We start from the raw sequence: 453,693 nt of genomic DNA, 5'->3' as shown, positions 1-453,693 counted from the left end.
ACCTTCAGGGTCTGCGAGCCGCTGTCGGGCTCGGTGGAGCTGGTGCGGCCCCAGCCGTAGACCTTGCCGTCCAGGCCCGCCTGGTACAGCGCGCCATCCGTCGGCTGCGCGAGCGGCAGCGGCTTGGCGGTGGTGGGCGTGTCCAGCGTCAGCACGGCCACGTCGTTGTCGAGCGTGTAGTCGCTGTACTGCGGGTGGTTCCACTGGCGGGAGACGAGGTGGGCCGTGCCGCCGTGCAGGTCGTCGCCGGTGGGGAGCTGGTCGGTGCCGGTGATGACGACACCGTCCGAGTACCACTTGATGCCCTTGACACAGTGGGCGGCGGTGAGGATCTTCGTCGGGGCGATCACCGTGCCACCGCAGAAGTAACCGGCGCCGGTGCTGTCCCAGAAGTGGAGCTGCGCCATCCAGGGCGCGGTGGAGATGGTGGTCTCCTGGCCGCCGATGATGCGGGCGCTGGGCGCGCTGCCGGAGCTGCTGTCGGCCTCCGGCTCCTTGCCGAGGCTACGCGCGCTGCGCTCGTCGGCCTTCATCGCCCTGGCCGCCCGCTGCGCCAGCTCCTCCTGCGAGACCGTGTCACCGGCCCGCGGCGGCGCCACGCTGATCCGCGGGGCCTCGTTCGCCTCCGCGGAGTCCGAGCCGGTGACGGCGATGCCCGCCCCCACCAGTGCGACGACTGCGGCCGCGGCCGGCAGCGCGATGGTCATACGGCGCCGGTGCCGGCCGCCGCGCGTGCGAATCTGCACTGAGTAAACCCCTTGGGTCGACCCGGCGCAGCGCGACCGCCGCGCCGGAAGAATCCATGACGATGGCGGGGCATGGCTGGTGTGCGGGCAGCACGCCGGAAAACCCCCCTGGCCTCGGCTCGTGCTGCGCGGCGGAAATCCCCCCACCTCGATGCGTGGATGCTACGCCTGTCAACAGGAGCTTGACCAGCGGCCGGTGAGAAAACGGTGAAAATCGAGACCGCCCCGTCACCGAGGTGACGGGGCGGTCCCTTATGCGTTCCTGATGCGACGTCAGTCGTTGCCGTTGCCGGCCGACGGGGTCGTCTTCTGGATCTGGAGCAGGAACTCGGCGTTCGACTTCGTCTGCTTCATCTTGTCGAGCAGCAGCTCGATCGCCTGCTGCTGGTCGAGCGCGTGCAGCACCCGGCGCAGCTTCCAGACGATGCCCAGCTCCTCGCTGCCGAGGAGGATCTCCTCCTTGCGCGTACCGGACGCGTCGACGTCGACGGCCGGGAAGATGCGCTTGTCGGCGAGCTTCCGGTCGAGCTTGAGCTCCATGTTGCCGGTGCCCTTGAACTCCTCGAAGATCACCTCGTCCATGCGCGAGCCGGTGTCGACCAGCGCGGTGGCCAGGATGGTCAGCGAGCCGCCGTCCTCGATGTTGCGCGCGGCACCGAAGAAGCGCTTCGGCGGGTAGAGCGCGGTCGAGTCGACACCACCGGACAGGATGCGGCCGGAGGCGGGGGCCGCGAGGTTGTACGCACGGCCCAGGCGGGTGATCGAGTCCAGCAGGACGACCACGTCGTGACCCAGCTCGACGAGGCGCTTGGCGCGCTCGATGGCCAGCTCGGCGACGGTGGTGTGGTCCTCGGCCGGGCGGTCGAAGGTCGAGGAGATGACCTCGCCCTTGACCGACCGCTGCATGTCGGTGACCTCTTCCGGACGCTCGTCGACGAGGACGACCATCAGGTGGCACTCGGGGTTGTTGTGGGTGATCGCGTTGGCGATCGCCTGCATGATCATGGTCTTGCCGGTCTTCGGCGGCGCCACGATCAGGCCTCGCTGGCCCTTGCCGATCGGCGACACGAGGTCGATGATACGCGTGGTCAGCACACCCGGGTCGGTCTCCAGACGGAGGCGGTCCTGCGGGTAGAGCGGGGTCAGCTTGTTGAACTCCGGGCGGCCGCGGCCGGAGTCGGCCGCCATGCCGTTGGCCGAGTCCAGGCGGACCAGCGCGTTGAACTTCTCGCGGCGCTCGCCCTCCTTCGGCTGGCGCACGGCACCGGTGATGTGGTCACCCTTGCGCAGGCCGTTCTTGCGGACCTGGGCGAGCGAGACGTACACGTCGTTCGGGCCGGGCAGGTAGCCCGAGGTCCGGATGAACGCGTAGTTGTCGAGGATGTCCAGGATGCCCGCGACGGGGATCAGGACGTCGTCCTCGGAGACCTGCGGCTCGCCGCCCGCGAAGTCGTCGCGGCCACGACGGCCACGACGGTCGCGGTAGCGCCCGCGGCGCCCGCGACGGCCGCCCTCGTCCTCGAAGTCGTCCTGCGGGCCGCCCTGGCCCTGCTGGCCGCCCTGGCGCTGCTGGCGCTGGCCGCCCTGCTGGTCGTCGCCCTTGCCGCCACGGTCACGCTGACGGTCGCGCTGACGGTCCCGGCGGTCGCCGCGGCCCTCGCCGCGCTCGCCGCGGTCGCGCTGGCGGTCGCGACGGCCGCCCTCGGCGGTGTCCACGGACGCCTCGGCCTTGGCCTCCGGCTGCGCGTCGGTCTTCGTGTCGGTCCTGGCCTCCGTACGGACGTCGGTGCGCACCTCGGTGCGGACGTCGCCCTCGGGGCTGCCGGCCGGCGCGGTGGCACGGCGGCGGCGGCGCTCACCGGCGGGCTGGTCCTCACCCGCGGCGGCCTGCTCCGACGGAGCCGACTGCTTGGGGGACGGCTGGCCGGGGATCTCGATCTGCTGCTGCGCCACGGCCTTGTCGGCCTTGTCGGCGGCCTTCTCGGCCTTGGCGGCGGTCTTGTCGACGGCCTTGTCGGCGGTCTCCTCGCCCGTACGGGCCTTGGAGGTGGCGCGGCGCTTCGGCTTCGTCTCGGCGGCTCCGGCCGCGTCGGCGGCCTTGGGCGCGGAGGCGCCGCCTCCGGCCTGCGCCTCCTTGATGACCTCGATCAGTTGGCTCTTGCGCATCCGCGCGGTGCCCCTGATGCCGAGGCCTGACGCGACCTGCTGCAGCTCGGCCAGGACCATGCCCTCGAGGCCGGTGCCGGAGCGGCGGCGCCGTGACGTGGTGCCAGTGGCAGCACCTGCGGCGGGCGCGGCGGTGTCGACACTGTTGTCGGCAGTCACGCCCATCAGATCGGTGGTGTCGCTCACGAAGGGTCCTTCCCTGGAGCGGACGTCGGCCTTCTGGCTCGGCGACCGGTTGTGCTGTCCGACAGCGGTCCTTGATCGGTGGACCGAGTCGGGGCGGTGGTCCCGCCGGGTACGGCGGAGAAGAAAAACGTGCTTGGGTCCGGCCCGAGGCCCCCTGCTCGGCCCGCTCCTGGGAAAAGCGAGGGGTGTCGCGCGCCGGTTCCGGAGCGTGCTCGAAACTGCTCAGGCAGGCTGCTCAGGCAGTGGAGGAGGCTCCCGGAAGAATGGTGGTCCCGGATGGGGACACTCAGCACCGCGCCACAAAGACGTCGGGTGCAGACTTGAGGTTAACACTACCGGCTCCAACAAACATTCCCCCTCTCCAACACCGGCAACCGTGTTACTACGGGGCGAGCGGCAGAACGCTCGCGCCCGAGACGTCGAGGGCCAGCCTGTTGGCCGCCCAGCCCTCGCCCGCCAGCCGCGCGACCTTCTCGGCCGCGCCGTCCTCGGCCAGCGCGAGCACCGTGGGGCCCGCACCGGAGATGACCGCGGGAACACCGTCCGCACGCAGTCGGTTCACAAGGTCGATGCTCTGCGGCATCGCAGGCGCCCGGTACTCCTGGTGGAGCCGGTCCTCGGTGGCGGCGAGCAGCAGCTCGGGCCGCCTGGTCAGGGCCTCGACCAGCAGGGCCGCCCGGCCGGCGTTGACCGCGGCGTCCACGTGCGGGACGGTGCGCGGCAGCAGGCCGCGGGCGGTCTCGGTGAGGACCGGCTTCCCGGGGACGAAAACCACCGGAACGATGGAATCGGCGGGGTCCATCCTGATCGCGCGGGCCGCGCCGCCCTCGGTCCAGGCGAGCGTGAAGCCGCCGAGCAGGCAGGCGGCCACGTTGTCGGGGTGGCCCTCGATCTCGGTGGCGAGCTCCAGCAGCGCCGCGTCGTCGAGCCTGGCGTCGCCGCCTATGGTCACCGCGCGGGCGGCGACGATGCCGGCGCAGATGGCCGCCGAGGAGGAGCCGAGGCCGCGGCCGTGCGGGATGCGGTTGGCGCAGACGACCTCCAGGCCGCGCGGCTGCCCGCCGAGCAGATCGAAGGCCGTGCGCAGGGAGCGTACGAGCAGATGGCTCTCGTCGCGCGGGAGGGTGTCGGCGCCCTCTCCGGCGATGTCGATGTGCAGCCCGGAGTCGGCGACCCGGACGACGACGTCGTCGTACAGCCCCAGCGACAGGCCGAGGGCGTCGAAGCCCGGGCCGAGGTTGGCGCTGGTGGCGGGAACGCGCACCCGGACGGCGGCGGCGCGGAACGCGGGACCGGCCATCGCTCGATGACTCTCCTTGAATCTGACGACGTAGGTTGTCGCGGTTTTCGAGGTTTCAGGGGTTTCAGGGGTTTTACGAGAAGTACGAAGACCCATGGGCCGCAGCGGCATCAACGGCAACAGCACCGCGGCATATGCGGCGGGGCGGGTTCGGTACAGCCTATCGAAGGAAGGTTCTGTGGCGACATAGGGCGCACAGGAGGCGCACGATGCGTGTCGCGAGCCTGCCCGTGCTCCTGTGTACGGCGCCGTACGGGTTGCGGTTTTCAGCCAATCTTCGCCCTTGTGGGGCGCCCGATCGCCGCTGGGTGCCCGGCCCTTCCATTGGCCGGGACCGGACGGGCGAGGCGCGGACGCCCCGGCGTGCGGGCCCGCCCCGGGACGGCCGGCCCCGGACCGGTCCGGAGCCCGAGCCGGTGCCCGCCGGGGCGGGCGCCGGACGAGGCCGGAGCGTGCGGATCGGGGCGCGAACCCTGCCGGACCAGGCCTCTGCCGGGCCTGAACCCGGTCGCGAGCGAAGCCCTGCCCGGCGCCGACCGGATGGAAACCGTTCCGCGCCGGACCGGCGCCCGGCCCGCTCCCGGCCGTGGGCCGACCCGCCTCCGTAAGGGAACCGGCCCCGGGCCCGGCCTCAGACCAGTCCGAGCCGCTCCGCGGCCGTGGCCGCGTCGACGGGGACGGTGACCGGCTGGGGGGCTCCGGCGACGGCCCAGTCGGGGTCCTTGAGGCCGTTTCCGGTCACGGTGCACACGATCTTCTGCCCCGGGTCCACCTTGCCCTGCTCGGCGGCCTTCAGCAGGCCGGCGACGGACGCGGCGGAGGCGGGCTCGACGAAGACGCCCTCCTGGGAGGCCAACAGCCGGTAGGCGCGCAGGATCTCACGGTCCGTCACCTCGTCGATGAAGCCGCCCGACTCGTCCCGCGCGGCCAGCGCGTACGTCCAGGAGGCCGGGTTGCCGATCCGGATCGCGGTGGCGATGGTCGACGGGTCCTTGACCACCTCGCCGCGCACGATGGGCGCGGAGCCGGAGGCCTGGAAGCCCCACATGCGGGGCGTGCGGGTGGAGACCTTGTCCGCCGCGTACTCCTTGTAGCCCTTCCAGTACGCGGTGATGTTGCCGGCGTTGCCGACGGGCAGGACGTGGATGTCGGGGGCGTCACCCAGCATGTCCACGATCTCGAACGCGGCGGTCTTCTGGCCCTCGATACGGACCGGGTTGACCGAATTGACCAGCGCCACCGGGTAGTTGTCGGACAGCGCGCGGGCCAGCGTCAGGCAGTCGTCGAAGTTGCCGTCGACCTGGAGGATCTTGGCGCCGTGGACGAGGGCCTGGCCCATCTTGCCGAGGGCGATCTTGCCCTGGGGTACGAGGACGGCGGACACCATGCCCGCGCGGACGGCGTACGCCGCCGCCGAGGCGGAGGTGTTGCCGGTGGAGGCGCAGATGACGGCCTGCGCGCCCTCCTCCTTGGCCCGGGTGATGGCCATGGTCATGCCGCGGTCCTTGAAGGAGCCGGTGGGGTTGGCGCCCTCGACCTTCAGGTGGACCTCACAGCCCGTGCGCTCGGAGAGCACCTGCGCGGGCACGAGCGGCGTGCCACCCTCACGGAGCGTGACGACCGGGGTCGTGTCCGTGACCGGCAGCCGGTCGCGGTACTCCTCGATGATTCCGCGCCACTGGTGAGTCATTGCTGGTTACTCTCCTTCGACCCGCATGATGCTGGCGACACCACGCACGGTGTCGAGCTTGCGCAGCGCCTCGACCGTCCCGGAGAGGGCGGCGTCGGGCGCGCGGTGGGTGACGACGACGAGGGACGCCTCGCCGTCCTTGCCCTGCTGGCGCACCGTATCGATGGATACGCCGTGCTCGGCGAAGACCGTCGCCACCTGGGCGAGGACGCCCGGCTTGTCGGCCACGTCGAGGCTGATGTGGTACCGCGTCACGACGTCGCCCATGGGGCTGACGGGGAGCTGCGTGTACGCGGACTCGCCGGGACCCGTCGCGTCGTTGAGGCGGTTGCGGCAGACGGCGACGAGGTCGCCGAGGACGGCGGACGCGGTCGGCGAGCCGCCGGCACCGGGCCCGTAGAACATGAGCTGCCCGGCGGCGTCCGCCTCGACGAAGACGGCGTTGTACGCGCCGCGCACGGAGGCCAGCGGGTGGCTGAGCGGGATCATCGCGGGGTGCACGCGCGCGGTGACGGACTCGCCGTCGGCGGCGCGCTCGCAGATGGCGAGCAGCTTGATGGTGCAGCCCATGCGCTTGGCGGAGGCGAAGTCGGCGGCGGTGACCTCGGTCATGCCCTCGCGGTACACGTCGTCGAGGCGTACGCGCGTGTGGAAGGCGATACCGGCCAGGATGGCGGCCTTGGCGGCGGCGTCGAAGCCCTCGACGTCGGCGGTCGGGTCGGCCTCCGCGTAACCGAGCGCGGTCGCTTCGTCGAGCGCCTCCGAATACCCGGCCCCGGAGGTGTCCATCTTGTCGAGGATGAAGTTCGTGGTGCCGTTGACGATGCCCAGGACCCGGTTGACCTTGTCGCCGGCGAGGGACTCGCGCAGCGGGCGGATCAGCGGGATGGCGCCGGCGACGGCCGCCTCGTAGTACAGGTCCTGCCCGTGCTCCTCGGCGGCGGCGTACAGCTTCTGGCCGTCCTCGGCGAGGAGCGCCTTGTTCGCGGAGACGACGGACGCGCCGTGCTCGAAGGCGGTGGTGATGAGCGTGCGGGCGGGCTCGATGCCCCCGATGACCTCGACGACGACGTCGATGTCACCGCGTTTGACCAGGGCGGTGGCGTCGGTGGTGATGAGCTCGGCGGGGATGCCCTCACGCACCTTGGAGGGCCGGCGGACGGCGACGCCGGCGAGCTCGACCGGTGCGCCGATGCGCGCCGCGAGGTCGTCGGCGTGCGTCGTCATGATGCGCGCCACCTCTGAGCCGACCACTCCACAGCCCAGCAGCGCCACCTTCAGCGGACGCGTACGCATCATCCGACCTCACTTCTCATACTTCTACGGTGTGGACCAGTCTCACTCACCGGACGGAAGTTTCTCCCTTCCGTCCGGATTATGAGACATCTATTTCATCAACCGACATCGAGACGCAGAAGATCTTCCTCTGTCTCGCGCCGGACGATCACGCGCGCCTCGCCGTCGCGGACGGCGACGACGGGCGGGCGGAGCACGTGGTTGTAGTTGCTGGCCATGGAGCGGCAGTACGCGCCCGTCGCCGGTACGGCGAGCAGGTCCCCCGGCGCGACGTCCGCCGGCAGGAACGCGTCCTTCACGACGATGTCGCCGCTCTCGCAGTGCTTGCCGACGACACGGCTGAGCATCGGCTCGGCGTCGCTCGTCCGCGACACGAGCGCGACGGAGTACTCGGCGTCGTACAGCGCGGTGCGGATGTTGTCCGACATGCCGCCGTCGACGCTCACGTACGTACGCAGTCCGGCGAGCGGCTTGACGGTGCCGACCTCGTAGAGCGTGAACGCGGTGGGCCCGACGATGGCGCGCCCCGGCTCGACCGAGATGCGCGGGGTGCGCAGCCCGGCGGCCTCGCACTCCCTCGTCACGATGTCGCGGAGCGCCTTGGCGATCTCGTGCGGCTCGCGGGGGTCGTCGTCGGAGGTGTACGCGATGCCGAGGCCGCCGCCGAGGTCGATCTCGGGCAGCTCGACGCCGTGCTCGTCGCGCACCTGCTTGAGCAGCCCGACGACCCGGTGGGCGGCCACCTCGAAGCCGGAGGTGTCGAAGATCTGCGACCCGATGTGGGAGTGGATGCCGATGAGCTCCAGCCCGTCGAGCTTCAGCGCGCGCCGGACGGCCTCCGCCGCCTCGCCGCCCGCGAGGGCGATGCCGAACTTCTGGTCCTCGTGGGCGGTGGCGATGAACTCGTGCGTGTGGGCCTCGACGCCCACGGTCACCCGGATCTGCACCTTCTGCCGCTTGCCGAGCGACTGGGCGATGTGCGCGACACGCACGATCTCCTGGAAGGAGTCGAGCACGATCCGCCCCACGCCGACGCGTACGGCCCGCTCGATCTCCTCGGCGGACTTGTTGTTGCCGTGGAAGGCGATCCGCTCGGCGGGCATCCCGGCGTCGAGGGCGGTCGTCAGCTCGCCGCCGGAACACACGTCGAGGTTGAGGCCCTCTTCGTTCAGCCAGCGCACGATGGCGCGGGAGAGGAACGCCTTCCCGGCGTAGAACACGTCCGCGTCCGTGCCGAAGGCGTCGGCCCAGGCGCGGCAGCGGGCGCGGAAGTCGGTCTCGTCGAGGAAGTAGGCGGGGGTGCCGAACTCCTCGGCGAGGGTGGTGACGGGGATGCCGCCGACGGTCACGACGCCGTCCTCGTCGCGCCGGACGGTCCGGGCCCAGACCTTCTCGTCGAGCGCGTTGAGGTCGGTGGGCGGCGCGGTGTAGTGGCCCTCGGGGAGGACATCGGCGTGACGGGGCCCGGCGGGGTGTGCGGAACGGCTCATTTCTCTCTCACAAGTAGTCAGGGGCGCTGATGCCGAGCAGGGCCAGGCCGCCGGCCAGCACCGTCCCGGCGGCTTCGGCGAGGGCGAGCCGGGAACGGTGGGCGGCCGAGGGTTTCTCGTCACCGAGGGGCAGCGCGGTGTGCTGGAACGCCAGGAACGCGTCGGCGGTCGTCTCCAGGTGCCGGGCGACCCGGTCGGGGGCGCGGTGGCGGGCGGCGGCTTCGAGAGCGGCGGGGTGATCGCCGAGAGCGGCCAGGAGGCGGGGCGCGTCGGCATCCTCTTCGTAGGCGGGCGTGATGTCGAGCTGGGCGGCGTTACGGAGGAGGGCCCGCGCCCGCGCGTGGGCGTACCGCACGGTGAACAGTGGGTTGGCCTCGCTCTGGGTGAGCAGCCCTTCCGGCGCGAGCGGCCGGTCGTGCGCGGCGGGCCGGAGCAGCGCCCAGTGGGCGGCGTCGCGGCCGAGGGCGCGGACGTCGTACGTGACGGGTACGGGCCGGAGGGTGACGGGCTCGGCCTCGTCGCGTACGTCGGCCCCCTGCGCGGCCAGCAGCCCGCGCACGGCGTCGGCCATGACGACGGCCCGGACGTCGCCGGGGTGCACGATCCGGAAGGCACGCCCTTCCAGGGAGGTGCCGTGCCCGTACTGCTCGCGCCGGTCGAGGATCTCCCGCACCAGGGCGCGGCTGCCGCGATCGGCGAGCGTGATGTTGAGGAACCCGGGCCCGGTGATCTCGACGCGCTCGACGCCCTCCGCCTCGGCGATCCTGGGCCGCAGCACCTGGGCGACGCCCAGCGGCTCCATGCCGGCCTCGCGGGCGAGCTGGAGCGCGGCGTTGGTCGCCCAGTCCCCGCACCCCCCGGGCCGGGGCCGCTCCACCTTGACCCGCTCGGGCACCCGCGTGTGCGCCCGCAGCGCACCCTCACCGACCGCGCGGCGCACGGCGTGCAGCACGGTGAGGGAGAGATCTGCGGGGGTCACGGGACAAGCGTATGGGAGGAGGCCCTCTCGGGCGGAACCGGTTTCGCCATACGGGCAGCGGCGGGCCGGGCCTGTGGCCGCCCTCCGGTGACCCTCGGCCGGCCCTCGACCGGGTCAGCCCCAGGCGCTCCCGGCCCGCCCGGCACCCCGCCGGCCGTCCAGGGGCGGCGGAGGCTCCCGGTGCCTGAGCTGCCGCACGAGCCGCACCAGCTCGGCCGGCTCGAACGGCTTCGCCAGGAACGCGTCCACCCCGGCGGCGAGCCCGCTCTCGACCTCGTACTGCGTGCACGCGCTGATGATCGCCACCGGCAGGTCCCTGGTCCGCGGATCCTCCCGCAACCGCTCGGCGGTCCTCAGCCCGTCCAGCCGGGGCATGACGACATCCAGGGTCACCACGTCGGGGCAGACCTGATGGACCACGTCCAGACACTCGGCACCGTCGGCCGCGGTCACGACCTCGAAGCCCTCCAGCTCGAGATTGACCCTGATCAGTTGCCGGATGACCCTGTTGTCGTCCACGACGAGCACCCGGCCGGACACGCCTGACACAACTCGAGAGTAGGTCGCCCTCCTGCCCTGCGTCCGGGTTTTCCCCACTTCCGCCCCACACGGGCGACCCCGCCTGCCCTGCCCCGCGGAAATACCTGTTCACAGCCACCGCCCGGGAGCTGGTAGGGTTCTACCCGTCACCGCCGAACACGGCGGAACGCCCCCGTAGCTCAGGGGATAGAGCAACGGCCTCCGGAGCCGTGTGCGCAGGTTCGAATCCTGCCGGGGGCACACTGTGTAAGTGTGTCCAAGACCCCGTCACCAGCGGAAACGCTGAGGCCGGGGTCTTCGTGTATGCGCAGCCGTACGCCAGAGCAACGCTGCCGTTCGCGGGGGCGGGGGCGTAAGGGGGTGGGGCGGTCGGCTGTGCGGGGGTGGCCGCTGTGCCGACCGCGTGAGGGAGCGGCTCTAGAGGGGGAGTTGCTGCGCCTTTTCCAGCCCGGCGCTGACCTGGCGCGGGAGCTCGATCTGTTGCGGACCGTCCGCCCTCCAGACCGCTATGCCGTTCTTGGCGATCAGGCTCAGCGGGATCTTCGGGTTGTTGAGGTGGGGACGCGCTCCCCCTTCACGGTAGGTCTCCTCCTGCTTGAGCAGTCGGGCTTCCCACTCCGCGAACTTGTCCTCCAGCCGCGACGGCTCGATCTCGTAGATCACCTCAGGGGCCGCTTGATCGAAGACGGCGACGATCCACAGGTGGACCTTCCTGTAGCGATCGATGTTCTCCAGGGTGAGCGTGTGCTCGGTTGTCACGCTGAGTGAGTTCTTACGCTCACCCCTGGCGTTTATCCGCGCTACCGTCTTGATCTCGTACTCGCGCCCCAGGTCGTCCGTCGCATCGTTGCCGGTGCGCCCGCCGCCCTTTTTCAGATTGAAGAGCTCAAGGAGCATGAGCTCTTTGTAGCCGCCATCGTCGAACACATTATGGATTCGCCGCTTCGAAGCCCTGACCTGGAGGTCCGCTCCTAACTGCACGAGATCCTGAATGTCCCCGCTGGGCTGGAGGATGGCCTGCCGCCGCTGGTCCATCGAAAGTTGATCTGTCACGCGAGTGACAGTCACTCAGGGACAGAGGGCACGTCTACAGACTTTGAGTAACACGCAGCAAGTGACCGGACTTGGGCTCCACCGTCCATCCGTCCTCAAGCAGCGCATCGGTGACGACACTGAGGTCGATCTCGCCGAGATGCCACCCCTCACGAATGCCAGTACGAAGAAGCTCCAGGTACAGGTGGCTGGGCGTCGCGGGATCGGCTGCGGCGATGTTGCGGATCTTCCTGGCGATGAGCTCCGCGTCAACGTGCCGGAGCACTTCTTCGCCGCCTCCAGCCGCTGCCTCCATGGTGATGACGAGGTCCAGGGTGGCAACGTGTTCAAAGCCCGACGCAAGCCCCTTGACCGAGCGCTGGCCCTTGTTGAGTACGACCAGGGCGTCAGGGATGATCCTCAGGCCCGCCGCCAGGATCGCCCGCTGGACCAGGGCCCAGACCTCCCCCGACGAGTTGCCGAAGACCATGCTGATCTTGCCCCCGGGCTTCAGGATGCGCCGGCACTCCGAGAGGGCCTGAGTGAGCATCTGCTCGTACCGGTCGGCTGTTCTCGCACCCTTCGTGCCCCGGCGATCGATTACCGCTTCGCTCTGGACGTCGGTGAAGCCATCGAGCCAGGCTTCCTGGAACAATGCCATATCCGCGTAGAAAAGATTCGAACCGAATGGCGGATCCGTGAACACGTAGTCCACGCTTCCGTCCGGCAGCGGGATCTTCTCGGCACTGCTGATGCCGTAGGAGACCTCGGGGTGGTCGACTTCCTCGACTCCCGGACGGAAGTTCCGGGAGGATCGAATCCATTCATCGGATTTGAGCACGGCCGAGCACTTGCGCAGGAAGAGCTCGTAGGCGTTCCACTCGTAGAAGACCGACGCGACGTAATAATTCGCGTTCGCCGCGTTCAGGGGGCGAGCCTTGGACCATTGGTAGCGCTTCGACGCACGGGTCAGGCAAGCGGTGAATGCGAAAAGGAGCTTTTCCCTGACCCTCCTGTCCTCAACCGCACGAATTCGCTTGTGCAAGGTGGCGAGAACAGCAAGGTTCCGCTTCGAGTAGAAGGAAGCGATGCTTGTCATGCCGCTCTTGCCGAGAGCGGACGCCTTGTACATCTGCCGGTCCGGAGTGATCTCCACCTTCGGGTAGCCGAGCGACTCCACATCGACGACCGGCGGATCCTGGGGCTCCTGCTCGATCTGGGTCGGGGTGCAGGTGCAGCTTACGTAGTCCAACACCTGCTCTTCGCCCACACGGCGATCCCGGCTCGACACCGGTCCGTCACACTTCGGGCAGACCATCTTCAGCTTCTGCCAATGCGCAGCCTCGAGGGCGTGATAGTAGTTCACCGGATGGCTGCACTGCCGGCACTCGACGACGAAGGACCAGACGGCCTTCACCAGTTCGGCATCGGACCGGCATTTGGAGCACTGGACTTCGTACAAGTCGCCCAGCTCGGCCCTGGATTCCTCGACCACCTGCTGCGCATGCTTGTCGAAAAGGCCCTGCTCCACGAGGTTGACGTAATTGCTGCCGATATGACGGCCCAGGACGCTGATGTCGAAGAGCTTCGCGGATCGCCCGGCCATCGCCGATGCCACACCGGTCATGCCGGAGCCCGCGAACGGGTCCACCACCGTGTCTCCCGGCATGGAGTACGCCTCGATGAACGGAAGGATGGCTGGAACCGGGACCTTCGTCAGGTACGCGTGCGCCATGTACGCCGGGTCGCTCCTGCCGACGGCGAGCTCCTCGGGGACCTGCGCACTGTTACTCATAGTCTGTAGCCTCATAGTCTGAGTCGATCTAGGGTCTGGTCGCCATGACCACTCATGGCGACAGCGTCGGTACCCAAGAGCATCGCCTGGTTTTCGGCAGCCAGGTCCGCAAGCTACGGGAGCGAGTCGGCCTGTCGCAGGAAGCGCTGGCCAACGCCGCCGGCGTCCATCGCACGTACGTTTCGAGCCTTGAGCGTGGTCAGCGCAACGTCGGTCTGGACAACATCGTTTCCTTGGCCGGCGCTCTCAACGTGCCCCCGGCAACGCTCCTGCAAGGCCTGTGACCCCGTCGTGACCTCGTTTCAGCCGATGTATTGAGTCACGCAGAATACCGCCCGGGGCGGCCCGCGGCTCCGACCGCACCCCTGTGGTGTCGGACCGCTCCCGGGCCGCCCGGTTACGTCGCCCCGTTACGCGGGACCGGGGCTCAGCCGAGGCGGGGATCAGCCGAGGCGGGGCTCAGCCGAGGCGGGTGAGTTTCTGGGTGAGGGACGGCTCGGTGAGGTCGGTTTTGAGGGCGACCGGGGTGCGGGGGGCGTTCGGGCCGGTGCCGATGGTGAGTTCGCCGATGACGGTGCCGGCTTGTGCGGTGTGGGGGATGGATTCGCCGGGGTTGTGGAAGGTGATGGCCAGTTGCTGGCCGGGGACGCCCACGGCCTTCAGGTCCTTGGTGGCGATGACCGGGGTCCGGCCGCCGAGGCCGTTGTCGATGTGGCCGACGACCTGGCCCTTGGTCACCGCGGGGGCGGAGGTGAGGGCGGTGCGTACCGCCTCGATGACCTTCTTGCTGTTGTCCTGGACCAGGACCAGGCTGTTGGCGCCGTTGGGGTCCGGCGGCGGTGCGTGCTGGTCCATCATCGTGCCGAGGATGAGCCGGTCCTTGCCGTCCACCGTCTTGTAGGCCGCCCAGGACAGCGTGCCGCCGGCGGGGGTGTTCGAGCCGGTCTTGATGCCCCGGATGCTCAGACCGGCCACGAGCAGGCGGTCGTTGTTGTTGTTGATGCGTCCGAGGCCGGGGATGTCGGCGTTCGGCATGGCGACGATCGCGCGGAAGGCGTCGTACTTCATCACCTCCTCGGCCAGCTTGAGCTGGTCGACGGCCGTACTCACGGTCCCCTTGTCCAGGCCGCTGGGGTCGGTGTAGGTGGTGTTCTTCATGCCGAGGGCCTTGGCCGCGTCGTTCATCTTCTTGACGAAGGCCTTCTCGTCATCGGTCCCCGTGTCCCAACGTGCCAGCAGGCGACCGATGTTGTTGCCCGACGGAATCATCAGCATCTTCAGCATGTCCTGCTGGCTGAACGTCTGGCCCACCTTGAGGCCCTCGATGCGCGATTCGTGCTCGGACGTGCCCTCCTGTACGGCTTGGGCGTCGACCGTGATCAGTGGGCCCTTCTCGTTCTTCTTGAGCGGGTGGTCCCGGAGGATCACATAGGCGGTCATGATCTTGGCCACACTCGCCGTCGGGACCGGCTTCTCTTCCCCGAACGTCCCGATGCGCCCCGATCCCACGACCGTCACCGCCGCCTGCCCCTGTGCAGGCCAGGGCAGCGCGAGTGCGTCGCCCGAGAAGGTGAAGGAGGACGTGCTCTCGGCGAGGGTGAAGGCCGGCTCGGGGAGCGGGCGGACGATTTGCACGGTCAGGAGGACCAGCCCGAGGAGCGCCACGAGCGGCGTCCAGATCTTGACCCTGCGCGCGAGCGTACGGGCCGGGGTGGCAGGCGGCTCCGGGGTGTTGGTGAGCTGCGCCAGCAGGTCGAGTGGTGCGGGCGGCGTCGGTGTGGGTGGCGTCGGTGTGGGTGGCGTCGGTGTGGGTGTTGCGGGAGGGAGTGTGGGGGTGGACTTGGGTGCGGGTGCGGGGGTGGACTTGGGCGCGGGTGTGGGGGTGGCGGGCCGTGGGTGCGGGTGGGTGGCCTCATCTGGGGCCGTCCGTTCCGGGACGGGGGCCGGGATCGAGGCGGAGACCGGGATCTGGACCGTTTCCTCCGGGGCGGCCTTGCCCAGGGCGGTGCCTTCGGGGGCCGGGTCGGCCGGGGTGGGGTGGCGGAGGGCTTGCTCGGCTGGGGCTGCTGCCTGGTCCGTGGGGGCTTCGGCGGGCGCCGGGTCGGGGGCCTCGTGCGGCGCCTGGGTGGGGTCCGCCTGGTCGGGGGCCTCCTGGTCGGGGGCCGCCTCGGCCGCGGAGTTCTCGGCGGGCGCCTCGTCTTCGGCGGATGCCTCGTTGGGGGCTTCCTCGGCAGTGGGCTGTTCGGCGGACGGCTGGTCGGGGGCCGCATCGGCCGGGGCGGTCTCTTCCGTGGGCTCCTCGGCAGGCACCTGGTTGGGGGCTGCCTCGGCCGCGGGCTCCTCGGTGGGCTCCTCGTCGGGGGCTGCCTCGGCCGGGGGCTTGGTGGGGGCCGCCTGGTTGGGGGCGGGCTTGTCCGTCGGTGCCACGAGTTGGCGGGTGGCGTCGTCTGTGGCGGGCGGGGGTGCGGGGAGTACCTGGGTGGTGTCGGCCGCAGCCGTCGTCGGCTGCTCTTCCGTGGCGTTTTCCGCGTCGGTGGGACCGCCCGCCATCGCTCTCTCCTTCATATGCCGCAACGCTACTTGATACCGGGATGTGTCCGGTCAGGGCGGATACCAGCCGTTGTGGCAGGAATGCGCCTTCGTCCGTCACCCATCACCGGCGGCTTGACCCGGCGAGGGCCCTGAGGAACTTCGCCGCGATGGGGCCCGCGTCGGTGCCGCCCGAGCCGCCGTCTTCCAGCAGGACGGACCAGGCGAGGTTCTGGTTGCGCTGGTAGCCGATCATCCAGGCGTGGGTGCGTGGCGGGGTGCCGGTGCCGAACTCCGCGGTGCCCGTCTTGGCGTGCGGCTCGCCGGGGATGCCCTGGAGGGCGCGGCCGGCGCCGTCGGTGACGGTGGACCGCATCATGGAGCGCAGGGAGGCGACCACGGCGGGGTGCAGCCGGGCCGGGGCCTGGTACCGGTTCTTCACGGCGGCCGGCACCAGGACGGGCTGCCTGAAGACACCCGCCTTGACCGTGGCGGCGGTGGAGGCCATCACCAGGGGCGACGCCTGTACGCGGGCCTGCCCGATGGTGGCGGCGGCCTTGTCGTTGTCGCTGGTGGCGACCGGGACGCTGCCGTCGTACGTCGCGGTGCCCACGTCCCACGTACCGCCGATGCCGAAGGCGGCCGCGGTGTCGTGCAGGGTGGAGGCGGCCAGCCTGCCGCGGGAGTTGACGAAGAAGGTGTTGCAGGAGTGGGCGAAGTCGTCCCGCAGGGTGGCGCCCTCGGGGAGCACGAACTGGCCCTGGTTCTCGAAGCGCTGGCCGTTGACGTAGGCGTACTTGGGGCAGGCACCCGGGTCGGACGGCTTCATGCCCTGTCGCAGCAGGGCGGCGGCGGTGACCACCTTGAAGGTGGAGCCGGGCGGGTAGCGGCCCTCCAGCGCGCGGTTCATGCCGGCGGGCATGTTCGCGGCGGCCACGATGTGGCCGTTGGAGGGGTCGATGGCGACGATCGCCGCGTTCTTCCTGACCCCGTCCAGCGCCTCGGCCGCGGCCTCCTGGACCCGGGGGTCGATGGTCGTCCGCACCGGTTTGCCGTGGTTCGCCCCCGTGCCGGTGAGCCGCTTCACCACCTGGCCCGATGCGCGGTCCACGACCACGACGAACTTGGACGGGCCCGGGCCGCCCGTGAGCTGCTCGTCGTAGCGCGCCTGGAGACCCGACACGCCCTTGCCGGTCCTGGGGTCGACCTGCCCGACGAGGGAGGCGGCCCGCAGTGCGTGGCCGTTGGCGTCCAGGATGGGGGCCCGCTCCCGTGACTTCAGGGCGAGCGTCTGCCCCGGCACCATGTCGGGGTGGACCAACGCGGTCCGGAACTCCACCTTCCACGCGCCGCCGGTCCTGACCACGGCCGCCCTGGAGTCCCAGGCGTAGTCACCCGCCCCCGGGAGGGCCATCGCCACGCGGAACGGGACGTTCACCCGCCCTTCCGCGTTCCGCTCCCCCGTGCCGGCGCTGATCTCGGTCTTCGACGGCTTGAGGTTCGTCATGACGGACGCGATCAGTGAGCGGGCGTTGCCGGGGTTGTCCGTCAGCCCGCCCGCTCGCCGCGCGTCGCCCGCCTCCCAGGCGTCGAGGAACTTCTCCAGGTGCCCCTTCGCGGCCACCACTCGGGGGTCCTCCGGAACGTCGCGGGCGACGAGGGTGGCGTACCCCCAGTAGCCGACGCCCCCGGTCACGGCGAGCGACGCGATCGCCAGGGCGACCGTCCGGGCACGGGACCGACGCCTGCGGTACGGCGGGGGACCGCCATAGCTGTGGGTACGCGTCATGCGGGCCAGGCTATGCGCGCCGGCCCTTCCCGCAGCGGCGGCATGCGGGAACCGCCGACGGGTTCACCGCGCGCCGCCGCGCAGCCCCGCGTGGGGCTCGGCTGTGAAGCCACCGCGCGGCCCGGTGCACCGGGCTGCTGCGCGAGGCGGTCGGCGCCCACCAACGGGCCGGGCAGTGGCGGGGCATGGACGGGACCGGGCGTGTACGGCCCACTCGACGCACCCCGAGTACTCACCGTGTGTCCCCCTCAGCCGCCCGGCCCTCCTGGCCGTGTCGTGCTAGCCGGACACGTGGTAGTGCCGTATCCGCCACTGGTCGCCGGTGTACCGGGCGAGGACCGAGAGCCGTGCGGGGCGGTCCGGGCCGGTGGGTGGGGTGAAGAGGACGTCGGCGATGCCGCCGATGAGGTCGTCACCGATCGCGTAGGCGTGCAGGACGGTCGCACTCGCCCGCATGCCGGGTGGGACGTGCTCGTAGTACGTCCGCACGGCGTCCCGTCCGAGGAGCGGGGCCGGGGCGAAGCCCTGGAAGAGCGCGTCCTCGGTGAACAGGCCGGCGAGGTCGTCCGGTTGTGCGGCGTCGAAGTGGCGCTGCCACCGGGCGAGCAGGGTGGCGAGCACGCCCGCCGGGGCGGGGCTCACCGCTCGCCACCGGGCTGCCGCCGCTGGCCCAGGGCCGCGAGCGCGGCCACCGGGAGCCAGGGGCCACCCGGGGCCCGGGTCACCGCTTGCCGCCGTCGATGTCGAGGGTCGTGCCGGTGGTGAAGCCGTTTTCCATCAAGAAGGCGGCCGCGTGGGCGACTTCGTCGGCCGTACCGGGGCGGCCGATGGGCAACTGGCCGGCTATTTCCTGGTGATAGGCGCGGTGTTCCTCGGCGGTCATCAGATGGGCGTGCGTGTCAATGGGGCCGGGGGCGATCGCATTGACGCGGAGCGGGGCGAGTTCGCGTGCGAGGGATTTCACGGCCGCTTCGACCGCGCCGTTGACGGCGGCGAAGGCGAAGTATCCGGGATCGGCCTTCCGGTAGAGATATCCCGAGACCAGGGTGAGCGAGCCGGTGGCCTTCGGCATGTGCGGCAGCGCGGCCTTGACGCAGCGGTACTGGCCCCACCACTTGACCTCGAAGAAGCGCCGTACCGCCGCCTCGTCGAGGTCGTCGAACGGGGCGATCAGCGCGCCGGACGCGCAGGTCAGGAGGTGGTCGATGGTGCCCACCGAGTTCATGACGTCCTCGACCGCGGCCGGGTCGGTGACGTCCAGCGCGCGGTACTCGGCGCCGCCGCCGATCCGTTCCGCGTGCTGCTTCACGGTGTCCTCGGTGCGGTCCGTCAGGATGACGCGGGCGCCGCGCGCGGCGGCCAACTCGGCCGTGGCGAGCCCGATTCCGCTGCCCGCGCCGGTGATGACGACGGTGCTGCCGGACAGTGACATGTCTGAGCCTTCCTTTGAATTCAATGCATGTTCCGCCCCCTGCCTCCAGCCTTCCACTTCACAACTTGATCTTCCTTTGAAAACACGGTGCATAATCGTGTCATGCACGATGACGCAAACGAGCTTGCAGGGGGCTGCTCGTGCGGGGGGACAGAGAACGCTCCGTGCGCCGAAGGCCTGAACCGCTATCGCAAAGCGGTGGCGAAAGGATGTATGCCGCTGGCGGGCGCGCCCCGCTGCCTGATCCGGCTCGGTCTGGTGACACCACCGCCCGACGACCCGGACGTACTGGTTCCGGTGGCGCCCACCGTGGCCCTGGCCGAACTGCTCCAGCCGATACGGCAGATCCTCGACTCCCACCAGGAGCGCGTCCAGGAGATCAGCTCCGGTTTCTCCGCGGTGCAGGCGATGTACCGCGCCGCGCGGCGCGAGTCCCAGGACTGGCTCACGCTCATCGACGGCGAGAAGGTGGTGCAGGCCGCCCTCCAGCAGGCCGTGCGCGACTGCCGGTCCGAGCTGATGACCATCCAGCCGTCCGGCGAGCGCCACGCCTATGACCTGGCCGACCCCGACCTGGTCGCCGAGGGGGTCGTCCACCGGACGCTCTATCCGCACGCGGCGCGCACCAACCCGACCCTGTGGCGGCACGTGCAGACGATCGAACGCGCCGGCGCCCAGGTGCGCACCCTGCACCAGGTGCCCGACCGGATGGTGGTCTGCGACCGCACGACGGGCTACCTCGCCTATCGCGGCGGCTCCGGGCACCACGGGGCCGTCGAGATCAGGCACCCGGCCGTCGTGTCCTTCCTGGCCTGCGTCTTCGAGGACGCCTGGGAGCGGGCCACGCCGGTCTCGGCGCCGACGGCCCGCGCCCGCGAGCGGGGCATCGTCGACGAGGTGCAGCGCGCCGTGATGCGCCTGCTGGTGTCCGGGCTGACGGACGACGCCATCGCCCGGCGCCTGGGGGTGTCACGGCGTACGGTGGCGGGCCACGTGGCGGTCATCTCCCGTTCGCTGGGGTCGAAGTCGCGGGCGCAGCTCGGTTACCTCATCGCCCGTACCGGCGCGGTGTCGGCGGAGGAGCCGGACGCCGCCGCCTGAGGCCGGTGGCCGCGGGCCTGCCGTACGGCTCCGATGGCGGCGAGCGCGGCGGTGAGGCCGGCCGACCACAGGATCTGCGGGCGCGCGCCGGGGTCGGCGGCCATGAGCACGATGACGCCGGCGGTGCCCGCGATGGTGGCGAGGGTCACCCAGGGGTAGCCACGGGTACGGATCACCAGCGCTGCGGGGTCGTCGCGTTCCAGCAGGCCCCGCAGCCGCAGGTGGGAGGCGCCGACGGTGAGCCACATGAACAGCATCGCCCCGCCCATCGCCTGGGTGAGGAACGGCAGTACGTGACCGGGCCGGGCCGCCTCGGCCACCACGGAGCAGACGGCCACCGCGGCGGACACCAGCACCGCCCCGCGTGGCACCCCGCGCCGGCAGACGCCCCCCGCCACCGCCGGGGCGTCGCCGCGCCGGGCGAGCGAGAACAGCATGCGCGAGGTGCCGTACAGGTTGGCGTTGAGCGCGGACAGCAGCGCGACCAGGACGACGGCCTCCGTGACCCGGCCCGCGCCGGGGATGCCCAACCGGTCCAGCGCCGCGACGTACGGGCTCTGGCCGGGCCGCGCCACCGTCCAGGGCAGCAGCGTGACCAGGACGGCGACGGACCCCACGTAGAACAGCGCGATCCGCCAGATGGCGCCGCGCACCGCCCGCGCGACCGCCGGGCCCGGGTCGGCCGACTCGGCGGCCGCCATGGCGATGACCTCCATGCCGCCGAAGGCGAACACGACGACGAGCAGTCCCGCGACGATCCCCGTCGGCCCGTGCGGCGCGAACCCGCCGTGCTCGGTGAGGTGGGTGAGTCCCGGTGAGGTCCGCCCGGGCACGAGGCCGCACACCGCCGCCACGCCCAGCGCGATGAACGCCACCACGGCGGCCACCTTCAGGGAGGCGAACCAGAACTCGGCCTCTCCGAAGGAGCGCACCGAGGCCAGGTTGAGCGCCGTGAAGACGGCCAGCACCGCCAGGGCGGCCGCCCAGCGCGGCACGGCCGGGAGCCAGCCGTGCAGGATGCCGGCCGCGGCGAGCGCCTCGACGGCGATGGCGACGGCCGTGATCCACCAGTACAGCCACCCGCTGGTGAACCCCGCCCAGCGGCCCAGCGCCCGGTCGGCGTAGACGGAGAAGGCGCCGGAGGCGGGGATGGCGGCGGCCAGTTCGCCCAGCATCCGCATGACGGCGAGGGCGAGCAGCGCGGCCAGCAGGTAGGAGACGAGGACGGCGGGCCCGGCGACGGCGAGGCCCTGTCCGGTGCCGACGAACAGGCCGGCGCCGATCACCCCGCCGAGGGCGAGCATGGTCAAGTGGCGTGGGCGAAGGCCCTTGTCGAGGTCCGGGTCGAGGCCGGCGGGCACGGTGTGCTCCTTCATACGTACGGGACGCCGGGCACGCACCACCACGGGTGCCTGCCCGGCGTCGGTGCCGTGGCGTCAGGCGATGCGCTGGAGCGTGGCGGTGTGCAGCTCGCCGGCCCGGCCGCCGTCCGGCGTGGGGAAGGTCCAGTAGACGCTGACCGTGCCGGACTTCAGGTCCATGACGTGGGAGACGGTCGTGCCGGACTTCTCCACCCAGTTGACGTGGTAGAGGCCGTCGCCGACCTGGTTGACCGCCAGCGACTCGTTCCCGGAGTTGCCCTTGAACGGGCCCTCGACGGCCTCCCAGTGCAGCTTGGTGCCGTCGGCGGAGTAGCTGTTGCGGAAGACGACGCCGTTGTCGAGGGAGATGCGGTAGGCGTGGCCGGCGAACGCCGGGATGGAAGACTGGGCGGTGACGGCCCGGACGTGGGCGGGGGCGGACTGCGGTGCGGCCGCGACGGCGGCCGGGGCGGCGGTGAGGGCGAGCAGGACGGCGGGGACGACGGCCCGGAGGGCGGTGTGCTTGCGCATGGTGGTGCGTTTCCTTTCGGTGGGGTTACTTCAGTAGGTCGCTGACGGTTCGTCAGGCGTATTGGTAGAGCCGCCCGTGGTCGAGCATCTCCCGGGGCGTGATCCGCCACGGGTCCATCTGCTCGTCGAGCGAGACGACGCGGCCGTACTGGGCGTCGCCGCGCGGCAGGGGGCGGCTCGGTTCGTACTGCGGCCGGCCGGCGTGGCGTTCCTGCCAGCGCGACCACAGCAGGTCGATGAAGGTGTGGTGGAGCCAGAAGACCGGGTCGTTGGGCGAGCTGCCGCCGGTCATCTGGCCGCCCACCCAGGCGTGGACGCGGTTGTGCAGCTTCCAGCCGACGTCGGCGCCGAGCGTCCAGCCCTCCAGCCGGTTGCGGAAGCCGCCGGTGGTGACGGTCGAGTCGTACGGGTAGGCGTCGTACCGGGGATCGGCCAGGGCCTCCTCGACGTCGTCGGGGGTCGGCAGCGTCACGCCGCCCGCCCAGCCGCCGAAGTCCCGCATGAGGAAGGTGTCGTCGGTGACCTGGACGGTGATGGGCCAGTTCCCGGCGGCGTACGCGAACGGCCCGTCCATGACCCGGTGGTCGCCCTCGCGGCCGTTCCCGCCGAGGAGGTCGGGCGTCCACGGGGCGGCGGCCGGCGCGTGGTCGCGGCTCCAGTCCCAGTACGGCAGGGTGACGGAGTCGTCGACCTTGCGCAGCTCGTCCTCGAACGCGACGAGCATCTTGCGGTGCCAGGGCAGGAAGGAGGGCGCCATGTGGCCGTGGCGCTTGCCGCCCTCGCCGTCGGCGACGAAGTACTGGGCGTGCAGCCGTACGTACTCGTCGTAGACGCCCTTGCGCTTGACCGTGATCAGGGCGTCGACCAGCCGTTTGCGCTCGCTCGCGGTCAGGTCCTTGCAGTTCTTGCGTATGTGCACAGTGGTGGTCTCAGTGGTGGTGGATGTTCCCGGCCGCCAGTTGCGAGGCCGGGCCGAGCTGGTCGACGGCCGCCCTGGCGCAGTGCTGCGCGGTGGGGAACGACTCGTAGTGGTTGACGACGCTCAGGTAGGAGCCGTCGGCGCGCCGCATGACGTGCAGCGGCCGTCCGTCGATCCGTACGTCGACCGGCGCGGCGGCGGTGCGCGCGGTGGAGGTCCGCGCGGTGGAGGTACGGAGGGCCGCGGTGGCGGCGACCGGGGTGACCTCGATACGGCGGCCCTTGTAGAGCTCCGTGAAGCCGGCACTCTCCGGAGGAGCCGGAGTGGTGGGCGCGGCGGCCGCCGTTCCCAGGCCGGCGATGACTGCGCCGCCTCCGACGAAGGCCGTCACGGCGGCCGTCTGCTTGAGGACGGTCCTGCGGCTGGGGGTGGACAAAGAGTGGTCCTTTCCTGATCCGGGTGCGGGGTCGGGTGCGGGCTTACGCGGCGGCCGGGGACGCCGTACGGAGGTCCTGGACGATGGCGCCGACGATGTCGTCCGCGCGGTCCACCACCGACGGCATGCCCGAGGTGAAGAAGAGGGTGCCGCCGGAGATGTCGCCGATCGCGTAGAGCCGGCCCCGGGTCCGTCCGTCCGCCCGCAGCCGGGAGGTGTGCGGCTCGACGGTGACCCCGCCGGCCGGGTGGTACTCGGCGGCGCGGCCCTCGACCAGCGCCCCGATCAGGGCACCGGCCCCGGCCGGGACCCGGTGCGCGGGCGCCGCGACGGCGTTGATCACCGTGGACGTCTCGAACGAGCCGTCACGGGTGACGACGTGGAACCCGCCGCCCTCCATGGGCTTGACGCCGTCCAGTCCGGCGAGGACCCGCAGCCGGCCCGTCTCCGCGAGCCCGATGAGCGTGCGGGCGTTCTCGGGCGGCATCGGGCAGCACAGCGACATGATCGCCCGGTAGTGGTGCTCCCTGATGTACGCCTGGTCCTCGGGCCGCAGCCGGGTCCAGGCGTCCGGCCCGGACAGCGGGACGGCCTCCTGCATGACCCGCATCCCGGTGTCGGCCGCGTCCCGCTGGGCGTACTGGCGGCGCAGCCGGTCCAGCGGGGGCTCGGTGTCGGCGGTCAGCAGCTCGTCCAGGACCGTGGCGTGGTCGGCGCCGTGGGCGTCGAGCTCGCGGGCCAGCAGCGTCAGCAGGGCGTCCAGGCCGAACGTCCCGCCGTGCGCGCGGGCGAGCCGGTCCAGCGCGGCCGGGGTGAAGTGCTGGACGTGGGGGTGGACCGGGCGCTGCCGCACGGCCGGGAGGCAGCCGTTGCGGGAGGCCATCGCGATGTCGCCGGTGTGGCCCTGGCGGGCCAGGGAGACGACCGCGTCGACGGCGGCGAGGCCGGTGCCGATCACCGTGACGGAGGCGGTGCGCGGGATGCGGGCGGTGGTCTCGCGCAGCGGGTAGGGGTCGGCGATGAACCCGGGCTCGCCGGCGAGGCGGTAGTGGTCGGCGGGGGTGCCGGGGCCGACGGCGCACACGACGTGGTCGAACCGGCGCGGGGTGCCGTCGGTGTCGGTCAGCTCCACGGCGTCGGGCAGTTCGCGGGCGCGGGCGACGGCGGTGCGCACGAGGTGGACGGCCCAGCCCCGGTGGTCCAGTGCGGCGACGGCCGCTTCGGCCGTGCTCTCCAGGTACGACCCGAAGACGTGGCGGGGCGGGAAGTGGCCCCGCTCGGACCAGTCGCCCCTGCCGTACGGCAGCCGGTGGTCCGTCAGGTACTGCTGGAAGGCGCCGGGGCGGTCCTTGGTGGCGGACATCTCGTGCGGCGGGATGTTCACCAGGACCGAGTCCAAGTCGTGCTGGTAGGCGCGGCCTCGCCAGAGCCGGTCGGACGGCTCGAAGACGGTGACGGATCCGGTGTGCGGCAGCCGGTCGTCGCGGGAGAGCCGGTCCAGGAGGGCGACGGCCGCCGCGCCGCCGCCGACGAGGGCGAGATGGGGGCCCTGGGTGCTGAGGGTGTGCTGTCTCATGGCAGATGGGTGTGCTTCCGGGTCGGGTGGGTGTCGGACGCCCGCGGTCTCGGCCGCGCGGGCGGTGTCGCGGCCCGCGTCGCCTCCGCGCCCCCGCGCGGGCGGCCGCGGGGCGGTGGCCGTCTGCGGCGTAAACCGGCAGCCGGGTCACGCCGCCGTGGGCTCGGACGGCGGCCGCGTCAGGCCGCCGCGGGCTCGGCCGGGCGGGCGGTTGGCGCCGGGGCCTCGTACGGCGCGCCGGGGGCGGGGCGGCGAGGCGATGCGGCTGCCGGACGCCTTCGGTCTCGGCCGGGCGGGCGGTGTCGCGGCCCGCGCCGCCTCCGCGCCCCCGCGCGGGCGGCCGCGGGGCGGTGGCCGTATCCGGCGTAGACCGGCAGCCGGGTCACGCCGCCGTGGTCCCGGACGGCGGCCGTGTCAGGCCGCCGCGGGCTCGGCGGGGCGGGCGGTTGGCGCCGGGGCTTCGGACGGCGCGCCGGGGGTGGGGCGGCGGGCGGCGAGGGCGAGCAGGGTCAGGCCGATGGCCGCCCACGCCACCAGGACGGCGGCCGGGCGCAGGATGCCCGCGCCGTCGAACGCCCCGGCGGAGCGGATCAGTGACCCCGCCGCGCCCGGGGGCAGCAGTTGGCCGACGGTGCCGAGCGGTCCGGGCAGCAGCTCGGGTGCGGAGGCGATGCCCGACAGGGGGTTGCCGATCAGGAACATCACCACCGCTCCCCCGGCGATCCCGCCGGGGCCGACGAGGGAGCCGAGTCCGGCGATGAACCCGGTCATGCCCAGTTCCAGCAGGGCGATGACGGCCGCGTTGGTGAGGTACGAGCCGGGCAGGACGCCCGAGATCACGGTCAGCATCAGGGAGGACAGCGCCCCGGAGAGCACCGCGAAGGCGACCACCCCGGGCAGCCGCAGCCGGGGCACCGGCACCTTGAGGACGAACAGCAGGCCCGCGATGACGGAGGTGACGACGAGCGGGAGGAAGCCCATGGTGATGCCCGTGCCGTGCGGGTCGGCGTCGGACGCGGGGACGACCTCCTTGACCAGGGCGCTGGTGCCGGTCAGTTCGGCGAGCCGGCCGGTGAGCGCGGAGGCGACCGCCGGGGAGGCGGCGGAGGCCAGGTGCAGCTCCCAGCCCTTGCCGTCGCCGGCGGCGACGAACGCGCCGTACGCCTCCCGGTCCTTGAGCATCGCGTCGGCGTCGGCCGCGCTGCCCGCGGTCTTCAGCTCGAAGGCGGTACCCGGTCCGGTGCGTTCGAGGAGGGTGGTGAGCTCCTTGGCGCGGGCCGGCTCGGCGGCGATGGCCACCGGGATGTCGCGGGGCTCGCTGCGCGAGGCGGTCCAGGAGAACCAGCCGCCGATGAGGAACTGGACGACCGCGACGATGGCGACGATCTTGACCGCCTCGGCGCGTGCGCCGGCGGGGTGATGACTCTTCATGGTCGCTCGGCCCCTACTCGGCGAGGAGGTCGGGCTGTTCGGCGGTGATCTCGTCCCACATGACCTCGAAGGAGAACCGGCCGAGCTGCTCGTCGCCGAAGCCGTCGCGGGCGGCCAGCGCCTGCTCGTGGCTCATCGGCTTGGGCGTGCCGGCGGCGAGGGCGAGCAACTGCACCTGGGCGCAGCCCTCGTAGGTGAAGAACCAGTGCACGGCCTCCTCCAGGCTGCCGCCGACGGTGAGCAGGCCGTGGTGGCGCAGCAGCAGGGCGCGCTTGTCGCCGAGGCGGGCGGCGATGTCCTCGCCGTGCTCGATGCCGATGGCGGGGCCGTCGTAGTCGCCGTAGAAGACCTGGTTCTCGTAGAAGGCGCAGGACTCCTGGTCGAGCGGTTCCAGGACGCGCTCCAGGGCGCCGAGGGCCCGGGCGTGGATGGTGTGGCCGTGGGCGATCGCCTCGGCGCCGGGACGCTCGTGGATCTTGGAGTGGATGGTGAAGGCGGACGGGTTCACCTTGCCGGTGCCCTCGACGACCCGGCCGGTGGCGTCGACGCAGATCAGGTCCTTGACCGTGACCTGGTTGAAGGAGAGGCCGAAGGGGTTGACCCAGAAGCGGTCGTGGTGCTCGGGATCACGTACCGATATATGGCCAGAAATCCCCTCGGCGAAGCCGGCCTTGCCGAACAGCCGCATCGCGGCGGCGAGCCGGCGCTTGCGGTGGCGCCGCTCGTCGGCGACCGAGGCGAACTCGGCCACGGCGGGGATGGGCAGACCGGTGGCGGTGTCGGCCAGGTAGTTGTCACGGAGGTCGGTCGTCACGTGTGTGCCCTCTTGTGGTCGGTGGCGGGCGGACGGGGTGATCTTGGCACGGGACACCGCCACCGAAGAGGGCAAAAGGGGCGTACCAACCTTGCACAATGCCGCAATGCATGGATGTGCACGCTTATTCATGCGAAACCACCCTTTGCCGGACAGAGGCAAAGGGTGGTTCGCGCACCGTGCGGGGGCCGTTGGACGCGGCCGTCGCGCGCGGCCGTCGCGCGCGGCCGTCAGCCGGCCGGTGTGTGGTGCCAGGCGTCGGCCTGGGTGAAGGTCACGCCGGTGTCCAGGGCCGTGAAGTGCTCCCGGCCGCAGTGGATCTTGCCTGCCTCGTCGGGGCGCAGCAGGGTGTCCTGGAGGGTGCCCTTGGTCTCTATCACCAGGTAGAGGTGGCGGTGACCGTCGGAGGTCTCGCGCACGATGGCCCAGTCCGGGTTGTAGGCGCCCAGCGGGGTCGGGATGCGGAACCAGGACGGCAGCTTGGTGTAGAGGACGACGCTGTCGTCCTTCTCCATGTCCTCGACGAAACGCCGCTCGGTGTCGGAGTCGTAGCGGACCTCCTCGTACACGCTGCGCTCCGCGCGCATCAGGTTCCGGTCGAGGTAGCCGTGGAGCTCTTCCTCCTCGAAGAGTTCCTGGGCGTAGAACTCGCTGTCCGCCAGTCGTACGTACTTCACGCCGTCGACCAGCATCCGGCGCTTGGTGGACGTGATCGCCTCGGCCACGAGGTCGATGAACTCCTGGGGGTTGACACGGAAGTCGGCGAGGCGGCCGCTCTCGGAGAGGATGCGCTGGACGGTGCGCCGGGTGAGCCGGGTGCGCTCGACGAGCTCGCCGAGGATGTCCGGGAGCGGGATGTCGCCCTGGTCGACGTGGACGGGTGACGAGGTGCTCTCGCCCGTCATGGACAGGCCGGCCTCGGTGATGACCACCTGGGCCTTGCGCCAGCGCATGCGCGCCGGGGCGACCGGGCGCGCCGCGCGGACGCCCCGGACGCACTCCGCGACCAGTCGCTCGACGTCGAAGTCGACCCGGTAGGTGGTGCGGTACTTGATCCGCTCCCACAACTCCCGGAACGCCTCGCTCTCGAAGACCTGCTTGCGCACCTTGACCGTGCGCTTGTCGTCCCGGTTGGTGACCTTCAGACCACGGGCGCGCCTGGTGAGCAGCTCGGCGACCTGGGCGGTGAGCGGCTCGAATCCGGGCGGCAGGGCGAAGGTGTCCTCGGCCACGGCCCGCGACAGCGCCTCGGCGTCGATCCTGCCCGTGGCCTGGACGTAGCCCTCGGCCCGGAGGTGCGCGAAGAGCCGCTCGGAGGCCTCGAACCCGAGCGGGACGGCGGGGTCGCCGGGAGACGGCAGGCCGGCGAACTGGTGCGCCTCCACGACGCCGAAGCGGATCTTGTCGTGCTTCTCCAGCTCCGTCTGGAGCTCGGCCGCGAACTGTTCGTAGCTCTCGGAGGCGATCACCGTGAGGGTGTTGACGTCGAAGCCCGGCACCCGGTGGCCGTCCTTGTCGACGGCGAGGCGCAGGCCGCGGCCGATGGTCTGGCGGCGCTGGCGTTCGGTGCCCATCTCGCGGAGGCTGCAGATCTGGAACACATTGGGGTTGTCCCAGCCCTCGCGCAGCGCCGAGTGGGAGAAGATGAACTTCAGCGGCTCCTCCAGGCTCAGCAGCCGCTCCTTGTCCCGCATGATCAGGTCGTACGCCCGCTCCGCGTCCGCGCCGTCCTGGCCGCGTCCCTCGCTGACGTCCTTCCAGGTGCCCTTCTTGTCGCGGGCGAAGTAGCCGTCGTGCACGGCGGCGGCCTCGGTCGCGAGGTCGGCCTCCCCCAGCAGCGTGGAGTAGCGGGAGTGGTTCCGCAACCGCTCGTACTCCTCCTCGAAGATGCGCGCGTAGTCGCCCTTGACGGGCTTTCCGTCGTCCCCGTACGCCCGGTAGCGGTCGACGCGGTCGACGAAGAAGAGGCTGAGCACCTTGATGCCCTTGGGGCGCAGCCGCACCTCCTTGTCGAGGTGCTCCCGGATCGTCCGGCGGATCATCTGCCGGGCCTTCTCCAGCCGCGGGATGTCACCGTGGGACTCGCCGATGCCGAGGCGGACGCTGACGCCCCCACCGCGCAGGTGCAGGAACTCCTGCCCCTTGGTCCTGTTGATCTCGCCGATCTGGAGCCCCTCGTAGATGCCCCGGCCGGTGACCGCGTCGAGCAGGTCGCCGTGGCGGACGACGACGCCGGCCCGCCGTACGCCGCCGCTCCTGGTGGCGACGTCCAGCTCGACGGTGGCGGACAGGTCGTTCTTCCGGGTGCTCACGGCTTCGAGCCGGACATACGGGCGGCTGTGGGCGTTCTCGACGGAGCCGCCGGCGACCTCGATCTGCTTGACCAGGCCCGCCTGGTAGGCGTCGATGGCGTCGAGCTTGTAGACCATGTCGTACGCGTCGGCGTGCGTGGCGGAGTACCGCAGGGTGAACAGCGGGTGCATCGCGGCCAGGGCTTCCCTGCCCTTGCCGCTGAGGCCGCCGTCGACGCTCTGCGGCTCGTCGACGACCAGGATGGGCCGCGTCTGCCGGATCAGGTCGATCGGGGCGTCGCCGCCGGTCTTCTCGCTCGGCTGGTAGATGAGGGCGGTGTCCTTCTTGTTGATGGCCGCCACCGTGGTGATCATCACCTCGATGCCGGTGCTGTACGCGAAGTTCCGCACCTCCCCGAGCTGCCCGGAGTCGTACATGAAGTAGGTGAGCGGCGTCCCGTCGTAGAGGGCCTTGAAGTGCTCCTCCATGATCTGGAGGGACTTGTTGACGCCTTCCTTGATCGCTACCGAGGGCACGACGATCACGAACTTGGTGAACCCGTAGTGCTTGTTCAGCTCGTAGATGGTCCGCAGGTAGACGTACGTCTTGCCGGTGCCCGTCTCCATCTCGACCGTGAAGTTCAGGTCGTCCGGGTCGGGGTCGGCCGAGGGCGCGAGGCCGCCGCGGAGCTGGACCGCGCGGAGGTTCTCGCCGAGCTGCTCGGGCAGCAGGGTGAGCCTGTTGGCGAGCCCTTGCGCGGGGGTGAACAGGTCGGTGCGGCGCTCGCTCACGGTGAACAGGCTCTGCCCGGTCTCCTGCCCGTGGAAGAGGTCACGGACCGCTTCGATCGCCTTGACCTGGTGGTCCAGCCCGGCGTTGAAGTGGAGTCTGAGGTTGGTCATGTCAGCTCCCGGCGCCTACAGGCTCTTGACGATGGCGAAGTCGTACTGGTCGAGGATCGCCGTCATGTTCGCCTTGGCCACGTCGTCCCGGAAGGCGGTGTCCTTGAAGTACACGGACACCTCGCCCACCGGGTCCAGTTCCTTGCGCCAGTCGGCGATCCCGTGCGCGACGGCCTCGACGCGGTGGCGGCTGATGGCGTCAGCGGGGGGCAGGCAGGCGAACAGCAGCCCGTGGCCGGTGCTGTGGACGGCGATGCCGCCGAAGGTACGGGTCTCGACGGGGAGGGAGAGGTCCAGGCCCCGGCTGAGGAGGAGTTCGTAGAGCACGTCCTCCTCGGTCCGGCCGTCCACGATGTTGTCGACGAGCTCCAGGGTCTGCTGCTCGGCGTCCTGGCGGCCGGTGTCCCAGCGGACGATGCCGGATTCGCCGAGCGCGAAGGAACGGAAGCCCCGGTCGGGGGCGCCGGGTACGGCGGCGGCGGCCGCGCGCAGCCGGGCGCGGGTGACGTCGGCGACGGTGGGGTGGTCGTCGTAGCCGGTGCGCTCGGGGATCTGGACCAGGAGGTAGCGCCGGTTGCCGCCGTCCTCGGCGTTGGCCTGGAGGACGGCGTCGCCGGTGGTGCCGGAGCCGGCGAAGAAGTCCAGGACGATGTCCTCGGTGTCCGGCCTGGTGGCGAGGGTCAGGATGCGGCGGATGAGCCTGGTCGGCTTGGGGGTGTCGAAGACGCTGTCGGAGGACGCGAACGTCACCCGCTCCAGCAGCTCGCGCTTGGCGTCCTGATTGTGGCCGACTTCCGTGTAGGGCCAGAAGGTCTGCGGAATGCGGCCCTGCTTGACCTCGGACAGGAAGCGCTTGACGGCGGGACTGTTGTTTCCGTCCCTGCCCCACCAGATGCGGTTGTCCGCCTCCATCTCCCGCATCGTCTGCTCGGAATACCGCCAGTACGTCCCGGGTGGCGGTCCTTCGATGACGCGGCCGCCGGGGGTGGTGATGGGGTAGGTGCCCTTGCTGTAGTAGTTGCGGGCGGTGAAGTTGTCGGCCTTCCAGGGCCCTCGCGGGTCGTTGTCGGGGTTCTTGTACGCGGCGTTCTGCTCGTCCGTGCGCGGCAGCAGCCCCGGTGTCCAGGCGTCGGCGTCCCGCGCGTACACCAGGATGTAGTCGTGGTCCTCGGAGAAGTGCCGGGCGCTGTTCTTGGGGGAATAGACCTTCTGCCAGATCACTGAGGCGATGAAGTTCTCCGGGCCGAAGATCTCGTCCATGACGGCCCGCAGGTTGTGCACCTCGTGGTCGTCGATCGAGATGAAGACGACACCGTCCTCCCGCAGCAGGTTGCGGGCGAGGAATAGGCGCGGGTACATCATGTCCAGCCAGGCGCTGTGGTAGCGGCCCGAGGTCTCGGCGTTGGTGCTGCGCCGGGCGCCCTCCCCATCCAACTGGCCGGTGAGCCGCAGGTAGTTGCGCACACCGTCCTGGAAACTGTCCGGGTAGATGAAGTCCCGGCCGGTGTTGTAGGGCGGGTCGATGTAGATGAGCTTGACCTGGTTGGCGTAGCTCTTCTGGAGGAGCTTGAGGACTTCGAGGTTGTCGCCCTCGATCACCACATTGCCGGTGGTGTCCCAGTCCACGCTGTCGGCGGGCCGGGGCAGGAGGGTTCCGCTGCTGCGCAGCCGGGCCACCTCCGCCGCCCGCCTCTTGCCGTGCCAGGTGAGTCCGAACTTCTCCTGGCTTTCGGACACCGCCGCGCCCAGGAGTTCCCTGAGGACGTCGAAATCGAGACCGTCCTCGGAGAAGGCGCTGGGGAACAGCTTCCTCATCCGTTCGACGTTCTCGCCCACCAGGTCCATCGACCTGGTCTCGGGATCGCCCGACCGCACCCGCCGCATCGACACCGTGTCGTCCGCCATTCCTGTCACTCACAACTCCTCGCGCCGCTCGCGCAGTTCCGCACGCACGGCCTTGATCCGGGCGTTGAGGCGAACCTGACGGGCCATCTGCCGTTCCTTGCGGGCCGCGGCCACCAGCCGTGCGAGTTCCGCCTCCAGCCGTCCGGTCTCCAGCAGGGCGCGGCGCCGCCTGTCGGTCTCCTCGGGCGAGCCCGCCGGACGGAACTCCCCCGTCGCCGCCGCCACCCGCAGCGCAACCGTACAGTCGATCCACCCCTGATACACCGCCAGGAGGTCCTGCTGCGGCTGCCGTTCCAGTGCCAGGGCCCGCAGGAACTCACCGCGCGGGCCGCCGGGGGCGGGGACGGGGACCGACAGGACCTCGCCGTCGAGCACCGCCTTGTCCGTCCGGCCCCGGGCGATGCGCTTGAGGGCCAACGAGACGGTGAGGCCGTCACCCTGTTCGGTGATCAGCACGAGGGGGTACGGGATGGCGCGGTGCACGAGCTCGTCGAGGCGGGCGGCCGGGGCACCGGGGCGCAGGCGCAGCGTCATCGCCTGGAGCTCGGGGACGAGCCGGGTGCCGTCCGGGGAGCTGTGGGCGGGGATGCCCACTTGGGTGGGCCTGACGGCCGCGGCCCACCGCAGGGTGTCGATGCCCTCCTGTATGCGCCGGCGGTCGGCGGCGGCGAATCCGCCGTGTTCGACGAGTTGCGTCTTGGGCACGCGTACGCCGACGGCGCACTCGTCCGGCAGTCCGAGGGCCGCCAGGACGTCCTCGGCGCTCACCCCGCCGCCTTTGTGTTCGCGGTGTCCGCCGCGTCCGGCAGGACCGCGAGGAAGGCGACCACCTCGAAGTCGTCCACGCCGGCGAAACCGCCGCCCGTGGCCGTCGTACCGTCCAGGCTGAACAGGCTCGCCACCGAGCGCTCGGCCTCCTTGCCGGTGAGGGCGCGTACGGCGGACGCCAGGGCCCGGCGGGGGACGCGCATGTCGGCCCCGTGACGGGTGGCGGCGTCGAACCGGGCGCACAGGCCGGGGTCCGCCTCGTCCTGACCGGCGCAGACGCGACGCAGCCGGTCCAGCACGTGCTTGCTCTGGCTGGGGCCGAGCAGGACGGCGCCGTCGTCGCCGATGTGTACGACGCAGTGGGGGGCGAGCGGGTCGCCCGAGGCCCGCGCCCGCTCGGCCGCGGCGCCTTCGGCGCGGAGGCACAGGATGACGCCGGGCGGTACGCCGCCGGCCGGGTCCGCCGCGGTGACGGCGTGGACGCCGAGGGGCTCGGCCTCCAGGGCGCCGGGGTGGCCGGACGCGTAGTCGGCGAGGTCGATCCGGAGGTCGGTGAGGGTCAGGTCGGCGATCGAGACACCGGAGGAGAGGTCCTCCAGGTCGATCGGGGAGTCCTGGAGCTTGAGCAATTGCGTACGGCGGTATTCGAGGTCGTTCATCGGGTCACCGCTCTGCGACCGGATGATGTTCTCCTCGCCCGTCGCCGAGACGTCCAGCAGCACCATGCGGCCGCTGACGCGCCGCTCCAGGTCGATGTACTCCTCCAGGTCCATCCGGGGCCAGAAGTTGACGAGCTGGATGGTGTCGTTGGCGGAGCCGAGACGGTCGATGCGGCCGAACCGCTGGACGATCCGTACCGGGTTCCAGTGGATGTCGTAGTTGACCAGCCAGTCGCAGTCCTGGAGGTTCTGGCCCTCGGAGATGCAGTCGGTGGCGATCAGCAGGTCCAGTTCCCCTTCGGCGGCCAGGTCCGCCGGCCGCTGCCGGGAGCGGGGGGAGAACGCCGACAGCAGGGAGCCGAGGTCACGCCCGAGAGCGGGTGACGTGGACCGGTTGCGGCCCGAGCCGGTGATGAGGCCGGTGTCGATGCGGTGGGTGGTCCGTGCCCAGGGGGCGAGCTGCTCGTACAGGTACGCCGCGGTGTCCGCGAACGCGGTGAACACGATGATCTTGCGGTTGCCGGGGTTGATGGGGTCGCTCACCTTGGCGCTGATCATTTGCCGCAGCTCGGCGAGTTTGGCGTCCCGGTCGGCGGTCACCTTCATGGCGCCCTCCAGCATGCCGGTGAGCCGGTCCCGGTCCTCGCGGAGGTCCTGCCGCCACTTGATCAGGTCCATGTCCCCGATGAGGACCTTGACCTTCCCCCCGATGAGGAGGTCCTCGTACCTGGCGTCCTCGCCCTCGATGTCGCCGGGGCTCAGCTCCCGTACGTCGGTGTCGTGGCGGTCGATGGCGGCCAGCCGCTGCTCCACGTCGGCGAGCTGGCGGGAGACCGTGAGCCGGAAGGACTCCACGGAGCTCTCCAGCCGTTTGAGGATGTTGACCCGCAGCAGGTTGACCAGGCTGCGTTCGCGGTCGGCCTGCTGGAAGGTGCCCTTGCCGCCGCTGAGACGGGTGCTGTACTTGGCGTCGTACTCGGCCCGCCTGTGCGGGAGTACGTACTGCAAGGGCGAGTACGCGGCCAGGTTGAGCCGCCGGATCTCGTCGTTGAGCTCCTTGATCGGGCGGAAGTCGCCGCGGACGTCGATGTCGCAGGAGATGTTGACGGGCTTGCGGCGCTCCGGGAACCGGCCCGTCTCGTCGGTTCCGTAGTACTTCTCGACATGGCGGCGGGAGCGGGCGATGGTGAGCATGTCGAGCAGCGCGAAGTAGTCGAAGCCGAGCATGTCGATCAGCCGGGCGGGGGTCCGCTCGGCCGCGTTGAGTTCCTGCCACTTGTTGAACTGCTTCTGCGCCTTGCGGGTCGTCTCGCCGATGCCGGCGATGCCGTGGGCGGCCAGGGCGGTGTCGTCGTTCCCGGTGGCGAACGCGATCTGGTTGCGCAGGTCGGCCAGGCGGTTGTTGACGGGCGTCGCGGAGAGCATCAGGACGCGCGTTCGGACGCCCTCGACGATGATCTGCCGCATGAGCCGGTCGTAACGCGTCTCCCCGCCGCTCTTCGGTGAGTGGGCGTTGCGGAAGTTGTGCGACTCGTCGATGACGACGAGGTCGTAGTTGCCCCAGTTGACGTGCTCCAGGTCGATGTCACCGGACATGCCGCGGTCGCGGGAGAGGTCGGTGTGGTTGAGCACGTCGTAGTGGAAGCGGTCGGCGGCGAGGATGTTGCGGCGGTCGTTGGCCACGTACATCGTCCAGTTGTCACGCAGCCGCTTGGGGCACAGGACCAGCACCCGGTCGTTGCGCAGCTCGTGGTACTTGATGACGGCGAGTGCCTCGAAGGTCTTACCCAGGCCGACGCTGTCGGCGATGATGCAGCCCCCGTACCGGTCGAGCTTGTCGATGGCACCGACGACACCGTCGCGCTGGAACTTGTACAGCTTGTTCCACACGACCGTGGACCGGATGCCGGTGGCGGCGTCGACGACGTCGTCCTCGCTGAGTTCTCCGCCGGACGCGCTGAAGAGGTGGTGCAGCATCAGGTGGTAGATCCGGGCCGGTGAGCGGTACGCGGCCAGCTCGCGCAGCCGGCCGGCCAGGGCGCCGGCCGCCGCGTCGCCGCCGTCGGGCGTCTGCGCCCAGACGTTCTCGAACCAGGTGGCGAACAGCTCGCTCTCGGCGGGGTTCTCCGAGGCGTTGATCAGGCCCATGGGGTTGCCGGGGGTGGTACCGAGGCCGGCGGTGCTGAACGCGAGGGTGCCGGTGGCCGTCCGCAGCGGCTTGCCGTCCTCGTCCCGGACGACGACCGTGCCCTGTGGCAGCGTGCTCCCGGCCCGGCGGATCAGCGCCCCGGCGGTGAGCCAGTCGGCGCACCGGCCCGCGAGCCAGCGGGAGCGCAACTGGTTGCGGGCGGCGCGGTCGCCGCCGTCACCGAGGAGTCGGAGGTCGGTGTCGTCGCTGGGCAGCAGCAGGCGGGTGGCGCCGAGGCGGTTCAGTTCCTCGCGTAGTTCGGCGAAGGCGAAGAGCGAGAACTCCGGGGTGGCGAGGTCCAGTCGGCCACCCGCGCGCAGGGCCGGCCTCATCAGGTCGATGAGCCTGTCATTGCCGCGATTGCCGACGATTCTCATGCGCGTTCCCCCAGCGTTGACGACGCGTCAAAAGCTAGCAGCGCGCGCTTCCCTCGTGGGTGGCGCGGAGCGGGTGCGTGGGGGGTTGGGAAGGAGGCCGTCCGATCGGGGCGGCCCGCCTCCCGGGACGCCCTTCGGGCGTGGGGAGTGGGGGGTGTGGGGCTCAGTCCTGGCCGGCCTCGAGGAGGTCGGACTGGGCCAGCAGGTAGGCCAGGTGGGCCCGGCTGCGGCCGCCGAGGAGGTCGGAGGCCTTCTTGATGTGGGTGGAGACGGTACGGGGGCTGACGCCCAGCCGGCTGGCGATCGCCGCGTCGGTGTAGCCCTCCACCATCAGGCGCAGCACGGCGCGACGGGTCTCGTCCGTCATGAGCGGGGGGCGGACGTACTCCTGGGTGATGCTGACGGCTTCGCCGCGCGCCCAGGCGTGTTCGAAGACCTTGGCGAGGTAGTGCACTATCGCTGGGTGGTCGATGGCCAGGGCCGCGGTTCTGAGCTCGTGGCGTGGATCCGGTATGAAGGCCGTCGTGCGGTCATAGATGATCAGGCGGTCGAACACCTCGTTGAGCGTGCGGAATTGCGCACCGGATGCGGTGGCCTGCTCGATGTAGGCGAGGGTGGGGCCGTGGGCGCGCACGGTGTGCTGGTAGAGGGTGCGCTGCTTGACGCCGCGCCGGTGCATGGAGAGGACCCGGGAGAGCGAGCGGGCGAGCGACGCCGGGTCGCGGCGGCCGCCGGGCTGGCAGGTCAGCAGTTCCTCACGGCAGTTGTCGGCGGCCTGTTCCAGTGCGGCGCGTATGACGTCCTCTCCCTGGAGCAGCCGTACGGGGGCGGTGGAGACGGCCTGTCGGGCGGCGGAGTAGACGTCCTCGGCCGATGCGATCGAGTCACTGATCGCCGCCAGGGTTTGCTGGTGCGCGAGCATGGCGCGCTCGACGGGGCGGGTGAGTTCCCGCCCGGCTATGTCCGGGGGGACGGCCGCGAGCAGTGTGGGGGTTTCGGCCACTGGCCGTAGAAGCCCCAACCGGAGCAGACATTCGGGCACATCACCCGATATCGGACCATGAGCCAGCGCGCGACGGTAGATCTCCAGACCGCGATCACAGAGCCTGACGACGTTCGAATGCGGGGCTAAGTCCGAGTTCCTGCACATTTGACACTCCTTCCGATTCTTGCATTGCGTGATCATGATGCTACTGAACGACCCTTTCCTGTAGTGCGGTGCGGCATATTTCTGAGGGCGGAAGGGCCAAGGGGCCTTTCAGCCAGGGGAGGGATTGTGAACCGCACGAGAGAGGCCGGGCGCCTGTTCGGGCTTCCGGCTCTGGCACTGCTTCTCGGGCTCTTCACGTACTGCGTGGGGGGCGGAAGCGAGGCATCCATTTCCGCCACGAACCAGGTCGTGGCGTTGACGGAAGACGACGAATGGGGTCCCTGACCCGCCTAGCGGCGTCGGATTTCCCGACAGGGCGTCAGATTTCCGGGAGATGAATTCGGGGAGTCGTTGATTCACCCGAATCGAGGGGGCTCTTCTTGATGAGTACGGACAAGAACGGGGAAACGGTCGGCATCCTCCTCGCGGGGGGCCGGGGCGAGCGGGCCAAGCCCATCACGCTCAAGTCCCCGGACCACATCCGCAGCAAGGCGCTGATCCCGTTCGCCGGGCGCCGCCTCGTGGAGTGGGTGGTCGACGCCTGCCGCGAGCAGGGCATCCGCCGCTTCTACGTGGTGACCCACGGCCTGGAGAACCGTACCCAGATCAAGCTCCTGCTCGGCCACGGTGAGCGCTACGGAGTGGACATCACCTACTCCCGCTCCCGCTTCGACCGGTACAACGTCGGCTCGGCCGGCGCCACCCTGCACAACCTCGAACAGTGGGACGTGCAGGGCCGCGCCCTGGTGCTCCCCGTCGACTCCCTCTTCGACTTCGACCTGGGGGCGATGGAGGCGGCGCACGCCGAGCGCGGCGCCCTGGTGACCGTGGCCGCCGTGCGGCGCACGGCCGACGAGATCGCCGGCAAGTACGGGGTCATGCGCACCGACGAGGGCGGCCTGGTCCAGGGCTTCGTCGAGAAACCGGACCGGGCCCGGCTCGGGGAGCTGTTCCCGCGCACGGCGGTGGACCCGGGGGTCACCCTGCCCACCAACGCGGGGATGTACCTGGTGGACTGCGCCCGGCTGCGGCTGCTCGCCCGGGAACCGGAACTCTTCCGGCAGAGCTACCAGCGGCTCGACTGGGGCCAGGACCTGCTGCCGTGGCTGGCGGCCCGTGGGCTGCCGGTGGCGGCCCACTCCATCGGGCGGCTCGGCGACCTGGGCAACGTACCGGACTACCTGCACACCCTGGGGCTCGTGCTCGACGGCGCGTACGAGCAGATGAACCGGCTGATGAGGCTCCCCGACGTCGCCTCGCCGCGCTGCTGGATCCATGAGAGCAGCCTGCGGACCAAGGACGACGTCACCGGCACCACCCTCGCCCAGAAGATCGACGAGGGCTCGGTGGTGATCGGACCGGGGGTCAGGATCGGCCGCGAAGTGGAGATCGGACCCGGCGTGCGGCTGGATCACGCGGACATCGGCGACGGGGCCGAGGTCCGCGAGGGCGCCGCCGTGGTCCGGTCGGCCGTCGGAGAGTCCGCCGTCGTCGGCGCGTACGCCGAGATCGAGGACTCCTACATAGGACCCATGGCCGAGGTCTGCTCGGAGCGGACCCGGCCGGCACGGCTCGAACGTTTCTCGGCCATCGGCGACGGCGCCATGCTCTGGCCGGGGTCACGGTTCTGCGGGGTGAGCGTCTACCCGCGGCTCAGGGTGCCCGCGATGACCGGGGTGCCCGCGGAAACGGAACTCAAGAGCGCCGACGACATCCTCAACTGGGTGTAGCGGCGGCGGATCAGTCCTGGAGGGGACCATGCGGAGTCCCATTGCGGTTATCGGAGGGGCGGGCCGGCTGGGCAGTCTGGTCACCCGCCGCCTGCTTCAAGAAGGCACCCGGGTACGGGTGGTGAGCCGGCATCCGGAACGCGGCCGGCTGCCGCTCGGAGTGGAGGAGCACCGCGCCGACGTGCGGTACGCCGACTCGCTGGCCACCGCGCTGCGCGGCTGCGCGGGCGTGGTGTTCAGCGTCGAGCCGGGCACGGCCGACTCGGGTCCCGACAGCCCCGAGACGACCATGTACGACGGGGTGCGCAATGTGCTGGCCGCGGCCACCGAGCACGGTGAGCGGCCGCACTTCGTGCTGGTCAGCCAGATCTTCGTGACCCGGCGCGAACACCCCATGAACGCCTACGGAAGGCTGCTGGACTGGCGGCTGCGCGGCGAGGACGCCGTACGCGAGTCGGGGCTGCCGTACACGGTCGTACGCCCGAGCTGGCTGACGGACGAGAGCTTCGCGGGCAACCGGGTGCGCCTGGAGCAGGGCGACCGGGGCGACGGCTGGGTGTCACGGACGGCGGTCGCCGAGGCGTGCGTCCAGGCGCTGAACTCGCCCGCCGCCGTGGGCCGCACCTTCGAGATGTACAACGAGCTGGGCGAGACGCCCACGGACTGGGCGCCGCTGTTCGCCCGGCTCAGCGCCGACCGGCAGCTCGAGCGCAGCCGGTAGCCACCGGCCGGTTCCCGGGGACCCACCGAGACCGACGGGGGCGGGCCGGCCCCATCCCCCGCCCCCGTCATCACCCCCCGTCGCCGTCGTCCCCCGAGGCGACGGGGCCGGACCCGGGGCCGGTGAGGCGTGCGGAGTGCCGTTCCCTGATCCCGCCGCGCACCGGCCCCGGAGTCCGCTTCCGGCATTTCCCTTCCGCCGTCCCCGAGTTGCGGGAAAAAACCGGCTGGCCGATTTGCTCCGGACAAACGTAGACTTCTGTGGAGAGAGCTGGGTAACGGTCGTGGAACAAGACCTGAATATGCCCGAGGATTTTTCCCCCGCGATATTCACCGAGTTCCTCGCTCGGACACTCGCTTCCATTCCCAGGAGCGATCAGCGCCGCTGGGGCGAGCTGTATGTGCGGGGCCTTCTCTCGGTCGACGGAAAGAAGACCATGCGGGCCCTCGCCAGCAATGCGGGCGGCGGCGTCGAACAGAGCCTTTACCAATTCATCACCAAGTCGCCGTGGGACTGCGTCCCGGTGCGGCGGGAAATGGCGCGCCACCTCCACCAGCACACCGAGCCGCGCGCCTGGGTGGTGCGCCCGCTGGTGATCACCAAGGTGGGACAGCACTCCGTCGGCGTGGAGCGGCAGTTCGTGGCCCAGCTCGGCCGGATCGTCAACTGTCAGCAGGGCATGGGCCTGTGGCTCGCGTCCGACCAGCTCAGCAGCCCCGTCGACTGGTGGCTGGCGCTGCCCGAGTGCTGGACGGAGGAGCCCGAGATGCGACGGCGCGCCTCCATCCCGGAGCACGTCGGGTCCTGCCCGCCGGAGCAGTGCGCCATCGGCTCGGTGGCCCGGCTGACCGACGAGTGGGGCATGCCCGCCCGGCCCGTGGTGATGGACCTGCGCGACACCGGCCCCCACCCCGTCTGCGCCGAACTGGCCGAGCGCCAGATCCCGTTCGTCGTACGGGTCGATCCGGCCAAGTCGCACACGGCCGTCGAACCGCTGCGGCCCGCCGGCCGGAGCGCCACCGGTGCCCCGGGCGCCGGGCCTTCGGCGGCGGCCCCGGACGGCGGCCTGGCGGGGGCGCTGAGCCGCAACCGGATGCCCGTCGAGTGGCTCGACCACCGCACCGGCGTGGTGCGCGCCACCTCCGTCGGCTCCGCCCGGGTGCGCCTGCGCTCCCCCGGCGGCGGCCGGGGCGACCGGCAGGACCTGGTCCTGCTCGGGGCGTGGGGCAAGGCGGGACGGCGGGCGCCGAGCGAGTACTGGCTGTCCAACCTGTCCCGGCCCCGGCTCGGGACCGTCTACCGCACCGCGATGCTCAGCCGGCGCGTGGAGCGCGACCAGGCGGAGGTGAGCGACCGGCTCGGCCTGCGTGACTTCGAGGGTCGTTCGTTCCGCGGCTGGCACCACCACATGACCATGGTGTCCCTCGCGCACGCGATCACCATGCTGTCCCGGGCGGACCGAGGTCCCCTCCCGGAGTCCTCCGTCCCCCGTAGCGCGAAGGTGTCCGCCGCATGACCGTGTCCCCGTCCTCCGACGTGACCGAGACCGGGCGGACAGCCGCCGACCTGCACCGCCTGCTGCCCGACTGGCTGGCCCGGCAACGCTGGTTCGGCGGCAAGGACTGGGCCGCGCCCGACGTGGAGCCCGTCCTGGTCGAGACCCTGTGCGCGGCCGGCCCCCCGCTGCTGCTGGTCGTCGTGCGCACCGAGCACGACGAGTGGTACCAGCTCCTCGTCGGGATGCGCGACACGGTGCCGGCGGAGCTGGCCGACGCGGTCATCGGGCCGAGCGGCGGCGCGCTGCTGTACGAGGCGACCGGCGACCCCGAGCTGATGGGGCGGCTGCTCGCCCGGATCGCGGCGGGCGGGGCCACGGGCCGGGTGGAGTTCCACCGCGCGCCCGGTGCCGACATCCCGGCCGGGCTGCCGGCGGCGGTGCTCACGGCCGAACAGTCCAACACCTCCATCGCGTTCGGCGGCCGGATGATGCTCAAGGTGCTGCGGCACGTCGTCCCCGGCCCCAACGCCGAGGTGGAGATGCTGGCCGCGCTCCGGCGCGCGGGCGACGTGCCGAGCGCGGCGCCGCTCGGCTGGGTGCGGACGTCTCCGTCGGCTCCCGGCGGGGAGATCACGCTCGGCATCCTCCAGGAGTTCGTGCCCAACCGGGGCGACGGCTGGGCCATCGCGGTCGAGGAGGCCCGCGCCTGCGTGGTCGGCGAGTGCGAGAGCGTCGCCCCGCTCGGCGGCTTCGCCGAGGAGGCGCACGGGCTCGGCCGCGCCACCGCCCGGGTGCACGCGGCGCTCGCGGAGCAGTTGGAGACCCGGGAGCTGGGCCCGGCGCAGGTCGACGACCTGGTGGGCGTGCTGACCGGGCGGCTGGAGGCGGCGCTGGACCAGGTGCCGTCCCTGCTGCCGTTCGCCCGCCAGTTGCGGGCCGTGCACCAGGACCTCGGGGAGGTCGCCAAGCGCGGCAACGCGCCGCTGCTGGTCCAGCGCGTCCACGGCGACCTGCACCTGGGGCAGACGCTGCGTGCGGCGGACGGCTGGGTGGTGATCGACTTCGAGGGCGAGCCGGGGCAGCCGGAGACGGAGCGGCGGCGGCTCCAGCCCGCGCTGCGCGACATCGCCTCGATGCTGCGGTCCTTCGACTACGCCGCCCACCACGCGCTCGCCGCCGTCCTGGGCGTGCCGCCGGGCGAGCAGTCGCCGCAGAACGTGCACGGCACACGCCTGGCCCGCCGCGCATCGGCGTGGGCGGTGCACAACCGGCGGGCGTTCTGCGCCGGTTACGCGGCCGCGGGCGGTGCCGACCCGCGCAGCCAGCCGGTGCTGCTGCGCGCCTTCGAGGCCGACAAGGCCGTGTACGAGGCGGTGTACGAGGCCCACAACCGCCCCGAGTGGCTGTCCATCCCGATGACCGCGGTGCGCCGACTGGCGGTCCGGCAACGCCCGGCGGGGTGAGCGCCGTGGACGTACCCCTCCCGGAGGCGGCCGACGTCGCCGTCGTCGGCGGTGGGCCCGCCGGGCTGTCGGGGGCGATCTACCTGGCCCGGTACAACCGCCGGGTGCTGGTCTTCGACACCGGTCACGGCCGCTCCACCCACCACCAGGTCAACCACAACTACCTGGGGTTCCCCGACGGCATCGCCACCGTCGACCTCCGCCGGCTGGCCGTCGAGCAGCTCGCCCGGTACGACAACGCGCGCGTCGTCCACCACCTGGTCACCGCCGTCGAGGGCGACGCGGAGCGCGGGTTCACGCTGCGCTCCCAGGGGCACCGCTGGCGGGCACGCGCCGTGCTGCTGGCGACCGGGGTGCTGGACCACTTCCCGCACTTCCCGGGCTGGCGCTCGTACGTGGGCCGGTCGATGTTCTGGTGCATCACCTGCGACGGGTACGAGAACCGCGGCCGCGACATCCTCGTCGTGGGCCACACCGACGCCGCCGCCGGCGAGGCCATGCAGCTCCACGCCCTGACCGACCGGGTGCGGCTGCTGACCAACAGCCACCGCGACGACATCAGCGAAACGTTCCGCCGCAGACTCGCCGGCGCCGGTATCGAGGTGATCCACGACCGGATCGGGGAGGCGGAGGGCGAGGACGGGCAACTGCGCGCCGTCGTCACCCGGGGCGGGCTGCGGCTCGGGCTCGACGCGCTCTTCTCCATCCAGGGCGCCACCCCCGAGACCGCGCTCGCCCGCGCCCTCGGCGTACGCCTGAACGAGGCCGGCTACATCGCGGTCGACTCCGAGCAGAAGACGTCGGTGTCCGGCGTGTACGCGGCCGGGGACGTCACCTCCCTGCATTCCCACCAGGTGGCCGCGGCCGTGCACGAGGGCGCGCAGGCGGCCTCCGCCGCGCATTACTTCCTCCATCCGCCGGAGCTCAAAGCCGAGTGACCGAACTTCAGTTCAGGAAGTCGGCGGAGGTTCTTTGCTCCGCGCACGGACGGCCGCCAATGATGGCGGAGCACCCTCCCGGAAATGTGGCCTTTCCATGCCGGGCCATGCCGCGGGGCCGAAAAGGAGAGTTATCGATGATTCATCAGTTCATTCTGGCGGCACCCAAGCCGGGAATGACCGCCCAGGAGTTCCAGGACTACTGGGTGGACGTCCACGCGGTGAAGTACGCCGCGAAAATCCCGCAGATCCGCAAGTACATGGTGGACACCCGGATCGAGACCGGCGCCGACCTCGGTACGCCGGCCCTGCCCCACCAGGGCATCGCCGAGATCTGGCTGGCCAACGGCGAGGAGCAGTTGGCGTCGCTCCAGACGGAGGAGTTCCTCCAGGGCGCCCGGCTCGACGAGCCCAACTGGGCCGCCTTCTGGCAGACGATCGTCGTCGACACCACCGCGTACGAGGTCATCCCGGGCCCCGCGCTCGCCAAGGGCCAGGACTGGGTCAAGCTCACCGTCCTGATGAAGCGCCGCCCGGGCCTGGACCTGGCGGAGTACCGCAAGCGGACGCTCGGCGCGTACGCCTCCGTCGTCGGCGCCACGCCGGGCCTGCGCCGCTACCTGCACGCGCACACCGTGGACGGCGCCTACGTCTTCGGCGAGGCCGGCTTCGACAGCGTCGAGCAGCTCTGGTTCGACGACGTGGACGCGCTGAGGGAGGCGCTGCGCTCGCCGTACTTCACCGGCCAGGTCGCCGCCGCCCGCGACGAGGTCGCCGACCCGAAGTACGTGTTCTCCCTCGCCGTGAAGGAGAACTGGATCATCGGCCCCGAGGCCCGCTGACGCGCCACCGGGCGCGCCGCCGCACGCGTCGCTGATCCGCCCACCGATTACCGAAGGAGCAGGCGTGGCCAGAAGGAACGCCAAGAAGATCCTCGTGATTCTGTCGGAGTACGGCTACTGGGGCGAGGAGCTCGTCGGGCCGCTGCACCACTTCGACCAGCGCGGTTACGAGGTCGTGTTCGCCACCCCCACCGGCAGGCAGCCGCGCGCGCTGCCGCCGAGCATGGACCCCACGTACATCGATCCACCGCTGGGCAAGTCGGTGACCTCCGAGGAGGTCGCCAAGCTCACCCGGCAGATCGACGAGTCGGACCGCATGGCCGACCCGATCGACATCTCCTCCTGGGTGCCCGAGCGCCCCTACACCGCCGACGAGGACTACCTGCGCCGGCTGGAGGCCTACCACCGGGCCGTCGACGTGGTCGCCGGGGAGCTGGAGGAGTACGACGCGCTGCTGATCGTCGGCGGCTCCGGCCCGATCGTGGACCTGGCCAACAACGAGCGGGTGCACCAGATCATCCTGGCCTTCCTGCGCGCCGACAAGCCGATCGCCGCCGAGTGCTACGGCGTCGCCCCGCTCGCGTTCGCCCGCGACTGGGAGGACCGCAAGTCGATCATCTGGGGCAAGCACGTCACCGGTCACTGCAAGGAGTACGACTACAAGGACGGGACCGGTTTCCTCGGCACCGATTTCGTCATGGGGCCGCCGCCGTATCCGCTGGAGTACATCCTGCGTGACGCCACCGGCCCGGACGGCCGCTATCACGGCAATTTCGGCAAGGAAACGTCCGTGATCGTGGACTACCCGTTCATCACCGGACGTTCGACGCCGGACTCGTATCTCACCGGCGAAAAGATCGTCGAGGTTCTCGAGGACGGGCTGCGCCGCTTCGGCTGGTAACCGTCGGAAAAATCCCGAACGAGAGAAGGAAGACATGGCCAGGCAGGGCAACGCGGCGATCATCGAGCAGTTCATCGCCGATGGAATTCCCTATATGTTCGGCAATCCAGGAACGGTCGAGCAGGGATTCCTGGACGCGCTGGAGGAGTACGACGACCTCCAGTACGTCCTGACCCTGCAGGAGACGGTCGCCGCCGGCATCGCGGACGGGTACGCCCGGGCCACCGGCCGCCCGGCGCTGCTCCAACTGCACAGCGGCGTCGGCCTCGGCAACGCGGTGGGCATGCTCTACCAGGCCAAGCGCGGCCACTCGCCGCTCGTCGTGATCGCCGGCGAGGCCGGGGTCAGGTACGACGCGATGGACGCGCAGATGGCGGCCGACCTGGTCGCCATGGCGGAGCCCGTCACCAAGTACGCGACCCGGGTCACCGACCCCGACTCGGTGCTGCGGGTGCTGCGGCGGGCCATGAAGATGGCGATGACGCCACCGCGCGGCCCGGTCTTCGTCTCTCTTCCGCTGGACGTCCTGGACGCGGTCAACACCGAGCCGGTCGTCCCGAGCACGTTCCTGGAGACCCGGGCGCTGCCGGTGCCCTCGCTGGTGGAGCAGGCGGCGCGGCTGCTGGCCGGCGCCGAGAGGCCGATCGTCCTGGTGGGTGACGGCGTCTCGGCGTCCGGCGGGCAGGCGGAGCTGGTGCGGGTGGCCGAGCAGTTGGGCGCCGACGTGTGGGGTGTGGACTTCTCCGAGGTCAACCTGGACGCCCGGCACCCGCTCTACCGCGGCCAGTTGGGCCATATGTTCGGCGAGGTCAGCCGGGCGGCGGTGAAGGACGCGGACGCGGTGCTGATCGTCGGCACGTACGTCTTCCCCGAGGTCTTCCCGGTCCTGGACAACCCGTTCCGCCAGGACGCCAAGATCGTCCACATCGATCTGGACGGGTACGAGATCGCCAAGAACCACCCGGTCACCCTCGGCCTGGTCGCCGACCCCAAGGCCACGCTCGCCGCGCTCGCCACCGAGCTGGACGGCCGGCTGTCGGCGGAGGCGCGGGCCCTGGCGTCGGGGCGGCTGGAGTCCCGGCGCCGTGGGCAGCCCGCCGGGCCGGAGGACGACGGTTCGCTGCTGCACCACTTCCTCCGTGAGCTGGCCGGGCAGGCGCCCGAGGACCTGATGGTCTTCGACGAGGCGCTGACGGCGGCCGGGCCGCTGAACGCCTACCTGCCGGGCCGGCTGCCGGGCCACTGGTTCTCCACGCGCGGCGGATCGCTGGGCGTCGGCATCCCGGGCGCCCTGGGCATCAAGCTCGCGCACCCGGACAAGACGGTGATCGGCTTCACCGGCGACGGCGGCTCGATGTACACCATCCAGGCGCTGTACACCGCCGTCCGGCACTCCATCGGCGCCAAGTTCGTGATCTGCAACAACCGCAGCTACAAACTGCTCGACCTGAACATCGAGCAGTACTGGCGGGAGCGGGACATCCCCGAGCACGCCCACCCCACGCCGTTCGACCTCTCCCACCCCGACCTCGGCTTCTGCCGGATCGCCGAGGGGTTCGGCGTCGACGCGCTGCGGGTCGAGGACCACGAGCAGGTGGCGTACGCGGTCAAGCGGATGCTCGCCGACGACAAGCCGTTCCTGATCGACCTGCGGACCACTGAAGGGGGAAACCGTGCCTGACGTTCCGGCACGCGACGGTGTGCTCACCGGGCGGAGGATCGCCATCCTCGCGGAGAGCGACTTCTACGAGCCCGAGATCGCCTACTACCGGCGCCGGTTCGCCGAGGAGGGCGCCCGGGTCGACTTCCTCACCCGGCTGTGGGGCAACAAGTCGATCACCTTCACCGGCCACGAGTACCGGGCGCCGCTGACCGTGACGCGCAGCCTGGAGGAGCTGGACGACCGGCGGCTGCGCGAGTACGGCGCGCTGATCGTGCCGTCCGGCATGGTCGCGGACCGGCTGCGCTACACCGAGGACATCGAGCGGCTCGCGCCGGCCACCGACCTGCTGCGCCGGGCGTTCGCCCGGTCGGGCGTGGTGAAGGGGATCATCTGCCACGGCATGTGGCTGGCCGCGTCCATCCCGTACGTCGTGCGCGGCCGCAAGGTGGTCTGCCACAACAACCTCATCGGCGACGTCCGCAACATGGGCGCCCACTACGTGGACCAGGACGTCGTCGTGGACGGGGACCTGGTCACCGCGCGGACGGGCGACCACTGCCATCTGTTCGCCAGGACCATCATCGACGAGCTCGTGCTGCGAGGGGCGTGAAAGCCATGACGAATGCTTCCGACACGGTGAACTTCACGTTCTCCGACACCATCGCGGGCCGGGTGACCGGTTTCGACCGCGAGGCGCGGGTGGTCACCGTCATCACGCCGGGCGGCACGGAGTTCCGGATATCCCTGGACGGCAACCCGAGCGCCGAGCTGCTGCACAACCTGGGCGAGCCGTACCAGGACGCCTCTGGCCACATCGACGACATGCTCCAGGAGGGCACGTTCGTCCTCGCGTACGGCATCTTCTACCCCACCGAGGAGCGGCTGCGGTTCGAGGCCAAGCGGCTGGTCTTCGTGGGCCGGCAGGGCGACGACTTCCGCTTCGAGGAGGCGGGCTGGTGGATCCGGCAGATCCGGGAGATCGCCGCCTTCTACCGCAAGGCCCAGTTCGGTGACGGGCCGGTCGACTTCGAGCAGTACCGCACGGAGATCCGGCTCGGCGGCGAGAAGACCGCCAGCCACGTCCAGGAGACCGACACGATCTCCCGGCTGGTGTACGGCATGGCGTCGGCGTTCCTGCTCACCGGTGACGACGAGTACCTGGAGGTCGCCGAGCGCGGCACCGAGTACCTGCGCGAGCACATGCGGTTCGTCGACACCGACGAGAACGTCGTGTACTGGTACCACGGTCTCTCCATCGACGGCGACATCGAGAAGAAGCTGTTCACCTCGGAGTTCTCCGACGACTACGACGCGCTGCCGGCGTACGAGCAGATCTACGCGCTCGCCGGGCCGGTCCAGACCTACCGGGTCACCGGCGACCCGCGGATCAGGAACGACGCCGACGCCACGATCCGGCTGTTCGACCGGTTCTACCTGGACCCGGAGCACGGCGGGTACTTCTCGCACATCGACCCGATCCTGCTCAGCCCGCACCACGAGTCCCTGGGCCCGAACAAGGCCCGCAAGAACTGGAACTCCGTCGGCGACCACGCCCCCGCCTACCTGATCAACCTCTACCTGGCGACCGGCGAAAAGAAGTACGCCGACATGCTGGAGTACACCTTCGACACCATCGTCGAACGGTTCCCCGACCCGAAGAACAGCCCCTTCGTGCAGGAGCGGTTCCACCAGGACTGGTCGCACGACACCACCCACGGCTGGCAGCAGAACCGGGCGGTCGTCGGCCACAACCTGAAGATCGCCTGGAACCTGATGCGGATGCACAGCCTGCGCCCCAAGCCCGAGTACCTGGAGATGGCCGCCTCCATCGGCGAGACCATGCCCGACGTCGGCGCCGACCGGCAGCGCGGCGGCTGGTACGACGTGGTCGAACGGATCAAGCAGGACGGCGAGGACCACTTCCGCTTCGCCTGGCACGACCGCAAGGCCTGGTGGCAGCAGGAGCAGGCGATCCTCGCGTACCTGATCCTGCACGGCATCACGGGCCGGGAGGACTTCCGCGACGAGGCGCGTGACGCCCAGTCCTTCTACAACGCCTTCTTCCTCGACCACGACGAGGGCGCCGTCTACTTCAACACCCTGGCCACCGGCCTGCCGTACCTGCTGGGTGTCGAGCGGCTGAAGGGCAGCCACTCGATGAGCATGTACCACTCGGCGGAGCTGTGCTACCTGGCCGCCGTCTACAACAACCTGCTGGTGGGCGGCAAGGCCATGGACTTCTGGTTCAAGCCCGACCCGTCCGACCTGGACGGCCGGCTGCTGCGGGTCGCGCCCGACCTGCTGCCGGCCGGCTCGGTGCGGATCGAGTCCGTCGACATCGAGGGCGAGCCGCACGCCGACTTCGACGCCGACGCCCTGACCGTGACGCTCCCCGAGACCTCGGGCCGCGTGAAGGTCAAGGTCCGGCTGGCTCCCCGGGCCCATGCGGAGGTGACCGGATGACCGTCAAGGTGAACGCGCGCTCCGAGGGCGACATCACCGTCATCGCCCTCGACGGAGAGATCAACAGCACCACCTCCGGCGGCCTCCAGGCCCAACTGCTGCCGTTCATCCGGCAGGGCGCCGAGGTGCTCGTCGACCTCACCGGGGTCTCCTACGTCTCCAGCGCCGGGCTGCGCACCCTGCTGATCGTGCACCGCCGCGCCCAGCAGCTCGACGCCCGGATCACCCTGGTCGGACTGTCGGAGGAGGTCACCTTCGTCATGAACGCCACCGGCTTCCTGGACTTCTTCCAGATCGGTGAGGACGTGGACTCCGAGCTGGAGCGGGCGGCCCGATGAACCCCCGGGACGTGACGGAGCTGCGCGAACGCGTCGACGCCTACCCCACGCACCGGATCGCCGGCTACCGGGTACGGGCCGGGCGGCCCTTCCCGTACGGGGCGACCCCGGTACCGGGCGGCGTCAACTTCTCGGTCTACTCCGACCGCGCCACCTCGATGAGCCTGGTGCTCTTCGAGCGTGGCGCGCCCGAGCCGGCGGCCGAGCTTCCGTTCCCGGCCGAGTTCCGCACCGGCAGCGTGTACGCGATGACGGTGTTCGGGCTGGACGTGGAGAACCTGGAGTACGGCTTCCGCGCCGACGGGCCGTTCGACCCGGTGACCGGCGACCGCTTCGACGCCCGCCGGGTGCTCAGCGACCCCTACGCCCGGCTCGTCTCGGGCCGCGACGTGTGGGGGAAGGAGCCGGACTGGAGCAACGTCTACCAGTACCGCGCCCAGGTGGTGAACGACGACTTCGACTGGGGCGACGACACCCCGCTGCGCATCCCCACCGAGGACCTCGTCATCTACGAGACCCATGTGCGCGGCTTCACCCGGCACCCCTCCTCGGGCGTGACGGCGCCGGGCACGTACGCGGGGCTGCGGGAGAAGATCCCGTACCTGAGGGACCTGGGCGTCAACTGCGTCGAGCTGCTGCCCATCTTCGAGTTCGACGAGCTGGACAACCCGCGCACCAACCCGGTCACCGGCGAGCGGCTGCACAACTACTGGGGCTACAACACCGTCTCCTTCTTCGCGCCCAAGGCCGGCTACGCGGCCACGGGCCGGTTCGGCATGCAGGCCGACGAGTTCAAGTCCCTGGTCAAGGAGCTGCACAAGGCGGGCATCGAGGTCGTCCTGGACGTGGTGTTCAACCACACCGCCGAGGGCAACGAGTACGGGCCGACGATCTCGTTCCGCGGGCTCGACAACGCCACGTACTACATGCTCACGCCGGACGGCCAGTACTACAACTTCAGCGGCACCGGGAACACCGTCAACTGCAACCACCCGGTCGTCCGGGACTTCGTGCTGGGCTGCCTGCGCCACTGGGTGGCCGAGTACCACATCGACGGTTTCCGCTTCGACCTGGCGGCCATCCTCGACCGCGCCCCGGACGGCACCCCGCTGCCGAACCCGCCGCTGCTGGAGCAGCTCGCGTACGACCCGGTCCTGCGGCACACCAAGCTGATCGCCGAGGCGTGGGACGCGGCCGGGCTGTACCAGGTGGGGCACTTCCCCAACTACGGGCGCTGGTCGGAGTGGAACGGCAAGTACCGCGACGCGGTGCGCAAGTTCGTCAAGGGCGAGCCCGGCCTCGCCGGTGAGCTGGCCACCCGGATGGCCGGATCGCCCGACCTGTACGGGGGCCGGGGCGCCGCCGCGTCCATCAACTTCGTCACCGCGCACGACGGCTTCACCCTCAACGACCTCGTCTCGTACAACGACAAGCACAACGAGGCCAACGGCGAGGGCAACAACGACGGCGCCAACGACAACCACAGTTGGAACTGCGGCGAGGAGGGACCCAGCGCCTCCCCGCACGTGCGGGACCTGCGGATGCGCCAGATGAAGAACATGCTGGCCATCCTCCTCACCAGCCAGGGTGTCCCCATGATCCTGGCCGGCGACGAGGTCGGCCGCACCCAGCTCGGCAACAACAACACCTACTGCCAGGACAACGAGCTGTCGTGGTTCGACTGGGGCCTGATCGAGGCCAACGCCGAGCTGCTGGAGTTCACCCGCGGCCTGATCGCCTTCCGGCACGCGCACCCGGTGCTGCGCAACACCGAGCACCCGCGCGGTGTCGACTCGATGGGCAGCGGCTACCCGGACGTGAGCTGGCACGGGGTGCGGGCCTGGCACCCCGACTGGGCGGACCACTGCCGGGTCGTCGCCCTGATGCGGTGCGGCCGGCACGCCAAGGGCGGGGTGCCCGACGACCACGTGTACGTCGCCGTGAACGCCCACTGGGAGCCCCACGACATGGAGCTCCCGCAACTCCCGGACGGCCAGGCCTGGCACCTGTTCGCCGACACGGGCGCCCTGATGCCGTACGGCATGCACCCGATCGGGCAGGAGCCCCTGCTGGAGCACCCCGGGCGCTACCACCTGGGGCCGCACTCGGCCGTGATCCTCGTCGGCCGCCCCGTACCCACCACCGACAAGGAGATGGCACCGTGACGTTCGACGTGAGGCTCAGGGTCAACGAGCGGGTCGCGACGATAGAGCTCGCCGGCGAGCTGGACGCCTCCAGCGCCGGCCGCTTCCACGACACGATCGACGAGGCCGCCGCGGCCGGTTCGGTCGAGCTGGTGATCCGGGCCGAAAAGCTGTCGTACATGTCCAGCGCCGGGCTGCGGTCCCTGGTGTTCGCCCGCCAGAAGATGGGTGACGACGTCAGGATCGCCGTCGTCGGCGCCACCGAGCCGGTCGCCCACACCATCAGGCTGGCCGGGTTCGACCACAGCATCGACCTGATCGACGCCTGAGGGGGCGGGGAACATGGCGCTCGACTCCGGTGCCGCGACGCCGTCCGGCCCGTCCGCCGGAACCGGACCCGGAACCGGCTCCGGCACGCCCGACGCGCTGCGGATTCCGGCGCGGCTGGCGTGCCTGGACCGGGTGGCCGAGTTCGTGCTGGGGCTCGGGGCGCGGGCCGCGCTGCCGGAGAGCTCCGTGTACCGGCTGCGGCTCGCCGCCGACGAGCTGGCGACCAACATCGTCATGCACGGCTACCGGGGCGCCGCCGGGGAGATCTCCGTGGACGGTGGCATCGACCCGGATCAGGTGTGGGTGCGCTTCGAGGACGACGCCCCGGCGTTCGACCCGCGCCAGGGCATGCGCCCCCCGGCGCTCGACGTGCCGCTCGCCGAGCGGCAGATCGGCGGGCTCGGGGTGTTCCTCGCGTTCACCGCGGTCGACTCCTTCGAGTACGAGCTGGTGGCCGGCCGCAATGTGAGCACCCTGGTGATGCGCCGGTCGGCCGCCGCCACCGGCCCCGGGACGGGATGAGGTGACATGCTCCAGACCAATGTGCTGCTGCTGGACGAGCACCGCAGCGCGCCGCCGGAGCTGCTGAAGGCATTGGACAGCGTGGGCGCGGTGGTGCGGATCAGGACCCCCGCGGACGTGCTGGTCGTCCAGCACGGGCAGCTCCCCGCCACGGAGGTCCTGCTCGCGTACGCGGGCCTGTCACCGCACACCGTGCGCGCGGTGGCGCGCCGCCTGGACGACGAGGGCCAGCGGCCGACCGTGGTGGCGTTCGCCGAGCACGACCTGCACCTGCTCGGCAGCCACATCCACGCCGGCTCCGACTACCTGGTGCCGCCGTTCTACCCGGACCTCGTGCGGGCCCGGCTGCGCGACTGCCACGAGCGGGCCAACTTCACCCGGACCATGGAGGACGTCACCGCCCGCGCCGAACTGCTCAGCTACGAACGGGAGCTGGAGATCGGGCGGGAGATCCAGATGGGTTTCCTGCCCGAGTCGCTGCCCAACCCCGACGGCTGGGAGATCCACGTCCGCTTCCGCCCCGCCAGGACCGTCGCCGGCGACTTCTACGACGTGTTCGAGCTGGTCAACAACCGCCGGCTCGCCCTCGTCGTGGCCGACGTCTGCGACAAGGGGGTCGGTGCCGCGCTGTTCATGGCGCTCATCCGCAGCCTGCTGCGGCACACCGCCGAGCAGAGCGGACTGCAGAGCCTGATCGCCGCCGACCTGCTGGGCGAGGAGACCGGCTGGCGGGAGCAGAGCCGGGCCATCCCGGTCGTCGGCGCGACCCCGCTGCTCAACGCCGTGGTCGGCACCAACAACTACCTGACCAGGAACCACATCAGGCAGGGCTACTTCGCCACCATGTTCTTCGGCGTCCTGGACCCGCTCACCGGCAACCTCGTCTACATCAACGGCGGCCACAACCCGCCCGTGCTGGTGAGCGGCGAGGGCAAGGACCCGGTGCTGCTCGAACCCACCGGCCCGGCCGTCGGGGTCATCCCCGACGGCACCTTCTCGCTGGGGTACGCGCAGATCGGCCCCGGCGACACCCTCTTCGTCTACACCGACGGGGTGACCGAGGCCCGGTCGATGTCGGGGCGGTTCTTCGGCGACGAGCAACTGCTGGCGGAGCTGGCGCGGGCGGCGGTGCGCGGCGAGGAGCTGCTGGACCACATGGACGGGGTGCTGAGCGAGTTCGTCGGCCCGTCCGAGCAGTCGGACGACATCACCATGATGGCCGTCCACTGGCGCCTGCCCGACGACGACTAGACCGGATGGGATCCACGAATCCATGTCGCAGATCATCACCGTGCACTCCTACCGAGGGGGGACGGGCAAGTCCAGCACGGCCGCGAACCTCGCACTGCTCCTGGCCTCCGCGGGGCGCCGGGTCGCGCTCGTGGACACGGACATCCAGACACCCGCCCTGGACCTGATGTTCGGTGACACCGTGCCCGCCGTCCGCCGCTCCCTGGCCGACTACCTGATCGGCCACTGCGAGATCGAGGAGGCGGCCTACCCCTGCCGGGCGGATGTCGGCCACGACGGCGTCTTCCTGGTCCCGGCCAGGAGCGGGGCGGCCGGCATCAACGAGATCATGGGGCGCGGCTACGACGTCGGCCTGCTGCGCGAGGGCTTCGACCGGCTGATGGACCTGCTCGCCCTCGACGTGCTGCTGCTCGACACCCACGCCGGGTTCAACAACGAGACCGTGACGGCGATGGCCAGCTCCGACGCGCTGGTGATCGTCACCCGGGCCGACCGGCTCGACCTCGCGGGCGCCGGCGAGACGATGGCGCTGGCGGGGCGCCTCGGCTGCGTACGGGTGAGCGTGGCGCTGAGCATGGTGCCGGACGGCGTGGTGAACGACCGGATGCGCGCGGAGGTCGAGTCCGCGTACGCCACGGAGATCACGGCCGTCCTGCCGTACGCCCCCGAGATGGCGTCCCTCGCCGGGGAACGGCTCTTCAGCCCGGCCTACCCGCACCACCCGCTGGTGGCGGGCTACCGCCGGATCATCTCCGCCGTGAGCAACGGCACCACCGCGATACGCCGGTGACACCGGCGCTTTCCCCTCCAGGAGGCATGACGATGCAGGGCAGGACGCAACGACGGAACGCGCCGAGCCGCGAGGCGGCCGCGCCCACCCGGGGGTTCGCGGCCACCGTCGGGCGCATCCCCGTGGTGGACGTGCGGCCCTGTGTGGACGCGGGGCGGCGGCCGGCGCGGGCCGTGCCGGGCGAGGTGTTCGAGGTGAGCGCGACCGTGTTCCGGGAGGGGCACGACGCGGTGGCCGCGAACGTGGTGCTGACCGGCCCGGACGGCGAGCCCGGCCCGTGGACGCCGATGCGGCTGACCGCGCCCGGCACCGACCGGTACGCGGCGCACGTGTCGGCGGACCGGGAGGGCGACTGGACCTACCGCGTGGAGGCGTGGACCGATCCGGTGGCGACCTGGCGCCACACCGCGGAGGTGAAGGTCCCGGCGGGCATCGACGTGGAGCTGGTCCTCCAGGAGGGCGCCGCCCTGCTGGAGCGGGCCGCCGAGGCGTTCCCGGCCGCCGAGGGCGCCCCGCTGACGGAGGCCGCCGCCCGCCTCCGGGACACCGCCCTGCCCGTGGCGCAGCGGCACGCCGCGGCCCTCGCCCCCGTGGTGACCCGCCTGCTGGCGGCCCGGCCGCCGCGCGAGCTGGTGACCTCGTCGGGCGAGCTGCCGCTGCGGGTCGACCGCGAACGCGCCCTGTACGGCTCCTGGTACGAGTTCTTCCCCCGCTCCGAGGGCGCGGTCGTGCCCACGGAGCCGAACAGCCCCGAACCGCCGCGCTCGGGCACCTTCCGTACCGCCGCCCACCGGCTGGACGCGGTCGCCGCGATGGGCTTCGACGTGGTGTACCTGCCGCCCGTCCACCCCATCGGCACCTCCCACCGCAAGGGCCCCAACAACACGCTCACGCCCGGCCCCCACGACCCGGGCTCCCCCTGGGCGATCGGCTCCGCCTTCGGCGGCCACGACGCGGTCCACCCCGACCTGGGCACCCTCGACGACTTCGACGCCTTCGTCGCCCGCGCCCGGGAACTGGGCATGGAGGTGGCGCTGGACTTCGCCCTCCAGTGCTCCCCCGACCACCCGTGGGTCAAGGAGCACCCCGAGTGGTTCCGGCACCGGATCGACGGATCGATCGCGTACGCCGAGAACCCGCCCAAGAAGTACCAGGACATCTACCCGATCGACTTCGACACCGACCCCGACGGGCTGCACGCCGAGTGCCTGCGCGTCCTGCGCCACTGGATGGCGCACGGCGTGCGGATCTTCCGCGTCGACAACCCGCACACCAAGCCGGTGGCGTTCTGGGAGCGGCTCATCGAGGCCGTCCACGCCACCGACCCCGACGTGCTGTTCCTGGCCGAGGCGTTCACCCGCCCGGCCATGCTGCACGCCCTGGCCCGGATCGGGTTCCACCAGTCGTACACGTACTTCACCTGGCGCAACTCCAAGGACGAGGTGGAGTCGTACCTGTCCGAGCTGGCCGGGCTCGGCGGCGAGGAGAGCGCTGCCTACCTGCGGCCCAACCTGTTCGTGAACACCCCGGACATCCTGCACGCCTACCTCCAGTACGGCGGCCGCCCGGCCTTCGCGGTGCGGGCCGTCCTGGCCGCCATGGCCGCCCCCACCTGGGGCGTCTACGCCGGCTTCGAACTGTGCGAGAACGTGGCCGCCGGCCCCGGCAGCGAGGAGTACCTGGACTCCGAGAAGTACCAGTACCGGCCCCGCGACTGGGCCGCCGCGGAGGCGGCGGGCACCTCGCTGGCGCCGCTGCTGCGTACCCTCAACGAACTGCGCCGCGCGCACCCGGCGCTGCGGCAACTGCGCAACCTGCGCTTCCACCGCGCCGACGACGACGCGGTGGTCTGCTTCTCCAAGCGGCACGGGGACGACTGGGTGCTGGTGGTGCTCAACCTCGACCCGCACACCGTCCGTGAGACGACCGTCTCGCTGGACCTGCCCGCGCTCGGGCTGGAGCGGACCGAGACGTTCACGGTCCACGACGCGCTCTCCGACGACGGCGCCACCTACACCTGGGGCCGCACCAACTACGTACGCCTCGACCCGCGCCGGCAGGTCGCCCACATCTTCACGGACGGGAACAGGAAGTGACCAGGGACCTGAGCGCGGCCTCCGCACTGGCCGCCACCGACCTCAAGCGCCTCACCACCGGCGAGGTCAGCGACCCGCACGCCCTCCTCGGGCCGCACCCGGGCCCGGCCGGGGTGACGGTGCGCGTGCTGCGCCCGCCGGCCGGGGGCGTGACGCTCACCTCCCGGTCCGGCGAGCCGCTCGCCGAGCTGGCCCACGAGGGCGGGGGCGTCTTCTCGGGCACCCTCCCGGGAGCGGACATCCCGGACTACCGGGTCGCGGCCCGCTACGGCGACGAGGTCTTCACGTACGACGACCCCTACCGCCACCTGCCGACGCTCGGCGAGCTGGACCTGCACCTGATACGGGAGGGCCGGCACGAGGAGCTGTGGCGGGTCCTCGGCGCGAACGTCCGCGACCACGACTCCGGCCACGGCCCGGTGCGCGGCACCGCCTTCGCCGTGTGGGCGCCCGACGCCCGCGCGGTCCGCCTGGTCGGCGACCTCAACCACTGGGACGGCGCGGCCCATCCGATGCGGTCGCTCGGGGCGAGCGGGGTGTGGGAGCTGTTCGTGCCGGGGGTGGAGCCCGGCTGCCGCTACAAGTACGAGCTCCTCACGCCCGACGGCCGCTGGATCCAGAAGGCCGACCCGCTGGCCACCTCGGCCGAGCCGGCGCCCGGCACCGCGTCCGTCGTCCACGCCTCCGCGTACCGCTGGAACGACGGCGACTGGATGCGCCGGCGCGGTGAGCGGGACGCCACCGAGGCGCCGATGAGCGTGTACGAGATGCACCTGCCGTCCTGGCGGCCGGGGCTCGGCTACCGCGAACTGGCCGGTGAACTGCCCGCCTACGTCAAGGGGCTGGGCTTCACGCACGTCGAGTTCCTGCCGCCCGCCGAGCACCCCTTCGGCGGCTCCTGGGGCTACCAGGTCTCCTCCTACTACGCGCCCATGGCGAAGCTAGGCTCCCCCGACGACTTCCGGTACCTGGTCGACCGGCTCCACCAGGCCGGCATCGGGGTGATCCTCGACTGGGTGCCCGCGCACTTCCCGAAGGACGACTGGGCGCTCGCCCGGTTCGACGGCACACCGCTGTACGAGCACCCCGACCCGCGCCGGGGCGAGCACCCCGACTGGGGCACCCTCGTCTTCGACTACGCGCGCACGGAGGTGCGCAACTTCCTCGTCGCGAACGCCGTGTACTGGTGCGAGGAGTTCCACGTCGACGGCCTGCGGGTCGACGCCGTCGCCTCCATGCTGTACCTGGACTACTCGCGCCGCGAGGGCGAGTGGCTGCCCAACGCGTACGGCGGGCGGGAGAACCTCGACGCGGTGGAGTTCCTCCAGGAGATGAACGCCACCGTGCAGCGCCGCTGCCCCGGTGTCGTCACCATCGCCGAGGAGTCCACGGCCTGGGACGGCGTGACCCGCTCCACGGACACCGGCGGGCTCGGCTTCGGGCTGAAGTGGAACATGGGCTGGATGCACGACTCGCTGTCGTACATGGCCAACGACCCCGTGCACCGCCAGTACCACCACCACGCGATGACGTTCGCGATGATGTACGCGTACGCCGAGAACCACCTGCTGCCCATCAGCCACGACGAGGTGGTGCACGGCAAGGGGTCGCTGCTCGGCAAGATGCCCGGCGACCGCTGGCAGCAGTTCGCCAACCTCCGCGCCTACCTGGCCTGGATGTGGTCCTTCCCCGGCAAGCAACTGCTGTTCATGGGTCAGGAGTTCGCCCAGGACAGCGAGTGGTCCCACGACCGTGGCCCGGACTGGGCGCTGATGGGCCACGCCCCGCACGCGGGCGTGCGCGACCTGGTGCGCGACCTCAACCGCCACTACCTCGCGCACCCGGCGCTGTGGCGCCTGGACACCAGGCCCGAGGGGTTCCGCTGGATCGACGCGGACGCGGCCCAGGACAACGTGTACTCCTACCTGCGGTACGCGGCGCCGGGCGAGCCGCTGGTGTGCCTCTTCAACTTCCAGCCGTCGGTGCGCGGCGCCTTCCGGGTCGGTCTGCCGTCGTCCGGCGAGTGGACCGAGGTGCTCAACACCGACGCGGCGGCGTACGGCGGCAGCGGCGTGACCAATCCGGGCACCGTACGCGCCGAGGACGTGCCCTGGCAGGGGCTGCCGGCGAGTGCGGAGCTCACCCTGCCGCCGCTGGGCGCCGTATGGCTGCGCCCGTCCCGCTGACAACGTTTGGAGAGGCCATGCCCGCACCGCGACTGAGGACCACCCCGCTGCCGGGGATCGGCGTGCAGTACGAGCTGACGACCCGCCGGCACGACACCCTGTCCGTCGTCGCCCACCGCGACGGCACCCGCACGCTCAACGTCCACCACGACGACGACCCCGACTCGTGCGGTCTTTCCCTGCGACTCACCGGCGCGGAGGCGCTCACCCTCACCGAGGCGCTGCTGCCCAGCCACAACAACCCGAACCTGCTGCACACCAGCGACTTCGGGCTGCTGGCGGAGCGGGTCACGGTGACCGGCGACTCGTACTGGAACGGGCGGCAGTTGGGCGAGACGAGGATGCGCACGGCGACCGGCGCGTCGGTCGTGGCCGTCATGCGCCGCGCGCACCCCATCCCGTCGCCCGGGCCGGAGTTCCGGCTGCGCGGCGGCGACACGGTGATCGTCATCGGTACGCGCGAAGGCGTCGACGCGGCGCACGCCATCCTCGAACGGAAGTGATGCCGTGCATTCCGCCGTCTTCCTGATCGAGTTCGGCGCGGTCGTGCTGGCCCTGGGGCTGCTCGGCCGGTTCGCCGCGCGCGTCCGCTTCTCCCCCATCCCGCTGTACCTGCTGGCCGGACTGGTCTTCGGGCACGGCGGGATCGTCCCGCTGGGCGGCAGTGAGGAGTTCATCGAGATCGGTGCCGAGATCGGTGTCGTCCTGCTGCTGCTGATGCTGGGGCTCGAATACACGGCCGGTGACCTGGTGGGGCACCTGCGCACCCACGCCCCGGCCGGCGTCGTCGACTTCCTGCTGAACGCCCTGCCCGGCGCCGCCGCCGCGCTGCTGCTGGGCTGGGGGCCGGTGGCCGCGGTGGTGCTGGCCGGGGTGACGTGGGTGTCGTCGTCCGGGGTGATCGCCAAGGTGCTCGGCGACCTGGGTCGGATCGGCAACCGCGAGACGCCCGCGATCCTGAGCGTGCTGGTCCTGGAGGACCTGGCGATGGCCGTATACCTGCCCATCCTGACGACGCTGCTCGCCGGCGCCGGCTGGGCGGCGGGCGGGGTGACCCTGGCGATCGCGCTGGGCGCGGTCGGGGTGGTGCTGGTCGTCGCCGTCCGCTACGGGCGGCACATCTCGCGGTTCATCTCCAGCGACGACCCGGAGAAGCTGCTGCTGGTGGTGCTGGGTCTCACGCTGCTGGTGTCCGGGTTCGCCCAGGAGCTCCAGGTGTCGGCGGCGGTCGGGGCGTTCCTCGTCGGCATCGCGCTGTCCGGGGAGGTCGCGGAGAACACGCACCACCTGCTGATGCCGCTGCGGGACCTGTTCGCCGCCGTCTTCTTCGTCTTCTTCGGCCTCAGTACGGACCCGGCGACGATCCCGCCCGTGCTGCTGCCCGCGCTGGTGCTGGCGCTGGTCACGGCACTGACGAAGATCGGTACGGGGTACTGGGCCGCCAAGCGCGCCGGGATCGGCGAGCGCGGGCGGTGGCGGGCGGGCGGCGCGCTGGTGGCGCGGGGCGAGTTCTCCATCGTCATCGCGGGCCTCGCGGTCGCGGCGGGCGTGGAGCCGGCGCTGGGGCCGCTGGCGACGGCGTACGTACTGCTGCTGGTCGTCTTCGGGCCGGTCGCGGCACGGTTCACCGAACCGGTCGCGATGTGGGTGTCGGGCCGCCGGGCTCAGCGGCGGGGTGCCGCCCCTTCCGCCCCCGTGGCGGGTGCCGAGCCCGAGCCGGTACCGGCACGGGACTGAGCCAGGCCCCGCACGGCGACCGGCGCGGGGCCGACCCGGTGAGCCTCCGGTGCGGGGTTCGTGGGCGGTCGCCCCCCCGGTCGGCCCGCACCGAGAACGCGGGAACGCCCCGGACAGCTCGTCCGGGGCGTCCCTCTTTGCCGGCCGTGGCGTCAGTGGGCGACCTGGGCGTAACGGCCGGACTGGACGGTGGCCTTGTCGACGGCCGCGAGGAAGTCCTGCGTCTCGGCGGCGGAGAAGAAGCCCTTCATGGTGGCGTCGGCGTCCTCCGGGGTGGCCCAGTGCACGATCACCAGGTACTGGCCGTCCTCGCTCCGCGAGACCTCGCGGGAGAGGAAGCCGGGGCGCTTGGCCATGTACTCGGTCTCGACCTTCCGGTCGAGGGCCTCGAAGCGGGCGGTGTCGGTGCCGGGTATCAGCTTGAACGTGACGGTCTCTACGGTGCTCACGAGAGTTCCTCCTGGAAGGCGTCGGCGTGGGCGCGGGCCCACTGGGTGAAGGTGCGGGGCGGGCGGCCGAGGAGTTCGGCGACGGTGGGCCGGACCACCGAGTCGTCGAGGGTGCCGTCCGCGTAGTAGCGGAAGAAGGCGTCGATGTACTCGGGGGGCGTGCCGCTGTCCGCCATCTCCTTGCGGGCCTCCTCGTCGCTCTGGCCCTCGAAGCGCAGGGGACGCCCGAGGACCTCGGCGAGGACGCGGACCCGGTCCGCCGGCAGCAGTGGCTCGGGGCCGCTGATGGCGTGCGCGCGGCCGTAGTGGTCCGGGTCGAGCAGGACGTGCGCGGCGACGGCCGCGATGTCGTACGGGTCGATCATGGCAACCGGCACGGCGGGGAACGGGGCGCGCACCACGTCCCCGGCCGCCAACTGCGCGGCCCACTGGAAGGTGTTGGACATGAAGCCGCTGGGCCTGAGGATCGTCCAGGGCACGAGGGAGCCCCGTACCGCCTCCTCGGAGCGGATCATGAACCGGGAGATGGCGTTGTCCAGGTCGCCGTCCGGGGCGGCGATGCTGGACAGCAGCACCACGTGCTCGACCCCGGCGCGGGTGAACTCGGCGAGCAGCCCCGGCATGTCCGGGTACCCGGGCAGTAGGAACACCGCCCGTACGCCCTTGAGGGCGGGGCGCAGCGACTCGGGCACGTTGAGGTCCCCGACGGCCGCCTCCGCCCCGGCGGGCAGTGCGGCGGCCTCCGGTCCCGCGGCCTTCCTGACCAGGGCGCGCACGGGCCGGCCGGAGCCGGCCAGCCTCTCGGTCAGCTCGCCGCCGACGTGGCCGGTGGCTCCGGTCACCAGAATCATGCGTACTCCTTACGTCAGGTCCAGCACGAGGCGGCCACGGACGTGGCCCTCCTCGCCCAGCGCGTGTGCCTCGCCCACCTGGTCCAGCCGGAACACCCGCTGGATCTCGGGGCGGACGGAACCGGCGGCGAGCAGGCCCGCGATCCGGTCGAGGACCGGCCCGTCGGGGTGGACGTAGGTGAAACCGGCGCGCACGCCGTGGGCCTGCGCGGTCTGCCGGTGGTCGGGGCCCTCGCCCTTGAGCGTGACGACGATCCCGCCGGGGCGTACGACGTCGAGGAGCCGGAAGAACTCGGCCCCGCCCATGGGGTCGACCGCCAGGTCCACGTCCGAGACCTCCTTCTGGAGGGGGACCGTGCGGTAGTCGACCGCCTGCTGGGCGCCGAGGGAGCGGACGAAGTCGTGGTTGGCGGGGGACGCGGTGCCGATGACCTCGGCGCCCGCGTCCACGGCCAACTGGACCGCGATGTGCCCGACTCCCCCGGCGGCGCCGGACACCAGGACCCGGTGGCCGGGCCGCAGGCCGCCGTGCTCGAACAGTGTCTGCCAGGCGGTGAGCCCCACCATGGGCAGGGCCGCGGCCACGAGGTGGTCCACGCCGTCGGGCTTGGCGGCGAGTTCGGTCTCGGGGGCGACGGCGTACTCGGCGTACCCGCCCGCGAGGGAGGGGAAGCGGGGCATGCCGAACACGGCGTCGCCCTCGGTGAACCGCCGGACGCCCGGGCCGGTGGCGGCCACCGTGCCCGAGACGTCCCAGCCCAGCACGGCGGGGAACCCCTCCACGCCGACGCCCCGCCCGGCCCGGGTCGCCCAGTCGATGGCGTTGACGCCGGCCGCGTGGACGCGGACCAGCACCTCGCCCTCACCGGGGACGGGCACGGGCAGGTCCCGTACGCGGAGGGTGTCCGGCCCGCCGAAGGCGCCGATGGCGGCCGCCCGCATCACGACCGGCGGCGTCACGGCGCGAGGTGCAGATCGTGGCGGGGCGCGAACTCCACGATCTGCTGCTTCTGGAGCGGGGTGAGCGGGATGGGCGCCTCGCCCGCCCGGGCCTCCTGGCCGATCTCCATGAAGAAGTTCTCCAGGTACGCCGGGGTGAACATGAACAGCATGCGGCTGACGTGCAGCCCGACGTTGCGGAACCGGTGACGGGTGCCGCGCGGCACGAAGACGAAGTCCCCGTCGTGGGCGGTGAAGGTCTTCTCGCCGTTGAGGAACTCGATGTCGCCGTTGAGGATGTAGAACGCCTCGTCGGCGTGCGGGTGGATGTGCGGCGGCGGGCCGCCGCCGGGCGGCACGGACGCCTCGGCGAAGGTGAGCGAGCCGCCTGTGTTCTCGCGAGTGGCCTTGAAGGTGTAGATGGCGTCGCCGAACCAGTACGTCGGGCCGGTGCCCGCCGGGTGGTGGACGACCTTGCCCTCGGGGTGGGCGGTGACGTCGGTCGCGGTGGTCATGGGGGTCTCCGGGGTCAGAGGCGGAACAGGCCGGGGTCGGCGACCACGACGTCGAGCAGGACGGGGCCGTCGGCGTTCAGCGACTCGCGCAGCGCCTCCCGGAGGCCCTCCGGCGTCTCGACGCGCTCGCCGCGCACGCCGAAGCCGCGCGCGAGCTGCGCCATGTCCACGCCGCTGAGGTCGTACCCCTTCTCCCAGGACTTCTGGTCCTGGAGGTAGTACTTCAGCGACAGGTAACCGGCGTTGTCCGGGATGACGAAGGTGACCGGAAGGTTGTGCTGGGCGGCGGTCCACAGCGAGTGCAGGGTGTACTGGGCCGAGCCCTCGCCGACGACCACGACCGCGCGGCGGTCCGGGCGGGCGAGCGCGTAGCCGACGGCCCCGGCGAAGGGGAAGCCGAGGGCGCCGCTGGCGGTGGCGAAGTAGCCGTTGCCGGCGCCGAGCGGGATCTGCTCGTGGAAGTCGGCGCGGGCGATGGGCAGTTCCTCGAAGAGGACCGCCGTCTCGGGCAGCTCCTTGGACAGCAGGTGGAACAGGTACGCCTGGGTGAGCGGCGTGGACGGCTCCGGTACGGGCACGGGCACGCGTACGGGGGTGAGGGCGACGCGCTCGCGCTGCTCGACCAGCGGGACCAGGGCCTCGACGACGGCGCCGGGCGGGGCGACGAACGCCGTGTTCGCCAGGGTGGCCGCGGCGGCCTGCGGGTCGTCGGTGACGTGCAGGAACTCGACGTCCTCGGTGAGCGTGGGGCGGGGGCTGCGGTCGAGGTCGGCGGGCGCGGTGGAGAACAGGTCCCAGGCGGTGAACAGCGTGAAGGCGGGGCCGCCGAAGACCACGACCACGTCGTGCTGCGCCGACAGCCGCTCGTTGATCAGCTCGGGGATGGGCGGCAGGACCCCGGCGAACAGCGGGTGGTCCTCCGGGAAGGCGCCACGGTTCCACACGGGCGCGCCCCAGACGCGGGCGTTGAGCTTCTCGGCCAGCGCGATCAGCGCGCCGCGGGCGCCCTGGGCGTCGACCGGGCCGCCGGCGACGATGCCGGGGCGCCGGGCGCCGTTGAGGGCGGCGGCGATGCGGTCGAGGGCGGCGGGGGACGGGACGGTGGCGTTCTCGACGGTGGGGATGCGGACCGGGTTGGGGTCGGCGGGGCGGACGAAGTCGTCCTCGGGCACGGCCACGAACACCGGGCCCTGCGGGGCCTGCTTGGCGATCCGGTACGCCTGGGCGATCATCGCCGGAACGTCCTGGGGGCGGGCGGGCTCACCGGCCCACTTGATGTACGGCTTGGGGAGCTGGGTGGAGTCCTTGGCGATCAGGAACGGCTCGCCCAGCAGCATCTTGCGGGCCTGCTGGCCGCCCAGGATGACCATGGGGGTCTTGGCGGAGGCCGCGGTGTAGACGCTGCCCATGGCGTTGGCGAGGCCAGGGCCGCCGTTGATGATGACGAGCGAGGGTTCGCCGGTGGCCTGGGCGTAGCCGTCCGCCATGCCGACGACGGACGCCTCCTGGAGGCCCATGACGAACCGGAACTCGTCGTCGGGCCAGGCCTCGAAGAGCTTCATCTCGGTGTGGCTGGGGTTGCTGAAGATGGTCGTCAGACCCAGTCGGCGCAGGACGTCCAGCGTCTCGTCGCGTACGGTCCGGTGGCCGGTTGCGTCGGTCACGGTCATTCTCCTGACGGGGTGGGTTAGTTGGCGGGGCTGGGCACGGGCGTGGCCGGTGCGGGAACGGTGAGCTTGCGCCCGGCCCAGGTGGCGGGGAGGGCGAGGGCGCAGACGATCAGCGCGACGAGGGGTGCGCGGGAGACGTCGTAGGCGGCGACCGCCCAGCCGCCGACGGCGGCGCCGGCGGCGATGCCCGCGTTGACGGCGGAGGCGCCGAGGGTGGCGGCGAGGTCGCCGCCGGGGCCGGCGAGGGAGATGACCCGCAGTTGCAGGGACGGCACGATGCCGAACCCGACGAGCCCCCAGGCGGCCAGGGCGAGCCCGGCGAGCACCGGGTTGGAGCCGGTGAGGTGGAGCGCGCCGAGGGCGAGGACGAGGACGGTGTTGCCGGCGAGGAGGGTGAGGTCGGCGTTCCTGTCGGCGAACTTCCCGCCGGCGAAGGTCCCGACGGCGCTGGCCAGGCCGAAGATCAGGAGGAAGGCGCTGACGCCGCCGCCGGAGATGCCGGTGACGTCCTCCAGGTAGGGCGCGAGGTAGGTGAACGCGGTGAACTGCCCGCCCAGCAGGACCAGTCCGATGCCCAGCATGGCGAGCACGCGGGGCGCGAAGGCGTGCCGCGCCTGGGCGCGCAGCCCGCCCGAGCCGCTGCCTTCGACGGCGGGCACGAGGGCGAGGACGGCGACGAGCGCGAGGGCGCCGAGGACCACGATGCCGGTGAACGCGGCGCGCCAGCCGATGGCCTGGCCGATGAGCGTGCCGAGGGGCACACCGATCACGGTGGAGACGGCGATGCCGCCGAACACCATGGACACGGCCTGCCCCCGGCGCTCGGCCGGCACGAGCCCGGCCGCCACGGCTGAGGCGACGCCGATGAACAGCCCGTGGATGGCGCCGGTGACCACCCGCGCGGCGAGCAGCAGCCCGAACGCGGACGCGAACACGGCGACGAGGTTGCCCGCGATGAACACGGCGAGGGCCAGCCACAACAGCGTGCGGCGCGGCAGCTTGATGGTCGCGGCGGTCACCACCGGCCCGCCGAGCGAGATGCCGAGCGCGTACGCGGTGACCAGCAGGCCCGCCGTCCCGACGGACACGTCCAGGTCGCCCGCGATGAGGCCGAGCACCCCGACGATCACCAACTCGGCGGTGCCGATCACGAACGCGCCGAGCCCGAGCGCGGCGAGCGCATAGGTACTGCTCCGGGTCCCGCTCATCCGCGAGCCCCTCCTTCCTTCCGACATTCGAACAATGCGCGCGGGGCCCGGCTTGCGCCCCGGCGCGAGCGGCACGAGCCACGCCCCGGCGTGGGTCCCGCCGCCCAGCCCCACGGGGCCCGGGGCGGCAGCCCCGTGTGGGGCGGGGGCGGCAGCCCCGCGCCGGTGCGAGCCGCCAAGCCCTGCGGGTCCGGGCCGCGAGGCCCGGGGAGGGTTCGGGGCGCAGCCCCGGGGAGGGTTCGGGGCGCAGCCCCGGGGGGCCGGGGAGCAACCCCGTGGGTTCAGGGAGCCGCCCCGTGGGGGTGGGGGCGGCAGCCCCGCGCCGGTGCGAGCCGCCAGGCCCCGCGGGTCCGGGCCGCGAGGCCCGGGGGGGTTCGGGGCGCAGCCCCGGGGGGCCGAGGAGCAACCCCGTGGGTTCGGGGAGCCGCCCCGGGGCCCGGGGGCGCAGCCCCCGTAGGTCCGGGGCGCAGCCCCGTGGGGGGTCGGGGGCGCAGCCCGCGGGGGGTTCGGGGGGCGGAGCCCCCCGGTCAGACCTTGTAGCGTTGTTTGACGTCCTCCGCGAAGCCGAGGTAGTCGCGGAGGGGCCAGACCTCTTCGAACTCCAGGTACTCGCGCATGGGGAGGCGGCCCAGGGCCGTGCGGTCGAGTTCCTCGGCGTCCGGGGAGTCGATGATGGCGATGACCCGCTTCTGGGCGGCGACCTTCCAGATGCCCACGCAGAAGCCGGAGTCGACCGTCTCCTGCGCGTGGATCGCCTCTTCCTGCTCCAGCTCCCACAGCTCGTCGAGCGTGATGCGGCCCTCGTGCTTCCACTTCATCTGGACGTAGAACAGCATGGGTCACTTCCCGTCGGTGTCGCGGATCAGTGCGGTGAGCGCGTGGTCGGCGCCGAAGACCTCGACCGCCAGGTCGAGCGGCGTCTTGCCGTCGTGGCCGACCAGGTCGAGGCGGGCCCCGGCGCCGACGAGGATGCGTACGCACTCCTCGTAGCCGTGCCACAGCGCGTCGTGCAGCGGGGTGTACCCGTTCGTCGCGCCCTGGAAGTCCAGGTCGATGCCGGGCCGGGTGACGAGCTGGGCGGTGATGTCGGCGTGGCCGTTGTAGACGGCCTTGTGCAGCGGTACCGCGCCGAACGTCGGCTCCACCGCGTTGACGTCCGCGCCCGCCTCCAGCAGCAGCGCGACGATCTCGCCGTGGCCGTCGCGGGAGGCGACGAGCAGCGGGGTGTGCCAGTCGTTGAACCCGCCCAGGAAGGGGAAGCGTTCGTCGACCTCGGCGCCGCCGTCCAGGAGCTTGCGGACGCGCTCGGTGTCGCCGTCGGCGGTGGCGGCCATCAGCTCCTGGCGGGCCACCGCGGCCTCGTCGCTCGCGCGCCGGGCGTTCAGGTGCTGCTCGGCCTTGAGGAGCTTGTCCTTGCCGAAGGTGTTGACGTTCAGCTCGTACGCGAAGTGCTGTTCCAGCGAGAAGCCGTAGTGCGTGTAGACCTTGAGGGACGCGCCGTTGGCGAGCAGGTACTCGGCGATGTCCGGGTACTTGTACCAAAGGGCGTCCATCAGGGCGGTGTGCCCGGTGGTGGGCGCGACGGCGTCGACGAACGCGCCCGCCTCGACCAGCGCGCGCACCACGTCGAGACTGCCGCCCTGGCACGCCTTGTGCAGGGCGGTCGCCCCGGCCCGGGTGTCGCCGGTGTGGACGTCGGCGCCCGCCGCGATCAGCGCCCGCACGGTCGGCGCGTCGGCCTGTCCGGCGGCGATCATCAGGACGGTGAGGCCGCTGCCGGCCTCGCGGGTGGACGGGTCGGCGCCGGCGGAGAGCAGGCCGGCCACGTTGGCGGTGTCGCGGTCGCGGACGGCCGCGATGAGGTCGGCGCTCATCAGGCGGCCTCCTGCCCGGACGTGTCACCGCGCAGCGCGCGGATGATCGTGGAGGGGTCGGTGTACGACTTCCAGCGGACGATCTTCCCGTCGCGGACGGTCAGCCACTGGACGAATTCGATCTCGAATTCCAGCCCGGTGCTCCGTACCACCGACAGCTCGTGGATGACGCCCGCGGCGTTCTCGCCGTCGACCGCCAGATTGACGAGCTTTTCGAACTTGACCTCGCACTCGCCGGTGAAGATCTGGAGGCTGGCCAGGACCGCGTCACGGCCGCGGATCGTACCGATCCACTTCATGTCGTCGTTGTAGCCGGGGACCGGCGTGTAGTTGATCCACTCGACATCGTCGGCGAGCAGTCCGAGGCAGGTCTCGAAATCCCCGGAGGCGAGCGCGTCGAACCAGCGCTGGGCGACCTTGCGAGTCTCTGCTGTGAGGTCACTCATGTGTACTCCTCGATAAGCACGGGAGAATTCCCAGAAGATAGTGGTTCCGTTTTCGGCCGCCCGCCAACAATGTGCTGCCGACTTCCTGAGCTTCAGGAATTCTGGGCGGCGATGGTGAACAGTTGCTGGTTCCCGTCCGCCCAGGTCGCGGTCATCACGACGTCATGGATGCGCCAGCCGCTCTCCGTGCGCCGCAGCGCGAAGCGGTAGTGGCCGCCCAGGGTCCACAGCGGGCCGCCGTGGTCGTTGGGCAGTTTGTGCCTGGCCTGGAACATGGCCGTGCACACGGCCTCGTCGCCGGCCAGGTCCACGAGGAAGTTGCTGAACAGGTGCTGGGTGGCGGTGAAGCTGCCGAGCAGCCCGGACCAGGCGGCGACCAGGTCCTTGGCCGGGAGGACGGCCGGCTCGCCGCCGTTGAGGCTGGTGTAGTCGAGCCGGACCTCGTCCGTGAACACCTGCTCCAGGGCGTCCCAGTCGCGCTGGTCGGTGTACCAGCCCATGCGGGTGCAGGTGTCGATGACGTCAAGCCGGTCCGCCGTGGTACTCATCGGCCGACCACCTCCAGATTCTCCGTGGTTTTCGGGGGGTTCGGGGGTTGTGCGGGTGCGTAACAGGTGTGGCCCGACTGCTTGGTCCACCGGTGCTCGATGAACAGCGCGCAGACGATCAGGGCCCCCAGGGACATCACCTCGGCGACGGCGGCACCGAGGTGGCCGGCCGGCACGGTGAGGAAGGCGAGCCCGGCGGCCGCGAAGTGGAACCGCTGCGGGCCGATCTTGAGGATTCCGTGGAACCAGGCGATGCCCGCCAGGTAGAGCGCCACGCCGCCGGCCAGCGCCAGCGACGGGGCGAGCGGCAGCTCGGCGAAGGGGTGCGCGATGGTCTTCTTCACGGCGGCGGCGATCAGGATCAGCCCGAGCAGCATCGGCACGTGCGCGTAGAAGAAGGCGGACAGCGCCATCCGGGAGCGGGTGGTGGAGTCCTGCCGTTCCAGGGCGACTTCGGCGCGCCGGGCCTTCTCGGACTCGTTGAAGTAGACCCACCACAGGCAGGCCGGGATGACGAAGATGAGCACGGCCGTCGTGACGACGGACAGCCCCGCCGGGGCGCCGTCGGTGCCGATGCCCAGCGCCAGGAACGAGTCGCCCAGCGCGATGATCATCAGCAGCCCGTGGCGTTCGACGAAGTGGCCGGGTTTCAGGTCGAACCCGGAGACGCCGGTGATGACGGGCGCGAGGATCTCCAGCACCACGGCGCCGCTCCAGCACAGGTACATCGGCACGCCGTGGAGGAACCCGGCGCAGATGATCAGGAGCGCTCCGGTGACGTGGAAGGGCGCGATGCGCAGCATGTTCCGGGCGGCGCTGGGCCCGCTGAAGGCGAACAGGGCGGCGTGGACGCTGACGATCAGCAGGTAGCCGACGCCGAAGGCGACCCCGTCGCCGTCGAAGGCGTTGGGTGTGGTCAGTCCGATGACCAGGAACGACGCCATGCCGAGGAGCAGCAGCAGCCGCTGGTGTCTGCCGTGCGGGGGCACGTGGTTGGTGAGCCAGGCGTACCCGCCGTACATCCACCACAGCAGCCAGAAGATCAGCAGGATCTGGAGGACCCCTTCGGGGTTCATGCGGTCGCTGAAGACCCGGGCGAGCTGGGTGAAGTTGAAGACGAAGGCGAGGTCGAAGAAGAGCTCCAGGGTCGTGACCCGCGCGTTGTCATCCAGCGGCGCGTCGTCGCCGGCTTCCCGGGTGCCTTCCGGAATGGCTTCCGTGGACATGGTCGTGAAGGTAACGGCCGCCTGGGTGGGCGGGTCAAAGAGTTCGTCCGGACATCATGAAGTCGCGCGCATACCGGTTCGGAGGTCCGGCTTTCGAACGTCCGGGCGCGGCCGGTGGAACGGCAAAATCCGCACTTGACATGAGAAAGTCTGGATGTCCTCGGACATCTGAATCGGGGGATATTTTCCGCGCCGACTTTCGGCCCCACCTGAGCTTTTCGGCCACCCCGGCGCCTTACCGGGACGTATTTCGGTCCGACCGGCGGGTACCGTCCGAAACATAAGGTCTCTCGCACCTGGGCGGGTTGGCTCGAAGCCGCCCTTCGAGAGAAGAGAGACACACGTGCACCGCATTCGTCCTTTCCGTTCCCTGATGGCCGTGGGACTTTCCCTGGCCGGACTGCTCACCCTCACCGGCATGACCGGTACGGCCGTGGCCGTCGACGACGGCGCCGACGCCTACAAGGCCGGTTCCGCCTTCACCCTGCCGGGCGCCCGGGCCTTCCCCGAGGGCATCGCCGTGGACGCCAGGACCGGCGACTTCTACGTCGGTTCGTACGCCACCGGCGCGATCTACCGGACGCCGGCCGGCCAGAAGGCTGCCGAGGTGTTCCTGCCGGACGGCGCCGACGGCCGCACCACGGCGGCCGGGCTCAAGGTGGACGCCTCGGGCAGGCTGTGGGTCACCGACCCCAAGGGCGTGATGGTCTACGACCTCGCCACCCGCACCCGCGTCGCCCACTTCACCGTGTCGTCCCCGGAGTCGTCCCTGCTCAACGACCTGGACATCGCCCCGGACGGGACGGCCTACGTGACCGACTCGTACCTGGCGGTGGTCTACCGGGTCACCCCGGCGCAGCTCAAGACCGCGATCGGCGCCGGGGGCAGCGGCGGGACGCTGACCACCGCGTACAACCTCACCGGCGTCATACCGCCGCAGCCGGCGAAGACCGTCACGCTCAACGGCATCGAGGCCGACGCGACGGGCAGTTACCTGATCACCGTGGACTCGGCCGGCGGCGGGCTGTACCGGATCGACCTGAGATCCGGCGAGATGCGCAAGGTCACGGGCACGGTCAGCCTCAAGTACGGCGACGGGCTGCACCTGGAGTCCGGCCGGGTGTGGCTCGCCCACTACGGCAACGACACCCTGAGCCGACTGAAGCTGAACTCCGACGCCACCTCGTTCACCGTGGAGCGGCAGGTCGTCGACGCCACGCTGGAGATGCCGACGACGCTGGTGCGCCGCAACAGCCACCTGTACGTGGTGCGTTCGCAGTTCGACAAGATGGCCGGCGGTACGGCCGAGCTCCCGTTCACCATCGCCGACGTGACCGGGTTCTGATCCGCCCCTCGGTGGGCCTTCGCCGCCCCGGACTCGGACGCGGACTCAGCGCTCGACGAGCCGCTCCAGCTCGGGGTCGTCGAAGAAGGCGCGGTTGGTGTAGGCGAACCGTACGGCCAGGGCGAGATTCGCCGTACGGGCTCCGGGAACGGTGACACCGTCGCCGTCCGTGGCGGTCGAAGGGGGCATGCAGTCCCGGATGAACTCGCGGACGTGGGCCACGAATTTGTCCAGCGTGCTGGGGCTCACCCCCGCCTGCCGGGCGATCTGGCTCCGGTTCTCCAGGCCGAGGGCCAGGGCCTGCCACAGGCGCAGTTGGGTCCGCGTTCCGCAGACCGTGCGGAGCTTGAGGTGCTCCGGGCGGAAGAAGTAGGGGCGGAGGTGGCCGATCGGCGGCTCACGGCCCTCCAGGAGGTCGCACATCACGTCCGCCTGCTGCGGCGGCGGTGCGGCCTTGCTGATCCACGTGTTCGGCTTATGCGGACACAGCTCGAAGGCGGCACGGAGCATCAGTTCACGGTTGCCCTCCACGTCCGCCGTGTACAGCGCGGTCCTGGTACGGGGTGTGTGCTCGGCCAGCAGCCGCAGGGCGGTCAGCCCGTGGCTCTGGGCGCCGCCGGCCCGGCGGGCTCCGAAATCCAGGTCGACGAGCGCCACGTCGTGGACGACGCCCCTGTCCTCGGCGAGGTGAACGGTGGCGGGAATGTCGTCGGGGCTGGTGACCAGCTCTGTCTCGAAGGCCAGCCGCCCCGAGGTGACGGCTGGGTGCCGGTTGAGCATCCCTTCGACGCTGTACTCGAACGACCCGAGGTCATCGACGATCAGGATGTGCCGGACGGGCTGCGCCGGGGTGGCATCCAGGGGCGGCTGGAGCGTGTCGGTCAAGGAGAGGTACCTCCCACGGACGAAGTGAGAGAGGCCAGTCTCCCAGAAGAGGGACGAGCCGTCAGCCACAGTCCCCAAGCGGGGAGTTGAGTGCTAGAGAATCAGCCAACTGGCACGCACCCGCGCTCCGCCGCTCTCCGTTCGGTCCACGTCGATGCCGCCGCCCCGCCGCCGCAGCCTGCGTTCCAGCACGGCGAGGCTGGACCCCTCCCGGCTCATGGACGCGGCGCCGTCGAAGCCGGTGCCGTCGTCCTCCACCGTCACGGTGAGCCTGCGGCGCCGGGCCTCGGCGGCCGTGGCGACGACGACGCGGATACCGAAGGAGGACCGTCGCAGCCGGTTGGCCTCGCGGACGCTGTTGGCGCACAGGTCGCTGAGCACGGTCTCCAGCAGGCTCAGGTCGGTGGGCCGCAACAGGCCTCCGTCCGCGGCGTCGTACCGCGCGGACAGCTCGATCGCCGCGCTGTCGGACGCGTGGGCGCGGGAGGTGGAACGTACGCCTTCGACGATCGCCTGCAGGTCGAGGCGGTCGCCCTCCCGGAACGGGTCGTTGCGGAGCGTCTCGACCTGGTGGACGAGGCTGTGCCAACTGGCCTGCACCATCGGGGGCTGGGCGTCCAGGTCCAGGTTGGCACCGAGGATGCGCAACTCGTTCTTGATCTTGCTGTGTACGGCGCTGGACACCGCGTCGGACAGGTCGTTGCGGTGGTCACGGAGGGCGTCGGGCAATGCGCTCAGCAGCGAGTTGACCAGGCTCACGTCCACGTACAGGCGCAGCATCACGCCCACGATGACGAATGCGCCGTCGGGCCCCGGCGCCGACGTCGGCGCGCACCCCACGTAGAGCACGAACCCGGCGCCCGCCAGTGCGAGGGGCAGCAAGAAGCGGAACCAGGCCGGGCCGGGCCGCCGCGCGAGTTCACTCTGGTACCAGGAGGGGTCGATCACGTACTGCGAGAAGGGGAAGTGGAGCAGCAGGAGCGTGAACGCGACGGACCACACGGCCGGGACCGGCTGCTGGGCCGCAGGCGCGGTCCAGGCGGTGAGCGCCGTCATGGCGAGGACGCCCGCGCCCTCGGTCGTGCCCGGCAGGTCCGCGTTGACCCGGCGTTCCCTCGCCGTGCGCCGCAGGTATCCGGAGAACCGGTGCAGGGACCGCCGCCCGTCCATCCAGTCCAGTACGCCGTCGTGATGGTGGGCCCACGCCGCGACCGCTCCTACGGTGGCGAGCACCGCGCTCAGCAGGACCAGGGTCACAAGCAGGCGGGCGCCGCCCCGGGGGCCGTCGCCTCCGGTACTCACGTGAACGGTGAGGGCGGCGGCCCACAGCGGGACCACGCCGAGCCTGGTGAGCGCCATCCGCCGGTAGAAGCCGTGGAGTGCGCGCCTGACCATGACCGCGTGGGGCTTGGTGTGGAGTTCCGGGTGGTGACCCGGGACGACGGCACCCCTGCCGAACACCCGGTCGCGTATGGACCGCTCCGCTCGCTCTGAAGGCATGCGCCCGATTGTGTCGGACGGCCACCGGCTCAGGTAGCAAACGTTCGTACGCTCCACTGCAAAACTTTGTACCGGTCACGGCAATTCACTGCCTGGAAGCCCGCCCGCGCCTTGCCGAAAACTGGTGCGCAGTACGAATCAGCTCAATGGAATCGCATCAGAGAGGGCCGACAACACCATGAAAATGATGGAAATGCTGACGCGCGGGGCGACGGTCGACGACGAACTGGTCTTCTTCGCCATGCCGTACGGGAACCGGACGCTGCCCAATGGCGACGAAGCGGACTTCGACGTCCTGTACGAGCGGTACTTCGCCGAGGTCGTCCGGTCGATGGGTCTGACGCCGGCGCGTGCGGACCGGCTGGAGGGCACGACCGAGAGCCCGCTGTCCGCCGCCTGGAACGGCGTCGACCGGGCCGGTGTCGTCGTCATCGACCTGTCCTTCCCGTCCACGTCCGTCGCCATGGAGCTGGGCTGGGCCATGTGCCTGCACAAGCGCACCGTCGTCATCCACCACGAGGGCGCCCAGGTCCCCACCAACATCGCCGGCCAGGTCCGCGCCATCAGGTACCGGTGCGACCTGAACGGGCTGCCGGACATGCGCGAAGCGCTCCGGGGCGCCATCGAGGAAGCCCGCTCGCAGTCCGCGCCGGAGATGGACCTGCGCCCGCGCACGGGCGTCCGGAACGTGGAGGCCATCGCCGAGGTGGTGTGGACGGCGGCCGACCACATCTACGTACGGGACGTCCAGAACGAACTGCGCACGGGCGTCATGCGGCGTTCCGACATGGATTATCTGGACCCTCTTCCGGACGACATGTCGAAGCGGTTCAGGGAACACACGACGGTTCGGGGAATCTTCGTCACGGACGAGAACGGAACGCGTTTCTCCCAGCGCCATGGAAAGACAAATCCCTGGCCGTCCATGGAACGGGCGTACCGTCGCGGCACGCTCGTGCAGGCGAAGGTTACCCAGGTCAATCGGGGCGGCTACTTCGTCGAACTGGAAGGCGGCGGCAAGTCGCGGCTGTCAACGGCGGCGGCGGAGGCAGCCGGACTGGACCGGGGGTCGGAGGTGCGCGTACGCGTCCTGGCCGTGGACCCGGCGCGGCAGCGCATCGAGGTGGTGCTCGACCGGGGAGCGGGCACGGGGCGGCCCGTCGGCGCGCCGCCGTCGGGGCCCGAGGCGCCGGCCGGCTCCATCAGCGCCGCATGGCGACCGGTGGCCCTCGCCCTCCCCAAGCCGCGCGAGCAGTACGAGGGCACCATCACCAGCGCCGTCACCGACCGGGGTTTCGCGCTGGTGGACCTGGACGGCTGGAGCGAGCTGGGACAGCCGGCCATCCTGCACGTCTCACGGATGACCCCCGAGCTGCGGGAGCGGTTCGACTCCGGCCGGGTGGGCAAGGGCGACCGCCTGCGGGTGGAGGTCTTGTCCGCCGGCCCGTCGCCGCGTGACCCGGAGCGGGCGGAGGTGCGCCTGCGGGACGTTCCGCCGGAGACCTGGGCGGGCCGGGTCGCGCCCATGGACCCGGCACCGGCAGCACCGCAGCCCGAGGAGGCGGCGGGGACCGGCGCGCCCGAGGGGCGGGCGGCATGACCTCCGTACGCGAGGGCACCCCCACCGCCGCACCGCGCCCGCCGCGGACGGCTCTCGGCACCGCGCTGTGGAACCCGGACGCGACGCCCGCGGAGTTCGCCGACGAGGCGGCCCATCGCTACCGCGCCGCCGTGCTGGAGCAGTACAAGGTGTACGTGGAGTCCGCCGACCGGGCGAGCTCGCGGAGGAGCGTGGCGAACACGTTCTTCCTCACCGTGAACGGGGTGCTGCTCGCCTTGTTCGGGGCGGCGGCCGTGAGGGGGGTGGGGAAGGCACCGGCGGCGGTCGTGGGCTGCGTGGTCGCGGCCGCACTGTGCCAGTGCCTGGTGTGGTGGGCGCAGGGCCGCTCGTACCGCACGCTGGCCTCGGCCAAGTGGGCGGTCGTCGCGGAACTGGAGCTGCGGCTCCCGGCGTTGGCGTACTCGTCGGCCGAGTGGGACACGGCGCTGCCGAGCCGCCGCTACCGGCCGCTCACCCGGATCGAGCAGTGGGTCCCCGTCGTGTTCGCCGCCCTGCACCTGGCGGTGGGACTGATCGTCCTGCTCGACGGGCGGGGGTGAGGTCGCCGGTGTTGCCGACGTGACTGACGTAAGGGCCAGGGGCCCGCTCCGCGCGTAGGCGGGCGGGCCCCTGGTGTCGGGCGGACGCGGCCGGCCAGGTCAGCCGGCGGTGGTCACCGGTACGTTGCTCACGCTGTCCGCCCCGGTTCCCGGACGGTCGGCGGCCGGGGCCACGGGCACCTTCAGGAAGCGCGTCGCCCACACCACGGGCAGCGCCACGACGGCGGCAACCAGGGCGACCACCGGCACCTCGCCGGTGCCGAAGGCGGCCAGGGCCCAGCCGCCGACCGCCGCGCCGGCGGCCACGCCCACGTTGGCGGCCGAGGCGCCGAGCGTGGCGGCCAGGTCGGCGCCCTCGCCCGCGAGGGAGATGACCCGGAGCTGGAAGGAGGGCGTGACACCGAACCCGACGATGCCCCAGCCGGCCAGGGCCAGGCCCACCAGCCAGGCGTTGGAACCGAACGCCCACAGCGCGGCCATCGCAAGGATCACCACGAGGTTGCCGACCAGGAGCGTGGCGGAGGCGTTGATGTCGGCGAACCGGCCGCCCGCGAACGTACCGATGGCGCTGAAGACGCCGAAGATCAGCAGGAAGGCGCCCACCGCGCCGCCGGAGATGCCGGTGACGTCCTCCAGGAACGGGGTGAGGTAGGTGAAGGCGATGAACTGGGACCCCATCAGCAGGACCGTGGCCGCCAGCATCGCCAGCACCCGGGGGTGGAAGGCGTGCCGGGCCTGGGCGCCGAGCCCGTCGGCGCTGGTGTGCTCGACCGGCGGCACCAGCACCAGGGTGGCGACGAGCGCGAGCGCGCCGAGCACGACGACGCTGCCGAAGGTGGCCTGCCAGCCGAGGCCCTGGCCGATCAGGGTGCCGAGCGGCACGCCGATGACGGTCGAGACGGAGATGCCGCCGAAGACCAGGCCGACGGCCTGCCCGCGGTGCTCGGGCGCGACCAGGCCGGTGGCCACGGTGGACGCGGCGCCCAGGTACAGGCCGTGGATGGCGCCGCACAGGACCCGGGCGGCGAGCAGCAGGCCGAAGGCGGCGGAGAAGACGGCGACCAGGTTGCCGGCGATGAACACGGCGAGGGCGACCCACAGCAGCGTGCGCCGGGGCAGTTTGATGGTCGCCGCGGTGACGACCGGCCCGCCGAGGGAGACACCGAGCGCGTACGCGGTGACCAGCAGGCCGGCCGTGCTGACGGAGATGTCCAGGTCGCCCGCGATCAGGCTGAGCACGCCGACGATGACGAGCTCGGCGGTCCCGATGACGAACGCGCCGAGGCCGAGCGCGGCCAGCGCGAGCTTGTGACGGGTCGGGCCGGGCCCGGCTGCGGTTGCGGTGCTCATACGGGAGCCCTTCTGCTTGGACGGGGGGGGCGGGCGTGCTGTCAGGCGTACTGGAGGTTCAGCTTCTCGATGCGCCCGTCACGGACGTCGAACTCGTAATTGGCCTCGAAGCCGCCGGTGCCGCCGGGGGCGAAGCGGACGAGGAGGGTGGTGCCGTTGGACTTGGGGGTGTTCTTCAGGACGGTGAGCTTGCCGCCGATGACCTCGTTGCGCGCCCAGTCGCGGATCTCGTCGTGGCCGGTGAACTCGCGGCCGACGTCGGTGAGTTCGGCGTCCGGGTGGAAGGCGGCGACCAGCGCGTCGAGGTCCTTGGCGGCCACCGCGTCGACGTACGCCTGGGCGGCGGGGTCGACGGCACCGTTGCCGGCCTTGCCGGACTTCGCGGACTGCTGGGGAGCGGGGGACTCCTGGACCTGCGAGACGGTGTTGCCGGGCGTGGGGGACGAGGCGGCGGCCCGGTCTTCGCCGCCGCTTCCGCTCCCGCCGCCGCTGTCGCCGTCGGAGCAGGCGGTCGCGCCCAGGAGCAGGGCGGCGGCGAGCAGGGCCGGGGGTATCAGGCGCTTTCTCATGACATTTCTCCCTGGGTGGGTCGGTGGTCAGGCGTAGCTCATGGACACGCGGTGGATCAGCCCGTCCCTGAGCGTGAACTCGTAGCGGGCCCGGAACCCGGCGAGCAGGCCCTCGGGGTCGAACCGGAGCAGCACGGTGGAGCCGTTGTCGCCGGGGGTGTTGCCGAGCACCGTGACCTTGCCGCCGATCACCTCGTCCGCCGCCCACGCGCGGATGGCGTCGCGTCCCTGGAACCGCCGCCCGGTGTCGGTCACCGTGCCGTCCTCGTGGAACGCGGCGGCCAGCGCGTCGGCGTCGGCGCCGTCCACCGCGTCCACGTAGGCGCGGACGGCGGGGTCCAGCGAGGCGAGGGCCTTCGGCTCGTGGGCCTCGGGGGTGGCGCGCAGGGCCTCGCTGGCGGCGGCCTGCACGTAGTCGCTGCTGAACGCGGCTCCCACGCCGAAGATCAGCACGGCGGCGACCACGATGCCCGCCGTGCGGCGCCCTCGGCGGCCGGAGGAGAGCTTCATCGTTCTTCCCTTCGTGTGTGCGTGGCTGGTCACCACGGGATGCGGCGGCGCTCACGGAAGAACCCGCCGCTGGGCCCGTCGTCCGGCAGCAGCGCGAGCCAACTGACCGTGTCCGCGCCCTTCTCGACGCTCGTCGGCGCCCACGGGCCGCCCATGTCGGTGCGGACCCACCCGGGGCAGACGGCGTTGACCTTGACCGATGGGGGGACGGCGGCGGAGACGACGAGGGTGAGCGCGTTGAGCGCGGCCTTGGTGATGCCGTACGCCGCCGGGGAAGGGACGTTGTCCGTCATCGCGCCGAGGCCGGAGGAGACGTTCACCACGCGCCCGTGGCCGCGCCGGACCATGCCGGGGACGAACGCCTGGCAGGTGCGGAAGGCGCCCATGAGGTTCACGTCGACGGCCTGCCGCATCGTCTCCTCGCTGACGGCGAAGAACGGGTCGGTGGGGTAGACACCGGCGTTGTTGACGAGGGCGTCGACCTCGACACCGGCGTCGGCCAGCCGGGCGGCGCACGCCTTCACGCTGTCGGCGTCCGTGACGTCGAGCTGCTCGAACCGGACGGTCAGGCCCTGCCGGGAGAGCCGGTCGGCCGCCGCGCGGCCGCGCGCGGGGTCGCGCGCGGCCAGGACGACGTCGAGGCCCGCCCGGCCGAGCCGGCGGCAGGCCTCCAGGCCGATACCCCGGTTGCCGCCGGTGACCAGCGCGGTGCGGATTGTGTGCGGCGCGTGGGACATGGTGACGAAGCTAGCGGCGGCCGGTACGGCGGGGTCAAAGATTCCGGCGCGACAACATGAGGTCGTGCCACGGGCGTTGAGCCACGGGGGTTCAGCCGCCGGTGACCGCCCGGTAGACGGCGTGCACCCGGCGCGCCGCCTCCTGCCAGCCGAACCGCTCCTTGGCCCGGGTGCGCCCGGCCGCCCCCATGGCGGCCGCCCGCGCCGGGTCGGCGAGCAACTCGTTGACGGCCGCCGCGAGGTCCGAGGCGAATCGTTTCTCGTCGAGCGGCGTGCCGGTCCCGTCCCGCTGCTGCTCGATCGGTACGAGCAGGCCGGTCTCCCCGTCCGCGACGACCTCGGGGATGCCGCCGGTGGCGGTGGCGACGACGGCCGTGCCGCACGCCATGGCCTCCAGGTTGACGATGCCCATCGGCTCGTACAGCGAGGGGCAGACGAACACCGAGGCGTGGGTGAGGAACTGGCGCAGCGACTCCTGGTCGAGCATGCCGTCGACGCGGACGACCCCGCCGCGCACCCGGCTCAGCTCGTCGACCAGCGCGGCGGTCTCGGCGGCGATCTCCGGGGTGTCCGGCTGGCCGCAGCACAGCACGAGCTGGGCGGCCGGGTCGAGTTCGAAGGAGGCGCGCAGGAGCTGCGGCAGCCCCTTCTGGCGGGTCACCCGGCCGACGAACAGCACGATGGGCCGGGTGGGGTCGACGCCGTACCGGTCCAGGGCCGCCACGCGGTGGTCGGGGCGCTGGACGGCGGTGTCGATGCCGTTGTGCACGACGTGGACGCGGGCGGGGTCGACGTCCGGGTAGACGCGGAGGATGTCCTCGCGCATCCCGCGCGAGACGGCGACGACCGCGTCGGCGGCCTCGACGGCGGTGCGCTCCACCAGCGACGACAGCGCGTAGCCGCCGCCGAGCTGCTCGGCCTTCCAGGGCCGCAGCGGCTCCAGGCTGTGCATGGTCACCACGTGCGGCACGCCGTACAGGACCTTGGCCAGGTGCCCGGCGGCGTTGGCGTACCAGGTGTGGCTGTGCACCACGTCGGTGCCCTGGCAGCGGGCGGCCATCTCCACGTTCACGCCGAGGGTGCGCAGCGCCGGGTTGGCGCCGTCGGCGAGGGCGGGTTCCCGGTAGGCGGTCACCCCGGGAGCGGTGCGCGGCTCACCGAAGCAGTGCACCCGCAGGTCGACCAGCGCGCGCAGCTCCCGGGCGAGTTCGCCGACGTGGACGCCGGCGCCGCCGTAGACCTCGGGCGGGTACTCCTTGGTGAGCAGATCGACGCGTATGGCGGGCGTTGGCGAATTCATGCGTACTTCCTGACGTCGAGGGCCTGAAAGACGGTGCGGCCGCGCCCCGGTCGGGAGCGCGGCGCACGGTGGAAGGCCCCACGGCGGCGGTACGGCGGGGCGGTCGTCCCCCCGTCGCGGTTCCCCCTCCGGCGGACGGTAGCCAATCCGGGTGGCGCCGCGGGGCGTGCGTCCTGCCGGCGCGGGTCACGAGGCGCGTTTGCGGGGGGTGGTCTTCTTGGTGGTGGACTTCCTCGCCGTCGTCTTCTTCTCGGCCGCCTTGCCGCTCGCGGCCGTCTTCGAGGTGGACTTGCGGGCCGGGGCGGCCTTCTTCGCGGCCGACTTGGCGGTGGATTTCTTCGCGCCCCGTTCCTTGGGCGCGGCGGCGGCCTTCTTGCGGCCCGGCAGTTCGTGGACCGAGGCCTCCTCCGGCTCGCCCTCGCCGCGCGCCTCGCGGGCCGCGCGTACGCTGCTCTCCAGCGCGGCCATCAGGTCGATGACCTGGCCGCCGGCCTTCTCCTCCTTCGGCGGGGCGACCTCGGCGCCCTCGGCCTTGGCGGCGATCAACTGCTCGACCGCCTCCCGGTAGTCGTCGTGCAGCGTCTCGATGTCGACCTCGCCGAGGGTGTCCATCAGGGCGTCGGCCAGGTCGAGTTCGGCGTCCCGGACGGTCACCGAGGTGTCCGGGGCCACGCCTTCGGGGCTGCGGATCTCGTCCGGCCACAGCAGCCCGTGCATGGCGATGACGTCGTCGACGACCCGCAGCATCCCCAGCCGTTCGCGCCCGCGCAGCGCGAACTTGGCGATGGCCACCCGGTCGCTGCGCTTGAGCGCCTCGCGCAGCAGGGTGTACGGCTTCGCGGCGGGCACCCCGTTCGCCGACAGGTAGTACGCCGTGTCGATCTGGAGCGGGTCGATCTGCGACGCCGGTACGAAAGCGACGATCTCGATCGTCTTGGCGGTCGGCAGCGGCAGCGAGGCCAGGTCCTCGTCGGTGATCGGGATCATGGTGCCGTCGGCCTCTTCGTAGGCCTTGCCGATCTCGTCCGCCGACACCTCCTCGCCGTCCAGCTCGCACACCTTCCGGTAGCGGATCCGGCCACCGTCCTCGGTGTGGATCTGCCGGAAGGAGATGGACCGGTTCTCGGTGGCGTTCACCAGCTTGATGGGGATGCTGACCAGGCCGAATGAGATGGCGCCATTCCAAATGGATCGCACGATTCATCCCTTTCGTACCGATTCGTGGGATTCTCATCGTATGACGCCGATCACGGAGGTGGAGGGGCGGCGCCTGGCGCTCAGCAACCTGGAGAAGGTCATCCACCCCGCCACCGGGACCACCAAGGGCGAGATCCTGCACTACTACGCGACCGCCGCCCCCTTCCTCCTCCCCCACCTCCTGAACCGCCCCCTGTCCTTCCTCCGCTATCCGGACGGCCCCGACGGCCAGCTCTTCTTCACCAAGAACCCGCCGCCCGGCACCCCCTCCTGGGTGAAAACCGTCTCCGTCCCCCGATCGGAGGACAAGAACGCCCGCCAGGTGATGGTCCAGGACCTGCCGTCCCTGATGTGGGCGGCGAACCTGGTCGTGGAGTTCCACACCCCCCAGTGGCAGGCCGACGCGCCCGCCGTCGCCGACCGGCTCGTCCTCGACCTCGACCCCGGCGCGCCCGCCACCGTCGTGGAGTGCTGCCGGGTCGCCCTCTGGCTGCGCGAGCGGCTCGCCGAGGACGGCCTGGACGCGTACGCCAAGACGTCCGGCGCCAAGGGCATGCACCTGTACGTGCCGCTGGAACCGGCGCCCTCGGAGCGGGTCCAGGCGTACGCCAAGCAGCTCGCCGTCGAGGCGGAGGAGGAGCTGCCGGGGCTGGTCGTGCACCGGATGACCAAGGCGCTGCGCCCCGGCAAGGTCTTCGTCGACCACAGCCAGAACAACGCCGCCAAGACCACGGCCGCCCCCTACACCCTGCGCGCCCGCCGCGAGCCGGCCGTCTCGGCGCCCGTGACCTGGGAGGAGGTCGAGGCCTGCGGCGCCCCCGGACAGCTCACCTTCCTCATGGCCGACATGGCACCCCGCCTCCAGGACTACGGGGACCTGCTGGCCCCCCTGCTGGATCCGGAGCGGGCGGGACCGCTGCCATGGTCCTGAAGCCGCCCCTGAAGGTGGCCCTCGCGCAGACCGTCGGCGCCCTGCCGCGCGAGCCGGGACTGGCGTACGAACCCAAGTTCGACGGCCACCGGATGGTGATCTTCCGGGAGGGCGACGGGGTGGTCCTCCAGGCCCGCTCGGGGCGGATCGTCACCGCCGCGTTCCCCGATCTGGCGTCGGCTGCCCGGGAGTTGCCCGAAGGCACCGTCCTGGACGGCGAGGTGGTCGTCTGGCGGGAGGGCCGCATCGACTTCGCCGCCGTCCAGGGCCGGGCCGCCGCCACCCCCGGCCGGGCGCCCGGGCTCGCCCGGCGGCTGCCCGCCTCGTACGCCGCCTTCGACGTGCTCGCGGCGGGCGGCGCCGACCTCCGTCCGCGCCGGTACGCGGCGCGCCGCGAGCGGCTGGTGGAGCTGCTCGCCGAACTGGGCCCGCCCATCCAGCCCGTCCCCATGACGACCGACCCGGAGCTGGCCGCGACCTGGTACGAGACGCTGCCGGAGATCGGGGTCGAGGGCCTGGTCGTCAAGCGCCTGGACCAGCCGTACAAGGCCGGCACGCGCGCGTGGCGCAAGATCCGGCACACCGACACCTGGGACGCGGTGGTGGTCGGGTTCACCGGCGCCCAGCGGCGGCCCGCCTCCCTGGTCGTGGTGCTGCCCGACGACGACACCCCAGTCGTCTCCAGCCCCCTGCCGCCCGCGCTGCGCGCCCGCGCGGGCGCCGCGCTCGCCGCCCTGGCCCCCGGCGACACGGGCACTGCCATGGCGGTCGGCCTCGGCGAGGTGCCCTACGTCTCCGTACCGCCCGAGCTGACGGCGGAGGTCGCCACCGGCACGACCCGGCACACGGTGACGACGGTGCTGCGGCTGAAGGAGCCGCATCGGACGTGACGGAGCCGCATCAGGCACGCAGCCAGGTGCGGCGGTCACGGGCGGCCGTGTAGAGGGCGTCCACGTCCGCCGGTTTCAGGACACCGCCGAGCCGCCCGAGGGTCGGGATCTCGCCGTCCCGCAGCACCCGGACGCCGTCCAGCCCGGGCGCCACCTCCAGCCGGCCCGGGTCGGCCACCGCGAGGACCGGGCGCACGGCCGTGGCCAGGGCGTGCGCCGCCCGGTCCGCGTCCCGGCGGACCCACCGCAGGTGCGGCCGCGGCTCCCCGCGCCCGGCGGCGACGTACGGATCGGCGATCCGGGCCCGCCGCCCGCGCGCCGCGAGGGTGCGCACCGCGAACACGCCGCCGGGGCCGATCGCCAGGTGGTCGATGCGGGCACCGCCCGGCAGGGGCACGCAGTGCAGGGCCCGCCAGCCCGCGGTTTCCAGCCCGTCGAGGGCGTCGCCGACGCGCCGCTGGGCGGCGAGCTCCGCCGGGCGCGGGTCCTTGCGGAAGCGGCGCGCGGGGGCTTGGCCGAGAGCGGCGTACAGGGCTTCGCCGGGGCGGTTGGGGGCGAGGTCGTCGTCCGGGTGGAGGGTGAGACGTGCCAGGTCGGAGGCGGTGGGGACGGGCGGCGGGCCGACGGTGACCTCGCCGGTGACGTAGGGCGCGAGCGCCGCGACGACCTCGTCCTCGTACGCCTCGGAGTACGCCTCGGAGAGCAGGCTGATCCGGCCGCTGTCCCGGTCGTACCAGGCGATGTCCCGGCCGTCCGGCAGGCTGACCCGGAGCCGCCGGAGGCCGCTTTGTCCGAGCGGTGTGACCCGGAGTGCGGTCATGCCCCATCACCCCCACGCCCATGGGAACAGCCGCGCCCGGGGACGGCAAGGGACGGCGTCGGGCGTGTCCGATTGGCGGGGCATGGGCGTGGGCGGTGTGGTGCACTATTGCCCCCAAGTGCAGTGGTCGCGGGGAGGGACGGCATGTTCACGGGGATCGACGAGGTCGACTGGGCCTCGCTGGGTCATGCCTACGGCCCGGCTGACGACGTGCCCGGGCTGCTGCGCGGGCTCGCGTCTCCCGATCCGGTGGAGCGGGAGGTCGCGCTCGACGGCATGTACGGCGCGGTGCACCACCAGGGCGACGTGTACGACTCGACGCTCGCCTGCATCCCCTTCCTGCTGGAGCTGGTGGCGACGCCCGAGGTCCAGGACCGCGGCTGTGTCATCGAACTGCTGACCAGCATCGGCGGTATCGACCTGGACGGCGACGACGAGCTGGACGAACTGGACCCGGACGACGAGGAGTTCGAGGACGCGGCGAACTACGCGATGGCGGCGGCCGCCGTCGCCGCCGGTGCGGACGTGTTCCTCGGCCTGGTCGACGACGAGGACCGGGAGGTGCGGCTGGCGGCGCCGGGCGCGCTCGCCTCACTGCACGGGGACCCCGCGCGCGTGCTGGTCCTGCTGCGGGAGCGGCTGACCGTCGAGACGGACACCGAGGTGCGGCTCGCGCTGGTGGAGGCCGTGGGCCGGATCGCGCTGCGGTACGAGTCGCTGCGCGACGAGATCGTCGACTGGCTCGGCTGGCTCAAGGGCGCCGCCCAGGACCCCGCCCTGCGGCTCGCGGCCCTCGCCCAGCTCGCGCGGTGCGCCCCCGCGCGACTGCCCCGGGACGTCGTGGTGACGGTGACGGGACTGCTCGACGAGCTGCGGGAGGCACCGGCCGCGCGGCGCGGGTACGCGGCGGGTGCGGGTGCCGGGGCGGTGGCGGGCGCGGGTGCCGGGGCGGTGGCGGGCGCGGCGGGCGCCCTGGCTGACGCGCCGGACCTGGAGCTGCCCGGCCGCGCCGAGTTCGCGGGGCTCGGCGACGAGCAGGCCGAGCCGCGGCCCGCGACGCCCACCCTGGTGGGGCAGTTGCGGGAGCTTCGCGAGGAACAGCGGGCCGGGCGCGGCACGGCGTGGGCGGACGATCTGCTGCGGACCCTGCACAGCGCCCTGGACGACCGGGTCGAGGACCGGATCGCGCTGGTCACCGCCCAGTTGCGCAGCCCGGACCGGGACCAGCGGGCGGACGCGGTGTGGATGTGCGGCGGCCTGGTGCGGACGTGGCGCGGGGCGTACGACGAAGTCGTGCGGCTCGTCGGGGCGCAGCTCGCGGACCCCGAGCCACGCCTGCGTGAGGCGGCCGTGACGTGGCTGGAGGGCCTGTTCGAGGTGGCCCGCCCGGCGGCGGACGCGCTGGCGGCCAGGGTGGCGGCCGACCCGGCCCCCTGGGCGCCGGAGCGGGTGGGCGAGCGGGCGGGCGGCCGGTTCGGGATGGGCAGCGCGCTGCTGGCCCTCACCCGTACCGGTGACGCGCGGGCGGTGCCGGCGCTGGCCCGCGCCCTGGAGCAGCCCGGCCTGGACAGCCGCCTCGGCTACGCCATCACGCACCTGGGCGAGGCGGGCGCCCCGCTGGTGCCCGCGCTGCGGCACCGGCTGCGCGGGCTGCCGCTGGACGAGGAGCTCAGCGAGGAGGCGGGCCCGCTGCTGCTGGCGCTGGCGCACCTGGGTGCGACGGAGGCGCTGCCGGAGGTGCTGCGGGTGCTGCGCGGGGCGCCCGCGTTCCGCCGGGAGTGGGTGGTGGAGTCGTCGCTGCGGGCGCTGACCGCGTTCGGGCCGGCGGCGGGCGAGGCGGTGGGGGACCTGCGGGCGCTGCTGGACGACTGCTCGGTGGCGGTGGCGACGTCGGCGGCCCGGGCGCTGTGGGCGGTGGCGGGCGACGCCGGTGCCGTGGTGCCGAGGCTGCGCGGGCTGCTGCTGGCACGGGACGCGGCGCACCGGCGGGAGGCCGCCTGGGCGGTCGGCGCGATGGGGCGGGCGGCCGGGGCGGCGGCGCCGGAGCTGCGGGCGTGCCTGGCGGCGCCCGGGGTGTGGCTGCGGGTGGACGCGGCGGTGGCGCTGTGCCGGGTCACCGGGGACGTCCGGGAGGCGCTGCCGGTACTGGTGGGAGCCTGGAAGGAGAACCGGCACACGCGCGTGGAGATCGCCGAGTGCCTCGCGGAGCTGGGGCCGGTGCCGGTGCCGGTGGAGGCGGCCTCGCTGCTGCGCGCCGAGCTGGCCCGGACGCGCCGGCACAACGTCTCGGAGGGCACCTCCGGCGACCACGACGTCCACCAGGACGAAAAGCTCCTGGCGCTGTGCCGGCGGGCACTGGGCCACTCCGGAGAGGAGACCGCCGGATGATCATCTTCGGGACGAAGGGGTACCTCCAGCAGTTGGCCATGCTGACGCTGGTCTGCGGCCGGTGCGGCAACCCCGCCGCGCACGCGCTGCGGAAGAAGACCACCAAGTTCACGCTGTTCTTCGTGCCGCTGTTCCCCGTGGCGACGTCGTACGCGACGCAGTGCACGTTCTGCGGCGCGGAGGAGCGGATCACGCGGGAGCAGGCCGACCGGATGCTGTCGGGGGGCACGCGGGTGGCGTGACGGCGGGCGGGTGGCGTGACGGCGGCGCCCGGCGTACGGAGCGGTCCCGGGTCGACAAAAGGGACTTCCGTACGAATAAGGTTTACCGAAGACCGACCACGTCCAGCCGTCAGGAGCACCGTGAGCCCGCACCGCCCGGCCGCCGTGTACGCGGCAGTGCTGCTGCCCGGTGCCGCGGTGGCCGCGCTGCTGCTGTCCGGCTGCGGCGACGCGGGCGAGCTCCGGAGCGCGGGCCCCACGCCGACGGCCATCGGCCCGGTCCGGCTCTGGCCGGACCTGCCGCCCGTCACCGCGCCCCCGTACGACTACGGCGAGAGCGACACCGCGCAGGTCCCGGGCGTGACCGTGCCCGGCGGTGATGTCCGCCGCGTCGACCCGGTGGACGTCGTCCAGGCCGAGGTGGCGGCGCACCCCGACGAGTACAGCGGCCCGGACGGGCTCTACGAGGAGACGGCCCGGCAGATCCGGGAGTGCCGGGCGAAGCCGAGGCGGTGCCCGGTGATGACGCCGTACTACCGCGACCTCACCGGGGACGGCAAGGAGGAGCTGGTCGTCGGCATCAGGATGCCCGAACAGCAGACGGGACTGCGCGTGTACATGCCCGAGAAGGGCCGGCTGACCCGGATCATGTCCACCGTCGACCAGGTGGTGGGTGTGCAGTTGGCGGGCAAGGACCTGGTCGTACGGGTGGTCTCGGCGGGCATTCCGGGATACGAGTACCGCACGGCGTGGTCGTGGGACGCCCAGCAGCGGACGATGCTGCCGACGCGGGACGAGATCATCCGGGTGAAGCCGGCGCCACCGCCGCCCTCCCCCTCTCCCTCTCCGTCGCCGTCGCCGTCGCCGTCGCCGTCGGGTGGTGAGTGATGCGGCGCCCGCGGCTGCCCGCCTGGATGGCGACGCTCACGTTCAAGGCCGGGGCCTTCATCACAGTCATGTGCTGCGCGCTGGCCGCCCTGCTGGGCGCCCTGGTGCATGTGTCGGTGACCCGGCAGACGGTGGACACGGCGCGGGAGAAGGCGCTGGACCGGCTGGAGGAGGTGACCCGCTCGTACGAGGCGGGCGAGCCGTTGCCGCCGTACGCGGGCGTCGACCCGGACGGCCTGCCCTCCGCGCTCCGTGACCTCGCGGTCCGGGGCCATCGGGGCACGCTGGTGGCCGACGACCCCGGGGGACGGCCCACCATGTGGGCGGCCGGGCCCGCCGACGGCCGGGCGCTGGCGGTGCGCGTGGACTACTCGCTGAGCGCGAGCACCATCAGCGGCCTCGACCAGGCGATCGTCGGCTCCTCGGTGCTGGCCATCGGGGCGACGCTGCTGGTCGGCTCGTTCGCGGTGACCCGGGTGACCCGGCGGCTGCACCTGACGGCACAGGTGGCGCGGCGGATCAGCGCGGGCGACCTGGACGCGCGGGTCAACGACCCCCGCACGAAGGACCCGGCGCACCCCGAGGACGAGGTCGCGACCGTGTCGGGGGCGCTGGACACGATGGCGTCCAGCCTCCAGGGCAAGCTGTTGAGCGAGCAGCGCTTCACGGCGGACGTGGCGCACGAGTTGCGTACGCCGCTGACGGGGCTGTCGGCGGCGGCCGAGCTGTTGCCGCCGGGGCGGCCCGCGGAGCTGGTGCGGGACCGGGTGAAGGCGATGCGGGCGCTGACGGAGGACCTGCTGGAGATCTCCCGGCTGGACGCGCGCACCGAGAAGGTCGACCTCGACGTGCACGAGCTGGGCCCGCTGGCCGAACGGGTGGTGCGGGCGTCGGGCACGGACACGGAGGTGCGAATCGTGCGGGACGCGCGCGTGGAGACGGACAAGCGGCGCCTGGAGCGGGTGCTGGGGAACCTGGTGGCCAACGCCCACAAGCACGGCGCCCCGCCGGTCGTCCTGACCGTGGACGGCCCGGTGGTGAGCGTCCGCGACCACGGGCCGGGGTACCCGGACTACCTCCTGGAGCACGGGCCGCAGCGGTTCCGCACGGAGAGCGGCAGCAAGGGCCACGGCCTGGGCCTCACCATCGCGGCGGGCCAGGCGTCGGTCATCGGCGCGGACCTGCGCTTCACCAACGCCCCCGAAGGCGGCGCCGAAGCCCACCTGACGCTCCCCGAGTACGTCCAGCCCACCCCCGACACGACGCCCTGACGCGCCCCGCCCCGCTGGTACGCCGGGTGCGGGCCGGCGGGCGGGCACGGCCCCGCGCGGCCGGACGCCGACTGCGGGCCGCGTTAGGCGACATAACGGACATACCGCTTGCTACGTTGCGTGGCATGACCGTGCACAAGCGCCGTGGGGTGGAGTTGTCCCTCCTCATCGGGGCCGTCCTCATCGCCGTGTACGGGTATGTCGGCGTCGGTCTCGCCCGGAGCGGTGCCGTGCCGCCGGACGCCGCCGCGTACGGGGCCGGGCTGGGCCTGCTGGCCCTGCTCGCGCACCTCGCCGTGCGGTTCCGTGCCCCGTACGCCGACCCGCTGCTGCTGCCCATCGCGGTCCTGCTCAACGGCCTCGGGCTGGTCCTCATCTACCGCCTCGACCTGGAGACCCCCGCCGACCACGCCGCGCCCACCCAGTTGGTGTGGTCGACCCTCGGTGTGGGGCTGTTCATCGCGGTGGTCGTCCTGCTCCGGGACCACCGGACCTTGCAGGGGTACGCGTACGTGTCCGTCGCCGCCGCTCTGCTGTTGCTGCTGGTGCCGATCTTCTTCCCGGCCGTCAACGGCGCGAAGATCTGGATCCGGATCGGGGGCTTCTCGTTCCAGCCGGGCGAGTTCGCCAAGATCCTGCTCGCGGTCTTCTTCGCCGCGTACCTCGCGGCCAACCGCAACGCCCTCGCGTACACGGGCCGCCGTGTGTGGCGCGTACAGTTCCCGACCGGGCGGGTACTGGGGCCGGTTGTGGCGATCTGGCTGGTCAGTGTGGGCGTGCTGGTGCTGGAGCGGGATCTCGGGACCTCTTTGCTGTTCTTCGGGCTGTTCGTGATCCTGCTGTACGTGGCCACCGGCCGCACCGGCTGGGTCGCCGTGGGGCTGCTGCTGGCGGCGGCCGGGGCGTTCGTCGTCGGCAGCCTCGAACCGCACGTCAACAGCCGGGTGGAGGACTGGCTGCACCCCTTCGCCTCCATCGAGGCCGGCCAGGGGCCGGGCCAGCTCGCCCAGTCGCTGTTCGCCTTCGCGGCGGGCGGGATGCTGGGGACGGGACTGGGGATGGGCGACTCCGTGCTGATCGGCTTCGCGGCCAAGTCCGACTTCATCCTGGCCACCGCCGGCGAGGAGCTGGGCCTGGCCGGGCTGACGGCCGTCTTCCTGCTGTACGCCCTGCTCGTGGCGCGCGGCTTCCGGACCGGGCTGGCTCTGCGTGACCCGTTCGGCCGGCTCCTGGCCACCGGTCTCGCCTCCATCCCGGCCCTCCAGGTGTTCGTCATCGCGGGCGGCGTGATGGGCCTGATCCCCCTGACCGGCATGGCCATGCCCTTTCTGGCCCAGGGCGGTTCGTCGGTCGTCACCAACTGGATCATCGTCGCCCTGCTGATCCGCGTCAGCGACTCCGCCCGCGCGCCGGAGCCCCAGGGCGTGGAGCCCGGTGCCATCGTCCCGGTGGCGGAGGAGGTCCGGTGATCCCCTGCATCCGGCACGCCGCCGTGCTGTGCCTGCTGCTCCTGGCGGCCCTGCTGGTCAACGCCGCCCGCGTGCAGGTCTTCGAGGCCCCGTCGCTGGACGGCAACCCGGCCAACCGGCGCCCGGTCCTGGCCCGTTACGCCGAGCCGCGCGGCGACATCGTCGTGGGTGGCGCGCCGGTCACCGGCTCCAAGGACACCGGCCAGCCGCTGCGCCACGAGCGCACGTACACCGACGGACCGCTGTACGCACCGGTGACCGGGTACGCCTCGCAGACGTACGGCACCACGCTCCTGGAACACGCGGAGGATCCCCTGCTGTCCGGGACCAGTCCGATGCTCGCGCCCTTCCCGTTCTGGCACGACCTCAGCCGCACCCGGCCGCCGGGCGGCGACGTCGTCACCACCATCAGCGAGCCGCTGCAACGCCTCGCGTACGACGGGCTCAGGGGCCGGCGCGGCGCGGTCGCCGCCATCGAGCCGTACAGCGGGCGCATCCTGGCCCTGGTGAGCAGCCCCTCGTACGACCCCGGGCTGCTGTCCGGCACCGGCCGCGAGGTGGCCGCCACGTGGGCCGAACTGAACGAGGCACCGGGCCGGCCGATGCTCAACCGGGCCCTGCTGGAGACCTATCCGCCCGGCTCCACGTTCAAGATCGTGACCGCGGCGGCCGCGATGGACGCCGGGATCGTCACGGACGTCGACGCCCCGACCGGCACGCCCGATCCGTACCTGCTGCCGGGCACCCGCACCGTGCTGCCCAACGAGGCGAAGGGCTGCGGCAACGCCTCACTGGCGTACGCGATCCGCTGGTCCTGCAACACGGTGATGGCCCACCTCGGGGTGAAGGTGGGGGCCGCCGGGATGCTCGACGCGGTGGCGCGGTTCGGCTTCAACGACTCCTCGCTGCGCGTCCCGACGGCGGTGGCCCGGTCCAACTTCGACACCGAGATGACCGTGGACCGGCTCGCGCTCTCCGCCATCGGCCAGTACGACACGCGGGCCACCCCGCTCCAGATGGCGATGGTCGCCGCCGCCGTCGCCAACGGCGGCGAGATCGCCCACCCGCACCTGGTGGACCGGACGACGACCTCCGACGGGGACACCGTGGCGCAGCACGTCCGCCGCACCTACCGGCAGGCGATGCTGCCGCCGACGGCGCTGCGGCTCCAGCAACTGATGGTGGGCGTCGTCGACGGCGGCTCCGGCAGCAACGCGGCGATCCCCGGCGCGAGGGTCGGTGGCAAGACCGGCACGGCGCAGCACGGCGTGGGCAACATCGGCACGCCGTACGCCTGGTTCATCGGCTGGGCGCAGGCGGCGGACACGGGGCGGCCGGCGGTCGCGGTGGCGGTGGTCGTGGAGGACGCGTCCGCGAACCGGGAGGACATCAGCGGCGGCGGCAGCGCGGCGCCGATCGCCCGCTCGGTGATGGAGGAGGCGCTGCGCGAGGAGGAGCGGCGCAGCGCCGGGCGTCTCGGTCCGCGGAACGGGGCAGGCGGACCGTTCGGGCCGTGATGACGGAGCGCCCATGGACTTCGAACTCGCACCGGTGGACATCGCCCGGCTCGGGCGGCACCGGGAGCTGCTGAGCCGCCCGTACCGTGAACACGGTCCGCTGAGGGTTCAGCCGATCGGCTTGCGCATCTCCGCGCGGACCTTGAGGGTCAGCTCGGCGGCCTCGGCCAGGTCGATGTCCCCGGGCTTCTGGCCGAGGGACGCCGAGTCGACGATGCCGACACCGGCGGCGGTGTTGTCGTCGCCCCAGGCGCACATCGGGAAGGTGACCTGGTTGCCGCCTTCGGTGTTGGTGAGCACCTCGCACTCGACCTTGACGTCCGAACCGGCGGGTGTGACGTCCTTGGCCGGTGTCTCGATCTTGGCGTTCTGGGCGGTGCCGGCGCCGTGCAGCACGCTTCGGCGCTGGTGGTCGGGGTTCTTGATCTGGCCGTAGTACCCGGAGACGACCAGTGCCTTGACCTGGTCGCCGGACTGGGCGGTGTACTGGGCCACGGCCGCGCCGCCGGTGCGCACGCTGCTGTCGTGCGACTCGTCCAGGACCTTCTTGCCCTCGGTGCCGGACATGTCCTGGGCGAGCGTGTACTGGCCGTCCACGAGCGTCTTGGGGACGGTGAGCTTGTGCGTGGCCGCCGGGAAGGGGGTGTCGTTCCCGGCGCCGTCGATGACCATCTTGACGCCGAAGCCGAGGCAGCCGAGCAGGACCAGCGACCCGGCGACGATGCCGATGACCAGGCCGGTGCTCTTCTTCCGCGGCGGCTGAGGGGGCATCGGCGCCCCGTACGGCCCGGGGTACTGCTGGGGGAATCCGGGCTGCTGCGGCTGCTGGTAGGGGCCCGGCTGCTGCTGGTACGGGCCCGCGTACGGGCCGGGCGGCTGCTGGGGCGGAGGCGGCATGGTCATGCCCGCCAGGCTACGTCACGGGTGCGAGGCCCCGGCTCCGCCCTCGGCTATCGCCTCGGTGACCTCCGCGACCCGCTCGGCCTCCTCGGCCGCGAAGCGTTCGCGGTCGAGCTGCTCGGCGATCTCCTCGTCCTGGGTCATGAGCAGGTCCAGGTTGGAGTCGCCCAGTTCGAAGACGCCCATGTCGACGTAGGCCTTCTGGAGGCGTTCGCCCCACAGGCCGATGTCCTTGACGCAGGGGACGATCCGGCTGAAGAGGAGCTTGCGGAAGAGGTGGAGGAATTCGGACTGTTCGGAGAACTGCTCCGCCTCCTTCCTGGAGATGCCGAAGTTCTCCAGCACCTCCACGCCGCGCAGCCGGTCGCGCATCAGGTAGCAGCCCTCGATGACGAACTCCTCGCGTTCGCGCAGTTCGGCGTCGGTGAGCTGCTTGTAGTAGTCGCGCAGCGCCATCCGGCCGAAGGCGACGTGCCGGGCCTCGTCCTGCATGACGTACGCCAGTATCTGCTTCGGCAGCGGCTTGTCCGTGGTGTCCCGGATCATCCCGAACGCGGCGAGCGCGAGGCCCTCGATGAGGACCTGCATGCCGAGGTAGGGCATGTCCCACCGGGAGTCGCGGAGGGTGTCACCCAGCAGGCCCTGGAGGTTGTCGTTGATCGGGTAGAGCATCCCGATCTTCTCGTGCAGGAAGCGCCCGTAGATCTCGGCGTGCCGGGCCTCGTCCATGGTCTGGGTGGCGGAGTAGAACTTGGCGTCCATGTCGGGGACGGACTCCACGATCCGGGCCGCGCAGATCATGGCGCCCTGCTCGCCGTGGAGGAACTGGCTGAACTGCCAGGAGGCGTAGTGCTTGCGCAGTTCGCCCTTGTCCTTGTCGGTGAGCTTGGCCCAGTGGCGCGTCCCGTACAGGGTCAGCGCCTCGTCGGGGGTGCCGAGCGGGTCGTACGGGTCGACCTCCAGGTCCCAGTCGATGCGCCGGGCGCCGTCCCACTGCTTGTCCTTGCCCTTCTGGTAGAGGGCGAGCAGCCGGTCGCGGCCGTCGTCGTACTCCCAACTGAAACGGGCCGATCCGGTGGCCGGCACCTGCCAGATCGAGTCTCCCGGGTCCTTGCTGTAGAGGTCATGCGTCGACACGGACGGCTCCTTCGCCTGTGCGCTGACGGGTGGTTGGCAGGCTCACACGTTGGTAGACGCCGGGTCAACAAGTCGGGCACAGGGGATTGACGGCCTTGCTGACACGCAGTCTTATAAGGGATGACCCCCAGTAACGCCAACTGCGCGAGGTGCCCCGCTCATGACGACCGTGACCGAACGCGACATACGTCTGCTCAGGGACGCGCTCGGCCCGCTCCGGGACCGCGAACAGGTCGCCGAGCGCCTGCTCGAATCGTCCGCGAAGCACTCCTTCGACCCCGACAAGGAACTCGACTGGGACGCCCCCATCGAGGACGGCAAGTGGTTCTGGCCGCCGGAGCTGGTCTCCCTCTACGACACCCCGCTGTGGCGGAAGATGTCCGAGGAGCAGCGGATGGACCTGGCCCGGCACGAGGCCGCGTCGCTCGCCTCGCTCGGCATCTGGTTCGAGATCATCCTGATGCAGCTCCTGGTCCGGCACATCTACGACAAGTCGGTCACCAGCAACCACGTCCGGTACGCGCTCACCGAGATCGCGGACGAGTGCCGCCACTCGATGATGTTCGCGAGGATGATCCAGAAGGGCCAGGCCCCGGCGTACCAGGTGCCGCGCGTCTACCACAACATGGCGCGCGTCCTGAAGACCGTCTCGACGACCCCCGGTTCGTTCGCGGCCACGCTGCTCGGTGAGGAGATCCTCGACTGGATGCAGCGCCTGACCTTCCCCGACGAGCGCGTCCAGACCCTGGTGCGCGGTGTGACCCGCATCCACGTGGTGGAGGAGGCCCGGCACGTCCGGTACGCGCGCGAGGAGTTGCGCCGCCAGATGGTCACCGCGCCGCGCTGGGAGCAGGAGTTCACCCGGCTGAGCTGCGGCGAGGCCGCCCGGGTCTTCTCCGTCTGCTTCGTCAACCCCCAGGTGTACGAGAACGTCGGCCTCGACCGGCGCGAGGCGGTCGCCCAGGTCAGGGCCAGCGGCCACCGCCGCGAGGTCATGCAGTCCGGCGCCAAGCGGCTGACGGACTTCCTCGACGACATCGGGGTGCTGCGGGGCATGGGGCGCAGGCTCTGGAAGAGTTCCGGCCTCCTCGCCTGAAGCCCCCCACCACGGAGGATGGCGCGGAGTTACGCTGCGGGCATGACCAGTGCCGCCACGCCCGCACCCGCGTACCGACGGCTCAGCGTCGAGGAGCGCCGTACGCAGCTCCTCGGCGTCGCCCTCTCGCTCTTCGCGCACCGGGCGCCGGAGGACGTCTCGCTCGACGACGTCGCCGAGGCGGCCGGGGTGTCGCGGCCGCTGGTGTACCGCTACTTCGCGGGCGGCAAGCAGGAGTTGTACGAGGCCGCGCTGCGGTCGGCCGCCGACGAGCTGGAACTGTGCTTCGCCGAACCGGCCGTCGGGCCGCCGACCGAGCGGCTCGCCCGCGTCCTCGACCGGTACCTGGCCTTCGTCGACGAGCACGACGCCGGGTTCAGCGCCCTGCTCCAGGGCGGCAGCGTCGCCGAGACGTCCCGTACGACCGCGATCGTCGACGAGGTGCGGCGCGCCGCCGCCGAGCAGATCCTGCTCCACCTGGGCGTGCCGGAGCCCGGGCCGAGGCTGCGGATGATGGTGCGCACGTGGATCGCGGCGGTCGAGGCGGCGTCGCTGATCTGGCTGGACGAGGACAAGCGGCCGCCCGCCGCCGAACTGCGCGCCTGGCTGGTCGACCACCTGGTCGCCCTGCTGACGGCGACCGCCGCGACCGACGAGCAGACGGCCGGCGCGGTGGCGGGGCTGCTGGCGCAGGAGACGGCCGAGGGCCCGGTGGGCACCCTGGCGCGCCGCGTGATCCCCGTGGTGAGCGAGGCCGCGCACCTCCTGTGACACTGGCTGCGTGCGAAGCGAGAACACCCCCTTCTACGGCGGCCCCCTGGACGGCCGGGTCCTGCCGGTCCTCACCGGCATCACCGGCCACCCGCCCAAGTGGTACACGGTCCCCGTCCCGGCCGAGGACGGCGGCCCGCCGACCGTCCACGCCTACCGCCGCGTCCCCTCCGGCTACACGAAGCGGCTCGGGCTCCAGCGCGGCTGGAAGTACGAGTACGCCCCCGAGGGGCGCGAGCGGCGCGAGCTGAACTGGCCCTGGTCCCGGAAGTCGTAGGATCACGGGCATTCGCGCCACCGTGCCGCCAAAGGGGGAGTTTCCGCATGGAACCGTCGTCGCCTCTCCAGCCGATCGACCCTCTGCGGGACGGTGACCCCCGCCACTGCGGGCCGTACACCGTGCTGGCCCGCTTCGGCGGGTCCGCGAGCGCGGTGCGGTACCTCGCGCGGGACGACGACGGTACGACGGCCGTCGTCGCCGTGGCGCCGGCCGGGCTCGCGGAACTGCCCGCGTTCCGGCGGCGCTTCGCGGCGGAGGCGCGTACGGCGGAGAGGCTGGCCGGCGGGTGGGTGCCGCGGCCGCTGGCCGCCGACGTCGACGGGCCCCGGCTGTGGACGGCGACGCCCTACGAACCCGCGCTCACGCTGGGCGAGGCGGTCGCCCTCGCCGGGCCGTTGCCCGAGAAGGCGGTACGGGTGCTGGGCGCCGGGCTCGCCGAGACCCTGTCGCGGGTGCACGCGACCGGGGCGGTGCTGCACGGGCTGGCCCCCGGCACGGTGCTGCTGGCGGCCGACGGGCCACGGCTGACCGCGTTCGGCGCGCTGGGCGCGGCGGAGTCGGCGGAGGCCCGCGCGGGTGGGCAGTTGTCGGTACGGCTCGGCTACCTCACCCCCGAGCAGGCCGCCGGGCACGAGCCCGGCCCGCCGTCGGACGTCTTCGTGCTGGGCCTGCTGCTGGCGTACGCCGCGGCCGGCGCCCCTCCGCTGCCGGACGCGGCGGCCATCGCGGACGCCGAACCGGACCTGGGCGCCGTCCCGGAGGACCTGCGCCCGCTGATCGCCCAGTGCCTCGCCAAGTCCCCCGAGGACCGCCCCACGGCCGGCCGCGTCGCCGCGACACTGGCCCTGGAGGGCGCGGCGGCCCTGGCCCGAACCAGTTGGCTGCCGAACCGGCTGACCACGGCCATCGACGCCCAAGCGACCCGGGTAACGGCCCTCAAGGCCCCACTCGATGGGCCGACCGGGGCAGACCCGAACCTTGCGGACGCGGGGGCCGGCGGGGCGGGTGCCGACGGGGCGGGTGCCGCCGACGGGGCGGGTAACGACGACGCGGGTGCCGACGACGCGGGCTCCCCCGACGCCGGCTCCCCCGACGCCGGGCTCGACGGGCGGACCGTGCGGGTCGGGCGGCAGGTGCGGCGGGAGCCGCCCGCGGGGGAACTGGTGCCGGCCGCCCGGCTGCCGCAGGTGCTCCTGCCGCCCGCTCCGCCGGTCCAGGCGCAGGCACCGGTGCCCGCCCTGCCGGTGCCGCTCCCGGTCCAGGTTCCGGCGCCCGCACCGGCCTCCGCGTCACCCGCGCTCTCCCGCCGTGGGCTGTTCACCGGTCTGGCCTCGGGTGTGGCGGGAGCCGTCCTCGGGGGCGGCGGCGTGCTGGCGTTCGCGTCAGGCGACGGCGAGGAGCCGCGTACCGACGCCCGGCCCGCGGCCCGGCCCCGCCCCGCCGTGTCCGGGGTGCCGCCGCAGCCGCGCTGGGCGTACGCGCACCCCGCCACCGAACGCTCCGCGCTGAACGCCGCCGTCTGGCGGGACCGCACCCTCGTCCTGACCTCCGACGCCCACACCACGGCCGTCGACCTCGCGACCGGCCGGCGCCTCTGGCAGCGCGCCGACGCCGCCTCCGGGCACCGCGCCCTGACCGTCGGCGGCGACCGGCTGCTCGTCGTCGGCACCGACGGGTTCCGGCTGCTGTCGCCGAAGGACGGCACGGTCGAGGGGCGGACGCCGTTCCCCGGCGGCCTGCGCCTGTCGGCGGTCGCCGGACACGCGGGCGACGTCGTGTGGTTCACCGGCACGGTGGCGACCCGCACGTACCTCTTCGCGTACGACGTCGCGCGCTCCAAGGAGCTGTGGCGCGTCCAGGTACCCAACGGCCGCCCCCCGTACACCCCCGCCTACGAGGTGCTCGCGCTGCGGCCGGACGCCCTCGTCGTGCGCCAGGACCCGCGGTCGCTGACCGCCGCGCAGGTCAAGGCCGCCAAGGGGCTCGCGATCTTCTACGCGCACGACCGGGCCACCGGGGCGCGCCGGTGGTTCCGTCCGTTCGGCGGGGCGCGGCCGGGCGGCACGGTGTCCGGGGACGGGTCGGGGCGGCTCTACCCGGCGGTGGGCGACGCCCTGCACGCGTTCGACACCCGTACCCGAAGGCCGCTGTGGCGGTTGGCGGGTGGCGGCGTCTTCGGCCGTGCCGAGGTGCGCGGCGGCACGCTGTACGTCGCGGACCGCTCCCAGGCGGTGTACGCGGTCGATCCGGCCACCGGCCGGGCGCGCTGGCGGCGCACGACGGAGGCGGCGCCGGGCGGTGACGTGCCGGGCGTGACCGTCAGCACGAGCGGCCGCACCCTGCTCGCGGCGGACGGCTCGCAGGTCACCGCGTTCGGGGCGGACGACGGGCGGCGGCTGTGGAAGTTCCAGGACGCCGGGGTCCAGGGCCCGGGCGGCAAGGACACGTCGGCCCCGTACACCGCCCTGGCGGCGGGCGAGGCCGGTGTCGTCGTGCGCCGCGACCGGACGTTCTACGCGCTGCCGGTGGAGTGACCGGGACGGGTGACCGTGTTGGGCCGATCCGCCCAGTCATGCATTTTATGCGCTAGTCGTATCATCCACCGCTTCACGATGGGGGCGGAGGTGATGGCATGTCAGGACAACTGCTGCGGACCGTGTGCGTGGCCGCCCTGCTGGCGACCCTGCCCGCCGGCCCCGCGACCGCCGCGCCCGAACCACCGCAGTCCACGGTGCCGGAGCTGCTCGCCCAGCTCCGCACCCTGTACCAGCAGGCGGAGGAGGCGACCGAGACGTACAACGCCACCGAGGAGCAACTGAAGGCGCTCACCGCCGAGACGAAGAAGCTCACCGGTGACCTGAGCCGCACCCGCGACTCCCTCGCCCGCGCCCGGGCCGACGCCGGACGGCTGGCCCGCGCCCAGTACCAGGGCCGTACCGACTTCTCCTCCTCCCTGCGCCTGCTGCTCGCCCGCGACCCCGACCACGCCCTCGACCAGCACCGGCTGCTCCGGCGCGCCGCGCGTGAACGAGCCGCCACCGTGGCCCGGCTGGAGAAGGGCGAGAAGCGGGCGGACGAACTGGCCACGGCCTCCCGCAAGGCGCTGGACCGGGAACAGACACTGGCCGAGAAGCAGAAGAAGGCCCGCGACGAGGTCACCGCCCGGCTCAAGGAGGTCGAGGAGACCCTCGCCGCGCTGTCGGACGACGAGGTCGAGGAGCTGGCCGCCCTGGAGGAGGCCGAAACGGCGGCCGCCCAGCGCGAACTCCTCGCCACCGGCGAGCTGACCGGCACCCGCACCCCCTCCGAACTGGGCGACGAGGCCCTGGAGTACGCCGCCGGACAGATCGGCAAACCGTACGTGTGGGGCGCCGAGGGCCCGGAGTCCTTCGACTGCTCGGGCCTCACCTCGCAGGCGTGGGCCAAGGCGGGCCGCCCCATCCCCCGCACCAGCCAGGAACAGTGGCGCACCCTCCCCAAAGTGCCCCTGCGCGCCCTGCGCCCCGGCGACCTGGTGGTCTACTTCCCCAAGGCCACCCACGTCGCCATCTACCTGGGCGACGGCCTCGTCATCCAGGCACCCCGCCCCGGCGCCCGCGTCAAGGTCTCCCCCATCGCCGCCAACCCCCTCCTCGGCGCGGTACGCCCCGACCCCACCGCCCGCTCCCTGCGCGCCTACACCCCGCCGCGGCTGCCCCCGGGCGCGGCGGGCGGCTCCGACGAGGGCAACGACCAGGGCAACGACCGGGGCTGAGGCCCGCCGCGGCGGGTGGCCGAATGTGACAGAGAGCCGTCATTGCGGCCATCGGGCCCCGCCGTGACCATGGACGCATGCCCACTTCCCACCGCGTCGTCATCGCGGTCTTCCCGGACGTCGACCTGCTCGACGTCACCGGCCCGGCCGAGGTCTTCGCCCTGGCCAACCGGGTGACCGACGGCCGGGCCGGGTACGAGGTGCGCCTGGCGGGCCCCGGGGCCGGGCCGGTCGTCACGTCGGCCGGCGTACGTCTGGTGACGGACCTGACCTTCGCCGAGGTGGGGGCCGCGGTGGACACCCTGGTGGTGCCCGGCGCGGTGGACCCCTCCCCGGACGGCCCGGTGGCCCGGGTCGACGACACCGTGGTGGAGTGGGTGAGGGCGACGGCACCGTACGCGCGGCGGATCGCGTCGGTGTGCGTGGGCGCGCACGTGCTCGCGGCCGCCGGGCTCCTGGACGGGCGGCGGGCGACCACGCACTGGTCGACCGCGGCACAACTGGCCGCCGAGTACCCGCGGGTGCGCGTCGACGCCGACCCGATCTTCGTCCGCTCCGGCCAGGTGTGGACCGGGGCGGGCATCAGCACCTGCATGGACCTGGCGCTCGCCCTGGTCGCCGAGGACCACGGCGAGGAGCCCGCCCTGGCCGTGGCCCGGCAGTTGGTGATGTACCTCAGGCGGCAGGGCGGCCAGAGCCAGTTCAGCGTGCCGCTCAGCCGGCCCGCGCCGGCCCGCCGGGACATCGACGAGCTGCGCGTGTTCATCACCGAGCACCTCGACGACGACCTGTCCGTGCCCGTGCTGGCCGAGCGCATGTGCCTCAGCGAGCGCCATTTCGCCCGGGTCTTCCGCCAGGAGACCGGCACCAGCCCGGCCGCCTACGTGGAGGCCGCACGTGTCGAGGCGTCCCGCCGCCTGCTGGAGACCACCGACGAGCCGCTGGAGCGGATCGCGGCGGCGACCGGCATGGGCTCGGTGGAAACGCTGCACCGCGCCTTCCGCAAGCAGATCAGCACCACCCCGGCCGCCTACCGGCGCCGCTTCCGTACCGCTTCCTGACCGACCGAAAGGCTCCGTTCACCCATGAATGTCTCCACGACCCTGCGTGACGTCACCGGCCTCGACAACACCCTGCCCCGCCTCGGCGAGACCACCCTGATACTGATCGACTTCCAGAACACCTACCGCACGGGCGTCATGGCCCTCGACGGCGCCGAGCCCGCGCTGGCCGCCGGGGCGCGGCTGCTCGCCGCCGCCCGCTCGGCCGGCACGCCGGTCGTCCACGTCATCCACGACGGGGGCGAGGGCACGCCGTACGACATCCGTGCCGAGATCGGCGCCATCAGCGCGGAAGTGGCGCCCGTCGACGGCGAACCGGTCGTGGTGAAGGGTTTCCCCAACTCCTTCCACCGGACGGATCTGGAGAAGACGCTGCGCGCCCTGGACGCCGGACCCGACCTGGTCCTGGCCGGGTTCATGACCCACATGTGCGTGGCCTCCACCGCCCAGGGCGCATTCAACCTCGGCTACCGGCCCACCGTCGTGGCCGAGGCGACCGCCACCCGCTCGCTGGCCGCGCCCGACGGCAGCACCGTGCCCGCCGCCGCGCTGAAGACGGCGAGCCTGACGACCATCGCCGACCTCTTCGGCACCGTGGCGCCCACCGTCGAGCACCTCACCGCCGGACAGCTCACGGGCTGACCGTCACGCCCCCGCGACGGACGCCAGATAGGCACCCGCCTTGTCCGGGTCGTAGAAGAAGTTCTCGAAGTCGGACGGGTCGTTGAAGCCGTTCGCGATCCGGTGCGCCACGGGCGGGAGCTGGCCGGCGCCGCCGATGAGGTTCAGGACGTGCTCCGGCGGGACGCCCAGCATCGCGTTGGTCCACTTGGTGACGTGCTGGGCGGTCTCCCAGTAGCGGTCGAACGTCTGCCGCATCCACGCCTCGTCGAACGGCTTGTCGCCGTGCTCGGTGATCGAGGCGAGGTAGGAGGCGGCGCACTTGGAGGCCGAGTTGGAGCCCTGGCCGGTGATCGGGTCATTGGCGACGACGACGTCCGCGACGCCCAGGACCAGGCCGCCGCCGGGCAGCCGCCCGATGGGGTTGCGGACGGTCGGGGCGTACCGGCCGGACAGGGTGCCGTTGGCGTCGGTCAGCTCCACCTTGGTGGCCCGCGCGTACTCCCAGGGCGTGAACCTCTCCATCAGCTCCAGCGTCAGCGCCAGGTGCTCGGAGGGGTCCTTGACGCCCTGGAAGACGTCCAGCGGGCCACCCGGGATGCCCTCCCAGAAGAGGATGTCCGCCCGGCCGCTGGTGGTCAGCGTCGGCATCACGAACAGCTCGCCGACCCCCGGCACCAGGTTGCAGCGGACCGCCTCCATGTCCGGGTGCTCGGGGCGCGGCCCGAGCCCGTGGACGTACGCGACGGCCAGCGCGCGCTGCGGCTCGCTGTACGGGGAGCGGGAGGCGTCCCGGCCGAACATCGACACCAGCTCGCCCTTGCCCGCCGAGACGAGCACCAGGTCGTACGTGCGCGAGAAGTAGTCCAGGTCGGAGACCGCCGCGCCGTGGATGACGAGCTGGCCGCCGCGCTGCGCGAAGGTCTCCATCCAGCCCGCCATCTTCACGCGCTGGTCGACGGACTGGGCGTACCCGTCCAGTTTCGCGACCCAGTCGACCGGGCGGGAACCGTCGGGCGCGCCGACGGAGACACCGAGGCCCTCGATGCGCGGCGCCTGGGACTCCCAGAAGTTGATGCCGAGGTCCCGCTCGTGCTGGAGCGCCGTGTCGAACATGCACTGCGTGGACATGACCCGGCCGGCCCGGATCTCGTCCGCCGTGCGGTTGGACATCAGGGTGACCTCGTACCCCTGCGACTGGAGGCCGAGGGCGAGCTGGAGGCCGGACTGCCCGGCTCCGACGATGAGTATCTTCCGCATCGAAGGTCTCTTTTCCTTACTCAGGGGTGGTTTCGAGGGCACGGGCGACGAGCGCCAGCAGCGAGTCGACCACCGTGATCCGCTTCCGGGCGTCCATGATCACGATGGGTACGTCCTTGGGCACCGTGAGCGCCTCGCGCACGTCCTCGGCCTCGAACAGCTCGGTTCCCTCGAAGTGGTTGACCGCCACGACGTACGGCAGGCCGCAGCTCTCGAAGTAGTCCAGCGCCGGGAAGCAGTCCGTCAGCCGCCGGGTGTCGGCCATCACGATCGCGCCGATCGCGCCGCGCACCAGGTCGTCCCACATGAACCAGAACCGCTGCTGCCCCGGCGTACCGAAGAGGTACAGCACGAGGTCGTCGTCGAGCGTGATGCGCCCGAAGTCCATGGCGACGGTCGTGGTGAGCTTCTCGGGCGTCGCGGACAGGTCGTCGGTGTCCTCGCTCGCCTGGGTCATCAGCGCCTCGGTCTGGAGCGGCGTGATCTCGGAGACCGATCCGACGAAGGTCGTCTTGCCGACGCCGAAGCCGCCCGCCACGACGACCTTCGTCGCGATGGGGGCGCGGGTGTGGTCGAGCTGCCAGGAGTGGGCCTCAGGCTCTTCCACGGCTATCTCAGAGACGGCGGAGACCACTCAGCACCCTTTCGAGCAGTGCGCGGTCGGGCTGGCCGGTGCCGTGACCGGTGCCGTACACGCGGATCCTCCCCTGGTCGGCCAGGTCGCTGAGCAGCACCCGGACGACGCCCAGCGGCATCTTCAGCAGCGCGGAGATCTCGGCCACCGTACGCATACGGCGGCAGATCTCGACGATGGCCCGCATCTCCGGCATGACCCGGGAGACGAGCGTGCCGTTCGTCAGCTCCTTGCGCTCCTCGGGCGCCTCCAGCGCGGCGACGAACGTCTCGACGAGCAGGACGTGGCCGAAGCGGGTGCGGCCGCCGGTGAGCGTATAGGGACGGACGCGGGCGGGCCGCCGCCCGCCGCCCCGGACCGGCAGTCGGCCGGCGGCGGATGCGGAGGTCATTCGGCACTCTCCATCGACTGGCGCAGCTCTCTGCGGAGTTCGGGCGTGAGTACGTGTCCGGCCCGGCCGACGAAGAGCGCCATGTGGTACGCGACGACGCTCATGTCGCAGTCGGGCGTGGCGTGCACGCCGAGGAGCGAGCCGTCGCTGATCGACATGACGAAGACGCTGCCCTCCTCCATCGCGACCATCGTCTGCTTGACGCCGCCGCCGTCCATGAGCTTGGCGGCGCCGATGGTGAGGCTGCCGATGCCGGAGACGATGGTGGCGAGGTCGGCGCTGGACCCACGCGGCCCGTCGGACCGGGGGCGGTCGGCCGGGGCCTTGGCCTTGCGTTCCGCCGGGTCGGAGGAGAGCAGCATCAGCCCGTCGGACGAGACGACGGCTACGGAACGGACCCCCGGCACCTCCTCGACGAGGTTGCCGAGCAGCCAGTGCAGGTTCTTGGCCTCGCTGCTCAGTCCGAACGGTGCGGTGCCGGTGGTACTGCCGGTCCTCGCAGTCAACTGCGTGCCTCCTCGACTGTGTCCCCCGTCTCTTCGGTACGTACCGCTTCCAACTGCTGGGTGCTCTCCGCGATCTCGGCCTCGGCGTCGCGGCGGCCCGCCTGGGCGCCCTGGTGGAACCCGCCGAGCCGGCGCCGCAGCGCCTCGGCGTCCACCCCGCCCTTGCGCCCGGCGGCCGGCGCGGTCGGCTCCACGACCTTGGGCGTCCGCTTGGGCAGCCCCTTGTCGGTGACGCGCTCCCACTTGGGCTCGCGGGCGCGCGGCTGGGCCTCGTCGCCCTCGGCGTCCTCCGCGCGCTCGTGCACCTCGGCGCCGTGCTCGGGCTCGGGCTCGGGCTCGCTGTCGGTCTTTTCGTGCTCCGGCTCGGTGCCGGGCTCGTCGGCCCCGGCCTCCGGTGCGCCCGGGGCGCGGACCTGAAGGGTGGTCTCGGGCCCGGCGGGGGCGTCCGGTTCGGGCGCGTCGTCCGTGGGGGCGCCGGCCGAGGTCGCGGCGATCGTCGCTTCGGCGGCGGCGACCAGCGGGTCGCGGGCCGTGCGGGCGCCGGGGAGCGTGTTGGAGTTGGCCTCGGCGACCGAGCCGGGGAGGTTCAGCGTGGGGGCCGTGCCCGCGACGGCGACCGACGGGGGCAGGGCGGTCGGCGGGGCGTCCGGGAGCAGCGCGGGCGGGAGGACCACGACCGCCGTCACGCCGCCCTGCTTGTGCTCCCGCAGTTGGACCCGTACGCCGTGCCGCGCCGCGAGCAGCGCGGCCACCCGGATGCCGAGGCCCTCGCCGTCCCGGTCGGCGGCGGACGCGGGCTCCGTCTCCGGGTCGGCCAGGCGGGCGTTCAGCTCGGCGAGCCGGCCCTCCGTCATCCCTATGCCCTCGTCCTCGACGGAGAGCATCACCTCGCCGCTCTCCAGCAGCCAGCCGGAGAGCTGGACCTTGGCGTCCGGCGGCGAGAAGGACGTGGCGTTCTCCAGCAGCTCGGCGAGCAGGTGGCTCAGGTCGTCGGCGGCGAACCCGGCCACGTACGCGTGCGGCGGCAGGGACTGGATGGTGACCCGCTCGTACCGCTCGATCTCGCTGACGGCGGCGCGCGCCACGTCGACCAGCGGAACCGGGCCCTGGTGGGCGTGGTTGTGCTCGTGGCCGGCGAGGACGAGGAGGTTCTCGCTGTGGCGGCGCATGACCGTGGCCATGTGGTCGAGCTTGAAGAGCGTGGCGAGCCGCTCCGGGTCCTGCTCGCGCTCCTCCAGCTTCTCGATCACGGCGAGCTGCCGCTCGACGAGCCCGAGCGTACGGAGGGAGAGGTTGACGAACGTGTGGTGGACGCTGCCGCGCAGCGCCTCCAGCTCGGCGCTGATCTCTTCGGTCCGCTCGCGCAGTTGGGCGCGCTGCCCCGCCAGTTCGGCGGTGAGGGCCTCGCGGGCGGCGACGGCGTCGGTGCGCTCGGCGTCGAGCTGCTCGGCGCGGGCGCCGAGGTCGAGGAGCTTGCCGTGCAGGGTGTTGAGGGAGCGTACGACCTGGGCGAACTCGTCGTTGCGGCCGGTGTACCGGACCGGTTCCTCCGTCTCGGGCGCTCCGGCGAGGCGGGCGGCGCCGATGCGGAGGACGGCGAGCGGCTGGGTGAGGGTGCGGGCGACGGCGGTGGAGACGCCGATCGCGATGAGCAGGCAGCCGCCGAGGAGCGCGATGCGCAGTTCGAGCGCGGTGACGTCGTCGTCGCGGAGCTGCTCCATGCGCCGCACCTCACCGGTGGCGAGGGAGGATTCGACGCCGCGCATCTGCTCGATGCGGGCGGTGAGGGTCGCGCGGAGCTTCTCCTGGTCGGTCTTGCGCTCGTCCTTGGACAGCTCGGGCCGGTCGGTTAGGCCCGCGAGGTAGGTCTCGGCGCTCTTGACCTCGGGGCCGGTGACCGTGGCGGCGAGGGAGTCGCGGGCGGCGGGCGGTGCGGCCTGGTCGAAGTCGGCGAGGGCGGCCTGTTCGCGGACCCGGGCCTGCTGGGCGGCGGCGCTCAGCGCGCCGCGTGTGCGGTCGGCCTCGTCGCCGGCGGGGTCCTCCGGCTCGACGTACTGCCCGGTGACGGGGTCGTAGACGAGGCCGGTGCTCTTCTTGCCGGGGACGGCGAGCGCGCCGAGGAGCAGGCCCCGGGTGGCGGAGGCCTGGTCGACGGCCCGGCCGAGCTCGGCGAGGGCCCGGGTGCCGGCGCCCGCGTCGGCGGCGCGGGCGGGGGTCTTGTCGGCGAGCTGGGCGGACAGGGCGTGGAGCTTGGCGATGACGTCGGTGTACGCGCGGTGGGCCTCCATGGCGGTGCCCTTGCCGGTGAGGGCGGAGCGCCGGATGGCGGGCAGGTCCGCGAGGTCGCGGCGGAGGCCGGCGGGCGCCGCGGCGTGGATCTCGTCGATCTGCCGGTCGACGCGGGCGCGGTGGGCGGCGTCGACGGCGGGCGGGGCGCCCTTGCCGCCGCTGCCCTCCTTGTCGCCCTCCTCGCCGCCCTTGGCGGCGCCCCGGCCGGCGGCGATGTACGCGGTGACCTCGTCGCGCTCGTCGGCGAGGGAGTGCGCGAGGGTGACCGCCTGCCGGTTGAGCTCGGCGAGGGTCACCAGTCGCTGGGAGTCGGTGAGGTCGCCGGAGGCGGTGAGGACGGCGGGGGCGCCGGCCCCCAGGACGGTGATCCCGACCAGGGCGACGCCGACGACGAGCCGGCTGCGTACCCGTACGCCGCGGCCGCCCGGTGCCTGGGGATCGCCGGGAGTCTCACTGCGCTTCTGCACCGGTTCTCACATTCTTGAACTCGTCCGCCCATGAAGCAGAGGTGACGACCGGTCACACATGCGATCAGCCCCCCAACCCCTGGTACGGCCTCGACCATTCCAGCGCTGTTGTTGAAGGGGGCACACGTCGGCCACTCCGCCACCCGAAGGAGTGAACAACAATCCGGAGTTGGCGAACAACTCTCCCGGGCGCATGCCCCATGGGCGCGCGGTGGGACGGGTTGAAAGATCCACGCGGGCTTTGGCAGGATGCGCGCCCGCATCTTGCCGGAGGACCGGATTCCGGCTCGTACCCCCTTCCGGCCTGCTGGTACAGGCCAATTCCGGCCCTTTGTGGGCCGTGTGAAGGAGTCATGCAGACTGGGGCGCATGCGCAGCGAGATCTCCTCCGTGCCGGGCACACCGCAACGCCCCAACGAGGACTGGGCTTCCGTGGCGGTTCCCGCGTCCGGCCAGGGCGGCACCCTGGTGGTGCTGGACGGGGTGACGCCCCCGCTCGACGATGACGGTTGTGTGCACTCGGTCCCCTGGTTCACGGCGAGGCTCGGTGGCGCCTTGACCGAACTGTCCGGTTCCCGCCCCGACCTGACGATGGCCGAGATTCTGGCGGAGGCAATTCGGCGCACCGCGGACGCCCACCGCGACACGTGTGACCTTTCTCACGTGCGTACGCCTCAGGCGACGGTGGTCGTGGCGCGCTGGGACGCGGAAAGCGTCGAGTACCTGGTGCTGGCCGACTCGGTGCTGCTGCTCCGGTCGCCGGAAGGGGCGGTACGGGCGGTGCTGGACGACCGGCTCGACCGGCTGCCGCCCGGCTCGCTGGCGTCGCACGCGGTCACGGACGCGACCGTGCGGAACAAGGAGGGCGGTTTCTTCACGGCCGCGGCCGACCCGTCGGTGGCGGCCCGCGCGGTCACCGGCAGCGTCCCGTCCGCCGAGGTGCGGGCGCTGGTCGCCATGACGGACGGGGCGACGCGCTGGACCGAGGTGTTCAAGAGGGGCGACTGGGCGGACTGCTTCGCGGTGGTGAGCGAGGAGGGCCCGCACGGGCTGATCGCCCGGGTGCGGGAGCTGGAGGCGTCGCCCTCGTACGCGTACCGCTGGAAGCGGCACGACGACGCGACCGTGGTGCACGTCGAGCTGTGAGCGCCCGGGAGTCCGAGGGCCCTGAGGGCGCCGCCCCCGGTCATCCGGTCACGGGCGGCAGACGTCCGTGGTGGTGACCGCACCGCCGTCGTTCTCGTCGTCGGTGCCCACGATGCCCTCGCGGGAGCCGGGCAGGCACGCCAGGGCCTCGATCTTGTGGCCGGGGAACGCGGCGAGCCGGTGCGGTGAGCGGTGCACGGTCAGGCGCAGGCGGTCGCCGTGGCCGGCCGTCACCCGGCCCGCGTCGAAGAGGGCCGAGTCGTAAGGCCCGTCGTCGCCCGGGTCCGACGCGGAGGAGACCGTCACGCGGCCGGTGGCCGAGACCTCCACATCCGATATGTGCCGCACGTCCTGGGCGGGGTAGGGCACGCGGAACTCCGCGGCGGTCCGCTCGCCGAAGGTGTTGTCGCGCGGGTCCCATTCCGCCGCGGACAGCGTCGCGGGCCGGTCGTCCTGCCCCCGGTCGGCCCACACGGCGATGATCTCCCCGCCCCGGGTGGCGGTGAGGGCGAACCCCTCGTAGTTGTCGTCCGGGGAGATCCCGGGCACGGCGAAGGCGGCCAGGACCCGCGCGGTGTCCTGCCCCGGCTCCCAGTGGATCCGGTACGCCGTTCCCCGGCCGGTGAGCGCGATGTACTCGTGCGGCCGGCCGGGCACGGCGTCGATCGCCTCCAGGTCCACCGCGGGCTCCCCGGCCCAGGCGACGGGCCGCTGCCACGGCTGGGCGCCCGGGCGGTGGCGCAGGGCGACGAGCCGGTTCTCACCGGGCTTCTTGTTGTCGCGCACGGCGAGCAGGTCCGCCGTGCCGCGGTGTACGCCGCCGACGGCGATCCCGCTGATGCCCGTGGTGATGTCGTCGCCGACCCGCTGCCAGTCGGCCTCGTGATCACGGGCATGGGCGGCTGTGGCGGACGTGAGGAGGACGGCCCCCGCGAGGGCGGCGCCGAGAACGTTCTTGATCATCGGTCGATGATGGAGGCGGGGGTGCGCATCCGGCCACCGTCACCCGGTTATCGACTTCGCAAAATGTGGTCAGCTCTCGGCCGAGGTGTTGAGCTGGTGCAGCAGCCGGGCCAGCTCGGCGACCTCGGCGCGGTCCCAGCCCGCGAGCTTGCGCACGTAGCGGGCGCGGCGGGCGTCGCGTACGCGGCGGAAGCGGCTGCGGCCCTCCTCGGTCAGGCGTACGAGGGAGGCGCGGCCGTCGGCGGGGTCGGGGTCGCGGGCGACGAGCCCGAGGTCCGCCAGGGCGCGCAGTTGGCGGCTCATCGTGGCCTTGCCGACGCCGAAGTACGCGGCGAGGTCGGTGGCGCGCTGGGTACCGGCCTCCTCCAGGCGGACCAGGAGACCGTAGGCGGCGGGTTCGAGTTCGGGGTGGACCTCGCGGGCCATTTCGCCGGACGAGGCGCGGGCGCGGCGCAGGAAGACCGCCAATTCACGCTCCAGGGCGAGGAATTCCTCGTCGACTTCGGCGGCATTCCCCGTACGGCTTTCCTGCACGTCAGCACCCCTCGCGCGCTTTCCCGGCTCTGAAAGTTGTGTTCGGCGGCGGGCCATTGCCGCAGCTCGCCCAGTATTTCGCAGGCATAGACCAACGGCGGCACGGAGCCCCTCTTCCACGGGCCGGTTCTACGTGCGTAGCGTCATGAATGGCATGTTCACGCCACACATGCCGTCATCCCCGCGCTCCACCCCCACCGAGGCCTTCGGAGGCACGCCATGCCCGTGCACAGATCCGTCACGCTCCTCGCGACCCCGGCCCTCATCCCGCTGCTCATCGCCCTCGCCCTCACCCTCCCGGCAGCGGCGACCGCCGCCGGCAAGCCGCCCGCCCCGCCGGCCCGGGGCAGCGCGTACATGGGCATGGGCGTCCCCGCCCACGACGGCGTCGGCGGCCTGCCGCCCGACAACCGTGCCGTCCAGACCGAAGGCGTGGACGTCTCCAGCCACCAGGGCAACGTCGACTGGGCCGCCCTGTGGAACAGCGGCGTGAAATGGGCCTACGTCAAGGCCACCGAGGGGACGTACTACAAGAACCCGTACTTCCCCCAGCAGTACAACGGCTCCTACAACATCGGCATGATCCGGGGCGCGTACCACTTCGCCACACCCGACACCACGACCGGCGCGGCCCAGGCGGACTTCTTCGCCAACAACGGCGGCGGCTGGTCCCGCGACGGCAAGACCCTGCCCGGCGCGCTGGACATGGAGTGGAACCCGTATGGGGCGGCCTGCTACGGCAAGAGCCAGTCGGCGATGGTGAGCTGGATCCGCGACTTCCTGAACCGCTACAAGTACCGCACGGGCCGGGACGCGGTGATCTACACGGCCACGAGCTGGTGGAAGCAGTGCACGGGCGATTACGGCGGCTTCGGCGCCTCCAGCCCGCTGTGGGTGGCCCGCTACAACACGACGGTGGGCGAACTGCCGGCCGGCTGGACGTACTACACGATGTGGCAGTACACCTCCACGGGCCCGATCGTCGGCGACCACAACAAGTTCAACGGCGCCTACGACCGCCTCCAGGCCCTCGCCAACGGCTGACCGCCCGACGAGAACGGCGGAACCCCCCGGCGCGGACGGGCGCCGGGGGGTTGTCGGAGGGACGTGCCTCAGCCGCAGAGGCCGGCCGGGCGGGAGCGGGTGACGAGGTTCGTCCAGCCCGTCGTGCCGTCGATCCAGACGACCCCGGTGCCGTGAAGCGCCGCCGGGGAGAGCTGCTCGCCGCGGTTGCAGGAGACGCGCTCCTTGCGGGTGCCGTCGGTGGTGAGCTGCCAGTTCTTCGGCAGGGTCTCATTGCGGTACGCGGTGTCCGGCAGGGAGGCGTTGACCGTGACCGCCGACTCGGAGACCGTGAGCTCGTGGGCGATCAGCGCGCCCGGCTTGGCCTCGCCGCTGATGTCGTACGAGCCGGTGCCGTCGACGTTCGCGCGGCGGATGCCCATCTGGCCGTCGTCGGCGATGTTCTCGTCGGTGAGCCAGAAGACGTGGCTGCCGTTGAGGGCGGTCTGGCCCAGGGTCTGCGGCTCGTCCAGCCGCTCGGTCATGGTCTTCTTGCCGGTCCTCAGGTCCAGGAGCTCCACGCCGAGCCGGTACTCGCCGCCCTCCGGGTAGAGCTTGGCGTACGCGATCCTGCCGTGCGAGACCGACGGGAGCCCGGTCAGGACGTCGTCACCGCCACCGTCCACGTACGTCGGTTCACGGTCGCCCGCGCGCAGGTGGACGACGTGGCGGGAGAACAGCCCGAGCGTCTCGAAGACGGTCACGCCGTTCTCGGTCCGCAGTCCGGCGACGTCGGAGGTGGTGGACGAGTACAGCTTCTTGATGGGCCCGCCCGCGATCGGGCGGGACAGGATGTCCACGCTCGTCGCGCCGTACGCCGCCCAGACGACGGTCTTGCCGTCCGTCGCCGGGTAGACGTGGTAGCGGCCGTCGTTGGGGCTCATCAGCCTCGGGCTGCCCTCGCCGTCGGCGCGGCCCGCGTAGACGGAGTACGGCTCGGTGCCGTCGTCGTTGGACTTGGCGACCGTCCACCAGCCACCGCCGGCCTGCACCCCGGTGCCGGTGATGTTCAGCTTGCCCAGCAGCTCGTCGGAGTCGACCCCCAGGGCCTCCTCCCAGCCCGCGACGATGCCGTGGGCGTTGAAGGACCGCTTGGCGGTGTTCAGCCGCTGCCCGGTGACGCCCAGGTCCTTCGCCGCGGCGAGGACCGCGTTGCGCCCGTCGGTGAAGCCGTCCAGCGGGGTCATGTACTCGGTCAGCGCCTTGTACACGATTCGGTCGGCCAGCTCGGCGCCCAGGTCCTGGCGCATGTCCCACAGGGCGCCGGAGAAGATGGTCGAGTTGAGGTGCACGCCGCCGTTGTCGGTGCCGAAGGTGGCCCCGAGGAAGCTCCTGGACGTCGTGGCGCCGTCGTTGAGGTCGCGGAACGCACAGGCGCGGGGCGCCGCCCTGCGGCACAGGTCCTCGCCGATCAGGCCCGCGTCGGGGTGGTCCATCGCCATGCCGGACCGCGTGACGTCGATGGCGTTGCCGAAGTAGTCGGCGACGGCCTCGTTGAGGGCGCCGGACTGGCCCGCGTACACCAGGTTGGCGCTGTTCTCGACGACGCCGTGCGTCATCTCGTGGCCGACCACGTCGAGGTCGGCGGAGAGCGGCTTGTAGTCCGCGTCGCCGGAGCCGTACACCATCTTGGTGCCGTCCCAGAAGGCGTTGACGTACGGCAGGCCCATGTCCGTCACGCCCACCAGCGAGTTGACGGCCGAGCCGCGCCCGTCCAGGCCGTCCCTGCCGTGGCGCTCCTTGTAGTAGTCGTAGACCTGCCCGGCCGCCCAGTGCGCGTCGACCGCGCCCGCGTCGGTGGCGTCCTTGCCGAACCGCGCGGCCGGCGAGCCGAACTCCTTGAGATCGGCCGGCCAGCCGCCCACCACCTCGAAGACGTCCTTGTCGCGGGCGTCCCAGGTGGTCAGGGCGTTCTTGCTGCCCGCCGCCATCCGGGCGTGGTCCGCCAGCACGTACCGGTCGGCCGCCGCCTGGCGCACGTTGAGGTCCACCTGGGTGCCGTTGAGCAGCGTGCCGCTGCCCGCGGTCCCGGGGTGCGGGGCGGCCGGGTCGTCGGCCTGCTTCGCGGCGGTACCCGTGGGGGCCTTCGGCGGCGCGATCGTCTTGATGCCGCTGAACTGGAGCACCGGGTAACCGGCCCGCGCGTCCATGTACACGTGCTGGAGCACCGGCGCGCCGGTCACCGGGTGGGTACCGCGTACGGTCACGTGGTACGTGAGCACGCCCTCGCCGCGCGGGACGACCACCAGGTCCCCGGCGGTGCCGCGCAGCGGCGTGGCCTTCTCGGCGTCCTTGAGCGCCAGCCGCCGGCCGCCGAGCCGTTCCAGGGTCGCGGCGACCGCGCGGCGTACCGCCACGTCCTTGGCCACGGTCGGCCGCACCCCGGTCGTCAGGCCCGTGAAGTACTTGCCGGAAGTGCCGGTGACGACCCGTTCGCCGCCCTTGGTCTCCATCCGGACCACGTACTGCCCGCCGAGCACGGGCACGCCCCGGTGCTTCTGCTGGAGCCGTACGGTCTCCTCCGCGCCGCGCTTCAGCGTCTGTACGGGGGCGAGATCACGCCCCGGTTCGGCGATCTTGTAGCGGCTCTCCTTGGCGGCCAGGTGCTTGCGCGCCGCGTCGGCCGGGCTCGCCTTGGCGTCCGCCGCCTCCCGGATGCCGTCGACGAGTGCGGGGGTCGCGGTCCGCGCCCCGGGGATGACGTCGGCGGGCGGTTCGGCGGCCGGCGGGGTCGCCGCCGAGGCCGGAACCGCGGTGATCAGGAGCCCGGCGGCGGCGAGCAGTGCCGCCGCCCGGGCCCCCGCCCGTATGCCGGATCTCGCCGGATGCCGGCCGGTCGTGCCGGGCGTGCTGGGTTTACGCACAGTCCGTACCCCTCCCACGTGCTGGTCAGCCGTTCAGGTGGTCATGGCCATGCAAGCGGCGCCGGGGCGAACGCGGCAACGGATGACGGGGGTTGAGAAGTGGACACGCACACTTGTGTGGCCTGTGAAGGCGGAGTGAGAATCCGACGCATGATCCAGGGAGAACTGACCACTCTCGGCCTGGGCAGGACCGAGGAGCGCGCCTACGAGGCGCTGCTGAAGGAACAGGCGGACGGGGCGGACGAGTTGGCGCGACTGCTGGACCTGCCGCGCGAGCGGCTGGACGCGGCGCTGGACCGGCTCGTCGAGCACGGTTTCGCCCGGCCGCCCGATCCGTCCCACGAGGGCGCGTTGCCGCACCCGGCGGCGCCGGCCGCCGCGATCCGCACGCTCATCCACCGCCGACAGGCGGAACTGCACTTGAGATCGGCGGAGTTGGCGCGGTTACGGCTGGCCGCCGACCGGCTCGCGGGGGACGCCGGCGCCCAGGGGGACGGGCGCGGGCGCGTCGAGGTGGTGACGGGGCGCCGGGCCCTCACCGAGCGGGCCGGGCAACTGCTGGACGCCGCCGAACGGGAGGTGCTCATCCTGGACCGGAGCCCTCACAGGCCGCCCTTCGCCGCGCTGGACGTCGGGTCGCTGCTGGCCCGGGGCGTGGAGGTGCGCGCGGTGCTGGACCGGGCCGGGCTCGCCGACCCGGGGTGGACGCGGGCGCTGAACGGCCTGGTGGAGCGCGGACTGCGGGTACGGGTCGCCGGGGGCGTCCCGGCGCGACTGGTCGCGGTGGACCGGCGCGTCACGCTGCTGCCGCCGGTGGACGCCGCCGGTCCGCGGGCGTCCGCGCTCGTGATCGGCGACGGACTGCTGTGCGGCGCGCTGGTGCCGCTGTTCGAGGCGGTGTGGGAACGGGCCGCGCCGCTGGGCGTGGAGAGGGACGGGCCCGGTGCGTTGCCCGGGCCGCAACGGGAGCTGCTGGCGCTGCTGGCGGCGGGGCTGAAGGACGAGGCCATCGCCCGCCGCCTGGGCGTCCATGTGCACACGGCCCGGCGGCGGATCAGCCGGCTGCTGGAGTCCCTGAACGCCCGGACGCGGTTCCAGGCAGGGGCGCAGGCGTCGTCGCGGGGATGGCTGGATGACTGAGCGGCGCGCCCGTGGGCAAGGATGGGCCCTATGCGCTGCAAGAGACCGTTGCTGTGGATCGCCGCCGTCGTGACCACCGCCACCGCGTGCGGGGGGCCGTCCCATTCCGCCCCGCGCCCGGAGGCGGTGGCCGACGGCGCGGCCACGCCGGCCCCGTCGGCGGCGCCGCAGCGCTCGGCGGAGCCGTCCCCGGGGCTGCCGTCGGTCGGGGTGCTCCTCGACGACGACGGCCACTGGTGCACCGCGAGCGTGGTGGACAGCCCCAAGGGCAACGTCGTCGCGACCGCCGCGCACTGTGTGTACGCGGACGGGGCGGCCGCCGCCGGCTTCTCGTTCGCCCCCGGGTTCCGTGGGAACGCCCGCCCGTACGGCACGTGGAAGGTCCGTACGGTGCAGGTGGCCGACGCGTGGAAGGCCGCCGGCGACGACGCGGACGCCCACGACTACGCCTTCCTCACGCTGGAGCCGGACGCCCGTGGCCGCCAGGTGCAGCAGGTGGTGGGCGCGGCGCGGCCCGACTGGGCGTCGGGCCCGGAGCGGCGCGTGACGGTGACCGGCTACCCCAACAAGGACCACAATCCGGCCGACGGCCCCATCTCCTGCACCACGGACACCCGGCGGGACCCGGACCTGGCCGGCTCGATGGTGATGGCGTGCGCCGGGTTCTTCGACGGCACCAGCGGCAGCCCCTGGCTCGCGGACGGCCGCCTGATCGGCGTCCTCAGCGGCGGCGACACGGACACGGAGTCGACGGCGGTCCTCTTCGACGCGGCGACGCGCACGCTGTACGACCGCGCGGTGAAGGCCTCGGGCGCGTAACGCCTCCCGGCGCGCGGGGCGCCCACGGGGACGCGGGCGGAGGCGGGCGGAGGCGGGCGCGGGTGGCGGCGGACGCGGGCCCGGGCGGCGGGCGGCGGGCGGAGGCGGGCGGCCCGCGGGCGCGCCGGCGCCCCGCCGCGCGAGCGGGACGCGGCGGGGCTCCGGGCAGCGCGGCGGCTCAGGCCGCCAGGGGTTCGGTGGACGCGGCCGTCGTCGCCGGGGAGAGGGCGAGCTCCAGGACCTGGCGGACGTCCGTGACCGGGTGGACCTCCAGCTTGTCGAGGATCTCGGCCGGGACGTCGTCCAGGTCCGCCTCGTTCCGCTTGGGGATGATCACGGTCGTGATGCCCGCCCGGTGCGCGGCCAGCAGCTTCTGCTTCACGCCCCCGATGGGCAGCACCCGCCCGGTCAGCGACACCTCGCCGGTCATCGCCACGTCCGTACGGACCAGCCGCCCGGACAGCAGCGACGCCAGCGCGGTCGTCATCGTGATGCCCGCGCTCGGGCCGTCCTTGGGCACCGCGCCCGCCGGGAAGTGGATGTGCACGCCCCGCTCCTTCAGGCCGGTGACGGGCAGCTCCAGTTCGGCGCCGTGGGAGCGCAGGAAGCTCAGGGCGATCTGCGCGGACTCCTTCATCACGTCACCGAGCTGGCCGGTCAGCGTCAGCCCGGCGGCGCCGGTCTCCGGGTCGGCCAGCGACGCCTCGACGAACAGGACGTCACCGCCCGCGCCGGTGACCGCGAGTCCGGTGGCGACACCGGGCACGGCGGTGCGGCGCTCGGCCGGGTCCTGGGCGGACTCGGGCACGTGGTGCGGGCGCCCGATGAGCCCGCGCAGGTCGCCCTCGCCGATGGTGACGGGCAGTTCCCGCTCGCCCAGTTCGTGCTGGGCGGCGACCTTGCGCAACAGCCGGGCGATCGACCGCTCCAGGTTCCGTACGCCCGCCTCACGGGTGTACTCGCCCGCGAGCTTGCGCAGCGCCGACTCGTCCAGCGTCACCTCGCCGCTCTCCAGGCCGGCCCGCTCCAACTGGCGCGGCAGGAGGTGGTCGCGGGCGATGACGACCTTCTCGTCCTCGGTGTAGCCGTCGAGGCGGACGATCTCCATCCGGTCGGCCAGCGCCTCGGGAATGGCCTCCAGGACGTTGGCGGTGGCGAGGAAGACCACGTCGGACAGGTCGAGTTCGACCTCCAGGTAGTGATCGCGGAAGGTGTGGTTCTGCGCCGGGTCGAGGACCTCCAGCAGCGCGGCCGCCGGGTCGCCCCGGAAGTCGGAGCCGACCTTGTCGATCTCGTCGAGCAGGACCACCGGGTTCATCGACCCGGCCTCCTTGATGGCCCGCACGATCCGGCCCGGCAGGGCGCCCACGTACGTACGCCGGTGGCCCCGGATCTCCGCCTCGTCGCGCACGCCGCCGAGGGCGACCCGCACGAACTTCCGCCCCATCGCGTGCGCGACCGACTCGCCCAGTGACGTCTTGCCGACGCCCGGCGGGCCGACCAGCGCGAGCACGGCGCCGCCGCGCCGCCCGCCCACGACACCCAGGCCGCGGTCGGCGCGCCGCTTGCGCACGGCCAGGTACTCGGTGATGCGCTCCTTGACGTCCTCCAGGCCGGCGTGCTCGGCGTCCAGGACCTCCTTGGCGCCCTTGATGTCGTAACTGTCCTCGGTGCGCTCGTTCCACGGCATCTCCAGGACCGTGTCGAGCCAGGTGCGGATCCAGGCGGTCTCGGGGTTCTGGTCGCTGGACCGCTCCAGCTTGTCGACCTCCTTGAGGGCGGCTTCGCGCACCTTCTCGGGGAGGTCGGCGGCCTCGACGCGGGCCCGGTAGTCGTCGGACTCCTCGCCCTCCTTCTCGCCGTTGAGCTCGCGCAGCTCCTTGCGGACGGCTTCGAGCTGACGGCGCAGCAGGAACTCCCGCTGCTGCTTGTCGACGCCTTCCTGGACGTCCTTGGCGATGGACTCGGCCACGTCCTGCTCGGCGAGGTGGTCGCGCAGTTGCTCGGTGGCGAGCTTCAGGCGGGCGACGGGGTCCTCGGTCTCCAGCAGCTCGACCTTCTGGGCCACGGTCAGGAAGGGCGAGTAGCCGGAGTTGTCGGCGAGGGCGGAGACGCCGTCGATCTGCTGGACGCGGTCCACGACCTGCCAGGCGCCGCGCTTCTTGAGCCAGCTCGTGGCCAGCGCCTTGTACTCCTTGACAAGGTCGGTGACCTGCCCGGGCAGCGGATCGGGCACCGATTCCTCGACGGTGGTGCCCTCGACCCACAGGGCGGCGCCCGGGCCGGTCGTACCGGCGCCGATCTTCACACGGCCACGGCCGCGGATGAGCGCGCCGGGGTCGCCGTCGGAGAGCCGCCCCACCTGCTCGACGGTGCCGAGGACGCCGATGCCCGCGTACGTCCCGTCGATGCGCGGCACCAGCAGCACCTTGGGCTTGCCCCCCTGCGTCCCGGACGACCGGGCCGCCGCCTGCGCGGCCTCCACCGCGGCGCGCACCTCGGTGTCGGACAGGTCCAGCGGCACCACCATCCCGGGCAGCACGACCTCGTCGTCGAGGGGCAGCACGGGCAGGGTGAGCGGTGTGGACGTCGAAGCCATGATCTCCCCTTCGGCAGTCAAGTTGAGCTGTACACACTCAATGCTTATGACAGCCGAAGTGTTCCCCACGCTTGTTCGCTCTGAGCGATCAGTAGGCGCCCTGCCCCTGAAACGCCTCCGGCCCGCCGCCCCGGGTGGGGTGGCGGGCCGGAAGGGGGAACGGGCTCAGTCCTGGTCGTTCACGAACTCGCAGTTGGCCGCGGATTCGTCGCCCGAGGCGTCCATGAAGACCGTGTCCGACCCGCCGCCACAGGACGTGACGACGTCGCCGCCGCCACCGTCCCTGATGTTGATCGTGTCGCTGCCGGAGTTGGTCAACACGGTGTCGCTGCCGGAACCGGCGTCGACCGTGGTGTTCCGCGCGACCTGGACGGTCACGGAGTCGTCACCGTCACGGAGGGTGGCGCTGAGCCGGCTCACGCCCGAGAGCGTGCCGCATCTGGCGACCGTGGCGGTCCGCTGCTGGCACCCGGGACCGGCGGTGATGCCGTTGAGATCCTCGACATGCAGGAAGGTTCCGGTACTGGTCGCCACGGCGAAGAAGCGGACCTGGTTCTGCACGTCCGCCGCGTCCCCGCCGTCACGCGCGCTCAGCGCGACCGTGCCGAACGCGCGGGTCACCGTGGAGGCGGCCGGCTGCGCGGACGCCGGTGAGGCGACCGCCAGGGGAAGCGCCAGGCCCGCGACCACGGCCGGGATGGCCAGCCGCTTCAGGGTGCTGCTCGTGATCTTCATGCTCTGTTCTCTCTCCTTCTGACGAAGAGGGCGCCGCGACCGGCCACCCGGCGTCAGTGAAGCAGCGCGTGACCACATATGCACCATTTGTCACACTTTGGCGAGGCAAGCGGGTGGAGGGGCCGCTGACCGGGATCGTCCGGAGCCGACCGTACGGGCCGTGCGCGCTCAGGAGCGCCGCCGGCCCGTGCGGCGCAGCAGCGGCCAGCAGCCGACGCCGATCGCCAGCGCCAGCGGGTGGCCCCAGTTGGTGAGCGGGTCCTCGAAGGCCACCAAGTCCTGGAGCAGCATCACCGACACCCACGCCAGCACGACCCCGCGCGCCACCGGGTTCAGCAGCCCGGCCAGGGCGCCGACGGACGCCATCAGCCCGAAACTGATGCCGTAGTCGAGCCGGTGCAGGGACGTGTCCGGCAGGTGCCCGGCCAGCACGGACAGCGCGACCGGGATCTCCGTCGCGAGCGTCGCCACGACATGCCCCACCAGGAACACGGCGGCCGCCCGCCACGCACCGATCCGGCGCTCCAGCGCCGTCAGCACGAACACGAACCCGATCGCGTACGGCGAGAACAGCCCGCCCGCCACCCACAGCGCGCTGGCGACCAGCACCAGCAGCGGCGTACGCGAGAGGTGGGCGACGTCGGTGCTGGAGGCGTGCAGCAGTCGCGCGACGGTCCCCGGGTCGCCGTACTCGGCGAAGAGCGAGGTGGCGACCAGAACGAGGGTGTAGCCGAAGGTGAACGGCGTACCGCTCGGCGAGGGCAGCAGCCGCGCGCACCGCCGCCACCGGGCCGCCGGCCGACGAGCCGGGGCGGACACCGTGGGCGTCACCGGCACCACCGGTGTCACCGGCGCCACCGGAGTCGTGCTCGCCGTGCGCTGTTGCGGGATGCCCTTCAGCAGCTCGACGCCGTCACTCGTCCCGCGCGTCCGCAGCCGGTGCACCCGAGGCCGCCCTTCCCTGTCGACAAACCCCCTGCACAACACCCCCGGATCAACCCTGCTCCCAGCCAACGCGATCATGTGCGATCACGTCCATGACATAGGTCACAGCGGTCGGCCCGCACCTCGCTACGCTGAGGATCATGGCTGTGACGACACCCGTGACCGCGCCCGCTACAACGCCCGTGACGCTCGACCGCCGCGAGGGACCGTACGGCGAGGTGGTGCTGCGCCGGCGCGGCGAGGACTTCGAGATCATCGCCAACGGCACCTTCCTGATGGACACCTCCGACGGCCGGTCCGAGCGGCTGCTGATCGACGCCGCCCTCTCGGCGCTCGGAGCGCGCCCGCACCCCGCCGTGCTCGTGGGCGGGCTCGGGGTCGGGTTCTCGCTCGCGCACGCGGCCGCCGAGCCCGCCTGGGGGCGCATCGCGGTCGTCGAGCGGGAGCAGGCGATCATCGACTGGCACCGCGAGGGGCCGCTGGCCCGGATCTCCGGCGAGGCGCTCGCCGACCCGCGCACGGTGCTGGTCCACGGCGACCTGGTCGAGTACGTCCGCAGCTCCCCCGACACCTTCGACGCGCTCTGCCTGGACATCGACAACGGCCCCGACTGGACCGTCACGGAGGACAACGACAGCCTCTACTCACCGGCCGGTCTGGCGGCCTGCGCGGCCCGGCTGAACCCCGGCGGAGTCCTCGCCGTCTGGTCCGCCCAGCCGTCCGCCGATTTCGAAGAGTCATTGCGGAATGCCGGGTTCAGCGGGGTAAGAACCGAAGAGGTCCCGGTTGCCCGGGGCGTACCGGACGTGGTCCACCTCGCCGTTCGCCCTGCGTAGCCGGGACCCGGTCGGTGCCTTTACGCTGCTGACCGAACACACGGATCTACACGCTCGCGCAGGACGCGACAGGGGCGGGGCGATGGAGCAGACACACACCAGCCACACCGGTACGGCGGTCGCGCCGGGTACACAGCGCCGAGTGCTGGTCGTCGAGGACGACACCACCATCGTCGAGGCCATCTCCGCCCGGTTGCGGGCCGAGGGCTTCCTGGTGCAGACGGCCACCGACGGCCCGGCGGCCGTGGACGCCGCCGAGGCGTGGCAGCCCGACCTGATGGTGCTCGACGTCATGCTCCCGGGCTTCGACGGCCTGGAGGTGTGCCGCCGGGTCCAGGCCCAGCGGCCGGTGCCGGTGCTGATGCTGACGGCCCGCGACGACGAGACCGACATGCTGGTCGGCCTCGGGGTCGGCGCCGACGACTACATGACCAAGCCGTTCTCGATGCGGGAGCTCGCGGCCCGGGTGCACGTGCTGCTGCGCCGGGTGGAGCGGGCGGCGCTGGCCGCCGTCACGCCCCGCAGCGGGATCCTGCGCCTCGGCGAGCTGGAGATCGACCACGCCCAGCGGCGCGTACGCGTCAAGGGCGACGACGTCCACCTCACCCCGACGGAGTTCGACCTGCTGGTCTGCCTGGCGAACACGCCCCGCGCGGTCCTCTCCCGCGAGCAGCTCCTCGCCGAGGTGTGGGACTGGGCGGACGCGTCGGGCACCCGGACCGTGGACAGCCACATCAAGGCGCTGCGCCGCAAGATCGGTGCCGAGCGGATCCGTACGGTGCACGGCGTCGGCTACGCACTGGAGACGCCCGCGCCATGAGGTCGCTCCGGTCCCGGCTGCGCTCGGTCTCGATCTCGATCAAGACCAAACTGGGCACCCTCGTCGTCGTCTCGGTCTTCATCACGACCGGCCTGCTGATGGTGGCCCTGCGCACGGAGACCGAGCTGCGTTTCATCACCGTCTTCTCGGTGATCGCCACGCTGCTGATCACCCAGTTCGTGGCCCACGGCCTGACCGCGCCGCTGGACGAGATGAACACGGTCGCCAAGGCCATCTCGCACGGCGACTACACCCGCCGGGTGCGTGGCGCCGACCGCCGCGACGAGCTCGGCGACCTGGCCTGCACGATCAACCGCATGGCGGACGACCTGGAGGCGGTGGACCGGCACCGCAAGGAGCTGGTGGCCAACGTCTCGCACGAGCTGCGCACGCCGATCGCGGCGCTGCGCGCGGTGCTGGAGAACGTCGTGGACGGCGTCTCCGCCGCCGACCCCGAGACCATGCGCACCGCCCTGAAGCAGACCGAGCGGCTGGGCCGGCTGGTCGAGACGCTGCTGGATCTGTCACGGCTCGACAACGGTGTCGTACCGCTCCGGTCGCGGCGCTTCGAGGTGTGGCCGTACCTGTCGGGCGTGCTGAAGGAGGCCAACCTGGCCGCCGCGCAGCGCGGGCTCAGCTCCGGGTCGGGCAGCCACAGCCGTACGGACGTCCACCTCCACCTGGACGTCTCGCCGCCCGAGCTGACCGCCCACGCGGACAGCGAGCGGCTGCACCAGGTGGTGGCGAACCTGATCGACAACGCCGTGAAGCACTCCCCGCCGCACGGCCGCGTGACCGTCCGGGCCCGGCGCGGGCCGCTGCCGGAGTCGCTGGACCTGGAAGTGCTGGACGAGGGGCCGGGCATCCCGGAGTCGGAGCGGCACAAGGTCTTCGAGCGGTTCAACCGGGGCAGCGTCCCCTCGCCGCACGGCCCGGACAGCGACGGCGGTACGGGCCTGGGGCTGGCGATCGCCCGCTGGGCGGTCGATCTGCACGGCGGGCGCATCGGGGTGGCCGAATCCGCACGTGGATGCCGGATCCAGGTCACCCTTCCAGGGATCCCTCAGCCGCGCGGTTGACGTAGGGTTCGAACCGGAAGCACGCGTTCTGCATGTTGCCGGTCAAGGGTGTGCGTCATCGAGGGGCGCAGCCGCGCTGCCCCCTACCCATACACAAGGCAACCACGCTTGTTTCCCGCCATTTCCTGCGCCGAAACACGTCTCCGGATGTGATCTACGCGACGATGGCACGCCCGGTCTGCACGTCCCGGCCAGGGAGGCGTAGCCTTTATTTCCGCTGTCCATCACCTTGTGAAGCGGAAGAGGGCGGTTGCCGCCGTGTCGTCTCAGTCCCCCAGTAACCCAAGCGTCTCGACCGACCAAGACGGGCAGGGGCCTTCGAACCCCGCCGCCGCGTTCGGTGCCAATGAGTGGCTCGTCGACGAGATCTACCAGCAGTACCTCCAGGACCCGAATTCGGTCGACCGTGCCTGGTGGGACTTCTTCGCCGACTACAAGCCGGGCGCCGCGTCCGGCTCGGCGGACAAGCCCGCGGGCGAGGGTGCCGTAGCCGCGGGGGCTGCGGCCACCGCGCCCGCCCCGGCCCCGGCGCAGCCCGCGCCCCGTGCTGCGGCCCAGGCCCCGGCCACCCCGGCGCAGCCGGCAGCAGCGGCACCCGCACAGGCCGCTGCTCCCGCGAAGGCGCCGGCCCCGGCCGCGAAGGCCGCACCCGCCGCGAAGGCCCCGGCCGCCAAGGCCGCCGCCCCCGCGGGAGAGGCCACCGCCCCCGCCGGTCCCGAGTACGTGCCGCTGCGCGGCCCGGCCGCCGCGGTCGCGAAGAACATGAACGCCTCGCTGGAGCTGCCGACGGCCACGTCCGTCCGCGCCGTCCCGGTGAAGCTGCTGTTCGACAACCGCATCGTCATCAACAACCACCTCAAGCGCGCCCGTGGCGGGAAGATCTCCTTCACGCACCTCATCGGGTACGCGATGGTGCAGGCCATCAAGGCCATGCCGTCGATGAACTACTCCTACGGGGAGAAGGACGGCAAGCCGGTCCTGGTCAAGCCGGAGCACGTCAACTTCGGTCTGGCGATCGACCTGGTGAAGCCGAACGGCGAGCGCCAGTTGGTCGTCGCGGGCATCAAGAAGGCCGAGACGCTCGGCTTCTTCGAGTTCTGGCAGGCGTACGAGGACATCGTCCGCCGCGCCCGCAACAACAAGCTGACGATGGACGACTTCACCGGCGTCACCGTCTCGCTGACCAACCCCGGCGGGCTCGGCACCGTCCACTCCGTGCCGCGTCTGATGCCCGGTCAGTCGGTCATCATGGGCGTCGGCTCGATGGACTACCCGGCCGAGTTCCAGGGCACCTCCCAGGACACCCTGAACAAGCTGGGCATCTCCAAGGTGATGACCCTCACCTCGACGTACGACCACCGGGTCATCCAGGGTGCCGCGTCGGGCGAGTTCCTCCGTATCGTCGCGAACCTGCTCCTCGGCGAGAACGGCTTCTACGACGACATCTTCGAGTCGCTGCGCATCCCCTACGAGCCGGTCCGCTGGCTCAAGGACATCGACGCGTCGCACGACGACGACGTCACCAAGGCCGCGCGCGTCTTCGAGCTGATCCACTCCTACCGGGTCCGCGGCCACGTCATGGCCGACACCGACCCGCTGGAGTACCGCCAGCGCAAGCACCCCGACCTGGACATCACCGAGCACGGCCTGACGCTCTGGGACCTGGAGCGGGAGTTCGCGGTCGGCGGCTTCGGCGGCAAGTCCATGATGAAGCTGCGCGACATCCTCGGCGTGCTGCGCGACTCGTACTGCCGCACCACCGGCATCGAGTTCATGCACATCCAGGACCCCAAGCAGCGCAAGTGGATCCAGGACCGCGTCGAGCGTCCGCACTCCAAGCCGGAGCGCGAGGAGCAGCTCCGCATCCTGCGCCGCCTGAACGCCGCCGAGGCGTTCGAGACGTTCCTCCAGACCAAGTACGTCGGCCAGAAGCGGTTCTCGCTGGAGGGCGGCGAGTCCGTCATCCCGCTGCTGGACGCGGTCATCGACTCCGCGGCCGAGTCGCGCCTGGACGAGGTCGTCATCGGCATGGCCCACCGCGGCCGGCTCAACGTCCTGGCGAACATCGTCGGCAAGTCGTACGCGCAGATCTTCCGCGAGTTCGAGGGCAACCTCGACCCGAAGTCGATGCACGGCTCCGGCGACGTGAAGTACCACCTGGGCGCCGAGGGCACCTTCACCGGCCTGGACGGCGAGCAGATCAAGGTCTCGCTGGTCGCCAACCCCTCGCACCTGGAGGCGGTCGACCCGGTCCTGGAGGGTGTCGTCCGCGCCAAGCAGGACGTCATCAACAAGGGCGGCACGGACTTCACCGTCCTGCCCGTCGCCCTGCACGGTGACGCGGCCTTCGCGGGCCAGGGCGTCGTCGCCGAGACGCTCAACATGTCGCAGCTCCGCGGCTACCGCACCGGCGGCACGGTCCACATCGTCATCAACAACCAGGTCGGCTTCACCGCCGCCCCGGAGTCGTCGCGTTCGTCGATGTACGCGACCGACGTGGCCCGCATGATCGAGGCGCCGATCTTCCACGTGAACGGCGACGACCCGGAGGCCGTGGTCCGCGTGGCGCGGCTGGCCTTCGAGTTCCGCCAGACGTTCAACAAGGACGTCGTGATCGACCTCATCTGCTACCGCCGCCGCGGTCACAACGAGGGCGACAACCCGCAGTTCACCAACCCGCAGATGTACAACCTGATCGACAAGAAGCGCTCGGTGCGCAAGCTCTACACCGAGTCGCTGATCGGTCGCGGCGACATCACGCTGGAAGAGGCGGAGCAGGCGCTCCAGGACTTCCAGGGCCAGCTCGAGAAGGTGTTCGCGGAGGTCCGCGAGGCCACCTCGCAGCCCGGCCCGGCGCACGTGCCGGACGCCCAGGCCGAGTTCCCGGTCGCCGTCACCACCGCGGTCTCCCAGGAGGTCGTGAAGCGGATCGCCGAGTCGCAGGTCAACATCCCCGACCGCATCAAGGTGCACCCGCGCCTGATGCCGCAGCTCCAGCGCCGTGCCGCCTCCATCGACGACGGCACGATCGACTGGGGCATGGGCGAGACCCTCGCCATCGGCTCGCTGCTGATGGAGGGCACCCCGGTCCGGCTCGCCGGCCAGGACACCCGCCGCGGCACCTTCGGCCAGCGCCACGCGGTGCTGGTCGACCAGGAGACCGGCGAGGACTACACCCCGCTCCAGTACCTCTCCGACGACCAGGCCCGCTACAACGTCTATGACTCGCTGCTCAGCGAGTACGCGGCGATGGGCTTCGAGTACGGCTACTCGCTGGCCCGCCCGGACGCCCTGGTGATGTGGGAGGCCCAGTTCGGTGACTTCGTCAACGGCGCGCAGACCGTCGTGGACGAGTTCATCTCCTCGGCCGAGCAGAAGTGGGGCCAGACCTCCGGCGTCACGCTGCTGCTGCCGCACGGCTACGAGGGCCAGGGCCCGGACCACTCCTCGGCCCGCCCGGAGCGCTTCCTCCAGCTCTGCGCGCAGAACAACATGACGGTCGCCATGCCGACGCTGCCGTCGAACTACTTCCACCTCCTGCGGTGGCAGGTGCACAACCCGCACCACAAGCCGCTGGTCGTCTTCACCCCGAAGTCGATGCTGCGCCTGAAGGCGGCCGCGTCGAAGGCGGAGGAGTTCACCACCGGCGGCTTCCGCCCGGTGATCGGCGACGACACCGTGGACGCGAACGCGGTCCGCAAGGTCGTCTTCTGCTCCGGCAAGGTCTACTACGACCTGGAGGCCGAGCGGGTCAAGCGCGGTGTCACGGACACGGCGATCATCCGCCTGGAGCGCCTGTACCCGCTGCCGGGTGCGGAGCTCCAGGCCGAGATCGCCAAGTACCCGAACGCCGAGAAGTACATCTGGGCCCAGGAGGAGCCGGCGAACCAGGGTGCCTGGCCGTTCATCGCGCTCAACCTGATCGACCACCTCGACCTGGCGGTCGGCGCCGACATCCCGCACGGTGAGCGCCTGCGCCGCATCTCGCGGCCGCACAGCTCGTCCCCGGCGGTCGGCTCGGCCAAGCGCCACCAGGCCGAGCAGGTGCAGCTCGTCAACGAGGTCTTCGACGCCTGACCGGCACCTGTACGAGCGGGAGGGCCCGGTTCCGCGTGATGCGGGGCCGGGCCCTCCGGCGTGTGCGGGGCCGTCAGTAGGGCTGCGGCTCGAAGTCCCAGTACGGGCGGAGGCCGCCCCGCATGTACCGGGTCTGCGGGTGGTCCTCGCCGAGGGTGGCGCCGAGCCGGCGCAGCGCGTCCCGCTCCAGCCGGTCGGCCTCCTCCGCGGCGCCGGCCGCCCTGAGGTCCAGCGCCAGCCCGGCCTGGAGGTTGACCGTCAGCACGTGGTCCTCCCCCACCCGCGCCCGGGCCCGTTCCAGGGCGTCCCGGCCGAGTGCCACCGCGCCCGCCAGGTCACCGGTGGCGGCGCGCGCCCCGGCGGTGTTCATCGCGCTGCCGAGGCTCCACACGTGGTCCGGGCCGAGCGCCCGGCGCATCCGCGCCAGGGTCTCCTCCGCCAGCGCGTGCGCCGCCCGGTGCTCGCCCAGGTCGCGGAGGACGAGCGCGCGGTTGTCACGCGCCCCGATCGCGTACGGGTGGCCCTTGCCGAGCTGGGCGGCGTACAGCTCGGCCGTCCGCTCCGCCAGGGCGAGGGCCTGCTCCGGCTCGCCCGCGACGCGCAGCAGCATCGCGTAGTCGGAGGAGACCAGCAGCGTCTCCGGGTGGTGCCGGCCCCGTCGGCGGACCAGCCGCTCCAGCACCGAGCGCATCATGGCGCGGGCGTAGGGCAGGTGGCCCTCCCGGCGCATGCACAGGGCGAGGTTGTGCTCGGCCTGGAGCGTCTGGGAGTGGTCGCGGTCGAGCACCTGGCGGTGCAGCCGGCTGTTCTGCTCCTGGATGGCGAGCGCCTCCCCGTACCTGCCGAGCAGGCGCAGCACCCAGGCGGTGTTCAGGGCGGAGAGCAGGGTGAGCTGGTTCTTCCCGCCGTGCACCGCGACCCGCGCCCGGAGGACCTCGCGGTGCAGGGCGAGGGACTCCTCGTACCGGCCCTGGAGCCCCAGGGCGGTGGCCAGGTTGGTGCGCAGCCGCAGGGTGAGGGGTACCCGGTCGCCGAGCAGCGCGGCCGCGTCGTCCGCGGAGCGCTGGTACAGGCCGCTCGCTTCGTCGTACTTGCCGAGCGCCATCAGGGTGCCGCCGAGGCCGTTGACGGCGCGCAGCGTCTCGACGCCCCGCCCGTCTGCCCCGGCGGCGGCGAGGTCGCGCAGGATGGCCCGGCCGGTGTCCTCGGCGTCGGCGTAACGGCCCATGACGCGCTGCATGTTGGCGTGCTGGAGGGCCATGACCAGCACCTTGCTGTCGGTGGGGCCGGAGGCGGCGGACCAGTGTCCGAGCGCCTTGCCGGTGATGCGCAGGCCCTCCTCGGCCTCGCCGCGCATCCGCAGGTACTCCACGCAGTTGAGGACCAGTGTGCGGACGTCCTCATCGTCGGACTCCAGCGCGCCGGAGGGCTCCAGGTGCGGGATGAGTTCGGCGTACCGGGTCCAGTGCTGGGGCTGGGTGGGCTCGCGCGGGTCGGCGGCCACCAGGACGCGGCAGGCGGTCTGGGAGGCGTACTTGCGGTCCTCGGGCGGCAGGCTGTCGCGGACGAAGCGGTGGAAGAGGCGGTGCATGCGCAGCGTGCCGACGGTGAGCGTGTCGGCCTGCGGGCCGGTCTCGTACTCCAGCCACATGGCGGTGGACTCGGACAGGGTGCGCAGGGCGGAGTTCCAGCTACTGGGCTCGGACGCCATGCGGGCCAGGTGCGGCGGCAGGTCGGCGGAGCGCGCGGACTGCAGGAGGCGTACGGGGACGACGTCGGCGGAGAAGTAGGCGAGCAGCTTCAGCAGCTCGTGGGCCTCGGGGGCGTCCTCGTGGAGGGTGTTGACGGCCATGGCCCACACGGCCTGGAAGGGCCGTGGTTCGTCGCCGCCCGCCACGACGCCGAAGACGCTGGGGCTGGCGTCGCGGATCTCCGCCACGTACCGGCTCACCGGGGTCGTCGGGTGGGCGTCCAGCCAGGCGGCCATCTGGTCGATGAGCAGCGGAAGGTCCTCCAGGGCGTCGGCGAGCCGGTCGGCCTCCTGCTCGGTCAGCCGGGTGGCGCGCCGGCAGGCGTAGGCGACGCTCTCGACGCGTTCGAAGCGGGAGACCTCGATCAGCTCGGCCCCGTGGGACGACCAGGACTGCCGGTGGCTGGTGATGAGGACGTGGCCGTTGCCCTCGGGGAGCAGGCCGGCGAGCCGGTCGGGATCCTCGGCCGCGTCGAGGACGAGCAGCCAGCGCTGGTCGGTGGCGCGCAGGGCGCGGTGTACGGCGTCGATGAGGGGCCCGAGTTCACCGCCGTCCCGGATGCCCAGTTCGCCGGCGAGGGCGGCGAGGTTCTCCCTGGCGGTGGTGGTGGAGGCGGCGCGGACCCACCAGACGGTGTCGTACTCGCCCGCGTACCGGTGTGCGTACTCCATGGCGATCTGCGTCTTGCCGACGCCGCCCGGCCCGTGCAGGGCGACGATGGACGTGCCGCCGCCCCGGCCCTCGGCGAGCAGGGCGCGCAGCCGCTCCAGGATCTCCCGGCGGCCGGTGAAGCCGCGGTTGCGGCGGGGGACGTTCCACACGGGCGGCAGGTCGTCGGGGAAGCGGCGGCGGCGTTCGAGGGCGACGCCGGTGGCGCGGGGCACGGTGACGCCGAACAGGCCGAGGAGCCGGCGCCTGGCCTCGTCGCGGCCCACGCCGCGCAGCTCGACGGGGTCGAGTGCCCGGGCGGCCTCGGGCAGCGGGCGGGCGGTGACGCTGAGCGCGGCGAACCGGTCGCGGTGGGCGGGGACGACGTCGCGCAGGACGTCGGCCCAGGCGCGGTAGCGGCCGGAGTCGAAGCGGAGGTACCAGTCGTCCAGCATGAGCAGGACGCGGCCCGGCGCGGCGAGCAGGCCGGTGAGCGCGGAGCCCTCCGGCGGGCGGCGCAGCGGGTCCCAGCGGACCAGTTCGGTGCGGAAGCCCGCGGTCAGGAGTTCCTCGTCGACCCAGGCGGCCCAGCGTTCGCTCTGTCCGGCGAAGACCACCGTGATGTGCTGGGAGTCTTCGGTCATGCGGAGGTCTCCTCGATGAGTCAGCCTCGTGCGCGAGTTGATTGGAGTCATTCGATTGTGCGTCAGTTTCCGGTCAGTGAGGGCCGGTTCGCGAACAGTGACGGATGTCTTCCAGCTCACACAGCCGGTCCGCCACATGACGTACGAGGCGTTCGAGGTCGGCGCAGTAGACGCTGGGGTGCAGGAATCCGGTGCGTGGTGCGTACCGGTGGGCGTAGTTGCCGCCGCCGCACACCCGCACCACCGGGCAGGCCCGGCACTCGGCGGCGAGCCCGGCCGCGCCGAGCTGCCGGGCGGCGATGCCGGGGTGGCGCAGCGCCCGGTCGAAACCGTGGCGGAAGACGTCGAGGCCGGTGGAGGGGGCGCCGTGGTAGGCCGACTTGAGCGAGTCGGCCTGCTCGATGGAGCCGTCCGTGTCGACGACGACGGCGGCCATCGGTGACAGGCCGACGGACTCGGTGGCGCTGGGCGCGCCGAGCAGCAGGGCCAGGATCTCGCCGAACACCCTGACCTTGGTCACCATCCGGCCTTCGTGCCACCACAGGTCGAACACCTCGGCCAGCCAATCGCCGTAGGGCGTGGGGCGGGGCCGTCTGCCGGGCCGGGCGGGCGGCACGGCGGGCGGCGGACAGGCCCAGTTGGCGTGCGGGAGGAGGAAGTCGACGCGGGGCGCGCCGAGCGCGACGAGGGACGCGTACACCTCGGCGGGCGGGGCGGTGGCGTCGACGGTGCACAGCACCCCGGCGTAGCCGTCGCCCCGGCGGGCCAGGAGCCGGGCGGCGCGGGCGGCGGCGGGCCAGGAGGGGCGTCCGGCGTGGTCGACGCGGCGCTTGTTGTGGGCCCGGGTCCCGCCGTCGAGACTGAGCCCGACGCGGATGCCGTCGGCGGCCAGCCGGTCCAGGGTCCGTTCGGTCAGGAGCGTGCCGTTGGTCTGTACGCAGACGCTCGCCGCGCAGTGGCCGGGCAGCGCCTCGCGGACGGCGCGGGCGTAGGTGAGGACCGTGCCGGGCCCGCCGAGGAGCGGCTCGCCGCCGTGCAGGTCGACCCGGATGCGGTCCAGCCGGTGGGTGGCGGCGTGCTCGGCGATGCGCCGGGCGGTCTGCCGCATGGTCCGGGCGTCCACCCGGGCCGGGCGCTCGCGCCAGCTCGTGTCGGGGCCCCGGTAGATGTAGCAGTAGGTGCAGGCGAGGTTGCAGCGGCTGTGGACCTTCAGCACGAACTGCCGCAGCGGCACGGGGCGGAGGCGGGAGGTGTCCAGTGCCCGGTGCGGCCAGAGCGGTTCGGTGGCGGCCGGTACGGGGGCGGTCATGGCGTGGCTTCGGGTGCGTCGTCGTAGTAGGCGACGACGGACTCACCGGCCCGCTCCCGTACGGCGGCCAGGACCGCGTCCAGTACCGGGTGGCCGGTCACCGGTCCGTCGTCCCGGGTCATCGCGGCGAGCACGGGGAATTCGGGCAGCGGTACGTCACCCGGTACGCGGGCTGCGCTCATGCTTTCGCCTTGCCGGGCCGCAGCCGCGCGATGTCGTGCTGGAGCGCCGAGATGAGGACCTCCGCGTCGTGGGTGCCCTCCAGCAGCCGGAGGGCCTTGCGGTACTCGGCGAGGGCGCGGTCCGGCCCCGCCGTCTCCTCCAGGCACGCGGCCCGCTTGCGCAGCGCGGCCGCGGCCAGGGCGGCGTTGCCCGTCGCCAGCGCGTCCTCGGCCGCGCGGTGGTAGTGTCCGGCCGCCTCCGTCAGCCGTACCGTTGCGCCGGTCGTGCGCTGGAGCTCGACGGCGACGTCGCCGCGGAGCGTCCAGGCGAGGCCGGAGATCCCGGGGTCGCCGGTGCCCCGCGCTCCGGCGCCGAGTATCCAGTCGGCCTCGTGCAGGTCGGTGAGCGCACCGCGCAGCCGGAAGCGCTGGTAGAGGGCGTGGCCGAGCTGGACGCGGTACGTGGCCAGCTCCTCCGACGCCTCGGAGGCGAAGTCGACCGCCTCGCGGAAGATGCGGACGACGGCCTCCACCTCCTCCAGCTCGGCCGGCTTGCGGACGAGGAGCGTACTGCCGTACTTGATCAGTACCTCCCGGTGCAGCGGGGTGCCCGAGGGGGCGAGCCGCAGCGCCTCCTCCAGGATGGCGATCGTCTCCTCGACGGGCTCGTGCCCGTCGTCCGGCCCGTGGAGCTGGAGCCAGATCCGTACCGTCTGCTGGAGGCAGTCCGCCAACTGCTCGTCCCGGCCCTCCCAGGCCGGGTACCGCTCGGCGACCGCCCGTGCCCGTTCCAGGGCGCGCCGTACGCGGGTGAGGGCCGTGGCACCGGACGCGGCGAGCTCCTCGGCGGAGGCGACCGCCGTCCAGCCCGTGAACAGGTCCACGGGCCGCGGCGTCCAGTCCCGCCCCTCCTCCGGCGCCGCCCGGTGCGCGAGTGCGTCCTCCAGCGCGGGCAGCGCGTGGGTCAGTTCGTCGGCCGCGGTGCGTGCCAGGTCGGGGACGGCTTCGGGGCGGACGGCACCGCGCCGGCGGGCCAGGTGGAGGAAGAGCAGCCCGCGGAAGTACCGCACGGCCTCCGGGGGACGCAGCGGATCGGCCGCGTCCAGTACGTCGAGGGCCCGGCTGATCAGGCCGGCGGCCCACTGGTCCGGCCCCTCCGGGGCGGGGTCGAGCAGCCGGACCGCCTGCTCGGCGAACTCGACGGCCAGCCGCTGGAGCAGCCGGACGTGGGCGAGCGCCGTCCTCCCGTCCCTCCCGGGGGCCCTGGCGTACGCCTCGCGCAGGCACTCCTCGGCGTACATCAGCAGCAGGAAGCGCACCGCCTCGGGCTCGGGCTCGGCCGCGCCGCGCTCCGCCTCGCGGCCCCGGGAAGCGCGGCCCGCTTCCTCCCGGAACCGGTCGGGCACCGCGTCCGTGTCCGCGCCGGCCGCCTCCACCTGCTGCTCCATGTGCCGCAGCACCCGGGCCAGGGTCCCGTACCCGCCCGGCGCCTCCGGCACGGCCCGCTCCGCCGCCGCCAGCGCGTCCCGGAGGTCCTCCCCGAGGGCGCGGGCCCGCCAGCGCTCCAGCAGGGCCTCGGCCAGCTCCCCGTACAGCCGTGCCTGTTCGGCGCGGCCGGTGGTGGCCCGTGCGGCGGCGGACAGGAGCTGGACGGCGGCGTCGAGGTCGCGGGCGGTGTTCTGGCGGCGGAACCGGTCCAGTCTCTCGCGGGCGCGGGCGGCCAGGTCGGCGGGGTCGGACGCGGCGGTGGGCACCGGGGGCGGCACCAGGAAGTGGCGCAGCACCTGGGTGGAGACCACCGCGAACCGGCGCAGCCTCGGGTCGTCGGCCCCGCCCCGCGATTCCACGGTGCCCGCGAGGTAGGCGGCGGCCATGGCGGGGAAGTTGCGCACGCCGGTGCCGAAGCGCTGTTCCAGGTACTGGGAGCACTTCTTCAGGACGAGGTGGGCGTCGCCGGCCTCCTGGCGCGCCATCAGCTCCTCGCGCACGCCGGGGAGGAACTCGTACGCGGGTTCGGTCGCGTCGTCGCCCTCGTGGTCCTCGTCGCTGCGCCTGAGCAGCCCGCCGAGCAGCACCTCCGCGAGGACGTCGGGCCCGCTGCCGACCAGCATGGCCCGCTGGACGAGCTGCATGACCGGCAGTACCAGCGGGACCAGGGAGAGGTACTCGGCGAGCCGTACCGCCGACGGCGAGGCGTGGCGGCGGAAGGCCCGCACCCGCTCGGCGGGGGTCACCTGCGGGGGCGTGGCGGGGCCGGGCGGGGTGGGCGGCGGGCCGGCGCCGACCCATCCGGCGGCGCCCGGCAGCGAGAGCTGTCCGGTGGCCGAGACGAGCCGGGCCCACGTCTCCAGGGCGATCCGGTTGGGTGCCAGGACGGGCACGGGGACGGCCCCGGGCGGCCGGGCGGCGCGGGTGGTGAAGGTCAGCCGCCCGCCGGCCCCTTCGGGGCGGCGGAGGACGCCGGGCCAGGCGGGCAGCCGGGCGTTGCGCCACATCCGCTGGGGCAGCGGCTGGACGACCGCGACGGGCGCGGTCGCGGCCCACCGGTGCAGCAGCCGGTGCAGTTCGCCGCTGCGCCACATGGGGCCGGCGCAGTCGCTGAGCAGCAGGGTCAGCTTGCGTCCCGTGGGGTCGGCGAGCTGGGCGGGCGAGCGCAGCGGGGTGGCGGGCCTGGTGGGTGTGGTGGCGACGCCGGGGGTGCCGTCGGGGTGGGCGTGCAGGTACCGGATGCTGACGTCGCGGAAGGCCCCGGCGCGTTCGCAGACGGTGCGCAGCTCCTCCAGGGTCTGCTGCCAGACGACGGTGGACGACGAGACGTCCATGAGGAGTTGGACGCGCGCCTCGCGGCGGCGTTCGCGGCGCAGCACCGGCACGGTGAGCCCGGTGTCGGCGGCCCGGTCGGCGGTGGCGCGTTCGTCGAGTACGCGGCGGACGGGCGCGCGGGGCGCCTGGAACCGTTGCAGGGGGCGTAACGCGCGCTGGAGGGCGATCGGGTCGGGCAGGGTGGCGGCGGTGGGCACCCACACCCGGGCGCCGCCGTCGGCGCCGTCGCCTCCGCCGCCGTGGGTGGCCGGGCCGCCCGGGGCGGACAGCCCGGCGCGGCCCTCGCGCGGTGCGCCGCCGGAGGCGGCCTCGTGCGGCTGTGCGGGCGGGAGGGGTGCGGGGCGGGGGTGGGCGTCGCCGGACGGGCCGGGCGGCGCGGGTTGGGGGGCGGGCTCGGCGGCGCCGTCGGCGGGGCCGGAGCGGCCGGTGGGGGTGACCCACTGGGCGAGCCAGAGCGCGTCGGCGACCTCCTCGCAGGTGGGGCCGAGGTCGGCCTCCCTCAGCCGCGCGACCAGCTCGGTGAGCAGGCCGCTCGCCGAGCCGGGTGCGGGAGAGGGAGTCGCGGGCACGGCGGGGTCACCGCCGGGGGCGCTGGTCGAGGGGGCGCATCAGCAGGTCGGCGATCTCCTCGCGCCGGACGTGGTCCTCGCGGGCCGCGAACTGGGTGAGGAAGATGGCGTTGAGGAGCTGGTCGGTCAGGCGCAGTTCGCCGTTGTGGTCGCCTTCGGCGAAGCTCTCCAGGAGGTCGCGGTGGTCCTCCTCCGCGCCCTCCCCGAAGTGGGCCTGGACGAGGGCGGCGAGCCGTTCGTTGCGGGGCGGCTCCAGCTTGAGGTGGATGCAGCGCCGCAGCAGCGGGGCGGGGAAGTCCCGCTCGCCGTTGCTGGTCATCACGACGAACGGGAAGGCGTGGCACGTCACCCGGCCCTCGGTGACCGGGACGCGACGGCCGTCCTCGTCGAGGACGTGGACGGTGCGCTGCCCGGGGCGGTCGGCGATGCGCTCCAGTTCGGGGATGCGGAACTCGCCCTCCTCCAGCACGTTGAGGAGGTCGTTGGGCAGGTCGATGTCGCTCTTGTCCAGCTCGTCGATGAGCAGCACGCGCGGCCGGCGGCCGGGCAGCAGGGCGGTGCCGAGGGGCCCGAGCCGGATGTAGCGCCCGATGCCGCCGTCCTCTCCGTCGCCGTCCGCCGCGCCGACGTCCACTCGGCCGGCGTCCGCCGCGTCGCCGTCCCGCTCACGGGACAACTGGGCGTCGTGGAGGCGGCCGATGGCGTCGTACGCGTACAGCCCGTCGCGCAATTCGCTGCGGGAGACGATCGGCCACTGGAGGACGCGGCCGAGGCCCAGTTCGTGGGCGACGGCGTGGGCGAGGGTGCTCTTGCCGGAGCCCGGTTCGCCGGTCACCAGCAGCGGGCGCCGCAGGTAGAGGGCGGCGTTGATGAGCTGGAGGGCTTCCTCGTCCTGGATCGGCAGCGGCGCGCGGGTGCCCAGCCGCCGGGTGCTGCTGTGGTCGATGGGGGGCGCCTCGTGCGGCAGCGGTTCGCCGCTGAAGCGGCGCCAGCGGGGCGGGTCGGGGAGCCGGCCGATGCGCTCCGGATCCGGCTGGCCCTGCCCCCGGTAGATCAGCCAGTCGTCCATGACCTGCTCCTCGTCGGCGTTCGGTGGGTACCCGCGTTCCGGCCGACGGGGGCGAGGCGCGCCCACAGCGGGCCCCTGAAAACGTACCCGCCGAGCGGCCGCTCATGGCCGATTTCCGGCCAACTACCTGTCTGTTTCATGCCGGTGAGCTCCACAGTCCCAGGGGCCCCGCGGGCACCGGCCGACCGGGGTCGTCGTAGAGGACCGCGACCCCTTCGGCCCAGTGCCCCTGGTCGCGGCCTTCGTGTATCTCTTCTCTGATACGGCGCAGCCGGTCGGGGAGTTCATGGGCGGCGGCCGTCTCGCCGAGCAGCTCGGCGGCGCCCTGGTGGAAGGTGTCGCAGTCGCCGGCGCACGCGGTGGCCCTGGCGTGCCCCTCGATGTGCCACAGGGCGATCCCGTGGCCGGTTTCGAGCGCCATCTCCATGGCCCTGCGCCCGGCGCCGCGGCCCGCCGGGCGGCACAGCACCGGGATGTCGCACGCCGCCATGTCCGTGAAGTGCCGCCGCCTCGGCGACTGTCCGCCCGGCGGCGTACGGGCGGCGGACAGGCGCCCGGCGGACACCACCGCCTCCCAGCGCCGCGTCCACGCCTCGTCGGTGCGGCCCCGGCGGCCCAGGTCACGGAGGACGACGCGGCGGCGCACGCCCATCGGCAGGTGCGCCTCGTCGCCGAGCCGGGCCATCTCCGCGAGCTGCCAGCGGTGCACCGGGGTGTCGAAGTCGGCGGCCGGCAGGACCACTTCGCACGCGGCCGGGTGGCCGTTGGCGGCGTCGGCGATCTGGAACGCCTCGTCGAGCGGCCGCCGCAGCCGCTCCAGCAGCCTGGCCTGTTCGACCCCGTCCGGGTCCTTCTCCGAGTCGAAGATCTCGCCGTCGCCGCTGCCGTCGTCGATGCGGATCTGCCAGTGCAGGTTCCGGTACGGCAAGGGCTCGATCTCGACCACCACGACACTGGCCCGGTCACCGGAGGCGGGGTACGGGATGACGACCCGGTCCGGTATCCGGGCCGCGCCCACGGCCGCGTGCCCGGTGCGCGGGCCCGGCGCCAGGTCGGGCAGCCTGGCCTCCGTCACCAGGTGGTGCTGGAACGGCGTCACGCGCCGGGTGCGCGCGGTGATCCAGGCGTCCAGCTCCTCCACGGCCCCGGTGGCGGCGTCCTTGCCCCCCATGTCCTTGACCAGCAGCGACACCAGCCGCAGATAGTGCAGGAACGCGATGGCGGGGAACGGCCGGCCGTGCGGCCCGTACAGCAGGCCGTGGCCGTCCCGCCAGGCGGTGGGCGGCGGGTAGGCGAGCGGCGCCCGGTCGTTGCGCACGCGCTGCGCGAGCCGCTCGACGGCACCCTGCGGGGGCGGGTCGGTCAGCCCGGCCAGCAGCCGCAGCGAGGTGACCTGGTCGGCCGGTGACCACAGGTCGGCGTTGCCGGGTTCCTGGCCGAGGAGGAGTTCCTGGTGGTGGAGCCAGCTTCCGAAACTGTCCGCGTGACGGGCGTGCCAGAGGTCGTGTTCCGCCATGACGTCCCGGTACAGCGTGCCGAAGGCGCGCAGCGCGGCGATGGGGACGGCCCCGCCGCCGTCCTTGCCGTACCGGCCGAACTTGGTGACGGCGACGACCGCGCCGGAGACGGGGTCGAGGACGGGTCCACCGGAGACGCCGGGCGGGAACTCGGCCATGGGCGTGAACCGGATCGAGCAGCGGCCGTCGGACACGTTGTCGGCGATGTGCCCGGCCCACATCTCGTAGGGCTGCTCCGGGTCGTCCGCCGGCCGGAAGCCGTACACCCGCCGGTCGCCGACGGGCAGGACGGCCTGGTCGCTGAGCCACACGCACCGGTGCTCGGCGCCGTCGCCGGACGACAGCCGGACCAGCGCCAGGTCCTGGGCCGCCGGCACCGTCTCGCTCCACGGGTCCTTGACCAGCCAGCGCTCCAGCTTCGCCGGTACGGGGTCGATGCCGTAGTACGCCGGTGAGCCCGCGACCCGGAACTCCTGGCCGGGGTCGTCCCGCAGGTACGGCAGCAGGACGTGGGCGCAGGTCAGCACCCACCCGGGCGCCACCAGGAAGCCGCTGCCCCACATGCGCGGGTCGGCCGGGTCCGCGGGCAGGAAGCGGACGGTGGCTTCACGGACGAGTGCGTCGAGGTCGGTGTGGGCGTCAGCCATTCGTGGGCGCGGGCGCGGCGGCGGGCGCGGCACCGTCGCCGTCGCCGAGCTGCCAGGTGAGCGTGACCTGGAGGGACGCCTTGGCCTCGCCCTCCGCGAGTACGGCGATGGCCTTGCCCGACTTGACGCTCAGCTCCACGCCGAACGAGATCGACGCCTCGTGCGGCTTCACGGCGGAGGCGGCGTCCAGCACGGTGCCGCCGACCCGCTGGATCAGCTCGGTCAGCTCCTCCAGCTTCGCCGCCGCCCGGTCGCCGACGCCGACGTCCCGGTCGGACGCGCCGTAGCCTCCGGCGGCGGCGCTGACCCGGGCGTACACCACCTCGCCGTTGTCCAGCTCGATTCTGCGGATCTGTCCGTCCATCGCCGGCTCCCCCCGTGTCTGGCCCTGTCGGCCCCGTCCCGGGCCGAAACGATCCGAAGATCGAGGCTACTGGCCGGGGGCAGGCGCGGGCGAGAGCACGGAGCGCCGAAATCCGGACACGTCCGAGCCCGCGAACGCCATACCCTGAGGGGGAACACCGAGCAGGAACCCGGGAGCACGTCTTGTACTTCACCGACCGTGGCATCGAGGAGCTGGAGAAGCGGCGCGGCGAGGAGGAGGTCACCTTCGAGTGGCTCGCCGAGCAGTTGCGTACGTTCGTCGACCTCAACCCCGACTTCGAGGTCCCCGTCGAGCGTCTGGCCACCTGGCTGGCGCGGCTGGACGACGAGGACGACGACGAGTAGTCAGCGGGCGGGGCCGCGCAGGCGGTCGTAGGCGAGGCCCAGCGCGCCCTGGGCGATCAGGAGCGCGCCGGCCGCCGCCCAGCCGGGGCTGCGGCGGCTGAGGGCCCAGGCGAGCAGGGGTACGCCCGCCGCCAGTTGGGCGGCGCCGAGGGCGCGGGCGCGCGGGCCGCAGATCCAGGGGCCGAGGGGGCCCTCCTCGACGGCGTCCAGTTCAGTGCGTACGGCGTCGAGCCAGCCGTGCCATTCGACGGCCTCCGCACCGTGGGCCTCGGCGGCGGCCCACAGGCGCACGGCGGGCTCGCCGGGGGTGAGCCCCGCCGGGAGGGTGAGGCCGTGCCGGGACAGGACGGCCGTCAGGCCCAGCAGGCGGGCCGGGGCGTCGGCGTGCTTGTCGGGGCGGGTGAGGGGTTCGAGGTCCCGGATGTCCAGGACGGGGTCGAGCCCGAGTCGGGCGGCGAAGGTGTGCATGGCCTCGTCCTCGCCGGCGGGGGTGCCGTCTGCGAGCCAGGTGTAGCCGACGGGGCGGCGGAAGCCGGTCGCCAGGACGCAGCCCGCGCGGTCGGCGTCCCACCACAGGGCGACCACGGGCCACGTCACACCGACGGTCAGGGCGCCGGCCCAGCCCGCGGCGACCCGGTCGACCGGTTCGGCGCCGTCCCGCCAGGGCTTTCCCTCGGGGACCAGCACGCTCCAGTCGGGGCCGGCCGGGGCGAGGAGCAGCCGCTCGCGCAGCAGCAGGGCCGGGGGCCGTACGGACGCCGTATCGGCCCGGCAGAACAGCAGCACGCCCGGGGAAGTCGCGTTCATGGGCCTTACGCTAGGCCAATTTGCCCGGTTTCGGCGCACTTGACTTCACCGGACCGCGATATATCGTGTGTCGACAGGAGACGCGATATGTTGCGTCACATACCGGGGAGGCCCCATGCCGGAGTGGTCCGTCAACGAGCCGACGAAACTGACTCTCGACGAGCCCGTGAGGGCGCTCCACGTGCGCGTCGTCAATGGGACGGTCAACGTCGTGGGCACCGACGAGCGCTCGACGCGAGTGGAGATCTCCGAGGTCGAGGGCCCGCCGCTGATCGTCACGCAGCAGGGCTCCACCGTGACCATCGCCTATGAGGACCTGCCCTGGAAGGGCTTCCTCAAGTGGCTCGACCGCAAGGGGTGGCACCGCAGCGCCGTCGTCTCCCTCGCCGTCCCGGCCGGCGCCGACGTCGAGGTCGGCGTGGTCGGCGCCGAGGCCGTGGTGTCGGGTGTCCGGGGGCGTACGGAGGTACGCGGCGTCACGGGGGACACCACGCTCGTGGGCCTCTCGGGCCCGGTCCGCGCCGACACCGTCTCCGGCAACGTGGAGTCCCAGGCGGTCACCGGCGACCTCCGCTTCAACTCCGTGTCGGGCGACCTCACGATCGTCGAGGGCGCCGGCACCTCCGTACGGGCCGATTCGGTGAGCGGCGACATGGTCATCGACCTCGACCCCGCCGAGGAGCCCACCGACATCCGGCTCAGCACCGTCTCCGGCGAGGTCGCCATCCGGCTGCCCCACCCCGCGAACGCGAAGGTCGAGGCCCACACCACGGGAGGTGCCGTCTCCAGCGCGTTCGACGACCTGCGGGTCAGCGGACAATGGGGCGCCAAGAAGATCACCGGCACGCTCGGGGAAGGCAGGGGCACACTGAAGGCCACCACGGTCTCCGGCTCGATCGCACTGCTCCGCCGGCCCGAGGAAGCCCCCACCGGAAAGGCGCTCTGACATGCCCCCCGTCTTCGCCCACGGCCGGCTCCGCCTCTACCTCCTCAAGCTCCTCGACGAGGCGCCGCGCCACGGCTACGAGGTGATCCGGCTGCTGGAGGAGCGCTTCCACGGCCTGTACGCGCCCTCCGCCGGCACCGTCTACCCGCGCCTGGCCAAGCTGGAGGCCGAGGGCCTGGTCACGCACGCCACCGAGGGCGGGCGCAAGGTGTACTCGATCACCGACGCCGGGCGCGAGGAGCTGGCCGGCCGCAGCGCCGAACTGGCCGACCTGGAGCTGGAGATCCGCGACTCGGTCTCCGAGCTCGCGGCCGAGATCCGCGACGACGTGCGCGGCGCGGCGGGGACGCTGCGCCGCGAGATGCGCGCCGCGGCGGGGCAGGCCCGGCACACCACAGCGCCCGGTGGCGACGACTGGGCCGCCTGGCGCCGGGCCAAGCAGGAGTGGAAGGACCAGGCCCGGCGGGCCAAGGACGAGTCACGCCGCGCCCGCGAGGACGCCCAGGCGGCGCGCCAGCAGATGCAGCGGATCGTCCAGCAGGTCCAGGACCAGGTGCTGCGCGGCGAGGGCGCCCAGGGCCTCGCCGACCTCGCCGGCAAGCTGGGCGGCCTCCTCGGCGGCGCGGCGCCGACGACACCCTGGCCGCCCTACGTCAAGCCCGACCCGGCCGACACCCCGGAGTGGGCGCACGACACCGGCACCTCCGCCGACCCGGCCCGCGACCTGGAACGCCTGCTGGACCGCTTCCGCGACGACATCCGCGACGCGGCCCGCGACCACGGCGTCACCGACCCCCAGCTCACCGAGGCCCGCCGCCACCTCTCCACGGCGGCGGCCCACATCGTGGCGCTGCTGCGGGGGGCGCGGGACTGACCCCGGGCCACCCGGGCGGCCGGTTCGCCGCCCCGGCCGGGCGGGCCCCGTCGCGCGCGGGAGCGGGCCGCTCCAAGGTGGGCCCGGAGCCCGGGGTCAGCTCGCCTTCCGGGCGGACATCGCCCGCTCCAGCGCCCCGTACGTCGCGCCGTGCTCGGCGAGGACGTCCGCGACGATGCCCGGACGGGCGGCGAGGGCCAGCAGCAGGTGTTCGTCGCCGATGTGGCGGTCGCCGCGGCCGAGGGCGACCCGGAGGGACCTCTCCAGCGCGTCCTTGGCCGGGCGGGTGAAGGGCCGGTGGCCGGACCACCGGCGCCTGGACCTCCGGTCGCCCGCCAGCGCGCCCGCCCCGTGCACGGCCTCGACCTTCGAGACGATCTCGGTCACGTCGATCCCGATGTCCGCCAGGGCGTCCGTGTCCGCCCGGGTCAGGCCGCCGCGCCGCCGGGCCTCGGCGAGGGCGGATTCCACGGAGGCGCGCCGGCCGGAGACGCCGAGCGCGGCGAAGGCGGTGGCCGACGGGGTGCCCTCCAGGTCGAGCAGGGCGAGGAGCAGGTGCTCTTCGGTGACGGAGTCGGCGTCCGACCGCTCCGCGTGGGCGACGGCGCCCTTGACGACGCTCCGGGCAGCCTCGGTGAATCGCTCGAACATCAATGCCTCCCATACTTCTTGTGTACGGCCTGCCGGCTGACGCCCAGCTCGGCCGCGATCTCCTGCCACGACCAGCCCTGGGCCCGGGCGCTGCGGACCTGCACGGCTTCCAACTGCTCCAGCAGCCGCCGCAGCGCGGCCACGGCCCGCAGGCCGACCCGGGGGTCGCGGTCGCCCGCGCGTGCGGCGAGATCGGTTGCTTCGGTCATGGTGTCAACTTACGTTGACATCACCCGTACGTCAACCCCGGTTGACAGTCACCGCGACCGTCGCGCCCGGTGCCGCCCGTACCACCACCCGCCCGGCCGGCCCCGGGAGCACCCGCGCCCGCCCCTGCACCGTCACGCGCCAGCCGGTCGCGCTCGGCGGCAGCGAGAGCACCGTGGCGCCGCCGCGCCCGGCGACGTACACGAGCCGCGACGGGCCCTGCTCCACCACCCGGCCCGCCACCGCCTCCGCGTACGGCGCCGCCGTCTGCTCCTTGTTGGTGCGCCAGGCGCCCGAGCCGTCCACCGCGCAGTACCCGCCGCCGTAGCACCAGACGTAGCCCGCCCAGCCGGAGCTGTAGCGGTTCAGGGAGGCCAGCGCCTCGCGGTAGAAGCGGCCCATGTTCGGCAGGGAGTTGTTCAGCGGGCCCCACTCCCCCACGACGATCGGCACGCCGTACTCCTTCGGGTAGCGCGTCACCGCCGCCTCGTACGCCTCGATCCAGCCCGCCGAGGGGTCGTAGTCCGCGCCCGCCTCCATCGCGGTGTTGTAGAAGTGCGGGGCGTAGACGACCTTCGGGTCCTTGATCTTCCCCAGCCCCGTGGGCACGCCCTCGCCCACGATCGGGGTCGGCTCGACGAAGACCCAGTTGTCGTCGTCGACCGAGCGGACCGCGTCCGCCAGCCGGTTGTACATGGGCGTGAGGTGGTCGCGCTCGATCCGGCGGGCGGCCGCCGGCAGGTCCTCGCCCTCGCGCAGCTCGCCCATCGGTTCGTTGATGAGGTCGTACCCGAGCACCGCCGGGTGGTGCTCGAACCGGTCGGCGAGGACCCGCCACATCCGGGCCTGGGCGCGACGGAGGTCCTCGTCCTCGTACAGGTGCGTGAAGGCCCGCTGCACGGCCGGTTCGAAGTACTCGGCGAACCAGTCGTCCGGGTGCGGGGTGAACGGCAGGCCGTCGGTGCGGGTGGCCCACTCCGGGATGCCCCGGTGGCCGAAGGCGGGGCCGAAGACGTCCTGGTGGGCGTCGATCAGGACGTGGACGTCGTACCGCTCGGCCCAGTCCAGGACGCGCTCGATCTTGCGGAGGTACGCCTCGCTGTACCGGCCGCGCACCGGCTCCAGGTCGTCCCAGAAGACCAGCAGCCGGGCGAAGTTGAAGCCCTGGGCGCGCATGTCGCGGAAGTGCTTCTCGGTGATGGCGGACAGGGCCGCGTCACCGCGGTTCCTCTTGTCCTCGACGTTCCAGCCGCGCAGCGTCAGGACGCGGCCCCGGTCGTCGGCCAGGCGGGGTATGCCGGGCTCGGCGGCGGCCGCCGGGGCGGGCGGGGCGAGGGCGAGCAGGGCGGCGGAGAGTGCGAGGGCGAGGGTGCGCATGGCGGGACCTCCGGCACGGTGGACAGTGCCGGAGATCCCATCAGCGGAACTGACGGACCATCAAGAGGGGTTGAGGACAATCTTTCCGAAGAGGTCCCCGGCCGCCATCTTCTCGAAGCCCTCCCGCGCCCGGTCCAGCGGCAGCACCTCGTCGATCACCGGCCGCACCCCCGTCGCCGCGCAGAACGACAGCAGGTCCTCCAGCTCGTCCTTGGAACCCATGGTCGAGCCCACGACCTTCAGCTCCAGGAAGAAGATGCGGGTCAGCTCGGCGTGCGAGGGCCGGTCGCCGCTCGTGGCACCCGAGATGACCAGCGTGCCGCCCGGCCGCAGCGACTTGACCGAGTGCGACCAGGTGGCCGCGCCGACGGTCTCGATGACCGCGTCCACCCGCTGCGGCAGCCGCGCGCCCGGCTCGTACGCCTCGACCGCGCCCAGCTCGATCGCCCGCTTGCGCTTGGCCTCGTCGCGGCTGGTGGCGAAGACCCGCAGCCCGGCGGCCTTGCCGAGGACGATCGCGGCCGTGGCGACCCCGCCGCCCGCGCCCTGCACCAGGACCGAGTCGCCGGGGCGTACGCCCGCGTTGGTGAAGAGCATGCGGTACGCGGTGAGCCACGCGGTCGGCAGGCAGGCGGCCTCCTCGAAGGACAGCTCCTTCGGCTTGGGCAGCACGTTCCAGGCCGGGACGGCGACCTTCTCGGCGAACGTGCCCTGGTAGCGCTCGGTCAGGATGGAGCGCGGCTCCTTCGGCCCGACGCCGTGCCCGGACTGCCCGATGACGGAGTGGACGACGACCTCGTTGCCGTCCTCGTCGAGTCCGGCGGCGTCACAGCCGAGGATCATCGGGAGCTTGTCCTCGCCCAGCCCGACGCCCCGCAGCGACCACAGGTCGTGGTGGTTGAGGGAGGCGGCCTTGACGGTGACGGTGGTCCAGCCGGGGCGCACCTCGGGGGCCGGGCGTTCGCCCAGCTCAAGGCCGTTCAGCGGCTGGTCGCGGTCGATTCGGGCGGCGTAGGCAGCGAACATGACGTTGAGATTAGGGCGGCACCGGTGCGCGGCGGAACCGCGCACCGGTGTGACGTACGTCAGTCCCGCGTCAGTCCCGGCGCCACTGGGCCGGCGAGCCCTTCGTCGCCGGGTCCTCGTACGAGCCCGCCTTCCCCCGGTCCACGTGGAAGGTGGTGAGCGTGGTGACCGGGGAGAGCGGGTCACGGCGGTCGGCTATCACCCGCATGTGGGCGCTCAGCCGCTGCGGCGTCACGTCGTAGACGTCGTAGCCGTACCGGTTGCCCTCGAAGTACTTCAGGTGCGGGTTGGCCTGGCCCATGAGGGGGCCGTTGGTCGCGTTCCAGTCGGCGGAGTACGCGCCCGAGGTCACCGAGTGGGCCGTGAACTCCGTACCGACGAGCGGCGAGGAGGTGTCGTCGAAGTCCACCCGGATGTCGTCGACGAACGCCGAGTGCCAGTCGCCGGTGACGACGACGAGGTCTTCGAGGCCACTGGTGTGGACGTGGTTCAGCACCTCCTTGCGCTCGGCGAGGAAGCCGTCCCACTGGTCGGTGAACATGTACGAGCCGCCCGGCCGGCCCCGCAGTTGGCTCAGCATGATCGAGTTGGCCCACACGTGCCAGGAGTCGGGCGCCCGGTCGATGCCGGTCTTGAGCCAGGACTTCTGGCCGGCGCCCAGGATGGTGCCGTTGGCCAGGTTCTGGGCGGAGCGGTAGGAGCGCAGGTCGAGCACGGTCAGCTCCAGCAGGTCGCCCCAGCGGCGGGCGCGGTGGATCACCGGGTCGGGCAGCGCGGACTCCCCGCCGTCCCGGTGCGGCATGTTCTCGTACCAGGCCTGGTACGCGGCCGCCCGCCGCTGCATGAACGGCGCCCCGCCGCCCGTACCGCTGTAGTCGTTGGCCACCTCGTGGTCGTCCCAGGTCAGGAACCAGGGGTGCGCGGCGTGGGCCTCGCGCAGGGAGGCGTCGCCCTTGTAGAGGGCGTGGCGGCGCCGGTAGTCGGCGAGCGTGAACACGGCGGGCCCCTCGTGGTCCCGCACGTGGTCGCCGCCGACCGGACCGTGCTCGTAGATGTAGTCGCCCAGGTGGACGACGAAGTCGACGTTCTCGCGGGCGATGCCCCGGTGGGCGGCGTAGTAGCCGTCGTGGAACGCCTGGCAGTTGGCGGTGGCGAACCGTACCCGCGAGACGCTGCCAACCGGCGCGGTCTTCGTCCGGCCCACCCGGCTGGTGGCCCCCAGCGCCTTGAACGCGTACCAGTAGTGGCGGCCCGCGCCCAGCCCGCCCACGGGTACGTGGACGCTGTGGCCGAGCGTCGCGGACGCGGGCGCGGTGCCCCGGGCGACGACCCGGCTGAGCGCCTGGTCCTCGGCCACCACCCACTCGACCTCGACGACGTCCGGGAGGTTCTGCTCGGCGGCGAGCGGCTCGGGCGCGAGACGCGTCCACAGCACGACGCTCGTGGGCTGCGGGTCACCGGAGGCGACGCCGAGGGTGAAGGGCGCCGGGTCGTAGTCGGCGCCGAGCGCCTCGGCGGCCTCGCGCGCCTGGGCGGGCGAGAGGCCGGCGCTGAGCGGCCAGACGACGTTGAGGGCCCCGGCGGCGCCGGCGGCCTTGAGCAGGCTGCGTCGGTCGAGCGTCATTTCCGTACCCCCGTGGTGGTTCCCGTGAGCGTGAGCGTGATCCCGTCCGCGTAACCGTCGTTCGACGTGCCGCCCCCGGTCCGGGTGAGAACGAGCAGCACGCGCGCGGTGCGGGCGCCGGGCGGCACGAGCGACCCGGCCTTGCGCTCCAGCAGCCCGGTACGGCTCTTGCGCTCCCCCGCCGTCACGGGCCCGAGCACGCTGAGCGCGACCGGCGTGCCCCTGCCGTCCCTGAACTCCACCGACAGCCGGGCGCCGTCCTCCTGCGAGGCGTATCCGCCGAGCCAGGCGCTCACGGCGTACCGCACCTGCCCGGCGTCGACGGCGGCGTGTCCGGTGGGCCCGGTCGCGGGCAGGGCGATGTCCTGCACGAGGGCGGTGCGCGGCGAGTTCCCGCCGGAGAAGAACCGGCTCCCGCGCTGGGCCGGGCCGGGGTCGGAGGCGGTGGGGTAGCCCCCGCCGAGGGTGTACGCGATGAGGGCGGGCGCGCCCTGCACGACCTGCCAGCCGGTGACGGTCCCGACGGGCTCGGCGGTACCTCCGGGACCGCTCTCGGCGTCTCCGTTGACGACCAGATTCACTCGCGCCTCCTGTGTGCTGTTGTTCCGTGGGGTGGCTTGGCGCGCTGCATCACAGCAGCCGTACGTGAACCTCCGGAAGAGCGGCGGCGAACATTGCGCGGGCGGTCCAAGGACCTGTGCGGAAAGTCCAAGATCCGGGTACGCGGAAGGGCCCTGTTCCGTTTCCCGGGGGAGACGGAACAGGGCCCTTCGGGCGGACCGGCCGGGCGTCAGCGGCGGGCGACGCCCTCCTCGCGCGCGGCGGCGGCCACGGCGGCCGTGACGGCCGGGGCGACCCGCTCGTCGAACGGCGACGGGATCACGTAGTCGGCGGCGAGCTGGTCACCGACGACGTCCGCCAGCGCGTTGGCGGCCGCGATCTTCATGCCCTCGGTGATCCGGGACGCCCGCACCTGGAGCGCGCCCGCGAAGATGCCGGGGAAGGCGAGCACGTTGTTGATCTGGTTCGGGTAGTCGGACCGGCCGGTGGCCACGACGGACGCGTACTTGTGCGCGACGTCGGGGTGGACCTCCGGGTTCGGGTTGGCCATCGCGAAGACGAAGGCGTTCGGCGCCATCGACGCGATCGCCGGCTCCGGGACCGTACCGCCGGAGACGCCGATGAAGACGTCGGCGCCCGCCAGCGCGCTCTCCAGGGAGCCGGAGAGCCCGGCGCGGTTGGTGAGCTCGGCGAGCTCGCGCTTGACCGGCGTCAGGTCCTCGCGGTCCCGGCTGACGATGCCCTTGCGGTCCGCGACCGCCACGTCACCGAGCCCGGCCTCCAGGAGGAACTTGGCGATGGCCACACCGGCCGCGCCCGCGCCGGAGATCACGGCGCGCAGGTCGCCGAGGCCGCGGCCGGTGAGCTTCGCGGCGTTCCGGAGGGCGGCCAGGGTGACCACGGCGGTGCCGTGCTGGTCGTCGTGGAAGACCGGGATGTCGAGCCGCTCCTGGAGCTTGCGCTCGATCTCGAAGCACCGGGGGGCCGAGATGTCCTCCAGGTTCACTCCGCCGAAGGACGGGGCGAGGCGGACGACGGTCTCCACGATCTCGTCCGTGTCGGTCGTGGCGAGCGCGATGGGCACCGCGTCCACGCCGCCGAACTGCTTGAAGAGGATCGCCTTCCCCTCCATGACCGGGAGGGACGCCTCCGGGCCGATGTCACCGAGTCCCAGCACGGCCGTGCCGTCCGTCACGACGGCGACGACCTGGGACTTCCAGGTGTAGTCGTGCACGAGCTCGGGCCGCTCGGCGATGGCGCTGCACACCTTGGCGACGCCGGGCGTGTAGGCGAGGGACAGGTCGTCCTTGTCCCGCACCGGCACGGTGGCCTGGACGGCCATTTTGCCGCCCCGATGCAGCGCGAACGCCGGATCGAAGGGCTCGTCGGAGGCACTCTCCGCACTGTTGTCACTGTCGCTGCGAGGATTGACGATCTCCGCTGCCATTTGTTGACCCCTTAAGTCATTTCGTTCGAGGGTGGCCACTCCTGGTTGAGGAGGGGTGGGCGGGCACCGCGTCCGTGCCTGCGCGAGGCGGTTGGCCCGCCCTTGCAGGGGGAGGTACGTACGCGTCGGGCGCGCCGCACACGCGCCCTGAGCCCCGGATGAGGGGTGTAAAGGTCCTTCTTACCCGACAGACGGCTCCATCGACGAGTCCGTAAATCGCGTCCGGCTCGACCCCGGCCACAGCAGGGACCCGGTGACATGACTCATAGCCGGATTTCTGGACAAATCCATACGCGACCTGGTTTGCGACTGCTATCGCGTCCAAATGACGAGATCAACCGGAGATTTTCCGGCGGGAAGAAGGCAACCCCGCAGAAGGTCCGGCCTTGATGTACCGGCCTGTTGGGGTTCGGGGGTCTCCCGTTACCCGATTTTGACATGCGCGGCCCCCTGTTTGGGCCAGTCCGAATGGCAAGATGCGGAATCACACGAGGTCGCGACACCCGAAGGTGCGTGCCTGACCCCTCTTTGGATCCCCCTCTTACCCGCCGGAGGAACCCGACCATGACCGCAAGCACCACCCGCCGTACGACCGCCACCAGGACCCGGACGTCGGGTACGTCCCGGGTGGCCGCGGTCGCCGCGATCGCGGTCGCCGGCTCGCTGCTGCTGACCGCGTGCGGCGACCAGACCGACAAGCCGGTCAAGACGGACCAGGCCACCGGCAAGCCCGCCATCCCCGCACCGCTCGCGGACCGGCTGCCCCAGGCCATCCGCGACAAGGGGGAGATCAAGGTCGGCTCGGACATCGCGTACGCGCCGGTCGAATTCAAGGACAAGGACGGCAAGACGGTCGGTATCGACCCCGACCTCGCCGACGCCATGAGCAAGCAGCTCGGCGTGCGGTTCGTGTTCGAGAACGGCACCTTCGACACCCTGATCACGGGTCTGCGCGCCAAGCGCTACGACATCGCGATGTCGGCGATGACGGACACCAAGGACCGCCAGCAGGGCATCGACTCCGAGACCAAGAAGAAGGTCGGCGAGGGCGTCGACTTCGTCGACTACTTCAACGCCGGCGTGTCCATCTACACCAAGAAGGGCGCCGACAAGGGCATCAACACCTGGGCCGACCTGTGCGGCAAGAAGCTGGTCGTCCAGCGCGGCACCGTCTCCGAGGACCTGGCCAAGGCCGAGTCCGCGCGGTGCGTGAAGGCGAAGAAGGGCAAGATCGCGATCGAGGCCTTCGACACCGACCAGCAGGCCCAGACCCGGCTGCGCGCCGGTGGCGCCGACGCCGGCTCCTCGGACTTCCCGGTCGCGGCGTACACGGTCAAGACCTCGGGCGGCGGCAACGACTTCCAGATCGTCGGCCCGCAGGTCGAGGCCGCGCCGTACGGCATCGCCGTGGCCAAGGGCAACACCCAGCTCCGTGACGCGATCAAGGCCGCGATGGACGCCGTCATCGCCAATGGCGATTACAAGAAGATCCTGGACAAGTGGGGTGTCTCCGCCGGTGCGGTGACCGAAGCCAAGATCAACGGCGGTTCCTGAATCCCGGCCACCAGCGCCACGTAGGCCCCTGAAAGGCACCACCTTGACTACTGACATCAAGAAGACGGGCCCGGAGGACTCCACGCCGCCCGCCGGACCGGAAGCCATCAAGGCGATCCCGGTCCGGCACTACGGCCGGTACGTCACCGCCGCCGTCGCCATCGCCCTCTTCGCCGCGATCATCTACGCCTTCGCGCAGGGCAAGATCAACTGGGGCGCCGTCCCGGACTACTTCTTCGACGACCGGATCGTCGAAGGCATGGGACAGACCCTCCTGCTGACCGTCCTGTCCATGGCGATCGGCATCGTCGGCGGCATCATCCTGGCGGTGATGCGGCTGTCGAAGAACCCGGTGACCTCGTCGATCGCCTGGTTCTACATCTGGTTCTTCCGGGGCACCCCGGTCCTGGTCCAGCTCTTCGTCTGGTTCAACCTGGGCCTGGTCTTCGAGTACATCAACCTCGGCCCGGTCTACAAGGACGAGTGGGCCGACTTCATGACGCCGTTCCTGACGGCGCTGCTGGGCCTCGGCCTGAACGAGGCCGCGTACATGGCCGAGATCTGCCGCGCGGGTCTCCTCGCGGTCGACGAGGGCCAGACCGAGGCCGCCCACGCCCTCGGCATGAGCCACGGCAAGACCCTGCGCCGTATCGTGATCCCGCAGGCGATGCGCGTGATCGTGCCGCCCACGGGCAACGAGGTCATCAACATGCTGAAGACGACCTCGCTGGTGGCGGCCGTGCAGTACTACGAGCTGCTGCGCAACGCCCAGGACATCGGCCAGACGTCCGGCGCCCCGGTGGAGATGCTTTTCCTCGCCGCCGCCTGGTACCTGATCCTGACCTCGATCCTCAGCGTGGGCCAGTACTACCTTGAGCGGTACTACGCACGCGGCTCCTCGCGCCAACTGCCGCCCACGGTGTTCCAGAAGATCAAGGCCAACGTGCTCTCCCTGTCCAACCGACCGGCCACGGGAGGTACCGCATGACCGCCATGGTGAAGGCCGAAGGCGTCCACAAGTCCTACGGCACAGCGCACATCCTCAAGGGCATCGACCTGGAGGTGCAGGCGGGTGAGGTGTTCTGCCTCATCGGCCCGTCCGGCTCCGGCAAGTCGACGTTCCTGCGGTGCATCAACCACCTCGAGAAGATCAACGCCGGCCGGCTGTACGTCGACGGCGAGCTGGTCGGCTACCGCCAGAAGGGCGACAAGCTGTACGAGCTCAAGGACAGCGAGGTCGCGCTCAAGCGGCGGGACATCGGCATGGTCTTCCAGCGCTTCAACCTGTTCCCGCACATGACGGCGCTGGAGAACGTCATGGAGGCGCCGGTCCAGGTCAAGGGCGAGTCGAAGGCCGTGGCCCGGGAGCGGGCGGCCAAGCTGCTGGACCGGGTCGGCCTGGCCGACAAGGCCGGCAACTACCCCTCGCAGCTTTCCGGCGGCCAGCAGCAGCGCGTGGCGATCGCCCGCGCGCTGGCGATGGAGCCGAAGCTGATGCTCTTCGACGAGCCGACGTCGGCGCTGGACCCGGAGCTGGTGGGTGACGTCCTGGACGTCATGCGCGACCTCGCCGAGTCCGGCATGACGATGGTCGTGGTGACGCACGAGATGGGCTTCGCCCGTGAGGTCGGCGACTCGCTGGTGTTCATGGACGGGGGTGTGGTGGTCGAGTCGGGCGACCCGAAGGACGTCCTGACCAAGCCGCAGCACGAGCGCACGAAGGCGTTCCTGTCGAAGGTGCTGTAGTACGCGCGCGGTCCGCGCACGAAGGGGCGGTACGGGTGACCCGTACCGCCCCTTCGCGTACCCGGCCGCTACTTCAGCGCGAGCACCAGGGCGTCCGACGGCGACGACCACACGGCCCGCGCCTCGGCGAACCCCGCCTCGCGCAGGGTGCGGGCGTGCCAGTCCAGGGAGGGCGTGTCGCCCTCGGCGTGCTCGCCGTAGATCGCGAACCGCTCGGCGGTCGGCGCGGCCAGCACCGGGTCCTTGGCGGCCAGCTCCCACCAGGCGGCCCAGTCGAGGGCGCCGGCGTCCCTGGCGCGGTCCATCGCGGCGTGCCGGTGGGCGCGCTCGGCGGCGTTGATGCGGGGCGTGGACTCGTCCCGCATGTGGTCGGCGTTCATGAAGACGCCGCCGTCGCGGACGAGCCCGCCGAGCTGCCCGTACAGCGCGGCCAGCGGCTCGACGCGCAGCCAGTGCAGGGCGGTGGCGGTCAGGACGGCGTCGTACGAGTCGTACGGCAGTGCCTTCACCCACGCCGGGTCGGTGAGGTCGGCCCGTACGAAGGTCACCCGCTCGTCGCCCTCGAAGTACCCCTCGGCGATGGCGAGGAGCGCGGGGTCGAGGTCGACGCCCGTGCTGACGGCGTCCGGGAACCTCTTCAGCAGCCGGTCCGTAATACTCCCCGTACCGCATGCGAGGTCGAGGACCCTCGGTGCGGGGCCGGTGAACGCCTCGACCATGTCGAGCATGACCCGGAACCGCTCCTCGCGGTCGGGCATGTACCACTCCTGCTGGCGGTCCCAGCTCTCCTGCCAGGCCCGCCAGTCGGTTGCCGCAGCCGTCTCCGTCACCAGGACCTCCGTAATACCCTCGTATCAGACCTGTCTCTTACCCCTTCGAGTTCCCGACCCTAGACCGCCGCCGTAAGGACTACAAGTGGAACTGGCCTATTACTCGGACTACGCCGTACGTCTGGTGAACACCGAGGAGCCGGCGCGCAACAAGGACTCCCTCACCTCGGTGGAGGCGGTCCGCGACCTGTTCGGTGAGGCCTCGCAGATGGCGCGGCGCGCGACCGACGCGGACGTCACCCGGTTCCGCTCGGTACGGGCGCGGCTGCGGGCGGTCTTCACCGCGGCCGACGCCGGCGACCAGACGCGGGCCGTGGACCTGCTCAACTCACTGCTGCTGGAGTTCCCGGTCAGCCCGCAGATCTCCGGCCACGACTTCCTGGACGACGAGGGCCGGCCGCGCTGGCACATGCACCTCGCGGACCACCCCTCCAACGCGACCGCCGGATACGCCGCGATCGCCGCGATGGGCCTGGCCTTCCACCTGACCGAGTTCGGCGCCGACCGGCTCGGCCTGTGCCAGGCGGCCCCGTGCCGCAACGCCTACCTGGACACCTCCACCAACCGCTCCCGCCGCTACTGCTCCGACCGCTGCGCCACCCGCGCGAACGTCGCCGCCTACCGGGCCCGCAAACGCCTGGAGACGGAACGGTCGGCGAGCACCGGCCGCACCGCCGACACCAGCCAGGAGAGCACCACCCTGACCGACCGCTGACGCCCGGGCCGTATCCCCCGGTACCGCGCCCGCACCCTGCCCAGCACCAGATCCTCCGGTACGGGGCCGAAGGCGCGGCTGTCCACGGCCTCGGCGGCCCCGTTGTCCCCCAGCACCCACCAGCCGCCGTCCCGCCGCTCGACCAGCCGCTTCACGATGAGCAGGTCCTGCTGCAACGGATGCCGCAGCACGGCCACGTGCCCGGCCCGCAGCGGCGCCCCGTAGTGCACCAGCAGTTGGTCACCGTGGTGCAGGGTGGGCACCATCGACGGCCCCGACACCTCCGCGACCCCGAACGGCACCCTCGGCCCCCGCTCGCGTCCCCGCCCTTCCTGCTCCGTCATCCGGTACACCTCCTGGACCTTCCTCCACGAGTCCCATGGTCACCCTGGACTTTTGTCGTAAGCCCATGGGGGCACTCGCGAAAACCCGTCTGTCACGGAGTAATGTCCCACCTGAGAAGACGATCACGAGGAAGGACGGCTCAATGCTCTCCCGCCTGTTTGCCCCGAAGGTGAAGGTCAGCGCGCACTGCGACCTCCCCTGCGGTGTCTACGACCCGGCCCAGGCCCGCATCGAGGCCGAGTCGGTCAAGGCCACGCAGGAGAAGATGCAGGCGAACGACGACCCGCACTTCCAGGCCCGCGCGACCACCATCAAGGAAGAGCGCGCGGAGCTCGCCAAGCACCACGTCTCGGTGCTGTGGAGCGACTACTTCAAGCCGCCGCACTTCGAGAAGTACCCGGAGCTCCACCAGCTCGTCAACGACGCCCTGAAGGCCCTCTCGGCCGCCAAGGCGTCGACCGACCCGGCGACGGGCCAGAAGGCGCTGGACTACATCGCGCAGATCGACAAGATCTTCTGGGAGACCAAGAAGGCCTGAGCTGCCCACCCACGCAGCACAGCGACACGACGGCCCGGCCATGCGGCACCCGCCATGGCCGGGCCGCCGTGCGTTTCCGTGCGTTTCCGTGCCGGGGCGGGCGGGGCGGGGCTCTCGTACGCCGTGTGCTCGGGGGCCGGTTCGACCCCCGGTAGATTGCCCGCATGGCGATACCCGATCCGTACCAGCAGAGCCCGTATCAGCCCACCTCGTACCCCGGGCAGGAGCCGGCCTACGTCCTGGGGCAGCCGCCGGTGCCGCCCGTGCCGCCCGTGCCGCCGGGTCCGGGTGGGCGGAGGCCGGTGCCGGGGTGGCTGTGGGCGGTCGGTGGTGTGGTGGTGGCGTCGGCGGTGTGGGCGGGGGTGTTGTTCGCGACCGGCACGCTGGGGGGTGCCCGGGCGGACTTCGCGGAGCACCGCTACCGGGAGGACATGTGTGACGCCGCGTCCCTGGACGGCTTCGGCAAGCGGTACACGGTGAGCGAGGACGACGACGACTCGGACAACGGTTTCGCCTCCCGGCAGGAGGGCATCGACCAGAGCTACTGCAGCCGCAGCCTGAAGGACGCCAAGGCCGGGGAGGAGTCGCTGTCGAGTGCCTACGTGTCCATCAAGGGCGAGTGGCACAAGGCCACCGATCCCGCTGGTGAGTTCGGGTCGCTGGCGCTGTCGCACGAGGACAAGTCGGACAAGACGTACGTGTACGAGACCGAAGCGGTCAAGGGCTTCGGCGACGAGGCATACGTGGTGACGGAGAAGACGGGCGAGGACAAGACGCTCGACGGCATGACGCTGACCGTGCGGGACGGCTGGTTCACCTTCGAGATGCGCTGGACCTGGTTCGGCGGTGGCCCCGACGACAAGGCCGTGCCGCCGGCCGAGCACGAGGTGCGGGCGATGCTGGAGGCGGACACCCGGGCGACCCTGGACGCGCTCAAGGGGTAGCGGCCGCCGGGGCGTCGTGGGTCCAGGTCAGCAGGGTGTGGGTGCGGCCGTTGCTCCGGACCGTCTCGGGGGGCTCGTCGGTGAGGCGGAAGCCGGCCGCGCGGGCGACGGCTGTGCTGGCGGTGTTGTCCGGTTCGATCTGGAGGATCACCCGTGGCAGGCCCAGGACGTCGTGGGCGTGGGCGGTGAGCAGCCGGGTGGCGCGGGAGGCGAGGCCCTGGCCGCGGTGGGGGGCGCCGATCGCGTACCCGAGGGCGCCTTGGGCGAGGCTCAGCAGCACCTCGCCGAGAGGGGCGCCGCCGTCCCGGGTGATCGCCAGGTGGAGGCGGGTGCCGTCGGCGCGGGTGCGGCGGATCATCGCCAGGTACGCGGTCGCCGCGGCCTCGTCGAAGGGGGAGGCGAGGGGCGTGCGGTAGGCGACGGCGGGTTCGTCGAACAGCTCGGCCATGGCCGGGACGTCCGCGTCGGTCCACTCGCGCAGGACGAGGTGGCCGTCGGTGAGGGTGAGGGAGCCCATGGTTCCTTCCGGGATACGGGGTTCAGGCCGCCCGCGCCAGCGGGCTTCCGTGGCGCAGCAGCCACTGCCGGTACGCCGAGGTGCGCAGCGCCGCCTCGCGGTAGGCGGCCGCGAGGTCCGCGTACGCCAACTCCGCGTACGACGAACCGGCGTCCGTCCCGGGGCGGCTGTAGAGCAGCAGGCGCACCGCCAGCGGGTCGTCCCGTAACGGCCGTATCGCCATGTCGTCGCGCGGCCCCGACGTCGGCTGGCAGGGCGCCACGACCTCGCCGGCCACGATGAGCGACGCGGCCGTGTGGTAGTCGCCGTGCAGGACCGGCGGGTCGATCCCGGCCGCCGCGAGCACCCGGCGCAGCCCGTCCCACTCGCCGTCCACGGTGGGGTCGACCATCCAGCGGTCGCCGGCCAGGTCGGTGAGCTCCACGACGGGCGCCGCGGCCGCCGGGTGGTCCCGCGCCATGGAGATGAACTGCGGCTCCCGCTCGACCAGGACGCGCCGCTCCAGCCCGTCCGGTACGCGCAGCGGGCAGCCCTCCACCTCGTGGACGAACGCCACGTCGAGCTGTCCCGCCGCCAGGGCCCGCAGCAGGGCGCCCGCCGAGACGTCCATGTGCAGCGTGATGTCCGTGCCGGGCAGCCGGTCGCGCAGCCGCCGCAGCCAGCCCGCCAGCACCCGGCTGGCGGTGGAGCCGACGCGCAGCCGGGCCCCGTCGGCGCGGGCGGCGGCCGCCCTGGTCTCCGTGACGAGCACGGCCATCTGGGCCACGAGGGGCCGGGCGCGGCTGAGGACGGCGTGGCCCAGCGGGGTGGGCCGGCACCCGGTGCGTTCGCGCGCGAACAGCTCGGCGCCCAAGGCGTGTTCGATGCGCCGCAACTGGGTCGTCAGCGACGGCTGGCTGACGCCCAGCAGGCGCGCCGCCTTGTGCAGGCTGCCCGTGTCCGCGATGGCGCACAGCGCCCGCAGGTGCCTCACCTCCAGCTCCATGCCCCGAGGGTAGGACGGTTGACGGCCGAACCACTAGAGAGGGAAGGCGAGTTGAGGGACGGGTGATGCACCGGTGCTATCGCCCGTTGACATCATCCGTACGGCACGCCGGCTCCCCGACACTCTCCCCAACCGAACGGCCCACCCAGCCGTTCAGGATCACGAGGAGCCCCCCATGAGACACCCCAAGGCCGTGCTGGCCGCCGCCCTCGGCCTCGCCGCCGCCCTGACCGCCGCACCGGCCGCGGCCGCCACCGCCGCGCCGGCCACCGCCCCCGCGCCTGCCGTCGGGACGTCGTACGCGGCGTACGCCGGGTCCGCCGAGGACGCCAAGGCCAACCGGGCGTTCTTCGAGGCCGTCATGGAGTCGGTCGCCGCAAAGCGCGCCGCCAACCCGGGCGCGCAGGCCGTCACCGTCGTCTACTCCGCGGCCAACGCCCCCAGCTTCCGCACCCAGATAGCCCGCTCCACCCAGATCTGGAACAGCTCCGTCAGCAACGTGAAGCTCCAGGAGGGCAGCAACCCGGACTTCCGGTACTACGAGGGCAACGACTCGCGTGGCTCGTACGCCAGCACCGACGGCCACGGCCGGGGCTACATCTTCCTCGACTACCGGCAGAACCAGATCTACAACTCCACCCGCGTCACCGCCCACGAGACCGGTCACGTCCTCGGCCTGCCCGACCACTACTCCGGCCCGTGCAGTGAGCTGATGTCCGGCGGCGGCCCCGGCCCGTCCTGCCAGAACGCCCAGCCGAACGCGCAGGAGCGCGCCCGCGTCGACTACCTGTGGCAGAACGGCCTCGCGGCCGCCCTGGCCAGGGTCTCCTAGCGCGGTACCCGTCCGGTGGGCCGGCCGCGAGCCGCGACCGGCCCACCGGGCCACCCACCGGGCGTCAGGCCGCGGCCCCCACACGTACGCGTCGGGCCCGCCCGCCCCTACGCGTCAGGCCGCCGCCTCCGCGCCCTCCAGGAACGTGCGGCCGAACCGGGTGCCGGGCGGCAACTGGCGCAGGATGCGGCCGAGTGCCTGGTCGAAATCGCCGCCGGCGAGGCCCGATTCGTACGCCGCTCCCCCGCAGTGCAGGGTCAACTGAAGATCCACTCGCTCGGGTGAGCCGTCGGACAGCGCTTCACCCAGTGCCAACAGGCAGCTCAGCGTGGCTTGTTGGGTGGCGCCGTCGGTGAGGACCGGCAGCGGCAGGTCCCACTCCAGTACGCAGCCGGCCAAGGGCAGGCCGCCGTTCTCCTCCGCCGCGCGCAGCCCGTCAAAGCTCGCGCCCGCGTACTCCACGCCCCTGATGCGGGTGGCGATGCGCCGCCCGTCCGCCGCGATCGTGATCGCTTCCGCACCGCGGCGGTCCCGGTACCAGCCGGTCCAGACTTCCGTCGACTCCGATGACATGGCGCGGACTGTAGCGGTAGGACCGCCTCCGACGTGCGGCCGGTCACCCCCGGAGCCTGACTTCAGCCGGTCTTGGCGCTCTTGCCCGGCTCGTCCTCGGGCGCCTCGGCGTACCGATCGCACTCGGGGTTGCGGCATGGCCCGGGCTCCCACACGGGGGCCCACACGCCGAGGATCTTGCGTCGCTTGAGGACCGTGCCCACAGGCTGTCCGCAGCTCGGGCACTGACGCTCAGGCCCTGCCGGCGGGCGGTGGACGGTCTCACGTCCTTCGCTGCTGCCCATGGGCCAAGGATATGGCGGTTTCGGCGGTCCGGACAGGCGGCGGTCAGCTCCTCCTGCTGTACCAGCGGACCACGACCCCGTTGTCGAAGGCGCGCACGGCGTCCAGGGCGAAGTCGTCGACGGCGAAGCCGCTGGCGAACATCGGCATGCCGGAGCCGTATACCTGCGGGTAGGTCTTGATCACCAGCTCGTCGATCTCGTCGACGAGCGCACCGGCGATCCGGGAGCCGCCGCACAGCCAGATGCCCAGGTCACCATCCTCGGCCTTCAGCTCGCGGATCCGCTCCACGAGGCCCTCGCGGACGATCTCCACATGGGGGTGCGGGGACTCCTCGATCGTGGTGGAGGCGACGATCTCGCGCAGGTGGCCGTACGGGCTGGGAAGACCTGCGTCGAGGCCGATCTGGTAGCTGCCACGGCCCTGGACGACGGTGTCGAACCGCTTGTTCTCCAGACCGTCGAACCCCAGGGCCTTGCGTCCCTCGGTCGAGGCGGTCTCGGGGTACTCGCTCTTCAGGAACTCCAGGTAGTCCTCGTCGACGTACCGCATGAAGGAGCGGGCGTCGCCGTCCGGGTCACCGATGAAGCCGTCGATCGAACAAGCGACGAAGTAGGTCAGTTTTCGCACGTCATGTCCTCTGTGTCGGATGCGGCAGCGGAGCTCGCGACCACGGCAGTGATAGTGCTTCAACTGAAGTGGTTACGCAAGTGTTTTCGACGTACGCGGGCACGGGAACGCGCCCGCCCGGGTCGAACCCACCGGACGGGCACGTCCCACCGGGCGCCGCGTCAGCGCGTACGCCGGGTCACGCCCGCGCGCTCCACCGAGGACGTCACCGCCAGCGGCTGACCTCCACGTTCTCCAGCACCCCGAGCGCGTCCGGTACGAGGATCGCCGCCGAGTAGTAGGCGGTGACCAGGTACGAGATGATCGCCTGCTCGTCGATGCCCATGAACCGGACCGACAGGCTGGGCTCGATCTCGTCGGGGATGCCGGTCTGGTGGAGGCCGATGACGCCCTGCTCGTCCTCGCCCGTACGCATGCAGAGGATCGAGGTCGTGCGGGCCTCGGAGACCGGGATCTTGCTGCACGGGAAGATCGGCACCCCGCGCCAGGCGGGGATCTGGTGGCCCGCCACCTCCACCGAGCCGGGGACCAGACCCCGCTTGTTGCACTCGCGGCCGAAGGCGGCGATGGCGCGCGGGTGGGCGAGGAACATCTTGCTGCCGCGGCGGCGGGAGAGCAGCTCGTCCATGTCGTCCGGGCTGGGCACGCCGTCGTGCGGCTGGAGCCGCTGCCCGTAGTCGCAGTTGGACAGCAGGCCGAACTCCTTGTTGTTGATGAGCTCGTGCTCCTGGCGCTCGCGCAGCGCCTCGACGGTGAGCCGCAACTGCTGCTCGGTCTGGTTCATCGGCTGGTTGTAGAGGTCGGCGACCCGGCTGTGGACCTTCAGCACGGTCTGGGCGACGCTCAGTTCGTACTCGCGCGGGGAGGCCTCGTAGTCGACGTACGTGTGCGGGACGACCGCCTCGCCGACGTGGCCGGCCGACAGGTCGATGGCCTTCTCGCCGTACTTGTTGGTGCGCTGCTGCGGCAGGGACGCCAGGGCCTGGAGGTGGCCCGCCAGCGACTCGGCGCGCTCCGCCAGGTTCGTCACGTCGGCGCGGGTGAGCTCCAGCACGGTGCACGCGGTCGCGGCCCGGGCCGTCCACTCCCAGGTGGCGTCCCGGTCGGCGAGGCACCCGTCGCCGAAGTACGCGCCGTCGGCGAGGACGCCGAGCACCGCCTCGTCGCCGTACGGCCCGGTGCCGACCTGCTCGACCCGGCCGTGCGCGAGCAGGAAGACCCGGTCGGTCTCCGTGCCCGCCTCGACGATCACCTCGCCGGGCGCGAACTCCCGCTGCGTGCACCGCTGCGCCAGCTCCGCGAGCGCCGCTTCGTCCTCGTACGTACGCAGTGCCGGCAGCTCCCGCAGCTCGTTCGGGATCACGGCGACCCGCTCACCGGTCTGCACGAACGTCACGCGCCCGTCGCCCACCGAGTAGCTGAGCCGCCGGTTCACCCGGTACGTGCCGCCCTGCACCTGCACCCACGGCAGCATCCGCAGCAGCCACCGGGAGGTGATCTCCTGCATCTGCGGAACCGACTTGGTGGTGGTCGCCAGGTTCCGCGCGGCGGCCGTGCCGAGACTCTGCTGCGGCTGCGCCTGCTCGGAACGGGTCTCCTGGCCAACCGAACCAACCGACATGAACATCCCTCTCGATCATGGACTGACCTTCTGAGGAAAAGCCTTTCAGCACGGTCCGTGGCAGCGCCATTACACAAATGAGCGAGACTGGTTCGTCACCCACGGGGCATGACAGGCGTTTCCCCCTCCCCCTCAGCCCCAGCCCGCGCTGTCCGGATCGGCTCGCACGCCGTCCGAACACCGTGACCGTCCGCGCCGTCCCCGCCCGGCCTGGGTATGACCCCGGCAGGCACAACCACGAAGGAGGCGGCGTGGCCCCACCCATGTCCGCGAACGGCTTTCTCGACGCGCTGCGCGACGAAGGCCTCACCGTCGTCGAGGTCGGCGACTGGCGCACCCACAACCGCAACCACAAGGGCCCCTGGGGGCCGGTCCACGGCGTGATGATCCACCACAGCGTGACCGAGGGCAGGGACCGGACCGTCCGCATCTGCCGGGACGGCCGCCCCGGCCTGCCCGGCCCGCTCTGCCACGGGGTGATCACCAAGGACGGCTGTGTCCACCTCGTCGGCCACGGCCGCGCCAACCACGCCGGCCGGGGCGACCGCGACGTGCTGCGCGCCGTGATCGCGGAGAAGGCGCTGCCGCACGACAACCAGGCGAACGTCGACGGCAACACCCATTTCTACGGGTTCGAGTGCGAGAACCTCGGCGACGGCAGGGACCCGTGGCCCGAGGCGCAACTGCTGGCCATCGAGAAGGCGGCGGCCGCGATCTGCCGCCGGCACGGCTGGACCGCCCGCTCGGTGATCGGCCACCTGGAGTGGCAGCCGGGCAAGGTCGACCCGCGCGGCTTCTCCATGAAGACGATGCGGGCACGCATCGCGGAGAGGCTGAAGTGACAATGGCCGGGTGAACGCGCTCGACCTGTCCTCCCTCGGCCCGCTGCTCCCCTCCCCCTTGGAGCCGGTCGAGGACGAGCGCTTCACCCGGCACGGCGTGCGGCTGCTGCTCAAGCGCGACGACCTGATCCACCCCGACCTGCCGGGCAACAAGTGGCGCAAACTCGCCCCGAACCTGCTCGCCGCCGCCGGGCGGCCGGTCCTCACCTTCGGCGGCGCCTACTCCAACCACCTGCGGGCCACGGCCGCCGCCGGCCGTCTGCTGGGCTTCCCCACCACCGGGGTCGTACGCGGTGAGGAACTCGCCGGCCGGCCGCTGAACCCGTCGCTCGCGCGGTGCGCCGCGGACGGGATGCGACTGCTGTTCGTGGACCGCGCCACCTACCGCGCGAAGGGCGACCCGGAGGTTTTGGCGCGCCTCCTCGGCCAGGCTCCGCCCGGCAGTTTCGTCGTCCCCGAGGGAGGCAGCAACGCGCTCGCGGTGCGCGGCTGTACGGAGCTGGGGCGGGAGCTCGGCGCCGACGGCGTGGACGTGGCGGCGGTCGCGTGCGGGACGGGCGGCACGCTCGCGGGGCTGGCGGCCGGGCTGGGCGCGGGCCGCCGCGCGATCGGTGTACCGGTCCTCAAGGGCGGGTTCCTGGGCGCGGAGATACGGGCCCTCCAGGAGGCGGCGTTCGGCGGCCCGAGGGGCGACTGGAGCCTGGAGGAACGGTTCCACTTCGGCGGCTACGCCCGTACCGCCCCGGCTCTGGAGACGTTCGCCGCCGACTTCGAGGCACGGCACGGACTCGCCATCGAGCGCATATATGTCGCCAAAATGCTGTACGGGCTCCTCGCCCTCGTCGAGGAGGGTGCCTTCCCTCCCGGCACCGTCCTGGCCGCGGTGATCACCGGCCGCCCGGACGACTCCGGCCACCCCGGCCGCCCGGGTCCCGGTCAGCCGTCGGCCGCCTCCCGGTAGGCGGCCGCCTCCTCCAGGTCCAGCCGGCGCAGCAGGGTCCGCATCATCTCGTCGTCGATGCGCCGCTCGTCCCGGAGCCGGACGAACACCTCGCGTTCCGCTTCGATCATCTCCCGCGCGAGCCGCCGGTAGGTGTCGTCCGCCGACTCCCCCGTGACCGGGTTGGCCGCACCCAGCCGCTCCCAGACGGCGTTGCGGCGCCGTTCCAGGACCGTGCGCAGCCGGTCGGCGAGCGGCTGCGGCAGCGCGTTGCGCTCGTCGGCGAGGAGGCCCTCCAGGCGCTGCTCGGCGGCGCGCGAGGCCTCGCTCTGCGCCTGCGCCTCGGCCAGCGTCTCCGCCTGCGCGTCCCGCCCCGGCAGCTTCAGCGCCCGGATCAGCGGCGGCAGGGTGAGGCCCTGCACCACCAGGGTGCCGATCACCGTGGTGAACGTCAGGAACAGGACCAGGTTCCGCGCCGGGAACGCCTCCCCCGCCGTGCTCACCGGGATGGAGAAGGCGATCGCCAGCGACACCACGCCCCGCATCCCCGCCCACCCGACGATCACCGGCGAGGTCCACCCCACGCCCGGCTCCCGCTCCCGCACGCGCCGCGACAGGGCACGCGGCAGGTACGTGGCAGGGAAGACCCACACGAACCGCACGACGACGACCGCGAGGAAGACGCCCGCCGCGTACAGCGCGGCCTCGCCCATCCCGTACGTACCGAGCTCGCGCACCACGTGCGGCAACTGGAGTCCGATCAGTGCGAAGACGGACGTCTCCAGGACGAAGGCGACCATCTTCCACACGGCCTCCTCCTGGAGGCGGGTGGCGAAGTCGACCTGCCAGGAGCGGTGCCCCAGGTACAGGGCGACCACGACGACCGCGAGGACACCGGAGGCGTGGACGCGCTCGGCGGCCGCGTACGCGACGAACGGGATCAGCAGCGACAGGGTGTTCTGGAGCAGCGGTTCGCGCAGGCAGCGGCGCAGCCAGTGGATCGGCACCATCAGCACCAGGCCCACGCCGATGCCCCCGAGCGCCGCGAGGGCGAACTCGCCGATGCCGCCGGCCCAGCTCACGCCCTCGCCGACCGCCGCCGCGAGCGCCACCTTGTAGGCGGTGATCGCGGTGGCGTCGTTCACCAGGGACTCGCCCTGGAGGATCGTGGTGATCCGGCCGGGCAGCCCGAGCCGCCGGGCGATCGCGGTGGCCGCCACCGCGTCCGGCGGCGCGATCACCGCGCCCAGCACCAGGGCGGCGGTCAGCGGCAGGCCGGGCACCATGAGGTGCGCGAGGTATCCGACCGCGAGGGTCGCGAAGAGCACGTACCCGACCGACAGCAGGGCCACCGGCCGCAGGTTCGCCCGCAGGTCCAGGTAGGAGGAGTCCAGGGCGGCCGTGTGCAGCAGGGGCGGCAGGACCAGCGGCAGCACGATGTGCGGGTCCAGGGTGTAGTCGGGCACCCCCGGCACGTAGGAGGCCGCCAGCCCGGCCGCCACCAGCAGCAGCGGTGCCGGCACCGGCGTCCTCCGCGCCGCCCCCGCGATCGCGGCGCTCACCGCGACCAGCGCCACCAACGGCAGTGCGTCCATCGTCTCCCCACTCTCGCCCGGGCCGCGCCTCAGTAACCTGGTCATCATGCGCGAGTGCCCGCACGTGGTTGAACTGCCACGGCCCGAGCCCACCCCCCTGACCGAGACCTGTCCGGAGTGCGCCGCCGACGGTACGCACCCGGTGCAGCTCCGGCTGTGCCTGCTGTGCGGGCACGTCGGCTGCTGCGACTCCTCGGCAGGGCGGCACGCCACCCGGCACTTCAAGGACACTGGTCACGCGGTGATGCGGACCTACGAACCAGGCGAGAAGTGGCGTTGGTGCTTTGTCGACGGTTCGATCGTGTGAGGCCTGGGTACGTCAACCCTCCGCCGGTTTCTCGCGATTGGGCCCCGCAGACCTCTAGCCACTGTGCGTACTCATGTGCCTACCATGAGTGACAGCCGCCGGACCGGGGGCCGACGGCGACACGGCACCATGGATCGCGATAGCGTCACCGCGGACTACGCACACCTGCGTACCGCACCGGTTCGGGGGAGGATCTTCCCCTCCCGAGCCCCGAAAGAGCTTGTGCCACCTTGGAGGTGAGGGTGTCCCAGATCGCAGGCGAGCCCGGGACCCAGGACTTCGTGGAAGTCCGGCTGCCCGCTGCGGGTGCCTACCTGTCCGTGCTGCGTACGGCCACGGCCGGCCTGGCGGCGCGTTTGGACTTCACCCTCGACGAGATCGAGGACCTGCGCATCGCGGTCGACGAGGCGTGCGCGATCCTGCTCCAGCAAGCCGTGCCGGGATCGGTCCTGAGCTGCGTGTTCCGGCTCATCGACGACTCCCTGGACGTCACGGTCTCGGCGCCGACGACGGACGGCAGGGCGCCGGAGCGCGACACGTTCGCCTGGACGGTGCTCTCGGCACTGGCCGGCAAGGTCGACTCGTCCGTCGCCGACGACCGGACGGTCTCCATCAGCCTGTACAAACAGCGCGGCGCGGGACCCGGGCCGGCGTGAGGAACGGGGACGGTCCGGTGCGAGACGAGGAGCGCGGCCCGCGGGCGTTGAGCTCGATCCCGGAACAGCAGGCGCGGCCGCACCCGGTGGACGGTCTTTTGGATGAGCGGGCGGACCGGATGAACGAGCAGCAGCAGCACACCCAGCACGATCCGCACGACCGCAGCGGCGCCAAGGCGCTGTTCATCGAGTTGCGCGGGCTGCCGGACGGCTCGCCGGAGCGGGCCGAGCTGCGCAACCGGCTCGTGCGGATGCACCTGCCGCTGGTCGAGCATCTCGCGCGCCGGTTCCGCAACCGCGGGGAGCCGCTGGACGACCTGACGCAGGTCGCCACCATCGGCCTGATCAAGTCCGTCGACCGGTTCGACCCCGACCGGGGCGTCGAATTCTCGACCTACGCGACACCCACGGTCGTCGGCGAGATCAAGCGCCACTTCCGCGACAAGGGCTGGGCGGTACGGGTCCCCCGCCGCCTCCAGGAGCTGCGCCTGTCCCTGACCACGGCCACCGCCGAGCTCTCCCAGATGCACGGCCGCTCCCCGACCGTGCACGAGCTGGCCGAGCGGCTCGGCATCTCGGAGGAGGAGGTCCTGGAGGGCCTGGAGTCCGCGAACGCGTACTCGACGCTCTCCCTGGACGTGCCGGACACGGACGACGAGTCCCCGGCGGTCGCGGACACCCTCGGCGCGGAGGACGAGGCGCTGGAGGGCGTCGAGTACCGCGAGTCCCTCAAGCCCTTGCTGGAGGACCTGCCGCCGCGCGAGAAGCGCATCCTGCTGCTGCGCTTCTTCGGCAACATGACCCAGTCGCAGATCGCCCAGGAGGTCGGCATCTCGCAGATGCACGTCTCGCGCCTGCTGGCCCGCACGCTGGCGCAGCTCCGCGAGAAGCTGCTGGTCGAGGAGTAACCCCGCCTCACGCGCGGCCGCGGATCCCCAGGGCCTTCGTCGTCGCGGGGTGCACCAGCAGCACGAGCCCCGTCACGGCGGCGGCCGCCAGGGCGATCCCGCCGGGGATCGCGGCGCTGTCCGCCTGGAGGAGCGTCCAGGCGACGGGCAGGGCCATGAGCTGGGTGATGATCGCCGGTCCGCGGCTCCAGCTCCGGCACCGCAGCAGCCCCCGCGCGGCGATCAGCGGGATGAGCCCGAGCGCCACGAGCGTGGCACCGCCCGTCAGGGCCTGCGTGAGGTCGTCGGGCCGGCCCGTGAGACTCGTCACGAGCAGGTACGCGCCCCCGGCGAACAGGGCGAGCGCCTCCAGACCGGCCACGGCCGCTGCGGCGGTGACCCGGACGGGACGCGAGGCGGAAGAGGGGTGCTCGGCGGGTGTCTGCTGCGTACTGCTCACCCTCGCAGGGTAGCCGCCGGCCCCGTCCACGGACCGGGCCGGGGCTGGGCCCGGGTACCGCGCGGTAGGTAACCTGGCGGGCATGCGCGCACTCCTCGTGGTCAATCCGGCAGCCACCACCACCAGTGCGCGCACCCGTGACGTGCTGATCCACGCGCTGGCCAGCGAGATGAAGCTGGAGGCCGTCACGACCGAGTACCGGGGCCACGCCCGCGACCTCGCCCGCCGGGCGGCCGAGTCCCGGGACGTGGAGCTGGTCGTCGCCCTCGGTGGTGACGGCACCGTCAACGAGGTCGTCAACGGTCTGCTGCACCACGGCCCCGACCCCGACCGGCTGCCGCACCTCGCGGTGGTGCCCGGCGGGTCCACCAACGTCTTCGCCCGGGCGCTCGGCCTGCCCAACGACGCCGTCGAGGCGACCGGCGCCCTACTGGACGCGCTGCGCGAGCGGCGCGGGCGCACCGTCGGCCTCGGCCTCGCGGCGGGCACGCCCGGCACCGAGGACGAGGCGGTTCCGGCCCGCTGGTTCACGTTCTGTGCCGGTTTCGGGTTCGACGCGGGCGTGATCGGTCGGGTCGAACAGCAGCGCGAGCGCGGCAAGCGGTCGACGCACGCCCTCTACATCCGGCAGGCCATGCGTCAGTTCCTGGACGAGCCGCACCGCAGGAACGGTGTGATCACGCTGGAGCGCCCCGGCCACGACCCGGTCCACGATCTTTCGCTGTCGATAGTCTGCAACACCGCGCCCTGGACCTACCTGGGCAATCGTCCGGTGTACGCCTCCCCCCGGGCGTCCTTCGACACCGCGCTCGACGTGCTCGCGCTGAGCCGGCTGTCGACCGCCTCCGTGGCCCGGTACGCGACCCAGCTCCTGACGTCCAGTCCGGAGCGCGGGCCGCATGGCAAGCACGCGCTCTCCCTGCACGATCTGACCGACTTCGCCTTGCATTCGAAGGTTCCGCTGCCCTTCCAGATGGACGGAGACCACCTGGGGCTGCGCAGCAGCGTGACGTTCACAGGCGTTCGTCGTGCACTGCGTGTGATTGTGTGAGTGGAAGGGCCCTTGGTCCTTTATCTCGAACGTATGGGCCAGGGTCCACCCCATAGAAGTACGGCTGTGACCTAGCCGACACCGAGGAATCAAAAAAAACTTTCCGGAAGGGGTTGTATCCGCCGCCGAGGTTTGCGAATCTCTACATGGCGATCGGGACGGCCCGCAGCACCGGCCTCCAGTGAAAGCCAGAACCCCTCCTCAAATCCAGGACCACACCAGTTCATCTGGCGGTCGGCCCTTCACTTGTTGAGGGATTCGTGAAAGCGTTCACATTCACAAGCAACTTGCATGCAACACCAAGGAGAGGTAGCAGCCATGGACTGGCGTCACAACGCCGTTTGTCGTGAGGAAGACCCCGAGCTGTTCTTCCCCATCGGCAACACCGGTCCTGCGCTGCTGCAGATCGAGGAAGCCAAGGCTGTCTGCCGTCGCTGCCCCGTCATGGAGCAGTGCCTGCAGTGGGCGCTCGAGTCCGGCCAGGACTCCGGCGTCTGGGGTGGCCTCAGCGAGGACGAGCGCCGCGCGATGAAGCGCCGCGCCGCCCGGAACCGGGCGCGTAACGCCAGCGCCTGAGCGACGCCACCGCTACGAGCCTGAAGCCAGGCGGCGCGTACAGCGTGTACGCACTGACCCGCCTCCCGAGCCGCAGCGCGCAGCAGTAACCCAAAGCGTTCGAGCCCCGGACCGTCTTCCACGGTCCGGGGCTCGCTGCTGTTTCCGGGCCATCCGGCGGGGGCGCGGCTACTTCTGCGGCTGCACCGGGATGTCGAGCACCACCCGGGTACCGCGCTCGGGGGCGGGCTGCATGTCGAACGTACCGCCCAACTCCCCCTCCACCAGCGTCCGTACGATCTGGAGGCCGAGGTTGCCGGCGCGCTGCGGGTCGAAGCCCTCGGGCAGGCCGCCGCCGTCGTCCTGGATGGTGATCAGCAGCCGGGCGTCACGCGCGCGTGTGTCGCCGCGTACGGCCGAGACCTCGACCGTGCCGTGTTCGGCCGGGGCGAAGGCGTGCTCCAGGGCGTTCTGGAGGATCTCGGTGAGGACCATCGAGAGCGGGGTGGCGACCTCGGCGTCGAGGATGCCGAAACGGCCGTTGCGGCGGCAGGTGACCTTGCCGGGCGAGATCTCGGCGACCATCGAGATGACCCGGTCGGCGATCTCGTCGAACTCGACCCGCTCGTCCAGGTTCTGCGACAGCGTCTCGTGCACGATGGCGATGGAGCCGACGCGCCGTACCGCCTCGTTGAGTGCCTCGCGGCCCCGGTCGGAGTCCATCCGGCGGGCCTGGAGCCGCAGCAGGGCGGCGACGGTCTGGAGGTTGTTCTTCACCCGGTGGTGGATCTCCCGGATGGTGGCGTCCTTGGTGATCAACTCGCGTTCGCGCCGCCGCAGTTCGGTGACGTCGCGCAGCAGCACGAGCGAACCGATGCGCGTGCCCTTGGGCTTGAGCGGGATCGCCCGGAGCTGGATCACCCCGCCGTTCCCCTCCACCTCCGTCTCGCGCGGGGCGTAGCCGCTGGCCAGCTTGACCAGGGCCTCGTCGACCGGGCCCCGGGAGGGGGCCAGTTCGGCGGTGATCTGGCCGAGGTGCTGGCCGACCAGGTCGGCGGCGAGGCCGAGGCGGTGGTACGCGGAGAGGGCGTTGGGCGAGGCGTACTGGACGACGCCGTCGGCGTCGAGCCGGATCAGTCCGTCACCGGCGCGCGGGGAGGCGTCCATGTCGACTTGTTGCCCAGGGAAGGGGAAGGTGCCGGCGGCGATCATCTGCGCCAGGTCCGAGGCCGACTGGAGGTAGGTCAGCTCCAGCCGGCTGGGGGTGCGGACGGTGAGCAGGTTGGTGTTGCGGGCGATCACTCCGAGGACGCGGCCTTCGCGGCGTACGGGGATGGACTCCACCCGTACCGGGACCTCCTCGCGCCACTCCGGGTCGCCCTCGCGCACGATCCGGCCCTCGTCGAGCGCGGCGTCGAGCAGGGGGCGGCGGCCGCGCGGGACGAGGTGGCCCACCATGTCGTCCTGGTAGGAGGTGGGGCCGGTGTTGGGCCGCATCTGGGCGACGGAGACGTACCGCGTGCCGTCGAGGGTGGGGACCCACAGGACGAGGTCGGCGAAGGAGAGGTCGGAGAGCAGTTGCCACTCCGACACCAGCAGGTGGAGCCACTCGAGGTCGGACTCACTCAGAGCGGTGTGCTGGCGTACGAGGTCGTTCATGGAGGGCACATGTGCGAGCGTACCCGGGCACGCGAGCCTGGTGTTCTGCCGGTGGGTGAGGGAGTATGGGCGATGGATTATCGATCGCACGCGCATGCCCATGGACAGACCGGATTGGTCTAGTCCACAATGACGATGTGAACATGTAACCATGTAAGGCTTCCGCCCTCCCCGCACAGGAGGGTGGATCGAGGTACCCGGCGCTCTCTGCCCTGACTGCGCCGAGTCCTCCACACGGCCGCGGGACCGCACACCCGCCGGCCGGGCAACTCCGGGCTGCGGTGCCGGACGGGTTGAGGGTCCCGTCCTGGCGCCGCGGCCCGCGGGTTTTTCCGGGACCGTCCGTCCCGGCGGGGTCACCGCGTCTCGGTGACCTTGGCGAGGGCGCGGGGGGCGTCGGGGTCCTGGCCGCGGGCGATGGTGACCTCGTGGGCGAGGAGCTGGAGCGGCAGGATCTCCAGGATCGGCTGGAGCTCCTCGGGGACCCCCTCCGTGGGCAGCACGAAACCGGCCGACGCGGCCTCCACCTGCGGGCGGGGGCCGATGACGACGAGGTCCGCGCCGCGCCCCCGGAGGCGGTCGAGTACCGGCTGGAGCGCGGCACCGCCCTTGCCGTCGGGGACGACCGCGATGACCGGCGAGATGTTGTCGACCATGGCGAGCGGGCCGTGCAGCAGGTCGGCGCCCGAGTAGGCGAGGGCGGGGATGTAGCTGGTCTCCATGAGCTTCAGCGCGGCTTCCTTGGCCGTGGGGTAGCCGTATCCGCGCGAGGTGATCACCATGCGCTCGGCGAACCGGTAGCGGCCGGCCAGGGCGCGGACCTCGGGACGGCGGTCCAGCACCTGGGCCGCCAGCTCCGGGACGGCCCGGGCGGTGGCGGCCCCGCCGTCACCGGCGAGGCCCTCGACGAAGAGGTAGAGGGCCAGCAGCGAGGCGGTGTACGTCTTGGTGGCGGGCAGCGCCTTCTCGGGGCCGGCCAGGATGTCGATGTGGTGCTCGGAGACCGCCGCGAGCGGCGAGTCCGGGTTGTTGGTGACGGCCAGCGTGACCGCGCCCGCCTCCCGGGCCGCCCGGGTGGAGGCGACCAGGTCCGGTGAGCCGCCGGACTGGCTGACCGTGATGACGAGGACGTCGGTGAGGTCGGGCTTCGCGCCGTAGGCGGTGGTCGTCGACATCGACGTCAGCCCGCAGGGCAGCCCGAGGCGGATCTCCAGCAGGTACTTGGCGTACAGGGCGGCGTTGTCCGACGTACCGCGTGCCGTGAGCAGGACGAAGCGGGGTCCGCGCGCCTTGACGGCCTCCGCGACGGTACGGATGGCCGGCGCGCCCTGCTCCAGGATCCGGCGCAGCACGGCGGGCTGCTCGGCCATCTCCCCGGACATGATCCGGCCCGGCTGCTCGCTCATGCGCACCAGTCGAGCACGGGCGCCCGAGAAGCCGCCAGTCGGGAGGGCCATTCTGCTAGATTGGTCTATACCACATACGTCACTCCGAGATGGGCAGGCCCAGCGTGGAAGTTGTCATCGTCCAGGACGCCAAGGCAGGCGGAGAGCTCATCGCCGAGGGCATCGCCGCGCTGCTGCGCCGCAAGCCCGACGCGCTGCTCGGCGTGGCCACGGGCTCCACCCCGCTGCCGATCTATGAGGCGCTCACCGCGAAGGTCCGGGCGGGCGCCGTGGACGTCTCGCGCGCCCGGGTCGCCCAGCTCGACGAGTACGTCGGGCTGCCGGCCGGGCACCCCGAGTCGTACCGCTCCACCGTGCTGCGCCAGGTCGTCGAACCGCTCGGGCTGAGCCCCGACGCGTTCATGGGCCCCGACGGCTCCGCCGAGGACGTCCAGGCGGCGTGCGAGGCGTACGACAGGGCGCTGGCCGAGGCGGGCGGCGTGGACCTCCAGATACTCGGCATCGGCACCGACGGGCACATCGGCTTCAACGAGCCGTGCTCCTCGCTCGCCTCCCGCACCCGCATCAAGACGCTGACCGAGCAGACCCGTATCGACAACGCGCGCTTCTTCGACGGCGACATCGACCAGGTGCCGCACCACGTCATCACCCAGGGCATCGGCACCATCCTGGAGGCCCGCCACCTCGTCCTCCTCGCCACCGGCGAGGGCAAGGCCGAGGCGGTGGCCCAGACCGTGGAGGGCCCGGTCGCCGCCCTCGTACCCGCCTCCGCGCTCCAGCTCCACCCGCACGCGACGGTCGTCGTCGACGAGGCGGCGGCCTCCAAGCTGAAGCTCGCGGACTACTTCCGCCACACGTACGCCAACAAGCCGGAGTGGCAGGGCATCTGAGCGCCGCGCCGCACGCGCGTACGGGAAAGGGCCGGTACCCGAGTCGGGGTACCGGCCCTTCACGTGGGTCCGCTCACGCTCCCGCGACGACCTCCGCCGCCGCGAGGCCGCAGACCCGCGCCGCGCCGTGCGTCGCGATGTGCAGCGCCCCGCGCGGCGGGGCCTGGTTGACGCCCATCTCGACGACCACCGTGTCCGGGCGGGCCGCCAGCAGCGCGTCCAGGGCGCCCGCCATCCACGGGTGGCGGTGGACGTCCCGGACGACGGCGACGATCCGCCGCTCCCCCGCGTCCCGCAGCACCCGCTCCACGGCCGCGTCAGAGGCGTACGCCCCCGTCGTCGTCCCCGGCAGGAGCCGCGCCAGCTCGGGGCCGACGCCCCAGGGGGTCTCGTCGCCGACGGCGATGTTGGCGACCGGGGTGAAGGCGGCGACGTGGGCGGGGGCCGTGAACGGCTCGCGCGAGCCGGTGACGCGCAGTGCGCGCCGCGCGGCCACCAGGCCGATGTCGGTGCCGGGCGCGGTCCCCTCCTCTGAAGCCGCGCCCGGCTCCGTCTTGGCCCCCCTGGCCCGGTGCGCCTGGGTCCACGACGCCAGCGCGCGCACCCGCGCCGCCGCGTCGGCCAGCCGCTCCTCGGACAGTTCGCCGGTCCGTACCGCGTCGACCAGCGCGTCACGCAGGCGCAGTACGGTCTCCTCGTCGGCCAGGCCGCCGCCGACGCACAGGGCGTCGGCACCCGCGGCGATGGCGAGGACGGAGCCGCGCTCGATGCCGTACGTCGAGGCGATGGCCTGCATCTCCATGCCGTCGGTGACGATCAGGCCCTCGAAGCCCAGCTCCTGGCGGAGCAGACCGGTGAGGATCCGCGGGCTCAGGGTCGCCGGGCGGTCCGGGTCGAGCGCGGGAAGCAGGATATGCGCGCTCATCACCGATTTGGAACCCGCGGCGATGGCGGCGCGGAAAGGTACCAGCTCACGCGCGTGGAGTGTGTCGAGGTCCACATCGATGCGGGGCATCGCGTGGTGGGAGTCGACGTTGGTGTCGCCGTGGCCGGGGAAGTGCTTGGTGCACGCGGCGACTCCGGCGCCCTGGAGGCCCTCGACGTAGGCCACGGTGTGCCGCGCGACGAGCTCGGGGTCGGCGCCGAAGGACCGTACGCCGATGACCGGGTTGCCCGGGTCGGAGTTGACGTCGGCGGAGGGCGCCCAGTTGAAGTCGACGCCGCAGGCGGCGAGCCGGCGGCCGAGTTCGGCGGCCACGGCCCGGGTCAGGCCGGTGTCGTCGACCGCGCCGAGCGCGAGGTTGCCGGGGAAGGACGAGCCGGTGCGCACCTCCAGGCGGGTGACGTCGCCGCCCTCCTCGTCGATCGCGACCAGGACGTCGTCCCGCTCGGCCCGCAGCCGGGCGGTCAGCGCGGCCAGTTGCGCGGGCGTGGCGATGTTGCGCCCGAACAGGCCCACCGACATGAGCCCTTCGCCGATGCGGCGCAGCAGCCAGTCGGGCGCGGTGGTGCCGGTGAAGCCGGGCTGGAGGACGGCGAGGGCGTCCCGGGTGAGGGAGCCGGAGGAGGTGTCCCGTACGAGTGTCGTCATGAGGGGCGTTATCCCTTCACTGCGCCGGCGGTCATGCCGCCGACGGCCCGGCGCTGGAGGAAGAGGAAGACGATGAGGACGGGTAGCGCGAAGAGGGAGGAGGCGGCCATGGTGGCCCCCCAGTCGTTGCCGAAGGCCGTCTGGAACTGGGTCAGCCACAGGGGCAGGGTCTGCGCGGCCTTGTCCTTGTTGAGGATCAGGACCATCGCGAACTCGTTCCAGGCGGTGATGAACCCGAACAGCGAGGTGGACATCAGGCCGGGCGCGAGGAGCGGGAAGATCACCTTGCGGAAGGCCTGGCCCCGGGTGCAGCCGTCGATCTGGGCGGCCTCCTCCAGCTCCACCGGCACGGCGGCGATGAAGCCGCGCAGGGTCCAGATGGTGAAGGGGAGCACCATGACGAAGTAGATGGCGGTCAGCAGCGGGATGCTGTTCAGCATGTCGCCGTCGCGGGCGATCATGTACATCACGATGACCATGACCTCCCAGGGGGCCATCTGCGCCATCATCACGCCCAGCACCAGGCCCTTGCGGCCGCGGAACGTCATGCGGGCGATGGCGAAGCTCGCCGCCAGGGCGACGATCAGGGCGAGGAGCACGGCGCCGATCGTGACGGTGAGGCTGTTGCCGACGTACGTCCAGAACAGGTCGACGCCGGTGGCGGTCGGGTAGTTCTCGAACGTCGGCGTGAAGAGGAAGACCGGGTCCTTGGTGAGGATCTCGGACTGCGGCTTCAGCGAGGAGCTGAACATCCAGTAGACCGGGAAGACGAACAGCGCGGCCAGGACGAGCGCGGTGAGGTTCTTGGCGACGGTCGCGGGACGCAGCGGCTTCCTCCGGCGGAGGACCTGGGGGCTACGGGGGTGGGTGGTGCTCACTGCTCCTCCTCCTGCTTCAGGATCAGGCGGAAGTAGAAGGACATGGCCGCGATCAGCATCACGATGGTCAGGACGGAGATGGCGGCGGCGACGCCGTAGTGGAACTGCCCCTGGCCCTCGATGTAGGCGAAGACGGGCAGGGTCTCGGAGCCGCGGTCGGGGCCGCCGAGGTTCATGGCGTACACCTGCGCGAACGCCTTGAAGATCCAGATGATCTCCAGGAACGTGGTGATCAGGAAGAACGGCTTGAGGTTCGGGAAGACCACGGACCAGAAGGTGCGCCAGCCGTTCGCGCCGTCCATCTTGGCGGCCTCGTACAGCTCGGTGCCGACGGTGGTGAGGGCCGCGTACATGTTGAGCGCGACGAACGGGATCGAGCCCCACACCAGCAGGATCATGACGATCACGAGGGTGGACAAGCCCGTCTCGAACCAGTTGTGCTGCTCGTAGCCGGCGAAGCCGAGGGTGCGCAGCAGCCAGTTGACGACGCCGAACTGCTCGTCGAACAGCCACCGGAAGACGGTGACGGAGGCGACGATCGGCATGGCCCAGGCGAGCATCAGGGACAGCGACAGCAGCAGCCGCATCCTCTTGCCGAGCCGGTTGAGCAGCAGACCGATCAGGGTGCCCACGGTCATGATCAGGACGACGTTGGCGGCCGTGAAGACGACGCTGCGGACCACGACGGTCCAGAACTCCGAGTCACCCAGGAGCTGTGTGTAGTTCTCGACGCCGATCCACTCGGGCTCACGGGTGATCAGTTCCCTCCGGCCGACCTGCTGGAAGGAGAGGATCACATTGCGGACCAGCGGGTAGAGCAGCAGCACCGCCATGGAGAGGACGGCGGGGGCTATCAGCAGGTAGGGCAGTACCCCACGGGGCAGGGAGCGTCTGCCGCGAGGAGGCTGGAGGACTTGGTTCGGGCCGGACGGGGGTGGCGGGGTCTTCGACGTCCCTGCCGCCCTCCCGGGCGCGTCCTGAGGAGGCGCGTCCGAAGGAGCGGCGCTCACCGCTCCCTGGGAGTCCACGGTCATGGTCTTCTTCCTCGCGGTTCTGGGCTGACCGGGTCATGACCCGGTGGTGCGACCGGCGTGGGGATACCGGTCGCACCACCGGGCGGCTGTGGCGACTACTGCTGGTTGACGCGCTCGGTGATCACCTTGTCGGCCGCCTCGCCGGCCTTCTTGGCGTCCTCACCCTTGAGCACCTTGGTCATGTAGTCCTTGATCGGGTTCGGGGCGGTCTCGACGTTCGCCCAGCCCGGGGTCACCGGGGTGATCTTGCCGACGGACGCGGCCTTGGCCATCGCCTCGGCGAACGAACCGGCGGCGGGCTTGAACTGCGCCGCGTCGTTGTTCGGCAGCAGCGCGCCCTGGGTGGCCTCGGCGTACTTGGCCATGTGCTCCTTGCCGGCGGCCAGGGCCAGCCACTCCTTGGCCAGGTCCTTGTTCTGGGAGCGCTCGGACACCGCGAGGTTCGAGCCGCCGAAGAAGACGGAGCCGGGCTTGTCGGCGGTCTTGCCCGGGATCGGGAAGTAACCGAAGTCGGCGGTCTTGCCGGCCTTCTTCATCGCGTCGATCGCGCCGCCGGCCTCCCAGCCGAGGCCGATCCAGGACGCGACGCCGCCCTTGGGGACGATGTCGGTGGACTGCTGCGGGGTCGCCTCGTCCTTGTCCTTGGGAGCGGTCGAGTACGACTGGAGCTCCTTGTAGAAGTTCATGGCGGCCACGGCCTCGGGGGAGGACAGGTTGCCCTTCCACTTGTCGCCGTCCTTGACGGCGAGGTCGCCGCCCTCGTCCCACACGAAGCCGGCGTAGACGTACCAGCTCTGGCCGGGCAGGTAGATGGGCTGCGTCTTGGGGTCGGCCGCCTTGAGCTTCTTCAGGCCGTCGATCCACTCGGCGCGGGTCTTCGGCGGGGTCACACCGGCCTTCGTGAAGGCGGCCTTGTCATAGACGACGACGCGGTTGGCGGCGTACCAGGGGGCGGAGTAGAGCTTCCCGTCCAGCTCGTTGGAGGCGAGCATGCCCTTGTTCCAGCCGTCGGCGCCGAGCTTGGCCTTGTCCTCGGTCAGGTCGGCGAGGCCGCCGGTGGCCGCGTAGCCCGCCGTCTGGGTGTTGCCGAGCTCGATGACGTCCGGCGGGGCGTCCTCGGAGAGGGCCGTGGTGACCTTCTCCTGGATGCCGTTCCACTGCTGGATCTCGACCTTGACCTTGACGCCCTTGTGCTTGGCCTCGAACTCCTTGTTGACGTTCTTGATCCAGGCGTCCGGCGCCGAGCCGTCCATCACCCAGACGGTGAGCGTCTTGTTGCCGTCCGCGCCGGCGCCGCCCCCCTTGCCGTCCTCCGAGCCACACGCGGCAATGCCGACCATCATGCCCGCGACGCCTATCGCCGCGATGAGCTTGCGCTTCACGCCACCCTCCTCAGGGATGCCTGCAAACCCTGCCCCCACCGCGAAGCCATACCGGTGTACTGCCCGTGCTGCCCGTGGGACTGGGACCTGATCTTTAATGGTTTAGACCAGTAACCCGGAGCTTGGCCTAGACCTTTAGGGGTGTCAAGGGTGTATAAGAAGGGCAGTCGGGTCCGTTACCGGACCGACACCTGAGGGAGGGCGACGACCCGTGACCGGTCCGTGCCACCATGTGAGCCGCAATAGACGGAGGAGCCGGTGACGGCAACAGCACAGGAGTCGGGAAGGCGGGTCATGGCCACGGATGGGGGCGGCACCGAGACCGAGGGCGGGGCAGCCACCCGCACCGCGCGCGTGCCCAAGTACTACCGGCTCAAGCGGCACCTGCTGGACATGACGGAGACCATGCCCCCGGGTACGCCGGTACCGCCGGAGCGCACGCTCGCCGCCGAGTTCGACACGTCCCGCACGACCGTGCGCCAGGCGCTCCAGGAACTGGTCGTCGAGGGACGCCTGGAGCGCATCCAGGGCAAGGGCACGTTCGTCGCGAAGCCGAAGGTCTCGCAGGCGCTCCAGCTCACCTCGTACACCGAGGACATGCGCGCGCAGGGCCTGGAGCCCACCTCGCAGCTCCTCGACATCGGGTACGTGACGGCCGACGACACCCTCGCCGGGCTCCTCGACATCTCGCCCGGCGGGCGCGTGCTGCGCATCGAGCGGCTGCGGCTGGCGAGCGGTGAGCCGATGGCCATCGAGACGACGCACCTGTCCGCCAAGCGCTTCCCGGCACTGCGGCGTTCGCTGGTGAAGTACACGTCGCTGTACACGGCACTGGCGGAGGTGTACGACGTCCACCTCGCCGAGGCCGAGGAGACCATCGAGACCTCGCTGGCCACCCCCAGGGAGGCGGGCCTGCTCGGCACGGACGTGGGCCTGCCGATGCTGATGCTCTCCCGCCACTCGCTGGACGAGAACGGCGAACCGGTGGAGTGGGTCCGCTCGGTCTACCGGGGCGACCGGTACAAGTTCGTCGCGCGGCTGAAGCGGCCGAACGGCTGAGCCCCGGGGTGCCGGCGGGCGGCCGGGCCGCAAAGCGTTGCCGTACCGATATGCGGACGGGGGGTGACGCTGCGCGAAACCCTCCCCTAGATTTCCTGCGCATTACAGGTGATCAGTGAGGGGACGTGCACCATGCCAGAGCCGTCGGCACCACCCAACTCTTCAGGGACGGGCCTCACTCCGCGGTCGATCGTCCTCTGGTCGCTCGTGGCCCTCGCGGGGGCGGCCGGATGGGCCATGCTCGCGCTCTCCCGCGGTGAGGAGATCTCGGCCGCCTGGATGCTGGCGGCCGCGCTCGGCTCGTACGCCATCGCCTACCGCTTCTACTCCCGCTTCATCGCGAACCGGGTACTCAAGGTCGACAAGACCCGCGCCACGCCCGCCGAGCGGCTCGACAACGGTGTCGACTTCCACCCCACCGACCGCCGGGTCCTCTTCGGCCACCACTTCGCGGCGGTCGCCGGCGCCGGCCCGCTGGTGGGCCCGGTCCTCGCCGCGCAGATGGGCTACCTGCCGGGCACCATCTGGATCATCGTCGGCGTGATCTTCGCCGGTGCCGTCCAGGACATGGTGACGCTGTTCTTCTCCACCCGCCGGGACGGCCGTTCGCTCGGCCAGATGGCCCGTGACGAGATCGGCCCGTTCGGCGGAGCGGCCGCGCTGATCGCGGTGTTCGCCATCATGATCATCCTGCTGGCCGTGCTGGCGCTGGTCATCGTCAACGCCCTGGCGCACTCGCCGTGGGGCGTCTTCTCCATCGGCATGACCATCCCGATCGCCCTGTTCATGGGCGTCTACCTGCGGGTGCTGCGGCCCGGCCGGGTCACCGAGGTCTCCGTCATCGGCGTCGCGCTGCTGCTCCTGGCGATCGTCGCGGGCGGCTGGGTCGCCGAGTCGTCCCTCGCGGAGACCTTCACCCTGGAGCCGGGCACGCTGGTCATCTGGATGGTCGTGTACGGCTTCCTCGCCTCCGTCCTGCCGGTGTGGCTGCTGCTCGCCCCGCGCGACTACCTCTCGACCTTCATGAAGGTCGGCACGATCGCGCTGCTCGCCCTCGGCGTCTTCCTCGCCCTGCCGACGCTGAAGATGCCGGCCGTCACGGACTTCGCGAGCCGCGGCGACGGGCCCGTCTTCGCCGGTTCGATGTTCCCGTTCGTCTTCATCACCATCGCGTGCGGCGCCCTGTCCGGCTTCCACTCCCTGGTCTCCTCGGGCACCACCCCGAAGATGGTCCAGAAGGAGACCCAGATCCGGATGATCGGGTACGGGTCGATGCTCACCGAGTCCTTCGTCGCCGTCATGGCGATGATCGCGGCCTGCATCATCGACCCCGGTCTCTTCTTCGCCGTCAACTCCCCGGCGGGCGTGGTCGGCACGACCGTGCAGTCCGCCGCCGAAGCCGTGTCCAACTTCGGCTTCACCATCTCCCCCGACCAGCTCGCCAAGGCCGCGGCGGACGTCGAGGAGGCGTCGCTGCTGTCCCGGACCGGCGGCGCGCCGACCTTCGCGCTCGGCATGTCGGAGATCTTCTCCGCGGTGTTCGGCGGCGCCACCATGAAGGCGTTCTGGTACCACTTCGCCATCATGTTCGAGGCGCTGTTCATCCTGACGACGCTGGACGCCGGCACCCGCGTGGGCCGCTTCATGCTCCAGGACACGCTCGGCAACCTCTACAAGCCCTTCAAGCAGGTGAGCTGGAAGCCGGGCGTCTGGTTCGCCAGCGCGGTCGTGGTCGGCGGCTGGGGCTACTTCCTCTGGGTCGGCGTGCACGACCCGCTGGGCGGCATCAACCAGCTCTTCCCGCTGTTCGGCATCGCCAACCAGCTCCTGGCCGCCGTCGCGCTGGCCGTCTGCACGACGCTGCTCGTCAAGTCGGGCCGGCTGAAGTGGGCCTGGGTCACCGCCGTGCCGCTCGCCTGGGACGTGGCGGTCACGCTCACCGCGAGCTGGCAGAAGATCTTCTCGGCGGACCCGCGCGTGGGCTTCTTCGCCCAGCGGGACAAGTACCAGGCGGGCATCGACTCCGGCCAGGTGCTGCCGCCCGCGAAGTCGATGGACGACATGCACACCGTCGTCACCAACTCCACCGTGGACGGCGTCCTCTCCGCCCTGTTCGCCCTCCTCATCGTCGTGGTGATCGCCGACGCCGGGCGGGTCTGCTACAAGGCCATCACCAACCCGGCCGGCGTGAAGCTCTCCGAGGTCCCGTACACCCCCTCCAGGCTCGTCGCACCCGCCGGGCTCTTCCCCACGGCGGAGGAGAAGGCAGAGCTGGTGGCCGCCGGCCTCGGCCCCGAGGGCGGCATCCGCGAGGACGGCGGCAGCGGTGACGAGGTGCCGGCCGGGACCGGCTCCCGGTGAGGACCGCGGTGAGGCCCCCCGTGACCGCACGGCCGGACGGCCGGCTGCGACGCGCCGTCAGGTGGGTGCGCTGGTACGTCCGCGAGGTCTCCGGCGAGGGCGCGTACGACGCGTACGTCGCCCACGCCCGGCGCTGCGACCCGAGCGCCGAGGTGATGACCCGGCGCGAGTTCGAGCGCAGGCGCACCGACGCGCGGGAGGCGGACCCCCGCGACGGGTTCCGCTGCTGCTGAGCGGGTGACCGCACGACGGGCCGCCGTGTTTCCGGAGACGGAAATGCGGCGGCCCGTCGCCGTACCCCTCCACACTCGGACCATGGACATCACCATCAGGGCGGTACGGCCCGAGGAACACGGGACGCTCGCCGACATCACGGCCCAGGCGTACCTCGGGGACGGGCTCCTGGCCTTCGGGGAGAGCGACGAGTACCTGATCGCGCTGCGGGACGTGGCCCGGCGGGCCGCCGGCGCGGAGGTGCTCGTGGCCGTGGAGCGGGACGAACGGGTGCTGGGCGGGGTGACGTTCGTCGCGCGGGGCGGCGGTCCGTGGGCGGGCCTGGCCCGCGACGGGGAGGCCGAGCTGCGGATGCTCGCGGTGGCCCGGGAGGCGCGGCGGCGGGGCGCGGGTGAGGCGCTCGTCCGGGCGTGCGTGGAGCGGGCGCGGGCGGTGGAGGGGTGCGCGCGGCTGGTGCTGTCCACGCAGGCGTCCATGCGGGCGGCGCACCGGATCTACGAGCGGCTGGGGTTCGTCCGGACCCCCGAGAGGGACGTGCGGCCCGTCCCGGGCGTGACGCTCCCCACGTACGCGCTGGCCCTCTGAGGCTCTGACCGACACAACATGTGGGGGGTGCCTCAACTCGCGCCCCCCACATGTATGCTCGTCCTCGCTGTCGCCGCAGGGGAATCCGGTGGAAATCCGGAACTGTCCCGCAACGGTGTGTTGGTGTGCCTTTGTGTACGTACGAGTCCGAAGACCTGCCGACAGCGCGCCCGGACCGTCCGGCCCGGGTGCCCAGACGTCCGGGCCTCGCGGAATGGGCCGGTGGACGCGGTGCCCCGCACCCTGTGCCCGGGTGTGCCCGCTCCCCTGCCCGCGTCCGCGGTGGCCCCGAGCCGAGCGAGGGAGAGCCCCCACGTGACCATCGCGCCAGCCGATCCGGCTTCAGCAGTCGCAGTCACGGACACGACGGAGACGGACGGACCCGGGACCGTACTGCTGCGGACCCTGACCGACCTGACCGCCGATCTGCCCGACACCGACCCGGGCCGGGTCGCCGCCGCCGCGCTGCGGGGCCGGCACGCCGGTTCGGACGAGGCGGAGCTGCGCGAGCTCGCCACCGAGGCGGCCGCCGGGCTGATCTCCGAGGACCCCGCGTACTCCCGGCTCGCGGCGCGGTTGCTGACCGTGACGATCACCAAGGAGGCGGCCGGTCAGGGGGCGGTGTCGTTCTCGGCGTCGGTGGCCGTGGGGCACCGGGAGGGTCTGATCGCCGACCGTACGGCCGCGTTCGTGACGGCCCACGCCGACCGGATGGACGCGCTGATCGACCCGGCCGCCGACGACCGGTTCGGCTACTTCGGGCTGCGGACGCTGTACTCGCGCTACCTGCTCCGGCACCCGATCACGCGCAAGGTGATCGAGACGCCGCAGCACTTCATGCTGCGGGTGGCGGCGGGGCTGGCCGAGGACGATTCGGTCCGCGCCCTGGACGAGGTGGCGTCCCTGTACGGGCTGATGAGCCGGCTGGACTACCTGCCCTCCTCCCCCACGCTGTTCAACTCCGGTACGCGCCACCCGCAGATGTCCTCGTGCTACCTGCTGGACTCGCCGCTGGACGAGCTCGACTCCATCTACGACCGCTACCACCAGGTGGCGCGGCTGTCGAAGCACGCGGGCGGCATCGGTCTGTCGTACTCCCGCATCCGGGCGCGCGGTTCGCTGATCCGCGGCACCAACGGGCACTCCAACGGCATCGTGCCGTTCCTGAAGACGCTGGACGCCTCGGTCGCGGCCGTGAACCAGGGCGGGCGGCGCAAGGGTGCGGCGGCCGTGTACCTGGAGACCTGGCACGCGGACATCGAGGAGTTCCTGGAGCTGCGCGACAACACGGGTGAGGAGGCGCGGCGCACGCACAACCTGAACCTGGCGCACTGGATCCCGGACGAGTTCATGCGCCGGGTCAACGCCGACGCCGAGTGGTCGCTGTTCTCGCCCGTCGACGTGCCGGAGCTGGTCGACCTGTGGGGCGACGAGTTCGACGCCGCCTACCGCGCCGCCGAGGCCAAGGGGCTGGCCCGCAAGACCATGCCGGCCCGTGACCTGTACGGCCGGATGATGCGCACCCTGGCGCAGACCGGCAACGGCTGGATGACGTTCAAGGACGCCTCGAACCGTACGGCCAACCAGACCGCCGAGCCGGGCCACACGGTCCACTCGTCCAACCTGTGCACCGAGATCCTGGAGGTCACGGACGACGGCGAGACGGCCGTGTGCAACCTGGGCTCGGTCAACCTGGGCGCGTTCGTGTCCGGCGGGGACATCGACTGGGAGCGGCTCGACGCGACCGTCCGTACGGCCGTCACGTTCCTGGACCGGGTCGTCGACATCAACTTCTACCCGACCGAGCAGGCCGGGCGGTCCAACGCCAAGTGGCGGCCGGTGGGCCTCGGCGCCATGGGCCTCCAGGACGTCTTCTTCAAGCTGCGACTGCCGTTCGACTCCCCCGAGGCGCGTGCCCTGTCGACCCGCATCGCCGAGCGGATCATGCTCGCCGCGTACGAGGCGTCGGCCGACCTCGCCGAACGCAACGGCCCGCTGCCCGCCTGGGAGAAGACCCGCACGGCGCGCGGGGTGCTGCACCCCGACCACTACGACGTGGAGCTGACCTGGCCGGAGCGGTGGGAGGCGCTGCGCGCCCGTATCGCCGAGGTCGGCATGCGCAACTCGCTGCTCCTCGCCATCGCGCCGACCGCGACGATCGCCTCGATCGCGGGCGTGTACGAGTGCGTCGAGCCGCAGGTGTCCAACCTGTTCAAGCGCGAGACGCTGTCGGGCGAGTTCCTCCAGGTCAACTCCTACCTGGTGGAGGAGCTGAAGCGGCTCGGCGTGTGGGACGCGCAGACCCGTGAGGCGCTGCGCGAGTCCAGCGGCTCGGTGCAGGGCTTCACCTGGATCCCGGCCGAGGTGCGCGAGCTGTACCGGACGGCGTGGGAGATCCCGCAGCGCGGCCTGATCGACATGGCGGCGGCGCGTACGCCGTTCCTGGACCAGTCGCAGTCGCTGAACCTGTTCATGGAGACGCCGACGATCGGCAAGCTGTCGTCGATGTACGCGTACGCCTGGAAGCAGGGCCTGAAGACGACGTACTACCTCCGTTCGCGCCCGGCGACCCGGATCGCCCGTGCCGCGTCCGCGGCTCCCGCCGTCCCCGTACCCGCGCAGGTGACTCCGGAAGACGCCGTCGCCTGCTCCCTGGAAAACCCCGAGTCCTGCGAGGCCTGCCAGTAATGACCGTGGAGAACAAGAACCTGCTCGACCCGGGCTTCGAGCTCACCCTGCGCCCGATGCGCTACCCGGACTTCTACGAGCGCTACCGGGACGCCATCAAGAACACCTGGACCGTGGAGGAGGTCGACCTCCACTCCGACGTCACCGACCTCGCCAAGCTGACGCCCGGCGAGCAGCACCTGATCGGCCGGCTGGTGGCGTTCTTCGCGACGGGCGACTCGATCGTGGCGAACAACCTGGTGCTGACGCTCTACAAGCACATCAACTCCCCCGAGGCGCGGCTGTACCTGTCGCGGCAGTTGTTCGAGGAGGCCGTGCACGTCCAGTTCTACCTGACGCTGCTGGACACCTACCTCCCCGACCCGGAGGACCGCGCGGCCGCGTTCGCCGCCGTCGAGAACATCCCCTCCATCCGCGAGAAGGCGCAGTTCTGCTTCCGGTGGATGGACTCGGTCGAGAAGATCGACCGGCTGGAGACGAAGGCCGACCGCCGCCGCTTCCTGCTGAACCTGATCTGCTTCGCCGCCTGCATCGAGGGCCTGTTCTTCTACGGGGCCTTCGCGTACGTGTACTGGTTCCGCTCGCGCGGTCTGCTGCACGGCCTGGCGACCGGCACCAACTGGGTGTTCCGCGACGAGACGATGCACATGAACTTCGCGTTCGAGGTCGTCGACACCGTCCGCAAGGAGGAGCCGGACCTCTTCGACGACGAGCTCCAGCAGCAGGTCACCGACATGCTGAAGGAGGCCGTGGCGGCGGAGCTCCAGTTCGGCCGCGACCTGTGCGGTGACGGCCTGCCGGGCATGAACACCGAGTCGATGCGCCAGTACCTGGAGTGCGTCGCCGACCAGCGCCTGACACGCCTGGGCTTCGCCCCGGTGTACGGCTCGGAGAACCCGTTCTCGTTCATGGAGCTCCAGGGCGTGCAGGAGCTGACGAACTTCTTCGAGCGCCGCGTCTCCGCCTACCAGGTGGCGGTGGAGGGTTCCGTCGACCTGGACGAGGACTTCTGACGTGGTGCGGGCGCGGCTCGCGGCCTGTGCCGCCGCCGCGCTGACCGTCGCCGCGGGCCTGGGTGTCAGGTCCGCGGCGACGGGCGCGTGGGCCACGTACGCGGGGGACGCGCTGTACACGGTGCTGGTCGTGGCGCTGGTGGTGGCGGCCGCGCCGCGGCTCCGGCCGGTGGTGGCGGCCGGGGTCGGCTTGGCTTTCTCGTGCGCGGTGGAGCTGTTCCAGTTGACGGGCGTCCCGGCCGCGCTGGCCGCTCACAGCAGGCTCGCGCCGCTGGTCCTCGGCACCTCGTTCCACGGCCCGGACCTGCTCTGGTACGCGGTCGGCGCGGGCGCCGCGTGGGCGGTGCTCGCCCGCCGGGCGGCCTGACCGGTCAGATGCCGCACTGGGAGGCGGACCAGTAGCGGCTCGCGCGGTGGTCGACGTGGGTGTGGTCGCCGTGGCCGGGGTAGCCGGGGCCGAGGATGCCGTTGAAGCCGTGGTTGCGGGCCTGCTGGGCCAGTTTGCACAGGGAGTGCGGGCCCGCGCCCAGGTCTGCGGCGTCCCCGTACAGGTGGCGGCTGCCGGACGCCCCGCCGACGGCCTCGTTGCAGGCGTACGACCGGAAACCGCTGGTCACGGTGATGGGCTGGTCGCCGAGCGCGTGGCGCATGGCCTCCAGCTTCCACATGGTGCGCAGTGCGTTGGCCTTGGCGGTGGTGGCATCCACCGCCCCGCCCGCCCAGGTGGTGTTGCAGTCGTTGAGCTCGCCGTAGCCGAAGTGCACGGGCGTGCAGTCGTCGTCCTGGAGGGCGTAGAGCTTGCTGAAGGTGGCGGACCCGGCGATGCCGTCCGCCGTGAGGCCGTACGCGGCCTGGAAGCGCTTGACCGCCGCCGTGGTCGCCGGGCCGTAGTCGCCGTCGATGGCGAGGACGCCGCCGTAGCCGGGGTAGCCGGCGACCCGGATCTGGAGCTGGGTGACGTCGGCGCCGGACGCGCCCTGGGAGAGGGTGCGCGACCAGGTGTAGCAGCCGTCGGCGTGGGCGGTGCCGGCGGTGGCGACCACACCGGTCACCGTTGCAGACATGAGCATGACAATCGACAGCAGGAGTCGTGCGGTACGTCCGAGCATCGAGCCTCCATGTCCGAAAGGAACCCCGCCCACGAGACTGACCGGCGGGTTGACGCGCGTCAACAGGGCTTGGACACCCGTCATTTGTCGGCCCATTGGCGGCAACTGGCGGCAACACCAAGGCCCCGTCCCGGTCACCGGAACGGGGCCCGCCCACACGGGGCGTCAGTCGTTCGGGACGACCGGGTAGCGAGGGGTCTTCTCGGCCATCTGCTTCAGCGCGTCCTTGCGGTCCCGCTTCGAGAGCCGGTCGATGTACAGGTACCCGTACAGGTGGTCCGTCTCGTGCTGGAGGCAGCGGGCGAAGTATCCCGTCCCGCGCACCCTGATGGGGTTGCCCTGCACGTCCTGGCCGCGCACCACCGCGTAGTCCGGCCGGGCCAGCGAGGCGTACGCGCCCGGCACCGACAGGCACCCCTCATTGGAGTCGTCCAGGACGCGCCCCTCCACCGGCAGCTCCTCCAGCACCGGGTTGCAGACCACGCCCACGTGCCGGACGCCCTCGTCGTCCATGCAGTCGTAGACGAAGACCTTCAGGTCGACGCCGATCTGGTTGGCGGCCAGGCCCACGCCCTCCGCCGTCCGCTGGCTGGCGAACATGTCGTCCACGAGCCGCGCCAGCTCGTCGTCGAACTCGGTGACGTCCTTGCACTCCTTGTGCAGCACCGGATTGCCGACCACCGTGATCGGGCGGGACGTACCGCGCTCGCGGTACGCGCGCTCGCGCTCCTCGCAGTCCTCCGTGTCGACGATGAAGCCCTCGTCGTCGACCTGCTGAGCCGTCTCCTGCTGCGCCATGTCCGCTTCTGCGCCTTCCCTCGGTACCCGATGCCGTGCCGTGCCCGTGCGGCACGCCGCGTTGTGCCCGTACAGCCTACGGGCCGCCGGTGACAGGGGTCAGCAGACCTCTTCGAGATCCCGCCACTCACGGCTGTCCGGGCTGTCCGCGACCCAGCCGTCCAGCAGCCCCCGCACCAGCCCGGCGGGCGCCGCGATGCCGCACTCGCGCTCCGGCACCCACAGCTCGCCCGGCGACCGGTGGCCCAGCGGCCCCGGGTGCCCCGGCTCGCTGTGGTCGTGCGGGTCCAGGTGCTCGCCCTCGCCCTCGGCGCTGGGCATCCGCGACTCGGAGCAGGCCCGGCACAGCAGCCGCACCGACGACGACCAGTCCTCGGCGGCGAACCCGGCGTCGGCCGCCAGCCGCTCCAGGGCGTCCCGGTCGTCCTCGGTGGCCGCCTCCAGGAGCACCACCCAGGTCGGCACCGGTGACGGCGCCCACAGTTCGATCTCGTCGAACACCGGGAAGCTGTGCCCCGCCGACGTGGTCCGCTCGCCGTTGGGGACCCCGTCGTGCAGCACGACCTCGCCCCAGCGCCGCCCCGAGGACGGCAGCGGGATGGAGAGCACCTCCATCCGGGCCGGGTCGAGCCTGCGGCCCCACACCACCTCGGCCTCGCCCTCCGGCGACAGCCGCACGGCGGCGCTGCCCAGCTCCATCCCGGTCGGCTCCCCGCCGGCCGCGGCGGCTCCCCCGTGGCCTCCGGCACGGGAGGGGCCCCCAGGCACCTTCAGCCCGTACGCCTGCCAGGCACGGCGGGCCAGCGGCCAGTCCTGGAGCGCGGTGGCGGCGATCCCGACGTTCCACCAGTCGGGCGCCCCGGTCTCCTTGTCGAGCAGGGCCACGGCCCGCAGCCCCGCGGTACGCGCCTGCTCCCAGTCGTGCCGGAACTTGTGCAGCAGCGCCAGGTTGAACCAGGACTCCGAGAGCCAGGGCTCCAGATCCGCCGCACGCGTCAGCAGCGCGCCCGCGTCCTCGTACCGCCCGTCCCCGATCAGCGTGAACGCGCGGTCGGTGGCCTGCCGCCACGAGGCGGAGGGCCGATGCCGTACCTTCCCGAAGATCCTCACGATTCCCGCCTGCCGGTCTGCCGGTCGCTGAAGGTCTCTGCCCCCGGACACCCTCTTGTTCGCATCCAACCATGCCGGGTCGCACGCCCGCTCATTACCCATGGGTTACCCAGGGGCCGGGCCCGTGACGCCGCCGCGGGCGAGGACTCTGGCGAGTGACTCCACCACTTTCGGGTGATAGTCCCGCGCGGTGCCCAGCCGGAGCCGCTCCAGCGCGCACAGCGCCCCGTCCGCGTGCTCCCCGCCTTCCCGCGACAGCTCGTCGTACGCGTTCACCGCACGGACGATGCGCGCCGGCAGCGGCTGCTCGCGGTACGGGTCGGCCTGCCGCTCCACGACGACCGCGACGGCCGCCGGGACGCCGGTCTGGCGCACCACGGCGCCGCCGAGCAGCGCGATACGGCGCTGTTCGGCCTCCGGAAGGCGGGCCGTGGCGCCTCCCGGTACGGGATCGACCAGGGAGAGCTGTCCGATGTCGTGCATCAGTGCGGCGTACTCCAGAACGGTCAGATCGGGCCCCGACAGTCCCAGCTCGCGCCCGACGGCGCGGCTGAGCGCCGCCACCCGGTGGGCGTGTCCGGGGGAGGTGTAACCGGCGATCTCGGTGGCACGCGCGAGGGAGGCGATGGTCTGGCGGTACGTGTCGCGGACGGCGGCGTACCGGCGGAAGGACAACTGGGTGAGCAGCAGCGGTACGCAGAAGACGGGCAGCGCCCACAGGCCCGCGACGGCCACGGCCAGGGCGATCACGGCTCCGGTGGCGCACACGGCGGAGCCGATGCCCAGCAGGGCGCGCAGCTCGTCGCAAAGGAGCGGGCCGTAGGGGTGGCCGGTGCGGGCGCGCAGCAGCAGGGCGGCGAGGACCGCGTCGCACAGGGCGGTCAGGACGAGGAGGACCAGCAGGAACAGCGCGTAATAGTGCCCCCGTCCAACCGCCCGCAATAGTTCGCCCGAGTTGTACAGGGGCTGGAAGCAGACGGCGGCGAAGGCGACCGTGAGCACCCGGCGGGCCACGTGGTCCAACGCGGGCCCCTGCCCCCGGGCGACCCGCGGTACGGCGCCGATCAGGGCGCCCGCGACGACGACGGCGACGATCTGGGCGACGCCGTGGGTGGTGGGCCGCCCGGCGGACTCGCCGAGCAGGGCGTACGCCAGGGCTCCGGCCGCCGCGAGGGGCGCGGGCTCCCTCTCCCGGGGCCGGGCACCCCACCGGGCGAGCTCACCGACGGTGATCAGCAACCCGAAGGCCAGCGCGGTGCCCGGCTCGGCGACCCCGTGCCACAGGGTCCACCCGAGCCCGGCCGCCGCGACGGTGACGGCGGCGGTCCGGAGCAGTACGGCCACGACGCCCGGCGGGCCGGGGGCCGCGGGTTGTCGCGTCCTCACCGGGCGCCGCCCGGAGCCGGGCCGGAGCCGGAACCGGAACCGTAGCCGGGACCGTGACCGTAGCCGGTGGCCGGGCGCCGTCCCGCCGGGACGTTTCCGCGTGGGCGGGGCGGGCTCCCGGGGCGCGTTCCCGCACCGGCCGGTCCCGCGCCCGCACCGGCACCGGCACCGGCACCCGCGCCGGCCGGTCCCGCGCCCGCTCCGGGAGCCGTTGTGCCGACGGGGGCCTCGTCGGCCGTGACCGGCGTGCCCCAGCCGTGCCGGTCCAGCGCCCGCACCAGCGCCCGGACCATCCGGGGGTCGAACTGCCGCCCCGCGCACCGCTCCAGCTCGGCCACCGCCGTCGCGACGGGCCTGGCCCGCCGGTAGGAGCGGGTCGACGTCATCGCGTCGAAGGCGTCCGCGACGGCGACCACCCGCGCCGCCTCCGGAATCCGGTCGCCGCTCAGGCCGTAGGGATAACCGCTGCCGTCCATCCGCTCGTGGTGGTGGAGGATCGCCGCGCGTGCCTCGCCCAGGAACCCGATGCCGCGCACGATCTCGTCCCCGTACTCCGGATGCAGCTCGATCACCCGCCGCTCCTCCGGGGTCAGCGGCCCGTCCTTGCGCAGCACCCGCGTGGGGACGCCGAGCTTGCCGACGTCGTGCAGGATCCCGGCGAACCGGATCACGTCCAGCCGCGACTCGTCCATGCCCAGTTCGCGGGCGATGAGCACCGAGGCGTGCCCGACCCGTTCGCTGTGGCCCCGGGTGTAGGCGTCCTTGATGTCGACGGCCTGCACGAGCGCCCGGATCGTGGCCTGGTGGGCGGCGCGCTCCCGGTGGTACTGGGCGTACATCCAGCAGGAGATGTACATGGGCAGCATGACGAACAGCGCGGCCGGCCAGCCGTACGGGCTGCGCCACAGCACCGCCATCATCAGCCCGGCGAGCCCGTGCAGGGCGTGCGGGGCGAGCGAGCGGGGCAGCAGGCCGCGCCAGGCGGCGGGCAGCGGGACCCGTTCGGCGGTGGCCAGGATGCCGCCGTCGAGGGCGGTGACCACCAGGCAGAAGGCGAGCGCGGCGGCGCCGGCGGGCAGCAGGACGCGCGGGAAGTCGGCGGCGGCGACGCCGGCGGGCCCGCCGAGGAGCACCGCCGTGTGCGCGGCCGCCCAGGTGGCGAGGGCGAGCTGCGCGGCACGCCAGACCCGGCGCGGCAGGGCGGGCCGCTGCTCGACGTGGGAGACCAGCGCGCCCGGCACGGCGGCGAGGGCGGCCGCGGCGGGCGGCAGCAGCAGGGCGGCCGCGAGCAGCACGGGAAAGAACGATCCGGCACCCACCGGAACGGACTCCGCGCCGAGCATCCTGCCCAGGAGCGGGCAGCGGGCGGGCCACTCGCACAGGGCGTAGAGCGCGGCGAGCAGGAGCAGTGCGCGCCAGGGGGTCGAGGCGTCGGGGGCGAGCGCCGGGAGCGCGCACGCCACGGCGCACGACACGGCTCCGGCGATGTACGCGCGCGCCGCTGCCGGAATCTCCACCACCGTCTCCCCGCCGTCCGTAGGTCTCTTTGTCGGCTTGGTCTCTTGTCGGCCAAGTGGACCGTCAGGCTAACGAGTTGGCCGCGGGGTGGCGGCTGGACAAAGCCGATTAGCACCTTCGGGTGACGTGAGGCATACGGCACGGGAAACGGAGAAGGGGCGCGCCGCGAACGAACGCGGCGCACCCCTTTCTGTTCCGGGAACTGCTACTCCTGGGTGGCTGCCGTCACGTCGTGGTCCGGCACGGTCTCACCCGACCGGATCAGCTCGATCCGGCCCATGACCTTGGCCCGCAGGTCCGCCGGCACGTCGTCGTGTCCGCAGCACCGCTTGACCAGCTTCTTCACGGCCTGTTCCAGCCCGTACTTCTCCAGGCACGGGGAGCACTCCTCGAAGTGCACCTCGAACTTGGTGCAGTCACTGTCGGGCATCTCGCGGTCGAGGAACTCGTAGAGGTGGTCCAGGACCTCCGAGCAGTCCGTCTCGTGCGGCTCTCCGCAGCTCATGAGCCCGAGCCTTTCCCGTTGTTCGACGACTCTCCGGCGCCCGCGGGGACCAGCCCGCGTTCGCGGGCGTAGTCCTCGAGCATGCCGCGCAGTTGGCGGCGCCCACGATGCAGTCGGGACATCACCGTACCGATGGGTGTACCCATGATGTCCGCGATCTCCTTGTACGCAAAGCCCTCGACATCGGCCAGATAGACGGCGATGCGGAACTCCTCGGGGATCGCCTGGAGGGCTTCCTTCACGTCGGAGTCGGGCAGGTGGTCCAGCGCCTGGGACTCGGCCGACCGCAGACCGGTGGACATGTGCGACTCCGCGCGGGCGAGCTGCCAGTCCTCGATCTCCTCGGCGGCGCTGCGCTGGGGCTCGCGCTGCTTCTTGCGGTACGAGTTGATGAAGGTGTTCGTGAGGATGCGGTACAGCCACGCCTTGAGGTTGGTGCCCTCACGGAACTGGTGGAAGGACCCGTACGCCTTCGCGTACGTCTCCTGCACCAGGTCCTCGGCGTCGGCGGGGTTGCGCGTCATGCGCAGCGCCGCCGAGTACATCTGGTCGAGGTACTCCAGGGCGTCCCGCTCGAAGCGCGCGTTACGCTCGGCCGTGGTCTCCTCGTGGCCGTCGTCGGTCCCTGTGTCGGTCCCAGTGACCGGACCCACCTCCTCCAGCGCTGCGGCGGCGAGACCGAGTGCGGACCCGCTCGAATCGGAGAATAGTCGACCTTCCGGGGACAGGTCCTTCCGATTCTTCCCACCCGGTGTGCGGCCCGTCAGACCAGGGGCGGTCGTGGCCGCCGGCAGCACGGTCCAGTCCAGCTCGGTGGCGGACTGCGACCGGCTCGGGCAGATGGTCGAACCCATGCGACGGACTCCCTCTCCTGGCTGTTCTCTCTCACCGACGCTCGTCACAACACCGGGTGGGCCCTCCGTCATTCCCGCACGGCGCGCACCCATTTCCCGACCGCGTCGGTGATCACCTTCAGGGCCTCGTCCTGGGTGAGGGGCGCCCGCTTGGGCACGGCGAATCCATGATCGCCGTAGGGCACCTCGACCAGCTCGTGCTCCCCGGCCGGGAACTCCTCCGGCCTGCCGAACGGATCGTTGCCGCCCTGGACGACGAGCGTGGGCACTCCGGCGCCGAGCAGCTCGTCCGCCCGGGAGCTCTCCGGCTTGCCGGGCGGGTGGAGCGGGAAGGACAGCGCGAGCACGGCGTGGGCGCCCAGCTCACGCGCGGTACGGCAGGCCACGCGGGCGCCGGCGCTGCGCCCGCCCGCCACCACGGGCACACCGGGTGCGCGCAGCGCCGGCCACAGGTCGCGCCAGCCCTCGTCGAGCCGCCCCGGCGCGGGGGCCAGCTTCTTGCCGGCGACCCGCCAGGGCTGCTCGACGAGCGCGACGGTCACCCCGGCGGCGGGCAGGCTGGCGGCGAGCGCCTGGAGGTCGCGGGCCTCGATGCCCCCTCCGGCGCCGTGGCTCAGGGCGACGACGAGACGGGCGGCGCCCTCGGCCTCGTACCAACGGATCCGGGCGTCCCCGACGCCGGTCGGAACGGTTTCGGTGGTGGTCACCCGGCCATCCTGCCGTGTGCCGGGCTCAGAACAGGGTTGCCTCCTCGGGGGCGGGGATTTCCGCCGGCAGCTCGGGTCCGTTGTTGCGGACGTTGCTGACGGCGGTGGTGACGGGGTGGGCCCGCATCAGGCCGGCGGGCGGCGGGGTGAGCAGGGAGCGCACCTCGTCCGGGTCCGTGCGGGCCGGGTCCAGCCAGGCGTCCCACCGGTCGGGGGTCAGCATCAGCGGCATGCGCGGGTGGATGTCGGCCAGCGAGCGCGGGCCCTCCGCCGGGGCCACGCCCAGGGGGTCGGTGTCGGCCTCGGTGGTGATCACCGAGCAGGTGGCCCACCAGGCCCGCGGGTGGTCGGGCGCCAGGGTGGGGTCGCGCCAGAACTCGTACAGCCCGGCCATGGCGAAGACCGATCCGTCGGCGGGCGTGACGAAATAGGGCTGCTTGCGGGGGCGCTTCTTCTTGCCCTGCTCTTCCAACTGCCGCTCGTCGGTGCCGGTGACCCACTCGTAATAGCCGTCGGCGGGCAGGATGCACCGGCGCGTGGCGAACGCCCGCCGGAAGGAGGGCTTCTCGTGGACGGTCTCGGCGCGGGCGTTGATCATCCGCGCGGCGCCCTCCGGAGACTTCGACCAGGACGGCACGAGGCCCCACTTCAGGACGCGGAGCTGCCGAACCGGACGGCGGTGATCCGCGTCCTTGTCCTTGAGAGGGCGTTCGAGGACCGCGTACACCTCTTTGGTCGGGGCCACGTTCCAGTCGGGGGCCAGGGCCTCCTCCGGCTCCCATTTCTCTATCTGGAAGAGTCCGGTCAGATCCTCGGGATGACGACTCGCCGAATAACGTCCGCACATACTCGCCAACACTGCCACGTGCCACTGACACCATGAGGAGCCGTCCGAGAAATGGCCAGCACCGACATCCTCGGTACCCAGCCCGCCCCGGACCTGTGGCTCGTCGTCGTCACCGCCGTGGCGGCCCTCGCCGTGACCGCCCCGCACGGGGTGTGGCGGCTCTCGCGCAACGCCATCACCATCGCCCACGAGGGCGGCCACGGGCTGATCGCCCTGCTCACCGGGCGGCGCCTGGACGGCATCCGGCTCCACTCGGACACCAGCGGCCTGACCGTCAGCCGTGGCAAACCCACCGGCCTCGGCATGATCCTGACCGCGGCCGCCGGTTACACCGCGCCGTCCCTGCTCGGCCTGGGCGGCGCCTGGCTGCTCGCCGCGCACCGGATCACCCTGCTGCTGTGGATCGCCACGGCGCTGCTGCTGGCCATGCTGGTGATGATCCGCAACGCCTACGGGGCGCTCACCGTCGTCCTGGCGGGGGCCGCGTTCCTGCTGGTGTCGTGGCTGACGGAACCGGACGTCCAGTCGGCGTTCGCGTACAGCGCGGTGTGGTTCCTGCTGCTGGGCGGGGTGCGTCCGGTCTTCGAGCTCCAGGCCAAGCGGCGGCACGGGGGTGCCCCGGACTCGGACGCCGACCAGCTCTCGCGGCTCACGCACGTCCCGGCGGCGCTGTGGCTGTTCCTCTTCCACGCCGTCTCGCTCTGCTCCCTGATCGGCGGCGGTCGCTGGCTGCTCGGCCTGTGACACCAGGGGGCGGCGCCGAGCGCCCGTACGTGCCCCCGCCGCACGCCCGTGTGAACCGATAGGGACCGATAGGGGCCCTGGCTGCTCGGTCCGTGATCGGCCGTGACCACTTGCCCCGTCTAAAGTGAGGGGCATGACCGAAACCCCCGCGCAGCTCGATCTCTGGCCGGCCCCGTACGCAAGCGGAGCCGTGGACGCGACCGTCACCGTGCCCGGGTCCAAGTCGGTCACCAACCGGGCCCTGGTGCTCGCCGCCCTCGCCTCCGAGCCCGGCTGGCTGCGGCACCCGCTGCGCTCGCGCGACACCCTGCTGATGGCGGAGGCCCTGCGCACCATGGGCGTCGGCATCGAGGAGGGCGTGGGCCCGGACGGCACGGGCGAGCGGTGGCGGGTCATCCCGGCGGGCCTGCACGGCCCGGCCACGATCGACGTCGGCAATGCCGGAACGGTCATGCGCTTCCTCCCGCCGGTCGCGGCGCTCGCCACCGGGCCGGTCCGCTTCGACGGCGACCCGCGCTCCTACGAGCGGCCGCTGCACGGGGTCATCGACGCCCTGCGCGTCCTGGGCGCCCGGATCGACGACGACGGGCGCGGCTCGCTGCCGATGACCGTGCACGGGGCGGGGGCGCTGGAGGGCGGCCCGGTGGAGATCGACGCCTCGTCGTCGTCCCAGTTCGTCAGCGCCCTGCTGCTGTCCGCGCCGCGCTTCAACCACGGCGTGGAGGTACGCCACACCGGCGCCAAGCTCCCGTCGATGCCGCACATCCGGATGACCGTCGACATGCTGCGGGCGGTCGGCGCCCAGGTCGACGAGCCCGAGACGGGCGGCGAGCCGAACGTGTGGCGGGTCTCCCCCTCCGCGCTCCTCGGCCGCGACCTGACCGTCGAGCCGGACCTGTCCAACGCCCAGCCGTTCCTGGCCGCCGCGCTGGTCACCGGTGGGCGGGTCACCATCCCCGACTGGCCCGAGCGCACCACCCAGCCCGGTGACGCGCTGCGGGAGATCTTCACCGAGATGGGTGGCTCCTGCGAGCTGACCGAGCAGGGCCTCACCTTCACCGGCACGGGCACCGTCCACGGCATCGACGTGGACCTGAGCGAGGTCGGCGAGCTGACGCCCGGCATCGCGGCGGTCGCGGCCCTCGCCGACTCGCCCTCCACGCTGCGCGGCGTCGCCCACCTGCGGCTGCACGAGACGGACCGGCTGGCCGCGCTCACCAAGGAGATCAACGAGCTGGGCGGTGACGTCACCGAGACGGCGGACGGGCTGCACATCCGCCCGCGCCCGCTGCACGGCGGCGTGTTCCACACCTACGACGACCACCGGATGGCGACGGCCGGATCGGTCATCGGCCTCGCCGTCCAGGGCGTGGAGATCGAGAACGTCGCGACGACCGCGAAGACCCTGCCGGACTTCCCGCAGATGTGGACCGGAATGCTCGGAATGCTCGAGGCCTGACGACATGCGCCGCTACGGCAAGCACACCGACGAGGACGACATCCGTTCCCGTCCCAACCGCAAGGGCAACCGGCCCCGGACCAACATCCGCCCCAAGCACGAGGACGCCGCCGAGGGCATGGTCCTCACCGTGGACCGCGGCCGGCTGACCTGCCTCGTCGACGACCGGGTCGTCATGGCGATGAAGGCCCGCGAGCTGGGCCGCAAGGCCGCCGTCGTCGGCGACCGGGTCTCTCTGGTCGGCGACCTGTCCGGCAAGAAGGACACCCTCGCGCGGATCGTCCGCATCGAGCCCCGCGGGTCCGTCCTGCGCCGTACGGCCGACGACGACGATCCCTACGAGCGGGTCGTCGTCGCCAACGCCGACCAGCTCGCCATCGTCACCGCCCTGGCCGACCCCGAGCCGCGCCCCCGGCTGATCGACCGGTGCCTGGTCGCGGCGTACGACGGCGGCCTGGAGCCGCTGCTGGTGCTCACCAAGTCGGACCTGGCCCCGCCCGAGAAGCTCCTGGAGCTGTACGGCGCGCTCGACATCCCGTACGTCGTGACGAGCCAGGACGAGCTGTACGACGGCCACACCGCCGCCGACCGGGTCCGCGAGCACCTGGCCGGCCGCACCACCGCGTTCGTCGGTCATTCGGGCGTCGGCAAGACGACCCTGGTGAACGCGCTGGTGCCGGAGGACCGCCGGCGGCTGACGGGTGACGTCAACGCGGTGACCGGCCGCGGCCGGCACACCACCACCTCGGCGCTGGCCCTGCCGCTGGACCGCGCCGAGGGATGGGTGATCGACACCCCGGGCGTGCGGTCCTTCGGGCTGAACCACGTGGACCCGTCCCGGGTCATCCACGCCTTCCCGGACCTGGAGCCGGGCACGGAGCAGTGCCCGCGCGCGTGCAGCCACGACGAGCCGGACTGCGCGCTGGACGCGTGGGTCACGGAGGGCCACGCCGATCCGGCGCGGCTGTACTCGCTCCGGCGGCTCCTCGCCACGCGGGAGCGACGCGAGGGCGACTGAGCCGCGCACGTTTGCGGATGGCTCGGCCCGGTAAATGCATAATCGCACCAAGTGACACGAAGCAGTCACCGACATCACTCACCGAGGTCACCGACGCGGGAGGCACTGACGATGGCGTGGCTGCTGGTGATCATCGCCGGTTTTCTGGAGACGGGCTTCGCGGTCTGCCTCAAGCTGTCGCACGGGTTCACCCGGCTGTGGCCCACCGTCGCGTTCGCCTGCTTCGCGATGGGCAGCTTCGGTCTGCTGACGCTGTCGCTGCGGAAGCTGGACGTCGGCCCGGCGTACGCGGTGTGGACGGGCATCGGCGCGGCGGGCACAGCGGTCTACGGGATGATCTTCCTGGGTGACCTGGTCTCCACGCTGAAGATCATCTCGATCTCGCTGGTGATCGTCGGGGTCATCGGTCTGCAGTTGTCGGGCTCGTCACCGCACTGAGGGCGTGGCGCAGCAGGGAGCCCATGTCCCCGCGCCCCGGTGCGATCACGTACGAGAGGGCCAGCCGCACCGCCAGTTCGCACGCCGCCTCACGGGCGTCCTCACGGGTGTCCGCACGCGCGTCGCCGTGCGCGCCCCCGTCCCCCGCCTCGTACGCCCCGGACGGCGCCCATTCCGTGGGCCCGCCGCCGCGGTGGCCCTGCTCCAGCGCGGTCCGCGACCGCTCCCGTACGGCCGCCACCAGCTCGCCGGGACCGGGCGCCCCCGCGTCGGCGCGGCGCTGCGCCGGGGGCCCGGCCGGCGCCCGGAAGCGGGCGGGCGCGGAGCGCGGCGCGGGCAGCCGGTCGCCCCAGCAGCCGGTGAGCAGGGCACGCAGCAGCGGCCGCGCGGCCGCCTCGCCGACGGTCCACTCGGCGACCGACACGAGCCGCTCGACGGCGTCCGACCGCTCCTGGAGGACGCCTTCGACCCCGTACAGATAGGCGTCCGCCTCGCGCCGCACCAGGGCGCGGGCGAGCCCCTCCTTGCTGCCGAACTCGTTGTAGAGGGTCTGCCGGGAGACGCCCGCCGCGGACGCCACGTCGACCATCCGGACCGCCGACCAGGGCAGTCCCCCGAGGGCCGCCATGGCGGCGTCGAGCAGTGCTTCTCGGGCGGTGGGCATCGTCGCCTCCCAGGCCGTCGCCTCCCGGGCCGTCGCCTCGGCTCTGCGCTCAGAGTTGACGGGCGGCCACGCACTGTCAATAGGCCCTGCTGAAGCAGCCGATCCCCCGGGATAGAGTCGCCCCATGGCCGATTACCACGATGATCTGCGTCTCGCCCACGTCCTCGCGGATGCCGCCGACGCCGCCACCATGGACCGGTTCCGGGCCCTGGACCTGAAGGTCGAGACCAAGCCCGACATGACGCCGGTGAGCGAGGCGGACAAGGCGGCCGAGGAGCTGATCCGGGGCCATTTGCAGCGGGCGCGGCCGCGTGACGCGATCCTGGGCGAGGAGTACGGCGTGGAGGGCACCGGCCCGCGCCGCTGGGTGATCGACCCGATCGACGGCACCAAGAACTACGTGCGCGGGGTGCCCGTGTGGGCGACGCTGATCGCGCTGATGGAGGCCGGTCCGGGCGGCTTCCAGCCCGTGGTGGGCGTGGTGTCGGCGCCCGCGCTGGGCCGCCGCTGGTGGGCGGCGAAGGGGCTGGGCGCGTACACCGGGCGCAGCCTGACGTCGGCCACGCGCGTCCAGGTGTCGAAGGTGGCGGAGCTGTCGGACGCCTCGTTCGCGTACTCCTCGCTCAGCGGCTGGGAGGAGCAGGGGCGGCTGGACGGTTTCCTGGACCTCACGCGCGCGTGCTGGCGGACGCGCGGCTACGGCGACTTCTGGCCGTACATGATGGTCGCGGAGGGTTCGGTGGACATCTGCGCGGAGCCGGAGCTGTCCCTGTGGGACATGGCGGCGACCGCGATCGTGGTCCAGGAGGCGGGCGGCACGTTCACCGGCCTCGACGGGAAGCCCGGCCCGCACAGCGGCAACGCGGCGGCGTCGAACGGGCTCCTCCACGAGGAGCTCCTGGGTTATCTGAACCAGCGCTACTGAGCACCCTGGCGCCTGCCGTCCGTTGTGGCGTGCGGGCGCCAGGTGGTGCACGCCCTCTTGTTGAGGCCCTTGCGGGCTGCCACTGTAAGAGTCCCCCCGCTTGTGAACTTGTGAATCCTTTCTCATGGGGATTCACCAAGGAGGTGGCTCCGCACATGCTCGTACGTGACGCCATGAGCACGGTCGTCCTCACCATCGGCCCCGCACACACCCTGCGCCAGGCAGCCGCGCTGATGGCGGCGCGCCGCGTCGGCGCCGCCGTCGTCCTGGACCAGGACACCAGCGGCCTCGGCATCCTCACCGAGCGCGACATCCTCGTCTCCGTGGGAACCGGCCAGAACCCCGACCTGGAGACGGCCGGCGCGCACACCACCACCGACGTCGTCTTCGCCGCACCCGGCTGGACCCTGGAGGAAGCCGCACAGGCCATGGCACATGGCGGCTTCCGGCACCTGATCGTGCTGGACGGCAACGGGCCGGTCGGCATCGTCTCCGTACGCGACATCATCCGCTGCTGGGCGCCCGTACGGCTGCGCGCGGCCACACTGACCGCCGGCTAGCGCGGAACGGCGAGAGGGCCGGCCCCCGAAACGGGAGCCGGCCCTCTGCTTACGACAAGCGATCCAGTGCTGTTCAGCCGCGCAGGGCCTGGACCGCGGCCTCCAGCCGCTTGCCGTAGTCCTCGTCCGCCTGGCGGAAGTTGTTGATCGCACGCTCGGCGATGTCGTCGCGCGAGACCTTGGCGATGAAGCCCGCCAGGTTGTCGATCAGACGGCTCTTCTCGTCCTCCGACATCAGCCGGTAGAGGTTCCCCGCCTGCACGAAGTCGTTGTCCTCGGCGTGGACGGGCGCCTCGTGGTCGCCGGTCACACCCGTCACCGGAACCGGCTGCCACAGCGGACGGCCGGTCTGGTTCGGACCGCCGAAGCTGTTGGGCTCGTAGTTCTTGGCGCCGGCGTGGCGGCCGTCGTACAGGAAGCCGTCACGGCTGTTGGTCCGCGCCTCGGTGGCGTGCGGACGGTTCACCGGCAGGTGGTCGGCGTTGATGCCGACGCGGTAGCGGTGGGCGTCGCCGTAGGCGAAGAGCCGGCCCTGGAGCATCTTGTCGGGCGAGGGGCCGATACCGGGCACGAAGTGCGCCGGGGAGAAGATCGACTGCTCGACCTCGGCGAAGATGTTCTGCGGGTTGCGGTTGAGCTCCAGCTTGCCGATCTCGATGACCGGGTAGTCCGCGTGCGGCCACACCTTGGTGAGGTCGAACGGGTTGAAGCGGTACGTCGCGGCCTCGGCGGCGGGCATGATCTGCACACCGACGGTCCAGGACGGGAAGTCGCCGCGCTCGATCGCCTCGCGCAGGTCGCGCTGGTGGGAGTCCGGGTCCTCACCCGCGAGCTTGTTCGCCTCGTCCTGGGTGAGGCACTTGATGCCCTGGTCGGTCTTGAAGTGGTACTTGACCCAGAAGACCTCGCCGGCCTCGTTGTTCCACTGGAAGGTGTGGGAACCGAAGCCGTCCATGTGGCGGTAGCTCGCCGGGATGCCGCGGTCGCCGAACAGCCAGGTCACCTGGTGCGTCGACTCGGGCGACAGCCCCCAGAAGTCCCAGACGTTGTCCGCCTCCTGGGAGCCGGTGTACGGGTCGCGCTTCTGGGTGTGGATGAAGTCGGGGAACTTGATGGCGTCCTTGATGAAGAACACCGGGGTGTTGTTACCGACGAGGTCGTAGTTGCCCTCTTCGGTGTAGAACTTCAGCGCGAAGCCACGCGGGTCACGGACCGCGTCGGCCGCACCGAGGTTGCCCGCCACGGTCGAGAAGCGGAGGAACGTCTCCGTCTGCTTGCCGACCTCGGAGAGGAACTTCGCCCGGGTGTACTTGGTGACGTCGGCGGTCACCGTGAAGGTGCCGTACGCGCCGGCGCCGCGCGCGTGGACGACGCGCTCCGGGATGCGCTCGCGGTTGAAGTGGGCGAGCTTCTCCAGCAGCAGTTGGTCCTGGACGAGAACCGGACCACCGACGCCCGCGGTCTCGCTGTTCTGGTTGTCGGCGACCGGCGCGCCGGCCTCCGTGGTGAGCGGTCCCTGCGTCACGTGCGCCTCCTGCGTGAATCCTGCGTTGTCCTGCAAGTCCTGTCCCTTGGCTAATGCCGTCCCCGATCCTACAATGGACTTTGTCTAAGTCAAGCCTGCTTCCAAAGCCACACCGATTCGGGACTTAGGTCCCCTGCTGTTAGGCTGGTTTTCATGAGTGACCTGTTGGAACGACTGCGTGGACGCGGCTGGCGGATGACCGCCCAGCGACGTGTCGTGGCCGAGGTCCTCGATGGGGACCACGTTCATCTGACCGCCGACGAGGTGCACGCCCGCGCGGTGGAGCGGCTTCCCGAGATCTCCCGCGCGACGGTGTACAACACGCTGGGCGAGCTGGTGACGCTGGGTGAGGTCCTGGAGGTGTCCACGGACCGCCGCGCCAAGCGGTACGACCCGAACGCCCACCGCCCGCACCACCACCTGGTCTGCGCCCGCTGCGGCGCGATCCGCGACGTCCACCCGACGGGCAACCCGCTGGCCGACCTGCCGGCCACCGAGCGCTTCGGCTTCACGATCTCCGACGTGGAAGTCACCTACCGCGGCGTCTGCCCGGACTGCGCGTCCGCCTGACGCGGCTCGTCGACGAAGCCCCCGGCCGCGCGCCGGGGGCTTCGTCGTGGGCGGACCATGTCGCCCGCCCGCGAAAACGCCGAAGGCCCGGATCCTGATGGATCCGGGCCTTCGGCTTCAGTAGCGGGGACAGGATTTGAACCTGCGACCTCTGGGTTATGAGCCCAGCGAGCTACCGAGCTGCTCCACCCCGCGTCGGTGAACACAACCTTACGGGACCGTTTGGACCAGCGCAAATCCATAAGCGAGCCTTGGGCCACCGCCCGGCGTATCCGGCCTCAGCGCTACGCGGTGAGCTCCTGGTGCAGCGCCTCGCTGAGCCGCGCGGCCCGCTCGGCGACCTCGGCCGGGCCCAGCTCCACCGCGCGGGCGCACCAGCGGCGGCCCTCGGTCAGCTCGCCCCGGCGGGCGGCGAGCAGCGCCAGGCGCAGGGCGGCGCGCCCGTGGCCCGCCCGGGCGGCACGGGTCCACCAGAGCGACGCCTCGCGTTCGTTGCCGTCGCGGGCGAGCAGCAGGCCCAGGTTGAAGGCGCCGTTGCGGCTGCCGGCGTCGGCGGCCTCCCGGTACCAGCGGGCCGCCTCGGCGGTGTCCCCCCGGGCGGCGGCCAGCATGCCGACCCGTACCTGGGCGCGGCGGTGGCCCTGCTCGGCGGCCCGCTCGTACCACTCCTCGCACTCGCTCTTCGGCGCCTGCGGCTCACCGAGCGCGGGCGGCCCGGTGGGCGCCTGGCGGGCGTCCAGCACGGTGGCCAGGCGGAACGCGGCCTCGGCGCTGCCGCCGCCCGCCGCGCACCGCAGGTGGCGCTCGGCCTCCTGCTCGTCGCCGTCCCGGAGGCGGGCGATGCCGACCTGGAGCGCGGCCTCGGTGTGGCCGGCCGCGGCGGCCCGCTCGTACCAGCGCAGCGCCGTCTCGTCGTCGTCCCGGCCCGCGTAGAGGATGCCCAGGTTGAAGGCGGCGTCGACGCTGCCGGCCTCGGCGGCCTTGGAGAACCACGGCTCGGCGCCGTTCGGGTCGCCGCTCTGGAGGAGCAGGATGGCCAGGGCGTTGGCGGCCTCGCGGTGACCGGCGTAGGCGGCTCGGCGGTACCACTGCTCGGCCTGGGAGACGCGGTTCTGGGCGGCGAAGAGCAGCCCGAGGTTGTACGCGCCGTTCACATCGCCCGCGTCGGTGGCCGCGCGGTACCAGCGCTCGGCCGTCTGGTGCTCGCCACGGGCGGCGTGCAGGGCGCCCAGCGCGTTGGCGGCGTTGCCGTCGCCGTCCTGGGCGGCGCGCAGCCACCAGACGGCGGCGCTCTCCTCGTCGCCCGCGTCACGGAGCAGGAACCCGAGCGCGCACGCGGCGCGGGACTCGCCGTCCTTGGCGGACGTCAGGTACCAGCGGCCGGCCTCCTTGAGCTCGCCTCGCCGTTCGAGGATGGCCCCGAGGTGCAGGGCGGCGCGCCGGTGGCCGCGGGCGGCGGCCTGCCGGTACCACTGTTCGGCGGTTTCACCGCCGGTGGTGGCCGCGGTGTCCTCGGCGGTCTTGGCGTCCGCCTTCCGCTCCAGGGCGCGGGCGAGGCGGTAGGCGGCTTCGCGGTGGCCCTGCTCGGCGGCGGCGCGCAGCCACCGCTCGGCGCCGACGTCGCTGCGGTGCTCCAGCAGGTCGGCGAGGGCGTACGCGCCGAGGGCGTGGCCCTGCTCGGCGGACTGGCGCAGCCAGTACTCGGCCGCCGGCTCGTCGCCGCGCTCCCGGTAGTGGCGGCCCAGCGCGTGGGCGGCGGCCGCGGAGCCGGCCACGGCGGCGATGCGCCACCAGCCCGCGGCCTCGTCGGCGTACCCGCGCTGGTGGAGGAGGACGCCCAGGTTGTTGGCGGCGGCGCGGTCGCCGTCGGCGGTGGCGGCGCGGAGATAGGGCTCGGCGCCGTCGAGGTCGCCACGGCGCAGCAGCAGGGCCCCGAGGACGCTCATGGCGGCGGTGTCGCCGTTCTCGGCGGCGCGGCGGTGACGCTCCTCGGTCTCGACGGCGTCGCTGGTCTCGGTGCTGTCCATGGCGGTGGTCTCCATGGCAGCGTCACTCATCACGTCCGCGGCGCTTTCGGCGTGCCGCTGCACAAACCGCCCTGTCTCCAACAGAGTTGCCCTGTCCCCCATAATTCCCATCGTCGCACCACCTGCTACCCGCGTACACCTGGTATACCGCAGCCAGTGAGGTCACTTCAGCGTTTTGTCGACATGCCCACAGGGAGACAAGTCAAACACGTCTCACCCCAACTGCCCCCGTCAGGGCCGTTCTTCACACCAGCCCCGCTCCCCACGGACACGACAAGGGCCCGGATCCTGGAAGGATCCGGGCCCTTGCTTTCAGTAGCGGGGACAGGATTTGAACCTGCGACCTCTGGGTTATGAGCCCAGCGAGCTACCGAGCTGCTCCACCCCGCGTCGTTGTGTCACTACCGTATCACGACCCAGGGACGCCCCCGCCCGCCCGAAGGCCGGGCGGGGGCACCCACCGTGGTTCAGCCGCTGGACGCGGGCTTGCCGGCACCGGCCGTACCGGCGCCCGGCCCGGGCTTGGCCGCCCCGGCCGCCGGCTTGCCGTCGGCGTTCTTGCCGGCGTCCGCCTTGCGCTGGGCGTCGGCCGCGGCGGCCCGCTGGAGCGCCTCCGCCAGCGCCTCCTGCGCCTTGCCGTACGCGTTCCAGTCACCCTTCTTCATGGCCGCCTCGCCGTCCGCGAACGCCTTCTGCGCGTCCGCGATCGCCTGCTGGAGCGCGACCTCACCGGTGGCCGGCGGCTTGGTCGGGTCGCTCGGTGGCGGCGGTGTGGTGGGCGTCTCACCGTCCACCCCGAAGACCGCGTTCAGCGCCTTGGCGAGGTCGTCCTCGAACACCGTGGTGTCCTTGGTCGTGTCGCCTTCCGGCTGGTCCGCGTCGACGTACGACACCGCCACCTTCCGCATCAGCGGATACGCGGCGTTGCGGCCCTGTGCGTAGATCGGCTCCACGTACAGGAAGCCGCCGTCGAGGGGCACCGTCAGCAGGTTGCCGTACTGGATGTCGGAGTCGGCGCCCTTGAGGTCACGGACGAACTGGGCCACGGAGGGCAGGCTGTTGAGCTTGTTCTGCACCTGCGCCGGGCCCGGCACGTCCTGGGTGACCCTGAGCAGCCTTATCCGGCCGTAGTCCTTGCTGTTGGCGTCGGCGTCGACCGCCATGAAGCCGCCCAGGTTGGGCCGGCCGTTCGGCGTGAACGTCGTCGTCAGCGAGAACCGCTGCGCCGTGTCCCCGGGCATCTTCAGGCTCAGGTAGTACGGCGGAACCGCGTTGCCGTCCCTGTTGGTCGGGTCGTCCGGCACCTGCCAGGCGTCGCTGCCGCTGTAGAACTGGGCGGCGTCCTGGACGTGGTAGCGGGTCAGCAGCTCACGCTGGACCTTGAACATGTCCTGCGGGTAGCGCAGGTGCTCCCGGAGGCTGTCCTTGATGGCGCTCTTGGGCTGAACCGTGCCGGGGAACGCCTTCATCCAGGTCTTGAGGACCGGGTCCTGGGTGTCCCACTGGTACAGCTTCACCGTGCCGTCGTAGGCGTCGACGGTGGCCTTCACCGAGTTGCGGATGTAGTTGACCTGGTTCTGCTGGGCGACGACCGCGCGCGTCTGGTTGCCGGCGGTGAGGGAGTCCGTGGTGGTGTCCCCCAGCGTCGTACGCGACGCGTACGGGTAGCCGTTCGTCGTCGTGTAGGCGTCGACGATCCACTGGATCTTGCCGTCGATGACCGCCGGGTACGCGTCGCCGTCGATGGTCAGCCAGGGGGCGACCGCCTCCACGCGCTGCTTGGGCGTGCGGTTGTAGAGGATCCGCGAACCGTCGCCGATGGCTCCCGAGTACAGGATCTGCGGCTCGCTGAAGGCGACGGCGTAGGCGGCCCGGTTGAAGGCGTTGGAGAGGTTGACCCCGCTCTTGCCCTTGAAGCTGGTGGTCTTCTCGCCGTTCTCCTCGTAGTCGAGCTCCTTCTGCGGACCGCCGACGATCGAGTACTGCTCGGTCTTCTCGCCGTAGTAGATCCGCTGCTCGTACTTGCCCAGCTCGCCCTTGGTCGGCAGGCCGGCCTCGTTGAAGATCGGGGAACCGTTGGCGTCCGTCGCCGTGCCCGTGGCCAGGATCGCGCCATAGCCGTGGGTGTACGTGAAGTGGTCGTTGATCCAGTTCCGCTTCGGGATGCCCCTGATGTTCAGCTCACGCAGACCGATGACCGTGTCCTTGCCCTGGTACCGGTCGACGTCGAGCGTGGTCGGGAACTGGTAGTACTTCCGCCGCTGCTCGAGCTGCTGGAAGGTCGGCGACACGATGTTCGGGTCGACCAGGCGGTAGCTGGCGGCCAGGTCGGCATCGGCGCGCAGCTTGTCCTTCGCCTTGACCGTGGACTTGCCGGAGTAGTTCTCCGGCTTCGCCCGGTCGATGTCGTACGCCTTGCGCGTCGCGTCGATGTTCTTCTCGATGTACGGCGCTTCCTTGGCCTGCTCGTTGGGCTGGACCTGGAACTTCTGCACGATCGCCGGGTAGAGCCCGCCGATGAGGATCGCCGACAGGACCATGAGCCCGAAGCCGATCACCGGGAGCTGCCAGGTGCGGCGCCAGAGCGTCGCGAAGAACAGCACGGCGCAGATGGCGGCGATGCAGAAGAGGATGGTCTTCGCCGGCAGGTAGGCGTTGGCGTCGACGTACCTCAGGCCCGTCCAGTTGCCCGTCGCCTTGAAGTCGCTGGACTTCACCGCGAGGCCGTACCGGTCGAGCCAGTACGCGACCGCCTTCAGCGAGACGAAGACGCCCAGCAGGACGGAGAGGTGACCGGTCGCGGCGGCCGTCGCGCGCGCGCCCGGGCTGGTGACGCGCAGCCCGCCGTACAGGTAGTGCGTCAGGGCCGCGGCGATCAGCGACAGCACCGTCGCGGCGAAGCCGAAGCCCAGCAGGAACCGGTACCAGGGCAGGTCGAAGGCGTAGAACGCCACGTCCATGCCGAACTGCGGGTCCTTCTGGCCGAAGGGCACGCCGTTGACCCACATCAGCCAGGTGCGCCACTGGCCGGACGCGGAGGCACCGGCGATCAGCCCGACCAGGGCGGTGATCGCCAGGAGCACCCACTTCTTGTACGGGGCCAGCCCCATCCGGTACCGATCCAGGCTCTGCTGCTCCAGCGACATGGCGCTCAGCGGCGGGCGCAGCCGGTGCGCGAGCCAGATGTTCAGTCCGACCGCCAGGGCCATCAGCAGACCGAAGACGGCGAAGAGGCCGATCTTGGTCCACAGGGTGGTGGTGAAGACGGACGAGTAATTGACGGACCTGTACCACAGCCAGTCCGTCCAGAACCCGGCGAACATGACGAAGAGCATGGCCAGCACGGCCAGTACGCCCAGTGTCATGAGCAGGGTACGGGCCCGCCGGGACGGCCGGCCGACTCTGATCCGTGGCCCGGTCGGGCCTCCGCCGCGGTCCGGCATCTGGAAAGCCAACGTGCGCCCCTCGAGTTCGCGGTCGTGTGGTGAAGCAGGCCCAGCGATCGTAGAGCCCACTCATGCAACTTACTGAAGCTTTACCTAGTTCCCGTCTCCGGGTCGAAAGGAGGCAGGATATTGACCATGTCCAACGTTTCTCCCTCAGGTCCCCCGATGGCCGCCAGCCCGCTGACCCGCGCCGTGCTCGAAATCGACGAGTACGCGTCCGGCCTCGGCTGGGACCAGCCGGCCCGGCTCTTCGCCCTGGTCGACACCGCGCGGCTGCGCTCCCAGGAGCCGGCCCTGGCGTCCCAGCTCGGCCTCGACACCGACGAGGCCGCCGCCCCCCTCACCCCGATCGAGCAGGACGAGATCCCCGCCGACCGGCCGCTCGACGAGTTCCTCGCCACCATCGCCTGGCCCGACGCCGTGGCGGGCTGCGCGATGACGGTGGAGCGGCTGATGCTCCCGCCGTCCGCCGAGGCCTCCGTGCCGGACGGCCTGGACGAGGCGGGCCTGGCCAAGTGGGTGGCCGCCCACCCCGACCGCCAGGAGGTCCGCATGACGGTCGCGGTCCTCCGCGACGGCGCCCGCGAGTCGGCGCTGCGGCTGCGCGAGAAGGACTCCCCCACCGAGGTCCTCACCGGTGCCGACCTCGTCCCCGGCCTCGCCGAAGCCCTGGCGGCCACGTTCGAGTCCTGACGCGCGGTAGCGGGCCCCGGCCCGCCCGGCCGGCTCCGCGCCGGGGGGCCCGGCGGGGCCGGTGGCGGGGGACGGTCGGTGCCGCGAGACCCGGCGGCCGGGGCCGGGGGATGGCTCCGCGCCGGGGGAACCCGGCGGGGCCGGGGCCGGGGGGCGGTCCCGCGTCAGCTCGCCGAGCAGCTCGGCAGGCCGGTGGTGGCGCCCTCGCGGACCTTCTCCAGGGACTGGACCGCGTCCTTGATCGTGTTCACCTTGATCAGGGTGAGCCCGTCAGGTGTGTCGGACGCCGCCGCCGCGCAGTTGTCGGCGGGCGTCAGGAAGTACCTGGCGCCCGCGTTCCGCGCGCCGACCAGCTTCATCTCGATGCCGCCGATGGGCCCGACCTTGCCGGTGTCGTCGATCGTGCCGGTGCCCGCGACGAACTTGCCGCCCGTGAGGTCGCCCGGGGTCAGTTTGTCGACGATTCCGAGGGAGAACATCAGGCCGGCGCTCGGGCCGCCCACATCGGCGAGCTTGATGTCGACGCTGAACGGGAACGTGTGGTCGGTCCCGGCCTGGATGCCGACGATCGCCCGGTCGCCCTCGTCAGACGTCTTGGTGGTGACGGTGACCCGCTCGGTCGTGGTGGGTTCCCGGCCCGCCTTCTCCGCGGCCGCCGCCTCCTTCGCCGGGACGATGGTGAAGACCACGTCCTCCTTCGGCTTGTGCTTGGTGACGAGCTTCGCCACGTCCTGCGGCTCCTTGACCGGCGTACCGTCCACGGCCTTGATCACGTCGCCCGCGTGCAGCGTGCCCTCGGCGGGGCTGTCCTTCTGCACGGAGGAGACGACCACGCGGGAAGCGACCGGGATGCCCAACTGTCCGAGGGCGGCGACCTTGGCGCTCTCCTGGGACTGGCTGAACTCCTCGGCGTTCTCCTGGGTCGACTCCTCCTCGGTCTTGCCGTTCGGGTAGAGCGTCTCGTGCGGCACCACGACGCTGTCGTGGGCGATCCACCCGAACACCGCCTCGACCAGGTTCATCCTGTAGTCCGCACCGGTGACCCTGACGGTCGTCATATTGAGATGCCCGGTCGTGGGGTAGGTCTTGTGGCCGGAGATCTGGAGCACCGGCTCGCCGTCGGCCTCGCCCAGCGTGTTGACCGTCGGTCCCGGGCTCATCTCCGCGTAGGGCACCCGGAAGAACACGCCTGCGCAGAGCAGCGCGATGAGGACGAGGGTGGAGGCGAGCATCGTCGCAGTGCGGCGGGGCATGGAACGACAGTACGGGACGCGTGTGTCTGTGCACCCCCGGGGCCGGTCCGTACGGGGGCACCGGGGAGGCGGTCAGGCCGTGCCGCTGCCCGAGTGCGACTTCTCCATCACCTCACGGAAGCGCGCATAGCCCGCCAGCTCGGCCACGTCACCGGTGGTCCGGTCCCGTGCGGCCCAGCTTCCCCATATCGCAGCGCCGATGGCAGCGAACAGCGGAATCAGCAACCAGGCGAGAACTGCCATCGCGACCTCCCGTCCCCATGAGCAACGCACCGAATGATCAGCAGATTAACCATCCGCCGGTTCAACGCTCACGCCAGGGGTCGGGTTACGCAAATCGGACGCTTGGCCACCGTCCGGATCCGGTCAGGGGGCCACCGCGCAGCAGGCGCCACCCTCGGCCGGACTTCGTCGGGGGGACCCCGAACAGGTGCCGGAGGCTCAGCAGGCCCCGACCCACTCCTCGGTACCGTCCGAGAACCGCTGGTGCTTCCAGATCGGCACCTCGTGCTTGAGGTCGTCGATCAGCTTGCGGCACGCGTCGAAGGCCTCCGCGCGGTGCGGGCACGACACGGCGACGACGACGGCCAGGTCGCCGACCGTCAGGTCGCCCACCCGGTGAACGGCCGCGAGGGCACGCACGGGGTAGTCCGCGACGACCTTCTCCGCGACGCGGCGCAGCTCCGCCTCGGCGCTGGGGTGGCTGGAGTACCCGAGGGCGTCGACGTCGGCGCCAGCGTCGTGGTTGCGCACGGTGCCCACGAAGAGGGCGGTACCACCGGCCGCGTCGTCGCCGACGGCCTGGAAGACCTCGTCGAGGGAGAGCGGGGTGTCACGGATCGCCAGCAGCCGGATCGGGTCCGCCGCCGCGCGCTCGCCGGGGTGGTCGTACGTGGGTGCCATGCAGCCATCGTGCCGCACGGGACTGACATCGCGGAATAGCGTTTTCGACCTGCCCGGCCACGCGCGCGTTGGAGCCTCCTACAGGGCCCGCGCCCCTCGTCGCGGGGCGGGCTACAGACCGCGGCGCTTGCGGGCCCGGCGTACCAGGGCGGCCGTGCCCAGCAGGGCGACCGTGGCGCCCGCCGCTCCGGCGGCCGTGGCGTCCTTGCGGCCCAGGCGGCGGCCGGCGACCGTGTGGCGGCCCTCGACCTCCTCCAGGAGCGCGGCGAGGACCTCCTCGTTCGTCCACTGCGGCCGCCAGCCCGCGTCGTGCAGCCGACCGACGCTGACCACCCATGGGTGCATCGTGTACGCGAGGTCACCCGCCGGTGACGGGGTGAGCCCGATCCGGTGCAGCCGGGCCGCCGCCCCGAGGGCCACCGCGGAGGGCAGCTCCATGCGCCGGATACCGCTCAGCTCCTCGACCTCCTCCTGCTCCAGCCAGCCGTCGCAGCCGACCGCGAACTCGCCCTCCACCTTCTCCAGCGCCGCGTACTCCAGCGCGCTGACCAGGTCCTCGACGTGACAGAACTGCCAGGCCGGCCGCGACCCGGCGACCACCAGCAGCCGGGGCGACTCGAAGTACCGGGTCAGCGCCGTGTCGGTGCCGCCCACCAGGACGGCGGGGCGCACGACGGTGACGTTCAGGCCGGGGTGGGCGCGGGGCGCCCGGCGCGCAAGGCGCTCGATCTCCAGCAGGTCGCCCACGCCGGTGGCCTCGGCGGTCGCCCGCAGCTCGGCGTCCTCGGAGAGCGGGATGTCGTTGTCGGGCAGCGCGCCGTAGACCATGGCTGACGTGCACAGCACGACCCGGTGGACGCCCGCGGCGGCCGCGGCGGTCAGCACGGTCTGCGTGCCGCGCACGTTGTATGCCGTACGGGCGGCCGCGTCGGTCTCCAGGTCGAGGTCGAGCGCCAGGTGCACCACGACGTCGGCGCCGCGCAGCTTCTCGGCGATGGCCGGGTCCCGCACGTCGAGGATGTGCCACTGCGCCTCGGAGACCTCGCCGCGGCGCTCGTCGATGGCGATGACCTGCTTGACCTCCCCGGACGCGGCGAGGCGCCGGGTGAGCAGGTCTCCGACGCCGGACGCGGCGCCGGTGACCGCGACGACGGGGCCGCGGCCGGCGGACTGGGTTGAGTGGTTTCGCGCTGCGCGAACCTGCGGATCTGGGGAACTCACCGGGCGTCTCCAGCGGTTGTCTTCAGTACGTACGTGTATGACGCGTACGTACCAGGTGGCGTCCATCCTGCCGCAGGCCATGAGCCGGTGGAGCACCGAGCCCACATCCGGCTCGGATGTCTACGCTGGTGGTGTTGTCGGGCAGCCGCCGCCGGCAGGAAGCCGGCGGCCCTACGAGCCGAGGAACCCCGTGAGTGACACCCCATTCGGATTCGGCCTTCCGCCGGAGGAGCCGGAGGACGGCGACGAAGGCAAGAAGAAGGGACCCGCCGAAGGTGGCAAGGGTGCCGGTGGGAACCCCTTCGGGTTCGGCGGCATGCCGGGCGGCGGGGACAACCCGTTCGCCGCGATGTTCGGCTCCCTGAACCCCACGGACCTGGGCGCGGCCTTCCAGCAGCTCGGACAGATGCTGAGCTATGAGGGCGGTCCGGTCAACTGGGACATGGCCAAGCAGATCGCCCGCCAGACGGTTTCGCAGGGCACGCCCGACGGCACCAAGGACGCCAGTGTGGGCCCGGGTGAGCGCGCGGCGGTCGAGGAGGCCGTGCGCCTCGCCGACCTGTGGCTGGACGGCGTGACGTCCCTGCCGTCGGGGGCGAGCACCGCCGTCGCCTGGAGCCGCGCCGAGTGGGTCGAGGCGACGCTGCCGGCCTGGCAGCAGCTCGTGGACCCGGTCGCCGAGCGGGTCGGCGCGGCCATGGGCGATGTCCTGCCCGAGGAGATGCAGGCCATGGCGGGCCCGCTGATCGGCATGATGCGCTCCATGGGCGGCGCCATGTTCGGCCAGCAGATCGGCCAGGCCGTGGGCGTCCTGGCCGGCGAGGTGGTCGGCTCGACCGATGTGGGGCTGCCGCTGGGCCCGGCCGGCAAGGCCGCGCTGCTGCCGCTGAACGTGGCGGCGTTCGGCAAGGACCTGAGCGTGCCGCAGGACGAGGTCCGGCTGTACCTGGCGCTGCGCGAGGCCGCCCACCAGCGGCTCTTCGCCCACGTGCCGTGGCTGCGCTCGCACCTGTTCGGCGCGGTCGAGGGGTACGCGCGCGGGATCAAGGTGGACACCGGCAAGCTGGAGGACGCGGTCGGCGGGCTCGACCCGTCCAACCCGGAACAGTTGCAGGAGGCCCTTCAGCAGGGCATGTTCCAGCCGGAGGACACCCCGGAGCAGAAGGCCGCGCTGGCCCGTCTGGAGACGGCGCTGGCCCTGGTCGAGGGCTGGGTGGACGCGGTGGTGCACGAGGCCGCCAAGTCGCGTCTGACGTCCGCCGACGCGCTGCGTGAGACGCTGCGCCGCCGTCGCGCCTCGGGCGGCCCCGCCGAGCAGACGTTCGCCACGCTGATCGGTCTGGAGCTGCGGCCCCGGCGGCTGCGGGACGCCTCGCGGCTGTGGGCCTCGCTCACGGACGCGCGCGGTGTCGACGGCCGCGACGGCCTGTGGGAGCACCCGGACATGCTGCCGACGGCGTCCGACCTGGACGACCCGGACGGCTTCGTCCACCGCGAGCACCTGGACTTCTCGGAGCTCGACAAGATGCTCGGCGAAGCGGCCGGGCGGGACGAGCGCGCCAAGGACGACGGCGACCAGGGTGAGGACGACTCCGACAAGTGAGCCTGCACGATGACGCCGTCCTCGTACTGAAGGCCTACGAAGGGTCCGGGGACCAGGCGGAGCTGCGCCAGGCCTATCTGGACCACCTGGCGGCCCACCCGGACGGGATGTGGAAGGCGTGCGAGGCCGGGCACGTGACGGCCAGCGCGCTGGTGGTGGCGCCGGAGCGCGGCCGGGTCCTGCTGACCCTGCACAAGAAGCTGGGCATGTGGTTGCAGATGGGCGGCCACTGCGAGCCCGGGGACGGGACGGTCGCCGGGGCGGCGCTGCGGGAGGCCACGGAGGAGTCCGGGATTCCCGGGCTGACGCTGCTGCCCGGCGGCCCGGCGCGGCTGGACCGGCATCCGATCCCGGCGCCCTGCCACTGGCACCTGGACGTGCAGTACGTGGCGGTCGCGCCGCCGGACGCGGTGGAGGCGATCAGCGACGAGTCGCTGGACCTGCGCTGGTTCGGCTACGAGGAGGTGGCGGGGGTGGCCGACACCTCGGTCGTACGGCTGGTGGAGGCGGCCCGGGCGGCGCTGTGAGAAGTGCGTGTAAGGGGCGGACGCCATGGGCGCCGCCCCTTACATACGCGGTGCTCAGTTCCAGGCGTTGCTCTGGTTCTGGGCGTGCGCGCCCTGCTGGCCCACGCCGAACTGCGCGCCGAGGCCCTGCCCGATCTGGGCGTTCTGCGGCGGCATGACCTCACTGGGCTGGACGAGGACGAAGCCCTGGCCCAGGAAGCTCAGTTCCCAGCCCTCGCCGGTGTTGCCGCGCCTGCGGCGCACGTTGGACGAGTGGGTCTGCGCCTGCATCTGTACGCGCAGCGCCGACGACCAGGCGACGATCGCGTCGGCGTCGACGTTGACGTACTTGTCCGGTGTGACGTGCATCATCAGCGGCTGGCCGGAGGTCATCAGGGCGACCTTGCCGCGGCCGGAGATGTTGAGCTGGTACTTCCCGGAGCCGGAGATGCCGTACTGGCTGTCCACGGCGATCACTTCGGTGTGCAGCGTGGAGTCCAGCGCCAGCACATAGGCGCTGTCCACGGTCATGCCCTCCTGGTCGACGTCCACGACGTGGATGTACTGGGCCAGGTTGGCGAAGTAGACGGTGCCCTGTCCGGAGCAGCGCATCAGGTCCAGGCCCTCACCGGTGTTGGCGCGGGCGCGGCGCTGGCTGTTGTTCTGGTACTCGCCGTCGAAGTCGATCAGCCCCTGGTACGCGACCATGGCGCCCTTGCGGGCGAGGACGTCGTCGTGCCCGGTGAGGGCGACGCGCAGGAGCTGCGGGTTCTGGACGACGTACCGCTCCTGGCTCTGCTGCTCGGTGTGGCTGAAAAGCGGGCTCTGCATGGTGTGTTCTCGCTCCCCCTCAGCCCCGGATCCGCAGGCGGTCGGTGCTGTCCTCGCTCGGCTGTACGACGACGATGCCCTGGCCGGAGAAGGCCATCTGGTACGCCTCTCCGCTGCCCCGCCCGATCAGGGAGGAGGCCTTGAAGCTGCGCTTGCCCTTGACCTTGAGGGAGGGCGTCCAGGCGACGAGCGCGTCGGGGTCGACGTACGTCTCGTCCTCGCCGCGGCCGCAGTCGACGACGATCGGGGTGCCGCGCGAGGTGAGGGCCACCCAGCCGGTGCCGGCGAACTGGACGTTCCACAGGCCCTGTCCGGCGAACTTGGCCATGCCCTTGACCCTTTCGGCACCCCACTGGAGGTGCGCGTCGAAGGCCAGCACATTGGTGCCGTTGACGGACAGGGCGTCGTTGTTGAGGTTGATGACGACGACGTCGGCGCCGTAGTCGGCGAGGTAGAGCAGCCCGTCACCGGAGCACTTCATGATGGGCGCGCCCTCGCCGGTCACCCACTGGGAGGCGATCTGGCGGACGGCGGGCGGGTTCGGCTCGTACTGGACGAAGCCCTCGTAGGCGACGACCGAGCCGGTGCGTGCGTACAGGTCCTGGCCCGAGGCCATGGCGACCTTGAGCATGGCGCGGCCGTGGTTCTCCATACGGGCCGCGACGGGGGTCGGGGCGTAGCCCGCCAGTTGCTGGTTCATTGTTCGGGCTCCCTCAGACCTCGTAGGGCTGGACGACGATGAAGTTGCCGGGGGCGCCCCGGAACTGGAGGTTGACGGTCTCTCCGCTGTGCCCCGGGTAGGCGTTCCGGCGCAGCCTGACCTGGCTGGAAAGGATCACCTGGGAGGCGGACGACCAGGCGACGACGGCGTTGCAGTCGGCGAAGGTGGTCGGCGTGACGGGCAGGACGACCGGGACGCCGTGCGTCTTGACGACGACCGTGCCGGTGCCGGTGAACTGCATGGTGAACAGCGCGCCGCCCGGGATGCCGTGGCCCTCGATGCGGCGGACCTCGTACTGGAGCGACTCGTCGAAGGCGAGGACGTTCTCGGCTGAGACACAGATCCCGTCGCCCTGGAGCTCGATGGGGTGCAGATGGGCCCCGTTCTCGGCGAGGAACACCTGGCCGCGGCCGGTGCAGCGCATGAGCTGCATCTCCTGGCCCGTGGCGTTGCCGACGATACGGCCGGAGAAACCGGCGCCCTTGTAACCGAACTCGACCTTGCCCTGATACATGACCATGCTGCCCTGACGGGCGAGCACCGGCGTGCCGCCCATGGCCAGGTCGACCCGCATGAGCTGCTGGTTCTGCGGCGTCCAGCGCTGCCCGGTGGCGGTCTCGCGGTACTTCTGAAGCGCGGCCTCCAGCCCGGCACCGGCCTGGGGCACGCCCTGGGGCACCCCCTGCGGGGCCCCGGGCGGCATCCCGCCGGGGGGCATGCCGACGGGCGGCTGCTGACCGTAGGGCTGGGCGTACTGCTGCTGGCCGTAGGGGGCCTGCTGGCCATAGGGGGCCTGCTGCTGGGGCGGCTGGCCGTACGGGGCCTGGACGCCGGGCGGTGGCGTCTGGCCCGGGACCTGTCCGTACTGCGGCTGCTGGGGCGGCTGCGGCTGCTGGGGCGGCTGGCCGTACGGGGACGGCGGGGCCGGTGGGACAGGCGCGGCCGGTGCCACCGGCGCGGCCAGCGTCGGCGCGGCGTGCACGGGCTGCGGGGCCGGAGGCTGCGGAGCCGGTGCGGGCGTCGGCGCGGGTGCGGGTGCCTGTGCGGGCGTGGGTGCCGGGGCGGGTGCCGCGGGGGCGCCGAACGACGGGGCGGGCTGCGGTGGCTGCGCCGCGACCGGGGCGGCCGGTGCGGCAGGCGCGGCCGGGGCGGCGAACGGCGGTGGGGCGAAGGACGGCGCCGCGGCCTGCGGCTGCGGCGGGGCGGCCGGCTCCTCCTCGGCGACCTCGCCGCCGAAGTTCTTGAGCAGCGCCTCCAGACCGCCGTCGAAGCCCTGCCCCACGGCGGCGAACCGCCACACGTCCTTGAGGTAGAAGTCCCCCAGCATCACCGCGCGCTCGGTGCTGAACTCCGAGCCGTCGAACGCGTACCGGGCGACCTCCTCGCCGCCGGCGACGATCCGGATGTACCCGGGGCCCACCTGGGACATCTGTCCGGCACCGTCGATCGTCGCGGTGAAGGACAGCTTGTGGATGTGCGGCGGGACGCGGTCGAGCGTGACGCGGAAGGACTCCGTGTCACCGGCCTGCGCGCCCAGGAGCTGGATGGACTCCTCGGGTGACTTCGGCTGGTTGAAGAAGACGAAATACCGGTCGTCCGAGAGCTGCTCATTGGCGTCCAGGCCGAAGCAACTGATGTCGAAGGTCAGGCCTGGAGCGGCGATCTGCACTCCCACGTACAGATCGGTTCCGGGCGTGAGATCGCTGATCTTGGCCTTGTGGCCCCGTTGGAATTCCCTGGCCATGCGTAACGACCGTCCCCCATCCCGATTTTTGACTGCGTCGCGCCAGGCTAACGGCTGGCGACGACATTGAGCCAAGTCGGGACTGTTTCGGTACAGGATCGGCGAATGTCACTCTCCGCGAGCGGCCGGCAGGTGCGGCAACCGGCCCGCCGCGACGACTCCTTCGAGGTAGCCACGAGCCCGCTCGGTGCGGGGGTACGCCTCCAGCAGCCGCCAGAAGCGCGGCCCGTGACCGGGCACCAGCAGATGGGCCAGCTCGTGGACGAGTACGTAGTCCACGACGTACTCCGGCATGCCCTGCAAGCGGTGCGACAGGCGGATGCTGCCCTCCACCGGGGTGCAGGAGCCCCATCGGGTGTTCTGGTTGGTCACCCACCGCACGGACGTGGGCCGGGCCTTGCCGTCGAAATACTGGGTGGACAGGCGCTCCGCCCGCTCCGCCAGTTCGGTGTCGCCGAGGATGCGCTTGCTCTCCTGGGCGGCGAGCTTGTCCAGCATCACGTTCACCCAGCGCCGCTCCTCCGCCTCGGACATCCGAGCGGGGATGAGCACGACGGTGCGGTCGCCCTCGCGGTAGGCGGAGACGGTTCTGTTGCGCCGGGAGCTCCTGCGGACCTCGACCGCACTCGTCCCCGGGCCACGGGACGGGTCGCTTGTCGGACGGCGCTGTGGGTCGGCGGGCACGCCCCGACGTTACCCGCTGTCAGCGGGGGAAGTCCCGCCTCCGGAACCGTTGGCGTGTGATCCATCCACAGCCTGCACCATTTGAACGACTAATGCACCCGGCCTGTGGACAACTTTCCGCGACCGCTCCCGGCGCCGGGCATTCTGACGCCGGGAGATCGACACGGAGATCGACACGGGGATCGGAACACGGGGGCGGCGGATATGCATCCAATGGTGAAGCCCGCGCTGCGGCGCGCCTGGCGAAATCTACAGTTCGTGCAGTTCGGAGCGGCTCCCGCGCACGCGGTCGTGGTCGGTCCGGTGGACACGACGACGGGCAGTCTGCTCGCGCTGTTCGACGGGACACGGGAGCTGGGGCTGCTGCGTGAGGAGGCGCGGGCGCTGGGGCTGCCGGACGGGCGGCTGGAGGCGCTGCTGGACCGGCTGGCGGAGGCGGGGCTGCTGGACGACGCGACGGCCGGCGCCCCGGCGACCGATGCGTTGCGCAAGGAGGACGGCGCACTCGACCGGCTGCGCGCCGACCTGGCGTCGCTCTCCGTGGTCCACCGCGAACCCGGCGGGGCGGCCCGGCGATTGGCGGCGCGGCGGGGGATGCGGGTGCAGGTGAGGGGCGCGGGGCGGGTGGGCGCGGGCATCGCGGCGCTGCTGTCCGCCTCGGGCGTGGGCCGGGTGGAGGTGCTGGACGGTGAGCGGGTGGAGCCGTGGGACGTGACGCCGGGCGGGCTGCCGGCGGAGGCGGTCGGTGAGCGGCGCGACACGGCGGCCCGGCGGTTGGTGGGGCGGTCGGCACCGGGCGGTCGGGTGCCACGGGCGGTGCGGCCGGGGAGGGAGGCGGGGTCGGAGCCGGGGCTGTCGCTGGTGGTGGTCGCTCCACGGGACGGCCTGGCGGCGTACGCCCCGGATCCGGTGCCGGCCGACGACTGGGTGGCCACGGGTACCCCTCATCTGTACGCGGGCGTGATCGAGGCGACGGGGGTGGTGGGCCCGCTGGTGCTGCCCGGGGGCACGGCGTGCGCGGGGTGCGTGGAGCTGGAGCGGTCCGACCGTGATCCCGCGTGGCCGCGGATGCTGGCGCAGTGGCGTTCGGGGCGGCAGAGCAGGGTGCCCGCGTGCGATGCGGGCCTGGCGGCCGCGGTGGCGGGCCTCGCGGCGGCCCATGCGCTGTCCTTCCTGGACGGGGAGCTGCCCGCCAGCACGGGTGCCCGGTGGGAGGCTTCGCTGCCGTTGCTGGAGTGGCGCTCGGAGCGGATCTCACCCCATGCCGGGTGCCCCTGCGGGGCCGCCGGGCGCGCTGCGGGGGTGCGCGCCTCGGCGGCCACGGGCGGGCAGGACACAATGGCTGGGTAACCGCGGTCGACGGAGCGACGCCGATGGCGAACACGGCACGGCAGGCTGGGATTTGGAGGGGCGCATGTCTGATCTTCCCCGGAAGGCGGTAACCCGTACCGCCAAGTTGGCCGCGTTGCCCCTGGGCTTCGCCGGCCGGGCCACATGGGGGCTGGGCAAGCGGATCGGGGGCAAGTCCGCGGAGATCGTGGCGCGGGAGCTGCAGCAGCGCACGGCGGAGCAGTTGTTCCGTGTGCTGGGCGAGCTCAAGGGCGGTGCGATGAAGTTCGGGCAGGCGCTGTCCGTCTTCGAGTCGGCCCTTCCGGAGGAGGTGGCGGGCCCCTACCGGGCGGCGCTGACCAAGCTCCAGGAGGCGGCTCCGCCGATGCCGACCCGTACGGTCCACTCGGTCCTGGAGGAGCGGCTGGGTGATGAATGGCGGGAGCTGTTCCTGGAGTTCGAGGACAAGCCGTCGGCGGCGGCGTCGATCGGCCAGGTGCACCGGGCCGTGTGGCACGACGGGCGTGAGGTCGCGGTGAAGGTGCAGTACCCGGGGGCGGGTGAGGCGCTGTTGTCGGACCTGGCGCAGTTGGGCCGGTTCGCCCGGCTGCTGGGGCCGCTCATCCCCGGCATGGACATCAAGCCGTTGATCGCCGAGCTGCGGGACCGGGTGTCGGAGGAGCTGGACTACGCCCTGGAGGCGCAGGCGCAGCGGGAGCACGCCGAGGAGTTCGCGGACGATCCGGATGTGGTGGTGCCGGGCGTGGTGCACCAGTCCGACCAGGTGCTGGTGACCGAGTGGATCGACGGGATACCCCTGGCCGAGGTCATCGCGGACGGCACGCCGGAGCAGCGTGACCGGGCGGGGCAGTTGCTGGCGCGGTTCCTCTTCTCGGGGCCGGCCCGGACGGGGCTGCTGCACGCGGACCCGCACCCCGGGAACTTCCGGCTGCTGCCGGCCGGTGACGACGGGGAGGACGTGGCGGACTGGCGGCTCGGTGTGCTGGACTTCGGCACCGTGGACCGGCTGCCGGGCGGGCTGCCGGAGACCATCGGGACGTGTCTGCGGATGACCCTGGAGGGCGATGCCGAGGCGGTGTACGAGCTGCTCCGTGAGGAGGGGTTCGTCAAGGAGACCATCGACCTCGACCCGGACGCGGTGCTGGAGTACCTGCTGCCGATCATCGAGCCGGCTGAGGCGGACGAGTTCACCTTCACCCGTGGCTGGATACGCAGCCAGGCCGCCCGGATCGCCGATATCCGTTCTCCCGCCCACCAGTTGGGCAAGCAACTCAACCTGCCGCCCTCGTACCTGCTGATCCACCGGGTGACGTTGAGCACGATCGGGGTGCTGTGCCAGCTCAACGCGACGGTGCGGCTGCGGGAGGAACTCGAGTGGTGGCTGCCGGGCTTCCTGCCCGAAGGCGACGCGGACCCGGCCCCGGCGGAGGCTCACGTCTGACCGCCGCGGGGGTCTGACCGCCGGGGATCACCACCAGGCGGAGTCGAGTCTGCTCTCGATGGCTCTGAGGTGGGCCCGGGCACAGTCGTCGCAGAAGTAGAGGCGGCTGCCGTTCTCCACGGAGCAGGTCCAGGTCACCGGGAGGCTGTCGGCGGTCGCGCCGCAGCGGGAGCACACCACGCTCTGCGCTCCCGGCTGCGCGGGGGGAGAAGTCCGCTCGTTCACTACGAGACGATAACTCCGCCGGGCGGCTTGGGGCGGGCGCAACGCACCGCGGGGACCGGTCGTGACGGACCGGTCCCCGCGAGTGGAAATGAATCAGTGCCGGACGGGCACTAGTGCATGACGGCCATGGCCAGCGCACGGCGGGCGCGCAGGGACACGCGCTCGGCGCGCCGCTGCATACGCCGGGCGGCGACCAGGCGCATGGCCTGGCGTTCCGCGTCGGCTTCCCGCATGCGCTCGTGCATATGGGCACGGGCCAGGGCTTCTTGGATGAGTTGCATCTCACGGTTCCTGTTCTGACGCGAGGCGTTCGCGCCGATGGTGCTGACGGCTGGGGTCGCGGAGCCGGACGGCTCGCTGGCGGAAGAGGTCATCGGGGCCTGCTTCTGGGGATCGTGCGTGAGGGGGCGGTCGATGGTTCCGGCTCGGACGTTCATGCCGTGACCGGGTTCTTGCGCGGGCGGCCACGGGGCCGCTTGCGGGCGACGACCACGCCCTGGACGAAGAGCTCACCGCCCCAGACGCCCCACGGCTCGCGCCGCTCCTTGGCGCCCGCGAGGCAGGCCTCCATGAGCGGGCAGGTGCGGCAGAGCGACTTGGCGTACTCGACGTCGGCCGGCGACTCGGCGAAGAAGACCTCCGGGTCGTACGAACGGCACGGAACGGGTACGCCGAGGTTCTCGATGGCGTCGTCGAGCGCGGTGAGCGCGGTGAGGGGGGTCAAGGTGGGGTCCTCCGTGAGGCCGGGCGGGGGGATCGTTTCGGAAGGCGGTACGGACGGGGCGTGCGCTTCGAGTTGCACGGTTTCGTTTTCCTCGTCTGGTCGGTCCGGCCTGTTGGCCGGTGGGCTGGTACCGGGTTCTGCGTCGTCCCGAGGCCCCTTCGCTCCGTTCCGCCCGTTCGGGCAAAACAGAAGGGCCGCGGATCCCGGGTGGGGTTCCGCGGCCCTGAAGGCGCCGGCCTGATCCTGGATCAGGCTGGATCACTCCAGGGTTCGAGCCCACGGAAGGCCCACTTCGTGTGGTGCTGCTGCGTCTGCGTCTTGGTTTCGGCACCGGTCGCCGCAATGGCATAGGCCTGGGCCTCGCCTGCTGCTACTCCTGCTTCCAGTGCCTTGGTCGGTCGCTCATTGAGCTGCCGGACGGGAAGAGCCGCCAGGAGCATGGCGGGACGCACGGCCGCGAAGCCGGGCATACCGGTGCCGAACGCCGAGCCGGAGAGGCCGAGCGAGCAGGTGGAGACGACCGAGCGATCGGTCATTTTGGCGGTGGTGCTGACAAAGCTGGCGGAGCTGGTGGTGATGCTGATCACTGGAATCGCCTCCTCTCGGCGTCTCGGGGGGATCGGTCGGAACCGGTCCCGCGGATATTCGGATAAGTACAGCACGAAGACGGGGCTTCGGAGAAGCCGCCGTTTCCGTGGTTAAGAACCTATGGGGCTTGACGGGGCGGGCGCAAACTATTTTTTCGACGAGTTCCGATCAATCCTCCCCGTCCCCCTCCCCAGGGTCCTGACCTGCACAAATGGCCAGGACATCGACACCGAAGCGGTCGAGCTTCCGTACACCCACGCCGGAGATCCGAGCCAGCTCGCCGTCCGTGGCCGGCACGGCCTCGGCGATCGCCATCAGCGTCTTGTCGGTGAAGACGCAGTACGGGGGCTGCCCGAGTCGCCTCGCCTGGTCGGAGCGCCACTCGCGCAGCCGCTCGTACAGGGCCTCGTCCATGTCGGAGGGGCAGTCCTCGCAGCGCATCAGTTTCACGTCGCCCGCGTCGGTGAGCGTCGCCCCGCACACCCGGCACCGCACAGGTCCGCGCCGCCCGCGCCGGGCGCCGCCCGCCGCCGCGCCGCCGCCCCGCTCGACGCCCCCGCCGCCGCCCGCGGTGCGGGCACCCGGCGCGGTGGAGCCGGGGCGCAGCCCGGCCAGGAATCGGGTGGGCCGGCGCGAGGCGCGGCCGCCCGGGGAGCGGGCGAGCGCCCAGGACAGCGAGAGGTGGAGCCGGGCACGGGTGACACCCACGTACAGCAGGCGGCGCTCCTCCTCGACCTGCTCGTCGGTCTTGGCGTAGGTGATCGGCATCATGCCCTCGGTGAGACCCACCAGGAACACCGCGTCCCACTCCAGGCCCTTCGCCGAGTGCAGCGAGGCGAGGGTGACGCCCTGGACCGTCGGGGCGTGCTGGGCGGCGGCCCGCTCGTCGAGCTCCGCGACCAGGTCGCCCAGGGTGGCCCCGGGCCGCGCGCGGGCGAAGTCCTCAGCGAGCCGGACCAGTGCGGCCAGCGACTCCCAGCGGTCCCGGACCGCGCCGGAACCGGCCGGCGGCTCGGTCGTCCAGCCCTTGGTGGACAGCACGGCCCGCACCTGCGAGGGCAGGTCCTCGGCGTCGTCCAGCAGGGAGTCGTTGCCCCCGGCGCGGGCCGCGCCGCGCAGGGCGATGCCCGCTTCCCGTACCTCGGCGCGCTCGAAGAAGCGCTCGGCGCCGCGCAACTGGTAGGGCACGCCCGCGTCGGCGAGTGCCTGCTCGTAGACCTCCGACTGGGCGTTGATCCGGTACAGCACGGCGATCTCGCCGGCCGGGACGCCCGCCGCGATCAGGTCGCGGATGCGGCGGGCGGTGCCCTCGGCCTCGGCGGGTTCGTCGGCGTACTCGGTGTAGACCGGCTCGGGGCCGGGGTCCCGCTGGGAGATCAGCTCCAGGCGGTGCTCGGCGGCGCGGCCGCGGGCCTGGGCGAGCAGTCCGTTGGCCAGGTGGACGACCTGGGGCGTCGAGCGGTAGTCGCGGACCAGTTTGACCACGGTGGCGTTCGGGTGCCGGGTGCGGAAGTTCAGCAGGTGGTCGGGGGTGGCCCCGGTGAAGGAGTAGATCGTCTGGCTGGCGTCGCCCACGACGCACAGGCTGTCGCGGTCGCCGAGCCACAGGTCGAGGAGGCGCTGCTGGAGCGGCGAGACGTCCTGGTACTCGTCCACCACGAAGTGCTGGTACTGGCGGCGGATCTGGTCGGCGATGTCGTGGCGGTCCTGGAGGATGCCGACGGTCAGCAGCAGGACGTCCTCGAAATCGATGGTTCCGCGGTCCCGCTTGAGCTGCTCGTACATGGAATAGATCTGGCCAATTTCGGCGGGGTCGCGCGGGGCCTCACGGCTGGCCTTGGCGACCGCGGCCGGGTAGTCGGCGGGGACGGTCTGGGTGACCTTGGCCCACTCGATCTCGCCCGTGACGTCACGCAGCTCATTGCGGTCGAGCCGGACGCGGCAGCGGGCGGCCGCCTCGGCGACGAGCTGCACCTTGCGCTCCACCAGCCGGGGCAGTTCACCACCGACGGCTTTCGGCCAGAAGTACTGGAGCTGGCGGAGGGCTGCCGAGTGGAACGTACGCGCCTGGACACCGCCCGCGCCGAGCTGCCGCAGCCGGCCGCGCATCTCACCGGCGGCGCGGTTGGTGAAGGTGACGGCCAGCACACTGCTGGGCTGGAGTATGCCCGCGCGGACGCCGTACGCGATGCGGTGGGTGATCGCGCGCGTCTTGCCCGTGCCGGCGCCCGCCAGCACGCACACCGGACCGTGCAGGGCGGTCGCCACCTCACGCTGCTCCGGGTCCAGCCCGTCGAGCACCGCGTCGGCGTCCGGGGGCGCGGCCAGGAACTGGCTCGGGCCCGGGGCCTGCGGGAAGAGAGTGGAGTGCGTTGCTGCTGTCACCCTGCCATGCTGCCAGGTCGCCCGAGACGGACGGGACGGTTGTCCACAGGGCCGGACCCGTAGTCGTACTAATGGAGCCGACCGCGCGGAGTCGTACCCACCCGGGAATGGCGGCGGGGCCGCGTACGTTCTGCCTCCTGGTGCCACCGAGGCACTCACCCCCCGAAGCAACCCCGAGGAGCGCAGACGATGCAGGGCAGCCTGACGATGTACAGCACGACGTGGTGCGGCTACTGCCGGCGGCTGAAGAGCCAGATGGACCGTGAGGGCATCGCGTACACCGAGATCAACATCGAGCAGGACCCGGAGTCGGCCGCGTTCGTGGAGAAGGCCAACGGGGGCAACCAGACCGTCCCGACCGTGCTCTTCGCGGACGGGACGACCCTGACGAACCCCTCGCTGGCCCAGGTGAAGCAGAAGATCGGCGCCTGAGGCGGGCGCTGCGCGCTAGGCGACGTTCCCGGGCTTCGGCAGCGGCTTGCCGTACCAGAGCTCGATCAGCCGGGCCGCGATCGAGATTCCGTACGGGGGAAGGACCTCGCCGGACTCGAACGCGGCCCGCAGCTCTTCCCGGGAGAACCAGCGGGCCTCCTCGATCTCGTCGCCGTCCACGTTGATCTCCGAGGACGTGGCCCGCGCCATGAAGCCCAGCATCAGGCTCGACGGGAACGGCCACGGCTGGCTGGCGACGTACTCCACCTCGCCGACCGTCACCCCGGCCTCCTCGAAGACCTCCCTGGCCACCGACTGCTCGATCGACTCGCCCGGCTCCACGAACCCGGCCAGCGTCGAGAAGCGCCCCTCCGGCCAGTGGACCTGCCGGCCCAGCAGCGCGCGGTCCTTCTCGTCCGTCACCAGCATGATCACCGCCGGGTCGGTACGCGGGTAGTGCTCCGCCCCGCAGGCCGGGCAGCGGCGGATGTGGCCGGCGGCCGCGATCACCGTGCGCTCGCCGCAGCGGGAGCAGAAGCGGTGCAGCCGCTGCCAGTTCTCCAGCGCCACCGCGTGCACCATCAGCCCGGCGTCGCGCGGCGACAGCAGCAGGCCCGCCTCCCGGAGCCCGGCGGGCCGGGCGGACTGGTCCATGCGGCCCGGCAGGGAGTCCTTCTGGAGCGCGAAGTAGCTGACGCCCTCCGCGTCCGTCCCCAGGAAGTAGCGGTGGGTCTCGGTGAGCGGCGCCTCGAAGGCGGGGGTCATGACCAGCTCGGTGCGGCCGTCGGGGGTGTCGTCGATCAGGACCTGCCCGCCGGAGACCACGAACACCCGCGTCGTCGGGTGGCTCCATGCCGCGGCCAGCCACGCCTCGTCGAGACGGTGGTGGGCCGCGCGGTCGATGCCGCTCGGGGCGGTGAGACCGATCGGACGGTGCCCGGCCTCGTTACTGATGGTGCTCACTGGTGCTTCCAACTCCCCCGGTGGATGGGTTCGCCTGGGTGTCTGTTCAGTGGAGTGCGGCTTCGGCGGTGCGGCTTCAGCAGGGTGCTGGTTCGGCGGAACGGGCCTCGGCGGGTGCGGCCCGGCGGAGCGCGGTGGACAGGTCGCCCCACAGGTGGGCGGTCGCTTCCACGCCCTTGAGCAGGAGGTCCAGCTCGACCTTCTCGTTCGGCGCGTGCCAGCCGTCGGACGGTACGGAGACGCCCAGGAACAGCACCGGCGCGGCCAGTACGTCCTGGAGGTCGGCGGCCGGGCCCGAACCGCCCTCGCGGGTGAAGCGGATCTTCGCGCCGTCGAAGGCCCTGCTCATCGACCGTACGACGGACTGGAGCGCCGGGTGGTCGAGCGGCGTCAGGCAGGGGCGGGTCGGCGCACCGAAGGTGATCTTGTGGCGGATGCCGGCGGGGACGCGGGCGCCGACCCAGTCGCGTACGGCCGCCTCGATGGTGTGCGGGTCCTGGCCCGCGACCAGGCGGAACGACAACTTGACCTCGGCCGAGGACGGGATGATCGTCTTGCCGCCGGGGCCCTGGTAGCCGCCGCCGATGCCGTTGACCTCGGCGGTCGGGCGGGCCCAGACCCGCTCCAGGGTGGAGTAGCCGGCCTCGCCGAGCGTCCCGTGGGAGCCGGCGGTGGCCAGCCAGGACGCCTCGTCGAACGGCAGCTCGGCGATCAGCTCCCGCTCGGCGTCGGTCAGCTCCGCGACCCCGTCGTAGAAGCCTGGGATCGTCACCCGCTCGTTCTCGTCGTGCAGCGCGGCCACCAGGCGGGCGGCGACGGTGGCCGGGTTCGGCACGGCGCCGCCGAAGGAGCCGGAGTGGATGTCCTGGTCGGGCCCGTACAGCTCGATCTCGCAGTCGGCCACGCCCCGCATGCCGGTGCACACCGTGGGCGTCGTCTCCGACCACATGCCCGTGTCCGAGACGACCACCGCGTCGGCGGCGAGACGGGCACGGTGCCGCTCGACGAGGGCACGGAAATTCGGGGAGCCGGATTCCTCTTCACCCTCGACGAGGAGCTTGAGGTTGACGGCGGGGGCGGTGCGGCCGGTCAGCGCCAGGTGTGCGCGCACGCCCAGGGTGTGGAAGAAGACCTGTCCCTTGTCGTCGGCGGCACCGCGCGCGTGGAGCCGGTTTCCGCGGATCACCGGCTCGAAGGGGTCGGTGTCCCAGCCGTCCTCGCGGGCGGCGGGCTGGACGTCGTGGTGGCCGTAGACCAGGACCGTCGGCGCGCCCTCCTCGCCGGAGGGCCACTCGGCGAAGACGGCCGGGGCTCCGTCGGTCTCCCACACCTCGGCGACCGGGAAGCCGGTCTCCTTGAGCTTCGCCGCGAGCCACTCGGCACTGCGCCGCACGTCCGGGGCGTGGGCGGGCTGCGCCGACACGGACGGGATGCGCAGCCACTCGGTCAGGTCGTCGAGGAAGGCCGCGCGGTGCTGCGCTATGTACGTACGTACGGTCTGGACGGCGCTGTCCGGGGTGTCGCTCATGCCCTTGAGCCTATCCGGCGTCGGCGGTCGTCCCGTCCGCCGTCCCAAGGAGCAGGATGCGCTCGATCCCCTCACGTCCGGGGAGGTCGTCCGGGCGTACGACCTCACCCGTGCGTACGTAGACGAAGGCGGCCGTGACCGCGTCGAGCGGCAGCCCGTGCTGTTCGGCCCAGGCCAGCCGGTAGACCGCGAGCTGGAGGGGGTCGGCGGTGTGCGAGCGGTTGGTCTTCCAGTCGACGATCTCGTACGTACCGCTCTCGCGGTCGTGGTAGACGGCGTCGATGCGGCCACGGATCACCCGCCCGGCGAGTGCGAGCTGGAAGGGCGCCTCGACCCGGTACGGGGTGCGGTGGGCGTACGCGGTCCTCTCGAACGCCTCCTTCAGCGCGGCCAGGTCCCGCTCGTCGGCGATCTCCGGCTCGTCGCCGTACGCCTCCCCGCCCGGCAGCTCGTCCGGGCCCAGCATCGGCAGCGGCAGCTCCTCGAACCGGGCCTCCACCCACGCGTGGAACCGCGTCCCGCGCCGCGCGGCGGGCTGCGGCGGGCGCGGCATCGGGCGGGCCAGCTCCTGCGCGAAGCCGTCGGGGTCGGCGGCCAGCCGCAGCAGTTGCGAGGCGGACAGGGAGGGCGGGAGGAGCACGTCACGGGTGGTGGCGCGGGCGCGGAGCAGCTCGCCGGTGAGGGCGTCGAGGTCCCGGTCCCAGGAGGCGATGGCGCGGGCCTCCTCGGGGGTGAGGCGCTGAGCCGGGGCCCCGTCGCCGCGCCCGGGTACGTCCTGTCCGCGCCGGGGGGCGGGCACGGCCCCTCCGGGCTGCTCGGTCGCCCAGTCGTCCCACCCCGCGAGGTCATCGGCCGGGTACGGCTCGTCGGGGTCCTGCTCGTAGGGGTCTTGGTGGTGGGGCTCCGGGTGGTCCGGCTCCAGGAGGGGCGGGACGTCCCGGTGGGCCGGCTCCGGGTGGGAGGCCAGGTACTCCATGACCTTGTCGGCGGCCGCGCGGCGGTGGGCCAGGGAGGCGGGGTCCAGGGGGAGCGGCCAGGCGTGGTCGGCCGTGGACTCCCGGAGCATGGGGTTCTCGGCGTCGTCGGCCGGTTCGTCCGCCCAGGCCTCGATCTCGCCGTGGCCGGCCGCGCAGTGGTCGTACAGCGCGTGCAGGAACGGGGAGGGACCCCGAAGGCGCTTCTGGGAGGGCCCCCACCAGTGGGCCGAGCCGAGCAGGAGGCTGCGGGGGCGGGTGAAGGTCACGTACCCGAGGCGCAGCTCCTCGGTGTGCTGGTGGTCCTTCATGGCGTCCTTGAAGGACTTCAGGGACCTGGCGTCCCAGTCCTCGATCGCCGGGAGGGTCGGGGCGTCACCGCGCAGCACGTGCGGCAGGACCTGGGGCTGGGCGGTCCAGGACTCACGCGACCTGGTGCTGGGGAACTGCGCGGTCACCAGGCCCGGGACGGCGACGACGTCCCACTCCAGGCCCTTGGACTTGTGGGCGGTGAGGACCTTGACGGTGTTCTCGCCGCCCGGCAGGGCGTTGTCCAGGCCCTTCTCGTACTGCGCGGCCGTGCGCAGGAAGCCCAGGAAGGCGAGGAGCGTCGCCTCGCCGTCCAGGGAGGCGAAACCGGCCGCGATGTCGAGGAAGTTGGAGAGCGTCTCGCGGCGGCGGGCGGCGAGGGCGTGCGGCGAGGCGGACAGCTCGACCTCCAGGCCCGTGGTGGCCAGGATGCGGTGCAGGACGTCCATCAGGGGGTCGGCCAGGGACCGCCGCAGGTCGCGCAGCTCGGTGGCGAGGCGGGCGAACCGTACCCGCGCCTCGGCGGAGAACGGCAGGCCGTCGTCCTCACCGGCCGGCTCCAGGAAGGTGTCCAGGGCGTCGGCGAGCGAGATGACCTCGGAGGGGTCGACGCCCTCGACCGCCGCCGCCAGCCGCTCGTCGGGGTCCGTGTCGCCGTCGTCCCGGGAGCGGTGGACGAGGAGCCGCGCGCGGCGCCCCAGCAGCGCGAGGTCACGGGCGCCGATCCGCCAGCGCGGACCGGTGAGCAGCCGTACGAGGGAGGCGTTGGCGCCCGGGTCCTGGAGGACCTCGCACACCGCGACCAGGTCGGCGACCTCCGGGATGTGCAGCAGCCCGGACAGGCCCACCACCTCGACCGGGATGTCCCGCGCGACCAGGGCGGCCTGGATCTCGGGGAAGTCGGTCGCGGTACGGCACAGGACCGCGATGTCGCCGGGCTCCTTGCCCGTGCGCACGAGGTGGGCGATGGAGTCGGCCAGCCAGGCGATCTCCTCCGCCTGAGTCGGCAGCAGGGCGATCCGGACGGTGCCGTCGCGCTCCGCGCCGGGCGCCGGGCGCAGCGCCTCCACGCCCGCGTGCATGGCCCGCAACGGCTCGGCGAGGCCGTTGGCGAGGTCCAGGAGGCGGCCGCCGCTGCGGCGGTTCTCGCTGAGCGAGAAGCGGGTGGCGGGGGTGCCGTCCCCGTACGGGAAGTGCTCGGGGAAGTCGTCCAGGTTCGCGACGGACGCACCGCGCCAGCCGTAGATCGCCTGGCAGGGGTCGCCCACCGCCGTGACCGGGTGGCCGGTGCCCCCGCCGAAGAGGCCGGACAGCAGGAGCCGCTGCGCGACGGAGGTGTCCTGGTACTCGTCCAGGAGCACGACCCGGAATTCGTCGCGCAGGATCTCGCCCACCTCGGGGCGGGTGAGGGCCAGTTCGGCGGAGAGGGCGATCTGGTCGCCGAAGTCCAGCAGGTCCCGCTCCCGCTTGGCCGCGCGGTAGCGGATGACGAGGTCGGTGAGCTCGCGCCGGGCTGCGGCCGCCTCGGGGACCTTGCGGAGGTCGGCGTTGGTGAGGCGGGCGTCGGCGAGGGCGGCGAGGAGCTCGGCGTCGTGGCGGAGGAGGTCAGTGGGGCGTACGAGGTGCTCGGCGAGCTCCGCGTCGAGGGCGAGCAGGTCGCTGACGAGGGTGGGGAAGGACTTGGTCAGGGCGGGGTACGGGCCGGGCGCCTCGCGCAGCACGCGCGCGGCGAGCTGGTAGCGGGTGGCGTCGGCGAGGAGGCGGGCGGTGGGCTCCAGGCCGATGCGCAGGCCGTGGTCGGTCAGGAGCTGCCCGGCGAAGGCGTGGTAGGTGGAGATGCGCGGCTCGCCGGGCGGATTGTCCGGGTCGATGACGTCGGGGTCGGTCACCCCGGCCCGGACGAGCGCCGTGCGGACCCGCTCGGCGAGCTCGCCGGCCGCCTTGTTGGTGAACGTCAGGCCCAGGACCTGCTCGGGCGCGACCTGCCCGGTGCCGACCAGCCAGACCACCCGGGCGGCCATCACCGTCGTCTTGCCGGAACCGGCTCCGGCCACGATGACCTGCGGGGCGGGCGGCGCGGTGATGCAGGCCGTCTGCTCCGGGGTGAACGGGATGCCGAGGAGCTCCTTGAGCTGCTCGGGGTCGGTGAGGCGAGTGGTCACGGTCAATGAGGCTAACCGGCCCCACTGACAGGCCTCACTCGCAGTGATCACTCCACGATGTGGCGGCCCTCGGGGCGGGCGCTGCACGCGGCCTGGAAGGCACAGTGGTCGCAGTGCTTGCCGGTGGACGGGGTGAAGCGTTCGTCCAGGACCCGGCCGGCCGCGGTGGCGAGCAGGTCGCCGACCCACTCCCCGCTAAGCGGCTCCTGGGCCTGCACCTTGGGCAGCGCCTCGCCGCCCTCCTTCTTGGGCGCGGCCTGGCGGAGCTGGACGAGTTCGGCGCCTCCGGGCTCGGGGCGGCGGCCGTCGAAGACCTCGTCGACGGCGCCCTCGCGCACGGCGAGCTGGTAGACGGCGAGCTGCGGGTGGCGGGCGACCTCGTCCTTGGTGGGGGCGGACTTGCCGGTCTTGAAGTCGACCACGTACGCGCGGCCGTGCTCGTCGGCCTCGACGCGGTCCATGGAGCCCCGGATCCGCACCTGGTACTCCCCCGCTTCGAGGGTGACGTCGAAGTCGTGCTCGGTGGCTGCGGGGGCGCGGCCGCCACGGTCCATCACGTGCCAGCGCAGGAACCTCTCCAGCGCCACGCGTGCGTGCTCCTTCTCCTGGGCCGACTTCCAGGGGGCGTCGAAGGCGAGCGCGTCCCAGACGGAGTCCAGGCGCTCCATGAGGACGGCCAGGTCGGCGGGGGTGCGGCCGGAGGCCACCTCGTCGGCGAGGACGTGGACGACGTTGCCGAAGCCCTGGGCGGCGGTCGCGGGCGCGTCCGCCTTGACCTCGCGGCCCAGGAACCATTGCAGGGCGCAGGTGTTGGCGAGCTGGTCCAGGGCGCTGCCGGAGAGCGCGACGGGGCGGTCGCGGTCGCGGAGCGGGACGGTCGAGTGGGTCGGCTCGTACAGGCCCCACCAGCGGTAGGGGTGGGCGGCGGGCACGAGGGGCTGGCCCTCGTCGTCGGTGAGCGCGGCGAGCCGGGCCAGGCGCCGGGCGGCGGCGTCCCGCAGCGCCGGGGAGGCGTCGGGGTCGACGGTGGTGGCGCGCAGTTCGGCGACGAGCGCGGCCACGGCGAGGGGGCGGCGGGGGCGGCCGGTGACGTCCTTCGGCTCGACGCCGAGCTCGGTGAGGAACCGCGAGGGCTGGTCACCGTCGTCGGCGGGCGCCTTGACGGCGGTGACGACGAGCCGGTCGCGGGCGCGGGTGGCGGCCACGTAGAACAGGCGGCGCTCCTCGGCGAGCAGCGCGCCGGGGGTGAGCGGCTCGGCGAGGCCGTCGCGCCCGATGCGGTCGGCCTCCAGGAGGGAGCCGCGGCGGCGCAGGTCGGGCCAGAGTCCCTCCTGTACGCCGGCCACGACGACCAGGCTCCATTCGAGCCCCTTGGAGCGGTGGGCGGTCATGAGCCGTACGGCGTCGGGGCGCACGGGCCGCTTGGAGAGGGTGTCGGCGGCGATGTCGTGGGCGTCGAGCTCCTCCAGGAAGTTCAGGGCGCCGCGACCGCCGGTGCGCTCCTCGGCGCGGGCGGCCGTGTCGAACAGGGCGCACACGGCGTCGAGGTCGCGGTCGGCGTTGCGGCCCGCCGCGCCGCCCCGGAGCGCGGCCCGCTGGAGTCGGGCGGGCCAGGGCGTGCCGTTCCACAGCAGCCAGAGGGCCTCCTCGGCGGTGCCGCCGTTCGCGAGCAGCTCGCGCGTGTCCCGCAGCAGCGCCCCGAGCCGCTGGGCGCCACGGGCGTAGGAGGGCTCGTGCGTGACGAGCCGCTCGGGCTCGGCGAGGGCCCGGGCGAGCAGGACGTCGGAGGGCGGCGGCACCTTGTTGCCCCCGGCCCGCTCCTCGTCCCGCAGCGCCCGCCCGAGGCGGCGCAGATCGGCGGCGTCCATGCCGCCGAGGGGCGAGGTGAGCAGGCTGATCGCCGTCTCGGTGTCGAGCCACACGCCGGTACCCGCCGGGTCACTCTCCCGCTCGGCGGGGGCGCCGTCCCGCCCCTCCAGGGAGCCGTCAGCACCGTGCGACGGCTCGGCGAAGCCGCCGGACCGGGCGTCCCCGGCCCCGGCGTCTTGGGTACCGGCACCGTCACACGGCTCGGCGGCCACCGCCCCGGCGCCCTCGGCAGCCGCCTCCCCCGCCCCCTCGGCGGCACCCGGCCCCGGCCCACCCGGCCCGCCCGGCCCGCCCCGCCCGCCCCGCCCGGCGCCCGGCCCTTCCGGAGCACCGGCCGGAGCCCCATCGCCGACCGGAGCCGTATCACCGGCCGGAGCCGTATCACCGGCCGTGGCCGTATCACCGGGCCTGGCACCATCGCCGGCCCGAGCCGCACCCTCGACCAGGGCCGCCGCACCCTCGACCGGGGCCGCCGCACCGTCGTCGAACGGCGTCGCCGCCGCACGCAACGCGGTCAGCAGCGGGGCCACCGCCGGTTCGTGGCGCAGCGGGACGTCGTTGCCGTCGACCTCGACCGGCACGCCCGCCGAGGTCAGGGCGCGGCGCAGGGTCGGGATGGTGCGGCCGCCCGCGCGGACCAGGACCGCCATGTCGTTCCAGGGCACGCCGTCCTCCAGGTGGGCGCGCCTGAGGATGTCCGCGATGTTGTCGAGCTCCGTGGAGGGGGTCGGGAAGGTGTACGCCTCGACGCGGCCGCCGTCCCGTACCGCCGCCAGGTCCCGGTGCGCCCTCGCCTTGTCGGCGGGCAGGCGTGGCAGCGGCATCCGGGTGGTCAGCAGGCGGGTGGCGGACAGCAGGGCGGCGCCCGAGCGGCGCGAGGTGGTCAGGACGGCGACCGGCGCGGGCGTGCCGTCCGCGCGGCGGAAGGTGCCGGGGAAGTCCAGGATCCCGTTGACGTCCGCGCCCCGGAAGGCGTAGATCGACTGGTCCGGGTCGCCGAACGCGTACAGCGTCCGCCCGCCGCCCGCCAGCGCCCGCAGCAGCCGGACCTGCGCCGGGTCGGTGTCCTGGTACTCGTCGACGAACACCGCGTCGTAGCCGGGCAGGGTCGCCGAACCGGCCAGCAGCACCGCCCGGTGGACCAGCTCCGCGTAGTCGAGCACGCCCTGCATGTCGAGCACGTCCAGGTACTCGGCGAGGAACTCGGCCGCCGCCGACCAGTCGCGCCGCCCGGTGCGCGCCGCGAAGTCCGCCAGGGCGCGCGGGCCCAGGCCCAGCTCGCGCGAGCGGGCGAGCACGGCCCGTACCTCGTCGGCGAAGCCGCGCGTGGTCAGGCAGGCCCGCAGTTCGTTGGGCCAGTGGATACGGGCCAGGCCCTCGCGCTCCAGGTCGAGCTGGCCGGCCAGCAGTTCGCGGACGGCCAGGTCCTGTTCGGGGCCGGAGAGCAGCCGCAGTGGTTCCGAGAAGAGATCCGCGTCCTGGTGGGCGCGGATCAGCGCGTAACAAAAGGAGTGGAACGTGGTGGCCTGGGGGGCGCGCGTCCCGCCGATCCGCGCCGCCATCCGGTCGCGCAGCTCCACGGCGGCCTTGCGGCTGAAGGTGAGGACCAGGATCCGTTCCGGGTCGGTGCCGCCGGCGATCCGGGCGGCGACCGCCTCCACCAGCGTCGTCGTCTTGCCGGTGCCCGGCCCGGCCAGAACCAGCAGCGGACCGCCGGGATGGTCAACCACAGCACGCTGCGATGCGTCCAGGAGAGGGGGGTTCACGGGGGCCGGCGGGGTACGCACCAGTCGGTACGCGCCCGGGGTCCGCCCGCGAGACGGCGTACGCCCGGTGGTAATCGAGGAGGAGCTCACGTGGATCGCCGGTCCTGGTGGGTGTGCTGGTGCTGAGGATGCTGGGTGGGTGCGGTGAGCACGCTACGCGGAACGACGCTACGCGTACTCCCCACGGTCGTGACGGCCGTTCCCACCATGCCCGCCGCGCCGCCGCATGGCCGAAGCTGTCACCTGTGAGCCATCGCACTCGCGCCGCCGTCGGAGGCACCCGTGCCGTCCCAGCGCGCCCGGCGCATGTCGAGCCGCGGCAGATGGTCCTCGGCGTGCCGCGTCGCCTCGCGCAACGGCGTGCCCTCCTCCCGGTAGTGGCCCAGGGCGCGCAGCTCGTGGCCCGGCAGGAGCCGCCCGTCGGCCCGCACCACCCGCCACCACGGCACCGCGCCCCCGTAGAGCGCCATGACGCGCCCGACCTGGCGCGGCCCTCCCTCACCGAGCCACTCCGCGACGTCCCCGTACGTCATCACCCGGCCGGGCGGGATGAGCTCGGCGACGTCCAGCACCCGTTCCGCGTACTCCGGAAGCTCCTCGGCAGTCACCCGGTCCATCCTGCACCACGCCACCGACAACGCGGGCAATGCACCCTGATGGCCCCCGGCACGGCCCGGTCATGCCACCATCTTCCGGGCGGTGACCGGTGATACGAGATCAACAAGACACAGACGCGGCGAAGGGGCAGGATGTGCGGCCTCCCGAAGTGGCGACCACTTCGGGGCCTCCTGAGACGATGGAGAAGAATCAGACGAAGGAGACGGTGTGCGTGAACGCGGAGAGCCGCATCGACCGCGTCTCCGGTGACGAGCCGCTTCTCGCCGCACGCGTGCACCGGCCGTCCGACCTGCTGCGCCTGCTCATCGGCATCCTCGCGATCGGTGTCGTCATCGCCATCGCCGCCTTCGCCCACGCCACCACCACCGGCCTGGAGGAGGACATCAGCAAGGGGACCGGTCAGGCCCCCGACGTCTTCGTCAAGGTCGCCGGTCTCGTCTCCAGCATCGCCGTCCTCCTCGTCCCCGTCGCCTTCGCGATCGAGCGGCTGATCAAGCGTGACGGGCTGCGCATCGCGGACGGCGTCCTCGCCGCCGTACTGGCGCACGGCGTCACCCTCGCCACCGACCTGTGGGTCGCCAGGGCCGCGCCCGGCACGATCCAGGAGGCGCTGACACAGCCGCAGCCGGGCGGCGGCCTCTCCGATCCGGTCCATGGATACCTCGCCCCCGTCATCGCCTATATGACGGCCGTGGGGATGGCCCGCAGGCCGCGCTGGCGGGTGTCACTGTGGGTGGTGCTGCTGCTCGACGCGTTCGCGATGCTGGTCGCCGACTACACCACGCCCTTCTCGATCATCCTGACCATCCTGATCGGCTGGACCGTCGCCTACGGCACGCTCTACGCGGTCGGCTCCCCCAATGTCCGGCCCACCGGCCAGACGCTGATGGCCGGGCTGCGGCACGTCGGCTTCCGCCCGGTCACGGCGATGCGCGCCGAGGACCTCACCGACCTGGCCGAACAGGGCGACCGGGGCCGGCGCTACCTGGTGACGCTGGAGGAGGGCCCACCGCTCGACGTCACGGTCGTCGACCGGGAGCAGCAGGCCCAGGGCTTCTTCTACCGGGCATGGCGCCGGCTGACGCTGCGGGGCATCACCACCCGCCGCTCCATCCAGTCCCTGCGCCAGGCGCTGGAGCAGGAGGCGCTGCTGGCGTACGCGGCGATCGCCGCCGGCGCCAACGCCCCCAAGCTGATCGCCACCTCCGAGCTGGGCCCGGACGCCGTGATGCTGGTGTACGAGCACCTCGGTGGCCGTTCGCTGGACGCGCTGGACGACAAGGAGATCACCGACGAGGTCGTGCGGGGTGCCTGGCAGCAGGTGAAGGCGCTCCAGTCGCGGCGTATCGCGCACCGCAGGCTGACCGGCGACGCCCTTCTGGTGGATCGTTCCGGCAAAGTGATCATCACGGACTTGCGGGGCGGCGAGATCGCGGCGGGTGACCTGGTGCTGCGGATGGACATCGCCCAGCTCCTCACCACCCTGGGGCTGCGCGTCGGCGCGGAGCGGGCGGTCGCCGCCGCCGTGGACGCCCTCGGCCCGGACCGGGTCGCGGACTGCCTGCCGCTGCTCCAGCCGATCGCCCTGAGCCGGTCGACCCGCGCCACCCTGCGCAAGCTGGGCAAGGAGCGGGCCCAGCGGGAGCGGGAGGCGGTGCTGGCCGCTTCGGAGGCGGCCAAGCACGCCCGCCTGGAGGGCCACGCCGACAAGAGCGAGGAGGAGAGGCGAGCCGACCGCAAGGCGGTACGCGCCGAGAAGCAGGCCGAGAAGCGCGCCCTTGAGGAGGCCCTGGAGGAGGCGCGTGAGGAGGACCTGCTGGTGCAGATCCGGGAGCAGGTCCTGCGCATCCGCCCCCAGGCGCCGGTGGAGCCGGCCCGGCTGGAGCGCATCAGGCCCCGCACCCTCATCAGCATCATCGCGGGCGCCATCGCCGTGTACTTCCTGATCTCCCAGATCTCGAAGGCGTCGCTGTCCGTGTCCACGTTCGCCGAGGCGGACTGGGCGTGGGTCGCGGCGGCGCTGCTGTTCTCCGCGCTCAGTTACGTCGCGGCCGCGATGAGCCTGCTGGGCTTCGTTCCCGAGCGGGTGTCGTTCGGGCGGACGGTGATCGCCCAGGTGGCGGGGTCGTTCGTGAAGATCGTCGCCCCGCCGGCGGTGGGCGGTGTGGCGCTCAACACGCGGTTCCTCCAGCGTTCGGGGGTCCGGCCGGGTCTGGCGGTAGCCAGTGTGGGCGCCTCGCAGTTGTTCGGCCTCGGGGCGCACATCCTGCTGCTGCTGGCCTTCGGCTACCTGACGGGGACGGAGAAGACGCAGGACTTCACACCGTCCAGGACCGTGATCGCGGGCCTTCTGACGGTGGCCGTACTGGTGCTGGTCGTCACGGCCATCCCGGGCCTCCGCAAGTTCGTCGTGACCCGGCTGCGCACGCTGTTCGCGGGCGTGGTGCCGCGCATGCTCGACGTGTTGCAGCGACCCACGAAGCTGCTCACCGGCATCGGCGGGATACTGCTGCTGACCGGCGCGTTCGTCCTCTGTCTCGACGCGTCGATCCGGGCCTTCTCCGGTGGCGCACAGCCGCTGAGTTACGCGAGCCTCGCCGTGGTGTTCCTCGCGGGCAACGCCCTGGGGTCGGCCGCGCCCACGCCGGGCGGTGTCGGGGCGGTGGAGACGACCCTGACGCTGGGCCTCGTGGCGGTGGGCGGCCTGCCCACGGAGGTGGCGGCGCCGGCCGTGCTGCTCTACCGGCTGATGACGCTGTGGCTTCCGGTGCTGCCGGGGTGGTTCTCGTTCAACTTCCTGACGCGGAAGGGCGCCCTTTAGCGACCGGCCGCCCGGCGACCCGGTCACGGGCCGGAAGGGCGCCCTTTAGCGACCGGCCGCCGGGCGACCGGTCACGGCGGTCATCCGGCCACCCGCATGGACCTCGTCAGGGGCGCCGGACGGGACCCCGACGCACCATGGGTCCATGACCACCCGCGCCGCCCGGCCCGCTGCCACCCGCACTCGACGGCGTGCCGCCGCACGCGCCACCGGGCCCGGCACCGGGGCGGCCACGCGCTCCGCCGCCGTGCTCGCCGCAGCGACCGCCACCGTACTGATGGCCGCCGGCTGCTCGGACAACGGCGACCGGGACGGCCGCGACCCGGCCCGGCCCACGGAGCTGGCCACCCAGAAGCTGACCTGGGACACGTGCCCGGCCCCGTCCCTCCAGGAGGGCACGGGCACCGCCCCGTCCCCGCTGCCGGGCGGGACCAAGTGGGAGTGCTCCTTCATGCAGGCGCCGCTCGACTACGCGGACCCCGGCGGGGAGACGATCGAACTGGCCCTCATCCGGGCGCGGGCGACCGACCCGGCGAAACGTATCGGCTCCCTCGTCTTCAACTTCGGCGGTCCCGGCGGCTCCGGCATCACCGCCCTGCCCTCCTTCGCCAAGGACTACGAGTCGCTGCGCAGCCGCTACGACCTGGTCAGCTTCGACCCGCGCGGGGTCGGCCGCAGCGAGGGCGTGGAGTGCCAGGACGACCCGGAGCTGGACGCCTTCTTCGCACTCGACTCCACGCCCGACGACGCGCGTGAGGAGGAGGCCTACCAGGAGGGCCTGAAGCAGTTCGCCGACGCCTGCGAGGAGAACTCCGGCGACACCCTCCCGCACGTCGGCACCGCCAACGCGGCCCGCGACATGGACCTGATGCGCCAGGTCCTCGGCGACGCCAAGCTGCACTACTTCGGCATCTCCTACGGCACCGAACTCGGCGGCGTCTACGCCCATCTCTTCCCCAGGAACGTCGGCCGTGCCGTCTTCGACGCCGTCGTCGACCCCACCGGCGGCGCGGAGGACGGCGCGCTCGGCCAGGCCAGGGGCTTCCAGCTCGCGCTGAACAACTTCGCCGAGGACTGCGTCCGGCGCGGCGACGCGTGCAAACTGCCGGGCGGCAACGTCAAGGAGATCGAGAACTTCATCACCGACCTGCTGGCCAGGCTCGACAAGAAGCCCGTCCAGGGCCTCGGCGAGCGGAAACTCACCCAGTCCCAGGCCACCAACGGCATCGCCCAGGCCCTGTACTCCAAGCGGTACTGGTCCTACCTGGAACAGGGCCTCGACGAGGCGGACGGCGGCGACGGCGGCCTGCTCCTCGCCCTGTCGGACGCCATGAACGGCCGTGACCAGAGCGGCGAGTACAACAACCTCCAGGCCGCGAACGCCGCCATCAACTGCGTCGACGACAAGGCGCGGTTCTCCGTGGGGCAGGCCAAGGCGAAGCTCCCCGAGTTCCGCGAGGCGTCCCCGGTCTTCGGCGACTTCCTCGGCTGGGGCCTGATCACCTGCAACCACTGGCCGGTTCCCGGCACCTGGGAGCACCCCGACGTCAGCGCCCCGGGCTCGGCGCCCATCCTGGTGATCGGCAACACCGGCGACCCGGCGACCCCGTACGCGGGCGCCCGGGCGATGGCCGCCGCACTGGGCAAGGGCGTCGGCGTGGAGCTGACGTACGAGGGCCAGGGGCACGGCGCCTACAACAGCGGCGACGCGTGCGTGAAGCGCACGGTGGACGCCTACCTGCTGGACGGCAGGGTCCCGAAGTCGGGGACCGTCTGCCCGTAGCGCTGTCGGTGACCCGGCCTAGGATGGCCGTTCGGCACAGGAGTTTGGGGGACACATGTCCATGCGGGTACGGGCCGGAGCCCTGGCGGTCGCCGCGGCCCTGGCGGCCGGGCTGGTCACCGGTTGTGACAGCGGCGGCGAAACGGACACCGGCAGCGGCCCGAGCGGCACCCCGCGGAGCGACCCGATGGCCTCCCTGCCCGCCGCTCTCACCAACCAGAAGCTCGACTGGCGCGCCTGCGAGGCGCCCAAGGGCGGCGAGAAGCCCGACCCGCAGTGGCGCTGCGCCGGCGTGAAGGTGCCCCTCGACTACGGCAAGCCGGACGGCGAGACGATCTCCATCGCGCTGATCCGCAAGGAGGCCCGCGACCGGGACCGCCGCATCGGCTCCCTGCTGTTCAACTTCGGCGGCCCGGGCGCCTCCGGGGTGACCGCCATGCCGCGCATGGCCGGGGAGTTTCACGAGCTGGGCGCCCGCTACGACCTGGTCGGATTCGACCCGCGCGGGGTCGCCCGGAGCTCCGGGGTGGTGTGCCGCGACAGCAAGGAGCAGGCCGCCTCCCTGGCGCGGGTCGACCTCACCCCGGACACGCCCGCCGAAGAGGCCGCCTTCATGAAGGAAGGCGCCGACTTCGGCGCCGGCTGCGCCGAACGGTCCGGCAAGGTCATCGCCCACGTCACCACGAGCAACACCGCACGGGACCTGGACCTCGTCCGGCATGTGCTCGGCGACGGGAAGCTCAACTACATGGGCTTCTCCTACGGCACCCAACTGGGCGGCACGTACGCCCACTTGTTCCCGCGCAACGTCGGCCGGACCGTCCTGGACGCGGTCGTCGACCCCACGGCGGACAGCGCTGGCCACGCCCGCAACCAGGCCATCGGCTTCCAGCGGGCGCTGAACAACTACTTCGCGTCCACCGGCGAGGGCGCCGCGGCGGGCAACGCGCGCGTGACGACGCTGCTGAAGCGACTGGACCGTGAACCGCTGTCCACCGCCGACGGCCGCGAGCTCACACAGAGCCTCGCGCTCACCGGCATCGCCGCGACGCTGTACTCGGAAGAGACGTGGCCCTATCTCACCAAGAGCCTTGAGGAGGCGGAGTCGGGCCGGGGTGACGCCCTGCTGCGACTCGCCGACATCTACAACGACCGGGCGCCGGACGGCACCTACGGCACGCAGGCGCATTCGCAGCGCGCCATCTCGTGCGCCGACAGCAGCAGCCGGCCGACGGTGGCCGAGGCCAAGGCGCTGCTGCCGGAGTTCCGGAGGATATCGCCGGTCTTCGCCGAGTTCATGGCCTGGGACACGGCCGGCTGGTGCGCCGACTGGCCCGTGAAGGGCGAGAGCGCCACACCGGAGGCGAGCGCCCCGGGTTCGGCTCCGATCCTGGTCGTGGGCACCACGGGCGACTCGGCGACGCCCTACGAGGGCGCCAGGAAGATGGCGGACGAGCTCGGTGCGGGCGTCGGCGTCCTCCTCACCTACAAGGGCGAGGGGCACGGCGCGTACAGCAGCGGCAACGCGTGCGTGCAGGGCACGGTGAACGACTACCTGCTGGACGGCAAGGTCCCGGCGAGCGGCAAGACCTGCTCCTGAGCGCCCCCGGACAGCGTGAGGGCCGGACCCGCACCGGGTCCGGCCCCACTGGCGAACGCGCGGTCTAGTAGACCGGCTTCTCCGGCTCGATCTGGTTGACCCAGCCGATGACGCCGCCGCCGACGTGCACGGCGTCCGCGAAGCCCGCGGACTTCAGCACGGCGAGGACTTCCGCACTGCGGACACCCGTCTTGCAATGCAGGACGATCTTCTTGTCCTGCGGGAGGTCCTGGAGGGCGGTGCCCATCAGGAACTCGTTCTTCGGGATCAGGCGGGCGCCGGGGATCGAGACGATCTCGTACTCGTTCTTCTCGCGGACGTCGATGATGTCGATGTTCTCGCCCTCGTCGATCCACTCCTTGAGCTGCTTGGGAGTGATCGTCGAGCCGGCCGCCGCCTCCTGGGCCTCCTCCGACACGACGCCGCAGAAGGCCTCGTAGTCGATGAGCTCGGTGACGGTCGGGTTCTCGCCGCAGACCGCGCAGTTGGGGTCCTTGCGGACCTTGACCTGGCGGTACTGCATCTCCAGGGCGTCGTAGATCATCAGGCGGCCGACCAGCGGGTCGCCCACGCCGGCCAGGACCTTGATCGCCTCGGTGACCTGGATGGAACCGATGGACGCGCACAGCACGCCCAGCACGCCGCCCTCGGCGCAGGAGGGGACCATGCCCGGCGGCGGGGGCTCCGGGTACAGGCAGCGGTAGCAGGGGCCGTACTCGGACCAGAAGACCGAGGCCTGGCCGTCGAAGCGGTAGATCGAGCCCCACACGTACGGCTTGTTCAGCAGCACGCACGCGTCGTTGACCAGGTAGCGCGTGGCGAAGTTGTCCGTGCCGTCGACGATCAGGTCGTACTGGCTGAAGATGTCCATCACGTTGTCGGCCTCGAGCCGCTCCTCGTGAAGGATCACGTTCACGTACGGGTTGATGCCGAGCACGCTGTCGCGCGCCGACTCGGCCTTGGAGCGGCCGATGTCGGACTGGCTGTGGATGATCTGCCGCTGGAGGTTCGACTCGTCGACCTCGTCGAACTCCACGATGCCGAGCGTGCCCACGCCGGCCGCGGCCAGGTACATCAGGGCGGGCGAGCCCAGGCCACCGGCGCCCACACAGAGCACCTTGGCGTTCTTGAGCCGCTTCTGCCCGTCCATCCCGACATCGGGGATGATCAGGTGGCGGGAGTACCTGCGGACCTCGTCTACGGTGAGCTCGGCAGCCGGCTCGACCAGGGGTGGCAGCGACACGGGGACTCCGTTGGTCGGTAGTCAGTACGGTTGTTCTTCCGTAACACTGCCACGGCCCTCCTCATTCCGAGACACCCGGTCCGATCTGCGAGACGATTTCGTCCCAGTAGCCGGGCAGAGCCGCGAATGGATCATTTTGTCCGGTGCGGTCGGCGGTCCGGTCGGTGAAGAAGATCGTCCCGGCGCCCTGCCAGCGGGCGATCCGCATCGCCTCGTCGAGATGGGTGCGCGGCACCCCGTGGACGAGGTGCGCGAACCGTTCCGGCGGGTGGTCGGCCGTCCACTCCGGCGCCTGTGACCAGCGGTACTCCGCCCACGGCCCGCAGAACGTCACGAGCTGGTCGGCGATCTCCGCGTACCCGGGATACGGATGGGAGCCGTGCCCCAGCACCAGGTGCCCGCCGTCGCCGCCCTCCAGGACCACCTCCAGCGTGGCCGTCGTACGCCGTACGGCGGCCAGGTCCGCCCGGTCCGTGGGACACCGGTCCAGCAGGTAGCCGTCCACCAGGTACCAGTCGAGGTAGCGGTGCGCGTCGGAGACGATCTCGCCGAACGGGCGCGAGCCGTGGCGCAGGTCGAGGTGGCCCAGCACCCGGACGCCCGCGTTGCGCAGCTTTCCGGCCGCCTCCAGGCAGTGCGGGTCGGGCCGGGCCCCGGGGCCGTCCGCGACATTGAGGACGGCCCAGTGCAGCGGCGTACCCGGGCGGGTCAGCTCCGCCCACTCCACGGGGGCGAGCAGGGGGTGGGCGTAGCCGGGGACGCCGAATCCGAGCCGTTCGGCACCGGTCGCGGAGAGCCCCGTGTCCGTGCTGATCAGATGCGGCATGCGGCCTCCATCCAGATGTCGGCCAGCGACTCCTCCAGGTTGATGCGGGGCCGCCAGCCGAGCCGGTCGCGCGCGGTGCGCACATCGGCCTGCTGCCAACTGCCGCAGCCGTCGGGGTACGGGTAGGGCGTGGCGGACAGGTGGTCCGGGGCGCTGTCACCGCGCTGGGCACCGATGGACGCCATGGAGCCCATCGACGACAGGGACGGCCTGGCCGGCGGCCCGTCCAGCTCGTGCAGGGCGCCCGTGTACCCGGCGACCCGCGCCAGGACGGCGGCCGCGTCGCGGAGCCGTACCGCACGGCCCGTGCCGATGTTGACGATGCCCTGCGCCGCCGAGAGCGAGGCGGCGTGCACGGCGCGCGCCACGTCGCGTACGTCCACGAAGTCGCGCTGCACGCCGAGACTGCCGAGCTTGAGCTCGCCGTCGCCGGTCTGCATGGCGCGCCGCATGGCCTCCGCGAGCCGGCCCAGCGGCGACCCGGCGGGGGTGCCGGGCCCGACCGGCGAGAAGACCCGCAGGACGACCGCGTCCAGGCCGGAGCCGAGGACCAGCTCGGTGGCCGCCAGTTTGGACACGCCGTACGGGCCGCCGGGGCGCGGCACCGCGTCCTCGGCGGTCGACGAGCCGGGCTGCGAGGGCCCGTACTCGGAGGCGCAGCCGACCTGGACCATGCGCGCCCCGCAGCCGCTGCGGCGCAGCGCCTCGCAGACGGTCGCGACGGCGACGGTGTTGTGCCGGGTCAGCTCGCGGGCGCCGCCACGGGTGGTGCCCGCGCAGTTGATCACGACACCGGGGTGGACGGCGTCCAGGAACCGGGTCAGCGCGCCGGGGCTTCCGCCGGCGAGGTCGAACCGTACGTCGGCGTCGTCGCCACGCCCGAGGGCGGTCAGGTGGACCGCCGGGTCGGCGAGGAGCCGGTCGGCGACGAACCGGCCGAGGAAGCCGTTGGCACCGAGCAGCAGCACCCTCATCGCGCGCCCCCTTCGCGCCGAGTGGCCGTTGCGGGGGTTTGGGGGGTCATGTCGGTTGTCTCCTTGTGCTGATGAGCTGGTGAGCTGGTGAAGGGTGTACGCGGGTACGGTCCGGCTCTCAGGTGGCCGGTTCAGGTGGCGGTGGCGGTACCGCCGGCATGGGCGGAGGCGCGGGCCAGTACGGCGGTGGCGTGCGCCAGCAGGGCGAGGCCGGCCGCGCCGCACACGAGCGTGGGCACGGCCGCGGAACCCCAGGCGTCGACGACCGCCTCGACGGGGCGGGCGAGCCGGTCGCACCCCGGCAGGCGGCCCGCGAGGACCGACGCCAGGGCGAGCGCCTCGGCGGCGGCCGCGCCGAGGAGCCCGGCGGCCGCGGCCCCCGGGAAGCCGTGGACGGCGAGCAGCCGGGCGAGGAACAGCAGGGTGCCGAGGGCCAGGGCGCCGCCGCTGAGGGAGCCGTCGTCGAGGGCGGCGCCCACGAGCGTGAGCAGTCCGGTGAGGGCGGCCGTGTGGAGCGCGACGACCCCGAGGAGCAGCGGGCGGGTGCCGGAGGCGAACTCGGCCAGGCCCCGGCTGCCGGCGAGCCCGCACCGGGCCCGTACGGCGAAGAGGTGGGCGCACCAGGCCGCGGGGGCGACGGCGAGGGCGAGGCCGAGCAGTGGCGCGGGCTCCGTGGGCCAGGGCCCGTCCGGGCCGCCGGCGATGAGCTGGTCCAGCAGGCCGTCGCCGCACACGGCGTACGCGAGCAGAAAGCCGGTCCACGCACGCGTGCCCGGTGCCGTGCGCCCGGCGACGCGCAGAGGGCCGCGCCGGAGGCAGACGGTGAGCGCCACGGCCAGCCCGGCCGCGCCGGCCGCGCCGACGGCCGCCCGCAGCGGCCCGCCGGTCAGGGCGAGGCCGACCACGGTGAGGGCGCCGACGGCTCCGGGCAGCAGGTACGGCAGGGCGGCCCGGCCGGTCCACGCGGAGTCGGGGTCGGGCGCGGCGGCGGTGCGGTGCGGCGCGTTGTCGTCACCGCGCGGCACGCGCGCGTACAGCTCCTCGGCGAGCGAGAACACGTCCCGGTGCCGGAACCGGGCGGCGGTCCGGTCGGTGAGCCCGTGGGCCTCCAGACCGGCGGCGATCTCCAGCGGGTCGACCGCCCGCTCGCACAGCTCCCGGTGGCGGTGCAGCAACGCCTTCACCGGATCGCCCGGCCTCCGCCGGACGCCTCCGGGACGGCCACCGCCCGGAAGGTCGCTGCCCGCGAGGCCACCAGCCGGAAGGTCACCGCCGGGCCCGGGAGTGGACTGCTCGGCAGCGGACGGCCCGGGAGTGGGCTGCTCGGCAGCGGGCTGTCCGAGCGCGGACCGTCCGGGAGCGGGCCGTCCGAGCGCGGGCTCGGACAGGACGGCCTCCGCGCGGCTGGCCCAGGCGGCCTGGCCGGGGGCCGGCCTCCCGCCGTGGGGGCGGCCGCCCGACATGGGTGTGCCTCCCTCAGACATGGCCGTCCGTCCTCCCCGCGCCCGCGACGGCGCCCGTACAAGCGCCCACACCCGTACGAGCGCCCCCGCCCGTGCTCCCGCCCGTCGGCCGTGGTGCGGTGGCCCAGGCCGGGGTGGTCGCGCCGCCCGAGCGGCGTCCGGTCCAGTGGCCGGGCACATACGTCTCGGCCGGGTGCGCGAACGGCAGCGGCTCGCCGTCCGCGCCGATGGCGTCCGCGTCGCGGTGCACGGGCGTGTGGGAGATGAGCTCCAGGTAAATGCCGTGAAATGCCGCGATGTTCTGCTCCACCGTGAACAGTTCGAGTGCGCGGGCGCGTGCGGCGGCGCCCAGCCGTTCGCGCCGCGCCGGGTCGCGCAACAGCGCCAGGCACGCGTCGGCGAGCGCCCGCGGATTGCGCGGGGGCACGACCAGTCCCGTACCGCCGATGACCTCCACGACCGCCCCCACGTCCGTCGAGACGGTGGCGCGTCCGCAGAGCATGGCTTCGACCAGGCTGACCGGGAAGCCCTCGACCACGCTGGACAGGACGACCACGCCGGCCCCGGCATACGTCTCGGTGAGGGAGGGGGCACCGGGGCCGCCGAGGTCCTCGAAGGAGACGGGGTTGTCGCCCACGGCGTGCGCGTCGGTGGCCTCGTCGGGGAAGAGTTGGGCGGCCAGGGCCTCGCCGTGCGCGCGGTAGGTGGCGGACTCGGCGTCGCGGCCGGGCGCGGAAACGATCCTGAGCCGGGCCGCCGGCACCTGCCTCCGTACCTCGGCGAAGGCGTGCAGCAGACCGACGAGGTCCTTCGCGGGCTCGATCCGCCCGACCCAGACCAGCGTGTACGGATCGCCGCCGTCGCCGCTCTCGCCCACCGCGGCGAACCGCTCGGCCTCCATGCCCGGGTAAACGGTCCGCAGCCTGGCCCGATCGGCGCCGCACCTCTCCTGCCAGCGGCGGGCGTGGGTGTTGCCCGGCGTGATGACGGAGGCCTGCCGGTACACCTCGGCGGCCAGGCAGTTGTGGAAGGCGGCGAGCAGGGCGCGCACGGGAGTGCTCAGCCGCGCGTCGGCGGCCGCGAGGTAGTGCGCGCGCAGGTGTACGCCGTACTCCGTGACCAGCAGCGGAACGCCGAAGAAGCGTTTGGCCACCAGTCCGGGGAGGGCCGCGGTTCCACCGGACGCAGCATGGCAGAGGTCGACCGCGCCCAGCCCGTCCTCGCCGTACCAGTCCGGCGACAGGGGGCGCAGGGCGCGCTCCAGCGAGTCGGCGAGGGCGAGGTGGTCGAGGACGGTGGCGCCGTGCACGCTCCGGCGTGCGCCGCGCGTGCGGCAGGCGGACTCCAGGACGCGGACGGCGGCCTCGGACCGGAGGGCGGCGTGGAGGCCGCCGTACTCCCGGCCGAGCTCGGCCAGCCCGTACAGCCCTTCCGCGAAGCTCTCGGCGGCGGCGTCGCGCGGGCCGCACAGGGCGGTGGCGAGCTCCGTGAAGCAAGCGGTGAAGCGCCGGCGCTCACGCCTGCCGTACGCGCGCCCGCCACGCCCCTCGTCCCCGGGAGCCCACAGCGGAGCCGTGCGGACGCGCCGCACCTGGGGTGGGAGCGGGACCCAGCCGGCGTCCTCCTGCCGGGCGCTCCGGCTCAGCGCGTAGACGTCGAATTCGTGCTGCGCGAGCCCGCGCACGAGCCGGTCGCACCAGAGCCTGGACTCACCCGTGGCATACGGGTAGCCACCGTCGGTGAGCAGTCCGATCCGCACGAGTACACCCCCGATCTCCCTTGTGTGCGGCCACCGTTGGTCCGGCGACTCACAGCGGGAAGAACGTAAGCGGATATGCCGGTGGCGCGATGGACGGTTGTCCGTTGCGCCACCGGAAGGGGTGAATGCTCGTAACTTTCCTGCACCCGTAGCGTTTCGACGCGCTAGGGGCGGCTACAGGCCACTACAGGTGAATTCGCCCGATCAACCGCCGGGGTACACCCAGGGGTTGGGGCGGCACTTGATGCCCTCGACCTCCAGCGACTTGGTCTGCTGCTGCATCACCGGCGCGAGCGCGCCCGGGGTACGGCAGGTCACGTGGTTGTGCCCCAGCCGGTGGCCGACCTCGTGGTTGATCAGCATCTGCCGGTACGGCAGCATCGCGTTGACGCCGTAGGTCTCCGAGCCCTGCGCCCACCGGTAGGCGTTGATCATCACGCGGTCGGTGGCGGCGGAGTCGCACGAGACGTTGTCGACGGTCGTGTCCAGCCCGGACTTGGCGCACCAGACACCGGTGGTCCCCGGGCTCGCCAGGGTGATCACGAACTGCGGTTCGCCGCTGGAGATCCGCTCGAACGTCATGGCACCGCCGTGCGCCCAGCTCCGGTCGTCGTTCAGGGTCTCCTGGACGGCCCGTGCGAACAGCTCGGCGTCGAGCCCGAGCCCCTTCTCGACGTCGATGCGGTACCGCACCTTGTTGCCCTTGCCGGGCGCCGGGTCGGTGCCGGGTACGACCTCGAACTCGCCGGACCCCTTCAGCTTCGGGTCCAGCGGGAACCGCTTGGCCATGAGCTGCGCGTACGTCGGCGGGGCGGCCGGCCGCGCGGCCTCCCGCGGGGCGCCGCGCTCGTCGGAACGGTCCGAGCGGGACCCGCCGCCGGGCTCGGGCACGCGCCCCGCGGCCTCGCCCGGCGGGCGGGAGGCGGAGCCGTCCGGCCCGGCACCGGTGACCTGCCCGGCCACGACGACGGCGAGGACGGTGGTGACGGCGGCGGCCGCGATGCCGGTGAACGTGCGCCCCAGGCCGCCGCCGCGCGCCTTGCGGGCCTCTTCGCCGTTCTCTCCCCGGTCCTCCTCCGACCGGGGCTCACCGGGCTCGCCGGCCGGCGTCTCGGGCGGGGTGCGGTCGAAGGCATCGACGAATTCGCGCCGTGGGCCGGGTATCCGGGCGCCGGCGCCCAGCCCGGTCGCGGGGGCACCGGGCGCGGGAGCTCCGGTCGCGGGAGCTCCGGGCGGGGCCGGCCGCGAGGCGGGTACGCCGCGCCAGTCGCCGTACCGGCCGGGCTCGCCCCAGCCGCCGCCGGGCTCGTGCTGCTCGGGGTGGCCGCCCCGTACCTGCTGCTGTGCGTTCTGGTGCTGCGGCTGGTGCTGCTGGTGCTGCTGTGTGCTCGGGTGCTGCGGCTGGTGCTGATGCTGCTGGTGGTGGTGCGGTTCGGGGGGCGCCGCGGGTTTGCGCCGGCGTCCGGTACCGGGACGCGCCCCCTCGCGTACCGCGCCCGTGCCCTGTTCGGAGCCCTTAGGTGCGGGGCCTTTGCGGCTATGTCGTCCCACGGCCCCGGATCAGCTCCCGTCTTCGTGGTCGGTGGCGTCGATCAGTTCCCGTACGGCCCGGGCGACCGTCTCGGGGTACTCCATCATCGCGACGTGCCCCGCGTCCGGAAGCGCCAGCAGCCGCGAGTCGCGGAACGCCGCCGCCGCCTTGCGCGCCATCCGGAACGAGACGAGCTGGTCACGCCCGCCGTACACCAGCAGCGTCGGCGCGAGCACCCGCTCCGCCTGCCGCCACAGCCCGTGCTGGCCGCCCAGCGTGTACGCGTCCACTATGCCGCGCGACGAACGGGCCATCGCGTCCCAGAAGTACGGCAGCCTCAGGCGCCGTTCCATCTCCTCCACGGCGTTGCGGAAGCCCTCGTCGGTGACCCGCCCGGGGTCCCCGTAACAGAGCGCGAGCACGCCCCGCACCCGCTGCTCCGCCGTCCAGTCCCGGGTGAGCCGGGTGAACAGGGAGGCGACGCCGGGCAGCGCGAGCAGCGCCGTGGGCCAGGCGCCGCGCTGGGCGCGCAGCTCGGGCAGCGCGGGCGAGATCAGCGTCAGCGTGCGGACGAGATCGGGGCGGACGGCCGCGACGCGGGTGGCGACGGCGCCGCCCAGCGAGTTCCCGATGAGGTGGACGGGCCCGCGGGCGCCGGCGTCCAGCAGCCGGATGACCGCGCGGGCGTGCGCGGTCACGGAGTAGTTGCCGTCGTCGGGCGGCGGGGAGTCGCCGAAACCGGGGAGGTCGACCGCCTCGCCGTCCACGATGTCCTCGAGCAGCGGCATCAGGGCCGACCAGTTCTGGGAGGAGCCGCCGAGCCCGTGCACGTACAGAGCGGGGGGCAGCCCGGTGCGCTCCGACGGCCGGTAGCGCACGTTCAGCGTCAGCCCGGGCAGCGTCACGGAGCGCAGCCGCTCCCCCGCCGCGACCCGTACGGCGCTCACGCGCGGCCCCGCCGCGGTGGCGGCGACGGATTCCGGCAGCTCGGTCGAAGACATGCGGCAATGTTACGAGACGATCACGCGGGCACCGATGTGTTCGCCGTCACAGATCGCATAGCGCCGGAAGGGGGTACCTCCTAGGCTCATACATGAGGGCAGTTCGCCCAGGCCCCCGCCCGCCATGTGAACCGAGACATGTGAACCGAGACATGTGAACCCGCCGCGTGAAGCCGTGTGAAAGGGAGCCCATGACCGTCGACCCGACCGACCCGGAGACCTTCGAAGGCAACGACAACGGCACGACGACCGCCGCGTTCGGCGAGGAGACGCCCGAGGCGGACGCCGCCGAGCAGCACACGGAGGTGCGACCGCACGCCGACGAGCCGCTGACCCGCATCGATCCGGCCGTGGCGAACCCCGCCGACGCCGCCGAACAGGCCCGTGTGGTGGACCTCGACGAGGACGACTACCGCTGATTTGATCCGTTTAACGTTGAATCTCCGGCTACCAGAGGCGTCCGGTACGTGAAATTCTGCGCTCGCACCGCGCACAGCCGGGTTACCCAAAAGTACGATGGCGGGCGCGGCGCACAGCGCGCAAGGATCGATTTTGGGAGGCGGCGTGACAGCCATCGAGCAGACAGAGGCGGCGCGCCCGCGGGGCACGCGCCTGCCGCGCCGAGCCCGACGCAACCAGCTCCTGGGCGCGGCCCAGGAAGTGTTTGTCGCACAGGGGTACCACTCGGCCGCGATGGACGACATCGCGGAGCGCGCGGGCGTCAGCAAGCCCGTCCTCTACCAGCACTTCCCCGGGAAGCTGGAGCTGTACCTGGCCCTGCTGGACCAGCACTGCGAGTCGCTGCTCCAAGCCGTGCGCACCGCGCTCGCCTCCACCACGGAGAACAAGCTGCGCGTGGCGGCCACCATGGACGCCTACTTCGCGTACGTGGAGGACGAGGGCGGCGCCTTCCGCCTCGTCTTCGAGTCGGACCTGACCAACGAGCCGGCGGTGCGCGAGCGCGTCGAGCGGGTCTCGCTCCAGTGCGCGGAGGCGATCTCCGAGGTCATCGCCGAGGACACGGGGCTGTCCAAGGACGAGTCGATGCTGCTGGCCGTGGGCCTGGGCGGCGTCTCGCAGGTGGTCGCGCGGTACTGGCTGTCCAGCGAGTCGTCGATCCCGCGCGACAAGGCGGTGCAGTTGCTGACGTCGCTGGCGTGGCGGGGCATCGCCGGCTTCCCGCTGCACGGCTCCGATTCCCACTGATGATCCGTGTCGTCTCTCCGGGCTAATGTGTGCAGCGTACGGCGCGGCTGACCGCGCAACGCTGACCGTTCGGAGGGACATAGCCGTGGAGGTCAAGATCGGCGTGCAGCACGCGCCCCGGGAGATCGCTCTGGAGAGCGGGCAGTCCGCCGAGGAGGTGGAGCGCGCGGTGACCGAGGCACTGGCCGGCAAGACGCAGTTGCTCAGCCTGACGGACGACAAGGGCCGCAAGGTCCTGGTGCCGACCGACCGGATCGCCTACGTGGAGATCGGCGAGCCGACCAAGCCGCGGGTGGGCTTCGGGGCGCTCTGAGCAGTACGGCGGTACGACGTGAAAGGCCCGGCGGGGGTGACCCGCCGGGCCTTTCACGCGTCCCAGGAGGTTCCAGGAGCAGGATTGCGTTTCGTGCGCATCGGGTAGTACGGGCTGTGACCGTTTTGCCCGCCCCGCCGTCCGCGAGGTGATCCAGTGTTCTGGGAAGCTTTCGGCTCCGTCGTGCTCGGACTCGCACTGTCCTGGGCGGCCGCCCACCGGCTGACCGACCGGCTCCCGTCACGCCGCGTGGTACTCGGCGCGGGTGTGCTGGGCGCGCTGTTCGGCGCGCTGATCACCCACGCGGCGCTCGGCCCCGGCCACGCGCTGGGCACCCTGCTGGGCGCGGTCGCGGTCACGGCCGTCGTGCTCTCGCTCCTGCTGCGGCCCACTCGCCGCCTACGCCGCTCGGCGGCGACGTAACCGTCGGCTCCGCGCCCCGAGGGGCGCAGACGGCCGGCGGGACGTGGCCGCCCCCGGCGAGGGGGCGGCAGCCCCGTCAGGCGGCCAGGCCCAGGGCGGCCATGCGCTTGGTGTGGGCCTTGGTGATGCGGGAGAACATCTCGCCCACCGCCGCCAGGTCGAAGCCGTCCGCCACACCGCCGACGAGCATCGTGGAGAGCGCGTCGCGCTCCGCCACCACCCGCTGGGCCTGGGACAGGGCCTCACCCATCAGGCGGCGTGCCCACAGCGCGAGGCGGCCGCCCACCCGGGGGTCGGCCTCGATCGCGGCGCGCACCTTCTCGACGGCGAAGTTGCCGTGGCCGGTGTCGTCCAGCACCGCCAGCACCAGCGCGCGGGTGTCGGAGTCCAGCCGGACGGCGACCTCCCGGTAGAAGTCGCTGGCGATCGAGTCGCCGACGTACGCCTTGACCAGGCCCTCCAGCCAGTCGGACGGCGCGGTCTGGCGGTGGAAGTCGTCCAGCGCCTTGGCGAACGGCTCCATCGCGGCCGTCGGCTCCGCGTCGATCGCCGTCAGCCGGTCCCGAAGCCGCTCGAAGTGGTGGAACTCGGCCGACGCCATCTTCGCCAGCTCCGCCTTGTCGGCGAGCGTCGGCGCCAGCTTCGCGTCCTCGGCCAGCCGCTCGAAGGCCGCCAGCTCTCCGTACGCGAGCGCGCCGAGCAGGTCCACGACCGCGGCGCGGTACTGGGGCTCGGCGGAGGCACCGGCCCAGTCGAGGGCGGCGATCCCGGTCGGTTCTTCGGCGGCGGGGGCGGAAGCAGCGGAAGCGGCGGCGTTGTCAGGCGTCTCCATGAAGCGCACAATAGCCCGCTCGGCGCGCCGCCGAAGGCCCTGGTCATCCACTGTGACCTCCCCCTCCTTATGAATCGTCCCAACACACCTGCGCGGATCCGGGGTACAGTGGTAATGCGCCTGCTGAGTATTCAGTCATGTTCGTATGTACTCGGCGGGCCATCTCATGAATGAGGATGCCCGGTCGGTGGCCCGATCGGCTCCGACCCGACAGCCCTCCGTGCGATGAGCCGCACATGAGGGGCCCCTCAGCGGTATGACGCTCGAGCGACGGCAGTGGTCCCGCGCCACCCGGCAGCGGTCTTGACGACCGGCGGCCGGCCGTAACCGGCACGGTACGACCCCCAGCGTTCGCCTCATGCCGCGTCTCACAGAAGAGGCAGCACCCTGACTACGACTTTCCGAGAGCTCGGGATCCTTCCCGAGACCGCCGAGGCCCTCGAAGCCGTCGGCATCACGTCCCCCTTTCCCATCCAGGAGATGACCCTTCCGGTCGCGCTCTCCGGCACCGACGTCATCGGCCAGGCCAAGACCGGCACCGGCAAGACCCTCGGGTTCGGCCTGCCGCTGCTGGAGCGCGTCACCGTCCCCGCCGACGTCGAGGCGGGCCGGGCGAAGCCCGAGCAGCTCACGGACGCCCCGCAGGCGCTCGTGGTGGTCCCCACCCGCGAGCTGTGCACCCAGGTCACCAACGACCTGCTCACCGCCGGCAAGGTCCGTAACGTCCGCGTCCTCGCGATCTACGGCGGCCGCGCGTACGAGCCCCAGGTCGAGGCCCTCAAGAAGGGCGTCGACGTGATCGTCGGCACCCCGGGCCGTCTCCTCGACCTCGCCGGCCAGCGCAAGCTCGACCTGTCCAAGGTCAAGGCGCTCGTCCTCGACGAGGCCGACGAGATGCTCGACCTGGGCTTCCTGCCCGACGTCGAGAAGATCATCAACATGCTTCCGGCGAAGCGCCAGACCATGCTGTTCTCGGCGACCATGCCGGGCGCCGTCATCGGTCTGGCCCGCCGCTACATGTCGCAGCCCACGCACATCCGCGCCACCGCGCCGGACGACGAGGGCGCGACCGTCGCGAACATCGCGCAGTACGTGTACCGCGCGCACTCCATGGACAAGCCCGAGATGGTCTCGCGCATCCTCCAGGCCAACGGCCGCGGGCTCGCGATGATCTTCTGCCGTACGAAGCGGACGGCGGCCGACATCGCCGAGCAGCTCGAACGGCGCGGCTTCGCCTCCGGCGCGGTCCACGGCGACCTCGGCCAGGGCGCCCGCGAGCAGGCGCTGCGCGCCTTCCGCAACGGCAAGGTCGACGTCCTCGTCTGCACCGACGTCGCGGCGCGGGGCATCGACGTCGAGGGCGTCACGCACGTGATCAACTACCAGTCGCCCGAGGACGAGAAGACCTTCCTCCACCGCGTGGGCCGCACGGGCCGCGCGGGCAAGAAGGGCATCGCCGTCACGCTGGTCGACTGGGACGACATCCCGCGCTGGCAGCTCATCAACAAGGCGCTGGGCCTGGACTTCAACGACCCGGTCGAGACGTACTCGACGTCCCCGCACCTGTACGCGGACCTGGACATCCCCGAGGGCACGAAGGGCATCCTGCCGCGTGCCGAGCGGACCCGTGCCGGTCTGGACGCGGAAGAGGTCGAGGACCTCGGCGAGACGGGCGGCCGTGGGTCGCGCGGCCGGCGCCCGGAGCGTACGGAGCGCTCGGAGGAGCGCCCGGCGCGCACGCGTACGCCGCGCCAGCGCCGCCGCACGCGGAGCGGCGCCCCCGTGGCCGCCGAGCCGGAGACCGCAGCGGCTCCTTCGGCGCCCGAGGTCCCCGAGGCCGAGGAGGCCCCGGCGACCCGTACGCCGCGCCGCCGCCGTACCCGTACCCGCGCGGGCGCCCCCGCGGCGGAGGCCGTGGCCACCGCCCCGGTCACGCCGGCCGCCGACGCCCCGGCCACCGAGCCGGAGCCCGAGGCCAAGCCGCGCCGCCGCACCCGCAAGGCCGCCGAGCCGGTCGCGGAGGCCACCCAGGCCCCCGTCGCCGCCCCGGTCACCGAGGCCGAGCCGGAGGCCAAGCCCCGCCGCCGCACCCGCAAGGCCGCGGCCGCCCCGGAAGCGGCCGTGGAAGCGACCGCCGAGCCGGAGGCCAAGCCGCGTCGCCGTACCCGCAAGGCCGCCGAGCCGGTCGCAGAGGCCGCCGAGGCCCCCGTCGCCACCCCGGCCGCCGAGGCCGAGCCGGAGGCCAAGCCCCGTCGCCGTACCCGCAAGGCCGCCGAGCCGGTCGCGGAGGCCGCCGAGGCCCCCGTCGCCGCCCCGGCCGCCGAGGCCGAGCCGGAGGCCAAGCCCCGTCGCCGCACCCGCAAGGTCGCGGCCGCCCCGGAGGCGGGCGCGGAGGCGGAGGCCAAGCCCCGTCGGCGCCGGACGACGAAGGCCGTGGCGGCCGCCCAGCCGGAGAGCTGACCGGGCGACCGCCACGCCCGAGCCGCACCAGGCACACGAGCGACGGCCCCACCCCTTCCCGGGGCGGGGCCGTCGCCGTATCCGCGTCCGGCGGCCGGGTCCCGATAGCCTCGTCCCATGAGCCGCCCGCCCACGTTCACCCCGCCCCCCTGCGCCCGTGCCCGCACCCTCCGCACGTCCCGTGGTGACTTCGCCGTGCTGGACGCGGCGCCCGCCGCCGGTACGGAACCGAAGGGGACGGCCCTCCTGCTGCCCGGGTACACCGGCTCCAAGGAGGACTTCATCGCCATGCTCCAGCCGCTCGCCGACGCCGGCTACCGGACCGTCGCCGTCGACGGCCGCGGGCAGTACGAGACCACCGGCCCCGACGACCAACAGGCCTACGAGCAGGAGGAGTTGGCGCGCGACGCGCTGGCCCAGGCGGCGGCGCTCGACAGCGGCCGGGTCCACCTGCTCGGCCACTCCCTCGGCGGCCAGATCGCCCGCGCGGCCGTCCTGCTCGACGCGGCGCCCTTCGCCACGCTCACGCTGATGTCGTCCGGTCCCGCCCAGGTCGCACCCGCCCAGCAGGAGAAGATCAAGCTGCTGAGCGACGCGCTCGCGGTGATGACGATGGGTCAGGTGTGGCAGGCCATGCGCGCCCTGGACCCGCCGGAGGACGCCGACGAGGCGGGCAGCAACCGCGAGGACCTCCGCCGCCGCTGGCTGCTGCACAACCCCGCGCAGCTCCTGGCCACCGGCCGCCGGCTGACCGTCGAGCCGGACCGGGTCGACGAACTGGCCGCGCTGCGCCCGCCGATGCCCGTCCACGTGATCTCGGGCGTGCGGGACGACACGTGGCCGGTGCCGCTGCTCGACGCGATGGCGGACCGGCTGGGCGCGCACCGCACGCGTATCGAGGGCGCCGAGCACTCGCCGAACACCGACCGCCCGGTGGAGACCGCCGTGGCCGTGGCCCGGTTCTGGGACGACCGCGAGAGCCGTCAGAACCGCGACTGAAGGTGCTGCCAGAAGCCGTCCCGCAGCGACCGCCGCAGCACTGCGTGCCCGCGCAGGGACCGGCTCAGCACCTTCTCCGCCTCGATGAGCAGGTCCTGGTCCACCGGTCCGGGCAGGTAGGGGTGGCCGGGCAGCAGCTCGGCCATCGCGGCCTGGCCCCGTTCCGCCAGCCACGTCTCCGCGATCCGGGCGCCCACGAAGCGCACCTCGTCGCGTGACGGCGGCGGCTCGCCCTCGCTCTCGTACGTCGTCACCGGCCGCCGGGTGACGTAGGGGCGGCAGAAGTCGAGGTCGAAGGTGCGGGCGCTGTCGACCTCCCAGAGGAGGGGCTCGGCCTGGTTGCGGCCGTCGGCCGCCTCGATGCCCCAGAGGTGGACCCGGGCCCCGTACCCCTGGGCCGCCTCGACCGCCGAGACGAGGTCCTCGTCGCCGCCGACCAGCGCCGCGTCGCTGATGGCGCGGTGGCGGGCCAGCGACTCCAGGTCGGTGCGGATGAGGGAGTCGACGCCCTTCTGCTGGTTGCTGGCGTTGAGGTTGCCGAGCCGGACCTTGACGTCGGGCAGCTCGGCGATGGCCTGCTGCTCGGGGGTGTGGATACGGCGCCGGGCGCCGTCGTACCAGTAGAGGCGCAGCAGCCGGCTGTCCGCGAAGATCGTGCGGGCCGTGTCGATGAAGGCCTCGATGAGCCCTTCGGCGTCCAGGTCGAAGGAGCGCCGATCCTCGGTGCCCGCGACAAGCAACCCGGCCGCAGCATGGACGTAACCGGCGTCGACGAAGATGGCGTGCGTCGAGGGAGTCTTGGCGACCTCGGCCAGCATCCGCTGGAGGAGCTCATTGGTGCGCTCCAGGCGGGCGCCGAGTTCGCTGAGGGTGGGAGCGGGGGGCTCCGGACGGTGGTTCATACGGGGCTCATTGTCCGACGCCTCGGCCCCGGCCGCCACCACCCCACCGAGCAATACTTAGGCGCTCAAAAAATTTCTTTAGCGTAGGGAATGTTTGCCCCCTACATGACGTTGGCACTCATACGGAAACACAGTTCTCCAGCAGGAGGATCAACTCAGGACGAAGGGAGAAGCCCGTGCGCTTCGAGATTCTGCGACTCGACGACGTCGACGGCACGCCCGTGGACAGCACCGTCGTGGACGCCGCCTCCGTCAACAGGATCGTGCAGCAGGCCGCCTCGATCGGCCAGCGCATCTGGATCCGCCCGGCCGGGACCACGGCCTCATAAGAAGCACGACGCTCTGACACCGCGCCCCCGCGCGGACTCCGGCGGCCTGGAGCAGCCGGAATCCGTCCGGGGGCGCAGTGATGTCTCAGGCGCCCTGGATGACCTGGGTGACGCCGTTGATGATCTGCTGCACCGCGATCGCCGACAGCATCATTCCGGCGAGCCGGGTCACGAGCACCACGCCGCCGTCCTTGATGACCCGGATGATCAGCAGCGAGTACCGCATGGTCAGCCACAGCACGATGTGCATGGCGACGATCGCCGCCCAGACGGAGATCTGCCCGCCGACGCCCTCCGCGTGCTGCACGGCGAGGATCACCGACACGATCGCGCCGGGACCGGCCAGCAGCGGCATGCCCAGCGGTACGAGCGCGACGTTGACGTCCTTGGTCTGCTTGGGCTCGTCGGTCTTGCCGGTCAGCAGGTCGAGCGCGATGAGCAGCAGGAGCAGCCCGCCCGCGATCATCAGCGCGGGCACGGAGACGTGCAGGTACGCCAGGATCTGCTGGCCCAGGATGCCGAAGACGGTGATCACGCCGAAGGCGACCGCGACGGCCTGCCAGGCCATCCGGCGCTGGACCTTGGTGGCCCGGCCGGAGGTCAGGGCGAGGAAGATCGGGGTGATCCCAGGGGGATCCATGATGACAAAAAGGGTGAGGAAGAGGGAGCCGAAGACGGCGACGTCGAACACAGTGAGGCCTTGCGGGAGGAGGGTCGTACAGAGAGGTGCGGGGGTACGGGGCTACGGGCGGCGCGCTCCCCCGGAGCTACGCCTGGGCGGGGCCCCCGGTGCCCGGCACCGGGAACGCGCCGGTCGCGCGGCGGGTGATCTCGCCGTAGATCTCGGGGTCCGTGGTGTGGTCGCCGAGGCGGCAGGTCTTGCGGGTGCCGTGGTAGTCGCTGGAACCGGTGGCCAGCAGGGAGAGGTCGGCGGCGAGCCCGCGCAGCCTGGCGCGCGTCGGCTCGTCGTGGTCCATGTGGTCGATCTCGATGCCGTCGAGGCCGTACGCGGCGAGTTCGGCGATGACCGACTCGGGCACCGTGCGGCCGCGCTTGGCGGCACCGGGGTGCGCGAAGACGGTGACACCGCCGGCCGCCTTGACGAGACGGATCGCGGTGAAGGGGTCGAGCTCGTGCTTCTCGACGTACGCCCGGCCGCCGTCGGCGAGCCACTCGGGCGTGAAGGCGCCGGAAACGTCGGCCACGACGCCGAGCCGCACGAGCGCCTCGGCGATGTGCGGCCGGCCGACGGACCCGTCGCCGGCGATGGCGGCGACCTGCTCCCAGCTCACCGGGACGCCGAGCTGCTGGAGCTTGCCGACCATGGCGCGGGCGCGCGGCACGCGGTCGTCGCGCACCAGCTCGCGCTCGCGGGCCAGCTCGGGCTCCTCCGGGTCGAAGAGGTACGCGAGCATGTGCACGCCGATGCCGTCGATCCGGCAGGAGAGCTCGGCGCCCGTGACGAGCGTGAGGCCTTCGGGGAGCGCGGCGATCGCCTCGGCGTGGCCGCGCGTGGTGTCGTGGTCGGTCAGCGCGACGACGTCGAGCCCGGCCGCCGCGGCGCCGCGCACGAGCTCGGCGGGGGTGTCCGTACCGTCGGAAGCCGTGGAGTGGGTGTGCAGGTCGATGCGCACGACGCGTGACTCCGGGGCTCGGGACGGACAGGGGACCGCTCCAGGATACCGGCCGCGCCCCCGTCCCCACGCCGTCAGTCCAGCAGCCTCGGGCTCAGCGCGCCGCACGGGAGCAGCTCCACCTCCGAGCCGGCCTCCCTCAGGTCGGTCAGGACGAGTTCGTCGTACATCAGCAGCCCCGACTTCTCGGGCCAGACGATGGCCCACAGCCACAGCCCGCGCGCCTCGCCCGCGAAGACCGCCCGGTCCTCGGGGGCGTCACTGACGTGCCAGAGGGGGGTGGGCCGCCCGGCCGCGAGCACCTTGGCCTGCGGGCGGTTGCCGGTGCACATGTGGGGGCCGGGATCGGGGCCGTCGATCCCGGCGTACCGCGCGCCCAGGCCGACGCCCGGCTCCTCGGCGATCAGCAGCAGCTCGCCCACGCCGCCGAGGGGGGCGGGGCCCGAGCAGGCGACGACGGTGGCCCGGCCGCCGCTGCGGTCGTCGCCCGCGTAGGCGACCCCGGTGAACAGCCAGCCCACGGGCAGCGGCCAGGGCATCCAGACGGGGACCTCGGCCCGGTGCGTGACGACGCCGAGCGCTTCGACGCTGGGCGGGATCACGGGCTGGAGCGGTTGCACGGCGCCGTGCACGTCGCACTGCCAGGAGTCGGAAAAGAGACCGGGCGCCCGGACCCGGCCTCCGCACTTCGGGCAACTGGGTTCGCCCCTCATAGCGTTCAACGGTCCTCCCCGGCCGTCGCCTCGTCAAGGACGATCACCCGTCCGGTGTGCCGCTCACCCTTCCAATTTTTGATGCATCTTGCATCCATTAGACCGTCTAACTTATTGTGTGTATATAGCAACTACTTGCCGGGTGCCGACGCGCCGGCACGGAAAGGAGCGGAGATGCGGCAGAAGGATCCGTTCGACGAAGGGGCCACCGGCATCCTGCGGCAGCCCAGGGCCGTCTGGGCGACGGCAGGCGCCTCCGTCGTCGCCTTCATGGGCATCGGACTGGTGGACCCGATCCTGCCGTCCATCGCCCAGGGCCTGCACGCGACCCCCAGCCAGGTGTCGCTGCTGTTCACCTCGTACTTCCTGATCACCGCCGTCGCGATGCTGATCACCGGTTTCGTCTCCAGCCGCATCGGCGGCCGCAGGACGCTCCTCGGCGGACTCGCGCTGGTCATCGTCTTCGCCGCCCTCTCCGGTACGTCGGGCTCGGTCGGCGAGCTGGTGGGCTTCCGGGCCGGCTGGGGGCTCGGCAACGCCCTGTTCGTCTCCACCTCCCTCGCCGTGATCGTCGGCGCGGCGGCCGGCGGCAGCGCGGCCGCGATCCTGCTGTACGAGTCGGCACTCGGTCTCGGCATGGCCTGCGGACCGCTCGTCGGGGCCGTCCTGGGCGACGCGAGCTGGCGCTATCCGTTCTTCGGCACCGCCGCGCTGATGGCGATCGGCTTCCTGTGCATCGCCGCCTTCCTGCGCGAACAGCCGAAGCCCGCGCGCAAGACGTCCCTACTCGACCCGCTCAGGGCACTCGGCCACGGCGGGCTGGCGTCCGCCGCCGCCTCCGCCTTCTTCTACAACTACGCGTTCTTCACGGTGCTCGCCTTCACACCGTTCGTGCTCGACATGACGCCCTACAGGTCCGGCGCGGTGTTCTTCGCCTGGGGCGTGCTGCTCGCGGTGTTCTCCGTGCTGGTGGCGCCGCGCCTCCAGGAGCGGTTCGGGTCGCTGAGGGTGCTCGGCGGCTCGCTCGTGCTGCTCGCCGCCGACGTCGTCGTCCTCGGGTTCGGCGACCACACCACCGCGATCGTCTGCACGATCCTGTCGGGCGCCTTCATCGGCGTGAACAACACCGTCTTCACCGAACTGGCCCTCGGCGTCTCCGACGCGCCCCGCCCGGTGGCCAGCGCCGGCTACAACTTCGTGCGCTGGTTCGCGGCCGCCGCCGCGCCCTGGCTCGCGCCGAGGATCGAGGAGTGGAGCGACGTCCACATGCCGTTCGTCGTGGCGGGCGCCGCGGCGGCGATCGGCGCGGGCATCGTGTGGGCGCGCCGCCGCTCGCTCACCCACGAGGCCGAGGAGCACCGGGCCGGGCTGCCCCGGCCGGCCCTCGCCAACTGACCGCCGTCAGTCGAGGGTTACGGACCTGCGCAGCGGGTCGCGCAGGTCCGTGCCCGCCGACAGCCACCGTTCCTGGAGCGCCTGCGCGCCGTGCACCCGCTTCCAGGCGGCCTCGTTGGGCGTCATCGGCAGCAGCGGCAGGAAGCGCACCGGGTCCATCGGCGCGTCCAGCTCCAGGTCCTCGACCAGCCCGCCGGACTCCGCGACGAGGACGGAGGTGAACGGCGCGCCGGGCCACAGGGGTTCGCCGGTGTCCAGGGACGCGCCGGGGGCCACGACGACGCCCTCCACCTGCGGGGAGGCGGCGAGGACCGCGAGCGGGCGCAGCACCTTGTCGGTGTCGGCGAGCCCGGACCGTACGGTCAGGAGGAGCTCCGCGCGCGGACCCTTGACCGGGTCGGCGAGGGTGGCGGTCGGGTCGGCCATCGGCTGGGCCGACATCCCGAGGGTGGCGTATCTCACGAGGCCGAGGGCGGCGTCCGGGAAGCGGAGCACCTCGATGCGGTCGGTGCCCAGGAAGGTCACCGCGGCGCGCGCGTCCGGTTCACCGAGGGCGGTACGCAGCCGGGCCTCGACCAGAGCAAGAACTTCTCCCATGCGGTGAGCATAGAGCGCGTATGGAACGGGCAAAGTAAGGGATTGACCCTCAGTCGGCTGATAGTCTTGGCCGTCTGCTGGTCGGGACAGCACGCGGAGCGTGGCTTTCCAGTCCCGACGACACGTCATCCCCCACGGGGGACCGGCCGGAGGAGGTGGGGCTGCGGTGGATCGAAGTCGACCGTGCAGTACCAACCGCTCTTCCGCCCGCGGCTTTTTCCTGTGACCCGAGATGTGACCTGAGGGACATCTCACCTGCTCGCTCCCGCTCTTCCTCATGGGGCGTGAGTACGAGGTCATGGCTATGCGCACGACGGAAGAGCACACCGTTTTGCCTGTCTGTAGCGAACGCCGTCACCGCGATCCCGCGGTGCCGCCCGCTTTGCGGACGTAAGGAACGCCACGTCCTCATTCCGGGCTGTGCCACGCCCCGCGACGGCCTCTCCGTGAAGGAGCCAGCCATGTCGATGATCCGTGACCTGCGCGCAGCGGTCCGCCCCTCGCTGCGCAAGAGCAGTGCCCCGTACAACACGTACAACTCCTACGACGCGACCCGTGACCCGTCGACGTCCACCGCGGTCGTCGACTGCGCCGTGTACCGCGACGGCCGCCGGCTGAAGGACGAGGCGACCGACGCGTGCCTCACGCCGCGCGAGGCCATGCGGCAGGTGCGCGAGGGCGGCGGCTTCGCGTGGATCGGGCTGCACGAGCCTACGGAGGCCGAATTCGCCGGTATCGCGGCCGAGTTCGGGCTGCACCCGCTGGCCGTGGAGGACGCGGTCCACGCGCACCAGCGGCCCAAGCTGGAGCGGTACGACGACACGCTGTTCACCGTCTTCAAGACGATCCACTACGTCGAGCACGCCGAACTCACGGCGACCAGTGAGGTCGTCGAGACCGGTGAGGTGATGTGCTTCACCGGCCGGGACTTCGTGATCACCGTCCGGCACGGCGGGCAGGGCTCCCTGCGCAATCTGCGCCACCGCATGGAGGGCGAGCCGGAGCTGCTGGAGAAGGGCCCGTCGGCGGTGCTGCACGCGATCGCCGACCACGTGGTGGACGGCTACATCGCGGTCGCGGACGCGGTGGAGATCGACATCGACCAGATCGAGATCGACGTCTTCTCGCCGCCCGCCAAGGGCTCGACGCGCGGCGCCGACACCGGGCGGATCTACCAGCTCAAGCGTGAGGTGCTGGAGTTCAAGCGGGCGGTCTCGCCGCTGCTGCGGCCGATGCAGTTGCTGAGCGAGCGGCCCATGCGGCTGGTGGACCCGGACATCCAGAAGTACTTCCGGGACGTCGCCGACCACCTGGCGCGGGTGCAGGAGCAGGTCATCGGCTTCGACGAGCTGCTGAACTCCATCCTCCAGGCCAACCTGGCACAGGCGACGGTCGCGCAGAACGAGGACATGCGCAAGATCACCTCGTGGGCGGCGATCATCGCCGTACCGACGGCGGTGTGCGGTGTGTACGGCATGAACTTCGACTACATGCCGGAGCTGCGGTGGAAGTTCGGCTATCCGCTGGTGCTGGTGGGGATCTCGGTGATCTGTTTCGCGATCCACCGCACCCTCAAGCGCAACGGGTGGCTCTAGCGCGAGTGGCTAAGCTGCGTGCCATGACAGACGCACTGCTCGACCAGGCCCTCGTCGAGGAGGCCACCAAGAAGTCCGGCCTGATCTGGGTACGCGGCGAGGGCCCGGCCCGGGCGCTGTGGCACGTGTGGCTGGACGGCGCGGCGTACGTCGTCGGCGACGGCCCGGGCGAACAGCCGCTGCCGGGCCTGGCCGACGGCGCCACCGCCGAGGTGACGGTGCGCAGCAAGGACAAGGGCGGCCGTGTGGTCGCCTGGACGGCCGCCGTGACCGAGCTGGCCCCCGGCTCGGAGCCGTGGGAGGCGGCCGTCGCGGAGCTGAAGGGCAAGCGGCTGAACGCCCCGGACGCGGAGACGATGACCGAGCGCTGGGCGCGCGAGTGCCGGGTGCTGCGCCTGACGCCGGGCGAGGCGACGACCGCCCACCCGGACGGCTCCCTGGCGGCGCGCCCGCTGACCACCCCGGCCACCACGCGCCGCCCGATCCCGGCGGCTCTGCCGCGCCTGCTGCTGAAGCGCAAGAAGCGCTAGCCGCGGGGCGGCGGACCGGGGCCCGCAGCGCGGCGTCAGTCGCTGGTGCGCGGGAGCTGGCGGCCGTAGTCGAGGGTCTCGTCCTTGGAGGGGGCCGTCAGGGGGAAGGGCTTGTTCCAGTCCGACAGGACGACCACGCCCGCGCCGCCGCCACGGGCGAACTGGAGCGGGTAGGGGGCGCCCTCCAGGGAGACGTCCAGGGTGCCGCCCTCGCCCTGGGCGCCGCCGGCGACCTTGATGGTGCGGATGCCGCCGACCTTGGAGCGGTCGCCCTTGACGATGTCGCCGTGCAGTTCCAGCAGCCCGCGGAGCAGGACGTTCATCTCGGTGAAGCCGCGGAGCTGCTTGTACGAGGGGTCGTCCTCGGGGACCTTCACGTACTTGTCGTCGAGCGTGTCCGCCGCCTCCGTACCGGAGTCGTCCTGCTCGCCGCCCTGGTCGCCCTCGTCGCTCTCGGCGCTGGTCCAGAAGTCCGCGTCCGCCTTCAGGTACAGCGCGTCGCCGACCCGCAGCAGCTCGAAGGTGGACGTCTTGGTGACGACCTGCCCGGTCGCGCCGGTCTGGTTCAGCCGCATGTTGAGCGTGTACGTGCCGCCCTTGCTGACCAGCTTCCCCGACAGCCGTACCGCCTTCGCGCCGGCCGCCGCCGCCCGTGCCTTCGTCTCGATCTCGGTGGCGGACAGTCTGCCCACCCCGTTCGTCCCCGCGTCCGGGTCGGGTTCCTCTCCGCAGGCGGTGAGCACCGCGGTCAGCCCGACGCACAGTGCGAGGGGGAGGGCGGCCCGGCGGGCGCGCGAAGCCGGGGCGAGAAGGGTCACCAGCGCACTGCCTCTCATCAAACCGTGGGGGGTTGGCAGACCGCAGCGTACCTGTGTCGTATACGGCCGTCGGCAGAGAGCCGTACGGACGCCCTGCCTGGGCGACCCGCACCAGGACGGGCTAGCCTGAATCGGCACGAAAGCCAAGAATTCCGGCATACGAGGGTGGACGAGGAGGTGTGCGGCATGGCGGCAGGCGCTCCCCGTGTCTTCGTCTCGCACCTCGCCGGTGTCCCCGTCTTCGACCCCAACGGCGACCAGGTGGGCCGCGTCCGCGACCTCGTCGCGATGCTCCGGGTGGGCCGCCGCCCGCCCCGCCTCCTCGGCCTGGTCGTCGAGGTCATCGGCCGCCGCCGGATCTTCCTGCCCATGACCCGCGTCACCGGCATCGAGTCCGGCCAGGTCATCACCACCGGCGTGCTCAACGTGCGCCGCTTCGAGCAGCGCCCCACCGAGCGCCTGGTCCTCGGCGAACTGCTCGACCGCCGGGTCCGGCTCGTCGAGGACGGCTCCGAGGTGACCGTCCTCGACGTGGGCGTCCAGCAGCTCCCGGCCCGCCGCGACTGGGAGATCGACAAGGTCTTCGTCCGCCGGGGCGGCGGCGGGGCGCTGCGCCGCAAGGGCGAGACGCTCACCGTCGAGTGGTCGGCCGTGACCGGCTTCTCGCTGGAGGAGCACGGGCAGGGCGCCGAGAGCCTGGTCGCCACCTTCGAGCGGATGCGCCCGGCCGACCTCGCCAACGCCCTGCACCACCTGACCCCCAAGCGCCGCGCCGAGGTCGCCGCCGCCCTCGACGACGACCGGCTCGCCGACGTACTGGAGGAGCTGCCCGAGGACGACCAGGTCGAGATCCTCGGCAAGCTCAAGGAGGAGCGGGCCGCCGACGTCCTGGAGGCCATGGACCCCGACGACGCCGCCGACCTGCTCTCCGAGCTGCCCGAGGAGGAGAAGGAGCGGCTGCTGACCCTGATGCGGCCGGACGACGCCGCCGACGTACGCCGCCTGATGTCGTACGAGGAGCGCACGGCGGGCGGCCTGATGACCACCGAGCCGATCGTGCTGCGCCCCGACGCCACGGTCGCCGACGCGCTCGCGCGCGTACGCCAGCAGGACCTGTCCCCGGCCCTCGCCGCCCAGGTGTACGTGTGCCGGCCGCCCGACGAGACGCCCACGGGCAAGTTCCTGGGCACGGTGCACTTCCAGCGGCTGCTGCGCGACCCGCCGTTCACGCTCGTGTCGGCGGTCGTCGACACCGACTTGGAGCCGCTCTCCCCGGACACCCCGCTGTCCGCCGTGACCCAGCACCTCGCCGCGTACAACCTGGTCGCCGCCCCGGTCGTGGACGAGAGCGGGTCGCTGCTCGGCGCGGTCACCGTCGACGACGTACTCGACCACCTGCTGCCCGAGGACTGGCGCGAGGCCGAGTTCGACGCGGAGGTCGGGAGCGCGGCGGGCGGGAGCGAGGTCGCGCATGGCGCATGAGCGGACGTACGAGCGTACGGGGGAGCCGCCCGCGCCCCGCATCCGGCTGGACCAGCCACGCATCCGGCGCCCCAAGCTGCTGCCGGCGTACGACCCCGAGGCCTTCGGGCGGCTGTCGGAGCGGATCGCCCGCTTCATCGGCACGGGGCGGTTCCTCGTCTGGATGACGGTGATCGTCGTCGTCTGGGTGCTGTGGAACATCTCGGCACCCGGCCACCTGCGCTGGGACGAGTACCCCTTCATCTTCCTGACCCTCGCCCTGTCGCTCCAGGCCTCCTACGCCGCGCCGCTGATCCTGCTGGCGCAGAACCGGCAGGCCGACCGGGACCGGGTCAACCTGGAGCAGGACCGCAAGCAGAACGAGCGGTCCATCGCCGACACCGAGTACCTGACCCGGGAGATCGCGGCGCTCCGGATGGGCCTCGGCGAGGTGGCCACCCGCGACTGGATCCGCTCCGAGCTGGAGGACCTGGTCCGCGAGCTCGACGAGCGGCGCGATCTATTCCCGCGCGGCGGCGCCCGCGGAAGTGACGAAGCCGACCGCTGACGGGCTTTCCGGGGGCCGGGTCCGGCGCCGTACCATCTCCGTATGGTTACGGAAGACGCGGTGCGCGAAGCGCTGGCGACGGTGAACGACCCCGAGATCAACCGACCGATCACCGAGCTCGGCATGGTCAAGTCGGTGGAGATCGGTACGGACGGGGCGGTCGCCGTCACCGTCTACCTCACGGTGTCCGGCTGCCCCATGCGCGAGACGATCATCACGCGCGTGAGCGAGGCGGTCTCCCGCGTGGCGGGCGTCACCGGCGTCGACGTGACGCTCGACGTGATGAGCGACGAGCAGCGCAAGGAGCTGGCCGCCGCGCTGCGCGGCACCACCGCCGAGCGCGAGGTGCCGTTCGCCAAGCCCGGCTCGCTGACCCGGGTGTACGCGGTGGCCTCCGGCAAGGGCGGCGTCGGCAAGTCGTCCGTGACCGTGAACCTGGCCGCCGCGATGGCCGCCGACGGGCTGAAGGTCGGTGTCGTGGACGCCGACATCTACGGCCACAGCGTGCCGCGCATGCTGGGCGCGGACGGCCACCCGACCCAGGTCGAGAACATGATCATGCCGCCGTCGGCGAACGGCGTGAAGGTCATCTCCATCGGCATGTTCACCCCCGGCAACACGCCGGTGGTGTGGCGCGGCCCGATGCTGCACCGGGCGCTCCAGCAGTTCCTCGCGGACGTGTACTGGGGCGACCTGGACGTCCTGCTGATGGACCTGCCCCCGGGCACCGGCGACATCGCGATCTCGGTCGCCCAGCTCGTGCCGAACGCCGAGATCCTGGTCGTCACCACGCCGCAGCAGGCGGCGGCCGAGGTCGCCGAGCGGGCCGGCTCCATCGCCGTACAGACCCACCAGAAGATCGTCGGCGTCGTCGAGAACATGTCGGGCCTGCCCTGCCCGCACTGCGACGAGATGGTCGACGTCTTCGGCACGGGCGGCGGGCAGAAGGTCGCCGACGGGCTGACGAAGACCACCGGCGCCACGGTCCCGGTCCTCGGCTCCATCCCCATCGACGTACGGCTGCGCGAGGGCGGCGACGAGGGCAAGCCCGTCGTCCTGTCCGACCCAGACTCGCCGGCGGGCGCGGCGCTGCGCACCATCGCGGGCAAGCTGGGCGGCCGTCAGCGCGGCCTGTCGGGCATGTCGCTGGGGATCACCCCGCGCAACAAGTTCTGACGCGTGGAGCGCGTGTGAGGCACGCATGAGGTACGCGTGAGGGGCGGCCCCGCCGTGGGGCCGCCCCTCTTCGCGTGTCCCGCCGCTACGCGTACGCGGTGATGTCCCGCACCACCGCGAACCCCAGGCCGTACGCGCTCATCCCCCGTCCGTACGCACCCAGATGGACGCCGCCGGTGGTCGTGCCGGCCAGCACCCAGCCGAACTCGGACTCGCGGTAGTGGAACGGCGTCGGCACGCCGTCGACCGGCAGGGAGAGCGTCGACCACTCCGGCCCGTTCAGGTCGTCGGCCAGCTCGAAGGCGGTCTCGGTCTGCTGGTCCAGCCAGTCGTCCCGCAGCGTGTGGTCGAGCTGGGGCGGCCAGGTGTACGCGAGGAGCCCCGACCCGGCCAGCCAGGCGGCGGACGACACGCTGGTGGCGTCCAGCACCCCCGTACCGTCGCCGCTGCGGCGCACGGGGCTCGCGGCGACCGTCACGACGGCCGCGAACCGCTCCTTCTCGCCCCCTGCCCCGTCGAGCCGGTCCGGCCGTATCGACGGCTCGTCGCCGTGGCCGATCGAGCCGTGCTGGACCGTGCCGTCGGCGGACGTGCCGACCTGCATCAGCCAGCGCGGCCCGGTGAACGCCTCGTCCAGCCCGTACCAGGGGAACGACGCACGCAGATACCCGTCGACCGTACGCCGGGCCGCGGGCACCCCCTCGGGCGTCCCGGTCGCCTCGGACGTCGATGCGGTGCCGGGTGCGGCACCCTGCGCCCCTACTCGACTCGTCGTCTCCATCTGCCCGGCCGCCTCCTCGATCCGTGGAGTCCGGTGCGGCGCGCCCCGACGGGCGTTCTCGCAACCGGACAGATGGAGAGGATAGCCACCTTGCGGGAGCTCTTTTCGGAAGGTCGGCCCGGGCGGGGCTCAGGTGGCGTCCGCGTCGAACGGCGGGCGCTCGGCCTGAGCGGGCTTGTCGCCCTTCTTGAGCAGGTCGGGACCGCCGCCGTGGCCGCCATTGACCGCGGCCGGGACCGACGCGTCCGGCTCATGGCCGTTGACCGCGTCGGCGACGTCGTTGATCTCCTTCTTGAGATCGAAGCTGCTGCGGATCTCCTTGAGGTCCTCGTTCTCCGTCAACTGCTTGCGGATGAACGTCTTGGGGTTCAGGTCCTCGAACTCGAAGTCCTTGAACTCCGGGCCCAGCTCGCTGCGGATGTCCTGCTTCGCGTTCTCCGAGAAGTCGCGGATCTTGCGGATGAAGCCGGAGACGTCCTGGATGACCTTCGGCAGCTTGTCGGGGCCGAAGACGAGCACGGCAAGGATCACCAGCGCGACCAGTTCGAGTGCGCCTATGTCATTGAACACCTTGCTGCTCCTTCCGGCCCGGGGCCCGTAACACGGTACCTGGCCGGGCTGCCGGGGTGGTACCTCACGGTGGACGCCTGGTGGCCTGCCGGTGTCCTGCCGGTGCGTGTTCAGCCACCGGCAGGACACCGGTCTCAGCCACCGGTCTCAGCCACCGGCGTCAGCCACCGGTCTCAGCCACCGGCCGAGGAACCGAGGGTCAGGGTCTTGGTCTGTTCCCTGCCGCCGCGCTCAAGGGTCAGCTCCAGCCGGTCGCCGGGGCGGTGGGCGCGGATCTTGACGATCAGCTCCTCGCCGCTGTGCACCCGCTGGCCGTCCACCTTGGTGATCACGTCGCCGGGCCGGATGCCCGCCTTGGCGGCCGGGCCGCCGGGAATGACGGAGGCACCGCCGTCCTGCGCCTTCTCCCCCACCCGGGCGCCGTCGCCGGTGTACTTCATGTCGAGGCTGACGCCGATGACGGGGTGGTTGGCCTTGCCGGTGTTGATCAGCTCCTCGGCGACCCGCTTGCCCTGGTTGACGGGGATGGCGAAGCCCAGCCCTATCGACCCGGCCTGGCCGCCGTCGAGCCCGGAGCCGCTGTCGGCGGCGCGGATGGCGCTGTTGATGCCGATCACCCGGGCCTTGGAGTCCAGCAGCGGACCGCCCGAATTCCCCGGGTTTATCGGCGCGTCGGTCTGGAGGGCGTCGACGTAGCTGATGTCGCTGCCGTCGCCCTTCTCGCCGCCCGCCGTGATGGGCCGCTCCTTGGCGCTGATGATGCCGGAGGTCACGGTGTTCTGGAGGTCGAAGGGGGCGCCGATGGCGACGACCGGGTCGCCGACGCGGACGTTGTCGGAGTTGCCCAGCGGCAGCGGCTTGAGGTTGGAGACGCCCTTGACCTGGACGACCGCGAGGTCGTAACCGCTGTCCTTGCCGACCAGTTCGGCGGCGGCCGTCTCACCGCCGCTGAAGGTGACCGTGATGTCGCCGGAGGTGCCGGCCGGGTCGACGACGTGGTGGTTGGTGAGGATGTGGCCCTGCTCGTCGAGGACGAAGCCGGTGCCGGTGCCCTGCTCGCCGCCACCGCTGACGTGCAGGGTGACGACGCCGGGCAGGGCGCTGGCCGCGATGCCCGCGACGCTGTCGGGTGCCCGGTCGCCGTCCTCGGGGCCGGCCTGGGGCAGCTCGACCGTGGTCAGGCCGCCGTGCCGCTCGATGTACGCGCCGACGCCGCCGCCGAGTACGCCGGTGAGCCCGGCGAACAGCAGCGCGGCGACCACCCCGAGGCCACGGCGCCGCCCCTGCCGCTTCCCCGGCACGGCCCCGCCGGGGTGCGTGAGCGGCTGGTTCCCGACGCCGTTGCCGCCGCCGTTCCCGCCGCCGGGGGTGCTCCACGGGTCGTACTGGAGCCACTGCGACGGCCGGGGCTGCGGGGGCTGGTGCGGGGTGACCGGCTGCGGCGTGCCGTACGCGGGCGGGACCGCGGTCCCGTGCGCGGGCGTCGCCATCGGCCGCTGCACCGGCGGCGCGGGCGCCCAGGGCCCGGGCTCCCCGTAGGGCGGGGTGCTGTACTCGTCGGGCTGGTGCAACGGCTGCGGCCGCACCGGCGCCATGCCGGGCTGCTCCGCGACGGGCGCGACGGGCGCGGTCGACCGCACGGGCTCGGGCGCGGGGCTGTGCGCCGACGCGGGGCCGGTTTCCGGCGCGGAGGCGGCCGGCTCGGGCGCGGCCGGCTCGGGTGCAGGCGGTGTCGCGGGGGTGGCCGGCATGGCCGGCTCGGGTGCCGGGGTGGACGTTTCGGCGGGGCCGGGGTCCGGTGCGTCGGCCGGCGGCTGGTCCGGCGCCGCGTGCTGCCGCGCCGGGCGGCTCCACCACTTCGGCTTCGACTCCGTGGGCTTCCCGTCGTCCATGTTCTCCCCGCTGCGTGCCCGTCCGCGCCCCCGTGGGGCGCCCCTGCGCGTGATTCAACCAGGTCCGGTGGCCGCCGCGCAGGGGGGCGCCGGTCAGCGGCCCGCGGGCAGCGGCAGCGAGCTGGGGGACGGGGTGGTGGCGAGCTGTGGCGCGAGCGCCGTGGGGCGTATCAGCGGCGCGGGCGGCATGGTGTTCAGCGCGCTCACCACGGCCAGCGGCGTCGCCGCCGGAAAGGGCTGGCCTCCCGGGCGCTGCACCGCGTGCAGCGGCACGGCGGACAGCGGCCCGGCCGGCCGGTCCGTCGCCCGTACCGGCCCGTACCCGCCGCCCCGGCGGCGGCTGTTCTCTCCGGTGCCGGCGCTCTGGGTCTGGCCGGGCGACCGCAACGGCGTGACGCTGTTGCCCGTGCCGTCGCCCCGCGCGTCGACCGTGGCGACCGTCGGGAGCGCACCGCCCAGGGCGATCGCCGCGAACGACACGGCACTGGCGGCCGCGAACGCGAACCTCCGGCCGCGCCACGAGGAGCGCTCCGTCTCCTGGCGGTCCACTTCATGGATGCGGAATCCCGCCTCCGGCCGGGCGTAGCCGAAGGCGTCGGGTCTCACTCCGAAGACGCCGTCGCCGCCGAAGGGTCCCCGCCCGTCGTCGTCACCGCCCGGAGCGCCCCCGGGCAACCCCTGGAGGCGTGCGAGCAGCCCCTCCGAGGGGGGCGGCGGGGCGGTCTGGGCGAAGACGCTCTTCAGCCGGCGCTGCGCGTCGGCCTCGGCCTTGCACTTGGGGCAGGTGGCCAGGTGGGCGAGGACCCGCTCGCGGGCGTCATGACCGAGCTCGCCGTCGACGAGCGCGGCGAGGCGGTCCCCCAGGTGCTGTTCCGCGGGGGTCGGACTTGTGCCACTCACGCGGGTCCGCCCTCCCCGCCCACGGCCACGAAGGTGCGCTGCTCGGCCCGGGCCTCGGGCGATCGGTGCTTGAGGGCCTTGCGCAGATGGGAACGGCCGCGGTGGATGCGGCTGCGGACGGTGCCGAGCTTGACCCCGAGGGTCGCGGCGATCTCCTCGTACGACAGTCCCTCGATGTCGCACAGGACCACCGCCGCGCGGAACTCGGGCGCGAGGGTGTCGAGGGCCTGCTGGACGTCGGCGTCGAAGTGCGTGTCGTGGAAGACCTGTTGGGGGGACGGCTCGCGGCTGGGCAGCCGCTCGGCCGCGTCGTCGCCGAGCGCGTCGAACCGGATGCGCTGCTTGCGGCGCACCATGTCCAGGAAGAGGTTCGTGGTGATGCGGTGCAGCCAGCCCTCGAAGGTGCCGGGCGTGTACGTGGACAGCGAGCGGAAGACCCGGACGAAGACTTCCTGCGTGAGGTCCTCGGCATCGTGCTGATTGCCGGTCAGACGGTATGCGAGGCGGTAGACCCGGCCACTGTGCGTGCTGACGATCTCCTCCCACGAGGGCGGAGTCCACGCCTGCGATTCCGCATCCGATGCGAAGGTCGCGGTGGTGGGTGCGAAGTCGGCGGGCATGGAACGGTCAGCGGTGTCGGTCACGGATTTCGGCTCACCCGCCGACCTGAGAAAGCGCCGCAGCACTCCTCCCCGATCCACAGGCGCAGCCGCACCTCCCCTATCGGCTCTGGTGGTGTCCAGTGGAGCCCCTACCATAGCCACCTCGCCCGTTAGCTCCGGATAAGAATCTTTACGTGAATTTGGGACCGTCTTCGGCTCTTGATCCATGTACTCCCCCTGCCCCTCCATAACGCACGGTCCCATCTGCGGGTTCCCGGGCCCGAACGGCTACAGTCACCGTTGCGCCAACTACGGGGACAGGAGAGGGTCATTACCGCCAACCGGCAGACGAGCTGGGCGTTCGCCGACGCCTTTGTCGCCGAGGACGAAGCGCTGCGCTGGGCCCGTGACCGGGCCCGGGACGCGGGGCTGCCCTCGGTGTCGCCAGGCACCGGCGCCGCGCTGCGTCTGCTGGCGGCCACGGCGGACGCCAAGGCGGTGGCGGAGATCGGCACCGGCACCGGCGTCTCCGGGATCTACCTGCTGGAGGGCATGCGTCCCGACGGCGTCCTGACCACGGTGGACCCCGAGCCGGAGCGGCAGCAGTTCGCCAAGCAGGCCTTCCGGGCGGCCGGCTTCGCCGGGAACCGGGCCCGTTTCATCCCCGGCCGCGCCCTCGACGTACTCCCCCGGCTCGCGGACGGCGGCTACGACCTCGTCTTCTGCGACGGCGACCGCACGGAGTGCCTCGACTACCTCGCTGAATCGTTGCGCCTGCTGCGACCGGGTGGTCTGGTCTGCTTCGAGGGCGTCTTCGCGGACGGCCGTACGGTCGACTCGGCGGCCCAGCCGGCCGAGGTGCTCAGGCTGCGGGAGCTGCTGCGGGCGGTCCGGGAGAGCCAGGAGCTGCTGCCGTCGCTGCTGCCGGTCGGCGACGGTCTCCTCTGCGCGGTCCGCCGCGGCTAGGTCGTGTCCGGCGGATCATGCCTGGGCCGCGAGGCCTGGCACGCCCACCAGCACCACAAGGGCACCGGACTCCGATGACGCCATGATCCGCCGGACACTCCCTGGGGCCCGCACGGCGACAGCCCCGGCGTGATCGGATCACACCGGGGCTGTCGGAAAGCCTTGGGCAGTGTCGTATCAGACCGTGACCTTCTCCAGCGCCTCGCCGAGGGCCTTCGCCTCGTCCGGAGTCAGCTCGACGACAAGCCGACCGCCGCCTTCGAGCGGAACGCGCATGACGATGCCCCGCCCCTCCTTGGTCACCTCGAGCGGGCCGTCGCCCGTCCGCGGCTTCATGGCCGCCATGCTCGTTCCCCTTCCTGAAACCAGCTCATCGTCGCCGACGGCCCTCTGGCATGGGCACGCATCACCGGCATCGAACACATTGCTTCCAGGTCATTATCCCGCATGGCAGGACCCGATGACCAACATCGGTCGGCATCGCTTGCGCAACGCGCTCTCGCAAAACCGTCCATTTCGGCGATACGCCTGCGATACTTCGCCACCGCACGCGAGGACGGCGCACGACATTCTTTGACGCAGGTCACATGTCCGGGCCCGATGATCTCCGCCATGCTGGGCGGGACATCACCGCCGTAGCCGCGAAGGGGACCTGCCATGGCCGACACCGTGCTGTACGAGGTGAGCGACGGGCTCGCCACGATCACGATCAACCGGCCCGACGCCATGAACGCGATGAACACGGAGGCGAAGGTCGCCCTCCGGGACTCGCTCCTGGCGGCGGCGGAGGACTCCGCCGTACGGGCGGTCCTGCTCACCGCGACGGGCAGGGCGTTCTGCGTGGGCCAGGACCTCAAGGAACACGTCTCGGTGCTCGGCACCGAGCAGACGATGAGCACCGTGCGGGAGCACTACAACCCGATCGTCCGGGCCATCACCGGGATGCCGAAGCCCGTGGTGGCCGGGGTGAACGGCGTCGCGGCCGGGGCGGGCTTCGGCTTCGCCCTGGCGGCGGACTACCGGGTCGTCGCCGACACGGCGTCCTTCAACACCTCCTTCGCCGGGGTCGCCCTGACCGCCGACTCGGGCGTCTCGTGGACGCTCCCCCGGGTGGTGGGCCCCGGCCGGGCGGCGGACCTGCTGTTCTTCCCGCGCTCGATCCCGGCGCAGGAGGCGTACGAGCTGGGCATCGCGAACAGGCTCGTCCCGGCCGACGACCTCGCCTCCGAGGCCGCCTCGGTCGCCCGCGCCCTCGCCTCGGGCCCCACCCTGGCGTACGCGGCCCTCAAGGAGTCCCTGGCCTACGGATCGGCCCACACGCTGGACGAGGCCCTGGACAAGGAGGACGAGCTCCAGACGAAGGCGGGGGCGTCGGAGGACCACGGCATCGCGGTCCGGGCCTTCCTGGCCAAGGAGAAGCCCAAGTACGTCGGCCGCTGACCCCTCGGGCGGGGTGCGCCGACGCCGCGACCGCGGCGCGGAGGGGCCGTGCAGGGTCGCCCCCGCAGCGGTTGGCGGCGAGATACGGCCAGGACACCGGCTGGGCACCCCGCCGACCGCGAGGAGGTGAGCCCGGAGGGGCCCCGACCCGCCCCACCGGGCCCAGCCACCCGAACCGCCCCGGGCGGAACCGGGTACGGGCACCGCACCGCCCCGGGCGGAACCGGGTACGGGCACCCGCACCGCCCCGGGCGGAACCGGCACGAGCACCGCACCGCCCCGGGCGGAACCGGGCCGCACCCGCCAGGGAAAACCGTGCGCAGCGGGGAAGAGACGCGCCCGCCGGGGCGAAACGCCCGCGACGCGGGGGCAACCCGCGCCCGCCGGGCCCGGTGCCGACCGTCCCCGTCAGACCAGGCCGCCGCCACGCGCCGCGCAGTCGGCGAGGTGGTCGTCGACCAGGCCGCACGCCTGCATCAAGGCGTACGCCGTCGTGGGGCCGATGAAGCGGAGGCCCTGCTTTTTGAGCGTCTTGGACAGGGCCGTCGACTCGGGCGTCACCGCCGGTACGTCGGCGATCGTGGAAGGGGCCGGCCGGGAGGCGGGGTCCGGGGCGTAGGACCAGATCAGGGCGTCCAGCTCGCCGGGCGCCCAGCCCGCCAAGACGCGCGCGTTGGCCAGGCAGGCGTCGATCTTGGCGCGGTTGCGGACGATCCCGGTGTCGGCCAGGAGCCGCTCCCTGTCGGCGTCGGTGAACCCGGCCACCGCGTCGATCTTGAAGTCGTCGAACGCCCGGCGGAAACCCTCACGGCGGCGGAGGATCGTGATCCAGGACAGGCCCGACTGGAAGGCCTCCAGGCAGAGCCGCTCGAACAGGGCGTCGTCGCCGTGGACGGGGCGGCCCCACTCCTCGTCGTGGTACCGGACGTAGTCCTCGGCGGACAGGCCCCACGGGCAACGCGGCTTCCCGTCCGGGCCGGGCACGGCTCCGCCGGTCACCGGTCCCGCTCCTCGTCCCGCTCCGGGCCCGCGCCGGGGCCCGCGCCGGGGCCCGCGCCCGGGGCCGGGCCGAAGCCGGGCCCCTCCCCGCGGGCGCCCGCCAGCGCGGCCTCCAGCTCGGCGATCCGCGCGTCCCGCTCGGCGAGCTCGGCGCCGAGCCTGCCGAGTACGTCGTCGACCTCCGCCATCCGGTAGCCGCGCGGCGCGAGCGGCAGCCGCAGCGCGTCGATGTCGGCGCGGCCGACGGGACGGGTCAGCGGCAGTTGGTCCACCGTGTGCTCGGGCGCCGCCTCGGGGAGCACCTCGCTCTCCCCGCCGCCGATCACGGCGAGGGTGACCGCGGCAACGACCACGACCATCGCTACAGCCAAGAACCAGAACACGACCGTGCCTCTCCACCGGGAGCGAAAACCCAACGCTGCCGATCGTGCCATGCGCCACTGACAGTTAAGGTCGCAGGCGACGAACGCGAGGAGGACGAACGGGATGCTCCGCTTGGGACGGCGTGAATTCGACACGCACGAGCCGGTGATCATGGCGATCGTGAACCGGACCCCGGACTCCTTCTATGACCAGGGCGCCACGTTCCGTGACGAGCCGGCGCTCGCCCGGGTCGAGCAGGCGGTGTCGGAGGGCGCGGCCATCATCGACATCGGCGGGGTCAAGGCCGGTCCGGGCGAGGATGTGTCCGCCGAGGAGGAGGCGCGCCGCACGGTCGGCTTCGTCGCCGAGGTCCGCCGCCGCCACCCGGACGTGGTGATCAGCGTCGACACCTGGCGGCACGAGGTCGGCGAGGCGGTCTGCGAGGCGGGCGCCGACCTGCTGAACGACGCGTGGGGCGGCGTCGACCCGAGGCTCGCGGAGGTGGCGGCCCGCTACGGCGCGGGCCTGGTGTGCACGCACGCGGGCGGCGCGGAGCCGCGCACCCGGCCGCACCGGACCACCTACGACGACGTGATGGCGGACATCCTGCGCGTGACGCTGGGCCTGGCGGAGCGCGCCGTGGAGCTGGGCGTACGCCGTGACGGGATCATGATCGACCCCGGTCACGACTTCGGGAAGAACACCCGGCACAGCCTGGAGGCGACGCGCCGGCTGGGCGAGATGACGGCGACGGGCTGGCCGGTGCTGGTGTCGCTGTCCAACAAGGACTTCGTGGGCGAGACCCTCGACAAGCCGGTCAAGGAGCGGGTGCTCGGCACGCTCGCGACGACGGCCGTCTCGGCGTGGCTGGGTGCCCAGGTGTATCGCGTCCACGAGGTGGCGGAGACCAGGCAGGTGCTGGACATGGTGGCGTCCATCGCGGGCCACCGCCCCCCGGCGGTCGCCCGCCGGGGATTGGCGTAGGGCCGCCCGCGAAGGGTCAGTGACCGGTCTCCTTGGTGACCAGGGCGACCGCCTCGTCGACGTCGTCCGTGACGTGGAACAGCATCAGGTCCCGTTCCGACGCCTTGCCCTGGGCGATCACCGTGTCGCGCAGCCAGTCGACCAGGCCGCTCCAGTACTCCGTACCGAACAGCACGATCGGGAAGCGGGTCACCTTCCGCGTCTGGACCAGGGTCAGGGCCTCGAACAGCTCGTCCAGGGTGCCGAGTCCGCCGGGCAGGACGACGAAGCCCTGGGCGTACTTGACGAACATCGTCTTCCGTACGAAGAAGTAGCGAAAGTTGACGCCGATGTCGACGTGCGGGTTCAGGCCCTGCTCGAAGGGCAGCTCGATGCCGAGGCCCACGGAGATGCCCTTCGCCTCCCGGGCGCCCTTGTTCGCGGCCTCCATGGCACCCGGGCCACCGCCCGTGATCACCGCGAAGCCCGCCTCGACGAGCGCCCTGCCGAGCCGCACGCCCGCTTCGTACTCCGGCGTGCCCGCCGGGGTGCGGGCCGAGCCGAAGACGCTGATCGCGCTGGGCAGTTCGGCCAGTGCGCCGAAGCCCTCCACGAACTCCGACTGGATCCGCATCACGCGCCACGGGTCGGTGTGGACCCACTCGGAGTCGCCCGCGGTGTCCAGCAGCCGCTGATCGGTGGTGCCGGGCTGGACCTGCTCCCGGCGGCGCAGTACCGGCCCCAGCCGCTGCTCGGCCAGCGCTCGCAGTCCTTCGGCCTCGGCCTCGGGGTTGCCCATGATCCGCTCCCTCCGCTGAACATCGTTTCCCGCTCAGGGTAGGGCGGCGGACGTGACAAAAGGCGAAATTACGGAGGTCAGGCAGTGAGCCAGTCGTACAGTCGCCGTTCACAGTGGGTGATCTTGTCGACGGCGACGTGCTCGTCCCGCTTGTGCGCGAAGAGCGCGTCACCGGGGCCGTAGTTGACCGCCGGCACGCCCAGCGCGCTGAACCGGGACACGTCCGTCCAGCCGAACTTGGGCTGCGCGGTGCCGCCGACCGCCGCCATGAAGGCCGCGGCGGCGGGGTGCGACAGCCCCGGCAGGGCGCCGCCGGTGTGGTCGTCCACCACGAACTCGTCGACGCCGCAGTCCGCGAACACCTCGCGTACGTGGGCCTCGGCCTCCGCCATGGAGCGGTCGGGCGCGTAGCGGTAGTTGACGATCACGGTGCACTCGTCGGGGATGACGTTGGTGGCGACCCCGCCCTCGATCCCGACGGCGTTGAGGCCCTCGTGGTACTCCAGGCCGTCGATCACCGGGCGGCGCGGTTCGTACGCGGCGAGCTTCGCCAGGATCGGGGCGGCCGCGTGGATGGCGTTGGACCCCATCCAGCTCCGCGCGGAGTGGGCGCGCTCGCCCTTGGTACGGAGGTGGACCCGGAGCGTGCCCTGGCAGCCGCCCTCGACCTGGCCGTCGGACGGCTCCAGCAGGACGGCGAAGTCGCCCTCCAGCCACTCGGGGTGTGCGGCGGCCACATGCCCGAGGCCGTTGAGGTGGGCGGCGACCTCTTCGTTGTCGTAGAACACGAAGGTGAGGTCCCGGTTGGGCTCCGGGACGGTCGCGGCGATGCGCAGTTGGACGGCGACGCCCGACTTCATGTCGGAGGTGCCGCACCCCCACAGGATGCCGTTCTCGTCGAGCCGGGAAGGGACGTTGTCGGCGATCGGCACGGTGTCGATGTGTCCGGCCAGCACGACGCGCTCGGCCCGCCCCAGGGTCGTCCGGGCGACGACGTTGTTGCCGTACCGGTCCACGGTCAGGTGCGGCAGCGTGCGCAGCGCCTGCTCGATCGCGTCGGCGAGGGGCTTCTCGGTGCCGCTGACCGAGGGGAAGTCGACGAGCGCGGCGGTGAGCGCCGGGCCGTCCAGGGTGAGGTCCAGCTTGGCGGCGGGCATGGTCTCGGACATGGTGCCGAGCCTAACCCGGCCTCCAGTACGGTGGGCTCCGTGTCCGAGTCCACCCGTCCTCGTCGGCCTCGCCGGCCTCGCCGTCTGAGAATCGCCGTCGCGCTCGCCGTGCTGCTCGCGGTCGTCGCGTATGTGGTCGTCCAGTACGTGACCGGCGGCAAAGGTGCCCCGCAGTGTGTCGTGGGCAGCGGGAACAACGTCTACCGGTTCACCCCCGAGCAGGCCTCGAACGCCGCGACGATCTCCGCCGTGGGAACGTCGCGCGGGATGCCCGAGCGCGCGGTCACCATCGCGCTGGCGACCGCCCTCCAGGAGTCGGCCCTGCGCAACATCCGGTACGGCGACCGCGACTCCCTCGGCCTGTTCCAGCAGCGCCCCTCACAGGGGTGGGGCACCGAGGCGCAGATCCTCGACCCGGTCTTCTCGGCCGGGAAGTTCTACGACCACCTCGCCAAGGTGCCGGGGTACTCGCGGCTGCCGCTGACCGTCGCCGCGCAGCGGGTGCAGCGCAGCGGCTTCCCCCAGGCGTACGCGAAGCACGAGCCGGACGCCGCGCTGCTGGCGGCGGCCCTCACCGGCCGCTCGCCCGCCTCCCTGACCTGCACGTCCGGCAGCCGGCCGGTGCGGGCCGGTGACCCGGCGAAGGTACGGGCGGAGCTGAAGCGGGCGTTCGGCTCCGACACGCTGCCCCGGGGCGGGTCGGCGCCCGACATCTCCGTACCGGTCCGGAGCGTGACCGCCGGCTCGGCCGGCCCCGAGGGCGCGACACCCGGCGGCGGCTCGCGCGGCGGCTGGGAGCTCGCCCAGTGGGCGGTCGCCCAGGCGGACGCGCTCGGACTCGCCGAGGTCTCGTACGCGGGGCGCGTGTGGAGCGCGGAGGAATCGGACGACGGCTGGCGCACGGCCGACGCCCCGACGTCCCGCCCGGACGAGGTCCACATCCGCGTCGCCCGATAACGGCCCCGCACGGCCTGCGGGGCCCTCCCGGGCGCGACGGTCGCCCCTGCCGGGGCGCCGGCGCGGAGCTCGTGGGTGGGGGGCGTGGCCCCTCCGGGCTCGACTCCTCGAGGCCGGCGGCCTTGGGTCTCTCCCAAGGGAGCCCACCCCTCGCCGCCATCCTCTGCGGGGACGACCCTGCACGGCCCCGCCCGGCCGTCCGGCGGCTGCGGATCATCCGCGTGGTGGCGTACGGGCCAACGGCCGGGAAGGCGCCTGCCGGGAGCCTCTGCGGGGACGACCCTGCACGGCCGCGCCCGGCCGTCCCGCGGCTGCGGATCGCCCGCGTGGTGGACGTGGGGGTCGGCGGTCGGGAAGGCGCCTGCCGGGAGCCTCTGCCGAGGCGGCCGCCCTGGGGTCCGCAGTCGAAAAGGCACGCACGCGTGCGTACGGGGTTTCACCCCGGCGAGGGACTCGGCATCGCGTCATCGGCCGGAATTCCACCAGCTCGAAATTCCCGCCCGTTTTCGTTGCGGGAACTGGGAAGTGACGGTTCTTCACCCGTTGGGAACTCTGCTTGTTTGCCCAGTTTTAGGCGGAGCCGATAATGCGACGCATTACCAACTCTTTACCTCGGGCCACCGCAACCTTCCCCGCCCTCCGACCGGTTGTCACAGCGTCCGATCGTCGGACAGGCACCACAGTCAACGACCTCTCCCGTCGAAGGAGCATCATGTCCCTCCCCCTGACCCGTCGGATCGCCCGTGCCGCGCTGCTGATCGCAGCGGGTGCAGCTCCCGTGGTCGGTGCGGCCGGCTCCGCAAGCGCCGTGGACCTCTCCAACGCCCCCGAGCTGGGCGGCGTGAGCAGCCTCGACACCGCCTCGGCGACCGACACCGTCAGCGGCGCTTCCGAGAGCACGACCGGCCTGGCCGGCGAGGCCGGCGGCAAGGCGGTGAAGCAGGCCGTTCCCGCCGTGGGCAAGACCGCCGCCAAGACGGGCAAGGCCACCACGCCCGTCGCGCAGAAGGCCGCCGGTGACGCGGCCGGCAACGCCGGCGACATCGTCGGCGGGGCCGCGGGCGCCGCGCCCACCGACGCGCTCGGCGGCGGCCTGCCGGCCCTGCCGGGGCTCGGCAAGTAGCACCACACACGGAAGGGCCCGGGGAGTCACGCACTCTCCCCGGGCCCTTCCGCGTGTCTCAGCCCAGCCGCTTGACCGCGGCCTCGACCCGCTCGTCGGTGGCCGTGAACGCCACCCGCACGAACCGCTCCCCCGCCTCGCCGTAGAAGTCACCGGGCGCGACCAGGATGCCGAGGGACGCCAGGTACGCCACGGTGTCCCAGCAGGCCTCGTCGCGGGTCGCCCACAGGTACAGGCTCGCCTCGCTGTGCTCGATCCGGAACCCGTGCGTCTCCAGCGCCGTACGCAGCGCCGCGCGCCGGGCCGCGTACCGCGTCCGCTGCTCCTGTACGTGTACGTCGTCGCCGAGGGCCGCGACCGTGGCCGCCTGGACCGGCGCGGGCGTCATCATCCCGCCGTGCTTGCGGATCTGGAGCAGCTCGCCGAGCACCGCCGCGTCACCCGCGATGAACGCGGCGCGGTAGCCGGCCAGGTTCGAGCGCTTGGAGAGCGAGTGGACGGCGACGATCCCCTCGTACGAACCGCCGCAGACGTCCGGGTGCAGTACGGAGACGGGGTCGGCCTCCCAGCCGAGCTCCAGGTAGCACTCGTCGCTGAAGACGAGGACGCCGTGCTCGCGGGCCCAGGCGACGATCCGGATCAGCTCGTCCTTGGGGATGACCTTGCCGGTCGGGTTGGACGGCGAGTTCAGCCACAGCAGCTTCAGCCCGGCCGGGTCGAGCTCCGTGGGGTCGTCGTAGACGACCGGCGTCGCCCCGCACAGCCGCGCGCCGACCTCGTACGTCGGGTAGGCCAGCCGCGGGTAGGCCACCGTGTCACCGGCACCCAGGCCGAGCTGGGTCGGCAGCCAGGCCACCAGCTCCTTGGAGCCGACGACGGGCAGGACGTTGGTGTGCGCGAAGCCGCGCGCGCCGAGGCGCCGCTCGCACCAGCCGGTGAGCGCGTCGCGCAGCTCGGGGGTCCCCCACACCGTCGGATAGCCCGGCGAGTCGGCGGCGTCCGTCAGGGCGCGCCGGATCACCTCGGGGACCGGGTCCACGGGCGTGCCGACGGACAGGTCCACGATGCCGTCCGGGTGGGCCATGGCCGTCTTCTTGTAGGGCTCGAGCTTGTCCCAGGGGAAGACGGGGAGGCGTGAGGAGACGGGGGAGGACACGGTGCTCGCTTTCTTCTGCTTCAGGGGCGGAACGCGTCGGTCCCGTACAGCGGCGGAGCCGTACGGGACCGAGGTGGCGCGATCAGCCGTTCTGCGGCGGCAGAGCGGCGATGAAGGGGTGGTCGCGCTCGATCAGGCCCAGCTTCGAGGCACCACCGGGCGAACCCAGGTCGTCGAAGAACTCGACGTTCGCCTTGTAGTAGTCCTTCCACTCCTCCGGAGTGTCGTCCTCGTAGAAGATCGCCTCGACCGGGCAGACCGGCTCACAAGCACCGCAGTCGACGCATTCGTCCGGGTGGATGTACAAGGACCGCTGGCCCTCGTAGATGCAGTCGACGGGGCACTCCTCGATGCACGCCTTGTCCTTGACGTCGACACAAGGCTGCGCGATGACGTAGGTCACGCTGGTCGTTCCTCCTCGGTAGGGCTGGTTGCGCGGGAGCGCGGCGTCGTCGATGCCCGCACCTAGTATCTCCGTTCTTGGGACGGAACCGAACAGGAGGGGCGGACAGAGCTGTGGAATTCACTGCGGGCGGACGGCTGGAGGTCCGCATTACCCCCTCTGACGTGGGAAAACGCGTCTCCGTCCGCCGGTTGAGCGACACTGGAGCACGGCCGGAGAAGTTCACTGACACGGTTGGTGTTCTCACATCATGGACCGAGGGTGTGCTGCTGATCACACGACGGACCGGTGAGACTGTCCGGATCCCGGAATCGGCGCTGGTCGCGGGCAAGGTCGTACCGGCCGCGCCCGCCCGCCGCAGGGGCCCCGCGGCCGGGTTCGAGGAGCTGGCGCGGGTGACCGCGCGGGCGTGGCAGCCGGTGGAGAGCGAGCCGCTCGGGGAGTGGACGCTGCGGGCCGCCATCGAAACGGTGCCCGGACGAAGTCTGGGGGAGAGCCAGGCAGGGGTGGTGGTCGGGCGACGGGTGGGCTTCACCCGGCGCGCCAACTCGGTGCTTCCGCTGGGCGATCCCGGCATGCCGCTGGACGAGGCCCTGGCACGCGTGCGTGCCTGGTACGAGCAGCGGGGGCTGCCCCCGTACGTGCAGGCGGCGACCGGCGCGGAGGGGACCCAGGAGCAGTTGTGCGCGGCGCTGGAGGAGCGGGGCTGGCGCCGGGAGGTCACGGCGGAGGTACGCATCGGGGCGCTGGCGCCGATCGGCGACCTGGAGCCCGGTGACGTACGGCTGTCCCGGTCCGTGGACGAGGCATGGCTGCGCCGCTACAACCGGTCGGGCGAGGCGGGCCCCCACGTCCTGCACGTCCTGAGCAGCGGCCCCTCCGTGTGGTTCGCCTCGGTGCCCGGCGAGGCGGGCGTGCCCGCCGCCATCGGGCGGTGCGTGGTCGACGGGCGGTGGGCCGGTTTCATGGCGGTCGAGGTGGACCCGGAGTACCGGCGGCAGGGGCTGGGCACGGCGGTGATGGCGGCGCTCGCCCGCCGCGCGCTGGAGGAGGGCGCGTCCGCTGCGTGGCTCCAGGTGGAGTCGGACAATGGTGGTGCCCTCGCCCTGTACGAGGGGATGGGCTTCGCCGTCCACCACCTGTACCACCACTTCCGATCTCCCGAAGCGGGTACGTGAGGCGTATGCACACCACCGAGTGGCGCCGCCGGTTCGCCGAGGAGGCCCGCGAGGACCGTCCTGACCTCGCGGAGCTGTGCCTGCTGGTGGGCGCGGAGGCGGACCCGGCGCTGGGGCAGGCCGGGATCGACGCCGCCGAGATCGAGCTGGACCGGCTGGCCGGGCTGCTGCCGTACGGGCTGCGCGGCCCGCGCTCCTGGGTGGGCGCGCTGGCCGGCCTCCTCGGCGACCGGTGCGGCTTCCACGGCACGCCCGGCGATTACCAGCGCCTGGAGTCGTCGCTGCTGCACGAGGTGCTGCGGCGCCGCCGGGGCCTGCCCATCCTGCTGTCGGTCGTGTGGATCGAGGTCGCCCGGCGGGCGGGCGCGCCGGTGTACGGGGTGGCGCTGCCGGGCCACTTCGTGGTCGGGTTCGGCGACCCGGAGGAGCGGGTGCTGGCGGACCCGTTCGCCGGGGGCCGCGCGCTGACCGGGGCGGACGCGGAACTCCTGGTCGCCGGCGCGACCGGCGAGCGGCTGCACCCGTCGATGCTGACGCCCACCGACCCGTTGCAGATCATGCAGCGGATCCTCAACAACATCCGCGCCTGGGCCTCCGTACGCCCCGAGCGCTCGGACGTGGCCCTGTGGGCGGTCGAACTGTCCCTGCTGCTGCCCGCGCACCCGGCCCGGCTGCGCTACGAGCGCGCCCAGCTCCTGATCCAGCGCGGCGACTTCCTGACGGGCGCGGCGGAGATGGACGCGTACGCGGACGTGGTCGCCCCGGTCGAACCGACGGTCGCCGAGACGGTCCGCCACCGCGCCCGCGCGGCGCGCGCGATGCTCAACTGACACCGCCCGCCCACCGGCAGACGGCGTACGGGCAGCGGCTCAGTCGCGGTCGACGTGTTCGCGGACGATCTTGCCGGTCCTGGCGTCGATGTCGTACGTCGTCTTGTACCAGTCGTTCGTCGTGACGACGTCGACGGACCAGACCGTGTCGTCCAGTTGGACGGCGGTGACCGTGCCCTTCTTGCGGTCGGTGGCCGTCTTGGCGGCCTGCTGCGGGGTGACCGTGGCGGCGCCCAGCCGGTCGGCGAGCTCGCGCTTGTCGTCCGGGTCCTGGCCGGGGTCGACGCGCGACTCGGTCACCTTGCCGGTGACGGCGTCGACGCGGACGGTGTAGGCGGTGCCGTCCTGGGCGGCGACCGTGGTGTCCCACTCGGGCGTGCGCGGCCCGGGGCTGGGGCTGCCGACGGCGGCCCGCGCCCACTTCAGCTCGATCTCGGCGAGCTTGCCCTGCCGTACGCCACGGACCGCCGTCGCCGCCGCCTTGTCCCACGGCACCTTGGTGGCCTGGATGAGAGCCTTCCGCTCGGCCTGGTCCTCGGTCGCGAGGCGCGGGGACGAGGTGCCGGTGGGGCTGCCGTACGGGGTGGGCGCGGCGGCGGCGACACGTGATTCCCCGGTGTCCCCGCAGGCGGTGAGCAGCGGGGCCGATACGACGGCGGCGCACACGGCGGCGGCGACGGACACGGTACGGAGGCGGAGCTGAGCGGTCATGTCCGCACCGGTAACCCCTCCGGCGCGCGCGCATGCCGGAGCCGTCCCGTACTCACCCGAAAGGCCCCCGCCCGGGTGGGGGCGGGGGCCTCGTGGCCGGACGGGTCAGCCCTGGGGGTTGAGCTCGATCGTCTCGGTGCGCTCGGCGGGCGTCTTGCCGAGCAGGGCCTTCTGCATGGCGTGGGCCACGTCGTCGGCGGAGACCTCGTGCTGCTTGCCGTCGCCCTTGGTGATCATGACACCGTCGAAGACGCCGTCCAGCAGTTCCTCGATCGCCTTCTTGTTGTAGACCTCGACCAGGCGGCCGTTGATCGGCTTCATGGACAGGATCTTCGGCAGCGACCTGGACGGGCCGAACTGGATCTCCTTGCCGCCCGCCTTGATGGTCACGAGGCCGGACATCGCCGGTTCGGCGAACTCCTTCATCGCCCGGTTCAGTTCGGTCTGGGTGATGGTGGGTTCCCTGGTGACCACGGGCAGCTCGACCGTGTTCGCCTTGCCCGTCTCCACCTGGGCGCGGTAGGCGTCCCGTACCGAGATCATGGAGCGCTGGACGTCCAGGGCCTTGCCCGCCTTGCCGGGTACGGCTACGGCCTTGCCCGGCTCGAACCGGATCGTGCCCTCGGTGGCCGAGCCCGAGGCGCCCGCCAGGTCGGTCAGGGCGACGCCGAGCTTCTCCTCGTCGACCGGGATAACCGGCTGGGCGACGCGCTCGCCGCCGAAGAGGGAGCCGATCACCGAGACGGGGTTGTAGTCGGCGCCCGCGGCGGCGCGGACGGTCTCCTGGGCGTCCAGGGACAGGCCGGCCTTGTCGGGGGCCAGCTCCTCCTTCTCGCCGCCGACGCTGAGCTGGAGCGGGGCCGAGGCGCGCCCGCCGAAGGCGGTTTCGAGCTTCTGAACCGCCTGCTCCTTGGTGCCGCCGCCGATGTCGACGCCGAGGACCGTGGTGCCCTTCGGCACCTCGGAGTGGTTGAGGAGCAGCCCGGCGCCGTAGGCGACACCGAGCAGGCCGACCAGCGCCGCGCCCAGCAGGACCAGCTTGGAACGGCCCTTCTTCTGCGGGCGGGCGGACGGACCGGCCGGGGCGGGGGCGGGAGCCGGGGAGGACGGCGCGGGCGCCGGCACCGGGTCGTCGAACAGCGCGGCGTTCCGGTCGGTCGCGACCTGCGCCGGGCCGGAGACGGGGAACGGCGAAGGGCCGCGGTGGTCCGGGGGGACGACGGGGATGCCGCTCGTGAGCGTGTCACCCGACACGTGGCCACCGGCCGGCGGGCCGGCGGGCGGGCCGGCCTGGCCCTCCTGGTACGGCGGCTCGGGCGCGGGCGGCTGCGGGGTCAGTACGGCGGTGTCGTCGGACATCCACGGCACGGTGCCCATGCTGCCGGTGACCGGGCCCGTCGTGGGGCCGCTCGGGTGCGCCGGTCCGGGCGGTCCGGCCGGGCCCGCCGGAGGCACCGTGTCCGCCGCGAGGTCGTCCAGGGCGCTGTGCGGGCGCGGGGCGTCCACGCGCGGTCCGTCCGGGCGGGGGGCGTGTCCGGCGGGGCCCTGCCCGTACGACGGCTGGGCGGGCGACGGCGGCCGCACGGGCGCGGGAGCACCGGCGGGACCGGACGGGGACCCGGCGCCCGACGGGGAGGCGGCCCCCGACGGGGAGGCGGGCGCGGGCGCGGGGGGCTTGCGAGGGGCGAACCAGTCGCTCGCCGGCTTCTCCTCCGCCTGCGGCTCCTCCGCCGGCCTCGTGGCCGTCTGCGCCGTCGGCGACCGGTCCGCCGCCGGCCGCTCCGCGGCGGGGCGGGGGGCCGGGGCCGCGGCGGCCCCGTCCGTCTCGCTCACCGGCTTGCGGACGACGACCGGCGGGATCGGCCGCGAACCGGGGATGTTGATCCGGATGCGGGTGGTCAGCGTGGTCTCGGTCCTGGGCTCGTCCGACTCCGCGGCGGCCCCGGCGCCCTCTTCCGGAGCGTCCTGCGTCGGGTGCAGCGACGGATACTGGCGCGATCCGTACGGCGGTGTGCCCGAGGGATACGCGGCTCCGCCGCGCCCCTGGGCGCCGGAGGACGAACTGTCAGTTTCACGACTCAAAGCAGGTTCTCCCGGTTGGCTCCGCCGCCCGCTCTTACACGTGCGGGCGCTCGGCGGCGCGCACCACCATACTGGCCGCCGCCGCCGGGTATCCCGCGACCAGGAGAACCCGATCGGTCATTCCGGCCCAAGTCAGGGCACGTCACATGCCAAGTGGGCCCGATCGGCCGTCCCGGTGCGGGAGCCGTGACATGGTGGCGCACATCACAGCCGCGGCCATGCCGCCCAGGACGTACACCAGCTCGGAGACGCCGCCCCAGAAGACCTGGTCGCCCTCCGGCCGGCCGAGGCTGGCCACGATGACGGCGACCAGCCAGCCGACGCCCGGCGCCACCACGCCCAACTGCGTACCCATCGTGCGCAGCCCGCCGGAGAAGAGCCCGACGCACGCGGCGAGCGCCAGCAGCAACCCGCCCGGGAACCAGGCCGCTTGGACGAGCGTGCCGGCGAGGCCGACGACGGCTCCGAGCCCGGCGAGGCCCGCGTACCCGCCGGCCCGCGCGGCCTTCATGACGCCACCCCGGCGAACAGGTCGTCCTCCCGCCGGCCGGCCGGGGCGCCGGATTCGCCCCGTACCAACTGGTAGTACTCCGTACCGAAGATGGGCTGCCCCAAGTCGTTGGAGAGCGCGAAGAAGGCGTCCCGCACGGCGATTTGCGTGGCATGGGCACGCATCGCCGCCGCCTTCCGTTCCGCGTATTCCGTCCCGTCGATCTCGGCCGTGACCAGCTCGTCGTCGACGACGCCGGGTACGTCGTCGACGGCGGCCACCCGGTCGAAGGCGCGGGACGCGCGGAGCCGGGCGAAGGCCTCCTCGGCTACCGTGCGCGGCACCCGGTTCCAGTAGATCTTGGCGATCTCGTGGGGGTCGCCCAGGTCGCGCCGGAAGGCCGGTTCGGCGGCCAGCTCGGCGGCGCGCATCGCGACGCGGTGGGCCTGGATGTGGTCGGGGTGGCCGTAGCCGCCGTCCGGGTCGTACGTGACCAGCACCTGCGGGCGGACGGACCGGATGACCTCGACGAGGTGGGCGGCGGCCTCGTCCACGTCGGCGCTCCAGAAGGCGCCGTCGCGGCGGTTCTGCTCGGCACCCATCATCCCGGAGTCGCGGAACCGGCCGGGTCCGCCCAGGAAGCGGTGGTCGGTGACGCCCAGCTCCTTCATCGCGGCGGCCAGTTCGCCGACGCGGTGGGGGCCGAGCCGGTCCTCCCGGTCGGGTGCCAGGTGGGCGAGGGCGGGCGGGATGACCTCGCCCTCCTCACCGCGTGTGCAGGTCACGAGGGTGACCTGGGCGCCCTCGGCCGCGTACTTGGCCATGGTGGCGCCGTTGTTGATCGACTCGTCGTCGGGGTGCGCGTGCACCAGGAGCAGACGACGGGCGGGCAGTTCCGTCATACGGACACCCTAGCCACAGAACGGCTCAGAACTTGATGCCGCCGATCATGCCCGCCACGTTGGTCGTCAGCTCGCTGATGGTGGGGGCGATGGAGGAGCTCGCCAGGTAGAAACCGAGCAGCATGCAGACCACCGCGTGCCCGGTCTTCAGGCCGGCCTTCCGGATCAGCAGGAAGACGACGATCGCCAGCAGCACCACCGCCGAAATCGAGAGTGCCACGGCGGTTCACCTCCATACATGTTCGTTCCGGACCGGGCAGGGCGCACGTGCCGGAGGGTACATACCCACCTGGCGCTACGGATCATAACTATCCGTTCCCACGCATCGATCGGTGCACGGCAGCACATGGGGGCGCACGACCGCTAGTTTCGGTCGTATGACCTCCAGGCAACAGCTCTCATTCCCCCGCCAGTACGCACGGACCCAGCGCTACACCCTTGGTGTTCCCCGGGCGTTCACCGTCTCACCCGACGGTTCCCGGGTCGTCTTCCTCCGCTCCCCCTCCGGCACCGACAGAGCGAACCGGCTGTGGGTGCTCGACCTGGACGACGGCATGCGCGAGCGCGTCGCCGCCGACCCGGAAGCGCTGCTGGGCGGCGCGGAGGAGGAGTTGTCGGCCGAGGAGCGGGCGCGCCGCGAACGCAGCCGGGAAGGCGCGGGCGGCATCGTGGGCTACGCGGTGGACGGTGCCGTCGAGTTGGCCGCGTTCGCCCTGTCCGGGCGGCTGTTCGTGGCGGAGCTGAGGGCCGGGACGGCGCGTGAACTGCGCGTTCCCGGGCCGGTGATCGACCCGCGCCCCTCGCCGGACGGGCGGCACGTGGCGTACGTGAGCGGGGGCGCCCTGCGGGTGACGGGCACGGGGGGCGAGGGCGACGACCGGGCCCTGGCCGAGCCGGAAGGGGAGGGCGTCACCTACGGGCTGGCGGAGTTCATCGCGGCCGAGGAGATGGGCCGCTCGCGCGGTTACTGGTGGTCGCCGGAGTCGGACCGGCTGCTGGTCGCGCGGGCCGACGACAGCCCCGTACAGCGGTGGTGGATCTCCGATCCGGCGCATCCGGAGCGGGAGCCGGTCAAGGTGGCCTATCCGGCGGCGGGGACGGCCGACGCGGAGGTGTCGCTGTGTCTGCTCGGCCTGGACGGTACGCGTACGGAGGTCGAGTGGGACCGTGCGCGTTACCCGTACCTGGCGCGGGTGCACTGGTCCTCCGGCGGGGCGCCGCTGCTGCTCGTGCAGACCCGCGACCAGCGCACGCAGTTGTACCTGGCGGTGGACACCGCGACGGGGACGACCCGGACGGTGCACGTCGACGAGGATCCGGATTGGCTGGAACTGCTCGGCGGGGTGCCGGCGTGGGCGCCGGACGGGCGGCTGGTGCGGATCGCCGACGAGGGCGGGGCGCGGGTGCTGGCGGTCGGCGACCGGACGCTGACGGGGGCGCAGCTCCATCTGCGGGCGGTCCTGGACGTCGGCGAGAACGACGTGCTGGTGTCGGCGTCGGCGGGCGAGGAGGCCGCCGCGGCGGAAATTGGCGAGATTCATGTGTACCGGGTCAACGAACTGGGCGTGGAACGCGTCTCCGAAGGGCCCGGAATCCACTCGGCGGTCCGGTGCGGGGCGGTGACCGTCCTGGCGTCGGCGCGGCCGGGTGAGCCGGGGACGTCGGTGCGGGTGCTGCGGGAGGGCAAGCCGGTGGCGGAGGTGGCGTCGTACGCGGAGCAGCCGGTGCTGTCGCCGCGCCTGACGCTCACCGAGGCGGGCGCGCACCGCATCCCGTGCGCGGTGCTGCTGCCCCGGAACCACCAGGAGGGCGACGGGCCGCTGCCGGTGCTCCTGGACCCGTACGGCGGGCCGCACGGGCAGCGGGTGGTGGCGGCGCACAATCCGCACCTGACCTCGCAGTGGTTCGCCGAGCAGGGCTTCGCGGTGATCGTGGCGGACGGGCGGGGCGCGCCGGGCCGCTCGCCGGGCTGGGAGAAGGCGATCAAGGACCGGCTGACCCTGGCGCTGGACGACCAGATCGAGGCGCTGCACGGGCTGGCGGACCGGTTCCCGCTGGATCTGGGCCGGGTGGCGATGCGGGGCTGGTCGTTCGGCGGCTACCTGGCCGCGATGGCGGTGCTGCGGCGGCCGGACGTGTTCCACGCGGCGGTGGCCGGGGCGCCGATGTCGGACCTGCGGCTGTACGACACGCACTACATGGAGCGGTACCTGGGCCTGCCGCAGGAGGCGCCGGAGGTGTACGAGGCGAACTCGCTGATCACGGACGACGGTCTGTCGGCGCCGGAGACCCCGCACCGCCCCATGATGATCATCCATGGGCTGGCGGACGACAACGTGGTGGCGGCACACACGCTCAAGCTGTCGTCGGCGCTGCTGGCGGCGGGCCGGCCGCATGAGGTGCTGCCGCTGACGGGCGTGACGCACATGACGCCGCAGGAACAGGTCGCCGAGAACCTGCTGCTGCTCCAGGTGGACTTCCTGAAGCGGTCGCTCGGGCTCGCGTAGCACGGCGACCGGCCGGGGCGACATGGCGCGCCCCGGCCGGTCCACGGCACCCGCACGGCCGTACGCTGTTCAGACTGACGCGTCCGTATATCGAAACCGCTTCCGGCAAGTTGCCTGAGTGTTAACGGAATTGATGGGCAATCAACCCATTTGCCCCCGGATATCGATCTCGACGTCGGCCGGGACGACCTGCCTCTCCTCCGCGAAGTGGCACGCCGAGTCGTGCCGGGCCGGGGTGTCCAGGTCACGGAAGGCCGCCGGCACGGCGAGCGCCGGCACCTCCAGCGCGCACCGCTCGCGCGCCTTCCAGCAGCGGGTGCGGAAGCGGCAGCCGGACGGGACGCCGGTGGGCGAGGGGACGTCACCGGCGAGCAGAATCCGCTCCTTCCGCCCCCGGGCGTCGGGGTCGGGCACGGGGACGGCCGACAGCAGCGCCTGGGTGTAGGGGTGCGTCGGGTGGTCGTAGATCTGTACGTCCGTACCGATCTCGGCCATCTTCCCGAGGTACATCACGCCCACCCGGTCCGAGATGTGCCGGACGATCGACAGGTCGTGCGCGATGAACACGTAGCTCAGCCCGAACTCGTCCTGGAGCTTCTCCATCAGGTTGACCACCTGCGCCTGGACGGAGACGTCCAGCGCCGACACCGGCTCGTCGGCCACGATGATCTCCGGCCTGAGGGCGAGGCCGCGGGCGATGCCGATGCGCTGGCGCTGGCCGCCGGAGAACTGGTGCGGGTAGCGGTTGATGTGCTCGGGGTTGAGCCCGACCACGTCCAGCAGCTCCCGCACCCTGCGCCGCCGGTCGCCCTTCGGCGCGGCCTCGGGGTGGATCTCGTACGGTTCGCCGACGATGTCGCCGACCGTCATCCGGGGGTTGAGCGAGGTGTACGGGTCCTGGAACACCATCTGGATGTTCCGGCGGACCGCCTTCAGGGCGCGCCCGGACAGCGTGGTGATGTCCTCGCCCTTGTAGAGGATCTGCCCGGACGTGGGACGTTCCAGGCTGACGAGCAGCTTGGCGACCGTGGACTTGCCGCAGCCGGACTCGCCGACGATGCCGAGCGTCTCGCCGGGGTGGAGGGCGAAGGACACCCCGTCGACCGCCTTGACGGCGCCGATCTGCTTCTTGAACAGGACGCCGCGGGTGAGCGGGTAGTGCTTGACGAGGTCGCGCACCTCAAGAAGGGGAGCCCCACGCCGGGGAGCCTCAAGAAGGGGAGGCATCGATCGTCTCCTTCCAGAAGTGGCAGGCGCTGCGTCGGTCCTCGGAGACCGGGTACAGCGGCGGTTCGTCGATCCGGCACATGTCCCGGGCGCGGGGGCAGCGCGGGTGGAAGGGGCAGCCGGAGGGGATGGCGGTCAGGCTGGGCGGCAGGCCCTTGATGGCGTACAGCTCCCGGCCCTTGTGGTCCAGGCGCGGGATGGAGTCGAGCAGACCGCGGGTGTAGGGGTGGGCGGGTGCCTTGTAGATGTCGTGGACGGGCGCGGTCTCGATGATCCGCCCGGCGTACATGACGGCGATCCGGTCGGCGACGTCGGCGACGACGCCCAGGTCGTGGGTGATGAGGATCAGGCCCGTGCCCAGTTCCCGCTGGAGTTCGGCGAGGAGTTCCATGACCTGGGCCTGGACGGTGACGTCGAGGGCGGTGGTCGGCTCGTCGGCGATGATGAGCGCCGGTTCCAGGGCCATCGCCATGGCGATCATGATGCGCTGGCGCATCCCGCCGGAGAACTGGTGCGGGTACTGGCCGACCCGCTCGCGGGCGCCGGGGATGCGGACCCGGTCCATGAGCTCCACGGCCTTGGCCCGGGCGTCCTTCTTCGACATGCCGCGGTGGACCACGAACATCTCGCCGAGCTGGTCGCCGACGGTGAGCACGGGGTTGAGGGCCGACAGCGCGTCCTGGAAGATCATCGCCATTTCGGCGCCGCGCACCGCGCGCCGGGCGTCCTCCTTGAGCGTGAGCAGGTCCCGGCCCCGGAAGAGGACCTCGCCGCCGGTGATCCGGCCGGGCGGCACGTCGAGGATGCCCATGATCGCCTGGGCGGTGACGGACTTGCCGGAGCCGGACTCGCCGAGCACGGCGAGCGTCTCCCCCGCGTCCACGGAGTACGTCACGCCGTTGACGGCCCTGGCCACCCCGTCCCGGGTGCGGAACTCCACGTACAGGTCGCGTACTTCGAGGAGCACGGCTCACCTCAGCTTCGGGTCGAGGGCGTCGCGCACCGCGTCGCCGAGCATGATGAACGCCAGCACGGTGATGCTCAGGGCGCCGGCCGGCCACAGCAGCATGTGGGGGGCGTTGCGGATCTGCGGGGCGGCGTTGGAGATGTCGATGCCCCAGGAGACGGTGGGCGGCCGCAGTCCGACGCCGAGGAAGGACAGGGTGGCCTCCAGCGCGATGTACGTGCCGAGCGCGATGGTCGCGACGACGATGACCGGCGCGACGGCGTTGGGCGCCACGTGCCGCAGCAGCATCCGTCCGCTGCCGGCCCCGAGGGCCCGGGCCGCCTGCACGTAGTCGTGCTGTCCGGCGGTGATGACCGAGCCGCGGGCGATGCGGGCGACCTGGGGCCAGCCGAGCAGCACGATGAAGCCGACCACCGGCCAGACGGTGGAGCTGGTGACGACGGACAGGAACACCAGGCCGCCCAGGACGACGGGGATGCCGAAGAACACGTCGGTGATCCGGGACAGCAGCGCGTCCCACCACCCGCCGAAGAACCCGGCGAGCCCGCCGAGCAGGCTGCCGAGCAGGGCGGCGCCGAGGGTGGCGCACACGCCGACGGTGATGGAGGCCCGCGCCCCGTGGACGGTGCGGGTGTAGACGTCGCAGCCCTGGGTGTCGTACCCGAAGGGATGGCCGGGGGCTGGGCCCGCCTGGGACTTGGACAGGTCGCAGTGCAGCGGGTCCGCGCCGGTGAGGATCTGCGGCCAGAGGGCGATCAGGACGAGGAAGGCGATGAGGGCCGCGGAGGCGAGGAAGACGGGGTTGCGGCGCAGTTGGTGCCAGGCGTCGGACCACAGGCTGCGCGGGCGGCCCGTGGAGGGCGTCTCCAGGGTCTCGGCCTCGCCCATCGCCAGGTCCATGGCGCCTCCGGCGCCGGTCGGGGCGATGACGTCCTCGGGGTCGTCGTAGGTGTCGCGGGTGTCAGGCATAGCGGATCCTCGGGTCCAGGACCGCGTACAGCAGGTCGACGAGCAGGTTCGCCAGCAGGAAGACGATCACGAGGATCGTCACGAAGCCGACGACGGTGGGCGCGTTGTTGCGCAGGATGCCCTGGTAGAGCTGGTAGCCGACGCCGTGGATGTTGAAGATCCGCTCCGTGACGATCGCGCCGCCCATCAGGGAGCCGATGTCGGCGCCGATGAAGGTGACGACCGGGATCAGGGAGTTGCGCAGCAGGTGGCGGGTGATGACCCGGTGGCGCGGCAGGCCCTTGGCGATGGCGGTGCGGACGTAGTCGGCGCGGACGTTCTCGGCGATGGAGGTGCGGCTGAGCCGGGTGACGTAGGCGAGGGAGACGAGGGCGAGGACGACGCCGGGCAGGAGCAGTTCGTCGAGGCGGGCCTCGGAGGAGACGGAGGGGCGCACCCAGCCCCACTGCACACCGAGCAGGAACTGCAGGAGGTAGCCGGAGACGAAGGTGGGGACGGAGATGACGACGAGGGTGAGGACGAGCAGGCCGGTGTCGAGGGGGCGGCCGCGCTTGAGCCCGCTGATGACGCCGAGGGTGATGCCGATGAGGATCTCGATGACGACGGCGACGAGGGTGAGCCGCAGCGTGACTGGGAAGGCGGAGGCCATCAGTTCGGTGACCTTCTGGCCATTGAACGCGGTGCCGAAGTCGCCCTGGAAGATGGCGCCCATGTAGAGCAGGTACTGCTTCCACAGCGGCTGGTCGAGGTGGAGGTCCTTGCGGATGCGGGCGGCGGTGGCGGGGTCGGGTGCCTTGTCGCCGAAGAGTGCCGCGACCGGGTCGCCGAGCGCGTACACCATGAAGAAGATCAGGAACGTGCTGCCGATGAACACCGGGATCATCTGGAGCAGCCGCCGGATCACATAGCGTCCCATGAGGGCTCCGGAGGATCGCGGGGCGGGGCGTCAGCGGACCTTGATCCGGTCGTAGACCGGGACGCTGAACTGGTTGAGGGTCACGTCGGAGAGCCGTTCCGAGTAGCCGGCGCTGCCGTTCTGGTACCAGAGGGGGATGGCGGGCATCTGTTCGGCGAGGATGCGCTGGGTGGCCTGGAAGTCCTTGACGGCCGCGGCCCGGTCGGTCTCGCGGTTGGCCTTGTCGACGAGGCCGTCGAACACCTTGTTGCTGAACTTGCCGTAGTTGGAGGACCCGCCGGTGGAGTAGAGCGGCTCCAGGAAGTTCTGGATGAGCGGGTAGTCGGCCTGCCAGCCGGAGCGGAAGGGGCCGGTGAGCTTGGCCGTGGTCTGCTGGTTGCGGAAGTCGGCGAAGGTGCCGATGGGGTTGACGGTGCAGACGGCGCCCCGGCCGAGCGCGTTGTTGACGCTGTTGCAGACGGCGTCCATCCAGGCGCGGTGCGAGCCGGTGTCGACGTTCGAGGTGAGCGTCACCCGGCCGCCGGGCAGGCCGCCGCCCTCCTCGATGAGGCGTTTGGCCCTGGCCGGGTCGTAGGTGCAGGCGTCGCCGCAGAGCTCCTGGTAGCCGCCGGTCCTGCCGAGGGCGGGCGAGGTCCAGTCCTTGGCGGGGGTGCGGGTGCCCTGGTAGATCTGCTTGGTGATCTCCTCCCGGTTGATCGCCATGGACAGGCCGCGGCGGACCTTCTCCATGCCGGGCCTGTTCCATTCGGGCCGGTAGAGCGGGAAGACGAGGGTCTGGACGATGAGGGCGGGCTGGTTGATGTAACGGTCGCCGAGGTCGCCCTCGACGTTCCTGAGCTGTTGCGCGGGCACGTCGTCGAGGAGGTCGAGGTTTCCCGAGATCAGGTCGGTGTACGCGCTGTTGTTGTCGGTGTAGACGACGAGGTCGACACCGCCGTTGCGGGGCTTGTCCTCGCCCGCGTAGCCGTTCCAGCGGCGCAGCTTCATGTTGCTGCCCCGGGTGTACGACTCGACGGTGTAGGGGCCGTTGCCGACGGGCTTGGCGAGCCAGGCGTCGTGGTCGGTGAAGAACACCCGGGGCAGCGGCATGAACGCTTGGTAGCCGAGGGTCTCGGGCCAGGTGGAGAAGGTGTCCTTGAGCGCGACGGTGAAGGTGCGGTCGTCCCTGACGACCAGGCCGCGCATCGTCTTGGCCCGCGCGGCCCCGGAGGCGGGGTGGACGTCCTCGTAGCCGACGATGTCGCTGAAGAAGGGCGCGTTGGCCTGCTTGTTGTCGACGTGGGCGCCGTAGTTCCAGGCGTCGGTGAAGGACGCGGCGGTGACGGGCTCGCCGTTGCTGAACTTCCAGCCGGGCTTGAGCGTGACGGTGAAGTTCTTCGAGTCGGTGGTCTCGATCTTCTCGGCGACCATGTCCCGGGCCTGGCCGGTCCTGGGGTCGTACTTCTTGAGGCCGCGGAAGAGCAGGTCGAGGACCTTGCCGCCCTGGACCTCGTTGGTGTTGGCCGGTTCGATCGGGTTCTGGGGGTCGCCCCAGGAGGAGCTGATGATGCCGTCCGCGCCGCCGACGCCGCCGTTGCCGCCACCGCAGGCGGTCGCCACGAGGGCGACGGCCACGGCACACGCGGCCGCCCTGACGTGCGTGGCTCCGCGCATGGGGTGCCTCCCCTGGTCGTGGTCCTCGCCTCATGGCTAGGCCCACATACCACCCCATACGGTGCGCCCGCGCACGCTGTACCCGCCCGTCCGGGCACGGCACCACCCGCTTGCGCGACGCCCCGCCCCCGCCGGAGCCCCGCCCGGCCGGCCGGGCACCGCCCCGGCCCCTGGCCCCCCCGGCCCCGGGCACCGCCCCGGCCCCTGGCCCCCCGGCCCCGGGCCCCGGCCCGCCCCGGCCCGGCACGCGAAGGTGCCCCGGCCTTCACGGGCCGGGGCACCCTCGTACGCGTACGACCGCGCCTTACGCCGCGTGGACGACGTCCTTCTCCTCGGCGAAGTGGCACGCCGACTCGTGCGCCGCGGGGCTGTCGGAGCCCTGGAAGCGCTCCGGGACCGCCAGCAGCGGCACCTCGGTGGCGCACTTGTCCTCCGCCTTCCAGCACCGGGTGCGGAAGCGGCAGCCGGACGGCGGGTTCGCCGGCGAGGGGACGTCACCGGTGAGGATGATCCGCTCGCGGCCCTCGCGGGCCTCCGGGTCGGGGACGGGGACGGCCGACAGCAGCGCCTGGGTGTAGGGGTGCGTCGGGTGGTCGTAGATCTGTACGTCCGTACCGATCTCGGCCATCTTCCCGAGGTACATCACGCCGACGCGGTCGGAGATGTGCCGGACGATCGACAGGTCGTGCGCGATGAAGAGGTAGGAGAGGTTGAACTCGTCCTGGAGCTTCTCCATCAGGTTGACGACCTGCGCCTGGACGGAGACGTCCAGCGCCGACACCGGCTCGTCGCAGATGATGATCTCGGGGTTGAGCGCCAGGCCGCGGGCGATGCCGATGCGCTGGCGCTGGCCGCCGGAGAACTGGTGCGGATAGCGGTTGATGTACTCGGGGTTCAGACCGACGACATCGAGCAGCTCCTGCACCTTGCGGCGCCGGTCGCCCTTGGGGGCCGCCTCGGGGTGGATCTCGAAGGGCTCACCGATGATGTCGCCCACCGTCATGCGGGGGTTGAGCGAGGTGTACGGGTCCTGGAACACCATCTGGATGTTCCGGCGCACCGCCTTCAGCGCCCGCCCGGACAGCTTGGTGATGTCCTGGCCCTTGTAGAAGATCTCGCCCGCGGTCGCCGTCTCCAGCATCATCAGCAGCTTGGCGACCGTGGACTTGCCGCAGCCGGACTCGCCCACGATGCCGAGCGTCTCGCCCTGGTAGAGGTCGAAGGAGACCCCGTCCACGGCCTTGACGGCGCCGACCTGCTTCTTGAACAGGATGCCCTGGGTCAGCGGGAAGTGCTTGACCAGGCCGCGCACCTGGAGGATCGGCTCACCGCGCTCCACCGGGGCCTCGATCGCGGCGACCGAGGCGGTCTCGCTCGCCGCGTCGACCGTCTCGACCTCGGTGACGTTCGGGGTCGCGTCCACGGCCTCGTCCTCTTTCCTGAGCTCAGCCATGGATCGTCTCCTTCCAGAAGTGGCACGCGCTGCCACGGCCCGGCAGCTCGCCGCCGTCCTGCTCCGTCACCGGCACCAGGGCCGGGATCTCCGTACGGCAGATGTCGTCCGCCTTGGGGCAGCGCGGGTTGAAGGCGCAGCCCGTGGGGATCTTCATCAGGTTGGGCGGCAGGCCCTTGATCGCGTACAGCTCCTGGCCCTTCTGGTCCAGGCGCGGGATGGAGTCGAGCAGACCACGGGTGTACGGGTGCGCGGGGCGCTTGTACAGGTCGTGGATCGGCGACTGCTCGACGATCCGGCCCGCGTACATCACCGCGATCTTGTCGGCGACGTCCGCGACGACACCGAGGTCGTGGGTGATGAGGATCAGGCCCATGTTCTCCTCGCGCTGGAGCTCCGCGAGCAGGTCCATGACCTGGGCCTGGACGGTCACGTCGAGCGCGGTGGTCGGCTCGTCCGCGATGATCAGGTCCGGCTCCAGCGCCATCGCCATGGCGATCATGATGCGCTGGCGCATACCGCCGGAGAACTGGTGCGGGTAGTCGTTCACCCGCGCCGCCGCGGCCGGGATCTTCACCCGGTCCATCAGCTCGATCGCCTTGGCCTTGGCGTCCTTGCGGGACATGCCCAGGTGGACCCGGTACATCTCGCCGAGCTGGTAGCCGACGGAGAGCACCGGGTTCAGCGCGGAGAGCGCGTCCTGGAAGATCATCGCGATGCGGCGACCGCGGATCTTGCGGCGCTCCTCGGCGGACATCTTCAGCATGTCCTCGCCGTGGAACAGGATCTCGCCCTTGGGGATACGGCCGGGCGGCATGTCGAGGATGCCCATGATCGCCTGGGCGGTGACCGACTTGCCGGAGCCGGACTCGCCGAGCACGGCGAGGGTCTCGCCGGCGTCGACGCTGTAGCTCACGCCGTTGATGGCCTTGGCGACGCCGTCCCGGGTGTGGAACTCGACGTGCAGGTCACGCACTTCGAGGAGCGGAGCGCCGGACGCGCTCTTGGCGCCGGACGCGCTCGTCTTCTTGTCGATGGTGGTCAACGTACGCCCTCCTAGCGCAGCTTGGGGTCGAGGGCGTCGCGCACTGCTTCGCCGAGCATGATGAACGCCAGGACCGTGACGCTCAGGAACAGCGACGGGAAGAGCACCATGTGCGGGGCGCTCAGGAAGCGGTCCTGGCCGTCACTGATCATCAGGCCCCAGGAGATGTTCGGGGACTGGACACCGATGCCGAGGTACGAGAACGCCGCCTCGGCCGAGATGTAGACGCCGAGGTTGATGGTGCTGACCACGATCACCGGAGCGAGCGCGTTCGGCAGGATGTGGCGCATCGCGATGCGCCAGCCGCCGGCACCGAGCGCACGGGCCGCCATGACGTAGTCGTTCTGCTTGTTGGTGATCACCGAGCCGCGCATGATGCGGAACAGTTGCGGCCAGCCGAGCACCGCCATGATCAGGGAGACGGTGACCACGTTGCCGGTGCCGAGCATGGCCAGCACGAGCAGACCGCCGAGCATCGTCGGGATGGCGAACCAGATCTCCGTGAAGCGGGAGACGAGGACGTCCAGCCAGCCGCCGCGCAGACCGGCGACCATGCCCAGGACACAGCCGACCAGCGTGGTCAGCACGGAGGTCAGCACACCCACGATGATCGAGTTGCGGGTGCCGTAGATCGTCCGGGTGTAGATGTCGCAGCCCTGGACGTCGAAGCCGAACCAGTGCGCGCCGCTCGGCGGGACGACCGAGTTCGACAGGTCGCAGAACCCCTTCGCGTACGGGTCCCCACTGGTGAACAGGCCCGGGAACGCGGCGATGACCAGAAGGAAGAGGATCAGTACGGCGGAGACCAGGAAGACCCAGTTGTGCATCAGGTCGCGACGGGCGTCGCTCCACATGCTGGCGACCCGCTCGGGCTTGTCCTTCTTCGTGCCCTTGACGGCGCTGCCGGGCGCGGTCGCGACGGGAACCGCGCTCTCCTCGACGGTGGTGGAGGTGTTCTCAGGCATAGCGGATCCTCGGGTCGAGCACGGCGTAGAGCAGGTCCACGATCAGGTTGGCGGCGATGTAGACGAGGACGAGCACGGTGACGATGCTGACGACGGTCGTCCCCTGGCGCAGGTACACGGCCTGGTAGAGCGTGCCGCCGATGCCGGGGATGTTGAAGATGCGCTCGGTGATGATCGCTCCGCCCATCAGGGCGCCGAGGTCGACACCGAGGAAGGTGACGATCGGGATCATGGCGTTGCGCAGGGCGTGCCGCACGATGACCCGGGACCGGCTCAGGCCCTTGGCGGTGGCGGTGCGCACGTAGTCCGCGCGCATGGTCTCCATCATGGAGGTGCGCGTCAGACGGGTGATGTACGCGAGCGACGCGGAGGCGAGCACCACGGCCGGCAGGATGAGGGTGGTCATGTCCTCGGAGTCGTAACTGATGGGCGCGATGGCCCATTTGACGCCGAGCACGAGCTGGAGCACGTTGCCCAGCACGAAGACCGGGACGGAGACCAGGAGAAGGGTCGACAGCAGCACGACGTTGTCGAGGAACTTGCCGCGACCGAGCGCGGCGAAGACGCCCGCGACGATACCGACGACCGCCTCGACGGCGAACGCGATGGCCGCCAGGTTGAGCGTGACCGGGAAGGTCTCGCTCATGATCTCGGCCACCGGCCGGCCGGTGAAGTCGGTGCCGAAATCGCCCGTCAGCACGCCGGAGATGTAGTACCAGTACCGCTGGTAGAGCGGGTCATTGAGGTGGTACTGCTCCCGCAGGATGGCGGTGATGTTGGGGTCTGCCTTCTTCTCGCCGGCCAGCGCCTGGATGGGGTCGCCGGGCAGGAGGAAGACGAGGCAGTAGATAAGAATTGTCGCGCCGAGCAGTACGGGTATCGCCTGCAGAAGACGCCTGATTACATAACGACCCATCAGGTCTCCAGTTGTACGGATACCGGGAGGGGCACTCCAGTGGGCCCCGGCCCGGGTGAGGGGTGACGACAACAGGACGGCAGAAGGGGGGTGACGGGGCAGAACCCCGTCACCCCCACTGCTGTCAGGATCTCCCTACGGAGATCCTTTGAACCGTCAGGCGGGGTTCACCGTGGTCCAGTCGATCTGGGTCATGTTGTCGATCCGCACGCCCGGCTTGAGGTTCTTGCTGAGGCCGGCGTTCAGCTTGTAGAAGTACACCGGGATGTACGGCATGTCCTTCAGGATGAGGTCGTCAGCCTGCTGGTACGCCTTGATCGCGGCGTCCTCGGTGGTGGCCGTGTCGCCCTGGTCGAGGAACTTCTCGACCTGCGGGTTGACGTAGCCGGAGTAGTTCGAGCCGTGCTCGATGGCGTCCTCGGAGAAGACCGGGCGCAGGTAGTTCTCCGGGTGCGGGTAGTCCATGGACCACGCCAGGCGGAAGGCGCCGCTGTACTTCTTGTCGCCGAGGTCGTTCAGGATGGTCTGGAACTGCTCGAACGGCTTGACGGTGACGTCGACGCCGAGGTTCTTCTCGAGCTGGGCCGCGACGGCCTCGATCCAGTCCTTGTGGCCGCCGTCGGCGTTGTAGCCGAGCTCCATCTTGTTGCCCGGCAGGCCGCCCGCGGCGTCGAAGGCCTTCTTGGCCGCGGCCGGGTCGAAGGTGCAGGGCGCGCCGCAGGCGCCGCTGCGGTAGCCCGGGACCAGCGGGTTGATGAAGTCGTCCGCCGGCGTACGGGTGTTGACGAAGATCTTCTCGGTGATCGCCTTCCGGTCGATCGCCTGGGAGATCGCCTTGCGCAGCTCCGGCTTCGCGTAGGCCTTGTTGTACTTGATCGGGAAGCCGATGTAGCCGACGCCGGAGTCGGTGCCCTGGATGTAGCGGTCGCCGAGGTCCTTGGCGGCGGTGGTCATCGCGGACAGCGGAACGGTGTCCATGATGTCGACGCGGCCACCGAGCAGGTCACGGTAGGCCGTGTCCTGGTTGTTGTAGATCTTGAAGGTGACGCCGGGGATCTTGATCTCGCCCGCGTCGGGGTGCTTGTCGTACTTGACCGTCTTGATCTGCTGGTTGCGGACGAACTTGCCGTCCATCTTGAACACGCCGTTGCCGATGGGCGCGGTCTCGAAGCCCTTCGGGTCCTTGAAGAAGGCCTTCGGCAGCGGGTAGAAGGCGTTGAAGCCCAGCATGGTCTTGAAGGCGGAGAACGGCGCCGTGAGCGTGACCTCGAGGGTCTTCTCGTCGACGACCTTCAGGCCCTTCATCTTGTCGGTCGCGGGCTTCTTGCCCTCGCCCGGGTTCAGGTCGGCGTACCCGTCGATCTTGTTGTAGAGCGGGTTCGTCTCCTGCGTGTTGTCCTGGTTGGCGCCGTAGTTCCAGGCGTCCGCGAAGGACTGCGCGGTGACCGGCTCACCGTTGTGGAAGGTGTAGCCGTCCTTGAGCTTGATCGTCCAGACCTTGCTGTCCTTGGTCTCGATCGACGCCGCCATGTCGAGCTGGGTCTCGTTCTTCTCGTCGTACCGCACGAGGCCGGTGAACAGGGCGTTCATGACCTCGGAGCCCTCGGACTCGTACGTGTTCGACGGGATCAGACCGTTCTGGGGCTCGCCGAGCTCCATCACGACCTGCTTGGCACCGCCCGACTTGCTGTCGCTACCGCCACCGCCACAAGCCGTGGCTGCCAGGGCGACGACTATCGCGCCCGCGACCCACTTGGCGCTCTTGGCACCGCGCATGGGTTCCTCCTCATGAGTCCACTTGTCACTACAAGAGGGGCACTTCGAGGTTGCACGCCGACACCCCTGACGGCGATGACTCAAGTGCCCCGAGTGTGCTCGTGAGTCGGCGCTCCCCACAGCGCGTGACCCATTGACCCGAGCTCAATGGAGCCAACTATTAAGTACGTCCGGGCCGTAAACCACACTTAAAGGGTCTCGTTTTGGCAACATCACCAAGGGCCCGAAGACCGAAATCCGGACAAAGCGATCACAGACAGACACCCGCGAAACGGACCGTTAACACATGTTCCGGAGAGCGACGGTCGATATGCGGACGCTTCGGCCGGGAAAACGCTTTGACGTGCGGTCAGCCGACACCTCCGTCCGCCGACCGGTGCGGGGGCACGGGTCCCGAGCTGCTACAGGAGCGGGCGCGGCATGCCTGCCCCGGAGGGACGCAGAAAAAACTCCCCGGCCGGGGAGGGGCGATGGCCCCTCCCCGGCCGGGGAGTTGACGTCCGTGGCGGCGGCCGGCCCGGCCGCCGCGCCGGATCAGCCGTGCTTGGCGCGCGAGGCGGCGCGGGCGCGCTCACGCGCGTCCAGGTTCACCTTGCGGATGCGGACGGCCTCCGGCGTCACCTCGACGCACTCGTCGTCGCGGCAGAACTCCAGCGACTGCTCCAGCGAGAGCTTGCGCGGCGGAACGATGGACTCCGCCACATCGGCCGTGGAGGAGCGCATGTTGGTGAGCTTCTTCTCCTTGGTGATGTTGACGTCCATGTCGTCGGAGCGGGAGTTCTCACCGACGATCATGCCCTCGTACACCTCGGTGCCCGGCTCGACGAAGAGCACGCCGCGCTCCTGGAGGTTGGTCATCGCGAAGGCGGTGACCGCGCCGGAGCGGTCGGCGACCAGCGAGCCGTTGTTGCGGGTCTGGAGCGGGCCGAACCACGGCTCGTGGCCCTCGTGGATCGAGTGCGCGATGCCCGTGCCGCGGGTCTGCGTGAGGAACTCGGTACGGAAGCCGATGAGGCCACGGGAGGGCACGACGAACTCCATGCGGACCCAGCCGGAGCCGTGGTTCGACATGTTGTCCATCCGGCCCTTGCGGACGCCCATGAGCTGCGTGACGGCGCCCATGTGCTCCTCGGGCACGTCGATGGTCATGCGCTCGACCGGCTCGTGGACCTTGCCGTCGATCTCCTTGGTGACCACCTGCGGCTTGCCGATGGTCAGCTCGAAGCCCTCACGGCGCATCTGCTCGACCAGGATGGCCAGCGCCAGCTCACCGCGGCCCTGCACCTCCCAGGCGTCGGGGCGCTCGGTGTCCAGGACGCGCAGCGAGACGTTACCGATCAGCTCGCGGTCCAGGCGGTCCTTGACCTGGCGGGCGGTGACCTTGCGGTCCTTGACGGCCGCCTTGTTGTCCGCGCCCTTGCCGGTGGCGCCACGGCCGACCAGCGGCGAGGTGTTCGTACCGATGACCATGGAGATCGCGGGCTCGTCGACCGTGATCAGCGGCAGCGCGACCGGGTTCTCGGGGTCGGCCAGCGTCTCACCGATCATGATGTCGGGGATACCGGCGACGGCGCAGATGTCACCGGGGCCCGCCATCTCGGCCGGCTTGCGGGTGAGCGCCTCGGTCATCATCAGCTCGCTGATGCGTACGTTGGCGATGGTGCCGTCACGCTTGATCCACGCGACCGTCTGGCCCTTGCGCAGCTCGCCCTGCTCGACGCGGAGCAGCGCGATACGGCCGAGGAAGTTGTCGGCGTCCAGGTTGGTGACGTGGGCCTGGAGGGGGGCGTCCTCGTCGTACACCGGGGCCGGGATGTGCTCCAGGATCGTGGAGAAGAACGGCTCCAGGTTGGAGGAGTCGGCCGGGACCGTGCCGTCCTCCGGCTTGGTCAGCGAGGCGATGCCGTCACGGCCGCACGCGTAGACGATCGGGAACTCGATCTGCTCCTCGTCCGCGTCCAGGTCCAGGAAGAGGTCGTAGGTCTCGTTGACGACCTCGTCGATCCGGGAGTCCGGGCGGTCCGTCTTGTTGATGCACAGGATGACGGGCATCCGGCGCTGGAGGGCCTTGCGGAGCACGAAGCGGGTCTGCGGCAGCGGGCCCTCGGAGGCGTCCACGAGCAGCACCACACCGTCGACCATCGACAGACCGCGCTCGACCTCGCCGCCGAAGTCGGCGTGGCCGGGGGTGTCGATGATGTTGATGGTGATCGGGGCCCCGCCGTCCTTGGGGTGGTACTTCACCGCCGTGTTCTTGGCGAGGATCGTGATGCCCTTCTCACGCTCCAGGTCGTTCGAGTCCATGACGCGGTCGTCGACGGAGTCGAGCTGGTGGGCGGCGAAGGCACCAGCCTGCTTGAGCATGGCGTCGACGATGGTCGTCTTGCCGTGGTCGACGTGGGCGACGATGGCTACGTTACGGATGTCGTGGCGCGTGGGCATGAGTGGCTTGCGCTTCTCTCGGATCGTGGGTGCGGCGTCTCTTTGTTCCTCGTACGCCCGCCGGGCGGACGCGCCACGGCTGTGTCCATGGTACGGGGCCGACGCGCGCAAGGCTTCCCGGCCCATCCGGAGAAGATCGAACAGGTGCGTGTACTGCGGTGCACTGGGGGTGCGTGGGTGTGGCCCGGGTCATGGTCCGCAACGGAGCTTGCCCGCCGGCGGTACCGGCGGGCAAGCGACTTGAGCGGATTCTGAGGTTACCTGTGGGGGTTCTGCGGTCCGCCCGCTTCCGCCGCTCCCACTGCCTCCGCGGCTTCCGCTACTTCCGCGCGAAGCCGATGTTCTCGTAACGCGGGGTCGCGAAGCCGAACGCACCGGCGTTCACCACCGCGGGCTTGGCCGCCACGAGCTGCGGCCGCTGGTAGAGCGGGATGGAGCCGGCCGCGGCCCAGATCCGGGCGTCGGCCTGCTTCAGCAGGTCACGGGCCGCCTTCTCGTCCAGCTCGGCGGCCGCCTGGTCGAAGAGCTGGTCGATGTGGTCGGTGCCGACCCGGGTGTAATTCTGCTCCACCAGCAGCGAGCCGTCGGCGGCCGGCTGCGGCTTGGCGAAGATGGGCCGCCCGTCGGTGGCCGGGAAGGCCGTCCCGGGCCAGGAGTAGAGGGCGAGGTCGTAGTCGCCGGAGGCGATGTGGTCCTTGAAGAAGCTGTCGTCGGGGACCTTCACGATCTCGGTGCCGATGCCGATGCGACCCAGCATCCGGGAGATCTTGTCGCCGACGGTGCGCAGGGACTCGGAGTCCGGACCGGCCGGGAGGACGAAGCGGAGCGTGAGCGACTCGCCGTCCTTGCCGAGCGGGCCGGCGGCCGCGTCGCGCGCCGGGGCCGGGGCGGCCGGGGCGGGGACGGCGGTGCCGCGCGGGGCGTAGGCGCCGGGGGCGCCGCCGCCCTGGGCCTTGGGCTGGTCCGCGCCCTTGTCGGTCTCACCGAGGGCGGCCGCCGGGCGGTTCGCGGGACGGTCGGCCGTGGACCGGGCCCGGGCCAGGATCTCCGCCTGGCGGTGCAGGGCGATGCCCTGGGCGGCCGCGGCGGGGGCGGGGGCCAGGACGTGGGTGCCCTCCGGGCCGTCGTTGCCGCCGATGGCGGGCTTGTCGTCGCCGACGATGTACAGCCCCTCGTCGGACGGTACGTCGGCCTCGCCGCCGTTCTTCCCGCCCGTGCCGGGCGACGCCTGGGCGCCCGCCTTGGTGCCGTCCTTCGGAGCGGCGGGCGTGCGGGCCCCGCCGCGGGTCCAGCCCGCGTCGGCCAGCAGTTCCTGGGCCTCCTCGGTGTCCTGGCCGCCGAGGGCGCCGCTGCTGTCGGCGTACGCCTGCTGCCCGACGAGCGCGAGGTGGCTGCCGACCGGGTGGGCCGGCAGCCCCAGCGGCTTCAGGACCGCGTCGGCGAGCTGCTGGCGGTCCAGGGCGCGGGCCACCGCCCGGCGCACCCGGTCGTCGGAGAGCGGGCCGCTCTCCCCGTTCAGCGCGAGCTGCGTGTACGCGGGCTCCAGCGACTTGCGGACCACGTATCCGCGCAGCGCCTTCTGCTCGGCCGCGTACGCCGCTGCCACCTGCCGGTTCTTCAGGAGTGCCGCCTGGTGGAGCCGGGCCTTCGCGGGGTCGGTGCCGGGCGCGGGCGGCGCCGGCTTCTGGGCGGCCGGCGGGGGCGGCGCGGCCGGCGGGGTCGCGGCCGTACCCGGGCCGTGCGCGTCCTTGGCCGCGCCCTTCGCGGCGCGGGCGATCCGGTCCGCCGTGGCGCGGTCGACCTCGGCGAGGTCGAGGGTGCCCGTGGCGAGGGCGGTGGCGCGGCCGGAGCGGGGGACGGCACGCAGCACGATCGCGTCGAGCTTGGCGGGCTGCCCCCACCAGCGCGGGTTGCGGACGAGCGTGGTCGTGCCGCCGCGGGCGTCGACGCCCTTGAGCTGGAAGGGACCGGCCGTGACGGCGAGCTTCGAGCGGGCGCCGTCGTTGAAGGCGGCGGGCGTCCCCATGACGTCCTTGGGGTAGAGCGGCGAGAAGAGCGCGCGCCAGTCGGCGTAGGGCTTGCTGAAGGTGACCCGGACCTCCAGGTCGCCGGCGCCGCGCTCGATCTTCTCGATCCGCTCGTAGCCGGCGTTGCGGGCGGTCCAGTAGGCGGAGTTCTTGCCGCTGAGGGCCTGCCACTGGGCGACGAAGTCGGGGGCGCCGATCTCGCGGCCGTCGCTCCACACCGCCTGCTGGTTGAGCTTGTAGAGGACGACCTGCTTGGGCTCGCGCTCGACGACCTCGGCGGATTCCAGGTAGTCGGGGTTGCGCTGGGGGCGGCCGCGCTCGTCGAGGGTGAAGAGGCTGGGCAGTACGGCCTGGGTGATCCGCGCGGTGGTGGCGTCGGCGTCCGCCTGGAAGGCGTTGAGGGTGGTCGGCATCGTGTCGACGGCCCAGCGCAGCGTGCCGCCGTCGGCGACCTTGTCGCGCCCGGCGGGGGCGATGTCCTGCGGGACGGCCTTCGCGTCGCTCTCCTCGTCGGGGGAGCTGCATCCGCTCAGTACGGAGACCGCGAGTACGCCGGTGGTGAGGAGGACGGCGGACCGGAGCGTGCGGGAACGGGGGCCCCGGGAGCATGTCCTCCCCCGAGGGGCGCCGACGTGGGACATGTCTTGTACCTCTTCGTCCTGTTTTGTGGAATTTAGCTGTTTTGGTGAATTTGGAGATGATCACACCTATTGCCCATACACTGAAATGCACTGGAAGGTCCCCGCGGTGGCGACACGGCGACACCGCGCGCAAACACCACCCGTGCGGCCCAAGGCCCGGAAGGGTGGAATCCGTGCACATGGCTTCACAATGGGGGATGTGACGCGCGACACTCTCAGGCGCGTGTTTGCCACCCGCTATTGCGGAAGTGAGGGCAATTCATGTCACTCGAAGACGATCTGACAGAGGTCAAGCGCCGCCTGGAGGAGCTGGCCCGGTCGGTCATCAATCTGGAACGGAATCTCACGCAGCAGCGGGAGGAGAAACCGGTCCCCATGTCGGTCGGCCGGCCCGAGGGCCTGGTGACCATTCCGGACACGCCGTACGACAGCTCCCTGTGGACGGACTCGGACGACGAGGGCCTCGGCGCGCGGGACCGCCGCGCCCCCTGACGGGAGTGGCACCGTGGGCGGTTCCGGGCAGCACGGCACCGGACGGTGCGGCACCCGACAGTGCGGTGCCGGACGGGGCGGTGCCGGACGGGGCGGTGCCGGGCAGTGCGGCACCGGGCAGTGCGGGGAGGCCCCGCCGAAGGGCCGCCGCGCCCGGCCCAGTGCCGCGCCGGGCCGCCCCCGGTACGTGCCGGTCCACCGCCGATCCGCACCGGGCCGCCGCCGTTCCGTGCCGGGCCGCTCCCGGTACGTGCCGCCCGACCGGGGCCCGTAGCGCGCCGTACCGGGCCGCACCAGCCGCGCGGGCCGTACGGCCCGTACCGCGCCGGGACACGCCATGTGCGCCGCGCGGACGGGACCGTACCCCGCCGAACCGGGGCTTACCCGAGGCCGCCGGCCGGCCCCGCCCGCCCGCCGCCTCCCGCGCCCCGCCAGGTACGCCATGGGTGCGCCCCGCCCGCCCCGCCCGGTCGCCACCGCCCGGCCCTTCCGCGCGGCCCGGCGCCCCGCGGCGCGCCGGCCACCGCCCCGCACGCGCGCGCGTGCGCGCGAGGCACGGGCACCGCGACCCACCAGCCACCACCGCCGGCCCATGACCGGCACCCGACCTCACCGACCGGCACGCGCCACGACCGGCACGCGCCCTAGGAGACCCCGTTGGCCACAGGCACCGAACAACCACCCGACACCAACACCGCCGCCCGCACCGGGCTCGGTGGTGTGCACAGCCCGACCCGCGCCACCATCGCGGCCCCGCACCTCCGGACCGACCGCTGGTGGCTGGCGCCCGCCGCCACCGCCGCCGGACTGCTCGCGTTCGTCGTCTACTCCACCTGGCGCGCCTTCGCGAACACCGACTACTACGCCGCGCCCTACGTGTCGCCGTTCTACTCGCCGTGTCTCGCCGAGAACTGCGTGCCCATGAAGGACGGACCGAACTGGGAGATCTTCGGCAGTTGGTGGGGCCTGTCCCCCGCCCTGCTGATCCTGATCTTCCCGCTCGGCTTCCGGCTGACCTGCTACTACTACCGCAAGGCCTACTACCGGGGCTTCTGGGCGTCGCCCCCGGCCTGCGCGGTCGCCGAGCCGCACAAGAAGTACACCGGCGAGACCCGCTTCCCGCTGATCTTCCAGAACATCCACCGGTACTTCTTCTACGCCGCGCTGCCGGTCGCCGGGATCCTGACCTACGACACCGTGCTGGCCTTCCGCGACGCGTCGTACGAGTGGGGCCACATGGGCCTCGGGACACTGGTGTTCCTCATCAACATCGTGCTGATCTGGGCTTACACGATCTCGTGCCACTCCTGTCGGCACATCGTCGGCGGCCGCCTCAAGCACTTCTCCAAGCACCCGGTGCGCTACCGGCTGTGGGGCTGGGTCGGCAAGCTGAACGCCCGTCACATGCTGCTGGCCTGGACGTCGCTGATCAGCGTGGCGCTCGCCGACTTCTACGTGTACCTGCTCGCCACGGGCGCCTTCGAGGATCCGAGGTTCTTCTGATGACACAAGCGGAACGGCAGCAGTGGGACGTCGTCGTGGTCGGCGCCGGCGGGGCGGGGCTGCGGGCGGCCATCGAGGCGCGCGAGCAGGGCGCCCGTACGGCCGTCATCTGCAAGTCGCTGTTCGGCAAGGCCCACACGGTGATGGCCGAGGGCGGCATCGCCGCCTCCATGGGCAACGTCAACGCCGGTGACAACTGGCAGGTCCACTTCCGCGACACCATGCGCGGCGGGAAGTTCCTCAACCAGTGGCGGATGGCGGAGCTGCACGCGCGCGAGGCACCGGACCGGGTGTGGGAGCTGGAGACATGGGGCGCCCTCTTCGACCGTACGAAGGACGGCCGCATCTCGCAGCGCAACTTCGGCGGCCACGAGTACCCGCGCCTGGCCCACGTCGGCGACCGGACCGGCCTGGAGCTGATCCGGACGCTCCAGCAGAAGATCGTCTCCCTCCAGCAGGAGGACTTCCGGGAGTTCGGCGACTACGAGGCCCGGCTGAAGGTCTTCCAGGAGTGCACGGTCACCCGGATCCTCAAGGACGGGGAGCGGGTGTGCGGGACGTTCTGCTACGAGCGCGAGTCCGGCCGGTTCTTCGTGCTGGAGGCGCCCGCGGTGGTCCTGGCGACCGGCGGGATCGGCAAGTCCTTCAAGGTGACGTCCAACTCGTGGGAGTACACGGGTGACGGCCACGCGCTGGCCCTGCTGGCGGGCGCGCCGCTGGTGAACATGGAGTTCGTGCAGTTCCATCCGACCGGGATGGTCTGGCCGCCGTCGGTGAAGGGCATCCTGGTCACGGAGTCGGTGCGCGGCGACGGAGGGGTGCTGCGCAACTCCGAGGGCAAGCGGTTCATGTTCGACTACATCCCCGACGTCTTCAAGGAGAAGTACGCGGAGTCGGAGGAGGAGGGCGACCGCTGGTACGAGGACCCGGACAACAACCGGCGCCCGCCCGAGCTGCTGCCGCGTGACGAGGTCGCCCGCGCGATCAACTCGGAGGTGAAGGCGGGGCGCGGCTCGCCGCACGGCGGGGTCTTCCTGGACGTGTCCACGCGGATGCCGGCCGAGACGATCCGGCGCCGGCTGCCGTCGATGTACCACCAGTTCAAGGAGCTGGCGGACGTCGACATCACGGCCGAGGCGATGGAGGTCGGCCCGACCTGCCACTACGTGATGGGCGGGGTCGCCGTCGAGTCGGACACGGCCGCGGCGGTCGGCGTACCGGGGCTGTTCGCGGCCGGTGAGGTCGCGGGCGGTATGCACGGGTCCAACCGGCTGGGCGGGAACTCCCTGTCCGACCTGCTGGTCTTCGGCCGCCGGGCCGGGCTGTACGCGGCTCAGTACGCGAGCGGCCTGGACGCCCGCCCGGTGCTGGTCGACGCCCAGGTGCACGCGGCGGCGGCGGAGGCACTGCGGCCGTTCAGCGGCGACAGCCCCACCGGGGAGGGCGAGCGGCCGGAGAACCCGTACACCCTGCACCAGGAGCTCCAGCAGACGATGAACGACCTGGTCGGCATCATCCGCCGCGAGGAGGAGATGGGGCAGGCCCTGCGGAGGCTGGCCGAACTGCGGCTGCGGGCCCAGGGCGCGGGTGTCGAGGGGCACCGGCAGTTCAACCCCGGCTGGCACCTGGCGCTCGACCTGCGGAACATGCTGCTGGTCAGCGAGTGCGTGGCGCGCGCGGCCCTGGAGCGCACCGAGAGCCGCGGCGGGCACACCCGGGAGGACTGCCCGGCCATGGAGCGCGAGTGGCGCCGGGTGAACCTGCTGTGCCGCCTCGCCGACCCGGATTCCGAGGAGGGGCAGATCACCCTCGAACGCACGACGACCGAACCCATCCGTTCCGACCTGCTCGCCCTGTTCGACAAGGAGGAGCTGGTCAAGTACCTCGCCGAAGAGGAGCTCTACGAGTGACCAGCTACGACGCGAGCTTCCGGGTGTGGCGGGGGGACCTGGACGGCGGGAGCCTGAAGGACTTCACCGTCGAGGTGAACGAGGGCGAGGTCGTCCTCGACATCATCCACCGGCTCCAGGCCACCCAGGCGCCGGACCTGGCGGTCCGCTGGAACTGCAAGGCGGGCAAGTGCGGTTCGTGCAGCGCCGAGATCAACGGCCGGCCGCGGCTGATGTGCATGACGCGGATGTCGGTGTTCTCCCGCGACGAGACCATCACCGTGACGCCGCTGCGGGCCTTCCCGGTCGTGCGCGACCTGGTGACGGACGTGTCCTTCAACTACGAGAAGGCCCGGGAGGTGCCCTCCTTCGTCCCGCCGCCGGGCGTGGCACCGGGTGAGTACCGGATGCAGCAGATCGACGTGGAGCGCCCGCAGGAGTTCCGCAAGTGCATCGAGTGCTTCCTGTGCCAGGACACCTGCCATGTGGTCCGGGACCACGAGGAGAACAAGACCGCGTTCGCCGGGCCGCGCTTCCTGATGCGGGTCGCCGAACTGGACATGCACCCCCTGGACGCGGCGGCCGAGTCGGGGCTCGACCGCAAGCGCACGGCGCAGGAGGAGCACGGGCTCGGCTACTGCAACATCACCAAGTGCTGCACGGAGGTCTGCCCCGAACAGATCAAGATCACCGACAATGCGCTGATCCCGCTGAAGGAGCGGGCCGTGGACCGCAAGTACGACCCTCTGGTCTGGCTCGGCAACAAGATCACCCGACGTAAGTCCTAGGCGTCGGCGGCCCTGGGGGGCGGGCGGCGGCGGGCGGGCCGGCCTAGTGCCAGCCTGCCTTGTACGCCGCCCAGTCCTCCTCCTTCGCCGCGAAGTCGACGTACAGGGCGACCCCGAACCGCTCCCGGTCGCGGTCCGTGCGCCCCAGGCCCAGCCTGGTGCCGCGGACCGCCGCCGCGACGGTCTCCGCCGAGTCGTGGTGGCCCAGGTCGTCCTCGTGGAAGAACGGCAGGCCCATCAGGAGGTCGGTGTCCTCGGGCGTGACCTCCAGCGCGAGCGAGGTCTGCTGGGCGACGTAGCCGCCGTACATGCCCTCCAGCGGCATCCAGGTGTCGTACGACATCACGGCTATCTGGTCGACCCGGCGGGCCACCTGGCCGAAGAACTCCTGCGACCACCACTTCTCGCTGCCGCTCAGCGCGCCGTTGACGGCGTGGGCCGCCGGCAGCGGGTCTATCTGGTGCGCGGCGACGGACAGCGGCACCTTGCGGGCCCGCGTCAGCTCGCCCAGGTCGTCCAGGAGCGAGAGGTAGTGACGGTCGCCGGACAGCAGCGGCTCCAGGTCGAAGTGGACGCCGTCGAAGCCCGCGTCGAGGACCTGGCGCGTCGAGCGCACGACGGCGGCCCGCGACTCGGCCCGCTCCAGCCGCAGCCCGTCCGGCCCCTCGGTGGCCAGGATGTCACCGAGCCAGGCCTGCACCCGTATGCCGGGCATCGTGCGGTGCACCGAGTCGATCAGCCACCGCGCCCTGGGGTACCGCGCGGCGGGCAGCGTCCCGTCGTGCTCCAGCGGCCCGGCGTGGACGTACAGGTCCCGGATGCCGGTCCCCTTTATCCGGGCGGCGAAGGCGGCCAGGTCGGCGTCCTTCTTCCGCCCGTCCACCCAGGCGTGCCCGAGCCAGATGGCGTCCTTGCCCCGGGTCTTCGTCCCCTCCTGCACCTCGCCCGCGTAATTCATCCGCAGCGCCGCCCAGGCGGCGAGCGGGGGCAGCACGATCAGCAGCACCAGCGCCATCGCGACGCGCCTGGGCCACTTCAGTCCCGGGCTCGCGAGCTTGGCTCGCAGCGCTCGCACGTTCATCCCACGCCCCCCGTCAGCCATACCGAACGATCTCCACACTAGTGGTCGCCACTGACAGTGACGATCGACGCCGGGTCGCGCACGCCCAAACACCGACATAGCCTCACGAATGTGACGCGGAGAGCCACCCGGGGCTTCCTCGCTGCCCTGCTCGGTGCACTGGTGGCGGCGTGGTGGCTGGTCCTGCCCGCCGTCCCGTATGCCCGTGCCGACGATCCGGTCGACCTGTCCCGGCAGGGGCAGGTCACCGACAAGGTCGCCGCCCTGGAGGGCAGGGAACGCGAGGTCAGCCGGGCGCTCGACGAGCTCTACGACGAACGGCGCGTGCAGCTCTTCGTCGTGTACGTGCGCGACTTCTCGGGGCGTCCGGCACAGGACTGGGCCGACGCCACCGCGGCCAGGAACGGGCTGGGCGCCGACGACGTGCTGCTGGCGGTCGCGACGCACGACCGGCAGTACGCCTACTCCGCCGATCCCGCCTCCGGTCTCACGCGCGCCGGGCTCGACGAGGTCGCGCGGACCGCCATCGAGCCGGCCCTGCGGCAGAACGACTGGGCGGGCGCCGCGATCGGTGCCGCCCGTGGCTACGAGGCGGTGCTCACCGGGCGGCCGGTGCCCGCTCCCGACGTCACGCCCGGCCCGGCGGACCCGGGCGGCGACGGGAGCCCGGGCGCCGACCTGGTCCTCCCGGTGGTGCTGCTCGTCGGGGCCGGCGCGGTCGCGGCGTACACGTACACCAAGCGGCGCCGGCGGACCGCGACACGCACCACACCGCACGGCGGCCGGGGTCCCTGGGGCCCGGGCGGCCCTTCCCCGGCCGAGCCCTCCGTGGACGAGCTCGACGCCCGCGCCAGGCAGGTGCTCGTCGGGACGGACGACGCCGTGCGGACGAGCGAGGAGGAACTGGGGTTCGCGGCCGCGCAGTTCGGGGACGAGGCGGCGAAGCCCTTCACCGAGGCGGTCGCGTACGCGAAGGGCGAGCTGACCACGGCCTTCCGGCTCCGTCAGCGGCTCGACGACGCCCACCCGGAGGACGAGGCGGCCCGCCGCCGGATGCTGGAGGAGGTCATCGCGCGCTGCGGCGAGGCCGACCGGCGGCTGGACGCGGAGGCGGAGGCGTTCGACGGGCTGCGTGCCCTGGAGCGGACGGCGCCGGAGGCCCTCGCCGCGGCGGAGACCGCGTTCCGTGAGGTGAGCGGCGGGGCGGACCTGGCGGAGGCGACGCTCGTCGCGATGCGGGAGCGGTACGCGGACTCGGCGGCCGCGCCGGTGGCGGGCGGGGTGGAGGAGGCCAGGGACCGGCTCCTGTTCGCCTCGGCCGGCCTGGAGCGGGCGCGGGAGGCGGTGGAGGGCGACGACAACGCCACGGCGGCGGTGCACGTGCGGGCCGCCGAGGGCGCCCTCGACCAGGCGGCACGGCTCGTCGCCGCGGTGGACCGGCGCGCGCGGGAACTGGCGGAGGCCGCGGGCAGGCTGCCGACCGCCCTGTCCGACACGGAGGCGGATCTCGCCGACGCCGGCGGGCTGTTGGAGGGCGCGGCGGCCGGAGCCGCGACGGCCGACCTGCGGGGCCGGGCCGCGCGGGCGGAGTCGGTCGTCGCGGACGTCCGGGGCGCGGTGGAGAGCGGGCGGTACGACCCGATCGACGCGCTGCGGCGGGTCGAGGAGGCGGACGCCGCGCTGGACGAGGCCCTGGCGGGCGCGCGGGAGCACGAACAGGGCACGCGGCGGGCACGCGCGCTCCTCGGCCAGGCGATGCTCACGGCCGGCTCCACCGTCGAGGCGGCGGCGGACTACATCGCGACGCACCGGGGGGCGGTGGGCGCGCAGGCCCGCACCCGGCTGGCGGAGGCGCACCGCCGGCTGGAGCGGGCGCGGGAGCTGGCGGGGGCGGACGGCACGCCGGGTGCCGTGGGTGACGCGCGGGGCGCGCTGGCCGAGGCCCGGCAGGCGGACGCGCTGGCCCGGCAGGCGCAGAGCCTCGCCGAGCAGGACGTGGGCGGGTACGGGGGCGGGAACCTGTTCGGCCCGGGTGCGGGCGGGGGCGGCGGGCTGGGCGGCGCGGTGCTCGGGGGCATCCTGCTCGGCGGCCTGTTCGGCGGTGGCGGCAGGGGCGGCGGATACGGCGGGGGTTTCGGTGGGGGGTACGGCGGCGGTTTCGGCGGGGGGTACGGGGGTGGCGGCGGGCCCGGCCGCTTCGGCGGCGGGGGCACCCGCGGCCGGCTGGGCGGTGGCGGCCGGTTCTGACCACTTGCTCTGTCGCAACGGACGCACAAGGAGACGTGCCATGACCAAGCAGACCATCCTCGGCCGGGTCGCCCAGCTCGCGAAGGCCAATGTCAACGCCCTGCTGGACCAGGCCGAGGACCCGCAGTTGATGCTGGACCAGCTCATCCGCGACTACACCTCGAACATCACCGAGGCCGAGCAGGCGGTGGCCGGCACCATCGGCAATCTGCGCCTGCTGGAGCAGGACCACCAGGAGGACGTGGACGCGGCCCGGGAGTGGGGCGAGAAGGCGAGGGCGGCCAGCAGGAAGGCGGACGAGCTGCGCGCCTCCGACCGGCCGGCCCTGGCGGACAAGTTCGACAACCTGGCGAAGGTCGCGCTGGGCCGGCAGCTCCAGTCGGAGAAGGAGGCCAGGACCGCCGAGCCGACCATCGCCGCCCAGCGGGAGGTGGTGGACAAGCTCAAGTCGGGCCTGGAGGAGATGAAGGCGAAGCTGGACCAGTTGCGGGCCAAGCGCGACGAGCTGGTCGCCCGCGCCGCCTCGGCCAGGGCGCGCAACCGCATGCTGGACGCGGTCAGGAGCATCGACCTGATGGACCCGACGAGCGAGCTGAGCCGCTTCGAGGACAAGGTACGGCGGGAGGAGGCGAAGGCCCTCGGCAAGCAGGAGCTGGCCGCGTCCTCGCTGGACGCCCAGTTCGAGCAACTGGAGGGCCTCGGCGACCGCGCGGAGATCGAGGCCCGGCTGGCGGCCCTCAAGGCGGCCGCCTGACGGGCCGCCGGATACCCCGCCGCCCGACGGGCCGCCGGATACCCCGCCGCCTGACGGGCCGCCGGATACCCGGCCGCCCGACGGGCCGCCCCGGCGTCAGAACATGCTCAGCAGTTGGTCGACGGTCGGTTCGGTCATCGCCTCGCCGTCCGGGAGGGGCAGCTCGAACCAGACCGTCTTGCCCCGTGGCGTGCGGCGGGAGCCCCAGCCCGCGCTGAGCAGGCCGACGAGCTGGAGGCCGCGCCCGCCCTCGTCGGTGTCGCGGGCCCGGCGCCGCCGGGGCTGGACCAGGCCCGCGTCCCACACCTCGCAGACGAGGGTGCGGTCGCGCAGCAGCCGGAGCCGTATCTCGCCCTCGCCGTACCGCAGCGCGTTGGTGACGAGTTCGCTCACGAGGAGTTCGACCGTGTCGACCAGCGGTTCGAGGTCCCAGGCGGTGAGCTGGGCGCGGGCCAGCTCCCGCGCCCGGCCGACCGAGCGGGGTTCGCGGGGCAGCCGCCAGTCGCCGACGGCCTCGGCGGGCAGGCCCTGGATACGGGCCATCAGCAGGGCGATGTCGTCCTCGCCATGCCGGGTGTCGAGGGTGTTCAGGACGTGGTCGCAGACGTCCTCCAGCGGCCGTCCCGGGTCGGTCAGCGCGCTGCGGAAGGCCTGCATGCCCTCGTCCAGGGGGTGGTCCCGGGATTCGACGAGCCCGTCGGTGTAGAGGGCGAGCAGCGCGCCCTCGGGGAGTTCGACCTCCACCTCCTCGAAGGGTTCGCCGCCGACGCCGAGGGGCATCCCGGGCGGTACGTCCAGCAGGAGGGCCGCCTCGCCCGGTTCGACGAGCACGGGCGGCAGGTGGCCGGCGTTGGCGAACGTGCAGCGCCGGGTGACGGAGTCGTACACGGCGTAGACGCAGGTCGCGAGGTAGACCTCGGACAGCTCGGGGCCGTGTGCCTTGGTGGTGACCCGCGAGGCCTGCCCGCCGCCCGTGGGGGTGCCGAGGCCCCGGGCGATCTCGTCGAGGTGGGAGAGGACCTCCGCCGGTTCGAGGTCGAGCTGGGCCAGGGTGCGTACGGCGGTGCGCAGTTCCCCCATGGCGACGGCGGCCCGCAGTCCGCGCCCCATGACGTCGCCGACGACGAGGGCGGTGCGGTGGCCGGGCAGTTGGATGACGTCGAACCAGTCGCCGCCCACCTCGGTGGCGGTGTTGCCGGGCAGGTAGCGGCAGGCGATGTCCAGGCCGGCCGCCTCGGGGTCGCCGGGCGGCAGGAGGCTGCGCTGGAGGATCAGGGCCCGCTCGTGCTCGCGGCGGTAGAGGCGGGCGTTGTCGATGCAGACGGCCGCGCGGGCGGCCAGCTCGACGGCGAGCGCCCGGTCCCGTTCGCCGAAGGGCTCGCTGCCCTTGGTGCGGGAGAACTGCGCGAGTCCGACGACGGTGTCGTGCGCGACCATCGGCACGACGAGGGTGGACTGCACGAGGCTGCCGTCGGCGCCTGGCATTTCGTGCAGCCGGCCGGTGCGCAGGGCGCCGGCGCAAGGCGAGTTGAACGGGTAGCGGTGGACGGCGCCGACGTCTATGGGCGCGCTCTCGCAGCAGCCGGGCGCGGAGCCGGGGTTCACGAGCGGGGTGTCGGAGACGGCGCTGGCGAAGGCGACCCGGCGCAGTTCGGCGCTGGCGCCGTCGGCCCGTCCCGGTGGTGCCTCGTCGCCGGTGAGCAGCCCTTGGTGGAGGTCGACCGAGGCGAGGTCGCAGAAGCCGGGTACGGCGACGTCGAGGAGTTCGCGGGCGGTGGTCTCCAGGTCGAGGGAGTTGCCGATGCGGGCGCCGGCCTCGTTGAGGAGGGCCAGGTTGCGGCGGGCGCTGGCGGCCTCGCGGGCGGCGATCTGGCGGCGGGTGACGTCGGTGCCGAGCCCGGCGACGCCGACGGGGCGGCCGGAGCCGCTGTGCACCCGGTAGAGGTTGATGGACCAGTGGCGGCGCTCGGTGCTGCCCGGCACCGCACCGGTGATCTGGAGGTCGGTGACGGATTCGCCGGTCTCCAGCACGCGCCGCAGCGCGGCGGTCATCCGCTCGGCCTCGGCGCGGGAGAGGTAGTCGTGGACGGTGCGGCCGCGGTGGTCGTCGGCGGAGCCGCCGAAGACGGTCGCGAAGCGCTGGTTGGCGCGCTTGACCGTCAGGTCCGTACCGAACAACAGGAAGCCGAAGGGCGATTGGCCGAAAATGGCCTGTGAGGCGGCAAGGTCGGTCTCGATCCGCCGCAGGGCGCGGACGTCGACGACGATGCACAGCGCCGCCTTCTCGCCGTGTTCGGTCTCGCTGGGCATCACGTAGACCTCGGCGATGCCGCGCGCCCGGCGCTCCCCCGGCATCCGGAAGGGGACCAGGCCCGTCCACTCCTTGCCGTCGAGGATCTCCGACACCTTGCGGTGGCCGCGCGGCCGCAGCTCCGCCGGCATGAACGCCTCGACCGGGTCCTTCCCCCGGACCTCCTCGGCGGTGATGCCGAACAGATCGGTGGCGCGCAGGCTCCACTGGTCGACCAGCCCGTCGGGGCCGATCGAGAAGGAGGCGACTCTGATGTAGTCATAGATCGAGCCAGGCGGACTGCTCTGCCACATGACGCTGTTCGCCGTCTCAGGTATCTCGCTCACGCGACCGTCCCCTCCAGCTCACCGCACCGGACCGGCCATCCCCGCAGTATTCAGCACTACGGCCCCCGGCGGCACGACGTTCACGATCACAGGGTGGTCTCGTTCGTTTTGAGCCGAGCCCGAAGGTGATCGTTGTCCCTTCACTCTTCTAACCAGGCAGGGCCAGCTCGAACCACACCGTCTTGCCCGACCTGCCCTTTCGAGTCCCCCAGCGGCGGGCGGAGCAAGCGACCAGTTGCAGCCCCCGTCCCCCTTCGTCGTCCGGTCCCGCGACCCGTTCCAGGGGCGGATCCGGAAGCGGATCGGAGACTTCGACGAGCAGCGCCGGATGCGCGGGAAAGGTCTCCCCGTCGGGGTTGAGCCGGATCAGCCGGACGCCGATGGGACCGGAGGCGTACCGCAGGGAATTGGTCACCAGCTCGCTCACCAGCAACACCGTCACATCGCCGATCGCCGTGTCGAGCCGCCATGCGCGCAGGGTGTCGCGGACCGCGTGGCGGGCGGCGCGTACGGCGTCGAGCTCCGCCGGAAAGGTCCACTCGGCGCAGTCGCCCTCGGTGTCGATCACGCCGACCACTTCCCAGACCCGGCAGCAGACCCACGTCCAGTTTCGGTGGGTTAATCAGCACATACCCGATATTTGGGGCGGGCTATCGCCGTGGTGGGCGCATCGTGGCACGAACGGCGTACACCGCGCCCCCGCACTCCTCCGATCACGGCCGGACGCCGGGCGGGGGCGGGACAGGTGCGGGGCGGGACGGAACGCCGGGGCCCGGCCGGACATCACGGGCCGGGGGCCATAAAGACCCCGGCCAGCCCGGCCGGACGCCGGGGCCCGCCGTGGCCTCGGGACGCCGGGCGGGGCGGACCCGGCGTCAGGGGGAGCCGGTGGCCGTTCCGGTGGGCAGGCGGCGCGCCACCTCGGCCACGGCGGGACGGTCCTGATCCAGCCAGTCGACAGTGTCCAGTTCGTGGCGGAACAGCCAGCGCAGCTCGTCGTGATCCTCCAACGGGCGCGGCTCACCGGACACCAGCCGGGCGGTCCACACCTGGAGTACGTAACCGGGCGCGAGCGGCCATTCGCCCGGGACCCGTTCACCCGGCTCCGTCTCCACGCCCAGCTCTTCGCGCAGCTCGCGCACGAGGCCCTGCTGCGCGGTCTCACCCGGCTCCAGCTTGCCGCCGGGCAGCTCCCAGCGCCCGGCGAGCTCGGGAGGGGCGCTACGGCGTGCGGCCAGCAGCCGCCCCTCGTCGAGGACGGCCCCGGCCACCACCACACGATCTGTCATGCGCCGGAGCGTAACGCGTGGCGGTCCGGCGCCCTCGTCCACGGTCAGCTCGCGGGCTGACCCTCGTCGACGGTCAGCTCGCGGGCTGACCCACGTGCTCCACCCAGTAGAGCTGCTGGTGCCCGCGCGTATCGAGACTGTCGGCGATCTTCTGCGCCTCGTCCCTGGTCGCGTACCTGCCCACCCGGTAGTGGTTGCCGTTGTCGTCCTGCCGGATCACCAGCCAGGGAAGGACCGCGCCGCTCTCACTCATCACGTCTCACCCTCCGCCGGCCTGCATGCTTCTAAGCGTCCCCACGAAACCGCACTCCGCATATGCCTGAGCTTACGCCTGACCTTTACGGAGCGGATACGTGTTTTCACAAAGAGGTACGCATCCGGCCAGCGAACCGGTGCGGCAAGGGGGCGCACCCGGCCGGGTGCGCCCCCTTGCGCGGGACCGCCTGGATCTGATTGCCCGTCAACACCGGCCGTGAGCGACCGGCCGTCGCGGACCGGCCGTCGACCGGCTCCGGGTCACCGGACCGGCAGGTGGTAGGCGATGCGGTAGCGGTCGGCCGGCACGACCACGTCGGCCGTCTCGACCGCCCGCCCCGACGCGTAGTACGTCCGCTCCACCACCATCACCACATGACCGGGCACGCCCCCGAGCGTCAGCAGCTCCTCCGCCAGCCCGGGCCGGGCGCCGACCTCCTCCACCACGTTGTCCACGACGATGTCGATCGCGGCCATCCGCTCGACGACCCCGCAGCCGCCCAGCGGCCCCTCCTCGGGGAGCATCACCGGCGTACGCCCGGTGACGGCGAGCGGCTCCCAGGAGGTGGAGAGCATCATCGGCTCCCCCGCGTCCCGGAAGACGTACCGCGTGCGCATCACCCGCTCGCCCGGCTCGATGCCGAGCCGCTCGGCGATCGCGGCGCTCGCCGGCTCCTGCTCGCTGCTGGACTCCCAGGTGCCGCGCGCCCCCTCGGCCGCCTGCTCCTGCCGGAAGGGGTTGGCGCCGCTCGTCAGCCCGTAGCCGGAGCGGGCGATCCGGCGGGGCACGGGCCGCTCGCGGACGTACGTCCCGGACCCCGACCGGCCCTCGACGAGCCCCTCGGCCATCAGCACCTTGCGGGCCTCCAGCGCGACGGTGTCGGAGACCCCGTACTCCTCCCGGATGCGGGCCTGTGAGGGCAGCCGGGTGTGGGGCGGGAGCGAGCCGTTCACGATCTTTTCCCGGAGATCGCTCGCAACGCGCAGATAGGCGGGCTGCTCACCGAAGGTCACTGGCCACTCCCATCAGGTTGACAGACAGCAACAGCCTGGCAACCGTAGGTTGCACGCCGCAAGCATGGGCCAGGGTTTCACCCGATGTGATGACCGCCGTTTGAGTACCAGGTCAAGGTGGGTAAGACCTCCGGACACACCACTCAGGAAGTGCCGCCGCCCTCCGTCGGCGGCGGCGTGACGCCCAGCTTCAGGGCGCCGCGCGCCTTCGCGCCCAGGTCGGCGGGCAGGCCGTCGTACGCGGGGTCGTAGTGCTCCCAGAAGGTGTCCGGGTCCGTGGCGGCGGCCATCTTCGCCCAGTGCTTCCGGGCCGACTCCAGCTCCTTCACCAGGTCCGCCACCGGCGCGTCCGCGGCCGCCGGCCACTGGTGCGCCTCCAGCTCGGCGATGGTCCCGCTCAGGGTCGACGACACCTTCCGGGCCCACGCGACATTGGCCTCCTGGTCCTCCTCGACGTCCGCCTCGGGCTCCTCCAGGAGGGCGGCGTCGATCCGGTTGACCGGCTTCAGGTAGGCGAGCTGGTGGGCGTCGAGGGTCGTCTCGTCACTGCGCACCGAGCCCGTGAGCTTGCCCTTCTCGGCGGCGAAGGCGCAGGTCACCGAGCGGTCGCCGATCGCCCAGCTCTCCTTGCTCGGCTGGTAGTAGTACATCCACGCGGTGTCCGGGACGGCCCAGGTATCCAGCGCGTACGCCGTGTTCAGCACGGCGCAGCGCTTCTCGGCGACCGGCTCGATCGGCTTGTCGCCGGGCCACTTGTCGAACTCGGTGAGCTTGAAGGTGCCGGTTATCTCACCGTCGTGCGGCTTGGCGCAGTCGACGATCGTGACGTTGGCGGTCTCCGCCTCGATGGCGCCGCCCGGGCTGTTGAAGCACTGCCCCTTGCGCAGGTCGAACGTCGAGCGGGTGCGCGACACCTCGTCCGCGGCGTCCCGCATGCCGTCGTAGACGTCGCGGAACGCCCCGGTGGTCAGTCCGGCCACCACCAGCAGCGTGCTGACGAGGGACAGGCACATGCCGGTGATCGCCAGGCCCTTGCCGCGCTCGCCCCGCTTCTTGATCCGCCCGAGCGCGATCCCGCCCAGGATCATGCCGAGCGGCGGCAGCAGGCAGACGATGCCGGTGACGAGGGCGGCGATGGCGAGCCCGTTGACGTTCGCCGAGGGCTGGGGCGCTCCGGGCGCGCCGTAGAACGGCGGGGGCACCGGGGGGTGCGGCTGCTGGGGCGGGGGCCAGCCCTGGGAGGGGCCCTGGGGGCTCCCCTGGGGCGATCCCTGGGAGGACGGTTCCACGGTTCTCGGTGCTCCTGTCGGGGGCGGGACGGATCGAAGTGCGCGCGCGGCTGGCGCATCGTACGCGGTCGGCGGCAGGAGGCGGAATGCGGGCGACGAATGGAGACAACACGGTCAATCACCACAAACAGAAGGGGCGGTCGCCATGACGGCGACCGCCCCTCCCTCACTCGTGCGAGCGCCTCAGAACTGGAGGGCCCAGGAGTCGATCTTGCCGGTGTCGTAGTTCGCGTTGTCGCTCACGCGCAGCTTCCACGTGCCGTTCGCGACCTCGGAGGAGGCGTTGACCGTGTACGTGGTGTTGATGTTGTCGGAACTGCCGCCCGTGCCGTAGCCCTTGAGCGTGTACGCCGTCCCGTCGGGTGCGATGAGCTGCACCTGGAGGTCACCGATGTACGTGTGAACGATATTCACGGGCACCTGGAGAGCTGACGGGGCGTTACCCGCGACACCGCTGACGGTGATCGGCGACTCGACGGTGGAGTTGTCGTTGATCGCGTAGTCGGCGGTGTTCTCGAAGCGCTTGCCGGGCGGCGGCGTGGTGCCGCCGTCACCCACGTACAGCAGGCGGTTCGGGGAGCCGGTGCCCGGGTTGCCCACCACGCCGCTGGTGGCGGCGGAGGTGAGGGCGGTGGCGACCTGTGCCGGGGTGGCCGTGCGGTTGTTCGCCAGGTAGAGGGCCGCGGCGCCCGCGACGTGCGGGGTCGCCATCGACGTACCGGAGATGGTGCTGGTGGCGGTGTCGCTGTTGTTCCACGCGGAGGTGATGGAGGAGCCGGGCGCGAACAGGTCCAGCACACTGCCGTAGTTGGAGAAGCTGGAGCGCGCGTCGGAACTGGTGGTCGAGCCGACCGTGATGGCCTCGGTGACGCGCGCCGGGGATGTGCTGGAGGCGTCGCGGTTGTCGTTGCCCGCCGCGATGGCGTAGGTGACGCCGGAAGCTATGGAGTTGCGTACGGCGGTGTCGAGGGCGGAGTCCGCGCCGCCGCCCAGACTCATGTTGGCCACCGCCGGCTTGACGGCGTTCCGGGTCACCCAGTCGATGCCGGCGACGACCTGCGCGGTGGTGCCGGAGCCGGAGTTGTTGAGCACGCGGACGCCGACGATCTTGGCCTTCTTGGCCACACCGTAGGAGGACCCGGCGACGGTGCCGGCGACGTGCGTACCGTGACCGTGGCCGTCCTGTGCCGTGTTGTCGTTGTCGACGGCGTCGTAGCCGTAGGAGGCCCGCCCGCCGAAGTCGCTGTGCGTGATGCGTACGCCGGTGTCGATGATGTACGCGGTGACGCCGTCACCCGCCGGCTCGGGGTAGGTGTAGCTCTGGTTGAGCGGCAGGGCGCGCTGGTCGATCCGGTCCAGGCCCCAGGACGGCGGCGACGGCTGGGTGCCGTTGATGCTGAAGACGCGGTTCTGCACGACGGAGTCGACGGCCGGGTCGGCGGCGAGCTTCTTGGCCTGGGCCTCGGAGAGCTGGACGGCGTAGCCGTTGAGGGCGGCGGTGTACGTCTTCTCGATCTTGGCGCCGTAGCGGGCGGCGACCGCCTTGCCCGCCTTGGACTCGGCGTCGGCGGCCGACTCGTCGAGGGTGACGATGTAGCTGCCCGCGATGGCGCCGGGGGCTCCGGCGTTCTCGATCACGCCTTCCGGGGCGGCCGCGGCCGCGGTGGCCGGGAGGGCGGAGAGGGTGCCGAGCGCGAGGGCGGCGACGACGGTGGCGCCGGCTGCGGCCAGTCTTCGCCGCGGGGTACGCATCACTGACATGTGAGGGGTCCTCCTCATTGGTGGTGCGTTGCTGTGGGGGTTTACGACAGGGGCATGACAAACAACACCGCCGGGTACGCGGCGTCGGGGAAACGCGCCTGTCGAGCGAAAGATTGACCGATCCATAGGAATCGCACAAGGGTCCTGACGCGCCGGTAACACCCGTGCCATACAACTGACATGCTGGCCGACATGAGGATCATGACGGCCTACGTATGCCCCCGCTGCGGCGCCCGGTCATCCGTATCGGCACTGACCTGGTGCTGTCCCGAATGCCGGGGCCCCTGGGACCTGGATTTCACCGCCGGTCCCGTGCCACGGGCATCCCTCGCCGCCCGGGTCGGTTCGCTGTGGCGGTACGAGGAGGCACTGCCGCTGTCCGACCCGTACTGCTCGCTCGGCGAGGGCCGCACCCCGCTCGTCCGCCTCACGGACACAGTCTCGGCCAAGCTCGACTTCCTGATGCCCACCCTGTCGTTCAAGGACCGCGGCGCCGTCATGCTCGCCGAGCTCGCCCGCCGCCTCGCGCCGCGCCGGGTGATCGCCGACAGCAGCGGCAACGCGGGCACGGCCGTCGCCGCGTACTGTGCCCGCGCGGGCCTGGACTGCACGGTGTACGTCCCCCAGGGCACGTCGCCCAAGAAGCTGGAGCAGATCCGCGCGCACGGGGCATGCCTCACGGTCGTCCTGGGTGACCGGGAGGACACGGCGCGGGCCGCCCGGCAGGCCGCCGACGAGCCGGGCACCTTCTATGCCTCGCACGTGTTCAACCCGTTCTTCCTGCACGGTACGAAGACGTACGTGTACGAACTGTGGGAGGACCTGGGCGGGCGGCTGCCCGACACGCTCGTCGTCCCCGTCGGCAACGGCACCCTCCTCCTGGGCGCCGCCCTCGCCACCGCCGAGCTGTACGCGCACGGCCTCATCCCGGCGCGCCCCGCCCTGGTGGCCGTGCAGGCGGAGGCGGTGGCGCCGCTGGCGGAGGCGTTCCGGGCGGGCGCCGACGACGTACCGGCCCCGGCCGCCATGGCCCCCACCCTCGCGGAGGGCATCGCCATCCCGTACCCCCCGCGCGCCCGTCAGATCCTCCGGGCGGTGCGCGACTCCGGCGGCACCTTCCTCACGGTGACGGAGGACCAGATCCGGGCCGCCCAGCTCGACTTGGCCGCTCGCGGGCTGTTCGTCGAGTCGACGGGCGTCGCCTGCTGGGCGGCGGTCACCGCCGCGCCGCCCGAGGGCGGCGTCGTGGTGCCGCTGTGCGGCGCGGGCGCGAAGACGGGCCTGGCCGCGACCTGAGCGCCGCCGGACGCCGCCTCGGAGCCCCCGCCGGTTCCCGCGCCGCCGGGCGCCCATGGGTGCAGCATGGAAGAGGGGCCCGAACCGAACAGCCGGAGGTGCGGAAGCCATGGGCACGTACATGGACGTCCACCGAGGAATGAAGGGCATCACGTCCGAGCAACTGCAAGAGGCCCATCAGGCGGACCTCGCCATAGAGAAGGAAGAAGGGGTCCACTTCGAGCGCGCCTGGGCCGACCCCCAGTCGGGCACGGTGTACTGCCTGTCCACGGGACCCTCGGCCGACGCCGTGCAGCGCATCCACGAGCGCACGGGCCACGCCGCCGACGAGATCCACGAGGTGCCGATCACTGTCTGATCATGGCCTGATCACGGCATGACGACGTGCTGTGACGGTGCGTCGTCGCCGTGTGCTCCGTACGCGGAAGGGGCCGGACTCACCGGAGCCCGGCCCCCACGACTTCAGGCGCGTGCCGGTCAGACCCGCGTCCCGGTCAGACCCCGGTGAGGTGCTCGGGGCGGACAGGCGTCTTGTTGAGCTCCAGACCGGTCGCGTTCCGGATCGCCGCGAGGACGGCCGGGGTGGACGACAGAGTCGGAGCCTCACCGATGCCGCGCACGCCGTACGGCGCGTTCGGGTCCGCCAGCTCCAGGTAGTCGACGGGGATGGTCGGGGTGTCGAGGATGGTGGGGATCAGGTAGTCCGTGAAGGAGGGGTTCTTCACCTTCGCGGTCTTGGGATCGACGATGATCTCCTCCATGACCGCCACGCCCAGGCCCTGGGTGGTGCCACCCTGGATCTGGCCGACGACGGACAGCGGGTTGAGGGCCTTGCCGACGTCCTGGGCGCAGGCCAGCTCGATGACCTTGACCAGACCCAGCTCGGTGTCCACCTCCACCACCGCGCGGTGCGCGGCGAAGGAGTACTGGACGTGGCCGTTGCCCTGGCCGGTGCGCAGGTCGAAGGCCTCGGTCGGGCGGTGCCGCCACTCGGCCTCGACCTCCACGGCCTCGTCGCCCAGGACGTCCACCAGGTCGGCGAGGACCTCGCCGCCGTCGGTGACGACCTTGCCGCCCTCCAGGATGAGCTCGGCCGTCGCCCACGCGGGGTGGTACGTACCGAACTTGCGCCGGCCGATCTCCAGCACCTTCTCGCGGACGAGCTCGCAGGAGTTCTTGATGGCGCCGCCCGTCATGTACGTCTGCCGGGCCGCGGAGGTCGAGCCGGCCGAGCCCACCTGGGTGTCGGCGGGGTGGATGGTGACCTGCTGCACGCCGAGCTCGGTCCGGGCGATCTGCGCGTGGATGGTGACACCGCCCTGGCCGACCTCCGCCGCGGCCGTGTGCACCGTGGCGACCGCCTCCCCGTTGATGACCTCGATGCGGACCTTGGCGGTGGAGTAGTCGTCGAAGCCCTCGGAGAAGCCGACGTTCTTGATGCCGACCGCGTAGCCGACACCGCGCACGACGCCCTCGCCGTGGGTGGTGTTGGACAGGCCGCCGGGCAGCGCGCGGACGTCGGCGCCCTCGGTGGTCTCCCACTGGCGCTCCGGCGGCAGCGGACGCGCCTTGACGCGGCGCAGCAGCTCGGCGACCGGGGCGGGCGAGTCGACCGGCTGGCCGGTCGGCATGAGCGTGCCCTGTTCCATGGCGTTGAGCCGGCGGAACTCGACCGGGTCCATGCCCAGCTTGGCGGCCAGCTTGTCCATCTGGGCCTCGTACGCGAAGCACGCCTGGACCGCGCCGAAGCCGCGCATGGCGCCGCAGGGCGGGTTGTTCGTGTAGAGGCCGACCGCCTCGATGTCGACGTCGTCGATGACGTACGGGCCGGCCGAGAGGGACGCGGCGTTGCCGACGACCGAGGCCGTGGACGAGGCGTAGGCGCCGCCGTCGAGCACGATCTTGCACTTCATGTGCGTGAGCTTGCCGTCCTTGGTGGCGCCGTGCTCGTAGTACAGCTTCGCCGGGTGGCGGTGGACGTGCCCGAAGAAGGACTCGTAGCGGTTGTAGACCATCTTCACCGGCTTGCCGGTGCGCAGCGCGAGCAGAGACGCGAGGATCTGCATCGAGATGTCCTCGCGGCCGCCGAAGGCGCCGCCGACGCCCGCCATCGTCATGCGGACCTTCTCCTCGGGCAGGCCGAGGACCGGGGCGATCTGGCGGAGGTCGGAGTGCAGCCACTGGGTGGCCACGTACAGGTCCACACCGCCGTCCTCGGCGGGTACCGCGAGGCCGGACTCGGGGCCGAGGAAGGCCTGGTCCTGCATGCCGAAGGTGTACTCGCCCTCGACGATCACATCGGCGCGCTTGCGGGCCTCCTCCACGTTGCCGCGGACGATCGGCTGGCGGTGCACGATGTTCGGGTGCGGCACGTGACCGGCGTGGTGGTCGTCCCGGCCCGGGTGCAGGATCGGCGCGTCGGGGGCGAGCGCGGAGGCCTCGTCGGTGACGAGGGGAAGGTCCCTGTACTCGACCTTGATCTTCGCGGCCGCGCGGCGGGCGGTCTCCGGGTGGTCGGCGGCGACCAGGGCGACCGGCTCACCGTGGTGGCGTACCCGGCCGTGGGCCAGGACCGGGGTGTCCTGGAACTCCATGCCGTAGTACTTCATCGGGGCCGGCAGGTCGTCGTACGTCATCACCGCGTAGACGCCGGCCTGGGCGAGGGCCTCGGAGGTGTCGATGGAGACGATCTCGGCGTGGGCGACGGTGGAGCGCAGGATCTGCCCCCACAGCATGTCCTCGTGCCACATGTCCGAGGAGTACGCGAACTCGCCGGTGACCTTCAGGGTGCCGTCGGGACGCAGCGTCGACTCACCGATGCCGCCCTTCGTCCGGGAGCGCTGGGTGACGTTGGTGGGGATACCCGTGGTGGTGCCAGCCATGTTCAGACCGCGCCTTCCTGAAGTCCTTGACGTTCGTGACGTTCCCGGCGCGCCGCGGCCAGGCGGACCGCGTCCAGGATCTTCTCGTAACCGGTGCAGCGGCAGAGGTTGCCGGAGAGCGCCTCGCGGATGTCCGCGTCGGACGGCTCGCCGTTGCGCTCGATGAGCTCGTCGGCGGCGACCAGGAGACCCGGGGTGCAGAAGCCGCACTGCACGGCGCCCGCGTCGATGAACGCCCGCTGGATGGGGCTCAGTTCGGCTCCGTCAGCGGTGCTGCCGCAGGCGGCCGTGCCGTTCTCGGTGCCGCGACCCCCGTACGCGGCACGCTGTTCGGCGTAGTCGGCCAGGCCCTCGACGGTGACGACCTCGCGGCCCTCGGCCTGCCCGGCGGCCACGAGGCACGAACACACCGGGACGCCGTCCAGGCGGACCGTGCAGGAGCCGCACTCGCCCTGCTCGCAGGCGTTCTTCGAGCCTGGCAGGCCCAGGCGCTCACGCAGCACGTAGAGGAGGGACTCACCCTCCCAGACGTCGTCGGCTTCCTGCGGACGTCCGTTGACCGTGAGATTCACGCGCATGGTTACGCGGCTCCTTCCGCGCCACGGCCCTTGCCGTCGCGGTACTGCTCCCAGGTCCAGCCGAGCGTGCGGCGGGCCATGATGCCGACGGCGTGGCGGCGGTAGCTCGCGGTGCCGCGAACGTCGTCGATCGGGTTGGCGGCACCGGAGCAGAGCTCCGCGAACCGCTTGGCCACCGACGGGGTGATGATCTTGCCGCTGTCCCAGAACCCGCCTTCTTCGAGCGCGGCGTTGAGGAACTCCTCCGCGGCCTTCGCCCGGATCGGGGTCGGGGCCGCCGAGCCGATGCCGGTCCGCACGGTCCGGGTCTCCGGGTGCAGCGCCAGACCGAAGGCGCACACCGCGATCACCATGGCGTTCCGCGTGCCCACCTTGGCGTACTGCTGCGGCCCGTCCGCCTTCTTGATGTGGACGGCCTTGATGAGCTCGTCAGCGGCCAGCGCGTTGCGCTTGACGCCGGTGTAGAACTCGTCGATCGGGATGAAGCGGGAGCCGCGCACGGACTCCACCTCCACCTCGGCACCCGCCGCCAGGAGGGCGGGGTGCGCGTCGCCGGCCGGGGACGCCGTGCCCAGGTTGCCGCCGACACCGCCGCGGTTGCGGATCTGCGGCGAGGCCACGGTGTGCGAGGCGAGCGCCAGGCCGGGCAGCTCGGCCCGGAGGTGCTCCATGATCCGGGTGTACGGGACGGAGGCGCCCAGCCGGATGTTCTCCTCGCCGATCTCCCACTCGCCGAGCAGCTCGATGCGGTTCAGGTCCAGCAGGTACTCGGGCCGCCGGTGGTCGAAGTTGATCTCGACCATGACATCGGTGCCACCCGCGATCGGTACTGCCGTGGGGTGCTCCGCCTTGGCGGCGAGCGCCTCCGCCCAGTCGGCGGGGCGAAGAAATTCCATGAGCGGCGCTCCTCGTTCGTGTCGGGTCGTTCGTGGGGAGTGGGAGTGCGTTCGTTTCGAGTCAGGGGCCTGCCCGAAGTCGCTGTCGGCCGCACGCGCAGAAGTAGACAGCGCGACCAAGGGGACGAGGCAGTCACCGATCGCTCGAAACCGGCTTGTCCGCCGCCTGTGGACGACCGTGCTTTCCCACCGCCTTACGCCGGTGAACTGCGACGATTCATGTTCCGCACGCGGTGCCGCGTGAGAGAGTGGCGATCATGCGGGTACGCGAACTCCTGGATGTCGACGAGCTGGGGCTGCTGCTGCTCGTGGGCCCGGACGCCGACGACAGCGTGCTGGATCGAGCCATACGCGCCGTCCCGACCATCGACCTGGCCGACCCCGGCCGCTTCCTCACCGGCGGCGAACTCGTCCTCACCGGGCTGGCCTGGTGGCGGGAGGACGGAGACGCCGAGTCCTTCGTACGCGTCCTCGACCGAGCGGGCGTCGCGGCCCTCGCCGCCGGTGAGGTCGAACACGGCCGCGTCCCGGACGACCTCGTACGCGCCTGCCGCCGCCACGGCCTCCCCCTCATCGCCGTACGGCCGGAGACCTCGTTCAGCGCGATCACCGACCACGTACTGCGCCGTCTTCACCGCCAGGACGTCGGCAGCCTCGCCGCCGTGGTCGAACGCCATCGGCAGCTCCTCAGCGACCAGGGCGGCCCGGACGCCGTCCTGGAACTCCTGCGGAACAGCCTCGGCCTCGACGTGCGCGTCCTGTCCGCGACGGGACGCCAGATCGCCGGGTCCCAACCCCCGCTGCGGACCAGGACGGCGGTGGCGCTGGCCGCGAGGTACCTCGCCGCGCGCCGCTCACGCGAGGCGGCTCCCCACCGGGTCACGATCGGCGACCGGCTCGACTCCCTCGTGCCGGTACGCGACGCCACGGCGGGGGACGCCGCCGAGTTGGGTGACTGGCTGCTCGTCGTGGAGGCCGACACGTCGGACCTGCCCGCGGCGGACGCGGAACTCCTCGACCGGATCGCCGAACTGGTCGCCGACGCGCGATCCGCCCACGAGGCGGGGAAGGCGGCGCTCAACGACCTTGCCCGCCGACTCCTCGACCTGCTCCACAGCCGCGTCCCGGCCGACGAGATCCCCATCCGGCTGAGCAGCACCGCGCAGGCCCTCGTCAGCGAGTGCTACACGTGGCAGCGCTGCCAGTTCGTGGTCGCCACGGGCGAGCGGCACGGCAGCGGCCCCATCCCCGCCCCGGCCCTGCGGGTACTGCTGGAGGAGGCCCTGGTCCAGCCGGACGGCCCGGTGCCGGTATCGCCGGACGACATCGCCGCCACCGTCGACGGCGACCGGGCCGTGCTCTTCGTACTCGTGCCCGAGCCCCAACCGACCCTCGACCACGCCGCCCTCCGGCAGAGGCTCGCCGCGGTACTCACGCGCTGGCTCGGCCCCGCGGACCGCGTCTCCATCGGCCTCAGCTCCCCCGTGGACGCCCCCGGCAACGCCCGCCGAGCACTCGACGACGCCCGCACCGCGCTGCGGGTCGCCGACGCCGGCCCGGACCGCGTGACCGTGCGCGGCCCCGACGACCTCACCTCGCACATCCTGTCGCTGCTCCCCCTCATCCCGGCCGCCACCCGGCACGCCTTCGCCGCCCGCCTCCTGGGCCCCCTGCGCGACCACGACATCCGCCACCGAACCGACCTGCTCCCCACCCTGGAGGCCTTCCTCGACTGCGACGCCTCCTGGACCAAGTGCGCCGCCCGCCTCCACCTCCACGTCAACTCCCTCCGCCACCGCATCACCCGCATCGAACACCTCACCGGCCGCGACCTGGCCCGCCTCGAAACCCGACTCGACTTCCTGGCGGCCCTGAGAGTCGGATCGGACGCAGGTCCTTGAACACGTCCGATCGCCCCGGCACGCCGCGCAGGGCGAAGCCTCCCCCCACTCCTCGGCCACTGGGGGCTGTCGGCACCCACGGTGTTCGCCCATGAGTTCGGACGCGTAGCCGTCGCACTGCGCGGCCACTGCCGGGAGCGCTACGAGACCGGCCGCAACCAGCTCTTGGACCACGAAGGTTTCCTCACTCGCGCTTCACCGGCCCTCCTCATCGCCGTGCTTCACTCTCAGCCCAAGATCAACTTCCCGACCGGACAGGCCGACAGTGAACATGCGCACGACCCGACGAGCGACCGCAGCCGCGCTGCTGTCCATAGCGCTCCTCCCCGCCACCCTCGCCTCCGCCAACGCCGCGCAGGCCGAAACGCCGTCCCCCAAGGCGAAGCTGACGATCGGCAAACAGACCACCGACCCGCAGGAGGTGCGGGACTACTGGACCGCCGAACGCGTCAACCGTGCCCTCGCCAACGAGGAGAGAGACCAGGCCGCCCTCAACAAGAAGGCCGCGGCCGCGACCGAGGCCCGTGACCGGAAGCCTGTCCGGCAGACCCTGCCCGCGCAGGCCATGCCCGCGGTTTCCAGCAAGACGCTCACGCCTCTCGCCACCACCTCGAGTGTGCCGGAGATGCCGTACGCCCAGCCGGTCCCGTTCCCGCAGTCCCAGCCCGCTGTCATGGTCGGGAAGATCCTGTTCCCCGCCAAGGACGGCACCACGCACGGCTGCACCGGATCGTCCATCGTCACCGCCAACAAGAACACCGTGTGGACCGCCGGCCACTGCATCCACCCCGGTGACGGGAGCGGCGCGGAGGGCTTCTACCAGAACGTCCTCTTCATCCCCGGCTACAAGAAGAACGCCCAGAGCGCCAAGGGCTATGACGCCCCGTGGGGCGAGTGGGCCGCCAACGCGAAGGTCGCGCCCACCGCGTGGACCGCGGACGGGGACATGTTCTGGGGCGACCTGGCGGCCTTCACGGTCACTCCCCCGACCGGCTACACGAACCTGACCGACGCCGTCGGCGCCTTCGGCTACAACTTCGGCTCGGGCCCCGACTGGTCGGACGTCATCGACTCCGGCTTCCCCGGTGACGGCTACCAGCGCACCGATATGGACGGTTACACGCAGTTCTACTGCACGGGCAACGCACAGGACGCCACCCCGTGGTTCCCCGTGGACGACCGGCTGAAGTTCGACTGCGACATGGGCCACGGCGCCTCGGGCGGCCCGATGGCCACCCCGGAGGGTCAGATCGTCGGCGCCAACTCGCACGGCGAGGACGACGGAGCAGGCAACATCACGGCACCGCTCCTGTACAGCTCGGCACACGCTGACAACGCGATCGACGTCATCAACAGGATCGGCACGCTCAACTAGCGGCACGGCACAAGGGAGGCGGGCACCAGCCGAACATGGCCGGTGCCCGCCTCCTTGACGTCAGTTGTCCGGGTTCTTGAAACCAGGATCGAGCGCCGGACCCGTCGGCGGCGGACCCGCGTTGGCCAGTTCCTGGCTCACGTACTCGGTCCGGATCTGGTCGGTCGACATCTTCTCCCAGCCCTCGGGAAGCTTCAGGCCGGCCTCAGCGAGCGACTTCTCCCACTTCGCGACCAAAGCCTGCCGTGTGCGAGGGATCTCATCAGCGGGCGGACTGTGACTGACCGTCACTCCCGACGACGGTTCGACCAGCCCGTATGCCGTCGCCGCGGTCCCCACGCCCAGCAGGAAGGCTGCTGCCATGGACAACCACGCCTTACGCCCCATCCCACTTCCCTCCTCCGTACCGATCCAGCCGTGACGAAGGAGCGTACCGGCATCGGCCGGCCGCCTTCCGAGCACGTCAGGTCACCTGGAAGCCGGCCACCGACCCCGCGGACCCTGTGCGACCGAAAAGGCCGCCCAACCCGCTCCACCGCAGGTCGGACGGCCTTTCGCCGGATGGGTCAGACGTTGAAGCGGAATATCCAACGCAGCGCTCCCACCTGCGGAAACGTTCCTTCAAGTGATCGTATCCAGCACGTATCCAGCACGGTAGGCGTTCATCCAGCACCTCAGGCCGCGGCGTCGTCCCCCGAGGGGTCCTCCGGCGGCGCCGGGCGCATGGCCTTCTGCATGATGTCACGGCAGCGGCCCCATGCCTCCGGGACGAGGTGACCGTAGATGTCCACCGTGGTCTTGATCGACTTGTGGCCGAGCCACCGGGAGACCTCGTGGATCGGCACACCGTTCGCAAGCGCAGCGGAGGCGAAGAAGTGGCGGAGGCTGTACGGGGTGTACTTCGCCGACCCGTCCGGGTGAACCAGGCCGGCCGACACACATGCCTTCGTGAAGTGGTAGCCGTAGGTGGAGGCGGTGGGCATCGCGCCCTTGCCGCGCCGGCGCGGGGCGAAGAAGACCTCCAGCCGACGTCGCTTGCCCCGCCGGCCGGGGAAGGTCACGGGCACCGGCTCCCACCGGGACAGGTGGGCGTCGATCTCCTGCTCGACGAACGGGGCGGCCGGGACGTCCCGGTACTCGCCCTCCGTCCGGTGCTTGAGCGGCACGAAGACCGTGTGGCACTCGCTGCGGTGAGCCTTGGCGCTGACCTGCCAGCGGACCCTGACGAAGCCAGACCGCCGGCACTCGACGGAGAAGGCCAGGACCTCGCTGGCGCGCTGGCCGGTACCCGACTGGAGGTAGACCGCGAGACGGTACTGCGGGGCGATGTGGGCCGCGATCAGATCGACTTCGCCCAGCGTGGGAATCTCGTCCTCGTCCGCCGCGCACGGAGCCGCCCGGGAGATCCGGACGCCGCGGGCGGGATTGTCCGGGATGAGTTTGCCAGCGACGGCCGCCTCCGGCATAGCGGCCACCATCACCATCCGGTCATTGACTGTGGAAACCGCCAAACCCCACGTGCATCGCCACCTCACGGCCGAGCAAGATATTCATCACCAATCCGCTCTTCTCAGCGAATGTGGCCCCAGCCTCCCCACAGCCCCGCAGGCCATCGAGTCGGCGAGGTCCTCCCGCTGGATGCGCTCACGCCCTCCGCGCTCGTCGGCACGTGATCCGCGCATCGGCGATCCAAGGCCATACCACGCTATGGTTGATGTATGGCTACTAAGAAGGTGACTATCACTCTCGACGAATCCCTGGTCGAAGCCCTGGCCGGAGCCGCCGAGGAAGAAGGCATCCCACTCTCCCGCCTCGTCGCCGGAGCAGCCGAACGCGAGCTGCGCCTGCGGGCCGGCCGGGCCGTCATCCAGGAGTGGCAGGCCGAACACGGCGCCTTCACCCCGGAAGAGCTCGCCGCCGCCCGCGCGGACCTGGCCGCCGCCGATGCCGAGTACCTCAGCAGCCCGGGAGCCTCGGCCGCGTGAACATCCCCTACCTGTACGACGCCGGCGTACTCATCGCCATCGACAACGACGACCGACGCATGTGGGCCCGCCACAGCTTGGCCCTCGAAGACAGCCGGGACATCCACGTCCCATCCGTCGCCGTCAGCCAGGCATGGCGGGATTCCCGCCGCCAGGGCAGACTCGGCAAGTTCCTCGCCGGGTGCCAGGTCGTACCTGTCGGCCTCGAAACCGCCAAAGCCGCAGGCATCCTCTGCGGCAAGGCCGGCACCTCCGACATCGTCGACGCCACCGTCGTGACCATGGCAGCCAGTCTCGGCGCCATCATCTGGACCTCGGACCCGGACGACGTCCGCACCCTCATCGACGCCCAGGACATCAAACCCGCCCCTGTCATCCGCACCGTCTAGCAACCGACGAGCTCCGGCTCAAGAACCGCCTCCAGGCCATCGAACGGGACACCGACGTGGCCTGAGCAAGTGGTGCACGTGACTTCGCACTCGGTGGTGCACTCAGACGAGTACGCGGACACCAGTAGACGCGGGAGGCGGAGGAAGCCGGGTGGTGCTCCTAGTCGCGGACCAGGCGCCGGTGCAGTAGCAGGATCCCGTCGGTCCGCTCGACCCTCCACCGCTTCGGCTGCGGAACGAACCCCGTCTCCTGCGGGTTGCGCTCGACGATCTCCACGTCGATGCCCAGGCCGGCTCCGTGCGTGACAACCTGGTTCTTGAAACCCTGGTCGACCAGTGCTCTCTCGACTGTGCCGCCGGCGTTCACGGCGACCTGGTCCAGCAGGGCGACGCCCGCGGCGTTGTCGTGGGCGTTTGCGGCCAGCACGATGACGACGATGACCAGCCCCCAGCACGTCGACGGCCAGGCCCCGCTTGCGGCCCGGCACCTTCTCGCCGGGTCCCGGCCGGTAGTGGAGGCGAGGACCCCGGCGGCCGCATGGCCACTCTGGGTGTCCAGGACCACCAGGGCCGACTCCTCTAATCGGCGGGCCCGTTCACGGACCTGGCAGCGTAGGAGTTCATTGATGACCTGGTCGGTTCCGTCGTCCCGCCAGGCGGCGAAGTAGTAGTAGGTCGCGCTCTTCGGCGGCAGATCGTGCGGCAGGTAGGCCACTGGCAGCCGGTCCGGCCCTGGTAGAGGATCGCATTCACGATCTCCCGCATCGCGTAGGCGCCCTGATGGCCGCCGACCGAGCGGTGCCGGTCCTTCCAGGCGGTGATCACCGGCTCGATCAGAGCCCACTGCTCGTCCGATAAGTCGCTGGGGTACGGCTTGCGTTCGCTCACATCATCACACGAGCAGACGAGCGGCTGCGGACCGGCGGATTCCGCCCCGCACCCACACCATCACGCGACGACAGAACCCGTCCAAGAGTCACGAACCACCCTCTGACAGCAGTGCAGATCCGTGCTCCGTCACAGGTCACCCCTATCTTGAGAAGCAATTCCTCCCAGGCGTGAACGTGGCCCGGGGTTCCTCGCTAGATACCACTGAAAGGCACCGAATCGTAATGAATGAGACAGTCCAAGCATGGGGCCGCGTCGTGGGGTGGCTTGAGGAACACGCCCCGGTCAACCACCGCGCTCTCAACGGGCCGGCGAGCGAGGAGGAGATCACCGCAGCCGAGGAGCAGCTCGGCGTGCGGCTCCCCGATCAGCTGCGCGCGTACCTGAAGGTCAACAACGGGACCGTGACCCAGCTGGATGACTCGAACGGGCTGACGGGGTCATGCCCGGAGGGTGAGTTTCTCTCCGGCTGCTGGGCGCTGCTGCCGCTGTCGACGATCGTGCGGCTCCATCACCAGATGATGCCGGGTCCGAACGAGGATGCCGCCTACTGGGAGCGGGAGTGGATTCCCTTCGCTGCCGAGCCCTATGAGTGCGGCGAGATGTACGGGTATTTCGTCGACGCGATTACCGGTTCTGTCGGGAGGTGGGGGGACTACGGTGAGAGAGACGCCCGCACCTATCCTTCTCTCCGGGATTTTTTCGATGACGAATTCCGGCACATAGGCAGGCTCGTGCACGAGGGAGGCCACTACGAGGTCAAGCCCATCAGCGAGCGTACCCCGGACGACCCGCCAGGCCGCGTCCTGAACGGTTCCATAGAATGGGATTAGAGAAAAGCGAACGCCCCCATGGGGCGCCATGGGTGCGTTCTCTGTCAGGTCGACATGGAGGACCGTCCGCGACGGCATCGACGTATCAGATCATCTCCGGGTAGTTGAGCAGCCCTGTACGGTCCGCGGCAGCCACGGTCTTCTCCATGTCGCGAGGTCTGTGGTTCACAGTTCCGCGGTCCATACGCCCTCGGGGTGGTCGCCCGGTGGCAGCCACAGCCGCGGCTGCGAATGCCAGTAACTCTCCTCGGCCTGTTCCTCCCAGTAGAAGCGGCCGCCCGCATCGGGCCACGCGACTTGCAGGAAGGGGAAAGGAGGCCGCCGGTAGAACCGGATCGCCCTCCCGAAGAACGTGCTGTACCACCGCAAGTCGATGGCCCTGAGCACCAATCGATGGCCCTCCACCACGCCCTGATGCTCTTGACCAGCCTCCAGTACCGCACCGCCAGCGCCCCGGCCTCCGACCGCGTTGAGAATGCGGTGCATGTCATGGACGTCGAGCCCGAACATGGAGAGCTCAGGAGCACCGTACGTGTGCGCCAGGCCGACGGTGTAGGCAAACCCGGGGCCGACCTCGTCCTCGGGAACCATCACGGCGTGCCAACCGTGCTGCTGCACGTCCTCGATGATCGTCAGGTCTACCCGGTCCGCTTCGTCGCGGTCGCCATAGTCGTGGCAGAGGACGCAGCGGCACTCGAATGAATCACGGGACATGCGCTGAGGCTACGGAGACCACCTGCAGGAAGTGCAGACAGGCCCCGCGAGCTCCCTACGCGGCGCTCTCGTCGATGAAGGCCATGAACGTGCCTGCCGCGCGCCTGCCAACTTCAGCAAGCCCCAGCTTGAGGGCGGCCTACCGCGCGTCCCCTTCGCACCCCCGCACCCCCTATTAACAACCGGCCAAGCGGCAACCACGCTCGTACCACTTTACGATCTTGACCTTGGAATCCGGCGTGAACGGCTGGCGACAACAAGGCTGGTTCTTCCCCCGCCCCTCCATGACGAGCCCCCTGGGACGAGCCCCGGGATAGCCGAAGAGGCCGGAACGAAGTATCCCGGCCTCTCTCGGCTACTTGTACTTTCGCGTTGAACTCCGCCGCATCAGCGACGTGGTGGAGTTCAGACGTTGAAGCGGAACTCCACCACGTCGCCGTCCTGCATCACGTAGTCCTTGCCCTCCATGCGGGCCTTGCCGGCCGCGCGGGCTTCGGCGACCGAGCCGGTTTCGACGAGGTCGGCGAAGGAGATGACCTCGGCCTTGATGAAGCCCTTCTGGAAGTCGGTGTGGATCACACCGGCCGCCTCGGGGGCCGTCGCGCCCTTCTTGATGGTCCAGGCGCGGGACTCCTTGGGGCCGGCCGTCAGGTAGGTCTGGAGGCCCAGGGTGTCGAAGCCGACGCGGGCGAGGGTGGCCAGGCCCGGCTCCTCGGCGCCGACGGACTGGAGGAGCTCCATGGCGTCCTCCTCGTCGAGCTCGGCGAGGTCGGCCTCCAGCTTGGCGTTGAGGAAGATCGCCTCGGCCGGGGCGACGAGGGCGCGCTGCTCGTCCTTGAAGGCGTCGTCCGTCAGCTCGTCCTCGTCGACGTTGAAGACGTAGAGGAACGGCTTGGTGGTGAGCAGGTGCAGGTCGTGCAGGAGCTCGGCCTTCTCGGAGCCCTGGACGATGCCCTGCGAGAAGAGCGTGTCGCCCTTCTCCAGGATCTCCTTGGCCGCCTCGACCGCCGCCACCTTGGGGGCGACGTCCTTCTTGATCCGGGACTCCTTCTGGAGGCGCGGCAGGACCTTCTCGATGGTCTGGAGGTCGGCGAGGATCAGCTCGGTGTTGATCGTCTCGATGTCGTCCTTGGGCGAGACCTTGCCGTCGACGTGGACGACGTTCTCGTCCTTGAAGGCGCGGATGACCTGGCAGATCGCGTCCGACTCGCGGATGTTCGCCAGGAACTTGTTGCCCAGGCCCTCGCCCTCGCTCGCGCCACGCACGATGCCCGCGATGTCGACGAAGTCGACCGTGGCGGGGAGGACGCGCTGCGAGTTGAAGATCTCCGCCAGCTTGGTGAGCCGGGCGTCGGGGACACCGACGACGCCGACGTTGGGCTCGATGGTGGCGAACGGGTAGTTGGCCGCCAGCACGTCGTTCTTGGTCAGGGCGTTGAACAGGGTCGACTTGCCGACATTCGGCAGGCCGACGATTCCGATCGTGAGCGACACGTTGGCGACTTCCTAGAAGTGAGGATGGTGGGCCGACCCCCCAGTTTACGGGCGCGGCGGAGCGGGCAGCGACGGCAGCCGGGAGACGGCCACGGGGCGAACTCTCGGCCAAGGTCGTCCAAAGCGCGTGTCTCATGCCGGATTCCCGGCCCCTCCCGACCTACGTTGTCCAGGTGGAGCAGCACAGGAACAGTCCCCCTCAGCGCCGGCAGCGGGCGCAGTCCCCCGCGGGCCCCGCCGCGTCGGCGCCCCCGTCGGCGCCGGCGGCAGCCCCCGGCGCCCTGCCGCAGGGCGCGCTCATCGACGGTGCGGGCGTCCGCCCCGTCGGGACACGTCCGGCGCGGCCACCCGCCAGAGCGGGCGGCAAGGCGGTGCCCGTCGGCGGTGGCCGGCCCACCAGGGCAGGCGGGCCCGGCGGTGGCGGGCCGGGCGGTGGCGGGCCCGGGGGCAAGCCCGGCGGCGGGCCCAGGCGGCCGGGAGGCAGGCCGGGACGGCGGGCGGTGCCGCCCGTGGTGCTCGCGCTGCGCCGGCTGCCCGGCCCTCGGCTGACCGGGCTGGGCGCCGGGCTGTTCGCGTCCGGGTCGATGTTCCTGCTCGGCTGCCTCGACTGGCTGCTGTTCGACGGCTCCCCGCTGGTGTACGGGCTCCTCTTCCTGCCGGTCAGCGCCCTGACCGCGCTGTGGGTGCGCACCGCCGACCTGGTCACCGCGCCGATCAGCGTGCCCATCGCGTTCGCCGTCGGCGTCGTGCCGATCGCCGGGGGCACCGGTGGCTTCGGCGGCCGGACCATGGCCGTGGTGACCGCGCTGGCCGTGCACGCCGGCTGGCTGTACGGCGGCACGCTGGTGGCCGGCCTCATCACCTCCGTACGGAAGCTGCGGCAGATGGGCCGGCGGCAGCGGACCGCGGCGGCCGCCGCCGCCCGCGCCACCCAGCGCTGACGCCTCACCCGGGGCGGGAGGTCAGCGGGCGGCGGCCGCCATCGCCGCGCCCACGATCCCCGCGTTGTTCTGGAGCTCCGCCGGGACGATCTCGGCACGGATGCCCTTGATCAGCGGCAGGAACTTCTCCGCCTTGCGGCTGACGCCGCCGCCGACGATGAAGAGCTCCGGCGAGAACAGCATCTCGACATGGGCCAGGTACTTCTTCACCCGGTGCGCCCAGTCCTCCCAGCTCAGGTCCTTGTCGTCCTTGACCTTCGTCGACGCCCGCTTCTCGGCCTCGTGGCCGTCCAGCTCCAGGTGGCCCAGCTCCGTGTTGGGCACCAGCCTGCCGTCGGTGAAGACCGCGCTGCCGATCCCGGTGCCGAAGGTCAGCACGATCACCGTGCCCTTGCGGCCACGCCCCGCGCCGAAGGTCATCTCCGCGATCCCGGCCGCGTCGGCGTCGTTGAGGACGGTGATCGGCATCCCGCGCAGCCGGTCGCCGAGCAGCGCGGCCGCGTCGACGCCGACCCAGCTCTTGTCGACGTTCGCCGCCGTACGGATGGTGGAGCCCGTGACAACACCGGGGAAGGTGACGCCGATGGGGCCCGACCAGCCGAAATGCTCGACGACCTCGGCGACGCAGCCCGCGACACCGTCGGGTGTCGCGGGCTGCGGTGTCAGTACCTTGTGGCGGGGCTCGGCCAGATCTCCGCGCTCCAGGTCCACGGGAGCGCCCTTGATCCCCGACCCGCCGATGTCCACTCCGAAGACGTTCATGGACTCAACGTTACGGGGCGGGGCTGACAGTCACTGCTTCTTGTTCACTGCCTCTTCACTGCTTCTTGTTCACTGCTTCTTGTTCAGAGCGGCCGCCTCGGCACGCAGGTCCCGGCGCAGCTCCTTGGGCAGCGAGAAGGTGATCGACTCCTCGGCGGCCTTCACGATCTCCACGTCCTCGAAGCCGCGCTGCGCCAGCCACTCCAGGACGCCCTCGACGAGCACCTCGGGGACCGAGGCGCCGGAGGTGACGCCGACCGTGGACACGCCGTCCAGCCACGCCTCGTCGATTTCGTCGGCGAAGTCCACCAGGTGGGCGTCCTTGGCGCCGGCGCCCAGGGCGACCTCGACGAGCCGGACGGAGTTGGAGGAGTTCTTCGAGCCGACGACGATGACCAGGTCCGCCTCGGCGCCCATCTGCTTGACGGCGGTCTGGCGGTTCTGCGTGGCGTAGCAGATGTCGTCGCTCGGCGGGGAGATCAGCTTCGGGAACTTCTCCTTCAGCTTGTCGACCGTCTCCATGGTCTCGTCGACCGAGAGGGTGGTCTGGGAGAGCCACACGACCTTGTTCTCGTCCCGCACGGTGACGTTCTCGACGTCGTCCGGGCCGTCGACCAGCGTGATGTGGTCCGGGGCCTCGCCGGAGGTGCCGATGACCTCCTCGTGGCCCTCGTGGCCGATCAGGAGGATGTCGAAGTCCTCGTTGGCGAACCGGACCGCCTCCTTGTGGACCTTGGTGACCAGCGGGCAGGTCGCGTCGATCGTGGCGAGCTTGCGCTCGGCGGCCTCCTGGTGGACGGTCGGCGCCACGCCGTGCGCGGAGAACATCACGATCGACCCCTCGGGGACCTCCGCCGTCTCGTCGACGAAGATGGCGCCCTTCTTCTCCAGGGTCTGCACGACGTACTTGTTGTGCACGATCTCGTGCCGGACGTAGATCGGCGAGCCGTACTGCTCCAGCGCCTTCTCCACGGCGATCACGGCACGGTCCACGCCCGCGCAGTAGCCACGCGGAGCGGCGAGGAGGACGCGCTTGTCGGACGACGGGCTGGCAGGCGTAGCAGTCATGTCCCCCATCGTAAGGGCGTGTATGAGCGGGGGAAGATCCGCCAGGTGGCTGAGACTGGGGGCATGGCCGGCACCACCAGTACGCGGAAGACGGACGAGCACACCGGGCTGCGGCGGGAGCTCGGCTTCCGGGACCTCGTCGTCTACGGGCTGCTCTTCATCGCCCCCATGGCGCCCGTCGGGATCTTCGGGACCCTGGACGCCCGCTCGCACGGTGCCGTCGCGCTGGTCTACGTGGTGGCGACGGTGGCGATGGCGTTCACCGCTTTCAGCTACGCCCAGATGGTCCGGGTGGCCCCGCAGGCGGGGTCGGTCTTCGCGTACGCGCGCAAGGGGCTGGGGGAAGGGCCGGGGTTCATCGCCGGGTGGATGGCGATGCTCGACTACCTGCTCATCCCGGCCGTGGCGTACCTCTTCGCGGGCATCGCCATGGAGGCGCTGGTACCCGCCGTGAACCGGTGGGTGTGGACGGCGCTCGCGGTGGTGGTGACCACGCTGCTCAACCTGTGGGGCGTGCGGGCGGCCGCGCGGGTCGGGTTCGCGGTGCTGGCGATGGAGATCGTCGTGCTGCTGGTGTTCGTGGTGTCGGCGGTCGTGGCGCTGGTACGGGACGGGGCACAGCGCGGCTGGCTGTCGCCGCTGACCGGGGACGTGGGCTTCTCCCTGGGCGCGGTGCTGGGCGCGGTGTCCATCGCGGTCCTGTCGTACCTGGGCTTCGACGCGATCGCGTCGTTCGCGGAGGAGGTGACGGGGGGCTCGGCGAAGGTGGCGCGGGCGGTGCTGTTCTGCCTGGCGCTGGCGGGGGTGCTGTTCGTGGCGCAGACGTACCTGGTGGCACTGCTGGAGCCGGTGTCGTCGGCGGAGCTGGCGGCGGAGCCCGCACGGCAGGGTTCGGCCTTCTACGACGCGGTGAACGCCTCGGTCGGGGGCTGGCTGCACGACCTGGTGGCGACGAGCAAGGCGATCGGCGCGGCGTTCGCGGCGCTGGCGGGCCAGGCGGCGGCGGGTCGGCTGCTGTTCGCGATGGCCCGCGACCGGCGGCTGCCGCGCGTGCTGGCGCGTACGGACGCGGGGGTGCCGCGCGTGGCGCTGCTGCTGGCGGCCACGGTCACGATGGTGGCGGCCGTGTGGGCGGCGCGGCGCGACGACGGGATGGACCACCTGGTGTCGGTGGTGGACATCGGGGCGCTGACGGCGTTCGTGCTGCTGCACGCGAGCGTGGTGGGGTGGTTCGCGGTACGGAAGGCGGGGACGGGGGCGCCGCCGCACTGGCTGCGGCACGTGGTCCTGCCGGTGGTGGGCGCGGTGATCCTGATCGCCGTCATCGTGGAGGCGGCCACCTCGGCCCTGGTGGTCGGCTCGCTGTGGCTGGCGGTGGGCCTGGTGGTGCTCGCGGTGCAGTGGGGGCGGCGGGACGGGATCGCGTGAGGCGGGGCCGGACGGCGTGGCGTGAGGGCGGGGGTGTTGTCGTAGGGGGCGCGTACGCTCGCCTGCATGGGTCTCAATACGTCTGCCGAAGCTCCCCTGCCCGTCGGTGAGGTGTCGCGGCTCATCGGGGGCTGGATCGACCGGCTCGGTGCCGTCTGGGTCGAGGGGCAGATCACCCAGCTCTCGCGGCGGCCGGGTGCCGGGGTGGTGTTCATGACGCTGCGCGACCCGTCGTACGACATCTCGGTGAGCGTCACCTGCTACCGGCAGGTGTTCGACGCGGTCGCGGACGTCGTGTCCGAGGGTGCCCGGGTCGTGGTGCACGCCAAGCCGGAGTGGTACGCGCCGCGCGGGCAGTTGTCGCTGCGGGCGGCGGAGATAAAGCCGGTAGGGATCGGGGAGCTGCTCGCCCGGCTGGAGATGCTGAAGCGGTCCCTGGGCGCGGAGGGGCTGTTCGCGCTCGACCGCAAGAAGCCGGTGCCGTTCCTGCCGCAGCTCATCGGCCTGGTGTGCGGCCGGGCGTCGGCGGCCGAGCGGGACGTGCTGGAGAACGCCCGGCGCCGCTGGCCGGCCGTCCGGTTCGAGGTGCGCAACGTGGCGGTGCAGGGCGTCCACGCCGTGCCGCAGGTGGTGCAGGCGGTCAAGGAGCTGGACGAGCTGCCGGACGTGGACGTGATCATCGTGGCGCGCGGCGGCGGCAGCGTGGAGGACCTGCTGCCGTTCTCCGACGAGCAGCTCGTCCGGGCGGTCGCCGAGTGCCGTACGCCGGTGGTGTCCGCGATCGGGCACGAACCGGACACGCCGCTGCTGGACCTGGTGGCCGACCTGCGGGCGTCCACGCCGACGGACGCCGCCAAGAAGGTCGTGCCGGACGTGGGCGAGGAGCTGGACCGGGTGCAGGCGCTGCGCGACCGGGCGCTGCGCACGGTGCGGGGGCTGATCGACCGCGAGGAGCGGGGCCTGGCGCACGCGCTGGCCCGGCCGGTCATGGAGCACCCGCAGCGGATGGTGGAGGAGCGGGAGGCGGAGGTGGACGCCCTGCTGGCGCGCGGCCGCCGGGTGCTGGGCCACTGCCTGGACCGGGCCGACTCGGAGCTGGCCCACACCCACGCGCGCGTGGTGTCGCTCTCGCCGGCGGCGACGCTGGAGCGCGGGTACGCGGTGCTTCAGCGGGCGGACGGGGCGGTGGTCCGGTCACCGGCGGAGGTCTCGCCGGACGAGGAGCTGCGGGCCCGGGTCGCGGAGGGTGACTTCCATGTGCGCGTGGCCTCCGACGTTGTCGTACCCCGCCCGTAGGGTGGTGCGCATGGCAGCCAACACGACGGAAACGGCGATCGGGTACGAGCAGGCGCGCGACGAGTTGATCGAGGTCGTGCGCAAGCTGGAGGCGGGCGGCACGACGCTGGAGGAGTCGCTGGCCCTGTGGGAGCGGGGCGAGGAGCTGGCGAAGGTGTGCCGCCGCTGGCTGGAAGGCGCCCGCGCCCGCCTGGACGCGGCGCTGGCCGAGCAGGAGCCCGGGACCCCGGCCGAGCGGGAGGGCTGACCGCCGCCCCCGCCGAGCGCGAGGCTGACCGCCGCCCCCGCCGAGCGGGAGAGCTGACCGGGACCCCGGCCGAGCGCGAGGCTGACCGCCGCCCCGGCCGAGCGGGAGGGCTGACCGCCGCCCCGGCCGTGCGGGAGAGCTGACCGGGACCCCGGCCGAGCGCGAGGCTGACCGCCGCCCCGGCCGAGCGGGAGGGCTGACCGCCGCCCCGGCCGTGCGGGAGAGCTGACCGGGACCCCGGCCGAGCGCGAGGCTGACCGCCGCCCCCGCCGAGCGCGAGGACTGACCAGGCCCCGGCCGAGCGGCAGGACTGACCGCCGCCCCCGTCGAGCGGGAAGGCTGACCGCACGTTCCACCCGGTGAGGGGGCTCACCGGCCACCCTGTGAGGGGTCTCACGGACCGCGCAGCCCCCGTTTAGTTGAAACTTAACCTATCTCGGGCGTACGGTGGAGGCACCGCTTGATCCTTTGCACGCTCGAAAGGCCCGCAGCATGTCCCTCGCTCTTGACCCCGCCGCCCAGGACCTCCTCTTCCGTGAGGCCCGCACCGCGAACACCTTCTCCGACGAGCCGGTGACCGAGGAGCAGGTCCAGGCGATCTACGACCTGGTCAAGTACGGACCGACCGCCTTCAACCAGTCGCCGCTGCGCATCGTCCTCGTCCGCTCCGAGGAGGCCCGCGAGCGCCTGATCCCGCACATGGCGGAGGGCAACCGCGCCAAGACCGCGTCGGCTCCGCTGGTCGCGATCCTCGCCGCCGACAACGAGTTCCACGAGGAGCTCCCGGCCCTGTTCCCGCACTTCCCGCAGGCCAAGGACGTGTTCTTCGCCGAGCGCCCGGTCCGCGAGCAGGCCGCCGGCCTGAACGCCGCGCTCCAGGCCGCGTACTTCATCGTGGGCGTCCGCGCCGCCGGCCTGGCCGCCGGTCCCATGACGGGCTTCGACTTCGCGGGCGTGCAGAAGGAGTTCCTCGACGACGACCACACCCCGCTGATGATCGTCAACATCGGCAAGCCGGGCGACGACGCCTGGTTCCCGCGCAGCCCGCGCCTCCCCTACGACGAGGTCGTCACCACCGTCTGACGACCACCCGGTCGCGGACGGTCCACGGACCGACGGCCCCGAGCGCCATCCCCCCTGGCGCACGGGGCCGTCGCCATGCGGCGAGGGTGATCAGGCCTTCGTCGGCGTCGTCGGCTGCGCCGGCTTCAGCGCCGTCGCCATCCGGGCGAGCTGCTCCTGCGCCGCCGTCCCGGTCACGACCGTGGTGACGCCCTTCTCGCGCAGCACCAGCGCGTCGTACTTCGGGCCCTCCCAGCGCTGCCAGGTCCGCCCCGCCACCTGCTGCGTCCGGCCCGTGTCCCGGGCCTCGTGGGTCACGTCGGCGATGTACTTCTCCGGGGCCGTCGTCGACTGCTCCACCGCCACGTACTGCCGGTCCGGGGTCAGGAAGCCCAGGTGCCAGGCGTCGCCGTCCTCGCGGTCGTACGCGACCGACGTCGGCGTCCAGTCCTCGGCGAGGCCCTCCGGCGCCAGGATCGGGTACGGCGCCGCCCGCTGCGCCGTCACCAGCTCGACCCGGTAGTCGACCGGCTCGATCGGGTCCGCCTTGTCGTCGTGCGGGACGAAGAGATAGATCACGCCCGCCGCAGCGCAGATGACCGCCATCGACTGGAACATCCCGCGCACTGTCTGCTTGCCACGCATACCTGCCACGCCCCCTATGGTCGCATCAGCGTGGCCTGCTCATACGTGGGCCCCTCTGCTCAATATGTCGACCTACCGATAGAGTCGCAGCACCCTCTTCACTTGCGGCCGTCGCCGTACAGAAAGGTGCGTTCCGATGACCGACAATCATCTGCCGTCCGAGCTCGAGGTGTCCCCCGAGGCTCCCGACCGCAACCTGGCCCTGGAGCTGGTCCGGGTGACCGAGGCCGCCGCCATGGCCGCCGGCCGCTGGGTCGGCCGTGGCGACAAGAACGGCGCCGACGGCGCGGCGGTACGGGCCATGCGGACCCTCGTCTCCACCGTGTCGATGAACGGTGTCGTCGTGATCGGCGAGGGCGAGAAGGACGAGGCGCCGATGCTGTTCAACGGCGAGCGGGTCGGCGACGGCACCGGCGCCGAGTGCGACATCGCCGTGGACCCGATCGACGGCACCACGCTCACCGCCAAGGGCATGCCGAACGCGATCGCCGTGCTGGCGGCGGCCGACCGCGGCACGATGTTCGACCCGTCCGCCGTCTTCTACATGGACAAGCTGGTCACCGGCCCGGAGGCCGCCGACTACGTCGACATCAACGCCCCGGTGTCCGTGAACATCCGCCGGGTCGCCAAGGCGAAGCACTCCTCGCCCGAGGACGTCACCGTCGTCATCCTGGACCGCCCGCGCCACGAGGGCATCGTCAAGGAGATCCGCGAGACGGGCGCGCGCATCAAGTTCATCTCGGACGGCGACGTGGCCGGTTCGATCATGGCGGTGCGCGAGGGCACGGGTGTGGACCTGCTGATGGGCATCGGCGGTACGCCCGAGGGCATCATCAGCGCCTGCGCGATCAAGTGCCTGGGCGGTGTCATCCAGGGCAAGCTGTGGCCCAAGGACGACGAGGAGCGGCAGCGCGCCATCGACGCGGGCCACGACCTGGACCGGGTCCTGTCCACGAACGACCTGGTCAGCGGCGACAACGTGTTCTTCGTCGCGACCGGCATCACGGACGGCGAGCTGCTGCGCGGCGTGCGCTACCGTGCGGAGACGGCGACGACCTCGTCTCTGGTCATGCGCTCGAAGTCGGGCACGATCCGGCAGATCGACTCGACGCACCGGCTGTCGAAGCTGCGCGCGTACAGCCAGATCGACTTCGACCGCGCGAAGTAGCCCGGCGCAAGGGACAGCCGGGCAGGGATACGGCAGGGATACGAAGAGGGGCGCCCCCATGTGCGGTGGGAGCGCCCCTCCCCGCACACCTGGTCGGCCCCGGCCGGCGGCGGGGTCGGCGGCGGAGCCGGTCCGCCGGCGGGACGAGCCCCCGACGGGACCCGCCGGCACCCCGTGTCGCCCGGGTCGCACGCCCGGGTCGCACGCCCGGATCAGCCCGCCGCAGGCCCGGCCCGCGCTCGCGGGTCAGCCGGCGGCGGCGATGCGGGGGCCCGTGGAGGCCGCCTTCTTCAGTTCCACCTCGCGCCGCCTGCGCCGGGCCAGGACGACGCGGCGTTCGGCCGCCGTCAGGCCGCCCCACACGCCGTACGGCTCGGGCTGGAGCAGCGCGTGCTCCCGGCACTCGACCATGACCGGGCAGCGGGCGCAGACCCGCTTCGCGGCCTCCTCGCGCGCCAGCCGGGCGGCCGTGGGCTCCTTGGACGGGGCGAAGAACAAGCCTGCTTCGTCCCGGCGGCACACCGCCTCCGTGTGCCACGGACCGGCCTGGTCCTCCCGCGCCGGAACGCTCTGGGAGGGGACGGCGGCGGCGACCTGGAGGGGCTGATGCGGCAGTTGCAGCACGGTCTACTCCTGACGACGGCTTCGCGAGCGAGAGACGATGCAGCAAGCCCTACCCGCTGTGCGCGGGCCTATGCACTGCGTGGCACTCCGTTCCGCACCGCGGAATCATGACCGGGAGGAACCGGCCGCGACCCGTCAACCACCCAAGTGCTTACGGAGTTTGCCGTGGAGGTCGGCGATCCGCTTGCCGCGTTTCGGCCGTGCCTCGACGTTGCCGAGGACCGCGAATCCGTTGATCACGACGACCGGGGCCTCGGGGTCGGTGGCCTCCAGCGTGGTCACCTCGAAGTTGCCGAGGACGCCGGAGCCGCCGCCGCCCCGCAGCGTGATGTTCTCGGGGACGCGGATTTCGACGTTGCCGAAGACCGAGGTGGCGTTGATCGTGGTCAGCCGCTGCGTGAAGATCGCCTCGGTGAGGTCGATCTCGACGCTGCCGAAGAGCGAGAAGGCGTGGGTCCGCCGCCCGACGCGCCAGCGGCCCTTCCTCGTGGCACTGGAGAAGACGGCGATCAGCTTGTCGTCCGGGACGGCCGGCTCCTCCGGCCCGTAGGCGTACGACTGCGGCGCCGGGTCCCGGTGCGGGCGCGCGGCGGGCAGATCCCGTACGAGCGGTTCGAGCTCGCCGAGCGTCTTGGCGCGGTAGACGGCGTCGATCCGCTCCCCGTGCTCCTCCGCGTCGATCCGGCCCTCGGCCAGGGCGTCGCGGAGGATGTCCGCGATCCGGTCCCGGTCGGCGTCCGAGGCCCGGATGGCGGGCGGTTCGGCGGGCACGGCCGGCTTCTGGGGCTGCTTTTCGAGGTCCACGTGAGCCAGCCTAGCGAAACGCGATACATCGCGACTAGAGGCGAAGCGGCACCAGACGCCGAACCGGCGCAATCGGTACCGGCAACTGAGCCTTACCTCACAGGTCCGGGCGGCTCGGGGCGTTCTACGCTTGTGGGCGCGCTGCCAATGGAGGCCGCGCTGCTGTCTGCCGAGTGAGGAATGGCTGCCGTCATGCCAGAGTTTGCGTACTCCGATCTGCTCCCGCTGGGAGAGGACACCACGCCCTACCGCCTGGTGACCGCCGAGGGTGTCTCCACCTTCGAGGCCGACGGCCGTACGTTCCTCAAGGTCGAGCCCGAGGCGCTGCGCAAGCTCGCCGAAGAGGCGATCCACGACATCCAGCACTACCTCCGCCCCGCGCACCTCGCGCAGCTCCGCAAGATCATCGACGATCCGGAGGCGTCGAGCAACGACAAGTTCGTCGCGCTCGACCTCCTCAAGAACGCCAACATCGCGGCGGCCGGCGTCCTGCCCATGTGCCAGGACACCGGCACGGCGATCGTCATGGGCAAGCGCGGCCAGAACGTCCTCACCGAAGGTGAGGACGAGAAGGCCCTGTCGCGCGGCATCTACGACGCGTACAAGAACCTCAACCTGCGCTACTCGCAGATGGCTCCGCTCACCATGTGGGAGGAGAAGAACACCGGCTCCAACCTCCCCGCCCAGATCGAGCTGTACGCGACCGACGGCGGCGCGTACAAGTTCCTCTTCATGGCCAAGGGCGGCGGCTCGGCCAACAAGTCGTTCCTCTACCAGGAGACCAAGGCGGTCCTCAACGAGGCCTCCATGATGAAGTTCCTGGAGGAGAAGATCCGCTCCCTCGGTACGGCCGCGTGCCCGCCGTACCACCTCGCGATCGTCGTCGGCGGCACGAGCGCCGAGTACGCGCTGAAGACCGCGAAGTACGCCTCGGCGCACTACCTGGACGAGCTGCCGGACGAGGGTTCGGTCCTCGGCCACGGCTTCAGGGACAAGGAGCTGGAGGAGAAGGTCTTCGAGCTGACCCAGAAGATCGGCATCGGCGCGCAGTTCGGCGGCAAGTACTTCTGCCACGACGTCCGCGTGGTCCGCCTGCCCCGGCACGGCGCGTCCTGCCCGGTCGCCATCGCCGTCTCCTGCTCGGCCGACCGCCAGGCCGTCGCCAAGATCACCGCCGAGGGCGTCTTCCTGGAGCAACTGGAGACCGACCCGGCGCGCTTCCTGCCGGACACCACGGACGAGCACCTCGACGAGGCCGGCGACGTCGTCAAGATCGACCTGAACCAGCCCATGGACGACATCCTCGCCGAGCTGACCAAGTACCCGGTCAAGACCCGGCTGTCGCTGACCGGCCCGCTGGTCGTGGCGCGCGACATCGCGCACGCCAAGATCAAGGAGCGGCTGGACGCGGGCGAGGAGATGCCGCAGTACCTCAAGGACCACCCGGTCTACTACGCCGGTCCGGCCAAGACCCCCGAGGGGTACGCCTCCGGCTCCTTCGGCCCGACGACGGCCGGGCGCATGGACTCCTACGTGGAGCAGTTCCAGGCGGCGGGCGGCTCCAAGGTCATGCTGGCCAAGGGCAACCGCTCCCAGCAGGTCACGGACGCGTGCAACGCGCACGGCGGCTTCTACCTGGGCTCGATCGGCGGCCCGGCCGCCCGCCTCGCGCAGGACTGCATCAAGAAGGTCGAGGTCGTCGAGTACGAGGAGCTCGGCATGGAGGCGGTCTGGAAGATCGAGGTCGAGGACTTCCCGGCGTTCATCGTGGTGGACGACAAGGGCAACGACTTCTTCCAGGACCCGGCCCCGGCCCCGACGTTCACGTCGATCCCGGTGCGCGGCCCCGGCCTGGCCTGACCACACGGTGCCGTACGGGCCCGGCCACCCCTCCCGGTGGCCGGGCCCGTCCGCGTGTCAGGGCTAGGCGAACCGCTGCTTCGCCGTGCCGTCACACGTCTGGAGCCGCAGCGGGTCCTTCGCCGCACCCAGCGTGAGGCACAGCGACGTCGCCGCCGCCGGGCGCAGCGTGGCGCCCTGGCGGACGAACTTCTGGTTGGCCGCGCCCGAGCAGTTCCACAGGACCAGGGCCTTGCCCGCCTGGTAGGCGGCGCCCGGGACGTCCAGGCACCGGTCGTGGGTCAGCGCCGTGTGGAGGGAGCCGCGCGCCGGGTCGTACCACCAGTCCTGGTTCCGTCCCTGGTGGCAGTCCCAGCCGCCGACCGCCGTGCCGTTGCGGGTGACCGCGCCGGTGACGTCCACGCACGTGCCGGTGGCCTCGCCCCGCAGTGGCCGGAACTTGTCGTCCCACGCCCCCGGCAGCAGCTCCGGCTTGCCCGTCGACGCCGGGTCGGCGCAACCGGCCTCCCGTACGCCCGCGTTGTAGAGCTGGGTCAGGCAGGAGGCGAAGGCGGCGTGGCCGGCCGCGTTGGGGTGGAAGGACTGGCGGACGGAGTTCTCGTCCGGGGTGCCCGGCTTGGACAGGTCGATGTACAGGCCGCGCGCCCAGGTGTCCTCCATGCAGACCTCGTGTCCGTGGAAGAGCCGGGAGTTGTCGAGGTAGACGGCTCCGGTGTTCGCCGCCGCGCGCCGCATGCCGCGCTCGAAGGCGGGTACGGCGGTGTTCCGGCCCCAGACGGTGTCGGAGTCGTACCCGAGGCCGCCGCAGGCGAGCTTGCCGGGGAAGTTGGGGTTGTCGTGGAAGTCGGGGCCGATGGGGCTCGGGTAGCCCATGACGACGAGCTTGTAGTCACCGTCGGCGTACCCGGCGTCGCGCATCACGGTGCGCAGGTCGCGGATCGTCTGCTCGACCTTGGGGACGAGGCCGTCGACCCGGGCCTGCCAGCCGGGGGCGTACTTGGGCTCACAGGGGCCCTGGAGGGTGAGGTAGCGGGTGACGCAGTCGGTCATCACGGGGCCGAACTGGAGGTCGTCGTTGGCGCCGGCCACCAGCAGCACCATCTTGATGCGGGTGTTGCGGGCCTTGATGGCGAGGTTGTCGCTCTGGACGAGCTCGTCGGCGTACTGCTTGCCGCCACCGATGCGGATGTTCGGCGTGGCGGCGCCGGAGCACGAGACGTTGTAGGTGACGTCGGCGGGGATGCCGGTGCGGTGGATGGCGGCCTGGGGCGAGCGGTGGCACCAGTTGTCGGGGCCGTTGGTCGGGGGCTCGTACGTGCCGACGCCCTCGCCGGAGATCTCGCTGTCGCCCAGCGATATCAGGCCGGTCTTGCGGTCGGCGAGCGGCCGTTCGGCGGGAGAACCGTACAGCTTGGTGGCCTCGGCGGCGCGGATCGCCTCCAGCTCGGGCGACAGTGGTACGGATGCGGTGGTACGGGGCGCGTCGGCGGTGCCGGCCGCGGTGTCCGCCGCGCCGGCCGCCGTCGTCCCGCCGAGGGCGGCCGCGAGGGCGGCGGCCACGGCGACCGTACATCGGAGTCCGAACCTGGCTCTGGTTCTGGTGCGCGTCATTGCGCCTCCTGGAAGTGGGGTTACCCACGGTTTTTACTGGCCGGTAGAGAGCTTGGGAATACGCAGAACAAGACAAGTGCTCAACTTTTTCGGGAGGTTGACGACCATGACGGATGAGCCGGACTACCGGATCGAGCACGACTCCATGGGAGAGGTGCGCGTCCCGGCCCACGCCAAGTGGCGGGCCCAGACGCAGCGGGCGGTGGAGAACTTCCCCGTCTCCGGGCAGCGCCTCGAGCGCGCCCACATCGAGGCCCTGGCCCGGATCAAGGCCGCCGCCGCCAAGGTCAACGCGGAGCTGGGCGTCCTGGACGAGGACATCGCGGACGCCATCCAGGAGGCGGCCGCCGAGGTGGCGGACGGCCGCTGGGACGAGCACTTCCCGGTCGACGTCTTCCAGACCGGCTCCGGCACCTCGTCCAACATGAACACCAACGAGGTCCTCGCCACCCTCGCCGGCGAGCGCCTCGGCCGCCCGGACGCGGTCCACCCCAACGACCACGTCAACGCGTCCCAGTCGTCCAACGACGTCTTCCCCTCCTCCATCCACATCGCCGCCACCGCCGCCGTCACTCATGACCTGATCCCGGCCCTGGAGCACCTGGCCGCCGCACTGGAGCGGAAATCGGCCGAATTCGCTGACGTCGTCAAGTCCGGTCGTACGCATCTGATGGACGCGACACCGGTGACTCTCGGCCAGGAGTTCGGCGGTTACGCCGCGCAGGTCCGGTACGGCGTGGAACGGCTGCGGGCCTCCCTGCCGCGCCTGGCCGAACTGCCGCTGGGCGGTACGGCGGTCGGCACCGGCATCAACACCCCGCCAGGCTTCTCCGCCGCCGTCATCGCCGAGGTCGCCCGCACCACCGGGCTGCCGCTGACCGAGGCCCGCGACCACTTCGAGGCACAGGGCGCGCGCGACGGGCTCGTCGAGACGTCCGGACAGCTCCGTACGATCGCGGTGTCGCTCACCAAGATCTCCAACGACCTCCGGTGGATGGCGTCCGGGCCCCGCACCGGCCTGGCCGAGATCAACCTCCCCGACCTCCAGCCCGGCTCGTCGATCATGCCCGGCAAGGTCAACCCCGTGATCCCGGAGGCGGTCCTGATGGTCGCCGCCCAGGTGACCGGGAACGACGCCACGGTCGCGACCGCGGGCGCGGCCGGGAACTTCGAGCTGAACGTCATGCTCCCGGTCATCGCCAAGAACCTGCTGGAGTCCATCCGGCTGCTGGCCAACGCCGCGCGGCTGCTGGCGGACCGCACCGTCGACGGCGTCACCGCCAACGTGGAGCGGGCCCGCGAGTACGCCGAGTCGTCCCCGTCCGTCGTGACCCCGCTCAACAAGTACATCGGCTACGAGGAGGCGGCGAAGGTCGCCAAGAAGTCCCTCGCCGAGCGCAAGACGATCCGCGAGGTCGTCATCGAATCGGGGTACGTCGAGCGGGGTGACCTGACGCTCCAGCAGCTCGACGAGGCCCTCGACGTACTGCGTATGACCCGCCCGTGACCTGGTGTTTCGTACGTCGCCGCGCCCGCCGCCCGTGATCTGCGTCGCGGCGGGGCGGACGGCGCACCCCTAAGATCTGCGCATGACAGCCGAGACGACGACGGAGAGAGGAGCGCGCCCCGGTGGTGCGCGCTGGGCGCCGGGCGCGCGCATCCTGTGGCGCTACCGCGACAACGGCGGCGGTCACATCCACATCTGCCGGCCCGTGACGGTCGTCCAGGACACCGACGACCTGCTCGCCGTGTGGATGGCGCCGGGGACCGAGTGCGTGAAGCCGGTGCTCGCCGACGGCAGCCCCGTCCACGAGGAGCCGCTCGCCACCCGGTACACCGCGCCGCGCACCACCACGCGGGCGCGCTGGGAGGGTACGGGCGTGCTGAAGCTGGCCCGGCCGGGCGAGCCGTGGTCGGTGTGGCTGTTCTGGGAGCGCGGCTGGAGGTTCCGGAGCTGGTACGTCAACCTGGAGGAGCCGCGCACCCGATGGGCGGACGGCGTGGACTCCGAGGACCACTTCCTGGACATCTCGGTGTACCCCGATCGCAGTTGGCTGTGGCGGGACGAGGACGAGTTCGCCCAGGCGCAGCGCAGCGGCCTGATGGGGCCCGCCCAGGCCCGTCGCGTACGGGAGGCGGGCCGGGCGGCGGTCGAGGTGATCCGCGCCTGGGGCGCGCCCTTCGCGGACGGCTGGGAGAACTGGCGGCCGAACCCGGAGTGGACGGTTCCGGAATTGCCCGCGGACTGGGATCGCACCCCGGCGCACACGGCTCCGTGAGACCCTTGATGCGCCCCTGGGGTGCAAACGTAGGATCGTCCTCCGCACGTTGGCGGAGCAGGAACGACTGAGTAGAGACCAGGAACTGACCGTAAGTCATCCATGAGGGGGTGGAGCCGTGCCTGATCCGTGCCCGGATCCGTCACCCCTTGTCGACGCCGCCCTCAGAGCGGGTATAGCGCCTGACAGAGCGATCGCATCGCACTACCGGCCCGGACGGACGGAATCTCACGCGTGACGGAGCATCCCACCTCCCACGAAGGCCGACAGCCGCTGGCTGCCCGGCCGCAGGAACGCACCCGGCCGCGGCAGGAGACGCCCCCGTCCCCCGCCGCGCCGCCCGCTCCCGCGCCCGCGCCCGCGTCCCGCGCGGGTGCCGCCTCGGCCTCGTCCTCCCCGCCGTCCCAGGCGGCCGCCGCACCGGGCGGCCCGGGGCGCGGACCGTCGGGCCGCGGCACCGGACAAACGGGACACGGGCCGTCCGGACACGCGGCGCCCGGCCACGGGCCGACGGGACACGGGGCGCCCGGCTATTCGGCGCCCGGCTATTCGGCACCCGGCCACGCGCCGTCCGGGCACGCGCCGTCCGGGCACGGCGCCGGGGCGTCCGGTCGCGCGGGCGGACACGGGGCCGGAGCGGCGGCTCACGCGGGCGGGCCGTCGGGGGACGGGGCCGGACCGTCCGGGTTCGCGGGCGGGCCGGGCGGCCACGCCGGCGGCGGCCCGGGACACGGGACCGGTCCTGACGCGCACACGAGCGGAGCCGGAGCGGGCGCCGGAGCCGGGCAGGGCGGCGTGCCCGCCGGGATCGCCGGGCCGCTGGACGGGCTGCCCGCCCAGGCCGGGTCCGCCCCGGGACGGGAACCGGCCGCCGCGCGCCACGAGGGCGACCGGCTGCGGTTCGTGGGCGCCGCCACGCGGCGGATCGCCCGCGGCATCGACCTGGACGAGATCGTGCTGGGCCTGTGCCGGGCCACCGTGCCGACGTTCTCCGACGCGATCCTCGTCTACCTCCGCGACCCGCTCCCGGTCGGCGACGAGCGACCCGTCGACCCGTTCGTCCTCCGGCTGCGCCGCACCGACAGGCTGCGTTTAACCGAGGACGACTCCGAGCTCGGCCTCTCGGCGGCGGACCCGGACACCGACCTCGACCTCGGCCCCGCTGCCGAGCTGTGCGAGGTCCAGGCCGGCGGCGCCCTCGCCGAGGTCCTCCGTGGCGTACGCCCCGTCTTCGGCGACTCGGCGGCCGCCCGCGCCGCGCTGCCCGAACTCCTCGGCGACGGGCGCTCCGTACCGTCCGGACACCGGGCGATCCTGGCCCCGCTGCGCGGCCGGCGCCGGGTCATCGGCGCGGCCGTGTTCCTGCGCCGCCCCGACCGGCCGCCGTTCGAGCCGAACGACCTGCTGGTGGCGGCGCAGTTGGCGACGCACACGGCGCTCGGCATCGACAAGGCCGTGCTGTACGGGCGCGAGGCCTACATCGCCGACGAGCTCCAGCGCACCATGCTGCCCGAGAACCTGCCGCAGCCGACCGGCGTGAAGCTGGCCTCGCGCTACCTCCCGGCGGCCGAGACGGCCCGGGTCGGCGGCGACTGGTACGACGCGATCCCGCTGCCCGGCAGCCGGGTCGCCCTGGTGGTGGGCGACGTGATGGGCCACTCCATGACGTCCGCCGCGATCATGGGCCAACTGCGCACCACCGCGCAGACCCTCGCCGGGCTCGACCTGCCGCCGCAGGAGGTGCTGCACCACCTCGACGAGCAGGCCCAGCGGCTCGGCGAGAACCGCATGGCGACCTGCCTGTACGCGGTGTACGACCCGGTCGCGCACCGCATCACCATCGCCAACGCGGGTCACCCGCCGCCGATACTGCTCCACCTGGGCGGCCGGGCGGAGGTGCTGCGCGTCCCGCCGGGCGCGCCCATCGGCGTGGGCGGTGTGGACTTCGAGGCGGTCGAGCTGGACGCCCCCGCCGGGGCGACCCTGCTCCTCTACACCGACGGGCTCGTCGAGTCGCGGCTGCGTGACGTGTGGACGGGGATAGAGCAACTGCGCGAGCGGCTCGCGGCGACGGCCCAGTTGACCGGCCCCGACCACTCGCCGCCGCTGGAGGCGCTCTGCGACGACGTGCTCGACATGCTCGGCCCGGGCGACCGGGACGACGACATCGCGCTGCTCGCCGCCCGCTTCGACGGGATCGCGCCGAGCGACGTCGCCTACTGGTTCCTGGAGCCGGAGGAGCAGGCCCCCGGCCGGGCCCGGCGCCTGGCCCGGCGGGCGCTGGCCCGCTGGGACCTGGAGGACCTGTCGGACAGCGTGGAGCTGCTGGTCAGCGAGGTGGTCACCAATGCCGTGCGGTACGCGGAGCGGCCGGTGACGCTGCGCCTGCTGCGCACGGACGTGCTGCGCTGCGAGGTGGGTGACGACTCGCCCCAACTGCCGCGCCAGCGCCGGGCCAGGGACACCGACGAGGGCGGGCGCGGCCTGTTCCTGGTGAACCGGCTGGCCCGGCGGTGGGGCGCGACGCGGCTGTCGACCGGCAAGGTGGTCTGGTTCGAGCTGCCGACGCGTATCTGAGCCGCCCCGGCACGACGTAACCGGCCCGACGCAGAAGCACGACGTAAGCGGCACGACGCAATCGGCACGACGCGACCGGTGCCGGACATGACGGTGGCCGGGTCCCTTGGGCAAGGGGCCCGGCCACCGTCGTCGTCTCACATCAGGCCGCGCGTCACGGCTTGGGCGGCTTCAGGTCGCCGGAGCCGCCGGTCTCACCGTCGCCCGGGTCGCCGGTCGGGTCGCCGCCGTCACCGCCACCGATGCTGCCGCCGCTGTTGCCGCCGGTCTCGCCTTCGGTCGGGTCGTCCGTCGGGGTCTGCGTGGGCGTCGGGATCGTCGGCGTACGCGTGGGCGTGCTCGGCGTACGGGTCGGGGTCGGGTCCTCGGTGGGCGACGTGGTCTCGGTCGGCTCCTCGGTGGGCGACTCGGTCTCCGTCGGCTCCTCGGTGGGCGTCGTCGTCGGGTCCGCCTCCGGCGCGGCCGTCTCGGCGAGGTCCAGGTCGAAGCGGGCGTCGGAGCCGCCGTCGAGGGCGCCCAGCGTGTAGTCGGCCCAGATGCGGGCGGGGAAGCCGCCGCCGTTGGCGCGGCCGGAGTTGGCGGTGCCGGTGAGGGTGACCTGCTTGCCCTTGTCGGCGTCCTCGCCGAAGAGGGCGACGACCGTGGCGAGTTCGGGCGTGTACCCGGCGAACCAGGCCGACTTGTTGTTCTCCGAGGTGCCCGTCTTGCCGGCCGCCTGGTAGGCGGGGGTGTTCGCCTCGAAGCCGGAACCGTTCTTCACGACGCCGGTCAGGGCGGCGGTCACGGTGTCGGCGGTCTCGCGGCTGATGACCCGGTCTCCGATGGGGGGTTCGGTGCGCTCGAAGGTGCGGTCCCTGTGCTCGGCGGACTTCACGATGGTCGGGGTGACCTTCTTGCCGTGGTTGTCGAGGGTGGCGTACACGCCGGCCATGTCCCACGTGGAGGCGCCCATCGTGCCCAGGGACATGGCGGGCTGCTCGACGAACCCCTCGCCGTCCTTCATGCCGAGGGCGAGCGCGGTCTCCTTCACCTTCTCCGGCCCGGCGTCCACGATCATCTGCGCGAACACGGAGTTGATCGACTTGTTCATCGCCTTCTGCACGGTGACGGGGCCGTAGCTGCGGTCGTCCTCGTTCTGGGGGGCGAAGGGGGTGTCGCTGCCCTTGACGGGGGTGCGGCTGTCACCGTCGTAGATGGTGTTGAGGCCGATCTCGTTGCCGTCCTGCGTCTTGGCGCCGTTCTCCAGGGCGGAGGCGAAGACGAGGGGCTTGAAGGTCGAGGCGGGCTGGTAGTCGCGGCGGGTGGCGTTGGACATCCAGTGCTCGGTGGCACCCACGCCGCCGTAGAGCGCCACGACGTGGCCCGTCTTGGGGTCGACGGAGGTGGCGCCGGCCTGGACCGTCGCGTCGACCTTGTTGCCCTTGCGGTCGAGGTGGTCCTCCAACTGCTTCTTGACCGCCTTGACGAGCTGCTTCTGCCGCTTCTCGTCGATGTTGAGCGTGATGGTCCAGCCGCCGGCGTCGATGTCCTCCTCGCTGACGCCCTGGCTGATCAGCTCCTGCTTGGCGGCCGCGACGAGGTAGCCGGTCTGGCCCTCCATGCCGGGTGCGGCCTTGGGCTTCTGCGGTACCTGGAACTTCTGGCCGGCGCGCTCGGACCGGCTGAGCCAGCCCTCCTCGACCATGTTGTTGAGCACGTAGTCCCAGCGCTCCTTCACCAGTTTGCGGCTGGTGGAACCGGCGTAGGTCCAGTCGTACTGGCTGGGGGCCTGGAGGAGGGCGGCGAGGTAGGCGCCCTGGGAGACGGTCAGCTTCTCGGCGTCGACGCCGTAGTAGGCCTGGGCGGCGGCCTGGATGCCGTACGCGCCGCGGCCGTAGTAGCTGGTGTTCAGGTACCCGGCGAGGATGGCGTCCTTCTTCATCCGCTGGTCGACCTTGAGGGAGATCACCAGCTCCTTGAGCTTGCGGGTGACCGTCTGGTCCTGGTCCAGGTAGTAGTTCTTGACGTACTGCTGGGTGATGGTCGAGCCGCCCTGCTTGCCCTTGCCGCTGAGGGTGTTGAACACACCTCGGGCGGTGCCCATGAAGTCGACGCCGGAGTCCTGGTAGAAGCTCTTGTTCTCGGCCGCGACGAACGCCTTCTCCACGTCGTCGGGGATCTTGTCCAGGCCGACGATCTCCCGGTTGATCTCACCGGTGCGGGCGAGGATCTTGCCGTTGCTGTACTTGTAGACGTTGCTCTGCATCGTCGCCTGGATGTTGGCGGTCGGCACCGGGACGAGCAGGTACACGACGTAGAACGCGCCCATCGCGAGCAGGCAGAGCCCGAAGAAGGTGCCCAGCAGTTTCTTCCAGGTGAAGAAGCGGCGTATGCCCGCGCCTTCGGTCTTCGCCCCGCGCGCTCCGCGTTCCCGCGCCCGTCGCGCTTCCGCTCGACCCATCGCTCCGTCGCTCCGCTCTGCTCATCTGCGAATCAGCTCAGCAAACTAACACCACGGGTGGCGACAAAGCCCAACGGATCCGGTCTTTTCCGGACGTGACAATGAGCACCCGTCTCAGAGGAACCGACTCCTGAGGGGTGCGGAGGGTTGCGAGGGGCGATAAAGTGATATCACTTTGCTAGACCGACCGGACGGCTTCCGGACGACGAAACGGGGACGATCATGACCACAACGGAACGCGGCACCGCTGTCGCCCTGGGCGAGGACCTGCCCCGGATGCCCGAGCCGCGCGTACGGGAGTTCGCCGCGCACAGCATCGGTGGCGGACTGGCGCTCCTGCTCGGCCTCGCCGGACTGGCGGCCGGCGTCTGCCTGGTGGTGGCGGGCGCGGCCGCCGGCTCGACGGGCGCGAAGGTGACGCTGATCCTGGCCGGCGTAGCGCTGGGGATCGCCTCCTTCCTCGCGATGTGCGGGCTGAACATGGTGGCGCCGGGCGAGGCGCGGGTGGTGCAGCTCTTCGGGCGGTACCGGGGCACGGTCCGCACGGACGGGCTGCGCTGGGTCAACCCGCTCACCTCGCGCATGAAGATCTCCACGCGGGTGCGCAACCACGAGACGCCGGTCCTGAAGGTCAACGACGCGTACGGCAACCCGATCGAGCTCGCCGCGGTGGTGGTGTGGCGGGTCGAGGACACCGCGCAGGCGATGTTCGAGGTCGACGACTTCCGGGTGTTCGTCTCCACGCAGACGGAGGCGGCGGTGCGGCACATCGCGATCGAGTACCCCTACGACGCGCATGACGAGGACGAGCTGTCACTGCGCGGCAACGCCGAGGAGATCACCGAGAAGCTGGCCGCCGAGCTGCACGCGCGCGTGGAGGCGGCGGGCGTCCGCATCATCGAGTCGCGGTTCACCCACCTCGCGTACGCTCCGGAGATCGCCTCCGCGATGCTCCAGCGCCAGCAGGCGGGCGCGGTCGTGGCGGCGCGGCGGCAGATCGTGGAGGGCGCGGTGGGCATGGTCGAGGCGGCGCTGGACCGGCTGGAGGAGCGGGACATCGTGGAGCTCGACCCGGAGCGGAAGGCGGCCATGGTCTCCAACCTGATGGTGGTGCTGTGCGGCGACCGGGCGGCCCAGCCCGTGCTGAACACGGGCACGCTGTACCAGTGACGCCACCCCCTGAACCCCGCCGGCGCAAGCAGGTGCTGCTGCGCCTGGACCCGGCGGTGTACGAGGCGCTGGCCCGCTGGGCGGCGGACGAGCTGCGCAGCGCGAACTCCCAGATCGAGTTCCTGCTGCGCAAGGCCCTCTCCGACGCGGGCCGCCTCCCGCAGGCCCCGGGCCCCCTGCCCCGCCGGGGCCGGCCGCCGAAGACGCCGCCGCCCGCGGCCCCGCCGGGGGACTGAGGGCCATGGACGGTGGGGGCAGCCGTGGACGAGGGGGGTGGCCGTGGACGAGGGGGACGCCGACCGGTATACATCGCATGTATACGTGCGATGTATAGTCGCCCCCATGTCCATCGGTCACACCCTCCTCGGGCTCCTGGAGTCCGGCCCCCGGCACGGTTACGACCTCAAGCGGGCCTTCGACGAGAAGTTCGGGCACGACCGCCCGCTGCACTACGGGCAGGTCTACTCGACCATGTCCCGGCTGCTGAAGAACGGGCTCGTCGAGGTCGAGGGCATCGAGCCCGGCGAGGGGCCCGAGCGGAAGCGGTACGCGATCACCGAGGCGGGCGTCACCGACGTCGAGCGGTGGCTCACCCAGGCGGAGAAGCCCGAGCCGTACCTCCAATCGACCCTGTACACCAAGGTCGTCCTCGCCCTGCTCACCGGGCGCAGCGCCGCCGAGCTGCTGGACACGCAGCGCGCCGAGCACCTGCGGCTGATGCGCGAACTGACCCGGCGCAAGCAGGACGGTGACCTCGCCGACCAGCTCATCTGCGACCACGCCCTGTTCCACCTGGAGGCCGACCTCCGCTGGCTGGAGCTGACCGCCGCCCGGCTCGGGCAGCTCGCGGAAGCCATCGGGCGGTGAGCGTGCTCCTGGAGGCCCGCGGCATCAGCAAGGCGTACGGGCCGACCCCCGCCCTGGTGGACGCCGAGTTCGGCATCCGCGCCGGCGAGGTCGTCGCCGTCATGGGTCCCTCCGGGTCCGGCAAGTCGACCCTGCTGCACTGCCTGGCGGGCATCGTCAGGCCGGACGCCGGCACCATCACGTACGACGGCCGTGAGCTGACCGCCATGTCCGACGCCGGGCGCAGCGCGCTGCGCCGGGGCGACTTCGGGTTCGTCTTCCAGTTCGGGCAGCTCGTCCCCGAGCTGACCTGCGTCGAGAACGTCGCCCTGCCGCTGCGCCTGGGCGGCGAGCGCCGCAAGCCGGCCGAGCGCAAGGCGCGCGAGTGGCTGGAGCGCCTGGAGGCGGACGGCGCCGGCGGGAAGCGGCCCGGCGAGATCTCCGGCGGCCAGGCCCAGCGCGTCGCCGTGGCCCGGGCTCTGGTCACCGCGCCCCGCGTGATCTTCGCCGACGAGCCGACCGGCGCCCTGGACTCGCTCAACGGCGAGCGCGTGATGCGGCTGCTCGGCGACGCCGCCCGGGACACCGGCGCCGCGGTCGTCCTGGTCACCCACGAGGCCCGCGTCGCCGCCTACTCGGACCGGGAGGTCGTCGTACGGGACGGACGGGTGCGCGGCCTGATGGGCGCCGTATGATCCGCGACCTGCTCCTCGGTGCCCGGTTCGCCGTCACCGGCGGCCGCCCCGGCTGGGTGCGCACGGTGCTGACCGCGCTCGGCGTGGGCGCCGGCGTGGCGCTGCTGCTCCTCGCCGCGTCGGTACCGAGCGTCCTCGACGGGCGCGACATCCGCCACCAGGGCCGCGACCTCACCTCCAGCGAGTCCGACGCGCCGCGCTCCGACCGCTCCTTCCTGTACGCGGCCACCTCCACGCTCTTCCACGACAAGCCCGTGCGCGGCATGCTGCTGGCGCCCGAGGGCGCACACGCACCGGCGCCTCCCGGGGTGGCCGAGGTGCCGGAGCCGGGTGGGATGGTGGTCTCGCCGGCCCTCGGCCGCCTGCTCGCCTCGCCCGAGGGCGCGCTGCTGAAGGAGCGCCTGCCGTACGAGGTGACCGGCCGGATCGCTGACGCGGGCCTGGTCGGCCCCGCCGAACTGGTCTACTACGCCCACAGTCCGGGCCTCACCGAGGCGGCCGCCGACGGCCGCGCCGACGGGTTCGGCCACAACGTCGGGGTCGACCGGCCCTCCAGCGCCTTCCTCCTGCTGCTGATCGTGGTGGCGTGCGTGGTGCTGCTGCTGCCGGTGCTCGTCTTCGTCGCCACCGCCGCCCGCTTCGGCGGCGAGCAGCGCGACCGCAGGCTGGCAGCGCTGCGGCTGGTCGGCGCGGACATCGCCATGACGCGCCGGATCGCCGCCGGCGAGTCGCTGGCCGGCGCGCTGCTGGGGCTGCTGGTCGGTGCCGGACTCTTCGCCCTGGGGCGGCGGTTCGCGGGCCGGGTGACGGTGTGGGACGTGAACGCCTTCCCGGCCGACGTCACGCCCGTACCCGCGCTGGCCCTGCTGGTGGCGGTGCTGGTGCCGCTGTGCACCGTGGTGGTGACGCTGCTGGCGCTGCGCGGCGTGGCGATCGAGCCGCTGGGCGTGGCCCGTGGGGCGGCTCCCCGCCGGCGCCGGGTGTGGTGGCGGCTGCTGCTGGTCGCCGCGGGGCCGGCGCTCCTGCTGGCCGCCGGACCGGTCACGTTCGCCGAGACGACCCTGGACGCCGCGCCGATCGCGGCGGGCGCGCTGCTCACCCTGACCGGGGTGACGACGCTGCTGCCGTGGCTGACCGAGACGCTGGTGCGGCGGCTGCGAGGCGGCCCGGTGCCGTGGCAGCTCGCCGTGCGCAGGCTCCAGTTGAGCAGCGGCACGGCGGCGCGGGCGGTCAGCGGCATCGTGGTGGCGGCGGCCGGGGCGATCGCGCTCCAGATGCTGTTCGGCGCCGTGCAGAGCGACTTCATGCGGCCCACGAACATGGACGAGGCGCGCGCCCAGCTCAGCCTGCGGGCCGACACCAGCGGCCCGGGCGGGCCCCGCGAGCTGATCCGCGAGGTGTCGGCGGCGAAGGGCGTCGCCGGGGTGAGCGCGACGCTGAGCGCCTCCGTGCAACGGCCGGGGCCGCGGCGCGCGGGTGAGGGTTTCGTCCCGAGCACCGCCATCACGGTCGCCGACTGCCCTTCGCTGCGCGAGCTGGGCCGGCTGCCCTCGTGCGCCGACGGCGACGTGTTCATCGCGCGCACCCACGGCGGGGACGGCCCCGACGACGCCTACCTGGCCGAGACGGCCCGGCCCGGCGCCCTGGTCAACCTGCGCGACGAGCAGGCGCCGCCGCTGCTGTGGCGCATCCCCGCCGACGCCCGCACCGTGGAGGCGCGGCGGGACCCGATGGGGTGGACGTCGTTCGGGGTCTACGCCACGCCCTCGGCGCTCGACGCCGCGAAGCTCGACGCCCCCGCCCTCACCGCCTGGGTGAACCTGGACCCGTCCGTGCCGGACGCCGCCGAGCACGCCCGTAACGCCGCCGCCCGGGTCAACCCGCTCATACGGGTGGACACGATCCAGGACATGGAGCGTGACGAGCGGTTCACCAGTGTCCGCCGGGGCGTGTTCGCCGCCGCGACGCTCACCATGGCGCTGGTCGCCGTCTCGCTGCTGGTGTCGATGGTGGAGCAACTGCGGGATCGCAAGCGGCTGTTGTCGGCGCTGGTGGCCTTCGGTACGCGCCGCTCGACACTGGCGTGGTCGGTGCTGTGGCAGACCGCCGTACCGGTCGTGCTGGGCATGGCCCTGGCGGTCGCCGGCGGGCTGGGCCTCGGCGCGCTGCTGCTGCGGATGATCGGCAAGAGCGTGTCGGACTGGTGGGTGTTCTGGCCGGTCACCGGGGTCGGCGCCGCGCTCATCATGGGCGTGACACTGCTGACCCTGCCGGCCCTGTGGCGCCTGATGCGCCCGGACGGCCTGCGCACGGAGTAAGCCCCACGCCCCGGGACGCCGCCACGCCCCCGGACGAGCGCCGCCTCCCACGGGCGAGCACCGGGCGAGCGCCGCGCCCCCCGTTGAGCGCCGTGCGCCGTTGAGCGCCGTGCCCCGTTGAGCGCCGTGCCCGGCCCTTCGTGGCTCAGCCTTCCGGTCCGATGACCCGGACCGGGAGGGCCGTCATGGCCTCGCGCAGGGAGTGGGCGAGCTCCTCGAACTCGGCCTGGCGCGCCGCGCCGGTGCGCATGGCGAGCGCGATGCGCCGGGAGGGGGCCGGGTCGGCGAACCAGCCCGTCACCAGGCGGGCGTTGCGCCCCGTCTCGACCGTGACGGCGGTGCGCGGCAGCAGGGTCACCCCGAGGCCCCCCGCGACGAGCTGGACCAGCGTGGACAGGCCGGCCGCGGTGGTGGTGACCGCGGCGCCGTCCTCGCGCCCCGCCTCGCGGCAGATGTCGAGCGCCTGGTCGCGCAGGCAGTGACCCTCGTCCAGGAGCAGCAGCCGCAGCTCGCGCAGCGCGTCGCGCGGGATGTCGGTGCGGCCGCCCAGCCAGTGGTCCTCGGGCGTGACGAGCACGAAGTCCTCGTCGAACAGCGGCAGTTCGGTGACGCCCGGCACGCCCAGCGGGACGGCGAGCAGCAGCAGGTCGAGGCGTCCGGCGGCCAGCCCCTCCAGCAGGGACGAGGTCTGCTCCTCGTGGACCTGGAGGTCGAGCTCGGGGTACCGCTCGTGGACCAGGCGCAGGACGGTCGGCAGCAGGTAGGGCGCCACGGTCGGGATCACACCGAGCCGCAGCACACCGGTGAACGGCGCGTGCGCCGCCTCCGCCTCCTCCATCAGCTCGGCCACCGCGTCCAGTACGGCCTTCGCCCGCACCGCCAGCCGCTCACCGGCCGGTGAGAGCAGCACCTTGCGTGTCGTACGCTCCAGCAGTTGGACACCGAGTGCCTCTTCGAGTGCCGAAACCGCGCCCGAAAGGGCGGGCTGGCTCATTCCGATCGCGGCGGCCGCGTCCCGGAAGTGCAGGTGCTCGGCCACCGCCGCGAACGCTCTGAGCTGGGCGAGACTGGGCTGCTTACCCTTATATACGGACACCACTGATAACCACCTTCGATCAACCCGACCCAGTCTAGCTATTTCACTGATCAATGCACGCCGTGCCATGCTGGGGCTCCGTCCAACCCCCTCGGAAGGCCCCAAAAGGGACTTCCCAGTTGCAAGGAGAGCGTGTGCTCACTGTCGGTGACCAGTTCCCCACGTACGACCTGACCGCCTGTGTGTCGCTGGAGAGCGGCAAGGAGTTCGCGCAGATCAACCACAAGTCCTACGAGGGCAAGTGGCGCGTGGTGTTCTTCTGGCCGAAGGACTTCACCTTCGTCTGCCCCACCGAGATCGCCGCCTTCGGCAAGCTGAACGACGAGTTCGCGGACCGCGACGCCCAGATCCTCGGCGTCTCCGGCGACTCCGAGTTCGTGCACCACGCCTGGCGCAAGGACCACGCCGACCTGCGTGACCTGCCCTTCCCGATGCTCGCGGACTCGAAGCACGAGCTGATGCGCGACTGCGGCGTCGAGGGCGAGGACGGCTTCGCGCAGCGCGCCGTCTTCATCGTCGACCCGAACAACGAGATCCAGTTCTGCATGGTGACCGCCGGCTCCGTCGGCCGTAACCCCAAGGAGGTCCTGCGGGTGCTGGACGCCCTCCAGACCGACGAGCTGTGCCCCTGCAACTGGACCAAGGGCGAGGACACCCTGGACCCGGTCAAGCTGCTGGCCGGTGAGTGACCCATGGCCCTCGACGAGCTGAAGTCCGCCATACCGGACTACGCCAAGGACCTGAAGCTGAACCTCGGTTCGGTCATCGGCAACAGCGAGCTTCCCCAGCAGCAGCTCTGGGGCACGGTCCTGGCCTGCGCGATCGCCTCGCGCTCGCCCAAGGTCCTGCGTGAGCTGGAGCCGGAGGCCAAGGCGAACCTCTCGCCCGAGGCGTACCAGGCGGCCAAGTCCGCCGCCGCCATCATGGCGATGAACAACGTCTTCTACCGGACGCGTCACCTGCTCTCCGACCCGGAGTACGGCACGATGCGCGCCGGTCTGCGGATGAACGTCATCGGCAACCCGGGTGTGGAGAAGGTCGACTTCGAGCTGTGGTCGCTCGCCGTCTCCGCGATCAACGGCTGCGGCCTGTGCCTCGACTCGCACGAGCAGGTGCTGCGCAAGGCCGGCGTGGACCGCGAGACGATCCAGGAGGCGTTCAAGATCGCCTCGGTGATCCAGGCGGTCGGCGCGACGCTCGACGCCGAGGCCGTCCTCGCCGAGTGATCGGCCGCGCGTAAGGCGTACGAAACGCGTAAGGCGCACGAAAGGGGCCCACCGCCATCCGTGCCGGTGGGCCCCTTTCGTCGTCCCTCAGCGCTTGAGCTCGGCCATCAGCGACCTCATGTCCTCGACCATGAGGTCCTTGACGCCGGACAGGGCCGAGTTGTCGGGCTCCGGCGGGGCCTCACCCGAATCCGCGTCGTAGTCCATCTGGACGGTGACGAAGAGCGTCAGCACCGCCTGCCCGTCCAGCACCTTCAGCGCGGCGAAGCCTTGCTCGTCCTGGGAGTAGAACGCCCGCTCCCCCAGGCCCGCGACGGGCTCCCAGTCGTAGTCGTTGTAGATGTCGGAGATCTCCAGGGGCTCGAACTCCGGCCCCGGGTCCGTCTTCTTGTGCAGTACGTAGGTGAGGTCGGCGCCGTAGAACTGCTCGCCGGTGCCGAACGTCACCGAGCACTCCGCCCGGTCCAGCGCCTCGTGCCTGCCGTGCGGGCCCTCCGCCGGTCCGCCGCTCTGTTTGCCGAACGCCAGGCCCAGGGCGGTCAGCTTCGCCTCACCGCACAGGTTCTCGGTCGCGCGGTAACCGCCCAGGTCCGGACCCATCGCCCGGTACGCGTACAGTCCGCCCGCCCAGAGCGCGGACGCCACCAGCGCACCGCCGAGCGCCCACAGCCACGGGCGCCGCGCCCACCGCCCACCGTCCGGGAGCGGCTCCATGGCGTCGGGCTCGCCCGCCGGCGCCGGACCCGGCACCGGGCCCGGCGGCGAACCGTGCGAGGGGGGTATCGGCGCCTCCCCGTCACCGCCCACGAGTTCGGGTTCGGATATCACTGCCCCTCCTTCGGCGGGGTCCCCGGCGGCGGCGTCGGCGCCGTGCCGTGGGCCGTCGCCCCGTGCGGCGGCGGGGTGGCGCGCAGCGCCTGCTCCTGGCTGTACGCCCGGAGGTAGCCGACGACCGTGTTGGTGACCGCGACCAGCGGGACCGCCACCACGGCGCCGCCGATCCCGGCGACCAGACCACCCGAGGCGACGGCGAGGACGACCGCGAGCGGGTGCACCCGCACCGCGCGCCCCAGGATGAACGGCTGGAGCACGTGTCCCTCGATCTGCTGCACGGCGAGCACCACCAGCAGCACCATCAGGGCGGTGAACACACCCTGGGTGACGAGGGCGACGATGACCGCCAGCGCGCCCGAGACGACGGCGCCGACCAGCGGGATGAAGGAGAACAGGAAGATGAACACGCCCAGCGGCACGGCGAGCGGCACGTCGAGGAAGTAGATGCCGAGGCCGATGAAGATGGCGTCGATCAGCGCGACGACGACCGTGCCGCGCACATAGGCGGTGAGGGTGCGCCAGGCGCGCGGGCCGGCGCCCGCGACTCCGGGGCGGGCCTGGGCCGGGACCAGCTTCAGCCACCAGTTCCACACCTTCCTGCCGTCGTACAGCAGGAAGAGGGTGGAGAACATCGTCAGCAGGATGCCGGTGAGGATCTCCACCATGACCGTCACGCCCTGGAGACCGGCGGAGGTGATCTCCTCCGTGTTCGTCCCGATCGTGTCGCTGAGGTTCTTGGCGATGTCGTTGATCTGCTGCTCGGTGACGTGGAACGGGCTGTCCAGCAGCCAGCGCTTCAGCTCGTCGATGCCGTCCCTGACACGGTCGGAGATGTCCCCGAGGTTGTCCATCACCTGCCAGACGACGAACCAGCCGACCAGCCCCATGATGACGAAGCCGGTGATGGCGGTGAGGGCGGTGGCGAGCCCGCGCGGCAGGCCCCACTTCCTCAGCCGGCCCACGGTGGGCTGGAGCAGAGCGGTGATCAGCAGCGCGGCCACGAAGGCGAGGACCACGAGCTGCACTTCGCTGATGGCCTTCATCAGCACCCACAGGGTGCCCGCGAGGACCAGCAGCCGCCAGCCCGCCTCGGCCGCGACGCGGATTCCCCAGGGGATGGCCGCCACGGGGTCGGGCCGCGCCGCGACGGCGGGGGCGTACGCGGGCGGCGGGGGCACGCTGTCCGGTACCGCCGGGTGCTCCTCGCCCGGCTCTTCCTCCGCCCGGCGCTCGCCGAGCCGCTGACCCATCCGGGTCAGGCCGGCTCCGACTTTGCCGAGCCACCCTGGCACTTTCGACATGATCTTCTCTCTTCCCCCCACCACTCCCCCCGGGAGTTACGGCCCCGACGGTACACGCACGGAGCCCCTCACCGTAGGACGGTGAGGGGCTCCGGAAAGTTGAGCCGGGAGGCGGGGCCGCCTAGTACCAGTTGTTGGCCTGCCAGAAGCTCCACGCGCCGCAGGGGCTGCCGTAGCGCTCGTTCATGTAGTTGAGGCCCCACTTGATCTGGGTGGCCGGGTTGGTCTGCCAGTCGGCACCGGCGGAGGCCATCTTGGACCCCGGCAGCGCCTGGACCAGGCCGTACGCGCCCGAGGACGGGTTCTGCGCGCGGTAGTTCCAGCTCGACTCGTGGTCCACGATGTTGCTGAAGCACTGGAACTGGTCGCCCGGGACCATCTGCCGGGCCATCGCCTGGACCTCGGCGATGCTGTAGGACGACTGCGTGGCGAAGCTGGAGGCGCTGCGGACCTCGTCGCGGCTGGCGCGCTCGGCGGCCTCGCGCTCCTTGCGCTCCTCCTCCGCCTTCTTGGCCTTCTCGGCCTCCGCGTCGGCGGCGGCCTTCTTGGCCTCGGCGTCCTTGGCGGCCTGGATGCGCGCGGCTTCCTCGGCGGACTTCTGCGCGGCCGAGTCGGCGGCGGCGGCCTGGGCCTCCGCCTGCTGCGTCAGCGACGAGACCTGTACCTGGGCCTGCTCGCCGACGGGGATGTCGGCCAGGAGCGTCGTGTTGGCGGCGGCCGCCTCGAAGTTGTCGTTCGAGGGCTGGGTGTTGCCCGAGGCAACGCCCACGACGGCGCCGACAGTGGTGACCGCAGTGGCCGAAGCCACCGCGAATCCCCGGACCGAGATCCGGCTCACACGGTTTCCTTCCAGCATCGTCCGCTTAGGTGACCTCGCGGGCGAAAATCTTGCCCCTGACGCTGGTCCCCCCACTGCTGGGTCACGGGGGACACGGGCCCGGTGGGCAACTCCCTTGCGGGAGAGCCGCGTGGTGCTGCGGGCGGCATACGGCGGACAGCTTTTGAGTTGTGTCACGTGGTGACAGGGGTGCCGTATGCGGGGCCTGACGGAAGCAAGACTCTGCCCGAAGCCGATGCCGCAAGGCAATTCTTCGTTGCGTGTGAAAGCTCACACCCCAGTAGTCCCAGGAGTTTTGCGCATTCCGTCGCCCGGCATGACGCCGCCCGGCTAAGCTCTCGCGCTTTGCCGGGCGGCGCCAACTCCATGTCGGATATGCGGGATCAGAGCGGATTAAATCTGCCCCTCCTCCAGCATTTCGGTCACGAGCGCGGCGATCTGCGAACGCTCCGAGCGGGTCAGGGTGACGTGCGCGAAGAGCGGATGGCCCTTCAGTTTCTCCACCACGGCGACGACTCCGTCGTACCGGCCGACCCGGAGGTTGTCGCGCTGCGCCACGTCATGGGTCAGGACGACTCGGGAATTGGCCCCGATACGGGACAACACGGTCAGCAGGACGTTGCGTTCGAGGGACTGCGCCTCGTCCACGATGACGAACGCGTCGTGCAGCGAACGGCCCCGGATGTGCGTGAGCGGCAGCACCTCCAGCATGCCCCGGCTCAGCACCTCCTCGATGACCTCGCGCCCCGCGACCGCCGACAGCGTGTCGAAGACCGCCTGCGCCCACGGGCTCATCTTCTCGGCCTCGGTGCCGGGGAGATAGCCGAGGTCCTGGCCGCCGACCGCGTACAGCGGCCGGAAGACCATCACCTTCTGGTGCTGCCGGCGCTCCAGGACCGCCTCCAGCCCCGCGCACAGCGCGAGCGCCGACTTGCCGGTGCCCGCCCGGCCGCCCATCGAGACGATGCCGACGTCCGGGTCCAGGAGCAGGTCGAGCGCGATGCGCTGCTCGGCGCTGCGGCCCCGGATGCCGAACGCCTCCCGGTCGCCCCGCACCAGGCGCACGTTCCCCTCGGCGGTGACCCGGCCGAGCGCCTTGCCGCGCTCGGACTGGAGGACCAGCCCGGTGTGGACGGGCAGCTCGGCGGCCTCGGGGACGTACAGCTTCTCCTCCGCGTACAGCAGGTCGACCTGCTCGGCGGTGAGGGGCAGCTCGGACATTCCGGTCCAGCCGGAGTCCGTGATGGCGAGCTCCGCCCGGTACTCCTCGGCGAGGAGGCCGACGGACGACGCCTTGATGCGCAGCGGCAGGTCCTTGGACACGACGGTGACGTCGTACCCCTCGGCCTGGAGGTTGCGCGCGACGGCCAGGATCCGGGAGTCGTTGTCGCCGAGGCGGTAGCCGGCCGGGAGGATGCCGGGATCCGAGTGGTTGAGCTCCACGCGCAGGGTCCCGCCGAACTCCCCGACCGGGAGCGGGGCGTCGAGGCGGCCGTACCGGACCCGGAAGTCGTCCAGCAGGCGCAGGGCCTGCCGGGCGAAGTACCCGAGCTCCGGGTGGTGCCTCTTGGCCTCCAGTTCCGTGACCACCACGATCGGGAGCACGACCTCGTGCTCCTCGAAGCGGGCCATGGCGCCGGGATCGGCCAGCAGGACGCTGGTGTCGAGAACGTAGGTGCGCCTGTCGTTGAGGCGGCGCTTAGTGCTGTTCACCACGGAAGGACCTACCCCCTCAGGTGAGGTCGGGTGCGACTTCGACGGCGTCGCGGGGGGATGGGGCCGGGCTCTGGCCGCGATGCGCGGGCCGAGCTCCGGCCCTCCGCGTCGTCCGTACACGTCCTGCACGGTCGTCCTGGTGCAAAGGGCCTCCCGGGTGAGCGGGCTGGCGTGCCGCTCACACTGGAGGGGGTATTCCCTCGAACGCCCGGCGCCATGCCATGGCATATGACGACGCGTCGGTGAACAGGTGGTGACGGTCCCCGTCAGGTCCTCGGGCGCCTCGGGGAACGTTCCGTCAGGTGCCGTAACGGCGGTGGCGGGCCGCGTAGTCACGCAGCGCGCGGAGGAAGTCGACCTTGCGGAAGGCCGGCCAGTGGACCTCGCAGAAGTAGTACTCCGAGTGGGCGCTCTGCCAGAGCATGAAGCCGGACAGGCGCTGCTCGCCGCTCGTGCGGATCACCAGGTCGGGGTCGGGCTGGCCGCGCGTGTAGAGGTGCTCCGAGATGTGCTCGACGTCCACGATCTCGGCGAGCTCCTCGAAGCTCGTGCCCTTCTCGGCGTGCTCCAGCAGCAGCGAGCGGACCGCGTCCGCGATCTCCTGCCGGCCGCCGTAGCCCACGGCGACGTTCACGAGTATTCCGGTGCGGTCGCGGGTGGCCTCCTCGGCCTCCTTCAGCACGGCCTGCGTACGGGCGGGCAGCAGGTCCAGGGTGCCCACGTGGTGGACGCGCCAGCGGCCGTCGGCGGCGAGGTCGCGGACCGCGTTCTCGATGATGCCGAGGAGCGGCACCAACTGCTCCTCGGGCCGGTTGAGGTTGTCGGTGGACAGCATCCAGAGCGTGACGACCTCGACGTCCGTCTCGTCGCACCAGCCCAGCAGTTCCTGGATCTTGCTCGCGCCCGCCTTGTGACCCTGCTCCGGAGTGCCGCCGGACGCCTTCGCCCAGCGGCGGTTGCCGTCGAGGATGACGCCGATGTGCTTGGGCACCTGGGCGTGGTCGAGGCGGCCCTCCACCCGGCGTGCGTAGAGCCTGTACACCAGGTCGCGCAAGTTCACCGATCTCACCTCTCGATTGCGTACGGGCCCGCCACGGCGTCGGCCCAGGGGGATCGAAGCCGGCATCACCGCGGCGGTCCCCGAAGCCGCCACATTACTGCGCGGGGGTCACGGCGGCCCAACCCGGTCTGTCACAAGTCCGTGATAAGGAGGGAGGCGTGACTGATACCCCCGCATACCGCCCCGCCGACGACCGCTACGGCTCCATGGAGTACCGCCGCACCGGCCGCAGCGGACTCAAACTGCCCGCCATCTCGCTCGGCCTCTGGCACAACTTCGGTGACGACCGCACGCTCGCCTCGCAGCGCGCGATCCTCCGCCGCGCCTTCGACCTGGGCGTGACGCACTTCGACCTGGCGAACAACTACGGACCGCCGCCCGGGTCCGCCGAGTCGAACTTCGGCAAGATCTTCGCCCAGGACTTCGCCCGATACCGGGACGAGATGGTGATTTCCACCAAAGCGGGCTATCTCATGCACCCCGGCCCGTACGGCGAGTGGGGCTCCCGCAAGTACCTGATGTCCTCGCTCGACGCCTCGCTGAAGCGGATGGGCCTCGACTACGTCGACATCTTCTACTCGCACCGCTTCGACAAGGACACCCCGCTGGAGGAGACGATGGGCGCCCTCGCCTCCGCCGTCCAGCAGGGCAAGGCGCTGTACGTCGGCGTCTCCTCCTACAGCAGCGAGCAGACCGCCGAGGCCGCCGGGCTGCTGCGGGAGATGGGCGTCCCGGCCCTGATCCACCAGCCCTCGTACTCGATGATCAACCGCTGGACCGAGGACGACGCGCTCCTCGACACCCTGGAGGAGGCCGGCATGGGCTGCATCGCCTTCGCGCCGCTCGCCCAGGGCCTGCTCACCAACAAGTACCTCAAGGGCATCCCGGAGGGCTCGCGGGCCAGCCAGGGCAAGTCCCTCGACCCGAACCTGCTCTCCGAGGAGGTCGTCCGCCGGCTCCACGGCCTCGACGAGATCGCCCGTCGCCGCGGCCAGTCGCTGGCGCAGCTCGCGCTGACGTGGGTGCTGCGCGACGAGCGGATGACCTCGGCGCTGATCGGCGCGTCGAGTGTGACGCAGTTGGAGGAGAACATCGCCGCGCTGGGCGGGGCGCCGCTGACCGACGAGGAGCTGAAGGAGATCGACTCGTACGCGGTCGACACCGCCGGCACCAACATCTGGGCGGCACGTAGCTGAGGGCTGCGGGGCCGGGACCGTGCGGGCCGGGCCGGGGCCGGGCTCGGCGGGGCGGTTTCGCGGCGGCCGGGGGGCCGCTCTTGACGCGGGAGAAAAAACGGGCCGGTCCGTGGGGGGGATACGGACCGGCCCGAGGGGGGGTTTCCACCATAACCCTTCGTAAGTGGTGCTGGGCGCCACGACAGGCCGCAACTACGCTCCGAAAAAGCGGGACGGCCCCGGGAGCACGGGATTCAGCCGTTTTCCCGTCCTCCCCAAGGGGGACCCTGTCGCAAAGGCGCCGGGTTGACGGCCGGGGACGGCGCCCGCGATCTGCGCAGAAACGCTCATGCTCGCTCATGCCCGATCGGCGGTACGACGGTCATGACCGACGCAGCAGGGTGATGCCGTCGCGCGCGGCGACCTTCCGGTAGCCGTACCGCTCCTGCGCGGCGGCCAGCTCGGCCTCCTGCTGCTCGAGGGGGTAGGGCCAGTGGCCCGTCCTGTACGGCCAGGCCTCCGGGGCCCGCCGGTCGTGGACGATCCATTCGGCGGTGGGCGGCGGGAGGCGCTTCCTGTCGTACTCGTACAGCTTTCCCTCCACCGGGAACGTCGGGAAGACGACGACCGTGCAGCGCGAAGTGAGCTGCGGGACCAGCCGGTTGGAGGCGGCGACGGTCGCACCGTCCGGGATCTTCGCGAGCAGGGCGCGGGCCGCCTCGACGTGCTCGGTCGTGCGCCAGGTGGCGCGCTGGAGGAGCTGGGCGAGCGGGAAGGAGGGCACCATCACCACCGTCACGGCGAGGACCGTGGCGAGCGAGGCGCGGACGTGGCGGGCGGCGAGCGGGTGGTCGGTGCGGCGCCAGGCGGTCAGCGCGTCGATCAGGCCGGCGAAGACGACCGGCATCAGCACGGCGCTGTAGTGGAACGCCGTGCCCCAGTGGAAGCCGTTGTCCGACATCATCCGCCAGGCGAGCGTGGGAACGGCGATCAGCGACAGCGGCGAGCGCAGCGCGAGCAGTGCGGACGGGGCGAAGACGAGCACCAGGGTCATGGCCTTGATGTCGGGGCGCAGCACGTCGAGCGGGGCGTGGGCGAGGGTGCTGAGCAGCGAGCCGTACCCCTCGGCGAGGTTGCCGCCGTGCGCGTACCCGCCGGCGGGATGGAAGGCGGGCATCAGCAGCTTGACCTCGACGAGCGAGCCGACGAGCCCGGCGGCGACGGTGCCGAGGCCCAGCCCGCGGGTGCCTCGGAGGGCGATGTACGCGCCGACGGCGGCGAGGGTGAGGCCCAGGTCCTCCTTGACCAGGAGCAGGGGCGCGGCCCAGGCGACGGCCGCCCGCCAGCGCTGCCGGGCGAGGGCTTCCAGGCAGCAGGCGAGGAGCGGTACGGCGAGCGCGACCTCGTGGAAGTCGAAGGCGGCGGCCGACGCGATGCCCCAGCTCAGCCCGTACGCGGCGGCGATGGCATGGGCCGCCCGGCGGCCGAGCGCCCGGGCCGCCCAGCGGGCGAGTGGTACGACGGCGACGGCGAGCAGTGCGGACTGGGCGGCGAGCAGGCACAGCGGGGAGGGCCAGAGCCGGTAGAGCGGGGCGAGGGCGGCGAGGAGCGGGTGGAAGTGGTCGCCGAGGAGGTTGAAGCCCTCGCCGCGCAACGGGACGACGGGGGCGCGGAGTTCGGCGTAGGCGCGTACCGCCTGCTCGAAGATGCCGAGGTCGTAGCCGGTGGTCCGGAGGAGGAGGTGACGGCGCACGGCGACGGTCGCGTAGAGCGCGAACAGCGCCGCGGCCCAGCCCCAGGGGAGCAGGGCCGCGGGGAGGCGGGAGGGGAGCCCCGCCGTACCGGCGGGGGCCCTGGTGGTCGTGGGGATGGCGACCTGCTGGTCCTCACGGCCGAGTCGGGACGTATTGTCAGGGGATGTCCGCATGTGGCCGCATGCTAGGACGCAGGCGGGCGGCTCAGGTCAGGTCGTGGCCCGTGGTGCTGTCGACGTGGTGCGGAATCTCCCCCTCATGGCGGTCACCCGTCGACAGCGTGCCGGACGGCTCGAACATCAGAATCGACGCCCCGTTCGGCGCGGACGGCTTGTGCTCGGTGCCCTTCGGTACGACGAAGGTGTCGCCGCGCCGCAGCTCGACCGTCCGCTCGGTGCCGTCGGCCGCGCGCAGCGCGATGTCGAGCCGCCCGTCCAGGACCAGGAAGAACTCATCCGTGTCGGCGTGCACGTGCCACACGTGGTCACCGGCGGCGTGGGCGATCCGTACGTCGTAGTCGTTCATCCGGGCCACGATGCGGGGGCTGTAGACGTCGTCGAAGGTGGCGAGGGCTTCGGTGAGGTTGACCGGCTTCGTATCCATGGCCCCGATACTGCGCCGATTCCCGCCCGGTGTCCTGGTGCGCGGCCGACCGGTCAGGCGGCCGGGACCGCCGCGAAGGCGCCCAGCAGCACGCCCACCAGCGCCCCGCCGATCATGAACGGCCCGAACGGGATCGCGCTCTTGCGGTTCGCGCGCCGCAGCGCCACCAGCGCGAACCCGTACACCGCGCCGAACAGGAACCCGGCGAACGCGCCCGTGAACAGGACGCCCCAGCCGTACCAGCCGAGGACCACGCCCAGCGCGAGGGCGAGCTTCACATCGCCGAAGCCCATGCCGCTCGGGTTCACCAGGAACAGCACGAAGTAGCCGCCGCCCAGCGCGAGACCGCCGAGCAGCGCGGTCGGCCACGACCCGGCGTGCCACGGCAGCAGCGCGGCCACGCCCAGCAGGGCGGCCGTCCCGGCGGCGAGCGGGAGGGTCAGCCGGTCCGGAAGGCGGTGCACGGCCCGGTCGACCAGGGCGAGCAGCACCGCGACCGGCGCGGCCAGCAGCCACACCACCAGTTCCGGCCGGGGCCCGGTCGTGGCGGCGAGCGCCGCGCAGACGAGGGCGGTGACGACCGGGACGGTGGCGGTACGGGCGGGCCCGCCCGTGTCGGAGGTGGCCGGCCGGGCGCTCCCCACCGGTACGGCCACCGCGCACGCCGTGCAGCGCGGCGCGCCGAGCCAGCCGCGCGCGGGCCCCGTGAACGGGTGCCCGGCGGGGCAGGCGTCCCGCCACGGCTCGTCGGGCTCGACGGACAGGCGGTACGCCGGGCGCGGCACGAGCAGGCCGGCGACGGCGCCCCACAGGGCGGCGACGGCGATCAGCGTGGCGTACACGCACCCGACCCTAGGGCGGGGCGGCCGCCCCGTCATGGGTCCACGGGCCCACTGCCGCCACGGCCGGGCCCACGCTACGGTCGTGGCCCATGGCGACCCGGCGGAAGAAGTGGCGTGACGGCACCGGTCTGTTGACCCTGCGGGACGGCACCGTCCCCATCGAGATCGCCGCCTCCTACGGCACCCGGAGGCGCGGTCTGCTGGGCCGGGACGGCATCGCGGGCGCGCTGCTGCTCAGCCCGTGCAACAGCGTCCACACCTTCCGGATGCGGTTCCCCATCGACGTGGCGTACCTGGACCGGGACTTGCTGGTCGTCGACCTGGTCACCATGGACCCCGGCCGCCTCGGCCTGCCCCGCCCGCGCGCCCGGCACGTCCTGGAGGCCGAGGCCGGGGCGATGGAACGCTGGGGCATCCGGCCGGGCGCCGTCCTGGACATCACGGCGGGCCCGGTCCCAGCAGGGTGAACGCCCCGTACGCCGCCGACGCCGACGCCAGTACCGACAGCACCGCCACCACCGTCCGGTCCCGCAGCCGCGCCAGGGCCACCGCCGCCGGGAGCAGCAGCGGGAACGCGGGCATCATCAGGCGCGGCCGGGAGCCGAAGTACGCGGCGCCCACCAGCGAGATGACGACGATCCCGATGCCGTACACCAGCACCGGCAACGGCTGCCGCTGCCGGACGCACAGCCACACCGCCCAGCCGACCACCGCGAGCGCCGCGCACAGCCCCACCCCGGCGAGCGGCACCGGACCGGTCAGGTTCTCCCAGACGAACCGGGCCAGCGCCACGCCCCCGTCGATGCTGTTGCCCCACGCGGCCTGCACCTCGAAGTACGCGGTCGGGCTGCCCTCCCGTACGGCGACGAAGACGACGTACCCGAGCCAGCCCAGCGGCGCGAGCAGCACGCCCATGGCCATCCCCACGTCGAGGCGCCGCTCCCTCACCACCGTCACGATCGCCGTGACGCCGAGCGCCGCGACGAGCGCGGCCGCCGACGGCCGGGTCAGCCCCGCGCCCACGCACAGCACGCCCGCCCAGATCCACCGGCCGCGCAGCACGGCGTACAGCGACCAGGCGGCGAGCGCGGTGAACAGCGTCTCCGTGTACGCCATCGACTGCACGAACGCCGTCGGGTACACGCCCCACAGCACCGCCAGCACCACCCCGGCGCGCCGCCCGGCGACCCGCGCCCCGACCGCGTACATCCCCCACGCGGCGGCGAGCGACGCCGCCCACGACACGACCAGCCCGGCGGTCGCCGCGTCGACCGGCAGGAGGGCCGACAGGCCCCGCTCCAGGGCGGGCAGCAGCGGGAAGAACGCCAGGTCGGAGTGGACGCTGCCATCGGGGAGCGTGACCTCGTGGCCGTACCCCTGCTCGGCGATCCGCACGTACCAGACGGAGTCCCAGCGGCCCTTCAGCCGGTGCAGGGCGTCCTCACCGGCCACGGTGGCGGCGACCGCGAGGACCACCAGCCCCACCGCGCGCACCGCCGCGTAGCCCCACAGGGCGGGCGCGGCGGAGGCGGGACGGTCACGGAGCTGGGACACGCGCTCGATTATCGCGGCCCGCACCGACAGCCGGCGCCGCCGGTCAGTCGCCGGGCACCTCCTCGACCGGTACGTCGGTGACCCCGGCGACCATCATGTGCGGTGCGTCCTCGTCGCACTGGGAGAGGCTCACCGCCACCCAGCGCGGCCCGCGCGGGGACGCGACCGGGCCCCACACCATCAGCTCGCCGTACAGGTCGAAGGCGCGCAGCTCCGCGAAGAGCGGCAGCACCGACTCGTCGTCGACCTCCCCCATGAGGAACGCCCGCATGCTCACCTCCCGGTGCGGGCCCCACCGCTCCTCCAGGGCGCGCGTCAGGGCGGTGAGGTACTCCTCGGCCTCCACCTGCGCGGCATCCCACTCCGGGCCCGGGACACCGAAGTAGGCACGGCTCTCCCACAGGAGCCTCAACCGGAAACCGGCGCCATGGCTGCCGCTCCAGCCCTCCTCCTTGGACGGCTCCCACTGGGTGGGGCCGCTCGCCGGCAGTGGTTCGGCGAGCAGGGCGTCCACCGCGGCGAGGGCCTGGCCGGCGTCGAACGGGGTGCCCGTGGCCTTCACAGCTTGGCCCTCTCCATGGGGCGGGGCAGCGCCTCCAGGGCGCCGGTGGCGCGGAGGGCGCGGTTGACGGCGACGAGGTCGTCGATGCCCGCGACGGCGCCGGAGAGGTCCAGCAGCAGCCCGCCGTGCTCGGCCGGCTCGCTCTTGCCGGGCAACTCCTGGTCGCCGATGAGCGCGGCCCGCCGCTCCGACAGGTAGCCGGCCCAGCCGACGCACGCCTGGCCGGGCTCACGGCCGTCGTCCTCCAGGGCGAGCTGGAGCTCCGTCTCCGTCACCTCTCCCCAGTCGACGTCCCACGTCTCGGCGAGGGCGCGGAGGACATCGGCGTACGGGAGGGACGGGCCGTCGTCCGGGGCGGTGACGGTCACCACCACGCTCATGGCGAGGTGGTCGGACACCCCTCCCCCGGTGCCGCTGACGGCCACCTTGACCGGGCTCGCGGTGGGCGTCGCCAGCGCCATGGCGTACCCCTTGCGGTCCGACCAGTCATCGCCCGCGTTGTTCTCGCGCAGGTGCGCGGCGATGGCGTCGGGGTCCTGTACGTCGTCGATCGGCACCCAGACGCCGAAGACCGCCGGGTCGATCTCCCGGAGCCGGGTGAGGAACGTGCTCCAGCGGACGGCCAGCTCCTGTTCCGACTCGGGCCTGGGCCCCCAGAAGCCCCGTACGACTCGCCTCATGGTCTGTCCTCCTCTGTAGGGTCCCCTCCCGCGCATCCTAAGGACGGACTGTCACCCGCCGGGCTTCATCGGGCCGGAGATCGGCCGTTTCTGCGGCGTGTGGACCACCTTGATCGGCAGGTCCTCGTCGAGGAACGCCAGCCGCGCCGCCCGCGCGACCATCGGGTCCGAGAAGTGCCACTCGATGGCCCGGCCCCCGGACGCGGCCACCTGTCCCCGCGCCTCCTCCAGGAACTTCGCCTTGCCGGACTCCGTGAGCTGCGCGATCGGCTTCCCGTCCTGCTTGGCGAGGTAGCTGGTGTAGCCGAGCTTGGCCTCCAGGAACGTCTGCCGGCCGGCGTCCCAGCCGTCGTACTCGACCGGCCGCCTCCCCGCGTCCGGATGCGGTACGACGTACTCCTTGCCGCGCACGGTGCCGCTGACCTGCTCCTGGTAGCGCAGCCACGCCTCGTTGAACCAGGTGGGCTCGGGGTTGCGGTTGCGGCCGCGCCAGGTGCCGTTGCCCTTGTCGGCGTCGCCCAGTTCGGGGTCCTTGAGGTCCTCGGCCCACTCCGGCGGTTCGTAGTTGCGCGGGTCGTTCCTGTCGCCGGGGGTGGGCGGCGGCCACTCCTTGGGCCCGTTGCGCTTCTTCTTGGCGTCCTCCACCGCCTGCTCGGCCGCGTCCGCGTCGCGGTCGGCCTGCCGGGCCGCCTCCGTCTTCGCCGGGTCGTCGCCCTCGCCGCAGGGCGGTTGGGCGAGCAGCCGTACGGGGGCCGCGGCGAGGACTCCGGTGCCGCTGCCGGGGACGCCACGTACGCGCGGTGCGCCGGTACGTCCGCCCCAGCCGAACGTGCAGCCCTTGAGCCCGGCCTTCTCCGCGGCCTCGTCGGCGTGCCGGCGCGCCTCGCGGGCGGCGGCCTCCGCCGCGTCGACGTCCCCCGCGTCGGCGGCCTTGCGCGCCTTGGCCGACGCCTCGGACGCCTTCTGGGCGAGTTCCCCGACCTCGCCGAGCTTCCCGAGCTTGCCCAGTTTGCCGAGCTTGCCGACGAGCTTGGCCTCGCCGTAGCCGGGGATGAACAGGGACCCGACGTTCCACAGCACGGTGCCGATGGCCTGGCCCTGGTCGCCGCGGTTCCACATGTCCCGGACGTCGTCCCCGACGAACACGTCGTCGAGCACGGTCACGCTCATGCCGATGTTCGCCTTGCCCACGTCGAGGAGGGCGCCCAGGTAGTCGCCCTCCGCCCACTTGTCGAGGGCGCCCCCGGCGTCCTTCAGCCACTGCTCGCCGAGGCCCTTGCCGTACTCCTTGAGGCCTTCCAGGGCTTTGAGGGGGTGCAGGATCGTCTCGAACGTGCCGGTGATGTCGCCCCACAGGCCGTCCTTGAAGACGCCCTCGAAGAAGCCGCCGACCTGGCCGGCGCCGCAGGAGAGGAAGGCGCCGATCCCGGACGTGCAGCTTTCCCCGTCCTCGTCCTCGTCCCCGGCCTCGTCCCCGGCCCCGTCCTCGTCCTCGTCCCCGGCCTCCTCTTCGGAGGTGGCGGGGTCGTCCTGCCCGGTCCCGTCCTGTTCCTCTCCGCCGGGCCTCTCCCCCGCCTCGACGTCGGAGCCGTCGCCCCCACCGGCCTCGCACCCCGCCCCCACGACCGCGCACACCGCCGACCGGAGCCCGCCGACGACCTGGCCGCCGACGCCGGAGACGACCAGCGCCCCGATGATCGCGGCGACGAGCAGAACGAGCCCCACGTACTCCGTGGTCGTCTGCCCGCCCTGCGTACGCCACTTGACCATCCGGTCCCACCGGAACGGCCGGCGCACCGCACGCTCCCGGACCGGCAGCAGGAACCACTCGTGCGACGACCCCCGGCACAGCAGCACGATGACGGCGACGGGGATCACCAACTGCGGTACGCCCCGGCCGTCGCCACCCGCCAGCGAGCCGAGGGCGCCGACGACGAACCACGCCTGCACGGCGAGCAGCCCGCGCCGTACCCACACCCCACCCGTCCACACCCGCCGGCTCACCAGGAACCCCGCCGTACCGGGCAACGCCCCGTACGCCACCCAGCCGATCAGCTCCCCGTCCACGCCCCCCAGCGACGCGGCGAGCAAGAGCACCCCGGCCCCACCGAGCAGGGTGACCCCGAACACCACCCGCACCAGGACCAGTACGGCCTCAAGCCCACGCGGCATAGGCCGCCGCGGCGGCACAACTCCCCCAGCACCGGCCCCTGTTGCAGACATGCCACGACGCTAGGGCGTCACCCGCCCCCGGTCTTGGGCCCCAGGGCCCAACCTTCCGGGACCACCTGCTGTAGGCAGGTCGGGGTCCTCCTCCGGGCCCTGGGAGCGGTACGTCAGCCGCGTGGGAAGGAGACCTCCACGCGACGGTTCTTCTTGCGGCCCTCCTCCGTGCTGTTGTCGGCGATCGGGTACTGCTCGCCGTAGCCACGGATCTCGTACGTGATCCCGCCGGACGCGAGCAACGGCGACAGCACCTTGTGCACGGCGTCCGCGCGCTGCTTGGAGAGCACGTCACCGTGGGCGGAGGAGCCGAGATTGTCGGTGAAGCCGAAGATGCGGACCTTGGTGGCGTTCTGCTTCTTGATCTCCTCGGCGATGGCGGCGATACGGGAGTGGGCGTCGGGCGTCAGCTTGGCGCTGTCCTTGCCGAAGAGGACCTCGGCCTGGAGGGCGAACTTCAGGTTCGAGCTCGTCTCCTCGCGCCGCTCCTCGCCGCCCTCCGACTCGACGATCGAGATGAGCGGCAGCACCTTCGCGGGCGCGAGCGTCGCCCCGTCCCGCATCTTGAGCCCGGGAGAGTTCCCGTCCACCTCCGGTGGCGGCACGGTCGACTCGGTGCCCGGCGGCGTACTCGGGATGTCATCGGCGTACGCCCCGGTGGCGCCGCCGGCGAACTGCACGCCGGCGAACAGCACGACAGCCGCGAGCACGGACGCTGCGGGGCGGCGTACGGGGCTTCTGCGGGGGGAGGGGGTGGGGGTGCGCATCACGAGATCTCGATGGTCGCGCTCGGCATGAGCGGGATCTGCAGGTCGACTTGGGTGACGTTCGCGGGAGGCGCGGGGAACTGGGCGAAGACGGCAACCGATTCGCCGGGTTTCACGCTGGTCACGCCCGTCGTTGTGAGCGGGTAGCCCTCCGTGTCACGCAGCACGTAGTAGCGCTTCTTCTCGGTTTTCTCGACAAGGGTCACGCCCCCGAACGAGGGGCCGGTCCGCGTCACATTGACCTCGGTGCCACTCCACTGGGACTTCGCGACCAGTAGCTCGGAGGTGGTGTTCTTGAGCGTGCCGGAAACGGTGAGGAAGCCGCCCTGGTCGCGGACGGCGCTGTGGACGATGAATTGGAAGCCGTCGCTGCCGTTGATGGTGGCCAGGGTCTTGCTGGTGTCCGGCACTGTCGGACCGCTGTCAGCCCCGGGCGTGGGCTGTTCGGCGGGAGCGGAAGACGCGCTGCCCGCCTTCTCCGGCTCCTTCCCTTCCTGGTCCGAGGCTCCTCCACCATCGCCACCACAGGCCGACAGGAGCACAGCCAACGCCGCAGCGGCTACCCCGGCCGCCGCTCTGCGCGCCACCGTCCCGTACCGATTACTCATGAGTGCCATTCCTTTGCGTTCCTTCGCGGTCAGTCCTCGGCGAGCCGGACGTCGAACAGTTCGGACATGTCCGGGAGATCAGTCGGGTCCAGGTCCATGACGTCACCCTCGCAGTCCAGCGAATCGTCGGCGGCGTCAAAGCTGCACCGAGGAACGACGATCGCCGTCGCTGTCGCCTCGGCGGTCAGGTTCTCGGTGCCGGGGAGAATCGTGTTCCCCACCGGCTTCTGTGATCGCACACTCACCGTTGAGCCCCAACGGCCGTCGGACAGCGGATCGCATCCCACGATGTTGGCCTTGTTCTGCCCGGCGTAGTAGTAGCTCGCCTCGCATCCGTTGAGAGCGGGGATGAGGGCGCCGTCCAAGAGGTCGCCGAGATCGTCGATGGTGAGATCGAAGCTGTCCCGTTGCTCACGCGCCGCGGCGAGGGCCGCGGCGTCCGCCGCCGATTGAGCGCCGTTTCGCGTCGCTCCTGCCTGACCTACCGCGAAGAACGCAAGCGCGAGAAAGAGCAGGCTCGCCACTACGAAGATGTAGAGGGGCGAGGCCTGCCCTTTCTCGCGCAAGATGCGCAGACGTGCGATCAGCCGCCGCCGACGATTTTCGTAATCTGCGTGACCAGGCCGTTCGCGATCGCCGCGCCGGCACCCGACCCCACCACCGCCGCGATGATCACCCCCACCAGGATGATGATCCCGACGTACTCGACGGCTCCCTGACCCCTGTCCCCCCGGCGCCTGAGCGCCGCAGCGGTGGTCTTCGCCCACGTACCCACGTACAGCGTGATGTTCGACATGGTGGTCTCCTCCGGGGTCGATGGGAGGAAGGTACGGCGGGTGGAGGTGTGCGGGCATGGGCCTGGGGGCCCAAGTGGGGGCCCAATCGGGGAGGTGGGGGTGGTCAGCCACGGGTCGGTCCCCCTCCGTGCCAGATGGCGATGGCCTGGCCTCGGCTTTCGGCGTTGAGCTTGGCGAAGATGCGGTTGATGTGGTTCTTGACCGTCTTCTGGCTGATGAAGCACGCGGCGGCGATCTGCTGGTTGGTCATGCCCGACGCGATCAGGTCCATCACCTCCGCCTCCCGTTGACTCAGTAATGAATGTGCCACATTCGCTTGCTGCTGCGAAGTGGTTTGCCGAAAGTGCCGCCATTCGCCGGTCGTTGGCGGACCTGCTGGCGTTGCAGGAGCATACTGCGCCCGTACCGCCGCCAGCAGGGCGTTCGACGCCGTGTGGGTGAAGTGCGCCCGGCCCAGTTGGGCGTCGCGTACCGCTTCGACCAGTTGGGCGGCGGTGAACTCGCCGTGGACCAGGTAGCCGCACGCGCCGAGGCGGAGGGCTTCGTGGACGACGTCGGACTCGCGGCTGTAGGTGGTCATCAGGACCGGGGCCAGCCGGACCAGGTGGGGCAGGGCCGCGATGCCGTCGACGCCCGGCATGCGGACGTCGAGGAGGATGACGTCGGGGTGGTGGCGTACCGCGGCCTCGTACGCCTCGCGGCCGTCCGTCGCCTCGGCGGCGACCTCGATGTCCTCCCGGCCGGACAGCAGGGCGGTCAGGCCCGCCCGGACGACCGGGTTGTCGTCGGCGACGATCACTCGCAGGTGCTCATGCATGGTGGTGCACCCTCCGTTTCCAGCGCCCGGACCGGCAGCTCCAGCCGGACCTCCGTGCCCTTGGTGGCCCGCCCCCGGCCGATGCGGATGCGGGCGCCTATCGACGCGGCGCGCTCCACCATGCCGACGAGGCCGAAGTGGCCCGCCCGTCTCAGGTCGTCGAGCGTCGTACCGGTGGGCAGGCCGCGGCCGTCGTCGTACACGCTGAGCGTCAGGACGTCGTCCGCCACGCCCGACGACACGGTGATGTACGTCGGCCGGCCGTGCCGGTGGGCGTTCTCCATGGCCTCCGAGGCGACGGCCAGGAGCTGGCGGGCCACCGCGTGCGGGACCGGGGGCGGGGCGGCGCCCAGCGGGCGGTACGTGGCGCGGACGCCGTGGCGGCGGGCGAAGTCGGCCGTACGGGCGGCGAGTTCCGCCGTGACGTCCACGCCGCCGTCCAGGCCCGATTCGCGGCGGAGGTCGGCGAGCAGCTCACGTGACTCGGCGGCGGCGCGGCGGGCGGAGCGGGCCACCAGCTCCGCCTGGCGGCGCACCGACGAGGGGTCCGCGCGGTCGGCGGTGCACGCCAGGCCGTCGGCGGCCAGGGCCAGACCGTGCAGGGTCTTGGCGACCGAGTCGTGCATCTCGCGGGCGAGCCGCGCCCGTTCGGCCTCCACCGCGCCGTTCACGGCGAGCCGGGCCCGCGCCTCGGTGAGGGCCTGGCCGGCGGCGCCGAAGTCGAGGATGAGGCCCCGGAGGGTGGAGCCGACCGCGCCGGCGATCACGCACAGGCCGGGGAAGAGGAGGGAGGAGGGGTCGACCGAGACCTCCGTGCTGACGCCGTAGGACAGCAGGAGCAGCAGCGACTGGAGGACCGCGAAGAACGCCGCCCCGCGCCAGCCGTACAGCAGGCCGGCGAGCAGCGGCGTGCAGATGGTGACGTACGCGAGCGTCGACTCGGGCGACGCGGTGGCCAGCAGCAGCGCGCCGAACAGCATGTCGGCCGCGAGCACGGCCGGGTGGCGCAGCAGGACGCGGCCGAAGCGCTCCCAGTCGCGCAGGACGACGTACGACACCATGAAGGTGATGAGTACGGCGGTGCCGACGAGCCAGGTGCCGAGGCCCGGCGCGGCGCCGTCCAGGGCGAACGGGGACGCCAGCACGATCATCGCCAGCCGGAAGCCGAACACCTGACGGCACAGCGCCTGGAGGGCGTTGATCTGGAGGGGGAGGGAGGGGTCGCGCGTCGCCGGCTTCGGGGTCATGGGGTCACCCGCCGATGATGTCCGCGAAGTCGACGCCGGAGCCGTAGTAGAAGCTCAGGGCGATCAGGATCATGGTCGCGGGCAGCATCACCATCGTCACGACGAGCGTGGTCTTCGGTACGGCCTTGGCGGCGCTGCGGCGCGCGTTCTGCGCGTCCGTGCGCCGCATGTCGTTGGCGATCTGGATCAGTGTGTCGACGATCGGCGCGCCCAGCTCCTCGCCCTGCTGGAGGGCGGTGACGAACATGGAGACCTGCTCCGAGGCGTTGCGCTTGCGCAGTTGGTCGAAGGCGTCGCGGCGGCTGACGCCCATGTCCATCTGGCGCAGCGTGATGCGCAGTTCGTCGGCCCAGGGCCCTGAGTACTTCTCGGCGACCCGTTCCAGGGCCTGGCGGAAGCCGAGGCCGGCGGAGACGACGACGGCGAGGACGTCGAGGAAGTCGGGCAGGGTGCGCTCGATGTCGTCCTTGCGCCGCCGGATGGCGAGCCGGAGCAGGACGTCGGTCCAGGTCAGCCCGTACGCCAGGATGACGACGGCGACGACCGCCTGGCCGCGCGCCAGCATGGCGAGGGCGGCGAGGACCCCGAGGAAGCCGTACACGGCGCGCCGGGCGGCGTACCGGTCGACGGTCATGCCGCCGGGGTTGCCCGCCATGTCGAGGCGGCGGCGCAGCGCGTCGACCCGCTTGGGGCCCATCATCCGCAGCACCGCGGGGGCGTAGCGCATGCCGAGCCGGTCGATGCCGGAGCCGACGGGCGTGGTGCGGGTGGCGCCGACCTCCAGGGCGAGCACCAGGTCGCCGGGCAGCTTGGCGTCGGCCCGGTACATGCGGATGCCGTGGAAGACGCCGTACACGGACAGGCCGATGACGGCCGCGTACAACAGGCCCATGACGTGTCACCTCCTCAGACTCGGATGCGGGAGAGGCGGCGGATGAGGACGAACCCGGCGGCGTACAGGCCGAAGGCGAGGACGGAGCCGATCTGGCCGGCGGCCGAGCCGGTCATCTTGTCCAGGGCGCCGGGCGCCATGCCGTTGATCATCAGCAGGAAGCACAGGCCGAGCAGGGGCAGGGCGAAGGCCGTCACCTTGACCTGGGAGAGGAGGGTGATGACCTCGCGCCGGGTCTCCTTGCGCTCTTCCAGGGTGCTGGTGAGGTTGCGCAGCGAGGTGACGACCTGACCGCCGGCGCGGTTGGACAGCACCAGGGTGGAGACGAGGACGACGAGTTCACGGGAGGGCAGGCGGTCGGCGAGGTCGCCGAGGGCGTCGTCGAGGCTGTGGCCGACGGCGAGCTGGTCGGCGACCTTGCGCAGTTCCTCGCCCGCCGGGTCGTCGAGCTCCTCGGCGGCCATGGCGATGGCGGTACGGAGGGCGAGGCCGGCCTGGGTGGCGTTGGCGAGGACGCGGGTGAGCTCGGGGAGCTGGTTGATGAACGCCTCGGTGCGCTTCTGGCGCTGCCAGTTGAGGAACGAGTTGGCGCCCCACAGTCCGGCCAGGGCGGCGAGGGCGCCGAAGAACGGGGCGAAGACCGCGCCGACGGTGAAGTGGACCCCGAGCAGCGCGGCCACCGCGTACACGGCGTACTCGCCGGTCGTGACGTCCAGGCCGGTCGCCGCGATCTTGCGCTCGATGCGGCGGCCGAGGCGCGTTGCCCGGAGGCGCCGGTCGATGGCGACGAAGCGTCGGCGCCGCCCGTCGGGCGGGACGTGTCCCGTCTGGGTCATCCGGGCCACGAGTGCCTGGCGCTGCGCCTTGCCGGACGCGTAGGCGTGCACGCCGGCGACGCCCAGCACACAGGCGAGGAGGGTGACGCCGAGCGTCAGGAGCGGGAGGTTGTCCATGGGGGTCCGTCGGTCCAGTCGGGGGCGGTGGGGGCGGGTCCTTCGGGTGGGTCGGGGTGGGTCGGGAGCGGGGTCGGTCGGGCCGTCGGGGTCGTCAGCCTGTCGTGGCGCGGCGGAGGGCGAGCTGTTCGTCGGAGTGGGCGATGCCGAAGGCGGGTGGTACGGGTTCGCTCTTGAGGTAGAGGCGTTCGGCGACGCGGCGCGGGAGCGGGTGGTACTCGAAGTGGCCGTGGATCCTTCCGTCGGCGGCCATCGGCTGCGCGGCGAAGCGGCAGACGGTCACGATGCGGTACTCCTCGCGGCCGTGGGAGTCGACGATCGCGATCTCGGTGATCTTGCGGGCGCCGTCGGCGTGCCGGGTGAGCTGGACGATGACGTCGACCGCGCTGTTGATCTGGTCCTTGATGGCGACGAACGGGACCTCGACCTCCGACATGGAGCCGAGGGTCTGGAGGCGCATCAGGGCGTCCTCGGCGCTGTTGGCGTGGACGGTGGCGAGGGAGCCGTCGTGGCCGGTGGACATCGCCTGGAGCATGTCGAGGGTCTCGCCGCCACGGACCTCACCGACGATGATCCGGTCGGGGCGCATGCGCAGCGAGTTGCGTACGAGGTCGCGGATGGTGACCCGGCCCTTGCCCTCGACGTTGGGCGGTCGCGCCTCCAGGGTGATGACGTGGGACTGCTGGAGCTGGAGCTCGGCGGAGTCCTCGATGGTGACGATGCGCTCCCCCTCGGGGATGAGGCCGGACAGCGCGTTGAGCAGGGTGGTCTTTCCGGTGCCGGTGGCGCCGGAGACGATCACGTTGAACTTGGCGCGGACGAGGCCGGCGAGCAGCATCACCATGTGCTCGTCGAGCGAGCCGAGGGCGACCATCTCCTGGAGCGTGAAGGCGCGCGGGAAGCGGCGGATGGTGAGGATGGGGCCGGAGAGCGACAGCGGCGGGATGATGACGTTGACGCGTTCGCCCGACGGGAGGCGGGCGTCGACCATGGGGTTCGACTCGTCGACACGGCGGTTGACGGTGGACACGATCCGCTCGATGGTCTGCATGAGCTGCTCGGTGGACGAGAACCGCATCGGGAGCTGTTCGAGGCGGCCGCGCCGCTCGACGAACACCTGCTCGGGCCCGTTGACCATGATCTCGCTGATGGAGGCGTCTTCGAGGAGCGGTTCGAGGATGCCCAGGCCGAGGGCCTCGTCGACGACCCGGCGGATGAGCTGGGAGCGCTCGGTGGAGGAGAGCACCGGGCCCTCGCGGCTGATGATGTGGCCGAGCACCCGCTCCAGGCGGGCGCGGCGTTCGGCCGTCGCCAGCGCGGACATCTCCGCGAGGTCGATCTCCTCCAGGAGTTTGACGCGGTAGACGCCGACGAGGTGGTTGTCCTCGCCCTTGCCGTTGACCGGCTCGGGACTGCTGATGCGCGCCCGCAGGCTCATGTCGTCTCGACTCCCTCAGTCGGTGGCGGGCCTGGTGACGGGCATGGTGGTGGACCGCTGCGCGTTCGGGAAGCTGAAGAGCGGCAGGACGGAGGGGATGGGGACGGTCGCGGTGGCCGTGACCTCGTCGCCTCCCGGAGAGACGGTGACGCCCGTGTCGAGCCAGGCGCTCGTGGCGGCCTCTCCCGCGGCCCCCGCGTTCGCGGTCGGGTCCTGGGACGCCACCCGTGCCGCCGCCCTCGACGCCGTACCCGCCTGCTGCACCGCGTACGCCACGAACCCGAGCTGTACGGCCGCCAGGGCGGCGATCAGGAGCACGGTGACCCAGCCGACGAACTCGACCGCCGACTGGCCGGCCTCCCGGTGGCGGGGCCTCCGCCAGGCGTACCCCGTCATCGGTCGTCCTCCCTCGCCACGGAAGCCGTGCCCTCCACGGGTACGGGGACGTCGAAGCCGGGGAACAGCACGGGGATGTTCACCTTCACCGACGCCGTGTAGAGGTCGCCGCCCCCGCCGCACGCGGGCGTGACCGTCCAGGCGCCCGACACGCTCCCCTGCGCGGCCGCCGCGCAGGCACCGTCCCCGCCGACCGTGCCCGCCCTGGCCGCCTCGTCGGCCGCGTTGCCCGCCAGCGCGAAGGCGTAGCCGACGAGCGCGGCCTGCCAGAGCAGGACGATCACGCCGAGGACCACCGGGACCATCCCGGTGAACTCGACCGCGACCTGCCCCCGGTCCCCCCGGGCACCCCGGGCATTTCCGTAACGGCTCGTGACGTAACGGCGTCTCATGGCGTATCCCCTATTTGCCGCGGCCGCGACGGAGGCCCACCGACCCCCGGTCGCCACGGAACTTCCCCTGCCTGCTTTCCCCTTCCTGCGCCTTCACGATCCCCAGCTCGCCCGCCAGTGCCCACAGCGCCTGCTTGACGGAGGACTTGGCCTCCAGGTCCTGCATGCGGCCGGCGTCGACGACCGGCTGGAGTTCCTTGAAGTTCGCGGGTACGGAGGTGCGGGCGACGCGCGTGCCGGTGATCTTCTCGACGAGCGGCGGCTGGATCTCCGTGTTGCGGATGTGCCGGTTGACCACCGTCACGGTCTCCTCCGCCTTGCGGATCTGGAGCCGGTCCCAGAGCCTGACCATGCGCTTGGCGGCGCGGACGGCCACGACGTCGGGCGTGACGACCAGGAGCGTGGTGTCGGCCATCTCGATGGCGGCGGCGTTGGCGGTGTCCATGTGCGTGCCGCAGTCGATGACGACGACCTCGTAGCGGTTGCGCAGCGCGCTGACGATCTGGCGGACGGACCGGTCGGTGACGTCCTCGCCCCGCTCGCCCTCCCCGGGCGCCAGCAGCAGGGCGATGCCGGACTGGTGGGCGTACAGGGCGTCCTGGAGCACCCGGGGCGATATGTCCTGGATGGCGGCGAGGTCCACGATGGACCGCCGGAACTGCACGTCCAGGTACGAGGCCACGTCCCCGGCCTGGAGGTCCAGGTCCGCGAGGGCGACGGACAGGCCGGACGCCCGGGCGGCGAGGGCGAGCTGGACCGCGGTGAGCGTGGTGCCGACGCCGCCCTTGGCGCCGCTCACGGTGACGACCCGGCCGCCCGGCCCGGTGAAGACGTCGCCGCCCTGTCCGAGGTGGCGCCGGACGCCCACGGACCAGGCGGCCGCGGACTGGACGCGCTGGGCGAGCTCCTCGTACGACAGGGGCATGCCGACCAGTCCCCGGGCGCCGGAGTCCATGGCGGCCGAGTAGAGGCCGGGGCCCGCGTCGGCGGTGACGAGGACGACGCCGACCGCCGGGAAGCGGAGGGCGACCTCCCGGATGAGTTCGAGCGCGGGGACGGGCCCGATCCGCTCGTGGACCAGCACGACCTCGGGCAGTTCGTCCAGGGACTCGGCGGCGAGCCGGGCGAGGGTGTCGATCAGCGAGGTCGAGTCGCCGACCGGCGCGGCCGGTTCGGTGTCGGGGAGCTGGCTGAGGAGGGTGGTGATGGATCGGGCGGCGTCGGGGTCACCGACGGCCGGGAGGATGCGTGTGGTCATCCGGCCCTCACTTGTTCTTGTCTTCGTCGAGCGTGTAACTGCCCTCGCCGGGCCGGAGGACGGTGGGGCTGTTCCTGGGCAGCAGCGCGAGCCGCACGTGCTCGGCGAACGACTCGGCGTACGCCACGCGCTGGGCGTCGGTGGTGGAGAGCGCGAAGGTGATCGGCACGGCCTCCCGGATGCCGACGCCCCGGTTGTCGTCCCGCTTGCCGTCGAGCGGGGTGAGCTTGCCGACGTCGAGGACGCGGGCGTTGGCGACGATGATGCGGGACTCGGCGACGGCGCCCTTCTCGCGGTTGTCGTCGTCGAAGGTGGCGAAGATGTTCACCAGCGAGCCGGCCGTGATCTTTCCGGCGACGCCGGTGGCGGCGTCGATCATGATGGCGATCTCCTGCTGGCCGCTTTCGAGCGCGGGCCGATTGGCGATCATGTCCTCCTGGAGCAGTGAGCCCCTTTTGAGGTCCGTCACGGCGATCTTGTCCTTGACGACGGAGAGATCGGTGACGGCATTTCCGGAAAGCCAGCGCTCGGGCATCTTTATCTTCCGGAACTGGCCGGGCTGAAGTGCGGTGTAGGCCGCCACGTCGGCTTTCAGTTCGTACGCGTCGACTTCCGGGCCGACCTTGGAATTCACGTCGCTGATCACCGTGACCACACCGGCGAACGCGCCGAAGGCGCACAGGACCGAAAGGAGCAGGAGAATGACACCGCGGCGCTGACGTGAATTCATGGGCGGGGCGACCTCGCGAGTGGACGTAGGCGTGGACGTGTACGTAGGCGTGGACGTGTGCGTACGCGTGGACGTGGACATGTACGCGGGTGTGGACGTGCACCCGGGCGCGCCTGCGGCGGACACAGGCACGGACGTGCGCACGGGCGTGGACGTGGGCGTTCGTCGGGGTCGGCGTCGTGCCGGCGGCCGGGCGTCACGACACGCCCTGCACCGGCTCGGGCGGCACGAGCGGGGCCGAGCAGAATCCGCAGCGGTCTCCTATGAGGTCGATCCCGCACCAGGAACAGACCTCCCGCCGCACGGACGCGACGAGCTGGTAGAGGACGGAGATGTCGGGCAGGAAGGCCGCGAATTCGACCAGCTTCGCCGTTCCCCACCATTTCGGGGATTCAGCCGGGAGCGCGCTTTCCACCACTCCCCGCACCCGCCAGGCGGGCGCCAGCGTTTCGGTGACCCAGTCGGACGCCGACTGCCCACGGGCCAGCATCATCTGCGTACCGAACTCGGGTCCGGCGAGCTGCTCCCCGGTGCCGATCCTGATGAGCTGCGGTGCCGGGTTGGCGAGGACGCCGAACTGGGAGCCGGGCACCCATGACTTGGCGTGGGACTTCAGGCTCACCGGTACGCGGTCCAGCCGGGTGACGGTGTTGAGCAGGGCGCCCGCGTAGATGTAGTGGGACAGCAGCCGGGCGGCCGAGGCGACGACGCCGGCGCTGAAGTCGCAGATGGACAACTGGCGGAGCTGGCGTACGAGTACGGCGACGCCGAGCGGCGGGAGGTCCAGTTTCAGCAGGGCGATGCGGTCGCTCTCCAGGACGGAGCGGACGGTGTGCAGGCGGCGTTCGTGACGGGCGGGGAGGGAGGCGGGGTAGAGGGCGACGACGTAGCCGTGCTGCTCGACCATGACCTGCATGTCCGCGACGGCGGCGTCCAGCGGCTGCGTGTCGGGGGACGGCAGAAGGGCCGCCGGAGGGGTCTGGTGATCGGTCGGTGGTAGCACCAGATCGGCACTGGTGACGGCAATTGCGGTCGGCACGCTGTTCCCCGTTCAGCTCCGGCCGCCGGCATTCCGGCGAACCGCAGACACTGCTCTGCCTGCTCCTCCACGCTCATCCCTGCCCACCCGCACTTTAGCCACGTCTCAGGGGCCAGAGAACAGCTTTCAGATCGCTCGATCGCTCTGCGTGGAGAGCCTGTGGGTGACCAATCAGGACGAAGGCGTCAGCAGTTAACTCCTGTTTCTTTCCACAGGTCTTGACAACTCGATTGGTCTGGACCAGCTTTACGGGAACGGCGGTGGCCACCGTTCCCCAAGCACCTCCCCCACTCCCCCACCGGAGGCAGCACGTGGACCCCTCACACCGCACACGCGCACCAAGACGGCCAAGGCGATGGCTCGGAGGGGGCCTGGCGCTGGCCGTGGGCGCCGGGCTCGCCCTGGCCGGCGGCACGGCCGGCACCGCCTACGCCGCCGACGTCAACGTCGCCAAGAACGCCGGCTTCGAAGCCGGGCTCGCCAACTGGACCTGCTCGGCGGGCAGCGGCGCCACCGTCCCCTCACCCGTGCACGGCGGAGCCGCCGCGCTCAGGGCCACGCCGAGCGGACAGGACAACGCCCGGTGCGCGCAGACCGTGGCGGTCAGGCCCAACTCCACGTACACGCTGAGCGCCTGGGTGCAGGGTGGGTACGCGTACCTCGGCGCGAGCGGCACCGGGACCACCGACGTGTCGACGTGGACGCCGGACTCGTCCGGCTGGAAGCAGCTCACCACCCGGTTCACCACGGGCGCGAGCACCACCTCCGTGACCGTCTACACGCACGGCTGGTACGGGCAGGCCGCCTACCACGCGGACGACGTCTCCGTCTTCGGGCCCGACGGCGGCGGGGGCGGCGACCCCGACCCGGTGGTGCCCGCCACGCCCGCCGGGCTCACGACCGGTGCGGTGACCCCGTCGTCCGTCGCCCTGAGCTGGAACCCCGTCACGGGCGCGACCGGCTACAACGTCTACCGGGACGGCGCCAAGGTCCAGTCGGTGACCGGGACGTCGGCGACCGTGACCGGGCTGGCGGCGGACACCTCGTACGGCTTCCAGGTCACCGCCACGAACGCGGCCGGGGAATCGGCGAGGTCGGCGACGGTGACCGGGAAGACGTCCACCGGCGGGACGAACCCGAACCCCGCCGTGCCCCGGCACGCGGTGACCGGCTACTGGCAGAACTTCAACAACGGCGCGACCGTGCAGAAGCTGCGGGACGTGCAGGCGCAGTACGACATCATCGCGGTCTCCTTCGCCGACTCCACCGCCACGCCCGGCCAGATCGTCTTCAACCTCGACCCGGCCGTCGGCTACGCCTCGGTCGCCGACTTCAAGGCCGACATCGCCGCGAAGAAGGCCGCCGGGAAGTCGGTGATCATTTCGGTGGGCGGCGAGAAGGGCAACGTCACCATCAACAGCGACGCGTCGGCGACGGCGTTCGCGAACAGCGCGTACGCCCTGATGCAGGAGTACGGCTTCAGCGGGGTCGACATCGACCTCGAGCACGGCATCAGCTCCACGTATCTGACAAAAGCGCTCCGACAGTTGTCGGCCAAGGCCGGGCCCGGCATGGTGCTGACGATGGCGCCGCAGACCATCGACATGCAGAACACCGGGACGGAGTACTTCAAGACGGCGCTGGCCGTGAAGGACATCCTGACCGTCGTCAACATGCAGTACTACAACAGCGGCTCCATGCTGGGCTGCGACGGCAAGGTGTACTCCCAGGGGTCGGTGGACTTCCTGACCGCCCTGGCCTGCATCCAGTTGGAGGGCGGCCTCGACCCCTCGCAGGTCGGGCTCGGCGTGCCCGCCTCACCGCGCGGCGCGGGCAGCGGCTACGTCGACCCGTCGATCGTGAAGAACGCGCTGGACTGCCTGACGCGCGGCACCGGCTGCGGCTCGTTCAAGCCGTCGAAGACGTACCCGGCGCTGCGCGGGGCGATGACCTGGTCCACGAACTGGGACGCCACGGCCGGCAACGCCTGGTCCAACGCGGTGGGGCCGCACGTGCACAACCTGCCGTAGCGGCTTACGCGTGCGGCGGCCGGTTCGCCAGGTAGTAGTGCAGTACGGGGCCCAGTTCCGCCAGCCACTGGTGGAGCTGGGCCTTGCGCTTGGCGTCGACCCGGCACTCGTACAGCATGCCGCTGGGGTGGGCGACGGCCACCATGAGGACGGCGCCGCCGTGCGGGGAATGCGCGTGGTGCACGGTGGCGACGGCCGGCCACGGGAAGTCCATGGTGTGGCCGTTGATCTCCAGGGACACCCCGGAGGCGTCCACGATCACGGAGTTGCGCCGGTCGTGGGCCACGAACTCGGGCCCGTCGGCGGGCGGCGGCGGCCCGTAGGGAGCCTGGTACGGGGCGGGAGCGCCGTACGGCGCCTGGGGCGGGGCACCGTAGGGGGCGGGACCGCCGTACGGCGCCGGCGGCGCGCCGTACGGCGGCTGTATCGGTGTCGGCGGGCCGAACCCGGGTGGCGTCGTCATGTCCTCCAGTATGGCCGCCGGTCGGGAGCCGCCCCTTACCAGGGCAGCTCGCGCACCTGCTGGACGCACAGCACCACGAACAGCAGCCCCGCCGCGCCCAGCACCCCGTTGCTCAGCCAGCCGTTGCGCCATTCGCGGGGCGTGCGGTCGGAGTTGAGGAGCCACACCAGGGTGAGCGCCAGGAACGGCATGAAGAAGGCGCCGATCACGCCGTAGACGATGACCAGGCCGAACGGCTGGTCCAGGAAGAGCAGGGCCATCGGCGGGAACGTCAGCCACAGCAGGTACGCGCGGAAGGGCAGCGACTTCTCGCGCACGCCGGCCGCGACCTCTTCGCCGGTGGTCGCGCCCCGCTTGCGGAAGTGGGTCACGAAGTCGGCGAACATCAGGCTCACGCCGTGCCACACACCGATGAGGGACGTGATGGAGGTGGCGAAGAAGCCGATGAGGAACAGCTTGGAAGTGACGGTGCCGTACTGGTCGGCCAGCACGCCGCCGAGGTCGAGGAGTCCCTTGTCGCCCTTGGCGAGCGCGACGCCGGAGGAGTGCAGCAGTTCGGCGCCGACGAAGAGCATGGCGACGACGAAGACGCCGGTGGTGATGTAGGCGACGCGGTTGTCGAGGCGCATCACCTTCATCCATGACGTGTCGGTCCACCCCTTGGCGTTGACCCAGTAGCCGTACGCGGCCAGCGTGATGGTGCCGCCGACGCCGCCGATCAGGCCCAGGGTGTAGACCAGGGAGCCGTCCGGCAGCACGGGCGCGAGGCCGGCGAGGGCGTCCCCGAGGTGCGGGGTGACGCGGATGGCGAGGTAGACGGTGACGACGAACATGACGCCGACGAGGAGGGTCATGACCTTCTCGAACACGGCGTACCGGTTGAACCAGACGAACGCCAGTCCGCCCACGCCGCACAGGACGGCCCACCACTTCAGGTCCATGACTCCCGGGAAGAGCGCCTGGAGGGGCAGCGCGCTGGACGACATGGCGGCGGCGCCGTACACGAAGCCCCAGACGGCGACGTACACCGCGAAGTAGCCGGTGGTCCACGGGCCGAGGCTGCGCCAGCCGTCGAAGAGGGTGCGGCCGGTGGCCAGGTGCCAGCGCCCGGCGGCCTCGGCCAGCGAGATCTTGATGAGGCAGCCGACGACGGCGGCCCACAGGAGGGTGTAGCCGAACTTGCTGCCCGCGATGAGCGTGGCGACGAGATCGCCGGCGCCGACGCCGGTCGCGGCGACGACGATGCCCGGCCCGATGTAGCGCCAGCTCGCCTTGCGGAGCCGGGGGCCGGCGCCCTCGATCTCGCCCTGTTGCGCGGTGTCTGCCATGCGTTGGCCGCCTTTCACTCGTCCCCTGGTCACGCGACGTCACGTCACCAAAGCGCGGGGCGAGCTGATCGCGCAAGGGGTTCCGCGCCGGGACCACGACCGAAGGCGTACTTGACGCGGTCATGCCACCGCCGGACGATGCCTCGCACGGGGAGACCCACCCCGTACCCCCCACCGCAGGAGACGACATGCGCTTGCGCATACGCGGCATACGAAACATACGCGGCAGAAGGTCCGCCACCCTCACGGCCCTCCTGGCGCTCGCCGTCGCGGCCCCGCTCGCCGCCACCGCGACCGCGCCGCCCACCGACATCCCGGCCGCCTCCGCCGCCACCACGGAGGAGGTCATCCGCCAGTACGAGATCCACGGGCCCTCCACCCCCGCCGAACGCACCGCCATCGCCGCCACCGGCGTCGCGATCGACGAGGCCGACGACCACGCGGTCGTCGTCAGCGCCAACGCCGAGCAGGCCCGCAAGCTGCGCGCCCTCGGCCACAAGCTGGAGGCCCTGCCCGCCCCGCCCGACCGGACCGGCGGCAAGGCCGTCGGCGCCATGGACTTCCCCTCCGCCGACGCGCGCTACCACAACTACGCGGAGATGAACGCGGAGATCGGCCAGCGGCTCCAGCAGTACCCGAACATCATGAGCCGCCGCGTCATCGGCAAGTCGTACCAGGGCCGCGACATCGTCGCCATCAAGATCAGCGACAACGTGGCCACGGACGAGAACGAGCCGGAGATCCTCTTCACCCACCACCAGCACGCCCGCGAGCACCTCACCGTCGAGATGGCGCTGTACCTCATGCGCGAGTTCGGCGCGGGCTACGGCTCCGACTCCCGGATCACCAGCGCCGTCAACAACCGCGAGATCTGGATCGTGCCGGACCTCAACCCCGACGGCGGCGAGTACGACATCGCCTCCGGCTCCTACCGGAGCTGGCGCAAGAACCGGCAGCCCAACTCCGGCTCCTCGTACATCGGCACGGACATGAACCGCAACTGGAACTACAAGTGGGGCTGCTGCGGCGGCTCCTCCGGCTCCCCCGGCTCCGACACCTACCGCGGCACCGCCGCCGAGTCCGCCCCCGAGGTCAAGGTCGTCGCCGACTTCGTCCGCTCCCGCGTCGTGGGCGGCAAGCAGCAGATCAAGGCGGGCATCGACTTCCACACGTACAGCGAACTGGTGCTGTGGCCCTACGGCTACACCTACAACGACACGGCCCCCGGCCTGACCCAGGACGACCGCGACGCCTTCGCGACCGTCGGCCGCAAGATGGCCGCGAGCAACGGCTACACCCCCGAGCAGTCCAGCGACCTGTACATCACGGACGGGTCCATCGACGACTACCTGTGGGGCGCGCACAAGATCTTCGGCTACACCTTCGAGATGTACCCGCGTTCCGCCTCCGGCGGCGGCTTCTACCCGCCCGACGAGGTCATCGAGCGTGAGACCAGCCGCAACCGCGACGCGGTGCTGCAACTCATCGAGAACGCCGACTGCATGTACCGCTCGATCGGCAAGGAGCAGCAGTACTGCTCCAACTGATGCCGTAACACGCGTGAAGGGGCGCCCGGCCGACGGCGGAAGGCCGGGCGCCCCCCGCCCCGGCCGCCGCCGCCCGGCCACCGGTCGACGAGCTGACACCCCGGGACCCCGCACGCCCGGGACCCCGCACGCCCATGCCCGCACGCCCCGGGACCCGCGCGCCCGGGGGCCCGCTGCCCGGCCTCAGACCGCCAGGCTCAGCGCCGCCGCGACCGCGAAACCGGCGACCGACAGGACCGACTCCAGGACCGTCCAGGACTTGAGGGTGTCGCGCTCGGAGATGCCGAAGTACTTGGCGACGATCCAGAAGCCGCCGTCGTTGACGTGCGAGGCGAAGATGGAGCCGGCCGAGATCGCCATGATGACCAGCGCCAGGAACGCCTGTGAGTGGCCGCCGTTGTCCACCAGGGGCAGCACGATGCCGGCCGTCGTGACGATGGCGACCGTCGCCGAGCCCTGGGCGACGCGCAGGACCAGGGAGATGAGGTAGGCGAGGACGACGACGGGCAGACCGATGCCGTTGAAGGTGTCGGAGAGCGCCTGGGCGACGCCGCTGCCTTTGAGTACGGCTCCGAAGACGCCGCCGGCGCCGACGACGAGGAGGATGTTGCCGACCGGCTTGAGGGACTGGGTGGACACCGACTCCAGCGACGCGCGGGACCAGCCGCGCCGGACGCCCAGCAGGTAGTACGCCATGACGAGGGCGATCGTCAGCGCGACGAAGGGGTTGCCGAAGAACTCCACGACCGAGCGGAGGGTCGAGGGCTCCAGGGCGACGGAGGAGAACGTCGCGGCGAGGATGAGGACGAGGGGCGTGCCGATGATGGTGAGGACGGTGGACAGGGCGACCGGGGCCTCCGGGGCGCCCTTCCGGTCCGCCGCGACCGCCGCCTTCGCGTCCTCGGCGGCCTCCACCATGTCCTCCGGTACGGGGACGAAGAGGCGCTTGCCGATCCACGCGGCGTAGGCCCAGGCGGCGAGGACCGCCGGGACGCCGACGACGACGCCCATGAGGATGACCCAGCCGAGCGAGACGTGCAGCAGTCCGGCGGCGGCCACCGGGCCGGGGTGCGGGGGCAGGAAGGCGTGGGTCATGGACAGGCCGGCGAGCAGCGGCATCGCGTAGAGGAGGATCGAGCGGCCGGAGCGCTTGGCGGCCGCGTAGACGATCGGCGCGAGGACGAAGATGCCGACGTCGAAGAAGACGGGGATGCCGAAGATCAGGCCGGTCAGGCCCATGGCGAGCGGGGCGCGCCGCTCGCCGAAAAGCCCGAGGAGGCGGGAGGACAGCACCTCGGCGCCGCCGGACACCTCGAGGATCGCGCCGAGCATGGTGCCGAGGCCGATGATGATGGCGACGTGGCCGAGGATGCCGCCCATGCCGGTCTCGATGACGGAGGTGGCGGCCGACTTCTGGACGGTGCCGAAGAGTTCGGTGACGGACAGCCCGGCGGCGAGGCCGACGGCTATGGAGACGGCGAGCAGCGCGACGAACGGCTGGAGCCGGACCTTGATGATGAGGAGGAGCAGGAGGGCGATTCCGAGGGCGGCGACGGTGAGGAGACCGGCGGTGCCGTCGATGAGGAGGAGCAGTCCTCCGCTGTGCACGGGCATGGGATCTCATTTCGGGCAGGGCGGATCGCGGCACGGCGCACCGGGGGTGAACGCCGTGCCGTCGTGCGGCTCGTGAAGGGGGATCAGTCCAGGACCGCCAGGGCGTCGATCTCGATGAGCAGGCCGGCGGGGAGGCCGACGTAGACCGTGGTGCGGGCGGCGGGGGGCACGGTCAGGTGGGCGAAGTACTCGTTGTAGATCTCGTTCATCTCGGCGAAGTGCGCCGTGTCCGTGAGGTAGACGCGCATCATCATCACGTCGTCCCAGCTCGCGCCGCCCTCCTTGAGGACGGCCTCGACGTTGGCGAGCGTCTGGAGGGTCTGCTCGCGGAGGGTCGGCCCGGCGGGGGTCGGCGCCTGGCCCTCGACGGCGGGGAGGAAGCCGACCTGGCCGGCGACCTGGAGGATGTTGCCCTTGCGGACGCCGTGGGAGAACGTGGCGGGCGGGGCGGTGTGGGTGGCGGGGGTGATCGCGGTCTTCTCGGTCATGCGGTCGCTTCCTTGGGTGGGGTGGTTCCTGAGTACTCGCCGCTGATGGCGTCGGCGGTGCGGCGTACCAGCGGGAGCAGGGCGAGGAGTTCGTCGGCGGTGACGACCACGTTGGGCGCGGACACCGACATGGCGGCGACGACCCGGCCGTCCGCGCCGCGGATGGGGGCCGCGACGCAGTTGATGGACTCCTCGTGGCCGCCGAGGTCGGTGGCCCAGCCCTGTTCGCGTACGGCCGCCAGCTCCTGGAGGAAGGCGGCGGCGTTCGGGATCGAACGGGCCGTGTACATGGGGTAGTCGAGCTTCGCGGCGAGCGCGCGCCGCTCGGGCTCGGGCAGGTCGGCGAGGAGCAGCTTCGCCACGGCGGCGACGGTGATCGCGACGGGCTTGCCGATGCGCGAGTACATCCGGACCGGGTAGCGGCTGTCGACCTTGTCGATGTAGAGCACCTCGCCCTCCTCGTACACGGCGAGGTGCACGGTGTGCCCGGTCTCCTCGCCCAGCCGTACGAGGTGGGGGTGGGCGATCTCGCGGATGTCGAGGTTCTCGACGGCTTCCTGCGCGAGGGCGAACAGACGGGCGCCGAGGCGGTAGCGCTGGTCCTCCTGGCGGTAGACCAGGCCGTGTTCGTGGAGGGTGCGCAGCAGCCGCAGCGCGGTGGATTTGTGTACGCCGAGGGCGTCGGCGACCTGTCCGAGGTCGGCGGGGCCTCGCGCGAGCAGCGGCAGGATGCTGAGCGCGCGGTCGACGGTCTGGCTCATGGCGTACGTACCTCCTGGTCTTCCCCGGTCCGCGTCCAGCCGGGGCCGAGGTGCAGTCTCCCCCAGGCGGTGTCGTCCAGGTCGGCGAGGCGGTCGGCGTGTGCGGTGGCGGGCGGGGCGCCGAGGTCACCTGGGACGGTGAGCGCGGCGGCGGCCATGAGGTGCCCGTGCCGGAGGCGCCGCGTGAGCGTGAGCCCCCGGAGGGTGCCGGACAGGAACCCGGCGGCGAACGCGTCCCCGGCGCCGACGGGGGCGACGACGTCCACGCGGGGCGCGGGCACGAAGACGACGGCGTCGCCCTCGGGGGGCGGCGCCCCCGGCCCCTCGCGGCTGTACGCCGTCGCGCCGCGCCCGCCGTGCTTGACGACCACCACCGCCGGCTCCGGGAGCGCCTCCCGGATGGCAGCCGCGCCCCGCAGTCCCCACGCCGCCTCCGCCTCGTCCTCGCCGACGAACACGAGGTCGGCGTTCCGGGCGAGGCCGAGCAGGACGGCGGGGTCGGCGTCGCGCCACAGGTTCGGCCGGTGGTTGACGTCGAAGGAGACCAGGGGGCGGCCGGGGCGGCGGGCGGTGAGCGCGTGCGTCAGGGCGAGGCAGCCGTCCGAGAGCGCGGCGGTGATGCCCGACAGGTGCAGGACGCGGCCGGTGGCGACGTCCTCGTAGGGGACCGTCTCCGGGGACATCGCGGAGGCGGCGGACCCGGCGCGGTAGTAGACGACCTCGTGGGCGTCGGTGCCCCGGTCGGTGGCCGTGCGGAAGTAGACGCCCGTCGGGCGGTCGGGGTCGCGGCGGACGGCGGCGGTGTCGACCCCGTACGCGGCGACGGCCGCCACCAGGTGGTCGCCGAAGCCGTCGGCGCCGACGCGGCTGACCCACCTCGTCCGGTGGCCCGCCGCCGCGAGCGCGCAGGCGACGTTGGACTCGGCGCCCCCGATGGCGCGGGTGAAGGACGGCACGTCGGCGAGGCGGCCGGGGCGGGAGGGCAGGAATGTGACCATGGACTCGCCGAGGCAGACGACGTCGAGTGCGGTCACGCTGGGGGCTCCTCACGGGGTCCGCCGGATCCATTGACCCGGCGTTGCGCCGGATGTTAGACACCACTGAGCGATATACGCAATGACCGTTGCAGAGAATGCAACAGATGGGGAGGGGGCGCCATGGCCGCCGCACACCTCAGGGCCGAGCACCTCACGCGGGAGCGCGTCGACCACCGTTTCAAGGGCCTCCCCATCGACGCCGAAGGGCTGACGGTCGGCGAGCTGGCCGCCCAGCGCCGCGACCTGTTCACCGGCGGCTTCACCACCCCGGTCCTCGCCCTCTCCGCCGAGGCCCTGGAGCACAACCTCGCGCTGCTGGAGACGTACGCCGAGCGGCACGGCCTCGCCTTCGCCCCGCACGGCAAGACCTCCATGGCGCCGCAGCTCTTCGACCGGCAGATCGAGTACGGCGCGTGGGGCATCACGGCGGCCGTGCCGCACCAGGCGCGCGTCTACCGGACCTTCGGCATCCGGCGGATCTTCCTCGCCAACGAGCTGGTCGACCCCGCCGCGCTGCGCTGGCTCGCCGACGAGCTCGCCGCCGACCCGGACTTCCACTTCATCTGTTACGTCGACTCCGTACGCGGCGTGGAGCTGATGGACCAGGCCCTTTCCGGCAGGGCGCCGCGCCCGGTCGACGTCGTCGTCGAGCTGGGCGCGGGCGACGGCGCGCGCACCGGGGCGCGTACGGAGGCGGACTGCGCCGCCGTGGCGGACGCCGTCGCCGCGACGAGCACGCTGCGCCTGGTGGGCGTGGCCGGGTACGAGGGCGAGGTGCCGGCGGCGACCACCGACAACGTACGGGCCTGGCTGCACCGGCTCACGGCCATCGCCGTCGAGTTCGACAAGGCGGGCCGGTTCGCGGACGACCTGGACGAGATCGTGGTCAGCGCGGGCGGCAGCGCCTGGTTCGACACGGTCGCCGAGGTGTTCGCCGAACTGCCGCCGCTGTCCCGGCCGGTGCTGAAGCTGCTGCGCTCCGGCGCGTACGTGTCCCACGACGACGGCCAGTACCGCAACCTCACCCCCTTCAACCGGGTCCCGGAGGAGGGTGCCCTCCAGCCCGCGTTCCGGCTGTGGGCCCAGGTGGTGTCCCGCCCGACGGCGGAACAGGCCTTCGTCAACGCGGGCAAGCGGGACGCCGCGTACGACCTCCACCTCCCCGAGGCGCAGGTTGTCCGTTCCGCCCGTGACGGGTCGGTCCGCCCGGCGGACGGGATCACCGTGACCCGCCTCTCCGACCAGCACGCCTGGCTGGAGACGACCGCCGAGGCCGAGCTGGAGGTGGGCGACTGGGTCGGCATGGGCCTGTCGCACCCGTGCACCTCGTTCGACAAGTGGCAGCTCATTCCGCTGGTCGAGGCGGACGGCACGGTCGTCGACTTCATCCGTACCTTCTTCTAGGGGCGGCCGGCATGGACCTCGTCATACGGGACGTACGCGTCGTCGACGGCACCGGCGGCCCCTCGTACCGCGCCGACGTCGGTGTCACCGGCGGCCGCGTCGCCGCGATCCGCCGGGAGGGCGAGCGCCCGCTGACCGGCGCGCGGCTCCTGGACGCGCACGGGCTGGCCCTGTCCCCCGGGTTCATCGACATGCACGCCCACAGCGACCTCGCGCTGCTCCGCGACCCGGACCACAGCGCCAAGGCCGCGCAGGGCGTCACGCTCGAAGTGCTGGGGCAGGACGGCCTGTCGTACGCGCCGGTCGACGACCGCACCCTCGACGAGGTCCGCCGGGCCATCACCGGCTGGAACGGAGGTGCGCCCGGGGACACGACCATCGAGTTCGACTGGCGGACGGTCGGCGAGTACCTGGACCGGCTGGACCGCCAGGGCATCGCCGTCAACGCGGCCTACCTCGTCCCCCAGGGGACGGTCCGGGCGTACGCCATGGGCTGGGACGACCGCCCGCCGACCGACGCCGAACTCACCCGTATGAAACGGCTCGTCGCCGAGGGCCTGGAGCAGGGCGCGGTCGGCATGTCGTCCGGCCTCACCTACACGCCCGGCATGTACGCGCGTGTCGCCGAACTGACCGAGCTGTGCCGGGTCGTGGCGGCGTACGACGGCTACTACTGCCCGCACCACCGCAGTTACGGCGCGGGCGCCCTCCAGGCGTACGAGGAGATGGTCACCCTCACCCGGGAGGCCGGCTGCGCGCTGCACCTGGCCCACGCCACCATGAACTTCGGCGTCAACAAGGGCAGGGCGCCCGAGCTGCTGGCGCTGCTCGACGAGGCGCTGGCGGACGGCGCCGACATCTCGCTCGACACCTATCCCTACACGCCCGGCTGCACGACGCTCGTCGCCCTGCTGCCGAGCTGGGCGAGCGAGGGCGGCCCGGAAGCGGTCCTGGCCCGGCTGCGGGACGGCGCCACGGCCGAGCGGATCCGCCACCACCTCGAAGTCACCGGCTCGGACGGCTGCCACGGCGTACCCGTCGAGTGGGACACCATCGAGATCTCGGGCGTTTCCGCGCCGGGACTGGCGCACCACGTCGGGCGCCGCCTGGACGGCTGGACCACCGCCCGGCGGCTGCTGATCGAGGACGGCCTCGGCACGACGATCATCCAGCACGTCGGTCACGAGGAGAACGTCCGCGCGATCATGCGCCACCGCGTCCACACCGGCGGCTCCGACGGCATCCTCCAGGGCACCAAGCCCCACCCGCGCGCCTACGGCACCTTCCCGCACTACCTCGGGCGGTACGCGCGTGAACTGGGCGTCCTGTCCCTGGAGGAGACCGTCGCCCACCTCACCTCCCGCCCCGCCGCCCGCCTCCGCCTCGCCGACCGGGGCCTGGTCCGCGAGGGCTACCGCGCCGACCTGGTCCTCTTCGACCCGGCCACGGTCGCCGCCGGCTCCACCTTCGACGCCCCCCGCACCCTCCCGGCCGGCATCCCGCACGTCCTGATCGACGGCCGCTTCGTCATCGAGGACGGACGGCGCACGGACGTCCTGGCGGGCCGGGCGATCCGGCGCACTTGTTAGGTACGGGCCGTGCCCGGCTCCGCCGCGCGCGAGCCGGGCACCCGGCCGTCGGGTCCCGGGGCGGTGGCCGCCTCCCGGCGTACCAGCACCGTGCCCGCGGCGCACGCGGCGGCCGCGAGGGCGAAGCCGTACGCCGGGGTACTGCCCGAGGGGGCCGTTTCGTAGGCGAGGGCGGTGGACAGGACCAGGACGACGCGGGCGGCGCGGCCGTGCGGGGCGGTGGCGGCGATCACGGTGGCGCCCCACAGCAGGTACCAGGGCTGGACCATCGGGGAGAGGGCGACCAGGCCGAGGAGGGCCAGGCCGAGGGCGTGGACCGGGTCGAGGCGGCCGCGTGCGGAGCGCCGGGCCAGGTGGGCGATGAGCACGAGCGCCGCGGCGAGACCCAGGCGCTGGACGGTGACCTTGACCGGGTCCGGGTCGGTGCCGAGCAGCAGGCGCAGCAGCTCGCCCAGGGCGAGGCCCAGGTCGCTGGTGGCCGACAGCGCGGTGTGGATCGTCCCGGCGACGCTCTGGGTCCGCAGCCAGCCGAAGCCGGTTCCGGCGGCCAGGGTGGTGGCCACGGCCACCGCCCCGGCGACCGCCCCCGGTGCGAGCAGCCCCTTCGCCACGCGCCGTACGAGCGGGCCGGTCGCCGCCCTGCCGACGATCACGCCGATGAACAGCAGCGCCACCGCCGCCGGGGACTTGACCATCACCGCGAGCCCGACGACCGCGCTGCCCGCGATCCACCGGCCGCCCCGGGCGAGGACCACGCCCGTCAGCATGAGGGCGATCATCAGCCCGTCGTTGTGCATGCCGCCCACGACGTGCACGAGGAGGAGCGGGTTGAGCGCGCCGAGCCACAGAGCACCGCTCTCGTCACCGGCGAAGGACCGCCCGAGCCGGCGCAGCGCCCAGACGATCAGGACCAGCGCCGCCACCGCGATCAGCCGCATGCCGAGTACCGCGGGCACGATCGTCCCACCCGTCACCCAGGTCACCGCCTGCGCCAGCACCAGGAAGACCGGCCCGTACGGGGCGGGCGTGTCCGTCCAGTTGCCGCCGACGCTCGCGGCCGCGTCCCCGCCGAGGCCCGCCGGGTCGAGTACGGAGGGCCCGGCGCCGTAGACGTCGTGGCCCTCCAGGACCATCGCGCCCTGGGCTACGTAGCTGTAGACGTCGGCGCTGTGCAGGGGCGGGGCGAGGAGCAGCGGGGCCGTCCACCAGCCGAGCGCGGTCAGCGTCTCGCGCACGGACGCCCCGGCCCGTCCGTACCCCCACCAGGCGACGACCAGGGCGGTCAGCCCGGCGTACGCGAGGACGGCGGCGGCCACCGTGGCCGCCGGCCCGTGGGGGACCCAGATCCCCCACGGATCGTGGGCCGGCAGCGCACCGGCGGCCCAGCCGCCGGCGGCCACCGCGGCCGACCCGGCCGCACCCAGCCGGCGGTACCCGGCAGCGCTCATTGCCCACATGACCAGCCAACCTATCGGGCGGGCCGGGCGAGTCGCGCTACGGCCGGCTACGGCTTGGGCAGGGCGCAGCCCGGGCGGCCGAGGTCGATCTTGTTGCCGGTTCCGACGCAGGCGACGATGGTGTACGTCTGCTGGCCGTAGTTGATCCCGTGGCGGACGGTCACGGTGCCGTTCTCGTCGACCTCGCAAGGGTTGTTCATGGTGCAGCGCCCGCCGTCCTCGTTGCCGGTGTTGTTGACGCCGACGACCTTGCCGGTGGCGTTGTCGATGACGGGCGAGCCGGAGGTGCCGCCGATGGTGTCGCAGGCGGCGGTGTAGCGGATGGAGTCCTTCATCGTCCAGCCGGCTTCCTTCAGGCGGTACGCGAAGCCGTCGATCGAGCAGCTATAGATCCGCTTCCAGTAGCCGGAGACCACCTTGATGGCGGTGCCCTGGGCGGGGCGGGTGGCGTTCAGCTCCAGGGCCTTGATGCCGTACCGGCTCTCTATCTGGGCATACGTGCTGGTCAGCTCGTACAGGGAGACGTCGGTGTCGGTCATGGTCGCGTACGCGATCTTGGAGGCGCGGAGGGTGGAGACCTTGGTGCCGGCGGAGTTGAGCAGACTGAAGCCGCGGGTGGACGGCTTGTCGACGACGACCGTGCCGGGGCCGGGCATGCCACTCTCCAGGCAGTGGCCGTTCGACAGGACGAGCGCGGGGTCGGTCGGCTGGGAGCCGGGTACGCGGACGACGGAACCGGAGCAGTTGCTGAGCGCGACAGTGCCGGCGAAGTTGACGGCCTTGGCGGTGATCCCGGCGGTGGCCCTGGCGGCGGGGGCGGTGGTCTTGGCGGTGGGCGCGGTCTTGTGGGGGGCGGGAGTGGGTGCCGGGGCTGCCGTGGCGGTGGTGGCGCCCGCTCCGAGGAGCGTGAACGCGAGCAGCGCGCCGGCGAGAGGCTTTCGCATGTGGGGGGTCCCCTCTGGGCGATGACTTTTGTCATGCGCATTGTGAGGGGCCCTGCCCGGCCGGGAGGAGAGCGTTTTCGGCCGCGCGCGCCCGGCGGGCCCGGGCGCCTGCCGTCAGTCGTCAGTCGTCCGACAGCACCTGCGCGAAGCCCGTGTTCACCGCCATGAGGCCGCCGTCCACGCGGAGGGTCGTGCCCGTGACCCAGGAGGCGTCCGGGGAGGCCAGGAAGGCCACCGCCGCCGCGATGTCCGCCGGCTCACCCACTCGGCCCAGCGGGTAGACCCGGGCGGCCAGGGCCTCCAGCTCGCCCTCCCGGCCCTCCCAGCCACGGGTGCGGATCGTGCCGGGGTTGACCTGGTTGACGCGGACCCCGCGCCGGGCGGCGTCGGCCGCCAGCGTGCGGGTGAGCGAGGTGAGCCCGGCCTTGGCGGCGCTGTACGCGTGGCCGCCGAAGGCCTGCTCGGCGTTGACCGACCCGATGTTCACGATCGCGCCCCGCCCCGACGCCGCCAGGTGCGGCAGCGCGGCCCGGGAGCAGCGCAGCGCGCCGACCAGCGTGACGTCCAGGGACCGCTGCCAGGTCGCGTCGCTCTCGTCCTCGAACCGCGGGGCGTCCGGGGTGCGCGCGAAGGCGTTGTTGACGAGCACGTCCAGGCGGCCGAAGGTCGCCACGGCGTACGCCACCGCCGCCCCGACCGCCGCCGGGTCGCTCACGTCGCACCCGTACGCCGCCGCCTCCGGGATCGTGCCGGCCACCTCGCGCGCGAGGTCCTCGTCGATGTCGGCGACCAGCACCCGGGCGCCCTCGTCCGCGAGCCGCCGCGCGGTGGCCTCCCCGATGCCGCGTGCCGCGCCGGTGATCAGTACGCCGTACCCGTCGAAACGTCCCAGAGCGCCCATCCGGCGATGATCCCGTGCGCGTGCGGGGCGATCAAGGGCGCCCCGCACCGCCCGGCCGCCGCCGCTCACGGGGCGAAGTGGCACAAAACACGAGGCGCCCCATCCGTCGCCGCCGTAAGCTCGCGACATGCAGGTGATCCAGTCCACGAAGCTCGCCAACGTCTGTTACGAAATCCGGGGCCCGGTGCTCGAGGAGGCGATGCGGCTGGAGGCTGCGGGTCACCGGATCCTCAAGCTCAACACCGGCAACCCCGCCGCCTTCGGCTTCGAGTGCCCGCCCGCGATCCTGGAGGACATGCTCCGCAACCTCGGCGAGTCGCACGGCTACGGCGACGCCAAGGGGCTGCTGTCGGCCCGCCGCGCGGTGATGAGCCACTACGAGACCAAGGGCATCCCGCTCTCGGTCGAGGACATCTACCTCGGCAACGGCGTCTCGGAGCTGATCCAGATGTCGATGCAGGCGCTGCTCGACGACGGCGACGAGGTGCTCGTACCGGCGCCCGACTATCCACTGTGGACGGCGTCCGTGTCACTCGCGGGCGGTACGGCGGTGCACTACCGCTGCGACGAGCAGGCCGACTGGATGCCGGACCTCGCCGACATCGAGCGCAAGATCACCGACCGGACCAAGGCCCTCGTCATCATCAACCCGAACAATCCGACGGGTGCGGTGTACGACGACGAGATGCTGCGCGGGCTGACCGAGATCGCCCGCCGCCACAACCTGGTGGTCTGCTCCGACGAGATCTACGACAAGATCCTCTACGACGGTGTCACGCACACCCCGACCGCCGCGATCGCGCCCGACCTGCTGGTCCTGACCTTCAACGGCATGTCGAAGAACTACCGGGTGGCCGGTTACCGCAGCGGGTGGCTGGCGGTGTGCGGGCCGAAGGCGCACGCCTCCTCGTACATCGAGGGACTGACGATCCTCGCCAACATGCGGCTGTGCGCCAACATGCCGGCGCAGCACGCGATCGCCGCCGCGCTCCAGGGGCGGCAGTCGATCGAGGCGCTGGTGCGGCCGGGTGGGCGGCTGCTGGAGCAGCGGGACGTGGCGTACGAGCTGCTGGTGCAGATCCCGGGCGTGACGTGCGTGAAGCCGAAGGGCGCGCTGTACCTGTTCCCGAGGCTCGACCCGGACGTCTACAAGATCAAGGACGACCGGCAGATGGTCCTGGACCTGCTGCGGGCCGAGAAGATCATGGTGGTGCACGGGACGGGCTTCAACTGGCACGAGCCGGACCATTTCCGGATCGTCACCCTGCCGAACGCCACGGACCTGGCGGACGCGGTGACGCGGATCGGGAACTTCCTGGACGGGTACAGCCAGCACTGACGGTCACACCCGGATACACATGGAGTCAACTCAACTTTAGACAGAATCCAAGGTAGGATGGTCTCCTGTCGAAGAGCAGGAGGCCGTCCACCATGTACGAACCGATCCGCACCAAGTCGGTCCACCGGATGGCCGACGACGCCCAGGACCGCATTCCGCACCGCTCCCGCGAGGAGGAGCTGGACATCCAGCTCGCCGGGCACCTCGCCGCCCTGCTCGCCGTGACCGACGAGCTCGGCGACGACGCGGCGGCGGAGCGCATCGCCCAGCAGGTCGCCCGGCTGCGCGGCGCCCCGCCCGCCCGCCACGCGGGCCTCACCGGCGCCGACCCGGCGGCCCTGCACGGCCGCGCCCACGCCCTCGCCGGCCGCGCCCTGGTCGTCGCCGCCTCCCGTGCCGACACGGCTGCCGCGATCCTCGCCGCCGAGCGCATGGACGCGCACACCGCCGCGCTGAACGACCTCAGCGGCGACCGCCGCCCGGTCAGCGCCCTCTGAACGGCCCCGGTCCGCGCCCGGGGAGGGCGCGGACCGGGTTGCCACCCCCTTACGACCTCACGACTCCGGCCTCGGACGCCGTTCGGCCCCCGAAGCCTGAGGGGGCTTCGGGGGCCGATGTGATCGTGGCGGACCGTCGTGACCCCACTGGTCAGGGCGGTTGTCGGGGCAGCCCGCCACGAGTCATGAGGGGCGCTGGCTCGGCTCGGCCGGGCTCGGCCGGGCTCAGCCCAGGCGCTCCACCAGCGCGTGGTACTCGTCCCACAGCTCCTTCGGCGTGTGGTCGCCGAAGGTGTTGAGGTGCTCGGGCACCAGGGCGGCCTCCTCGCGCCAGACCTCGGTGTCGACCTTCAGCAGGAAGTCGAGGTCCTCCTCCGGCAGTTCGAGCCCTTCGGTGTCCAGGGCCTCGCGCGTCGGCAGGATGCCGATCGGGGTCTCGACGCCCTCGGCCTTGCCGTCCAGGCGCTCGACGATCCACTTCAGGACGCGGCTGTTCTCGCCGAAGCCGGGCCAGACGAACTTGCCGGCGTCGTTCTTGCGGAACCAGTTGACGTAGTAGATCTTCGGCAGTCGGGCCTGGTCCGCGTTCTTGCCGACCTTGATCCAGTGCGCCATGTAGTCGCCCATGTTGTAGCCGCAGAACGGCAGCATGGCGAACGGGTCGCGGCGCAGCTCGCCGACCTTGCCCTCGGCGGCGGCGGTCTTCTCGCTGGCGACGTTGGCGCCGAGGAAGACGCCGTGCTGCCAGTCGAAGGACTCGGTGACCAGCGGGACGGCGGTGGCGCGGCGGCCGCCGAAGAGGATCGCCGAGATCGGCACGCCCTTGGGGTCCTCCCACTCGGGCGCGATGATCGGGCACTGCGAGGCGGGCACGGTGAAGCGGGCGTTGGGGTGGGCGGCCGGGGTCTCGGAGTCCGGCGTCCAGTCGTTGCCCTTCCAGTCCGTGAGGTGCTTCGGCGCCTCCTCGGTCATGCCCTCCCACCACACGTCGTTGTCGTCGGTGAGCGCGACGTTGGTGAAGACGGCGTTGCCCCACAGGGTCTTCATGGCGTTGGCGTTGGTGTGCTCGCCGGTGCCGGGCGCGACGCCGAAGAAACCGGCCTCGGGGTTGATCGCGTACAGCCGGCCGTCCTCGCCGAACCGCATCCACGCGATGTCGTCGCCGATCGTCTCGACGGTCCAGCCGGAGATCCTGGGCTCCAGCATCGCGAGGTTGGTCTTCCCACAGGCGGAGGGGAAGGCGGCGGCGACGTACTTCGACTCGCCCTGCGGCGGAGTGAGCTTGAGGATCAGCATGTGCTCGGCCAGCCAGCCCTCGTCGCGCGCCATGACGGACGCGATGCGCAGGGCGTAGCACTTCTTGCCGAGGAGGGCGTTGCCGCCGTAGCCGGAGCCGTAGGACCAGATCTCACGGGACTCGGGGAAGTGCGAGATGTACTTGGTGGAGTTGCAGGGCCACGGCACGTCCTCCTGGCCCTCCTCCAGCGGGGCGCCGAGGGTGTGGACGGCCTTGACGAAGAAGCCGTCCTCGCCGAGCTCGTCCAGGACGGCCTGGCCCATGCGGGTCATGGTGCGCATGGAGACGGCGACGTACGCGGAGTCGGTGACCTCGACGCCGATGGCGGAGAGCGGCGAGCCGAGCGGGCCCATGCAGAAGGGCACGACGTACATCGTGCGGCCCTTCATGGAGCCGCGGAAGATCCCCTTCTCACCGGCGAAGATCTCCTTCATCTCCGCCGGGGCCTTCCAGTGGTTGGTCGGCCCCGCGTCCTCCTCCTTCTCGGAGCAGATGAAGGTGCGGTCCTCCACGCGTGCCACATCGGTCGGGTCGGACGCGGCGTAGTACGAGTTCGGACGCTTGATCGGGTCGAGCTTGCGGAACGTGCCCTTGGCGACGAGCTCCTCGCACAGGCGCTCGTACTCCGCCTCTGAACCGTCACACCAGACGACGTTGTCCGGCTGCGTGATTGCTGCGATCTCGTCGACCCAGGAGACCAGCTCCTGGTGATTGGTGGGGACGGTGGTGGGAGCCGCATTACCGCGCGCCACGATTGCTCCTTGTTGAGGGGTTTTGGGTTGTCTGCCCCGTGGGGGCTGCGACCCGGATGCTTCACTGCATGGATCATTGGCGCTCATCCGGTGCCGACCGCACTCATCTGATCATCCGTGCCCTATGCGCATATGTCCAGAGGGCCTCTCACGTGAGCATTGCCACTCCTGCCCGGTACCTACGGGGCCGTCGGTAGCATTCCCGGCATGACTGCAGCCGTGTCCGAAGTGACCGAGATAGACCCTCCGCCGGTGAAGCCGAGGCTGCGCGGCTGGCTGCACGCGGGCATGTTCCCGGCCGCCCTCGTCGCGGGCATCGTCCTCACGGCGCTCGCCGACTCGACACGCGGCCGGATCGCCTGCGGCGTCTACGCCGTCACCGCCTGCCTGCTCTTCGGCGTGAGCGCCCTCTACCACCGGGGCGACTGGGGCCCGCGCGCCACCGCCGTGCTGCGCCGGCTGGACCACGCCAATATCTTCCTGATCATCGCGGGCACCTATACCCCGCTGACGCTGCTCCTGCTCCCCCACTCCACCGGGCGGGTGCTCTTGTGGGCGGTATGGGCGGCCGCGGTGGCGGGGATCGCGTTCAGAGTGTTCTGGGTCGGCGCGCCGCGCTGGCTGTACACGCCCTGCTACATCGCGATGGGCTGGGCGGCGGTCTTCTTCCTCCCCGACTTCCTGCGCACCGGCGGCATCGCGGTGCTGGTCCTGGTGGTCGTCGGCGGGGTGCTCTACAGCCTGGGCGGCATGGTCTACGGGCTGAAGCGCCCGAACCCCTCGCCTCGGTGGTTCGGCTTCCACGAGGTCTTCCACTCCCTCACGCTCGCGGCGTTCGTCGTCCACTACGTCGGTATCTCGCTGGTGGCCTACCAGCACGCCTGACCCACCGGCCCCGTACGGAAACGGCCGTGGCGTCTTTGCGCCACGGCCGTTCGCATGCCCTCGCGGGCGCCCGTCAGGGCGTGGTCGGGCACAGGGCGATGGCCGACAATGAGCCACATGGCCGCCGAATTCCTCGACTCGCTCGATCAGCTCACCGCCACGCACCCGCCCCTGGGGCTGCGCGAGCGCAAGAAGCTCAAGACCCGGATCGCGATCCGCCGGGCCACCTACCGGCTGATCGCCGAGCAGGGGTACGAGGCGACCACCGTCGAGCAGATCGCCGAGGCGGCCGAGGTGTCGCCGAGCACCGTGTTCCGGTACTTCCCCACCAAGGAGGACATCGTCCTCACCGACGAGTACGACCCGGTCATCGAGAAGGCGCTGGGTGAGCGGCCCGCCGGCGAGGACCCGCTGGAATCCCTCCGTGTCGTGATGACCCGGGCCACCGCGGCCCTCCTGGAGCACGAGCCGGAGGAGATGCGCGAGCGGGCCCGGCTGATGGTGGAGGTCCCGGCCATACGCGCCCGGATGACCGAGACGATGGCCGAGACCTCCCAGGTGCTGGCGCGGCTGCTGGCCGACCGCACCGGCCGGGCGGCGGACGACCTGGAGGTGCGGGTCTTCACCGCCGCCGTGATGAGCGCGCTGTGCGAGGCGATGGCCTACTGGGCCGAGCGCGACCAGCGGGACGACCTGGTCGCGCTCGTGCACCGCACCCTGGACACGCTCAGGGGCGGGCTTTCCCTGTAGGCGAGGGCCTCCGGACGTCCCCCTTCCCGCACGCCACGCCGTCCCGGTCCGGGTCCAGCCGCAGTGGGTCGTCCTTGCCGTTGACCTTCGGGCGGCCGTAGTCGTGGACCGCCAGCCAGTCGCAGCGGGCCTTCGTCGTCGCCTTCACCGACGCCGGGAACACCGTCGGTACGCACACCCCCGCCGAGCCGTAGTGCCGGTCGCAGCCGGCGATCCGGGGGCTGACCGGGACGGAGTCCCGCTTCTTCAGCGCCTTCCTCGGCGCCGCGGCGAGGTCGCCGGCGAAGTCGTGGACGTGCGCCGACCGCTGCGCCCCGGCCGCCGTCGCCGCCGGTCCGCCCAGGTGCACCCATCGGGCGATGGACGGGACGCCGCCCGCGTCGACCGCGAAGAGCATGTACCAGCCGGGCGGGGCGAGGTTGGGGTTGCCGGTGACGTTCAGGTCGACCGTACGGTCGTCGATGACGGTGAGCGGCAGGTCGACGAACCTCTGGTTGGGGTCGGAGGAGTGGGTGACGGCGGCCGGGCGGATCAGCTCCGCCTTGGCGATCGGCCGGTCGACCGTGATCCGTTGCGTATCGCCGTAGTTCCAGCGGCTGTCGGTCACGGACGTGATCCGCGGGCGGGCGCCCTTGAACAGGTACGGCGGCGTGTAGACCGACACGTCGTGGTTGTACGAGCCGTTGCCCGGGTTGTCGCCGACCGCCATCACCCGGCCGTCGGGCAGCAGGAACGCCGACGAGTGGTAGCCGCGCGGCACCGGGTCGGCGGCCATGCCCGCCTGGTAGGTGTCGGTGGCCGGGTCGAAGATCGACGCCTCGAAGACCGGGTCGGCCCGGTCGTGCAGCGCGCCTCCGGTCTCCAGCACCTTGCCGTCCGGCAGCAGCACCGCCGACACGTACATCTTGCCCTCGTCGCCGGTCTGCGGGCGCTTGCCCTGGCCCTGGTCGACCAGGCCGTGCGGGATCGGCGGTCCGGCGACGTACCCCGGGTTGGGCTGCTTGAGGTCGATGATGTCGGTGAGGCGGTTGGCGGCGGGGTTGCGCTCGTTGTTGCCGCCGCCGATGGTCAGCACCCGCTGGTCCTGCGCCGGGGGCAGCAGGACGCTCGCCGACTCGTCGCGCTCGTCCTTGTTCCTCAGACCCGGTACGTCGGTGATGGTGTTGGCGTCGTAGTCGTAGATCGAGGCGCCGGTGCCCGGGGTGCCGTTGCCGAAGGTGTGGCTGCCGGAGTAGAACAGCCGCCCGTCCTGCATGAGGATCATCGACGGGTACAGGCCCCAGTAGGACCAGGTCTGCTTGACCTCGTTGACCGGCAGCCACTTGTTCTGCGCGGCCGAGAATTTCTCGGCCGTCACATTGCCGGTGGAGTCCTCCTTCAGGCCGCCGAAGGAGATCACGTCACCATTGCCGAGGATCGTCGCCGACGGGTACCAGTGCCCGTCGTGCATGTCGTTCGTCCTGATGTACGACTCGGTCGCCGGGTCGAAGATGTACGAGTCCTTCAGGCCCTGGTAGCCGATCTTGCCGTCGGCGGACGGATAGCCCTTGTTGCCGCTCATCACCAGCACCCGGCCGTCGGACAACTGCACATGACCGGCGCAGAACATGTCGACGGGGGTGGGGATGGTCTTGAAGGAGCCGGTCGCCGGGTCGTACACGGCGGAGGTGAAGGTCCCGGCCTTGAACATCCCCGGGTCGTTCCCGGAGCCCGCGATCAGCAGCACCTTGCCGTTGTGCAGCACGACGGAGTGCATGGAGCGGACCGGGTTCTTGGTGGGGAGGACCTCCCACTCGCCCTTGGCGCACTCCTCCGCCGTCCCCGTGCACACCGGGTCGGGCGCGGGCGGGGTGACCTCCTCCATCACGTAGTCGTCGGTGGTGACGCTGCCGGTGCCGAAGACGGACACGCCCCAGGCGATCCGGTCGGTGCCCGGCGGCACGACGGGTGTGCGCACCTCGGCCCGGGTGTAGCCACCGGAGAGCGGCAGGGTCTTGAGGTCGGTCCAGTACTGCCAGCCGGCGGTCGCGTCGTGCCGGAAGAGCGTGATCGCCGTGTCGGGGGTCGTCGACTTGTACCAGAGCGACAGGTCGTACTGCCGGTCGGCGGCGACGGCCGGGGCGCAGGCGTCCGACTCGGTGATGAGCGCCTTGCGGTCGCCGTCGAGGCGGCGGGTCAGCTCGACCTTCATGGCGGCGGCGCCCGAGTGGGCGTCGGTGGTGGTGGTGAACGTGAAGTCGTTGTCCCCCCAGCCGGACCTGGACCAGCACTCGGGCATGCCGGTGTGGTCGGTGCCCGGGGTCTCGAAGCCGGGGTTCTTGATGAGGTTGATCCCGGCGTTCGCCGGGGACTGGGCGGCCAGCAGCAGGCCGGAGGTCATGGCTCCGATGGCGAGGAGCGCCACTCTTCGGCGCCGGTGCGGGGTCCGTTTCACCTGGGGTTCCTTCCCGTGCGGGCCCGGCGCGCCGTGCGGGGCAGGTAGACCAGTGCCTCGGTCCCGGCGAAGCGCAGGACGAAGGTGGTCAGCAGCGCGAGGGCGGTGGCGGGCAGCACCGCGAGGTGGAGCTGCCCGACGAACAGGGCGATCAGCGGTATGCGCAGGACCAGGTCGGCGTTGGCGAGCAGCGCGAAGCGCCCCACGCGGTCGGCCCAGTGCCGGTGGTGGCGGCGGTCGCGGAACAGCAGCACCTCGATGAGCAGGAAGTTCCAGGCGACGCCGAACTGGTTGGCGAGGATCTCGGCGGGCAGGTAGTGCAGCCCGGCGCCGGTGAGGACGTACAGGGCGGCCAGGTTCGGTACGAAGCCGGTGAGGCCGATGAGCCCGAAGGCGACCACGCGGGCGAGCGGGGAGGCGGTGCGCAGCTCCACGAGGTGGCGGAGGAACCGCAGCCCTTCCCTGGCGGTGGACTTGGACGCGCCGGCGAACCGCTCCTCGAAGACGAACGGCACCTCGGCGACCCGGGCCGGGCGGCACCGTACGGCCAGCTCCAGCAGGATCTTGTAGCCGAGGGGCCTCAGGGCGTCCGCGGTAACCGCGCTGCGCCGGATGGCGAAGAAGCCGCTCATCGGGTCGCTGATGCCACCCAGGGCGCGCGGGAAGAGGCCCTTGGCGAGCCAGGTCGCCCCGCGCGAGACGGCGACGCGGTAGCCGCCCGCCAGTCCGGCACGGCTGCCGCCGGGCAGGTAGCGGCTGGCGACGACGAGGTCGGCGTCCTCCTTCTCACCGGTGGCGACGAGGTCGGGGACGAGGGCGGGCGGGTGCTGGAGGTCGGCGTCCATGACGACGACCCAGTCGGCGGGGGCCGCCTTGATGCCCTCGACGACGGCGCCGCCGAGGCCGCCGTCGGGGGTGTCGCGGTGGATGACGGAGACGGGGAAGGCGCAGTCCCGGGCCGCGTCGGCGATCACGGCGGGGGTGTCGTCGGTGGAGTCGTCGACGAAGACGATCTCGCACGGGAGGCGGTCGGGCACGGACGCGGCGACGCGGCGCAGCAACTCCCTTACGTTGGCGGACTCGTTGAAGGTGGGGATGACGACGGTGACGGCTCCCGGCTCGGGTACGTCGTCGGTGACCGGGGCGACGTGTTCGGCGCCGGTGGGCTGGATGGTCAAGAGGCCTCCGCTCCGGTGATCCGGTCTCCGGTGATCCGGTCTCCGGTGACTCCGTTTCCGGTGACTCCGTCTCCGGTGACTCCGTCTCCGGTGATCTTCCGGATCTCGATCCGTTCCTCGCCCTCGCCGAAGGTGGCGACGGGCGTCGAGTGCTCCAGCGCCGCCTTGACGGTGGGCAGGTCACGCGCGTCGCGCCGTACGGTCGGGGAGGCGACGACGTAGTCCAGGTCCCGCCAGCCGCGCGGGATCGTCCTCGTCACCGCCGGGTCGAGGTCGGCCTTGTAGAACCAGATGGCGCCGAGCCCTGGCTGGTACCCGGCGTGGACGAGGTCGAGCCAGAGGGCGTCGTCGGCCAGCACGCGCGCGTGGCCCGGGTCGGGGACCTCGTGGGCGAGCCAGTGCGCGGCGGCGCGGTAGGGGGCGTTGGCGTCGGCGGTCATGGCGGTGCGGTCGCCGTCGTACCAGCGCGGGACGACGTACACGGCGGCGGTGGCGGCGAGCAGCACGGCGGCGGCCCGGCGCACCGGGAGCAGGGCCGCGGTGCGGCGGCCCTTGCGCAGCACGGCGTGGGCGACGCTCGCCGCGCCGCCGGCCAGCACCAGGGCCAGGAAAGGCAGGGCCTGGATGACGTACATGGCGGGCAGGTAGCCGGAGGGGCGCATGGCGACGAGCGCCAGGATGGCGACGGCGAGCGCGGGTCCGGCCAGTGCCCGGGCGGTGACCGACCACCTGACGGTGAGCAGGAGCAGGGCGGCGCCGGTGAGGCCGCCGAGCGGCAGGACGCGGTCGTAGTAGAGCCAGGAGTCCAGTACGCCGTTGGAGCCGGTGCCCTCGCTGAGGATGAAGCCCGAGCCGGGGCGGCTCATCTGGTACGTGATGCCGTCCCACAGGGAGACGTGCCCGTCGCCGGGCAGCAGCTCGCCCTTGAGGAGCGCGAACAGCGGGTAGGAGAAGCCGATCAGGGCGCAGGCGGTGATGGCGCCGGTGACGGCGAACTTGCGGGTGTCGCGGTGGCTGTGGCGCCACATGGTCACCAGCAGCGCCGGCAGGACGACGAGCATCGTCTCCTTGGTGAGGACGGCTGTGGCGGCGGCGATGCCGGCGCCGAAGTGGTGCCACAGGTGCCGGTTGGGCGAGGCGGCGAGGCAGAACGCCAGCAGCATCCACATCACGGCGAGGTTGTCGAGGAAGATCTCCCGCTGGAGGACGACGGAGAGCGGGGACAGCCCGAACAGCGCCATGGCGAGCCCGGCGGCCCAGCGCGGCAGCCACAGCCGGCGCGCCAGGACGTACAGCATCACCGCGGAGGCGGCGCTGACCAGCAGCATCGCCAGGCGCATGGAGGCGACCGTCATCGTCTCGGGCGCGATCAGCGAGGGTATCCAGGTGAGGGCGGCGAGCTGCATCCAGCCGAGCGGCGGATGGTCGTACCAGTACGTGTAGTGGGCGAGGCCCCGGCCGTTCTGCACGGCCCACGCCTGGGCGAGGTAGGTGCCCTCGTCGTCGCTGAGGGTGGGGTACTGCTGGATGTTCCAGCCCTGGACCAGCAGGATCGCGACCAGCAGCGCTCCGCACAGGACCAGGTCGGGGCGGGAGCGGCGGAAGCGGACGACGGGCCGGGTGACGAGCCGTCTCCTGCCGTGCGGCGCCGGGGCGGTGGCCGGGCCGGGCGCCGCCGGGGCGGGCGCCGCGGGCGCGGCGGGAAGGGTCGCGGTCATCGGGTGGCTTCCTCCCGTACGAGGTGGGCGCCGACGTGGCTGGTGAGCTCCCACTCGTTGCGCCCGCGCTGCTCGCGCCAGACCGCCCGGACCGCCGCCCCGGCGAGGAGCACCTGGTAGAAGGGCCCGCCGACGATGAGCTTCAGGTAGTGCACGAGCCGTACCCGCAGCCCGTACTGCCGGCCGAAGTCGTGCAGCCCGACGATCTCGAAGACGAACGTCACCAGTGCGGTGATCATCGGCAGGAAGGTGATGAAGGCGACCCCGACGGGCACGTCGAGGAAGAGGGCTATCGCGGCGTTGAGCGGGATGACGACACCGGTGAAGGCCTGCATGAACGGGGTCATGAGGGTGTAGCGGGCCAGCATCCGCTGCCCGAGCGTGGGCAGTTGCCGCCAGTCCTTCTTGCGGTAGACCTGGAGGAAGCCCTGGTTCCAGCGGGTGCGCTGCTTGAGCAGGCTCATCAGCGTGCCGGGGGTCTCCTCACGGGTGACCATGTCGGCGTCGTAAGCGACCACGACCTTCTTGCCGACGCTGGACAGGCGTACGCCCAGGTCGCAGTCCTCGGCCAGGCAGTTCTGGTCCCAGCCGCCGGCCTCGCGCAGCACGTCGGTGCGGACGAAGACGGTGTTGCCGCCGAGTGGGATGAAGCCCTTGGCGGCGTGCAGGTGGAGGCGGGAGCGGAACCAGAAGAAGTACTCCAGGCAGTTGCGCAGGGAGTACCAGCTCGAATGGAAGTTGATGAGCTGGACGCCGCCCTGCACGACGTCGGCGCGGGTGGCGGTGAAGGCGTGGTCCACGTGCGCGAGCAGTTCGGGGTGGACCTGGTCCTCGGCGTCGAAGACGCCGACGACGTCCCCCCGGCAGTACGGCAGGGCGGTGTTGAGGGCCTTGGGCTTGTTCTTGGCCTCGTGGGTGTCGACGACGACCCGTACACGGCCGGGGTCGCGGGCCGCGGCCCGCTCGGCGACCTCGGTGGTCTCCGGGTCGTCGTGGCCGACTATCACGATGATCTCGAAGTCCCGGTGGCTGGACTCCAGCAGCCGGTCGATCGTGTGCTCCAGGACGAGCTGTTCGTGGCGGGCGGGCAGTAGCAGCGAGAACGACAGCCCCTGTCGGCCGTCCGGGCTCTCGAACCGGGTGGCGGCGAGCGTCTCGGGCGTCCGCCAGGCGTGCATCTGCCACCACAGGGTGAAAGCGGCCATCCAGAACAGCGCCAGCGAGATGGCGGCAACGGACACGGAAACGAGCACGGAGAAGTACCCCCCTCCGGCCACACCGCGACGGACGCGGGTGCGCACGCCGGTGATCACACCGGCGGCGCGCCGCCGCGGCAGGGCCGATCCCCAAGAGACATGTCACGGGCGAATCGCGGCAGGACCCCCCTGGCCGTCGACGCCCTCGTTCATGACCCGCACACGGCCTCCCCAGAACGTGCGCGGAGCGTCCACTCCTTATGTCGGATGAGAATAGAGGCAGACAGCGACAGTCAGGAGCTGTCCCGATAAAAACTGTGTTTCCGGAGTCAGTTGGACAATTTGCGCGCCAGCTCGGCCGATTCCGTGGTAGGCGCGTCGCACGTGAAGTGGCGGCAGACGTACGCGGCGGGCCGCCCCTCGACCAGCGGACGGTCCTTGAGCAGCGGGAACTCCTCGCCGGTCCCGTCCGGCGCGCCGAAGGCGACGACCGCGCCGGGAGCGGTGCCGAGCAGGGCCGTGCGGTGCAGCGCGCGGGCCTCGTCGTCGTCCGGGTGGCCGACCACGGCGACCTCGCGCGGCCCGTCGAGCAGCGCCTCGGCGACGGCCAGACCCCAGCCGATGAAGCGGGGCGCGCGCGGACCGAGGGCCTTGACCACGCCCAGGGCGGCCTCGGCGGCGGCGCGGTGGGCCTCGGAGCCGGTGTGGGCGGCGTACGACAGCAGGGCCCCGGCGGCGGCGGTCCAGCCGGAGGGGGCGGCGTTGTCGGTGGGGTCCTGGGGGCGGCGGATCAGTCGCTCGGCGTCGTGCGCGGTGTCGAAGAGCGCGCCGCCCTCGCCGGTGAACCGGTCGAGCACGATGTCCAGGAGGAAGCCGGAGAACTCCAGCCACACGCCCTCCCCGGTCACGGCGGCCAGCGCCAGGAACCCCTCGGCGACGTCGGCGTAGTCCTCCAGCACCCCCGCGTTGGCGCCGGCGCGCCCGTCCTTGGAGGTGCGGGCGAGCCGCGCCGAACTGTCCATGTGGAGCCGCACGAGCAGGTCGGCGGCCTCCGTGGCCCGCTCGACCAGGTCGGGGCGGTCGAAGTAGGCACCGGTCTCGGCGAGCGCGGCGATCGCGAGCCCGTTCCAGGCGGCGACGATCTTGTCGTCGCGGCCGGGGCGGGGGCGCTCCTCACGGGCGGCGAGCAGCCGCCGGCGGATCCGGTCGAGGCGCTCGGCGTCCACGACCCCGGCGCCCTGCGGCAGTTGCAGCACGGAGGAGCCGTGCTCGAAGGTGCCCTCCTCGGTGACGCCGAAGTACTGGGCGGCGTAGTCGGCGTCCTCCTCGCCGAGCACCTCGCGGAGCTGCCCGGGCGTCCACACGTAGAAGGCGCCCTCGACGTGCCTGCCCGTGCCGTCGTCGCTGTCGGCGTCCAGCGCGGAGGCGAACCCGCCCTCGGCGGTGCGCAGTTCACGCACCATGAAGTCGGCCGTCTCCAGCGCGACCCGGCGGGCCAGGTCGCTACCGGTGACCCGCCACAGGTGGGCGTACACGCGGCACAGCAGGGCGTTGTCGTACAGCATCTTCTCGAAGTGCGGCACGACCCACTCGCGGTCCACCGAGTACCGGGCGAAGCCGCCGCCGAGCTGGTCGTAGATGCCGCCCCTGGCCATCGCCTCGCACGTGTCGGCGGCCATCTGGAGGGCGCCCTCGGCCCCCGTACGGGCGTAGTGGCGCAGCAGGAACTCGACCACCATGGACGGCGGGAACTTCGGCGCCCCGCCGAAGCCGCCGTGCCGGTCGTCGTAGTCGCGGGTCAGCCCGAGCAGCGCCTGGGCGAGCTCCTGCTCCCCCGGCGCACCGGCGCCGCCGTAGGCCAGGGAACGCCCGGACAGCTCCCGCACGATGTTCCCGGCGACCTCGTCGACCTCCTCGCGCCGGTCGGCCCAGGCGGTGGCGACGCCCTGGAGGACCTGGTGGAACGACGGCATGCCGTGGCGGGGCGCGGGCGGGAAGTAGGTACCGAAGTAGAACGGCTCGGCGTCGGGCGTCAGGAACACGGTCATGGGCCAGCCGCCATGGCCTGTCGCGGCCTGCACGGCCTCCATGTAGACGGCGTCCACGTCGGGCCGCTCCTCGCGGTCGACCTTGACGGGCACGAAGTGCTCGTTCATGTACGCGGCGGTCGTCTCGTCCTCGAACGACTCGTGCGCCATGACGTGGCACCAGTGGCAGGAGCTGTAGCCGACGCTGAGCAGCACGGGCACACCGCGCCGCCGGGCCTCCTCGAATGCCTCGCCGGTCCAGGGCCACCAGTCGACCGGGTTGTCGGCGTGCTGGAGGAGGTACGGGGACGTCTCATGGGCCAGTCGGTTCGGCATACCACCCATCCTGCCGGATGCGCACACCACGCGCCTCGGGCGTCCCGGGAGTGTCAGGGGATGTCCTGGGTGACTCCGGTGTCCAGGGTGTGCGGGGTTTTCCACAGCCCCTCGCGCCGATCAGCCGTACGGCGGACACTGGTCGCGGATGTGATCGCCGGCGGAGGGGGACGCGGATGTCGCAGTTGCGGGAGAGCCATCGCGCGGAGGCCGAGCGGCTGTTGGCCAGGGCCGTGGAGGAGGAGGTCCGGCGCTCCGGCGGCCGGGCCGACGCCGGGGTGCTGCTGGCGCGGGGCCGGGACGCGCTGGAGACCCTGGCGGGGAGCGCGGCCGAGGAGTACGCGGCGTACGCGGCGGCGCTGCGGGAGGCGGAGGCGGACCGGCTGCCGCTGTCGGAGCGGTTCAGCAGGCGGGCCGTCGGTACGCCCGCGCTGGTCACGGCGGTCGCGGCGGTGGCGGCCGCCGGGGCGGACCTGGCGCTCGGCACGGCGGCGGGCACGGCGCTGGGGGCCGGGGCGGTGGTGGCGGTGGCCGGCGCGGCGGCGACCGTGCTGAAGGTGACCGCGGCGCACTGGCCGGCCGCCCACCGCCGGGCCGGGGCGCTGGGCCAGCCCGGCGGGCCGGAGCAGCTACGGCTCCAGTGGCTGACCGCTCTGGAGGTGCGCGGGATACGCCCGTTCCTGGACCAGCAGCGCATCCTGGCGGCGGCCGCGGCGCAGAAGCCCGCCGACAAGGCACCGCCACTGCGGGGCGTGGACCGCAGCGCCATCGCCCGCCGGCGCACGGTCCTGGAGCAGTCGTTCAGCCACCTTCCCGAGGCCGCGGAGCCGTTCGCGGGGCGGCGCGGGGAGCTGGAGCGCATCGAGGGGTGGGTGCGGGCGGGCCGGGCGGCGACCGGGACGCGGCCGACGGTCGTGGTGCTGCACGGCGAGCCCGGCGCGGGGCGCACCACCCTGGCGGTGCGGGCCACGCACCGGCTGCGGGACCTGTTCCGCGGGGCGTGCCTGGTGGACCTGCGGGGCACCGGGCCGGGTGGGCAGCCGGTGTCGACGCGTGACGCCCTGCTGCACCTGCTGAACCGGCTGGGCGCGCCGCGCGAGCAGTTGCTGCTGCGCGACCGGTCGTCGTCGCCGGGCCGGCAGGTGCGGCGGCTGGCCGAGTTGTACCACCAGCACCTGACGGGCCTGCCGGTCGTCGTGGTGCTGGACGACGCCCGGGACGCCGAGCAGGTGCGGACGCTGGTACCGGAGCGGTCGGAGAGCCTGGTGCTGATCACCGCGCGGGAGCCGCTGGAGCTGGGCGACGACGTGTCGGCGTGGGTGCACCACCTGCCGGTGGCGGGGCTGGACGCGGCGGGCGCGGAGGAGCTGCTGCGGCAGGCGGCCGGGGACCGGGAGCCGGCGCCCTACGACGCGGAGGCCACGGAGCGGGTGCGGGAGCTGTGCGGGGGGCTGCCGCTGGCGCTGCGGGTGGCGGGCTCGGCGGTCGGCGCCGCCCGGTCGACGGCGGAGGTGGCCCGGCTGCTGGAGCAGGGGGCGGGCGGCCCGGTGGAGCGGGCGGTGGCGGTCCGGTACGCCACGGACCTGGACGAGGACCAGCGGCGGCTGCTGCGGCGCCTCGCCCTGGCGGGGCGGGCGTCGCTGGGGGCGGCGGCGGCCGGCGCGCTGCTGGGGGCCGGCGAGGAGGAGGCGCAGCGGCGGCTTCGGGAGCTGGCCGGGGCGGGGCTGCTGGACCAGGTGCGCGGCGAGCGGTTCCGGCTGCACGACGCGGTGCGGGCGTTCGCGGCGGACCGGCTGGCCGCCGAGGAGGAGGCGGGCGACATCGCCGCCGCCCAGGAGCGGCTGATCAGGAACTACGCGGAGCTCGCCGACGCGGTGATCCGCATGGTGGACGGCAAGATGTCCACGCGGGCCGGGCACGGGGCCCGCTTCGGCGGCCACGGGTTCGCCTCGCTGGAGGCGGCGCTGCGCTGGCTGGACGACGAGTCGTCGTTCATCACGGCGGCGCTGCGCAACGCGGAGGGCGTGAACCGGCAGACGGTGCTGGACCTGCTGGGCGCGCTGTGCGACTACTGCCTGCTGCGCGGCGACCTGTACCGGCTGGGCGAGCTCCAGGAGCTGACGGGTGGGGAGGCCCCCGCCCGAGCGGAGCCGGGAGCGGGGGAGGTGGACCAGGGGCTGCTGGCGCGGTCGGTGCGGTGGCGCACCGGCATCGCGGCACGGCAGCTCGGCGAGCTGGACACGGCGCGTACGACGCTGACGTCGGTGGTGTCGCTGTACCAGGAGGCCCACCAGGACGCGGGGGCGGCGCTCGCGCTGTGCTCGCTGGGCATCACGCTCCAGCACCAGGGCAATCTGCCGGAGGCGGCGGCGAGGCTGCGGGAGGCGCTGGAGCTCCAGGCGTCGCCGGAGCTCGCCGCGGACCGGGCGTGGACGCTGCACGCCCTGGCGGCGGTGGAGCGGGACCGGGCGAACCTGGCGGAGGCGCTGACGCTGCTGGACACGGCCCTGGAGCTGCACCGGGACAACGAGTCGCTGCACGGCGAGGCGTGGGCGCACTTCCAGCTCGGGCAGGTGTACCTGCGCATGGCCGATGTGCCCCGCGCCGAGGAGGCGCTGCGTACGGCGCTGGAGCTGTACGGGCGCACGCACGACGGGCGCGGCGAGGCGTGGGCGCTGACCCAGCTCGGCCGGGCCCGCCTGGTGGACGGCGACCCGGGCGCGGCGGCCAAGCAGTTGCGGACGGCCCTGAGGCGGCACCGGGACAACGAGGACGCGCGGGGCGAGGCGTGGACGCTGTACTACCTGGGCCAGGCCCTGGAGGACGAGGGCGAGACCGATCAGGCGGTACGGGAGCTGGAGCGGGCCCGCACGATGTTCTCCCGGATGCGGGACGTGTACGGCCTGGCGTGCGCCCGCCACCACTCGGGCCGCGCCACCCGCGACCAGCGCGCCGCCCAGACCGGCAACCTCCGCAACTCGGGCTTCGCCCGCCAGTTGCTGGTGGACGCCCGGGCGGACTTCCGCCGCATCGGCGTGGCCCACGGCGAGGCGTGGACCTGCCTGGAGCTGGCGGTCATCGACGCGGGCAACGACCGCGCCCCGCAGGCCCTGGCCCTGTGCGACGAGGCGGCCGCCCTCTTCGCCTCGTACGGCGATCTGCGCGGCGCGGACTGGGCCCGTTTCCTGCGCTGCACCCTGCTCCCGTACGCCTCGCCGGGCGGCGTGGAGGTCGGCACGGTCGTCGCCCAGCAGGAGCTCGCCCAGCTCGCGGACGCCAAGCACCCGGCCCGCGACGCCCGGCTGGAGGAGGCAGTGGCGGCCTGGTCCCTGGTCCTGGAGCGCGGCATCCGGCTGGAGTCCCCCTGGCAGGCGTGGCCGCTGGGTCTGACCCCGGAACGGCACGCGAGGGAGGTGATGGGCGTCCCCACGGCGGCGTCCCGGCCCTGAGCCGGGACGCCGAAAAGCTCGACGCCGAGAAGCTCGACGCGGAAAAGCTCGACGCGGAAAAGCTCCATGACCACCGTGCGGCGGTCATGGAGCCAGGGCGGCCGTCGTTACCCGACGACCGCTACCGCGCGCTCTTGCCGGGCTCCGGCTCGGAGCCCGTCGCCGCCGCCGGTTCCGGGGCCTCCTCGAAGTTCACCCTGCCCATGTGCCGGTTCATCGACTTCATCAGCAGCCACACGCCCGCGGCCATGACCGCGAAGACGATGAAACCGAGGACGCCGGGGGTCACCTTGTTCTCGTCGAGCTCCTTGGCGGCGAGCGGGACGAGCTGGGTCAGTGCCTGGTGTGCGCTCATGTCATGCATTGTCGCGGATGCCCGCGAAGAGGTCGTCCTCGGGGAGGGAGGTGTCCACCACGGACTTGGCCAGCTCGTAGTCCTCGGTCGGCCAGACCTCCTTCTGGATCTCCATCGGCACGCGGAACCAGCCGCCGTCCGGGTCGATCTGCGTGGCGTGCGCGATCAGCGCCTTGTCGCGGATCTCGAAGAAGTCGGCGCACGGGACGTGCGTGGTCAGGGTCCGCTCGACGCGCTCGAACTCCTTCCAGCGCTCCAGCCACTCGCCGTACGGCGACTCCAGGCCGCGCGCCAGCAGCGCCTCGTGCAGGGCGACCGTGCGGGGACGGTTGAAGCCCTGGTTGTAGTACACCTTCGACGGCTGCCACACCGGGCCGAACTCCGACTCGGGGTACTTCTCGGCGTCCGCCGCACCATCGAACGCCACCATCGTGATCTTGTGGGTCATGATGTGGTCGGGGTGCGGGTAGCCGCCGTTCTCGTCGTAGGTGGTGATCACCTGCGGGCGGAAGGCGCGGATGGACTTCACCAGGCGGCCGGCGGCCTTGTCGACGTCCTCCAGGGCGAAGCAGCCCTGGGGCAGCGGCGGCAGCGGGTCGCCCTCGGGCAGACCCGAGTCGACGAAGCCGAGCCACTCCTGCTTGACGCCCAGGATCTCGCGGGCCTCGTCCATCTCCTTGCGGCGTACCTCGTGGATGTTCTCCTCGATGTACGGGTCACCCTGGAGCTTCGGGTTGAGGATGGAACCGCGCTCGCCCCCGGTGCAGGTCACGACCAGCACGTCCACCCCCTCGGACACATACTTGGCCATCGTTGCCGCGCCCTTGCTCGACTCGTCGTCGGGGTGGGCGTGAACGGCCATCAGTCGTAGCTGCTCAGTCAAGACTCGATCCTCAATGATTCGTCCCATCGGGCGGCTTCTATAGTGACGGAATCGGCAGGCGGAAAATTCCGCCGTCCGGCCCACAGGGGCCAACAGGAGAGGAACGATCATGAGCGCGGTGCGGGAAGGGCTGCCCGAGGGCCGTTACGGCCGCTCCGCGGACGAGCGCGCCGACCGCAAGCTCAAGATCGTCGGATCGGTCCTGGGCGTCGCGCTCCTCGCGATGGTGGGCTGGTTCGGGTACGACTACATCGCCGGCCAGAAGATCAGCGCCGAGGTGATCAAGTTCGACCTCTCGGCCGACGACCGGGTGCAGGTGCACCTGGAGGTGCGCAAGGACCCGGCCGCCAAGGGTTCCTGCACGCTGCGCGCCCTCGCCGAGGACGGCAGCGAGGTGGGTCACAAGGACGTCCGCTTCGACCAGGCCGACGACCGGATCGACCAGGTCGTCACCGTGCGTACGACGACCAGGGCGACCAGCGCGGAGCTGCTGGGCTGTACCTCGGAGTAGCCGCGCCGCCGATTCGCGGCGTGACCTGCGCGGACGAAGATTCCGTGGCTTTCGTCCTCCCCCTTGCCCGCCGAAATTGTTAGGCTCGTGGTTTCGCCCATCCAGGAAGGCACAATCCTTCTGGGTAGGGCGATGCTTTGTATTCCCAGTACCGACGAGGAGCACCTGTGACCCAGACCAGCGAAAACGTCACCTGGCTCACCCAGGAGGCGTACAACCAGCTCAAGGCCGAGCTGGAGTACCTGTCTGGTCCCGCGCGAACCGAGATCGCCGCCAAGATCGCGGCTGCGCGCGAGGAGGGCGACCTGCGCGAGAACGGCGGGTACCACGCGGCCAAGGAGGAGCAGGGCAAGCAGGAGCTGCGCGTACGCCAGCTCACCCAGCTCCTGGAGCACGCGAAGGTCGGCGAGGCTCCCGCGGAGAGCGGCGTCGTGGCGCCGGGCATGGTGGTCACGATCGCCTTCGACGGCGACGAGGACGACACCCTGGTCTTCCTGCTCGCCTCGCGCGAGTACGCGAGCTCCGACATCGAGACGTACTCCCCGCAGTCGCCGCTCGGCTCGGGCGTCAACGGCAAGAAGGTCGGCGAGGACGCGGAGTACGAGCTGCCGAACGGCAAGAAGGCGTCGGTGAAGATCCTCGACGCCAAGCCGTACTCCGGCTGACAGGGACACCGAAGGGCCGGGCCGCACGCGCGACCCGGCCCTTCACCACGACTACGCCGCGGAGCGGTACTTGCGCACCGCCAGGGTGCGGAACACCGCGATGATCAGCAGCGACCAAAGGATCGACGCCAGCACCGGGTGCTCCATGGGCCAGGCGGTGGAGTTCGAGACACCGGGGTTGCCGAACAGCTCGCGGCAGGCCTGCACGGTGGCGCTGAACGGGTTCCACTCGGCGATGTGCCGCAGCCACGGCGTCATCCGGGACGAGTCCACGAACGCGTTGGACAGGAACGTCACGGGGAACAGCCAGATCAGCCCGCCGGACGTGGCTGCCTCGGGCGTACGCACGGACAGGCCGATCAGCGCGCCGATCCAGGAGAACGCGTACCCGAGCAGGAGCAGCAGCGCGAACGCGCCGAGCGCCTTGGGCACCCCCTCGTGGATGCGCCAGCCGACCAGCAGGGCGACGACCGCCAGAACGACCACGGTCAGCGCGGTCTGTACGAGGTCGGCGAGCGTACGCCCGGTGAGCACCGCGCCGCGCGCCATGGGCAGCGACCGGAAGCGGTCGATCAGGCCCTTGTGCATGTCGTCGGCGATGCCCGCGCCCGCGCCCGCCGTGGCGAAGGTGACGGTCTGGGCGAAGATGCCGGCCATCAGGAAGTTGCGGTAGACGTCGGGGTCCGTGGTGCCGCCGATGTTCATCGAGCCGCCGAAGACGTAGCTGAACAGCACCACGAACATGATCGGCTGGATGAGCCCGAAAATGATCATTTCGGGGATCCGCGACATCCGGATCAGATTGCGCCGGGCGACGACGAGCGAGTCGGCGAACGATTGCGAGATACCGCCGCGCGGCTTGGGGGCGGTGATGGCGCTCACTTCACGGTCTCCTCGTCGGTCAGCTCCGCCGCGTGTCCGGTCAGCGAGATGAACACGTCGTCGAGGGTGGGGCGGCGCAGCCCGATGTCGTCGATCTCGACGCCCCGGGTGTCCAGCTCGCGGATGACCTCGGCGAGCAGCTTGGCGCCACCGGTGACGGGGACGGTGAGCTTGCGGGTGTGCGTCTCGACGGCGACCTCGCCCTTGCCGAACCCGGCGAGGACGGCTCGGGCCGGGTCGATCTGGTCGGGCTGGTGGACGACGACCTCGACCCGCTCGCCGCCGGTGCGGACCTTGAGCTGGTCGGAGGTGCCCCGGGCGATGACCTTGCCGTGGTCGACCACGCAGATGTCGTGGGCCAGGTGGTCGGCCTCCTCCAGGTACTGGGTGGTCAGCAGCAGGGTCGTACCGCCGGCAACCAGCTCCTGGATGACCTCCCACAACTGCTGCCGGTTGCGCGGGTCGAGCCCGGTGGTCGGCTCGTCCATGAACATCACGGGCGGCGACACCACCAGCGCGGCGGCGAGGTCGAGCCGACGGCGCATGCCGCCGGAGTAGGTCTTGGCGGGACGGTCGGCGGCCGCGGCGAGGTTGAACCGCTCCAGCAGCTCGGCCGCGCGTATCTTCGCGGCCTTGCCGGACATCTGGTAGAGCTGGCCGACCATGTGCAGGTTCTCGCGGCCGGTGAGGTACTCGTCGACGGCCGCGAACTGGCCGGACAGGCCTATCGCCCGGCGGACTTCGTTGGGGTGCTTGAGGACGTCTATGCCCGCGACGACCGCCTTGCCGCTGTCGGGCTTGAGCAACGTGGTGAGGACGCGAACGGTGGTGGTCTTACCCGCACCGTTGGGGCCGAGCAGCCCCAGGACGGTCCCTTCGGGGACATCGAGGTCCACGCCGTCCAGAGCCCGTACGTCGCCGAAGGTCTTCACCAGACCCTCGGCGTGAATTGCGCCTGGCATGTGGGTTCTCCCGTTGATGGGGTGAATCGCTACCCGAAGCGTAGGGATGCCGGGCGTGGGGCGCCCGGCAATTGTGTGACTGGGCACACAGACTAACGCGATACATCGCGTCTTACAAGAGGGCTCCGCCCGCTCCCGGGGAGCCGGCCGGCCCGCCTCTCAGGGCATCACCGTGTACCCCGCGTCCCGGAGGGCGGAGGCGACCTCGTCGCAGTGCTCGGGGCCCTTGGTCTCCAGGTGCAGCTCCACCTCCACCTCCGTGAGCCCCAGGCGCGGGTCCGTTCGTACGTGACCGACGTCCAGGACGTTGGCGTCGGCGACCGACAGGACGCCCAGCAGCGTCGCGAGGGCGCCCGGCCGGTCGGTCAGCCGCAGCCGCAGGCTCAGGTAACGGCCGGCGGCCGCCATGCCGTGCCGGAGGATGCGCTGCATCAGCAGCGGGTCCACGTTCCCGCCCGACAGCACCGCCACCACCGGCCCGGTGAACGACTCCGGGGCGCTCAGCAGCGCCGCCACCGGGCTCGCCCCGGCCGGCTCGACCACCAGCTTGGCCCGCTCCAGGCACAGCAGCAGCGCCGACGACAGGGCGTCCTCCGACACCGTGCGCACCTCGTCGACCAGCTCCTCGACGATCCCGAACGGCACGTCGCCGGGACGCCCCACGTGGATGCCGTCCGCCATCGTGGGCGCTGTGTCGATCACCAGCGGGTGGCCCGCCGCCAGCGACGGCGGGTACGCGGCCGCCGCCTCCGCCTGCACGCCGATCACCCTCACGTCCGGCCGCAGCGCCTTCACCGCCACCGCGATGCCCGCCGCCAGCCCGCCGCCGCCGACCCCGACGACGATCGTCCGCACCTCCGGGCACTGTTCGAGGATCTCCAGCCCCACCGTGCCCTGCCCCGCGATGATGTCCCGGTGGTCGAAGGGATGGATGAACACCGCGCCCGTGTCGTGCGCGTACTCCTGCGCCGCCGCCAGCGTCTCGTCGACCACGTGCCCGTGCAGCCGCACGTCCGCCCCGTACTCCCGCGTCGCCGCCACCTTCGGCAGCGGGGCGCCCACCGGCATGAAGACCGTGGAGCGCACGCCCAGCAGCGACGAGGCCAGCGCGACGCCCTGCGCGTGGTTGCCGGCCGACGCCGCGACGACCCCGGCCGCCCGCTCCTCCGGGCGCAGCCCGGAGATCCGCACGTACGCGCCCCGCACCTTGAACGAACCGGTCCGCTGGAGGTTCTCGCACTTGAAGTGGACCGGCGAGCCCACCAGTCGCGACAGGTAGCGGCTGCCCTCCATGGGGGTCACTCTGGCCACCCCGGAGAGCATCTTCTGCGCCCCCCGGACATCGTCGAGGATGAGGGGGTGTGAGGGGTATGGCGTACCGAAGCTCATGACGCCAAGTCTCGCAGCTCATCACGTTTGTGCAGCGCCGGTACCAAGGCGCACGGGGCCGCGTACTCTGTCCCCCACCAACCGACCACCACCGCACGAGAGAGCCCCGCAGCCATGCCCACATCTCAGGACATGACGACTGATCTTGACCAAGGTCTCCTCGATGCCCTCCAGCACCAGGTGGCCGTCTTCGCCCGCCGCGCCGAGCAGACCCGTCTCGGCGGCACCGGTCAGCTCCGCAACTCGATGGACCGCGCCGCCTACCTCCTCCTCAACCGCCTCGACCAGGAAGGCCCGATGGGCGTGAAGGCGCTGGCGGCGGGCATGGGCATCGACTCGTCCACCGTCACCCGCCAGGTCGCGCCGCTGGTCGACACCGGCCTGGTCAAGCGGACCTCGCACCCGGAGGACGGCCGGGCCGTCGTGCTCCAGTTGTCGCCGCGCGGGCAGGCCCGGCTCGATGAGGTCCGCTCCTCGCGGCGCAAGCTGATGGCCGAGGTGACGGACGGCTGGACCGAGGAGGAACGCGAGTCGTTCTGCACCCTGCTCACCCGATTCAACTCGGCGCTCTCCGCCCGGCAGGCCGGTCTGCCGCCGGCCGAGCGCGAGGCCGAGCAGGAGACGAAGCCGGAGACGGACACGGAGACCGCTCCCGCCTCTTGACCGGGGCCGGGCGCCTGGCCTGATATGAGGACGTGCGAGAGCGGCGGCAGGCCACGGCGCAGCCCCACCGCGCCCGGGACCGGGACTTCGAGGCGTTCGTCGCCGGCGCGGCGGGCCGGCTGCTGCACGCCGCCACGCTCCTGACGACGGAGCCGCCCGGCCGCGCACCCCGCGCGGGCGGCCTGCTGACGGCCGCGCTGGCCGCCACCTACGCCCGCTGGGACCGGCTGCGCGGCGAGGACCCGTACGACCTCGCCCGCCGCGAGCTGGCCACCCGGTTCGCCCGCGCCGCCTGGCGCTTCCACCGCCCGTACGGCGGGATCCTGTCCGAGCTGACCCCCCTGGAACGGCTCGTCGTCGTGCTGCGCCTGTACGAGGGCGTCGCCGAGGAGCAGGCGGCGGCGCTGCTCGGGCTGCCGGCCGACCGGGTCCGGGCGACCTGTGCGCGTGCGGTGAGCGTCCTCAGGCGGTCCTCGTGAGCGGCTACGACCGCAAGGAGGACGAGGTGCGGCGCATGCTGGACGCCGCGCCCCGCGTCCAGGTGCCGCCGGACCTGCTGCCGCGCGCGATCAGCCGGGGCACACGGGCCCTGCACCGGGCCAGGGCGCTGCGCCGCGTCCTGTGGGTGCTGCTGGCGGCGGCGGCCGTGGCGTTCGCGGTGTGGGCCTCGGTCGCCGAGCCGTGGCGGGTGCCGCCGGCGGAGGTCACGCCACCGTTCGAGGGCTGGTGAACCCGGACCTACGCTGGAGGGGAACCGCCATGGGAGGTCACCATGACCAGGAAAGTCGCCGACTGCCGCGACACCCCCAGCGTGATGGGGTGCACCCTCACCATCAGCGGTGAGGAGGAGGAAGTCATCAGGGCCGCCGCGGAACACGCGGTGTCGGTCCACGGCCACAAGGACGGACCCGAACTGCGCGACATGGTCCGCCGGTCCCTGAAGGACGAGAGGGTTCCCGCCTGAGACGGCGGGGGCACACCCGGTGCCCCCGCCACCCACGACGCGGTCCTATCCCAGCGCCTGGCGCAGGTCCGCCAGCAGGTCGTCGACGTTCTCGATGCCGACCGACAGCCGCACCAGGTCCGCCGGCACCTCCAGCAGCGACCCGGCGACGCTGGCGTGCGTCATCCGGCCCGGGTGCTCGATCAGCGACTCGACGCCGCCCAGGGACTCGCCCAGCGTGAAGAGCTTCGCGCGGTTGCAGACCTCGACGGCCGCCTCCTCGCCGCCCTGGACGCGGAAGGAGATCATGCCGCCGAAGCTCCGCATCTGCTTGGCGGCGACCTCGTGCCCCGGGTGCTCGGGCAGGCCCGGGTAGAGGACGCCGGTGACCTTCGGGTGGCGGGTCAGCATCTCGGCGACCCGCGTGGCGTTCTCGCTGTGCCGGTCCATGCGTACGGCGAGCGTCTTGATGCCGCGCAGCACGATCCACGAGTCGAAGGGTCCGGCGACCGCGCCCATCGCGTTCTGGTGGTACGCCAGTTCCTCGCCGAGCGTCTCGTCGGCCGTCACCAGCGCGCCGCCGACGACGTCGGAGTGGCCGCCCATGTACTTGGTCAGCGAGTGCACGACGACGTCCGCGCCGAGCGCCAGCGGCTGCTGGAGGTAGGGGCTGGCGAAGGTGTTGTCGACGACGAGCTTCGCGCCCGCCGTCCGGGCGACGTCGGCGACGGCCGCGATGTCGGTGATGCCGAGCAGCGGGTTCGACGGGGTCTCGACCCAGATCACCTTCGTACGGTCGGTGATCGCGTCCCGTACCGCGGCCGGGTCGGAGGTGTCGGCGACCGACCACTCCACGCCCCACCGGGCGACGACCTTCGCGAAGAGGCGGAACGTGCCGCCGTAGGCGTCGTTCGGGATGACGACGTGGTCGCCGGGGACGAGGAGCGTGCGCAGCAGGCAGTCCTCGGCGGCGAGACCGGAGGCGAAGGCCAGGCCGCGCCGGCCGCCCTCCAGCGCCGCGAGGTTCTCCTCCAGGGCCGTGCGCGTGGGGTTGGCGCTGCGGCTGTACTCGTAGCCGCCGCGCAGGCCGCCCACACCGTCCTGCTTGTAGGTGGACACCTGGTAGATGGGCGGGACGACCGCGCCGGTCAGCGGGTCGGCGGTGTTGCCCGCGTGGATGGCGCGGGTCTCGAAGTTCTGGTGGGTGTGCTCGTCGCTCATGAGGCCCGAGCGTAGTCGCGGGCGGCGTCGCCCACCGGACGCGTCCGGGACAATGGCCATATGGAGATTCTCTGGTTCCTGTTCGCGATGGGCCTCATCGGCGTGATCGTCGTGCCGTGGCTGATGCGCCGCCGTGCCGGTGGCGGCATCCGGCTGGCCGCGCCCGGTTCCCCGGACGCCGCCGATCCGAGCGCGTACGGCTTCGTGCGCCAGGAGCACCTCGACGTACGGATGCCGGGGCCGGACCAGGACCTCCTGGACGTACTGGACGTCGTGCAGCGCACCCAGGACTGGCGGGCCGCGTCTCAGTTGCTGGCGGGCACCGACAAGGACGGCGAGGTGCGCTGGCAGCGGGTGCAGGCGTTCGCGGGCGCCGCGTCGCTGGAGCTGGCCCAGCAGCCGGGCACGGGCGGGGCGTGGCTGCGGGCCTGGCGGGCCGAGAAGCCCAAGGACCCGGGCGGTGCCGAGGTGCACGCGGAGTTCCTGGTGCAGCAGGCGTGGCGCTCGTCGTCGGCGGACCGCGACGACTTCCGGATCATCCTGGAGGAGGCGCGCACGGTCTGTGAGGAGGCGGCGCTGCTGGCCCCCGGCGACCCGGTCCCGTACATCACCGAGCTGGCCGTCGCCCGGGGCCTGGGCTACAGCCACGAGCAGTTCGACCAGGTCTGGGCGAAGATCATCGACCGGGCGCCGCAGCACATGGGCGCGCACCTGGCGGCCCTGCACTACTGGTGCGAGAAGTGGCACGGCTCCCGCCAGGACGCGGACCGGTTCGCGACCGCCGCCGCGGCGCGCGCCCCGCAGGGTTCGCTGCTCGCCGCGCTGCCGCTGTTCGCGGTGTTCGAGCACCTCCCGGAGGTGGCGCTGGTACGGGACTTCTACGGCACCGAGGTGGTCTCCAAGGCGATGGAGGGCGCGCTGTACGCGGTGCACTCCGCCCGCCCGGACGACCCGATGCTGGCGCACGTCCGCCACCTGCTGATCCACTTCCTGGTACGGGCGGAACGCTGGTCCGAGGCCATGCACCAGCTCGTCCACGTGGACGGCCACATCGGCGCCCTGCCCTGGACGCTGAGCGAGGACCCGGCGGCGGAGTACGCGATCTACCGCGCGCTCGCGGTCGCCGGCTACGAGGCCAACGGCGGCAGCCCGGCGACGCTGCCGCACTGAGCCCGGGCGCGGAATTCCGGCCGGCGCCGGAACGTTGTTCCGGTGCCGTCCCGGCGCCCCGCGACAAGGAGACCGAGTCATGCTGTTCGGCCGCACCCCCGTGCTCCCCACTCCCGAGCAGGCCCTCCGCGGCCGCCCGGAGCCCGGCTTCACCGTGCCCGCCCGCCACACCGTCCTCGGCAACCCCCTCCTCGGCCCCTACCCGGACGGCCTGGAGGTCGCGGACTTCGGTCTGGGCTGCTTCTGGGGCGCCGAGCGGAAGTTCTGGCAGACCGACGGTGTGTGGACGACCCTCGTCGGCTACCAGGGCGGCCATACGCGCAACCCGTCGTACGAGGAGGTCTGCTCGGGCATGACGGGCCACACGGAGGTCGTCCGGGTGGTCTTCGACCCGAAGACCGTCTCGTACGGAACGCTCCTGAAGCTCTTCTGGGAGTCCCACGACCCCACCCAGGGCTTCCGCCAGGGCAACGACGTGGGAACCCAGTACCGCTCGGCCGTCTACACCCACTCCCCCGCCCAGGCGGAGGCCGCCGAGGCCTCCCGGCAGGCCTACCAGAAGGTGCTGACCGGCTCCGGGTACGGGTCGATCACCACGGAGATCCTCCCGGCCGACGACCGCCCCTTCTACCCCGCCGAGCCGTACCACCAGCAGTACCTGGACAAGAACCCGGGCGGCTACTGCGGCATCGGCGGCACGGGTGTCTCCTGCCCGGTCGGGGTGGCCCGGACCGACGGCTGAGCGCCGCCCCGGTGCGGATGACGTCGTACCGCTTGCGCCGTGGGCCGTGGGGCATCGCCGTGGACCTGACGGCCGGGGCCCGGCTGTCGCCGGAGCCCCCGGCCGGGGCCGAGCACGTCGCCGGGCGGGTATGGCTGGACCTCGGGCCGGTGGTGAACCACCCGCCGGGTGACCGTTTTGGGGTGCGGCTCGTCGAGGGCGAGCCGGACTGGCTGCGGCGGGGGGCGGCCCTGGTGGCCGCGTCCGTCGAGGCGTGCGCCCCGGCCGGGCACACCACGATCACGGTGCGCCGGGTGCTGTTCCCACTGGCGGACTTCCAGCCGGAGGGGCTGGCCGCGGCGCTGGTGCTGTGGGCGGAGGAGGAGTTCGGCCTGCCCGCCCACCCGGTCGGGGTGGCCTTCGACCCGGTCGCCAACCGGTACGTCTACGACTGGTAGGCGCGGGCACGGCGGTCTGTCGCGGCGGTCTGTCGCGGCGGTTTATTCGGTGGAGCGGCTCAGGGTCGCTCCCCTACCATCGAGCCCATGGGTGCGTACTACTTCTTTCTCTGATTCCGGGCGCGGACGCGTAGGCGTCCCGTCATGCCCCGTCCTGCCCGAACCCGGACATCAGGGAAAGAGATCATGCGCGATCGCGCCCACCATTCTTCGCAACTCACTCTCAAGGACGTTTCCAAGGCGTACGGGGACAGGTCCGTCCTCGATGGCGTCACGTTCGCCGTCCGTCCCGGCGAGAAGATCGGAGTCATCGGTGAGAACGGCTCCGGAAAGTCCACGCTGCTGCGGCTGATCGCCGGCGCCGACGTGCCCGATGGCGGGGAGGTGACCGTTCACTTCCCCGGCGGGGTGGCGTATCTCGCGCAGACGCTGGAGCTGGACCCGGCGGCGAGCGTGCAGGACGCCGTGGACGCCTCGCTGGCCGAGCTGCGCGCCATGGAACGGCGGTTGCGGGCGGCCGAGGCCGCCCTCGCCGAGGCGTCGGAGGACGAACTCGCCGCCTACGGCGAGCTGTTGAGCGCCTACGAGGAGCGCGGCGGCTACCAGGCGGACGCCCGCGTCGACGCGGCCCTGCACGGGCTGGGCGTCGGGCACGTCGGGCGCGGGCGGCGGTTGGGGTCGCTGTCCGGCGGCGAGCGGTCCCGGCTGGCGCTGGCCTGCGCGCTGGCCTCGGGCGCGGAGCTGCTGCTGCTCGACGAGCCGACCAACCACCTGGACCGGCAGGCCACGCACTGGCTGGAGGAACGGCTGCGGGCGCACCGCGGCACGGTGCTGGCCGTGACCCACGACCGGGCGTTCCTGGAGGCGGTGGCGACCGCGATCCTGGAGGTCGACCGGGACACCCGGGCCGTGACCCGGTACGGGGACGGCTGGGCGGGTTACCGGACGGCGAAGGCCGCCGCCCGCCGCCGCTGGGAGCTGGACCACCAGGCGTGGCTGGACGGCGTGGCGGAGGCCGAGGCGCTGGTCGACGCGGCCGGGCAGCGGCTGGCCGCGACCGGGCGGGACCCCGGGGAGGGCTTCGGCAAGCACCGGCGCTCGCACGAGGCGAAGCTGTCCGGGCGGGTCAGGGCGGCGCGGCAGCGGCTGGAGCGGCTCCGTCGGGAGCCGGTCCCGGCGCCCCCGGAGCCGTTGCGGTTCGCGCCTCGGCTGGTCGCCGCCCCGGGCGCCGGTGATGTGGCGGTGGCGCTGGACGACGTGGTCGTCGGCGACCGGCTGCGGCTGGAGGCGCTGCACGTCGCGGCGGGCGACCGGCTGCTGGTGACCGGCCCGAACGGGGCCGGGAAGACGACCCTGCTGCGGGTGATCGCCGGGGACCTGCGCCCCGACACGGGCACCGTGCACCGCCCGGTTCCGGTCGGCTACCTGCCGCAGGAGCTGCCCGAGCGGGCGCCCTGCCGGCCGCTGCTGGCGGAGTACGCGGCGGGGCGCCCGGGCGCGGCGGAGGACCACGCGGACGAGCTGCTGGCGCTCGGGCTGTTCCGGGAGGAGGACCTGCCGGTCCCGGTGGCCGCCCTGTCGGTGGGCCAGCGGCGGCGCCTGGAGCTGGCCCGTCTGGTGACGCGTCCGGCGGGGCTCCTCGTCCTGGACGAGCCGACGAACCATGTGGCGCTCGGCCTGGTGGAGGAGCTGGAGGCGGCGCTGGCGGCCTACGAGGGCGCGGTCGTCGTGGTCTCGCACGACCGCCGCTTCCGCAGCGCCTTCGCGGGCGACCGGCTGGAGCTGCGGGCGGGGCGTGCGGGCCGCGCGCACGGGGCCCACCGGGCGGCCCCAGCGGCCTGACCGGCCGTCAGGGACCGGGCCGCCCGCGGTACCGCAGTCGCCGCCCGCGGCACCGCCGTCGCCGTCGCCGTCGTCAGATCGTCGCCGCGTCGATGACGAACCGGTAGCGGACGTCGCTCTTGAGCACCCGCTCGTACGCCTCGTTGATCTGATCGGCGCGGATCAGTTCGATCTCCGCGCCCAGGCCGTGCTCGGCGCAGAAGTCGAGCATCTCCTGGGTCTCGGCGATCCCGCCGATCATCGAGCCGGCGAGGGTCTTGCGGCCGGTGATCACGGAGAAGAGGTTCAGCGAGACGGGCTCCTCCGGAGCGCCGACGTTCACCAGGGCGCCGTCGGTCTTGAGCAGGCTCAGGTAGGCGCCGAAGTCCAGCGGCGCGGAGACCGTGGAGACGATCAGGTCGAAGGTGCCCGCGAGCTTCTCGAAGGTCTCCGGGTCGCTGGTCGCGTAGAAGTGGTCGGCGCCCAGCTTCAGGCCGTCCTCCTGCTTGCGGAGGGTCTGGCTGAGTACGGTGACCTCGGCCCCCAGCGCGTGGGCGATCTTCACGCCCATGTGGCCGAGGCCGCCGAGGCCGACGATGGCCACGTTCTTGCCGGGGCCCGCCTTCCAGTGGGCGAGCGGGGAGTAGAGGGTGATGCCGGCGCACAGCAGCGGTGCGGCGACGTCGAGGGCGAGGCCGTCGGGGATGCGGACGGCGTAGTTCTCGTCGACGACGATGTGGGTGGAGTAGCCGCCGTAGGTGGGCTCGCCGTTCCGGTCGAGGGCGTTGTACGTGCCGGTCATGCCCTGCACGCAGTACTGCTCCAGGCCCTGGCGGCAGTAGTCGCACCGGCGGCAGGAGTCCACGAAGCAGCCGACGCCGACGCGGTCGCCGGCCCGGTACTTCGTGACGCCCGGGCCGACCTCGGTGACGATTCCGGCGATCTCGTGGCCGGGCACCATCGGGAAGATGCCCTCACCCCAGCCGTCCCGGGCCTGGTGGATGTCGGAGTGGCAGATTCCGGCGTACTTGATCTCGATCAGCACGTCGTGCTCGCCGACGGCCCGGCGCGGGACCGTGGTGCGCTCCAGCGGGGCGTTGGCGGCGGGGGCTGCGTAAGCGGGAACGTTCGTGGTCATGGCCACGAGCGTGCCGGTATCCGTGCGGGCCACCCAGACCTCTGCGCTTCGTACGACCCGTGTGCGTACTACTGGCAGGGTCAGGATCGGCGCTGTGCCCGTGCGTACGACCCGGAATACTTGCGGTATGGACCAGCGTGCCGAACTGAGTGAATTCCTCCGCTCCCGGCGGGCCAGGCTGAAGCCGGAGGACGTGGGGCTGCCCGAGTTCGGGCGCCACCGCCGGGTGCCGGGGCTCCGGCGTGAGGAGCTGGCGCAGTTGGCCGGGGTCTCCGTCGCGTATTACACGCGGCTGGAACAGGGGAACAGCCGCAACGTCTCCACCGAGGTCCTGGACGCCATCGCCCGCGCGCTGCGGCTCACCGACGCCGAGCGCGACCACCTCACGCACCTGGCGAGACCCTCGCTCAAGAAGAAGCGGCGGGCGCCCGCCACCCGGCCGCAGACGGTGCGCCCGGCGCTCCAGCACCTGCTGGACGCGATGGACGGGGTGCCCGCGTACCTGCTGGGGCGGCGGCTGGACATCGTGGGCTGGAACCGGATGGCGCGGGCGCTGCTCGGGGACTTCGCGGCGCTGGAGCCGCACGAGCGGAACATGGCGTGGCAGGTGTTCCTGGCCCCGAACGCCCGCGACGTGTACGTCGACTGGGACGCCAAGGCGACGGAGGTCGTGAGCGTGCTGCGGATGTACGCGGGCTGCTCGGCGGACGATCCACGGTTGTCGGCGCTGGTAGGCGAGCTGTCGGTGAAGAGCCCGGAGTTCCGCACCCTGTGGGCGGCGCACACGGTGCAGGACAAGGGCCACGGCACCAAGCAGCTGCGCCATCCGCTGGTGGGCGAGGTGACGCTGGCGTACGAGACGCTGAAGGTCCCGGACGATCACGACCTGGCCCTGGTGACGTACACGGCGGAGCCCGGTTCGCCGTCGGCGGACGCGCTGCGGCTGCTGGCGAACTGGGGCGTGGACGAGGTCGCCGGAGCGCGGTGATCCGCACGTGGTGCACGACGAAGGCGGCGGCCCTCCCACGGAGGACCGCCGCCTTTCGTACGTACGCGGCTCAGACCGCCGAGCCGGCCTTCCACTCCGCCCAGCTCATGTTCCAGCCGTTGAGGCCGTTGTCCGGGGCGATGGTCTTGTCCTTGGAGTTCTTGACGACGACCACGTCACCGACGATCGAGTTGTCGTAGAACCACGCACCGGGCTGCTTCGGGTCGCCCGCCCCCTTGGCGTCGTTCAGGCCGACGCAGCCGTGGCTGGTGTTGACCTTGCCGAAGATGGAGTCGGAGCCCCAGTAGTTGCCGTGGATGAAGGTGCCCGACGTGGACAGCCGCATGGCGTGCGGCACGTCCTTGATGTCGTACTCGCCCTTGCCGTCCTTCTTGGTGAAGCCGACCGTCGAGCCGTCCATCCGGGTCTCCTTGAACTTCTCGGAGATCACCATCTGGCCGTTGTAGGTCGGGTTCTCCGGCGCGCCGGCGGAGATCGGGATGGTCTTGATCGTCTTGCCGTCCTGGGTGACCGTCATGGTCTTGGCGGCGGCGTCGACGGTGGAGACCTGGTTGCGGCCGATGGTGAAGGTGACGGTCTTCTGCTGGACGCCGTAGACGCCGTCGGAGCCCTCCACGCCGTCGAGGTCCAGCTTCAGCGTGACCTTGGAGCCCTCGGCCCAGTAGTTCTCGGGGCGGAAGTCCAGGCGCTGGGAGTTGAACCAGTGGCCGACGACCTCCTGGCCGCTGGTGGAGGAGACGGTGATGCCGGACTGGACGGCCTTCTTGTCCGTGATCGGCTTGTTGAAGTTGATGGAGACGGGCATGCCGACGCCGACCGTGGAGCCGTCCTCGGGGGTGAAGTTCCCGATGAAGCTGTTCTCCTTCGACACGGTGGTGAAGGAGGAGTTCTCGTGGGCCTCGCGGCCCTCGGAGTCCTTGGCCGTGGCGGCGATCTTGTAGGTGGTGGCCCGCTCGAGCTGCTCGCTGGGCGCCCAGCTCTTGCCGTCGGCGGCCATCTCGCCCTTGACGGTCTTGCCGTCCGGGGAGGTCATCGTCACCTGGGTGAGCGTGCCCTCGCTGACGGTGACCTTGGCGTCGTCGTTGATGCCGGCGTTCTGCGCGCCGTTCTTCGGCGTGATCGTTATTCGGGCCTGGGAGGCGTCCTTCGCCGCGGCCGCGTCGACCTGGGACTGTGACGTCTTGGAGCTTTCGGAGGCGTCGGCCTTGTCCTCACCGCCGCCGCAGCCGGTGAGCACCAGTACGCCGCCGAGCAGTGCGGACGCAGCCGTCAGGCCCTTGCGCCGCTTGCTGTCCGTCATCACACGCTTCTCCATGGTCGCCGAATCCCTGCCAACTATCTCAACAACACCCATAACAACCCGTCCGGTTCCCCATCAGGTACGGATGTGGGGAACACCACTGATCGACGCGCCCCGGGGAGCTGTTGGTTCCCGATCTTCCCGAGGTATACGGATGCGCGTGAAATGGGCCCCGGACGCGCCCGCGCGCGGGACGGTCCGGGACCCGGAGCGTGTCGCAGGTCACACGCTACGGCCGTACGTCGTCGAGGTGGTCCTCATCATCCTCCTCGTCCAGCTCCCACACGTCCGCGTCGGGGTCGTAGTCGACCAGCTCGCTGCTCCAGGAGGCCTGGGCGAGTTCGACGCCCGGCACCTGACCGATCAGATCGACCGGCTCGACGAGGTAGGCGAGAGCTTCCGCTTCGTCTTCTCGTACCGCGGAGCGGGCGTGTGTACGCTCCTCGTCCGGCATGAATTCGTCGGCTTCCACGCGCTCCAGCGCGGCTGCGGTGAGTTGATCGTCGTCCGTCACTTCCATCAGCAGTTCCACCCGAAGGCGCACATACCGTGATGTCTCAGAAGGGCTCATATGACGGAGCGTAAGCCGCCCACGCCCACGACTTTCCAGCGACCCGCTGTGTTCATTAGCATCGGCGCACCCACCAATTCTCGGTTCCGCAAGGGGATCTGAATCTGTGTCCGTCGCACGTCGACCGCTGCTGACCGCCACCGCCGCCGGGACCCTGCTCGGCGCGCTGTGGTTCGTCCCTTCGGCCAACGCCACCGTCGAGCAGCCGCCCGCGGAGCGGCACGAAACGAGAACGTCCCCGGCGCGGGCGCAGAGCGACCTCGTGCTCGCCGACACGGGCAGCGTGGACACGACCCCGTACCTGATCGGGGGCGCGACCTTCCTGGCGATGGGCACGGGCCTGGTGGCCTTCGCCGTACGGCGAGGGGCGCACACCGCCCTGTGACGGTGCGCGCCCCGGGCGCGTGGGTCGTGGTCAGGCCAGCGGGCCGGTGACCTTCTCGACGGCCTCGACGAGCTTGCCCTCGCGTACGAAGGCGTCGGCGGTGTCCAGGTCGGGCGCGAGGAAGCGGTCCGGTCCGGGGCCCTGGACGCCGGCCGCGCGCAGCGCCTCGATGGCGGCGCGGGAGGCGGGCGCCGGGGTGAGGCCGTCGCGCAGCTCGATGGCGCGGGTCGCGGCGTACAGCTCGACGGCGATGATCCGGTTCAGGTTGCCGACGGCGGTGCGCAGCTTGCGGGCGGCCGACCAGCCCATGGAGACGTGGTCCTCCTGCATGGCGGAGGACGGGATGGAGTCGGCGGAGGCCGGGACGGCGAGCCGCTTCAGCTCGCTGACCAGGGCGGCCTGCGTGTACTGGGCGATCATCAGGCCCGAGTCGACGCCCGCGTCGTCGGCGAGGAACGGCGGCAGGCCGTGGGAGCGGTTCTTGTCGAGCAGCCGGTCGGTGCGCCGCTCGGCGATGGAGCCGAGGTCGGCGGCGGCGATGGCGAGGAAGTCCAGGACGTACGCGACGGGCGCGCCGTGGAAGTTGCCGTTGGACTCCACGCGGCCGTCGGGCAGGACCACCGGGTTGTCGACGGCGGAGGCCAGCTCGCGCTCGGCGACGAGCCGGGCGTGGGCCATGGTGTCGCGGCCCGCGCCGGCGACCTGCGGGGCGCAGCGCACGGAGTAGGCGTCCTGGACGCGCGGGGCCTCGTCCTGCTGGAAGTGGCCGGTGAGGCCGGAGCCCTGGAGGACGGCGAGCATGTTCGCGGCGGCGGCGCCCTGGCCGGGGTGCGGCCGGATGGCGTGCAGCTCGGGCGCGAGGACCTTGTCGGTGCCGAGGAGGGCTTCCAGGGACAGCGCGGCGGTGATGTCGGCGGACTTGTAGAGCTTGTCGAGGTCCGCGAGGGCCATGATCAGCATGCCGAGCATGCCGTCGGTGCCGTTGAGGAGGGCGAGCCCCTCCTTCTCGCGCAGCTCGACGGGCTCGATGCCGTGCTCGGCGAGCAGCTCGCCGGCGGGCCGGACGCGGCCGTCGGGGCCCTCGGCGTCGCCCTCGCCCATCAGGGTGAGCGCGCAGTGGCTGAGCGGCGCCAGGTCGCCGGAGCAGCCGAGGGAGCCGTACTCGTGGACGACCGGGGTGATCCCGGCGTTGAGCACGTCCGCCATGGTCTGGGCGACCTGGGGGCGGACGCCGGTGCGGCCGGAGCAGACGGTCTTCAGCCGTAGGAACATCAGCGCGCGGACGACCTCGCGCTCGACGGGCGCGCCCATGCCGGCGGCGTGCGAGCGCACGATGTTGCGCTGGAGCTGCGCGCGCAGCTCGGGGCTGATGTGCCGGGTGGCCAGCGCTCCGAAACCGGTCGACACGCCGTAGACGGGCTCGGGCTTGGCGGCGAGGGCGTCGACGATCTCCCGGGCCTTGGCGAGCGCGGCGAGCGCCTCCGGGGAGAGCTCGACCTTCGCGTTGCCGCGGGCCACGGCGATGACGTCCTGGGCGGTGGTACCGGACGTCCCCACCACGACTGTGTGCATATCCATATTCAGCAGCGTACGGACTGAATCCCAACGTGTCACTACCCCGCCTCCCAAGAGCCCCTTACGCCTCTCCGCAGCCCCGTACCGACTCCCGGGCGCCCGTCAGGCGTCCGGCTCGGGAACGGCGCCCGTGCCGGGGGCGTCCGGGCTCGGCGGGGTCGGGGCGTCGCGGAAGCTGCGGCGGTCGCGGGAGGCGGACGGGGGGTGGTCCGCCAGGGCGATGACCGTGCCGTCGCGGCCGGCCACCACCGGCTTGGGCGACCGGGCCGCCTTGGCCCGGTACTGGGCCGCGTCCGCCAGCCGGAACAGCCGCCGCGCGGACTGCACCGGCCCGATCGGGTCACCGGTCGACGCCACCCCGCAGGCCACGCCCTCCCCCAGCTCCAGGTCCCCGGCCCGTACGCACAGCTCGTCGGCCGCCCGCACCACCTCGTCCGCCTCCGGCCCCACCGACACCAGGCAGAACTCGTCACCGCCCAGCCGCGCCGCCAGCGCGCCCGGCAGCATCGCCCCGCAGTACGACAGCACCGAGCCGAACCGCTCCAGCAGCCGGTCGCCCACCGCGTGCCCGTGCGTGTCGTTGACGCGCTTGAGGCCGTTCAGGTCGCACACCACCAGCGAGACCACCGTCCCGTCGGCGAGGAAGCGCTCGACCGCCTCGTCCAGCCGCATGTCCACCGCCCGCCGGTTGGCGAGCCCGGTCAGCGGATCGGTGAAGGCGAGCTTGCGGACCTCCTCCAGCCGCTCGGTCTGCGCGATCCCGGCCGCGACGACCGACGCGAGGACGGTCGCGAAGTCCGCGTCGCCCCGGTCGAAGACCGGCGCCCCGGCCGGCCGCGCCACATACAGCTCGCCCCAGGCCCGCCCGTGCATCACTATCGGCGCGACGACACAGCAGCCCCGGCCGCGCCGCCGCAGCGCGGCCACTCTCTGATGGCAGTAGCCGGGTTCCCCGGTACGCGGCCCCTCGGCCGTCTCCACCCAGGCGTTCGGCTCCCCGCCGCCCGCCCACCGCTCGTGCAGGAACTCGGTGATCTCCGAGAACTGGTGCACCGGGTACGTCTCGGAGTCCGGGAACTCCTCCTCGTCCGCCGCCCGCTCCCCCGCGTTCACCAGCACCTTGAGCCGGCCGAGGTCCCGCTCCCACATGGAGAGCGCGGCGAACGTCCCGCCGAGCGCGTCGCGCGCGCCCAGCGCGGCCGCCCGCCAGGTCTCGCGCGGCGTGTGCGCCGACGCCATGGCCTGCGCGAGCGCCACTACAGCGCGTAGCCGGACATCCTCACCCATTCCTCAAGCTTAGGGAGCATCAGCGACTTTTCACTCCCCGGGCCACTCCGGCTTCCGCTTCTCGTTGAACGCCGCCACGCCCTCGGCCCGGTCCCCCGAGAAGGCCACCGACCGCCACGCCGCGTCCTCGACCTCCAGTCCCGCCCTGAGGTCCAGGCCCTGGCCCAGGCGCATGGCCCGCTTGGCCGCCCGCAGCCCGACCGGCGAGTTGGCGGCGATCTTCGCTGCCAGCTCCAGGGCGCCCGTCCGGGCGTCCTCCGCGATCCCGTCGACCAGCCCCAACTGCTCGGCCTCGTCCCACTGGAGGCGGTCCGCCGTGAAGACGAGCTGGGCCGCCCGCGCCGCCCCGACCCGGCGCGGCAGGAGCTGCGTACCACCGCCACCGGGGATCACACCCACCGACACCTCGGGCAGCCCGATGACCGCCGTCTCGTCGGCCATGATGATGTCGCAGGCGAGCGCCAGCTCGTACCCGCCGCCCAGCGCGAAGCCGTGCACGGCCGCGATGGCCGGCATCGGCAGCTCCAGCACGCCGGTGTACGCGGCGCGCGCGACGGGGCGCTGGCGCACCAGCTCGGCGTCCGTGAAGGAGTTGCGCTCCTTGAGGTCGGCGCCGACGCAGAACGCCTTGTCGTTGGAGGAGGTCAGCACGGTGACCCGCACCGAGTGGTCGGCGGCCAGCGCCTGGCACGCGGCGCCGATGGAGCGGGCCATCTCGGTGGAGACGGCGTTCATGGCCCTGGGCCGGTCGAGCACCAGCTCGGCGACGTGCTCATGACGGCGTACGGCGACGAATTCCCCGAAGCGCTGCTCGGACATGCGTGACACACCCTCCCGGTTAACGAACGTTAGCGAACGTTATCCGGTGATCCTAGGCTCCCGCCGCGTCAGCAGCCAGGGCTCGATCACCCCGAGCCCGCGCACCGGCCGCTGCCACATGGGCTGGAGCGCGAAGCGGTACTTCGACGAGGCCCCCGGCGCCTCGCCCTCCTTCTCCGCCCGCGCCGCCTCCTCGGCCGCCTGGGCCTCCGACACCGGGGCGTCGCCCGTGCGCGACAGCTCCTCCGCGAGCGCCCCGTCGACCAGGACGGCGTCCTTGGGCGCTATCGAGGTGAGCCGGCTGGCCAGGTTCACGGTGGTGCCGAAGACGTCGCCCATCCGGGTCGTGACCGTGCCGAAGGCGATGCCGACGCGCAGCGCGGGCATCGTCTCGTCGTGGGTGAGCGTCTCGATGAGGCGCAGCGCGATCTCGGCGGCCGTACCGGCGTCGTCCGCCGCGTACAGCACCTCGTCGCCGAGCGTCTTGATCAGCCGCCCGCCGTGCGCGGCGACCAGGTCGGCCGACGTCGTCTCGAACGCCTCGACCAGCTCGCCGAGCTCCTCCTCCTCCAGGCGCCGGGTGAGCCGGGTGAAGCCCACCAGGTCCGCGAAGCCGACCGCCAGCCGCCGGTCCACCATCTCCTCGTCGTCGGCGGCCTGCACGACCCGTCCGGTCGCCGCCGCGAGCTGTCGCCGCCACACGTACACCAGGAACTCCTGGAGCTCCGGCAGCAACAGCTCCACCAGGGGATACGTCACTTCCGTGCGGGTCATCCCCGGCTCGGGCGGCTCGGTGAGCCCCTCCAGGAACGAGTCGATCTGCCACTCGGCCAGCCGGGCGGTGGTCTGGCCGGTGGACCGCGCCACCTGCACCGCCATCGGCTCGCTCAGCAGGCCCGCCTCCACCAGACCGGCCAGCCGGCGCAGCGCCAGCACGTCCGCCTCGGTCAGCGCCTTGGCCTGCCCGATGTCGGCGAACCCCATGGCCCGCCAGAACCGGGAGGCCAGGTCCATGGAGACACCGGCGGTGCGGGCCGCCTGGAAGGGGGTGTAGCGGCGCTCGGCGCCGAGGATGAGCTGCTCCAGCCGGATGGCCAGGGGGTCGTCGGTCGGCTCTGCCGTGTGGTCGACGACATGGTGAGGGGTGGGGTACTCCGCCCCGCTCGGCCCGGACCCGGACCCGCCCGAGTTCGCGTCGTCGACGGTCACCGGCCGCCTCCTGCCCGTTCCCTGCGCACTGTCCTGCCGATCTGTAGCTGGATCGCCGTCAACGATACGGCAGGTGTGCCCTGGCTCACGTCCCCGCGACCCAGCGCGTCAGTCCACCGGGCGCAGATGCACGATGTCGCCCGCTCCCACGGCCTCCCGCCGTCCGCCCGGCGGCGCCACCACCAGGCGGCCGTCCCCGTCGATGGCGACGGCCTCGCCGGTGAGCACCCGATCGCCGGGCAGCTCGGCGCGGACGGTGCGGCCGAGGGTCGCGCAGCCGGCCGCGTAGGCCTCCTGGAGGCCGGAGGCCGCCGGGTCGCCGTCGGCGGCCGTCCAGCGGCGGTACCAGTGCTCCAGCGAGCGGAGGACGGCGCGCAGCAGGGGGTCGCGGTCGGTGGAGACCGCGTTGGCGAGGAGGAGGGAGCCGGCCGTGGGGACGGGCAGCTCCTCCTTGCGGAGCGTGACGTTGAGGCCGAGCCCGACGACGATGCCGTCGTCGCCGGCCCGCTCGGCGAGGATGCCGCCGGCCTTCCGCTCCTCTCCCCCGACCTTCACCATCAGGTCGTTCGGCCACTTCAGCGCCATGTCGGCGCCGGCGGCGCGGGCCAGTCCGGTGGCGGCGGCGACGCCCGTGAGCAGCGGCAGCCAGGCGAGGCGGGCGACGGGCACGTCCGGCTTGAGCAGGACCGAGAAGAACAGGCCCGAGCGGGCGGGCGCGGACCAGACGCGGTCCAGCCGGCCGCGCCCGGCCGTCTGCTCCTCGGCGACCAGGACGGCGCCCTCGGGGAGGGTGGCGGCCCGGCCGGCCAGGTCGGAGTTGGTGGACCCGGTGGCGGGCACGATGTCCAGCGAGGTCCACAGCCCGCCGGGCAGGAGCAGTGCGCGGCGCAGGGAGGCGGCGTTCAGGGGCGGGCGTTCGAGGTCCGACCACGGACCCGCTGAACCATATGAGGGCGTCATGCAAGCCAGCGTAGGTGTGGTAAACACCGCACTGCCGAAGGGTATCGCCGCCGATACGCTACGGGTCAGTAGCCAACGATCCCGTGACCAGGCAGGGAGCCGCATCCCGATGTCCGAGCCGGCCAAGCCCCAAGAGCCCCAGATCGACATTCACACGACCGCGGGCAAGCTCGCGGATCTCCAGCGCCGTATCGAGGAGGCGACGCACGCGGGCTCCGAGCGCGCCGTCCAGAAGCAGCACGCCAAGGGCAAGTTGACGGCCCGCGAGCGGATCGCGCTGCTGCTGGACGAGGATTCCTTCGTCGAGCTGGACGAGTTCGCCCGGCACCGCTCCACGAGCTTCGGCCTGGAGAAGAACCGCCCGTACGGAGACGGTGTCGTCACCGGCTACGGCACGGTCGACGGCCGCCCGGTGGCGGTGTTCTCGCAGGACTTCACGGTGTTCGGCGGCGCCCTCGGCGAGGTGTTCGGACAGAAGATCATCAAGGTGATGGACTTCGCCCTGAAGACCGGCTGCCCCGTGATCGGCATCAACGACTCCGGCGGCGCCCGCATCCAGGAGGGCGTCATGGCCCTCGGCATGTACGGCGAGATCTTCCGCCGCAACACCCACGCCTCGGGTGTGATCCCGCAGATCAGCCTGGTCGTCGGCCCGTGCGCGGGCGGCGCGGTGTACTCGCCCGCCATCACCGACTTCACGGTGATGGTCGACCAGACCTCGCACATGTTCATCACCGGCCCCGACGTCATCAAGACGGTGACGGGCGAGGACGTCGGCTTCGAGGAGCTGGGCGGCGCCCGGACGCACAACGCCACCTCCGGTGTGGCGCACCACATGGCGGGCGACGAGAAGGACGCCATCGAGTACGTCAAGTCCCTTCTGTCGTACCTGCCGTCGAACAACCTCTCCGAGGCGCCCGCCTTCCCGGAGGAGGCGGACCTGGAGCTGAGCGACGAGGACCGCGAGCTGGACGTCCTCATCCCGGACTCGGCGAACCAGCCGTACGACATGCACACCGTCATCGAGCACGTCCTGGACGACGGTGAATTCCTGGAGACCCAGGCGCTGTTCGCGCCGAACATCGTCACCGGCTTCGGGCGGGTCGAGGGGTACCCGGTCGGCATCGTCGCCAACCAGCCCATGCAGTTCGCGGGCTGCCTGGACATCGACGCCTCCGAGAAGGCCGCCCGGTTCGTCCGCACCTGCGACGCGTTCAACATCCCGGTGCTGACCTTCGTCGACGTGCCGGGCTTCCTGCCGGGCGTCGGTCAGGAGCACGAGGGCATCATCCGGCGCGGCGCCAAGCTGATCTACGCGTACGCCGAGGCGACCGTGCCGCTGATCACGGTGATCACCCGCAAGGCGTTCGGCGGCGCGTACGACGTCATGGGCTCCAAGCACCTGGGCGCCGACCTCAACCTGGCGTGGCCGACCGCGCAGATCGCCGTGATGGGCGCGCAGGGTGCGGTGAACATCCTGCACCGCCGCACGATCGCGGAGGCGGAGGACGTCGAGGCGACGCGGGCGAGGCTGATCCAGGAGTACGAGGACGCCCTGCTCAACCCGTACACGGCGGCCGAACGCGGTTACATCGACGCGGTGGTCATGCCGTCCGAGACGCGGACGCAGATCGTCAAGGGCCTGCGTCAACTGCGCACCAAGCGGGAAAACCTGCCCCCGAAGAAGCACGGCAACATCCCCCTCTAAGGAGCCCCCATGATCAAGGTTCTGCGGGGCAACCCGACCCCGGAGGAGCTGGCCGCCGCACTGGCGGTGGTCCAGGCGCGCGCCGCCGCGACCGCCTCGGCGGCCTCCGGTGGCGCGCCGCACGTCCCCGAGGGCTGGTCGGACCCGGCGAGAATCGCCCGCGCCCACCGCCCCCACCCGGGCCCCCGGTCGTGGGCGCGCTCCTACTGGCCGGTGTAGCGCACGGACGGAATGGTCCATAAGCACCGCGGGGGGGGGGGGGGGGGGGGGGGGGGGGGGGGGGGGGGGGGGGGGAAGGGGGGGGGGGGGGGGGGGGGGGGGGCGAGGAGAAAAACCAC

407 protein-coding genes, 3 tRNA genes, 1 pseudogene and 1 riboswitch (1 of these 412 cut by a window edge) are annotated in these 453,693 nt (G+C 72.0%); of the genes and pseudogenes, 166 read left to right on the top strand and 245 right to left on the bottom strand.

Annotation, left to right across the window (positions count from 1 at the left end):
• The 8 genes from ACZ46W_RS09020 to ACZ46W_RS08985 all read right to left on the bottom strand — a co-directional run.
• On the bottom strand, positions 1–746 hold the start of the coding sequence (locus ACZ46W_RS09020) for a trypsin-like serine protease (protein ID WP_468333688.1). 1,018 nt of this gene lie to the left of the window's left edge; only the first 746 of its 1,764 coding nucleotides appear in the window; it begins with the start codon at positions 744–746; the stop codon falls past the left edge of the window.
• A 273-nt stretch (positions 747–1,019) separates the two neighbouring features.
• Entirely contained in the window at positions 1,020–3,098 is a 2,079-nt protein-coding gene (gene rho, locus ACZ46W_RS09015) for a transcription termination factor Rho (protein ID WP_468333685.1), read from the bottom strand.
• A gap of 382 nt (positions 3,099–3,480) precedes the next feature.
• The gene (gene thrB, locus ACZ46W_RS09010; protein ID WP_468333682.1) at positions 3,481–4,398 is read right to left on the bottom strand and encodes a homoserine kinase; all 918 of its coding nucleotides are present in this window, start codon (positions 4,396–4,398) and stop codon (positions 3,481–3,483) included.
• 631 nt (positions 4,399–5,029) lie between these two features.
• Complete coding sequence (gene thrC / locus ACZ46W_RS09005; protein ID WP_468333679.1) at positions 5,030–6,088, bottom strand: threonine synthase; 1,059 nt, start codon at positions 6,086–6,088, stop codon at positions 5,030–5,032.
• Between the two features lie 6 nt (positions 6,089–6,094).
• A complete protein-coding gene (locus ACZ46W_RS09000) occupies positions 6,095–7,387 on the bottom strand; it encodes a homoserine dehydrogenase (RefSeq protein ID WP_468333676.1) in 1,293 nt (430 codons plus the stop codon).
• 95 nt (positions 7,388–7,482) lie between these two features.
• Positions 7,483–8,874, bottom strand: coding sequence for a diaminopimelate decarboxylase (lysA, locus tag ACZ46W_RS08995; protein WP_468333673.1), 1,392 nt, complete (start codon positions 8,872–8,874; stop codon positions 7,483–7,485).
• A gap of 7 nt (positions 8,875–8,881) precedes the next feature.
• Positions 8,882–9,853 carry an ArgS-related anticodon-binding protein NrtL gene (nrtL, locus tag ACZ46W_RS08990; protein WP_468333670.1) on the bottom strand — a complete coding sequence of 324 codons (972 nt, stop codon included), beginning with the start codon at positions 9,851–9,853 and terminating at the stop codon, positions 8,882–8,884.
• Positions 9,854–9,967: 114 nt separating this feature from the next.
• Entirely contained in the window at positions 9,968–10,450 is a 483-nt protein-coding gene (locus ACZ46W_RS08985; protein WP_468333667.1) for a response regulator, read from the bottom strand.
• Between the two features lie 111 nt (positions 10,451–10,561).
• Between ACZ46W_RS08985 and ACZ46W_RS08980 the strand changes: the two genes are divergently transcribed.
• Positions 10,562–10,633 (top strand) — tRNA-Arg (locus ACZ46W_RS08980).
• Positions 10,634–10,810: 177 nt separating this feature from the next.
• On the opposite strand, the gene ACZ46W_RS08975 is transcribed toward ACZ46W_RS08980, so the two are convergent.
• Positions 10,811–11,446 carry a PDDEXK family nuclease gene (locus ACZ46W_RS08975; protein WP_468333664.1) on the bottom strand — a complete coding sequence of 212 codons (636 nt, stop codon included), beginning with the start codon at positions 11,444–11,446 and terminating at the stop codon, positions 10,811–10,813.
• A 34-nt stretch (positions 11,447–11,480) separates the two neighbouring features.
• Complete coding sequence (locus ACZ46W_RS08970) at positions 11,481–13,220, bottom strand: DNA methyltransferase (protein WP_468333661.1); 1,740 nt, start codon at positions 13,218–13,220, stop codon at positions 11,481–11,483.
• Between the two features lie 44 nt (positions 13,221–13,264).
• Here ACZ46W_RS08970 and ACZ46W_RS08965 point away from each other — a divergent pair, with 44 nt between their 5' ends.
• Positions 13,265–13,504: a helix-turn-helix domain-containing protein gene (locus tag ACZ46W_RS08965; RefSeq protein WP_468333658.1), complete on the top strand. Its 240-nt coding sequence runs from the start codon at positions 13,265–13,267 to the stop codon at positions 13,502–13,504.
• Positions 13,505–13,679: 175 nt separating this feature from the next.
• On the opposite strand, the gene ACZ46W_RS08960 is transcribed toward ACZ46W_RS08965, so the two are convergent.
• The 4 genes from ACZ46W_RS08960 to ACZ46W_RS08945 all read right to left on the bottom strand — a co-directional run bounded on the left by ACZ46W_RS08960 (position 13,680) and on the right by ACZ46W_RS08945 (position 18,970).
• Positions 13,680–15,785 (bottom strand): D-alanyl-D-alanine carboxypeptidase family protein, encoded by a 2,106-nt coding sequence (locus ACZ46W_RS08960; RefSeq protein WP_468333655.1) that lies wholly within the window; start codon positions 15,783–15,785, stop codon positions 13,680–13,682.
• A gap of 88 nt (positions 15,786–15,873) precedes the next feature.
• Positions 15,874–17,538: a penicillin-binding transpeptidase domain-containing protein gene (locus tag ACZ46W_RS08955; protein ID WP_468333652.1), complete on the bottom strand. Its 1,665-nt coding sequence runs from the start codon at positions 17,536–17,538 to the stop codon at positions 15,874–15,876.
• A gap of 279 nt (positions 17,539–17,817) precedes the next feature.
• Positions 17,818–18,180, bottom strand: coding sequence for an SgcJ/EcaC family oxidoreductase (locus tag ACZ46W_RS08950; RefSeq protein ID WP_468333649.1), 363 nt, complete (start codon positions 18,178–18,180; stop codon positions 17,818–17,820).
• 79 nt (positions 18,181–18,259) lie between these two features.
• Positions 18,260–18,970 carry an SDR family NAD(P)-dependent oxidoreductase gene (locus ACZ46W_RS08945; RefSeq protein ID WP_468333646.1) on the bottom strand — a complete coding sequence of 237 codons (711 nt, stop codon included), beginning with the start codon at positions 18,968–18,970 and terminating at the stop codon, positions 18,260–18,262.
• A 213-nt stretch (positions 18,971–19,183) separates the two neighbouring features.
• Between ACZ46W_RS08945 and ACZ46W_RS08940 the strand changes: the two genes are divergently transcribed.
• Complete coding sequence (locus tag ACZ46W_RS08940) at positions 19,184–20,071, top strand: LuxR C-terminal-related transcriptional regulator (protein ID WP_366127397.1); 888 nt, start codon at positions 19,184–19,186, stop codon at positions 20,069–20,071.
• Here the strand turns inward: ACZ46W_RS08940 and ACZ46W_RS08935 are convergent.
• From ACZ46W_RS08935 to ACZ46W_RS08880, 12 genes are all read right to left on the bottom strand, one after another.
• The gene (locus ACZ46W_RS08935) at positions 20,014–21,432 is read right to left on the bottom strand and encodes an amino acid permease (protein WP_468333642.1); all 1,419 of its coding nucleotides are present in this window, start codon (positions 21,430–21,432) and stop codon (positions 20,014–20,016) included. The genes ACZ46W_RS08940 and ACZ46W_RS08935 overlap by 58 nt on opposite strands.
• Before the next feature lie 75 nt (positions 21,433–21,507).
• A complete protein-coding gene (locus ACZ46W_RS08930; protein ID WP_468333639.1) occupies positions 21,508–21,963 on the bottom strand; it encodes a MoaF-related domain-containing protein in 456 nt (151 codons plus the stop codon).
• 52 nt (positions 21,964–22,015) lie between these two features.
• On the bottom strand, positions 22,016–22,882 hold the full coding sequence (locus ACZ46W_RS08925) for a tyrosinase family protein (protein ID WP_468333636.1): 867 nt from the start codon (positions 22,880–22,882) through the stop codon (positions 22,016–22,018).
• A 10-nt stretch (positions 22,883–22,892) separates the two neighbouring features.
• Positions 22,893–23,318 carry a tyrosinase family oxidase copper chaperone gene (locus tag ACZ46W_RS08920; RefSeq protein WP_468333633.1) on the bottom strand — a complete coding sequence of 142 codons (426 nt, stop codon included), beginning with the start codon at positions 23,316–23,318 and terminating at the stop codon, positions 22,893–22,895.
• Between the two features lie 43 nt (positions 23,319–23,361).
• The gene (locus ACZ46W_RS08915) at positions 23,362–24,894 is read right to left on the bottom strand and encodes an FAD/NAD(P)-binding protein (RefSeq protein ID WP_468333630.1); all 1,533 of its coding nucleotides are present in this window, start codon (positions 24,892–24,894) and stop codon (positions 23,362–23,364) included.
• Between the two features lie 414 nt (positions 24,895–25,308).
• The gene (locus tag ACZ46W_RS08910) at positions 25,309–26,325 is read right to left on the bottom strand and encodes an ABC transporter permease (protein WP_468333627.1); all 1,017 of its coding nucleotides are present in this window, start codon (positions 26,323–26,325) and stop codon (positions 25,309–25,311) included.
• Between the two features lie 13 nt (positions 26,326–26,338).
• Entirely contained in the window at positions 26,339–27,139 is an 801-nt protein-coding gene (locus ACZ46W_RS08905) for a class II aldolase/adducin family protein (RefSeq protein ID WP_468333624.1), read from the bottom strand.
• A 230-nt stretch (positions 27,140–27,369) separates the two neighbouring features.
• Positions 27,370–30,333: a type III restriction-modification system endonuclease gene (locus ACZ46W_RS08900; RefSeq protein WP_468333621.1), complete on the bottom strand. Its 2,964-nt coding sequence runs from the start codon at positions 30,331–30,333 to the stop codon at positions 27,370–27,372.
• 15 nt (positions 30,334–30,348) lie between these two features.
• The gene (locus tag ACZ46W_RS08895) at positions 30,349–32,238 is read right to left on the bottom strand and encodes a site-specific DNA-methyltransferase (protein ID WP_468334714.1); all 1,890 of its coding nucleotides are present in this window, start codon (positions 32,236–32,238) and stop codon (positions 30,349–30,351) included.
• Positions 32,239–32,247: 9 nt separating this feature from the next.
• A complete protein-coding gene (locus tag ACZ46W_RS08890) occupies positions 32,248–33,006 on the bottom strand; it encodes a DUF4391 domain-containing protein (protein WP_468333618.1) in 759 nt (252 codons plus the stop codon).
• The gene (locus tag ACZ46W_RS08885) at positions 33,003–36,230 is read right to left on the bottom strand and encodes a helicase-related protein (RefSeq protein WP_468333615.1); all 3,228 of its coding nucleotides are present in this window, start codon (positions 36,228–36,230) and stop codon (positions 33,003–33,005) included. The genes ACZ46W_RS08890 and ACZ46W_RS08885 overlap by 4 nt, the downstream gene beginning before the upstream one ends.
• A 163-nt stretch (positions 36,231–36,393) precedes the next feature.
• Positions 36,394–37,233, bottom strand: a complete 840-nt coding sequence (locus ACZ46W_RS08880) for a helix-turn-helix transcriptional regulator (protein ID WP_468333612.1) — start codon at positions 37,231–37,233, stop codon at positions 36,394–36,396.
• A gap of 530 nt (positions 37,234–37,763) precedes the next feature.
• Here ACZ46W_RS08880 and ACZ46W_RS08875 point away from each other — a divergent pair.
• The 20 genes from ACZ46W_RS08875 (at position 37,764) to ACZ46W_RS08780 (ending at position 60,993) form a co-directional block, all read left to right on the top strand.
• Positions 37,764–39,110 (top strand): NDP-sugar synthase, encoded by a 1,347-nt coding sequence (locus tag ACZ46W_RS08875; RefSeq protein ID WP_366127409.1) that lies wholly within the window; start codon positions 37,764–37,766, stop codon positions 39,108–39,110.
• A 28-nt stretch (positions 39,111–39,138) separates the two neighbouring features.
• On the top strand, positions 39,139–39,831 hold the full coding sequence (locus ACZ46W_RS08870; protein ID WP_468333608.1) for an SDR family oxidoreductase: 693 nt from the start codon (positions 39,139–39,141) through the stop codon (positions 39,829–39,831).
• Between the two features lie 301 nt (positions 39,832–40,132).
• Positions 40,133–41,347, top strand: coding sequence for an IS701 family transposase (locus tag ACZ46W_RS08865; protein ID WP_468333605.1), 1,215 nt, complete (start codon positions 40,133–40,135; stop codon positions 41,345–41,347).
• Positions 41,344–42,792, top strand: coding sequence for a maltokinase N-terminal cap-like domain-containing protein (locus ACZ46W_RS08860; RefSeq protein ID WP_468333602.1), 1,449 nt, complete (start codon positions 41,344–41,346; stop codon positions 42,790–42,792). The genes ACZ46W_RS08865 and ACZ46W_RS08860 overlap by 4 nt, the downstream gene beginning before the upstream one ends.
• A gap of 5 nt (positions 42,793–42,797) precedes the next feature.
• A complete protein-coding gene (locus ACZ46W_RS08855; RefSeq protein ID WP_468333599.1) occupies positions 42,798–43,730 on the top strand; it encodes an NAD(P)/FAD-dependent oxidoreductase in 933 nt (310 codons plus the stop codon).
• Between the two features lie 137 nt (positions 43,731–43,867).
• Entirely contained in the window at positions 43,868–44,572 is a 705-nt protein-coding gene (locus ACZ46W_RS08850; protein ID WP_468333596.1) for an EthD domain-containing protein, read from the top strand.
• 64 nt (positions 44,573–44,636) lie between these two features.
• Positions 44,637–45,473 (top strand): type 1 glutamine amidotransferase domain-containing protein, encoded by an 837-nt coding sequence (locus tag ACZ46W_RS08845; RefSeq protein ID WP_468333593.1) that lies wholly within the window; start codon positions 44,637–44,639, stop codon positions 45,471–45,473.
• Positions 45,474–45,507: 34 nt separating this feature from the next.
• The gene (locus ACZ46W_RS08840) at positions 45,508–47,154 is read left to right on the top strand and encodes a thiamine pyrophosphate-binding protein (protein ID WP_468333590.1); all 1,647 of its coding nucleotides are present in this window, start codon (positions 45,508–45,510) and stop codon (positions 47,152–47,154) included.
• Positions 47,147–47,746 carry a DJ-1/PfpI family protein gene (locus ACZ46W_RS08835; RefSeq protein ID WP_468333588.1) on the top strand — a complete coding sequence of 200 codons (600 nt, stop codon included), beginning with the start codon at positions 47,147–47,149 and terminating at the stop codon, positions 47,744–47,746. The genes ACZ46W_RS08840 and ACZ46W_RS08835 overlap by 8 nt, the downstream gene beginning before the upstream one ends.
• A gap of 5 nt (positions 47,747–47,751) precedes the next feature.
• Positions 47,752–49,599: an AGE family epimerase/isomerase gene (locus tag ACZ46W_RS08830; protein WP_468333585.1), complete on the top strand. Its 1,848-nt coding sequence runs from the start codon at positions 47,752–47,754 to the stop codon at positions 49,597–49,599.
• Positions 49,596–49,937, top strand: coding sequence for an STAS domain-containing protein (locus ACZ46W_RS08825; protein ID WP_468333582.1), 342 nt, complete (start codon positions 49,596–49,598; stop codon positions 49,935–49,937). Before ACZ46W_RS08830 ends, ACZ46W_RS08825 begins: the two co-directional genes overlap by 4 nt.
• Positions 49,934–52,102 carry a glycogen debranching protein GlgX gene (gene glgX, locus ACZ46W_RS08820; RefSeq protein ID WP_468333579.1) on the top strand — a complete coding sequence of 723 codons (2,169 nt, stop codon included), beginning with the start codon at positions 49,934–49,936 and terminating at the stop codon, positions 52,100–52,102. The genes ACZ46W_RS08825 and glgX overlap by 4 nt, the downstream gene beginning before the upstream one ends.
• Complete coding sequence (locus ACZ46W_RS08815; RefSeq protein ID WP_468333577.1) at positions 52,099–52,410, top strand: STAS domain-containing protein; 312 nt, start codon at positions 52,099–52,101, stop codon at positions 52,408–52,410. The genes glgX and ACZ46W_RS08815 overlap by 4 nt, the downstream gene beginning before the upstream one ends.
• 13 nt (positions 52,411–52,423) lie before the next feature.
• Positions 52,424–52,933, top strand: coding sequence for an ATP-binding protein (locus ACZ46W_RS08810; protein WP_468333575.1), 510 nt, complete (start codon positions 52,424–52,426; stop codon positions 52,931–52,933).
• Between the two features lie 6 nt (positions 52,934–52,939).
• The gene (locus tag ACZ46W_RS08805; RefSeq protein ID WP_468333573.1) at positions 52,940–54,184 is read left to right on the top strand and encodes a PP2C family protein-serine/threonine phosphatase; all 1,245 of its coding nucleotides are present in this window, start codon (positions 52,940–52,942) and stop codon (positions 54,182–54,184) included.
• A gap of 22 nt (positions 54,185–54,206) precedes the next feature.
• Positions 54,207–54,974 carry a MinD/ParA family ATP-binding protein gene (locus ACZ46W_RS08800; RefSeq protein ID WP_468333570.1) on the top strand — a complete coding sequence of 256 codons (768 nt, stop codon included), beginning with the start codon at positions 54,207–54,209 and terminating at the stop codon, positions 54,972–54,974.
• Positions 54,975–55,000: 26 nt separating this feature from the next.
• Positions 55,001–57,070, top strand: a complete 2,070-nt coding sequence (locus tag ACZ46W_RS08795; RefSeq protein WP_468333567.1) for an alpha-1,4-glucan--maltose-1-phosphate maltosyltransferase — start codon at positions 55,001–55,003, stop codon at positions 57,068–57,070.
• Positions 57,067–59,256, top strand: a complete 2,190-nt coding sequence (glgB, locus tag ACZ46W_RS08790) for a 1,4-alpha-glucan branching protein GlgB (protein ID WP_468333564.1) — start codon at positions 57,067–57,069, stop codon at positions 59,254–59,256. The genes ACZ46W_RS08795 and glgB overlap by 4 nt, the downstream gene beginning before the upstream one ends.
• A gap of 17 nt (positions 59,257–59,273) precedes the next feature.
• Positions 59,274–59,759 (top strand): cation:proton antiporter regulatory subunit, encoded by a 486-nt coding sequence (locus ACZ46W_RS08785; RefSeq protein ID WP_468333561.1) that lies wholly within the window; start codon positions 59,274–59,276, stop codon positions 59,757–59,759.
• A gap of 4 nt (positions 59,760–59,763) precedes the next feature.
• Positions 59,764–60,993, top strand: a complete 1,230-nt coding sequence (locus ACZ46W_RS08780; protein ID WP_468333558.1) for a cation:proton antiporter — start codon at positions 59,764–59,766, stop codon at positions 60,991–60,993.
• 152 nt (positions 60,994–61,145) lie between these two features.
• Here the strand turns inward: ACZ46W_RS08780 and ACZ46W_RS08775 are convergent, their stop codons facing one another.
• The 11 genes from ACZ46W_RS08775 to ACZ46W_RS08725 form a co-directional block, all read right to left on the bottom strand.
• Positions 61,146–61,442 carry an antibiotic biosynthesis monooxygenase family protein gene (locus tag ACZ46W_RS08775; RefSeq protein ID WP_468333555.1) on the bottom strand — a complete coding sequence of 99 codons (297 nt, stop codon included), beginning with the start codon at positions 61,440–61,442 and terminating at the stop codon, positions 61,146–61,148.
• Positions 61,439–62,293, bottom strand: a complete 855-nt coding sequence (locus ACZ46W_RS08770) for an NmrA family NAD(P)-binding protein (RefSeq protein ID WP_468333552.1) — start codon at positions 62,291–62,293, stop codon at positions 61,439–61,441. The genes ACZ46W_RS08775 and ACZ46W_RS08770 overlap by 4 nt, the downstream gene beginning before the upstream one ends.
• Before the next feature lie 9 nt (positions 62,294–62,302).
• A complete protein-coding gene (locus ACZ46W_RS08765; RefSeq protein WP_468333549.1) occupies positions 62,303–63,253 on the bottom strand; it encodes an NADP-dependent oxidoreductase in 951 nt (316 codons plus the stop codon).
• On the bottom strand, positions 63,250–63,747 hold the full coding sequence (locus ACZ46W_RS08760) for a cupin domain-containing protein (protein WP_468333546.1): 498 nt from the start codon (positions 63,745–63,747) through the stop codon (positions 63,250–63,252). The genes ACZ46W_RS08765 and ACZ46W_RS08760 overlap by 4 nt, the downstream gene beginning before the upstream one ends.
• Positions 63,748–63,761: 14 nt before the next feature.
• On the bottom strand, positions 63,762–65,411 hold the full coding sequence (gene mdlC / locus ACZ46W_RS08755; protein WP_468333543.1) for a benzoylformate decarboxylase: 1,650 nt from the start codon (positions 65,409–65,411) through the stop codon (positions 63,762–63,764).
• 23 nt (positions 65,412–65,434) lie between these two features.
• On the bottom strand, positions 65,435–66,625 hold the full coding sequence (locus ACZ46W_RS08750) for an MFS transporter (RefSeq protein WP_468333540.1): 1,191 nt from the start codon (positions 66,623–66,625) through the stop codon (positions 65,435–65,437).
• A gap of 527 nt (positions 66,626–67,152) precedes the next feature.
• Positions 67,153–67,461 carry a muconolactone Delta-isomerase gene (locus ACZ46W_RS08745; RefSeq protein WP_366127436.1) on the bottom strand — a complete coding sequence of 103 codons (309 nt, stop codon included), beginning with the start codon at positions 67,459–67,461 and terminating at the stop codon, positions 67,153–67,155.
• Positions 67,462–67,464: 3 nt separating this feature from the next.
• On the bottom strand, positions 67,465–68,499 hold the full coding sequence (locus tag ACZ46W_RS08740; protein WP_468333535.1) for an ankyrin repeat domain-containing protein: 1,035 nt from the start codon (positions 68,497–68,499) through the stop codon (positions 67,465–67,467).
• Positions 68,499–68,945, bottom strand: a complete 447-nt coding sequence (locus ACZ46W_RS08735) for a nuclear transport factor 2 family protein (RefSeq protein ID WP_366127438.1) — start codon at positions 68,943–68,945, stop codon at positions 68,499–68,501. The genes ACZ46W_RS08740 and ACZ46W_RS08735 overlap by 1 nt, the downstream gene beginning before the upstream one ends.
• A gap of 92 nt (positions 68,946–69,037) precedes the next feature.
• A complete protein-coding gene (locus ACZ46W_RS08730) occupies positions 69,038–69,493 on the bottom strand; it encodes a nuclear transport factor 2 family protein (RefSeq protein WP_468333532.1) in 456 nt (151 codons plus the stop codon).
• Positions 69,490–70,719 carry a low temperature requirement protein A gene (locus tag ACZ46W_RS08725; protein ID WP_468333529.1) on the bottom strand — a complete coding sequence of 410 codons (1,230 nt, stop codon included), beginning with the start codon at positions 70,717–70,719 and terminating at the stop codon, positions 69,490–69,492. The genes ACZ46W_RS08730 and ACZ46W_RS08725 overlap by 4 nt, the downstream gene beginning before the upstream one ends.
• Positions 70,720–71,092: 373 nt before the next feature.
• Between ACZ46W_RS08725 and ACZ46W_RS08720 the strand changes: the two genes are divergently transcribed.
• Positions 71,093–72,064, top strand: a complete 972-nt coding sequence (locus ACZ46W_RS08720) for an SMP-30/gluconolactonase/LRE family protein (protein ID WP_468333526.1) — start codon at positions 71,093–71,095, stop codon at positions 72,062–72,064.
• Between the two features lie 45 nt (positions 72,065–72,109).
• On the opposite strand, the gene ACZ46W_RS08715 is transcribed toward ACZ46W_RS08720, so the two are convergent.
• Both ACZ46W_RS08715 and ACZ46W_RS08710 read right to left on the bottom strand, forming a co-directional pair.
• Positions 72,110–72,949, bottom strand: coding sequence for a hypothetical protein (locus tag ACZ46W_RS08715; RefSeq protein WP_468333524.1), 840 nt, complete (start codon positions 72,947–72,949; stop codon positions 72,110–72,112).
• A 93-nt stretch (positions 72,950–73,042) separates the two neighbouring features.
• Positions 73,043–74,449, bottom strand: a complete 1,407-nt coding sequence (locus ACZ46W_RS08710; protein ID WP_468333522.1) for an ATP-binding protein — start codon at positions 74,447–74,449, stop codon at positions 73,043–73,045.
• A gap of 187 nt (positions 74,450–74,636) precedes the next feature.
• Between ACZ46W_RS08710 and ACZ46W_RS08705 the strand changes: the two genes are divergently transcribed.
• Positions 74,637–76,049 carry a hypothetical protein gene (locus ACZ46W_RS08705; RefSeq protein ID WP_468333520.1) on the top strand — a complete coding sequence of 471 codons (1,413 nt, stop codon included), beginning with the start codon at positions 74,637–74,639 and terminating at the stop codon, positions 76,047–76,049.
• Complete coding sequence (locus ACZ46W_RS08700; protein WP_468333517.1) at positions 76,046–76,609, top strand: RipA family octameric membrane protein; 564 nt, start codon at positions 76,046–76,048, stop codon at positions 76,607–76,609. Before ACZ46W_RS08705 ends, ACZ46W_RS08700 begins: the two co-directional genes overlap by 4 nt.
• Before the next feature lie 99 nt (positions 76,610–76,708).
• On the opposite strand, the gene ACZ46W_RS08695 is transcribed toward ACZ46W_RS08700, so the two are convergent.
• From ACZ46W_RS08695 to ku, 6 genes are all read right to left on the bottom strand, one after another.
• Entirely contained in the window at positions 76,709–77,959 is a 1,251-nt protein-coding gene (locus ACZ46W_RS08695) for an MFS transporter (protein ID WP_468333514.1), read from the bottom strand.
• A 41-nt stretch (positions 77,960–78,000) separates the two neighbouring features.
• On the bottom strand, positions 78,001–78,528 hold the full coding sequence (locus ACZ46W_RS08690) for a nuclear transport factor 2 family protein (protein ID WP_468333511.1): 528 nt from the start codon (positions 78,526–78,528) through the stop codon (positions 78,001–78,003).
• Positions 78,529–78,555: 27 nt separating this feature from the next.
• A complete protein-coding gene (locus ACZ46W_RS08685; RefSeq protein ID WP_468333508.1) occupies positions 78,556–79,038 on the bottom strand; it encodes a nuclear transport factor 2 family protein in 483 nt (160 codons plus the stop codon).
• A gap of 29 nt (positions 79,039–79,067) precedes the next feature.
• A complete protein-coding gene (locus ACZ46W_RS08680; protein WP_468333505.1) occupies positions 79,068–79,775 on the bottom strand; it encodes an SDR family oxidoreductase in 708 nt (235 codons plus the stop codon).
• Positions 79,776–79,866: 91 nt separating this feature from the next.
• Positions 79,867–81,075, bottom strand: a complete 1,209-nt coding sequence (glgA, locus tag ACZ46W_RS08675) for a glycogen synthase (RefSeq protein ID WP_468333502.1) — start codon at positions 81,073–81,075, stop codon at positions 79,867–79,869.
• A 186-nt stretch (positions 81,076–81,261) separates the two neighbouring features.
• Positions 81,262–82,272: a non-homologous end joining protein Ku gene (ku, locus tag ACZ46W_RS08670; RefSeq protein WP_468333499.1), complete on the bottom strand. Its 1,011-nt coding sequence runs from the start codon at positions 82,270–82,272 to the stop codon at positions 81,262–81,264.
• Positions 82,273–82,312: 40 nt separating this feature from the next.
• Between ku and ligD the strand changes: the two genes are divergently transcribed.
• Positions 82,313–83,203, top strand: a complete 891-nt coding sequence (ligD, locus tag ACZ46W_RS08665; RefSeq protein ID WP_468333496.1) for a non-homologous end-joining DNA ligase — start codon at positions 82,313–82,315, stop codon at positions 83,201–83,203.
• Positions 83,194–84,093, top strand: a complete 900-nt coding sequence (locus ACZ46W_RS08660; RefSeq protein WP_468333493.1) for an ATP-dependent DNA ligase — start codon at positions 83,194–83,196, stop codon at positions 84,091–84,093. Before ligD ends, ACZ46W_RS08660 begins: the two co-directional genes overlap by 10 nt.
• 10 nt (positions 84,094–84,103) lie before the next feature.
• Here ACZ46W_RS08660 and ACZ46W_RS08655 read toward each other — a convergent pair whose 3' ends face one another.
• On the bottom strand, positions 84,104–84,913 hold the full coding sequence (locus ACZ46W_RS08655) for a nuclease-related domain-containing protein (protein ID WP_468333490.1): 810 nt from the start codon (positions 84,911–84,913) through the stop codon (positions 84,104–84,106).
• A gap of 144 nt (positions 84,914–85,057) precedes the next feature.
• Here ACZ46W_RS08655 and ACZ46W_RS08650 point away from each other — a divergent pair, with 144 nt between their 5' ends.
• The 6 genes from ACZ46W_RS08650 (at position 85,058) to ACZ46W_RS08625 (ending at position 92,667) form a co-directional block, all read left to right on the top strand.
• Positions 85,058–87,301, top strand: a complete 2,244-nt coding sequence (locus ACZ46W_RS08650; protein WP_468333487.1) for a PBS lyase — start codon at positions 85,058–85,060, stop codon at positions 87,299–87,301.
• Complete coding sequence (locus tag ACZ46W_RS08645) at positions 87,298–87,543, top strand: zinc-ribbon domain-containing protein (RefSeq protein ID WP_468333484.1); 246 nt, start codon at positions 87,298–87,300, stop codon at positions 87,541–87,543. Before ACZ46W_RS08650 ends, ACZ46W_RS08645 begins: the two co-directional genes overlap by 4 nt.
• A 120-nt stretch (positions 87,544–87,663) precedes the next feature.
• Positions 87,664–88,410: a hypothetical protein gene (locus tag ACZ46W_RS08640; protein ID WP_468333481.1), complete on the top strand. Its 747-nt coding sequence runs from the start codon at positions 87,664–87,666 to the stop codon at positions 88,408–88,410.
• Positions 88,410–89,681, top strand: coding sequence for an ATP-binding protein (locus ACZ46W_RS08635; protein ID WP_468333478.1), 1,272 nt, complete (start codon positions 88,410–88,412; stop codon positions 89,679–89,681). Before ACZ46W_RS08640 ends, ACZ46W_RS08635 begins: the two co-directional genes overlap by 1 nt.
• 125 nt (positions 89,682–89,806) lie before the next feature.
• On the top strand, positions 89,807–91,150 hold the full coding sequence (locus ACZ46W_RS08630; protein WP_468333475.1) for an FtsW/RodA/SpoVE family cell cycle protein: 1,344 nt from the start codon (positions 89,807–89,809) through the stop codon (positions 91,148–91,150).
• Positions 91,147–92,667 carry a penicillin-binding transpeptidase domain-containing protein gene (locus tag ACZ46W_RS08625; protein ID WP_468333472.1) on the top strand — a complete coding sequence of 507 codons (1,521 nt, stop codon included), beginning with the start codon at positions 91,147–91,149 and terminating at the stop codon, positions 92,665–92,667. Before ACZ46W_RS08630 ends, ACZ46W_RS08625 begins: the two co-directional genes overlap by 4 nt.
• 108 nt (positions 92,668–92,775) lie before the next feature.
• On the opposite strand, the gene ACZ46W_RS08620 is transcribed toward ACZ46W_RS08625, so the two are convergent.
• Positions 92,776–93,570, bottom strand: a complete 795-nt coding sequence (locus ACZ46W_RS08620; RefSeq protein ID WP_468333469.1) for a hypothetical protein — start codon at positions 93,568–93,570, stop codon at positions 92,776–92,778.
• 15 nt (positions 93,571–93,585) lie between these two features.
• On the bottom strand, positions 93,586–94,704 hold the full coding sequence (locus ACZ46W_RS08615) for a ferritin-like domain-containing protein (protein WP_468333466.1): 1,119 nt from the start codon (positions 94,702–94,704) through the stop codon (positions 93,586–93,588).
• A 160-nt stretch (positions 94,705–94,864) separates the two neighbouring features.
• On the opposite strand from ACZ46W_RS08615, the gene ACZ46W_RS08610 reads away from it, so the two are divergent.
• The 7 genes from ACZ46W_RS08610 (at position 94,865) to ACZ46W_RS08580 (ending at position 102,308) form a co-directional block, all read left to right on the top strand.
• Complete coding sequence (locus tag ACZ46W_RS08610; RefSeq protein WP_468333463.1) at positions 94,865–95,800, top strand: AurF N-oxygenase family protein; 936 nt, start codon at positions 94,865–94,867, stop codon at positions 95,798–95,800.
• A 42-nt stretch (positions 95,801–95,842) separates the two neighbouring features.
• Complete coding sequence (locus tag ACZ46W_RS08605) at positions 95,843–96,571, top strand: TetR/AcrR family transcriptional regulator (RefSeq protein ID WP_366127461.1); 729 nt, start codon at positions 95,843–95,845, stop codon at positions 96,569–96,571.
• 10 nt (positions 96,572–96,581) lie between these two features.
• Positions 96,582–96,848 carry a hypothetical protein gene (locus ACZ46W_RS08600; protein ID WP_468333459.1) on the top strand — a complete coding sequence of 89 codons (267 nt, stop codon included), beginning with the start codon at positions 96,582–96,584 and terminating at the stop codon, positions 96,846–96,848.
• Positions 96,849–96,895: 47 nt separating this feature from the next.
• Positions 96,896–99,385 (top strand): outer membrane protein assembly factor BamB family protein, encoded by a 2,490-nt coding sequence (locus ACZ46W_RS08595; RefSeq protein WP_468333456.1) that lies wholly within the window; start codon positions 96,896–96,898, stop codon positions 99,383–99,385.
• 98 nt (positions 99,386–99,483) lie between these two features.
• Positions 99,484–100,605 (top strand): C40 family peptidase, encoded by a 1,122-nt coding sequence (locus ACZ46W_RS08590; protein WP_468333453.1) that lies wholly within the window; start codon positions 99,484–99,486, stop codon positions 100,603–100,605.
• Positions 100,606–100,682: 77 nt separating this feature from the next.
• Positions 100,683–101,666 carry a GlxA family transcriptional regulator gene (locus ACZ46W_RS08585; protein WP_468333450.1) on the top strand — a complete coding sequence of 328 codons (984 nt, stop codon included), beginning with the start codon at positions 100,683–100,685 and terminating at the stop codon, positions 101,664–101,666.
• A 24-nt stretch (positions 101,667–101,690) separates the two neighbouring features.
• On the top strand, positions 101,691–102,308 hold the full coding sequence (locus tag ACZ46W_RS08580; protein ID WP_468333447.1) for an isochorismatase family protein: 618 nt from the start codon (positions 101,691–101,693) through the stop codon (positions 102,306–102,308).
• Between the two features lie 3 nt (positions 102,309–102,311).
• On the opposite strand, the gene ACZ46W_RS08575 is transcribed toward ACZ46W_RS08580, so the two are convergent.
• From ACZ46W_RS08575 to ACZ46W_RS08555, 5 genes are read right to left on the bottom strand one after another with little or no spacing between them, the layout of a single operon-like run.
• Positions 102,312–103,547 carry a styrene monooxygenase/indole monooxygenase family protein gene (locus tag ACZ46W_RS08575; RefSeq protein WP_468333444.1) on the bottom strand — a complete coding sequence of 412 codons (1,236 nt, stop codon included), beginning with the start codon at positions 103,545–103,547 and terminating at the stop codon, positions 102,312–102,314.
• 16 nt (positions 103,548–103,563) lie between these two features.
• Positions 103,564–104,160: a GTP-binding protein gene (locus tag ACZ46W_RS08570; protein WP_468334711.1), complete on the bottom strand. Its 597-nt coding sequence runs from the start codon at positions 104,158–104,160 to the stop codon at positions 103,564–103,566.
• Between the two features lies 1 nt (position 104,161).
• The gene (locus ACZ46W_RS08565) at positions 104,162–104,572 is read right to left on the bottom strand and encodes a DUF742 domain-containing protein (RefSeq protein WP_468333441.1); all 411 of its coding nucleotides are present in this window, start codon (positions 104,570–104,572) and stop codon (positions 104,162–104,164) included.
• Complete coding sequence (locus tag ACZ46W_RS08560) at positions 104,569–105,078, bottom strand: roadblock/LC7 domain-containing protein (protein ID WP_468333438.1); 510 nt, start codon at positions 105,076–105,078, stop codon at positions 104,569–104,571. The genes ACZ46W_RS08565 and ACZ46W_RS08560 overlap by 4 nt, the downstream gene beginning before the upstream one ends.
• Positions 105,075–107,834, bottom strand: a complete 2,760-nt coding sequence (locus tag ACZ46W_RS08555) for a nitrate- and nitrite sensing domain-containing protein (protein ID WP_468333435.1) — start codon at positions 107,832–107,834, stop codon at positions 105,075–105,077. Before ACZ46W_RS08555 ends, ACZ46W_RS08560 begins: the two co-directional genes overlap by 4 nt.
• A gap of 369 nt (positions 107,835–108,203) precedes the next feature.
• Between ACZ46W_RS08555 and ACZ46W_RS08550 the strand changes: the two genes are divergently transcribed.
• Entirely contained in the window at positions 108,204–108,980 is a 777-nt protein-coding gene (locus ACZ46W_RS08550) for a protein phosphatase 2C domain-containing protein (RefSeq protein ID WP_468333432.1), read from the top strand.
• A 48-nt stretch (positions 108,981–109,028) separates the two neighbouring features.
• Here ACZ46W_RS08550 and ACZ46W_RS08545 read toward each other — a convergent pair whose 3' ends face one another.
• A complete protein-coding gene (locus ACZ46W_RS08545; protein ID WP_468333429.1) occupies positions 109,029–109,943 on the bottom strand; it encodes a hypothetical protein in 915 nt (304 codons plus the stop codon).
• Between the two features lie 69 nt (positions 109,944–110,012).
• Positions 110,013–110,477 (bottom strand): MarR family winged helix-turn-helix transcriptional regulator, encoded by a 465-nt coding sequence (locus ACZ46W_RS08540; RefSeq protein WP_468333426.1) that lies wholly within the window; start codon positions 110,475–110,477, stop codon positions 110,013–110,015.
• Between the two features lie 219 nt (positions 110,478–110,696).
• Here ACZ46W_RS08540 and ACZ46W_RS08535 point away from each other — a divergent pair, with 219 nt between their 5' ends.
• Positions 110,697–111,521 carry a lysozyme gene (locus ACZ46W_RS08535; protein ID WP_468333423.1) on the top strand — a complete coding sequence of 275 codons (825 nt, stop codon included), beginning with the start codon at positions 110,697–110,699 and terminating at the stop codon, positions 111,519–111,521.
• Positions 111,522–111,589: 68 nt separating this feature from the next.
• On the opposite strand, the gene ACZ46W_RS08530 is transcribed toward ACZ46W_RS08535, so the two are convergent.
• Positions 111,590–114,403, bottom strand: a complete 2,814-nt coding sequence (locus ACZ46W_RS08530; protein WP_468333420.1) for a M4 family metallopeptidase — start codon at positions 114,401–114,403, stop codon at positions 111,590–111,592.
• Positions 114,404–114,553: 150 nt separating this feature from the next.
• On the opposite strand from ACZ46W_RS08530, the gene ACZ46W_RS08525 reads away from it, so the two are divergent.
• On the top strand, positions 114,554–115,543 hold the full coding sequence (locus tag ACZ46W_RS08525; protein WP_468333417.1) for a TrmB family transcriptional regulator: 990 nt from the start codon (positions 114,554–114,556) through the stop codon (positions 115,541–115,543).
• Positions 115,544–115,573: 30 nt separating this feature from the next.
• Positions 115,574–116,362, top strand: coding sequence for a trypsin-like serine peptidase (locus ACZ46W_RS08520; protein WP_468333414.1), 789 nt, complete (start codon positions 115,574–115,576; stop codon positions 116,360–116,362).
• 178 nt (positions 116,363–116,540) lie between these two features.
• Here the strand turns inward: ACZ46W_RS08520 and lon are convergent, their stop codons facing one another.
• The 3 genes from lon to ACZ46W_RS08505 all read right to left on the bottom strand — a co-directional run bounded on the left by lon (position 116,541) and on the right by ACZ46W_RS08505 (position 120,641).
• Entirely contained in the window at positions 116,541–118,961 is a 2,421-nt protein-coding gene (gene lon, locus ACZ46W_RS08515; protein WP_468333411.1) for an endopeptidase La, read from the bottom strand.
• A gap of 165 nt (positions 118,962–119,126) precedes the next feature.
• A complete protein-coding gene (locus tag ACZ46W_RS08510) occupies positions 119,127–119,696 on the bottom strand; it encodes a hypothetical protein (protein ID WP_468333408.1) in 570 nt (189 codons plus the stop codon).
• A gap of 168 nt (positions 119,697–119,864) precedes the next feature.
• Positions 119,865–120,641, bottom strand: a complete 777-nt coding sequence (locus ACZ46W_RS08505; protein WP_468333405.1) for a rhomboid-like protein — start codon at positions 120,639–120,641, stop codon at positions 119,865–119,867.
• A gap of 140 nt (positions 120,642–120,781) precedes the next feature.
• On the opposite strand from ACZ46W_RS08505, the gene ACZ46W_RS08500 reads away from it, so the two are divergent.
• From ACZ46W_RS08500 to ACZ46W_RS08485, 4 genes are all read left to right on the top strand, one after another.
• Positions 120,782–121,477 (top strand): spermidine synthase family protein, encoded by a 696-nt coding sequence (locus ACZ46W_RS08500; RefSeq protein ID WP_366127481.1) that lies wholly within the window; start codon positions 120,782–120,784, stop codon positions 121,475–121,477.
• Between the two features lie 82 nt (positions 121,478–121,559).
• Positions 121,560–122,297 (top strand): response regulator transcription factor, encoded by a 738-nt coding sequence (locus ACZ46W_RS08495; RefSeq protein WP_366127482.1) that lies wholly within the window; start codon positions 121,560–121,562, stop codon positions 122,295–122,297.
• Positions 122,294–123,376, top strand: coding sequence for a HAMP domain-containing sensor histidine kinase (locus ACZ46W_RS08490; RefSeq protein WP_468333400.1), 1,083 nt, complete (start codon positions 122,294–122,296; stop codon positions 123,374–123,376). The genes ACZ46W_RS08495 and ACZ46W_RS08490 overlap by 4 nt, the downstream gene beginning before the upstream one ends.
• Before the next feature lie 258 nt (positions 123,377–123,634).
• Positions 123,635–127,453: a multifunctional oxoglutarate decarboxylase/oxoglutarate dehydrogenase thiamine pyrophosphate-binding subunit/dihydrolipoyllysine-residue succinyltransferase subunit gene (locus ACZ46W_RS08485; RefSeq protein WP_468333397.1), complete on the top strand. Its 3,819-nt coding sequence runs from the start codon at positions 123,635–123,637 to the stop codon at positions 127,451–127,453.
• Between the two features lie 73 nt (positions 127,454–127,526).
• Here the strand turns inward: ACZ46W_RS08485 and fxsT are convergent, their stop codons facing one another.
• The 7 genes from fxsT to ACZ46W_RS08450 all read right to left on the bottom strand — a co-directional run bounded on the left by fxsT (position 127,527) and on the right by ACZ46W_RS08450 (position 138,955).
• Entirely contained in the window at positions 127,527–130,496 is a 2,970-nt protein-coding gene (gene fxsT / locus ACZ46W_RS08480) for an FxSxx-COOH system tetratricopeptide repeat protein (protein WP_468333394.1), read from the bottom strand.
• Positions 130,497–130,569: 73 nt separating this feature from the next.
• A complete protein-coding gene (locus tag ACZ46W_RS08475; RefSeq protein WP_468333391.1) occupies positions 130,570–131,805 on the bottom strand; it encodes an FxsB family cyclophane-forming radical SAM/SPASM peptide maturase in 1,236 nt (411 codons plus the stop codon).
• Positions 131,802–131,987 (bottom strand): hypothetical protein, encoded by a 186-nt coding sequence (locus ACZ46W_RS08470; RefSeq protein WP_468333388.1) that lies wholly within the window; start codon positions 131,985–131,987, stop codon positions 131,802–131,804. The genes ACZ46W_RS08475 and ACZ46W_RS08470 overlap by 4 nt, the downstream gene beginning before the upstream one ends.
• Positions 131,984–135,358 (bottom strand): SAV_2336 N-terminal domain-related protein, encoded by a 3,375-nt coding sequence (locus ACZ46W_RS08465; RefSeq protein WP_468333385.1) that lies wholly within the window; start codon positions 135,356–135,358, stop codon positions 131,984–131,986. Before ACZ46W_RS08465 ends, ACZ46W_RS08470 begins: the two co-directional genes overlap by 4 nt.
• Positions 135,359–135,365: 7 nt before the next feature.
• Complete coding sequence (locus ACZ46W_RS08460) at positions 135,366–136,427, bottom strand: AAA family ATPase (RefSeq protein WP_468333382.1); 1,062 nt, start codon at positions 136,425–136,427, stop codon at positions 135,366–135,368.
• Between the two features lie 136 nt (positions 136,428–136,563).
• Positions 136,564–138,591 carry a VMAP-C domain-containing protein gene (locus tag ACZ46W_RS08455; RefSeq protein WP_468333379.1) on the bottom strand — a complete coding sequence of 676 codons (2,028 nt, stop codon included), beginning with the start codon at positions 138,589–138,591 and terminating at the stop codon, positions 136,564–136,566.
• Positions 138,584–138,955 carry a CU044_2847 family protein gene (locus tag ACZ46W_RS08450; protein WP_468333376.1) on the bottom strand — a complete coding sequence of 124 codons (372 nt, stop codon included), beginning with the start codon at positions 138,953–138,955 and terminating at the stop codon, positions 138,584–138,586. The genes ACZ46W_RS08455 and ACZ46W_RS08450 overlap by 8 nt, the downstream gene beginning before the upstream one ends.
• Positions 138,956–139,137: 182 nt before the next feature.
• Here ACZ46W_RS08450 and ACZ46W_RS08445 point away from each other — a divergent pair, with 182 nt between their 5' ends.
• Positions 139,138–139,320, top strand: coding sequence for a DUF6104 family protein (locus tag ACZ46W_RS08445; RefSeq protein ID WP_019075209.1), 183 nt, complete (start codon positions 139,138–139,140; stop codon positions 139,318–139,320).
• On the opposite strand, the gene ACZ46W_RS08440 is transcribed toward ACZ46W_RS08445, so the two are convergent.
• Positions 139,321–140,127 carry a hypothetical protein gene (locus tag ACZ46W_RS08440; protein WP_468333372.1) on the bottom strand — a complete coding sequence of 269 codons (807 nt, stop codon included), beginning with the start codon at positions 140,125–140,127 and terminating at the stop codon, positions 139,321–139,323.
• A gap of 115 nt (positions 140,128–140,242) precedes the next feature.
• Between ACZ46W_RS08440 and ACZ46W_RS08435 the strand changes: the two genes are divergently transcribed.
• Complete coding sequence (locus ACZ46W_RS08435) at positions 140,243–141,073, top strand: DUF4097 family beta strand repeat-containing protein (protein WP_468333369.1); 831 nt, start codon at positions 140,243–140,245, stop codon at positions 141,071–141,073.
• A 1-nt stretch (position 141,074) separates the two neighbouring features.
• Complete coding sequence (locus ACZ46W_RS08430; protein ID WP_468333366.1) at positions 141,075–141,947, top strand: PadR family transcriptional regulator; 873 nt, start codon at positions 141,075–141,077, stop codon at positions 141,945–141,947.
• A 96-nt stretch (positions 141,948–142,043) separates the two neighbouring features.
• Here the strand turns inward: ACZ46W_RS08430 and ACZ46W_RS08425 are convergent, their stop codons facing one another.
• The 7 genes from ACZ46W_RS08425 to ACZ46W_RS08395 form a co-directional block, all read right to left on the bottom strand.
• The gene (locus tag ACZ46W_RS08425) at positions 142,044–142,598 is read right to left on the bottom strand and encodes a Clp protease N-terminal domain-containing protein (RefSeq protein ID WP_468333362.1); all 555 of its coding nucleotides are present in this window, start codon (positions 142,596–142,598) and stop codon (positions 142,044–142,046) included.
• Complete coding sequence (locus tag ACZ46W_RS08420) at positions 142,598–142,807, bottom strand: helix-turn-helix domain-containing protein (protein ID WP_056794174.1); 210 nt, start codon at positions 142,805–142,807, stop codon at positions 142,598–142,600. The genes ACZ46W_RS08425 and ACZ46W_RS08420 overlap by 1 nt, the downstream gene beginning before the upstream one ends.
• Before the next feature lie 31 nt (positions 142,808–142,838).
• Positions 142,839–144,182 carry a glycoside hydrolase family 5 protein gene (locus ACZ46W_RS08415; protein WP_468333359.1) on the bottom strand — a complete coding sequence of 448 codons (1,344 nt, stop codon included), beginning with the start codon at positions 144,180–144,182 and terminating at the stop codon, positions 142,839–142,841.
• A 60-nt stretch (positions 144,183–144,242) separates the two neighbouring features.
• A complete protein-coding gene (locus tag ACZ46W_RS08410; RefSeq protein WP_468333356.1) occupies positions 144,243–145,208 on the bottom strand; it encodes a zinc-binding dehydrogenase in 966 nt (321 codons plus the stop codon).
• Between the two features lie 70 nt (positions 145,209–145,278).
• Positions 145,279–146,832, bottom strand: a complete 1,554-nt coding sequence (locus ACZ46W_RS08405; protein ID WP_468333353.1) for an alkaline phosphatase D family protein — start codon at positions 146,830–146,832, stop codon at positions 145,279–145,281.
• Positions 146,829–147,413 carry a phosphoesterase gene (locus ACZ46W_RS08400; RefSeq protein ID WP_468333350.1) on the bottom strand — a complete coding sequence of 195 codons (585 nt, stop codon included), beginning with the start codon at positions 147,411–147,413 and terminating at the stop codon, positions 146,829–146,831. Before ACZ46W_RS08400 ends, ACZ46W_RS08405 begins: the two co-directional genes overlap by 4 nt.
• Positions 147,414–147,622: 209 nt before the next feature.
• Complete coding sequence (locus ACZ46W_RS08395) at positions 147,623–148,840, bottom strand: NAD(P)-dependent malic enzyme (protein ID WP_366127500.1); 1,218 nt, start codon at positions 148,838–148,840, stop codon at positions 147,623–147,625.
• Positions 148,841–149,404: 564 nt separating this feature from the next.
• Here ACZ46W_RS08395 and ACZ46W_RS08390 point away from each other — a divergent pair.
• Genes ACZ46W_RS08390 through ACZ46W_RS08380 form a run of 3 tightly spaced genes read left to right on the top strand, consistent with a single transcriptional unit; the run spans position 149,405 to position 152,140 of the window.
• Positions 149,405–150,394: an ABC transporter substrate-binding protein gene (locus ACZ46W_RS08390; RefSeq protein ID WP_468333346.1), complete on the top strand. Its 990-nt coding sequence runs from the start codon at positions 149,405–149,407 to the stop codon at positions 150,392–150,394.
• 43 nt (positions 150,395–150,437) lie between these two features.
• On the top strand, positions 150,438–151,382 hold the full coding sequence (locus ACZ46W_RS08385) for an amino acid ABC transporter permease (protein WP_468333343.1): 945 nt from the start codon (positions 150,438–150,440) through the stop codon (positions 151,380–151,382).
• On the top strand, positions 151,379–152,140 hold the full coding sequence (locus ACZ46W_RS08380; protein ID WP_468333340.1) for an amino acid ABC transporter ATP-binding protein: 762 nt from the start codon (positions 151,379–151,381) through the stop codon (positions 152,138–152,140). Before ACZ46W_RS08385 ends, ACZ46W_RS08380 begins: the two co-directional genes overlap by 4 nt.
• A 68-nt stretch (positions 152,141–152,208) precedes the next feature.
• Here ACZ46W_RS08380 and ACZ46W_RS08375 read toward each other — a convergent pair whose 3' ends face one another.
• A complete protein-coding gene (locus ACZ46W_RS08375) occupies positions 152,209–152,970 on the bottom strand; it encodes a class I SAM-dependent methyltransferase (protein WP_468333337.1) in 762 nt (253 codons plus the stop codon).
• Between the two features lie 85 nt (positions 152,971–153,055).
• Here ACZ46W_RS08375 and ACZ46W_RS08370 point away from each other — a divergent pair, with 85 nt between their 5' ends.
• Complete coding sequence (locus tag ACZ46W_RS08370) at positions 153,056–153,685, top strand: CGNR zinc finger domain-containing protein (protein WP_366127505.1); 630 nt, start codon at positions 153,056–153,058, stop codon at positions 153,683–153,685.
• On the opposite strand, the gene sodX is transcribed toward ACZ46W_RS08370, so the two are convergent.
• Positions 153,589–154,029: a nickel-type superoxide dismutase maturation protease gene (gene sodX / locus ACZ46W_RS08365; protein WP_366127506.1), complete on the bottom strand. Its 441-nt coding sequence runs from the start codon at positions 154,027–154,029 to the stop codon at positions 153,589–153,591. The two genes, ACZ46W_RS08370 and sodX, sit on opposite strands and share 97 nt — an antisense overlap.
• 143 nt (positions 154,030–154,172) lie before the next feature.
• Between sodX and sodN the strand changes: the two genes are divergently transcribed.
• Both sodN and ACZ46W_RS08355 read left to right on the top strand, forming a co-directional pair.
• On the top strand, positions 154,173–154,568 hold the full coding sequence (sodN, locus tag ACZ46W_RS08360) for a superoxide dismutase, Ni (RefSeq protein ID WP_084895967.1): 396 nt from the start codon (positions 154,173–154,175) through the stop codon (positions 154,566–154,568).
• 164 nt (positions 154,569–154,732) lie between these two features.
• Positions 154,733–155,512: a hypothetical protein gene (locus tag ACZ46W_RS08355; RefSeq protein ID WP_468333331.1), complete on the top strand. Its 780-nt coding sequence runs from the start codon at positions 154,733–154,735 to the stop codon at positions 155,510–155,512.
• Here the strand turns inward: ACZ46W_RS08355 and ACZ46W_RS08350 are convergent.
• The gene (locus ACZ46W_RS08350) at positions 155,502–156,029 is read right to left on the bottom strand and encodes a GNAT family N-acetyltransferase (RefSeq protein WP_468333328.1); all 528 of its coding nucleotides are present in this window, start codon (positions 156,027–156,029) and stop codon (positions 155,502–155,504) included. The two genes, ACZ46W_RS08355 and ACZ46W_RS08350, sit on opposite strands and share 11 nt — an antisense overlap.
• Before the next feature lie 22 nt (positions 156,030–156,051).
• Positions 156,052–157,014 (bottom strand): LysR family transcriptional regulator, encoded by a 963-nt coding sequence (locus tag ACZ46W_RS08345; RefSeq protein ID WP_468333325.1) that lies wholly within the window; start codon positions 157,012–157,014, stop codon positions 156,052–156,054.
• Between the two features lie 175 nt (positions 157,015–157,189).
• Between ACZ46W_RS08345 and snpA the strand changes: the two genes are divergently transcribed.
• Positions 157,190–157,846 carry a snapalysin gene (gene snpA, locus ACZ46W_RS08340; protein WP_468333322.1) on the top strand — a complete coding sequence of 219 codons (657 nt, stop codon included), beginning with the start codon at positions 157,190–157,192 and terminating at the stop codon, positions 157,844–157,846.
• A gap of 114 nt (positions 157,847–157,960) precedes the next feature.
• Here snpA and ACZ46W_RS08335 read toward each other — a convergent pair whose 3' ends face one another.
• From ACZ46W_RS08335 to ACZ46W_RS08320, 4 genes are all read right to left on the bottom strand, one after another.
• A complete protein-coding gene (locus ACZ46W_RS08335) occupies positions 157,961–158,419 on the bottom strand; it encodes a DUF6304 family protein (RefSeq protein ID WP_468333319.1) in 459 nt (152 codons plus the stop codon).
• Positions 158,420–158,481: 62 nt separating this feature from the next.
• The gene (locus ACZ46W_RS08330) at positions 158,482–158,703 is read right to left on the bottom strand and encodes a hypothetical protein (protein ID WP_468333316.1); all 222 of its coding nucleotides are present in this window, start codon (positions 158,701–158,703) and stop codon (positions 158,482–158,484) included.
• A gap of 43 nt (positions 158,704–158,746) precedes the next feature.
• Complete coding sequence (locus ACZ46W_RS08325; protein WP_468333313.1) at positions 158,747–159,331, bottom strand: dihydrofolate reductase family protein; 585 nt, start codon at positions 159,329–159,331, stop codon at positions 158,747–158,749.
• Positions 159,332–159,536: 205 nt separating this feature from the next.
• Entirely contained in the window at positions 159,537–160,952 is a 1,416-nt protein-coding gene (locus tag ACZ46W_RS08320; protein WP_468333310.1) for a family 2B encapsulin nanocompartment shell protein, read from the bottom strand.
• A gap of 251 nt (positions 160,953–161,203) precedes the next feature.
• Between ACZ46W_RS08320 and ACZ46W_RS08315 the strand changes: the two genes are divergently transcribed.
• Both ACZ46W_RS08315 and ACZ46W_RS08310 read left to right on the top strand, forming a co-directional pair.
• Entirely contained in the window at positions 161,204–161,794 is a 591-nt protein-coding gene (locus ACZ46W_RS08315) for an N-acetylmuramoyl-L-alanine amidase (RefSeq protein WP_468333307.1), read from the top strand.
• A 10-nt stretch (positions 161,795–161,804) separates the two neighbouring features.
• On the top strand, positions 161,805–162,755 hold the full coding sequence (locus tag ACZ46W_RS08310; protein WP_468333304.1) for a 1-aminocyclopropane-1-carboxylate deaminase/D-cysteine desulfhydrase: 951 nt from the start codon (positions 161,805–161,807) through the stop codon (positions 162,753–162,755).
• Here ACZ46W_RS08310 and ACZ46W_RS08305 read toward each other — a convergent pair.
• A complete protein-coding gene (locus ACZ46W_RS08305; protein WP_468333301.1) occupies positions 162,731–164,329 on the bottom strand; it encodes a Na+/H+ antiporter in 1,599 nt (532 codons plus the stop codon). The genes ACZ46W_RS08310 and ACZ46W_RS08305 overlap by 25 nt on opposite strands.
• Positions 164,330–164,375: 46 nt before the next feature.
• On the opposite strand from ACZ46W_RS08305, the gene ACZ46W_RS08300 reads away from it, so the two are divergent.
• From ACZ46W_RS08300 to ACZ46W_RS08290, 3 genes are all read left to right on the top strand, one after another.
• Positions 164,376–164,636: a UBP-type zinc finger domain-containing protein gene (locus ACZ46W_RS08300; RefSeq protein ID WP_468333298.1), complete on the top strand. Its 261-nt coding sequence runs from the start codon at positions 164,376–164,378 to the stop codon at positions 164,634–164,636.
• Between the two features lie 242 nt (positions 164,637–164,878).
• The gene (locus ACZ46W_RS08295; protein WP_073754203.1) at positions 164,879–165,292 is read left to right on the top strand and encodes an ATP-binding protein; all 414 of its coding nucleotides are present in this window, start codon (positions 164,879–164,881) and stop codon (positions 165,290–165,292) included.
• Positions 165,289–166,200, top strand: coding sequence for an RNA polymerase sigma factor SigF (locus ACZ46W_RS08290; protein WP_468333294.1), 912 nt, complete (start codon positions 165,289–165,291; stop codon positions 166,198–166,200). The genes ACZ46W_RS08295 and ACZ46W_RS08290 overlap by 4 nt, the downstream gene beginning before the upstream one ends.
• A gap of 7 nt (positions 166,201–166,207) precedes the next feature.
• Here the strand turns inward: ACZ46W_RS08290 and ACZ46W_RS08285 are convergent, their stop codons facing one another.
• Positions 166,208–166,639, bottom strand: a complete 432-nt coding sequence (locus tag ACZ46W_RS08285; protein ID WP_468333291.1) for a hypothetical protein — start codon at positions 166,637–166,639, stop codon at positions 166,208–166,210.
• Between the two features lie 82 nt (positions 166,640–166,721).
• Between ACZ46W_RS08285 and ACZ46W_RS08280 the strand changes: the two genes are divergently transcribed.
• Complete coding sequence (locus tag ACZ46W_RS08280) at positions 166,722–167,690, top strand: diacylglycerol/lipid kinase family protein (RefSeq protein WP_468333288.1); 969 nt, start codon at positions 166,722–166,724, stop codon at positions 167,688–167,690.
• A 318-nt stretch (positions 167,691–168,008) separates the two neighbouring features.
• Positions 168,009–168,266, top strand: coding sequence for a WhiB family transcriptional regulator (locus ACZ46W_RS08275; protein WP_003953983.1), 258 nt, complete (start codon positions 168,009–168,011; stop codon positions 168,264–168,266).
• 168 nt (positions 168,267–168,434) lie between these two features.
• Here ACZ46W_RS08275 and ACZ46W_RS08270 read toward each other — a convergent pair whose 3' ends face one another.
• Positions 168,435–169,904, bottom strand: coding sequence for a sensor histidine kinase (locus ACZ46W_RS08270; protein WP_468334708.1), 1,470 nt, complete (start codon positions 169,902–169,904; stop codon positions 168,435–168,437).
• Between the two features lie 356 nt (positions 169,905–170,260).
• Entirely contained in the window at positions 170,261–171,310 is a 1,050-nt protein-coding gene (locus ACZ46W_RS08265; protein WP_468333285.1) for an SIS domain-containing protein, read from the bottom strand.
• Between the two features lie 104 nt (positions 171,311–171,414).
• Between ACZ46W_RS08265 and nagB the strand changes: the two genes are divergently transcribed.
• Complete coding sequence (nagB, locus tag ACZ46W_RS08260) at positions 171,415–172,200, top strand: glucosamine-6-phosphate deaminase (RefSeq protein WP_468333282.1); 786 nt, start codon at positions 171,415–171,417, stop codon at positions 172,198–172,200.
• A gap of 73 nt (positions 172,201–172,273) precedes the next feature.
• Here the strand turns inward: nagB and ACZ46W_RS08255 are convergent, their stop codons facing one another.
• From ACZ46W_RS08255 to ACZ46W_RS08240, 4 genes are all read right to left on the bottom strand, one after another.
• Positions 172,274–173,791, bottom strand: coding sequence for a glycoside hydrolase family 3 protein (locus ACZ46W_RS08255; RefSeq protein WP_468333279.1), 1,518 nt, complete (start codon positions 173,789–173,791; stop codon positions 172,274–172,276).
• An 8-nt stretch (positions 173,792–173,799) separates the two neighbouring features.
• On the bottom strand, positions 173,800–174,618 hold the full coding sequence (locus tag ACZ46W_RS08250; protein ID WP_468334705.1) for a carbohydrate ABC transporter permease: 819 nt from the start codon (positions 174,616–174,618) through the stop codon (positions 173,800–173,802).
• 47 nt (positions 174,619–174,665) lie between these two features.
• On the bottom strand, positions 174,666–175,703 hold the full coding sequence (locus ACZ46W_RS08245) for a carbohydrate ABC transporter permease (RefSeq protein ID WP_468333276.1): 1,038 nt from the start codon (positions 175,701–175,703) through the stop codon (positions 174,666–174,668).
• Between the two features lie 95 nt (positions 175,704–175,798).
• Positions 175,799–177,085, bottom strand: coding sequence for an extracellular solute-binding protein (locus tag ACZ46W_RS08240; protein WP_468333273.1), 1,287 nt, complete (start codon positions 177,083–177,085; stop codon positions 175,799–175,801).
• A 294-nt stretch (positions 177,086–177,379) separates the two neighbouring features.
• Here ACZ46W_RS08240 and ACZ46W_RS08235 point away from each other — a divergent pair, with 294 nt between their 5' ends.
• The 7 genes from ACZ46W_RS08235 to ACZ46W_RS08205 all read left to right on the top strand — a co-directional run bounded on the left by ACZ46W_RS08235 (position 177,380) and on the right by ACZ46W_RS08205 (position 185,392).
• Positions 177,380–178,144, top strand: coding sequence for a GntR family transcriptional regulator (locus tag ACZ46W_RS08235; protein ID WP_366127527.1), 765 nt, complete (start codon positions 177,380–177,382; stop codon positions 178,142–178,144).
• A gap of 132 nt (positions 178,145–178,276) precedes the next feature.
• Positions 178,277–180,505, top strand: a complete 2,229-nt coding sequence (locus tag ACZ46W_RS08230) for a carbon starvation CstA family protein (protein ID WP_468333269.1) — start codon at positions 178,277–178,279, stop codon at positions 180,503–180,505.
• A gap of 20 nt (positions 180,506–180,525) precedes the next feature.
• Entirely contained in the window at positions 180,526–180,738 is a 213-nt protein-coding gene (locus ACZ46W_RS08225) for a YbdD/YjiX family protein (protein ID WP_468333266.1), read from the top strand.
• An 82-nt stretch (positions 180,739–180,820) separates the two neighbouring features.
• Positions 180,821–181,324 (top strand): GNAT family N-acetyltransferase, encoded by a 504-nt coding sequence (locus tag ACZ46W_RS08220; RefSeq protein ID WP_468333264.1) that lies wholly within the window; start codon positions 180,821–180,823, stop codon positions 181,322–181,324.
• A gap of 54 nt (positions 181,325–181,378) precedes the next feature.
• Positions 181,379–181,501, top strand: a riboswitch (cobalamin riboswitch).
• Positions 181,502–181,639: 138 nt separating this feature from the next.
• Positions 181,640–184,012, top strand: coding sequence for a ribonucleoside-diphosphate reductase subunit alpha (locus ACZ46W_RS08215; RefSeq protein ID WP_468333261.1), 2,373 nt, complete (start codon positions 181,640–181,642; stop codon positions 184,010–184,012).
• Complete coding sequence (locus tag ACZ46W_RS08210; protein ID WP_468333258.1) at positions 184,012–185,025, top strand: ribonucleotide-diphosphate reductase subunit beta; 1,014 nt, start codon at positions 184,012–184,014, stop codon at positions 185,023–185,025. Before ACZ46W_RS08215 ends, ACZ46W_RS08210 begins: the two co-directional genes overlap by 1 nt.
• Position 185,026: 1 nt before the next feature.
• Positions 185,027–185,392 (top strand): ribosomal maturation YjgA family protein, encoded by a 366-nt coding sequence (locus ACZ46W_RS08205; protein WP_468333255.1) that lies wholly within the window; start codon positions 185,027–185,029, stop codon positions 185,390–185,392.
• A gap of 4 nt (positions 185,393–185,396) precedes the next feature.
• Here the strand turns inward: ACZ46W_RS08205 and ACZ46W_RS08200 are convergent, their stop codons facing one another.
• The 9 genes from ACZ46W_RS08200 to ACZ46W_RS08160 form a co-directional block, all read right to left on the bottom strand.
• Positions 185,397–186,134, bottom strand: coding sequence for a D-Ala-D-Ala carboxypeptidase family metallohydrolase (locus ACZ46W_RS08200; protein ID WP_468333252.1), 738 nt, complete (start codon positions 186,132–186,134; stop codon positions 185,397–185,399).
• A 165-nt stretch (positions 186,135–186,299) separates the two neighbouring features.
• Positions 186,300–186,932, bottom strand: a complete 633-nt coding sequence (gene def / locus ACZ46W_RS08195; protein ID WP_468333249.1) for a peptide deformylase — start codon at positions 186,930–186,932, stop codon at positions 186,300–186,302.
• A gap of 99 nt (positions 186,933–187,031) precedes the next feature.
• Complete coding sequence (locus ACZ46W_RS08190) at positions 187,032–188,042, bottom strand: tetratricopeptide repeat protein (protein ID WP_468333246.1); 1,011 nt, start codon at positions 188,040–188,042, stop codon at positions 187,032–187,034.
• 105 nt (positions 188,043–188,147) lie between these two features.
• Positions 188,148–189,386 carry an HD-GYP domain-containing protein gene (locus ACZ46W_RS08185; RefSeq protein WP_468333243.1) on the bottom strand — a complete coding sequence of 413 codons (1,239 nt, stop codon included), beginning with the start codon at positions 189,384–189,386 and terminating at the stop codon, positions 188,148–188,150.
• A gap of 38 nt (positions 189,387–189,424) precedes the next feature.
• On the bottom strand, positions 189,425–190,948 hold the full coding sequence (locus tag ACZ46W_RS08180) for an HD-GYP domain-containing protein (protein WP_468333240.1): 1,524 nt from the start codon (positions 190,946–190,948) through the stop codon (positions 189,425–189,427).
• A 203-nt stretch (positions 190,949–191,151) separates the two neighbouring features.
• Entirely contained in the window at positions 191,152–191,451 is a 300-nt protein-coding gene (rsrA, locus tag ACZ46W_RS08175; protein ID WP_366127538.1) for a mycothiol system anti-sigma-R factor, read from the bottom strand.
• Positions 191,448–192,104 (bottom strand): sigma-70 family RNA polymerase sigma factor, encoded by a 657-nt coding sequence (locus tag ACZ46W_RS08170; protein ID WP_198944053.1) that lies wholly within the window; start codon positions 192,102–192,104, stop codon positions 191,448–191,450. Before ACZ46W_RS08170 ends, rsrA begins: the two co-directional genes overlap by 4 nt.
• A 269-nt stretch (positions 192,105–192,373) precedes the next feature.
• Positions 192,374–193,012, bottom strand: a complete 639-nt coding sequence (locus tag ACZ46W_RS08165) for an alpha/beta hydrolase family protein (RefSeq protein WP_468333236.1) — start codon at positions 193,010–193,012, stop codon at positions 192,374–192,376.
• A 25-nt stretch (positions 193,013–193,037) separates the two neighbouring features.
• Positions 193,038–193,859: an SOS response-associated peptidase gene (locus ACZ46W_RS08160; RefSeq protein WP_468333233.1), complete on the bottom strand. Its 822-nt coding sequence runs from the start codon at positions 193,857–193,859 to the stop codon at positions 193,038–193,040.
• Positions 193,860–193,910: 51 nt separating this feature from the next.
• Between ACZ46W_RS08160 and ACZ46W_RS08155 the strand changes: the two genes are divergently transcribed.
• The 4 genes from ACZ46W_RS08155 to ACZ46W_RS08140 all read left to right on the top strand — a co-directional run bounded on the left by ACZ46W_RS08155 (position 193,911) and on the right by ACZ46W_RS08140 (position 197,518).
• Complete coding sequence (locus ACZ46W_RS08155; protein WP_468333230.1) at positions 193,911–194,603, top strand: M50 family metallopeptidase; 693 nt, start codon at positions 193,911–193,913, stop codon at positions 194,601–194,603.
• Between the two features lie 133 nt (positions 194,604–194,736).
• On the top strand, positions 194,737–196,062 hold the full coding sequence (aroA, locus tag ACZ46W_RS08150; protein ID WP_468333227.1) for a 3-phosphoshikimate 1-carboxyvinyltransferase: 1,326 nt from the start codon (positions 194,737–194,739) through the stop codon (positions 196,060–196,062).
• Positions 196,063–196,066: 4 nt separating this feature from the next.
• Positions 196,067–197,080, top strand: coding sequence for a ribosome small subunit-dependent GTPase A (gene rsgA, locus ACZ46W_RS08145; RefSeq protein ID WP_468333224.1), 1,014 nt, complete (start codon positions 196,067–196,069; stop codon positions 197,078–197,080).
• A 111-nt stretch (positions 197,081–197,191) separates the two neighbouring features.
• Complete coding sequence (locus tag ACZ46W_RS08140) at positions 197,192–197,518, top strand: DMT family transporter (protein WP_366127544.1); 327 nt, start codon at positions 197,192–197,194, stop codon at positions 197,516–197,518.
• Here the strand turns inward: ACZ46W_RS08140 and ACZ46W_RS08135 are convergent.
• A complete protein-coding gene (locus tag ACZ46W_RS08135; protein ID WP_468333220.1) occupies positions 197,481–198,182 on the bottom strand; it encodes a TetR/AcrR family transcriptional regulator in 702 nt (233 codons plus the stop codon). The two genes, ACZ46W_RS08140 and ACZ46W_RS08135, sit on opposite strands and share 38 nt — an antisense overlap.
• Positions 198,183–198,306: 124 nt before the next feature.
• Here ACZ46W_RS08135 and hisN point away from each other — a divergent pair, with 124 nt between their 5' ends.
• Complete coding sequence (gene hisN / locus ACZ46W_RS08130; protein WP_468333217.1) at positions 198,307–199,107, top strand: histidinol-phosphatase; 801 nt, start codon at positions 198,307–198,309, stop codon at positions 199,105–199,107.
• A 155-nt stretch (positions 199,108–199,262) separates the two neighbouring features.
• Positions 199,263–199,667: a CBS domain-containing protein gene (locus ACZ46W_RS08125; RefSeq protein WP_468333214.1), complete on the top strand. Its 405-nt coding sequence runs from the start codon at positions 199,263–199,265 to the stop codon at positions 199,665–199,667.
• Between the two features lie 73 nt (positions 199,668–199,740).
• On the opposite strand, the gene ACZ46W_RS08120 is transcribed toward ACZ46W_RS08125, so the two are convergent.
• Positions 199,741–201,192 carry a catalase gene (locus tag ACZ46W_RS08120; protein WP_468333211.1) on the bottom strand — a complete coding sequence of 484 codons (1,452 nt, stop codon included), beginning with the start codon at positions 201,190–201,192 and terminating at the stop codon, positions 199,741–199,743.
• A 153-nt stretch (positions 201,193–201,345) separates the two neighbouring features.
• Between ACZ46W_RS08120 and ACZ46W_RS08115 the strand changes: the two genes are divergently transcribed.
• Positions 201,346–201,762, top strand: coding sequence for a Fur family transcriptional regulator (locus ACZ46W_RS08115; protein WP_366127549.1), 417 nt, complete (start codon positions 201,346–201,348; stop codon positions 201,760–201,762).
• A 121-nt stretch (positions 201,763–201,883) separates the two neighbouring features.
• Here the strand turns inward: ACZ46W_RS08115 and ACZ46W_RS08110 are convergent.
• The 4 genes from ACZ46W_RS08110 to ACZ46W_RS08095 form a co-directional block, all read right to left on the bottom strand.
• Positions 201,884–201,957 (bottom strand) — tRNA-Met (locus ACZ46W_RS08110).
• 89 nt (positions 201,958–202,046) lie between these two features.
• A complete protein-coding gene (locus ACZ46W_RS08105) occupies positions 202,047–203,900 on the bottom strand; it encodes a tetratricopeptide repeat protein (protein WP_468333207.1) in 1,854 nt (617 codons plus the stop codon).
• Between the two features lie 205 nt (positions 203,901–204,105).
• Positions 204,106–204,179: transfer RNA gene (locus ACZ46W_RS08100), tRNA-Met, on the bottom strand.
• 77 nt (positions 204,180–204,256) lie between these two features.
• Positions 204,257–207,232, bottom strand: a complete 2,976-nt coding sequence (locus ACZ46W_RS08095; RefSeq protein ID WP_468334700.1) for a UPF0182 family membrane protein — start codon at positions 207,230–207,232, stop codon at positions 204,257–204,259.
• Positions 207,233–207,370: 138 nt separating this feature from the next.
• Between ACZ46W_RS08095 and ACZ46W_RS08090 the strand changes: the two genes are divergently transcribed.
• Positions 207,371–207,928 (top strand): PPA1309 family protein, encoded by a 558-nt coding sequence (locus ACZ46W_RS08090; RefSeq protein WP_366127551.1) that lies wholly within the window; start codon positions 207,371–207,373, stop codon positions 207,926–207,928.
• A 164-nt stretch (positions 207,929–208,092) separates the two neighbouring features.
• Here ACZ46W_RS08090 and ACZ46W_RS08085 read toward each other — a convergent pair whose 3' ends face one another.
• The 4 genes from ACZ46W_RS08085 to ACZ46W_RS08070 form a co-directional block, all read right to left on the bottom strand.
• Positions 208,093–209,181: a YlbL family protein gene (locus tag ACZ46W_RS08085; RefSeq protein WP_468333204.1), complete on the bottom strand. Its 1,089-nt coding sequence runs from the start codon at positions 209,179–209,181 to the stop codon at positions 208,093–208,095.
• Positions 209,182–209,253: 72 nt separating this feature from the next.
• Positions 209,254–209,424, bottom strand: a complete 171-nt coding sequence (locus ACZ46W_RS08080; RefSeq protein ID WP_468333201.1) for a hypothetical protein — start codon at positions 209,422–209,424, stop codon at positions 209,254–209,256.
• 198 nt (positions 209,425–209,622) lie between these two features.
• Entirely contained in the window at positions 209,623–210,084 is a 462-nt protein-coding gene (locus ACZ46W_RS08075) for a molybdenum cofactor biosynthesis protein MoaE (protein ID WP_468333198.1), read from the bottom strand.
• Positions 210,085–210,195: 111 nt separating this feature from the next.
• Positions 210,196–211,305, bottom strand: a complete 1,110-nt coding sequence (locus ACZ46W_RS08070) for an SDR family oxidoreductase (RefSeq protein ID WP_366127554.1) — start codon at positions 211,303–211,305, stop codon at positions 210,196–210,198.
• A gap of 190 nt (positions 211,306–211,495) precedes the next feature.
• Between ACZ46W_RS08070 and ACZ46W_RS08065 the strand changes: the two genes are divergently transcribed.
• Positions 211,496–212,908, top strand: a complete 1,413-nt coding sequence (locus ACZ46W_RS08065) for a zinc-dependent metalloprotease (protein WP_468333194.1) — start codon at positions 211,496–211,498, stop codon at positions 212,906–212,908.
• Positions 212,905–213,435: an NUDIX hydrolase gene (locus ACZ46W_RS08060; RefSeq protein ID WP_468333191.1), complete on the top strand. Its 531-nt coding sequence runs from the start codon at positions 212,905–212,907 to the stop codon at positions 213,433–213,435. Before ACZ46W_RS08065 ends, ACZ46W_RS08060 begins: the two co-directional genes overlap by 4 nt.
• 54 nt (positions 213,436–213,489) lie before the next feature.
• Here the strand turns inward: ACZ46W_RS08060 and ACZ46W_RS08055 are convergent, their stop codons facing one another.
• The 4 genes from ACZ46W_RS08055 to ACZ46W_RS08040 all read right to left on the bottom strand — a co-directional run bounded on the left by ACZ46W_RS08055 (position 213,490) and on the right by ACZ46W_RS08040 (position 217,394).
• Positions 213,490–214,245: an AIM24 family protein gene (locus tag ACZ46W_RS08055; protein WP_468333188.1), complete on the bottom strand. Its 756-nt coding sequence runs from the start codon at positions 214,243–214,245 to the stop codon at positions 213,490–213,492.
• Positions 214,246–214,264: 19 nt separating this feature from the next.
• Positions 214,265–214,945 (bottom strand): AIM24 family protein, encoded by a 681-nt coding sequence (locus ACZ46W_RS08050; protein WP_366127558.1) that lies wholly within the window; start codon positions 214,943–214,945, stop codon positions 214,265–214,267.
• Between the two features lie 13 nt (positions 214,946–214,958).
• Positions 214,959–216,710 (bottom strand): TerD family protein, encoded by a 1,752-nt coding sequence (locus ACZ46W_RS08045; RefSeq protein ID WP_468333184.1) that lies wholly within the window; start codon positions 216,708–216,710, stop codon positions 214,959–214,961.
• Positions 216,711–216,818: 108 nt separating this feature from the next.
• On the bottom strand, positions 216,819–217,394 hold the full coding sequence (locus ACZ46W_RS08040) for a M48 metallopeptidase family protein (protein ID WP_468333181.1): 576 nt from the start codon (positions 217,392–217,394) through the stop codon (positions 216,819–216,821).
• A gap of 204 nt (positions 217,395–217,598) precedes the next feature.
• On the opposite strand from ACZ46W_RS08040, the gene ACZ46W_RS08035 reads away from it, so the two are divergent.
• Positions 217,599–218,744, top strand: coding sequence for a ThiF family adenylyltransferase (locus ACZ46W_RS08035; RefSeq protein WP_468333178.1), 1,146 nt, complete (start codon positions 217,599–217,601; stop codon positions 218,742–218,744).
• A 64-nt stretch (positions 218,745–218,808) separates the two neighbouring features.
• The gene (locus tag ACZ46W_RS08030) at positions 218,809–220,185 is read left to right on the top strand and encodes an ABC1 kinase family protein (protein WP_468333175.1); all 1,377 of its coding nucleotides are present in this window, start codon (positions 218,809–218,811) and stop codon (positions 220,183–220,185) included.
• Between the two features lie 27 nt (positions 220,186–220,212).
• On the opposite strand, the gene ACZ46W_RS08025 is transcribed toward ACZ46W_RS08030, so the two are convergent.
• The 5 genes from ACZ46W_RS08025 to ACZ46W_RS08005 all read right to left on the bottom strand — a co-directional run bounded on the left by ACZ46W_RS08025 (position 220,213) and on the right by ACZ46W_RS08005 (position 224,107).
• A complete protein-coding gene (locus ACZ46W_RS08025; protein ID WP_073754159.1) occupies positions 220,213–220,410 on the bottom strand; it encodes a hypothetical protein in 198 nt (65 codons plus the stop codon).
• Positions 220,411–220,520: 110 nt separating this feature from the next.
• Positions 220,521–220,847, bottom strand: coding sequence for a hypothetical protein (locus tag ACZ46W_RS08020; RefSeq protein ID WP_468333171.1), 327 nt, complete (start codon positions 220,845–220,847; stop codon positions 220,521–220,523).
• Positions 220,844–221,212 carry a WhiB family transcriptional regulator gene (locus ACZ46W_RS08015; protein WP_073754157.1) on the bottom strand — a complete coding sequence of 123 codons (369 nt, stop codon included), beginning with the start codon at positions 221,210–221,212 and terminating at the stop codon, positions 220,844–220,846. The genes ACZ46W_RS08020 and ACZ46W_RS08015 overlap by 4 nt, the downstream gene beginning before the upstream one ends.
• Positions 221,213–221,382: 170 nt before the next feature.
• Positions 221,383–221,721: a hypothetical protein gene (locus tag ACZ46W_RS08010; RefSeq protein WP_468333167.1), complete on the bottom strand. Its 339-nt coding sequence runs from the start codon at positions 221,719–221,721 to the stop codon at positions 221,383–221,385.
• A gap of 169 nt (positions 221,722–221,890) precedes the next feature.
• Entirely contained in the window at positions 221,891–224,107 is a 2,217-nt protein-coding gene (locus tag ACZ46W_RS08005; RefSeq protein ID WP_468333164.1) for an ATP-dependent DNA helicase UvrD2, read from the bottom strand.
• Between the two features lie 189 nt (positions 224,108–224,296).
• On the opposite strand from ACZ46W_RS08005, the gene ACZ46W_RS08000 reads away from it, so the two are divergent.
• Entirely contained in the window at positions 224,297–224,539 is a 243-nt protein-coding gene (locus ACZ46W_RS08000; RefSeq protein ID WP_156692484.1) for a mycoredoxin, read from the top strand.
• Between the two features lie 15 nt (positions 224,540–224,554).
• Here the strand turns inward: ACZ46W_RS08000 and nudC are convergent, their stop codons facing one another.
• From nudC to ACZ46W_RS07975, 5 genes are all read right to left on the bottom strand, one after another.
• Positions 224,555–225,502 (bottom strand): NAD(+) diphosphatase, encoded by a 948-nt coding sequence (gene nudC, locus ACZ46W_RS07995; RefSeq protein WP_468333160.1) that lies wholly within the window; start codon positions 225,500–225,502, stop codon positions 224,555–224,557.
• A gap of 76 nt (positions 225,503–225,578) precedes the next feature.
• Positions 225,579–227,030 (bottom strand): dipeptidase, encoded by a 1,452-nt coding sequence (locus tag ACZ46W_RS07990; RefSeq protein WP_468333157.1) that lies wholly within the window; start codon positions 227,028–227,030, stop codon positions 225,579–225,581.
• 10 nt (positions 227,031–227,040) lie between these two features.
• Positions 227,041–230,475 carry an ATP-dependent helicase gene (locus tag ACZ46W_RS07985; RefSeq protein ID WP_468333154.1) on the bottom strand — a complete coding sequence of 1,145 codons (3,435 nt, stop codon included), beginning with the start codon at positions 230,473–230,475 and terminating at the stop codon, positions 227,041–227,043.
• Positions 230,476–230,522: 47 nt separating this feature from the next.
• The gene (locus ACZ46W_RS07980; RefSeq protein ID WP_468334697.1) at positions 230,523–234,185 is read right to left on the bottom strand and encodes an ATP-dependent helicase; all 3,663 of its coding nucleotides are present in this window, start codon (positions 234,183–234,185) and stop codon (positions 230,523–230,525) included.
• Between the two features lie 164 nt (positions 234,186–234,349).
• A complete protein-coding gene (locus ACZ46W_RS07975; protein ID WP_468333151.1) occupies positions 234,350–234,727 on the bottom strand; it encodes an MGMT family protein in 378 nt (125 codons plus the stop codon).
• Positions 234,728–234,906: 179 nt separating this feature from the next.
• Here ACZ46W_RS07975 and ACZ46W_RS07970 point away from each other — a divergent pair, with 179 nt between their 5' ends.
• The 3 genes from ACZ46W_RS07970 (at position 234,907) to ACZ46W_RS07960 (ending at position 240,932) form a co-directional block, all read left to right on the top strand.
• The gene (locus tag ACZ46W_RS07970; protein WP_468333148.1) at positions 234,907–237,549 is read left to right on the top strand and encodes a lysylphosphatidylglycerol synthase transmembrane domain-containing protein; all 2,643 of its coding nucleotides are present in this window, start codon (positions 234,907–234,909) and stop codon (positions 237,547–237,549) included.
• A gap of 277 nt (positions 237,550–237,826) precedes the next feature.
• Positions 237,827–239,332 carry an alpha/beta hydrolase gene (locus ACZ46W_RS07965; protein ID WP_468334694.1) on the top strand — a complete coding sequence of 502 codons (1,506 nt, stop codon included), beginning with the start codon at positions 237,827–237,829 and terminating at the stop codon, positions 239,330–239,332.
• 55 nt (positions 239,333–239,387) lie between these two features.
• Positions 239,388–240,932, top strand: coding sequence for an alpha/beta hydrolase (locus ACZ46W_RS07960; protein WP_468333145.1), 1,545 nt, complete (start codon positions 239,388–239,390; stop codon positions 240,930–240,932).
• A gap of 64 nt (positions 240,933–240,996) precedes the next feature.
• Here ACZ46W_RS07960 and moeZ read toward each other — a convergent pair whose 3' ends face one another.
• From moeZ to ACZ46W_RS07925, 7 genes are all read right to left on the bottom strand, one after another.
• A complete protein-coding gene (moeZ, locus tag ACZ46W_RS07955) occupies positions 240,997–242,175 on the bottom strand; it encodes an adenylyltransferase/sulfurtransferase MoeZ (protein WP_366127575.1) in 1,179 nt (392 codons plus the stop codon).
• A 61-nt stretch (positions 242,176–242,236) separates the two neighbouring features.
• Positions 242,237–243,001, bottom strand: coding sequence for a spherulation-specific family 4 protein (locus ACZ46W_RS07950; RefSeq protein WP_366127576.1), 765 nt, complete (start codon positions 242,999–243,001; stop codon positions 242,237–242,239).
• Positions 242,989–243,975, bottom strand: coding sequence for an NAD-dependent epimerase/dehydratase family protein (locus ACZ46W_RS07945; RefSeq protein ID WP_468333140.1), 987 nt, complete (start codon positions 243,973–243,975; stop codon positions 242,989–242,991). The genes ACZ46W_RS07950 and ACZ46W_RS07945 overlap by 13 nt, the downstream gene beginning before the upstream one ends.
• Positions 243,976–244,106: 131 nt before the next feature.
• A complete protein-coding gene (locus ACZ46W_RS07940; protein ID WP_468333137.1) occupies positions 244,107–245,459 on the bottom strand; it encodes a hypothetical protein in 1,353 nt (450 codons plus the stop codon).
• Entirely contained in the window at positions 245,452–247,197 is a 1,746-nt protein-coding gene (locus ACZ46W_RS07935) for a DUF3492 domain-containing protein (protein WP_468333134.1), read from the bottom strand. The genes ACZ46W_RS07940 and ACZ46W_RS07935 overlap by 8 nt, the downstream gene beginning before the upstream one ends.
• Before the next feature lie 204 nt (positions 247,198–247,401).
• Positions 247,402–248,748, bottom strand: coding sequence for a DUF3152 domain-containing protein (locus tag ACZ46W_RS07930; RefSeq protein ID WP_468333131.1), 1,347 nt, complete (start codon positions 248,746–248,748; stop codon positions 247,402–247,404).
• Positions 248,749–248,757: 9 nt separating this feature from the next.
• Positions 248,758–249,729 (bottom strand): alpha/beta fold hydrolase, encoded by a 972-nt coding sequence (locus ACZ46W_RS07925; protein ID WP_468333128.1) that lies wholly within the window; start codon positions 249,727–249,729, stop codon positions 248,758–248,760.
• 191 nt (positions 249,730–249,920) lie between these two features.
• On the opposite strand from ACZ46W_RS07925, the gene ACZ46W_RS07920 reads away from it, so the two are divergent.
• The 4 genes from ACZ46W_RS07920 (at position 249,921) to ACZ46W_RS07905 (ending at position 251,671) form a co-directional block, all read left to right on the top strand.
• A complete protein-coding gene (locus tag ACZ46W_RS07920; RefSeq protein ID WP_468333126.1) occupies positions 249,921–250,148 on the top strand; it encodes a hypothetical protein in 228 nt (75 codons plus the stop codon).
• A 145-nt stretch (positions 250,149–250,293) separates the two neighbouring features.
• Positions 250,294–250,935 carry a TetR/AcrR family transcriptional regulator gene (locus ACZ46W_RS07915; RefSeq protein ID WP_366127585.1) on the top strand — a complete coding sequence of 214 codons (642 nt, stop codon included), beginning with the start codon at positions 250,294–250,296 and terminating at the stop codon, positions 250,933–250,935.
• A gap of 85 nt (positions 250,936–251,020) precedes the next feature.
• The gene (locus ACZ46W_RS07910; protein WP_468333122.1) at positions 251,021–251,248 is read left to right on the top strand and encodes a DUF3107 domain-containing protein; all 228 of its coding nucleotides are present in this window, start codon (positions 251,021–251,023) and stop codon (positions 251,246–251,248) included.
• 156 nt (positions 251,249–251,404) lie between these two features.
• On the top strand, positions 251,405–251,671 hold the full coding sequence (locus ACZ46W_RS07905; protein ID WP_366127586.1) for a hypothetical protein: 267 nt from the start codon (positions 251,405–251,407) through the stop codon (positions 251,669–251,671).
• Between the two features lie 76 nt (positions 251,672–251,747).
• On the opposite strand, the gene ACZ46W_RS07900 is transcribed toward ACZ46W_RS07905, so the two are convergent.
• Positions 251,748–252,503, bottom strand: coding sequence for a ferritin-like fold-containing protein (locus tag ACZ46W_RS07900; RefSeq protein WP_468333119.1), 756 nt, complete (start codon positions 252,501–252,503; stop codon positions 251,748–251,750).
• A gap of 480 nt (positions 252,504–252,983) precedes the next feature.
• On the opposite strand from ACZ46W_RS07900, the gene ACZ46W_RS07895 reads away from it, so the two are divergent.
• Together ACZ46W_RS07895 and ACZ46W_RS07890 are read left to right on the top strand one after the other, a co-directional pair.
• Positions 252,984–254,963: a DEAD/DEAH box helicase gene (locus ACZ46W_RS07895; protein WP_468333116.1), complete on the top strand. Its 1,980-nt coding sequence runs from the start codon at positions 252,984–252,986 to the stop codon at positions 254,961–254,963.
• A gap of 117 nt (positions 254,964–255,080) precedes the next feature.
• Positions 255,081–255,962: an alpha/beta fold hydrolase gene (locus tag ACZ46W_RS07890; RefSeq protein WP_468333113.1), complete on the top strand. Its 882-nt coding sequence runs from the start codon at positions 255,081–255,083 to the stop codon at positions 255,960–255,962.
• Here ACZ46W_RS07890 and ACZ46W_RS07885 read toward each other — a convergent pair.
• Entirely contained in the window at positions 255,947–256,864 is a 918-nt protein-coding gene (locus ACZ46W_RS07885; RefSeq protein WP_468333110.1) for an NYN domain-containing protein, read from the bottom strand. The two genes, ACZ46W_RS07890 and ACZ46W_RS07885, sit on opposite strands and share 16 nt — an antisense overlap.
• Positions 256,865–257,040: 176 nt before the next feature.
• Between ACZ46W_RS07885 and ACZ46W_RS07880 the strand changes: the two genes are divergently transcribed.
• The gene (locus tag ACZ46W_RS07880; protein ID WP_366127592.1) at positions 257,041–257,193 is read left to right on the top strand and encodes a hypothetical protein; all 153 of its coding nucleotides are present in this window, start codon (positions 257,041–257,043) and stop codon (positions 257,191–257,193) included.
• A gap of 85 nt (positions 257,194–257,278) precedes the next feature.
• On the opposite strand, the gene ACZ46W_RS07875 is transcribed toward ACZ46W_RS07880, so the two are convergent.
• The 3 genes from ACZ46W_RS07875 to ACZ46W_RS07865 form a co-directional block, all read right to left on the bottom strand.
• Positions 257,279–257,884, bottom strand: coding sequence for a MarC family protein (locus tag ACZ46W_RS07875; RefSeq protein WP_366127593.1), 606 nt, complete (start codon positions 257,882–257,884; stop codon positions 257,279–257,281).
• A gap of 76 nt (positions 257,885–257,960) precedes the next feature.
• On the bottom strand, positions 257,961–258,827 hold the full coding sequence (locus ACZ46W_RS07870) for a PHP domain-containing protein (RefSeq protein WP_468333105.1): 867 nt from the start codon (positions 258,825–258,827) through the stop codon (positions 257,961–257,963).
• A 74-nt stretch (positions 258,828–258,901) separates the two neighbouring features.
• Complete coding sequence (locus ACZ46W_RS07865) at positions 258,902–259,540, bottom strand: DUF6758 family protein (RefSeq protein WP_468333102.1); 639 nt, start codon at positions 259,538–259,540, stop codon at positions 258,902–258,904.
• Between the two features lie 174 nt (positions 259,541–259,714).
• Between ACZ46W_RS07865 and ACZ46W_RS07860 the strand changes: the two genes are divergently transcribed.
• The gene (locus ACZ46W_RS07860) at positions 259,715–260,935 is read left to right on the top strand and encodes an MFS transporter (protein WP_468333099.1); all 1,221 of its coding nucleotides are present in this window, start codon (positions 259,715–259,717) and stop codon (positions 260,933–260,935) included.
• A 6-nt stretch (positions 260,936–260,941) separates the two neighbouring features.
• On the opposite strand, the gene ACZ46W_RS07855 is transcribed toward ACZ46W_RS07860, so the two are convergent.
• The gene (locus tag ACZ46W_RS07855) at positions 260,942–261,532 is read right to left on the bottom strand and encodes a suppressor of fused domain protein (RefSeq protein WP_468333096.1); all 591 of its coding nucleotides are present in this window, start codon (positions 261,530–261,532) and stop codon (positions 260,942–260,944) included.
• A 461-nt stretch (positions 261,533–261,993) separates the two neighbouring features.
• Here ACZ46W_RS07855 and ACZ46W_RS07850 point away from each other — a divergent pair, with 461 nt between their 5' ends.
• Together ACZ46W_RS07850 and ACZ46W_RS07845 are read left to right on the top strand one after the other, a co-directional pair.
• Entirely contained in the window at positions 261,994–263,127 is a 1,134-nt protein-coding gene (locus ACZ46W_RS07850; RefSeq protein ID WP_468333093.1) for a magnesium and cobalt transport protein CorA, read from the top strand.
• Positions 263,128–263,150: 23 nt separating this feature from the next.
• Positions 263,151–263,657 (top strand): hypothetical protein, encoded by a 507-nt coding sequence (locus tag ACZ46W_RS07845; protein WP_468333090.1) that lies wholly within the window; start codon positions 263,151–263,153, stop codon positions 263,655–263,657.
• A 35-nt stretch (positions 263,658–263,692) separates the two neighbouring features.
• Here the strand turns inward: ACZ46W_RS07845 and ACZ46W_RS07840 are convergent, their stop codons facing one another.
• Positions 263,693–264,475 (bottom strand): hypothetical protein, encoded by a 783-nt coding sequence (locus tag ACZ46W_RS07840; protein ID WP_468333087.1) that lies wholly within the window; start codon positions 264,473–264,475, stop codon positions 263,693–263,695.
• Positions 264,476–264,661: 186 nt separating this feature from the next.
• Here ACZ46W_RS07840 and ACZ46W_RS07835 point away from each other — a divergent pair, with 186 nt between their 5' ends.
• The 3 genes from ACZ46W_RS07835 to ACZ46W_RS07825 are packed head-to-tail and all read left to right on the top strand — an operon-like array spanning position 264,662 to position 267,680.
• Positions 264,662–265,957, top strand: a complete 1,296-nt coding sequence (locus ACZ46W_RS07835; protein ID WP_468333084.1) for a magnesium transporter MgtE N-terminal domain-containing protein — start codon at positions 264,662–264,664, stop codon at positions 265,955–265,957.
• Complete coding sequence (locus tag ACZ46W_RS07830; RefSeq protein WP_468333081.1) at positions 265,947–266,504, top strand: DUF1003 domain-containing protein; 558 nt, start codon at positions 265,947–265,949, stop codon at positions 266,502–266,504. The genes ACZ46W_RS07835 and ACZ46W_RS07830 overlap by 11 nt, the downstream gene beginning before the upstream one ends.
• Positions 266,505–266,546: 42 nt before the next feature.
• Entirely contained in the window at positions 266,547–267,680 is a 1,134-nt protein-coding gene (locus tag ACZ46W_RS07825) for an Mrp/NBP35 family ATP-binding protein (RefSeq protein ID WP_468333078.1), read from the top strand.
• 85 nt (positions 267,681–267,765) lie between these two features.
• Here ACZ46W_RS07825 and ACZ46W_RS07820 read toward each other — a convergent pair whose 3' ends face one another.
• From ACZ46W_RS07820 to sigE, 5 genes are all read right to left on the bottom strand, one after another.
• A complete protein-coding gene (locus tag ACZ46W_RS07820; protein WP_468333075.1) occupies positions 267,766–268,461 on the bottom strand; it encodes a hypothetical protein in 696 nt (231 codons plus the stop codon).
• A gap of 129 nt (positions 268,462–268,590) precedes the next feature.
• On the bottom strand, positions 268,591–269,031 hold the full coding sequence (locus tag ACZ46W_RS07815) for a sec-independent translocase (protein ID WP_366127605.1): 441 nt from the start codon (positions 269,029–269,031) through the stop codon (positions 268,591–268,593).
• Positions 269,032–269,204: 173 nt separating this feature from the next.
• Complete coding sequence (locus tag ACZ46W_RS07810; protein WP_468333071.1) at positions 269,205–270,923, bottom strand: S1C family serine protease; 1,719 nt, start codon at positions 270,921–270,923, stop codon at positions 269,205–269,207.
• Between the two features lie 93 nt (positions 270,924–271,016).
• Positions 271,017–271,823: an anti-sigma factor family protein gene (locus ACZ46W_RS07805; RefSeq protein ID WP_468333068.1), complete on the bottom strand. Its 807-nt coding sequence runs from the start codon at positions 271,821–271,823 to the stop codon at positions 271,017–271,019.
• Positions 271,820–272,581 (bottom strand): RNA polymerase sigma factor SigE, encoded by a 762-nt coding sequence (gene sigE, locus ACZ46W_RS07800; RefSeq protein WP_351815364.1) that lies wholly within the window; start codon positions 272,579–272,581, stop codon positions 271,820–271,822. Before sigE ends, ACZ46W_RS07805 begins: the two co-directional genes overlap by 4 nt.
• A 144-nt stretch (positions 272,582–272,725) precedes the next feature.
• Between sigE and ACZ46W_RS07795 the strand changes: the two genes are divergently transcribed.
• Positions 272,726–273,391, top strand: coding sequence for an O-methyltransferase (locus tag ACZ46W_RS07795; RefSeq protein WP_084895721.1), 666 nt, complete (start codon positions 272,726–272,728; stop codon positions 273,389–273,391).
• 177 nt (positions 273,392–273,568) lie between these two features.
• Here the strand turns inward: ACZ46W_RS07795 and ACZ46W_RS07790 are convergent, their stop codons facing one another.
• Entirely contained in the window at positions 273,569–273,736 is a 168-nt protein-coding gene (locus ACZ46W_RS07790) for a DUF3117 domain-containing protein (RefSeq protein ID WP_003985072.1), read from the bottom strand.
• Between the two features lie 312 nt (positions 273,737–274,048).
• On the opposite strand from ACZ46W_RS07790, the gene chcB reads away from it, so the two are divergent.
• Positions 274,049–274,831: a 2-cyclohexenylcarbonyl CoA isomerase gene (chcB, locus tag ACZ46W_RS07785; protein WP_468333062.1), complete on the top strand. Its 783-nt coding sequence runs from the start codon at positions 274,049–274,051 to the stop codon at positions 274,829–274,831.
• Between the two features lie 408 nt (positions 274,832–275,239).
• Here chcB and ACZ46W_RS07780 read toward each other — a convergent pair whose 3' ends face one another.
• Positions 275,240–275,830 (bottom strand): DNA-3-methyladenine glycosylase I, encoded by a 591-nt coding sequence (locus tag ACZ46W_RS07780; protein ID WP_468333059.1) that lies wholly within the window; start codon positions 275,828–275,830, stop codon positions 275,240–275,242.
• A complete protein-coding gene (locus ACZ46W_RS07775; RefSeq protein ID WP_468333056.1) occupies positions 275,827–276,189 on the bottom strand; it encodes a DivIVA domain-containing protein in 363 nt (120 codons plus the stop codon). Before ACZ46W_RS07775 ends, ACZ46W_RS07780 begins: the two co-directional genes overlap by 4 nt.
• Positions 276,190–276,316: 127 nt before the next feature.
• Here ACZ46W_RS07775 and folP point away from each other — a divergent pair, with 127 nt between their 5' ends.
• Complete coding sequence (folP, locus tag ACZ46W_RS07770; protein WP_468333053.1) at positions 276,317–277,177, top strand: dihydropteroate synthase; 861 nt, start codon at positions 276,317–276,319, stop codon at positions 277,175–277,177.
• 16 nt (positions 277,178–277,193) lie between these two features.
• On the opposite strand, the gene ACZ46W_RS07765 is transcribed toward folP, so the two are convergent.
• Both ACZ46W_RS07765 and dapE read right to left on the bottom strand, forming a co-directional pair.
• Complete coding sequence (locus ACZ46W_RS07765; protein ID WP_468333050.1) at positions 277,194–277,955, bottom strand: LOG family protein; 762 nt, start codon at positions 277,953–277,955, stop codon at positions 277,194–277,196.
• Between the two features lie 77 nt (positions 277,956–278,032).
• Positions 278,033–279,112, bottom strand: a complete 1,080-nt coding sequence (gene dapE / locus ACZ46W_RS07760) for a succinyl-diaminopimelate desuccinylase (protein WP_468334691.1) — start codon at positions 279,110–279,112, stop codon at positions 278,033–278,035.
• A 42-nt stretch (positions 279,113–279,154) separates the two neighbouring features.
• Here dapE and ACZ46W_RS07755 point away from each other — a divergent pair, with 42 nt between their 5' ends.
• A complete protein-coding gene (locus ACZ46W_RS07755) occupies positions 279,155–280,081 on the top strand; it encodes a VldE C-terminal domain-containing protein (RefSeq protein WP_468333047.1) in 927 nt (308 codons plus the stop codon).
• A 712-nt stretch (positions 280,082–280,793) separates the two neighbouring features.
• The gene (locus ACZ46W_RS07750; protein ID WP_468333044.1) at positions 280,794–281,204 is read left to right on the top strand and encodes an ATP-binding protein; all 411 of its coding nucleotides are present in this window, start codon (positions 280,794–280,796) and stop codon (positions 281,202–281,204) included.
• Between the two features lie 58 nt (positions 281,205–281,262).
• Here the strand turns inward: ACZ46W_RS07750 and ACZ46W_RS07745 are convergent, their stop codons facing one another.
• Positions 281,263–282,360 (bottom strand): bifunctional succinyldiaminopimelate transaminase/glutamate-prephenate aminotransferase, encoded by a 1,098-nt coding sequence (locus ACZ46W_RS07745; RefSeq protein WP_468333041.1) that lies wholly within the window; start codon positions 282,358–282,360, stop codon positions 281,263–281,265.
• Positions 282,361–282,442: 82 nt separating this feature from the next.
• Positions 282,443–282,763, bottom strand: a complete 321-nt coding sequence (gene fdxA, locus ACZ46W_RS07740) for a ferredoxin (protein ID WP_031078476.1) — start codon at positions 282,761–282,763, stop codon at positions 282,443–282,445.
• A 113-nt stretch (positions 282,764–282,876) separates the two neighbouring features.
• On the opposite strand from fdxA, the gene ACZ46W_RS07735 reads away from it, so the two are divergent.
• A complete protein-coding gene (locus ACZ46W_RS07735) occupies positions 282,877–283,941 on the top strand; it encodes a GNAT family N-acetyltransferase (RefSeq protein ID WP_468333037.1) in 1,065 nt (354 codons plus the stop codon).
• Between the two features lie 5 nt (positions 283,942–283,946).
• Positions 283,947–284,771 carry a transglutaminase family protein gene (locus tag ACZ46W_RS07730; RefSeq protein ID WP_468333034.1) on the top strand — a complete coding sequence of 275 codons (825 nt, stop codon included), beginning with the start codon at positions 283,947–283,949 and terminating at the stop codon, positions 284,769–284,771.
• 39 nt (positions 284,772–284,810) lie between these two features.
• On the opposite strand, the gene ACZ46W_RS07725 is transcribed toward ACZ46W_RS07730, so the two are convergent.
• The 5 genes from ACZ46W_RS07725 to ACZ46W_RS07705 form a co-directional block, all read right to left on the bottom strand.
• Positions 284,811–285,482: a PepSY domain-containing protein gene (locus ACZ46W_RS07725; RefSeq protein ID WP_468333031.1), complete on the bottom strand. Its 672-nt coding sequence runs from the start codon at positions 285,480–285,482 to the stop codon at positions 284,811–284,813.
• 105 nt (positions 285,483–285,587) lie between these two features.
• Positions 285,588–287,564 (bottom strand): peptidoglycan binding domain-containing protein, encoded by a 1,977-nt coding sequence (locus ACZ46W_RS07720; RefSeq protein ID WP_468333028.1) that lies wholly within the window; start codon positions 287,562–287,564, stop codon positions 285,588–285,590.
• A gap of 142 nt (positions 287,565–287,706) precedes the next feature.
• Positions 287,707–288,075, bottom strand: coding sequence for a DUF6113 family protein (locus tag ACZ46W_RS07715; protein ID WP_468333025.1), 369 nt, complete (start codon positions 288,073–288,075; stop codon positions 287,707–287,709).
• Positions 288,072–288,956 carry an N-acetyl-1-D-myo-inositol-2-amino-2-deoxy-alpha-D-glucopyranoside deacetylase gene (gene mshB, locus ACZ46W_RS07710; protein ID WP_468333022.1) on the bottom strand — a complete coding sequence of 295 codons (885 nt, stop codon included), beginning with the start codon at positions 288,954–288,956 and terminating at the stop codon, positions 288,072–288,074. Before mshB ends, ACZ46W_RS07715 begins: the two co-directional genes overlap by 4 nt.
• A 25-nt stretch (positions 288,957–288,981) precedes the next feature.
• On the bottom strand, positions 288,982–289,176 hold the full coding sequence (locus tag ACZ46W_RS07705) for a hypothetical protein (RefSeq protein ID WP_366127623.1): 195 nt from the start codon (positions 289,174–289,176) through the stop codon (positions 288,982–288,984).
• A gap of 157 nt (positions 289,177–289,333) precedes the next feature.
• On the opposite strand from ACZ46W_RS07705, the gene ACZ46W_RS07700 reads away from it, so the two are divergent.
• Positions 289,334–291,463, top strand: coding sequence for a S9 family peptidase (locus ACZ46W_RS07700; RefSeq protein WP_468333018.1), 2,130 nt, complete (start codon positions 289,334–289,336; stop codon positions 291,461–291,463).
• Positions 291,464–291,604: 141 nt separating this feature from the next.
• Here ACZ46W_RS07700 and ACZ46W_RS07695 read toward each other — a convergent pair whose 3' ends face one another.
• The 12 genes from ACZ46W_RS07695 to ACZ46W_RS07640 form a co-directional block, all read right to left on the bottom strand.
• Positions 291,605–292,690, bottom strand: coding sequence for an ABC transporter ATP-binding protein (locus ACZ46W_RS07695; protein ID WP_468333015.1), 1,086 nt, complete (start codon positions 292,688–292,690; stop codon positions 291,605–291,607).
• Positions 292,674–293,657 (bottom strand): ABC transporter ATP-binding protein, encoded by a 984-nt coding sequence (locus ACZ46W_RS07690; RefSeq protein ID WP_468333012.1) that lies wholly within the window; start codon positions 293,655–293,657, stop codon positions 292,674–292,676. Before ACZ46W_RS07690 ends, ACZ46W_RS07695 begins: the two co-directional genes overlap by 17 nt.
• Before the next feature lie 3 nt (positions 293,658–293,660).
• Positions 293,661–294,626: an ABC transporter permease gene (locus ACZ46W_RS07685; protein WP_468333009.1), complete on the bottom strand. Its 966-nt coding sequence runs from the start codon at positions 294,624–294,626 to the stop codon at positions 293,661–293,663.
• Positions 294,619–295,542 carry an ABC transporter permease gene (locus ACZ46W_RS07680; protein WP_468333006.1) on the bottom strand — a complete coding sequence of 308 codons (924 nt, stop codon included), beginning with the start codon at positions 295,540–295,542 and terminating at the stop codon, positions 294,619–294,621. The genes ACZ46W_RS07685 and ACZ46W_RS07680 overlap by 8 nt, the downstream gene beginning before the upstream one ends.
• Positions 295,543–295,572: 30 nt before the next feature.
• Positions 295,573–297,195: a peptide ABC transporter substrate-binding protein gene (locus tag ACZ46W_RS07675; protein ID WP_468333003.1), complete on the bottom strand. Its 1,623-nt coding sequence runs from the start codon at positions 297,193–297,195 to the stop codon at positions 295,573–295,575.
• A gap of 304 nt (positions 297,196–297,499) precedes the next feature.
• On the bottom strand, positions 297,500–298,648 hold the full coding sequence (locus ACZ46W_RS07670; RefSeq protein ID WP_468333000.1) for an ABC transporter ATP-binding protein: 1,149 nt from the start codon (positions 298,646–298,648) through the stop codon (positions 297,500–297,502).
• The gene (locus ACZ46W_RS07665) at positions 298,641–299,693 is read right to left on the bottom strand and encodes an ABC transporter ATP-binding protein (RefSeq protein WP_468332997.1); all 1,053 of its coding nucleotides are present in this window, start codon (positions 299,691–299,693) and stop codon (positions 298,641–298,643) included. The genes ACZ46W_RS07670 and ACZ46W_RS07665 overlap by 8 nt, the downstream gene beginning before the upstream one ends.
• A gap of 11 nt (positions 299,694–299,704) precedes the next feature.
• A complete protein-coding gene (locus ACZ46W_RS07660) occupies positions 299,705–300,658 on the bottom strand; it encodes an ABC transporter permease (RefSeq protein WP_468332994.1) in 954 nt (317 codons plus the stop codon).
• Entirely contained in the window at positions 300,651–301,574 is a 924-nt protein-coding gene (locus ACZ46W_RS07655) for an ABC transporter permease (protein ID WP_468332991.1), read from the bottom strand. The genes ACZ46W_RS07660 and ACZ46W_RS07655 overlap by 8 nt, the downstream gene beginning before the upstream one ends.
• A gap of 156 nt (positions 301,575–301,730) precedes the next feature.
• On the bottom strand, positions 301,731–303,350 hold the full coding sequence (locus tag ACZ46W_RS07650) for a peptide ABC transporter substrate-binding protein (RefSeq protein WP_468332988.1): 1,620 nt from the start codon (positions 303,348–303,350) through the stop codon (positions 301,731–301,733).
• A gap of 534 nt (positions 303,351–303,884) precedes the next feature.
• The gene (gene typA, locus ACZ46W_RS07645) at positions 303,885–305,792 is read right to left on the bottom strand and encodes a translational GTPase TypA (protein WP_468332985.1); all 1,908 of its coding nucleotides are present in this window, start codon (positions 305,790–305,792) and stop codon (positions 303,885–303,887) included.
• Between the two features lie 319 nt (positions 305,793–306,111).
• Complete coding sequence (locus ACZ46W_RS07640) at positions 306,112–308,460, bottom strand: ABC transporter family substrate-binding protein (RefSeq protein ID WP_468332982.1); 2,349 nt, start codon at positions 308,458–308,460, stop codon at positions 306,112–306,114.
• Positions 308,461–308,721: 261 nt separating this feature from the next.
• On the opposite strand from ACZ46W_RS07640, the gene ACZ46W_RS07635 reads away from it, so the two are divergent.
• The 4 genes from ACZ46W_RS07635 (at position 308,722) to ACZ46W_RS07620 (ending at position 313,132) form a co-directional block, all read left to right on the top strand.
• Complete coding sequence (locus ACZ46W_RS07635) at positions 308,722–308,952, top strand: hypothetical protein (protein ID WP_366127637.1); 231 nt, start codon at positions 308,722–308,724, stop codon at positions 308,950–308,952.
• 657 nt (positions 308,953–309,609) lie between these two features.
• Positions 309,610–310,455, top strand: a complete 846-nt coding sequence (locus ACZ46W_RS07630; protein ID WP_468332978.1) for a hypothetical protein — start codon at positions 309,610–309,612, stop codon at positions 310,453–310,455.
• Positions 310,455–312,365, top strand: a complete 1,911-nt coding sequence (locus ACZ46W_RS07625) for a fumarate reductase/succinate dehydrogenase flavoprotein subunit (protein WP_468332975.1) — start codon at positions 310,455–310,457, stop codon at positions 312,363–312,365. Before ACZ46W_RS07630 ends, ACZ46W_RS07625 begins: the two co-directional genes overlap by 1 nt.
• A complete protein-coding gene (locus ACZ46W_RS07620) occupies positions 312,362–313,132 on the top strand; it encodes a succinate dehydrogenase/fumarate reductase iron-sulfur subunit (protein ID WP_468332972.1) in 771 nt (256 codons plus the stop codon). Before ACZ46W_RS07625 ends, ACZ46W_RS07620 begins: the two co-directional genes overlap by 4 nt.
• Positions 313,133–313,175: 43 nt before the next feature.
• On the opposite strand, the gene ACZ46W_RS07615 is transcribed toward ACZ46W_RS07620, so the two are convergent.
• Positions 313,176–314,213, bottom strand: coding sequence for a glycoside hydrolase family 18 protein (locus tag ACZ46W_RS07615; RefSeq protein WP_468332969.1), 1,038 nt, complete (start codon positions 314,211–314,213; stop codon positions 313,176–313,178).
• A 111-nt stretch (positions 314,214–314,324) separates the two neighbouring features.
• On the opposite strand from ACZ46W_RS07615, the gene ACZ46W_RS07610 reads away from it, so the two are divergent.
• Positions 314,325–316,460 carry a TPM domain-containing protein gene (locus ACZ46W_RS07610; protein WP_468332966.1) on the top strand — a complete coding sequence of 712 codons (2,136 nt, stop codon included), beginning with the start codon at positions 314,325–314,327 and terminating at the stop codon, positions 316,458–316,460.
• A gap of 40 nt (positions 316,461–316,500) precedes the next feature.
• Positions 316,501–317,214 carry a PspA/IM30 family protein gene (locus ACZ46W_RS07605; RefSeq protein WP_468332963.1) on the top strand — a complete coding sequence of 238 codons (714 nt, stop codon included), beginning with the start codon at positions 316,501–316,503 and terminating at the stop codon, positions 317,212–317,214.
• Positions 317,215–317,310: 96 nt separating this feature from the next.
• Here ACZ46W_RS07605 and ACZ46W_RS07600 read toward each other — a convergent pair whose 3' ends face one another.
• From ACZ46W_RS07600 to ACZ46W_RS07570, 7 genes are all read right to left on the bottom strand, one after another.
• Positions 317,311–319,818 (bottom strand): SpoIIE family protein phosphatase, encoded by a 2,508-nt coding sequence (locus tag ACZ46W_RS07600; RefSeq protein ID WP_468334688.1) that lies wholly within the window; start codon positions 319,816–319,818, stop codon positions 317,311–317,313.
• Between the two features lie 181 nt (positions 319,819–319,999).
• Entirely contained in the window at positions 320,000–320,428 is a 429-nt protein-coding gene (locus ACZ46W_RS07595) for an ATP-binding protein (protein WP_468332960.1), read from the bottom strand.
• Positions 320,429–320,726: 298 nt separating this feature from the next.
• A complete protein-coding gene (locus ACZ46W_RS07590; RefSeq protein ID WP_468332956.1) occupies positions 320,727–321,140 on the bottom strand; it encodes a (deoxy)nucleoside triphosphate pyrophosphohydrolase in 414 nt (137 codons plus the stop codon).
• Between the two features lie 73 nt (positions 321,141–321,213).
• Positions 321,214–321,393: an SPOR domain-containing protein gene (locus ACZ46W_RS07585; protein WP_468332953.1), complete on the bottom strand. Its 180-nt coding sequence runs from the start codon at positions 321,391–321,393 to the stop codon at positions 321,214–321,216.
• A 263-nt stretch (positions 321,394–321,656) separates the two neighbouring features.
• On the bottom strand, positions 321,657–322,409 hold the full coding sequence (locus tag ACZ46W_RS07580; RefSeq protein ID WP_468332950.1) for a GntR family transcriptional regulator: 753 nt from the start codon (positions 322,407–322,409) through the stop codon (positions 321,657–321,659).
• Between the two features lie 143 nt (positions 322,410–322,552).
• Positions 322,553–323,698: a DUF4190 domain-containing protein gene (locus ACZ46W_RS07575; RefSeq protein ID WP_468332947.1), complete on the bottom strand. Its 1,146-nt coding sequence runs from the start codon at positions 323,696–323,698 to the stop codon at positions 322,553–322,555.
• Positions 323,699–323,881: 183 nt separating this feature from the next.
• Positions 323,882–325,459, bottom strand: a complete 1,578-nt coding sequence (locus ACZ46W_RS07570) for a S8 family peptidase (RefSeq protein ID WP_468332944.1) — start codon at positions 325,457–325,459, stop codon at positions 323,882–323,884.
• 201 nt (positions 325,460–325,660) lie between these two features.
• On the opposite strand from ACZ46W_RS07570, the gene ACZ46W_RS07565 reads away from it, so the two are divergent.
• Positions 325,661–326,755, top strand: coding sequence for a threonine synthase (locus tag ACZ46W_RS07565; RefSeq protein WP_468334685.1), 1,095 nt, complete (start codon positions 325,661–325,663; stop codon positions 326,753–326,755).
• 109 nt (positions 326,756–326,864) lie between these two features.
• Entirely contained in the window at positions 326,865–327,113 is a 249-nt protein-coding gene (locus tag ACZ46W_RS07560; RefSeq protein WP_468332941.1) for an SCO4226 family nickel-binding protein, read from the top strand.
• Positions 327,114–327,249: 136 nt separating this feature from the next.
• On the opposite strand, the gene ACZ46W_RS07555 is transcribed toward ACZ46W_RS07560, so the two are convergent.
• From ACZ46W_RS07555 to ACZ46W_RS07545, 3 genes are read right to left on the bottom strand one after another with little or no spacing between them, the layout of a single operon-like run.
• Positions 327,250–329,637 carry a xanthine dehydrogenase family protein molybdopterin-binding subunit gene (locus ACZ46W_RS07555; protein ID WP_468332938.1) on the bottom strand — a complete coding sequence of 796 codons (2,388 nt, stop codon included), beginning with the start codon at positions 329,635–329,637 and terminating at the stop codon, positions 327,250–327,252.
• 2 nt (positions 329,638–329,639) lie between these two features.
• Positions 329,640–330,215 carry a (2Fe-2S)-binding protein gene (locus ACZ46W_RS07550; protein ID WP_468332935.1) on the bottom strand — a complete coding sequence of 192 codons (576 nt, stop codon included), beginning with the start codon at positions 330,213–330,215 and terminating at the stop codon, positions 329,640–329,642.
• Positions 330,216–330,217: 2 nt separating this feature from the next.
• Positions 330,218–331,111 carry an FAD binding domain-containing protein gene (locus ACZ46W_RS07545; RefSeq protein WP_468332932.1) on the bottom strand — a complete coding sequence of 298 codons (894 nt, stop codon included), beginning with the start codon at positions 331,109–331,111 and terminating at the stop codon, positions 330,218–330,220.
• A gap of 257 nt (positions 331,112–331,368) precedes the next feature.
• Here ACZ46W_RS07545 and ACZ46W_RS07540 point away from each other — a divergent pair, with 257 nt between their 5' ends.
• Entirely contained in the window at positions 331,369–333,012 is a 1,644-nt protein-coding gene (locus ACZ46W_RS07540) for a PucR family transcriptional regulator (protein WP_468332929.1), read from the top strand.
• A gap of 271 nt (positions 333,013–333,283) precedes the next feature.
• The gene (locus tag ACZ46W_RS07535) at positions 333,284–334,387 is read left to right on the top strand and encodes a trypsin-like serine peptidase (RefSeq protein ID WP_468332926.1); all 1,104 of its coding nucleotides are present in this window, start codon (positions 333,284–333,286) and stop codon (positions 334,385–334,387) included.
• Positions 334,388–334,447: 60 nt separating this feature from the next.
• On the opposite strand, the gene ACZ46W_RS07530 is transcribed toward ACZ46W_RS07535, so the two are convergent.
• The gene (locus tag ACZ46W_RS07530) at positions 334,448–334,750 is read right to left on the bottom strand and encodes a hypothetical protein (protein WP_468332923.1); all 303 of its coding nucleotides are present in this window, start codon (positions 334,748–334,750) and stop codon (positions 334,448–334,450) included.
• Positions 334,751–335,061: 311 nt separating this feature from the next.
• Entirely contained in the window at positions 335,062–335,853 is a 792-nt protein-coding gene (locus ACZ46W_RS07525; RefSeq protein ID WP_468332920.1) for a tyrosine-type recombinase/integrase, read from the bottom strand.
• 267 nt (positions 335,854–336,120) lie between these two features.
• Between ACZ46W_RS07525 and ACZ46W_RS07520 the strand changes: the two genes are divergently transcribed.
• Both ACZ46W_RS07520 and ACZ46W_RS07515 read left to right on the top strand, forming a co-directional pair.
• Complete coding sequence (locus tag ACZ46W_RS07520; RefSeq protein ID WP_468332917.1) at positions 336,121–336,372, top strand: hypothetical protein; 252 nt, start codon at positions 336,121–336,123, stop codon at positions 336,370–336,372.
• Positions 336,369–336,761, top strand: a complete 393-nt coding sequence (locus ACZ46W_RS07515) for a PIN domain-containing protein (RefSeq protein WP_468332914.1) — start codon at positions 336,369–336,371, stop codon at positions 336,759–336,761. The genes ACZ46W_RS07520 and ACZ46W_RS07515 overlap by 4 nt, the downstream gene beginning before the upstream one ends.
• Before the next feature lie 163 nt (positions 336,762–336,924).
• Here ACZ46W_RS07515 and ACZ46W_RS07510 read toward each other — a convergent pair.
• A pseudogene (locus tag ACZ46W_RS07510) lies at positions 336,925–337,649 on the bottom strand (IS5 family transposase); the annotation flags it as partial.
• Positions 337,650–337,873: 224 nt separating this feature from the next.
• Between ACZ46W_RS07510 and ACZ46W_RS07505 the strand changes: the two are divergent.
• Positions 337,874–338,482: an SMI1/KNR4 family protein gene (locus tag ACZ46W_RS07505; RefSeq protein WP_468332911.1), complete on the top strand. Its 609-nt coding sequence runs from the start codon at positions 337,874–337,876 to the stop codon at positions 338,480–338,482.
• 165 nt (positions 338,483–338,647) lie between these two features.
• Here ACZ46W_RS07505 and ACZ46W_RS07500 read toward each other — a convergent pair whose 3' ends face one another.
• Positions 338,648–339,196, bottom strand: a complete 549-nt coding sequence (locus ACZ46W_RS07500; protein WP_468332908.1) for a DUF4262 domain-containing protein — start codon at positions 339,194–339,196, stop codon at positions 338,648–338,650.
• Between the two features lie 405 nt (positions 339,197–339,601).
• Positions 339,602–340,690 (bottom strand): redox-regulated ATPase YchF, encoded by a 1,089-nt coding sequence (gene ychF / locus ACZ46W_RS07495; protein WP_468332905.1) that lies wholly within the window; start codon positions 340,688–340,690, stop codon positions 339,602–339,604.
• Positions 340,691–340,863: 173 nt separating this feature from the next.
• Here ychF and ACZ46W_RS07490 point away from each other — a divergent pair, with 173 nt between their 5' ends.
• On the top strand, positions 340,864–341,631 hold the full coding sequence (locus ACZ46W_RS07490; protein WP_468332902.1) for a DUF6542 domain-containing protein: 768 nt from the start codon (positions 340,864–340,866) through the stop codon (positions 341,629–341,631).
• Positions 341,632–341,652: 21 nt separating this feature from the next.
• On the opposite strand, the gene ppgK is transcribed toward ACZ46W_RS07490, so the two are convergent.
• Positions 341,653–342,393 (bottom strand): polyphosphate--glucose phosphotransferase, encoded by a 741-nt coding sequence (ppgK, locus tag ACZ46W_RS07485; RefSeq protein ID WP_468332899.1) that lies wholly within the window; start codon positions 342,391–342,393, stop codon positions 341,653–341,655.
• A 69-nt stretch (positions 342,394–342,462) separates the two neighbouring features.
• A complete protein-coding gene (locus ACZ46W_RS07480) occupies positions 342,463–343,461 on the bottom strand; it encodes a 4-hydroxy-3-methylbut-2-enyl diphosphate reductase (protein ID WP_468332896.1) in 999 nt (332 codons plus the stop codon).
• Between the two features lie 63 nt (positions 343,462–343,524).
• Between ACZ46W_RS07480 and ACZ46W_RS07475 the strand changes: the two genes are divergently transcribed.
• The 4 genes from ACZ46W_RS07475 to ACZ46W_RS07460 all read left to right on the top strand — a co-directional run bounded on the left by ACZ46W_RS07475 (position 343,525) and on the right by ACZ46W_RS07460 (position 347,515).
• On the top strand, positions 343,525–344,889 hold the full coding sequence (locus ACZ46W_RS07475; protein WP_468334682.1) for an APC family permease: 1,365 nt from the start codon (positions 343,525–343,527) through the stop codon (positions 344,887–344,889).
• A gap of 66 nt (positions 344,890–344,955) precedes the next feature.
• Entirely contained in the window at positions 344,956–346,185 is a 1,230-nt protein-coding gene (gene xseA / locus ACZ46W_RS07470; protein WP_468332893.1) for an exodeoxyribonuclease VII large subunit, read from the top strand.
• Positions 346,186–346,195: 10 nt separating this feature from the next.
• A complete protein-coding gene (locus ACZ46W_RS07465) occupies positions 346,196–346,432 on the top strand; it encodes an exodeoxyribonuclease VII small subunit (protein ID WP_468332891.1) in 237 nt (78 codons plus the stop codon).
• A 492-nt stretch (positions 346,433–346,924) separates the two neighbouring features.
• Positions 346,925–347,515 carry a malonic semialdehyde reductase gene (locus ACZ46W_RS07460; protein ID WP_468332888.1) on the top strand — a complete coding sequence of 197 codons (591 nt, stop codon included), beginning with the start codon at positions 346,925–346,927 and terminating at the stop codon, positions 347,513–347,515.
• A 90-nt stretch (positions 347,516–347,605) separates the two neighbouring features.
• On the opposite strand, the gene ACZ46W_RS07455 is transcribed toward ACZ46W_RS07460, so the two are convergent.
• Positions 347,606–348,139, bottom strand: coding sequence for a DUF4245 domain-containing protein (locus tag ACZ46W_RS07455; RefSeq protein ID WP_468334679.1), 534 nt, complete (start codon positions 348,137–348,139; stop codon positions 347,606–347,608).
• A gap of 136 nt (positions 348,140–348,275) precedes the next feature.
• Between ACZ46W_RS07455 and glpX the strand changes: the two genes are divergently transcribed.
• A complete protein-coding gene (gene glpX / locus ACZ46W_RS07450; protein WP_031078366.1) occupies positions 348,276–349,307 on the top strand; it encodes a class II fructose-bisphosphatase in 1,032 nt (343 codons plus the stop codon).
• A gap of 246 nt (positions 349,308–349,553) precedes the next feature.
• Here the strand turns inward: glpX and ACZ46W_RS07445 are convergent, their stop codons facing one another.
• Both ACZ46W_RS07445 and ACZ46W_RS07440 read right to left on the bottom strand, forming a co-directional pair.
• Positions 349,554–349,931, bottom strand: a complete 378-nt coding sequence (locus tag ACZ46W_RS07445; RefSeq protein WP_126883698.1) for a WhiB family transcriptional regulator — start codon at positions 349,929–349,931, stop codon at positions 349,554–349,556.
• A gap of 135 nt (positions 349,932–350,066) precedes the next feature.
• Complete coding sequence (locus tag ACZ46W_RS07440; protein WP_468332883.1) at positions 350,067–350,735, bottom strand: DUF1707 SHOCT-like domain-containing protein; 669 nt, start codon at positions 350,733–350,735, stop codon at positions 350,067–350,069.
• Between the two features lie 192 nt (positions 350,736–350,927).
• Here ACZ46W_RS07440 and ACZ46W_RS07435 point away from each other — a divergent pair, with 192 nt between their 5' ends.
• Positions 350,928–352,595 (top strand): fumarate hydratase, encoded by a 1,668-nt coding sequence (locus ACZ46W_RS07435; protein ID WP_468332880.1) that lies wholly within the window; start codon positions 350,928–350,930, stop codon positions 352,593–352,595.
• A 63-nt stretch (positions 352,596–352,658) separates the two neighbouring features.
• On the opposite strand, the gene ACZ46W_RS07430 is transcribed toward ACZ46W_RS07435, so the two are convergent.
• A complete protein-coding gene (locus tag ACZ46W_RS07430) occupies positions 352,659–354,206 on the bottom strand; it encodes a ricin-type beta-trefoil lectin domain protein (RefSeq protein WP_468332877.1) in 1,548 nt (515 codons plus the stop codon).
• Positions 354,207–354,312: 106 nt separating this feature from the next.
• Between ACZ46W_RS07430 and ACZ46W_RS07425 the strand changes: the two genes are divergently transcribed.
• The 3 genes from ACZ46W_RS07425 (at position 354,313) to ACZ46W_RS07415 (ending at position 359,062) form a co-directional block, all read left to right on the top strand.
• On the top strand, positions 354,313–355,713 hold the full coding sequence (locus ACZ46W_RS07425; protein ID WP_468332874.1) for a class II fumarate hydratase: 1,401 nt from the start codon (positions 354,313–354,315) through the stop codon (positions 355,711–355,713).
• Between the two features lie 82 nt (positions 355,714–355,795).
• On the top strand, positions 355,796–356,485 hold the full coding sequence (gene fomD, locus ACZ46W_RS07420) for a cytidylyl-2-hydroxypropylphosphonate hydrolase (RefSeq protein WP_468332871.1): 690 nt from the start codon (positions 355,796–355,798) through the stop codon (positions 356,483–356,485).
• A gap of 234 nt (positions 356,486–356,719) precedes the next feature.
• Positions 356,720–359,062 (top strand): SpoIIE family protein phosphatase, encoded by a 2,343-nt coding sequence (locus tag ACZ46W_RS07415; protein ID WP_468332868.1) that lies wholly within the window; start codon positions 356,720–356,722, stop codon positions 359,060–359,062.
• 154 nt (positions 359,063–359,216) lie between these two features.
• On the opposite strand, the gene ACZ46W_RS07410 is transcribed toward ACZ46W_RS07415, so the two are convergent.
• Positions 359,217–361,502, bottom strand: coding sequence for a transglycosylase domain-containing protein (locus ACZ46W_RS07410; protein ID WP_468332865.1), 2,286 nt, complete (start codon positions 361,500–361,502; stop codon positions 359,217–359,219).
• A gap of 222 nt (positions 361,503–361,724) precedes the next feature.
• Between ACZ46W_RS07410 and ACZ46W_RS07405 the strand changes: the two genes are divergently transcribed.
• The 5 genes from ACZ46W_RS07405 to ACZ46W_RS07385 all read left to right on the top strand — a co-directional run bounded on the left by ACZ46W_RS07405 (position 361,725) and on the right by ACZ46W_RS07385 (position 366,531).
• Complete coding sequence (locus ACZ46W_RS07405) at positions 361,725–362,672, top strand: SPFH domain-containing protein (protein WP_468332862.1); 948 nt, start codon at positions 361,725–361,727, stop codon at positions 362,670–362,672.
• Positions 362,669–362,908 carry a type II toxin-antitoxin system antitoxin gene (locus ACZ46W_RS07400; RefSeq protein WP_468332859.1) on the top strand — a complete coding sequence of 80 codons (240 nt, stop codon included), beginning with the start codon at positions 362,669–362,671 and terminating at the stop codon, positions 362,906–362,908. The genes ACZ46W_RS07405 and ACZ46W_RS07400 overlap by 4 nt, the downstream gene beginning before the upstream one ends.
• A 106-nt stretch (positions 362,909–363,014) precedes the next feature.
• Entirely contained in the window at positions 363,015–363,539 is a 525-nt protein-coding gene (locus ACZ46W_RS07395) for a PadR family transcriptional regulator (protein ID WP_468332856.1), read from the top strand.
• A complete protein-coding gene (locus tag ACZ46W_RS07390; protein ID WP_468332853.1) occupies positions 363,536–364,213 on the top strand; it encodes an ABC transporter ATP-binding protein in 678 nt (225 codons plus the stop codon). Before ACZ46W_RS07395 ends, ACZ46W_RS07390 begins: the two co-directional genes overlap by 4 nt.
• Positions 364,210–366,531, top strand: a complete 2,322-nt coding sequence (locus tag ACZ46W_RS07385) for an ABC transporter permease (RefSeq protein ID WP_468332850.1) — start codon at positions 364,210–364,212, stop codon at positions 366,529–366,531. Before ACZ46W_RS07390 ends, ACZ46W_RS07385 begins: the two co-directional genes overlap by 4 nt.
• Before the next feature lie 145 nt (positions 366,532–366,676).
• Here ACZ46W_RS07385 and ACZ46W_RS07380 read toward each other — a convergent pair whose 3' ends face one another.
• Positions 366,677–367,630 carry a hydrogen peroxide-inducible genes activator gene (locus ACZ46W_RS07380; RefSeq protein ID WP_468332847.1) on the bottom strand — a complete coding sequence of 318 codons (954 nt, stop codon included), beginning with the start codon at positions 367,628–367,630 and terminating at the stop codon, positions 366,677–366,679.
• Between the two features lie 131 nt (positions 367,631–367,761).
• Between ACZ46W_RS07380 and ACZ46W_RS07375 the strand changes: the two genes are divergently transcribed.
• Entirely contained in the window at positions 367,762–368,316 is a 555-nt protein-coding gene (locus ACZ46W_RS07375) for a peroxiredoxin (RefSeq protein WP_468332844.1), read from the top strand.
• 3 nt (positions 368,317–368,319) lie between these two features.
• Positions 368,320–368,853, top strand: a complete 534-nt coding sequence (locus tag ACZ46W_RS07370; protein WP_468332841.1) for an alkyl hydroperoxide reductase — start codon at positions 368,320–368,322, stop codon at positions 368,851–368,853.
• A gap of 87 nt (positions 368,854–368,940) precedes the next feature.
• Here ACZ46W_RS07370 and ACZ46W_RS07365 read toward each other — a convergent pair whose 3' ends face one another.
• The 5 genes from ACZ46W_RS07365 to ACZ46W_RS07345 all read right to left on the bottom strand — a co-directional run bounded on the left by ACZ46W_RS07365 (position 368,941) and on the right by ACZ46W_RS07345 (position 374,602).
• The gene (locus tag ACZ46W_RS07365) at positions 368,941–369,681 is read right to left on the bottom strand and encodes a hypothetical protein (protein WP_468332838.1); all 741 of its coding nucleotides are present in this window, start codon (positions 369,679–369,681) and stop codon (positions 368,941–368,943) included.
• Complete coding sequence (locus ACZ46W_RS07360) at positions 369,678–370,988, bottom strand: AI-2E family transporter (RefSeq protein WP_468332835.1); 1,311 nt, start codon at positions 370,986–370,988, stop codon at positions 369,678–369,680. Before ACZ46W_RS07360 ends, ACZ46W_RS07365 begins: the two co-directional genes overlap by 4 nt.
• Positions 370,989–371,109: 121 nt before the next feature.
• Complete coding sequence (locus ACZ46W_RS07355; protein WP_468332832.1) at positions 371,110–371,826, bottom strand: aggregation-promoting factor C-terminal-like domain-containing protein; 717 nt, start codon at positions 371,824–371,826, stop codon at positions 371,110–371,112.
• Between the two features lie 393 nt (positions 371,827–372,219).
• Positions 372,220–373,542 carry a PhoH family protein gene (locus tag ACZ46W_RS07350; protein ID WP_468332829.1) on the bottom strand — a complete coding sequence of 441 codons (1,323 nt, stop codon included), beginning with the start codon at positions 373,540–373,542 and terminating at the stop codon, positions 372,220–372,222.
• 298 nt (positions 373,543–373,840) lie between these two features.
• Positions 373,841–374,602 carry an isoprenyl transferase gene (locus ACZ46W_RS07345; protein ID WP_126883717.1) on the bottom strand — a complete coding sequence of 254 codons (762 nt, stop codon included), beginning with the start codon at positions 374,600–374,602 and terminating at the stop codon, positions 373,841–373,843.
• A gap of 158 nt (positions 374,603–374,760) precedes the next feature.
• Here ACZ46W_RS07345 and mgrA point away from each other — a divergent pair, with 158 nt between their 5' ends.
• Positions 374,761–375,798 (top strand): L-glyceraldehyde 3-phosphate reductase, encoded by a 1,038-nt coding sequence (gene mgrA / locus ACZ46W_RS07340; protein ID WP_468332825.1) that lies wholly within the window; start codon positions 374,761–374,763, stop codon positions 375,796–375,798.
• A gap of 361 nt (positions 375,799–376,159) precedes the next feature.
• On the opposite strand, the gene ACZ46W_RS07335 is transcribed toward mgrA, so the two are convergent.
• From ACZ46W_RS07335 to ACZ46W_RS07325, 3 genes are read right to left on the bottom strand one after another with little or no spacing between them, the layout of a single operon-like run.
• On the bottom strand, positions 376,160–377,704 hold the full coding sequence (locus ACZ46W_RS07335; RefSeq protein WP_468332822.1) for a DUF2079 domain-containing protein: 1,545 nt from the start codon (positions 377,702–377,704) through the stop codon (positions 376,160–376,162).
• A gap of 31 nt (positions 377,705–377,735) precedes the next feature.
• Entirely contained in the window at positions 377,736–378,134 is a 399-nt protein-coding gene (locus ACZ46W_RS07330) for a cupin domain-containing protein (protein ID WP_468332819.1), read from the bottom strand.
• A gap of 53 nt (positions 378,135–378,187) precedes the next feature.
• The gene (locus ACZ46W_RS07325; RefSeq protein ID WP_468332816.1) at positions 378,188–378,976 is read right to left on the bottom strand and encodes a prepilin peptidase; all 789 of its coding nucleotides are present in this window, start codon (positions 378,974–378,976) and stop codon (positions 378,188–378,190) included.
• 89 nt (positions 378,977–379,065) lie between these two features.
• Here ACZ46W_RS07325 and ACZ46W_RS07320 point away from each other — a divergent pair, with 89 nt between their 5' ends.
• Positions 379,066–379,443 (top strand): DUF192 domain-containing protein, encoded by a 378-nt coding sequence (locus ACZ46W_RS07320; RefSeq protein ID WP_468332813.1) that lies wholly within the window; start codon positions 379,066–379,068, stop codon positions 379,441–379,443.
• Here ACZ46W_RS07320 and ACZ46W_RS07315 read toward each other — a convergent pair.
• The 18 genes from ACZ46W_RS07315 to ACZ46W_RS07230 all read right to left on the bottom strand — a co-directional run bounded on the left by ACZ46W_RS07315 (position 379,415) and on the right by ACZ46W_RS07230 (position 395,329).
• Positions 379,415–380,530, bottom strand: a complete 1,116-nt coding sequence (locus ACZ46W_RS07315) for a hypothetical protein (RefSeq protein ID WP_468332810.1) — start codon at positions 380,528–380,530, stop codon at positions 379,415–379,417. The genes ACZ46W_RS07320 and ACZ46W_RS07315 overlap by 29 nt on opposite strands.
• A gap of 43 nt (positions 380,531–380,573) precedes the next feature.
• Positions 380,574–381,092, bottom strand: a complete 519-nt coding sequence (locus tag ACZ46W_RS07310; protein ID WP_468332807.1) for a hypothetical protein — start codon at positions 381,090–381,092, stop codon at positions 380,574–380,576.
• Positions 381,089–381,772 carry a hypothetical protein gene (locus tag ACZ46W_RS07305; RefSeq protein ID WP_468332804.1) on the bottom strand — a complete coding sequence of 228 codons (684 nt, stop codon included), beginning with the start codon at positions 381,770–381,772 and terminating at the stop codon, positions 381,089–381,091. The genes ACZ46W_RS07310 and ACZ46W_RS07305 overlap by 4 nt, the downstream gene beginning before the upstream one ends.
• Before the next feature lie 51 nt (positions 381,773–381,823).
• Positions 381,824–383,944, bottom strand: a complete 2,121-nt coding sequence (locus ACZ46W_RS07300; RefSeq protein ID WP_468332801.1) for a Tox-REase-5 domain-containing protein — start codon at positions 383,942–383,944, stop codon at positions 381,824–381,826.
• Between the two features lie 164 nt (positions 383,945–384,108).
• Positions 384,109–384,762 carry an OmpA family protein gene (locus ACZ46W_RS07295; protein ID WP_468332798.1) on the bottom strand — a complete coding sequence of 218 codons (654 nt, stop codon included), beginning with the start codon at positions 384,760–384,762 and terminating at the stop codon, positions 384,109–384,111.
• Entirely contained in the window at positions 384,762–385,370 is a 609-nt protein-coding gene (locus tag ACZ46W_RS07290) for a hypothetical protein (protein ID WP_468332795.1), read from the bottom strand. Before ACZ46W_RS07290 ends, ACZ46W_RS07295 begins: the two co-directional genes overlap by 1 nt.
• Positions 385,371–385,399: 29 nt before the next feature.
• Positions 385,400–385,936 carry a pilus assembly protein TadG-related protein gene (locus ACZ46W_RS07285; RefSeq protein ID WP_468332792.1) on the bottom strand — a complete coding sequence of 179 codons (537 nt, stop codon included), beginning with the start codon at positions 385,934–385,936 and terminating at the stop codon, positions 385,400–385,402.
• A gap of 17 nt (positions 385,937–385,953) precedes the next feature.
• Entirely contained in the window at positions 385,954–386,166 is a 213-nt protein-coding gene (locus ACZ46W_RS07280; RefSeq protein ID WP_468332789.1) for a hypothetical protein, read from the bottom strand.
• Positions 386,167–386,270: 104 nt separating this feature from the next.
• A complete protein-coding gene (locus ACZ46W_RS07275) occupies positions 386,271–386,984 on the bottom strand; it encodes a response regulator (RefSeq protein ID WP_468332786.1) in 714 nt (237 codons plus the stop codon).
• Positions 386,963–388,231 (bottom strand): sensor histidine kinase, encoded by a 1,269-nt coding sequence (locus ACZ46W_RS07270; RefSeq protein WP_468332783.1) that lies wholly within the window; start codon positions 388,229–388,231, stop codon positions 386,963–386,965. Before ACZ46W_RS07270 ends, ACZ46W_RS07275 begins: the two co-directional genes overlap by 22 nt.
• A 4-nt stretch (positions 388,232–388,235) precedes the next feature.
• A complete protein-coding gene (locus ACZ46W_RS07265) occupies positions 388,236–389,123 on the bottom strand; it encodes a DUF5936 domain-containing protein (RefSeq protein WP_468332781.1) in 888 nt (295 codons plus the stop codon).
• 14 nt (positions 389,124–389,137) lie between these two features.
• Positions 389,138–390,076, bottom strand: a complete 939-nt coding sequence (locus ACZ46W_RS07260; RefSeq protein ID WP_468332778.1) for a type II secretion system F family protein — start codon at positions 390,074–390,076, stop codon at positions 389,138–389,140.
• A gap of 94 nt (positions 390,077–390,170) precedes the next feature.
• A complete protein-coding gene (locus tag ACZ46W_RS07255; RefSeq protein ID WP_468332775.1) occupies positions 390,171–391,514 on the bottom strand; it encodes a CpaF family protein in 1,344 nt (447 codons plus the stop codon).
• 15 nt (positions 391,515–391,529) lie between these two features.
• Complete coding sequence (locus ACZ46W_RS07250) at positions 391,530–391,910, bottom strand: TadE family protein (RefSeq protein WP_468332772.1); 381 nt, start codon at positions 391,908–391,910, stop codon at positions 391,530–391,532.
• Positions 391,907–392,302 carry a TadE/TadG family type IV pilus assembly protein gene (locus ACZ46W_RS07245; RefSeq protein WP_468332769.1) on the bottom strand — a complete coding sequence of 132 codons (396 nt, stop codon included), beginning with the start codon at positions 392,300–392,302 and terminating at the stop codon, positions 391,907–391,909. The genes ACZ46W_RS07250 and ACZ46W_RS07245 overlap by 4 nt, the downstream gene beginning before the upstream one ends.
• Positions 392,303–392,312: 10 nt before the next feature.
• Positions 392,313–393,560, bottom strand: a complete 1,248-nt coding sequence (locus ACZ46W_RS07240; RefSeq protein ID WP_468332766.1) for an AAA family ATPase — start codon at positions 393,558–393,560, stop codon at positions 392,313–392,315.
• 7 nt (positions 393,561–393,567) lie between these two features.
• Entirely contained in the window at positions 393,568–394,290 is a 723-nt protein-coding gene (cpaB, locus tag ACZ46W_RS07235) for a Flp pilus assembly protein CpaB (protein ID WP_468332763.1), read from the bottom strand.
• Between the two features lie 196 nt (positions 394,291–394,486).
• A complete protein-coding gene (locus ACZ46W_RS07230; RefSeq protein WP_468332761.1) occupies positions 394,487–395,329 on the bottom strand; it encodes a hypothetical protein in 843 nt (280 codons plus the stop codon).
• A 311-nt stretch (positions 395,330–395,640) separates the two neighbouring features.
• On the opposite strand from ACZ46W_RS07230, the gene ACZ46W_RS07225 reads away from it, so the two are divergent.
• Positions 395,641–397,359, top strand: coding sequence for a chitinase (locus ACZ46W_RS07225; protein ID WP_468332758.1), 1,719 nt, complete (start codon positions 395,641–395,643; stop codon positions 397,357–397,359).
• A gap of 4 nt (positions 397,360–397,363) precedes the next feature.
• On the opposite strand, the gene ACZ46W_RS07220 is transcribed toward ACZ46W_RS07225, so the two are convergent.
• Together ACZ46W_RS07220 and ACZ46W_RS07215 are read right to left on the bottom strand one after the other, a co-directional pair.
• Positions 397,364–397,822, bottom strand: coding sequence for a hypothetical protein (locus ACZ46W_RS07220; RefSeq protein ID WP_468332755.1), 459 nt, complete (start codon positions 397,820–397,822; stop codon positions 397,364–397,366).
• A 35-nt stretch (positions 397,823–397,857) separates the two neighbouring features.
• Complete coding sequence (locus ACZ46W_RS07215) at positions 397,858–399,150, bottom strand: Nramp family divalent metal transporter (protein WP_468332752.1); 1,293 nt, start codon at positions 399,148–399,150, stop codon at positions 397,858–397,860.
• Positions 399,151–399,338: 188 nt separating this feature from the next.
• Between ACZ46W_RS07215 and ACZ46W_RS07210 the strand changes: the two genes are divergently transcribed.
• Positions 399,339–400,697: a M14 family metallopeptidase gene (locus tag ACZ46W_RS07210; protein WP_468332749.1), complete on the top strand. Its 1,359-nt coding sequence runs from the start codon at positions 399,339–399,341 to the stop codon at positions 400,695–400,697.
• A 183-nt stretch (positions 400,698–400,880) separates the two neighbouring features.
• Here ACZ46W_RS07210 and ACZ46W_RS07205 read toward each other — a convergent pair whose 3' ends face one another.
• From ACZ46W_RS07205 to ACZ46W_RS07190, 4 genes are all read right to left on the bottom strand, one after another.
• Complete coding sequence (locus tag ACZ46W_RS07205) at positions 400,881–402,311, bottom strand: GntP family permease (RefSeq protein ID WP_468332746.1); 1,431 nt, start codon at positions 402,309–402,311, stop codon at positions 400,881–400,883.
• 83 nt (positions 402,312–402,394) lie between these two features.
• Positions 402,395–402,799 carry a RidA family protein gene (locus ACZ46W_RS07200; protein WP_468332743.1) on the bottom strand — a complete coding sequence of 135 codons (405 nt, stop codon included), beginning with the start codon at positions 402,797–402,799 and terminating at the stop codon, positions 402,395–402,397.
• Entirely contained in the window at positions 402,796–403,560 is a 765-nt protein-coding gene (locus ACZ46W_RS07195) for an IclR family transcriptional regulator (protein WP_468332740.1), read from the bottom strand. The genes ACZ46W_RS07200 and ACZ46W_RS07195 overlap by 4 nt, the downstream gene beginning before the upstream one ends.
• Positions 403,557–404,594 carry a sugar kinase gene (locus ACZ46W_RS07190; RefSeq protein ID WP_468332737.1) on the bottom strand — a complete coding sequence of 346 codons (1,038 nt, stop codon included), beginning with the start codon at positions 404,592–404,594 and terminating at the stop codon, positions 403,557–403,559. The genes ACZ46W_RS07195 and ACZ46W_RS07190 overlap by 4 nt, the downstream gene beginning before the upstream one ends.
• A 123-nt stretch (positions 404,595–404,717) precedes the next feature.
• Here ACZ46W_RS07190 and ACZ46W_RS07185 point away from each other — a divergent pair, with 123 nt between their 5' ends.
• Together ACZ46W_RS07185 and ACZ46W_RS07180 are read left to right on the top strand one after the other, a co-directional pair.
• Complete coding sequence (locus ACZ46W_RS07185; RefSeq protein ID WP_468332734.1) at positions 404,718–406,001, top strand: amino acid deaminase; 1,284 nt, start codon at positions 404,718–404,720, stop codon at positions 405,999–406,001.
• An 11-nt stretch (positions 406,002–406,012) separates the two neighbouring features.
• Entirely contained in the window at positions 406,013–407,590 is a 1,578-nt protein-coding gene (locus ACZ46W_RS07180) for an N-acyl-D-amino-acid deacylase family protein (RefSeq protein WP_468332731.1), read from the top strand.
• On the opposite strand, the gene mptB is transcribed toward ACZ46W_RS07180, so the two are convergent.
• From mptB to ACZ46W_RS07165, 3 genes are all read right to left on the bottom strand, one after another.
• A complete protein-coding gene (gene mptB / locus ACZ46W_RS07175; RefSeq protein WP_468332728.1) occupies positions 407,587–409,047 on the bottom strand; it encodes a polyprenol phosphomannose-dependent alpha 1,6 mannosyltransferase MptB in 1,461 nt (486 codons plus the stop codon). The genes ACZ46W_RS07180 and mptB overlap by 4 nt on opposite strands.
• A gap of 47 nt (positions 409,048–409,094) precedes the next feature.
• Positions 409,095–409,991, bottom strand: coding sequence for a S1 family peptidase (locus ACZ46W_RS07170; RefSeq protein WP_468332725.1), 897 nt, complete (start codon positions 409,989–409,991; stop codon positions 409,095–409,097).
• Positions 409,992–410,112: 121 nt separating this feature from the next.
• Positions 410,113–410,892, bottom strand: a complete 780-nt coding sequence (locus ACZ46W_RS07165) for an SDR family NAD(P)-dependent oxidoreductase (RefSeq protein ID WP_468332722.1) — start codon at positions 410,890–410,892, stop codon at positions 410,113–410,115.
• Between the two features lie 127 nt (positions 410,893–411,019).
• Here ACZ46W_RS07165 and ACZ46W_RS07160 point away from each other — a divergent pair, with 127 nt between their 5' ends.
• Together ACZ46W_RS07160 and ACZ46W_RS07155 are read left to right on the top strand one after the other, a co-directional pair.
• Positions 411,020–412,231: a pyridoxal phosphate-dependent aminotransferase gene (locus tag ACZ46W_RS07160; protein WP_468332720.1), complete on the top strand. Its 1,212-nt coding sequence runs from the start codon at positions 411,020–411,022 to the stop codon at positions 412,229–412,231.
• 92 nt (positions 412,232–412,323) lie between these two features.
• On the top strand, positions 412,324–412,728 hold the full coding sequence (locus tag ACZ46W_RS07155) for an SCO4983 family protein (protein ID WP_468332717.1): 405 nt from the start codon (positions 412,324–412,326) through the stop codon (positions 412,726–412,728).
• A 225-nt stretch (positions 412,729–412,953) separates the two neighbouring features.
• Here ACZ46W_RS07155 and ACZ46W_RS07150 read toward each other — a convergent pair whose 3' ends face one another.
• Entirely contained in the window at positions 412,954–414,777 is a 1,824-nt protein-coding gene (locus tag ACZ46W_RS07150; protein ID WP_468332714.1) for a phosphoenolpyruvate carboxykinase (GTP), read from the bottom strand.
• 207 nt (positions 414,778–414,984) lie between these two features.
• Here ACZ46W_RS07150 and trhA point away from each other — a divergent pair, with 207 nt between their 5' ends.
• Together trhA and ACZ46W_RS07140 are read left to right on the top strand one after the other, a co-directional pair.
• Entirely contained in the window at positions 414,985–415,662 is a 678-nt protein-coding gene (gene trhA, locus ACZ46W_RS07145; protein ID WP_468332711.1) for a PAQR family membrane homeostasis protein TrhA, read from the top strand.
• Between the two features lie 117 nt (positions 415,663–415,779).
• Positions 415,780–416,412: an acyl-CoA-like ligand-binding transcription factor gene (locus tag ACZ46W_RS07140; RefSeq protein WP_468332708.1), complete on the top strand. Its 633-nt coding sequence runs from the start codon at positions 415,780–415,782 to the stop codon at positions 416,410–416,412.
• Here ACZ46W_RS07140 and ACZ46W_RS07135 read toward each other — a convergent pair.
• The 5 genes from ACZ46W_RS07135 to ACZ46W_RS07115 all read right to left on the bottom strand — a co-directional run bounded on the left by ACZ46W_RS07135 (position 416,390) and on the right by ACZ46W_RS07115 (position 425,301).
• A complete protein-coding gene (locus ACZ46W_RS07135; RefSeq protein ID WP_468334676.1) occupies positions 416,390–418,792 on the bottom strand; it encodes a galactose oxidase-like domain-containing protein in 2,403 nt (800 codons plus the stop codon). The two genes, ACZ46W_RS07140 and ACZ46W_RS07135, sit on opposite strands and share 23 nt — an antisense overlap.
• Positions 418,793–418,842: 50 nt before the next feature.
• Complete coding sequence (locus ACZ46W_RS07130) at positions 418,843–420,024, bottom strand: glycosyltransferase (RefSeq protein ID WP_468332706.1); 1,182 nt, start codon at positions 420,022–420,024, stop codon at positions 418,843–418,845.
• Complete coding sequence (locus tag ACZ46W_RS07125) at positions 420,021–421,742, bottom strand: phospholipid carrier-dependent glycosyltransferase (protein ID WP_468332703.1); 1,722 nt, start codon at positions 421,740–421,742, stop codon at positions 420,021–420,023. The genes ACZ46W_RS07130 and ACZ46W_RS07125 overlap by 4 nt, the downstream gene beginning before the upstream one ends.
• Positions 421,739–422,947, bottom strand: a complete 1,209-nt coding sequence (locus ACZ46W_RS07120; protein WP_468334673.1) for a glycosyltransferase — start codon at positions 422,945–422,947, stop codon at positions 421,739–421,741. The genes ACZ46W_RS07125 and ACZ46W_RS07120 overlap by 4 nt, the downstream gene beginning before the upstream one ends.
• A 320-nt stretch (positions 422,948–423,267) precedes the next feature.
• Complete coding sequence (locus ACZ46W_RS07115; RefSeq protein ID WP_468332700.1) at positions 423,268–425,301, bottom strand: thioredoxin domain-containing protein; 2,034 nt, start codon at positions 425,299–425,301, stop codon at positions 423,268–423,270.
• 185 nt (positions 425,302–425,486) lie between these two features.
• On the opposite strand from ACZ46W_RS07115, the gene ACZ46W_RS07110 reads away from it, so the two are divergent.
• Entirely contained in the window at positions 425,487–428,750 is a 3,264-nt protein-coding gene (locus ACZ46W_RS07110) for a tetratricopeptide repeat protein (RefSeq protein ID WP_468334670.1), read from the top strand.
• Between the two features lie 121 nt (positions 428,751–428,871).
• Here the strand turns inward: ACZ46W_RS07110 and ACZ46W_RS07105 are convergent, their stop codons facing one another.
• Both ACZ46W_RS07105 and mca read right to left on the bottom strand, forming a co-directional pair.
• Positions 428,872–429,105: a hypothetical protein gene (locus ACZ46W_RS07105; RefSeq protein WP_468332697.1), complete on the bottom strand. Its 234-nt coding sequence runs from the start codon at positions 429,103–429,105 to the stop codon at positions 428,872–428,874.
• A gap of 1 nt (position 429,106) precedes the next feature.
• Positions 429,107–429,988: a mycothiol conjugate amidase Mca gene (mca, locus tag ACZ46W_RS07100; protein WP_366127741.1), complete on the bottom strand. Its 882-nt coding sequence runs from the start codon at positions 429,986–429,988 to the stop codon at positions 429,107–429,109.
• A 109-nt stretch (positions 429,989–430,097) separates the two neighbouring features.
• Here mca and ACZ46W_RS07095 point away from each other — a divergent pair, with 109 nt between their 5' ends.
• Positions 430,098–430,499 carry a DUF4307 domain-containing protein gene (locus ACZ46W_RS07095; protein ID WP_468332693.1) on the top strand — a complete coding sequence of 134 codons (402 nt, stop codon included), beginning with the start codon at positions 430,098–430,100 and terminating at the stop codon, positions 430,497–430,499.
• A 167-nt stretch (positions 430,500–430,666) separates the two neighbouring features.
• On the top strand, positions 430,667–431,164 hold the full coding sequence (gene greA, locus ACZ46W_RS07090) for a transcription elongation factor GreA (RefSeq protein ID WP_366127743.1): 498 nt from the start codon (positions 430,667–430,669) through the stop codon (positions 431,162–431,164).
• A gap of 51 nt (positions 431,165–431,215) precedes the next feature.
• Here the strand turns inward: greA and ACZ46W_RS07085 are convergent, their stop codons facing one another.
• From ACZ46W_RS07085 to ilvA, 3 genes are all read right to left on the bottom strand, one after another.
• Positions 431,216–432,046 (bottom strand): ABC transporter permease, encoded by an 831-nt coding sequence (locus ACZ46W_RS07085; protein WP_468332690.1) that lies wholly within the window; start codon positions 432,044–432,046, stop codon positions 431,216–431,218.
• A complete protein-coding gene (locus ACZ46W_RS07080) occupies positions 432,043–433,008 on the bottom strand; it encodes an ATP-binding cassette domain-containing protein (RefSeq protein WP_468332687.1) in 966 nt (321 codons plus the stop codon). The genes ACZ46W_RS07085 and ACZ46W_RS07080 overlap by 4 nt, the downstream gene beginning before the upstream one ends.
• Positions 433,009–433,167: 159 nt before the next feature.
• Complete coding sequence (gene ilvA / locus ACZ46W_RS07075) at positions 433,168–434,397, bottom strand: threonine ammonia-lyase (protein WP_468332684.1); 1,230 nt, start codon at positions 434,395–434,397, stop codon at positions 433,168–433,170.
• 114 nt (positions 434,398–434,511) lie between these two features.
• Between ilvA and ACZ46W_RS07070 the strand changes: the two genes are divergently transcribed.
• Genes ACZ46W_RS07070 through ACZ46W_RS07055 form a run of 4 tightly spaced genes read left to right on the top strand, consistent with a single transcriptional unit; the run spans position 434,512 to position 436,024 of the window.
• Positions 434,512–435,060, top strand: coding sequence for a MarR family winged helix-turn-helix transcriptional regulator (locus ACZ46W_RS07070; protein WP_468332681.1), 549 nt, complete (start codon positions 434,512–434,514; stop codon positions 435,058–435,060).
• A 32-nt stretch (positions 435,061–435,092) separates the two neighbouring features.
• Positions 435,093–435,539 (top strand): sigma factor-like helix-turn-helix DNA-binding protein, encoded by a 447-nt coding sequence (locus tag ACZ46W_RS07065; protein ID WP_468332678.1) that lies wholly within the window; start codon positions 435,093–435,095, stop codon positions 435,537–435,539.
• On the top strand, positions 435,536–435,790 hold the full coding sequence (locus tag ACZ46W_RS07060; protein ID WP_468332675.1) for a hypothetical protein: 255 nt from the start codon (positions 435,536–435,538) through the stop codon (positions 435,788–435,790). Before ACZ46W_RS07065 ends, ACZ46W_RS07060 begins: the two co-directional genes overlap by 4 nt.
• A 42-nt stretch (positions 435,791–435,832) precedes the next feature.
• Positions 435,833–436,024: a DUF1059 domain-containing protein gene (locus tag ACZ46W_RS07055; RefSeq protein WP_468332672.1), complete on the top strand. Its 192-nt coding sequence runs from the start codon at positions 435,833–435,835 to the stop codon at positions 436,022–436,024.
• A 45-nt stretch (positions 436,025–436,069) separates the two neighbouring features.
• Here ACZ46W_RS07055 and ACZ46W_RS07050 read toward each other — a convergent pair whose 3' ends face one another.
• Positions 436,070–437,224 carry a cystathionine gamma-synthase gene (locus ACZ46W_RS07050; protein WP_468332669.1) on the bottom strand — a complete coding sequence of 385 codons (1,155 nt, stop codon included), beginning with the start codon at positions 437,222–437,224 and terminating at the stop codon, positions 436,070–436,072.
• A 60-nt stretch (positions 437,225–437,284) separates the two neighbouring features.
• Between ACZ46W_RS07050 and ACZ46W_RS07045 the strand changes: the two genes are divergently transcribed.
• The 4 genes from ACZ46W_RS07045 (at position 437,285) to abc-f (ending at position 441,415) form a co-directional block, all read left to right on the top strand.
• Entirely contained in the window at positions 437,285–438,394 is a 1,110-nt protein-coding gene (locus ACZ46W_RS07045; protein WP_468332666.1) for a hypothetical protein, read from the top strand.
• Positions 438,395–438,473: 79 nt separating this feature from the next.
• On the top strand, positions 438,474–439,136 hold the full coding sequence (gene msrA / locus ACZ46W_RS07040) for a peptide-methionine (S)-S-oxide reductase MsrA (protein ID WP_468332663.1): 663 nt from the start codon (positions 438,474–438,476) through the stop codon (positions 439,134–439,136).
• Between the two features lie 17 nt (positions 439,137–439,153).
• The gene (locus ACZ46W_RS07035; RefSeq protein ID WP_468332660.1) at positions 439,154–439,573 is read left to right on the top strand and encodes a hypothetical protein; all 420 of its coding nucleotides are present in this window, start codon (positions 439,154–439,156) and stop codon (positions 439,571–439,573) included.
• Between the two features lie 186 nt (positions 439,574–439,759).
• Complete coding sequence (abc-f, locus tag ACZ46W_RS07030) at positions 439,760–441,415, top strand: ribosomal protection-like ABC-F family protein (protein WP_468332657.1); 1,656 nt, start codon at positions 439,760–439,762, stop codon at positions 441,413–441,415.
• Between the two features lie 73 nt (positions 441,416–441,488).
• Here the strand turns inward: abc-f and ACZ46W_RS07025 are convergent, their stop codons facing one another.
• A complete protein-coding gene (locus tag ACZ46W_RS07025; RefSeq protein WP_468332653.1) occupies positions 441,489–442,532 on the bottom strand; it encodes an NAD(P)-dependent alcohol dehydrogenase in 1,044 nt (347 codons plus the stop codon).
• A gap of 127 nt (positions 442,533–442,659) precedes the next feature.
• Between ACZ46W_RS07025 and ACZ46W_RS07020 the strand changes: the two genes are divergently transcribed.
• The gene (locus ACZ46W_RS07020; RefSeq protein WP_468332650.1) at positions 442,660–443,520 is read left to right on the top strand and encodes a helix-turn-helix domain-containing protein; all 861 of its coding nucleotides are present in this window, start codon (positions 442,660–442,662) and stop codon (positions 443,518–443,520) included.
• A gap of 70 nt (positions 443,521–443,590) precedes the next feature.
• Here the strand turns inward: ACZ46W_RS07020 and ACZ46W_RS07015 are convergent, their stop codons facing one another.
• On the bottom strand, positions 443,591–444,856 hold the full coding sequence (locus ACZ46W_RS07015) for a L,D-transpeptidase (protein ID WP_468332648.1): 1,266 nt from the start codon (positions 444,854–444,856) through the stop codon (positions 443,591–443,593).
• A gap of 214 nt (positions 444,857–445,070) precedes the next feature.
• The gene (locus ACZ46W_RS07010) at positions 445,071–445,361 is read right to left on the bottom strand and encodes a hypothetical protein (RefSeq protein WP_468332645.1); all 291 of its coding nucleotides are present in this window, start codon (positions 445,359–445,361) and stop codon (positions 445,071–445,073) included.
• A gap of 157 nt (positions 445,362–445,518) precedes the next feature.
• Between ACZ46W_RS07010 and ACZ46W_RS07005 the strand changes: the two genes are divergently transcribed.
• Positions 445,519–445,797 carry a hypothetical protein gene (locus ACZ46W_RS07005; protein WP_468332642.1) on the top strand — a complete coding sequence of 93 codons (279 nt, stop codon included), beginning with the start codon at positions 445,519–445,521 and terminating at the stop codon, positions 445,795–445,797.
• Positions 445,798–445,827: 30 nt separating this feature from the next.
• On the opposite strand, the gene hutH is transcribed toward ACZ46W_RS07005, so the two are convergent.
• From hutH to ACZ46W_RS06980, 5 genes are all read right to left on the bottom strand, one after another.
• On the bottom strand, positions 445,828–447,369 hold the full coding sequence (gene hutH / locus ACZ46W_RS07000; RefSeq protein WP_468334667.1) for a histidine ammonia-lyase: 1,542 nt from the start codon (positions 447,367–447,369) through the stop codon (positions 445,828–445,830).
• A 105-nt stretch (positions 447,370–447,474) separates the two neighbouring features.
• Positions 447,475–448,659 carry a GGDEF domain-containing protein gene (locus ACZ46W_RS06995; RefSeq protein WP_468332639.1) on the bottom strand — a complete coding sequence of 395 codons (1,185 nt, stop codon included), beginning with the start codon at positions 448,657–448,659 and terminating at the stop codon, positions 447,475–447,477.
• A gap of 30 nt (positions 448,660–448,689) precedes the next feature.
• Positions 448,690–449,487, bottom strand: a complete 798-nt coding sequence (locus tag ACZ46W_RS06990) for an enoyl-CoA hydratase/isomerase family protein (RefSeq protein WP_468332636.1) — start codon at positions 449,485–449,487, stop codon at positions 448,690–448,692.
• Between the two features lie 30 nt (positions 449,488–449,517).
• A complete protein-coding gene (locus ACZ46W_RS06985) occupies positions 449,518–450,687 on the bottom strand; it encodes an adenylate/guanylate cyclase domain-containing protein (RefSeq protein ID WP_468332634.1) in 1,170 nt (389 codons plus the stop codon).
• Between the two features lie 108 nt (positions 450,688–450,795).
• Positions 450,796–451,647: a biotin--[acetyl-CoA-carboxylase] ligase gene (locus ACZ46W_RS06980; protein WP_468332631.1), complete on the bottom strand. Its 852-nt coding sequence runs from the start codon at positions 451,645–451,647 to the stop codon at positions 450,796–450,798.
• 109 nt (positions 451,648–451,756) lie between these two features.
• Between ACZ46W_RS06980 and ACZ46W_RS06975 the strand changes: the two genes are divergently transcribed.
• Both ACZ46W_RS06975 and ACZ46W_RS06970 read left to right on the top strand, forming a co-directional pair.
• The gene (locus ACZ46W_RS06975) at positions 451,757–453,355 is read left to right on the top strand and encodes an acyl-CoA carboxylase subunit beta (RefSeq protein WP_468332628.1); all 1,599 of its coding nucleotides are present in this window, start codon (positions 451,757–451,759) and stop codon (positions 453,353–453,355) included.
• 9 nt (positions 453,356–453,364) lie between these two features.
• On the top strand, positions 453,365–453,574 hold the full coding sequence (locus ACZ46W_RS06970) for an acyl-CoA carboxylase epsilon subunit (RefSeq protein WP_468332625.1): 210 nt from the start codon (positions 453,365–453,367) through the stop codon (positions 453,572–453,574).
• Positions 453,575–453,693: the final 119 nt, after the last annotated feature.

It is taken from the genome of Streptomyces sp. NPDC031064, from assembly GCF_055570965.1.
The sequence above is the reverse complement of the archived record's forward strand: the minus strand, read 5'-3'. Positions and strand labels throughout refer to the sequence as shown.

Excerpts from the sequence above, each read along its gene's own strand:
- thrB (WP_468333682.1), bottom strand. The coding sequence starts at position 4,398 with ATGGCCGGTCCCGCGTTCCGCGCCGCCGCCGTCCGGGTGCGCGTTCCC.
- thrC (WP_468333679.1), bottom strand. The coding sequence starts at position 6,088 with ATGACTCACCAGTGGCGCGGAATCATCGAGGAGTACCGCGACCGGCTG.
- ACZ46W_RS09000 (WP_468333676.1), bottom strand. The coding sequence starts at position 7,387 with ATGATGCGTACGCGTCCGCTGAAGGTGGCGCTGCTGGGCTGTGGAGTG.
- lysA (WP_468333673.1), bottom strand. The coding sequence starts at position 8,874 with ATGAGCCGTTCCGCACACCCCGCCGGGCCCCGTCACGCCGATGTCCTC.
- ACZ46W_RS08970 (WP_468333661.1), bottom strand. The coding sequence starts at position 13,220 with ATGAGTAACAGTGCGCAGGTCCCCGAGGAGCTCGCCGTCGGCAGGAGC.
- ACZ46W_RS08965 (WP_468333658.1), top strand. The coding sequence starts at position 13,265 with ATGACCACTCATGGCGACAGCGTCGGTACCCAAGAGCATCGCCTGGTT.
- ACZ46W_RS08960 (WP_468333655.1), bottom strand. The coding sequence starts at position 15,785 with ATGAAGGAGAGAGCGATGGCGGGCGGTCCCACCGACGCGGAAAACGCC.
- ACZ46W_RS08955 (WP_468333652.1), bottom strand. The coding sequence starts at position 17,538 with ATGACGCGTACCCACAGCTATGGCGGTCCCCCGCCGTACCGCAGGCGT.
- ACZ46W_RS08945 (WP_468333646.1), bottom strand. The coding sequence starts at position 18,970 with ATGTCACTGTCCGGCAGCACCGTCGTCATCACCGGCGCGGGCAGCGGA.
- ACZ46W_RS08940 (WP_366127397.1), top strand. The coding sequence starts at position 19,184 with ATGCCGCTGGCGGGCGCGCCCCGCTGCCTGATCCGGCTCGGTCTGGTG.
- ACZ46W_RS08930 (WP_468333639.1), bottom strand. The coding sequence starts at position 21,963 with ATGCGCAAGCACACCGCCCTCCGGGCCGTCGTCCCCGCCGTCCTGCTC.
- ACZ46W_RS08915 (WP_468333630.1), bottom strand. The coding sequence starts at position 24,894 with ATGAGACAGCACACCCTCAGCACCCAGGGCCCCCATCTCGCCCTCGTC.
- ACZ46W_RS08910 (WP_468333627.1), bottom strand. The coding sequence starts at position 26,325 with ATGAAGAGTCATCACCCCGCCGGCGCACGCGCCGAGGCGGTCAAGATC.
- ACZ46W_RS08900 (WP_468333621.1), bottom strand. The coding sequence starts at position 30,333 with ATGACCAACCTCAGACTCCACTTCAACGCCGGGCTGGACCACCAGGTC.
- ACZ46W_RS08895 (WP_468334714.1), bottom strand. The coding sequence starts at position 32,238 with ATGGCGGACGACACGGTGTCGATGCGGCGGGTGCGGTCGGGCGATCCC.
- ACZ46W_RS08885 (WP_468333615.1), bottom strand. The coding sequence starts at position 36,230 with ATGAGAATCGTCGGCAATCGCGGCAATGACAGGCTCATCGACCTGATG.
- ACZ46W_RS08875 (WP_366127409.1), top strand. The coding sequence starts at position 37,764 with ATGAGTACGGACAAGAACGGGGAAACGGTCGGCATCCTCCTCGCGGGG.
- ACZ46W_RS08870 (WP_468333608.1), top strand. The coding sequence starts at position 39,139 with ATGCGGAGTCCCATTGCGGTTATCGGAGGGGCGGGCCGGCTGGGCAGT.
- ACZ46W_RS08865 (WP_468333605.1), top strand. The coding sequence starts at position 40,133 with ATGCCCGAGGATTTTTCCCCCGCGATATTCACCGAGTTCCTCGCTCGG.
- ACZ46W_RS08860 (WP_468333602.1), top strand. The coding sequence starts at position 41,344 with ATGACCGTGTCCCCGTCCTCCGACGTGACCGAGACCGGGCGGACAGCC.
- ACZ46W_RS08850 (WP_468333596.1), top strand. The coding sequence starts at position 43,868 with ATGATTCATCAGTTCATTCTGGCGGCACCCAAGCCGGGAATGACCGCC.
- ACZ46W_RS08840 (WP_468333590.1), top strand. The coding sequence starts at position 45,508 with ATGGCCAGGCAGGGCAACGCGGCGATCATCGAGCAGTTCATCGCCGAT.
- ACZ46W_RS08830 (WP_468333585.1), top strand. The coding sequence starts at position 47,752 with ATGACGAATGCTTCCGACACGGTGAACTTCACGTTCTCCGACACCATC.
- ACZ46W_RS08825 (WP_468333582.1), top strand. The coding sequence starts at position 49,596 with ATGACCGTCAAGGTGAACGCGCGCTCCGAGGGCGACATCACCGTCATC.
- glgX (WP_468333579.1), top strand. The coding sequence starts at position 49,934 with ATGAACCCCCGGGACGTGACGGAGCTGCGCGAACGCGTCGACGCCTAC.
- ACZ46W_RS08810 (WP_468333575.1), top strand. The coding sequence starts at position 52,424 with ATGGCGCTCGACTCCGGTGCCGCGACGCCGTCCGGCCCGTCCGCCGGA.
- ACZ46W_RS08805 (WP_468333573.1), top strand. The coding sequence starts at position 52,940 with ATGCTCCAGACCAATGTGCTGCTGCTGGACGAGCACCGCAGCGCGCCG.
- ACZ46W_RS08800 (WP_468333570.1), top strand. The coding sequence starts at position 54,207 with ATGTCGCAGATCATCACCGTGCACTCCTACCGAGGGGGGACGGGCAAG.
- ACZ46W_RS08795 (WP_468333567.1), top strand. The coding sequence starts at position 55,001 with ATGACGATGCAGGGCAGGACGCAACGACGGAACGCGCCGAGCCGCGAG.
- ACZ46W_RS08785 (WP_468333561.1), top strand. The coding sequence starts at position 59,274 with ATGCCCGCACCGCGACTGAGGACCACCCCGCTGCCGGGGATCGGCGTG.
- ACZ46W_RS08770 (WP_468333552.1), bottom strand. The coding sequence starts at position 62,293 with ATGATTCTGGTGACCGGAGCCACCGGCCACGTCGGCGGCGAGCTGACC.
- ACZ46W_RS08760 (WP_468333546.1), bottom strand. The coding sequence starts at position 63,747 with ATGACCACCGCGACCGACGTCACCGCCCACCCCGAGGGCAAGGTCGTC.
- ACZ46W_RS08750 (WP_468333540.1), bottom strand. The coding sequence starts at position 66,625 with ATGAGCGGGACCCGGAGCAGTACCTATGCGCTCGCCGCGCTCGGGCTC.
- ACZ46W_RS08745 (WP_366127436.1), bottom strand. The coding sequence starts at position 67,461 with ATGCTGTTCTACGTCCAGATGAAGTGGAAGCACGAGGGCCGCATCACG.
- ACZ46W_RS08740 (WP_468333535.1), bottom strand. The coding sequence starts at position 68,499 with ATGAGCGCCGACCTCATCGCGGCCGTCCGCGACCGCGACACCGCCAAC.
- ACZ46W_RS08735 (WP_366127438.1), bottom strand. The coding sequence starts at position 68,945 with ATGAGTGACCTCACAGCAGAGACTCGCAAGGTCGCCCAGCGCTGGTTC.
- ACZ46W_RS08730 (WP_468333532.1), bottom strand. The coding sequence starts at position 69,493 with ATGAGTACCACGGCGGACCGGCTTGACGTCATCGACACCTGCACCCGC.
- ACZ46W_RS08725 (WP_468333529.1), bottom strand. The coding sequence starts at position 70,719 with ATGTCCACGGAAGCCATTCCGGAAGGCACCCGGGAAGCCGGCGACGAC.
- ACZ46W_RS08720 (WP_468333526.1), top strand. The coding sequence starts at position 71,093 with ATGGCCGTGGGACTTTCCCTGGCCGGACTGCTCACCCTCACCGGCATG.
- ACZ46W_RS08710 (WP_468333522.1), bottom strand. The coding sequence starts at position 74,449 with ATGCCTTCAGAGCGAGCGGAGCGGTCCATACGCGACCGGGTGTTCGGC.
- ACZ46W_RS08705 (WP_468333520.1), top strand. The coding sequence starts at position 74,637 with ATGGAAATGCTGACGCGCGGGGCGACGGTCGACGACGAACTGGTCTTC.
- ACZ46W_RS08700 (WP_468333517.1), top strand. The coding sequence starts at position 76,046 with ATGACCTCCGTACGCGAGGGCACCCCCACCGCCGCACCGCGCCCGCCG.
- ACZ46W_RS08695 (WP_468333514.1), bottom strand. The coding sequence starts at position 77,959 with ATGAGCACCGCAACCGCAGCCGGGCCCGGCCCGACCCGTCACAAGCTC.
- ACZ46W_RS08690 (WP_468333511.1), bottom strand. The coding sequence starts at position 78,528 with ATGAGAAAGCGCCTGATACCCCCGGCCCTGCTCGCCGCCGCCCTGCTC.
- ACZ46W_RS08685 (WP_468333508.1), bottom strand. The coding sequence starts at position 79,038 with ATGAAGCTCTCCTCCGGCCGCCGAGGGCGCCGCACGGCGGGCATCGTG.
- ACZ46W_RS08680 (WP_468333505.1), bottom strand. The coding sequence starts at position 79,775 with ATGTCCCACGCGCCGCACACAATCCGCACCGCGCTGGTCACCGGCGGC.
- glgA (WP_468333502.1), bottom strand. The coding sequence starts at position 81,075 with ATGAATTCGCCAACGCCCGCCATACGCGTCGATCTGCTCACCAAGGAG.
- ligD (WP_468333496.1), top strand. The coding sequence starts at position 82,313 with ATGACGCCGATCACGGAGGTGGAGGGGCGGCGCCTGGCGCTCAGCAAC.
- ACZ46W_RS08660 (WP_468333493.1), top strand. The coding sequence starts at position 83,194 with ATGGTCCTGAAGCCGCCCCTGAAGGTGGCCCTCGCGCAGACCGTCGGC.
- ACZ46W_RS08655 (WP_468333490.1), bottom strand. The coding sequence starts at position 84,913 with ATGACCGCACTCCGGGTCACACCGCTCGGACAAAGCGGCCTCCGGCGG.
- ACZ46W_RS08650 (WP_468333487.1), top strand. The coding sequence starts at position 85,058 with ATGTTCACGGGGATCGACGAGGTCGACTGGGCCTCGCTGGGTCATGCC.
- ACZ46W_RS08645 (WP_468333484.1), top strand. The coding sequence starts at position 87,298 with ATGATCATCTTCGGGACGAAGGGGTACCTCCAGCAGTTGGCCATGCTG.
- ACZ46W_RS08635 (WP_468333478.1), top strand. The coding sequence starts at position 88,410 with ATGCGGCGCCCGCGGCTGCCCGCCTGGATGGCGACGCTCACGTTCAAG.
- ACZ46W_RS08630 (WP_468333475.1), top strand. The coding sequence starts at position 89,807 with ATGACCGTGCACAAGCGCCGTGGGGTGGAGTTGTCCCTCCTCATCGGG.
- ACZ46W_RS08620 (WP_468333469.1), bottom strand. The coding sequence starts at position 93,570 with ATGACCATGCCGCCTCCGCCCCAGCAGCCGCCCGGCCCGTACGCGGGC.
- ACZ46W_RS08610 (WP_468333463.1), top strand. The coding sequence starts at position 94,865 with ATGACGACCGTGACCGAACGCGACATACGTCTGCTCAGGGACGCGCTC.
- ACZ46W_RS08605 (WP_366127461.1), top strand. The coding sequence starts at position 95,843 with ATGACCAGTGCCGCCACGCCCGCACCCGCGTACCGACGGCTCAGCGTC.
- ACZ46W_RS08595 (WP_468333456.1), top strand. The coding sequence starts at position 96,896 with ATGGAACCGTCGTCGCCTCTCCAGCCGATCGACCCTCTGCGGGACGGT.
- ACZ46W_RS08590 (WP_468333453.1), top strand. The coding sequence starts at position 99,484 with ATGTCAGGACAACTGCTGCGGACCGTGTGCGTGGCCGCCCTGCTGGCG.
- ACZ46W_RS08585 (WP_468333450.1), top strand. The coding sequence starts at position 100,683 with ATGCCCACTTCCCACCGCGTCGTCATCGCGGTCTTCCCGGACGTCGAC.
- ACZ46W_RS08580 (WP_468333447.1), top strand. The coding sequence starts at position 101,691 with ATGAATGTCTCCACGACCCTGCGTGACGTCACCGGCCTCGACAACACC.
- ACZ46W_RS08575 (WP_468333444.1), bottom strand. The coding sequence starts at position 103,547 with ATGCGGAAGATACTCATCGTCGGAGCCGGGCAGTCCGGCCTCCAGCTC.
- ACZ46W_RS08565 (WP_468333441.1), bottom strand. The coding sequence starts at position 104,572 with ATGACCTCCGCATCCGCCGCCGGCCGACTGCCGGTCCGGGGCGGCGGG.
- ACZ46W_RS08550 (WP_468333432.1), top strand. The coding sequence starts at position 108,204 with ATGCGCAGCGAGATCTCCTCCGTGCCGGGCACACCGCAACGCCCCAAC.
- ACZ46W_RS08545 (WP_468333429.1), bottom strand. The coding sequence starts at position 109,943 with ATGATCAAGAACGTTCTCGGCGCCGCCCTCGCGGGGGCCGTCCTCCTC.
- ACZ46W_RS08535 (WP_468333423.1), top strand. The coding sequence starts at position 110,697 with ATGCCCGTGCACAGATCCGTCACGCTCCTCGCGACCCCGGCCCTCATC.
- ACZ46W_RS08525 (WP_468333417.1), top strand. The coding sequence starts at position 114,554 with ATGATCCAGGGAGAACTGACCACTCTCGGCCTGGGCAGGACCGAGGAG.
- ACZ46W_RS08520 (WP_468333414.1), top strand. The coding sequence starts at position 115,574 with ATGCGCTGCAAGAGACCGTTGCTGTGGATCGCCGCCGTCGTGACCACC.
- lon (WP_468333411.1), bottom strand. The coding sequence starts at position 118,961 with ATGGCTTCGACGTCCACACCGCTCACCCTGCCCGTGCTGCCCCTCGAC.
- ACZ46W_RS08510 (WP_468333408.1), bottom strand. The coding sequence starts at position 119,696 with ATGAAGATCACGAGCAGCACCCTGAAGCGGCTGGCCATCCCGGCCGTG.
- ACZ46W_RS08500 (WP_366127481.1), top strand. The coding sequence starts at position 120,782 with ATGGCTGTGACGACACCCGTGACCGCGCCCGCTACAACGCCCGTGACG.
- ACZ46W_RS08495 (WP_366127482.1), top strand. The coding sequence starts at position 121,560 with ATGGAGCAGACACACACCAGCCACACCGGTACGGCGGTCGCGCCGGGT.
- ACZ46W_RS08490 (WP_468333400.1), top strand. The coding sequence starts at position 122,294 with ATGAGGTCGCTCCGGTCCCGGCTGCGCTCGGTCTCGATCTCGATCAAG.
- fxsT (WP_468333394.1), bottom strand. The coding sequence starts at position 130,496 with ATGACCGAAGACTCCCAGCACATCACGGTGGTCTTCGCCGGACAGAGC.
- ACZ46W_RS08475 (WP_468333391.1), bottom strand. The coding sequence starts at position 131,805 with ATGACCGCCCCCGTACCGGCCGCCACCGAACCGCTCTGGCCGCACCGG.
- ACZ46W_RS08470 (WP_468333388.1), bottom strand. The coding sequence starts at position 131,987 with ATGAGCGCAGCCCGCGTACCGGGTGACGTACCGCTGCCCGAATTCCCC.
- ACZ46W_RS08460 (WP_468333382.1), bottom strand. The coding sequence starts at position 136,427 with ATGGACGACTGGCTGATCTACCGGGGGCAGGGCCAGCCGGATCCGGAG.
- ACZ46W_RS08455 (WP_468333379.1), bottom strand. The coding sequence starts at position 138,591 with ATGGCTGACGCCCACACCGACCTCGACGCACTCGTCCGTGAAGCCACC.
- ACZ46W_RS08450 (WP_468333376.1), bottom strand. The coding sequence starts at position 138,955 with ATGGACGGACAGATCCGCAGAATCGAGCTGGACAACGGCGAGGTGGTG.
- ACZ46W_RS08440 (WP_468333372.1), bottom strand. The coding sequence starts at position 140,127 with ATGAACGCGACTTCCCCGGGCGTGCTGCTGTTCTGCCGGGCCGATACG.
- ACZ46W_RS08435 (WP_468333369.1), top strand. The coding sequence starts at position 140,243 with ATGCCGGAGTGGTCCGTCAACGAGCCGACGAAACTGACTCTCGACGAG.
- ACZ46W_RS08430 (WP_468333366.1), top strand. The coding sequence starts at position 141,075 with ATGCCCCCCGTCTTCGCCCACGGCCGGCTCCGCCTCTACCTCCTCAAG.
- ACZ46W_RS08425 (WP_468333362.1), bottom strand. The coding sequence starts at position 142,598 with ATGTTCGAGCGATTCACCGAGGCTGCCCGGAGCGTCGTCAAGGGCGCC.
- ACZ46W_RS08420 (WP_056794174.1), bottom strand. The coding sequence starts at position 142,807 with ATGACCGAAGCAACCGATCTCGCCGCACGCGCGGGCGACCGCGACCCC.
- ACZ46W_RS08415 (WP_468333359.1), bottom strand. The coding sequence starts at position 144,182 with ATGCGCACCCTCGCCCTCGCACTCTCCGCCGCCCTGCTCGCCCTCGCC.
- ACZ46W_RS08410 (WP_468333356.1), bottom strand. The coding sequence starts at position 145,208 with ATGTTCGCTGCCTACGCCGCCCGAATCGACCGCGACCAGCCGCTGAAC.
- ACZ46W_RS08405 (WP_468333353.1), bottom strand. The coding sequence starts at position 146,832 with ATGACGCTCGACCGACGCAGCCTGCTCAAGGCCGCCGGCGCCGCCGGG.
- ACZ46W_RS08395 (WP_366127500.1), bottom strand. The coding sequence starts at position 148,840 with ATGGCAGCGGAGATCGTCAATCCTCGCAGCGACAGTGACAACAGTGCG.
- ACZ46W_RS08390 (WP_468333346.1), top strand. The coding sequence starts at position 149,405 with ATGACCGCAAGCACCACCCGCCGTACGACCGCCACCAGGACCCGGACG.
- ACZ46W_RS08380 (WP_468333340.1), top strand. The coding sequence starts at position 151,379 with ATGACCGCCATGGTGAAGGCCGAAGGCGTCCACAAGTCCTACGGCACA.
- sodX (WP_366127506.1), bottom strand. The coding sequence starts at position 154,029 with ATGACGGAGCAGGAAGGGCGGGGACGCGAGCGGGGGCCGAGGGTGCCG.
- sodN (WP_084895967.1), top strand. The coding sequence starts at position 154,173 with ATGCTCTCCCGCCTGTTTGCCCCGAAGGTGAAGGTCAGCGCGCACTGC.
- ACZ46W_RS08355 (WP_468333331.1), top strand. The coding sequence starts at position 154,733 with ATGGCGATACCCGATCCGTACCAGCAGAGCCCGTATCAGCCCACCTCG.
- ACZ46W_RS08350 (WP_468333328.1), bottom strand. The coding sequence starts at position 156,029 with ATGGGCTCCCTCACCCTCACCGACGGCCACCTCGTCCTGCGCGAGTGG.
- ACZ46W_RS08345 (WP_468333325.1), bottom strand. The coding sequence starts at position 157,014 with ATGGAGCTGGAGGTGAGGCACCTGCGGGCGCTGTGCGCCATCGCGGAC.
- snpA (WP_468333322.1), top strand. The coding sequence starts at position 157,190 with ATGAGACACCCCAAGGCCGTGCTGGCCGCCGCCCTCGGCCTCGCCGCC.
- ACZ46W_RS08335 (WP_468333319.1), bottom strand. The coding sequence starts at position 158,419 with ATGTCATCGGAGTCGACGGAAGTCTGGACCGGCTGGTACCGGGACCGC.
- ACZ46W_RS08330 (WP_468333316.1), bottom strand. The coding sequence starts at position 158,703 with ATGGGCAGCAGCGAAGGACGTGAGACCGTCCACCGCCCGCCGGCAGGG.
- ACZ46W_RS08320 (WP_468333310.1), bottom strand. The coding sequence starts at position 160,952 with ATGTCGGTTGGTTCGGTTGGCCAGGAGACCCGTTCCGAGCAGGCGCAG.
- ACZ46W_RS08305 (WP_468333301.1), bottom strand. The coding sequence starts at position 164,329 with ATGGACGCACTGCCGTTGGTGGCGCTGGTCGCGGTGAGCGCCGCGATC.
- ACZ46W_RS08300 (WP_468333298.1), top strand. The coding sequence starts at position 164,376 with ATGCGCGAGTGCCCGCACGTGGTTGAACTGCCACGGCCCGAGCCCACC.
- ACZ46W_RS08280 (WP_468333288.1), top strand. The coding sequence starts at position 166,722 with ATGCGCGCACTCCTCGTGGTCAATCCGGCAGCCACCACCACCAGTGCG.
- ACZ46W_RS08275 (WP_003953983.1), top strand. The coding sequence starts at position 168,009 with ATGGACTGGCGTCACAACGCCGTTTGTCGTGAGGAAGACCCCGAGCTG.
- ACZ46W_RS08270 (WP_468334708.1), bottom strand. The coding sequence starts at position 169,904 with ATGAACGACCTCGTACGCCAGCACACCGCTCTGAGTGAGTCCGACCTC.
- ACZ46W_RS08265 (WP_468333285.1), bottom strand. The coding sequence starts at position 171,310 with ATGAGCGAGCAGCCGGGCCGGATCATGTCCGGGGAGATGGCCGAGCAG.
- ACZ46W_RS08255 (WP_468333279.1), bottom strand. The coding sequence starts at position 173,791 with ATGACGACACTCGTACGGGACACCTCCTCCGGCTCCCTCACCCGGGAC.
- ACZ46W_RS08245 (WP_468333276.1), bottom strand. The coding sequence starts at position 175,703 with ATGACCGTGGACTCCCAGGGAGCGGTGAGCGCCGCTCCTTCGGACGCG.
- ACZ46W_RS08235 (WP_366127527.1), top strand. The coding sequence starts at position 177,380 with ATGGCCACGGATGGGGGCGGCACCGAGACCGAGGGCGGGGCAGCCACC.
- ACZ46W_RS08230 (WP_468333269.1), top strand. The coding sequence starts at position 178,277 with ATGCCAGAGCCGTCGGCACCACCCAACTCTTCAGGGACGGGCCTCACT.
- ACZ46W_RS08220 (WP_468333264.1), top strand. The coding sequence starts at position 180,821 with ATGGACATCACCATCAGGGCGGTACGGCCCGAGGAACACGGGACGCTC.
- ACZ46W_RS08210 (WP_468333258.1), top strand. The coding sequence starts at position 184,012 with ATGACCGTGGAGAACAAGAACCTGCTCGACCCGGGCTTCGAGCTCACC.
- ACZ46W_RS08200 (WP_468333252.1), bottom strand. The coding sequence starts at position 186,134 with ATGCTCGGACGTACCGCACGACTCCTGCTGTCGATTGTCATGCTCATG.
- def (WP_468333249.1), bottom strand. The coding sequence starts at position 186,932 with ATGGCGCAGCAGGAGACGGCTCAGCAGGTCGACGACGAGGGCTTCATC.
- rsrA (WP_366127538.1), bottom strand. The coding sequence starts at position 191,451 with ATGAGCTGCGGAGAGCCGCACGAGACGGACTGCTCGGAGGTCCTGGAC.
- ACZ46W_RS08160 (WP_468333233.1), bottom strand. The coding sequence starts at position 193,859 with ATGTGCGGACGTTATTCGGCGAGTCGTCATCCCGAGGATCTGACCGGA.
- ACZ46W_RS08155 (WP_468333230.1), top strand. The coding sequence starts at position 193,911 with ATGGCCAGCACCGACATCCTCGGTACCCAGCCCGCCCCGGACCTGTGG.
- aroA (WP_468333227.1), top strand. The coding sequence starts at position 194,737 with ATGACCGAAACCCCCGCGCAGCTCGATCTCTGGCCGGCCCCGTACGCA.
- rsgA (WP_468333224.1), top strand. The coding sequence starts at position 196,067 with ATGCGCCGCTACGGCAAGCACACCGACGAGGACGACATCCGTTCCCGT.
- ACZ46W_RS08140 (WP_366127544.1), top strand. The coding sequence starts at position 197,192 with ATGGCGTGGCTGCTGGTGATCATCGCCGGTTTTCTGGAGACGGGCTTC.
- ACZ46W_RS08135 (WP_468333220.1), bottom strand. The coding sequence starts at position 198,182 with ATGCCCACCGCCCGAGAAGCACTGCTCGACGCCGCCATGGCGGCCCTC.
- hisN (WP_468333217.1), top strand. The coding sequence starts at position 198,307 with ATGGCCGATTACCACGATGATCTGCGTCTCGCCCACGTCCTCGCGGAT.
- ACZ46W_RS08125 (WP_468333214.1), top strand. The coding sequence starts at position 199,263 with ATGCTCGTACGTGACGCCATGAGCACGGTCGTCCTCACCATCGGCCCC.
- ACZ46W_RS08115 (WP_366127549.1), top strand. The coding sequence starts at position 201,346 with ATGAGTGACCTGTTGGAACGACTGCGTGGACGCGGCTGGCGGATGACC.
- ACZ46W_RS08105 (WP_468333207.1), bottom strand. The coding sequence starts at position 203,900 with ATGGGAATTATGGGGGACAGGGCAACTCTGTTGGAGACAGGGCGGTTT.
- ACZ46W_RS08095 (WP_468334700.1), bottom strand. The coding sequence starts at position 207,232 with ATGCCGGACCGCGGCGGAGGCCCGACCGGGCCACGGATCAGAGTCGGC.
- ACZ46W_RS08090 (WP_366127551.1), top strand. The coding sequence starts at position 207,371 with ATGTCCAACGTTTCTCCCTCAGGTCCCCCGATGGCCGCCAGCCCGCTG.
- ACZ46W_RS08085 (WP_468333204.1), bottom strand. The coding sequence starts at position 209,181 with ATGCCCCGCCGCACTGCGACGATGCTCGCCTCCACCCTCGTCCTCATC.
- ACZ46W_RS08080 (WP_468333201.1), bottom strand. The coding sequence starts at position 209,424 with ATGGCAGTTCTCGCCTGGTTGCTGATTCCGCTGTTCGCTGCCATCGGC.
- ACZ46W_RS08075 (WP_468333198.1), bottom strand. The coding sequence starts at position 210,084 with ATGGCACCCACGTACGACCACCCCGGCGAGCGCGCGGCGGCGGACCCG.
- ACZ46W_RS08055 (WP_468333188.1), bottom strand. The coding sequence starts at position 214,245 with ATGCAGAGCCCGCTTTTCAGCCACACCGAGCAGCAGAGCCAGGAGCGG.
- ACZ46W_RS08050 (WP_366127558.1), bottom strand. The coding sequence starts at position 214,945 with ATGAACCAGCAACTGGCGGGCTACGCCCCGACCCCCGTCGCGGCCCGT.
- ACZ46W_RS08045 (WP_468333184.1), bottom strand. The coding sequence starts at position 216,710 with ATGGCCAGGGAATTCCAACGGGGCCACAAGGCCAAGATCAGCGATCTC.
- ACZ46W_RS08035 (WP_468333178.1), top strand. The coding sequence starts at position 217,599 with ATGCATCCAATGGTGAAGCCCGCGCTGCGGCGCGCCTGGCGAAATCTA.
- ACZ46W_RS08030 (WP_468333175.1), top strand. The coding sequence starts at position 218,809 with ATGTCTGATCTTCCCCGGAAGGCGGTAACCCGTACCGCCAAGTTGGCC.
- ACZ46W_RS08020 (WP_468333171.1), bottom strand. The coding sequence starts at position 220,847 with ATGAACGTCCGAGCCGGAACCATCGACCGCCCCCTCACGCACGATCCC.
- ACZ46W_RS08000 (WP_156692484.1), top strand. The coding sequence starts at position 224,297 with ATGCAGGGCAGCCTGACGATGTACAGCACGACGTGGTGCGGCTACTGC.
- ACZ46W_RS07990 (WP_468333157.1), bottom strand. The coding sequence starts at position 227,030 with ATGAGCGACACCCCGGACAGCGCCGTCCAGACCGTACGTACGTACATA.
- ACZ46W_RS07975 (WP_468333151.1), bottom strand. The coding sequence starts at position 234,727 with ATGGACCGGGTGACTGCCGAGGAGCTTCCGGAGTACGCGGAACGGGTG.
- ACZ46W_RS07970 (WP_468333148.1), top strand. The coding sequence starts at position 234,907 with ATGGAGAAGAATCAGACGAAGGAGACGGTGTGCGTGAACGCGGAGAGC.
- ACZ46W_RS07965 (WP_468334694.1), top strand. The coding sequence starts at position 237,827 with ATGGCCGCCGGCTGCTCGGACAACGGCGACCGGGACGGCCGCGACCCG.
- ACZ46W_RS07960 (WP_468333145.1), top strand. The coding sequence starts at position 239,388 with ATGTCCATGCGGGTACGGGCCGGAGCCCTGGCGGTCGCCGCGGCCCTG.
- ACZ46W_RS07950 (WP_366127576.1), bottom strand. The coding sequence starts at position 243,001 with ATGCCGCATCTGATCAGCACGGACACGGGGCTCTCCGCGACCGGTGCC.
- ACZ46W_RS07945 (WP_468333140.1), bottom strand. The coding sequence starts at position 243,975 with ATGAGGGTGCTGCTGCTCGGTGCCAACGGCTTCCTCGGCCGGTTCGTC.
- ACZ46W_RS07940 (WP_468333137.1), bottom strand. The coding sequence starts at position 245,459 with ATGTCTGAGGGAGGCACACCCATGTCGGGCGGCCGCCCCCACGGCGGG.
- ACZ46W_RS07925 (WP_468333128.1), bottom strand. The coding sequence starts at position 249,729 with ATGTCTTCGACCGAGCTGCCGGAATCCGTCGCCGCCACCGCGGCGGGG.
- ACZ46W_RS07920 (WP_468333126.1), top strand. The coding sequence starts at position 249,921 with ATGACCGTCGACCCGACCGACCCGGAGACCTTCGAAGGCAACGACAAC.
- ACZ46W_RS07900 (WP_468333119.1), bottom strand. The coding sequence starts at position 252,503 with ATGGAGACGCCTGACAACGCCGCCGCTTCCGCTGCTTCCGCCCCCGCC.
- ACZ46W_RS07895 (WP_468333116.1), top strand. The coding sequence starts at position 252,984 with ATGACCCTTCCGGTCGCGCTCTCCGGCACCGACGTCATCGGCCAGGCC.
- ACZ46W_RS07890 (WP_468333113.1), top strand. The coding sequence starts at position 255,081 with ATGAGCCGCCCGCCCACGTTCACCCCGCCCCCCTGCGCCCGTGCCCGC.
- ACZ46W_RS07885 (WP_468333110.1), bottom strand. The coding sequence starts at position 256,864 with ATGAACCACCGTCCGGAGCCCCCCGCTCCCACCCTCAGCGAACTCGGC.
- ACZ46W_RS07865 (WP_468333102.1), bottom strand. The coding sequence starts at position 259,540 with ATGAGGGGCGAACCCAGTTGCCCGAAGTGCGGAGGCCGGGTCCGGGCG.
- ACZ46W_RS07860 (WP_468333099.1), top strand. The coding sequence starts at position 259,715 with ATGCGGCAGAAGGATCCGTTCGACGAAGGGGCCACCGGCATCCTGCGG.
- ACZ46W_RS07855 (WP_468333096.1), bottom strand. The coding sequence starts at position 261,532 with ATGGGAGAAGTTCTTGCTCTGGTCGAGGCCCGGCTGCGTACCGCCCTC.
- ACZ46W_RS07850 (WP_468333093.1), top strand. The coding sequence starts at position 261,994 with ATGTCGATGATCCGTGACCTGCGCGCAGCGGTCCGCCCCTCGCTGCGC.
- ACZ46W_RS07845 (WP_468333090.1), top strand. The coding sequence starts at position 263,151 with ATGACAGACGCACTGCTCGACCAGGCCCTCGTCGAGGAGGCCACCAAG.
- ACZ46W_RS07835 (WP_468333084.1), top strand. The coding sequence starts at position 264,662 with ATGGCGGCAGGCGCTCCCCGTGTCTTCGTCTCGCACCTCGCCGGTGTC.
- ACZ46W_RS07830 (WP_468333081.1), top strand. The coding sequence starts at position 265,947 with ATGGCGCATGAGCGGACGTACGAGCGTACGGGGGAGCCGCCCGCGCCC.
- ACZ46W_RS07825 (WP_468333078.1), top strand. The coding sequence starts at position 266,547 with ATGGTTACGGAAGACGCGGTGCGCGAAGCGCTGGCGACGGTGAACGAC.
- ACZ46W_RS07820 (WP_468333075.1), bottom strand. The coding sequence starts at position 268,461 with ATGGAGACGACGAGTCGAGTAGGGGCGCAGGGTGCCGCACCCGGCACC.
- ACZ46W_RS07810 (WP_468333071.1), bottom strand. The coding sequence starts at position 270,923 with ATGGACGACGGGAAGCCCACGGAGTCGAAGCCGAAGTGGTGGAGCCGC.
- sigE (WP_351815364.1), bottom strand. The coding sequence starts at position 272,581 with ATGGTAGGGGCTCCACTGGACACCACCAGAGCCGATAGGGGAGGTGCG.
- ACZ46W_RS07790 (WP_003985072.1), bottom strand. The coding sequence starts at position 273,736 with ATGGCGGCCATGAAGCCGCGGACGGGCGACGGCCCGCTCGAGGTGACC.
- chcB (WP_468333062.1), top strand. The coding sequence starts at position 274,049 with ATGGCCGACACCGTGCTGTACGAGGTGAGCGACGGGCTCGCCACGATC.
- ACZ46W_RS07775 (WP_468333056.1), bottom strand. The coding sequence starts at position 276,189 with ATGGTCGTGGTCGTTGCCGCGGTCACCCTCGCCGTGATCGGCGGCGGG.
- folP (WP_468333053.1), top strand. The coding sequence starts at position 276,317 with ATGCTCCGCTTGGGACGGCGTGAATTCGACACGCACGAGCCGGTGATC.
- ACZ46W_RS07765 (WP_468333050.1), bottom strand. The coding sequence starts at position 277,955 with ATGGGCAACCCCGAGGCCGAGGCCGAAGGACTGCGAGCGCTGGCCGAG.
- dapE (WP_468334691.1), bottom strand. The coding sequence starts at position 279,112 with ATGCCCGCCGCCAAGCTGGACCTCACCCTGGACGGCCCGGCGCTCACC.
- ACZ46W_RS07750 (WP_468333044.1), top strand. The coding sequence starts at position 280,794 with ATGTCCCTCCCCCTGACCCGTCGGATCGCCCGTGCCGCGCTGCTGATC.
- ACZ46W_RS07730 (WP_468333034.1), top strand. The coding sequence starts at position 283,947 with ATGCACACCACCGAGTGGCGCCGCCGGTTCGCCGAGGAGGCCCGCGAG.
- ACZ46W_RS07725 (WP_468333031.1), bottom strand. The coding sequence starts at position 285,482 with ATGACCGCTCAGCTCCGCCTCCGTACCGTGTCCGTCGCCGCCGCCGTG.
- ACZ46W_RS07715 (WP_468333025.1), bottom strand. The coding sequence starts at position 288,075 with ATGAAGGCCGCGCGGGCCGGCGGGTACGCGGGCCTCGCCGGGCTCGGA.
- mshB (WP_468333022.1), bottom strand. The coding sequence starts at position 288,956 with ATGACGGAACTGCCCGCCCGTCGTCTGCTCCTGGTGCACGCGCACCCC.
- ACZ46W_RS07700 (WP_468333018.1), top strand. The coding sequence starts at position 289,334 with ATGACCTCCAGGCAACAGCTCTCATTCCCCCGCCAGTACGCACGGACC.
- ACZ46W_RS07695 (WP_468333015.1), bottom strand. The coding sequence starts at position 292,690 with ATGCCTCCCCTTCTTGAGGCTCCCCGGCGTGGGGCTCCCCTTCTTGAG.
- ACZ46W_RS07685 (WP_468333009.1), bottom strand. The coding sequence starts at position 294,626 with ATGCCTGACACCCGCGACACCTACGACGACCCCGAGGACGTCATCGCC.
- ACZ46W_RS07680 (WP_468333006.1), bottom strand. The coding sequence starts at position 295,542 with ATGGGACGCTATGTGATCCGGCGGCTGCTCCAGATGATCCCGGTGTTC.
- ACZ46W_RS07675 (WP_468333003.1), bottom strand. The coding sequence starts at position 297,195 with ATGCGCGGAGCCACGCACGTCAGGGCGGCCGCGTGTGCCGTGGCCGTC.
- ACZ46W_RS07670 (WP_468333000.1), bottom strand. The coding sequence starts at position 298,648 with ATGGCTGAGCTCAGGAAAGAGGACGAGGCCGTGGACGCGACCCCGAAC.
- ACZ46W_RS07660 (WP_468332994.1), bottom strand. The coding sequence starts at position 300,658 with ATGCCTGAGAACACCTCCACCACCGTCGAGGAGAGCGCGGTTCCCGTC.
- ACZ46W_RS07655 (WP_468332991.1), bottom strand. The coding sequence starts at position 301,574 with ATGGGTCGTTATGTAATCAGGCGTCTTCTGCAGGCGATACCCGTACTG.
- ACZ46W_RS07650 (WP_468332988.1), bottom strand. The coding sequence starts at position 303,350 with ATGCGCGGTGCCAAGAGCGCCAAGTGGGTCGCGGGCGCGATAGTCGTC.
- typA (WP_468332985.1), bottom strand. The coding sequence starts at position 305,792 with ATGCCCACGCGCCACGACATCCGTAACGTAGCCATCGTCGCCCACGTC.
- ACZ46W_RS07640 (WP_468332982.1), bottom strand. The coding sequence starts at position 308,460 with ATGTCCCACGTCGGCGCCCCTCGGGGGAGGACATGCTCCCGGGGCCCC.
- ACZ46W_RS07635 (WP_366127637.1), top strand. The coding sequence starts at position 308,722 with ATGTCACTCGAAGACGATCTGACAGAGGTCAAGCGCCGCCTGGAGGAG.
- ACZ46W_RS07625 (WP_468332975.1), top strand. The coding sequence starts at position 310,455 with ATGACACAAGCGGAACGGCAGCAGTGGGACGTCGTCGTGGTCGGCGCC.
- ACZ46W_RS07615 (WP_468332969.1), bottom strand. The coding sequence starts at position 314,213 with ATGAACGTGCGAGCGCTGCGAGCCAAGCTCGCGAGCCCGGGACTGAAG.
- ACZ46W_RS07605 (WP_468332963.1), top strand. The coding sequence starts at position 316,501 with ATGACCAAGCAGACCATCCTCGGCCGGGTCGCCCAGCTCGCGAAGGCC.
- ACZ46W_RS07600 (WP_468334688.1), bottom strand. The coding sequence starts at position 319,818 with ATGTGGCAGAGCAGTCCGCCTGGCTCGATCTATGACTACATCAGAGTC.
- ACZ46W_RS07590 (WP_468332956.1), bottom strand. The coding sequence starts at position 321,140 with ATGACAGATCGTGTGGTGGTGGCCGGGGCCGTCCTCGACGAGGGGCGG.
- ACZ46W_RS07585 (WP_468332953.1), bottom strand. The coding sequence starts at position 321,393 with ATGAGTGAGAGCGGCGCGGTCCTTCCCTGGCTGGTGATCCGGCAGGAC.
- ACZ46W_RS07570 (WP_468332944.1), bottom strand. The coding sequence starts at position 325,459 with ATGTCAGTGATGCGTACCCCGCGGCGAAGACTGGCCGCAGCCGGCGCC.
- ACZ46W_RS07565 (WP_468334685.1), top strand. The coding sequence starts at position 325,661 with ATGACGGCCTACGTATGCCCCCGCTGCGGCGCCCGGTCATCCGTATCG.
- ACZ46W_RS07560 (WP_468332941.1), top strand. The coding sequence starts at position 326,865 with ATGGGCACGTACATGGACGTCCACCGAGGAATGAAGGGCATCACGTCC.
- ACZ46W_RS07555 (WP_468332938.1), bottom strand. The coding sequence starts at position 329,637 with ATGGCTGGCACCACCACGGGTATCCCCACCAACGTCACCCAGCGCTCC.
- ACZ46W_RS07550 (WP_468332935.1), bottom strand. The coding sequence starts at position 330,215 with ATGCGCGTGAATCTCACGGTCAACGGACGTCCGCAGGAAGCCGACGAC.
- ACZ46W_RS07545 (WP_468332932.1), bottom strand. The coding sequence starts at position 331,111 with ATGGAATTTCTTCGCCCCGCCGACTGGGCGGAGGCGCTCGCCGCCAAG.
- ACZ46W_RS07540 (WP_468332929.1), top strand. The coding sequence starts at position 331,369 with ATGCGGGTACGCGAACTCCTGGATGTCGACGAGCTGGGGCTGCTGCTG.
- ACZ46W_RS07535 (WP_468332926.1), top strand. The coding sequence starts at position 333,284 with ATGCGCACGACCCGACGAGCGACCGCAGCCGCGCTGCTGTCCATAGCG.
- ACZ46W_RS07530 (WP_468332923.1), bottom strand. The coding sequence starts at position 334,750 with ATGGCAGCAGCCTTCCTGCTGGGCGTGGGGACCGCGGCGACGGCATAC.
- ACZ46W_RS07525 (WP_468332920.1), bottom strand. The coding sequence starts at position 335,853 with ATGCCGGAGGCGGCCGTCGCTGGCAAACTCATCCCGGACAATCCCGCC.
- ACZ46W_RS07505 (WP_468332911.1), top strand. The coding sequence starts at position 337,874 with ATGAATGAGACAGTCCAAGCATGGGGCCGCGTCGTGGGGTGGCTTGAG.
- ACZ46W_RS07500 (WP_468332908.1), bottom strand. The coding sequence starts at position 339,196 with ATGTCCCGTGATTCATTCGAGTGCCGCTGCGTCCTCTGCCACGACTAT.
- ppgK (WP_468332899.1), bottom strand. The coding sequence starts at position 342,393 with ATGAACGTCTTCGGAGTGGACATCGGCGGGTCGGGGATCAAGGGCGCT.
- ACZ46W_RS07480 (WP_468332896.1), bottom strand. The coding sequence starts at position 343,461 with ATGACTGCTACGCCTGCCAGCCCGTCGTCCGACAAGCGCGTCCTCCTC.
- ACZ46W_RS07475 (WP_468334682.1), top strand. The coding sequence starts at position 343,525 with ATGGCCGGCACCACCAGTACGCGGAAGACGGACGAGCACACCGGGCTG.
- xseA (WP_468332893.1), top strand. The coding sequence starts at position 344,956 with ATGGGTCTCAATACGTCTGCCGAAGCTCCCCTGCCCGTCGGTGAGGTG.
- ACZ46W_RS07465 (WP_468332891.1), top strand. The coding sequence starts at position 346,196 with ATGGCAGCCAACACGACGGAAACGGCGATCGGGTACGAGCAGGCGCGC.
- ACZ46W_RS07460 (WP_468332888.1), top strand. The coding sequence starts at position 346,925 with ATGTCCCTCGCTCTTGACCCCGCCGCCCAGGACCTCCTCTTCCGTGAG.
- ACZ46W_RS07455 (WP_468334679.1), bottom strand. The coding sequence starts at position 348,139 with ATGCGTGGCAAGCAGACAGTGCGCGGGATGTTCCAGTCGATGGCGGTC.
- glpX (WP_031078366.1), top strand. The coding sequence starts at position 348,276 with ATGACCGACAATCATCTGCCGTCCGAGCTCGAGGTGTCCCCCGAGGCT.
- ACZ46W_RS07435 (WP_468332880.1), top strand. The coding sequence starts at position 350,928 with ATGCCAGAGTTTGCGTACTCCGATCTGCTCCCGCTGGGAGAGGACACC.
- ACZ46W_RS07430 (WP_468332877.1), bottom strand. The coding sequence starts at position 354,206 with ATGACGCGCACCAGAACCAGAGCCAGGTTCGGACTCCGATGTACGGTC.
- ACZ46W_RS07425 (WP_468332874.1), top strand. The coding sequence starts at position 354,313 with ATGACGGATGAGCCGGACTACCGGATCGAGCACGACTCCATGGGAGAG.
- fomD (WP_468332871.1), top strand. The coding sequence starts at position 355,796 with ATGACAGCCGAGACGACGACGGAGAGAGGAGCGCGCCCCGGTGGTGCG.
- ACZ46W_RS07410 (WP_468332865.1), bottom strand. The coding sequence starts at position 361,502 with ATGGGTCGAGCGGAAGCGCGACGGGCGCGGGAACGCGGAGCGCGCGGG.
- ACZ46W_RS07405 (WP_468332862.1), top strand. The coding sequence starts at position 361,725 with ATGACCACAACGGAACGCGGCACCGCTGTCGCCCTGGGCGAGGACCTG.
- ACZ46W_RS07395 (WP_468332856.1), top strand. The coding sequence starts at position 363,015 with ATGTCCATCGGTCACACCCTCCTCGGGCTCCTGGAGTCCGGCCCCCGG.
- ACZ46W_RS07385 (WP_468332850.1), top strand. The coding sequence starts at position 364,210 with ATGATCCGCGACCTGCTCCTCGGTGCCCGGTTCGCCGTCACCGGCGGC.
- ACZ46W_RS07370 (WP_468332841.1), top strand. The coding sequence starts at position 368,320 with ATGGCCCTCGACGAGCTGAAGTCCGCCATACCGGACTACGCCAAGGAC.
- ACZ46W_RS07360 (WP_468332835.1), bottom strand. The coding sequence starts at position 370,988 with ATGTCGAAAGTGCCAGGGTGGCTCGGCAAAGTCGGAGCCGGCCTGACC.
- ACZ46W_RS07335 (WP_468332822.1), bottom strand. The coding sequence starts at position 377,704 with ATGCGGACATCCCCTGACAATACGTCCCGACTCGGCCGTGAGGACCAG.
- ACZ46W_RS07330 (WP_468332819.1), bottom strand. The coding sequence starts at position 378,134 with ATGGATACGAAGCCGGTCAACCTCACCGAAGCCCTCGCCACCTTCGAC.
- ACZ46W_RS07320 (WP_468332813.1), top strand. The coding sequence starts at position 379,066 with ATGGCGACCCGGCGGAAGAAGTGGCGTGACGGCACCGGTCTGTTGACC.
- ACZ46W_RS07305 (WP_468332804.1), bottom strand. The coding sequence starts at position 381,772 with ATGAGGCGAGTCGTACGGGGCTTCTGGGGGCCCAGGCCCGAGTCGGAA.
- ACZ46W_RS07300 (WP_468332801.1), bottom strand. The coding sequence starts at position 383,944 with ATGCCGCGTGGGCTTGAGGCCGTACTGGTCCTGGTGCGGGTGGTGTTC.
- ACZ46W_RS07295 (WP_468332798.1), bottom strand. The coding sequence starts at position 384,762 with ATGCGCACCCCCACCCCCTCCCCCCGCAGAAGCCCCGTACGCCGCCCC.
- ACZ46W_RS07290 (WP_468332795.1), bottom strand. The coding sequence starts at position 385,370 with ATGAGTAATCGGTACGGGACGGTGGCGCGCAGAGCGGCGGCCGGGGTA.
- ACZ46W_RS07280 (WP_468332789.1), bottom strand. The coding sequence starts at position 386,166 with ATGTCGAACATCACGCTGTACGTGGGTACGTGGGCGAAGACCACCGCT.
- ACZ46W_RS07275 (WP_468332786.1), bottom strand. The coding sequence starts at position 386,984 with ATGCATGAGCACCTGCGAGTGATCGTCGCCGACGACAACCCGGTCGTC.
- ACZ46W_RS07270 (WP_468332783.1), bottom strand. The coding sequence starts at position 388,231 with ATGACCCCGAAGCCGGCGACGCGCGACCCCTCCCTCCCCCTCCAGATC.
- ACZ46W_RS07265 (WP_468332781.1), bottom strand. The coding sequence starts at position 389,123 with ATGGGCCTGTTGTACGCGGCCGTCATCGGCCTGTCCGTGTACGGCGTC.
- ACZ46W_RS07260 (WP_468332778.1), bottom strand. The coding sequence starts at position 390,076 with ATGGACAACCTCCCGCTCCTGACGCTCGGCGTCACCCTCCTCGCCTGT.
- ACZ46W_RS07255 (WP_468332775.1), bottom strand. The coding sequence starts at position 391,514 with ATGAGCCTGCGGGCGCGCATCAGCAGTCCCGAGCCGGTCAACGGCAAG.
- ACZ46W_RS07250 (WP_468332772.1), bottom strand. The coding sequence starts at position 391,910 with ATGACGGGGTACGCCTGGCGGAGGCCCCGCCACCGGGAGGCCGGCCAG.
- ACZ46W_RS07245 (WP_468332769.1), bottom strand. The coding sequence starts at position 392,302 with ATGAGACGCCGTTACGTCACGAGCCGTTACGGAAATGCCCGGGGTGCC.
- ACZ46W_RS07240 (WP_468332766.1), bottom strand. The coding sequence starts at position 393,560 with ATGACCACACGCATCCTCCCGGCCGTCGGTGACCCCGACGCCGCCCGA.
- cpaB (WP_468332763.1), bottom strand. The coding sequence starts at position 394,290 with ATGAATTCACGTCAGCGCCGCGGTGTCATTCTCCTGCTCCTTTCGGTC.
- ACZ46W_RS07220 (WP_468332755.1), bottom strand. The coding sequence starts at position 397,822 with ATGACGACGCCACCCGGGTTCGGCCCGCCGACACCGATACAGCCGCCG.
- ACZ46W_RS07215 (WP_468332752.1), bottom strand. The coding sequence starts at position 399,150 with ATGGCAGACACCGCGCAACAGGGCGAGATCGAGGGCGCCGGCCCCCGG.
- ACZ46W_RS07210 (WP_468332749.1), top strand. The coding sequence starts at position 399,339 with ATGCGCTTGCGCATACGCGGCATACGAAACATACGCGGCAGAAGGTCC.
- ACZ46W_RS07205 (WP_468332746.1), bottom strand. The coding sequence starts at position 402,311 with ATGCCCGTGCACAGCGGAGGACTGCTCCTCCTCATCGACGGCACCGCC.
- ACZ46W_RS07200 (WP_468332743.1), bottom strand. The coding sequence starts at position 402,799 with ATGACCGAGAAGACCGCGATCACCCCCGCCACCCACACCGCCCCGCCC.
- ACZ46W_RS07195 (WP_468332740.1), bottom strand. The coding sequence starts at position 403,560 with ATGAGCCAGACCGTCGACCGCGCGCTCAGCATCCTGCCGCTGCTCGCG.
- ACZ46W_RS07185 (WP_468332734.1), top strand. The coding sequence starts at position 404,718 with ATGGCCGCCGCACACCTCAGGGCCGAGCACCTCACGCGGGAGCGCGTC.
- ACZ46W_RS07180 (WP_468332731.1), top strand. The coding sequence starts at position 406,013 with ATGGACCTCGTCATACGGGACGTACGCGTCGTCGACGGCACCGGCGGC.
- mptB (WP_468332728.1), bottom strand. The coding sequence starts at position 409,047 with ATGTGGGCAATGAGCGCTGCCGGGTACCGCCGGCTGGGTGCGGCCGGG.
- ACZ46W_RS07170 (WP_468332725.1), bottom strand. The coding sequence starts at position 409,991 with ATGCGAAAGCCTCTCGCCGGCGCGCTGCTCGCGTTCACGCTCCTCGGA.
- ACZ46W_RS07165 (WP_468332722.1), bottom strand. The coding sequence starts at position 410,892 with ATGGGCGCTCTGGGACGTTTCGACGGGTACGGCGTACTGATCACCGGC.
- ACZ46W_RS07160 (WP_468332720.1), top strand. The coding sequence starts at position 411,020 with ATGCAGGTGATCCAGTCCACGAAGCTCGCCAACGTCTGTTACGAAATC.
- ACZ46W_RS07155 (WP_468332717.1), top strand. The coding sequence starts at position 412,324 with ATGTACGAACCGATCCGCACCAAGTCGGTCCACCGGATGGCCGACGAC.
- trhA (WP_468332711.1), top strand. The coding sequence starts at position 414,985 with ATGACTGCAGCCGTGTCCGAAGTGACCGAGATAGACCCTCCGCCGGTG.
- ACZ46W_RS07140 (WP_468332708.1), top strand. The coding sequence starts at position 415,780 with ATGGCCGCCGAATTCCTCGACTCGCTCGATCAGCTCACCGCCACGCAC.
- ACZ46W_RS07135 (WP_468334676.1), bottom strand. The coding sequence starts at position 418,792 with ATGACCTCCGGCCTGCTGCTGGCCGCCCAGTCCCCGGCGAACGCCGGG.
- ACZ46W_RS07125 (WP_468332703.1), bottom strand. The coding sequence starts at position 421,742 with ATGACCGCGACCCTTCCCGCCGCGCCCGCGGCGCCCGCCCCGGCGGCG.
- ACZ46W_RS07120 (WP_468334673.1), bottom strand. The coding sequence starts at position 422,947 with ATGGCCGCTTTCACCCTGTGGTGGCAGATGCACGCCTGGCGGACGCCC.
- ACZ46W_RS07115 (WP_468332700.1), bottom strand. The coding sequence starts at position 425,301 with ATGCCGAACCGACTGGCCCATGAGACGTCCCCGTACCTCCTCCAGCAC.
- ACZ46W_RS07105 (WP_468332697.1), bottom strand. The coding sequence starts at position 429,105 with ATGAGCGCACACCAGGCACTGACCCAGCTCGTCCCGCTCGCCGCCAAG.
- ACZ46W_RS07095 (WP_468332693.1), top strand. The coding sequence starts at position 430,098 with ATGAGCGCGGTGCGGGAAGGGCTGCCCGAGGGCCGTTACGGCCGCTCC.
- ACZ46W_RS07080 (WP_468332687.1), bottom strand. The coding sequence starts at position 433,008 with ATGCCAGGCGCAATTCACGCCGAGGGTCTGGTGAAGACCTTCGGCGAC.
- ilvA (WP_468332684.1), bottom strand. The coding sequence starts at position 434,397 with ATGAGCTTCGGTACGCCATACCCCTCACACCCCCTCATCCTCGACGAT.
- ACZ46W_RS07070 (WP_468332681.1), top strand. The coding sequence starts at position 434,512 with ATGCCCACATCTCAGGACATGACGACTGATCTTGACCAAGGTCTCCTC.
- ACZ46W_RS07055 (WP_468332672.1), top strand. The coding sequence starts at position 435,833 with ATGACCAGGAAAGTCGCCGACTGCCGCGACACCCCCAGCGTGATGGGG.
- ACZ46W_RS07050 (WP_468332669.1), bottom strand. The coding sequence starts at position 437,224 with ATGAGCGACGAGCACACCCACCAGAACTTCGAGACCCGCGCCATCCAC.
- ACZ46W_RS07045 (WP_468332666.1), top strand. The coding sequence starts at position 437,285 with ATGGAGATTCTCTGGTTCCTGTTCGCGATGGGCCTCATCGGCGTGATC.
- msrA (WP_468332663.1), top strand. The coding sequence starts at position 438,474 with ATGCTGTTCGGCCGCACCCCCGTGCTCCCCACTCCCGAGCAGGCCCTC.
- ACZ46W_RS07035 (WP_468332660.1), top strand. The coding sequence starts at position 439,154 with ATGACGTCGTACCGCTTGCGCCGTGGGCCGTGGGGCATCGCCGTGGAC.
- abc-f (WP_468332657.1), top strand. The coding sequence starts at position 439,760 with ATGCGCGATCGCGCCCACCATTCTTCGCAACTCACTCTCAAGGACGTT.
- ACZ46W_RS07025 (WP_468332653.1), bottom strand. The coding sequence starts at position 442,532 with ATGACCACGAACGTTCCCGCTTACGCAGCCCCCGCCGCCAACGCCCCG.
- ACZ46W_RS07020 (WP_468332650.1), top strand. The coding sequence starts at position 442,660 with ATGGACCAGCGTGCCGAACTGAGTGAATTCCTCCGCTCCCGGCGGGCC.
- ACZ46W_RS07015 (WP_468332648.1), bottom strand. The coding sequence starts at position 444,856 with ATGGAGAAGCGTGTGATGACGGACAGCAAGCGGCGCAAGGGCCTGACG.
- ACZ46W_RS07010 (WP_468332645.1), bottom strand. The coding sequence starts at position 445,361 with ATGGAAGTGACGGACGACGATCAACTCACCGCAGCCGCGCTGGAGCGC.
- hutH (WP_468334667.1), bottom strand. The coding sequence starts at position 447,369 with ATGCACACAGTCGTGGTGGGGACGTCCGGTACCACCGCCCAGGACGTC.
- ACZ46W_RS06995 (WP_468332639.1), bottom strand. The coding sequence starts at position 448,659 with ATGGGTGAGGATGTCCGGCTACGCGCTGTAGTGGCGCTCGCGCAGGCC.
- ACZ46W_RS06980 (WP_468332631.1), bottom strand. The coding sequence starts at position 451,647 with ATGACGCCCTCATATGGTTCAGCGGGTCCGTGGTCGGACCTCGAACGC.
- ACZ46W_RS06975 (WP_468332628.1), top strand. The coding sequence starts at position 451,757 with ATGTCCGAGCCGGCCAAGCCCCAAGAGCCCCAGATCGACATTCACACG.
- ACZ46W_RS06970 (WP_468332625.1), top strand. The coding sequence starts at position 453,365 with ATGATCAAGGTTCTGCGGGGCAACCCGACCCCGGAGGAGCTGGCCGCC.